The sequence below is a fragment of the Acidovorax sp. LjRoot74 genome, from assembly GCF_964254355.1.
GTDB lineage: Bacteria > Pseudomonadota > Gammaproteobacteria > Burkholderiales > Burkholderiaceae_C > Acidovorax.
Genome location: NZ_CAXUTI020000001.1, coordinates 4399635 through 4851864 on the forward strand (window position 1 = coordinate 4399635; position 452230 = coordinate 4851864).

General features: G+C 65.5%; 404 protein-coding genes, 2 tRNA genes and 8 pseudogenes (2 of these 414 only partly in view). 202 read left to right on the plus strand and 212 right to left on the minus strand.

The annotated features are described in order from the left end of the window. The 5 genes from ACSQ3O_RS20970 to ACSQ3O_RS20990 all read left to right on the plus strand — a co-directional run. On the plus strand, positions 1 to 320 hold the 3' portion of the coding sequence (locus ACSQ3O_RS20970) for a TRAP transporter substrate-binding protein (protein WP_436140350.1). 700 nt of this gene lie to the left of the window's left edge; 320 of the gene's 1020 nt are visible here — the last part of the coding sequence; its start codon lies off the left edge, out of view; its stop codon occupies positions 318 to 320. 70 nt (positions 321 to 390) lie between these two features. After that, positions 391 to 2172, plus strand: coding sequence for an IlvD/Edd family dehydratase (locus tag ACSQ3O_RS20975; RefSeq protein ID WP_436140351.1), 1782 nt, complete (start codon positions 391 to 393; stop codon positions 2170 to 2172). Between the two features lie 51 nt (positions 2173 to 2223). Beyond that, positions 2224 to 3453, plus strand: a complete 1230-nt coding sequence (locus tag ACSQ3O_RS20980; protein ID WP_298456421.1) for a fumarylacetoacetate hydrolase family protein — start codon at positions 2224 to 2226, stop codon at positions 3451 to 3453. Between the two features lie 26 nt (positions 3454 to 3479). Beyond that, on the plus strand, positions 3480 to 4049 hold the full coding sequence (locus tag ACSQ3O_RS20985; protein ID WP_436140352.1) for a TRAP transporter small permease: 570 nt from the start codon (positions 3480 to 3482) through the stop codon (positions 4047 to 4049). A gap of 33 nt (positions 4050 to 4082) precedes the next feature. Continuing rightward, positions 4083 to 5363 (plus strand): TRAP transporter large permease subunit, encoded by a 1281-nt coding sequence (locus ACSQ3O_RS20990; RefSeq protein WP_436140353.1) that lies wholly within the window; start codon positions 4083 to 4085, stop codon positions 5361 to 5363. A gap of 135 nt (positions 5364 to 5498) precedes the next feature. Here the strand turns inward: ACSQ3O_RS20990 and ACSQ3O_RS20995 are convergent, their stop codons facing one another. Continuing rightward, positions 5499 to 6140 carry an NAD(P)-dependent oxidoreductase gene (locus ACSQ3O_RS20995; RefSeq protein ID WP_436140354.1) on the minus strand — a complete coding sequence of 214 codons (642 nt, stop codon included), beginning with the start codon at positions 6138 to 6140 and terminating at the stop codon, positions 5499 to 5501. Between the two features lie 112 nt (positions 6141 to 6252). On the opposite strand from ACSQ3O_RS20995, the gene ACSQ3O_RS21000 reads away from it, so the two are divergent. The 7 genes from ACSQ3O_RS21000 to ACSQ3O_RS21030 all read left to right on the plus strand — a co-directional run bounded on the left by ACSQ3O_RS21000 (position 6253) and on the right by ACSQ3O_RS21030 (position 11619). Further along, the gene (locus ACSQ3O_RS21000; protein ID WP_298456429.1) at positions 6253 to 7155 is read left to right on the plus strand and encodes a LysR family transcriptional regulator; all 903 of its coding nucleotides are present in this window, start codon (positions 6253 to 6255) and stop codon (positions 7153 to 7155) included. A 146-nt stretch (positions 7156 to 7301) separates the two neighbouring features. Continuing rightward, positions 7302 to 7706: a hypothetical protein gene (locus ACSQ3O_RS21005; protein WP_298456431.1), complete on the plus strand. Its 405-nt coding sequence runs from the start codon at positions 7302 to 7304 to the stop codon at positions 7704 to 7706. A 28-nt stretch (positions 7707 to 7734) separates the two neighbouring features. Further along, positions 7735 to 8613, plus strand: a complete 879-nt coding sequence (locus tag ACSQ3O_RS21010; RefSeq protein ID WP_298456433.1) for a LysR family transcriptional regulator — start codon at positions 7735 to 7737, stop codon at positions 8611 to 8613. A 36-nt stretch (positions 8614 to 8649) separates the two neighbouring features. Next, the gene (locus ACSQ3O_RS21015; RefSeq protein ID WP_436140355.1) at positions 8650 to 8952 is read left to right on the plus strand and encodes an antibiotic biosynthesis monooxygenase family protein; all 303 of its coding nucleotides are present in this window, start codon (positions 8650 to 8652) and stop codon (positions 8950 to 8952) included. Between the two features lie 131 nt (positions 8953 to 9083). Continuing rightward, complete coding sequence (locus ACSQ3O_RS21020; protein WP_063462613.1) at positions 9084 to 10043, plus strand: chemotaxis protein; 960 nt, start codon at positions 9084 to 9086, stop codon at positions 10041 to 10043. Between the two features lie 331 nt (positions 10044 to 10374). After that, positions 10375 to 10917, plus strand: coding sequence for a hypothetical protein (locus ACSQ3O_RS21025; protein ID WP_137745310.1), 543 nt, complete (start codon positions 10375 to 10377; stop codon positions 10915 to 10917). 54 nt (positions 10918 to 10971) lie between these two features. Further along, the gene (locus tag ACSQ3O_RS21030) at positions 10972 to 11619 is read left to right on the plus strand and encodes a DUF4124 domain-containing protein (protein ID WP_436140356.1); all 648 of its coding nucleotides are present in this window, start codon (positions 10972 to 10974) and stop codon (positions 11617 to 11619) included. 125 nt (positions 11620 to 11744) lie between these two features. Here the strand turns inward: ACSQ3O_RS21030 and ACSQ3O_RS21035 are convergent, their stop codons facing one another. Next, positions 11745 to 12719, minus strand: coding sequence for an NAD-dependent epimerase/dehydratase family protein (locus tag ACSQ3O_RS21035; RefSeq protein ID WP_436140357.1), 975 nt, complete (start codon positions 12717 to 12719; stop codon positions 11745 to 11747). Between the two features lie 49 nt (positions 12720 to 12768). On the opposite strand from ACSQ3O_RS21035, the gene ACSQ3O_RS21040 reads away from it, so the two are divergent. From ACSQ3O_RS21040 to ACSQ3O_RS21055, 4 genes are all read left to right on the plus strand, one after another. After that, positions 12769 to 13833: a CDP-6-deoxy-delta-3,4-glucoseen reductase gene (locus ACSQ3O_RS21040; RefSeq protein WP_436140358.1), complete on the plus strand. Its 1065-nt coding sequence runs from the start codon at positions 12769 to 12771 to the stop codon at positions 13831 to 13833. Between the two features lie 2 nt (positions 13834 to 13835). Further along, positions 13836 to 16043: a sensor histidine kinase gene (locus ACSQ3O_RS21045; RefSeq protein ID WP_436140359.1), complete on the plus strand. Its 2208-nt coding sequence runs from the start codon at positions 13836 to 13838 to the stop codon at positions 16041 to 16043. 15 nt (positions 16044 to 16058) lie between these two features. Then, positions 16059 to 16745, plus strand: a complete 687-nt coding sequence (locus ACSQ3O_RS21050; protein ID WP_436140360.1) for a response regulator transcription factor — start codon at positions 16059 to 16061, stop codon at positions 16743 to 16745. An 85-nt stretch (positions 16746 to 16830) separates the two neighbouring features. Beyond that, a complete protein-coding gene (locus ACSQ3O_RS21055) occupies positions 16831 to 17811 on the plus strand; it encodes a Bug family tripartite tricarboxylate transporter substrate binding protein (RefSeq protein WP_436140361.1) in 981 nt (326 codons plus the stop codon). 191 nt (positions 17812 to 18002) lie between these two features. On the opposite strand, the gene folK is transcribed toward ACSQ3O_RS21055, so the two are convergent. Genes folK through hda form a run of 4 tightly spaced genes read right to left on the minus strand, consistent with a single transcriptional unit; the run spans position 18003 to position 21621 of the window. Next, complete coding sequence (gene folK / locus ACSQ3O_RS21060; RefSeq protein ID WP_436140362.1) at positions 18003 to 18515, minus strand: 2-amino-4-hydroxy-6-hydroxymethyldihydropteridine diphosphokinase; 513 nt, start codon at positions 18513 to 18515, stop codon at positions 18003 to 18005. Positions 18516 to 18526: 11 nt separating this feature from the next. Then, entirely contained in the window at positions 18527 to 20128 is a 1602-nt protein-coding gene (pcnB, locus tag ACSQ3O_RS21065) for a polynucleotide adenylyltransferase PcnB (protein WP_436140363.1), read from the minus strand. Positions 20129 to 20164: 36 nt separating this feature from the next. After that, positions 20165 to 20887, minus strand: coding sequence for an HAD family hydrolase (locus tag ACSQ3O_RS21070; protein ID WP_436140364.1), 723 nt, complete (start codon positions 20885 to 20887; stop codon positions 20165 to 20167). A 35-nt stretch (positions 20888 to 20922) separates the two neighbouring features. After that, positions 20923 to 21621: a DnaA regulatory inactivator Hda gene (gene hda, locus ACSQ3O_RS21075; protein WP_436141157.1), complete on the minus strand. Its 699-nt coding sequence runs from the start codon at positions 21619 to 21621 to the stop codon at positions 20923 to 20925. A gap of 270 nt (positions 21622 to 21891) precedes the next feature. Between hda and ACSQ3O_RS21080 the strand changes: the two are divergent. The 9 genes and pseudogenes from ACSQ3O_RS21080 (at position 21892) to ACSQ3O_RS21120 (ending at position 30626) form a co-directional block, all read left to right on the plus strand. Then, a pseudogene (locus ACSQ3O_RS21080) lies at positions 21892 to 23019 on the plus strand (MFS transporter). A gap of 89 nt (positions 23020 to 23108) precedes the next feature. Beyond that, positions 23109 to 24152 (plus strand): phosphoribosylformylglycinamidine cyclo-ligase, encoded by a 1044-nt coding sequence (gene purM, locus ACSQ3O_RS21085; RefSeq protein WP_436140365.1) that lies wholly within the window; start codon positions 23109 to 23111, stop codon positions 24150 to 24152. 239 nt (positions 24153 to 24391) lie between these two features. Further along, complete coding sequence (locus ACSQ3O_RS21090; RefSeq protein ID WP_436141158.1) at positions 24392 to 25405, plus strand: AI-2E family transporter; 1014 nt, start codon at positions 24392 to 24394, stop codon at positions 25403 to 25405. Between the two features lie 224 nt (positions 25406 to 25629). Further along, positions 25630 to 27231: a methyl-accepting chemotaxis protein gene (locus ACSQ3O_RS21095; RefSeq protein WP_436140366.1), complete on the plus strand. Its 1602-nt coding sequence runs from the start codon at positions 25630 to 25632 to the stop codon at positions 27229 to 27231. Positions 27232 to 27383: 152 nt separating this feature from the next. Then, entirely contained in the window at positions 27384 to 27944 is a 561-nt protein-coding gene (locus ACSQ3O_RS21100) for an isochorismatase family protein (RefSeq protein WP_436140367.1), read from the plus strand. Between the two features lie 59 nt (positions 27945 to 28003). Then, positions 28004 to 28618: a DJ-1/PfpI family protein gene (locus ACSQ3O_RS21105; protein ID WP_436141159.1), complete on the plus strand. Its 615-nt coding sequence runs from the start codon at positions 28004 to 28006 to the stop codon at positions 28616 to 28618. A 34-nt stretch (positions 28619 to 28652) separates the two neighbouring features. After that, a complete protein-coding gene (locus ACSQ3O_RS21110; RefSeq protein ID WP_137745323.1) occupies positions 28653 to 29654 on the plus strand; it encodes a GlxA family transcriptional regulator in 1002 nt (333 codons plus the stop codon). A gap of 74 nt (positions 29655 to 29728) precedes the next feature. Next, a pseudogene (locus ACSQ3O_RS21115) lies at positions 29729 to 30237 on the plus strand (GAF domain-containing protein). Continuing rightward, a complete protein-coding gene (locus ACSQ3O_RS21120) occupies positions 30234 to 30626 on the plus strand; it encodes a histidine kinase (protein WP_436140368.1) in 393 nt (130 codons plus the stop codon). Before ACSQ3O_RS21115 ends, ACSQ3O_RS21120 begins: the two are co-directional and overlap by 4 nt. Positions 30627 to 30723: 97 nt before the next feature. Here the strand turns inward: ACSQ3O_RS21120 and ppk2 are convergent, their stop codons facing one another. Next, on the minus strand, positions 30724 to 31638 hold the full coding sequence (gene ppk2 / locus ACSQ3O_RS21125) for a polyphosphate kinase 2 (protein WP_436140369.1): 915 nt from the start codon (positions 31636 to 31638) through the stop codon (positions 30724 to 30726). Positions 31639 to 31757: 119 nt separating this feature from the next. Here ppk2 and ACSQ3O_RS21130 point away from each other — a divergent pair, with 119 nt between their 5' ends. Both ACSQ3O_RS21130 and ACSQ3O_RS21135 read left to right on the plus strand, forming a co-directional pair. After that, a complete protein-coding gene (locus ACSQ3O_RS21130; protein WP_436140370.1) occupies positions 31758 to 32828 on the plus strand; it encodes a transporter in 1071 nt (356 codons plus the stop codon). 98 nt (positions 32829 to 32926) lie between these two features. Next, positions 32927 to 33793, plus strand: a complete 867-nt coding sequence (locus tag ACSQ3O_RS21135; protein WP_137745373.1) for a plasmid replication/partition related protein — start codon at positions 32927 to 32929, stop codon at positions 33791 to 33793. A 108-nt stretch (positions 33794 to 33901) separates the two neighbouring features. On the opposite strand, the gene ACSQ3O_RS21140 is transcribed toward ACSQ3O_RS21135, so the two are convergent. Together ACSQ3O_RS21140 and murJ are read right to left on the minus strand one after the other, a co-directional pair. Then, complete coding sequence (locus tag ACSQ3O_RS21140) at positions 33902 to 34756, minus strand: SirB1 family protein (RefSeq protein ID WP_436140371.1); 855 nt, start codon at positions 34754 to 34756, stop codon at positions 33902 to 33904. Positions 34757 to 34852: 96 nt separating this feature from the next. Next, on the minus strand, positions 34853 to 36412 hold the full coding sequence (gene murJ, locus ACSQ3O_RS21145) for a murein biosynthesis integral membrane protein MurJ (protein ID WP_436140372.1): 1560 nt from the start codon (positions 36410 to 36412) through the stop codon (positions 34853 to 34855). Between the two features lie 189 nt (positions 36413 to 36601). Between murJ and rpsT the strand changes: the two genes are divergently transcribed. After that, positions 36602 to 36904, plus strand: a complete 303-nt coding sequence (gene rpsT, locus ACSQ3O_RS21150; protein ID WP_015015385.1) for a 30S ribosomal protein S20 — start codon at positions 36602 to 36604, stop codon at positions 36902 to 36904. A 197-nt stretch (positions 36905 to 37101) separates the two neighbouring features. Then, positions 37102 to 38307 carry an AAA family ATPase gene (locus ACSQ3O_RS21155; RefSeq protein ID WP_436140373.1) on the plus strand — a complete coding sequence of 402 codons (1206 nt, stop codon included), beginning with the start codon at positions 37102 to 37104 and terminating at the stop codon, positions 38305 to 38307. A 5-nt stretch (positions 38308 to 38312) separates the two neighbouring features. Here the strand turns inward: ACSQ3O_RS21155 and ACSQ3O_RS21160 are convergent, their stop codons facing one another. Beyond that, positions 38313 to 38636, minus strand: a complete 324-nt coding sequence (locus ACSQ3O_RS21160; RefSeq protein ID WP_137745329.1) for a DUF3579 domain-containing protein — start codon at positions 38634 to 38636, stop codon at positions 38313 to 38315. Between the two features lie 240 nt (positions 38637 to 38876). Between ACSQ3O_RS21160 and ACSQ3O_RS21165 the strand changes: the two genes are divergently transcribed. From ACSQ3O_RS21165 to ACSQ3O_RS21175, 3 genes are read left to right on the plus strand one after another with little or no spacing between them, the layout of a single operon-like run. After that, positions 38877 to 40073, plus strand: coding sequence for an aspartate aminotransferase family protein (locus ACSQ3O_RS21165; RefSeq protein WP_137745330.1), 1197 nt, complete (start codon positions 38877 to 38879; stop codon positions 40071 to 40073). Between the two features lie 17 nt (positions 40074 to 40090). Beyond that, positions 40091 to 41020 carry an ornithine carbamoyltransferase gene (argF, locus tag ACSQ3O_RS21170; protein ID WP_436140374.1) on the plus strand — a complete coding sequence of 310 codons (930 nt, stop codon included), beginning with the start codon at positions 40091 to 40093 and terminating at the stop codon, positions 41018 to 41020. 8 nt (positions 41021 to 41028) lie between these two features. Beyond that, positions 41029 to 41709, plus strand: coding sequence for an HD domain-containing protein (locus tag ACSQ3O_RS21175; RefSeq protein ID WP_436140375.1), 681 nt, complete (start codon positions 41029 to 41031; stop codon positions 41707 to 41709). 341 nt (positions 41710 to 42050) lie between these two features. Here the strand turns inward: ACSQ3O_RS21175 and feoB are convergent, their stop codons facing one another. Together feoB and ACSQ3O_RS21185 are read right to left on the minus strand one after the other, a co-directional pair. After that, positions 42051 to 43982, minus strand: coding sequence for a ferrous iron transporter B (gene feoB, locus ACSQ3O_RS21180; RefSeq protein WP_436140376.1), 1932 nt, complete (start codon positions 43980 to 43982; stop codon positions 42051 to 42053). Continuing rightward, positions 43979 to 44308: a FeoA family protein gene (locus ACSQ3O_RS21185; RefSeq protein WP_436141160.1), complete on the minus strand. Its 330-nt coding sequence runs from the start codon at positions 44306 to 44308 to the stop codon at positions 43979 to 43981. The genes feoB and ACSQ3O_RS21185 overlap by 4 nt, the downstream gene beginning before the upstream one ends. Positions 44309 to 44536: 228 nt before the next feature. Between ACSQ3O_RS21185 and ACSQ3O_RS21190 the strand changes: the two genes are divergently transcribed. Together ACSQ3O_RS21190 and ACSQ3O_RS21195 are read left to right on the plus strand one after the other, a co-directional pair. Further along, the gene (locus ACSQ3O_RS21190) at positions 44537 to 44977 is read left to right on the plus strand and encodes a hypothetical protein (RefSeq protein ID WP_436140377.1); all 441 of its coding nucleotides are present in this window, start codon (positions 44537 to 44539) and stop codon (positions 44975 to 44977) included. Positions 44978 to 45263: 286 nt separating this feature from the next. Next, positions 45264 to 45725 (plus strand): hypothetical protein, encoded by a 462-nt coding sequence (locus tag ACSQ3O_RS21195; RefSeq protein ID WP_436140378.1) that lies wholly within the window; start codon positions 45264 to 45266, stop codon positions 45723 to 45725. A gap of 167 nt (positions 45726 to 45892) precedes the next feature. Here the strand turns inward: ACSQ3O_RS21195 and ACSQ3O_RS21200 are convergent, their stop codons facing one another. Next, positions 45893 to 47875, minus strand: coding sequence for an alpha/beta fold hydrolase (locus tag ACSQ3O_RS21200; RefSeq protein WP_436140379.1), 1983 nt, complete (start codon positions 47873 to 47875; stop codon positions 45893 to 45895). A 131-nt stretch (positions 47876 to 48006) separates the two neighbouring features. Between ACSQ3O_RS21200 and ACSQ3O_RS21205 the strand changes: the two genes are divergently transcribed. The 5 genes from ACSQ3O_RS21205 to kynA all read left to right on the plus strand — a co-directional run bounded on the left by ACSQ3O_RS21205 (position 48007) and on the right by kynA (position 53194). Continuing rightward, entirely contained in the window at positions 48007 to 48675 is a 669-nt protein-coding gene (locus ACSQ3O_RS21205) for a response regulator (protein WP_436140380.1), read from the plus strand. Beyond that, positions 48672 to 50096 carry a sensor histidine kinase gene (locus tag ACSQ3O_RS21210; protein ID WP_436140381.1) on the plus strand — a complete coding sequence of 475 codons (1425 nt, stop codon included), beginning with the start codon at positions 48672 to 48674 and terminating at the stop codon, positions 50094 to 50096. The genes ACSQ3O_RS21205 and ACSQ3O_RS21210 overlap by 4 nt, the downstream gene beginning before the upstream one ends. Before the next feature lie 133 nt (positions 50097 to 50229). Next, positions 50230 to 50883, plus strand: coding sequence for an arylformamidase (gene kynB, locus ACSQ3O_RS21215; RefSeq protein ID WP_436140382.1), 654 nt, complete (start codon positions 50230 to 50232; stop codon positions 50881 to 50883). An 89-nt stretch (positions 50884 to 50972) separates the two neighbouring features. Next, positions 50973 to 52283: a kynureninase gene (gene kynU / locus ACSQ3O_RS21220; protein WP_436140383.1), complete on the plus strand. Its 1311-nt coding sequence runs from the start codon at positions 50973 to 50975 to the stop codon at positions 52281 to 52283. A 2-nt stretch (positions 52284 to 52285) separates the two neighbouring features. Beyond that, entirely contained in the window at positions 52286 to 53194 is a 909-nt protein-coding gene (gene kynA / locus ACSQ3O_RS21225; RefSeq protein ID WP_137745342.1) for a tryptophan 2,3-dioxygenase, read from the plus strand. Positions 53195 to 53502: 308 nt separating this feature from the next. Here kynA and ACSQ3O_RS21230 read toward each other — a convergent pair whose 3' ends face one another. The 22 genes from ACSQ3O_RS21230 to apbC all read right to left on the minus strand — a co-directional run bounded on the left by ACSQ3O_RS21230 (position 53503) and on the right by apbC (position 78784). Beyond that, a complete protein-coding gene (locus ACSQ3O_RS21230; RefSeq protein WP_436141161.1) occupies positions 53503 to 53718 on the minus strand; it encodes a DUF7661 family protein in 216 nt (71 codons plus the stop codon). Between the two features lie 2 nt (positions 53719 to 53720). After that, the gene (locus ACSQ3O_RS21235; protein WP_137749135.1) at positions 53721 to 54194 is read right to left on the minus strand and encodes a RidA family protein; all 474 of its coding nucleotides are present in this window, start codon (positions 54192 to 54194) and stop codon (positions 53721 to 53723) included. A gap of 65 nt (positions 54195 to 54259) precedes the next feature. Further along, positions 54260 to 54829 carry a DUF2199 domain-containing protein gene (locus ACSQ3O_RS21240; RefSeq protein ID WP_436140384.1) on the minus strand — a complete coding sequence of 190 codons (570 nt, stop codon included), beginning with the start codon at positions 54827 to 54829 and terminating at the stop codon, positions 54260 to 54262. Positions 54830 to 55019: 190 nt separating this feature from the next. Continuing rightward, complete coding sequence (locus ACSQ3O_RS21245; protein WP_436140385.1) at positions 55020 to 55598, minus strand: hypothetical protein; 579 nt, start codon at positions 55596 to 55598, stop codon at positions 55020 to 55022. A gap of 131 nt (positions 55599 to 55729) precedes the next feature. After that, positions 55730 to 56173 (minus strand): group II truncated hemoglobin, encoded by a 444-nt coding sequence (locus ACSQ3O_RS21250; RefSeq protein ID WP_249368317.1) that lies wholly within the window; start codon positions 56171 to 56173, stop codon positions 55730 to 55732. A gap of 75 nt (positions 56174 to 56248) precedes the next feature. Beyond that, positions 56249 to 58768: an ABC transporter permease gene (locus tag ACSQ3O_RS21255; RefSeq protein WP_436140386.1), complete on the minus strand. Its 2520-nt coding sequence runs from the start codon at positions 58766 to 58768 to the stop codon at positions 56249 to 56251. A gap of 63 nt (positions 58769 to 58831) precedes the next feature. Then, positions 58832 to 60517 carry a C13 family peptidase gene (locus ACSQ3O_RS21260; RefSeq protein ID WP_436140387.1) on the minus strand — a complete coding sequence of 562 codons (1686 nt, stop codon included), beginning with the start codon at positions 60515 to 60517 and terminating at the stop codon, positions 58832 to 58834. A 263-nt stretch (positions 60518 to 60780) separates the two neighbouring features. Further along, positions 60781 to 61731, minus strand: coding sequence for a formate dehydrogenase accessory sulfurtransferase FdhD (locus tag ACSQ3O_RS21265; RefSeq protein WP_436140388.1), 951 nt, complete (start codon positions 61729 to 61731; stop codon positions 60781 to 60783). A 149-nt stretch (positions 61732 to 61880) separates the two neighbouring features. Then, positions 61881 to 62270: a hypothetical protein gene (locus ACSQ3O_RS21270; RefSeq protein WP_298449231.1), complete on the minus strand. Its 390-nt coding sequence runs from the start codon at positions 62268 to 62270 to the stop codon at positions 61881 to 61883. Between the two features lie 11 nt (positions 62271 to 62281). Further along, on the minus strand, positions 62282 to 63499 hold the full coding sequence (locus tag ACSQ3O_RS21275; protein ID WP_436140389.1) for a formate dehydrogenase subunit gamma: 1218 nt from the start codon (positions 63497 to 63499) through the stop codon (positions 62282 to 62284). A gap of 8 nt (positions 63500 to 63507) precedes the next feature. Next, positions 63508 to 63747, minus strand: coding sequence for a hypothetical protein (locus ACSQ3O_RS21280; protein WP_291469106.1), 240 nt, complete (start codon positions 63745 to 63747; stop codon positions 63508 to 63510). Next, positions 63744 to 64361 carry a formate dehydrogenase FDH3 subunit beta gene (fdh3B, locus tag ACSQ3O_RS21285; protein ID WP_063458791.1) on the minus strand — a complete coding sequence of 206 codons (618 nt, stop codon included), beginning with the start codon at positions 64359 to 64361 and terminating at the stop codon, positions 63744 to 63746. Before fdh3B ends, ACSQ3O_RS21280 begins: the two co-directional genes overlap by 4 nt. A gap of 23 nt (positions 64362 to 64384) precedes the next feature. Further along, on the minus strand, positions 64385 to 67354 hold the full coding sequence (locus tag ACSQ3O_RS21290; protein ID WP_436140390.1) for a formate dehydrogenase subunit alpha: 2970 nt from the start codon (positions 67352 to 67354) through the stop codon (positions 64385 to 64387). 12 nt (positions 67355 to 67366) lie between these two features. Beyond that, entirely contained in the window at positions 67367 to 67576 is a 210-nt protein-coding gene (locus ACSQ3O_RS21295) for a twin-arginine translocation signal domain-containing protein (protein ID WP_436140391.1), read from the minus strand. A gap of 159 nt (positions 67577 to 67735) precedes the next feature. After that, positions 67736 to 68371: a TorD/DmsD family molecular chaperone gene (locus tag ACSQ3O_RS21300; RefSeq protein WP_436140392.1), complete on the minus strand. Its 636-nt coding sequence runs from the start codon at positions 68369 to 68371 to the stop codon at positions 67736 to 67738. Then, positions 68368 to 70437, minus strand: coding sequence for a 4Fe-4S binding protein (locus ACSQ3O_RS21305; RefSeq protein ID WP_436141162.1), 2070 nt, complete (start codon positions 70435 to 70437; stop codon positions 68368 to 68370). The genes ACSQ3O_RS21300 and ACSQ3O_RS21305 overlap by 4 nt, the downstream gene beginning before the upstream one ends. Further along, positions 70397 to 71101 (minus strand): DUF3306 domain-containing protein, encoded by a 705-nt coding sequence (locus tag ACSQ3O_RS21310; protein WP_436140393.1) that lies wholly within the window; start codon positions 71099 to 71101, stop codon positions 70397 to 70399. Before ACSQ3O_RS21310 ends, ACSQ3O_RS21305 begins: the two co-directional genes overlap by 41 nt. Next, complete coding sequence (locus ACSQ3O_RS21315) at positions 71094 to 71657, minus strand: DUF3305 domain-containing protein (RefSeq protein WP_436140394.1); 564 nt, start codon at positions 71655 to 71657, stop codon at positions 71094 to 71096. Before ACSQ3O_RS21315 ends, ACSQ3O_RS21310 begins: the two co-directional genes overlap by 8 nt. A 65-nt stretch (positions 71658 to 71722) precedes the next feature. Further along, complete coding sequence (gene fdhF / locus ACSQ3O_RS21320) at positions 71723 to 74608, minus strand: formate dehydrogenase subunit alpha (protein ID WP_436140395.1); 2886 nt, start codon at positions 74606 to 74608, stop codon at positions 71723 to 71725. Beyond that, entirely contained in the window at positions 74605 to 76512 is a 1908-nt protein-coding gene (locus ACSQ3O_RS21325) for an NADH-ubiquinone oxidoreductase-F iron-sulfur binding region domain-containing protein (protein ID WP_436140396.1), read from the minus strand. Before ACSQ3O_RS21325 ends, fdhF begins: the two co-directional genes overlap by 4 nt. A gap of 189 nt (positions 76513 to 76701) precedes the next feature. Further along, on the minus strand, positions 76702 to 77658 hold the full coding sequence (locus ACSQ3O_RS21330; protein ID WP_436140397.1) for a LysR substrate-binding domain-containing protein: 957 nt from the start codon (positions 77656 to 77658) through the stop codon (positions 76702 to 76704). 34 nt (positions 77659 to 77692) lie between these two features. Continuing rightward, positions 77693 to 78784, minus strand: a complete 1092-nt coding sequence (apbC, locus tag ACSQ3O_RS21335) for an iron-sulfur cluster carrier protein ApbC (protein WP_436140398.1) — start codon at positions 78782 to 78784, stop codon at positions 77693 to 77695. 134 nt (positions 78785 to 78918) lie between these two features. Here apbC and ACSQ3O_RS21340 point away from each other — a divergent pair, with 134 nt between their 5' ends. Then, the gene (locus tag ACSQ3O_RS21340) at positions 78919 to 79500 is read left to right on the plus strand and encodes a restriction endonuclease (RefSeq protein WP_436140399.1); all 582 of its coding nucleotides are present in this window, start codon (positions 78919 to 78921) and stop codon (positions 79498 to 79500) included. Between the two features lie 367 nt (positions 79501 to 79867). Next, on the plus strand, positions 79868 to 81133 hold the full coding sequence (locus tag ACSQ3O_RS21345; RefSeq protein ID WP_436140400.1) for a patatin-like phospholipase family protein: 1266 nt from the start codon (positions 79868 to 79870) through the stop codon (positions 81131 to 81133). A gap of 3 nt (positions 81134 to 81136) precedes the next feature. Here ACSQ3O_RS21345 and ACSQ3O_RS21350 read toward each other — a convergent pair whose 3' ends face one another. Beyond that, complete coding sequence (locus ACSQ3O_RS21350) at positions 81137 to 82252, minus strand: SMP-30/gluconolactonase/LRE family protein (RefSeq protein WP_436140401.1); 1116 nt, start codon at positions 82250 to 82252, stop codon at positions 81137 to 81139. A gap of 174 nt (positions 82253 to 82426) precedes the next feature. Here ACSQ3O_RS21350 and metG point away from each other — a divergent pair, with 174 nt between their 5' ends. Next, complete coding sequence (gene metG / locus ACSQ3O_RS21355; RefSeq protein ID WP_436140402.1) at positions 82427 to 84520, plus strand: methionine--tRNA ligase; 2094 nt, start codon at positions 82427 to 82429, stop codon at positions 84518 to 84520. Positions 84521 to 84674: 154 nt separating this feature from the next. Here metG and ACSQ3O_RS21360 read toward each other — a convergent pair whose 3' ends face one another. The 3 genes from ACSQ3O_RS21360 to ACSQ3O_RS21370 are packed head-to-tail and all read right to left on the minus strand — an operon-like array spanning position 84675 to position 87482. Continuing rightward, positions 84675 to 85307, minus strand: a complete 633-nt coding sequence (locus ACSQ3O_RS21360; protein WP_436140403.1) for a DUF2306 domain-containing protein — start codon at positions 85305 to 85307, stop codon at positions 84675 to 84677. A gap of 49 nt (positions 85308 to 85356) precedes the next feature. Continuing rightward, positions 85357 to 86826, minus strand: a complete 1470-nt coding sequence (locus ACSQ3O_RS21365; RefSeq protein ID WP_436140404.1) for a sensor histidine kinase — start codon at positions 86824 to 86826, stop codon at positions 85357 to 85359. After that, positions 86823 to 87482 (minus strand): response regulator, encoded by a 660-nt coding sequence (locus tag ACSQ3O_RS21370; protein WP_436140405.1) that lies wholly within the window; start codon positions 87480 to 87482, stop codon positions 86823 to 86825. Before ACSQ3O_RS21370 ends, ACSQ3O_RS21365 begins: the two co-directional genes overlap by 4 nt. A 273-nt stretch (positions 87483 to 87755) precedes the next feature. Here ACSQ3O_RS21370 and ACSQ3O_RS21375 point away from each other — a divergent pair, with 273 nt between their 5' ends. Both ACSQ3O_RS21375 and ACSQ3O_RS21380 read left to right on the plus strand, forming a co-directional pair. Further along, positions 87756 to 88559, plus strand: a complete 804-nt coding sequence (locus ACSQ3O_RS21375) for a MipA/OmpV family protein (protein ID WP_436140406.1) — start codon at positions 87756 to 87758, stop codon at positions 88557 to 88559. Positions 88560 to 88823: 264 nt separating this feature from the next. After that, positions 88824 to 89108, plus strand: a complete 285-nt coding sequence (locus ACSQ3O_RS21380; RefSeq protein WP_436140407.1) for a DUF4148 domain-containing protein — start codon at positions 88824 to 88826, stop codon at positions 89106 to 89108. An 80-nt stretch (positions 89109 to 89188) separates the two neighbouring features. On the opposite strand, the gene ACSQ3O_RS21385 is transcribed toward ACSQ3O_RS21380, so the two are convergent. The 6 genes from ACSQ3O_RS21385 to ACSQ3O_RS21410 all read right to left on the minus strand — a co-directional run bounded on the left by ACSQ3O_RS21385 (position 89189) and on the right by ACSQ3O_RS21410 (position 96360). Further along, on the minus strand, positions 89189 to 89821 hold the full coding sequence (locus ACSQ3O_RS21385; RefSeq protein ID WP_436140408.1) for a Crp/Fnr family transcriptional regulator: 633 nt from the start codon (positions 89819 to 89821) through the stop codon (positions 89189 to 89191). A gap of 140 nt (positions 89822 to 89961) precedes the next feature. Beyond that, positions 89962 to 90513, minus strand: a complete 552-nt coding sequence (locus ACSQ3O_RS21390; protein ID WP_436141163.1) for a PaaI family thioesterase — start codon at positions 90511 to 90513, stop codon at positions 89962 to 89964. 94 nt (positions 90514 to 90607) lie between these two features. Beyond that, complete coding sequence (locus tag ACSQ3O_RS21395) at positions 90608 to 91414, minus strand: oxidoreductase (RefSeq protein WP_436140409.1); 807 nt, start codon at positions 91412 to 91414, stop codon at positions 90608 to 90610. Between the two features lie 40 nt (positions 91415 to 91454). Further along, positions 91455 to 94541, minus strand: coding sequence for an efflux RND transporter permease subunit (locus tag ACSQ3O_RS21400; protein ID WP_436140410.1), 3087 nt, complete (start codon positions 94539 to 94541; stop codon positions 91455 to 91457). Further along, a complete protein-coding gene (locus tag ACSQ3O_RS21405; RefSeq protein WP_436140411.1) occupies positions 94538 to 95659 on the minus strand; it encodes an efflux RND transporter periplasmic adaptor subunit in 1122 nt (373 codons plus the stop codon). Before ACSQ3O_RS21405 ends, ACSQ3O_RS21400 begins: the two co-directional genes overlap by 4 nt. Positions 95660 to 95742: 83 nt before the next feature. Beyond that, positions 95743 to 96360, minus strand: a complete 618-nt coding sequence (locus tag ACSQ3O_RS21410; RefSeq protein ID WP_436140412.1) for a TetR/AcrR family transcriptional regulator — start codon at positions 96358 to 96360, stop codon at positions 95743 to 95745. Between the two features lie 92 nt (positions 96361 to 96452). Here ACSQ3O_RS21410 and ACSQ3O_RS21415 point away from each other — a divergent pair, with 92 nt between their 5' ends. Further along, positions 96453 to 97901, plus strand: coding sequence for an efflux transporter outer membrane subunit (locus ACSQ3O_RS21415; protein WP_436140413.1), 1449 nt, complete (start codon positions 96453 to 96455; stop codon positions 97899 to 97901). A gap of 99 nt (positions 97902 to 98000) precedes the next feature. Here ACSQ3O_RS21415 and ACSQ3O_RS21420 read toward each other — a convergent pair whose 3' ends face one another. Further along, positions 98001 to 98648 (minus strand): YitT family protein, encoded by a 648-nt coding sequence (locus ACSQ3O_RS21420; RefSeq protein ID WP_436140414.1) that lies wholly within the window; start codon positions 98646 to 98648, stop codon positions 98001 to 98003. Positions 98649 to 98978: 330 nt separating this feature from the next. Here ACSQ3O_RS21420 and ACSQ3O_RS21425 point away from each other — a divergent pair, with 330 nt between their 5' ends. Then, positions 98979 to 100640, plus strand: coding sequence for a SulP family inorganic anion transporter (locus ACSQ3O_RS21425; RefSeq protein ID WP_436140415.1), 1662 nt, complete (start codon positions 98979 to 98981; stop codon positions 100638 to 100640). A gap of 130 nt (positions 100641 to 100770) precedes the next feature. Here ACSQ3O_RS21425 and ACSQ3O_RS21430 read toward each other — a convergent pair whose 3' ends face one another. Then, entirely contained in the window at positions 100771 to 101283 is a 513-nt protein-coding gene (locus tag ACSQ3O_RS21430) for an outer membrane protein assembly factor BamE (protein ID WP_436140416.1), read from the minus strand. 43 nt (positions 101284 to 101326) lie between these two features. Between ACSQ3O_RS21430 and ACSQ3O_RS21435 the strand changes: the two genes are divergently transcribed. From ACSQ3O_RS21435 to ACSQ3O_RS21480, 10 genes are all read left to right on the plus strand, one after another. After that, positions 101327 to 101533: a DUF3460 family protein gene (locus ACSQ3O_RS21435; protein ID WP_137748128.1), complete on the plus strand. Its 207-nt coding sequence runs from the start codon at positions 101327 to 101329 to the stop codon at positions 101531 to 101533. Between the two features lie 63 nt (positions 101534 to 101596). Continuing rightward, complete coding sequence (locus ACSQ3O_RS21440; protein WP_137748129.1) at positions 101597 to 102436, plus strand: segregation and condensation protein A; 840 nt, start codon at positions 101597 to 101599, stop codon at positions 102434 to 102436. A gap of 133 nt (positions 102437 to 102569) precedes the next feature. Beyond that, on the plus strand, positions 102570 to 104159 hold the full coding sequence (nadB, locus tag ACSQ3O_RS21445) for an L-aspartate oxidase (RefSeq protein WP_137748130.1): 1590 nt from the start codon (positions 102570 to 102572) through the stop codon (positions 104157 to 104159). Then, the gene (gene queE, locus ACSQ3O_RS21450) at positions 104156 to 104791 is read left to right on the plus strand and encodes a 7-carboxy-7-deazaguanine synthase (RefSeq protein ID WP_436140417.1); all 636 of its coding nucleotides are present in this window, start codon (positions 104156 to 104158) and stop codon (positions 104789 to 104791) included. The genes nadB and queE overlap by 4 nt, the downstream gene beginning before the upstream one ends. A gap of 25 nt (positions 104792 to 104816) precedes the next feature. Next, a complete protein-coding gene (locus ACSQ3O_RS21455; protein WP_056636973.1) occupies positions 104817 to 105191 on the plus strand; it encodes a 6-pyruvoyl trahydropterin synthase family protein in 375 nt (124 codons plus the stop codon). A 62-nt stretch (positions 105192 to 105253) separates the two neighbouring features. Continuing rightward, positions 105254 to 105634, plus strand: coding sequence for an aspartate 1-decarboxylase (gene panD / locus ACSQ3O_RS21460; RefSeq protein WP_121421048.1), 381 nt, complete (start codon positions 105254 to 105256; stop codon positions 105632 to 105634). A 118-nt stretch (positions 105635 to 105752) separates the two neighbouring features. Continuing rightward, complete coding sequence (bioA, locus tag ACSQ3O_RS21465) at positions 105753 to 107090, plus strand: adenosylmethionine--8-amino-7-oxononanoate transaminase (RefSeq protein WP_436140418.1); 1338 nt, start codon at positions 105753 to 105755, stop codon at positions 107088 to 107090. Beyond that, on the plus strand, positions 107090 to 107761 hold the full coding sequence (bioD, locus tag ACSQ3O_RS21470) for a dethiobiotin synthase (protein WP_436140419.1): 672 nt from the start codon (positions 107090 to 107092) through the stop codon (positions 107759 to 107761). Before bioA ends, bioD begins: the two co-directional genes overlap by 1 nt. Continuing rightward, positions 107758 to 109056 (plus strand): 8-amino-7-oxononanoate synthase, encoded by a 1299-nt coding sequence (gene bioF / locus ACSQ3O_RS21475; RefSeq protein WP_436140420.1) that lies wholly within the window; start codon positions 107758 to 107760, stop codon positions 109054 to 109056. The genes bioD and bioF overlap by 4 nt, the downstream gene beginning before the upstream one ends. Then, complete coding sequence (locus ACSQ3O_RS21480; RefSeq protein WP_063458819.1) at positions 109044 to 109403, plus strand: 5-carboxymethyl-2-hydroxymuconate Delta-isomerase; 360 nt, start codon at positions 109044 to 109046, stop codon at positions 109401 to 109403. Before bioF ends, ACSQ3O_RS21480 begins: the two co-directional genes overlap by 13 nt. Positions 109404 to 109467: 64 nt before the next feature. On the opposite strand, the gene ACSQ3O_RS21485 is transcribed toward ACSQ3O_RS21480, so the two are convergent. Genes ACSQ3O_RS21485 through nadC form a run of 3 tightly spaced genes read right to left on the minus strand, consistent with a single transcriptional unit; the run spans position 109468 to position 113326 of the window. Continuing rightward, positions 109468 to 111294 (minus strand): chorismate-binding protein, encoded by a 1827-nt coding sequence (locus ACSQ3O_RS21485; protein ID WP_436140421.1) that lies wholly within the window; start codon positions 111292 to 111294, stop codon positions 109468 to 109470. Between the two features lie 53 nt (positions 111295 to 111347). Continuing rightward, positions 111348 to 112478, minus strand: coding sequence for a quinolinate synthase NadA (gene nadA / locus ACSQ3O_RS21490; protein ID WP_436140422.1), 1131 nt, complete (start codon positions 112476 to 112478; stop codon positions 111348 to 111350). Next, entirely contained in the window at positions 112475 to 113326 is an 852-nt protein-coding gene (gene nadC, locus ACSQ3O_RS21495) for a carboxylating nicotinate-nucleotide diphosphorylase (protein WP_436140423.1), read from the minus strand. Before nadC ends, nadA begins: the two co-directional genes overlap by 4 nt. Positions 113327 to 113492: 166 nt before the next feature. On the opposite strand from nadC, the gene panB reads away from it, so the two are divergent. Next, complete coding sequence (gene panB, locus ACSQ3O_RS21500) at positions 113493 to 114374, plus strand: 3-methyl-2-oxobutanoate hydroxymethyltransferase (protein ID WP_436140424.1); 882 nt, start codon at positions 113493 to 113495, stop codon at positions 114372 to 114374. Between the two features lie 49 nt (positions 114375 to 114423). Continuing rightward, on the plus strand, positions 114424 to 115263 hold the full coding sequence (gene panC / locus ACSQ3O_RS21505) for a pantoate--beta-alanine ligase (RefSeq protein ID WP_436140425.1): 840 nt from the start codon (positions 114424 to 114426) through the stop codon (positions 115261 to 115263). Positions 115264 to 115336: 73 nt separating this feature from the next. Here panC and ACSQ3O_RS21510 read toward each other — a convergent pair whose 3' ends face one another. Then, the gene (locus tag ACSQ3O_RS21510; RefSeq protein ID WP_436140426.1) at positions 115337 to 116059 is read right to left on the minus strand and encodes an alpha/beta fold hydrolase; all 723 of its coding nucleotides are present in this window, start codon (positions 116057 to 116059) and stop codon (positions 115337 to 115339) included. A 154-nt stretch (positions 116060 to 116213) separates the two neighbouring features. On the opposite strand from ACSQ3O_RS21510, the pseudogene ACSQ3O_RS21515 reads away from it, so the two are divergent. Beyond that, positions 116214 to 118226: pseudogene (locus tag ACSQ3O_RS21515) on the plus strand (transglutaminase family protein); the annotation flags it as partial. A 7-nt stretch (positions 118227 to 118233) separates the two neighbouring features. Here ACSQ3O_RS21515 and ACSQ3O_RS21520 read toward each other — a convergent pair. After that, positions 118234 to 119045 (minus strand): IS5 family transposase gene (locus tag ACSQ3O_RS21520; RefSeq protein WP_436139520.1). Its coding sequence is split into 2 segments (ribosomal slippage): positions 118234 to 118715 and positions 118715 to 119045, totalling 813 coding nucleotides; the frame shifts between segments, so codons are not numbered across the junction. Positions 119046 to 119087: 42 nt separating this feature from the next. On the opposite strand from ACSQ3O_RS21520, the pseudogene ACSQ3O_RS21525 reads away from it, so the two are divergent. From ACSQ3O_RS21525 to ACSQ3O_RS21535, 3 genes and pseudogenes are all read left to right on the plus strand, one after another. Then, a pseudogene (locus tag ACSQ3O_RS21525) lies at positions 119088 to 120587 on the plus strand (transglutaminase family protein); the annotation flags it as partial. Positions 120588 to 120853: 266 nt separating this feature from the next. Further along, a complete protein-coding gene (locus ACSQ3O_RS21530; RefSeq protein ID WP_436140427.1) occupies positions 120854 to 123487 on the plus strand; it encodes a circularly permuted type 2 ATP-grasp protein in 2634 nt (877 codons plus the stop codon). Between the two features lie 2 nt (positions 123488 to 123489). Then, a complete protein-coding gene (locus tag ACSQ3O_RS21535; protein WP_436140428.1) occupies positions 123490 to 124422 on the plus strand; it encodes a transglutaminase family protein in 933 nt (310 codons plus the stop codon). On the opposite strand, the gene ACSQ3O_RS21540 is transcribed toward ACSQ3O_RS21535, so the two are convergent. The 6 genes from ACSQ3O_RS21540 to ACSQ3O_RS21565 form a co-directional block, all read right to left on the minus strand. Next, positions 124388 to 125356 (minus strand): alpha-E domain-containing protein, encoded by a 969-nt coding sequence (locus ACSQ3O_RS21540; protein ID WP_137748144.1) that lies wholly within the window; start codon positions 125354 to 125356, stop codon positions 124388 to 124390. The genes ACSQ3O_RS21535 and ACSQ3O_RS21540 overlap by 35 nt on opposite strands. A 102-nt stretch (positions 125357 to 125458) precedes the next feature. Further along, positions 125459 to 126628 carry a zinc-binding metallopeptidase family protein gene (locus ACSQ3O_RS21545; protein WP_436140429.1) on the minus strand — a complete coding sequence of 390 codons (1170 nt, stop codon included), beginning with the start codon at positions 126626 to 126628 and terminating at the stop codon, positions 125459 to 125461. 183 nt (positions 126629 to 126811) lie between these two features. Continuing rightward, on the minus strand, positions 126812 to 127129 hold the full coding sequence (locus tag ACSQ3O_RS21550; protein ID WP_137748146.1) for a BON domain-containing protein: 318 nt from the start codon (positions 127127 to 127129) through the stop codon (positions 126812 to 126814). Between the two features lie 136 nt (positions 127130 to 127265). Then, complete coding sequence (locus ACSQ3O_RS21555; RefSeq protein ID WP_436140430.1) at positions 127266 to 127667, minus strand: hypothetical protein; 402 nt, start codon at positions 127665 to 127667, stop codon at positions 127266 to 127268. Positions 127668 to 127741: 74 nt separating this feature from the next. Further along, positions 127742 to 127906, minus strand: a complete 165-nt coding sequence (locus tag ACSQ3O_RS21560; protein WP_082836264.1) for a DUF1328 domain-containing protein — start codon at positions 127904 to 127906, stop codon at positions 127742 to 127744. A 249-nt stretch (positions 127907 to 128155) separates the two neighbouring features. Continuing rightward, positions 128156 to 129559, minus strand: a complete 1404-nt coding sequence (locus tag ACSQ3O_RS21565; protein ID WP_436140431.1) for a sensor histidine kinase — start codon at positions 129557 to 129559, stop codon at positions 128156 to 128158. A 129-nt stretch (positions 129560 to 129688) separates the two neighbouring features. Here ACSQ3O_RS21565 and ACSQ3O_RS21570 point away from each other — a divergent pair, with 129 nt between their 5' ends. After that, positions 129689 to 130321 carry a response regulator gene (locus ACSQ3O_RS21570; RefSeq protein WP_137748149.1) on the plus strand — a complete coding sequence of 211 codons (633 nt, stop codon included), beginning with the start codon at positions 129689 to 129691 and terminating at the stop codon, positions 130319 to 130321. Positions 130322 to 130450: 129 nt separating this feature from the next. On the opposite strand, the gene ACSQ3O_RS21575 is transcribed toward ACSQ3O_RS21570, so the two are convergent. From ACSQ3O_RS21575 to gpmA, 4 genes are all read right to left on the minus strand, one after another. Further along, positions 130451 to 130873 carry a response regulator gene (locus ACSQ3O_RS21575; protein WP_298449341.1) on the minus strand — a complete coding sequence of 141 codons (423 nt, stop codon included), beginning with the start codon at positions 130871 to 130873 and terminating at the stop codon, positions 130451 to 130453. A gap of 113 nt (positions 130874 to 130986) precedes the next feature. After that, the gene (locus ACSQ3O_RS21580; RefSeq protein ID WP_436140432.1) at positions 130987 to 131736 is read right to left on the minus strand and encodes a HesA/MoeB/ThiF family protein; all 750 of its coding nucleotides are present in this window, start codon (positions 131734 to 131736) and stop codon (positions 130987 to 130989) included. Positions 131737 to 131825: 89 nt separating this feature from the next. Further along, positions 131826 to 133262 carry a S41 family peptidase gene (locus tag ACSQ3O_RS21585; RefSeq protein ID WP_436140433.1) on the minus strand — a complete coding sequence of 479 codons (1437 nt, stop codon included), beginning with the start codon at positions 133260 to 133262 and terminating at the stop codon, positions 131826 to 131828. A gap of 122 nt (positions 133263 to 133384) precedes the next feature. After that, on the minus strand, positions 133385 to 134128 hold the full coding sequence (gpmA, locus tag ACSQ3O_RS21590) for a 2,3-diphosphoglycerate-dependent phosphoglycerate mutase (RefSeq protein WP_137748153.1): 744 nt from the start codon (positions 134126 to 134128) through the stop codon (positions 133385 to 133387). An 88-nt stretch (positions 134129 to 134216) separates the two neighbouring features. Between gpmA and ACSQ3O_RS21595 the strand changes: the two genes are divergently transcribed. The 4 genes from ACSQ3O_RS21595 (at position 134217) to ACSQ3O_RS21610 (ending at position 136598) form a co-directional block, all read left to right on the plus strand. Further along, entirely contained in the window at positions 134217 to 134624 is a 408-nt protein-coding gene (locus tag ACSQ3O_RS21595; protein WP_436140434.1) for a rhodanese-like domain-containing protein, read from the plus strand. A gap of 77 nt (positions 134625 to 134701) precedes the next feature. Then, positions 134702 to 134962 (plus strand): glutaredoxin 3, encoded by a 261-nt coding sequence (gene grxC, locus ACSQ3O_RS21600; protein ID WP_137748155.1) that lies wholly within the window; start codon positions 134702 to 134704, stop codon positions 134960 to 134962. 108 nt (positions 134963 to 135070) lie between these two features. Beyond that, positions 135071 to 135529: a protein-export chaperone SecB gene (gene secB, locus ACSQ3O_RS21605; RefSeq protein WP_137748156.1), complete on the plus strand. Its 459-nt coding sequence runs from the start codon at positions 135071 to 135073 to the stop codon at positions 135527 to 135529. Between the two features lie 55 nt (positions 135530 to 135584). Then, positions 135585 to 136598: an NAD(P)H-dependent glycerol-3-phosphate dehydrogenase gene (locus ACSQ3O_RS21610; RefSeq protein ID WP_436140435.1), complete on the plus strand. Its 1014-nt coding sequence runs from the start codon at positions 135585 to 135587 to the stop codon at positions 136596 to 136598. A 28-nt stretch (positions 136599 to 136626) separates the two neighbouring features. Here ACSQ3O_RS21610 and ACSQ3O_RS21615 read toward each other — a convergent pair whose 3' ends face one another. Both ACSQ3O_RS21615 and lysA read right to left on the minus strand, forming a co-directional pair. Beyond that, a complete protein-coding gene (locus tag ACSQ3O_RS21615; protein WP_436140436.1) occupies positions 136627 to 137313 on the minus strand; it encodes an N-acyl amino acid synthase FeeM domain-containing protein in 687 nt (228 codons plus the stop codon). Positions 137314 to 137493: 180 nt separating this feature from the next. Then, positions 137494 to 138750, minus strand: coding sequence for a diaminopimelate decarboxylase (gene lysA, locus ACSQ3O_RS21620; RefSeq protein WP_436140437.1), 1257 nt, complete (start codon positions 138748 to 138750; stop codon positions 137494 to 137496). Between the two features lie 122 nt (positions 138751 to 138872). On the opposite strand from lysA, the gene ACSQ3O_RS21625 reads away from it, so the two are divergent. Continuing rightward, complete coding sequence (locus tag ACSQ3O_RS21625; RefSeq protein WP_436140438.1) at positions 138873 to 139823, plus strand: LysR family transcriptional regulator; 951 nt, start codon at positions 138873 to 138875, stop codon at positions 139821 to 139823. 87 nt (positions 139824 to 139910) lie between these two features. Here the strand turns inward: ACSQ3O_RS21625 and coaD are convergent, their stop codons facing one another. Next, the gene (gene coaD / locus ACSQ3O_RS21630) at positions 139911 to 140414 is read right to left on the minus strand and encodes a pantetheine-phosphate adenylyltransferase (RefSeq protein WP_137748161.1); all 504 of its coding nucleotides are present in this window, start codon (positions 140412 to 140414) and stop codon (positions 139911 to 139913) included. Between the two features lie 194 nt (positions 140415 to 140608). On the opposite strand from coaD, the gene ACSQ3O_RS21635 reads away from it, so the two are divergent. The 7 genes from ACSQ3O_RS21635 (at position 140609) to ACSQ3O_RS21665 (ending at position 147645) form a co-directional block, all read left to right on the plus strand. Next, positions 140609 to 141403, plus strand: a complete 795-nt coding sequence (locus tag ACSQ3O_RS21635) for a DUF3667 domain-containing protein (RefSeq protein WP_436140439.1) — start codon at positions 140609 to 140611, stop codon at positions 141401 to 141403. A gap of 216 nt (positions 141404 to 141619) precedes the next feature. Then, positions 141620 to 142756, plus strand: a complete 1137-nt coding sequence (locus ACSQ3O_RS21640) for a helix-turn-helix transcriptional regulator (RefSeq protein WP_436140440.1) — start codon at positions 141620 to 141622, stop codon at positions 142754 to 142756. A gap of 71 nt (positions 142757 to 142827) precedes the next feature. Further along, positions 142828 to 144567: a TPM domain-containing protein gene (locus tag ACSQ3O_RS21645; protein ID WP_436140441.1), complete on the plus strand. Its 1740-nt coding sequence runs from the start codon at positions 142828 to 142830 to the stop codon at positions 144565 to 144567. A gap of 16 nt (positions 144568 to 144583) precedes the next feature. Then, entirely contained in the window at positions 144584 to 144904 is a 321-nt protein-coding gene (locus ACSQ3O_RS21650) for a hypothetical protein (protein ID WP_298449368.1), read from the plus strand. 70 nt (positions 144905 to 144974) lie between these two features. Then, on the plus strand, positions 144975 to 145445 hold the full coding sequence (locus tag ACSQ3O_RS21655) for a lysozyme inhibitor LprI family protein (RefSeq protein ID WP_298449369.1): 471 nt from the start codon (positions 144975 to 144977) through the stop codon (positions 145443 to 145445). Then, positions 145445 to 145867 (plus strand): hypothetical protein, encoded by a 423-nt coding sequence (locus tag ACSQ3O_RS21660; protein WP_436140442.1) that lies wholly within the window; start codon positions 145445 to 145447, stop codon positions 145865 to 145867. The genes ACSQ3O_RS21655 and ACSQ3O_RS21660 overlap by 1 nt, the downstream gene beginning before the upstream one ends. A 56-nt stretch (positions 145868 to 145923) precedes the next feature. After that, a complete protein-coding gene (locus ACSQ3O_RS21665; RefSeq protein WP_436140443.1) occupies positions 145924 to 147645 on the plus strand; it encodes a DUF4832 domain-containing protein in 1722 nt (573 codons plus the stop codon). Between the two features lie 95 nt (positions 147646 to 147740). Here ACSQ3O_RS21665 and rsmD read toward each other — a convergent pair whose 3' ends face one another. From rsmD to ACSQ3O_RS21680, 3 genes are read right to left on the minus strand one after another with little or no spacing between them, the layout of a single operon-like run. Beyond that, the gene (gene rsmD / locus ACSQ3O_RS21670) at positions 147741 to 148424 is read right to left on the minus strand and encodes a 16S rRNA (guanine(966)-N(2))-methyltransferase RsmD (RefSeq protein ID WP_436140444.1); all 684 of its coding nucleotides are present in this window, start codon (positions 148422 to 148424) and stop codon (positions 147741 to 147743) included. Beyond that, on the minus strand, positions 148421 to 149770 hold the full coding sequence (locus tag ACSQ3O_RS21675; RefSeq protein WP_436140445.1) for a M16 family metallopeptidase: 1350 nt from the start codon (positions 149768 to 149770) through the stop codon (positions 148421 to 148423). Before ACSQ3O_RS21675 ends, rsmD begins: the two co-directional genes overlap by 4 nt. 21 nt (positions 149771 to 149791) lie before the next feature. Beyond that, positions 149792 to 151237 carry a M16 family metallopeptidase gene (locus ACSQ3O_RS21680; RefSeq protein WP_436140446.1) on the minus strand — a complete coding sequence of 482 codons (1446 nt, stop codon included), beginning with the start codon at positions 151235 to 151237 and terminating at the stop codon, positions 149792 to 149794. Between the two features lie 28 nt (positions 151238 to 151265). Between ACSQ3O_RS21680 and ftsY the strand changes: the two genes are divergently transcribed. The 3 genes from ftsY (at position 151266) to ACSQ3O_RS21695 (ending at position 156621) form a co-directional block, all read left to right on the plus strand. Then, a complete protein-coding gene (ftsY, locus tag ACSQ3O_RS21685) occupies positions 151266 to 152654 on the plus strand; it encodes a signal recognition particle-docking protein FtsY (RefSeq protein WP_436140447.1) in 1389 nt (462 codons plus the stop codon). Between the two features lie 143 nt (positions 152655 to 152797). Further along, on the plus strand, positions 152798 to 155449 hold the full coding sequence (locus ACSQ3O_RS21690; RefSeq protein WP_436140448.1) for an EAL domain-containing protein: 2652 nt from the start codon (positions 152798 to 152800) through the stop codon (positions 155447 to 155449). Positions 155450 to 155559: 110 nt separating this feature from the next. Further along, positions 155560 to 156621 (plus strand): hypothetical protein, encoded by a 1062-nt coding sequence (locus tag ACSQ3O_RS21695; protein WP_298449385.1) that lies wholly within the window; start codon positions 155560 to 155562, stop codon positions 156619 to 156621. A gap of 64 nt (positions 156622 to 156685) precedes the next feature. Here the strand turns inward: ACSQ3O_RS21695 and cutA are convergent, their stop codons facing one another. After that, a complete protein-coding gene (gene cutA, locus ACSQ3O_RS21700; protein ID WP_436140449.1) occupies positions 156686 to 157258 on the minus strand; it encodes a divalent-cation tolerance protein CutA in 573 nt (190 codons plus the stop codon). Positions 157259 to 157417: 159 nt separating this feature from the next. On the opposite strand from cutA, the gene rpoH reads away from it, so the two are divergent. Further along, the gene (gene rpoH / locus ACSQ3O_RS21705; RefSeq protein ID WP_436140450.1) at positions 157418 to 158359 is read left to right on the plus strand and encodes an RNA polymerase sigma factor RpoH; all 942 of its coding nucleotides are present in this window, start codon (positions 157418 to 157420) and stop codon (positions 158357 to 158359) included. A 116-nt stretch (positions 158360 to 158475) separates the two neighbouring features. Continuing rightward, complete coding sequence (locus ACSQ3O_RS21710; RefSeq protein WP_436140451.1) at positions 158476 to 159513, plus strand: Bug family tripartite tricarboxylate transporter substrate binding protein; 1038 nt, start codon at positions 158476 to 158478, stop codon at positions 159511 to 159513. Between the two features lie 140 nt (positions 159514 to 159653). On the opposite strand, the gene ACSQ3O_RS21715 is transcribed toward ACSQ3O_RS21710, so the two are convergent. The 5 genes from ACSQ3O_RS21715 to ACSQ3O_RS21735 are packed head-to-tail and all read right to left on the minus strand — an operon-like array spanning position 159654 to position 163845. Continuing rightward, positions 159654 to 160268 (minus strand): SCO family protein, encoded by a 615-nt coding sequence (locus ACSQ3O_RS21715; protein ID WP_298449394.1) that lies wholly within the window; start codon positions 160266 to 160268, stop codon positions 159654 to 159656. Positions 160269 to 160273: 5 nt separating this feature from the next. Further along, entirely contained in the window at positions 160274 to 161176 is a 903-nt protein-coding gene (cyoE, locus tag ACSQ3O_RS21720) for a heme o synthase (protein ID WP_436140452.1), read from the minus strand. Then, a complete protein-coding gene (locus ACSQ3O_RS21725; protein ID WP_436140453.1) occupies positions 161173 to 162357 on the minus strand; it encodes a COX15/CtaA family protein in 1185 nt (394 codons plus the stop codon). Before ACSQ3O_RS21725 ends, cyoE begins: the two co-directional genes overlap by 4 nt. Beyond that, complete coding sequence (locus ACSQ3O_RS21730; RefSeq protein WP_436140454.1) at positions 162354 to 163097, minus strand: hypothetical protein; 744 nt, start codon at positions 163095 to 163097, stop codon at positions 162354 to 162356. Before ACSQ3O_RS21730 ends, ACSQ3O_RS21725 begins: the two co-directional genes overlap by 4 nt. Beyond that, a complete protein-coding gene (locus ACSQ3O_RS21735; RefSeq protein WP_436140455.1) occupies positions 163039 to 163845 on the minus strand; it encodes an SURF1 family protein in 807 nt (268 codons plus the stop codon). Before ACSQ3O_RS21735 ends, ACSQ3O_RS21730 begins: the two co-directional genes overlap by 59 nt. A gap of 15 nt (positions 163846 to 163860) precedes the next feature. Between ACSQ3O_RS21735 and ACSQ3O_RS21740 the strand changes: the two genes are divergently transcribed. Then, on the plus strand, positions 163861 to 164082 hold the full coding sequence (locus tag ACSQ3O_RS21740) for a twin transmembrane helix small protein (RefSeq protein ID WP_137745932.1): 222 nt from the start codon (positions 163861 to 163863) through the stop codon (positions 164080 to 164082). 113 nt (positions 164083 to 164195) lie between these two features. Here the strand turns inward: ACSQ3O_RS21740 and ACSQ3O_RS21745 are convergent, their stop codons facing one another. From ACSQ3O_RS21745 to ACSQ3O_RS21780, 8 genes are all read right to left on the minus strand, one after another. After that, entirely contained in the window at positions 164196 to 165077 is an 882-nt protein-coding gene (locus tag ACSQ3O_RS21745) for a cytochrome c oxidase subunit 3 (protein WP_137745931.1), read from the minus strand. A gap of 64 nt (positions 165078 to 165141) precedes the next feature. After that, positions 165142 to 165366 (minus strand): DUF2970 domain-containing protein, encoded by a 225-nt coding sequence (locus tag ACSQ3O_RS21750; protein ID WP_137745930.1) that lies wholly within the window; start codon positions 165364 to 165366, stop codon positions 165142 to 165144. Next, complete coding sequence (locus tag ACSQ3O_RS21755; protein WP_436140456.1) at positions 165363 to 166004, minus strand: cytochrome c oxidase assembly protein; 642 nt, start codon at positions 166002 to 166004, stop codon at positions 165363 to 165365. Before ACSQ3O_RS21755 ends, ACSQ3O_RS21750 begins: the two co-directional genes overlap by 4 nt. 18 nt (positions 166005 to 166022) lie before the next feature. After that, entirely contained in the window at positions 166023 to 166133 is a 111-nt protein-coding gene (locus ACSQ3O_RS21760) for a cytochrome oxidase small assembly protein (RefSeq protein ID WP_212742253.1), read from the minus strand. A gap of 11 nt (positions 166134 to 166144) precedes the next feature. Then, positions 166145 to 167776 carry a cytochrome c oxidase subunit I gene (gene ctaD, locus ACSQ3O_RS21765; RefSeq protein WP_137745928.1) on the minus strand — a complete coding sequence of 544 codons (1632 nt, stop codon included), beginning with the start codon at positions 167774 to 167776 and terminating at the stop codon, positions 166145 to 166147. 30 nt (positions 167777 to 167806) lie between these two features. After that, a complete protein-coding gene (gene coxB, locus ACSQ3O_RS21770; protein WP_137745927.1) occupies positions 167807 to 168976 on the minus strand; it encodes a cytochrome c oxidase subunit II in 1170 nt (389 codons plus the stop codon). A 59-nt stretch (positions 168977 to 169035) separates the two neighbouring features. Further along, on the minus strand, positions 169036 to 169512 hold the full coding sequence (locus ACSQ3O_RS21775) for a DUF2244 domain-containing protein (RefSeq protein ID WP_137745926.1): 477 nt from the start codon (positions 169510 to 169512) through the stop codon (positions 169036 to 169038). Positions 169513 to 169663: 151 nt separating this feature from the next. Next, positions 169664 to 170566 carry a biotin synthase gene (locus ACSQ3O_RS21780; RefSeq protein WP_137745925.1) on the minus strand — a complete coding sequence of 301 codons (903 nt, stop codon included), beginning with the start codon at positions 170564 to 170566 and terminating at the stop codon, positions 169664 to 169666. 34 nt (positions 170567 to 170600) lie between these two features. On the opposite strand from ACSQ3O_RS21780, the gene ACSQ3O_RS21785 reads away from it, so the two are divergent. Together ACSQ3O_RS21785 and trmL are read left to right on the plus strand one after the other, a co-directional pair. After that, positions 170601 to 171332, plus strand: coding sequence for a ComF family protein (locus ACSQ3O_RS21785; protein WP_436140457.1), 732 nt, complete (start codon positions 170601 to 170603; stop codon positions 171330 to 171332). 131 nt (positions 171333 to 171463) lie between these two features. Then, complete coding sequence (gene trmL, locus ACSQ3O_RS21790) at positions 171464 to 171991, plus strand: tRNA (uridine(34)/cytosine(34)/5-carboxymethylaminomethyluridine(34)-2'-O)-methyltransferase TrmL (RefSeq protein WP_298449418.1); 528 nt, start codon at positions 171464 to 171466, stop codon at positions 171989 to 171991. A gap of 6 nt (positions 171992 to 171997) precedes the next feature. Here the strand turns inward: trmL and ACSQ3O_RS21795 are convergent, their stop codons facing one another. From ACSQ3O_RS21795 to ACSQ3O_RS21810, 4 genes are all read right to left on the minus strand, one after another. Beyond that, positions 171998 to 172930 carry a LysR family transcriptional regulator gene (locus ACSQ3O_RS21795; RefSeq protein ID WP_436140458.1) on the minus strand — a complete coding sequence of 311 codons (933 nt, stop codon included), beginning with the start codon at positions 172928 to 172930 and terminating at the stop codon, positions 171998 to 172000. Positions 172931 to 173139: 209 nt separating this feature from the next. Further along, positions 173140 to 173604 carry a MaoC family dehydratase gene (locus ACSQ3O_RS21800; protein ID WP_137745921.1) on the minus strand — a complete coding sequence of 155 codons (465 nt, stop codon included), beginning with the start codon at positions 173602 to 173604 and terminating at the stop codon, positions 173140 to 173142. 96 nt (positions 173605 to 173700) lie between these two features. Continuing rightward, entirely contained in the window at positions 173701 to 174318 is a 618-nt protein-coding gene (locus tag ACSQ3O_RS21805) for a ParA family protein (RefSeq protein WP_298449421.1), read from the minus strand. 131 nt (positions 174319 to 174449) lie between these two features. Next, positions 174450 to 175088, minus strand: coding sequence for a LysE family translocator (locus tag ACSQ3O_RS21810; protein ID WP_436140459.1), 639 nt, complete (start codon positions 175086 to 175088; stop codon positions 174450 to 174452). 267 nt (positions 175089 to 175355) lie between these two features. Here ACSQ3O_RS21810 and kefC point away from each other — a divergent pair, with 267 nt between their 5' ends. The 10 genes from kefC (at position 175356) to ACSQ3O_RS21860 (ending at position 187196) form a co-directional block, all read left to right on the plus strand. Beyond that, entirely contained in the window at positions 175356 to 177260 is a 1905-nt protein-coding gene (gene kefC, locus ACSQ3O_RS21815; protein ID WP_436140460.1) for a glutathione-regulated potassium-efflux system protein KefC, read from the plus strand. Positions 177261 to 178422: 1162 nt separating this feature from the next. Further along, on the plus strand, positions 178423 to 180591 hold the full coding sequence (locus tag ACSQ3O_RS21820) for a TonB-dependent siderophore receptor (RefSeq protein WP_436140461.1): 2169 nt from the start codon (positions 178423 to 178425) through the stop codon (positions 180589 to 180591). A 32-nt stretch (positions 180592 to 180623) separates the two neighbouring features. Then, the gene (locus ACSQ3O_RS21825; RefSeq protein ID WP_436140462.1) at positions 180624 to 181772 is read left to right on the plus strand and encodes a PepSY-associated TM helix domain-containing protein; all 1149 of its coding nucleotides are present in this window, start codon (positions 180624 to 180626) and stop codon (positions 181770 to 181772) included. 37 nt (positions 181773 to 181809) lie between these two features. Further along, the gene (locus tag ACSQ3O_RS21830; protein WP_137745914.1) at positions 181810 to 182655 is read left to right on the plus strand and encodes a hypothetical protein; all 846 of its coding nucleotides are present in this window, start codon (positions 181810 to 181812) and stop codon (positions 182653 to 182655) included. Further along, positions 182652 to 183002 carry a hypothetical protein gene (locus ACSQ3O_RS21835; protein ID WP_137745913.1) on the plus strand — a complete coding sequence of 117 codons (351 nt, stop codon included), beginning with the start codon at positions 182652 to 182654 and terminating at the stop codon, positions 183000 to 183002. The genes ACSQ3O_RS21830 and ACSQ3O_RS21835 overlap by 4 nt, the downstream gene beginning before the upstream one ends. A gap of 167 nt (positions 183003 to 183169) precedes the next feature. Beyond that, on the plus strand, positions 183170 to 183814 hold the full coding sequence (locus tag ACSQ3O_RS21840) for a trimeric intracellular cation channel family protein (RefSeq protein ID WP_137745912.1): 645 nt from the start codon (positions 183170 to 183172) through the stop codon (positions 183812 to 183814). Between the two features lie 104 nt (positions 183815 to 183918). Next, on the plus strand, positions 183919 to 184611 hold the full coding sequence (locus tag ACSQ3O_RS21845) for a transglutaminase-like domain-containing protein (protein WP_436140463.1): 693 nt from the start codon (positions 183919 to 183921) through the stop codon (positions 184609 to 184611). Next, on the plus strand, positions 184608 to 185051 hold the full coding sequence (locus tag ACSQ3O_RS21850; protein ID WP_436140464.1) for a PaaI family thioesterase: 444 nt from the start codon (positions 184608 to 184610) through the stop codon (positions 185049 to 185051). The genes ACSQ3O_RS21845 and ACSQ3O_RS21850 overlap by 4 nt, the downstream gene beginning before the upstream one ends. Before the next feature lie 220 nt (positions 185052 to 185271). Next, positions 185272 to 185901, plus strand: coding sequence for a helix-turn-helix transcriptional regulator (locus ACSQ3O_RS21855; RefSeq protein ID WP_436140465.1), 630 nt, complete (start codon positions 185272 to 185274; stop codon positions 185899 to 185901). Then, positions 185898 to 187196, plus strand: a complete 1299-nt coding sequence (locus ACSQ3O_RS21860) for a type II toxin-antitoxin system HipA family toxin (protein ID WP_436140466.1) — start codon at positions 185898 to 185900, stop codon at positions 187194 to 187196. Before ACSQ3O_RS21855 ends, ACSQ3O_RS21860 begins: the two co-directional genes overlap by 4 nt. Before the next feature lie 29 nt (positions 187197 to 187225). On the opposite strand, the gene ACSQ3O_RS21865 is transcribed toward ACSQ3O_RS21860, so the two are convergent. Next, positions 187226 to 188119, minus strand: coding sequence for a LysR family transcriptional regulator (locus tag ACSQ3O_RS21865; RefSeq protein ID WP_436140467.1), 894 nt, complete (start codon positions 188117 to 188119; stop codon positions 187226 to 187228). 123 nt (positions 188120 to 188242) lie between these two features. Here ACSQ3O_RS21865 and ACSQ3O_RS21870 point away from each other — a divergent pair, with 123 nt between their 5' ends. Then, entirely contained in the window at positions 188243 to 188848 is a 606-nt protein-coding gene (locus ACSQ3O_RS21870; RefSeq protein WP_436140468.1) for a short chain dehydrogenase, read from the plus strand. Positions 188849 to 188956: 108 nt separating this feature from the next. Here the strand turns inward: ACSQ3O_RS21870 and ACSQ3O_RS21875 are convergent, their stop codons facing one another. Then, complete coding sequence (locus ACSQ3O_RS21875) at positions 188957 to 190459, minus strand: PLP-dependent aminotransferase family protein (protein WP_436140469.1); 1503 nt, start codon at positions 190457 to 190459, stop codon at positions 188957 to 188959. 65 nt (positions 190460 to 190524) lie between these two features. Here ACSQ3O_RS21875 and ACSQ3O_RS21880 point away from each other — a divergent pair, with 65 nt between their 5' ends. Continuing rightward, positions 190525 to 191901: a benzoate/H(+) symporter BenE family transporter gene (locus ACSQ3O_RS21880; RefSeq protein WP_436140470.1), complete on the plus strand. Its 1377-nt coding sequence runs from the start codon at positions 190525 to 190527 to the stop codon at positions 191899 to 191901. Between the two features lie 13 nt (positions 191902 to 191914). On the opposite strand, the gene ACSQ3O_RS21885 is transcribed toward ACSQ3O_RS21880, so the two are convergent. The 5 genes from ACSQ3O_RS21885 to ACSQ3O_RS21905 form a co-directional block, all read right to left on the minus strand. Continuing rightward, complete coding sequence (locus tag ACSQ3O_RS21885; protein WP_436140471.1) at positions 191915 to 192928, minus strand: tripartite tricarboxylate transporter substrate binding protein; 1014 nt, start codon at positions 192926 to 192928, stop codon at positions 191915 to 191917. Between the two features lie 261 nt (positions 192929 to 193189). After that, positions 193190 to 193933, minus strand: coding sequence for an SDR family NAD(P)-dependent oxidoreductase (locus tag ACSQ3O_RS21890; protein WP_436140472.1), 744 nt, complete (start codon positions 193931 to 193933; stop codon positions 193190 to 193192). After that, entirely contained in the window at positions 193930 to 195138 is a 1209-nt protein-coding gene (gene pcaF / locus ACSQ3O_RS21895; RefSeq protein ID WP_436140473.1) for a 3-oxoadipyl-CoA thiolase, read from the minus strand. Before pcaF ends, ACSQ3O_RS21890 begins: the two co-directional genes overlap by 4 nt. Positions 195139 to 195181: 43 nt before the next feature. Next, a complete protein-coding gene (locus tag ACSQ3O_RS21900) occupies positions 195182 to 195844 on the minus strand; it encodes a 3-oxoacid CoA-transferase subunit B (protein ID WP_137745904.1) in 663 nt (220 codons plus the stop codon). 29 nt (positions 195845 to 195873) lie between these two features. Beyond that, positions 195874 to 196575 carry a 3-oxoacid CoA-transferase subunit A gene (locus ACSQ3O_RS21905; protein WP_137745903.1) on the minus strand — a complete coding sequence of 234 codons (702 nt, stop codon included), beginning with the start codon at positions 196573 to 196575 and terminating at the stop codon, positions 195874 to 195876. A 93-nt stretch (positions 196576 to 196668) separates the two neighbouring features. Here ACSQ3O_RS21905 and ACSQ3O_RS21910 point away from each other — a divergent pair, with 93 nt between their 5' ends. Next, a complete protein-coding gene (locus ACSQ3O_RS21910; protein WP_436140474.1) occupies positions 196669 to 197469 on the plus strand; it encodes an IclR family transcriptional regulator domain-containing protein in 801 nt (266 codons plus the stop codon). 159 nt (positions 197470 to 197628) lie between these two features. Here ACSQ3O_RS21910 and ACSQ3O_RS21915 read toward each other — a convergent pair whose 3' ends face one another. After that, positions 197629 to 197850, minus strand: coding sequence for a hypothetical protein (locus tag ACSQ3O_RS21915; protein WP_015015527.1), 222 nt, complete (start codon positions 197848 to 197850; stop codon positions 197629 to 197631). 218 nt (positions 197851 to 198068) lie between these two features. Between ACSQ3O_RS21915 and ACSQ3O_RS21920 the strand changes: the two genes are divergently transcribed. Then, positions 198069 to 198503, plus strand: coding sequence for a DUF1841 family protein (locus ACSQ3O_RS21920; protein WP_137745901.1), 435 nt, complete (start codon positions 198069 to 198071; stop codon positions 198501 to 198503). Positions 198504 to 198590: 87 nt separating this feature from the next. Here ACSQ3O_RS21920 and ACSQ3O_RS21925 read toward each other — a convergent pair whose 3' ends face one another. The 8 genes from ACSQ3O_RS21925 to ACSQ3O_RS21960 are packed head-to-tail and all read right to left on the minus strand — an operon-like array spanning position 198591 to position 205994. Then, positions 198591 to 199466, minus strand: coding sequence for an isocitrate lyase/PEP mutase family protein (locus ACSQ3O_RS21925; RefSeq protein ID WP_436140475.1), 876 nt, complete (start codon positions 199464 to 199466; stop codon positions 198591 to 198593). 10 nt (positions 199467 to 199476) lie between these two features. Next, positions 199477 to 200688, minus strand: coding sequence for an ABC transporter substrate-binding protein (locus ACSQ3O_RS21930; RefSeq protein WP_436140476.1), 1212 nt, complete (start codon positions 200686 to 200688; stop codon positions 199477 to 199479). A 56-nt stretch (positions 200689 to 200744) separates the two neighbouring features. After that, positions 200745 to 201485, minus strand: a complete 741-nt coding sequence (locus ACSQ3O_RS21935; protein ID WP_436140477.1) for an ABC transporter ATP-binding protein — start codon at positions 201483 to 201485, stop codon at positions 200745 to 200747. Continuing rightward, complete coding sequence (locus ACSQ3O_RS21940; protein WP_436140478.1) at positions 201469 to 202317, minus strand: ABC transporter ATP-binding protein; 849 nt, start codon at positions 202315 to 202317, stop codon at positions 201469 to 201471. Before ACSQ3O_RS21940 ends, ACSQ3O_RS21935 begins: the two co-directional genes overlap by 17 nt. Positions 202318 to 202322: 5 nt before the next feature. Further along, positions 202323 to 203294 carry a branched-chain amino acid ABC transporter permease gene (locus tag ACSQ3O_RS21945; protein ID WP_436140479.1) on the minus strand — a complete coding sequence of 324 codons (972 nt, stop codon included), beginning with the start codon at positions 203292 to 203294 and terminating at the stop codon, positions 202323 to 202325. A 9-nt stretch (positions 203295 to 203303) separates the two neighbouring features. Continuing rightward, the gene (locus ACSQ3O_RS21950) at positions 203304 to 204167 is read right to left on the minus strand and encodes a branched-chain amino acid ABC transporter permease (protein WP_043566893.1); all 864 of its coding nucleotides are present in this window, start codon (positions 204165 to 204167) and stop codon (positions 203304 to 203306) included. Between the two features lie 16 nt (positions 204168 to 204183). After that, positions 204184 to 204717, minus strand: a complete 534-nt coding sequence (locus ACSQ3O_RS21955) for a 3-isopropylmalate dehydratase (RefSeq protein WP_436140480.1) — start codon at positions 204715 to 204717, stop codon at positions 204184 to 204186. After that, positions 204714 to 205994, minus strand: a complete 1281-nt coding sequence (locus tag ACSQ3O_RS21960; RefSeq protein WP_436140481.1) for a 3-isopropylmalate dehydratase large subunit — start codon at positions 205992 to 205994, stop codon at positions 204714 to 204716. The genes ACSQ3O_RS21955 and ACSQ3O_RS21960 overlap by 4 nt, the downstream gene beginning before the upstream one ends. A gap of 135 nt (positions 205995 to 206129) precedes the next feature. Here ACSQ3O_RS21960 and ACSQ3O_RS21965 point away from each other — a divergent pair, with 135 nt between their 5' ends. Next, positions 206130 to 206963, plus strand: coding sequence for an IclR family transcriptional regulator (locus ACSQ3O_RS21965; RefSeq protein ID WP_436140482.1), 834 nt, complete (start codon positions 206130 to 206132; stop codon positions 206961 to 206963). A gap of 13 nt (positions 206964 to 206976) precedes the next feature. Here the strand turns inward: ACSQ3O_RS21965 and ACSQ3O_RS21970 are convergent, their stop codons facing one another. Further along, positions 206977 to 208239, minus strand: a complete 1263-nt coding sequence (locus ACSQ3O_RS21970) for a putative Na+/H+ antiporter (protein WP_436140483.1) — start codon at positions 208237 to 208239, stop codon at positions 206977 to 206979. 246 nt (positions 208240 to 208485) lie between these two features. Next, positions 208486 to 209148 (minus strand): c-type cytochrome, encoded by a 663-nt coding sequence (locus tag ACSQ3O_RS21975; protein ID WP_436140484.1) that lies wholly within the window; start codon positions 209146 to 209148, stop codon positions 208486 to 208488. A gap of 106 nt (positions 209149 to 209254) precedes the next feature. On the opposite strand from ACSQ3O_RS21975, the gene ACSQ3O_RS21980 reads away from it, so the two are divergent. The 7 genes from ACSQ3O_RS21980 to ACSQ3O_RS22010 all read left to right on the plus strand — a co-directional run bounded on the left by ACSQ3O_RS21980 (position 209255) and on the right by ACSQ3O_RS22010 (position 218766). Then, a complete protein-coding gene (locus tag ACSQ3O_RS21980) occupies positions 209255 to 210109 on the plus strand; it encodes an AAA family ATPase (RefSeq protein WP_063458900.1) in 855 nt (284 codons plus the stop codon). Positions 210110 to 210126: 17 nt separating this feature from the next. After that, positions 210127 to 210363 (plus strand): hypothetical protein, encoded by a 237-nt coding sequence (locus ACSQ3O_RS21985; RefSeq protein ID WP_436140485.1) that lies wholly within the window; start codon positions 210127 to 210129, stop codon positions 210361 to 210363. 22 nt (positions 210364 to 210385) lie between these two features. Further along, the gene (locus tag ACSQ3O_RS21990; RefSeq protein WP_436140486.1) at positions 210386 to 210985 is read left to right on the plus strand and encodes a GNAT family N-acetyltransferase; all 600 of its coding nucleotides are present in this window, start codon (positions 210386 to 210388) and stop codon (positions 210983 to 210985) included. 21 nt (positions 210986 to 211006) lie between these two features. Beyond that, the gene (locus ACSQ3O_RS21995; protein WP_298449485.1) at positions 211007 to 212194 is read left to right on the plus strand and encodes a vWA domain-containing protein; all 1188 of its coding nucleotides are present in this window, start codon (positions 211007 to 211009) and stop codon (positions 212192 to 212194) included. Positions 212195 to 212330: 136 nt separating this feature from the next. Continuing rightward, complete coding sequence (locus ACSQ3O_RS22000; protein WP_436140487.1) at positions 212331 to 214268, plus strand: autotransporter assembly complex protein TamA; 1938 nt, start codon at positions 212331 to 212333, stop codon at positions 214266 to 214268. Between the two features lie 14 nt (positions 214269 to 214282). Then, positions 214283 to 218638 carry a translocation/assembly module TamB domain-containing protein gene (locus ACSQ3O_RS22005; RefSeq protein ID WP_436140488.1) on the plus strand — a complete coding sequence of 1452 codons (4356 nt, stop codon included), beginning with the start codon at positions 214283 to 214285 and terminating at the stop codon, positions 218636 to 218638. A gap of 53 nt (positions 218639 to 218691) precedes the next feature. Continuing rightward, positions 218692 to 218766, plus strand: a tRNA-Arg gene (locus tag ACSQ3O_RS22010). A gap of 274 nt (positions 218767 to 219040) precedes the next feature. Here ACSQ3O_RS22010 and ACSQ3O_RS22015 read toward each other — a convergent pair. Further along, positions 219041 to 219943 carry an EamA family transporter gene (locus tag ACSQ3O_RS22015; protein ID WP_436140489.1) on the minus strand — a complete coding sequence of 301 codons (903 nt, stop codon included), beginning with the start codon at positions 219941 to 219943 and terminating at the stop codon, positions 219041 to 219043. A gap of 101 nt (positions 219944 to 220044) precedes the next feature. Between ACSQ3O_RS22015 and ACSQ3O_RS22020 the strand changes: the two genes are divergently transcribed. Beyond that, the gene (locus tag ACSQ3O_RS22020; RefSeq protein WP_137745892.1) at positions 220045 to 220530 is read left to right on the plus strand and encodes an Lrp/AsnC family transcriptional regulator; all 486 of its coding nucleotides are present in this window, start codon (positions 220045 to 220047) and stop codon (positions 220528 to 220530) included. Positions 220531 to 220588: 58 nt separating this feature from the next. Here ACSQ3O_RS22020 and ACSQ3O_RS22025 read toward each other — a convergent pair whose 3' ends face one another. From ACSQ3O_RS22025 to ACSQ3O_RS22035, 3 genes are all read right to left on the minus strand, one after another. Next, entirely contained in the window at positions 220589 to 221581 is a 993-nt protein-coding gene (locus ACSQ3O_RS22025) for a 2-dehydropantoate 2-reductase (protein ID WP_436140490.1), read from the minus strand. Positions 221582 to 221776: 195 nt separating this feature from the next. Beyond that, on the minus strand, positions 221777 to 223126 hold the full coding sequence (locus ACSQ3O_RS22030) for an ATP-binding protein (protein ID WP_436140491.1): 1350 nt from the start codon (positions 223124 to 223126) through the stop codon (positions 221777 to 221779). Beyond that, complete coding sequence (locus ACSQ3O_RS22035; RefSeq protein WP_436140492.1) at positions 223126 to 223785, minus strand: response regulator; 660 nt, start codon at positions 223783 to 223785, stop codon at positions 223126 to 223128. Before ACSQ3O_RS22035 ends, ACSQ3O_RS22030 begins: the two co-directional genes overlap by 1 nt. 215 nt (positions 223786 to 224000) lie before the next feature. Between ACSQ3O_RS22035 and ACSQ3O_RS22040 the strand changes: the two genes are divergently transcribed. Next, on the plus strand, positions 224001 to 225032 hold the full coding sequence (locus ACSQ3O_RS22040; RefSeq protein ID WP_436140493.1) for an ABC transporter substrate-binding protein: 1032 nt from the start codon (positions 224001 to 224003) through the stop codon (positions 225030 to 225032). Positions 225033 to 225083: 51 nt separating this feature from the next. Here the strand turns inward: ACSQ3O_RS22040 and ACSQ3O_RS22045 are convergent, their stop codons facing one another. From ACSQ3O_RS22045 to ACSQ3O_RS22090, 10 genes are all read right to left on the minus strand, one after another. Then, positions 225084 to 226616 (minus strand): DegQ family serine endoprotease, encoded by a 1533-nt coding sequence (locus tag ACSQ3O_RS22045; RefSeq protein ID WP_436140494.1) that lies wholly within the window; start codon positions 226614 to 226616, stop codon positions 225084 to 225086. 149 nt (positions 226617 to 226765) lie between these two features. Next, positions 226766 to 227749 (minus strand): catalase, encoded by a 984-nt coding sequence (locus ACSQ3O_RS22050; protein ID WP_436140495.1) that lies wholly within the window; start codon positions 227747 to 227749, stop codon positions 226766 to 226768. Positions 227750 to 227828: 79 nt separating this feature from the next. Continuing rightward, positions 227829 to 228941, minus strand: coding sequence for an aldose epimerase family protein (locus ACSQ3O_RS22055; RefSeq protein WP_436140496.1), 1113 nt, complete (start codon positions 228939 to 228941; stop codon positions 227829 to 227831). Positions 228942 to 228950: 9 nt separating this feature from the next. Continuing rightward, the gene (locus tag ACSQ3O_RS22060; RefSeq protein ID WP_436140497.1) at positions 228951 to 229880 is read right to left on the minus strand and encodes a DMT family transporter; all 930 of its coding nucleotides are present in this window, start codon (positions 229878 to 229880) and stop codon (positions 228951 to 228953) included. An 83-nt stretch (positions 229881 to 229963) separates the two neighbouring features. Further along, positions 229964 to 231541 carry a galactarate dehydratase gene (gene garD / locus ACSQ3O_RS22065; RefSeq protein WP_436140498.1) on the minus strand — a complete coding sequence of 526 codons (1578 nt, stop codon included), beginning with the start codon at positions 231539 to 231541 and terminating at the stop codon, positions 229964 to 229966. 41 nt (positions 231542 to 231582) lie between these two features. After that, a complete protein-coding gene (locus tag ACSQ3O_RS22070) occupies positions 231583 to 232614 on the minus strand; it encodes a lactonase family protein (protein WP_436140499.1) in 1032 nt (343 codons plus the stop codon). Positions 232615 to 232781: 167 nt separating this feature from the next. Further along, positions 232782 to 234065 carry a TRAP transporter large permease gene (locus ACSQ3O_RS22075; RefSeq protein ID WP_137745882.1) on the minus strand — a complete coding sequence of 428 codons (1284 nt, stop codon included), beginning with the start codon at positions 234063 to 234065 and terminating at the stop codon, positions 232782 to 232784. A gap of 2 nt (positions 234066 to 234067) precedes the next feature. Next, positions 234068 to 234586, minus strand: coding sequence for a TRAP transporter small permease (locus ACSQ3O_RS22080; protein ID WP_137745881.1), 519 nt, complete (start codon positions 234584 to 234586; stop codon positions 234068 to 234070). Between the two features lie 80 nt (positions 234587 to 234666). After that, complete coding sequence (locus tag ACSQ3O_RS22085; RefSeq protein WP_137745880.1) at positions 234667 to 235656, minus strand: TRAP transporter substrate-binding protein; 990 nt, start codon at positions 235654 to 235656, stop codon at positions 234667 to 234669. A gap of 64 nt (positions 235657 to 235720) precedes the next feature. After that, on the minus strand, positions 235721 to 236539 hold the full coding sequence (locus ACSQ3O_RS22090; protein ID WP_137745879.1) for an NAD-dependent epimerase/dehydratase family protein: 819 nt from the start codon (positions 236537 to 236539) through the stop codon (positions 235721 to 235723). A gap of 125 nt (positions 236540 to 236664) precedes the next feature. On the opposite strand from ACSQ3O_RS22090, the gene ACSQ3O_RS22095 reads away from it, so the two are divergent. The 6 genes from ACSQ3O_RS22095 (at position 236665) to ACSQ3O_RS22120 (ending at position 245471) form a co-directional block, all read left to right on the plus strand. Further along, positions 236665 to 237393, plus strand: a complete 729-nt coding sequence (locus ACSQ3O_RS22095) for a FadR/GntR family transcriptional regulator (RefSeq protein ID WP_137745878.1) — start codon at positions 236665 to 236667, stop codon at positions 237391 to 237393. A gap of 287 nt (positions 237394 to 237680) precedes the next feature. Next, entirely contained in the window at positions 237681 to 239120 is a 1440-nt protein-coding gene (locus ACSQ3O_RS22100) for an aldehyde dehydrogenase family protein (RefSeq protein WP_436140500.1), read from the plus strand. 212 nt (positions 239121 to 239332) lie between these two features. Further along, a complete protein-coding gene (locus ACSQ3O_RS22105) occupies positions 239333 to 239692 on the plus strand; it encodes a DUF2946 family protein (protein ID WP_137745876.1) in 360 nt (119 codons plus the stop codon). Between the two features lie 140 nt (positions 239693 to 239832). Continuing rightward, positions 239833 to 242046, plus strand: a complete 2214-nt coding sequence (locus tag ACSQ3O_RS22110; RefSeq protein ID WP_436140501.1) for a TonB-dependent receptor — start codon at positions 239833 to 239835, stop codon at positions 242044 to 242046. Between the two features lie 19 nt (positions 242047 to 242065). Continuing rightward, entirely contained in the window at positions 242066 to 243625 is a 1560-nt protein-coding gene (locus ACSQ3O_RS22115) for a PepSY domain-containing protein (RefSeq protein ID WP_436140502.1), read from the plus strand. A gap of 55 nt (positions 243626 to 243680) precedes the next feature. Next, complete coding sequence (locus tag ACSQ3O_RS22120; RefSeq protein WP_436140503.1) at positions 243681 to 245471, plus strand: sensor histidine kinase; 1791 nt, start codon at positions 243681 to 243683, stop codon at positions 245469 to 245471. A gap of 86 nt (positions 245472 to 245557) precedes the next feature. Here ACSQ3O_RS22120 and ACSQ3O_RS22125 read toward each other — a convergent pair whose 3' ends face one another. Then, the gene (locus ACSQ3O_RS22125) at positions 245558 to 247195 is read right to left on the minus strand and encodes an ABC transporter permease (protein ID WP_137745874.1); all 1638 of its coding nucleotides are present in this window, start codon (positions 247193 to 247195) and stop codon (positions 245558 to 245560) included. Positions 247196 to 247314: 119 nt separating this feature from the next. On the opposite strand from ACSQ3O_RS22125, the gene ACSQ3O_RS22130 reads away from it, so the two are divergent. Then, a complete protein-coding gene (locus ACSQ3O_RS22130; protein ID WP_137745873.1) occupies positions 247315 to 248397 on the plus strand; it encodes an ABC transporter ATP-binding protein in 1083 nt (360 codons plus the stop codon). Positions 248398 to 248437: 40 nt separating this feature from the next. Here the strand turns inward: ACSQ3O_RS22130 and ACSQ3O_RS22135 are convergent, their stop codons facing one another. From ACSQ3O_RS22135 to ACSQ3O_RS22175, 9 genes are all read right to left on the minus strand, one after another. Next, a complete protein-coding gene (locus tag ACSQ3O_RS22135) occupies positions 248438 to 248857 on the minus strand; it encodes a thiol-disulfide oxidoreductase DCC family protein (protein WP_137745872.1) in 420 nt (139 codons plus the stop codon). After that, positions 248854 to 249423, minus strand: a complete 570-nt coding sequence (locus ACSQ3O_RS22140) for a DUF4166 domain-containing protein (protein WP_137745871.1) — start codon at positions 249421 to 249423, stop codon at positions 248854 to 248856. The genes ACSQ3O_RS22135 and ACSQ3O_RS22140 overlap by 4 nt, the downstream gene beginning before the upstream one ends. A 292-nt stretch (positions 249424 to 249715) precedes the next feature. Then, on the minus strand, positions 249716 to 250948 hold the full coding sequence (locus tag ACSQ3O_RS22145) for a Yip1 family protein (protein WP_436140504.1): 1233 nt from the start codon (positions 250946 to 250948) through the stop codon (positions 249716 to 249718). Positions 250949 to 251138: 190 nt separating this feature from the next. Beyond that, on the minus strand, positions 251139 to 251876 hold the full coding sequence (locus ACSQ3O_RS22150) for a lysophospholipid acyltransferase family protein (RefSeq protein WP_436140505.1): 738 nt from the start codon (positions 251874 to 251876) through the stop codon (positions 251139 to 251141). Between the two features lie 33 nt (positions 251877 to 251909). Further along, on the minus strand, positions 251910 to 253205 hold the full coding sequence (locus tag ACSQ3O_RS22155; RefSeq protein ID WP_436140506.1) for a dihydroorotase: 1296 nt from the start codon (positions 253203 to 253205) through the stop codon (positions 251910 to 251912). 79 nt (positions 253206 to 253284) lie between these two features. Continuing rightward, positions 253285 to 254247: an aspartate carbamoyltransferase catalytic subunit gene (locus ACSQ3O_RS22160; RefSeq protein ID WP_056066217.1), complete on the minus strand. Its 963-nt coding sequence runs from the start codon at positions 254245 to 254247 to the stop codon at positions 253285 to 253287. A 12-nt stretch (positions 254248 to 254259) separates the two neighbouring features. Next, positions 254260 to 254784 carry a bifunctional pyr operon transcriptional regulator/uracil phosphoribosyltransferase PyrR gene (pyrR, locus tag ACSQ3O_RS22165; RefSeq protein ID WP_436140507.1) on the minus strand — a complete coding sequence of 175 codons (525 nt, stop codon included), beginning with the start codon at positions 254782 to 254784 and terminating at the stop codon, positions 254260 to 254262. Beyond that, positions 254781 to 255212 (minus strand): Holliday junction resolvase RuvX, encoded by a 432-nt coding sequence (gene ruvX / locus ACSQ3O_RS22170; protein ID WP_094291427.1) that lies wholly within the window; start codon positions 255210 to 255212, stop codon positions 254781 to 254783. Before ruvX ends, pyrR begins: the two co-directional genes overlap by 4 nt. Then, complete coding sequence (locus tag ACSQ3O_RS22175; RefSeq protein ID WP_094291428.1) at positions 255209 to 255808, minus strand: YqgE/AlgH family protein; 600 nt, start codon at positions 255806 to 255808, stop codon at positions 255209 to 255211. The genes ruvX and ACSQ3O_RS22175 overlap by 4 nt, the downstream gene beginning before the upstream one ends. A gap of 21 nt (positions 255809 to 255829) precedes the next feature. On the opposite strand from ACSQ3O_RS22175, the gene ACSQ3O_RS22180 reads away from it, so the two are divergent. Next, the gene (locus tag ACSQ3O_RS22180; RefSeq protein WP_436140508.1) at positions 255830 to 257314 is read left to right on the plus strand and encodes a cryptochrome/photolyase family protein; all 1485 of its coding nucleotides are present in this window, start codon (positions 255830 to 255832) and stop codon (positions 257312 to 257314) included. A gap of 68 nt (positions 257315 to 257382) precedes the next feature. Here ACSQ3O_RS22180 and ACSQ3O_RS22185 read toward each other — a convergent pair. From ACSQ3O_RS22185 to ACSQ3O_RS22215, 7 genes and pseudogenes are all read right to left on the minus strand, one after another. Then, positions 257383 to 258553, minus strand: a pseudogene (locus ACSQ3O_RS22185) (PilT/PilU family type 4a pilus ATPase). 158 nt (positions 258554 to 258711) lie between these two features. After that, on the minus strand, positions 258712 to 264942 hold the full coding sequence (locus ACSQ3O_RS22190) for an Hpt domain-containing protein (protein ID WP_436140509.1): 6231 nt from the start codon (positions 264940 to 264942) through the stop codon (positions 258712 to 258714). A gap of 48 nt (positions 264943 to 264990) precedes the next feature. Continuing rightward, on the minus strand, positions 264991 to 267267 hold the full coding sequence (locus tag ACSQ3O_RS22195; protein ID WP_436140510.1) for a methyl-accepting chemotaxis protein: 2277 nt from the start codon (positions 267265 to 267267) through the stop codon (positions 264991 to 264993). 21 nt (positions 267268 to 267288) lie between these two features. Continuing rightward, positions 267289 to 267816 carry a chemotaxis protein CheW gene (locus ACSQ3O_RS22200; RefSeq protein WP_137745864.1) on the minus strand — a complete coding sequence of 176 codons (528 nt, stop codon included), beginning with the start codon at positions 267814 to 267816 and terminating at the stop codon, positions 267289 to 267291. Between the two features lie 15 nt (positions 267817 to 267831). Next, on the minus strand, positions 267832 to 268197 hold the full coding sequence (locus ACSQ3O_RS22205; protein WP_010459520.1) for a response regulator: 366 nt from the start codon (positions 268195 to 268197) through the stop codon (positions 267832 to 267834). Further along, on the minus strand, positions 268197 to 268595 hold the full coding sequence (locus ACSQ3O_RS22210; protein WP_005796099.1) for a response regulator: 399 nt from the start codon (positions 268593 to 268595) through the stop codon (positions 268197 to 268199). The genes ACSQ3O_RS22205 and ACSQ3O_RS22210 overlap by 1 nt, the downstream gene beginning before the upstream one ends. Before the next feature lie 58 nt (positions 268596 to 268653). Further along, complete coding sequence (locus ACSQ3O_RS22215; protein WP_082836248.1) at positions 268654 to 268827, minus strand: rubredoxin; 174 nt, start codon at positions 268825 to 268827, stop codon at positions 268654 to 268656. Between the two features lie 94 nt (positions 268828 to 268921). Between ACSQ3O_RS22215 and thiD the strand changes: the two genes are divergently transcribed. Both thiD and hemL read left to right on the plus strand, forming a co-directional pair. Further along, a complete protein-coding gene (gene thiD / locus ACSQ3O_RS22220; RefSeq protein ID WP_298449564.1) occupies positions 268922 to 269884 on the plus strand; it encodes a bifunctional hydroxymethylpyrimidine kinase/phosphomethylpyrimidine kinase in 963 nt (320 codons plus the stop codon). Further along, the gene (gene hemL, locus ACSQ3O_RS22225) at positions 269868 to 271178 is read left to right on the plus strand and encodes a glutamate-1-semialdehyde 2,1-aminomutase (protein ID WP_436140511.1); all 1311 of its coding nucleotides are present in this window, start codon (positions 269868 to 269870) and stop codon (positions 271176 to 271178) included. The genes thiD and hemL overlap by 17 nt, the downstream gene beginning before the upstream one ends. Positions 271179 to 271245: 67 nt before the next feature. On the opposite strand, the gene ACSQ3O_RS22230 is transcribed toward hemL, so the two are convergent. After that, positions 271246 to 272025, minus strand: coding sequence for an IclR family transcriptional regulator domain-containing protein (locus ACSQ3O_RS22230; protein ID WP_436140512.1), 780 nt, complete (start codon positions 272023 to 272025; stop codon positions 271246 to 271248). A 302-nt stretch (positions 272026 to 272327) separates the two neighbouring features. On the opposite strand from ACSQ3O_RS22230, the gene pobA reads away from it, so the two are divergent. Then, entirely contained in the window at positions 272328 to 273512 is a 1185-nt protein-coding gene (gene pobA / locus ACSQ3O_RS22235) for a 4-hydroxybenzoate 3-monooxygenase (protein WP_137745860.1), read from the plus strand. Between the two features lie 82 nt (positions 273513 to 273594). Here pobA and purH read toward each other — a convergent pair whose 3' ends face one another. From purH to ACSQ3O_RS22255, 4 genes are all read right to left on the minus strand, one after another. After that, entirely contained in the window at positions 273595 to 275196 is a 1602-nt protein-coding gene (gene purH, locus ACSQ3O_RS22240; RefSeq protein WP_137745859.1) for a bifunctional phosphoribosylaminoimidazolecarboxamide formyltransferase/IMP cyclohydrolase, read from the minus strand. A 98-nt stretch (positions 275197 to 275294) separates the two neighbouring features. Then, positions 275295 to 275528, minus strand: a complete 234-nt coding sequence (locus tag ACSQ3O_RS22245; RefSeq protein WP_063458953.1) for a Fis family transcriptional regulator — start codon at positions 275526 to 275528, stop codon at positions 275295 to 275297. Beyond that, on the minus strand, positions 275525 to 276571 hold the full coding sequence (dusB, locus tag ACSQ3O_RS22250) for a tRNA dihydrouridine synthase DusB (protein ID WP_436140513.1): 1047 nt from the start codon (positions 276569 to 276571) through the stop codon (positions 275525 to 275527). Before dusB ends, ACSQ3O_RS22245 begins: the two co-directional genes overlap by 4 nt. Before the next feature lie 139 nt (positions 276572 to 276710). Further along, positions 276711 to 277316, minus strand: coding sequence for a D-Ala-D-Ala dipeptidase (locus ACSQ3O_RS22255; RefSeq protein WP_436140514.1), 606 nt, complete (start codon positions 277314 to 277316; stop codon positions 276711 to 276713). A gap of 158 nt (positions 277317 to 277474) precedes the next feature. Here ACSQ3O_RS22255 and ACSQ3O_RS22260 point away from each other — a divergent pair, with 158 nt between their 5' ends. Further along, the gene (locus ACSQ3O_RS22260; protein WP_171012129.1) at positions 277475 to 277945 is read left to right on the plus strand and encodes a YqaA family protein; all 471 of its coding nucleotides are present in this window, start codon (positions 277475 to 277477) and stop codon (positions 277943 to 277945) included. A gap of 28 nt (positions 277946 to 277973) precedes the next feature. On the opposite strand, the gene ACSQ3O_RS22265 is transcribed toward ACSQ3O_RS22260, so the two are convergent. The 4 genes from ACSQ3O_RS22265 to ACSQ3O_RS22280 all read right to left on the minus strand — a co-directional run bounded on the left by ACSQ3O_RS22265 (position 277974) and on the right by ACSQ3O_RS22280 (position 282440). Further along, positions 277974 to 279215: a GGDEF domain-containing protein gene (locus tag ACSQ3O_RS22265; protein ID WP_298449576.1), complete on the minus strand. Its 1242-nt coding sequence runs from the start codon at positions 279213 to 279215 to the stop codon at positions 277974 to 277976. 162 nt (positions 279216 to 279377) lie between these two features. After that, positions 279378 to 280256: an EamA family transporter RarD gene (rarD, locus tag ACSQ3O_RS22270; protein WP_137745854.1), complete on the minus strand. Its 879-nt coding sequence runs from the start codon at positions 280254 to 280256 to the stop codon at positions 279378 to 279380. Positions 280257 to 280389: 133 nt separating this feature from the next. Further along, a complete protein-coding gene (gene ychF, locus ACSQ3O_RS22275; RefSeq protein WP_137745853.1) occupies positions 280390 to 281484 on the minus strand; it encodes a redox-regulated ATPase YchF in 1095 nt (364 codons plus the stop codon). A gap of 83 nt (positions 281485 to 281567) precedes the next feature. Further along, positions 281568 to 282440, minus strand: coding sequence for an MOSC domain-containing protein (locus ACSQ3O_RS22280; protein ID WP_436140515.1), 873 nt, complete (start codon positions 282438 to 282440; stop codon positions 281568 to 281570). 69 nt (positions 282441 to 282509) lie between these two features. Between ACSQ3O_RS22280 and ACSQ3O_RS22285 the strand changes: the two genes are divergently transcribed. The 13 genes from ACSQ3O_RS22285 to ACSQ3O_RS22345 all read left to right on the plus strand — a co-directional run bounded on the left by ACSQ3O_RS22285 (position 282510) and on the right by ACSQ3O_RS22345 (position 297763). Beyond that, positions 282510 to 283643 carry an FAD-dependent monooxygenase gene (locus ACSQ3O_RS22285; RefSeq protein WP_436140516.1) on the plus strand — a complete coding sequence of 378 codons (1134 nt, stop codon included), beginning with the start codon at positions 282510 to 282512 and terminating at the stop codon, positions 283641 to 283643. Positions 283644 to 283695: 52 nt separating this feature from the next. Beyond that, complete coding sequence (locus ACSQ3O_RS22290) at positions 283696 to 284424, plus strand: DsbC family protein (RefSeq protein WP_137745850.1); 729 nt, start codon at positions 283696 to 283698, stop codon at positions 284422 to 284424. Between the two features lie 45 nt (positions 284425 to 284469). Continuing rightward, positions 284470 to 286305, plus strand: a complete 1836-nt coding sequence (locus ACSQ3O_RS22295) for a M61 family metallopeptidase (protein ID WP_436140517.1) — start codon at positions 284470 to 284472, stop codon at positions 286303 to 286305. 85 nt (positions 286306 to 286390) lie between these two features. Then, on the plus strand, positions 286391 to 287170 hold the full coding sequence (locus ACSQ3O_RS22300) for an enoyl-CoA hydratase (RefSeq protein ID WP_137745848.1): 780 nt from the start codon (positions 286391 to 286393) through the stop codon (positions 287168 to 287170). Between the two features lie 25 nt (positions 287171 to 287195). Beyond that, positions 287196 to 287272: transfer RNA gene (locus ACSQ3O_RS22305), tRNA-Met, on the plus strand. A 138-nt stretch (positions 287273 to 287410) separates the two neighbouring features. After that, on the plus strand, positions 287411 to 287854 hold the full coding sequence (locus ACSQ3O_RS22310; protein WP_436140518.1) for a hypothetical protein: 444 nt from the start codon (positions 287411 to 287413) through the stop codon (positions 287852 to 287854). A 101-nt stretch (positions 287855 to 287955) separates the two neighbouring features. After that, positions 287956 to 289302 carry a tRNA (N6-isopentenyl adenosine(37)-C2)-methylthiotransferase MiaB gene (miaB, locus tag ACSQ3O_RS22315; RefSeq protein ID WP_099740268.1) on the plus strand — a complete coding sequence of 449 codons (1347 nt, stop codon included), beginning with the start codon at positions 287956 to 287958 and terminating at the stop codon, positions 289300 to 289302. A 15-nt stretch (positions 289303 to 289317) separates the two neighbouring features. After that, a complete protein-coding gene (locus ACSQ3O_RS22320; RefSeq protein ID WP_436140519.1) occupies positions 289318 to 290775 on the plus strand; it encodes a sensor histidine kinase in 1458 nt (485 codons plus the stop codon). Continuing rightward, positions 290765 to 291478 carry a hypothetical protein gene (locus ACSQ3O_RS22325; RefSeq protein WP_436140520.1) on the plus strand — a complete coding sequence of 238 codons (714 nt, stop codon included), beginning with the start codon at positions 290765 to 290767 and terminating at the stop codon, positions 291476 to 291478. Before ACSQ3O_RS22320 ends, ACSQ3O_RS22325 begins: the two co-directional genes overlap by 11 nt. An 11-nt stretch (positions 291479 to 291489) precedes the next feature. Next, entirely contained in the window at positions 291490 to 292920 is a 1431-nt protein-coding gene (locus ACSQ3O_RS22330) for a sigma 54-interacting transcriptional regulator (RefSeq protein WP_436140521.1), read from the plus strand. Positions 292921 to 293101: 181 nt separating this feature from the next. Continuing rightward, positions 293102 to 294682, plus strand: coding sequence for a glucan biosynthesis protein G (locus ACSQ3O_RS22335; protein ID WP_436140522.1), 1581 nt, complete (start codon positions 293102 to 293104; stop codon positions 294680 to 294682). Beyond that, a complete protein-coding gene (gene mdoH / locus ACSQ3O_RS22340) occupies positions 294655 to 296664 on the plus strand; it encodes a glucans biosynthesis glucosyltransferase MdoH (protein ID WP_436140523.1) in 2010 nt (669 codons plus the stop codon). Before ACSQ3O_RS22335 ends, mdoH begins: the two co-directional genes overlap by 28 nt. A gap of 250 nt (positions 296665 to 296914) precedes the next feature. Continuing rightward, complete coding sequence (locus tag ACSQ3O_RS22345) at positions 296915 to 297763, plus strand: C13 family peptidase (RefSeq protein ID WP_436140524.1); 849 nt, start codon at positions 296915 to 296917, stop codon at positions 297761 to 297763. Between the two features lie 178 nt (positions 297764 to 297941). On the opposite strand, the gene ffh is transcribed toward ACSQ3O_RS22345, so the two are convergent. Continuing rightward, positions 297942 to 299321, minus strand: coding sequence for a signal recognition particle protein (ffh, locus tag ACSQ3O_RS22350; RefSeq protein ID WP_436140525.1), 1380 nt, complete (start codon positions 299319 to 299321; stop codon positions 297942 to 297944). A 101-nt stretch (positions 299322 to 299422) separates the two neighbouring features. On the opposite strand from ffh, the gene ACSQ3O_RS22355 reads away from it, so the two are divergent. Genes ACSQ3O_RS22355 through ampD form a run of 5 tightly spaced genes read left to right on the plus strand, consistent with a single transcriptional unit; the run spans position 299423 to position 304278 of the window. Further along, positions 299423 to 300220, plus strand: coding sequence for a cytochrome C assembly family protein (locus tag ACSQ3O_RS22355; protein ID WP_436140526.1), 798 nt, complete (start codon positions 299423 to 299425; stop codon positions 300218 to 300220). After that, positions 300217 to 300447, plus strand: a complete 231-nt coding sequence (locus ACSQ3O_RS22360; protein WP_436140527.1) for a PP0621 family protein — start codon at positions 300217 to 300219, stop codon at positions 300445 to 300447. The genes ACSQ3O_RS22355 and ACSQ3O_RS22360 overlap by 4 nt, the downstream gene beginning before the upstream one ends. A 3-nt stretch (positions 300448 to 300450) precedes the next feature. After that, positions 300451 to 302154, plus strand: coding sequence for an ATP-binding protein (locus ACSQ3O_RS22365; protein WP_436140528.1), 1704 nt, complete (start codon positions 300451 to 300453; stop codon positions 302152 to 302154). 11 nt (positions 302155 to 302165) lie between these two features. Then, complete coding sequence (locus ACSQ3O_RS22370; protein ID WP_436140529.1) at positions 302166 to 303674, plus strand: sigma-54-dependent transcriptional regulator; 1509 nt, start codon at positions 302166 to 302168, stop codon at positions 303672 to 303674. Continuing rightward, positions 303658 to 304278, plus strand: a complete 621-nt coding sequence (gene ampD, locus ACSQ3O_RS22375) for a 1,6-anhydro-N-acetylmuramyl-L-alanine amidase AmpD (RefSeq protein ID WP_436140530.1) — start codon at positions 303658 to 303660, stop codon at positions 304276 to 304278. Before ACSQ3O_RS22370 ends, ampD begins: the two co-directional genes overlap by 17 nt. A gap of 22 nt (positions 304279 to 304300) precedes the next feature. On the opposite strand, the gene ACSQ3O_RS22380 is transcribed toward ampD, so the two are convergent. Next, positions 304301 to 304513 carry a hypothetical protein gene (locus ACSQ3O_RS22380; protein WP_436140531.1) on the minus strand — a complete coding sequence of 71 codons (213 nt, stop codon included), beginning with the start codon at positions 304511 to 304513 and terminating at the stop codon, positions 304301 to 304303. A gap of 135 nt (positions 304514 to 304648) precedes the next feature. On the opposite strand from ACSQ3O_RS22380, the gene ACSQ3O_RS22385 reads away from it, so the two are divergent. The 3 genes from ACSQ3O_RS22385 to ACSQ3O_RS22395 all read left to right on the plus strand — a co-directional run bounded on the left by ACSQ3O_RS22385 (position 304649) and on the right by ACSQ3O_RS22395 (position 309701). Further along, positions 304649 to 307594, plus strand: coding sequence for a ribonucleoside-diphosphate reductase subunit alpha (locus ACSQ3O_RS22385; protein WP_436140532.1), 2946 nt, complete (start codon positions 304649 to 304651; stop codon positions 307592 to 307594). Positions 307595 to 307729: 135 nt separating this feature from the next. After that, on the plus strand, positions 307730 to 308929 hold the full coding sequence (locus ACSQ3O_RS22390) for a ribonucleotide-diphosphate reductase subunit beta (RefSeq protein ID WP_436140533.1): 1200 nt from the start codon (positions 307730 to 307732) through the stop codon (positions 308927 to 308929). A 184-nt stretch (positions 308930 to 309113) separates the two neighbouring features. Then, a complete protein-coding gene (locus ACSQ3O_RS22395) occupies positions 309114 to 309701 on the plus strand; it encodes a histone (RefSeq protein ID WP_137745834.1) in 588 nt (195 codons plus the stop codon). A 163-nt stretch (positions 309702 to 309864) separates the two neighbouring features. Here the strand turns inward: ACSQ3O_RS22395 and ACSQ3O_RS22400 are convergent, their stop codons facing one another. The 7 genes from ACSQ3O_RS22400 to ACSQ3O_RS22430 form a co-directional block, all read right to left on the minus strand. After that, entirely contained in the window at positions 309865 to 310761 is an 897-nt protein-coding gene (locus ACSQ3O_RS22400; RefSeq protein ID WP_298449601.1) for a carbohydrate kinase family protein, read from the minus strand. A 32-nt stretch (positions 310762 to 310793) separates the two neighbouring features. Continuing rightward, a complete protein-coding gene (locus ACSQ3O_RS22405) occupies positions 310794 to 312428 on the minus strand; it encodes a DUF3426 domain-containing protein (protein WP_436140534.1) in 1635 nt (544 codons plus the stop codon). Between the two features lie 220 nt (positions 312429 to 312648). After that, complete coding sequence (gene prmA, locus ACSQ3O_RS22410; protein ID WP_436140535.1) at positions 312649 to 313551, minus strand: 50S ribosomal protein L11 methyltransferase; 903 nt, start codon at positions 313549 to 313551, stop codon at positions 312649 to 312651. Positions 313552 to 313626: 75 nt separating this feature from the next. Then, positions 313627 to 314976, minus strand: coding sequence for an acetyl-CoA carboxylase biotin carboxylase subunit (gene accC / locus ACSQ3O_RS22415; RefSeq protein ID WP_137745830.1), 1350 nt, complete (start codon positions 314974 to 314976; stop codon positions 313627 to 313629). 7 nt (positions 314977 to 314983) lie between these two features. Further along, complete coding sequence (gene accB / locus ACSQ3O_RS22420) at positions 314984 to 315436, minus strand: acetyl-CoA carboxylase biotin carboxyl carrier protein (RefSeq protein ID WP_137745829.1); 453 nt, start codon at positions 315434 to 315436, stop codon at positions 314984 to 314986. 160 nt (positions 315437 to 315596) lie between these two features. Next, positions 315597 to 316193 carry a TlpA family protein disulfide reductase gene (locus ACSQ3O_RS22425; RefSeq protein WP_436140536.1) on the minus strand — a complete coding sequence of 199 codons (597 nt, stop codon included), beginning with the start codon at positions 316191 to 316193 and terminating at the stop codon, positions 315597 to 315599. Further along, a complete protein-coding gene (locus tag ACSQ3O_RS22430) occupies positions 316190 to 316789 on the minus strand; it encodes a hypothetical protein (RefSeq protein WP_436140537.1) in 600 nt (199 codons plus the stop codon). The genes ACSQ3O_RS22425 and ACSQ3O_RS22430 overlap by 4 nt, the downstream gene beginning before the upstream one ends. Before the next feature lie 205 nt (positions 316790 to 316994). Here ACSQ3O_RS22430 and mpl point away from each other — a divergent pair, with 205 nt between their 5' ends. Continuing rightward, complete coding sequence (mpl, locus tag ACSQ3O_RS22435; RefSeq protein ID WP_436140538.1) at positions 316995 to 318416, plus strand: UDP-N-acetylmuramate:L-alanyl-gamma-D-glutamyl-meso-diaminopimelate ligase; 1422 nt, start codon at positions 316995 to 316997, stop codon at positions 318414 to 318416. A gap of 63 nt (positions 318417 to 318479) precedes the next feature. Here mpl and ACSQ3O_RS22440 read toward each other — a convergent pair whose 3' ends face one another. The 7 genes from ACSQ3O_RS22440 to ACSQ3O_RS22470 form a co-directional block, all read right to left on the minus strand. After that, complete coding sequence (locus tag ACSQ3O_RS22440) at positions 318480 to 318791, minus strand: hypothetical protein (protein WP_137745825.1); 312 nt, start codon at positions 318789 to 318791, stop codon at positions 318480 to 318482. 119 nt (positions 318792 to 318910) lie between these two features. Next, entirely contained in the window at positions 318911 to 320032 is a 1122-nt protein-coding gene (locus ACSQ3O_RS22445) for a 3-deoxy-7-phosphoheptulonate synthase (protein WP_137745824.1), read from the minus strand. Positions 320033 to 320320: 288 nt separating this feature from the next. Then, positions 320321 to 320857, minus strand: coding sequence for a hypothetical protein (locus ACSQ3O_RS22450; RefSeq protein WP_298449608.1), 537 nt, complete (start codon positions 320855 to 320857; stop codon positions 320321 to 320323). A 105-nt stretch (positions 320858 to 320962) separates the two neighbouring features. Beyond that, on the minus strand, positions 320963 to 322447 hold the full coding sequence (tldD, locus tag ACSQ3O_RS22455; RefSeq protein ID WP_298449610.1) for a metalloprotease TldD: 1485 nt from the start codon (positions 322445 to 322447) through the stop codon (positions 320963 to 320965). 88 nt (positions 322448 to 322535) lie between these two features. After that, positions 322536 to 322877 carry a YegP family protein gene (locus ACSQ3O_RS22460; RefSeq protein WP_298449612.1) on the minus strand — a complete coding sequence of 114 codons (342 nt, stop codon included), beginning with the start codon at positions 322875 to 322877 and terminating at the stop codon, positions 322536 to 322538. A 143-nt stretch (positions 322878 to 323020) separates the two neighbouring features. Then, a complete protein-coding gene (gene rodA / locus ACSQ3O_RS22465; protein ID WP_436140539.1) occupies positions 323021 to 324193 on the minus strand; it encodes a rod shape-determining protein RodA in 1173 nt (390 codons plus the stop codon). A gap of 50 nt (positions 324194 to 324243) precedes the next feature. Then, entirely contained in the window at positions 324244 to 326682 is a 2439-nt protein-coding gene (locus ACSQ3O_RS22470) for a protein kinase domain-containing protein (RefSeq protein ID WP_436140540.1), read from the minus strand. 151 nt (positions 326683 to 326833) lie between these two features. On the opposite strand from ACSQ3O_RS22470, the gene ACSQ3O_RS22475 reads away from it, so the two are divergent. After that, positions 326834 to 327418 carry a YqiA/YcfP family alpha/beta fold hydrolase gene (locus ACSQ3O_RS22475; RefSeq protein WP_436140541.1) on the plus strand — a complete coding sequence of 195 codons (585 nt, stop codon included), beginning with the start codon at positions 326834 to 326836 and terminating at the stop codon, positions 327416 to 327418. 46 nt (positions 327419 to 327464) lie between these two features. Here ACSQ3O_RS22475 and ACSQ3O_RS22480 read toward each other — a convergent pair whose 3' ends face one another. Continuing rightward, positions 327465 to 329078 (minus strand): Wzy polymerase domain-containing protein, encoded by a 1614-nt coding sequence (locus ACSQ3O_RS22480; RefSeq protein WP_436140542.1) that lies wholly within the window; start codon positions 329076 to 329078, stop codon positions 327465 to 327467. 121 nt (positions 329079 to 329199) lie between these two features. Between ACSQ3O_RS22480 and ACSQ3O_RS22485 the strand changes: the two genes are divergently transcribed. From ACSQ3O_RS22485 to mtgA, 4 genes are read left to right on the plus strand one after another with little or no spacing between them, the layout of a single operon-like run. After that, positions 329200 to 331278 carry a ribonuclease catalytic domain-containing protein gene (locus ACSQ3O_RS22485; RefSeq protein WP_436140543.1) on the plus strand — a complete coding sequence of 693 codons (2079 nt, stop codon included), beginning with the start codon at positions 329200 to 329202 and terminating at the stop codon, positions 331276 to 331278. A gap of 25 nt (positions 331279 to 331303) precedes the next feature. Then, positions 331304 to 332164 (plus strand): energy transducer TonB, encoded by an 861-nt coding sequence (locus tag ACSQ3O_RS22490; protein ID WP_137745815.1) that lies wholly within the window; start codon positions 331304 to 331306, stop codon positions 332162 to 332164. Between the two features lie 44 nt (positions 332165 to 332208). Further along, positions 332209 to 333054: a shikimate dehydrogenase gene (aroE, locus tag ACSQ3O_RS22495; protein WP_436140544.1), complete on the plus strand. Its 846-nt coding sequence runs from the start codon at positions 332209 to 332211 to the stop codon at positions 333052 to 333054. A 17-nt stretch (positions 333055 to 333071) separates the two neighbouring features. Continuing rightward, the gene (mtgA, locus tag ACSQ3O_RS22500; protein WP_137745813.1) at positions 333072 to 333806 is read left to right on the plus strand and encodes a monofunctional biosynthetic peptidoglycan transglycosylase; all 735 of its coding nucleotides are present in this window, start codon (positions 333072 to 333074) and stop codon (positions 333804 to 333806) included. 27 nt (positions 333807 to 333833) lie between these two features. On the opposite strand, the gene ACSQ3O_RS22505 is transcribed toward mtgA, so the two are convergent. After that, complete coding sequence (locus tag ACSQ3O_RS22505; protein ID WP_436140545.1) at positions 333834 to 335288, minus strand: cytochrome P450; 1455 nt, start codon at positions 335286 to 335288, stop codon at positions 333834 to 333836. A 76-nt stretch (positions 335289 to 335364) separates the two neighbouring features. Between ACSQ3O_RS22505 and ACSQ3O_RS22510 the strand changes: the two genes are divergently transcribed. The 4 genes from ACSQ3O_RS22510 to ruvC are packed head-to-tail and all read left to right on the plus strand — an operon-like array spanning position 335365 to position 338683. Next, positions 335365 to 336276, plus strand: a complete 912-nt coding sequence (locus tag ACSQ3O_RS22510; RefSeq protein ID WP_436140546.1) for a helix-turn-helix domain-containing protein — start codon at positions 335365 to 335367, stop codon at positions 336274 to 336276. A 31-nt stretch (positions 336277 to 336307) separates the two neighbouring features. Beyond that, entirely contained in the window at positions 336308 to 337081 is a 774-nt protein-coding gene (locus ACSQ3O_RS22515; protein WP_298449631.1) for a lysophospholipid acyltransferase family protein, read from the plus strand. Positions 337082 to 337083: 2 nt separating this feature from the next. Continuing rightward, on the plus strand, positions 337084 to 338076 hold the full coding sequence (locus ACSQ3O_RS22520; RefSeq protein WP_436140547.1) for a phosphatidate cytidylyltransferase: 993 nt from the start codon (positions 337084 to 337086) through the stop codon (positions 338074 to 338076). A gap of 58 nt (positions 338077 to 338134) precedes the next feature. Then, positions 338135 to 338683, plus strand: a complete 549-nt coding sequence (gene ruvC, locus ACSQ3O_RS22525; RefSeq protein ID WP_137745809.1) for a crossover junction endodeoxyribonuclease RuvC — start codon at positions 338135 to 338137, stop codon at positions 338681 to 338683. A 153-nt stretch (positions 338684 to 338836) separates the two neighbouring features. Here the strand turns inward: ruvC and ACSQ3O_RS22530 are convergent, their stop codons facing one another. Both ACSQ3O_RS22530 and ACSQ3O_RS22535 read right to left on the minus strand, forming a co-directional pair. Further along, positions 338837 to 339589 (minus strand): M48 family metallopeptidase, encoded by a 753-nt coding sequence (locus ACSQ3O_RS22530; RefSeq protein WP_436140548.1) that lies wholly within the window; start codon positions 339587 to 339589, stop codon positions 338837 to 338839. Positions 339590 to 339909: 320 nt separating this feature from the next. Then, positions 339910 to 340395 carry a CZB domain-containing protein gene (locus tag ACSQ3O_RS22535; protein WP_063459170.1) on the minus strand — a complete coding sequence of 162 codons (486 nt, stop codon included), beginning with the start codon at positions 340393 to 340395 and terminating at the stop codon, positions 339910 to 339912. Between the two features lie 201 nt (positions 340396 to 340596). Between ACSQ3O_RS22535 and ACSQ3O_RS22540 the strand changes: the two genes are divergently transcribed. Continuing rightward, positions 340597 to 341631, plus strand: a complete 1035-nt coding sequence (locus ACSQ3O_RS22540; RefSeq protein WP_436140549.1) for an LLM class flavin-dependent oxidoreductase — start codon at positions 340597 to 340599, stop codon at positions 341629 to 341631. 7 nt (positions 341632 to 341638) lie between these two features. On the opposite strand, the gene ACSQ3O_RS22545 is transcribed toward ACSQ3O_RS22540, so the two are convergent. Next, positions 341639 to 342388 carry an SDR family NAD(P)-dependent oxidoreductase gene (locus ACSQ3O_RS22545; RefSeq protein ID WP_436140550.1) on the minus strand — a complete coding sequence of 250 codons (750 nt, stop codon included), beginning with the start codon at positions 342386 to 342388 and terminating at the stop codon, positions 341639 to 341641. Positions 342389 to 342635: 247 nt separating this feature from the next. On the opposite strand from ACSQ3O_RS22545, the gene gspF reads away from it, so the two are divergent. The 3 genes from gspF (at position 342636) to ACSQ3O_RS22560 (ending at position 345188) form a co-directional block, all read left to right on the plus strand. Continuing rightward, positions 342636 to 343868, plus strand: a complete 1233-nt coding sequence (gene gspF, locus ACSQ3O_RS22550) for a type II secretion system inner membrane protein GspF (protein WP_436140551.1) — start codon at positions 342636 to 342638, stop codon at positions 343866 to 343868. Positions 343869 to 343872: 4 nt separating this feature from the next. Next, a complete protein-coding gene (locus tag ACSQ3O_RS22555; RefSeq protein ID WP_436140552.1) occupies positions 343873 to 344808 on the plus strand; it encodes a 5'-nucleotidase in 936 nt (311 codons plus the stop codon). 101 nt (positions 344809 to 344909) lie between these two features. Further along, positions 344910 to 345188: an EF-hand domain-containing protein gene (locus ACSQ3O_RS22560; protein ID WP_436141164.1), complete on the plus strand. Its 279-nt coding sequence runs from the start codon at positions 344910 to 344912 to the stop codon at positions 345186 to 345188. A gap of 78 nt (positions 345189 to 345266) precedes the next feature. On the opposite strand, the gene ACSQ3O_RS22565 is transcribed toward ACSQ3O_RS22560, so the two are convergent. The 3 genes from ACSQ3O_RS22565 to ACSQ3O_RS22575 all read right to left on the minus strand — a co-directional run bounded on the left by ACSQ3O_RS22565 (position 345267) and on the right by ACSQ3O_RS22575 (position 348859). Then, positions 345267 to 345698, minus strand: coding sequence for a hypothetical protein (locus ACSQ3O_RS22565; RefSeq protein ID WP_137745802.1), 432 nt, complete (start codon positions 345696 to 345698; stop codon positions 345267 to 345269). Between the two features lie 339 nt (positions 345699 to 346037). Further along, entirely contained in the window at positions 346038 to 346532 is a 495-nt protein-coding gene (locus ACSQ3O_RS22570) for a DUF1854 domain-containing protein (RefSeq protein ID WP_137745801.1), read from the minus strand. Positions 346533 to 346552: 20 nt separating this feature from the next. After that, complete coding sequence (locus ACSQ3O_RS22575) at positions 346553 to 348859, minus strand: ABC transporter ATP-binding protein (protein WP_436140553.1); 2307 nt, start codon at positions 348857 to 348859, stop codon at positions 346553 to 346555. A 248-nt stretch (positions 348860 to 349107) separates the two neighbouring features. Here ACSQ3O_RS22575 and ACSQ3O_RS22580 point away from each other — a divergent pair, with 248 nt between their 5' ends. The 3 genes from ACSQ3O_RS22580 to ACSQ3O_RS22590 all read left to right on the plus strand — a co-directional run bounded on the left by ACSQ3O_RS22580 (position 349108) and on the right by ACSQ3O_RS22590 (position 354472). Continuing rightward, complete coding sequence (locus ACSQ3O_RS22580) at positions 349108 to 351306, plus strand: cyanophycin synthetase (RefSeq protein ID WP_436140554.1); 2199 nt, start codon at positions 349108 to 349110, stop codon at positions 351304 to 351306. A gap of 77 nt (positions 351307 to 351383) precedes the next feature. After that, the gene (gene cphA / locus ACSQ3O_RS22585) at positions 351384 to 353963 is read left to right on the plus strand and encodes a cyanophycin synthetase (protein WP_436140555.1); all 2580 of its coding nucleotides are present in this window, start codon (positions 351384 to 351386) and stop codon (positions 353961 to 353963) included. A gap of 29 nt (positions 353964 to 353992) precedes the next feature. Continuing rightward, positions 353993 to 354472 (plus strand): CreA family protein, encoded by a 480-nt coding sequence (locus tag ACSQ3O_RS22590; protein ID WP_137745941.1) that lies wholly within the window; start codon positions 353993 to 353995, stop codon positions 354470 to 354472. A 121-nt stretch (positions 354473 to 354593) separates the two neighbouring features. Here the strand turns inward: ACSQ3O_RS22590 and ACSQ3O_RS22595 are convergent, their stop codons facing one another. Next, on the minus strand, positions 354594 to 355241 hold the full coding sequence (locus ACSQ3O_RS22595; protein WP_436140556.1) for a DsbA family oxidoreductase: 648 nt from the start codon (positions 355239 to 355241) through the stop codon (positions 354594 to 354596). A 736-nt stretch (positions 355242 to 355977) separates the two neighbouring features. Further along, positions 355978 to 357492: an AMP-binding protein gene (locus ACSQ3O_RS22600; protein ID WP_436140557.1), complete on the minus strand. Its 1515-nt coding sequence runs from the start codon at positions 357490 to 357492 to the stop codon at positions 355978 to 355980. A 345-nt stretch (positions 357493 to 357837) separates the two neighbouring features. On the opposite strand from ACSQ3O_RS22600, the gene ACSQ3O_RS22605 reads away from it, so the two are divergent. Next, positions 357838 to 358857, plus strand: a complete 1020-nt coding sequence (locus ACSQ3O_RS22605; RefSeq protein ID WP_436140558.1) for a DUF533 domain-containing protein — start codon at positions 357838 to 357840, stop codon at positions 358855 to 358857. 258 nt (positions 358858 to 359115) lie between these two features. Beyond that, complete coding sequence (locus ACSQ3O_RS22610) at positions 359116 to 360507, plus strand: SPOR domain-containing protein (RefSeq protein WP_436140559.1); 1392 nt, start codon at positions 359116 to 359118, stop codon at positions 360505 to 360507. On the opposite strand, the gene ACSQ3O_RS22615 is transcribed toward ACSQ3O_RS22610, so the two are convergent. Both ACSQ3O_RS22615 and ACSQ3O_RS22620 read right to left on the minus strand, forming a co-directional pair. Beyond that, positions 360494 to 361282: an alpha/beta fold hydrolase gene (locus ACSQ3O_RS22615; RefSeq protein WP_436140560.1), complete on the minus strand. Its 789-nt coding sequence runs from the start codon at positions 361280 to 361282 to the stop codon at positions 360494 to 360496. The genes ACSQ3O_RS22610 and ACSQ3O_RS22615 overlap by 14 nt on opposite strands. Positions 361283 to 361440: 158 nt before the next feature. Further along, positions 361441 to 362445 (minus strand): M14 family zinc carboxypeptidase, encoded by a 1005-nt coding sequence (locus ACSQ3O_RS22620; protein WP_436140561.1) that lies wholly within the window; start codon positions 362443 to 362445, stop codon positions 361441 to 361443. 215 nt (positions 362446 to 362660) lie between these two features. Here ACSQ3O_RS22620 and ACSQ3O_RS22625 point away from each other — a divergent pair, with 215 nt between their 5' ends. Together ACSQ3O_RS22625 and ACSQ3O_RS22630 are read left to right on the plus strand one after the other, a co-directional pair. Beyond that, positions 362661 to 362792, plus strand: a complete 132-nt coding sequence (locus ACSQ3O_RS22625) for a hypothetical protein (RefSeq protein WP_283202031.1) — start codon at positions 362661 to 362663, stop codon at positions 362790 to 362792. Further along, on the plus strand, positions 362767 to 362928 hold the full coding sequence (locus ACSQ3O_RS22630; RefSeq protein WP_171012128.1) for a hypothetical protein: 162 nt from the start codon (positions 362767 to 362769) through the stop codon (positions 362926 to 362928). The genes ACSQ3O_RS22625 and ACSQ3O_RS22630 overlap by 26 nt, the downstream gene beginning before the upstream one ends. Before the next feature lie 17 nt (positions 362929 to 362945). Here ACSQ3O_RS22630 and ACSQ3O_RS22635 read toward each other — a convergent pair whose 3' ends face one another. Beyond that, positions 362946 to 364694 carry a diguanylate cyclase gene (locus ACSQ3O_RS22635; protein WP_436140562.1) on the minus strand — a complete coding sequence of 583 codons (1749 nt, stop codon included), beginning with the start codon at positions 364692 to 364694 and terminating at the stop codon, positions 362946 to 362948. Positions 364695 to 365082: 388 nt separating this feature from the next. Between ACSQ3O_RS22635 and ACSQ3O_RS22640 the strand changes: the two genes are divergently transcribed. Next, entirely contained in the window at positions 365083 to 365538 is a 456-nt protein-coding gene (locus tag ACSQ3O_RS22640; protein WP_137745790.1) for an HU family DNA-binding protein, read from the plus strand. Between the two features lie 88 nt (positions 365539 to 365626). On the opposite strand, the gene ACSQ3O_RS22645 is transcribed toward ACSQ3O_RS22640, so the two are convergent. Genes ACSQ3O_RS22645 through ACSQ3O_RS22655 form a run of 3 tightly spaced genes read right to left on the minus strand, consistent with a single transcriptional unit; the run spans position 365627 to position 369425 of the window. After that, complete coding sequence (locus tag ACSQ3O_RS22645) at positions 365627 to 367426, minus strand: feruloyl-CoA synthase (RefSeq protein ID WP_436140563.1); 1800 nt, start codon at positions 367424 to 367426, stop codon at positions 365627 to 365629. Positions 367427 to 367470: 44 nt separating this feature from the next. Next, positions 367471 to 368412 (minus strand): 3-hydroxyacyl-CoA dehydrogenase NAD-binding domain-containing protein, encoded by a 942-nt coding sequence (locus ACSQ3O_RS22650; RefSeq protein WP_436140564.1) that lies wholly within the window; start codon positions 368410 to 368412, stop codon positions 367471 to 367473. 20 nt (positions 368413 to 368432) lie between these two features. Next, a complete protein-coding gene (locus tag ACSQ3O_RS22655) occupies positions 368433 to 369425 on the minus strand; it encodes a Bug family tripartite tricarboxylate transporter substrate binding protein (RefSeq protein ID WP_436141165.1) in 993 nt (330 codons plus the stop codon). 282 nt (positions 369426 to 369707) lie between these two features. Between ACSQ3O_RS22655 and ACSQ3O_RS22660 the strand changes: the two genes are divergently transcribed. Next, positions 369708 to 370400, plus strand: coding sequence for a Crp/Fnr family transcriptional regulator (locus ACSQ3O_RS22660; protein WP_436140565.1), 693 nt, complete (start codon positions 369708 to 369710; stop codon positions 370398 to 370400). 37 nt (positions 370401 to 370437) lie between these two features. On the opposite strand, the gene ACSQ3O_RS22665 is transcribed toward ACSQ3O_RS22660, so the two are convergent. From ACSQ3O_RS22665 to ACSQ3O_RS22680, 4 genes are read right to left on the minus strand one after another with little or no spacing between them, the layout of a single operon-like run. Further along, on the minus strand, positions 370438 to 371244 hold the full coding sequence (locus tag ACSQ3O_RS22665) for an alpha/beta fold hydrolase (protein WP_436141166.1): 807 nt from the start codon (positions 371242 to 371244) through the stop codon (positions 370438 to 370440). A 14-nt stretch (positions 371245 to 371258) separates the two neighbouring features. Next, on the minus strand, positions 371259 to 372815 hold the full coding sequence (locus ACSQ3O_RS22670) for a benzoate-CoA ligase family protein (RefSeq protein ID WP_436140566.1): 1557 nt from the start codon (positions 372813 to 372815) through the stop codon (positions 371259 to 371261). A gap of 53 nt (positions 372816 to 372868) precedes the next feature. After that, positions 372869 to 374431 (minus strand): 3,4-dehydroadipyl-CoA semialdehyde dehydrogenase, encoded by a 1563-nt coding sequence (locus tag ACSQ3O_RS22675; protein WP_436140567.1) that lies wholly within the window; start codon positions 374429 to 374431, stop codon positions 372869 to 372871. Between the two features lie 51 nt (positions 374432 to 374482). Next, entirely contained in the window at positions 374483 to 374950 is a 468-nt protein-coding gene (locus tag ACSQ3O_RS22680; RefSeq protein WP_436140568.1) for a 4-hydroxylaminobenzoate lyase, read from the minus strand. 200 nt (positions 374951 to 375150) lie between these two features. On the opposite strand from ACSQ3O_RS22680, the gene ACSQ3O_RS22685 reads away from it, so the two are divergent. From ACSQ3O_RS22685 to ACSQ3O_RS22720, 8 genes are all read left to right on the plus strand, one after another. Next, entirely contained in the window at positions 375151 to 376086 is a 936-nt protein-coding gene (locus ACSQ3O_RS22685) for a helix-turn-helix transcriptional regulator (protein ID WP_436140569.1), read from the plus strand. A gap of 215 nt (positions 376087 to 376301) precedes the next feature. After that, positions 376302 to 377972, plus strand: coding sequence for a 2,3-epoxybenzoyl-CoA dihydrolase (boxC, locus tag ACSQ3O_RS22690; protein ID WP_436140570.1), 1671 nt, complete (start codon positions 376302 to 376304; stop codon positions 377970 to 377972). Between the two features lie 48 nt (positions 377973 to 378020). After that, a complete protein-coding gene (gene boxB / locus ACSQ3O_RS22695) occupies positions 378021 to 379448 on the plus strand; it encodes a benzoyl-CoA 2,3-epoxidase subunit BoxB (protein ID WP_137745780.1) in 1428 nt (475 codons plus the stop codon). Between the two features lie 54 nt (positions 379449 to 379502). Next, positions 379503 to 380774 (plus strand): benzoyl-CoA 2,3-epoxidase subunit BoxA, encoded by a 1272-nt coding sequence (gene boxA / locus ACSQ3O_RS22700; RefSeq protein WP_436140571.1) that lies wholly within the window; start codon positions 379503 to 379505, stop codon positions 380772 to 380774. A gap of 307 nt (positions 380775 to 381081) precedes the next feature. Continuing rightward, on the plus strand, positions 381082 to 381873 hold the full coding sequence (locus ACSQ3O_RS22705; protein ID WP_436140572.1) for a DUF3348 family protein: 792 nt from the start codon (positions 381082 to 381084) through the stop codon (positions 381871 to 381873). After that, positions 381870 to 384572: a DUF802 domain-containing protein gene (locus ACSQ3O_RS22710; RefSeq protein ID WP_436140573.1), complete on the plus strand. Its 2703-nt coding sequence runs from the start codon at positions 381870 to 381872 to the stop codon at positions 384570 to 384572. The genes ACSQ3O_RS22705 and ACSQ3O_RS22710 overlap by 4 nt, the downstream gene beginning before the upstream one ends. Beyond that, positions 384569 to 385228, plus strand: a complete 660-nt coding sequence (locus tag ACSQ3O_RS22715; protein WP_436140574.1) for an OmpA family protein — start codon at positions 384569 to 384571, stop codon at positions 385226 to 385228. The genes ACSQ3O_RS22710 and ACSQ3O_RS22715 overlap by 4 nt, the downstream gene beginning before the upstream one ends. Next, positions 385221 to 385847, plus strand: coding sequence for a DUF2894 domain-containing protein (locus ACSQ3O_RS22720; protein WP_436140575.1), 627 nt, complete (start codon positions 385221 to 385223; stop codon positions 385845 to 385847). Before ACSQ3O_RS22715 ends, ACSQ3O_RS22720 begins: the two co-directional genes overlap by 8 nt. 34 nt (positions 385848 to 385881) lie before the next feature. On the opposite strand, the gene ACSQ3O_RS22725 is transcribed toward ACSQ3O_RS22720, so the two are convergent. Next, on the minus strand, positions 385882 to 387915 hold the full coding sequence (locus ACSQ3O_RS22725; protein ID WP_436140576.1) for a UvrD-helicase domain-containing protein: 2034 nt from the start codon (positions 387913 to 387915) through the stop codon (positions 385882 to 385884). A gap of 220 nt (positions 387916 to 388135) precedes the next feature. Then, the gene (locus ACSQ3O_RS22730; protein ID WP_436140577.1) at positions 388136 to 389020 is read right to left on the minus strand and encodes a LysR family transcriptional regulator; all 885 of its coding nucleotides are present in this window, start codon (positions 389018 to 389020) and stop codon (positions 388136 to 388138) included. 86 nt (positions 389021 to 389106) lie between these two features. Here ACSQ3O_RS22730 and ACSQ3O_RS22735 point away from each other — a divergent pair, with 86 nt between their 5' ends. The 8 genes and pseudogenes from ACSQ3O_RS22735 (at position 389107) to ACSQ3O_RS22770 (ending at position 400042) form a co-directional block, all read left to right on the plus strand. After that, on the plus strand, positions 389107 to 389688 hold the full coding sequence (locus tag ACSQ3O_RS22735) for a universal stress protein (protein ID WP_436140578.1): 582 nt from the start codon (positions 389107 to 389109) through the stop codon (positions 389686 to 389688). A 149-nt stretch (positions 389689 to 389837) separates the two neighbouring features. Further along, positions 389838 to 390638, plus strand: a complete 801-nt coding sequence (locus ACSQ3O_RS22740; RefSeq protein ID WP_158603295.1) for a TnsA endonuclease N-terminal domain-containing protein — start codon at positions 389838 to 389840, stop codon at positions 390636 to 390638. Continuing rightward, a complete protein-coding gene (locus ACSQ3O_RS22745) occupies positions 390635 to 392839 on the plus strand; it encodes a hypothetical protein (protein ID WP_436140579.1) in 2205 nt (734 codons plus the stop codon). The genes ACSQ3O_RS22740 and ACSQ3O_RS22745 overlap by 4 nt, the downstream gene beginning before the upstream one ends. Further along, positions 392836 to 394230: an ATP-binding protein gene (locus ACSQ3O_RS22750; protein WP_056642864.1), complete on the plus strand. Its 1395-nt coding sequence runs from the start codon at positions 392836 to 392838 to the stop codon at positions 394228 to 394230. Before ACSQ3O_RS22745 ends, ACSQ3O_RS22750 begins: the two co-directional genes overlap by 4 nt. A gap of 32 nt (positions 394231 to 394262) precedes the next feature. Further along, entirely contained in the window at positions 394263 to 396128 is a 1866-nt protein-coding gene (locus tag ACSQ3O_RS22755) for a TnsD family Tn7-like transposition protein (protein WP_436140580.1), read from the plus strand. Positions 396129 to 396164: 36 nt separating this feature from the next. Beyond that, a pseudogene (locus ACSQ3O_RS22760) lies at positions 396165 to 396623 on the plus strand (TniQ family protein); the annotation flags it as partial. Between the two features lie 84 nt (positions 396624 to 396707). Then, complete coding sequence (locus ACSQ3O_RS22765) at positions 396708 to 398012, plus strand: hypothetical protein (protein WP_436141181.1); 1305 nt, start codon at positions 396708 to 396710, stop codon at positions 398010 to 398012. 829 nt (positions 398013 to 398841) lie between these two features. Next, a pseudogene (locus ACSQ3O_RS22770) lies at positions 398842 to 400042 on the plus strand (IS3 family transposase). Between the two features lie 480 nt (positions 400043 to 400522). On the opposite strand, the gene ACSQ3O_RS22775 reads toward ACSQ3O_RS22770, so the two are convergent. From ACSQ3O_RS22775 to istA (ACSQ3O_RS22785), 3 genes are read right to left on the minus strand one after another with little or no spacing between them, the layout of a single operon-like run. After that, positions 400523 to 401284, minus strand: a complete 762-nt coding sequence (locus ACSQ3O_RS22775; RefSeq protein WP_436140581.1) for a hypothetical protein — start codon at positions 401282 to 401284, stop codon at positions 400523 to 400525. 60 nt (positions 401285 to 401344) lie between these two features. After that, positions 401345 to 402148, minus strand: a complete 804-nt coding sequence (gene istB / locus ACSQ3O_RS22780; protein ID WP_436138810.1) for an IS21-like element ISThsp10 family helper ATPase IstB — start codon at positions 402146 to 402148, stop codon at positions 401345 to 401347. Beyond that, the gene (istA, locus tag ACSQ3O_RS22785) at positions 402138 to 403664 is read right to left on the minus strand and encodes an IS21 family transposase (RefSeq protein WP_436138811.1); all 1527 of its coding nucleotides are present in this window, start codon (positions 403662 to 403664) and stop codon (positions 402138 to 402140) included. The genes istB (ACSQ3O_RS22780) and istA (ACSQ3O_RS22785) overlap by 11 nt, the downstream gene beginning before the upstream one ends. A gap of 95 nt (positions 403665 to 403759) precedes the next feature. On the opposite strand from istA (ACSQ3O_RS22785), the gene ACSQ3O_RS22790 reads away from it, so the two are divergent. Continuing rightward, positions 403760 to 405352 carry a DUF7017 domain-containing protein gene (locus ACSQ3O_RS22790; RefSeq protein WP_436140582.1) on the plus strand — a complete coding sequence of 531 codons (1593 nt, stop codon included), beginning with the start codon at positions 403760 to 403762 and terminating at the stop codon, positions 405350 to 405352. Between the two features lie 262 nt (positions 405353 to 405614). Here ACSQ3O_RS22790 and ACSQ3O_RS22795 read toward each other — a convergent pair whose 3' ends face one another. The 6 genes from ACSQ3O_RS22795 to ACSQ3O_RS22820 form a co-directional block, all read right to left on the minus strand. Beyond that, complete coding sequence (locus ACSQ3O_RS22795) at positions 405615 to 405983, minus strand: HNH endonuclease (protein ID WP_082564900.1); 369 nt, start codon at positions 405981 to 405983, stop codon at positions 405615 to 405617. Between the two features lie 188 nt (positions 405984 to 406171). Beyond that, the gene (locus ACSQ3O_RS22800; RefSeq protein WP_199227788.1) at positions 406172 to 406417 is read right to left on the minus strand and encodes a hypothetical protein; all 246 of its coding nucleotides are present in this window, start codon (positions 406415 to 406417) and stop codon (positions 406172 to 406174) included. A gap of 22 nt (positions 406418 to 406439) precedes the next feature. Next, a complete protein-coding gene (locus ACSQ3O_RS22805) occupies positions 406440 to 407057 on the minus strand; it encodes a 5' nucleotidase, NT5C type (RefSeq protein ID WP_020228492.1) in 618 nt (205 codons plus the stop codon). An 82-nt stretch (positions 407058 to 407139) separates the two neighbouring features. Next, positions 407140 to 407640, minus strand: a complete 501-nt coding sequence (lspA, locus tag ACSQ3O_RS22810) for a signal peptidase II (RefSeq protein WP_137747719.1) — start codon at positions 407638 to 407640, stop codon at positions 407140 to 407142. Between the two features lie 113 nt (positions 407641 to 407753). Beyond that, positions 407754 to 408068 carry a DUF3703 domain-containing protein gene (locus tag ACSQ3O_RS22815; protein ID WP_020228494.1) on the minus strand — a complete coding sequence of 105 codons (315 nt, stop codon included), beginning with the start codon at positions 408066 to 408068 and terminating at the stop codon, positions 407754 to 407756. Further along, on the minus strand, positions 408065 to 409111 hold the full coding sequence (locus ACSQ3O_RS22820) for a cation transporter (RefSeq protein ID WP_056642836.1): 1047 nt from the start codon (positions 409109 to 409111) through the stop codon (positions 408065 to 408067). Before ACSQ3O_RS22820 ends, ACSQ3O_RS22815 begins: the two co-directional genes overlap by 4 nt. A gap of 76 nt (positions 409112 to 409187) precedes the next feature. Between ACSQ3O_RS22820 and cadR the strand changes: the two genes are divergently transcribed. The 4 genes from cadR (at position 409188) to ACSQ3O_RS22840 (ending at position 412951) form a co-directional block, all read left to right on the plus strand. Further along, entirely contained in the window at positions 409188 to 409625 is a 438-nt protein-coding gene (gene cadR / locus ACSQ3O_RS22825) for a Cd(II)/Pb(II)-responsive transcriptional regulator (protein ID WP_020228496.1), read from the plus strand. A 213-nt stretch (positions 409626 to 409838) separates the two neighbouring features. After that, complete coding sequence (gene istA, locus ACSQ3O_RS22830; RefSeq protein WP_374258795.1) at positions 409839 to 411485, plus strand: IS21 family transposase; 1647 nt, start codon at positions 409839 to 409841, stop codon at positions 411483 to 411485. Positions 411486 to 411490: 5 nt separating this feature from the next. Then, a complete protein-coding gene (gene istB / locus ACSQ3O_RS22835; protein ID WP_374258801.1) occupies positions 411491 to 412255 on the plus strand; it encodes an IS21-like element helper ATPase IstB in 765 nt (254 codons plus the stop codon). A 48-nt stretch (positions 412256 to 412303) separates the two neighbouring features. Next, positions 412304 to 412951 carry an SOS response-associated peptidase gene (locus ACSQ3O_RS22840; RefSeq protein WP_436141167.1) on the plus strand — a complete coding sequence of 216 codons (648 nt, stop codon included), beginning with the start codon at positions 412304 to 412306 and terminating at the stop codon, positions 412949 to 412951. Here the strand turns inward: ACSQ3O_RS22840 and ACSQ3O_RS22845 are convergent. From ACSQ3O_RS22845 to ACSQ3O_RS22855, 3 genes are all read right to left on the minus strand, one after another. Next, on the minus strand, positions 412948 to 413376 hold the full coding sequence (locus ACSQ3O_RS22845) for a hypothetical protein (protein WP_436140583.1): 429 nt from the start codon (positions 413374 to 413376) through the stop codon (positions 412948 to 412950). The genes ACSQ3O_RS22840 and ACSQ3O_RS22845 overlap by 4 nt on opposite strands. Then, a complete protein-coding gene (locus tag ACSQ3O_RS22850; RefSeq protein WP_108499779.1) occupies positions 413373 to 414029 on the minus strand; it encodes a tyrosine-type recombinase/integrase in 657 nt (218 codons plus the stop codon). The genes ACSQ3O_RS22845 and ACSQ3O_RS22850 overlap by 4 nt, the downstream gene beginning before the upstream one ends. A gap of 233 nt (positions 414030 to 414262) precedes the next feature. Beyond that, entirely contained in the window at positions 414263 to 414505 is a 243-nt protein-coding gene (locus ACSQ3O_RS22855) for a hypothetical protein (protein WP_056642833.1), read from the minus strand. A 119-nt stretch (positions 414506 to 414624) separates the two neighbouring features. Between ACSQ3O_RS22855 and ACSQ3O_RS22860 the strand changes: the two are divergent. Further along, positions 414625 to 415299: pseudogene (locus ACSQ3O_RS22860) on the plus strand (DDE-type integrase/transposase/recombinase); the annotation flags it as partial. Between the two features lie 371 nt (positions 415300 to 415670). Here ACSQ3O_RS22860 and ACSQ3O_RS22865 read toward each other — a convergent pair. From ACSQ3O_RS22865 to ACSQ3O_RS22875, 3 genes are all read right to left on the minus strand, one after another. Then, a complete protein-coding gene (locus ACSQ3O_RS22865; protein WP_056642830.1) occupies positions 415671 to 416723 on the minus strand; it encodes an MBL fold metallo-hydrolase in 1053 nt (350 codons plus the stop codon). A gap of 69 nt (positions 416724 to 416792) precedes the next feature. Then, entirely contained in the window at positions 416793 to 418016 is a 1224-nt protein-coding gene (locus ACSQ3O_RS22870) for a phenylacetate--CoA ligase family protein (protein WP_056642827.1), read from the minus strand. Positions 418017 to 418028: 12 nt separating this feature from the next. Next, positions 418029 to 418841: an enoyl-CoA hydratase/isomerase family protein gene (locus ACSQ3O_RS22875; RefSeq protein ID WP_231940633.1), complete on the minus strand. Its 813-nt coding sequence runs from the start codon at positions 418839 to 418841 to the stop codon at positions 418029 to 418031. 95 nt (positions 418842 to 418936) lie between these two features. Here ACSQ3O_RS22875 and ACSQ3O_RS22880 point away from each other — a divergent pair, with 95 nt between their 5' ends. From ACSQ3O_RS22880 to ACSQ3O_RS22930, 11 genes are all read left to right on the plus strand, one after another. Then, on the plus strand, positions 418937 to 419998 hold the full coding sequence (locus tag ACSQ3O_RS22880) for a CaiB/BaiF CoA transferase family protein (protein ID WP_231940634.1): 1062 nt from the start codon (positions 418937 to 418939) through the stop codon (positions 419996 to 419998). A gap of 129 nt (positions 419999 to 420127) precedes the next feature. Next, a complete protein-coding gene (locus ACSQ3O_RS22885) occupies positions 420128 to 421366 on the plus strand; it encodes a thiolase family protein (RefSeq protein ID WP_056642825.1) in 1239 nt (412 codons plus the stop codon). A 33-nt stretch (positions 421367 to 421399) separates the two neighbouring features. Continuing rightward, positions 421400 to 422161, plus strand: a complete 762-nt coding sequence (locus ACSQ3O_RS22890) for an SDR family NAD(P)-dependent oxidoreductase (protein WP_056642823.1) — start codon at positions 421400 to 421402, stop codon at positions 422159 to 422161. Between the two features lie 112 nt (positions 422162 to 422273). Beyond that, on the plus strand, positions 422274 to 423071 hold the full coding sequence (locus tag ACSQ3O_RS22895) for an ABC transporter ATP-binding protein (RefSeq protein ID WP_056642819.1): 798 nt from the start codon (positions 422274 to 422276) through the stop codon (positions 423069 to 423071). Further along, positions 423068 to 425035 (plus strand): AMP-dependent synthetase/ligase, encoded by a 1968-nt coding sequence (locus tag ACSQ3O_RS22900; protein WP_056743885.1) that lies wholly within the window; start codon positions 423068 to 423070, stop codon positions 425033 to 425035. Before ACSQ3O_RS22895 ends, ACSQ3O_RS22900 begins: the two co-directional genes overlap by 4 nt. Then, complete coding sequence (locus tag ACSQ3O_RS22905) at positions 425032 to 425916, plus strand: branched-chain amino acid ABC transporter permease (protein ID WP_056743883.1); 885 nt, start codon at positions 425032 to 425034, stop codon at positions 425914 to 425916. Before ACSQ3O_RS22900 ends, ACSQ3O_RS22905 begins: the two co-directional genes overlap by 4 nt. Next, a complete protein-coding gene (locus ACSQ3O_RS22910; protein ID WP_231940635.1) occupies positions 425913 to 426971 on the plus strand; it encodes a branched-chain amino acid ABC transporter permease in 1059 nt (352 codons plus the stop codon). Before ACSQ3O_RS22905 ends, ACSQ3O_RS22910 begins: the two co-directional genes overlap by 4 nt. Positions 426972 to 427056: 85 nt before the next feature. Next, the gene (locus ACSQ3O_RS22915; RefSeq protein WP_083235468.1) at positions 427057 to 428307 is read left to right on the plus strand and encodes an ABC transporter substrate-binding protein; all 1251 of its coding nucleotides are present in this window, start codon (positions 427057 to 427059) and stop codon (positions 428305 to 428307) included. Positions 428308 to 428367: 60 nt separating this feature from the next. Continuing rightward, positions 428368 to 429156 (plus strand): ABC transporter ATP-binding protein, encoded by a 789-nt coding sequence (locus ACSQ3O_RS22920; protein WP_056743881.1) that lies wholly within the window; start codon positions 428368 to 428370, stop codon positions 429154 to 429156. A 43-nt stretch (positions 429157 to 429199) separates the two neighbouring features. After that, positions 429200 to 430351 (plus strand): acyl-CoA dehydrogenase family protein, encoded by a 1152-nt coding sequence (locus ACSQ3O_RS22925; RefSeq protein WP_056743879.1) that lies wholly within the window; start codon positions 429200 to 429202, stop codon positions 430349 to 430351. Between the two features lie 96 nt (positions 430352 to 430447). Then, positions 430448 to 431128, plus strand: a complete 681-nt coding sequence (locus tag ACSQ3O_RS22930) for a TetR/AcrR family transcriptional regulator (protein ID WP_056743877.1) — start codon at positions 430448 to 430450, stop codon at positions 431126 to 431128. Positions 431129 to 431425: 297 nt separating this feature from the next. Here the strand turns inward: ACSQ3O_RS22930 and ACSQ3O_RS22935 are convergent, their stop codons facing one another. The 8 genes from ACSQ3O_RS22935 to glmS all read right to left on the minus strand — a co-directional run bounded on the left by ACSQ3O_RS22935 (position 431426) and on the right by glmS (position 440280). Beyond that, positions 431426 to 431653 carry an antitoxin Xre/MbcA/ParS toxin-binding domain-containing protein gene (locus ACSQ3O_RS22935; protein ID WP_082564895.1) on the minus strand — a complete coding sequence of 76 codons (228 nt, stop codon included), beginning with the start codon at positions 431651 to 431653 and terminating at the stop codon, positions 431426 to 431428. Between the two features lie 460 nt (positions 431654 to 432113). Then, complete coding sequence (gene istB, locus ACSQ3O_RS22940) at positions 432114 to 432899, minus strand: IS21-like element helper ATPase IstB (protein ID WP_436140584.1); 786 nt, start codon at positions 432897 to 432899, stop codon at positions 432114 to 432116. Continuing rightward, complete coding sequence (gene istA / locus ACSQ3O_RS22945; protein ID WP_436140585.1) at positions 432892 to 434418, minus strand: IS21 family transposase; 1527 nt, start codon at positions 434416 to 434418, stop codon at positions 432892 to 432894. The genes istB (ACSQ3O_RS22940) and istA (ACSQ3O_RS22945) overlap by 8 nt, the downstream gene beginning before the upstream one ends. A 94-nt stretch (positions 434419 to 434512) precedes the next feature. Continuing rightward, the gene (locus ACSQ3O_RS22950; RefSeq protein ID WP_436140586.1) at positions 434513 to 435241 is read right to left on the minus strand and encodes a DUF6791 domain-containing protein; all 729 of its coding nucleotides are present in this window, start codon (positions 435239 to 435241) and stop codon (positions 434513 to 434515) included. Beyond that, positions 435201 to 435506 (minus strand): multiubiquitin domain-containing protein, encoded by a 306-nt coding sequence (locus ACSQ3O_RS22955; protein WP_436140587.1) that lies wholly within the window; start codon positions 435504 to 435506, stop codon positions 435201 to 435203. Before ACSQ3O_RS22955 ends, ACSQ3O_RS22950 begins: the two co-directional genes overlap by 41 nt. A 255-nt stretch (positions 435507 to 435761) precedes the next feature. Continuing rightward, positions 435762 to 436970, minus strand: a complete 1209-nt coding sequence (locus tag ACSQ3O_RS22960) for a helix-turn-helix domain-containing protein (protein WP_436140588.1) — start codon at positions 436968 to 436970, stop codon at positions 435762 to 435764. Next, positions 436967 to 437278, minus strand: coding sequence for a type II toxin-antitoxin system HigB family toxin (locus ACSQ3O_RS22965; RefSeq protein ID WP_436140589.1), 312 nt, complete (start codon positions 437276 to 437278; stop codon positions 436967 to 436969). Before ACSQ3O_RS22965 ends, ACSQ3O_RS22960 begins: the two co-directional genes overlap by 4 nt. 1049 nt (positions 437279 to 438327) lie before the next feature. Further along, positions 438328 to 440280: a glutamine--fructose-6-phosphate transaminase (isomerizing) gene (gene glmS / locus ACSQ3O_RS22970; RefSeq protein ID WP_137747720.1), complete on the minus strand. Its 1953-nt coding sequence runs from the start codon at positions 440278 to 440280 to the stop codon at positions 438328 to 438330. A 135-nt stretch (positions 440281 to 440415) separates the two neighbouring features. On the opposite strand from glmS, the gene ACSQ3O_RS22975 reads away from it, so the two are divergent. After that, entirely contained in the window at positions 440416 to 440907 is a 492-nt protein-coding gene (locus ACSQ3O_RS22975; protein WP_436140590.1) for an Lrp/AsnC family transcriptional regulator, read from the plus strand. A gap of 183 nt (positions 440908 to 441090) precedes the next feature. After that, on the plus strand, positions 441091 to 442143 hold the full coding sequence (locus tag ACSQ3O_RS22980; protein ID WP_436140591.1) for a diguanylate cyclase: 1053 nt from the start codon (positions 441091 to 441093) through the stop codon (positions 442141 to 442143). 10 nt (positions 442144 to 442153) lie between these two features. On the opposite strand, the gene ACSQ3O_RS22985 is transcribed toward ACSQ3O_RS22980, so the two are convergent. From ACSQ3O_RS22985 to ACSQ3O_RS22995, 3 genes are all read right to left on the minus strand, one after another. Next, positions 442154 to 442972, minus strand: coding sequence for a sensor histidine kinase (locus ACSQ3O_RS22985; RefSeq protein ID WP_436140592.1), 819 nt, complete (start codon positions 442970 to 442972; stop codon positions 442154 to 442156). Beyond that, positions 442969 to 444399: a bifunctional UDP-N-acetylglucosamine diphosphorylase/glucosamine-1-phosphate N-acetyltransferase GlmU gene (gene glmU, locus ACSQ3O_RS22990; protein WP_436140593.1), complete on the minus strand. Its 1431-nt coding sequence runs from the start codon at positions 444397 to 444399 to the stop codon at positions 442969 to 442971. The genes ACSQ3O_RS22985 and glmU overlap by 4 nt, the downstream gene beginning before the upstream one ends. A gap of 166 nt (positions 444400 to 444565) precedes the next feature. After that, complete coding sequence (locus ACSQ3O_RS22995) at positions 444566 to 445321, minus strand: Crp/Fnr family transcriptional regulator (protein ID WP_436140594.1); 756 nt, start codon at positions 445319 to 445321, stop codon at positions 444566 to 444568. A gap of 138 nt (positions 445322 to 445459) precedes the next feature. Between ACSQ3O_RS22995 and ACSQ3O_RS23000 the strand changes: the two genes are divergently transcribed. Further along, positions 445460 to 445858 (plus strand): BLUF domain-containing protein, encoded by a 399-nt coding sequence (locus tag ACSQ3O_RS23000; protein ID WP_436140595.1) that lies wholly within the window; start codon positions 445460 to 445462, stop codon positions 445856 to 445858. Between the two features lie 26 nt (positions 445859 to 445884). Here ACSQ3O_RS23000 and fabF read toward each other — a convergent pair whose 3' ends face one another. After that, the gene (fabF, locus tag ACSQ3O_RS23005; protein WP_436140596.1) at positions 445885 to 447165 is read right to left on the minus strand and encodes a beta-ketoacyl-ACP synthase II; all 1281 of its coding nucleotides are present in this window, start codon (positions 447163 to 447165) and stop codon (positions 445885 to 445887) included. A 202-nt stretch (positions 447166 to 447367) separates the two neighbouring features. Here fabF and ACSQ3O_RS23010 point away from each other — a divergent pair, with 202 nt between their 5' ends. Continuing rightward, on the plus strand, positions 447368 to 448018 hold the full coding sequence (locus ACSQ3O_RS23010) for a TetR/AcrR family transcriptional regulator (protein ID WP_436140597.1): 651 nt from the start codon (positions 447368 to 447370) through the stop codon (positions 448016 to 448018). 150 nt (positions 448019 to 448168) lie between these two features. On the opposite strand, the gene ACSQ3O_RS23015 is transcribed toward ACSQ3O_RS23010, so the two are convergent. Further along, on the minus strand, positions 448169 to 448561 hold the full coding sequence (locus ACSQ3O_RS23015) for a DUF2917 domain-containing protein (protein WP_436140598.1): 393 nt from the start codon (positions 448559 to 448561) through the stop codon (positions 448169 to 448171). A gap of 105 nt (positions 448562 to 448666) precedes the next feature. After that, complete coding sequence (locus ACSQ3O_RS23020; protein WP_436140599.1) at positions 448667 to 449236, minus strand: DUF2917 domain-containing protein; 570 nt, start codon at positions 449234 to 449236, stop codon at positions 448667 to 448669. 137 nt (positions 449237 to 449373) lie between these two features. On the opposite strand from ACSQ3O_RS23020, the gene ACSQ3O_RS23025 reads away from it, so the two are divergent. Further along, positions 449374 to 450375, plus strand: a complete 1002-nt coding sequence (locus tag ACSQ3O_RS23025) for a LysR substrate-binding domain-containing protein (protein ID WP_137747734.1) — start codon at positions 449374 to 449376, stop codon at positions 450373 to 450375. A gap of 105 nt (positions 450376 to 450480) precedes the next feature. Here ACSQ3O_RS23025 and tyrS read toward each other — a convergent pair whose 3' ends face one another. Beyond that, complete coding sequence (gene tyrS, locus ACSQ3O_RS23030; protein ID WP_436140600.1) at positions 450481 to 451713, minus strand: tyrosine--tRNA ligase; 1233 nt, start codon at positions 451711 to 451713, stop codon at positions 450481 to 450483. A 204-nt stretch (positions 451714 to 451917) separates the two neighbouring features. Here tyrS and ACSQ3O_RS23035 point away from each other — a divergent pair, with 204 nt between their 5' ends. Further along, positions 451918 to 452230, plus strand: partial view of a peptidoglycan DD-metalloendopeptidase family protein gene (locus tag ACSQ3O_RS23035; RefSeq protein ID WP_436140601.1) — the beginning only. Its footprint extends 1049 nt past the window's final position; only the first 313 of its 1362 coding nucleotides appear in the window; the start codon lies at positions 451918 to 451920; its stop codon lies beyond the right edge, outside the window.

Genomic DNA, 452230 nt, shown 5'->3' on the forward strand with positions numbered 1-452230 from the left:
CGCGCCACATGTACAGCGCGTGGGTGCTGCTGATGTCCAAGAAGACCTGGGACGGCCTCTCGGCCGACGAGAAGAAGATCGTGCAGGAAGCCGCGCGCGAGGCCACGGTGTTCGAGCGCAAGACCATCCGCGCCTTCAGCGAAACCGCCCTGGGCGAGCTGAAGAAGGCCGGCATGCAGATCACCGAGCTGCCCGCCGCCGAACAGGCCAAGCTGCGCACCAAGCTGCAGCCCGTGCTGGCCAAGTACGGCAAGGAGTTTGGCGAAGAGACCACCAGCGAGCTGATGGGCGAGCTGGCCAAGGCGCGGGGCGGCAAGTAAGCCACTGGTTCGTTCCCCGGGGCGCAGCTCCTGGCTGCGCCCAGCCCTTCTTTTGCGACGCTCCGACCCCATGAAAAAAACACCCCGCCGCCCCTTCCGCTCCCGCGAATGGTTTGCCGCGCCCGAGCGCTCGGACATGACCGCGCTGTACCTGGAGCGGTTCATGAACTACGGGCTCACACCCGAAGAGCTGCGCTCGGGCCGGCCGATCATCGGCATTGCGCAGACGGGCAGCGACCTGTCGCCCTGCAACCGCATCCACCTGGACCTGGCGCGCCGCGTGCGCGACGGCATCCGCGATGCGGGCGGCATCCCGATGGAGTTCCCGGTCCACCCCATCTTTGAAAACTGCCGCCGCCCCACGGCCGCGCTGGACCGCAACCTGGCCTATTTGGGCCTGGTGGAAATCCTGTACGGCTACCCCATCGACGCGGTGGTGCTGACCACGGGCTGCGACAAGACCACGCCCGCGGGCGTCATGGCCGCGTCCACGGTGGACATCCCGGCCATCGTGCTCTCGGGCGGGCCCATGCTCGATGGCTGGCACGAGGGTCAGCTGGTGGGCTCGGGCACCGTGATCTGGCGCAGCCGTCGCCAGCTGGCTGCAGGCGAAATCGACGAGGAAGAATTTTTGCAGCGCGCCTGCAACAGCGCGCCCTCCGCCGGGCACTGCAACACGATGGGCACGGCATCGACCATGAACGCGGTGGCCGAGGCGCTGGGCCTGTCGTTGCCGGGCTGCGCGGCCATTCCCGCGCCCTACCGCGAGCGCGGGCAGATGGCGTACGAAACCGGGAGGCGCATTGTGGAGATGGCGTACGAAGACCTGCGCCCCTCGCGCATCCTGACGCGCGAGAGTTTCTTGAACGCGCTGTCGGTCGTCAGCGTGGCCGGCGGCAGCAGCAACGCGCAGGTGCACATCATGGCCATGGCACGCCACGCGGGTGTGCAGCTCGATGCGCAAGACTGGACCGACCACGCCTACGACCTGCCGCTGCTGCTGAACATGCAGCCCGCGGGCCAGTTCCTGGGCGAGCGCTTCTTCCGCGCCGGCGGCGTGCCCGCGCTGATGTGGGAGTTGCAGCAGGCGGGCAAACTGCATGCCGACTGCGCCAGCGTGACGGGCAAGACGGTGGGCGAAAACCTGCAGGGCCGCGAAACCCATGACCGCGAGGTGATCCGCCCCTTCAGCAACCCGCTGATGCACAAGGCGGGGTTCATGGTGCTCAGCGGCAACCTGTTCGACTTCGGGATCATGAAGACTTCGGTCATCTCCGAGTCCTTCCGCCAGCGCTACCTGAGCCGCCCTGGGCAGGAGGGCATCTTTGAAGCCCGCGCCGTGGTGTTTGAAGGCGCAGACGATTACCACGCGCGCATCAACGACCCGACACTGAACATCGACGAAGGCTGCATCCTGGTGATGCGCGGCGCAGGCCCCATCGGCTGGCCGGGCTCGGCCGAAGTGGTGAACATGCAGCCGCCGGACGCGCTGATTCGGCGCGGCATCAACACTTTGCCCACGCTGGGCGACGGGCGCCAGTCGGGCACGGCGGACAGCCCGTCCATCCTCAACGCATCCCCCGAAAGCGCCGTGGGCGGGGGGCTGAGTTGGTTGCAAAGCGGCGACACCATCCGCATCGACCTGAACACCGGGCGCTGCGATGCGCTGGTCGCCCCCGAAGAGATCGCGCGCCGCAAGCGTGACCTGCCCGCCCCGCCCGTGCCCGCGAGCCAATCGCCGTGGGAGGCGCTGTACCGCGAGAAAACGGGGCAACTGGCCGACGGCGCCACACTGGACTTTGCGCTGGGCTTCCAGCGCATTTCCGAAAAGACGCCACGCCACAACCACTGATAACAAACGGGTGGGCAACCGGCGCTCACCCGGCTTTTCGAAGGATTCTCCATGAACAACATGACGGCAGCGGCAGTTGCCGAACGGGCCCGTGCGCCCCAAGCCGCATTGCAAGTGCTCCCCGACGACGGCCTGCAAGGCACGCTGGTCGGCCGTGTTTGGGCGCCCAGTGGTGCCGTTCCAGGCCCGGCCGTGGTGGCACTGCGGCCTGAAGGTGTGTTCGACCTGAGCGCGCACTACCCCACCATGAGCACGCTGCTCGACACCCTGGCGCCTGCCGAGGCTGCGCGCAGCGCCACCGGCCAGTACCTGTGCAGCGTGGACGACCTGCTGGCCAACAGCCAACCCGGCTCACGCGACACCTCCCGTCCCTGGCTGCTGGCCCCGTGCGACCTGCAGGTGGTCAAGGCTGCGGGCGTGACCTTTGCGGCCAGCCTCATCGAGCGCGTAATTGAAGAACAGGCGCGCGGCGACGCCACCCGCGCACAGGGCCTGCGCAGCCAGGTGATCGGCCTCATCGGCCAGAACCTGGCGGACATCCGCCCCGGCTCGCCCGAGGCCATGCGCCTGAAGGCGCTGCTACAGGACAAGGGCCTGTGGTCGCAGTACCTGGAAGTGGGCATCGGCCCCGACGCCGAGGTGTTCACCAAGGCGCCGGTACTGGCCTCGGTGGGCTGCGGTGATGACATCGGCATCCGCTCCGACTCGGCCTGGAACAACCCCGAGCCCGAGGTGGTGCTGGCCGTGAACAGCCGGGGCCAGATCGTGGGCGCCACACTGGGCAACGACGTAAACCTGCGCGACATCGAGGGCCGCAGCGCGCTGCTGCTGGGCAAGGCCAAGGACAACAACGCATCGTGCGCACTGGGCCCGTTCATCCGTCTGTTCGATGCCAGTTTCGGGCTGGAACAGGTGCGCAAAGAGACGGTGCACCTGCGCGTGGCAGGCCAAGACGGCTTTGAGCTGCGCGGCATCAACACCATGGCCAGCATCAGCCGCGACCCCACCGACCTGGTGGCGCAGACGCTGGCCGCGCACCAGTACCCGGATGGGTTCATGCTGTTCATGGGCACGCTGTTCGCCCCCATCGAAGACCGCGACCAGCCGGGCGGCGGCTTCACCCACCACCTGGGCGACCTGGTGTCCATCCAGAGCGCCTGGCTGGGCGGCCTGCACAACCGCGTGGCACACAGCGAGGCCGCGCCGCCTTGGCGCTTTGGCCTGCGCGCCTTCATGGCCAACCTGGCGCAGCGCGGGCTGCTGCAGGGCACCGCCCTCTGAGTCGAGAAGAAAAACAGGAGACACCCATGCTGAACGCCTTCATCGACCGCTGCTGCCGCTGGATCAACCTGCTCATCGCCCTGGCGCTGGCCGTGATGGTGGTGATGGTGTTCGGCAATGTTGTGCTGCGCTATGCGTTCAACTCCGGCATCACCATCAGCGAGGAGGTCTCGCGCTGGCTGTTTGTGTGGATCACCTTCCTGGGCGCCATCGTGGCGGTGCGCGAGCGTGGGCACCTGGGCACCGACTTCCTGCTGGCGCGCCTTCCGCCGCTGGGCCAGCGCATTTGCCTGGCCCTGAGTTATGCGCTGATGATCTGGTGCACCTGGCTGCTGTTCAGCGGCGCACTGGCGCAGGCGCGCATCAACTGGGATGTGGATGCGCCGGTCACCGGTGCATCCATGGCCATCTTCTATGCGTCGGGCGTAGTGTTTGCCGTGGCTGCCGGCCTGCTGCTGGCGCTGGACCTGTGGCGCATTGTGTCGGGGCAGATGCCGGACAGTGAGCTGGTGCAGATCTCCGAGTCCGAAGAACTGGCCGCCGTGGGCAGCCAGCTGCCACACGCAGCCCCCGCGCCCACGGCCTCACGCCAGTGAGCCCCACACCGCAATGACCTGGAGCGTTCTTCCATGACCGTTTTCATCTTCCTCGGCTCCCTGCTGGCCGCCATGGCCATCGGTGTGCCGATTGCCTACGCGCTGCTGGTGTCCGGCGCGGCCCTCATGTGGCACCTGGACCTGTTCGACGCACAGATCCTGGCGCAGAACGTGATCAATGGCGCCGACAGCTTTCCGCTGCTGGCCGTGCCCTTCTTCATGCTGGCGGGCGAGATCATGAACGTGGGCGGGCTGTCGCAGCGCATCGTCAAGCTGGCGCTCACGCTGGTGGGGCACAAGCGCGGCGGGCTGGGCTTTGTCGCCATCCTCGCGGCCTGCATGCTGGCGGCGCTATCAGGCTCGGCCGTGGCCGACACGGCGGCGCTGGCAGCCCTGCTGCTGCCCATGATGGTCAAGGCCGGGCACGACAAGGCGCGTGCGGGCGGGCTGATTGCCTCGGCCGGCATCATCGCGCCGGTCATTCCGCCCTCCATCGGCTTTGTGGTGTTTGGCGTGGCAGCCAATGTGTCGATCAGCAAGCTGTTCCTGGCGGGCATCGTGCCGGGGCTGCTGATGGGGCTAGCGATTGCGGTCACTTGGTACTGGGTCTCGCAGCGCGAAAACGTCACGCCACCGCCCAAGGCCTCGACGGCCGAGAAGCTGCAGGCGCTCAAGGAATCGACCTGGGCGCTGTTCCTGCCCGTCATCGTGATCGTGGGCCTGAAGATGGGTGTGTTCACACCCACCGAGGCGGCTGCGGTGGCCGCGGTCTATGCGTTGCTGGTGGCCACGCTGGTCTACCGCGAGCTGCACTGGCGCCAGCTCACCGACGTGTTCATCAGCGCCGCCAAGACCACGGCCGTGATCATGTTCCTGGTGGCCGCCGCCATGGTCAGCGCCTGGCTCATCACCGTGGCCGACATCCCGCGCCAGCTCGTGGGCCTGCTCAAGCCGCTGATGGAACACCCCACGCTGCTGCTCATCGCCATCATGGTGCTGGTGATGGCCGTGGGCACCGCCATGGACATGACACCCACCATCCTCATCCTCACGCCCGTGCTGATGCCCGTAGTGAAGGCTGCGGGCATCGACCCGGTCTACTTTGGCGTGTTGTTCATCATGAACAACGCCATCGGACTGATCACGCCCCCGGTCGGCACGGTGCTGAACGTGGTCGCGGGCGTGGGCAAGATGCGCATGGACGACGTGACCCGGGGCGTGGTCCCGTTCATGGTGGCGCAGTTCGCCATGATGTTTCTGATGGTGCTGTTTCCGTCGATCGTGCTGGTGCCGATGCGGTGGTTTATCGGGTGATCCGCTGTTTGGCTGAAAAACTTAAAGCTTTTTGGCCGCTTCCGCGCATCCATCATGCCTATTTAGCTATCAAAAAAGGAGCTTTCGGCCTTTTGACTGCTCCTCCACCTGCGGTCGGCACACTGGCGCAATGCCTCAGTTCGCCACCGTGAACCGCTTTTGCACATGGCGCGGCGTTTCCAGTTCGTCCACCATCGCCACGGCCAGGTCGGCCGCGCTGATGCTGCCGGGCTGCTCGCCGTTCATCAGCGGGGCTTCGTCGCCCAGGCGGTACTGGCCGGTGCGCTCGCCGGGCTGCAGCAGGATGGGGGGCGAGAGGAAGGTCCAGTCCAGCGTGTTTTCGGTGCGGATCCAGTTCAGCGCCTCGCGGGCGGCCAGGGCGCCCTGCTTCCATTCGGCGGGGAACTGGGGCGTGTCCACCAGCTGCACGCCGGGCGCCACAAACAGGCTGCCTGCGCCGCCCACCATCAGGAACCGGCGCACGCCCGCCTGCTTGGTGCCGTCGATGATGGCGCGTGTGCCCTTGAGGAACTGGTCGTGGATGTCGGGCACCGTCCAGCCGGGGTTGTAGGCGCTCACCACGGCGTCGTGGCCTGCGGCGGCCTTGGCCACCTGGGCAGCGTCCTGCGCGTCGGCGGCGACCACCGTGAGGCCTTCGCGGGGGGTGAGCTTGCCAGGGTTGCGGGCCAGCACGGTCACGCGGTGGCCGCGTTGCAGCAGTTCATTCAGCACGGCCGAGCCGACAAAGCCGGTGGCACCAATCAGGGCGATGTTCATGGGAGGTCTCCTGGGGTCAAAGTTGCGATGGGGTGAGATTACGGGCTTGTCAAAGTGCGCGGTAGAGGGCTGAAAATGCCTTCTCCTTGAAGCTGTGCTTCACAATCACCCCATGGAAGACCTCAAACGCATGGCCGTGTTTGCCGCCGTGGTGCAGCACGGATCGATGAGTGGCGCCGCCCGCGCGCTGGGTATGAGCACGTCGGCCGTGAGCCAGCAGGTGCGCAAGCTCGAAAGCGACGGCGGCGTGACGCTGCTGCACCGCTCCACCCGCAAGCTGGCACTCACCGAGGCAGGCCAGCGTTACCACGCGCGCTGCGCCGCCATGTGGGCCGCCGCCGAGCAGGCGCGGGCCGAGCTGGCGGCATCGCGCGATGCGCCCAGCGGCGAGCTGCGCCTGTCGGCCACCGTGGGCTTTGCGCGCCACATTGCGCCCGCCTTGGGGGAGCTTTTGGCGGCGCACCCGGCGCTGCGCCTGCGGCTGCTGGTGGACGATTCGCCCATCGACCTCATCAATGCGCGCATCGACCTGGCGGTGCGGTTCGGGCGACTTTCGGACTCGACCTGGGCCGCGCGCAGGCTGTGTGGCATGCAGTGGTACCTGGCCGCATCACCGCAGTGGCTGGCAACCCATGGCGCGCCGCGTGACCCCGATGCACTCCTGACCCACAGCTGGCTGGGCTTTGCGCGCGAGGGGGGTGGGCTGCTGCTGGACCTGCACAGCCCGGCGGGCGAACCACGCGCGCTGCGGGTGGAGCCCCGCATTGCCAGCAACAACCAGCTGTCCATCCAGCAGATGTGCGAGGCCGGGCTGGGCCTGGCACTGGTGGGCAGCATGGACGCGCACGAGGCCCTGCAGGCCGGCCGACTGGTGCGGCTGCTGCCCGAATGGTCGTTTGGCACGCTGGACATCTGGGCCGTGACGCCGCAGCGTGACGCGCAGCCCGCCAAGGTGCGCCAGTCGATTGCGGCACTGCATGCCTACCTGCGGCAGGTGCCCGGTATCTCGGACTGAGCGCCCGCCCCGCTCGCCTTCCCATTGGTTTTTTATCGCCCCAAGCGACAAATTCCATCGTTGTGCGCACACCAGGCTCTGCCTACAGTCGCGGCTCCCTGGCCAGGGTTTTTTTGATTGATCCCACCACCCACCGGAGACCCGACATGACGACCAACCCACCGCTGACCTTTCCCATCGACCGTGTACTGACTGCCTTCGAGCAGCAGGACGTGCCCACGCTGCTGGCCACCATTGCCGATGATGTGGACTTTCGCATCGACCATTACCGCGACGATGCCGACACCCGCTGGCAGATCGCCCGCAACAAGGCCGAGGCTTTGGGCGTGGTGCAGCGCCTGGGTGCCGAGGTGTTCCCACGCGGCACGAAGATCCTGCACACGCACAGCCAGCCGCTGGGCAACGACTGGGTGCTCACGCACTTTCACCAGCGCTTCTTTTATGCGGTACAACAGCGCGAAGTGGAATCTGTGACCTGGATCACCAGCCATTCACGCAACGGGCAGGTGGACTACTTCCGCGAGACCGTCACCACCATCACGCCCGTCTGACCACCCGACCAAGGAAGGCCCTGCCACCATGCTGTTTGACCTGCGCGCCCTGGGCTACTTTGTGGCGGCCTATGAAGAGCGCTCGGTCACGGCCGCTTCGCGCCGCTGTTTTGTGGCGCAGCCTTCCATCAGCATGGCCATCAAGGGGCTTGAGGATGCGCTCGAAACCACCCTGTTCGAGCGCAGCCGGCAGGGCCTGGCCCCCACACCCGCCGCGCACCGGCTGTACCCGCGTGCCTGCAGCCTGCTGGCCCAGTCCAGCGCCATGGTGCGCGACTTCCGCGATGCGCCGCGCGAAACGCTGGGCGTCTTCCTGCAGGACGACCTGATGGTGCAGCCCGCCGCGCCCCTGTTCGCGCAGATTGCGCAAGAATGGCCCCACACCATGGTGCGGCTCGCCGCCAGCGCGCAAGAGGCCCGGTTGCGCATGGTGGCCGAACACTGCAAGCCGCCGGGCGACACCTTTGTGCCGCTGTGGCACGAGCCCTATGTGATGCTAGTGCCCGAGCAGCACCCGCTGCGCTTCAAAAAGCGCTTTGGCCTGGCAGACATTGAGAACCTGCCCCTCATCGAGTGGCCCTATTGCCCGCTGCACCAGTCCTTCATCCGCCTGCTGGCCGAACGGGGCATTGCGCTGCAGGTGCAGGCCAGCGCCGCGCGCGAGGAGCTGCTGCTGCACATGGTGGATGCCGGCATGGGGCTGGCTGTGGTGCCGCAGTCGCACGCGGCCCACGCACGCCGCGCGCTCGCCCGCCCGCTGGACGGGCCCCTGGCCTTTTCGCGCCACATCGGCCTGGCCTGCGACGCGTCGGACGCCCCCATGCTCGGGCTGCTCCACCGCCTGGCGGACGGCATGAAGGCAGTCGTAGCCCAGCCCGAGCCCACGCAGCGCAGCAATGTGGTCTGATCACCGGCTTGATCAACCCCTTCTGCCTCACCACCCATGATTCTGGAAATCGCCCACCTCACGGTCCGCCCCGGCCAGAACAGCGCGTTCGAACAGGCTTTTGCCCAGGCGCAGCGCATCATTGCCTCCATGCACGGCTACATCTCCCATGAGCTGGGCCATTGCCTGGAGCGCCCGCAAGACTATGTGCTGCTGGTGCGCTGGGCCACCCTGGCCGACCATGAGGTGGGGTTCAGGCAATCGACTCCCTACCAGGAGTGGAAGCGGCTGCTGCACCACTTCTACGACCCGTTCCCCACGGTGGTGCACTTTGAGCCGGTGGCGCTGGCCGGGGTGTGACGCCCCCGACACGCCCGCATGCTGCGGCGCACTATTCGGGTATTGCCTGAAGATTTAGCGCACTGCGCGCGCCGTTTGGGTCCTAGAATTTGTAAAAGCGCGTATCTTCATTTCTGCGCAAAGGATCCACCATGAAAGCCATCCAGCAGGACATCGACGAGCGGACCAACCTCACCAGCACCAACAAGTTTGAGCTGCTGCTGTTCCGCCTGGGCACCGACACTGCCTTGAACAAGTCCGAACTGTTCGGCATCAACGTCTTCAAGATCCGCGAGATCGTGGCCATGCCCAGCATCACGCCGATTGCGGGCACCACGCCGCATTCGCTGGGCGTGGTCAACCTGCGCGGCCAGGTGATTCCGGTGCTCGATCTGCCCTCCATCGTGGGCTGCAAGCCCCAGACGGGCCTGAACATCATGCTGGTGACCGAATACGCACGCACCACCCAGGCGTTTGCGGTCGAATCGGTGGAAGACATCGTGCGCCTGGACTGGAAGCAGGTGCTCTCGGCCGAAACCAGCGGCGCCAAGGGCAAGCTGGTCACCAGCATTGCCCGCCTGGACGGCAACACCGACGAATCCCGCCTGGCCCAGGTGCTGGATGTGGAAGCTATCCTGCAGATGGTGTCGCCGTCCGACGGCCACGAGGTGACCGAAGAGAAGGTGGGCGCCAAGCTCAAGCTCAAGCCCGGCACCATCGTCCTGGCGGCAGACGATTCGTTTGTGGCCCGCTCGCTGATTGAGCAGGAACTCAAGGTGCTCAACGCCCCCTACGAGATGGTCAAGTCGGGCAAAGAGGCCTGGGACCGCCTCAACGCCATCGCCAAGAGCGCTGAGGCCGAGGGCAAGACCGTGCTGGACCGCGTCGCCATGGTGCTGACCGACCTGGAGATGCCGGAAATGGACGGCTTCACCCTGACCCGCAACATCAAGCAGGACGCCCGCTTCCATGGCCTGCCGGTGGTCATCCACTCGTCCCTTTCGGGCTCGGCCAATGAAGACCATGTGCGCAGCGTAGGCGCCGACGGCTACGTGGCCAAGTTCGTGGCCGAAGACCTGGCCGACACCATCCGCCGCGTCCTGCCCAAGTAAGACACAGCAACCCTGCCCGCCTCTCCCAGGAGGAAGGGCAGGAGCAAGGACAGAAATTTTTGGCATTTTTGGCCTTCTCCGCGCATCCAGAATATCTTTCTAGCTATCAATTTTGATATGACTGCCAATCGGTACAGCGCGGGGCCGAGCACAGGCTGTGGCAGCGCCCGACAACTGCACAGCGGCAGTCAACCAAATGGCTGCGCCAAACGCTAAAGGGCTTGGCACAGCCAACGCCAGCCCCTGAAATTTGTAACATCCCACCGGGGTGTTTTTCATGGGCTTTACGGACCCGGGCGGAACGCGCACCCCGGGCCGGAGTCTGAACACCATGACCTACACACTCGCCCGCATCCTTTCTGCCTCGGCCCTGGGGATCCTCGTGACAGGGTGCGCCACCGTGCCGGGCGACCCGTACTACGAGCCCTCTCGCTACCAGGTGTACGAGCAGCCGGGCTATATCTACAGCGCCCCGCCGCCGGTGTACCAGGCGCCCCCCGTGTACCGTGCCCCGGGGGTGATCTATTCCGCCCCACCACCGCCCCCCGTCTACTACGGTGGGCGCGACCGGCACGACGACCGCTGGGACAAGGGCCGTGACCGCGACGACTGGCGCGAACGGGAGCGCGACCGTGACCGTGCCGAACGCGACCGTGCTGCCCGCGAGCGGGATCAGCGGGAACAACAGGCCCGCGAAGCCGACCGCCGTGCCCGCGAACGCGACCAGGCCCGCCGCGAACAGGCCGAGCGCGACCGCCGCGCCGCAGAAGACCGACGCAACCGCAACCCTGGCCAGATGGCACCCGGCAGCTACACCCCCCATCCGCAGGACTGGCGCTCGCGCCAGTTCTCCAACAGCCAGGAACAGCCCTGAACTACCTCGCCTGGTGACCACAGCCGAACCCCACCTTGGAGCGGTAACAAAATCATGATCCGAGCCCAGCACCTTCTCGCATGCCTGTGTGTGGCCTGGATCGGCACAGGTGCCCAGGCGCAGGTCGTGCGCTGCACCGACCCCGCCACCGGCAAGGTGACCTACACCGACGGCAGCTGCGCAGGCGGCGCCACTGCGCGCGAGGTGGAAGCCCGCAAGACGCCCGAAGACATCCAGCGCGAACGCGAGCAGGCCGCCCAGGCACTCGCGCACAAGCAACAGCGCCTGGAGGCCGAGAACAAGGCCGCAGAAACCGAGGCCCTGCGCAATGCCCAGCGCGACAGCGCCAGGCCCGCCACTCCGGACTACGCGCGGTCGCCCGAATGCGCGCGCTCACGCCGCAACCTGGATGTGGTGCTGAGCAGTGCCAGCGGGGGCAGCTACGACCAAAGCCAGCGTGTGGAGGCGGCCCAGCGACAGATGGACCTTGACTGCCTGGGCCCTGCGGGCTACGCAGAGGTGGAAAAAGCCCGTGCATCGCGCCCCACCACGGTCAACACCACCCCGGCACCGGTGGTGGTGGTGGTGCCGCCCCGCCACCCGGCCCGCCCCGTGCAACCGCCCGAGCCAGTCCCGAAGCAATTCACACAGTGCAACGTGTTCCGTTGCTACGACAAGCAGGGCAACGTCTACCCGCGCTGAAGAGCGCGCGTGTTCAGCGCAGCCAGCCCAACTCCCCGTGGGCGGAAGCACCCCTTGTCGCACCGCTTGTGCGGCCTGCGACAAGGCGCCTCGCCAGGGCCACACTGCCGAGCCTTGTGAGCCGCTCACGGCCCTGGTAACACCCCAGCGGCGCGCGCGCCCTGCAGCCCCTGCGCCACGCTGGGGTAGCGCAGCCGCACCCCCAGCTCCTGCAGCATGCGCCGGTTGTCCAGGCGGCGCGACTCCCCCATGAAACTCAGCAGCATCAGCGACAGCTGCTCCTGCGCCGTGCTGCGCGGCACCCGGGGGGGACGCGGCAGGCCGTACAGGTCGGCTGCCAGGTCGAAGTAGTCGCCCATTTTCATGTGGCTCGCATCGCTCAGGTTGTAGGCACGTTGCGGCCGGCCCTTCCACAACGCGGCAACGCAGGCGCGCGCCAGGTCATCGGCGTGGACGTGGTTGGTGAACACATCGTCCTCGGGCACCAGCACCGGCGTTCCGCGCCGCAGGCGGGCCTCGGGCGTGCCGCCCTCGCGGTCGGGGGCGTAGATGCCCGGGATGCGCAACAGGTTGGCGCGCACCCCGGCGCGGCCCAGGTGGCGCACAGCACGCTCGGCATTCACCCGGCGCTGCGCGCGGGGCGTGGCGGGAGCCAGGGGCCGCGTCTCGGGCACCAAAGCCCCCTGGCAGTCACCATAGACGCCACTGGTGGACGCATAGGCCAGCGACACCGGCAGGCTGCGCCGCCGCAGCACCCGGGCCAGCGCCACAGTGCGCGGGTCGGCCCACCAGGCAGCACCGCCTGCCTCTTCGCCCGGCGGCGGGGCCAGGTGCAACACCCGCGTGGCCACGCCCGACAGGCGGCGCAGCGTGGCGGCATCGTCCAGGTTGCCGAGCAGCGGCCGCGCGCCCAGACGGCGCAAGCCCGCCACGCGAGACGGGCTGGAGGTGAGCGCCAGCACCTGCAGCCGCCCCGCCCCCGGGCCGGTGTTCAAGTCACGCACAACACGTTGACCCACGTCACCACAGCCCACGATCAGCAGGCGTTCACGGCGAAAGCGCGCTGGCAGGGCGCCAAGGGGGCTTTGGTTTGAAGGCAAAATCGGACCCGTTTGCTTGGATAGAACACGTCCCGAGGATACCCACAACATGACCAGCGCCGAGGCTGCCACCACCGCAGCGTTCCAGATCACCGTGCAGCCCAGCGGCCGCGCTTTCAGTGCCACCCCGGGCCAGAGCATCCTGGCTGCGGCCATACAGAGTGGCGTGGGCCTGCCCTATGGCTGCAAGGACGGCGCCTGCGGCTCGTGCAAATGCAAGAAGATCAGCGGCACGGTGCGCCATGGCGAGCACCAGCCCAAGGCGCTGAGCGCCGACGAGGAGGCAGCAGGCCTGGTGCTGACCTGCTGCGCCCAGCCGCTGTCGGACGTGGTGCTCGAGTCACGCCAGGTCACTGACGAAAGCGCCTACCCGATCAAGAAGATGCCGGTGCGCGTGTCCACGCTCACGAAAAAGTCGCACGACGTGATGCAGGTGCGCCTGCAGTTGCCCGCCGCCGACACCTTCCGCTACCACGCGGGGCAGTACATCGAATTCATCCTGCGCGACGGTGCCCGCCGCGCCTATTCGATGGCCAACGCGCCGCACACCCAGGCCGAGGCGCCGGGCGTGGAACTGCACATCCGCCACATGCCAGGCGGCAAGTTCACCGACCATGTGTTCGGTGCGATGAAGGAGAAGGAAATCCTGCGCGTCGAGGGCCCGTTCGGCAGCTTCTTCCTGCGCGAAGACTCCGACAAACCCATCGTGCTGCTCGCCTCGGGCACCGGCTTTGCCCCCATCAAGGCGCTGATAGAGCACCTGCAGTTCAAGGGCATCACCCGCCCCACCGCGCTGTACTGGGGGGGGCGCCGTCCGGAAGACCTCTACATGCACGACTGGGTGCAGGCCCGCGCGGCCGAGCTGCCCTGGCTGCGCTACATCCCTGTGATCTCGAACGCCCTGCCCGAAGACGGCTGGACGGGCCGCACCGGCTTCGTGCACCAGGCCGTGCTGGATGACTTTGCCGACCTGTCGGGCCACCAGGTCTATGCCTGCGGCGCGCCCATCGTGGTCGATTCAGCCCGCGAAGCCTACAGCGCGCAGCGGGGCCTGCCAGCCGAAGAGTTTTTCGCCGACTCCTTCACCTCCGAAGCCGACAAACACGGCGGCTGACGGTGGACCTGCGCGCGGCGCCCGACGACTCAACCGAGGCCGGTGCCCCGCGCCCTTCCCACGGGTTGCCCCGCCTGCGCCGGGGCGCCGGGTTCATCGCAGCCTTGCTGTGCGTGGCCGTGCTGCTGGTGGTGGCCGCCGGTGAATGGGCGGCCCAGAGCGAGCGGGACGCCCAGTGGGACAACCTGCGCCGCTCGGGCGAGGTGCAGGCCCTGGCCCTGCGGGGGGTGGCCACGCGCTACAACTACCTGCCCTTCACCACCGCCCAGCACCCACTGGTGAGCCAGTTGCTACGCCACCCCGCCTCCCAGGAGGTGCGCGATGCCGCCAACGCCTATCTGCAGGCCGTGAACGAGCACGCGGGCTCCGACATGCTGTATGTGATGGACCTGGAGGGCCTCACGCTGGCATCGAGCAACTGGGACACGCCCAGCAGCTTTGTGCACCAGAACTACCGCAATCGCCCTTACTTCCACGATGCGCTGGGCGGTGACACCGGGCGTTTTTATGGCGTGGGCAAGACCACGGGCGAGCCGGGCCTGTTTGTGTCAGCCCCCGTGCGCGACAACGGCCGGGTGATCGGCGTGGTGGCAGTGAAGGTGCGCATGGAGCCCATTGCCAACCCCTGGGAGCAGCTGCGCGACCCGGTGTTCGTGACCGACGCGCGGGGCATCGTGTTCCTGGGCTCCGAGCCCAGCTGGCTCTACCGCACCAGCCGCCCCGTGCCCGCCGCCGACGTGCAGCAACTGCAGCACAACGAGCAATACGGCACCGGCTGGACGCCCCGCCCCGTGCCCTGGACCCTGCGCCAGCAGGACGACCAGCCGGGTGCCGAACTGCGCCTGGACGGCAATGGCAAGCGCTACCTGGCGTTCGAGGAAGCCCTGCCCGACCTGGGCTGGACGCTCACCGTCACCGCCGACAGCCGGGTGGTGGCCGTGGCCCGCCAGCAGGCCTGGGCGCTGGCCACGCTGGCCTCGGGCCTGCTGGTGCTGGGCGCGCTCTACTGGCAGCTGCGCGAGCGCCGCCTGGCCGAAAACCGCCAGGCCCGCATCGGGCTGGAGCAGCGCGTGCAGGAGCGCACCCACGCGCTGCAGCAGGCACAGGCGTTCCGCCAGTCGATGGAAGACTCGCTGCTGGTGGGCATGCGCGCCCGCGACCTCGAAGGCCGCATCGTCTACGTGAACGCCGCCATGTGCGACATGGTGGGCTACCGGGCCGACGAACTCATCGGCCAGCTGCCGCCCTACCCCTACTGGCACCCAGATGACCTCGACCGGCACTGGAACGACAGCGACACCGTGCTGGCCGGCAACGCGTTTCCCCAGGGACGGGAAAACCGGCTGCGGCACCGCGATGGGTCGGACGTGTACACCATGTTCTACACCACGCGCCTCATCGACGGCAGCGGCCAGCACATCGGCTGGATGAGCTCGGTGGTCAACATCACCGCGCAGAAGCGGGCCGAAGAGCAGCAGCAGCAGCACGAGACGCAGCTGCAGCGGGTGCAGCGTGTGATCACGGTGGGCGAGATGGCCTCGACCCTGGCGCACGAACTGAACCAGCCGCTTGCGGCCCTGGTCAACTACGCGGCGGCGGCACGTGCACTGGCCGCTCAGGGCAAGACCGGGCCCCTCAATGACAGCCTGGAAGCCCTGTCGGCCCAGGCGCTGCGGGCCGCCGACATCGTGGGCCGCATCCGCCGCTGGGTGCGCCAGCACCCTGAAAGCCGCGAGCCCTGCGACCTGTCGGCCATCGTGGAGCAGTCGCTGGAGCTGCTGCTGCGCGCCGAGGCCCGCCGCCAGGGGATTGCGGTGCGCGTCGAGCCGGCCGCAGCCCCTTTGCAGGTGCATGCCGACCGCGTGCTGCTCGAACAAGTGGTGATCAACCTGGGCCTGAACGCGCTGCAGGCCATGCAGACACACCAAGCTCCGCCCGAGGGGCACGAACTGCGGCTGCGTTTGGCCGCAGACCACGGCCACGCGCTGGTGCAGGTGCTCGACCGGGGCCCGGGCCTGCCGCCCGGCATCGCAGAGCGCCTGTTCGAGCCCTTTTTCACCACCCGTTCTGACGGGCTGGGCCTGGGCCTCAACATCTGCCGCTCCATCATTGAGAGCATGGGCGGCCAGTTGCAGGCCTGCAACCGCGAGGGCGGCGGCGCCGTTTTCGAGATCCGCCTGCCGCTCGCCAGCGCACCTGACAATCCCTGAAAACGCCGCCGCACCATGACCTACGACACCCTTCCCACAGCCGCCGGGTCGCACGGTGACACCGTGGTCTACATCGTGGACGACGATGAAGGCGTGCGCCAATCGCTGGCCGCCCTGCTGCTGGCACGCGGGTACACGGTGCGTGCCTTTGAAGCCGGAGAGGCTTTTCTGGCCCAGGCGGCGCTGGACCAGCCCGGCTGCGTGCTGCTGGACCTGCGCATGGAAGGCCTGAGCGGGCTGCAGGTGTTCCACGAACTCGGCCAGCGCCACAGCGCGCTCAAGACCGTGTTCCTGTCGGCCCATGGCGAGCTGTCCTCCGCCGTCGCAGCCGTCAAGCAGGGGGCGGTGGACTGGCTGGAAAAGCCGTGCAACGAAGCCACCTTGCTGGCCGCTGTCGAGAAAGCCTCCGCGCTGTCGCAAGCGCAGGCACGGCAGGCGCAACGGTTGCAGCAACTACGCGAGCGATGGGACGCCCTGAGCCCACGCCAGCAAGAGGTGGCCCAACTGGTGGCCACCGGCATCAGCAGCAAGGAGGTCGCCCGCGCGCTGGCCCAGCGTGACCCGGAGCGCCCCATCGACCCGCGCACTGTGGACACGCACCGCTCCGCCATCTTCCTGAAGCTGGACATCCGTTCGTCGCACGAGCTGGGCATGCTGGTGGAAGACCTGGGCGTGGCGCTTGGCGCACCCCGCCCGGCATGAGCGTCGCCGCCTGACCCTCACCGCCCAACCATCACCGCTACAGGGCTTCATAAGCCTTCTTACGAATTTTTTGCACAATGCACCCATGAACCGCAGAAACATCCTTCTCGCCAGCGCCGTTGCCGCCGCAACGGTTTTTTCTCCCTCCATCGCTTCGGCGCAGGACACGGGCCAGCCCATCCGCCTGATCGTGCCCTACGCCCCCGGCGGCCCCATCGACGTAACGGCCCGTGCGCTGGCCGAGCGCGTGCGCGATTCGCTGGGCACGGTGATCATCGACAACAAGGGCGGCGCGGGCGGCAACATCGGCGCCGACGCGATTGCCAAGGCCGCACCTGACGGACTGACCATCGGCATCGCCGCCACCGCCACCCACGCGGTCAACCCCTGGCTGTATGCGCGCATGCCGTATGACGCGGGCAAAGACTTTGTTGGCATCACGCAGATGGTGCGCGTGCCCAACGTGCTGGTCATGAATGCCGCCAAGGCCGAGCAGCTCAAGATCAACTCCGTGACCGACCTGATCGCCTACGCCAAGGCCAACCCCGCCAAGCTCAACTACGGCAGCGGCGGCAATGGCAGCGCGGGCCACCTGGCGGGCGAGATGTTCAAGCAACGCGCGGGCATCTTCGCGCTGCACATCCCCTACCGGGGCGCCAACCCGGCCCAGCTGGCGCTGCTGGCGGGCGAGGTGGACTTCAACATCGACAACCTGGCCGCCGCCGCGCCCAACATCCGCGCGGGCAAGCTCAAAGCGCTGGCCGTGACCTCGCTCGACGCCTCGGCCTCGCTGCCGGGCGTGCCGCCCCTGTCCGCCACGTTCAAGGGCTTCTCCATCGACACCTGGTGGGGCCTGGTGGCACCGGCGGCCACGCCAAAGCCCATCATCGACAAGCTGAACAAGGCCTTTGTGGCGGCGCTGAACGCGCCCGAGACCAAGACCCGCTTTGGCGCCCTGCTGGCCGAACCCGTGGCCACCACGCCGCAGCAGTTCGACAGCTTCATGGCCAGCGAACGCGCCAAGTACCAGCAGGTGGTGAAGGCGTCGGGCGCGAAGGTGGATTGACCCCCTGAGCCGCTGCGCGTCTTCCAACCAGGGAGACGCCACCCGTGGCCCGGCGGAGCCGGTTCCACGGTGGCGCTGGTGTGGGGCATCACCCGCATCACCCGGTATGGGTAAGCCCGGCGCAGGGCAAGCAGGTTTTTAAGCTTTTTTGGCCTCTTGCACCCGTCCATCAAGCGCAAGCAGCTCCTGATTCAGGAGCAAGCACCACCCACCACACCCTCGGCCCAGCGCCCGTCGGCCAGCGGGTAGATGCTCTGCGCGGTCACCGCCTGCAGGGCTTCTGCGGCCACGCGCTCAGGCACCAGGTCGGCCAGGGGGCGCAGCACAAAAGCGCGTTCGGCCATGCGGGGGTGGGGGACGGTGAGGGTGGGGGTGTCGATCACCTGGTCGCCAAACCACAGGATGTCCAGGTCCAGCGTGCGGGGTGCGTTGCGGTAGGGGCGCTCGCGCCCGGCGGATTGTTCGATGGCCTGCAGCGCCTGCAGCAGGGCCTCGGGGGTGAGGGTGGTGGCCACTTCGGCCACGGCGTTCAGGTAGTCCGGCCCACCGGCATCCACCGGGGCGCTGCCATAGAGCGGCGACACCCGCAGCACGCGGGTGCCCGGGCATTGGCCCAAGGCGGCCAGGGCCTTGCGCAGGGCGGCTTCGCGCTCGCCCAGATTAGCGCCCAGGCCTACGTAGACCAGGGAGGGCTCAGCGCCCATGTCCTGCCAACTCACTCGCCTGCGGTGGCAGGCGCTGCGCCTTCACCACCGCCGCCCGCACCACCACCTGGTTTGCGGCGACGGCGGCGGCGCTTTTTGGGGGCGCTGCCTTCGGTGGCGAACTCCGCGCCCTCTTCCAAAACATCCGCGTCCCCCGCAGGGCCCACAGCACGCGGGGCCGCCACGGGCGCACTACGTGGCACGCGCTTGACCACGGGCTGCTGCGCTTTCTGGCGGGCCTTCTGTTCTTCGCGCGCCTGGTCCATCAGGTCGTCGCGGCGCTCGTCGTCGGCCGTCTGGAAGTCCTGCCACCACTCGGCCAGCGCTTCTTCGACCTCGCCCACATCGGCGCGCAGGCGCATGAAGTCGAACCCGGCACGGAAACGCGGCTGCATGACCATGCCGAACGGCGTGTTGCCCACGCGCTTTTCAAAGCGCGGCTGCATGACCCAGATCTCGCGCATGTCGGCGGCCAGCTTGCCCCGGCCCGACACGTCGCCGATGCGCTTGTCGAACACTTCGTCGATGGCCTCTTGCAGCGCAGGCAGCGGGTGCTGTCGCTGGTTCAGGCGCTCCTGCCAGCCATTGCGGACGTCTTCCCACAGCACGCAGGCCAGCAAGAAGCTGGGCGCCACGGGTTTGCCTTCGTTCACGCGGCGGTCGGTGTCCACCAGGGCGGCTTTGACAAACGGGGTGTCGGCGCGCTCCACAGCCACGTCCAGCAGGGGGTATATGCCCTTGGCCATGCCCAGCTTCTTGAGCTGTTCGATGGTGGCGATGGCGTGGCCGGTTTGCAGCAGCTTGAGCATTTCGTCAAACATGCGGCTCTGGGGCACCTCGGCCAGCAGGGCCTGCGACTGCACCAGGGGCGCGGCCGACTTGGCGTCGATGGTGAAGCCCAGGGGGCTGAGCTTGGCGGCGAAACGCACGGCGCGGATGATGCGCACCGGGTCTTCGCGGTAGCGCGTGGCGGGGTCGCCGATCATGCGCAGCGTCTTCTTTTTGGCGTCCTGCAAGCCCTTGTGGTAATCCACCACGATCTGGCTCACCGGGTCGTAGTACATGGCGTTCACGGTGAAGTCGCGGCGGGTGGCGTCTTCGTCCTGCGGGCCCCAGACGTTGTCGCGCAGCACGCGGCCGCTGGCGTCCACGGCGTGCTGCATGCCCGCGAGCTGCGCCTTGGAGGTCTTTTCGTTGCCGCTGACCTGGCCTGCGGCGCTGTTGTCGAGGTAGGCGCGGAAGGTGGAGACCTCGATCACCTCGTGCTCGCGACCCCGGCCATGCACCACGTGCACGATGCGAAAGCGCTTGCCGATGATGAAGGCGCGGCGAAACAGGCCCTTGACCTGCTCGGGGGTGGCGTTGGTGGCCACGTCAAAGTCCTTGGGGCGCAGGCCCAGCAACAGGTCGCGCACGGCGCCGCCCACGATGTAGGCCTCGAAGCCTGCCTGCTTGAGCGTGGCCACCACCTCGGCGGCACGGCGGTCCACCAGCTCGGGGTTGATGCCATGCACGCTGGCGGGCACTTCTTCGCGCTTGCCGAAGTGGGGCCTGCCGCCCGAGGTGCCGGGCGTCGATTTGCCCAGCAGTTTGTCGATGAACTTCTTGATCATGGGTAGGGAGGTATCAGGGGGCTGCGAGCGCAGGGGTCAGGAGGCCGTCTGGCTGGCGGGCTCGCCGGATGGTGCCGAGAACAGGTCCAGTATGCGCCAGCCGCGCTGCTGGGCCAGGGCGCGCAGGCGCGGGTCGGGGTTGGTGGCGACGGGGCGGTTCACCTTTTCGAGCAGGGGCACGTCGTTCATGGAGTCGCTGTAGAACGTGCTGTCCACGTCCGCCCAGCTGAGCTGGCGCGCGGCCAGCCACTGCTCCATGCGCAGCACCTTGCCCTCGCGCATGGTGGGGATGCCGTCGATCTCGCCCGTGTACCAGCCGCTGGCGTCACGCACCAGCTGCACGGCCAGCAGCTGCGGCACGCCCAGCGCCTGGGCGATGGGTGTGGTCACAAACTCGTTGGTGGCGGTGACGATCAGCACTTCATCGCCCGCCGCCTGGTGCTGGCGGATCAGGTCGAGCGCCTGGGGCTGGATGGCGGGGGTGATGACCTCGCGCATGAACTGCTGGTGTGCGGCCGCTGCGGCCTCAGGCCCACGCAGGCGCACGGCCTCGGTCGCAAAGCGCACGTAGTCGTGCACGTTGAGCGTGCCCGCCTGGTAGTGGGCATAGAACTCGTCATTGCGGCGCGCGAACTCCACGGGGTCGTTCCAGCCGATGCGGATGGTGAACTCGCCCCACTCGTAGTCGGAGTCGAGCGGCAGCAGCGTGTGGTCCAGGTCAAACAGCGCAAGCCGCAGGCGGCGGGGTTCAGTAGTCATTCAGTGTCACAAAGGGAAAAAGGAGAGGCGCGGAATCACTCCGACTCCAGCATGGTTTTCAGCAAGGGAATCGTGATGGCGCGCTGGGTGCGCAGCGCAAACGCATCGAGCTGGTCCAGCAACTGCATGAGGCTGCCCAGGTCGCGCGAGAAGCGGTTGAGCATGTAGTCCATGACTTCATCGCCCAGGAACACGCCGCGCGCGTCGGCCTCCTGGCGCAGCACCGAGCGGCGCTCGGCCTCGCCCAGCAACTGCAGCTGGAACACATGGCCCCAGCCCAGGCGGCTGCGCAGATCGTCGCGCAGCGGCAGGTCGGCCGGGGGCAGGTCGCCCGCAGCCAGCACCCAGCGCTGGCTGCCGCTGGCGGGGCTGATGGCGTTGACGAACCAGTTGAAGGCCGTGGCCTGCTGGGCGGTGTCGTACAGGTGCACATCGTCCATGACGATGGCGGCCCAGTCTTCGCTGAAATCCGGCGGCTCGGCCACCGAAGGGTCGAGCCAGCCCACGCTGGCGCCCTGCTCGCGCAGGGCCTGGCGCACGGCTTTGAGCAAATGGGTCTTGCCACTGCCGGGCTCGCCCCACAGGTAAGTGGGCACGGGGGAGCGGGTGGCTTCGCTGCTGCCCTCACCTGCAGCCAGGCGCAGGTGCTGCAGGGCGGCCTCGTTGGGGCCAGCAAAAAAACGGGCCAGGGTGGGCCCCGTGGCCAGGCCGATGTCCAGCGCCAGTTGCTTCATCATCATGCGCGGCACCCCGGCGGCAGGGGCAGGCCCGTGGCGGTCGGTGCGTTAGCGGCAGGCGAGGTAAGGTTCAGCAGCAGCATCACAGGAGAATGGGAAGAAGGCGCCCGGCCGTGGGTGACTGCGGCAGGTGCGGCGGCAAAGTGGCTCACGGCGCGGGGCGCAACCGGCTCCCTGGGCAGGGGGCTGGGCGACAATGGCCCCGATTTTAGTCTGGCTCAGGCCCCCTGCCGCCACCGCCCCACCCCACCGCCGATATCCCCCGCCATGGCCCCCACTGCCTCCACGTCCAAGCGCCTGCCCGCTGGTATCTGGGCCCTGGGGGTGAGCATGCTCACCGTGGGCCTGATCGAAGGCGCGGCCGAGGGCACGGCCATAGTTCTCAAGGTGTTTTCGGTGGCGTTGAGCGACTGGTGGGGCAAGCGCAAGCCGCTGGCCCTGCTGGGCTATGGGCTGGGCGCGCTGTCCAAGCCGCTGTTCGCTCTGGCCTCCACGGCGGGCGGGGTCATCACGGCCCGGCTGCTGGACCGGGTGGGCAAGGGCCATCCGGGGGGCGCCGCGAGATGCGCTGGTGGCCGACCTGGCCCCGCCCGAACAGCGTGGCGCGGCCTTCGGGCTGCGGCAATCGCTCGATACCGTGGGCGCCTTCCTCGGCCCCTTGCTGGCCATGGGGCTGATGTTGTTGTGGGCCAACGATTTCCGTACGGTGTTCTGGGTGGCCGTGATCCCGGCCGCGCTGTGCATCGTGGTGCTGGTCTGCGGCGTGAAGGAGCCGGAACGCCCCGCCGGGCAGCCACGCACTGATCCGCCGCGAGAACCTGCGCCGCCTGAGCGCGGACTACTGGTGGGTGGTGGCCCTGGGCGCCATCTTCACGCTGGCGCGCTTCAGCGAGGCATTTCTGGTGCTGCGCCTGCAATAAGGTGGCCTGCCGCTGGCCTTGACGCCGCTGGCGCTGGTACTCATGAGCCTGGTGTTCTCGCTGGGCGCCTATCCGCTGGGCAGGCTCTCCGACCGGATGAGCCACACCACGCTGCTGGCCGGGGGCCTGGTGGTGCTGATCGCAGCCGATGGCCTGCTGGCCTGGCGCGGCAACGGGATCGTGGCCTGGCTGGGCATTGCGCTGTGGGGGCTGCACATGGCCATGACGCAAGGGCTGCTGGCCACCATGGTGGCCGCCACGGCGCCAGCCGACCTGCGTGGCACGGCCTTTGGCATGTTCAACCTGGCCAGCGGCGTGGCGCTGCTGATCGCCAGCGCCCTCGCGGGCCTGCTGTGGGACCAGTGGGGCGCCAGCGCCACCTTCATCGCCGGGGGGGCTGTTCAGCACCCTGGCGCTGGCGGGGGTGTTGTGGCGCGCGCGGACCGGCACAGCCCTGCCAAAGCCCCCGCTCTGACAGGGCTGAGCAGGCACGCCCGGCCAGCCCCCTTAAAATCCCCGGATTCCAGCCCGCCCGGCGGGCCTACCAGCACCAAAGCACCTCCCATGAGTTCCTCTGCCTCCTCCACCCCCATCTCCTACAAAGACGCCGGCGTTGACATCGACGCGGGCGACGCGCTGGTCGAGCGCATCAAGCCGCTGGCCAAGAAGACCATGCGCGAAGGCGTGCTGGCAGGCATCGGCGGCTTTGGCGCGCTGTTTGAAGTGCCCAAGCGGTACCAGGAGCCCGTGCTGGTGTCCGGCACCGACGGCGTGGGCACCAAGCTCAAGCTGGCGTTTGAATGGAACATGCACGACACCGTGGGCATCGACCTGGTGGCCATGAGCGTCAATGACGTGCTGGTGCAGGGCGCCGAGCCCCTGTTCTTCCTCGACTACTTTGCCTGCGGCAAGCTGGACGTGGACACGGCCGCGGCCGTGGTCGGCGGCATCGCCAAGGGCTGCGAACTCTCCGGTTGTGCGCTGATCGGCGGCGAAACCGCTGAAATGCCCGGCATGTACCCTGCTGGTGAATACGATCTGGCCGGTTTTGCCGTGGGCGCGGTCGAAAAGTCCAAGATCCTGACTGGCAAGGACGTGAAGCCCGGCGACGTGGTGCTGGGCCTGGCCTCGGCCGGCGTGCATTCCAACGGTTTCAGCCTGGTGCGCAAGTGCATCGACCGCGCAGGCGACAGCGCCCCCGCCACGCTGGATGGCAAGCCCTTCAAGCAGGCCATCATGGAACCCACCCGCCTGTATGTGAAAAACGTGCTGGCCGCGCTGGCCGCCCACCCCATCAAGGCCCTGGCCCACATCACCGGTGGCGGCCTGCTCGAAAACATTCCCCGCGTGCTGCCCGAAGGCACGGCCGCTCACCTGAAGAAGGGCAGCTGGCCCCAGACCGAGCTGTTTGCCTGGCTGCAGAAGACCGCTGGCATCGACGACATCGAGATGAACCGCACCTTCAACAACGGCATCGGCATGGTGGTGGTGGTGGATGCCGCCCACGCAGACGCCACGGCCGCCACGCTGCGCGCTGCGGGCGAGCAGGTCTACACCATTGGTGCGATTGCAGCACGCGGCGATGGCGCCGCCGTGGTGGTCGCCTGAAGGCCCTCACCCCCGTCCCGCCACAGCCAGCCGTGCGCTGGCTTGTGCGCGCCGCTTGTGCTTTGGATTGTGCTCGCCCCACCCGACCGTTCCTGAGGTGACTGCGCATGGCAACGCGTCCCACCCTTCCCGCCTTGCCGCCTGCGGCAACCCCCACCCCGCCCGTTCCTGTGGACGGGGGGAGCCCTTCTGCGGACTTTGACGCGGCCACGCCCGCACGCCCCGCCACCCGGGGCGTCATGGTTGCCAGTTACCTGCTGATGGCAGGCGTGCTGCTGCTGGTGATGTGGCGCGGCCTGCTGCCCGGCCTGCTGTGCGTGTGCCTGGGTTTTCTGCTCACCCGGGCGCTCACACGGTGGTTTGGCGCCCTGGCTGCGCGCGCGTTGCGCCAACCGTCGGCCACCCCCGGCAACCTGCACCTGGCCCAGATCGCCGCAGCCGCGCTGGTGATGCTGCTGCCCCTGGTGCTGCTGGGCGTGGGGCTGACGCACTCGCGCGGCTATCTGGTGGCCGCGCCACACCAGTACCAGGAACTGCTCAACTACATGGCCCGCACGGTGCTGGAGCTGCGGCTGAAACTGCCACCCGACATAGCCAGCCACCTGCCCGACGGAGCCGTCGAGTTGCAGCGCGTGATAGCCAACTACCTGGGCGCCAAGGCGGGCGCGCTGGCCATGGCCGGGCGCGCCTGGCTGGCCGGGGTGCTGTTTGCCTATGTGGGACTGCTGATCGGCGCCCTGGCCGCTGTGCGCCCCCTGGGCAGCACCCTGGGCCCGCTGGCCGATCAGCTGCGGCAGCGCATCACCCTGTTCGGCGAGGCTTTCCGCCAGATCGTGGCGGCGCAGTTCTGGATCGCGGCGTTCAACACCCTGCTCACCGCCCTGTTCCTGCTGTTCGTGCTGCCACTGTGGGGCATGGAGCTGCCCTACACGCCGGTGCTCATCACCTTCACCTTTGTCGCCGGGCTGGTGCCCATTGTGGGCAACCTGGTGTGCAACGTAGTGCTCACCATCGTGGGGCTGTCGGTGTCGCCGCTGGCGGCTGCGGCCTGCCTGGGCTTTCTGATCCTGATCCACAAGGCCGAATACGTGATCAACGCCAAGGTGGTGGGCCGCCGCACGCAGATGGGTGTGTGGGAGCTTTTAAGCGTGATGTTTGTGGCAGAAGCCGTGTTCGGCCCTGCCGGGCTGGTGGCAGCGCCGCTGTTCTATGCCTACCTCAAGAAGGAACTGGTGGCGGCGCGGCTGGTATAGCGCCCCTGCGCAGGGCTCGGCTCTTCAGCGCCCAACCGATTGGCACCGGCCCGCACCGGCCTGCCTTCTCCCCGCTTCCCCACCGCCGCCCTCTGCTACCCATGCGGGTTATTGCCCTGCCGCACACCAGGTGGCGGCAGTAACCTGCCACGCAGGGCTTTTCCCTGTTGCGGGGATGCTGCCCCGCACAGCAGACCCCCCCACCTCATTTCAGGAGGCTCCCCATGACCACCGCACGCAAGCTGGCCCTGTTGGTGCTGAGCGCTGTCCTTGGCATCGCCGTGTTGACCACCTGGTTTCTGGTGTCCGAACGCCAGCTGATTCTTGAAGAGCGCCAGACCGGCGTGCGCCAGGTGGTGGAGTCCGCGCACGGCATTGCCACCCATTTCCACGACCTCAGCACCAAGGGCGGCATGCCCGACGACGAAGCCCGCAAGCGTGCAGCGGCGGCCATCCAGGCCGTGCGCTACAGCGGCAACGAATATGTGTGGATCAACGACATGCACCCACGCATGGTGATGCACCCCGTCCGCCCCGAACTCAACGGGCAGGATCTCACCGCCAACAAGGACCCCAACGGCAAGCAGCTGTTTGTCGAGTTCGTGCGCACCGTGCAGGCCAGCGGTGCGGGCTTTGTGCCTTACCTGTGGCCCAAGGCGGGCAGTGATACGCCGGTGGAGAAGACCTCGTACGTGAAAGGCTTTGCGCCCTGGGGCTGGGTGATCGGCTCGGGTGTGTACATCGACACCGTGGACTCGGCCATCTGGCGGCGCGCCACCCGGTTCGGCCTGCTGGCGCTGCTGCTGGGCGCTGCGCTGCTGGTCATCGGCACGCTGATCTCGCGCAACCTGATCCGGCAACTGGGCGGCGAGCCCGGTTATGCGCGCAGCATTGCCCGCAGCATCTCCGAAGGCAACCTGTCGGTGCCCGTGGCCACGCGTGCGGGCGACCACTCCAGCCTGATGCTCGACATGCAGGCCATGCAGGGCAGCCTGCACCGCATCGTGCAGAAGGTGCGCAATGGCACCGAACACATCGCCAGCGCCTCGCAGCAGATTGCTGCGGGCAACCACGACCTGTCGGCACGCACCGAATCCCAGGCGAGCGCGCTGGAGCAGACCGCCGCCTCGATGGAGGAAATGACCTCCAACGTCAAGCAGAACGCCGACAACGCCCGCCAGGCCAGCGCCCTGGCGCAGTCGGCCTCCGAGGTGGCCCGCAAGGGCGGCGCGGTGGTCGAGCAGGTGGTGCAGACCATGGGCTCCATCGATGCGTCCTCGCGCAAGGTGTCCGACATCACCGGGGTGATCGAAGGCATTGCGTTCCAGACCAACATCCTCGCGCTGAACGCCGCCGTGGAGGCCGCGCGTGCAGGCGAGCAGGGCCGGGGTTTTGCTGTGGTGGCCAGCGAGGTGCGCAGCCTGGCCCAGCGCTCGTCTGAAGCCGCCAAGGAGATCAAGGCGCTGATCGGCAACTCGGCCGAGCAGGTGAAGGCCGGTGCCGACCTGGCCCACCAGGCGGGCAGCACCATGCAGGAGGTGGTGAACAGCGTGCAGCGCGTGTCGGCCGTGATCGAGGAGATCAGCCAGGCCAGCCGCGAGCAGACCGACGGCATCGAGCAGATCAACGAGGCCATCGCCCAGATGGACCAAGGCACCCAGCAGAACGCCGCCCTGGTGGAGCAGGCCACCGCCGCTGCGGCCGCGCTGCAGCAGCAGGCCCACGAGCTGAACCAGGTGGTGGCGGCCTTCCGGCTGCACGAGGGTGGGCAGGACGCCGCCCCGGCGGCCTTGCCCGCCGCAGCCGCGCCGCGCCAGCTGCGCTGACGGGCTGGTGGGCAGAGGACGGGCGCCGCATCAGAAAGCACACCGCACAAGATGGCCTAAATTGATCGAAACCTGTCCCGGAAGAATCGGATAAAAGGGCCCTTCGGCGCGAGGATAGAGGCTTCCAACCACCCCTCTCCACAGAGCCTCGCATGAAAACCTGTCTGATTGTGATTGATGTCCAGGAATCCTTCCGCCACCGCCCTTTCTTCACCGAGCGCGACCTGCCCGCCTACCTGCAGGCGCAGAACGCACTGATCGAAGGCTGCGTCGCCCAGAGCATCCCGGTGCTGCGCGTGTTCCACTGCGACGGCCCCGAAGTGGCCGAGAACCCGTTCTCGCAGGCCTCGGGCCAGGTGCGCGCCCTGGAGAGCCTGGTGCCCTTCGACGCCGCCGCCACCTTCACCAAGTCGCGCCACAGCGCGCTGGTGGGCACGGGGCTGGATGTGTGGCTCACCCGCCATGGCGTCCAGCGCCTCATCATCAGCGGCATCCGCACCGAACAATGCTGCGAAACCACCACGCGCCACGCGTCCGACCTGGGCTGGGCCGTGGACTACGTGACCGACGCCACCCTCACCTGGGACATGGTGCAGCCCGACGGCCAGGTGCTGGCAGCGGCCGACATCAAGACCCGCACCGCCACCGTGCTACAGGGCCGCTTTGCCACGCTGTGCACCGTGCAGCAGGCGCTGGACCGGGCGGCCGCATGAGCGCCGCGCCGGGCCGCCCCAAGCAAGCTCGCACCGCAGGCGAAGCCGAAGGTACAACAGTGAGCGCCGCACCGTTACAGGTCGCCATCCTGGTGTTTGACGATGTGGAAGCCCTGGACCTGGGCGGGCCCTACGAGGTCTTCACCACCGCCAGCCGCATGCACCAGCGGCAACACCCCGGTGCCCCCACACCGTTTGTGGTGCAGTGTGTGGCCCGCAGCATGGCACCGGTGCGCGCCCGCGCGGGCCTGCGGGTGTTGCCCGATGCGGACTTTGCCAGCGCCACCGCGCCCGATGTGCTCATCGTGCCCGGCGGCGTGGTCGATGCCGCAGCGGCCTGCCCGGACACCCGCGCCTGGGTGGCCCAGGCGGCCGGGGCCGCGCAGATCACCGCCTCGGTGTGCACGGGCGCCTTCATCCTGGCGGCTGCCGGTGTGCTGGCCGAAGGCGCTGCGACCACCCACTGGGAAGACATTGCCGACCTGCGCACGCAGTTTCCGGCACTCGACGTGCAAGAGAATCTGCGCTGGGTGGACCGGGGCGCGCTCGTCACATCCGCTGGCATCAGCGCGGGCATCGACATGAGCCTGCACCTGGTCACCCGGCTGGCGGGCGCGGCGCTGTCCGAGCGCACGGCCCGCCAGATGGACACGCCCTGGAACCCTCAGCCATGACACGCTTCCTGGCCCTGCTTCACTGACACCCCCTATGCAGAACCCGGCCCCTTCTCCCATCCACGTCTATTTCGCCCTGCTGCCAGGCAGCCTGGTGCTGGACTGGGCGGGCCCGGCCGAGGCGCTGCGCATCGCCAACCAGGCACTGGCCAGGCAAGGCCAGCCCGAGCGGTTTGTGCAGCACTTCGTGAGCCCCACTCCCCAGTCCGTGACCTCGGTGGGTGCGGTGCTGGCGGGGCTGGAGCCTTTGCCCGCCACCCTGCCCACCCCCGCCTGGGTGGTGCTGGTGGGCCTGGCCGGGCAACACATCGCGGTGGACGGCGACGAGGCGCGCGCGCTGCTGCACTGGCTACGCGGGCTGCGGCCCGTAGCAGGGCAGCTGGAGTTGATCACCGTGTGCGCGGGCTCGGTGCTGGCCGCCCACGCAGGCCTGCTGACCGGCCGCCGCGCCACCACCCACCACCAGCACCTGGACGAGCTGGCCGCCGTGGACCCGCGCTGCGACGTGGTCGCCAACCGTGTGTTTGTGGCCGATGGTGCGGTGTACAGCAGCGCGGGCGTGACCACGGGCATCGACCTGCTCTTGCACCGCATCTCTGACACCTGCGGCCCCGCACTGGCGGCCCAGGTGGCGCAGGCGATGGTGGTGGCGCTGCGCCGGGGGCCCAATGACCCGGAGTTTTCGCCCTTTCTGCACCACCGCAACCACCTGCACCCCGCCCTGCACCGCGTGCAGGACGCCGTGGGCCAGCAGCCCCAGGCCGACTGGAGCGTGCCGCAGATGGCCGAGGTGGCCCACACCTCGCCGCGCCACCTCACGCGCTTGTTTCTGGAACACGCGGGCATCGCGCCGCTGCAGTACCTGCGCCGCATCCGCCTGGCCACGGCCGAGGCCGCGCTGCGCTCGGGCCAGAACGTGACGCAGGCGGCGCTGATGGCGGGGTTCAGCTCTGACACACAACTGCGCCGCGCCTGGCACCAGTTCGGGCGGGGCGGCACGCCGTCGCAGGGGGCGGCCCAGGGCCACGCCCACTGAACAGGCCCCAGGGGGTGCGGGGACCGCCTTCGCGGCCCAAAATGGGCGCCCATTGCGACTGCCCCGACACCGCCATGAAAGAGCCCCCGCGCCCCGCCCACGAGGACGACCGCCTGCAGGCCCTGCGCCAGTTGCTGATCCTCGACACCCCTCCCGAAGAACGGTTTGACCGGCTTACGGCGTTTGCCGCGCAAGAGTTCGACATGCCCATCGTGCTGCTGTCGCTCATTGACGAAAAGCGGCAATGGTTCAAGTCGCGCCACGGGCTGGATGTGTGCGAGACGGCTCGTGGCATCTCGTTCTGCGGCCATGCCATCCTGCACGACGACACCATGGTGGTGCCCGATGCAGCGCTGGACGAGCGGTTTGCCGACAACCCGCTGGTGACCGGCGACCCGCACATCCAGTTCTATGCCGGGGCGCCGCTCAAGATGCCGGGGGGGGGCAGAACATCGGCACGCTGTGTCTCATCGACCGCACCCCGCGCCAGCTCGACGCCATCGACCTGGCCATCCTGGCCTCGCTGCGCGACCTGGCCGTGGAGGAACTGGTGCGCCGCGCCAGCGGGGAGCCCGCCGCATGAGCCCCAGCGCCGCCCAGCCGCCCATTCTTCTGGTGGAGCCCAGCTCGCTCACGGCCAGCATCATCGTGTCCACCGCGCGGCAACTGAACATGCCCGCAGTGCGCCAGGTCGGCAGTGTGCGCACCGCGCAGCAGCACCTGGCAGCCCAGGGGTTTCTGGGCGTGATGGTCTCGCTGGAGGAAGAGCAGGAGGCCGTGGCGCTGCTGGAGCAGGTGCGCGGTGCCCGCTTTGCCGTACACGCCCGGGTGCCCGTGGCTGTCACCACGGCCCAGGTCGATGCATCTACCGCCGTGAAGATGAAGGCGCTGCAAGTGCGGCGCGTGCTGCTCAAGCCCTTCAAGGTGCGGGATGTGATCGCGACGATCCAGATACTCCAGCACCCCGCATAGGCTTCCGGATTTCAAGCTTTTCAGGCCGTTTGCGCCTGATGGTATTGCCTTTTTAGCTATTAAATATATAGCAATGGCCACGACCAATGATCAGTGCTCAATACGCCTCGGGCACGTACATGGACGCTGGCACCGGCTGGCGCAGGTATTCGGGGTTGCGCACACGCTCGGGCAGCACCACGGCTGGGTGGGGCACCTCCTGGTAGGGCATTTGCGACAGCAGGTGGGCAATGCAGTTCAGGCGCGCCTTTTTTTTGTCCACCGCCTGCACCACCCACCAGGGCGCTTCGGGGATGTGGGTGCGCTCCAGCATGGTCTCCTTCGCCTTGGTGTAGGCCTCCCAGCGCACACGGCTTTCCAGGTCCATGGGGCTGAGCTTCCACTGCTTGAGCGGGTCGTGGATGCGGCCCAGAAAGCGCAGGTGCTGCTCTTCGTCGGTGATGGAGAACCAGTACTTGATGAGGCGGATGCCCGAGCGCACCAGCATCTTTTCAAACTCGGGCACGGTGCGGAAGAACTCCTCGTACTCATCGTCGCTGCAAAAACCCATCACCCGCTCGACACCCGCGCGGTTGTACCAGCTGCGGTCAAACAGCACCATCTCGCCCGCCGCAGGCAGGTGCGCCACATAGCGCTGGAAGTACCACTGCGTGCGCTCGCGGTCATTGGGGGCGGGCAGCGCCGCCACGCGGGCCACGCGCGGGTTCAGGCGCTGGGTGATGCGCTTGATCACCCCGCCCTTGCCGGCGGCATCGCGCCCCTCGAACAGAATCACCACCTTCTCGCGGCTGTGCTGCACCCAGTCCTGCAGCTTGACCAGTTCGCCCTGCAGGCGGAACAGTTCCTTGAAATACTGCTGGCGCGCCAGCTTGTCAGCGGCGGTGGGGGCGCCAATGTCGTCCACCTCTCGGTCTTCGATCTCCAGCTCCAGCTCTTCGTCGTAGCTGTCGATCAGGTCGTTGGCGATGCGCTGCATCAGCTCCTGCGAGTCAAGGGCGTTGTTGTAGAACATGGGGAGCCATCCGGCAGTGCAAAAAAGATGCGCCATGGTCGCCTGCTGCAGTGACAGTGCCATGACAGCGGCGTGATCTGTCACAGCGCTGTCATGCCAGCAGGCCACGATGCGGGCCCGTGCAGTCTGTCGATCACCTCCCCCCTTCCGCCACCGCCCAGCCCGCCAGTGCCAGCCTGAACTACGGGGGCGACGCTGCCGGGTTGATCTGCGGCTACCTGCTGGGCGCCGACGCTGCGCCGCTAGAAATTGACTCGGCCCAGGCCGCGCAATGGCTCGCGGGCCAGCAGGCCGGTGGCACCGCGCCGCAGGGCCAGTTCCTGTGGCTGCACTTCAATCTGAGCCACGCCCAGGCCGTGCGCTGGATGCAGCGGCACGCCGACCTGCCCGAGGCTTTTTTCGACGCCCTCAAGGATCGGTCCGTTTCCACCCGCATCGAGCGCGACGACGACACGCTGATCGCCGTGCTGAACGACGCGCACTTCGACTTCGCTTTCGAGCCCTCGGACATCGCCACCCTGTGGACCAGCGTGGCGCCGCACCTGATGGTGACGGGGCGCACACGCGCCCTGCGTTCGGTGGATGCATTGCGCACCACGGTGCGCAGCGGCAACGCACCCTGCTCCAGCGTGGCGCTGCTGGCCGAGCTGATGCGCACGCAGGCCTCGGGCCTGGTGGACATCGTGCGCGGTGTGACCCAGCGCATCGACGATGTGGAAGACGCGCTGCTGGCCGGGCGCCTGGACCACAAGCGCGCCCGGCTGGGCGTGCTGCGGCGCCTGCTGGTGCGGCTGCAGCGCCTGCTGGCACCCGAGCCTGCGGCGCTGTTCCGCCTGCTGCAGCACCCACCGGCCTGGATGGGCACGGACGATGCGCAGGAGCTGCGCGACTCCACCGAAGAATTCTCGGTGGTGCTGCGCGACATGCAGGGCCTGCAGGAACGCATCAAGCTGTTGCAGGAAGAAATCGCCGCCAGCGTGCAAGAGGCCAACAGCCGCAGCCTGTTCGTGCTGACGGTGGTCACCGTGCTGGCCCTGCCCATCAACATCCTGGCCGGGCTGTTCGGCATGAATGTGGGCGGCGTGCCGCTGGCCGACAACGGGCACGGCTTCTGGATCATCGTGGCCGTGGTGGCGGCTTTCACCGCAGTGGCGGGCTGGCTAACGCTGAGGGACGCGCGGGATCGGTAGGCGCGGCTGCCAGGCAAACCCTGCAGTCCCCGCAGGCCCGGAGACAGGCACCACTACAATCCCGCCCCTTGCCCAGATCCCCGGACCCGCCCGCCACCATGAACATCGTCGTCAACGAAGAACTCAAAGCCTACATCGAACCCCTGACCCCCGAGGAACACGAGGCCCTGGAGCGCAGCATCCTCACCGAAGGCTGCCGCGACGCGCTGGTGCTGTGGGGCGATGTGCTGGTGGACGGCCACAACCGCTATGGCATCTGCCAAAAGCATGGCCTGCCGTTCCAGACCGTGCAGAACCCGCGCTTTCAGTCGATGGAAGACGTGCACCTGTGGATGATCGACCAGCACCTGGGCCGCCGCAGCGTGTCGGACTTCCAGCGCGGCGTGCTGGCCCTGCGCAAGCGCGAGATCATTGCGGACCGCAAGGCACGCGCCGCCACTGCCGCCGAGCCTGCCGAATCGGCTGCTGCAGCCGTGGCCGAGATGCCAGCGGCGGCCCACGAGGCCGCAGCCGCCCTGCCCGCGCCCGACCCCTTGAGCAGCCGCGAGGCCATTGCCAAGGCCGCGCGCCTGAGCAGCAGCCAGGTGGTGATGATCGAAAAAATCCAGAAGCAGGCCGCGCCTGAGCTGGTGGCTGCCGTGAAGTCCGGCACCATCTCCATCAACGCCGCCGCCGCCGTGGCCACCCTGCCTGCCGAAGAGCAGGTGGCCGCCGTGGTGGCGGGCAAGGACGAACTCAAGCAGGCCGCCAAGCGCGTGCGCGAACAGAGCAAGCGCAAGCCGCGCGACGAAACGACTTCAGAAGAAAAAACCACGGCAGAAGCCGCAGTGGGCGCCGAGGGCGGTGCCGACGAGCTGCACACCCTGCGCAGCCGCGTGGCCGAACTCACGGCAGAGAACACCGAGCTGCGCAGGCAGGTGGCGCAATTGCAGGCGGCACTGCCTGAGGGCAGCGCGCCGTTCTGACAACAAATTGCACCCTCAACCGTTCACGCTGAGCTTTTCGAAGCGCCGCACCGGGCTTCGACGGGCTCAGCCTGAACGGGCAGGGAGCAATGGAGGAAGCCTGATCGCTCAGTCGCCGCCAGCACGGCGCAGCGCGCTCAACCGGTCGGCAATCAGGTCGATGTCGAGCCCGTCCTCGGCATGGGCCAGGTAGGCCTCCAGATCGGCCACTGCGTCGGGGGTGTTGCCCCGCTCGGCATGGGCCAGCCCCCGGTCGCGCCGCTCGCCCCAGGCCTCGGGCAGCAGCACGATCAGCCGGTCGAGCACGGCAATCAGGCGCTGCCAGTCCTGCTGGGTGCGGTGCACTTCCTTCAGGTTGCGCAGCATGCGCGCAATGATGTCGCGCGGCGTGGCGGCCTGCAGGTACAGGCCCAGCGGCACGTCGTAGTCGTCCACCAGACCGTTGCGGCGCTTGTAAGGCTCCAGCCGCTCGGCCAGCTCCTCGCGGCTCAATGACTGGCCCGAGATCGGGTCCAGCACCACCTGGCCCTTGGGCAGCAGCACCTTGACCATGAAATGCCCGGGGAACGCAATGCCCCGCGCATGCAACCCCAGGCCCTGGGCCAGCTCCATCCACAACACGGCCAGGCTGATGGGAATGCCCCGGCGCGTGCGCAGCACGGCATTCAGGTAGCTGTTTTCGGGGTCGTAGTAGTTGTTGATGTTGCCGCCAAAGCCCAGGTCGGCAAAAAAGAACTGGTTGAGCGTGCGCAGGCGCTGCAGGGCGGGGGCATCAGCCGGCAGGCGGCGCTGGATGCGCGCAAGCAGCTGGTCCATGTCGCCCAGCAGTTGCTGCACGTCGAATTCGGGGTATTCGTCCTGGGCCAGGCTGGCGGCGGCCTCCAGCAGCGGAAAGTGCTCATCGCTGCGCACCAGCGATGCAAAGTACTCCAGCGAGGTGGGCACGGAATAGCTCAGGGACATGGTGAATTTTTAAGCGTCACACCGGTGAGCGTCAATCGACAGAAAACCCGTCTTGACAGGGCATTTGTGGCCTTTGGGTCAATATGCCACGGGGCTTCAGCGCCGCAGCATCTGGCGCAGCTTGAGGCCCGCCGCCCAGAGCGCGCCAAAGTACAGCACGGCGGCGGCCACCATCAGCGCGGCCAGCAGGCCGATGCGCTGCCAGGATTTGCCCCGCATCTCCACCCAGTCGAAATGCTGCGCGCCCCACACCAGCAGCACGGCCAGCAAGGCGCTCGCGGCAATCACCTGCAAGGCAAACTTGCCCCAGCCCGGCAGGGGCTTGTAGCTGCCGCGCCGCAACAGGCCCACCAGCAGCCAGGTGGCGTTGATGATGGCGCCGATGCCGATGGTCAGCGTCAAGGCCGCATGCTGCAGGTAGGGCACCAGCACCAGGTTCATCAGCTGCGTGAGCACCAGCACCGCCACGGCAATCAGCATGGGGGTGCGCATGTCGTGTTTGGCGTAAAAGCCCGGCGCCAGCACCTTGATGGCCACGATGCCGACCAACCCCGCCCCGTAGCCCGTGAGCGCCAGCGTGGTCTTGCGCACGTCCTCGTCACCAAAGGCGCCGTAGTGGTAGAGCACCGCCACCAACGGCTGCGAAAACACCAGCAGGGCCACCATGCAGGGCACCGACAGCAGCACGACCAGGCGCAGCCCCCAGTCCAGCATGGCCGAGTAACGCTCGTCGTCCTGCTTGGCGCGGGCGCTGGCCAGTTGCGGCATCAGCACCACGCCCAGCGCCACGCCCAGCAGGGCGGTGGGCAGCTCCATCAGGCGGTCGGCATAGGTGATCCAGCTCACGCTGCCCGTGGCCAGATGCGAAGCGATCTGGGTGTTGATGAGCAGCGATATCTGCGCCACGCTCACGCCCAGCAGCGCGGGCAGCATCAGGCGCGCCACCTTGCGGGTGGTGGGGTCAGCCCAGGCCGCGCGGATGGCCGCCCAGCGCACGCCGATGCGCGGCAGCAGCCCCAGGCGCAGCAGCGCGGGCACCTGGATGGCCAGTTGCAGCAGGCCGCCCAGCATCACGCCCGCCGCCTGGGCATAGATGGGCTCAATGCCATGGCGCGCAAACAGTGGCGCGCCCAGCGTGATGGACACAATCAGCGCGATGTTGAGCAGCACCGGCGAGGCGGCAGGCACCGCAAACTTCTTCCAGGTGTTGAGGATGCCCCCGGCCAGCGCGACCAGCGACATGAAGCCGATGTAGGGGAACATCCAGCGCGTCATGGTGACGGCGGCGTCAAACCCCTGGGGCTGGAGCCCGCTGGCCATGGCCCAAACCATCCACGGCGCGCCCAGCACCCCGGCAATGCACAGCAGCACCAGGGTCCAGGCCAGCAGCGTGCCCACATGGTCGATGAGCGCCCGGGCGCCGTCATCGCCTTCTTGCGCGCGGGTGGCGGCCAGCACCGGCACAAAGGCCTGGCTGAAGGCCCCCTCGCCCAGCACGCGGCGGAACAGGTTGGGAATGCGGAACGCCACGTTGAAGGCGTCCGTCATGGCGCTGACCCCGAAGACGGAGGCCATGAGCAACTCGCGCACCAGCCCGGTGATGCGGGAGGCGAGGGTCAGCAGGGAGACGGTGGAGGCGGCTTTGAATAACGACACCGCAAGAAGTGTAGCCCTGGATGCTCGCCGCCCCCAGGGACACCCCTGGCGGCACGGCGCAAGCCGGCCCCACAGGCGCCCTGGCGATGGCACCGTGCCGGTTGCTGGCAGGGCAGTGGTAAAAATTCCTCTCTGGGCTATAATCGCGGGCTTTGCTGGCAACATCCACAGACCCAAGGAATATTCATCATGGCATCCGCTAAACCAAAAAAGAAGAACCCCCGCCTCGCTTCGGGCCGTAAGCGCGTCCGTCAGGACGTCAAGATCAACGCCGCAAACACCTCGCTGCGTTCCAAATACCGTACCGCTGTCAAGAACGTCGAAAAGGCTGTTCTGGCTGGCGACAAGACCAAGGCGACCGAACTGTTCGCCAAGATGCAAGCCGTAGTGGACACCGTGGCCGACAAGGGCATCTTCCACAAGAACAAGGCTGCTCGCGACAAGAGCCGTCTGTCTGCCAAGGTGAAAGCCCTGGCACCCGCAGCCGCTTAATTCATTCACCGCCTGCCCCGGCAGGCAAACAGCCCGAACGGCCCCGCCGTTCGCCGTTTGTAACGGGTGCGCTGCCAGCAAAAAAACGAACAAACCGCCTTCGGGCGGTTTTTTCGTTTCCGTGCCTGAAACGGCAGGCTTTACCTTAAATTATTCGAAAAGCATAATTATTGGAATTTCATAAAAACCAATAAACCATGACCTTCCGCCGCACCGCCCTCGCCGAGCAGATGGCCCAGCAGCTGCTCAGGCCCTCGTTCCTGGACACCTCGCTGCGCTCCGGCCTGTTCCTTTCGGGCCAGCGGCGCGTGGGCAAGACCACCTTCCTGGCCACCGACCTGATCCCTGCCCTGGAGGCGCTGGGCGCCATCGTGGTCTATGTGGACCTGTGGAGCCAACCGCAGGCCAACCCGGCCGATCTGGTGCACGAGGCCATCCGCAAGACGCTCAAAGAGCTGCAGCTGCCCGGCTCAAGCATCCTGAAGCGGCTCAAGGAAGTCACCAACCTCGAAGCGGGCGCAGCGGGCTTCAAGTTTGGCTTCAAGCTCGCCGATGTGGGCAAAGACGACGGCGTGAGCCTGGCCCAGGCGTTCCAGGAGCTGATCGACCAAGCCCGGACGGATGTGGTGCTCATCGTGGACGAGGTGCAGCACGCGCTGGGCAGTGCCGATGGCGACCACCTGCTGCACGCGCTGAAGGCGGCGCGCGACGCCATCAACACCCGCCCGGGCACGCCGGGGCATTTCCTCTTCATCGGCACCGGCTCACACCGTGCGCGCGTGCAGGAACTCACGCTCAAGGGCAACCAGGCCTTCAACGGCGCGGTGACCAACGAATTCCCCGTGCTGGGGCGGGACTTCATCGACTACGTGCTGGCGCAGGTCGGCCCCCAGCTGGGCGCCATGCTGCCTTCGGCGGAAGTCACCGAGGCGGCCTTTCGCAGCATGGGCAGCCGGCCCGAGGAGCTGATGAAGGCCCTCAACGTACTGCGCAGCCTGCCGCCGGACGCCCTGCCCGACGAACACCTGCCCACCATCGCACAGTCGTTGGGCGCTGCAGCGGCGGATGTGGAACTGCAGAAGGTGGAAGCCATGGGCCCGCTGGCCGAAGCCGTGTTCTCGCGCATCTGCAGCATTGGCGGCGATGTGAAGGGCGTGTTCACCGGCGAGGCGCTCAAGGCCTATGCGAAGCAGATCGGCCGCGAAGTCACGGCCCAGGAGGTGCAAGGCATCATCGGCACGATGACCTCGGCCAACCTGCTCATGCGCGTGAAACACGGACACTACGGCGTGACGGATCCGTTTGTGGAAAAAGCCTGGATGAACCGGCTGCAGGCCGACCAGTTGCTGCGTGCGAGCCCCACTGGCGATGCACCCCGGCTGGGTGCAGAAAAAGGAAACTGAGCGCCTCAGCCCTTGGCGGGGGGCGGATCGGGCAGCAGGCAGGCCTCGGCTACCTGCAGGTTGTTGTCACGCGCAAAGTTGATGACAAAGTCCCAGGCCATGGGCTCGTGCCCCTGCAGATCACGGTGCACCACCACACACTTGATGCCATTGAGCGTGGTGGGAATGCACCAAGGCGAATAGCTCAGGTGACTGCCGGGCCGGGCTCCACCAGGGCGAAAGCTGCTCATCACCCCGGCCAGCCGTTCGGCCCAGTCGCTGGGCCGAAAGGTTTTCCCGTCATGGGTGATGCCCTGAATGAAGACTTCTTTGGAGGAGGGGGAAACCATCGGGGATTGGAGTGGTAGTGAGCGCGCCAGATACAGGATCACTGCATGCTGCACCGCAGCGCGTATTCTAACTCTTATATAAGAGCTGCCCCTCTAATCCCTATGCCGGGCTCCAGCAAGCGGGCAAAAGTCGGGTAGTGCGCAGCATTGCAGTAATGCGCAATCGTCAACAGAAGATCACAGTGCGCGCCCTAGAATCGTGCTTCGTTTTTTGCCACCGTACCGTCTGGAGATTCCCGCATGACCGCTTTCATCGAAGCCGCTTCGCCCCACGTGATGAACACCTACGGCCGCGTGCCGATCGCACTGGAGCGTGGACAAGGCAGCCGCGTGTGGGATGTGAACGGCAAGGAATACCTGGACGGCCTGGGCGGCATCGCCGTGAACACGCTGGGCCACAACCACCCCAAGCTCGTGCCCGCACTGCAGGACCAGATCGCCAAGCTGATCCACACCTCCAACTACTATCACGTGCCCGGCCAGGAGCAGCTGGCCGCCAAGCTGGTGGAGCTGTCGGGCATGCAGAACGTGTTCTTCTGCAACTCGGGCCTGGAAGCCAATGAGGCGGCCCTGAAGATCGCCCGCAAGTTCGGCGTGGACAAGGGCATCGCCAAGCCCGAGATCGTGGTCTATGAGAAGGCCTTCCATGGCCGCTCCATTGCCACCATGTCTGCCACCGGCAACCCCAAGATCCACAGCGGCTTTGGCCCGCTGGTCGAGGGCTTTGTGCGCGTGCCGATGAACGACATCGAGGCCATCAAGCAAGCGACCGAGGGCAACCCCAACGTGGTCGCTGTGTTCTTCGAGACCATCCAGGGCGAAGGCGGCATCAACGCCATGCGCATCGAATACCTGCAACAGCTGCGCAAGCTGTGCGACGAGCGCGGCTGGCTCATGATGATTGACGAGGTGCAGTGCGGCATGGGCCGCACCGGCAAGTGGTTTGCCCACCAGTGGGCGGGCATCGTGCCCGACGTGATGCCCCTGGCCAAGGGCCTGGGTTCGGGCGTGCCGATTGGCGCGGTGGTGGCGGGCCCCAAGGCAGCCAGCGTGCTACAGCCCGGCAACCATGGCACCACCTTCGGCGGCAACCCGCTGGCCATGCGCGCCGGGGTCGAAACCATCCGCATCATGGAAGAAGACGGCCTGCTGCACAATGCGACCCAGGTGGGCAACCACCTGCGCGCGGCACTGGCGCGCGAGCTGGGCAGCCTGCCGGGCGTCAAGGAGATCCGGGGCCAGGGCCTGATGCTGGGCATCGAGCTGAACAAGCCCTGCGGCGCCCTGATCGGCCGCGCGGCCGAAGCGGGCCTGTTGCTGTCGGTCACGGCCGACAGCGTGATCCGCCTAGTGCCTCCGCTGATCCTGACCACGGCCGAGGCCGACGAGATCGTCGCCAAGCTGACCCCGCTGGTCAAAGCCATCCTGGCTGAATGAAGCAAAGCAAGATTGTCATGACGACGCTGAAACATTACCTGCAGTTCACCGACCTTACCGCCGACGAATACGCCTACCTGTTCGAGCGCGCCGCGCTCATCAAGAAGAAGTTCAAGGCCTACGAAAAGCACCACCCGCTGGTGGACCGCACGCTGGCCATGATCTTCGAGAAAGCCAGCACCCGCACGCGCGTGAGCTTCGAGGCCGGCATGTACCAGCTGGGCGGCAGCGTGGTGCACCTGACCACCGGCGACAGCCAGCTGGGCCGCGCCGAGCCGATTGAGGACAGCGCCAAGGTCATCAGCCGCATGACCGACCTGGTGATGATCCGCACCTACGAGCAAAGCAAGATCGAGCGTTTTGCCGCCAACTCGCGTGTGCCCGTGATCAACGGCCTGACCAACGAGTACCACCCCTGCCAAATCCTGGCGGACATCTTCACCTACATCGAGCACCGTGGCTCGATCCAGGGCAAGACGGTGGCCTGGGTGGGCGACGGCAACAACATGGCCAACACCTGGGTGCAGGCAGCATCGCTGCTGGGCTTCAAGGTGCATGTGAGCACGCCCCGTGGCTATGAAATTGATGAAAAATTGGCCGCTGGCGCGCACGGAATCAGCGCTGACAGCTATCAATTCTTTAGCAACCCCATGGAAGCCTGCCGGGGCGCTGACTTGGTCACCACCGACGTGTGGACCAGCATGGGCTACGAAGCCGAGAACGAAGCGCGCAAGAAAGCCTTTGCCGACTGGTGCGTGGACACCGAAATGATGGCCGCCGCCCAGCCCGACGCCCTCTTCATGCACTGCCTGCCCGCGCACCGGGGCGAAGAGGTCGAGGCCGATGTGATCGACGGGCCGCAGTCGGTGGTGTGGGACGAGGCAGAAAACAGGATGCACGTGCAGAAGGCCCTGATGGAGTACCTGCTGCTGGGCAAACTGGCCTAAAAGCCCCCATGCCCTGGCGCCGCCAGCCCGCCCACAGCGCCGAATTGCTGGCGCACTGGCAGGCCCTGGGCCAAGCGCTTGGGCGCGACACCCCCACCTGGCGCGCCGAGGGCCGGCGCCTGCTGCGCAGCTGGGCCCGCTGGCCCCGCGCCTACCACGACACCACCCACCTGCGTGCCTGCCTACGGCACCTGCAGGCGGTGCAGGACCACCAGCCCGGCGCGCTCCACAACCCCCATGCCGTGGCGCTGGCCCTGTGGTACCACGATGCCATCTACTGGCCGTGGAGTGGGCAGAACGAGGCACGCAGCGCCGACTGGGCCCGCGAGTTCCTCCTGAACCAAGGGCTGCCCACCACGCTGGCCGAAGCCGTGCACCAGCATGTGATGGACACCCGCCACACCCCGGGCCCGCTCACGGGCGATGCGCTGTGGGTGGTGGACATCGACCTGGCCATCCTCGGCCAAAGCGACGCGGTGTACCGCCAGTTCGAGCGCAACGTGCGGCGCGAATACTTCTTTGTGCGCTGGCCCCGTTATGTGGCGGGGCGCAGCGCGGTGCTGCAAGGGTTTCTTGAGCGCCCGCACATCTACGGCACGGGCTACTTTGCGCAGCGCTATGAGGCGCAGGCGCGCGCCAATCTCCAGCAGGCCTTGCGTGCGCTGGGAGAAGGCAGGCTCTACACGTAACCGGCTGCCAAGGCACAGTTTTATTGAAGAAAATGGCCTTCGCCGCGCATCCCAAAAGCGTAAGTAGCTATTAAATGAATAGCAAACTTACGCCATGGGCCTGCGCGGGGCAGGCATGGCAACCGGTTTTGCGGCGCCCGCCTCGGGTGGCGCCGCGCAACTGCCGCAGCTGCTGCACCCACCATCGCCCCCGCCGCAGCCCGGCGACTGTGCCAGCCCCGGGTGGACCTTACCCAACCCCTGACGCCAGCGGGCGGGCAGATAACGCCAGAGCACATAGAGCGCAGCGGCAAGGACGATCAGACCAACGATCAGTTTCTGGGCCATAAGCACCCTTCCCCTCAGCCCCCGCCCAGCGCCAGCGCCACGCGGTAGGTCACAAAGCTGGCGGCATAGGCCATGGCAAACAGGTACCCCACCATGAGCAGCGGGTAGCGCCAGCCATTGGTCTCACGCCGCACGGCGGCGATGGTGGAGATGCACTGCGGCGCAAACACATACCAGGCCATCAGCGACAGCGCAGTGGCCAGCGACCATGAGCCCGCAATCATCGACCCCAGCTGGCTAGCGGCATCCTCACCCGTGGCAGACAGCGCGTACACCGTGCCCAGCGCACTCACCGCGACCTCGCGCGCCGCCATGCCGGGCACCAGCGCAATGGCAATCTGCCAGTTGAAACCGATCGGCGCGACGATGACCTCCAACAAGCGACCCAGTTGGCCTGCCAGGCTGTAGGTGATGGCGGGCTGCGTAGCGCCTTCTGGCGCGCCGGGGTAGGTGGACAGGAACCACAACAACACGGTGACGGCCAGGATGATGCCGCCCACCCGCTTGATGAAAATCACCGCCCGCTCGTACAGCCCGTAGGCCAGGCCCCGCACGCTGGGCCAGCGGTACGCGGGCAGCTCCATCATCAGCGGCGTGGCGCGCGTATCGCTGCGGGCCAGCTTGGCCACCGCCGCCACGGCCATGGCGCTGGCAATGCCCGCCACATACAGCGCAAACAGAACGACGCCCTGCAGGTTGAACACCCCCGCCACCGTGCGCTCGGGGATGAAGGCCGCAATCAGCAACGCATACACCGGCAGGCGCGCCGAGCAGGTCATGAGCGGGGCGATCATGATGGTCACCAGCCGGTCGCGCCAGTGGGTGATGGAGCGCGTCGCCATCACGCCCGGCACGGTGCACGCAAAGCTCGACAGCAGCGGGATGAACGAGCGGCCCGACAGGCCCACCGTGCCCATCACGCGGTCCAGCAAGAACGCCGCACGCGGCAGGTAGCCCGAGTCCTCCAGCGCCAGGATGAACAGGAACAGAAACAGGATTTGCGGCAAAAAGACCAGCACCCCACCCGCACCCGCCAGCACCCCGTCGGTCAGCAGGCTGCGCAAGGGGCCATCGGCCATGTGGCTGTTGACGAGGGCTGCCAGCCAGCCCACGCCATCTTCGATCCACGACTTGGGCAATTCAGCCCAGCTGAACACCGCCTGGAACATCAAAAACAGCGTGGCGGCCAGGATCAGCAGGCCCCACACAGGGTGCAGCACCACCGCGTCGATCCGGTCATCGGCACGCAGGCTGACCTCAGGCACACGCACGGCCAGGTCCAGAATGCGCCGCACCTCCTGGTGCGTGCGGATGACATCGTTCTGCGCTTCGAGGTCGCTCGCGTCCAGCCGCGCCGCAGCATCGGGCGCCACCACCGGGCGCTGCAGCTGCTGCAGGCTCACACCGTCCAGCCACTGCACCAGCTCCTGGGCGCCGTTGCCGCGCACACCCACGGTGGCCAGCACCGGCATGCCCAACACGCGCGACAGCACCTCGCGGTCGATGGCAATGCCCTGGCGCTCGGCCACGTCCATCATGTTGAGCACCAGCACCATGGGCAGGCCCAGGGCGCGGGCCTCCAGCACCAGGCGCAGGTTCAGGCGCAGGTGGGTGGCGTCGGTCACGCACACCAGCAGGTCGGGCACAGGCTCACCCGCGCGACGCCCTCGCACGATGTCGCGGGTAATGGCCTCGTCCGCGCTGTGCGCGTGCAGGCTGTAGGCGCCCGGCAGGTCCAGCACACGCACCCGGCGGCCCGCAGCGGTCTGCAGCAGCCCCTCCTTGCGCTCCACCGTCACGCCCGCATAGTTGGCCACCTTCTGGCGCGCGCCGGTGAGCAGGTTGAACAGCGCGGTCTTGCCGCAGTTGGGGTTGCCCAGTAGCGCCACGCGCAGGGGGGCATCAGACGGGGGCAGAGACGCTGCCGTGGGTGCGTTCACGTTCATGCCGCATCCTCCAGCGCGAGCCCGGCGGCATCCAGCCGCTGCACCAACACCATGGACGCCTCTGGCCTGCGCAGCGCAAAAGTGACCTGCCCCACACGCACCGCGATGGGGTCGCCCCCCACCCCACCGCGCGCCACCACGCGCACGGTTTCACCGGGCAGAAAACCGATTTCCAGCAGGCGCAACAACACACTGTGCTCTTGCGCATCGCGGGCGGGCAGCAACCCGGTCACCAGCGCCTGGGCGCGCAGGGGCAGCGTGTCCAGGCCGGTGGATGCCGAGCGCCCGGCGCGCTCATGCAGCAGCGCAGCCGCGCCATGGTCCATGGCTTTCATGGGGAAATGCCTTGTTGTGAATGATATTGATTCTCAATTTTATCAATATCGCCATCCCACTGCCAGGGCAAGGCTGCAGAGTCTGATCCAGAGCAAACTCAGCCTACGGCGCTGTGCGCCGCCCGTCCGCTTCACATGAGACTGGCGCGGGCGCCGGTCTGGGTGTGAGTGCAGAATTCGGCCAGGGGCAGAAACTGACACACTCGTCTAGGAGAAGGCATGGAGCGTTGGGAGATCGTGGAGCGCAGAGTTCTCGTAGTGATAGGCATTGCCTTGATTGCGCTCGCTGTCTGGCTGGCAACAGATACGGAGCGCGTGCTCTTCGCAGTACTGTTGGCCCCCATCATCTTCTGGATTTTTTGGCAGGCATTTTTTGAGGGCAAGCGAGGCTCCACCGAGCCTGCCTCTGGCGCTGAGCGCCTGCTCTACGGGACGTACCTCTGGGTGAGGCGCCTAGTTCTTGGCGGCTGTGCACTGTTACTGCTGGTGCTTGCCATCGTGGCATTCAAGATGTCACAGGACCTCACGACGATTCTTCTCATCGCCGGGCTTTCCATGTTTGTCGGCTGGGTTGCCATCTTTGGCGCCGGGGAGGAGAAATCAATATCTGACGACCTCCGCATCCACCGTGAACGTCGAAAGCGCTATCGAAAGCCCTGATTTCGGCTTGAGGTCTTGAGCCGCCGGTGGGCATTGGTCCTCAAAGCAGCGAATGATTTAAAACGCGGCTTGATCGCCGTCTGAAACCTCTTGGAGTACCCGGCCTCTGGCCGCTTGCAAGCTATATTTTCCCCTGATAGTTCTTGCTTGGTTCCTGGATGTGAAACCCAATCTATTTTCAAACCTATGCAATCAGCCACTCGGGAAGAATCACCCTCCAGAATATCCCGCAAGGTCTAGTTTGCCTCACAGGTTTTAGCGGTCCTATCAACGTTGAATTGCAGAGATGTCTCGACCTCCTCCTCAAATATCACCGGCGCAGAAAAAGCATCTTGCGAACCTCTCACGAGCACAATTGAATGAACGAGCCGCAAGTCGCAAACTTGAGGCAATGTCTCAAGAGTTGGATCGGAGTTTCGCCGAGGCAAAGGAGGGACTCGACAAAAATGCGGATGCGCTTCGCAAACATTACGCTTGGTCCAACCGATGCGGGCTCTGGCTCGCTCGAGTAGCACTTCTTCCAATGCTTGCTTTAGCAGTTGGAATGTTTGTTGTCGTGATCCTTGGCCTTTGGGACGGCGAAATCAAGGAGCTTCAGAAAAACAGCAATCTCTATGTGAATCGGACTGGAAATCCGATTGCATATTGGGCGTCCGTCATCTATCACAGCGCCCTCGCTTCGTTCATTTCCTGGATCACTGTAGTTGTATTTCGGGCTGCACGAATAGGCCGAAACAATGCAAGTTAGCGGGTGGCCAACGTTGAGCGTCAGCTTTGAGCATGCCCACTGATTGTTCCTGGCCGAGCACAAAAGTCTAGCCTCGGAATTCAGATTGCCCCCCAGCGAAGCCCAGCGCTGCGACATGAGTTGCAACTCCATTTCAACAGCGCATCCCGAGCCATCCCGATTCCAATTCAGAACGCCCACGCCCCCAGCTGGTAGTAATCAAACCCGCTGGTGCGCCCGCCCAGGCACCGGGCGAGGAAGTCTTCGGTCTTGCGGTACATGGTGAGGTTGTTGGGCCAGCGCTGGTTGCCATGGCCGTCACCTTTGAAGGTGACGTAATCGACTTCTTTGCCCGCCTTGCGCAGGGCTGCCACCATCCATTCGGACTGCTCCAGCTTCACGCGCGGGTCGTTCACGCCGTGCATGATGAGGATGGGCTTTTGTGCATGTTCAGCCCGGTACAGGGGCGACTTCGCATCCATGCGCGCGCGGTCCTCGGGCACGGAGGGGTTGCCCACGTAGCGGTGCCACCAGGGCAGGCCCAGCTCCCAATACGGCGGGGCGGCCTCCAGCAGGCGCGCGATGTCGGTCACGCCCACAATGTCCACCGCACAGGCAAACACCTCGGGTGTGAAGGTGGCGCCCACCAGGGCCGAGTAACCGCCGTAGCTCGCGCCATAGATCGCTACGCGCTCAGGGTCGGCCACGCCGCGCCGCACTGCCCAGCGCACGCCGTCCACCAGGTCGTCGTGCATGCGGCCTGCGAACTCGCCCCGGGCCTTTTCCATGTGGTTGCGGCCATAGCCGCTGGAGCCCCGGTAGTTGACCTGCAGCACCGCATAGCCCCGGTTGGCCAGAAACTGTCGCATGGTGCCCTCGCCCCAGCGGTCGCGCGCCCAGGGCCCGCCGTGCACCAGCAGCACCAGGGGGAGCGACCGGGGCTGCTGCACGCCTGCAGGCAGCGTGAGGTAGCCATGGATGGGCAGGCCGTCCCGCGCGGTGTAGGTGATGGGCTCGGAGGGCACCAGCGCATGGGCGATCATGCTCAAGCGACTTTCTCCCAGGAACTGCGGCTCGTGCCCATCGCGCAGCAGATAGGTGCGCGCGCCCCGCTCGGTAGCCACGGCCACGGTGAGCACGCGGTCGGACTGGTCGGTGCTGATCACCCGCACATCCGCAGGCTGGTCCCCCGCCAGGGCCGCCAGCCGGGCGGCCAGCGCAGCATCGAACACTTGGCGCGCCGGATAGCCCGGCATGGAATAGGCCACCAGCGGCTCGCGGGTGCGGCGGCTCAGGGTCACGTTGTCCAGGTCCACATCGGGGGATGCGTAAAACAGCTCTTCGGCCCCCGTGGCCAGGTCCAGCCGCACCAGTGCCGCCTTGTCACGCCCCCGGTTGGACAACGCCCAGGCCTTGCTTCCGCCGCCATGCAGGCCAAAGATGATCAGCGTGTCCCAGCGGCTGCGTTCTGCCACCGTCACCCAGCTGCCCGGCTCGGTGCCCGGCCGCTCCAGCAGCACCCGCTCGCCCTGGAGTTGCGCCCGGGCGCGCAGCTGGCCCGTGGCATCCACGCCCCACCAGTTCACGTTGCCAGGGTTGGTGGCCAGCAGCACGGGCGCGCCACCCGCCGGGTTCACGCGGTACAGGTCAAACACCTTCTTGTCGCGCTGATTCGAGGTGATGATGAAGTCCGAGGAGCCCTCCACCACGTCCATCAGGCGCGCCACCGATTTGTGCGCCGGCACCAGCTCGCGCAATGTGGTGTCGGGCCCGCCCACCAGGCCCACCTGGATGCGCGTGTTCTCGTCACCAGTCGGGTCGTCGGTGATGGCCAGCCAGCGGCTGTCGGCACTGAACCGGATGGTGCGCGCACGGATGCGGAACGCCTTGGCATCGCTGCCGTCCATGGAGCGCACCCAGATCGCAGGCACCACGCCATCGACGCCAAACCAGGCAATGCGCTGCCCGTCGGGGGACACTTGGTAGCCCCCGGTGGCCTGCCGACTGGTCACAAAGTCGCGCACCGGGATCAACTCGGGCAACTGCCCGCCGACCAGCGATGGGTGCGTGGGCCCGGAGGCACAGCCCGCCAGGGCCAGCAGTGCGGCCAGCGCTGCACCGCCCCACCATAGCCGCACGGTATTCGTGTGGTTTGTCGTCAGATACGCCATACGCCCTCTCCCTGTGTTCCTGTGTTGAGCCGCCGGATATAGCCATTGTGCAAAGCCTTGCCTTAAGCCCAGCCAAAGGCACCTGCGGCAGCACCACGCAACAGCCACCGCACCCGCCACAATCCCACCCCATGCACATCCTGCTCATCGAAGACGACCTGGACCTGGGCCGCGCGCTGCAGTCCGCGCTGAAGGTGGAGGGACTAACCAGCGAGTGGCTGCGCCGCGCGGTGGATGCGCCCGCCACTGTGGATGCCACCACGGTGGACTGCGTGCTGCTGGACCTGACGCTGCCCGACGGCAGCGGGTTTGACCTGCTGGCGCGCTGGCGCAACCAGGCGGGCCAGGGCGGGCAGGTGCCCATCATCGTGATCACCGCGCGCTCTGCCGTGGAAGACCGGCTGGCCGGGCTGGATGGCGGGGCGGACGACTTCGTGATCAAACCCTTTGCCACAGCCGAGCTGATGTCGCGCATCCGCGCCGTGCTGCGCCGCAGCGCCCGGCAGGCCAGCGAGCGCTGGGTGTTGGGCGAGCTGCTGGTGATCGAGCCCCGCCGCCACCGGGTGCTGCGCGGCGGCGAGGCGCTGGACCTGTCCCCGCGTGAATTCCAGCTGCTGCTGGAGCTGGCGCGCGAGCCCGGCGCCGTGGTGCCCAAGGGTGTGCTGGCGCAGCGGCTGGACCCGCTGGGCGAGCCCCTGGACTTTGGTGCGCTGGAGGTCCATGTGTCCAACCTGCGCCGCAAGATCGGGCCGGAACTGATCCGCACCGTGCGCGGCGTGGGCTACCTGCTGCAGGCATGACCACGATGGTGAAACACACGTTGCGCAGCACATGGGTCTGGCTGGCCGAGCCCACGCTGATGCGCCGCAGCGTGGCCTCGGTGCTGGTGGCGTTTGTGGTGGTGTGGGCAGTGCTGCTGGGCTACAACTTCGTCAACTACAAACACACCATCACCCGGGACCCGGGCCTGATGAAATACGGCGATGCGGTGCTGGACTCGCTGGCCCAGGTTACCGATCCTGCACACGCCGCCACGGCCGTGGCGGCCACCGACCACTGGACCAACATCCGCCGCCGCCAGGTGGGCCTTCTGCCCGGGGTGCAGATGCACGAGCTGCTGGACGCGGCATCGGGCCAGCGCGTGTTTGCATCGCCGGGGCTGCAGAACGTGGCCTTGCCGCCCGCCGCGCCCCGCGCCGAGCCATATATCCAGGAAGCCGCCCTGCAGGGCCGGTCGTTCCGCATCTACACCGGCGGCCATGCGCGCTGGGTGCTGCGGGTGTTCGAGACCAAGCGCACCGACTCCAACTTCCTGCAGTACAACGGCCGCGCCTTGCTGCCCTACCTGCTGCTGGCGTCGCCCTTTGTGCTGCTGGCGGTGTGGCTGTCGGTACGCCATGGCCTGCGGCCGCTGCAGCAACTGGCCAGCCGCATTGCGCAGCGCGGGCAGGACGACCTGCAATCGGTGGGCTTCAACGCCCGCCACCGCGAACTCAAGCCGCTGGAGCAGTCGCTGGACCACCTCTTCGCCCAGTTGCGGCACAAGGTGGAACGCGAGCGTGCCTTTGTGCAGGACGCTGCGCACGAGATCCGCACGCCGCTGGCCGTGATCACCGCCCAGGCCCATGTGATGGCCCGCTCGCCCAGCCAAGAAGAACGCACGCAGGCCCAGGCCCACCTGGAGCAGGCCATCGCCCGCACCTCGCACCTGGCGCAGCAGCTGCTGGACCTGGCAGCGCTGGACGATGCGCAACGCCCCGCACCGCGCGACCTGGACGTGGCGCAATGGCTGCGCGGCGCGCTGGCGCAGGCTGCGCCGCAGGCCATCGCGCGGCAGATCGAGCTGTCGCTGGACGCGCCCGACACCTTGCCCGCCCGGCTCGACCAACCTGCGTTCGAATCCATCGCCCACAACCTCATCGACAACGCGCTGCGCTATACGCCCCACGGCGGCAACGTGGCGGTGGCGCTGCGGCGCGAGGGCGCGACGCTGCAGCTGTCGGTGCAGGACGACGGGCCGGGCATCCCGGCCAGCGAACACCAGCGGGTGTTCGAGCGCTTTTACCGGGGCGTGGGCCACGCTGCCAACGGCTCGGGCCTGGGCCTGGCCATCGTGCGGCAGGCGGTGCTCCGCATGGGCGGGCAGGTGCAGATGGGCGCGGGGCTGGGCGGCCGGGGCGTGGGCTTTTTCGTGGACATTCCGCTACCACACCGCGCCTGAAGGCACCGGGGCAGCAGCCCTCCAGCAGCCCAGCTACTGCCGCATCAAAATAGTTTAGGCCTCAACAAAAAATCGCCTAGGTGTTGGAAATAACCGACACCACGGGTTTTTCGGGACATGCAAACTTTGTCCCATGCCAACGCCCTCTTCCCCCACCGCCCGCCAGCTTTGGGACATCTCGCCGCCCGTGCATGCGGGCAGCCCCGTGTTCCCCGGCGACACGGCCTACAGCCAGCAGTGGTGCGCCACCATCGGCCCCGGCTGCCCGGTCAATGTGAGTGCGATCACGATGTCGCCCCATGTGGGCGCCCACGCTGATGCACCGCTGCACTACGACGCGCAGGGCGCCACCATTGGTGACGTGTCGCTCGACGCGTTTCTGGGCCCCTGCCGCGTGATCCACGCCATCGGCTGCGGCCCGCTCATCACCTGGGAGCACATTGCCCACGCGGTGAACGGCACCCTGCCGCAGCGCGTGCTGGTGCGCACCTACGAACACATGCCCGTGGACCGCTGGGACGGCCAGCTGGCCGCCTACGCGCCCGACACCATCGAGCGCCTGGCCGACCTGGGCGTGCTGCTGGTGGGCATCGACACCGCCAGCATCGATCCAGCCGACAGCAAGACGCTGGACAGCCACCAGGTCATCCGCGGCCGGGGCCTGCGCGTGCTCGAAAACCTGGTGCTCGACGCAGTGCCAGAGGGCGACTACGAACTCATCGCCCTGCCGCTCAAGCTGACCACGGCCGACGCGTCGCCCGTGCGCGCCGTGCTGCGGGCGCTGTAGCCCGAAAAAATCCAAGATTTTTCGGCCTCCACCGCGCGTCCATCATGCGCTAGCAGCTATCAAAACAGAAGCAAACCACTCTGAACACCATGACCACCACCTTGCAAGATTGCCGCGCGCTCGACGCGCAAGACCCCATCGCGCCGCTGCGCGCACACTTCGCCCTGCCCCCGGGCGTGATCTACCTCGACGGCAATTCGCTGGGCGTGGCACCCAAGGCCGCTGCTGCGCGTGTGGCCGATGTGGTCACGCTCGAATGGGGCACGGACCTCATCAAATCGTGGAACACCGCCAGCTGGTTCGACCTGCCCCAGCGCCTGGGCAACCAGCTCGCCCCGCTGATCGGCGCGGGCCAGGATGAAGTGGTGTGCACCGACAGCACCTCCATTAACCTCTACAAGGTGATGAGCGCGGCGCTCAACATCGCCCGCGAAGACAGCCCCACCCGCAAGCGCATCGTGAGCGAGCGCAGCAACTTCCCCACCGACCTCTACATTGCCGAAGGCCTGTGCAAGGAACGCGGGCTGGAGCTGGTGCTGGTGGAGCCTGAAGAGATAAACGCTGCGCTGACCAGCGACGTGGCCGTGCTGATGCTCACGCACGTGAACTACCGCACCGGTGCCATGCACGACATGGCCGCCATCACCGCTGCGGCGCACGCCCTGGGCATTCTGTGCGTGTGGGACCTGGCTCACAGCGCAGGCGCGGTGCCGGTGGACTTGAACGGCGCAGGCGCGGATTTCTCGATTGGCTGCGGCTACAAATATTTGAACGGCGGCCCCGGTGCACCAGCCTTTGTGTGGGCCAACCCGCGCCACGCCAACCGCTTCTGGCAGCCGCTCTCGGGTTGGTGGGGCCACGCTGCACCCTTTGCTTTCACGCCCGACTACGAGCCCGCGCCGGGCATCACGCGCTACCTGTGTGGCACGCAGCCCATCATCAGCCTGTCGGCCCTGCAATGCGGGCTGGATGTGTTCACCGCCGCACAAAGCCTGGGCGGCATGGGCGCGCTGCGCGCCAAGTCGCTGGCGCTCACCGACCTGTTCATCCAGCTGGTGGAAGAACGCTGCGCAGGCCACGGCCTGGGCCTGGCCACGCCGCGTGACCATGCCCAGCGCGGCTCGCAGGTGTGCCTGACGCGCGACGAAGGCGCGGGCGTGAACGGCCAGGGCAGCGGTGCCTACGCCATCGTGCAGGCACTGATTGCGCGCGGTGTGATCGGCGACTTCCGCAAGGGCGACGGCGGCACGGGCCGCCACAAGGACATCCTGCGCTTTGGCTTCACACCGCTGTACCTGGGCTTTGAAGACGTGTGGAATGCCGTGGAGCACCTGCGCCAGGTGCTGGAGAGTGGCGAGTGGCGCAAGCCTGAGTTCAACCAGACCCATGCAGTGACCTGATCATGTGCCCCTTCTCCCACTCCAACACACCGGCCGACGCCAACCCGGGCGACAAGGCAGCGTCTGCACTGCCCGAATCCATCGTGCACGAAGAGCGCGCCCAGCTCGACTTCAGCAAGTCCATGAGCTACGGCGACTACCTGCAGCTCGACGCCATCCTCACCGCACAAAAGCCGCTGTCGCCCGCACACGACGAGATGCTGTTCATCGTGCAGCACCAGACCAGCGAGCTGTGGATGAAGCTCATGCTGCACGAGCTGCGCGCGACCATCGACCGCATTGCCAACCCCGACACGGGCACCCGCGCCGAGGCCTTCAAGATGCTGGCCCGCGTGAGCCGCATCATGGAGCAGTTGGTGAGCGCATGGAGCGTGCTGGCCACCATGACACCGCCCGAGTACACGGCCATGCGCCCGTACCTGGCCAGCTCCAGCGGCTTTCAGAGCTACCAGTACCGCGCCATCGAGTTCTCGCTGGGCAACAAGAACGCCGCGATGCTCAAGCCGCATGAGCACCGCCCCGACCTGCTGGCCCAGGTGCGGTCGGCGTACGAGACGCCCTCGCTGTACGACGTGTCGCTGCAATTGCTGGCCAAGGAAGGCCTGCACATTCCGGCAAGCCACCTGGAGCGCGACTGGACGCAGCCGTACACGGAAAGCGAAGCGGTCAAAGAGGCCTGGTTGGCGGTGTACCGCGACCCGCAGAAGTACTGGGACCTGTACCAGCTCGGCGAAAAGCTCACCGACATCGAGGACGCTTTCCGCCTCTGGCGCTTCCGCCACGTGACCACGGTGGAGCGCGTGATCGGCTTCAAGCGCGGCACGGGCGGCACGGGCGGGGTGAGCTACCTGCGCAAGATGCTGGACGTGGTGCTGTTCCCTGAAATCTGGAAACTGCGCACCGATCTGTAAGCACAACGGCGCGCCGCAAAAAAACAGGCCTGTTCACCACCCCGGTGAACAGGCCTTTTAACTGCTGCCTGCGCATGACAAAGTGAACCGCTCCGATGCGAATCCCCATTGATGCCACAGGACGCCAAAAAAACAATCTCCCAGCAGTTGCAGGGCAGCGAGCAGGCGATGCATGACCGCTCAAGGGCAACCAGCTGCACATGTGTGCCATGGCAGAAAGGGACTTTGAAGCGCCCCCGATTTAGACTCCCACAGAAGTTGCAAGGTCTGGTGGAAGCTTGACAGCGGTGTGACGCTGCGCCGGAGCTTCAATCGAGGCGGTGCACATCGCCGTTGTGGGGTGAAGCGCTTTCGTGGAACAGGTCTTCGAGGAACTGCGCCAGCTCCTGCTCTTGCACAAAATCGGGGATCACAAAACCTGCGCGCGTGCGCTTGCCATCTGCACCCACACGGTAGGCTTGCCACAACGCGCCTTCGCGGCGCACTTCGACGATGCGGCCGAACACGTTGAAGCGGGGGTGCATGGTCACGGTGCCACCGATGCGATCAGATCCACTTCCACCGTCGCGTTCTTGGGCAGCTGCAGCACACCCACCGAGGTGCGCGTGTGCGCTCCGGCGGGGCCCAGCACGGTGAACAGCAAGTCGGACGCGCCATCGGCCACCTCGCTTTGCTGCGTGAAGCCGGGCGCCGACTGCACATACACCGTGATGCGCAGAATGGACTGCACGGCATCGAGCGAGCCCAGCGACCGCTGCAGCAGTGCCAGCGCGCGCATCGCGCACACCCTGGCGGCCTTTTGTGCATCGGCCAGCGAAGCCCCGGCACCGGCCGCGCCGGTGACAACCACAGTGTCGCCCACGCGCGGGATCTGCCCGCTCAGGTAGATGTGGTGACCATCGCGCACCAGCGGCACGTAGTTGCCGCCGATCTTGATTTCTCCATCGAAGCTGTAGCCCAGGGCCTGGGCCTGTTCCTTGAAACGTTGGTCGCGTGACATGGTGAATGTGGGGTCTCGAAAAATGAAAAGAAAAAGGGCGGTGCCACTTTGACCCCGCCCCGGCGTCATGCCCCGAAAGGCAGGATCAGCGCATGGTGGCGCTCGGCGTCCATGCCTTTGCGCTGTTCCAGCGCCAGCGCGTGGCGCGATGTGGGCAGCAGATAGGCCAGGGGCCGGCGGTCCGGGGCCATGTCCAGGCGCACGGCCAGGCCCTGCGTGGCGCGGTAGCCCTTGAGCTGGTTGGCGACGGTGCCCTGGATGACCGGCGGCGTACCGCCGCTTTCCTCGAAGAAGACGAGGTAGTCGTCGTGCTGCGCCTGCGTCACCTCGACCCAGACGCCCCAGCCGAAGTAGTCGTCGCGGTAGGTGAAGGGCACGGGCAGCACGCAGCGGATGAACCAGCGCTTGCCGTCGAGCGTGCAGAAGTCCTGGTTGTAGCGGGCGTGGCGGTAGCGGTCCAGGTAGCTGAGTTCGAACACGGCATCCGGCAGGCCGCAGCCGATGTCGGTGGCCAGCTCGTCATGCCACTCGCCGCAGCTGTTGCACCGAAAGCCGGGGCGCTTGGTGGCCTTGCGGGGTTTGGCGGGTGGAGCCGTTGTGCGTGCGGTGGTCTTGCGGGCAGTGGTCACGGGCATGGCAGAAGGGTTTGCGATTTTTGTGAACCGCAATTTAACAGGCGCACCAGGCATGCCATGCGAGGGGATCGACATCCGGCCATGGCGGTGCTTGCACTGCACATCGATCTCAAGCGGCAAGGGCTAGATAGCCAGTTACCGCTCAAACCAATTGATTTTTTTGCTATCAATAGCGCAGCAGGTGACACGATCAAGGTGCCACCGCACCCTCCAGGCCCAGCACCATCGGCTGCTTGAGATCGCCCTTGTTGCCCAGGCCCACGGGGGCCAGCCGCAGGCCGCGCGCCTTGATGTACAGGTAGCCGTTGGCCTGCGAGACGGTGACGGAGCCAGCCTTGTCGGCACTTTCCCAGCCCAGCAGCGTACCGCCCGAGCTGTCCATGAACGAGACCGCCGCCTTCTTCTGTGCAGCGTTGGCCTTGGCGCCGACCTCGTACACGCCGGGCGCGGGCTTGGCGGTTCCAAAATCCACAGTCGCCAGTTGCAACTGCGAGTTGGTGGCAAAGGTGAAGGCCTGCGGCGTCTCCAGGTAATTCAGCCCGGTTTTGAAGCCGTAGCGTTTGCCGGACTTGCCTGCCACCTCGCTGCGCACCTCGCCAAAGTTGTGCCAGCCATTGGGGCCCGCGTAGAGCTTGCTCTTGGGGTTGGTGAAGCGGTCGTCCGTGGCCGAAGGCACGTTGCTCCAGGTGTCGTCGCCCGCAGCTGCAGGCTGGGCCTGGGCGAGAGTGCAGGCCAGCAGGCCCGCGCAGAGGATCAAAGGTGTTTTCATGGTCCGCCCCCCGGAGCACCATCAGCGCAAAGTGGACAAGGCGCAGACGGTAGCACCCTGTGCGCCAAGGCGCCAGAGGGCCAGGGCCCGTGGAGCCTAGGCCCTCCGAATCCGTTGACGGTCTTCGAGGCTCAGGCGCCAGCCCGGTTGCGCATCCAGTCCGCCGTGCCCATGAAGCTTTCCTTCAGGCGCGTACGCAAATCGGTGGGCACACCCGTCTCGCCCATGGCCTGGTCCATGCAGGCCACCCACTGGTCGCGCTCCTTGATGCCAATGGAAAACGGCATGTGGCGCATGCGCAGTCGCGGGTGGCCGAAGCGGCTCTGGTAGTGGTCGGGGCCGCCCAGCCAGCCGCAGAGGAACCAGAACAGTTTTTGCCGAGCACTGGCCAGGTCACTGCCGTGGGCGGCGCGCAGCTCGGCGTAGGCGGGCTCCAGGTCCATGAGGTCGTAAAACCGCTCGACCAGTGCATGCACGCGGTCTTCGCCACCGATCCATTCGAAGGGCGTGGTGGGCGGGATGGAAGGGGTGGGATTGGAAGTGGCCTCTGGGGTGGTCGATGCTTCAGAATTCATAAAAAAACAGGCCTTTGCGCGCGTCCATCATACTTTTATAGCTATATTTTTAATAGCAAACAACCCAATCACCACCTACTCAGCCGCGCGGCGCAGCGTATCGACCACGGGGCGCAGCAGCACCTCGCGCAGGCCCCACCAGCCCGCTGCCAGTGCCAGCACGGCCCCGGCCACGGCACCGGCCAGCGGCACCCAGGGGGCGGCCGTCCAGGTGAAGTCAAACACAAAGCGCGCCAGTGCCCAGCCCACGCCCACCGCCACGGCGCTGGCCAAGAAGCCCGCCAGCAGGCCCACGCCCACCAGTTCAGCCCGCTGCACCTGGCGCAGCAGGCTGGCGCGGGCACCCACGGCGCGCATGATGGCGTACTCGCGGGCACGCTCCTCGCGCGTGGCGGTGACGGCGGCAAACAGCACCACCAGGCCAGCAGCGAGCGTGAAGGCGAACAGGAATTCCACAGCGCGGATCACCTGCTCCAGCACGCGCTGCACCTGGGCAATGGTGGCGCCCATGTCCACGTTGGTGATGTTGGGGAATTGGCGCACCAGGCCGTTGTCAAAACCATTGGTTTCGGGCGCACGGTAGGCCGCGAGGTAGGTTACAGGCACGTCCTTGACGGTGGCCACCGGGTACATCACGAAGAAGTTGGCCCGCATGGAGCCCCAGTCCACCTTGCGCAGGCTGGTGATGCGTGCCTCGTTCTGCACGCCGCCCATGTCAAACAGCAGGCGGTCGCCCATCTTCAGGCCCAGGGTTTCGGCGATGCCTTCTTCGACGCTGATGGCACCCTCTTCGCCCGGCGTCCACTGGCCCGCCACCACCTGGTTGTGGGGCGGCGCCTCCACGGCGTTCGAGAGGTTGAATTCGCGGTCCACCAGGCGCTTGGCGCGGTCGTCGGTGTAGTCGGCGGGGCCCACGGACTTGCCGTTCACGGCCAGCAGGCGGCCCCGGATCATGGGGTACCAGTCGTACTTGCCCACGCCGTTGTCCTTGAGCGTCTGCTGGAAGGCATCCGCCTGGTCGGGCATCACGTTGATGACGAAGCGGTTGGGCGCATCGGGCGGAGTGGCCTTGCGCCAGCTGCTGATGAGGTCGGTGCGCAGCAGCACCAGCAGCACCAGCGCCAGCAGGCCCACGGCCAGGCTGCTGACCTGCACCACGGCATAGGCCGGGCGGGCCGAGATCTGCCGCGTGGCCAGCACCAGCCATCGGGGGGCAGTGCTTTCATTCACGCTGCGCCGCAGCAGCTTGACCGCCACCCACGACAGCCCCGCAAACAGGGCCACAGCCCCGGCAAAACCGCCCACGGCGATCAGGCCCAGCTTGATGTCGCTGCTCACGGCCAGCAGCAGCGCCGCAAACCCGGCCACCCCAAGCCCCAGCACGGCCAGCGAGGCGGGCTTGAGCCCCCCCACGTCACGCCGGATCACCCGCAGCGGCGGCACCTGGGCCAGTTGCAACACGGGCGGCAGGCCAAACGCAAACAGCAGCGTGAGCCCCATGCCCAGGCCAAACGCCACGGGCCACAGGCTGGATGCGGGCAAGGCCGATTCGACCAGCCCCGCCAGCAGCAAGACAAACGCGTGGTGCACCCCATAGCCCAGCAGCACGCCTAAAGCACTGGCAAACAGGCCGACCAACGCAAATTCGGTGATGTAAGCGCCCGCAATCATGCGCTGGCTCTGGCCCAGCACGCGCAGCATGGCCGAGGCATCCAGGTGCTCGGCCGCAAAGCCGCGTGCGGCCAAAGCCACGGCCACGGCCGAGAGCAGCGCAGCCAGCAGGGCCACCAGGCTCAGAAACTTCTGGGCGCGGTCCAGCGTCTGGCGCATTTCGGGGCGGCCGCTTTCGAGCGACTCGACGCGCACGCCATGCACCTCGGGCTTTTTGGCCTCTTCCACCGCCCATTCGTTGAAGGCTTTGACGGCAGGCGCCGGGCCCACTACGGCAAAACGGTAGGTCAGGCGGCTTGCGGGCTGCACCAGGCCGGTGGCGGACAGGTCGGCCTCGTTCAGCATCACACGCGGCGCAAAACTCATGAAGCCCGCGCCCCGGTCGGGCTCGATGACGATGATGCGCGCGATGCGCAGTTGTGCGTCGCCCAGCAGCAGCTTGTCGCCCATGGCCAGGTTGAGCGATTCGAGCAGCGGGGCATCGACCCACACCTCGCCGGGCGCAGGGATGTCGCGCGTGGGCTGCTCCAGCGCGCCAGGGGCATCGGCCACCGTGAGGCGGCCGCGCAGCGGGTAGCCGGGCTGCACGCTCTTGAGCGCGACGAGCTTGCTGGCGCCGCCCTGCGCATCGCTCGCGCGGCCCATGGTGGGGAAACCCAGCGTGGTCACCGACTGCAATCCGAGCGCCTTGGCGCGCTCCACAAAGGCGGCGGGAGTGGGGTTGTCACTGGCCACCACGGCATCGCCGCCCAGCAGTTGCAAGGCGTCGCGCTGCAGCCCGCCTTGCAGGCGATCGGCAAAAAACCCCACGGAGGTGAGCGCGGCCACCGCCAGCGTGACGGCCACGATGAGCAAGCGCAGTTCGCCCGCGCGCAGGTCCCGGGCCAGGGTGCGCCAGCCAAGGCGCAGAAATGACAGGTTCATGGCATGGGACCTTAGCGCAAAGCGAACGGGCTGGCGGGCTGTGGGGTGTTTGGGTTGGGCTTGCTACTGGGCACGGGCTGCGGGGCCAGACGCCACATGGCTGCCGCTGGCCTCGGGCTCGACCGTGGCCGTCTGCAGCCGCTGCTCCAGCGCCTGCAGCACCGGGGTGATCTGCTTGCCCACGCGGATCTGCGGGTTCGAAAAGCCATCGGCCTTGCCCGCCTCGACCTCGCGCTGTTGGATCAGCGGCACGGCCTTGGCAAACGCCTCGGTGAATGAATGGGTCTGGCGCAGCTGCTCGTGGAACACGGCGCGGCCAAAGAAGGTCAGCTCCGACAGCCTGCCGCAGCCATACGAGGTGTGCGTGGCATCGGCCGCCGTCATGATGAGCGTGCTGTCGGTGGCCAGGGGCTCGATCCAGCCGCCCGAGTAGCAGGCCGACACCGCAATCACCCGGTTGCGGATGCCTGCGGCGTCCAGCGCGGCGCGCAGCATCTCGGGCGTGGCGGGGGCCACCTGCAGCGGCCAGTGCGAGGCCGCTAACGCGTGGTCGCGTGCGCCGTGTGAGGTGAGGTAGACCACCAGCAGGTCGTGCTCGCGGTCCATGCGGGCCGCCAGGGCGGCAATGGCCCGCTGCAGGTTCTCGGGCGTGGCCCAGGCATGGGTGTCTGCCGTCTCGGCGTGGTTGAGCAGGTGCAGCACCCGGCCCTGGGCGTCGAATCGCTCTTCCAGCAAGCTGCTGACCATGGTGCTCTCGCGGCGGAACACGTTTTCGTCGGCATAGGGGGCGAACACCAGCCCATAGACATCGACCACCCCGGGGCGCTCGGGCGCCAGTGCATCCACCTGTTGTTGCCACAGTGTTTGCTGCTCTTCAAACATCGCCTGGGTCAGCGCCAGCGGCACGGGCTCGGGCGCCTGCGCTTCATCGGCGGCTGCAGCCGTCTCTGCCGATGCATCGGCCAGGGCCTGGACATCCGGCTCCCAGGGCTGGTCCTGGAACTGCCACATGCCCACCCCGATCACCGCCGCCATGGCCACCGAAAACGCCGCCGTGCGCCAACGCGACTGGATGAAGCGTGCACTCACCACCACCAGCGTGGCCAGCATCCACAGCGTGAGCACCCCGTAGGCCACCCAGAAGACAATGGCCGCCACCGTGCCATCCCACAGGCCGGGCCGGTGCACGGCCGTGGCCATCAACACATACAGCGCCAACAAGGGCGCCAGCGGGGCCCAGGCTGTCAACACATACCAGGCGGCCAAGCCCCCCGTGGGCGCAGGCACACCTGCAGACGCCAACGCTGATGGGCTCGCAGCAGCACGCTGGGCCGGGGCCATGGCACACCAGGCCAGCCACAACAGCACCAGGCCACTCCACATCGGCGCAAGCCAGCCGCGCAGGTTGAACTGTGCAGGCCCCACCACATCCAGCCGCGATACGGCCACCAGCAGGCCAGCGCTGACCAGCGACAGCACCAGCAACTGCCAGGGCGTGGGCGCAGCGGCGGCCGTGCGGGGCGGCAGGAACAGCCCGGCACGCAGGCCCTCTCGCATCCAGCCCCACAGCGTAAGCCGCTCGGCAGCGGCACCAACTGCGGCCACCGGGTCCGGTGGCTGCGGCGCGGGGCTTTGCTGCAGTCGATTCAGTGGTACCTCCACCTCGGACTGGGTTTCGGCAAGTTCGGGGCCCCATTGGCTAGGCAAGGTGTCGGCCCAGGTGCTGCTGCTGGCGTTCAGGTCTTTCATGAGTGAATCATGCCATTGGGAGGTGACAGACGATGAGCTGCACGATATGAAAAGAGGCGTGTCTTTCGAGCGGAAACCAGAACCCAGAACCGCCCTTCCGAGCCAGGCACCCAGCACCTGTGGAAACACAACCTGAGTCACGCGGCCGCACCACCACCACGGCCATCAATCAACGGTTCATGGCAACGTTGTTCAGCGCAACGCGCCAGAATTTCTTGAAAGGCATTGGCACGCACGTTCATCAGGTGCGAAGCTGGCCCCTGTCAAGTTTCTCGCACTGCCTGGGCACCAGGTACCAACGCGACCTGAGCCAGCTCCGGCTGCAACACCAGCCGGTGCGTGCCGCTGTAGCACACAAACCGGCGGTTCGTCGCCCGCCCGATGGCGCACAGGCCCAGCTGCTGCGCCACCGCATGGCCCATCTGGGTCACGCCGCTGCGCGAAACCACGATGGGCACGCCCATCTGGGCGGACTTGATGACCATCTCGCTGGTGAGGCGGCCCGTGGTGTAGAAAACCTTGTCGGCACCGGACATGGGCGTGGTGGAAGTGTTGCCCTGCACCACTCCATCCGCTGCGGCGGTTTCCGGGTTCATCCACATCCAGCCCGCAATGGTGTCGATGGCGTTGTGGCGGCCCACGTCTTCCACAAAGGTCAGCAGCGCTTCTCCTTGGAACAAAGCGCAGCCATGCACCGAGCCTGCGGATTTGTAGGTGCTCTCCTTGAGGCGGATGGCGTTGACGATGCCGTAGAGCTGGGCCTGCGTCAGTTGTGCATCGGGCAGTGCAATGCGGTCCACTTCGTCCATGAGGCCGCCAAACACGCTGCCCTGGCCACAGCCGGTGGTGACCACCTTGCTGGCGGTGCGTTCCTCGATGCGGGCGATGCCGTGGCGCGTGCGCACAGCGGCAGCATGAACCTCCCAGTCCACAGTGATCGATTCGATGTCGAACACCGATTCGACCAGCCGCTGGTTGCGCAGATAGCCCAGCACCAGCAGTTCGGGCTGTGCGCCCAACGTCATCAGGGTGACCAGCTCGCGTTTGTCCACATAGATAGTGAGCGGCCGCTCGGCGGGGATCTGCACCTGCTCGCTTTCGCCCCGTTCGTTGACGACCTCCACATGGTGGGTGAGCGGTGCCTGGGCCTGCGTGAGGCGCGGCAGCACGGGTGGCACTGCGGGTGAATGCGAAGGCGGCGAAGGGCGGGTCATGGGCTGAATATACGCACTACAGCACCTCGTGGTCATCTGTGGTGCCGAGCCATTAAGTGACACGGGCAAGGTGCCGCCAAAAGAAAAAACCGCGCCCCCCCAAGGGGACGCGGTTTGTAGCCCAGCGGGCTGGTCGGGAGCTGGTGCGCTCAGGACTTGGACGCAGGCGTAGCCGCTGCTGCGGGCGTCTGGGTACTGGGAGGGCTGCTGGCCGTGCCGGGTGGCGAATGGGCGCCAGCGGCTTCGGCAGGTTTGGCGGCGGGGGGCGTGTAGGCAAAGGGGCCCGGATCGGCGCAGGCAGCGCCTGCGGCGGCAGGCTTGGCCGATGGCGTGGTCTTGCGGTAGTGCGCCGCCACCTTGTCTTGCGAGAGGCAGAGCTTGTAATTGTCCACCTTGCCTGCCCAGGCCGTTTTGGCCGCAGCTTCTGCGGCCTTGGCGGCAGCCTCGGGCGACGGAGCGGGCAGCTTGGCGGATGCCAGGGTGCACACGCCTGCCGCGCACAGCGCCAGCAAAGAGGTGCGGATGCTTGGTGTCGTCATGGTGCGGGTCCTCATACCTGCGCGGGCTGCTGGCCCGCAGATGCTGTGGCGGCGGCATCGGCCGCTGGCTGGCTGGCGCTGCGCTGGCGGGGGATCTTGCCCGCCTGCACATCGTCGTACCAAAGCTCGTGGTGTTCCTTGGCCCAGCCTTCGCTCACGTAGCCGGTGCGCATGGCCTTGTAGGCGCCTTTCATGCCCACCGTGCCCATGTAGATGTGGCCGCAGATCAGCGCCATCATCCAGATGGCCAGGGTGGCGTGGATCATGTGGGCGATCTGCATGTCGCCGCGCACGTCGCCAAAGCCAGGAATGAGCTTGTCGAGCACCAAGCCGGTGGCCACCACCAGGATGCCGGGGATGGTGATGCCCCACCAGAACAGGCCCTTCTCGCCCGCATTGAAGCGGTGCGAGGGCACTTCGTGGTCACCCTTGCCCAGCATGCCACCGCCCTTGGCCAGCCAGACAACGTCGGCGCGGTTGGCGATGTTGTCTTTGATGAAGGTGAGGATGATCACCAGCAGCGACACGGCAAACAGCGGGCCCACGAAGTTGTGCACGTTCTTGAGCGCGTAGGTCAGCCAGCCAAACAGCGCGGTCCCCAGGATGGGCAGCAGGAAGAACTTGCCGAACGCCATCACGATGCCGGAGACGGCCAGTGCGATGAAGGCAAAGGCATTGGCCCAGTGGGCGGCCCGCTCGAACGGGGTGAAGCGCTCGATGCGGCGGGGGCCGGTGCCGTCGGGGTGCTCATGCCCCAGCGGGCCCTTCACAAAGTAGAAGATGCCTAGGGCCAGCAACACGATGGCAAACAGCGCTGCGCCGTAGGGAATGATCCAGTGGTTGCGCACCTGGCGCCACGCCTCACCCGCGTTGGTGTAGCGCGAGCCGGGGTACTGCACAAACGGCTGGATCAGATTGCCCGCCTCGGGCGCCTGGGTTTTGGGCAGGCTGCTGTAGCCGGTCACACCCTGCCCCACCTGGCGCCACATGGGCGCGTTGTTGCCGGGCTGCACCTTGGCGCGTTCGCCATTGGTCTGCTCGGCGTACTTGGGGTCTGCGCTGGCGTCGGGTTTGACTTCGAAGATGTTCTGGCTCTGGATGCCACCGGGCGCAGGCACGGCGGCAGGGGCCGCAGCCGGAGACGCTGGCGCCTGCTGCGCAAACGCAGCGCCACCCGACAACCCGGCCAGCCCCGCCACCAGAGCCAAGGACCACACGATGTGTTTCATGGTGGGCCTCACTTGGTTTGGGTGCGGGTGTACTCGTTCTGGCCGTACTGCTGGCGGGCCTTCAGCTGGGCTTCCCAGCTGGCTTTGTCACCCGCCTTCCAGCCCGGCTCGGTGAAGTTGCTGCCGGTGCCCGCATAGGGCACGGCATCGCTGCGGATGCCTGCGCCGGTCTGCGGCTTTTCGCCGCAGGCAGCCAAGGTGCCCAGGGCCAGAGCGGCGATGGCGATGAGATGAAGGCGATGGGTCATGACTTGCCTCCTGCAGGCTGGCCTGCCTGTTGCGAACCGTAGGCCGTGCCCCAGCCCCAGACCTCGGCACCCTTGCCACGCTGCACCACGCGGTTGCGGAAGATGTCGGCGACCACATCACCATCACCGGCCAGCAGGGCCTTGGTGGAGCACATTTCTGCGCAGGCGGGCAGCTTGCCTTCGGCCAGGCGGTTGCGGCCGTACTTTTCAAACTCGGCCTGGCTGCCATGGGTCTCAGGACCACCAGCACAGAAGGTGCACTTATCCATCTTGCCGCGCACACCAAAGGTGCCCTGCGACGGGAACTGTGGTGCACCAAAGGGACAGGCATAGCTGCAGTAGCCGCAGCCAATGCAAACGTCCTTGTCGTGCAGCACCACACCTTCTTCGGTGCGGTAGAAGCAGTTGACGGGGCAGACCGCCATGCAAGGCGCGTCGCTGCAGTGCATGCAGGCCACCGAGATGGATTTTTCGCCCGGCACACCATCGTTGAGTGTGACCACGCGGCGGCGGTTCACACCCCAAGGTACTTCGTGTTCGTTCTTGCAGGCGGTCACGCAGCCGTTGCACTCGATGCAGCGCTCTGCGTCACAGATGAATTTCATTCGTGCCATGTGTGTCTCCTTGCGTGGCGCGATCAGGCGCGTTCCACGTTGCAGATCGTGGTCTTGGTTTCTTGCATCATGGTCACGCTGTCGTAGCCATACGTCGTCGCGGTGTTGACGGCCTCACCGCGCACCACAGGGGCCGCGCCCTTGGGGTAATACGCCAGCATGTCCGCCCCCTGCCAGCGGCCCGAGAAGTGGAACGGCATCCACACCGTGTCGGGCGCCACGCGTTCGGTGACCAGCGCCTGCACATTAAGCCGCGCGCCCGTGGGCGAACTCAGCCACACACGTTCGCCGTTGCGAATGCCCCGGTCGGCAGCGGTCTTGGGGTTGATCTCGACAAACGACTCCTGCTGCAGCTCGGCCAGCCAGGGGTTGGAGCGGGTTTCCTCGCCACCGCCTTCGTACTCGACCAGGCGACCCGAACTCATGATCAGCGGGAACTTCTCGTGCACCTTGTCGGCCACGTTCTTCTCCTGCACGCTCTTGTACAGCGTGGGCAGGCGCCAGAAGGCCTTCTTGTCGTCGTGTGTGGGGTACTTGGCCATGAGGTCTGGCCGGGTTCCATACAGTGGCTCGCGGTGCTGCGGAATCGCATCGGGGAAGTTCCACACCACGGCGCGCGCCTTGGCGTTGCCAAACGGGTGGCAACCATGCTTGAGCGCCACGCGGATGATCGCGCCCGTGGGGTCGGTCTTCCAGTTCTTGCCTTCGGCCTTGGCCTTCTCGGCATCGGAGAGGTCATCCCACCAGCCCAGCTTTTTGAGCAGTACATGGTCGAACTCAGGGTAGCCGGTGGTGATCTCGCAGCCCAGCGAGTGCGAACCATCCTCTGCCAGCAGGTTGACGCCGTCTTTCTCCACACCAAAGTTGGCGCGGAAGTTGCCGCCGCCATCCATCACGTGTTTGGAGGTGTCGTAGAGGTTGGGCGAACCGGGATGCTTCAGCTCGGGCGTGCCGTAGCAGGGCCAGGGCAGACCAAAGTAGTCGCCAGCAAAGTCGTAGCCGGTTTCCTTGTCCTTGCCACCCTTGGCCTTGAGGGTCTTCACATCGAACAAGTGCATGTTCTTCATGTGGGCCTTCAGGCGCTCGGGGCTCTGGCCGGTGTAGCCAATGGTCCAGACCGACTTGTTGATTTCACGCAGGATGTCCTCGGGCACGGGCTCGTCCATGCCCTTGACCTTCTGCATCTTGTAGTTCTTGGACAGCTCGGCGGCAAAGCCCAGCTTTTCGGCGAACTGGTGCATGATCATGTGGTCCGAGCGGCTCTCCCACAGCGGCTCGATCACCTTCTCGCGCCACTGGATGGAGCGGTTGGACGCCGTGCACGAACCACTGGTCTCGAACTGCGTGGCGGCGGGCAGCAGGTACACCGCACGGTTGGGGTTCAGGTCTTCGGCTTTGCCGGGCATGGCGGCCATGGCGGCGGTGGCCGATGGATAGGGGTCCACCACCACCAGCAGGTCCAGCTTGTCCATGGCGCGCTTCATTTCCAGGCCACGGGTTTGCGAGTTGGGCGCATGGCCCCAGAAGAACACGCCGCGCAGGTTGGAGTCCTGGTCGATCAGCTCGTTGTTCTCCAGCACGCCATCAATCCAGCGCGACACGGTGATGCCGCTCTTGGTCATCATCGCGGGCGATGCGTACTGCTTCTTGATCCATTCAAAGTCCACGCCCCACACGGCCGCGAAGTGCTTCCACGAACCTTCGGCAAGGCCGTAGTAGCCCGGCAGCGAGTCGGGGTTAGGGCCTACATCGGTCGCGCCCTGCACGTTGTCGTGGCCCCGGAAGATGTTAGTGCCGCCGCCGCTCTTGCCCACGTTGCCCAGCGCCAGCTGCAGGATGCACGATGCACGCACCATGGCGTTGCCGATGGTGTGCTGCGTCTGGCCCATGCACCAGACGATGGTGCCGGGGTTGTTGTCGTGCAGCATCTTGGCGACCTTGAACATCTGGTCTTCCTTGACGCCGCAGGCCTCTTCCACCTTGTCGGGCGACCACTTGGCCAGCACGTCCTCACGCACCTTGTCCATGCCGTAAACACGGTCGTTGATGTACTTCTTGTCTTCCCAGCCGTTCTTGAAGATGTGGTACAGCAAGCCGAACAGGAACGGGATATCAGTGCCCGAGCGGATGCGCACGTACTCGTCGGCCTTGGCTGCCGTGCGGGTGAAGCGCGGGTCCACCACGATCATCTTGCAGCCGGTTTCCTTGGCGTGCAGCATGTGCAGCATGGACACCGGATGGGCTTCGGCCGCGTTGGAGCCGATGTACAGAGCGACCTTGCTGTTTTGCATGTCGTTGTACGAATTGGTCATGGCGCCATAGCCCCATGTATTGGCCACACCCGCCACCGTAGTGGAGTGGCAAATGCGCGCTTGGTGGTCGCAGTTGTTGGAGCCCCAGAAGCTCACGAACTTGCGCAGCAGGTAGGCCTGTTCGTTGTTGTGCTTGGACGAACCCACAAAGTACACGCTGTCAGGGCCGCTGGCCTTGCGCAGCTCCTGCATCTTGGCGGTGATTTCGTTCAGGGCCGTGTCCCAGCTGATGCGCTCGTACTTGCCGTTGACCAGCTTCATCGGGTAGCGCAGGCGGTATTCGCCATGGCCATGCTCGCGCAGCGCAGCACCCTTGGCGCAGTGCGCGCCCAGGTTGATGGGCGAGTCGAACACGGGCTCTTGCCGCACCCACACACCGTTCTCGACCACGGCATCGACCGCGCAGCCCACCGAGCAGTGGGTGCAGATGGTGCGGCGCACCTCGATCTTGCTGTCGCCGATGGCGACCTTGGCGCCTTCGGCGGCGTTGGACTTCTTGACCAGCGCAAGCTGGGAGGCAGCAATGCCCACCCCCACCCCCAGGCCCGAGCGGCGCAGGAAGGAGCGCCGATCCATGGTGGGCAGGGCCTGCGACAGGCCCCGGCGCAGACTGTGAACAAAAGGCGATGCAGAGGCGTTGGTGCTCTGCGCGGCGTGGGAAGACTTTTTGGTCAGCAACATGGCAGGCCCCGATCAGAGTTGGGTGGTCTTGTAGTACTGCTTCACGTGCGCAGACAGGTGGTAGCCACCACCTTTTTCGGGCATGGGCCGGGGCGCATCAGAGACCACAGATTCGGACGGAGCCACATGGGGAAGGGCCACCACGGCCGCTGCTGCAGCCCCTGTGGTGGCGACGCCGGCAAAGAAGCTGCGGCGTGAGGAATTCGGCTGGCGGTTCTGCATGGTTGTCTCCAGAATGGCTGGCAGCAATGGGGAAGCTATGAAAAGCTATTCATACAGTCTATGTCAGTGTGTAAAAGCCTGCAATCCAGCTTTACACCCCCCACTAAACCACTCATCTTTTGTAGCGCCCGCTGCAGCCCCATTGCGGCTGCCAACGGATCAATCGAGCATGTCGAAGCCCTGGGCCTCCACCGACGCAAAGGCCCGTGTGAACTGGGCCAGCGCGGCATAGAAGCGCGCCTGCGGGTGGGCCGCCAGCGCGTCGCACATCGAAATCACCCAGGGCTGCAGGTGTGTGGCAAAAAAGTCGCGCTGCGCCGTCAGGTTGCAGACAGCCACATCGTCGCCCGCGATCAGGTAGCGCATCACTTCGCACAGGTAGGCAACGTGGTCCTCGGTCTCGGGCATGGCTTCGTCGCGCGCCAGGCCCAGGCGGTCCAGGTCGGTGCGCAGGCGGGCCAGGGGTTTTTCGTTCAAGAAGCCGCTCAGGTAGTGCGAGCCATACAGGTACACCTCGGGCTTGCCCACGCCGCCAAACAGGCGGTCGAACTCCTGCGCAACGGCCGCGTCGTCCTGCACGCGCGCCGCGCCCACCAGCTGCTGCCAGGGCTCCTGCAGAAAGCCCCCATCGGCAGGCGCCTCGGTCACCGCCACGCGCAGGGCCGACATCAGCTCGGGGCTGGGTGCCGCGTAGTACAGCTGCGACAGCAAACCGTAGAGTTCGGCGCGCGCGGTTTCCTCGTCCAGCGCGGAGCTGCTGCCCGGGGATGTCAAAGAAGCAGAGGATGCGCTCACAGGTCGGTCACTTTCGTCTCGTTTTGTGCGGAATACAGGTCGATCACGCGGCAGTCGCTGCACATCTTCAGGCGCTCCAGCGCCTCGCCCTGGAACATGGGGTGGCCCGAGAGTTTGCCCAGTATGGCCTCGATGGCCTTCACCGTGCCAAAGGGTTTGCTGCAGCGCACACAGGCCCAGGGTTTGGCCTCGTTGAGCACACGCAGCTGCGCGCGTTCGGGCGTGAGCAGCAGGCGCGGCTGCAGGCTGATGGCATCTTCGGGGCAGGTGGTGGCACACAGGCCACACTGCACGCAGTTCTTCTCGATGAAGCGCAATTGCGGCAGCTGCGGGTTGTCCTGCAGCGCACTGGCGGGGCAGGCGCTCACGCAGCTCAGGCACAGGGTGCAGCGGTCTTTGTTGACCTCGATGGTGCCCAACAGCGACCCTACGGCGGGCAGGGCAATGGCCTCGGGCCGCTCTGCCGGGGGCACCGGGGCCTGCTCGATCAGGTGGTCGAGCGCCATCTCCAGCGTGCTGCGTTTCTCTTGCGCCACCGCAAAGCGGGCCGCCACGGCCGGGGTCTTCTGGCGCGTCTGGCCCAGCGCCTGCAATGCAGCGTCCAGCGCGGTGGGGTGGTTGGCGTGCAGCAACTGCACATGCGTGCCGGTGTAGCCCAGGCCGCGCAGGATGGCCTGCGCCACGTCCATCTGGGCCTGCAGCCCATCGAGGTACTGCGGCGCCTCTTCATCGGTTGCCAGCACCACCACCTGCGAGGCGCCGTAGGCGATGGCACTGAGCCACAGGTCCACGCCGGTGCTGGCCGTGTGCCACAACGCCACCGGGATCACGTGGGCAGGCACGCCCTGCGCCAACTTGAGCTGCGCGGCACGGCCCAGTTCTTCGACCAGCGACTGGCCACGCTCCTGGCTGTGCAGCAACAGCACCGCATCCTTGCCACCGGCAGCGGCGTAGGTGGACAGCAGGGTCTTGAGCTTGGTGCCCTGCTCCGTCGCACTGGGGTAGGCATAGGTCAGTGCGCCCGTGGGGCACACGGTGGTGCACGCGCCGCAGCCCACACACAGGTTGGGGTTCACCTTGATTTGCTGGCGGCCCTTGTCGCTGGCGATGGCCTCGGCCGAGCAGATGTCCACGCAGGCGTTGCAGCCCACGGTCTCATTGCGGCTGTGGGCGCAGAGTTTTTGTTTATAGGCAAAGAATTTGGGCTTCTCGAACTCGCCCACCAGCTCGCGCAGCTTGAGCAGCGTGCCCAGGTCCCGCCCGTCCCAGCGCAGGTAACCCTGCGGCAGCGCGTGCTGCAGGAAGGTGGGCGTGGCGGTGGGCGAACGCAGGTCCAGCACCAGGTCAAACCGCTCGGTCTGCGCCGTGGCATCGCGGGTGAAGTCGATGGCGCCCGCCACCTGGCACACCTTCACGCAGGCGCGGTGCGATTGGCAGGCGGCCAAGTCAATCTGGTAGTCGAGGCCAATGGCGTTCTCGGGACAAGCCGCCACGCAGGCGTTGCAGCGCGTGCACAGGTCCAGGTCAATGGGGTTGTCGGCCGACCACTGCAGCTCGAACGCACCCAGCCAGCCCGTGAGCCCTGTGATGCGCCCACCCAGCACCGGGTAGCGCCGCGCCTGCGCGCCACCGGCGTTGCCGGGGCCCTGGGTGAACAGCGTCACATCCAGCACGTCCGACACCAGGGCGGCAGCCTGCTCGGCCTGGTCTAGCGGGCCGATGATGAGCAAGCGGCCCGTGCTCTTGTAGGTGACCGTGGGCACGGGGGGCGGGTCGGGCAAACGCGCTGCTGCCAGCAGCGCGGCGATCTTGGGGCTGGCCTGGGCGGCATCGCGGCTCCAGCCGCCGGTTTCGCGGATGTTCACAAACCGGATGGGCGACACCGCGCCTTCGGTCTGCTGGCCCAGGTCGCCAAACAGGCGCTGCTCCTGGGTGCAGGCCACCACCACGTCCTGCCCGGACTGGATGGCTTTCTGAAACGCCCCTGCGTCGCGCCGGCACAGGGTGGAGTGAAGGGTCAGGTCTTCATGCAGTGCCTCGCCCAACGCCTTGGCGTTGAGGGGCATCGTCTGGTTGCAGTCGCAAATGAGCGTCTTGGTCATCGTGGGTGTGGCTGGCTGTCGTGGCCACCCCGTCCTCTTCAGAACAGGCGACCCGCACAGGCTCGCTGGTGGGAACGCTAGGAACAGCGTTGCATACCTCGGACTGTGCCACGTCTGCGGCGCCGCTGGCCCCCGCATCATCCCGAGGCTGAGCGGACGCCGGGGCTATTGCACCTGCGGGGCCGGTGTCCTCGCCTCCCCCAGACTGCTTCTCATGGTCAAAGAAGCCCATCGCATGGGCGCTGGCCATCTGGCGCAGCATGCCTGAGGGCAGCGGGTCGGGCTGGGTGTAGTCGCCGATGTAGATGTCCAGGCCGTCCATCACATTGAAGTGCGGATCGGAAAACAGCTTTTTCATGGCCAGGTTGCGCACCTCGGGCGAGACGGCACGGGACACAAAAGGCTTGAAGTCGGACGCGGGGGTCAAAGCCTCGGCGTCCGCCAGCGTGGGCGCGGGTGGCTCGGCGACGGGCGCGGGGGGCGTAGGCGCAGCGGCGGCGGTGGCAGGAGCTGGTGCGGCGGCCTGGGGCGCCAGCGCAGGCGCGGGCGGCAGGGGCTCCACCACCGGCTTGCCCTCGCGCACATCCTGCTTGCGGCGCGACCAGCGGCCGAGGAATCCGTCAGCCATGGCCGCCCCCTCCTCCCATGCCTCCGCCCCGCGTCTTTTCCGTAGACACCGACGCGGGGTTGCCAAACCGGTCCTGCAGCGGGCGGAAGCTGTCGGGGCGCTTGCGGCGCTTGGGCTCGGGCTGGTAGTGCTCGTCCACAAAAGCGCGCAGCACCTCCAGCACTTCGGGGGCGGCAGGCACCTGCTCCACGGTTTCCTGCGCGTCCAGCCAGCGGCCGGCGTCGTGGTAGCTCAGGCTCACGGCCACAGGGCGCGCCAGGGGGATGGCCCCTGTGCCCGTGTCTTCATCGCGGCGCCACATCACGAACCAGCAGGGGGCTGGCGATGTGAGGTTGAGGTGATAACCCTCAGCATCGTCGCGGAACAGCTCCACCCGAAAGCCCGGGAACAGCCAGCGCTGCTCACGCTCGTCCTGGATCAGCGGCCGGGGTTCGGTGCCGAAGGTGGGTTCATGGACCACCACCTCGGCCAGCGACCAGCGCCAGGGCTGCCAGCGGTTGTCGATGTGCTCGCACCGCATGATCACGGCAACGTCGGTGTAGGGGCGCTCTGTCATGGGCGCTGACTGTACCCCGGTGCGCGGCCAGGGTCAGCGCGGCCTGCAAAACCCTTTGATCGCCCTCAGATTGCAGCGACTTCCAGCCGTTCCACGGCCACGGCGCAATACTTGAACTCCGGAATCTTGCCAAACGGGTCGAGTGCCGCATTGGTCAGCAGGTTGGCCGCTGCCTCCACGTACGCAAACGGCATGAACACCGTGCCGCGCGGCGTGCCGTCATCGCGGCGCACGCGCACCTGCACCATGCCGCGCCGGGAACGGATGCCCACCAGCGACCCGGGCTCCACCCCCAGCCGCACCAGCTCGTCACCGTGCAGTGATGCTGTGGCCATGGGCTCGATGGCATCCAGTACCGTGCTGCGCCGCGTCATGCTGCCGGTGTGCCAGTGTTCCAGCTGGCGGCCGGTGATCAGCACCAGGGGGTAGTCGGCGTCAGGCGTTTCGGCCGCCGGGATCACGCTGGCGGGCACCAGCTGCAGGCGGCCCGTGGGCGTGGGGAATTTTTCGGTGAAGACGATGGGCTGGCCGGGGTCGTCCTCCGTGAGGCACGGATAGGTCACGCTGGAATCGCGCTCCAGCCGGTCCCAGGTGATGCCCTCGATGCTCGCGTGCATGGCCTGGCGCATTTCGTCGTACACGGCGGCCACGCCCGACTCTTCACCGTCGTAGCTCCAGTCCAGCCCCATGCGCACGGCGAGTTGCTGAATGATCCACAGATCCGGCCGCGCATTGCCCGGCGGGTTGAGCGCACGGCGGCCCATCTGCACCATACGGTCGGTGTTGCTGGCGGTGCCGGTCTTCTCGGGCCAGGCGCTGGCGGGCAGTACCACATCGGCCAACCAGGCGGTCTCGGTCAAAAAGATGTCCTGCACCACCAGGTGCTGCAGGCTGGCCAGCGCGTGGCGCGCGTGGTTCAGGTCGGGGTCGCTCATGGCGGGGTTCTCGCCCATGATGTACATGCCGCGCACCTTGTGGGGGTCGCTGTCGGGCGCCAGGGCCTTGTGCATGATCTCGACCACGGTGTAGCCCGGCGCCTCGTCCAGCTTCGTCCCCCAGAATTCTTCAAACCACGCATGCGCCCCGGCGTTGTCCACGCGCTGGTAGTTGGGGAACATCATGGGGATCAGCCCCGCGTCGCTCGCGCCCTGCACGTTGTTTTGGCCACGCAGCGGGTGCAGGCCCGAGCCGGGCTTGCCGATCTGGCCGGTAACGGCGCACAGCGCAATCAGGCAGCGCGCGTTGTCGGTGCCGTGCACATGCTGGCTCACGCCCATGCCCCACAAAATCATCGATGCCTTCGCTGTAGCAAATGCCCGCGCCACCTCGCGCAGCGTCTCGGCCGGGATGCCGCACACGGGCGCCATGGCTTCGGGGCTGCAGCCCATCACGTTGGCCTTGAGGGCTTCGAAGTTGTTGGCGCGGTCCTTGATGAAGGCTTCATCCACCAGGCCTTCGTCGATCACCGTGTGGATCAGCGCGTTGAGCATGGCCACGTCGGTGTCAGCCTTGAACTGCAGGGTACGCCAGGCATGGCGGCCGATGTCGGTCACGCGCGGGTCGGCCAGCACGATCTTGGCGCCGCGCTTCGCGGCGTTCTTCATCCACGTCGCAGCCACCGGGTGGTTGGCCGTAGGGTTGGAGCCAATCACGAAGATCAGCTCGGCATGCTCCACATCATTCACCGGGTTGCTCACCGCGCCCGAGCCCACGCCTTCGAGCAGCGCGGCCACGCTGGACGCATGGCACAGGCGCGTGCAGTGGTCCACGTTGTTGCTGCCAAAGCCGGTGCGCACCAGCTTCTGGAACAGGTAGGCCTCTTCGTTGCTTCCCTTGGCCGAGCCAAAGCCCGCCAGCGCCTTGCGGCCGTGCGTGTCGCGCAGGCCCTTGAGCTGCCCTGCCGCCAGGTCCAGCGCTTCGTCCCACGTCGCTTCGCGGAAGGTATCGCGCCAGTCGGCACCGTACGGCCGCACCTCCTTGGGCACGCCGGGCTTGCGGATCAGCGGCACCGTCAGGCGGTCGGGGTGGTGGGCGTAGTCGAAACCAAAACGCCCCTTCACGCACAGGCGGCCATGGTTGGCGGGGCCGTCGCGGCCTTCGACGCTGATGATTTTTTCATCGCGCACGTTGTAGGTGATGAGACAGCCCACGCCGCAGAACGGACAGACGGAATCGACTTGGCGGTCCACCTTTTGGGAGCCGATGTGTGTCTTGGGGCTGAGCGCGCCCGTGGGGCAGGCCTGCACACATTCGCCGCAGGCCACGCAAGTGCTCTCGGCCATGGGGTCGTCGAGGTCGAAGACGATCTTGCTATTCGAGCCGCGCAGGGCGTAGCCGATCACGTCATTGACCTGCTCCTCGCGGCAGGCGCGCACGCAGCGGTTGCACTGGATGCAGGCGTCAAGGTTGACGGCCATGGCCGGGTGGCTCAGGTCTGGCGCGGGCTGTTCGCGGCGCAGGGCCTGGAGCGCCGGGCGAACGGTCACGCCCAAGCGATCGACCCAGGCGCTCAGCTCGCCATGCTGGCCGATGGTTGCGGTCTTTTTTGAATCAAATAGGGCCTCTCCGCCCGATGGATCTTCGTTTTCAGCTATCAATTCAGGAGTATTGATGCCTTCATCGTTCCACCGGTAGCCCTGGTCGGGCATGTCGGACAGCAGCATCTCCACCACCATCTGCTGGCTCTTGCGTGCGCGCGGGCTGGCAGCCAACACCTTCATGCCTTCGGTAGGCTCACGGCAGCAGCTGGGGGCCAACGTGCGCTCACCCCCAATCTCGACCACGCAGGCGCGGCAGTTGCCGTCGGGGCGCAGGCCGTCGGTGTAACAGAGGTGCGGGATCTCCACACCGTGGCGCTGCGCGGCTTTCAAGATGGTTTCGCCGGGGTGGGCGGTGACGGGCTGGCCGTCCAGCTCAAAGGCCACGCCTGGAGTGTGGGGCACCGCGCTCATGGCTGGGCTCCCTTGGGCAGTTGCTCCGTGAGCGGGCTGTTGCGCGGCTTGGGCAGGTCACCGGGCCAGGGCCCCTCGCCCACCTCATGCGGAAAATATTTGTGGATGCAGCGAATGGGGTTGGGCGCGGCCTGCCCCAGGCCGCAGATGGAGGCATCGCCCATCACCTGCGCCAGGTCGTCGAGCAGGTCGGCGTCCCACTGCGGAGCTTCCATCAGCGCGGCCGCCTTGGCCGTGCCCACGCGACAGGGCGTGCACTGGCCGCAGCTTTCGTGTTCAAAAAACCGCATGACGTTCAACGCCGCGTCGCGCGCGCGGTCGTGCTGGCTGAGCACGATGACGGCGGCCGAGCCGATGAAGCAGCCGTAGGGCTGCAACGTGTCGAAGTCCAGCGGAATGTTGTTGAGACTGGCGGGCAGGATGCCGCCCGACGCGCCGCCGGGCAGGTAGGCGTAGAGCTGGTGGCCGTCCAGCAAACCGCCGCAGTATTCGTCGATGAGTTCCTGCACCGCGATGCCCGCAGGTGCGAGCTTGACGCCCGGGTGCTTCACACGCCCGCTCACGCTGAAGCTGCGCAGCCCCTTGCGGCCGTGGCGGCCAAAGCTGGCGAACCACTGCGGGCCGCGCTCCACGATGTCGCGCACCCAGTACAGCGTCTCGAAGTTGTGCTCCAGCGTAGGGCGGCCGAACAGGCCCACCTGCGCGATGTAGGGCGGGCGCATGCGGGGCTCGCCCCGTTTGCCTTCGATGCTCTCGATCATCGCGGACTCTTCGCCGCAGATGTAGGCACCCGCGCCACGCCGCAGTTCGATGTGCGGCAGCGGGCACGGTGGCTCGGCGCGCAGGTCATCCAACGCCCGCTGCAGCAGCGCGCGGCAGCCGTGGTATTCGTCGCGCAGGTAGATATAGATGGCCTCAGTGCCCACGACCTGGGCGGCGATGAGCACGCCTTCCAGGAAGCGGTGCGGGTCGCGCTCCAGGTAGGTTCGGTCCTTGAAGGTGCCGGGCTCGCCTTCATCAATGTTGACGGCCATGAGGCGTGGCGCGGGCTGGTCGCGCACGATGCGCCACTTGCGCCCGGCCGGAAACCCCGCGCCGCCCAGGCCACGCAGGCCCGAGTCCTCCATGGCCGAGAGCACGGCCTCGGCGTCCATCTCGCCATTCACCAGGGCCGCCGCCACCTGGTAGCCACCATGGACGCGGTAGGTGGCCAGGTCGGTGTGGGCCGGGCTGACCTCACCGGGTGGCAGGGGGATGCTTTTTTCCGCCAGCGCCGCAACATCAAAATTGATAGCAGACAGAGCTTGTGGGTGGCGCGCAAACGCCCTTTCTGGCTTGGATTCCACCACCTGCAGCACGGTATTTACCGTGGCGTGCGGCACCGGGCACTGGTGCACCACGGCCACGGGCGCCTGTTCGCAGCGGCCCACGCAGGGCACAGCCAACACCTGCACGTCGGCGTGACCGGCCGCACGCAGGCGGTCGGGCAACGCGGCCAGCAGCTCGCGCGCGCCCGCCATGCTGCAGCTCAGGCTGTCACACACCCGCAGCACCAGGCGCGGCGCGTGCGCCTCTTCACCGCGCACGATGTCGAAGTGGTGATAAAAGCTCGCCACCTCGTACACCTCGGCCATCGGCAGGTTCATCTGCTTGGCGAGCGCGACCAGGTGCCGGTCGTGCAGCACGCCAAAGTGGTCGTTCAGGCGGTGCAAATACTCAATGAGCAGATCGCGCCGAAAGCCGGTGGCCGGGCGCGGGCCCAGCAACTGCGCCACTTCGGCCATCGCAGCGTCTTCGGGCTGGCGGCCCTTGAGGCGGCTTTTGCGGCGGATGCGCTCGCGCATGTCGCTGACCGACACGGTGGCGACAACGGTTGCGGGAGGGGCTTCAGGGGCAAGGTGCATGGACCGGGGGCGTGGGAGCGTTGTTTTGTATGAAGGCGCCTGCATAGGCCAGGCGCGCCGCCGCAGTGTCGGCCAGGGGTGCACGCGGCGTCAAATTGCCGATGCACATGGGTCGATCACAAAAACAAATGAAACGGCCGGGTTAACAACGGCTCATGAATCAACCACCGCAATCCTTGCGGTCAGCGCTCAATCGGCGATCAACAGCCCACTGTGCGCTGCGGCGTGCTGCAGCCAGTCAGGGTCCTGCGCCAGTGCCAGCGCCGCGTCCAGCGCCCGGGTGGGCTGCACCTGCCGGTGCGACATGAAGCCGATGGGCGTGGTCAGCACCGGGCCCGTCAGCGGCAGCGCCTCCAGCCCATCGTGGCCGCGCACGGCATCGACCAGCGCACCGGGCAGCACGCTGCACACCTGGCCTGCTACTACGCTCAGCGCCAGGGTCAGCACCGAATCGGTTTCCATGGCAGGCATGACCGTGGCGCCTGCAGCGCGGAAGGCGCCATCCACCAGGCTGCGGTTGTGCATCTCGGGGGTGAGCAGGCACAGCGGCAGCGACGCCGCTTCAGCCCAGGCCATGGGCGGGCCGATCTGCAGACCGCGCGCCGGTCCCTCCGTCAGGCGTGGCGCGCGGCGCAGCAGAAAGTAGTGCTCCACATACTGCGGCCAAGCCCGCAGCGGACCGCCGCGTGTGGGCATGCGTTCGGTGTAGCCCAGCGCGAGGTCGAGCGCAATGTTTTCCAGCCCCGCCTCCAGCGCCTGCGAACTCATCGACAGCGCCACCGGCACGATGCCCGGGTGCCGCGCCTGCAGCTGCGCCGCAAACCGCGCGAGGATGGGCATGGCCGTGGGCACGGCGCCCAGCCGCAGCGTGCCGCGCGGGTGGGCAGCGTCGCTGCTCAGGTCCTGCTGCAGCACCTGGTGCTCGTGCAACATGCGCTGGGCCGAGGCCAGCACGCGCTCACCTTCGGGCGTAAAGCCCTCAAAACTACGCCCCCGGCGCACCACCACCACGCCAAACTCTTTTTCCAGCGCGCGCAGCGCGTTGGACAGCGCTGGCTGCGTGATGTGGCAGGCCTGCGCCGCCCGGCCAAAGTGCCGGTGCTCGTGTAGCGCCACCAGGTAGCGCAGGGACGCGAGCAGGTTCATGGCGCGTGGGGGCGGCTCAGGCGGCTCGGGAAGATCAGGTGTTCTTGCTGATCGAGATGGTGGGGAACTTGCTGGAGAAGTCCTTAGCCTGCTGCGCGATCTTGACCGCCACGTCGCGCGCCACCTTCTTATAGATGGCCGCGACTTCGCCGTCGGGGTCGGCCACCACGGTGGGCTTGCCGCTGTCGGCCTGCAGGCGGATGCTCATGTTCAGCGGCAGTGCACCCAGGTAGTCCATGCCGTACTCGGCCGCCATCTTCTTGCCGCCATCGGCGCCAAAGATGTGCTCCACATGGCCGCAGTTGCTGCAAACGTGGGCAGCCATGTTCTCGACGATGCCCAGGATGGGTACGCCCACCTTCTCGAACATCTTGATGCCCTTCTTGGCGTCCAGCAGGGCGATGTCCTGTGGGGTGGTGACGATCACGGCGCCGGTCATGGGCACGCGCTGGCTCAATGTGAGCTGGATGTCGCCGGTGCCGGGCGGCATGTCGATGATGAGGTAGTCCAGGTCTTTCCAGTTGGTCTGGCGCAGCAGTTGCTCCAGCGCCTGGGTGGCCATGGGGCCGCGCCAGATCATGGCTTCGTCCTGGTCCACCAAAAAGCCGATGGACATGACCTGCACGCCATAGTTCTCCAGCGGCTCCATGGTCTTGCCATCGTCGCTTTCGGGGCGGCGGTTGATGCCCAGCATCATGGGCTGGCTGGGGCCGTAGATGTCGGCGTCCAGCACGCCCACGCTGGCGCCCTCGGCGGCCAGGGCCAGGGCCAGGTTGGCAGCCGTGGTGCTTTTGCCCACGCCGCCCTTGCCCGAGGCCACGGCGATGATGTTCTTTACCTGGGGCAACAGCTGCACACCGCGCTGCACGGCGTGCGCAAGCACCTTGGTGGTGATGTTGACCGAGACGTTTTCCACCCCGGCCACGCCCTTGGCGGCGGCCACCAGGCTGCGGCGCAGCTCTGGCACCAGGCTCTTGGCGGGGTAGCCCAGCTCCACGTCAAAAGCCACGTCGCCACCGGTGATCTGCAGGTTGCGCAGGGCGCGGGTGCTGACGAAATCCTTGGCCGTGTGGGGGTCCAGCACGCTGGAGAGAGCGGCCAAAAGGCCCTGTTCGGTGACTGACATGCAATTAACTCCTGTGGGGCGGGTAGTCTATCCAAGCGCTGTGCCCCCGGCGCGTGAAGGACAATGCGCAGGCTTTGCCCCTGACGCGGCTGTTGCCAGCAACCCATGCACCCGAAAGAAAGAAAAGGACCTCCGTGAAATTCAAGATGGCCGAGAAATCCCTGTTTGCCATGCTGCTGCGCTCGCCCTGGTGGATCAGCTTTGTGGTGGTCGGCGTCATCGTGCTGGCCGCAGGTGCGCTGTTGCCCAAGGAATACTTCGTGGTGGGTGCGCTGGCCGGTTTCCCGATTTTTGTGGTGGGCTGCATCGCCGCCTGGAAACAACTGCGTGCGCCCAACCCCGCCAAGGTCGCAGAAATGCTCGGCGCCGTGGCCAGCATGCCCTGGCGCAGCTTTGCCGACACCCTGGCCACGGCCTGGGAGCGCGCGGGCTACACCGTGGAGCGCCTGAACGCAGGCGGCAACAACGCCGCCGACATGCGCCTGACCCTGAGCGGCAAGACCACGCTGGTCAGCGCCAAGCGCTGGAAGGCCGCGACCCACGGCGTAGAGCCCCTGCGCGAGCTGCAGGCTGCCATGGCAGCGGCCGATGCCTCGGCAGGTGTGTATGTGGCGGCACTGGGTCAGGTCAGCGACAACGCCCGCATCTACGCCCGCGACCATGGCATCGTGGTGCTGCAGGGTGATGCCGTGGCGCAGTTGCTGCTCAAGGGCTAAGAACGTGTTTACGATCTTTTCGGGGCCGCGTTGGGGCGCAATCGGGATGAGTGGATGCTTCGGATGCGCCGCATGGGCTAGTGCCCATGCAAGCAGCCGGGGCGTCCAATCGCCCGATTTCGCCCCAACCCTTCGGGCAAGTGCCTTGCCGGGCGGTCTGCGGCGTTGCAGCGCTTGTGGATAGCCGGGCTATCCACTGCGCACCGCGCCTTGCATCCCATCCCGGCAAGGTACTTGCTCGGCCCTGAAAAGATCGTAAACACGTTCTGAAAAGGTGTTGCTCCATGCGGGTTTTCCCACATGAAACACCCGGGGTGCCCCTCCACACTCGGGGCATCCGTTTGCCCCCTCCTTCACTCCCGCTTTCATGCCTTCTTCGGATACGCCCGGCGCAGCGCCCTCCATCCCTGCCACCGGCCTGCTGCTGACGGGCGGCGGCGCCCGCGCTGCCTACCAGGTGGGGGTGCTCGAAGCGATTGCCGACCTGCGGCTGGCCTGCGGCGAGGCGGACGGCCCCAACCCGTTTCCCATCATCACCGGCACCTCGGCCGGGGCCATCAACGCTGCAGCGCTGGCCTGCGGGGCGGACCACTTTGACCGCGCCGTACGCCGCATCGCGCGCGTGTGGCGGCAGTTCCACGCGAGCCAGGTGTATGGCGCCGACTCGCTGAGCGTGATGCGCAGCGGCGCGCGCTGGCTCACGCTGGTGTCGATGGGCTGGGCGCTGGCGCGCTGGCGGCGCATGCGGCCGCGCTCGCTGCTGGACAACACGCCGCTCGAAAAGCTGCTCGTCAAGATGGTGCCGCTGGTGCGGCTGCCCCGGCTGATCCGCAAGGGCCACCTCACGGCGCTGGCGGTGACGGCGTCGAGCTACAGCTCGGGCGAGCATGTCACCTTTTTTGAAGCCGCCACGCCCGTCAAGCCCTGGGTACGCTCACAGCGCAAGGCCGCCAGCGACCGCATCACGCACGAGCACCTGCTCGCGTCCTCGGCCATTCCCTTCATCTTCCCGGCCAAGGGCATCGAGCTGGACGACCACATCGAGTATTTTGGTGACGGCTCCATGCGCCAGTCGGCGCCCATCGCCCCGGCCATCCACCTGGGAGCTGAGCGCATCCTGGTGATCGGCGCGGGCCGCATGCATGAGCCCAAGGGCGATGCCGCCGCCAACCCCACGGCCACCTACCCCACGCTGGCGCAGATTGCGGGGCATGCGCTGTCCAACATCTTTCTGGATGCGCTGGCGGTGGACGTGGAGCGCGTGCAGCGCATCAACCAGACCCTGTCGCTCATCCCCGAAGAAAAGCGCCTGCACAGCGCGCTGCGCCCCATCGAGCTTCTGGTGATCGCCCCCTCACAGCGCCTGGACGCCGTGGCCGCGCGCCATGTGGGCGACCTGCCCACCCCCGTGCGCACCATGCTGGGGGCCCTGGGCGTCACGTCCAACATGGCCGATGTGCGCGGCGCGGCGCTGGCCAGCTACCTGCTGTTCGAATCTGGCTACACGCAGGAGTTGATGGCTCTGGGCCGGGCCGACACCCTGGCCATGCGGGCCGAGGTGTGCCAGTTTTTTGGCTGGACGGACACCGGCGCCGAGGTCAAGACCCGGCACCATGGGGAGCCCCAGGCCTGAACCCTAGGGCTTGGGCAACCAGCCCAGCCCATGCGCGTGCAGGCTTTGCACATACAGCCGGTCGGCCGTTTCGGTGATGGCCGTGGTCTCGGGGTAGGCGCCGCTCGGGTCCTGCAGGTCGGCCACCACCTTGCCATCGTCGGTGAATGCGATCACATGGCCGTAGGGCTGGGGAATGGGCCACAGCGCACGCGGCAGGCGCAGGGTCAGGCTGCGCAGCCAGGGCTTGCCCGCCATGTTGTCGATGGCCGCGCCGCGCGGCTTGGCAAAACCCAGCCACACCTTGCCGCCCTGCCCGCGCATCAGGTTGTCGGGGTAGCCGGGCAGGTTGTCGAGCAGCACGCGGGCCTGGGGGCCGGGCTGGGCGATGTCCAGATCATTCGCGTCCACCGCAATCTTCCACACCCGGTACTTGCCGGTTTCGTTGACGAACAGGTGCTTTTCGTCCTGGCTCAGCGCCACGCCGTTGGCAAAGCTGATGCCGCGTGCCACCACGCGCGTACTGCGGCTGGCAGGGTCGTATTCGATCACGCGGCCCGTGCTGGCCTGTTCCAGGATGTCGAGCACGCTGGCCTCAAACGTACCGCCCCAATCCTTGGGCGCAAAGCGGGTGGAGGCATCGCTCAGGTACATTTTGCCGTTCTGGGCCACCACCACCGCATCGGCATAGCGGATGGGATCGCTGCCCACCTTGTCGGCCAGCACGGTGAGTTTGCCGTCCGGCGCGATGGACAGCAGGCCCTTGACCGCATCGGCCGCAATCAGATTGCCTGCTGCGTCAAAGTCAACCCCCAGCACCCGCCCGCCGGTGTTGGCAAACACCTCCTGGCCCGAGCCGTCGGGGTTCATGCGCAGGATGTTGCCGCTGAGCACGGTGGTGTAGAGCTTGCCGTCCTTGCCCAAGGCGATGTGCTCCGGGCCCACCTCGCCTTTCAGGTCGATGATGTTCAGCTGGGCCAGACGCTGGTTGGGGGCGTGCACGCCCTGGTAGCCGGGCGCCGCAGGCGCCGTCCATGCCACCGGCTGTATGGGCACGGGCCATGCAGCCAGATAGGCAGCCACCGCCACCACGGCGCCCCCCACGCCCCACCCTGCCCGCTTTACCCATGTTCCGGCCATGTGTTGTCTCCTGTTGGTTGTTGGAATGCGGGGCATTGTGGCGTCATCGGCGGCCGGCACGCACGCCCTGATTGGCACCTGCGCGACCTGGAGAGGCCCGCACAGCGCACGCCACGGCCAGGGATACTGCCGACCGCCTAAAATCGCGGGTTCCGCCTGAGAAAGCCGCTTTTCATGACGTCATCCGCTCGCAAACTCTTCGTTACCACCGCCCTGCCGTACGCCAACGGCAACTTCCACATCGGCCACATCATGGAGTACATCCAGGCCGACATCTGGGTGCGGTTCCAGCGCATGCAGGGCAACGCGGTCAACTTTGTGGGCGCCGACGACACCCACGGCGCGCCCATCATGATTGCCGCCGAAAAGGCAGGCAAGACACCCCAGCAGTTCGTGGCCGACATTGCAGCGGGCCGCAAGCAGTATCTGGACGGCTTTCACATCAGCTTTGACAACTGGCACAGCACCGACGCGCCTGAAAACCACGACCTGGCCCGCCAGATCTACCGTGACCTGCGCGACCGCGCCGACGGCAGCCTGATCGAGGTGCGCACCATCGAGCAGTTCTTCGACCCCGAGAAGAACATGTTCCTGCCCGACCGCTACATCAAGGGCGAATGCCCCAAGTGCCACGCCAAGGACCAGTACGGCGACAACTGCGAGGTCTGCGGCACGGTGTATGCCCCCACCGACCTGATCAACCCCTTCTCGGCCCTGTCGGGTGCCAAGCCCGAGCTGAAGAATTCGGAGCACTTCTTCTTCAAGCTGTCGGACCCGCGCTGCGTGGAGTTTCTGGAAAACTGGACGCAGGACGGCAAACTGCAGCCCGAGGTGGCCAACAAGATCAAGGAATGGTTCACCGTCCGCACCAACCCCGACGGCACCACCAGCGAAGGCCTGGGCGACTGGGACATTAGCCGCGATGCGCCCTACTTCGGCATCGAGATCCCGGACGCGCCGGGCAAATACTTCTACGTGTGGCTGGACGCGCCCGTGGGCTACCTCGCATCGCTGAAAAACCTGCTGGAAAAGCGCGGCGAGAGCTACGACGCCTACATGGCCGACCCGGCCATGGAGCAGTACCACTTCATCGGCAAGGACATCGTCACCTTCCACACCCTGTTCTGGCCCGCCATGCTGCACTTCAGCGGCCGCAAGACGCCCAACAACGTCTTCGTGCACGGCTTCCTCACGGTGAACAACGGCGAGAAGATGAGCAAGAGCCGGGGCACCGGCCTGGACCCACTCAAGTACCTGAGCCTGAACATGAACGCCGAGTGGCTGCGCTACTACCTGGCGGCCAAGCTCAGCGCGCGCAATGAAGACATCGACTTCAATGCCGAAGACTTCATGCTGCGGGTGAACAGCGATCTGATCGGCAAGTACGTGAACATCGCTTCGCGTGCCGCCAACTTCATTTCGAAGCATTTTGATGGTCAATTGAAGTTCAGCGGTGATACGTCGTCCCTAACTCAAGGCGCCGAAGGCTCGGCATTCTTGGTCAAAGAGGCGTATGAGAGCCGTGAGTACAGCAAAGCTCTCAGGGAGATCATGACCGTCGCGGACGGCTTGAATGCGTCATTCGATGCAGCAAAGCCTTGGATCCTGGCTAAGGACGAGACAAAGCGCGAAGAGCTTCAAGACATCTGCTCTCGCGTTCTGCATGGATTCAAGCTTCTGTCGGTGCTTCTTGCCCCTGTACTGCCCGCACTCTCGGACCGTGTCGCCAGAGAACTTTTCAAGCTGAACCGCTCGTTTGAGTGGAGCGATGCATCACCATTGCCCACGGAAATAGCTCCCTACCAGCACCTGATGCAGCGCGTGACACCCGAGCAATTAGAGGCACTTTTTGAGCCCCCTGCGCCCGCTGCACAAGCCCAAGCAGCTACAGAAACAGTAGCAGCACCCGGCGGCGAGGAACTCGCCCCCACCATCACCATCGACGACTTCACCAAGATCGACCTGCGCATTGCGCTGATCGTGAACTGCGAGCCGGTGGAGGGTTCCACCAAGCTGCTGCGCCTGACGCTGGACGTGGGCGAAGGCCGCACGCGCAACGTGTTCAGCGGCATCGCCAGCGCCTACAAGCCCGAAGATCTGGTGGGCAAGCACACCGTGATGGTGGCCAATCTGGCGCCGCGCAAGATGAAGTTCGGCATCAGCGAAGGCATGGTGCTGGCCGCCAGCCATGGCGACGAAAAGGCCAACCCCGGCATCTATGTGCTGAACCCCTGGCCAGGCGCCACGCCGGGCATGCGGGTGCGCTAAGAGCGGCTAACAAAACTCTTCTGGCGTCGTTGCAGCGTCTTGTCGTACTACGCGTACTGCCTGCGACGCCGCGCCTAGCCAGCACCGCTTCGCTGAGTTTTGTGAGCCGTTCTAAACCCACGGGGGCCGCGCGCCCCAGCGCACCCGGGTTTCTTCAAGCCGCGCCCAGCGGCGACAGCCGAGTCTGCGGCCCGGACCGCCACAGGTACCACTCGGCCACCAGCAGGTTGGGCACCCAGCACAGCCAGGCAATGAAGGGGTAGGACACCTCGATGTCCAGCCCGGCTGCTGCGCCCATGCCCAGGTAGATGCGCAGCGTGATACCTGCGGCGGTGAGCGCGTAGCTGCGGAGCATCCACCGCCGGTGCTCGGCAAGCCGCCGCTGCACAGCACAGGCCACGCCCCAGCCCGTGGCCACCACCCACACCAGGCCCAGCGCAAAAAACCCGGCGGCCGCCACCACACCCGTCATGGCGTGCAGGGCCAGGGGCAGCGATGACACCCAGGCCACCGCAATGGCCAGCACACAGGCCCGGCCTGTCAACCGGTGGGCTGCGGGGTGGCGGGTACGCAGGGCCGCCAGAAGTTGCAGCGACCCCAGCATCAATGCAAACGATGCGCTGACCGCGTGCACCACAAAGGCCTGGCGGGACTGCTGCAGGCTGGGCAGATCAAAAGAAATCGGCATACCCGGCAGCACGTAGCGCAGCGAGAACAAGCCCACGGCCAGGGCCGACAGCAACAGCAGACCCCAGGCCAGGGTTGCAAGGGAATGGCGTGTTTTCATATAAGAGCTTTCATGAGGATCGACATGCATCCACTCTAGAAAGCGCGACTCAGCCCGGGATTAGCACCGCCTTAGCGGCGAATGAGGACAGATGTACCCGCGCCACCAGGCCGCTGGCCCCGTCGCTGCGCGCCAGCAGCTCCACCCGCAGGCCCTGGCGCAGCGCCGCAGCCCGGGTGATGGCCAGGCCCAGCCCGCTGCCATCGGCCGGTGTGCCCGGCACGCGGAAGAAGCGGTCAAACACCCGCTCCAGCAGGTCCGGGGGGATGCCCGGCCCCGTGTCCACCACGTCCACCACCACGCCCTCATCGCCAGCGCTCCCGGCATCTCCGGCATCCAGCCGGTGCAGGCGCACCTCCACCGAGCCCCCCTCGGGCGTGTAACGCAGGGCGTTGTCCAGCAGGTTGTCGAACACGCTGCGCAGGTCCACGGCCGAGGCCAGCAGCACCACCTGCTCGGCGCCGTCAAAACCCACCTCGATGCGCCGCTGGTCGGCCAGGGGCATCAACTGGCCCACGCTGTCGCGCAGCACGGCCGTGATGTCCACCGGGGCGGGCGGCTGCGCCGAGGCCGGTGCCTCCTGCCGCGACAGGCGCAGCAGCTGGCCCACCAGGTGCTGCGCGCGCCGCATGCCTGCATCCAGCTGCGCAAACTGCTGCTGCGCCTCGCCCGGCGGCACCCAGGGCCGCAGGTTTTCCATCTGCAGGGCCATGGCGGCCATGGGGGTGCGCAGCTCGTGGGCAGCGTCCTGCACAAAGCGGCGCTGGGCAGCAAAGGCCTCGCCCAGCCGCGCCAGCAGCGCGTTGAACGAGGCGACCAGCGGCACGATCTCGTCGGGCACCCGGCCCGCCGGGCCCAGGGGGATGGCCCCCAGGCTGCGGTCGTCGCGCCGGGCCACCTCTTGCGCCACCACCCTCAGCGAGCGCGACGCACGCCCCACCACCCACCACAGCGTGAACAGCAGCGCGGGCACGAGCAGGGCCAGCGGCAGCAGCACATACAGGGTGCGTCCCCATACCTCTTCCTGCAGGAACTGCTCGCTTTGCAGCACCTGCACCCGCTGCTGGCCGGGCGCGGCCGGTGGCGCCGTGTACACCCTCCAGCCCTGCTCCCACCCAGCCCCCTGCTGCACCAGCCGATGGCCCGGCGCGGGCTGCAAAGGCACTGCGGCGCGCGGGCTGGCGCTGGAACTGGCCAGCAACCGCCCATCGGCCGACCACACCTGCACCACAAACGCGCCCCACTGGAAGACGTTTTCGTCGCTCAGCACCGGCAGGGGCGGCGCCTCCTCCCCCTGGCTGGCGGGCACGTGGTAGCGCGCCAGCGCCTCCATCTGGGTCTGCATGAAGGTGTGGAGCACCAGGCCATAGCTCGCATAAAACCCCCACCCGGCGACCACGGCCCCCACCACCACCCAGGGCGCCAGCCACGCCAGCAGCTGCCCACGCAGCGACCGGAGGTGGTACCAGCGGCTGGGCGCACCGGCGCTGCTGCTGCCGGTCTCGGCGGCGGCCCTCATGCCGCCGCCACCCGCCAGCCCAGCCCGCGCACATTGCGGATGGCATCGGGCCCCAGCTTGCGGCGCATGCCGTGGATGAGCACATCCACCGCGTTGCTGCTGACCTCCTCGCCCCAGCCGTAGATGCGGTTCTCGAGCTGCTCGCGCGAGAGGATCGCGCCGGGCCGCTCCAGCAGCGCCTGCAGCAGCGCAAATTCGCGCGCGGTGAGGGCTTCGCGCGCGCCGCCGCGCAGCACCTCGCGCGTGGCCAGGTCCAGCTGCACCACGCCATTGCCCACAACGGACTGCGCCACGCCGCTGCGCCTGCGCACCACGGCGCGCATGCGGGCCAGCAGCTCGCCCACTTCAAAGGGCTTGAGCAGGTAGTCGTCGGCGCCCAGGTCCAGACCCTGGATGCGGTCGTCCAGCCCGTCGCGGGCGGTGAGCACCAGCACGGGCGTGAGGTCACCACGCGCGCGGGCGCGGCGCAGCACCTCGGTGCCGTCCAGCCCGGGCAGGCCCAGGTCCAGCAGCACGCAGCGGTAGTCGCCATCGGCCAGCGCACTGTGGGCCAGGGCGCCATCGCGCACCCAGTCCACCGACCAGCCCGCGCCCTTGAGCGCATGCACAAGGCTGCGCCCGATCATGTCGTCGTCTTCCACCAGCAGTGCGCGCAACAGGTTCTCCTTCAGACAAAGCGTGTGCGGATTCAGGCCTGGGGGCAGCCTAGCGCGCCATTCTTAGCCCCAGATGAGCGCCGCATGAAGACCACCAGCCCCGTGCGCAGAGGGGCTAACTCTGGGCTAAGTGAGGCTTCCTACAGTCGCCCCGCCAGCCAGCCGACCTGCTGGCCGACCTTCCAGCGCAGGGCCGCCGCACGCTACCACCCCAGCGGCGGGGTGTCCACGCTGGCAAGCCCTGTACCCACCTGCTTCATACCCTTCTGAACCATGACGCATCTCCCCAACACCCTGTCTTGCTCTCCCCGCCGTCTGGCGGCCATGGCCGCCCTGCTGACCCTTGCAGCGGCACCCGCGAGCCTCTGGGCGCAGCAGCCCCAGCAGCCGCAACCACAGGCCCAGGAGCCCGCCTGGGGCCTGGGCCTGGCCGTGAGCACCGACCGCAAGCCCTACCGCAGCTTTGACCACAAGGTGCAGCCCGTGCCCCTGGTCACCTACGAAAACCGCTGGATCAGCATCATGGGCCCCGGCGTGGACTTCAAGCTGCCCGCGGCAGGCCCCCTGGACCTGCGGCTGCGCTCCCGCTTCGGCTTTGAAGGCTACGAGGCCAAGGACTCGCCCCACCTGGCGGGCATGGCCGAGCGCAAGGGCAGCCTGTGGCTGGGCGCCGTAGCCACCTGGCACACCGGAGTGGTAGACCTGTCGGCCGAGTTGCTGGCCGATGCCTCGGGCCACAGCAAGGGCCACCAGCTCACGTTGCAGGCAGAGCGCCGCTTCCAGGCCGGTGCCTTCGACATCACCCCGCGCCTGGCCCTGCAGCGGCAAGACCGCAAAACCGTGGATTACTACTACGGCGTGGAAAACCACGAGACTCGACCGGGTCGCGCCGCCTACACAGGCAGCGCAGCGATGAACCTGCAGGCAGGCGTGCGCGTGGGCTACACCCTCGCGCCACGGCAGTGGATGTTTGTGGACCTGAGCACCACGCGCCTGGGCAACGCCATCAAGAACAGCCCGCTGGTGGACCGGTCCAGCCAGCCTGCGGTGACGGCGGGGTTCCTGTACCGGTTCTGAGCGACAGCAGGGCAAGATCCGCTCCCTCGCAAAGCCCCAGAGAGGCGCGTGACGGCCCCGGCAACAGCCGCCGTGGCGCCACAAGGAGCGCCTTTCACCAGAGCACCGAAAAGAGATTTCGGGTGAGAAATCACACAGACCCGTTCGTGCCCAGAAAAGAAAATTTTCTCTGCGCAAGAAGGTCTGGTTGCATCAAGGATGTCCGATCCGGCTTCCGTGCAGCTTGAACGGACTTCGAAGCGCATTCTTGAAAAGGACTTCATCATGAACACAATCTCCCGCTTTCTGTCGGTGTCCGCTGTGGCGGCACTGGCCTCCTTTGGAGCGCATGCCGATGAGGCCGATGCTTCGCAATACGCACTGAAGTTCGAGACCCAGCGAACCCGCGCCGAAGTGGCTGCCGAGGCCGCCACAGTGGTCAAGACGCGCAGCATTCACCCCGCTGGCTCGCTCGCCCTGGCGTACCAATCCACGGCAGACCGCACAACCGTGCGAGCAGCCATCGCCGAAGCAATGCGCAAGGGCGAAATTTCTTCAGGGGAGTTTTGAGGGACACACGGGACAAGGACAAGCATCCTTCTCCCGTCGCCCCATGGATCGGGCCATCGGATCTGCCGCCCCGGCACCACTCACAGAGCCTGCAGTTTTCGCTCCAGGGCCGAGACGTCATGCAGGACAAGCGCCTGGCGCGTTGAGGTGAGAAGGCCCAAGTGCCGAAGCCGCGCCAGTTCCCGGCTGACCTCCTCCCTGGACGCCGCAATGCGTGTGGCCAGGTCCACATGGCGCGGTGCGGGCTCAATCACGGCCTGGTTGTCCTGCACACCCGCCGCGCGTGCCAGCTCCAGCAAATGGCTGTAAAGCCGCCCGGCAATTCGCAGGATGCCCAGTTCAATCACCCGGCTGATGAGTTGTTCTGTAGCGACTTGAAGTGACTCCAGCATGCGGCCGCCCACCACAGCGTCCTCTCGCACCAAGTTCATGAAATCAGCGCGGCTCAGGCAGGCGAGCAGCGACGGCACCAGGGCCTGAGCCTGCAGAGAGGCAGCACTTGCACCCAGTACGCCAATGGCACCGAAATGCCCACCCCGCTCGAAGTCCGATATCAGCAACTCACGCCCATTGGGAGACAAGGCCGACACGCGCATCTTGCCGTCGCACACCATGAAAAACGTGTCGCGAGAGGTGCCTGCAGCGATGTGCCCGGGCTGCAGGCTTTGCCAAGAGCAGCGACTCGCGATCCCGGCCAGCCGAGAATCGTCCATCTCGTCAAAAAGCCGACAGGTCCGCAATCTTCGAATCGAGGCTTCCGATGGGAGGTCCAGTATCTTTCGCATCGCTTGTGTCTCGATTGCTGGCGCGCTAACGACCACCCTGCCCAGCGCGAGAGCCCAACAGCGTCTCTCTATTCCCTGCCTTTTTGAGGAAGGTCAAAAACCAGGCAGGTGGTTGTCGCATGGGCATACAGCTTGCCGTGTTCATCCTCAACGCGGGCCTCGGCAGTCGCGAGCCGATCACCGCCATGAACCAGCCTGCCGGTGGCCCGCAGCGGGCCGGTTCTGTGGGACGCAGACCGCACGATCTTGATACTGATTTCAGCCGTGGTGTAAGACCGCCCCGCAGGCAGCGCGGACTGAATTGCGCAACCCAGCGCAGAGTCCAGGAGCGACGCAAACCAGCCCCCATGCACGCTGCCCAGCGGGTTGTAGTGCGCCAGCAGCGGGATGCCCTGGAACACGGCGCGGCCATCGCCAACCTCCAGCAACGCGAGGTTCATGGTGTCGTTCATGGGCGGATAGGGCAGCTCGCCAGACACCATGGCCTCGAGGATCTGGCGGCCGCTCTTTCCCCCGATCTGCTCTGCGCGGGCCAGGCCCGGCAGGCCACCGCCTTCGCGCACGCGGTGTACGGCGTCAGACTGCTGCGCAGCCCAGTCCATGGGTTTGTTTTCTTCCATCACGATGCTCTCCAGTTGAGTCACAAGGCAGTGCTCCTGCAGCAGGCCACGGTGGGCTTGCCGCCAGCGGCTGCGCGAGGGGGCGTGCCAGCCGTTACGCCAGTCCGAACGATTTGCGAAGCCCCTTTCCAACCGGGCCTGCAGGCATGAAACGGCGCAGCTTGGCCAGCAGCGATGCCTCGCCCTTGGGCGTGTGGCGCATCTTCCAGGCCCCGAGTGCGGCACGGACGATGGTGTCGGCCACGCCCTGGGGCGGGGGGGCCTTCTGCACATTGCTCTGGATCGCTTTCGAGACGATCTCCAGCTCCTGGCTGTAGTCAGCAATGCGGGCCACCGTTTGGGGCGCATTCAGATCCAGGTTGGTCTTGGTGAAGGAGGGCTCGACCAGAGAAACGCGAATGCCGAACTGGCGCACCTCGTGGTCCAGCGTTTCGGCCAGCCCTTCGACCGCATGCTTGGACGCCGAATAAAGCGCCATGTAAGGCGCGGGCAGAAAGCCGAGTACCGAACTCACATTGACGATGCGGCCAGAACGCTGCTCGCGCATGTAGGGCAAGACCGCCTTGATCACACGCAATAAGCCAAAGAGGTTGGTGTCGAACAGCGTCTTGGCTTCCTCGATCGAGGTTTCTTCTGCTGCGCCCAGCAGGGTGACGCCAGCACTGTTGACCAGTACGTCGATGTGCTGGGCTTGCGCAATGATGGCCTGTATACCCCGTTCAACCGACGCGTCGTCGCGGATGTCCATCTCAACGAGTGTCACGTTGGGAATGGCGTGCGATTTGGCTGTGTTGCGCACGGTGCCGAAGACTTGGCAGCCCTGCTGGGCAAACTGTATGGCCGCAGCACGACCAATGCCCGAGGACACGCCGGTGACAACGACAACTTTGGATTTCGACATGGCAGTTCCTTTTTTGTAGGAGGGATGTGCGGTGGGGGAGTCAGACAGATGCTGGGGATGCGGAGGAAGAACGAGCGGGCCGGATGCCGAACCAGATCGAATACATCGCAGGCAGGAACACGAGTGTGAGCACCGTGCCGGCCAGCGTGCCGCCGATCAAGGTGTAGGCCAGCGTTCCCCAGAACACGGAGTGCGTGAGCGGGATGAATGCCAGGATCGCGGCCAGGGCGGTGAGGATCACTGGGCGGGCGCGTTGCACCGTGGCTTCGACCACGGCGCGGAAGGGGTCCAGTCCGGCCTCTTCGTTCTCGCGGATCTGCCCGATCAGGATCAGCGTGTTGCGCATCAAGATGCCCGACAGCGCAATCAAACCCACCAGCGCATTGATGCCGAAAGGCTGCTGGAACAGGAGCAACGTGGGCACCACGCCGATCAGGCCCAACGGGCTGGTCAGAAAGACCATGACCATGCCCGAAATGGAGCGGACCTGCAGGATGATGATGAGCAGGGTCGCCGCCAGCATGATGGGGAAGATCGGCAGCATGGCGACGGTGGCCTTGCCAGCCTCTTCAATGGAGCCTGCTTCGACGATGCGGTAGCCGCCCGGCAACTTGTCCATGATGGGCTGTAGCTGCTGGGTGATGGCGGTAGACACGTCCGGCGGCTGCAGGCCCTCGGCAATGTCGCCACGCACCGTGATGGTCGGCGTGCGGTCGCGCCGGCGCAGGATGGGGTCTTCCATGCGCACATCGACCTTGCCCACCTGCGACAGCGGGATGCGCTGCCCGCCCGACCCCACCAGCGACAGGCCCGAAATTTTCGCGGGGTCCAGGCGGACATCGCCTGCAGCCCGGCCCATGACCTGCACCGAGCGGATGTCCTCGCGCACCTCCGTGAGCGGCGCGCCGCTCAGCAAGAACTGCAGCTGCTGGGCCACGGCGCTGGAGCTGAGCCCCACGGCCGTCAAGCGGTCCTGGTCGAGTGTGAAGTGCAGGGTCGGGACACGCGGGCCCCAGTCTGTGTTGACCGTGCGCATCATCGGGCTGGCCTGCAGCACGGCCTCGACCTCGGCGGCAATTGCGCGCAGCTTGTCGGGGTTGGGGCCCATGACGCGGTAAGCCACCGGGAAGGGCGAAGGCGGCCCGAACACGATTTGCGTGACCCGCACCTGTGCCTCCGGCGCCAGGCCATCAGCCACGGCATGGCGCAGCCTGAACTTGAGTGCTTCCCGCTCCTTGTCGTTGCCCGTGAGCACCACGACCTTGGCGAACGATGGGTCCGGCAGCTCGGGCGACATGGCCAGGAAGAAGCGCGGGGCGCCCTGGCCGATGTAGGCGGTCACCACCTTGGCCTCGTCCTGCTTCGCCAGCCAGGCTTCGACCTTGGCCGTGGCGGCGCTGGTTTGTTCGATGGACGTGCCATAGGGCATCTGCACCTCGACCAGCACTTCCGGCCGGTCAGACGTGGGGAAGAACTGCTTCTTGACCACGGCCATGCCCAGCACCGAAACCACAAAGAGCGTGACGACGGAGGCCGCCACGATCCACTTGCGCGCAATGACGCGGCCGAGCAACTGGCGAAACCGGTTGTAGCGCGGCGTGTCATAGATGGCGTCGTGCCCGCCCTCCACCTTTTTGAGGTCGGGCAGCAGCTTGACGCCCAGGTACGGCGTGAACACCACGGCCACCACCCACGACGCAATCAATGCAATGCCGACGATCCAGAACATGTTGCTGGTGTATTCGCCCGCTGTGGAGCGCGCAAAGCCATTGGGCATGAAGCCAATGGCCGTGACCAGCGTGCCCGACAACATGGGCGCTGCCGTATGGCTCCAGGCGTAGGCCGAGGCGGCCACACGGTCGTAGCCTTCCTCCATCTTCACCACCATCATCTCGATGGCGATGATGGCGTCGTCCACCAGCAAGCCCAGGGCCAGGATGAGTGAGCCCAGCGTGATGCGGTCAAAGTTCTTGCCAGAGGCGGCCATGACCACGAAAACCGCTGCCAGCGTCAGCGGCACAGCGGCTGCCACCACGATGCCCACACGCCAGCCCATGCTGACAAAGCACACCACCATCACCACCAGCAGGGCGACGAAAAACTTGACCATGAACTCGTCCACCGCCGAGGCGATGTTGACGGCCTGGTCGGTCACCTTGGTCAGCGTCATGCCCATGGGCAGTTGAGAGTTGATGTGGGTGACTTCGGCCTCCAGCGCTTTGCCCAAATCGAGCCCGTTCCAGTCGTCGCGCATCACCACGCCCAACAGCAGGGCTGGCTCGCCACCGTTGCGCACCAGGAAAGTGGCAGGGTCTTCGTAGCCGCGCTCGACGGTCGCCACGTCCGACAGCTTGAGCGTGCGCCCCTGCGCGACGATGGGGGTCTGCCGGATCTTCTCCAGCATGTTGAGCGCACCGTCCACGCGCACAAAGACCTGCGGCCCCTGGGTTTCGATGGAGCCTGCGGGGGTCAGCACGTTCTGGCTGTTGAGGGCAGCAAAAATGTCTTGCGGTGACACGCCCAGCGTGGCCAGCCGGTCGTGGGAGAACGAGACAAAAATCCGCTCGGACTGCTCCCCGATGATGTTGACCTTCTTGACGCCTGCCACGTGCAGCAGTTGCTGGCGCAGCGCCTCGGCATCGCGCACCAGTTGCCTCTGAGGCTCCCCCTTGGCCTTGAGGGCGAACAGCGCAAAGGTCACATCGGCATATTCGTCATTGACCATGGGGCCGATGACGCCTGCGGGCAGCCTTCGGGCCTCGTCACTGATCTTCTTGCGGGCCTGGTAGAACTCTTCCTGCACCTGCGAGGGCGGTGCGCTGTCGAGCAGCGACACCATGGTGAAAGCCAGACCGGGGCGGGTGAAGGTTTCCGAGCGGTCGTACCAGCGCAGTTCTTGCATGCGCTTTTCCAGGGGTTCGGCCACTTGGTCCTGCATCTCCTGGGCCGTGGCGCCGGGCCAGGCCGTGACGATCGTCATCTGCTTGATCGTGAAAGGCGGGTCTTCTGCGCGCCCGAGCTTGGCGAAGGCCAGAATGCCTGCCGCAGAGATCAGGAAAATCAGGAACAGGGTGATGGCGCGCTCGCGCACGGCCAGCGCCGACAGGTTGAAACGGCCTTGGCTCACGGACGTGCTCCTTCGGTGACGGCGGCGGAAGTCGCCATATCGGCCAGCCGGACCGAATCGCCTTCACGGAGCAGGTGCGCACCCAGTGCAACGACGCGCTCCCCAGGCTTGATCTGGCCCGTGACGTAAGCCCCCGCGTCGTCCAGGCGCAGGACGGCCACGGGCTGCCAAGCCACCTTGGTCGGTTCACCGCGAATCACCCACACGCCCGGGCCCTTCCCCGCATCGAACAAGGCGCCGATAGGCACTTGCAGGCCGCCCGCCGCCACAGAGGTTTTGTCGTCCGCGATGCGCACCACCACCGTGGTGCCCAGGGGCGCGTTGGCCAAATCGCCCTCCAGCACGTAACGGGCCTCGAAGGTGCGTGTTACCCGGTCTGCCGCGCTGGACAGCTGCCGCAGCCTGGCCGGGACGGCGAGGCCCTCTTTGCCAAACAAGGTGGCTTGCGCCTGCGAACCGATGGCGGGGCGCAAGGTCTCGGGCAACTGGATGAGCGCCTCGCGGCGGCCTGCATGGGCCAGGCGTACCACGGGTTGCCCGGCGTTCACCACCTGGCCCGGCTCGGCCAGTGTTTCCACCACAACGCCGTCGCCGTCGGCCACCAGCTCGGCGTAGCGGCTGGCATTGCGGGAGACATCGGCCTGGGCTTCGGCGGCGCTGAGCTGCGCCTGGGCGGCGTCTGCCGCTGCCTTCGCCTGGTCGTAGGCCGTGGCAGAGATGGCGCCGGTGCCGCGCAGGTCGCGGTAGCGCGCTTCATCGTCTGCCGTCTGGCGTGCACGGGCACGCGCAGCGGCTACGGCCTCTTGCTGCGCATGGGCGGCCAGCTTCAAGTCCACCGCATCGATGCGCATGAGCGGCTGGCCGCGTTGGACTGTCTGACCCGCATCCACCAGCCGCTCCAGCACCTTGCCCGGGACGCGAAAGCCCAGGTCGCTCTGCACCCGCGCCGCTACGGTGCCCGTGAACGCCCGGGTGGAAGCCGCGGCCTCTTGGACAACGGCAGCGCGCACCAGCGGCGCCTGGGTGCGGGGGTCGGAAGACGCCTTTTCGCCGCAAGCGACCAGCGCCAACGGCAAGGCAGAAACGAAAAATAGGGTGGCAAGGCGGGGCCGGAGCATGAAAGTCCCTTGTGCGAATGGATCGGGACTTTCATTTTGATTCTTGTGACCAATTTAGTCAATAGTCACAAATTCATTGTGAATCAAGGCGACAGGCTGCGCAGAACCAGGCTGGACAACTGGGCAGGCGCCTCGTTGGCGTAGTCCAGGCTGTGCTGGAGGATCAGGGGGTTGAGGTAGGGGCGCATCACCAGATGGATAGCGGCGGTGGTTTCATCCAGCGGCGTCTTGCGCTCGAAGTCGCCGGTTTGCCGGCCTTCCTGCAACACATCCCGCAGCAGCGCCTGCAGGCGCTCCTCGTAAACGATGGTGGACTGCCAGCGTTCGGTCGCCGCCGAGGTGGCGATCTCGTAGAGCTTTCTGTCCTGAAAAAAGAGCCGCAGGCTCGACTCCACAATGGCTTTGAACATGCGCCGCAGCTTCTCGGGCGGCCGATCGGCCTGGGCCACGGCGGCCCGAACTTCGCTCTCGATATCGCTCAGGCAGTTGGCGCAAATCATCTCGCCAATGGCCTGCTTGGACTCGAAGAACTTGTAGATATAGGCCTTGGAAAAACCGATTTCTTTGGCCAGGTCGGACACGGTGGTTTTTTCGTAGCCGTAACGGCTGAAGTGCTCGGTGGCGGCGGTCACGATCTGGTTTCGCACCTCGTGGTCCGCAGGGCCCCGGCCTGCGGCGGTGGAATGGCTGGTTTTGGTCATGGGTGCAGCTTACGACAGTCTCGCGCACTAGACAACCAGTGACCGTTTGGTATTATGGTCACAACTCAATGCCCTGACGATCGGAAAACACCATGCTGCCCAAACGCACCCTCGCCGCCCTTCTTGTGGCCAGCCTGTCCGCTGGCTGTGCTGTGGGGCCGGACTATGTTCGTCCCCCTGTCGCCCTGCCTGGGCAGTTCCAGGAGCGCACGCTCCGAGAGCAACCGCTGGAGAAGGCACCCCCTGATCTGGCCCACTGGTGGTCCAGCTTTGGCGACCCGCAGTTGACGCAGTTCGTGTCGCTGGCGCTGCAACAGAACCTGGACCTAGCCCAAGCCGCTGCCCGTGTGGCCCAGGCGCGTGCGGGGCTGGGCGCTGCCGACGCGGCACTGCTGCCGTCTGCCGCCGTATCGGGCCAGGCAGCACGGGCCTACCAGTCCACGCAAACGCCTTTGGGGCAGGTTTTGAGTTCGACGCCCGGCTTTGACCGGTATGGCAGCGCCTACGAGGCCAATCTGGGCGCCAGTTGGGAGCTGGATGTGTTTGGCGGCCTGCGCCGGGGGCGGGAGGCGGCCACGGCCGAATACCAGTCCTCGGAAGCAGGCGCGGCGGCCACCCGGCTGGCCGTGGCGGCGCAGACGGCAGACATCTACATCACCGTGCGTGGCCTGCAGGCCCGCCGGGAGGTGGCTCGCCAGCAGGTACAGACCCAGCAGGATCTGCTGGCCAACATCCGGCTGCTGCACGGCAAAGGCCTCGCGGCAGAACTGCAGGTGCGGCAGGCGGAAGGCGCGCTCTCGCAGGCGCAAGCGGCCATCCCCATGCTGGATGCGTCCCTGGACACGGCGATGAATGCGATGGATGTAATCCTGGGAACACTCCCGGGCACCCACCGCGCAGAACTCATTGCGCCGGGCCACATCCCCAGCACGCCCCAAGGCATTGCGACGGGCTCGCCCAGTGACCTGCTCAGGCGTAGGCCAGACCTCATCGTTGCCGAGCGCCGCCTGGCGGCATCCAATGCGCGCATTGGCGCTGCCATCTCGGAGTACTACCCCAAGCTGTCTCTCAGCGGCCTGGTGGGGAGCGCAACCGCTGTCTCCAGCGGCAACCTGCTCTCGGGCGGCGCCAGCCAGGCCACGGGCGTGCTCGGGCTGCGCTGGCGTCTTTTCGACTTCGCACGCATCAATGCGCAGATTGAACAGGCCAAGGGGCAAGAGGCAGAGATGCTGGCCGCCTACCGGCTGGCAGCCCTCAAGGCCACGGAGGACGTGGAAAACGCGCTCTCGGCCCTCGCCCGGCGGCAGGAGCAGGTGGCGGTGTTGACGGGCGGCGTTGACGCGCTGGGCCGCGCACGCGCCGCGTCGTTCTCGGCGTACCAAAAGGGCGTTGTCAGCCTGATCGAAGTCCTGCACGCCGACGAGACCTTGCTGCGGGCCACCGAGGCGCGCGTGCAGGCACAGACGGAATCCGCCCGCTCGGCCGTGGCCATCTTCAAGGCGCTGGGGGGCGGGTGGGAGGCGAGCCAGCCCCCAGCATAGGCCGCGCTCCAAGGCCGAGGCGGTGGACAGTTCCCACCCTGCGCGCGCCGTCAGGACGGCTGCGGCGCCACCGCCAGCGACCTCCCGGCCGCCTGCCCCTCAATGCCCCACGTACCGCCCCGGCCGGTGGCTGATCCACAAGAACCCGCTCATCACCAGCACGGCCAGCACCGAATACGCCACGCGCTCCACCGGCACCACAAACAGCGCCAGCAGCACCACGGTGCCGTCGATCAACATCTGCACCTTGCCCGCGCGCATGCCGTAGCGGCCTTGCAGATACAGCGACACCACGGTGGCGCCGCCCAGGCTGGAGCGGTGGCGCGCCAGGAACAGGCAGCCCGTGCCCAGCAGCAGCCCACCCAGCAAGGATGCGAACAGCGGGTTGAGGTAGTCCACGTGCATCACATGCGGGAACAGCTCGGTCAGCAGCGACAGCAGCGCCACACACACAAAGGTCTTGAGGGTGAACTCGCGCCCCATGCGCGTCCAGGCGAACCAGTAGAACGGCAGGTTGACCACAAAGAACAGCTTGCCGAACGAGATGCCCGTGACGTAGTGCAACAAGAATGCCGCGCCCGCCGTGCCGCCCACCAGCAGCCCCGCCTGGTTGAACAGCATGAGGGCCATGGCAACGAACAAGGTGCCTGCAAACAGGGCCTGGGCGTCTTCAAAAGCGCCGTGGCGCAGGGTGGCCGCCTGCGCGGCGGCGTCCACGGCGGAGCCTGGGGTGGGTGTGTCGGGCATGGGCAATTCAACCATCGTTGGCTGGCACAGCGGGTCTGTGCGCTGAAAAAAGTGCATGGCGGCGGGTAGACCGGGGTCAGCAAGCAACATGCCAGGCTCCACCATGTCTGCACCGGCGTGGGGGCACGTGGCTCAGTCAAAGCTCAAGAAATTTCAAGATTTTTTAGGCTCTTGCGCCTGATGGTATTGCCTTTATAGCTATTAAATAAATAGCATTACTTCGATTCAAAGGGACAGCAAGGTGGCGGCGCGGCATGCAACCTGCTTGGCCCCGGTGCACAGGCTCCCTACACTGAAACCCGTCACCCCGCCCCGAAAGCGCCCGCCACCATGTCGCTGAGCTTCACCTTCCACCCCCGGCTCATCGACGCGCTGCGCGGCTACGACAAAAGCCGTTGGCTGGCCGATGTGGGTGCGGGGGTCACGGTGGGCATCGTGGCGCTGCCGCTGGCCATGGCGTTTGCGATTGCCAGCGGACTCAAGCCCGAGGCGGGGCTGTGGACGGCGATCATCGCGGGCTTCCTGATCTCGGCGCTGGGCGGCACCAACGTGCAGATTGGCGGACCGGCGGGCGCGTTCATCGTGATCGTCTACGGCATCGTGGAGCGTTACGGCGTGGCCAACCTGCTGATCTCCACCGCCTGCGCGGGCGTGCTGCTGGTGATGCTGGGCCTGCTGCGGCTGGGCACGCTGGTGCGGTTTGTGCCTGTGAGCATCGTGATTGGCTTTACCAACGGCATTGCGGTGCTGATTGCGCTGTCGCAGGTGAAGGACTGGCTGGGCCTGTCGATCGAGCGCATGCCGGGCAATTCTTTCTCGCAGGTGGGCCTGCTTGCGCAGCACCTGGGTAGCTTCAACCCGTATGCCTTCGGGTTGGGGGCGGCCTGCCTCGTGGGCCTCTTCCTCTGGCCCAAGCTCACGATGAAGGAATCCCCCGTGATGCGGGTGCTGGAGCAGCACACCGTGCGCACCTTTGCGCGCGTGCCCGCGCCCGTGGTGGCCCTGGTCACGCTGAGCCTGCTGGCCTGGGCGCTGGAGATGCCGGTGGAGACCATCGGCTCGCGCTTTGGCGGCATTCCGCAGGCGCTACCGGTGTTTGCGCTTCCCGATTTCTCCTGGGAGACGGTGCGCCTGCTGGTCACGCCCACGCTCACCATTGCGCTGCTGGGCGCCATCGAGTCGCTGCTGTGCGCGCGTGTGGCCGACCAATTGGCCACCGACCCGCACCACAAGAAGCACGACCCCAACCAGGAGCTGGTGGCCCAGGGCCTGGCCAACATCGTGGTGCCGTTTTTTGGCGGCATGCCCGCCACGGGCACCATCGCGCGCACGGTGACCAACATCCGCTCGGGCGCCACCTCGCCGATTGCGGGCATGGTGCATGCGCTCGCGCTGGCTGTGATCGTGCTGGTGGCCGCGCCGCTGGCGCTGCACATTCCGCTGGCGGTGCTGGCGGGCATCCTGCTGTTTGTGGCCTGGAACATGGGCGAGTGGCACGAGTTTGTGCGGCTCAAGCATTTCAGCAACCACTACCGGCTGCTGATGCTGGGCACGTTTTTCCTCACCGTGGTGTTTGACCTCACGGTGGCGGTGGAGGTGGGCCTGTTCATGGCCTGCGCGCTGTTTGTGCGGCGCATGAGTGCGCTGTTCCGGGTGGAGCGGCAACCTGACCCGGAAGCCGCCGCAGCCCCCCGGCACCCTGCCACCACCTGGCGCCTGCATGGCGCGCTGTTCTTTGGTGCTGCCGCCAAGCTGGACACCATCATCCAGGCGGTGGAGGTGGGCCCGCCAGGCGTGGACGTGGTGCTGGACGCGAGCGAACTGGTGGCGCTGGACACCACAGGGCTGGACGCGCTGGCCCAGGTGCTCAAGGCCGTGTCGGCGCGCGGCGGGCGTTTGCGCATTGAGCACCTGCATGAGCAGCCGCGTTCGTTGATCGAGCGCTCGGGCTTTGCTGCGCGGCTGGCGGCGCAGGGCGATCTGCCCGTCTGAAGCGAATTCGCACTCAATCCATAAAAACCAACCGTTCGGGCTCAGCTTGTCGAAGCCCCACGCGGCGCTTCGACAAACTCAGCGTGAACGGATAGATGTCCTTGGATGCATATCGGTCTGGTGTCTGCGGCTACTTGCCGCCCTTGAACTCCGGCGCGTCCGTGTCGGCCCCCGTCTGCGTGCGCAGCACCACATGGTCAGGCCCATGGACCACGGTGAACACCTTGGCCTGGTTGGGCGCTTCCAGGTAGCGCCAGTCCACCCAGGTCTCCTTCTTCAGCTCGTAGGGCGTGGTCTTGGCGGGTTTGCCCAGCAGGCGGCGCACTTCGTCCATGCGCATGCCGGGCGAAACACGTGCAAAGGTGTCGGGCGTGAGCACCTGGCGCAGCGCGGTCATGCGGCCATCGGCGCCGATGGTGATCATGTAGTTGACCTGGCCTGCGGGCTGGCGGTTGTACTCGAAGGTGCGGGCGCCACCGGGCTCGTCCCACACGTTTTCGGGGGCGCCAAAGCGGTCGCGCACATCGGCTTCGGTCGATACGCCTTCCTTGAGTTCGCTGATGCGTTGCGGGTCGCAGGCGGTGAGCGCCAGCAGGGAAAAGGCGGCCGCCGCCAAGGTGGCGGCGCGATATATCAAGGGCATGGGGGCTCCCGGTAAAATCCACGGAAAACGAGGTTAACAGTCCATGTCCATTTTCCGCCGCCCCGATTACCAATCCGACGCCACCCAGTTCATCAACCAGCTCAAGTCCAGCCGCCCCGAGCTGGACCAGCAGCAGCAAGCGGGCCGTGCCCTGCTGTGGGACAAGCAGGTGGACCGCAAGATCTGGGGCGAGTACCGCGAAGGCCAGGTCGCCCAGAAGCCCTACGTCTACCAGACGAACGCAGAATAAGCATTAAATTGGCCTTCTGCGCGCGACCATCAAGCGCAGATAGCTCATATTTCAATAGCATCCATGACCACCGCGAACGCAGCCGACACGGCCGATTCGCCGGGCATGCCCGACGTGGTGGACCAGGTGGCGCTGGCGCGCCTGTACGGCGAGCCGCTGTTTGCGTTGCCCACCGACCTGTACATCCCGCCCGACGCGCTCGAAGTCTTCCTCGAAGCCTTTGAAGGCCCGCTGGACTTGCTGCTGTATCTGATCCGCAAGCAGAACTTCAACATTCTCGACATCCCCATGGTGGGGGTGACCAAGCAGTACCTGGCGTATGTGGACGAGATCCGCAGCCGCAACCTGGAGCTGGCGGCCGAGTACTTGCTGATGGCGGCGATGCTGATCGAGATCAAGTCGCGCATGCTGCTGCCACCCAAGAAGCAGGCCGAGGGCGAGGAGCCTGAAGACCCGCGCGCCGAGCTGGTGCGCCGCCTGCTTGAGTACGAGCAGATGAAGATGGCCGCCGCGCGCCTGGGGCAGCTGCCGCAGTACGGCCGCGACTTTTTGAAGGCCCAGGTCTATATCGAACAAAGCCTGCAGCCGCGCTTTCCGGACGTGCATGTGGTGGAGCTGCAGGAGGCCTGGCGCGACATTTTGAAGCGCGCCAAGCTCGTACAGCACCACAAGATCACGCGCGAAGAACTGAGCGTGCGCGAGTACATGAGCATGGTGCTCAAGACCCTGCAGGGCCGCCGCTTTGTGGAGTTTGAAGAACTCTTCGAGCCCGAAAAAGGCAGCACCGTGCTGGTGGTGACCTTCATCGCGCTGCTGGAACTGGCCAAAGAGACGCTGATCGAGATCACGCAGGCCGAAGCCTTCGCCCCCATTTACGTGCGCCTGGCCTATACACCTGCATGACACCCCCTGAGTCGCCTTCGGCGCCTTCCCCCTCTCCTTCGGGAGGGGGACGCCACCGGTGGCCTGGCAAAGCCAGCTCCACGGTGGCACTGGCCGGGAGCCGCGCCCACTTCAACGTCAACTGACACCTTCCATGGCATCCCACGACTTCGACGTTCTCATCGTAGGCAGCGGCCTCGCAGGCCTCTCGGCCGCCCTGCACCTGGCGCCCACGCACCGCGTGGCCGTGATCACCAAGCGCACGCTGCAAGATGGTTCCAGCGGCTGGGCCCAGGGCGGCATTGCTGCCGTGCTGGCCGATGACGACAGCTTTGCCGCGCACATCGAAGACACGCTGGTGGCCGGTGCAGGCCTGTGCGACCTGGCCACCACCCGCTTTGTGGTGGAGAACGCGCCCGAGTCCATCGCCTGGCTGCGCGGCCTGGGCGTGCCCTTCACGCTTGAAGGCGATCAGCTGCACCTGACGCGCGAAGGCGGCCACAGCGCGCGCCGCATTGCCCATGTGACGGATGCCACGGGCGCGGCGGTGCAACGCACGCTGATCGACGTGGTGCGCAGCACACCCGGCATCACCCTGTTTGAGCAGCACACGCTGGTGGACCTGATCACCACGCGCAAACTCGGCCTGCCTGGCAACCGCTGCCTGGGGCTGTATGCGCTGGACAGCGACACCGACGAGGTGGTGACCTTCCGCGCGCCCCAGACCATCCTGGCCACGGGCGGCGCAGGCAAGGTGTACCTGTACACCACCAACCCCGACACCGCCACCGGCGACGGTATTGCCGCCGCCTGGCGTGCGGGCTGCCGCGTGGCGAACATGGAATTCATCCAGTTCCACCCCACGGGGCTGTACCACCCGCACGAAAAGTCCTTCCTCATCAGCGAGGCAGTGCGCGGCGAAGGTGGGCAACTCAAGCTGCCTCCTTCAGCCGGTGGCACACGCTTCATGCTCGACCACGACTCGCGCGCCGAACTGGCCCCCCGCGATGTGGTGGCCCGCGCCATCGACTTCGAGATGAAGAAACACGGCCTGGACTGCGTGCACCTCGACATCTCGCACCAGAGCCCCGCTTTTCTGCAGGAGCACTTCCCCAACATCCTCGCGCACTGCGCGTCGCTGGGCATCGACATCACGAAGGAACCCATCCCCGTGGTGCCCACCGCCCACTTCACCTGCGGCGGCGTGCTGACCGACCTGGCGGGCCGCACCGACCTGCCCGGCCTGTTTGCCGTGGGCGAGGTGGCCTGCACCGGCCTGCACGGCGCCAACCGGCTGGCCAGCAACTCGCTGCTCGAATGCATGGTGTTCGCCCGCGCCGCCGCCCAGGCGATTGCAGCCGCCCCGACCACCGAACTGCCCGCCGTGCCCGCCTGGGACGACAGCCGCGTGCAGGATGCGGACGAGTCCGTCGTCATCTCGCACAACTGGGACGAGCTGCGCCGCTTCATGTGGGACTACGTGGGCATCGTGCGCACCAACAAGCGCCTGGAGCGCGCCGCGCACCGCATTGCGATGCTGCAGGGCGAGATCCAGGAGTTCTACGCCCACTTCCACGTCACGCGCGATTTGCTGGAGCTGCGCAACCTGGTGCAGGTGGCCGACCTGATCGTGAAAAGCGCCCAGCTGCGCCGCGAAAGCCGGGGCCTGCATTTCAGCCGCGACTACCCCGAAGTCGCCGCCCCAGCGGCCCCCACCATCCTCGTCCCCCCGGTGCCGCGATGACCTACAGCGTCAAAGAAATTTTCTACACCCTGCAGGGCGAAGGCGGCCAGGCGGGCACACCCGCCGTGTTCTGCCGCTTTGCAGGCTGCAACCTCTGGACCGGCCGCGAGCAGGACCGCGCGCAGGCCATCTGCCAGTTTTGCGACACCGACTTTGTGGGCACCGACGGCACGCTGGGCGGCAAGTTCGAGACCGCCACGGCACTGGCCGAATTGATCGCCGCCCAATCGCCTGCAGGCGCGGGCCACCGGCTGGTGGTGCTGACGGGCGGCGAGCCCCTGCTGCAGGTGGATGCGGCGCTGATCGACGCGCTGCACGCCCAGCAGTTCCGCATTGCCGTCGAGAGCAACGGCACCGTGGCCGCACCCGAGGGCATCGACTGGCTGTGCATCAGCCCCAAGGCGGGCGCGCCGTGGGTGCAGCGCAGCGGGCAGGAGCTGAAGCTGGTCTGGCCGCAACCCGGCTTTGACCTTCAGGCGCTGGAGCAGGACACGCAGTTCACCCACCGCTTTCTGCAGCCCATGGACGGCCTGCTGCAGCGGCAGAACACCGCCGCCTGCATTGACGCCTGCCTGGCCCACCCTGCATGGCGATTGAGCCTGCAGACCCACAAGCTCACCGGCATCAGGTGACGCGGTTTTCTTTTCTGGTTCCCGTATGTTGTTCACCATCTCCCAGCGCTTCTTCTTCGACGCCGCCCACACCCTGCGCCGCGAAATCGAGGCCGAAGGTAGCCGCCGTGTGCACGGCCACACCTACCATGCCGAAGTGTTCCTGACTGGCCCGCGCGACCCGGCCACCGGCATGGTGCTGGACCTGGGCCTGCTGCGCCAGGGCCTGGCCGTGGTGCGCGAGCAGCTGGACCACCACATGCTGGACGAAGTGCCCGGCCTGGGCACGCCCACGCTGGAGAACCTATGCCTGTTCATCGCCCAGGCACTGCCCGCCGACCTGCGCGCCAGCGTGAGCCGCGTGCGGGTGTGGCGCGAGGCACTGGGCGACAGCTGCGCGCTGGACTTCTCCCAGCCCTGACCAGCCACGGCCCTGCCACCGGCAGGCCCTCCCCCATCCACAGACTTCATCCAAGGAAGCCGATGTTCCGCACCCTGCTCAAATCCAAGATCCACCGCGTGGCCGTGACCCAGTGCGAGCTGCACTACGAAGGCTCCTGCGCCATCGACGAAGACCTGCTGGACGCCGCCAACATCGCCGAGAACGAGCAGATCCACATCTGGAACATCAACAACGGCGAGCGTTTTGTCACCTACGCCATCAAGGGCCAGCGCGGCAGCGGCATGATCTCGGTGAACGGATCGGCCGCACGCCGCGCCTCAGCGGGCGACCTCATCATCATTGCGGCGTTCGCCCAGGTGCACGAAGACCAGGTGGCCACGCACCAGCCGCAGCTGGTGTTTGTGGACGAGCACAACCGCCAGACGGAACTGCGCCACGCCGTGCCCACGCAGGCGCTGTAACCCGCTTGCTTTGCTGCCAAGCATACAACCCACCGTTCACGCTGAGCCTGTCGAAGCGCCGCGCAGGGCTTCGACAGGCTCAGCCCGAACGGTAGTCAATGATGGAACGCCACACCGTATGAGCACATCCCTGCATCCTCCGAACGACTCCCTGGTGGCCCGCAGCCTGGCCAGCGTCTGGCACCCCTGCACGCAGATGAAGCGGCACGAGGCCCAGCCGCCCGTGGCCATCACCCGCGCCCAGGGCCCGTGGCTCTATGGCACGGACGGCCAGCGCTATCTGGACGGCATCAGCTCCTGGTGGGTCAACCTGTTTGGCCACAGCCACCCACACATCCAGGCCGCGCTGGTGGACCAGCTGGGCCGGCTGGACCATGTGATGCTGGCGGGCTTCACCCATGCGCCGGTGGTGGAACTGTCCGAGCGCCTGGCCGCGCTCACCGGCCTGGGCCACGCGTTCTACGGCAGCGATGGTGCCGCCGCCACCGAGATTGCGCTCAAGATGAGCGCGCACTACTGGCGCAACACCGGCCGCCCCGCCAAGAGCCGCTTTGTGGGCCTGGCGGGCGGCTACCACGGCGAAACCGTGGGCGCGCTGGCCGTGACCGATATCGCGATCTTCCGCGAGGCCTATGCCCCCCTGGTGCGCCTGGCCGACACCGTGCCCAGCCCCGACGCACGCGGCGCAGCCCCGGGTGAGACGGCGCAGGACGTGGCCCGGCGCGCCGCTGCCGCGCTGGAGGCGTGGTTGCAAGAGCACCACACCACCACCGCAGCCTTCATCGTCGAGCCCCTGGTGCAGTGCGCCGCCGGTATGGCCCTGCACGACCCCGAGTACCTGCGCCTAGCGCGCGCACTGTGCGACCGGTACGAGGTCCACTTGGTGGTCGACGAAATCGCCGTTGGTTTTGGCCGCACGGGCACGATGTTCGCGCACCAGCAGGCGGGCATCCGGCCGGATTTCATCTGCCTGTCCAAGGGCCTTACGGGCGGCACGCTGCCCCTGTCGGCCGTGCTGACGACGGACGCGGTGTATGCCGCGTTCTACGACGACGATGTGGCGCGCGGTTTTCTGCATTCGCACTCGTACACCGGCAACCCGCTGGCCTGCCGCGCGGCGCTGGCCACGCTGGAGCTGTTTGAGCAGCTGGATGCGCTGAACGCCAACCAAGCGCTGGCGCAGCGCATCGATGTGGCCTGTGCACCCCTCACGCAGCACCCGCGTGTACGGCATGCACGCCATCTTGGAATGATCTGGGCCTGGAATGTAGACACACCCTTGCCCGACTTTGCACGCCGCTACCACCAGCACGCCATGGCACGCGGACTGGTGCTGCGGCCCATTGGGAAAACGCTGTACGCCATGCCGCCTTATGTGCTCGACGACGAGGCCGTGCAATGCCTGGCCCATGGCGCACTGGATGCGCTGAACGCCACCCTGCAGGAGGAAATGTGATGATGGGATGTTTTGTGACCGGCACCGATACCGGTGTCGGCAAGACGCTGGTGTCCGCTGGCCTGCTGCATGCGCTGGCACGCCACCACCGCCGCGTGGTGGGCATGAAACCCGTGGCAGCGGGCCTGGTGCCCTGGGGTGAGGACTGGGCCAGCGAGGACGCCATCGCCCTGCGCTCGGCCTCCACCCTGGCCGTGCCGCCCGCACTGGACAACCCCGTGCTGCTGCCCGACCCGCTCTCGCCCCACATCGCGGCGGCGCGGGCGGGTGTGGAGATCGACATCGCCGCCATCGTCGCCAGCTACCAGGCGCTCGCCGCCCAGGCAGATGCCGTTGTGGTGGAAGGCGCGGGCGGATTCCTGGTGCCCCTCACCGACACGCTCACGGGCGCCGACCTGGCCCAGGCCCTGGCGCTGCCCGTGGTGCTGGTGGTGGGCCTGCGCCTGGGTTGCCTGAACCACGCCTTGCTCACGGCCGAGGCCATCCGCGCACGCGGCCTCACGCTGGCGGGCTGGGTGGCCAACCGCATCGACCCCGAGATGGGTGCCGCCGACGAGAACATCGCCTACCTGCGCGCACGCCTCCATGCACCGCTGCTGGCCGAGGTGCCCTACCAGGACCTGCCCGAGCCCGGCAGCCTGGTTTTTGAATTGCCCAAGGACTGGCGATGACAAGCGCTACGGCACCCCAGCCCTCCTGGCTGGACGAAATCCCCGCGCGCCTGGCCGACATCGAACGCGCCCACCTGCTGCGCCGCCGCCGCGTGGTGGAGCCCGCGGGCGGCGCTCGCCTGCGGGTGGACGGCCAGCCCATGCTGGCCTTCTGCAGCAATGACTACCTGGGCCTGGCCAGCCACCCCGCGCTGGCCCACGCTGCGTGCGAGGCCACTGCGCGCTTTGGCGTGGGCTCGGGTGGCTCGCCCCTGGTCAGCGGCCACAGCGCCGCCAACGATGCGCTGGAGCACGACCTGGCCGCCTACGTGCAACTGCCCCGTGCGCTGTACTTCTATGCGGGCTACGCCACCAACACCGGCATCATCCCCGCGCTGGTGGGGGATGGCGATGCGCTGTTCTCCGATGCGCTCAACCACGCTTGCCTGATCGACGGCGCCCGCCTGTCGCGCGCCACCATCCACCGCTACCCACACGCCGACCTGGCTGCACTGGAAGCGCAGCTTGCCGCCAGCCCCGCACGGCGCAAGCTGGTCATCAGCGATGCCGTGTTCAGCATGGACGGCGACCTGATCGACATCCCTGCACTGCTGGCACTGTGCGAGCGTTATGACGCCCTGCTGTTGCTGGACGATGCCCACGGCTTTGGCGTGCTGGGGCCGCAGGGGCGCGGCAGCCTGGCACACGCCGGGCTGACGGGGCCCAACGCCTCACGCCGCGTGCTCTACATGGCCACGCTGGGCAAGGCAGCGGGTGTGGCCGGTGCGTTTGTGGCCGGGGATGCCGCGCTTATCGAATGGCTGCTGCAAAAAACCCGCACCTACATTTTTGCCACCGCCGCGCCGCCGCTGCTGGCGAGCGCGCTGCGCGCCAGCCTGCAGATCATGGAGGCAGCCGACGACCGGCGCGCGCACCTGGACGGGCTCATCGCGCAGCTGCGCCAAGGCCTGGCCACATTGCCTGCGCCGCTGGGCTGGCACCTGCTGCCCTCGCTCACGCCCGTGCAGGCCCTGGTGATCGGCAGCAATGAGGCTGCGCTTGGGGTGATGGAAGGCCTGCGTACCCGGGGCCTGTGGGTGCCAGCCATCCGCCCACCCACGGTGCCTGCGGGCACCGCGCGCCTGAGGATTGCGCTGTCGGCTGCGCACACCACGGGTGATGTGGCGCAGTTGTTGGCCGCGCTGCACGAACTGGCAACGCAGTGGATGAGCCGCAGTACCATGCACGGCTACATCGACCTGCCAACGTCGGCACTACCCCATCCCTCCAGCGAGACGACTCCATGCCCCACCTGACCATCGAATACTCCGCCAACCTGCCCCACTACCCCGAGGCCGAAACGCTGACGGCCCTCAACGCCACACTCTGCGCCCACCCCCAGGTGCAGGACGAAGCGGACCTGAAGACGCGCTTCATCGTGGCCGACAGCTTCGAGATTGGCACCGCCCCCGCAAACCGCGCCTTTGTGCACGCGCAGCTGCGCCTGCTCGCGGGCCGCACGCCCGAAGCCAAGACGGAGCTGGCGGGCCGCATTGCCGCCGTGCTGCGCGAGCGCACGCCCCGGCCGCAGGGCGTGATGGTGCAGCTGAGCGTGGAGATCGTGGACATGGACCGGCCGAGCTATGTGAAAGAGCGGCTCTGAAAATTGGATAGCTGCCAGCGCTTGGCCCACGGGCGCTGGGGGCCAATTCCCTTCAAATCTACTGTTAACCAAGCGTAGCAGCCAGCCAACCGCGCAGGCTGTTGATGAAGGCCCAGCACTGCACCCGGGGCACATCGGCCACGCGCAACACCGCTTCCACCACCCGGCCCTCGCGCAGCGCCACGGCGCGGCCCACACCGGGCAGCAGGCCGCAGGACAGGGGCGGCGTCACCCAGCGCCCGTCGATGAGCGCAGCGATGTTGCCAAAGGTGCTCTCGGTGATCTCGCCCGCCGCGTTCCACAACACCGTGTCGAACACACCGGGCGTGGTGGGTGCGAACGCCGCGTAGTGCGCGCGGCGCGTGGTCTTGTAGCGCACAAACTCGCTGTGGGCCTCGGCCAGCGGGCGCGGGGCCAGTTGCAGGCGCACGGGCTCGGCGGTGGGCTGCAGGGCAAAGGCCTCGGCCCGGGGTGTGCCGGTGGCGTCCAAAAGCAGGCGCACGCGCCAGGCCCCGTCAGCATGCTCCGCCGCCAGGGCCTGCAGGCATTGCGTTACCGCCGCCGCATCCCAAGGCACACCGAAGTGTGCCGCCGCCGACTGCAGGCGCGCCAGGTGGTCCGCCCGGTGCCGAAAACTACCCGCCTCCAGCGCCAGGGTTTCGAGCAGGTCAAAGGGCTGGCTAGCGCGCTCCACAAACGCGCGCTTGTGCTGCCACTCTTGCCACTCGGCATCGGCCAGCGCGCCCGACGTGATGCCGCTGCCAATGCCGCAGACAGCGCGGGTGGTGCGGGTCTGGTCGCCATCCGCGTGCAACACCACGGTGCGGATGGGCACGTTGAAGGTCGCGGCCACCGCATGCCGGCCCTGCGCACCGGGCGGCCCGGCCGGGCGCACCACGCCCACGGCGCCGCAGTAGACGCCACGCGGCGCCCCCTCCAGCGCATGGATCATCTGCATGGCGCGCACCTTGGGTGCACCGGTGACCGAGCCGCAGGGGAACAGCGCGGCAAAGACATCGGTCAGCGTGGTGCCAGGCCGCGTGCGTGCGGTCACATCCGAGGTCATCTGCCACACGGTGGGCAGGGCCTGCGTGGCAAACAGCGCGGGCACCCGCACGCTGTGGGGCAGCGCAATGCGCGACACATCGTTGCGCAGCAGGTCCACGATCATCACGTTTTCGGCGCGCTCCTTGGGCGCCGTGCGCAGGTGCGCGGCCTGCTGCGCATCGTCTTCGGGGGTGGCGCCGCGCGGGGCCGTGCCCTTCATGGGCCGGGTCAGGAGCTGGCCGCCCTCCGGCGCGTCTTGCCAGTCAAAAAACAGCTCGGGCGAAACAGAAAGCACCTGCTCACCCCCGGTATCGATGTGCGCCGCATACCCGCCGGGCTGGGCGCGCTGCAGCGCGGCAAACAGGGCCTGCGGTGAGCCCTGCAGCGTGCCGTGCAGCGGCGCCGTGTGGTTGACCTGGTACAGCTCGCCCGCGGCAATCGCCCGCTGGATCTGCGCCAGCGCGGCATCGAACGTGGCGCGGTCGGGGCTGTCGGTCCACGTCACCTGTGCGGGAGGTTCGGCATCCGGCGCGGACCAGGGCAGCGGCGCGTCGTACACCGCAAACCAGACCAGCGGGCCGTCGGCCGCGTGGGTCCGCAGCGCGGCATCGAAGGCTGCAGCCGCCTCGTAGCGCACAAAGCCCACGCACCAGCGGCCCTGCTCTGCAGCGGCATGCACCGCGTCGAGCACGCCACGCACCTCGTGCAGCGCATGGGCGGCCAGCACCTCGCGGGGGGTGCCAAAGGCGTGGCGCAGGCGCGGAGCGCCGGGGGCCAGCGGCTGGGTGAAGTCAATGCGAGAAATCACAAACAAAAAGGCCACTGGCGCCTGACCAGTGGGCATAGTTAGCTATCAATAGCAGAGCAAATGACTGTACAGATGCTTCTGCGACGACCTCAGGCGGCCCCCAGGTGCGGCACCAGGGTGGCCGTGGGCTGTCCATTCTTGAGCGCCGCCGTAAAGGCCAGCATGCGGTCAATCGGCTGGCGCGCACGCGGGATCAACGCCGGGTCCACATGCACGGCATTGGCCCCCGTCTCCAGCACGCGGGCCACATCGGCCAGGCCGTTCATGGCCATCCAGGGGCAGTGCGCGCAGCTTTTGCAGGTGGCGCTGTTGCCAGCGGTGGGGGCTTCGTAAAACGTCTTGCCGGGGTTGAGCGTGCGCAGCTTGTGCATCATGCCGTTGTCGGTGGCCACGATGAACTCGGTGGCATCCATCTCGCGCGCGGCCTTGAGGATGGCGCTGGTGGAGCCCACGGCGTCAGCCAGAGCCACGACGTCGGCGGGGCTTTCCGGGTGGACCAGCACTTTGGCCTGTGGGTACTGCTTCTTCAGAAGCTCCAGCTCCAGCGCCTTGAATTCGTCGTGCACGATGCAGGCGCCGTTCCAGAACACCATGTCGGCGCCGGTCTCGCGCTGGATGTAGGCGCCTAGGTGGCGGTCGGGGGCCCACAGGATCTTCTGGCCTGCGGCCTTGAGCGCGCTCACGATCTCCAGCGCACAGCTCGACGTGACCAGCCAGTCCGCCCGCGCCTTCACGGCTGCGCTGGTGTTGGCGTAGACGACCACGGTGCGGTCGGGGTGCTGGTTGCAAAACGCGCTGAATTCGTCGATGGGGCAGCCCAGGTCCAGCGAGCAGGTGGCATCCAGGTCGGGCATGAGCACGGTCTTTTCCGGGCTCAGAATTTTTGCCGTCTCGCCCATGAAGCGCACGCCGCTCACCACCAGGGTCTGCGCGGCATGGTCACGGCCAAAGCGGGCCATCTCCAGCGAATCGCTCACCAGGCCGCCGGTTTCCTCGGCCAGATCTTGCAGGTCGGGGTGCACGTAGTAGTGCGAGACCATGACGGCGTTCTTTTCCTTGAGCAGGCGGCGGATCTTGTCTTTCAGCGCGGCACGTTCTGCCTGCGAGGGCTCGGGCGGCACGCGCGCCCAGGCGTGTTTGGTGGAGCAGACGGCGCCCGATGTCGCCTCGTCGGGCTGCTCGTATTCGACGTCGATGCGGTTCAGGGTTGCAGTGCTCATGCCAGCTCCTGCAGGCGCATCGAAAAGTCGGTGGCCTTCACGTCCTTGGTCAGCGTGCCGATGGAGATGCGGTCCACGCCGGTCTCGGCCAGTTCGCGCAAACCTTCGAGCGTGACGCCGCCCGAGATTTCCAGAATCGCGCGGCCTGCATTGATGCGCACGGCCTCGCGCAACATGGGCAGCGGCATGTTGTCCAGCAGCACCATTTTGGCGCCCGCATTCAGCGCCTCGGTCAACTGCTCCAGGGTTTCCACTTCGATCTCGATGAAGGTCGCCTGCGCGGCCACGGCCTGTGCAGCGCGCAGCACGGCCGTCACGCCACCGGCGGCTGCAATGTGGTTCTCTTTGATGAGCACCGCATCGTGCAGGCCAATGCGGTGGTTGGTGCCGCCGCCCACGCGCACAGCGTACTTTTGCGCCAGGCGCAGACCGGGAATGGTCTTGCGCGTGTCCACGATCTGCGCACGCGTACCGGCCACAACGTCCACATAGGCGCGGGTCTTGGTGGCCACAGCCGACAGCAGCTGCAGAAAGTTGAGCGCGGTGCGCTCGGCGCTCAGCAGTGCGCGGGCCTGGCCTTCCAGCTCCAGCACCACCTGGTCGGCAGCGCAGCGCTGGCCCTCGGCCACATGCCAGGTGATCTGCACCGTGGGGTCGAGTGCGCGCAGGGCCGCTTCGGCCCAGGGGGCGCCGCAGATCACGGCGGCTTCGCGCGCCAGGATGCGCGCGCGGGCTCGGCGGGCGGGGTCGATCAGGCCGGCGGTAAGGTCGCCGGTGCCCACGTCTTCGGCCAGGGCGCGGGCCACATCGGCCTGGGCCAGGGCCTTCACATCGTCGTTGTCTCTCATGGTGCTTTTCGCGGGGGGTGTCGCTGCTGTCATGGGCCGCGAGCATACCGGGAACGCAAAGGCCACTGTGCCAGTGCAGGCCCGCCCCGCCCGCGCAGGAAACCAATAAGTACACCCAGTATTGGTCGCATAGACTCGCGGCAATTTTTTGGCCCTACCGCGCTCCATGACCGCCACCAGCCCTGTTTCTGCCACGCCCTACGGCACGCTGCCGCCTGCATCGCCCCTGCCCCAGCGCCGCCCTGTGAGCCTGCCGCGCCTGGCGCAGATGCGCGCAGCGGGCGAAAAAATCACCATGCTCACAGCCTACGACGCCACCTTTGCCGCCGTGGCCGATGCGGCGGGGGTGGAATGCATTCTGGTGGGCGACTCGCTGGGCATGGTGTGCCAGGGCCTGCCCAGCACCGTGGGTGTTCAACTCGACACCATGGCCTACCACACCGCCAGCGTGGCGCGCGGCCTGCACCGCGTGCAGGGCACTGCATGGCTGGTGGCCGACCTGCCCTATGGCACCTATGCCGAAAGCCGCGAGCAGGCGCTGCGCAGCGCCTGTGTGCTGATGCAGGCGGGGGCACACATGGTCAAGCTCGAAGGCGGCGGCTGGACGGCGCCCACAGTGGAATTCTTGGTGCAGCGCGGCGTGCCGGTGTGTGCCCACCTGGGCCTCACACCACAAACAGTGCACGCGCTGGGCGGCTACCGCGTGCAGGGCAAAACCGACGATGCCGCCCGCACGCTGCGCAAAGAGGCGCACGAACTGCAGGACGCAGGCGCCGCCATGCTGGTGCTGGAGATGGTGCCCGCCGTGCTGGCCGCCGACCTCACGGCCGAGCTGCCGCACTGCCACACCATCGGCATCGGCGCAGGCAACGGCACCGCCGGGCAGGTGCTGGTGTTGCACGACATGCTTGGGATGAACCTCGGGAAGATGCCAAAGTTCGTGCACAACTTCATGCAGGACGCGGGCAGCGTGCGCGGCGCCATGGAGGCGTATGTTCAGGCCGTGAAGCGGGGCAGTTTTCCCGACAACGCCCAGCACGCCTGGTAAGAGCCCCTCCGGCCTTCACCGATTTTCTATCTTTGACCCTTCCCACCCCATGCTGATTGCCCGCTCCGTTGCCGACCTGCGCCAGGCCCTGGCCCCTTACCGCCGCCCCGCCTTTGTGCCTACCATGGGCAACCTGCACGAGGGGCACATTGCTCTCGTGCGCCAAGCCAAGCCACTGGGCGATGTAACCGTGGCCAGCATCTTTGTGAACCGCCTGCAGTTTTTGCCGCACGAGGACTTTGACAGCTACCCGCGCACCTGGGAGGCAGACTGCGCACAGTTGCAGGCCGCCGGTTGCGATGTGCTGTTTGCCCCGCGCGAGACGGACCTCTACCCCGAGCCCCAGACCTTCAAGGTGCACCCCAACCCGCAGCTCGCCGACATGCTGGAGGGCCACTCCCGCCCCGGCTTTTTTGTGGGCGTGAGCACGGTGGTGATGAAGCTGTTTGCCTGCGTGCTGGGCGCCACCGGTGGCGTGGCCGTGTTTGGCAAGAAGGACTACCAGCAGCTCATGGTGATCCGCCACATGGTGCGGCAGTTTGCGCTGCCCATCGACATCTTGGCGGGCGAGACCTGCCGCGCGGCCGATGGCCTGGCGCTGAGTTCACGCAATGGCTATCTGGGCCTGGAAGAACGCCAAGAGGCCGTGGCCCTGTCGCAGGCCCTGAAGCGGCTGGCCCAGCAGTGGCTGGACACCGGCGACCGCAGCGCGCTGGAGGCCCAGGCGCAAGACGCGCTGCGCGCGCGGGGCTGGGCGCCCGACTACCTCACGGTGCGCCGCCGGGCCGACCTGCTGCCCGCCACGGCCGAGGATGCGGCGGGCACGCTGGTGGCGCTGGGTGCGGCACGGCTGGGCAGCACGCGGTTGATTGACAACCTGGAGTTTTGATTAGCTATTAATTCAATAGCTATCAGCGCTTACCTATCAACCGGTAGCGGCCAAAAAGGCCTCGAACCTCAGATCAAATCCATCCATTGCGGGCCAGCCACTGCACCAGCAAGCTGGTCACCACCTCGGGCTGCTCCATGGTCAGCATGTGGCCGCTGCCCGGCAGCAGGTGGTGCTCGGCGCCGGGCACCAGCGCCACAATCTCTGCCGAGCATTCGGGCGGCGTGAGCTGGTCGGCCGCGCCACACACCACCAGCACGGGACAAGCCACCTGCGGCAGGTGCAACCGCGCATCGGGGCGGTGGATCACGGCGCGGTTCTGGCGCACCAGGTGGTCGGGGCCCGCGTCCAGCACAAAGTCCAGGTAGGCCTGCACCAGCTCCGCCTTCACAGCGTTCACGGGGTGGAAGGCCAGGGCCACGTTGGGTTCGATGACCTCGCGCACCCGGCCCTGCTCAAACAGCGCGATGGCGCCTTCGCGCAGGGCGCGCATGTCGGGCGTCTCGGGCCGTGCGGTCGTGCCCAGCAGCGCCAGCCCTGCCACCCGCTGCGGCGCCTGGCGCGCTGCCTCCATGGCGATCATGCCGCCCATCGATGCGCCCGCCAGCACCAGCGGCCCCGCGTGCTGCGCCAAGAGGCGGGCGGCAAAGTCCTCGATGCGATGCAGGCTCACGTCCTGGTGGGCGGTGGCGACCTCGGGGCGCAGCGCGGCGGGCAGCAGCGGCAGCACGCCGTGCCACATGCGTTCATCGGCGGCCAGGCCGGGCAGGAGCAGAAGTTGGGGTGGAAGGGTCATGGGCAGAAAAGGGGTTATCACCAAGATGGTGCGCGCTCTGGCAATGAAGGCCCAGCCGCACGGCAGCGCACATTGTGAACAGCCCATGACCGCGTGTCACCGGCCCGGGAATAGTTGCCCGCGATGGCTCGGGACTTGCTAGCATGGCCTGCATATGCCCATCCACGCCGCGCTCCACCACGTCACGCATTACCAATACGACCGGCTGGTCGGCCTCGGGCCGCAGACGATCCGATTGCGGCCTGCGCCCCATTGCCGCAGCAATGTGATTTCGTACTCGCTCAAGGTCGAGCCCGCACAGCACTTCGTCAACTGGCAGCAAGACCCGTTTGCCAACTACCAGGCGCGGCTGGTCTTCCCCGAGAAGACGCGCGAGTTCAAGGTCACGGTGGACCTGGTAGTGGAGATGGCGGTGTACAACCCCTTCGACTTCTTCCTGGAGCCCGAGGCCGAGAACATTCCGTTCAACTACAGCAGCGATGTGCAGCAGGAGCTGGCGCCCTACCTGGCCACCGAGCCGATGACGCCGCTGGTGCAAAAGTACCTGGACAAGGTGGACCGCAGCAAGCAGCGCACCATCGACTTTCTGGTCAAACTCAACCAGCAGGTGTCGCAGGACATTCGCTACCTGATCCGCCTGGAGCCCGGCGTGCAGACGGCCGAGGAGACGCTGCAAAAAGCCAGCGGCTCGTGCCGCGACTCGGGCTGGCTGCTGGTGCAGCTACTGCGCCACCTGGGGCTGGCAGCGCGGTTTGTGTCGGGCTACCTGATCCAGCTGACCCCCGACGTGAAGGCGCTGGACGGCCCCAGCGGCACCGACCACGACTTCACCGACCTGCACGCCTGGTGCGAGGTCTACCTGCCCGGCGCGGGCTGGATTGGCCTGGACGCCACCAGCGGCCTGATGGCGGGCGAAGGCCACATCCCGCTCGCTTGCACACCACAGCCCTCGGGCGCCGCGCCGATTGAAGGCGGCGTGGACAAGGCCGAGGTGGACTTCAGCCACGAGATGCGAGTGACGCGCATTTACGAATCGCCCCGCGTGACCAAGCCCTACACCGAGGACCAGTGGCAGGCCGTGCTGGCCCTGGGCGAGCAGGTGGATGCCGACCTGGTGGCGGGCGACGTGCGCCTGACCATGGGCGGCGAGCCCACCTTTGTGGCCGTGGGCGACCGCGACGCGCCCGAGTGGAACACCGACGCGCTGGGTCCCACCAAACGCGGCTTTGCCACCGAACTCACGCACAAGCTGCGCGCCGAATACGGCCAGGGCGGCTTTCTGCACTTTGGCCAGGGCAAGTGGTACCCGGGCGAGCAGTTGCCGCGCTGGGCGCTGTCCATCTGCTGGCGCACTGATGGCCAGCCCGCGTGGCAGAACCCCGCGCTGTTTGCCGACGAACGTGATCCATCCCACTACACCAGTGCTGATGCCGAACGTTTTGTGCGCCACCTCACGCGCAAGCTGGGCGTGACGGACCGCCACATCCAGCCCGGCTACGAAGACACCTTCTACTACCTTTGGCGCGAGCGGCGCCTGCCCGTCAACGTGGACCCGTTTGACGCGCGCCTGGACGATGAGCTGGAGCGCGCGCGCCTGCGCCGCGTGTTCGAGCAAAAGCTCGACAGCGTGGTGGGCTATGTGCTGCCGCTGCAGGCAGGCGTGGGCGCGGGCACGCTGGCGGGCAGCGTGTGGAGCACCGGGCCGTGGTTCTTCCGCGACGACCGCATGCTGCTCATCCCCGGCGATTCGCCCATGGGCTACCGCCTGCCGCTCGATGCCCTGCCCTGGGTGAAGGCCTCGGACACCGAGCACCTGATCCCGCAAGACCCGACCGCGCCCCAGGGCCCGCTGCCCGCTGCGACCACGCTGCGGGCGCGGTATTCCGTGCCCGCAGGCCCCGTCACCGGCGACCACGACCTGCCCTACCTGGCGGGCGCCACCGCACCGGGCGAGGCACGTCGCGTGGCGCAAGGCACCGCAGGCGGCGACCACGCACGCCAGGCCGGGCAGCCCGACCCCCATGCGGGCATGCAGCCCCCGGGCAAGTTCCAGTCGGCCGCAGGCCTGTCGCGCACCGCGCTGTGCGTGGAGGTGCGCGACCCGCGCCGCGCGAGCGGCCCCAAGGCCGAGAAGGTGGGCGAGAAGTACGGCGTGCTCTACGTATTTAGAGCGGCTAACAAAACGGAAGAAGATTGCGAATGCAGATGATGCAGCAAGCTAGGGAAAGCAGGGCCACATGAACGTCGATGCGGCGCTCGAAGCGGGTGCGCAGCTTGCCAAAGGCAGCGAGCCAGGCATGGGTGCGCTCGACAACCCACCGATGGCGCCCGAGCCGGTCATTGCGCTCGATGCCTTTGCGGGCGATGCGATCCTGGATGCCTCGGCGCTTGAGGTGGGCACGGCACCGAGGGTAGTCATAGCCTTTGTCCGCATGCAGCTTCTCGGGCCAGCGGCGGCGCCTGCCGCGCTTGCCGCCCACCGCTGGCAATGCGTCAACCAGCTCATCGAACACCACCGAGTCATGGCGGTTGGCTCCGGTGACGCAAAAGATCAGCGGGATGCCCTGGCGGTCCGTGATGATGTGGCGCTTGCTGCCGAGTTTGCCCCGGTCCGTGGGGTTGGGGCCCGTGTACGGGCCCCCCGGGGGCTGGGCACGCTGGCCCCATCCACGCTGGCGCGGCTGAAGTCAAGTTTGTCTGCACTGCGCAGTTCGTCCAGTAACGCCAGATGCAGACGGTGCCACACACCGGCGGCCTGCCAGTCACGCAGTCGTCTCCAGCAGGTCATGCCACTGCCAAAGCCCAGTTCCTGGGGCAGGTGCTCCCAAGGCGTGCCCGTGCGCAGCACGAACAGGATGCCATTCAAGGCCAGCTCATCACTCAGTCGCGGCCTGCCGCCCTTGGGCGAGGGTTTCGCGGTCGGCAGCAACGGCTCAAGCCTTTTGTACAGCGCCGCGCTGATTTCTTTGTTCCTGTTTTTTCCCATGCCGTATCAAACGCACATCGGGCATTGGGCGATGACAGGCTTTTGTTAGCCGCTCTTATGCCCCCGCTGGCGCGACTGGACGACTACCTGGACCTGCTGGCCGCTATCGAAGCCACGGCCGAAGAACTGGGCATGAAGATCGTGCTCGAAGGCTACCCGCCGCCGCGCGACGCACGCCTGAAGGTGCTGGCCGTGACGCCCGACCCGGGCGTGATCGAGGTGAACATCCACCCCGCCAGCCACTGGAAGGAGCTGGTGCAGCACACCGAGTTTCTGTACCAGGCCGCGTGGGAGACGCGCCTGTCGGCCGAGAAGTTCATGACCGATGGCCGGCACACCGGCACCGGCGGCGGCAACCACTTTGTGATGGGCGGTGCCACACCGGCGGACTCGCCCTTCTTGCGCAAGCCCGAGCTGCTGGCCAGCCTGCTGCTGTACTGGCACAACCACCCGAGCCTGAGCTATTTGTTCAGCGGCCTGTTCATCGGCCCCACCAGCCAGTCGCCCCGCGTGGACGAGGCGCGCAACGACCAGCTCTACGAGCTGGAGATCGCCCTGCGCGAGATCGAGGCCAACCGCGCGATCTATGGCCAGGACATGCCCCCCTGGCTGGTGGACCGCACGCTGCGCAACATCCTGGTGGACGTGACGGGCAACACGCACCGCAGCGAGTTCAGCATCGACAAGATGTTCTCGCCCGACAGCAGCACCGGCCGCCTGGGCCTGCTGGAGCTACGCGCCTTTGAGATGCCGCCCCATGCCCACATGAGCGTGGTGCAACAGTTGCTGCTGCGCGCCTTGATCGCGCGCTTCTGGAAGGCGCCCTACCGCGCGCCCGCCGCCCGCTGGGGTACAGAGTTGCACGACCGCTGGATGCTGCCCACCTTCATCCAGCAGGACATGCACGACGTGGTGGCCGAGATGAACGCCGCAGGCTATGCGTTTGACCCCGCCTGGTTTGCGCCGCAGTTCGAGTTCCGCTTCCCGATGGTCGGCACAGTGAAGTCGATGGGCGTGGAGTTGACACTGCGCAACGCGCTGGAGCCCTGGCATGTGATGGGCGAGGAAGGCTCTGCGGGCGGCACGGTGCGCTATGTGGACTCGTCGCTGGAGCGCATCGAGGTGCGCGTGACGGGCATGAACGAAAGCCGCCATGTGGTCACCGTCAACGGCCAGCCGCTGCCGCTGCAAAGCACGGGCACGACCGGCGATTTTGTGGCGGGCGTGCGCTACAAGGCCTGGAACCCGCCCTCGGCCCTGCACCCCACCATTGGCGCGCACGCACCGCTCACGTTTGACATCGTGGACACGTGGATGAACCGCTCGCTGGGCGGCTGCCAGTACCACGTGGCGCACCCGGGTGGGCGCAACTACGACACCTTCCCGGTCAACGCGTACGAGGCCGAAAGCCGCCGCCTGGCGCGCTTCTCGCGCATGGGCCACACGCCGGGGCGGCTGGCGGTGCCGCCTGCGACGATTGAATTGCCGGGCAGCCGGGAGTTTCCGTTCACGCTGGATCTGCGGCGCAAGATGCGGCCGTAGGAAAGCCACCCCCTGAGTCGCCTGCGGCGCCTCGGTGCCCCCGCCAGAGGCGGCGGCTCTTCGGGCACGTCCAAGCCTGCGCAGGCAGGCTTGGAGCCGCGGCCCTCAGCCCCCAAAAGGGGGACGACGCCCTCGCTGCGGGGCGGCCCTTGCTCGGCGTCCCTGGCATCGGCCGCGCCGGTTTCGACGGGTGCGGGTAACCCGCAGAGTGCCGGAGACCAAATGCCCGAAAATCGAGTGCAGTGACAAACCCCAACGACCGCCTCTTGCCCACCGACCTCCCTGAAAGCGCGGCCCAGCTGGCTGCCGCGCTGGTGCCCGCCGCTGCGGCGGGGCATTTTGATGAGCTGCGGGGCGCCGGTGTCAGCGCGCCCACGCCCCCCACCAGCCACCTGGCAGGTGCCGCGAATACTCCTTCTTCAATAGCAAACAACCCAGACCTGTCGCGCGCATGGGCCGATTTTTTTGAGCATTTGGGTCCCGAAGGCTTTCAGGACCTGGACCGGCGCATGCAGAGCCTGCAGCGGCAGGTGCGCGACAACGGCATCACCTACAACGTGTACGCCGACAGCAATGGCCCGCAGCGGCCCTGGTCGGTGGACCTGTTCCCGCTGATCCTCTCGCAGGGCGACTGGGCGCACATCGAGCGCGGCGTGTTGCAGCGCGCGCGCCTGCTCGACCAGGTGATGGCCGACGTGTATGGCCCGCAGGAGCTGCTGCGCACGGGCCTGCTGCCCAGTGCGCTGGTGCAGGGCCACCCCGGCTATCTGCGCGCCATGCACGGCGTGCAGCCCGTGGGCGGCACGCACCTGCCGATTGCAGCGTTCGACATGGCGCGCGATGCGCAGGGCGCCTGGTGGGTGGTCACGCAGCGCACGCAGGCGCCCTCAGGCCTGGGGTATTTGCTGGAAAACCGGCTGCTGATCTCGCGCCTGTTCCCCGAGGCGTTCAGCCAGATGCATGTGCAGCGCCTGGCCGCCACCTACCGCGCGCTGCTCGATGGCCTGCGGCAGATGAGCCCGGCGGGGGCGGATGCGCGCATCGTGCTGCTCACACCCGGCCCGTACAACGAGACCTACTTCGAGCATGCTTACCTGGCGCGCTACCTGGGTCTGACGCTGGTGGAGGGCAACGACCTCACCGTGCGCGACGCGCGCCTGTACCTCAAGACACTGCACGGCCTGCAGCCGGTGCACGGCATCTTGAAGCGCCTGGATGACGAGTTTCTGGACCCGCTGGAGCTGCGCAGCGACTCGCGCCTGGGCGTGCCCGGCTTGCTGCAGGCCATTCGCGCGGGCAACGTGCTGGTGGCCAATGCGCCGGGCTCGGCGTTCCTCGAATCCTCGGCCATGCTGGGCTTCATGCCTGCGCTGTCGCGCCACCTGCTGGGCGAAGAACTGGCCCTGCCCTCGCTGCCCACCTGGTGGTGTGGCGAGCAGGCGGCCCAGCAGGCCGTGTTGCCCCAGCTGCCCCACAGCGTGATAAGGCCCACCTGGCCCAGCCTGCAGCGGCCCCCCGTGCTGGGCGGCACCTTGTCGCCCCAAGACCTGGCCCGGTGGACGGAACACATCCAGGGCCAGGGCGATGAATACACCGTGCAGGCCTACCTGCCGCTGTCGCAGGTGCCCACCTGGCGCACCGAAGGCAGCGACGGTAGCAGCCATGGCGGCAGCCACATCGCCCCGCGCTCGGTGATGCTGCGCGTGTTTGCCGTGTGCGACGGCCCGGGCTCGTGGCGCGTGCTGCCCGGCGGGCTGGCGCGCATCGCCACCGACGAGCGCGAGATTGCCTCGATGCAACGCGGCGGCAGCAGCGCCGATGTGTGGGTGCAGACCGATGACCCGGTGGACACCACCACACTGCTGGCCCACAACCAGAGCGCCCCGGCCGTGGTGCACCGCAGCCGCCAGGTGACCAGCCGCGCGGCCGAAAACCTGTTCTGGCTGGGCCGCTACACCGAGCGCACCGAGAACGTCACGCGCCTGGCGCGCATTGCGCTGCAGTGCCTGAACGGCGAAGACCAATCCTCACAACCGCTGCTGGCCTGGCTCAGCACCCTGGCCGTGGGCCAGGGCCTGGTGCTGCCATCGGTGCCACCCGCCACCCAGGCTCGGCGCGTGTTCGAGCGTTCACTCGTTGCAGGGCTGACCCAGCCCGCCCAGGTCACCAGCGTGGGCTACAACCTGCGTGGCATCCTGGGCGCCGCCTCGGCCGTGCGCGACCGCCTGTCGCAGGAGCACTGGAATCTGATCGTGAGCACCGAAGCCGAGTTTTTTGCGCAGCGCCCCCCCGGTGCCGACGACGGCGACCACTCACCGCTGGAGGCATTGCGTCAGCTCGAAACCCTGAGCGGCCGCACCGCCGCCATGACGGGCCAGCAGACCGACCGCATGACACGCGACGACGGCTGGCGCCTGCTGTCCATCGGGCGGCACCTGGAGCGACTGGGCTTTCTGGCGGCTGCGCTGGACAGCGGCCTGCAGACTGGGGCGGTGTTTGATGAGGGCGGCTTCGAAGCCATGGTGGCGCTGTTTGACAGCACCATCACCTTCCATGCGCAGTACCAGCAACGGCGCGACATGCCCGCACTGCTGGACCTGCTGGTGATCGACCGGGACAACCCCCGGTCCCTCGCCTGGGTGGCCCAGACGCTGCGCGGGCGCATCGCCAAGATCGAGGCGGCCGCAGGCACGCCCGGGGAGTCCGCCGCCACGGGCATTCCCGATGCCTCGGAACTGTCGCTGGCGGCACTGTGCACGCAGGATACCGAGGGTCGCTACGCCGCGCTGGAGCAGTACCTGGCAGCTTGTGTGCAGGGCGTGATGGGCTTGTCGGATCTGCTGGCCACGCGCTATTTCACCCACTCTGCCGACGCGCTGCGGCACAGCGTAGGGGCCTGACCATGAAACTGCGCGTCATCCACGAAACGGTGTACCAGTACACGCCCGCCGTGCAGAACGCCCAGCACATGGCCCACCTGCGCCCGCGCACCGGCCCGGTGCAGCGGGTGCTGACCCATGCGCTGCAGATCGACCCTGCCCCCGCACAGTGCGAGGCCATGCAGGACGTGTTTGGCAACACCCGCGCGTTCTTCAGCCTGCCTTTCACCCACGAGCAGTTGCGCGTGCGCGCCGAAAGCCTGCTGGAGACAAGCCCGCCGCCGCCCGCCCCCCCTGGCGAGCCCTGGGAGGCAGTGCGCGAGCGCCTGGCCTACCGGCGCGGCCAGCCCCACCACGCGGCCACCGAGTTCAGTTTTGCCTCGCCCTACATCCCCCGGCACGCGAACTTTGTGGCCTATGCCGCCGAGAGCTTTGCGCCGGGGCGCCCGCTGATGGATGCAGCACGTGACCTGATGGCACGCATCCATGCCGACTTTGCCTACACCTCCAACGCCACCGACGCGGGCACGCCCGCGCTCGAATCGCTGCGGCTGCGCCGGGGTGTGTGCCAGGACTTTGCCCACGTGATGATCGGCTGCCTGCGCAGCCTGGGCCTGGCAGCCCGGTATGTGAGCGGCTACCTGCTGACCGAGCCCCCGCCCGGGCAGCCCCGGCTGGTGGGGGCCGATGCCTCGCACGCCTGGGTGTCGGTGTGGTCGCCCTGCGCCGCCCCACGGGGCGACGGGCTGGAAGGGGATGCCTGGTTTGACCTGGACCCCACCAACGACCGTGCGGCAGGCGAGGACTATGTGACCCTGGCCATCGGGCGCGACTACTCGGATGTCTCGCCGCTGCGCGGCGTGATCCACGGTGGCGACCACCACCTGCTGCAGGTGGCGGTGACGGTGGAACCCATCGGCTTCAGGCCGCCGACGGCGCCAGAAAATCCCGGCTGATCCGCGCGCCCAGGTCGTTCACCCGCTCCAGGAACTGCATGAGGTAGGCATGCAGGCCGTTGGTGAAGATTTCGTCGATGCACGCAAACTTCAGGCGGGCGAGCAAGCGCCCGGCCTGCCGCTGGGTCTCGCCCGACGGGCCGCTGCCCAGCATGTCAAGGTGGCCCGTCACCGCCTGCACGCAGGCGTGCAGCGAACGGGGCATGTCGGCCCGCAGGATCAGCAGCTCGGCCACACGCTCGGGCGTGATCACGTCGCTGTAGGCCTTGCGGTAGGTCTCGAAGCCCGAGACGCTCAGCAGCACCGCGCTCCAGTGGTAGTAGTCCTGGTCACGGCTCTGGTCCTGTGCGAGGGCCGCCGCGCCCAAAAAATCGCTTTGCACGGCATGGAATTTCACATCCAGCAGGCGCGCGGTGTTGTCGGCACGCTCCAGAAACGTGCCCAGGCGCATGAAGTGCAGCGCCTCGTCCTGCAGCATCGTGCCCACCGTGGCGCCCCGCGACAGGTGCGAGCGGAACTTCACCCATTCAAAGAAATGCGCCGGGTCGCGCTCCAGTGCGCCGCTGGCCAGCAGCCGGTTCACCTCCAGCCAGGTCTGGTTCTGGATCTCCCAGGCCTCGGTGTTGAGCGCACCACGCACCGCGCGTGCGTTCTCGCGCGCCGCCTGCAGGCAAGCCACGATGGAGGAGGGGTTGGCCGGGTCCTTGACCATGAAGTCCAGCACCTTGGCGGGCGTGACCTCGCCATGCAGCGCGGTGTAGGTGGGCAACAGCTCGCTGATGGACAGCAGGCCCTGCCAGCCCCGCGTGGCCACATCGGCGGGCTGGGGAAGCAGAGCGGCCTGGTGGTTCACATCGAGCATGCGGGCGATGCTCTCGGCCCGCTCGGTGTAGCGGGCCATCCAGAACAGGTGATCGGCGGTGCGGCTCAGCATGGTCATGTCCTCCCGGGGTTGGCGTGGCGCTGCCCATACCAAGCAAGTTCCAGGCCCCGGCTGCCAATACCAAGCAAAACAGGTGCTACCGCCTGCCCCCGTTCATTTTTTAGCTATATTTTTAATAGCATTCACAACAGCAGGCGCGGGCGGTAGCGGTGCTGGCGCTGCCACGGCTGCGGCCGGGCGCTGGCCCGCAGCACGCACCACGTCGTGCACAAAGCGGAGCTTGGCAAGCGCCTGCTCGGCCAGCGCAAAGGGGTAGGCGTCCAGCTGGCCCAGGCTGCGCGTGAGGCTGTTGAGCAGCAGCGTCAGGGGCACGAGGTGCTGCAGCATGGCGTCGAAGCCCGGAGCCGGGGTGCCAAAGGGATCGACGGCACGGCTGTGCTGCGCACCGTAGATGCCTGGGACTGTGACCTCGGTGGCGTAGCTGGCCGAGGTCTCCAGCAGGTCGATCATGTGCAGGTAGTGGGCCCAGGTCTCGGCCCAGTCCTCCCACGGGTGGGCCGAGGCGTAGGCACTCACATGGTGGTCGGCCCAGTCGCCCAGGTCATTGCCCTTGGCGTAGTGGGCCTTGAGTGCTGCAACGTAGTCCTGGCGCTCGTCGCCGAACACGCGGCGGAAATCGTCGATGCGGCCACCGTCGCGCACCAGCTGGTCCCAGTAGAAGTGGCCGGACTCGTGGCGCAGGTGGCCAATCAGCGTGCGGTAGGGCTCGCCCAGGGCAATGCGACGACGGGCGCGCTCGTCGTCGTCCGCCTCGGCCACATTGAGTGTGATGGTGCCGTTGTGGTGGCCCGTCAGCACCGGCGGCCCCCCGGGCACTTCGGCCATCAGTTCGAACACCGGCCCGCTGCGGCCGGGCGCAGGCTCCAGGCCCAAGCGTGCCAGACCATAGAAAAGACGCCGTTTGGCTGCCTCGATCTGCATCCAGCGGCCCAGGTTGGCGGGCTCTGTCACATCGGGCATCACCCGGGTCTGGCGGCACGATACACACAGCGGGTCGGCGTCATCGACGGGCACCGCAAAGTTGCAGGCTTGGTGATCGGTGTGGTTGCGACACATGCGGTACAGCGCGGCACCTGTGTCGCCATGGCCTGTGCCCACCCGGCGCCACAGCCCGCTGCCCAGTGGCGGTGCAGGCGGTGCAGGCGCCATGGCAGCCATGGCCAGGGCGTCGGGCAGAAAAGCCAGTGCATTGCCGCAGTGCAGGCACTGAACACTGTCAAAAAACACCAGGTGACCACAGTGGTCGCAATTGAAAACACGCATGGTGTGGAGCTTATCGGGGGCGCCGCAATGCGCAAGGCACGGGGCACACCCCGTGCCTTGCGCATTGCACAGAAAATGGAAATAAAAAAGCAGGCACCAGGACATGCCTGGTGCCCGCTTTGTGGCAATCGCCCTTGCGCGGCAGGCCCACAGCCTGCCAGCGCATCAGCTTAAACCACGGGATCAGGGGCGCACAACGATGCTGTTGCGCACTTCACGCACATGCTTGGTGGTGCGGGCAATGTTCTCGGCCTGGTTCTTCTCGGCCTGCGACTTGGCAAAGCCCGAGAGCTGCACCGTGCCGTTGAGCGTCTCCACACTGATGGAGGTGGCAGACACGCTCTTGTCTTCGGCCATCTTGGCCTTGATGGCGGTGGTGATGCCCGCGTCGTCCACGTAGGAACCCACGGTCTGTTGCTCGCGGGCCACCGAGCAGCCGGTAGCGGTGACGATGGTGATGCCGGCGACAGCGGCGAAAGCAAGGGCACGTGCGTATTTCATGGTGTTTTCCTTTGTTTATGAAAAGTGATGGGAAACGCGGGGGAAAAACATATTCAGTCTACCGGCCAGTGACACCCTCTGTCACTGGTGAACTGCACTGCGAGCGGGGTAGTTTGTCTCCTGCCCTGCCCGGCGGTCAGTATGTGCTGCGGGCCGTGCGGCGGCGGGACAACCACAGCGCCAGCGTGGCCACAGCAGCGCCCGACGCGGCGGCAATCACCAGCGATTTGCCGGGTTGCTCTGCCACATACCGCCCCGTGGCGTCGGCGGCCTGCTGAATCTGGCGGCGTGCACGGGCGCTGGTGTCTGCGCAGTAGTCGATGCTGCGTGAAGCCAATGCCTGGGCGCGGGCCGCCAGGTCGTCGATAGCGGGGTCGGTCCGCTGGCGCAGCGCGCGCACTTTGTCTTCGGCCTGGTCCAGCGTGTGGTCGGCCACCGCGCGGGTGGTCTGCACGGCTTCCTGCGCGCTTTGCAGCACGTTGTCGGCCAGGTTTCGGGCGCTGTCGGTCGCGGTGTGGGTGGCGGTTTGAAGGCTCATTGAAAAGCTCCTTGAAGTCATGTGTTTCGGGTGCAGGTCGCTGCCGCGACCGGTGGGCATGGGCGCGGGGTGGACTACCCCTTCTTGAGCAGGCCCAGGACAAAGGTGACCACGGCCATGATCACAAACACGAAGAACAGAATCTTGGCGATGCCCACGGCACCAGCGGCAATGCCGCCAAAACCAAAGAGCGCGGCGACCAGGGCGATCACCAGAAAGACGACTGCGTAGTGCAACATTTTTTCCATCTCCTTGTGGGTGGCCGGAACACCGGCGATTGGGTGGCGCGAGAACCTCAGCGCCTGGACTCCACTGTAGGCAAGGGGATGCGCCACGGATGCCGGTGCTCGGCGCGCGCTGCTGTCGGCGCCGCTGCGGGGGCGGTGTAGGACGGAGCGCCACACCCGGAGCCCCGCAGCACGCAGAAAGCCGCAGGGTGCCGCGGGCTGCACGGCCCCTGTGGGTGGTGATGGATGGGGTGGATGCCTTCAGCCGCCCAGGGCGGCAACGGCTGGCACCGCCACAGGCGCACGCTGCAGCGGGAGCACGGCCGACAGCAGGGTGCCATGGCCGGGGCGCGAGGTGAGTGCCAGCCGCCCCCCTGCCGCCTCGACCCGGTGGCGCATGCCCGCCAGCCCGTGCGAGGTGGGCCGCACGGTGGCGGGGTCAAACCCTACCCCGTCGTCGCGCACCTGCACTGCCACGTGGGTGGGGTGAGCGTGCACCGACACGAGCACCTTCTTGGCCTGGGCATATTTGCCGATGTTGGTCAGGGCCTCTTGCACCATGCGGTACACGGTGAGCTGGGTGGCGTCGGGCAGCTGCACGGCCTCCAGGCTGGTCTCCACCTCGATGCCTGCACGCTCGGCGTACTCACGCGTGAGGATCTCCAGCGCAGCAGTGAGCCCCAGGTTGGACAGGGACGAAGGGCGCAGGTCTTCGATGATGCGGCGCTTGAGCGCGATGCCGCTGTTGAGGGTGTCCGTCAGGTGCTTGAGGCGTTCGGCCACATCCGGCGCCGTGGCGTTGATCTTGGACTTGAGGCGCGCCACATCGAGCTTGGCGGCTGTCAGCAGGGCGCCCAGTTCGTCGTGCAGCTCGCGCGCCAGGTGCCCCCGTTCTTCCTCGCGCACCTGCTGCAGGTGGTTGGCCAGCTCTGACAGCGTGGCTGTGCGCTCGCGCACCAGGCCCTCCAGGCGGTCCCGCTCGCGCTCCAGCAGCGCCTGTTCCCGCAGGTTCACGGTCTGCACCGCCTGCGCCTGGCGCAGGTACATGTAGAAGGCCAGCAGGCCAATCACGGTGACGGTCGCAATGCCGATGCGCGACAGCGTCAGCGACTGCTCGATCTGTTGCTGGCCCTGCGACAGGCGCGCATCGCTGCGCTTGATCAGCTCCTGGGCATGGGCGCGGATCGCCTCCATGTGCTCCTTGCCCACATCGGTGTTCAGGATGAATTTCCAGGCGTCCTCGTTGCCCTTGCGGCGCAGCCGCAGGCTCAGCTCCATCTCGGCCAGCTTGCGCGATATCTGCCGAGACAGCAGCGCGAACTCCTGCATGTCGTCCGGGGACTCCATGAACTGGCCGCGCAACCGGTCCAGGTTGGTCTGCACGGTGGCCACGGCCTTGTCATAAGGCTCCAGGTAGGTGTCATTCCCGGTGAGCAGGTAGCCGCGCTGGCCGGTCTCGGCATCCAGCATACTCTGCAGCAGCTTGTTCACATCCCCCCGGGTGGCCATGCTCTGGTCCATTTGCTCCAGCGCATCCTGCGACCGCATGTGCCCTGTTTCATTGATGCCTACCAGCACCATCGCTGCCAACAAGGCCATGGGCAGGCTCAGCGCCATCTTGCGCACCTTGGGCAGCCAAAGCCGGGAGTTTTCTTGGAGATTCATAGGCTTGTTCTTTATTCTGGATAATGGACCATCACTTGCCAGGGGCCTGGGCAACGCACCGTGATGCCGCCCTCCCTGGATGCCCACACGCACTGGCAGCGCTGCCGCTGCCCCACGAAAGAAACATCAATGATCAAGATCGGCATTGTGGATGACCATGCAATTGTTCGCTCCGGGCTGCGGCAGTTTCTGTCGGAACATGTGGACCTGCGGGTAGAAGGCGAAGCTGCCAACGGCCGCGAAGCCATCGACTTGGTGCGCAACAAGGAAATCGATGTGCTGCTGATGGACCTGTCGATGCCCGGCCAGAGCGGGCTGGATGCCCTGGCCATGCTGCGTGCCAAGGCCCCCGACATGGGCATCCTGATCCTGAGCGGCTACCCCGAAGAGCACTATGCAATCAACCTGATCCGCCAGGGCGCCAGCGGCTATCTGAATAAGGAATGCGAGCCTGCAGAAATCGTCGAAGCCATCCGCACCATCGCGCTGGGCCGCCGCTACCTGACCCCCACGGTGGCCGAGCTGCTGGCGCAGCAGCTCAACCGCAAGGACGATGCACCGCCCCATGAACAGCTGTCGGAACGCGAGTTCCAGGTGTTCCTCAAGCTGGCCAAGGGCGAGACGGCGGGCGACATCGCCAAGGCCCTGTCGCTGAGCGTGAAGACCGTGAGCACCTACCGCACGCGGTTGATGGAAAAAATGGGCCTGTCGTCCAACAGCGACCTGACCTATTACGCGCTCAAGAACCGCCTGATTGACTGACATGGGGAAGCCCTGGCCCGCGTCCGCAGTGGTGGGGCCAGGCAATGCCTTCTGTGGCATGTGCCGGGACTGGATGCGGGATGAAATAGGAGGTGCTCGACAGGTGCCCATGGACCCGGCGAGCGCGCATCAGGCGCCCGAAGACGGGCCCAGCGAACCGCTGGCATCCGTGCTGGCGGGATGGCTGCTGTGCAGCATGCAGTAATCCACCAGCGCATCAATTTCATTGGATTTGTCGAACACTGCGTCCACCCCGAGCTGCGCACAGCGCATGCGCACATCCGGCGTGGCGTAGTTGCTCAAAACCACCATCTTCTGGCCCGGGCGGCGCGTGCGGCAGGCAGCCAGCACCCCAAGCCCACTGCCCTGGCGCAGGAACAGATCGACGATGGCCAGGTCCCACTGCTCGCTGTGGGTAGAGAGCCACTGCGTGCCCTCGTCCTCGGTCTCTGCCACGCCCACGGCTTCCACAGACGCCAGCTCTTCCAGAGTCCCGATCAGGTTCTCACGGATGGTTGCGTTGTCTTCAACAATGTAGGTGCGCAGCTTCACAGACGGGTCCACTTTGGCGATCAGCGCAGGGGCACGCTGCTCTTACCTCCAATGTATGTGTTGGAGCTTCTGGATTCTGCCAGCGGCCACAGGCTGGGGATGTAGGAGCAGTCCTACCGCTCCCCACACACCGGGCAATGCGGCGCGCGCTGCACACGCATGGTGTTCCACTCCATCGAACGGCCGTCCAGCATGAGTAACCGCCCCGCCAGCGAGGGCCCGATACCCGCCAGCAGCTTGAGCGCCTCGGCGGCCTGCATGGCCCCCACCACCCCCACCAGGGGTGCAAACACCCCCATGGTCGAGCAACGCGCCTCTTCAAAATCTGCGTCGGGCGCAAAGATGCAGGCATAACAGGGCGACTGTTCTTCGCGGGGATCCACCACCGTGATCTGGCCATCGAACTGGATCACCGCACCCGCCACCAAGGGCCTGCCGTGGCGCACGCAGGCGGCGTTGACCGCATGGCGCGTGGTGTAGTTGTCGCAGCAGTCGAGCACCACCGTGGCCTCTTGCACCAAGCCCTCCAGGGCCGCCGCATCCACCCGGGTCTGCAGCCGGGTCACATGCACCTCGGGGTTGATGGCCGCGATGGCCTCGGCAGCCGAATCCACCTTGGGGCGCCCCACCCGCGCTGTGGTGTGCGCAATCTGGCGCTGCAGGTTGGTGAGGTCCACCACGTCGTCGTCTACCAGCGTGATGCGCCCCACACCGGCCGATGCCAGGTAGAGCGCAGCCGGAGAGCCCAGCCCGCCCGCACCGATGATGAGGGCATGTGCCGCCAGCACCCGCTCCTGCCCCTCGATGCCCATTTCATCAAGCAGGATGTGGCGGGAATAGCGCAGAAGCTGGTCGTCGGTCATGGGAATCGGGCAAGAAAAATCAGCGAAGCAGGCACAAAAAAGGCTGGATTCCTCGCGAAATCCAGCCTGGGGAACAGAGCGCGAAGGGCTCAATTCTCTTTCTTTTCTTCCTTGCGTTCCGTCAGGGTCTTGCTGACCAGCACCGGGCGGCCCTTGAGCTGGTTGAGCGCCTGCACCAACTGGAAGTCCTTGTCGGTGCCGAACTCAGGAATCTTGCGGTCGGCAGCAGGCTTCTTGGCCTCTTCTTCCATGCGCTTGCGAGCTTCCTCGCGTGCTTTCTCGCGGGCTTCGTCCTTCTTCTCTTCACCCTGGCCACTGCCCAGGTGCTTGTCCAGGTCGGCTTCGCGCATGCGCAGGGCGGCAAACAGGTTGCCTTCTTCCGACTCGTCGATCATCACGTCGGGCACGATGCCCTTGGCCTGGATCGACTTGCCGCTCGGGGTGTAATAGCGCGCCGTGGTCAGCTTGATGCCGGTGTCCGGCCCCAGGGGGCGCACCGTCTGCACCGAGCCCTTGCCAAAGGTCTGGCTGCCCATGACGGTGGCGCGCTTGTGGTCTTGTAGCGCACCGGCCACGATCTCGCTGGCCGAGGCCGAGCCTTCGTTCACCAGCACCACCAGCGGCACGGACTTGAGCGCGGCGGGCAGGCGCTTGAGCGGGTCACCGCCGCCCCGGCGTTGGTAGTAGTCGGGCGAGGCCTTGTAGGTGGCCTTGCTGTCTGCCAGTTGGCCGTTGGTGGAGACCACCGTCACGTTTTCGGGCAAGAACGCCGCCGAGATCGCCACGGCCGCATCCAGCAGGCCGCCCGGGTCGTTGCGCAGGTCCAGCACCAGGCCCTTGAGGTTGGGCTCCTGCTTGTAGACCTCTTCGACCTTGCGCACGAAGTCGTCCACCGTGCGCTCCTGGAACTGCGACAGACGAATCCAGGCATAGCCGGGCTCCATCACCTTGCCCTTGACGGACTGGGTCTTGATTTCTTCGCGTGTGATGGTGACGGGGAAGGTGCGGCCTTCATCCTTGCGGAAGATGGTGAGCGTGACCTTGGTATTGGGCTCGCCGCGCATGCGTTTGACGGCGTCATTGAGCGCCAGGCCCTTGACGGCGGTTTCGTCGATCTTGGTGATCAGGTCGTTGGTCTTGAGGCCCGCACGGAAGGCGGGCGAGCCTTCAATGGGTGAAACCACCTTGATCAGGCCGTCTTCCTGCGTGATCTCGATGCCCACGCCCACAAAACGGCCCGAAGTGCCCTCGCGGAATTCCTTGAAGGACTTCTTGTCGAAGTACTGCGAGTGTGGATCCAGGCTGGAAACCATGCCCGAGATGGCATCGGTAATGAGCTTCTTATCGTCCACCGGCTCCACGTAGTCGGTCTTGACGAGGCCAAACACGGCGGACAGCTGCTGGATTTCCTCCAGCGGCAGCGGCGTCATGGCGCCACGCGCCACGGTCTGCAGCGATACCGTGGTGAGCGCACCGGCCACCACGCCTACCGATACCCATCCTGCAATCTTGAGTTTCTGGCCCATACAACACCTTTTACCGCTTCAAAACCAATATACACCTTGGAAGGGCCAAACCCGCCGCAGTTCCGCATGGATGCTCACTTTGGCGGCGATCAGCGGGGTTTTTCCCCGCCTTTACCAACGGTTTACGCCTTGCCCTGGGATGCGACGGCTGCGGCAGCCTTCGCAGCCGCCTCGGCATCACCCAGATAGTAGTGACGGATGGGCTTGAGGTCGGCGTCGAGTTCGTATACCAGTGGAATCCCGTTGGGAATGTTCAGGCCCACGATGTCGGACTCGGAAATGTTGTCCAGGTACTTCACCAGCGCGCGGATGGAATTGCCGTGTGCAGCCACCACCACGCGTTTGCCCGAACGGATGGCGGGCGCCATGGCCTCATTCCAGAACGGCAGCACGCGGGCCACGGTGTCTTTGAGGCATTCGGTCAGGGGCACGTTCTCGGCGGCCACACCGGCGTAGCGGCGGTCGCCGCGCTCGCTGCGGGGGTCGGTGGCTTCCAGCGCGGGCGGGGGCGTGTCGTAGCTGCGGCGCCAGACCAGCACCTGCTCGTCGCCGTACTGCTTGGCCATGTCGGCCTTGTTCAGGCCCTGCAGGGCGCCGTAGTGGCGCTCGTTCAGGCGCCAGTCCTTGACCACGGGCAGCCAGGTGCTGTCCATCTCGTCGAGCGTGTACCACAGGGTGTGGATGGCGCGCTTGAGCACGCTGGTGAAGGCCAGATCGAACTCGTAGCCCTCGGCCTTGAGCAGCTTGCCGGCCGACATGGCCTGGGACACGCCGGTGGGCGTCAGATCCACATCGGTCCAGCCGGTAAAGCGGTTTTCAAGGTTCCAGGTGGATTCGCCGTGGCGGATCAAAACGAGCTTGTACATGGTTTCCCCAGGAAAGACGGGTCTAAAAGAAAGCGGGCCAAAACCCAGCATTCTAGAATTACGCCGTTCGCCAACCCAAGGAAACTTCGTGAAATTCATTATCGACAACTGGTATCTGATCTTTGTTGCACTGGCTTCGGGCGGCATGCTGCTGTGGCCGGTCCTCAAGAACGCCAGTGGCGGCTCGCTGACGCCCGCACGCGCAGTGCAGCTCATCAACCGTGAAAAAGCCGTGGTCATCGACGTCTGCGAGACCGAAGAATTCGCCGCAGGCCACGTGGGCGGCGCCAAGAACGTCCCCCTGGGCCAGCTCGAAGAGCGCCTGCCCATCGTGGTCAAGAACAAGGCCCTGCCCCTGGTGCTGGTCTGCGCCAGCGGCGCCCGCGCCAACCGCGCTGTGGCGATTGCCAAGAAGCTGGGCTACGACAACGCCCAGGCCATGGCCGGGGGCCTCAAGGCCTGGCGCGAAGCCAGCCTGCCTGTGGAAAAAGCCTGATCCGCCCCCAGTTATTCGGTCAGCGCTACGCTTGCCGCTGGTTTTCAGCCCCACAGGAAGAAAGAGGAAGGTTCGCCATGCAACCCGTCAAGATGTACACCACCGCCGTCTGCCCCTATTGCATCCGGGCCAAGCAGATCCTCAAGTCCAAGGGCGTGGAGCAGATCGAAGAGATCCGCATCGACACCGACCCCGCCGCGCGCAGCCACATGATGGAGATCACCGGCCGCCGCACGGTGCCGCAGATCTACATCGGCGACACCCACGTAGGCGGGCATGACGACCTGGTGGCTCTGGACAGCCGTGGCGGGCTGATGCCCCTGCTGGGCGCCGCCTGACCCCACCCCTGGGCGCTGCATAATGCAGCCCCATGTGCCCGCTGCGGGAGCTGCTCCCCGGCGGGTTTTGTTTTGCTAGCAATTTCGTAAGAGCAAAGAGACTTCACCATGGCCGACCAAGAAAACCCCGTGTTCCAGATCCAGCGCGTCTACCTCAAGGACATGTCGCTGGAGCAACCCAACTCCCCCGCCATCCTGATCGAGCAAGAGCAGCCCAGCGTGGACATCCAGCTCGGCGTGGAAGCCACCCCCGTGGCCGAAGGCATCTTTGAAGTGGCCGTCACGGCCACCGTGCAGACCAAGATCAAGGACAAGACCGTGTTCCTGGTCGAAGCCAAGCAAGCCGGCATCTTCGAAATCCGCAACGTGCCGGAAGACCAGATGGGCCCCATCATGGGCATCGCATGCCCTCAGATCGTGTATCCCTACCTGCGTGGCAACGTGGCCGACGTGATCAACCGCGCGGGCTTCCCACCTGTGCACCTGGCCGAAATCAACTTCCAGGCCATGTACGAGCAGCAGCAAGCGCAGGCCGCTGGCCAAGCCTCGCCCATCATCACGCAGTAACCAGCGCTGAGAGGCTTTTTGGCCTCTATCGCCTGATAGATAAGCGCAAGCAGCTATGAAAATCATAGTCCTCGGCGCTGGCGCCTGGGGGACGGCCGTCGCCATGAGTGCGGCCCAGCACCCCGCCGGGCACGCGGTCACCCTCTGGGCCCGCGATGCAGCCCAGGCGCAGAGCATGCGCACAGAGGCGCAGAACGCCCGCTACCTGCCGGGCATCGCCTTTCCCCCTCCTCTTTCAGTGGCCGATGGCGGCCTGGGCCCGCTGCTGCCCGGTGCCGACCTGGTCATCGTGGCCACGCCCATGGCGGCGCTGCGCGGCATGCTGCAAGCGCTCTCGGGCTGCACCGCGCCCGTGGCTTGGCTGTGCAAGGGTTTCGAAGCCGCGCCTGCAGGGTCGGATTCAGCCTCTTTGGGGCTGCTGGCGCACGAGGTGCAAGCGCAAGTAGCTCCTGATCTGATAGCTGGCGTTTTCAGCGGCCCCAGTTTTGCGCAAGAGGTGGCACTGGGCCAGCCCACGGCCCTGGTGGCCGCCAGCCCCCACGCTGCCGTGCGCGATGCGCTGGTCGCCGCCTTCCACAGCCCCAGCGTGCGGGTGTATGCCAACGAGGACATCGTGGGCGTGGAAGTGGGCGGAGCGGTGAAGAACGTGCTGGCCATTGCCACCGGCCTGTGCGACGGGCTGGCGCTGGGGCTGAACGCCCGCGCCGCGCTCATCACGCGCGGCCTGGCCGAGATGACCCGCCTGGGCCTGGCCCTGGGCGCACGGCCCGACACCTTCATGGGCCTGTCGGGCCTGGGCGATTTGGTGCTGACCGCCACTGGCGACCTCTCACGCAACCGGCGCGTGGGCATGCTGCTGGCCCAGGGCCAGACGCTGGCGCAGGCGGTGGAATCCTTGGGCCATGTGGCCGAAGGCGTCTACAGCGCCCGCACCGTGGTGCAGCGCGCGCAGACCCTGGGCGTGGACATGCCCATCGCCGAAGCCGCCGTGGCCCTGCTCGACGGTCGCCTGCAACCCGCCGAGGCCGTGGCCCAGCTCATGGGGCGCGGCCCCCGGGGCGAACTCTGACCCCAGGCCCCGGGCCGGGCCTCGGTGCTCACCCCACCGACAGGCGCCGCAGCAGCCCCTCTTCATCGTCGGGGTGAAAGAAGTACGGGTAAAAGCTGCGCTCCTCGCTCGACAGCTGCGGCTGCCCGCCAAACTGGTGGATCAGGCTGCGCCCCTTTTCCGCGCCGATGTGCAGCAGCACGGCCGGTGCGCCCACCCGCTCGCACATGCGCTCTGGCCCCAGCAGATCAAAACGCAGCATGCGCCGGTAGAACGGGGCATGGCGCGGATTCACTTCGATGACCAGATCGGTGGCACGCCGGGCGCGGAATGCCGTGATCCACGCAATGTGAAAAATGGCGCCCAGCACATGCTTGGAGCGCACGCCCGGGTCCATGGCGAGCTTGCCCATTTCGCAGATACGCGCACCCCGCAGGCGCAGCGCGGCAATGTATTCGGGGTAATGCTCTTCGGCGGCGAGGTAGCCGTCGTCCATGCGGACCGAGATCGTGCCCTGGGCCTGCCCGTCGATCTGCACCACCAGGCTGCTCATGTCGCAGTCGTGCGACAAAGTGGCCTGCATGTTGTAGCCTCGGCTGGCATACATGCGCGCCAGCAGGCCCTGGCCCTTGCGCGAGAGGCGGATCTTGCAGGTCTTGGTTTCCGCCTGGCCCAGGCGGCTCAGGTATTCGCCGGGGTAGGCCAGCTCGACGATGGTCTGCTCTTCTGCGGGCATGACAGGCTCGGATGACGGGAACTGGCGCCCCAGCAAACGACGGGCCTGGAGCGCGGCAAGCAGCCAGCGTAGCCGCATCCCGCAACACCGGCATCAGTGGCGGGGGCGGCTCCCGACCAACGGTGGCACCACATTCGCCAATGGCAAGGCAGAGCCGCCCCGGCGGCCCCCAGCCGCGCCTTACAGCCCCAGCCCCAGCCCCAGCTCCAGCGCCAGCAGCTCGTCCACCGTCTGGCGGCGGCGGATCAGGCGGGCCTGGCCGCCGTCCACCAGCACCTCGGCAATCAAGGGCCGCGTGTTGTAGTTGGAGGACATGCTGGCACCGTACGCGCCCGTGTCGTGGATCACCAGCAGGTCACCCACCTGCGCGGCGGGCAGGTCGCGCGGCAGCACCACGCCGCCGTCGCCCTGGGTGAACACGTCGCCCGATTCGCACAGCGGGCCCGCCACCACCGTGGGTTGCGCGGCCGCCGTGGAGCCGTCGCGGCGCAGCACGCTCATCGCGTGGTAACTGCCGTACATGGACGGGCGCATGAGTTCGTTGAAGCCGGTATCGACCAGCACAAAGTGGTTGCTGCCCGCGTTCTTGCTGGCGCGCACCTGGCCCAGCAGCACGCCGGATTCGGCCACCAGGAAGCGGCCGGGCTCGATCTCCAGGCCGAGCTTGTGGCCCACGATGGCCTCGGCCTGCTGGCGCGCGGCATCCCACAGGCCGTGGTAGTGCTGCGTATCGACCACCGGGTCGCCGCTGCGGTAGGGGATGGACAGGCCACCACCGGCCGAGATGGCGTGCAGGTCATGCCCCGCTGCATGCGCCGTGCGCACCAGGTTGACCATGGCGCCGCACACTTCCTGCAGGTGGCTGTAGTCCACGCCCGAGCCAATGTGCATGTGCAGGCCCACCAGCTTCAGGCCGTGCTGCTTGATCGCGGCCAGCGCCGCAGGCAGGTCGGTGTGCCAGATGCCGTGCTTGCTGTGCTCGCCGCCTGTGTTGGTCTTGTTGCTGTGGCCGTGGCCAAAGCCGGGGTTGATGCGCAGCCACACCGCGTGGCCCGGCGAGCGCGCGCCCAGCTGGTGCAGCATGTCGATGGAACCCGCGTTGACGGGCACGCCATGCTCCACCACGCAATCGAGCGTGGCGGCGTCGAACAGGTCGGCGGTGAAGACGATCTCCGAGGGTTCGCCACCCGCCACATAACCTGCCGCCAGAGCACGCAGGATCTCGCCGCGCGAGACCGCATCCACCTTCACGCCCTGCTCGCGCATGAGCTTCAGGATGTGGATGTTGGAACAGGCCTTTTGGGCAAAACGGATGGTCTCGAAATTGGACACCTGCGCGATGCGCTGGCGGATGGTCGCCGCGTCATACACCCACAGCGGGGTGCCGAACTGGTCGGCCAGGGCCCAGAGCTGGGCGGGGGAAAAGGGGTTGGACATGGGGATGCTCCAAAGGCAGAGGGCGTGAACGATGCGCGGATGATGCCGCCATCCACGTATTCAGTCGAATGCTTTGATTTACGCCATCCATTCAATATGGATATGCTCCGCACATGACTGGCATGACCGAGCCCCCACTGAATCACCGTACCACCCACCGCATCACCCACCGCCATATCGAGGTCTTCCGCGCTGTGATGACCGCAGGCAGCGCCACCGGCGCGGCCGACCTGCTGCACAGCTCGCAGCCCACCGTGAGCCGCGAGCTGGCGCGGCTGGAGACGCTGCTGGGCTACGCCTTGTTCGAGCGCGTGCAGGGCCGCCTGCGCCCCAACGCGCGGGCGCTGGCGCTGTGGGACGAGGTGCAGCGGTCCTGGCAGGGGCTGGAGCGTGTGGTGGACCGGGCCGTAGCGCTGGGCCGGCCCGACGCCGTGCAGCTCTCGGTGCTGTGCCTGCCTGCACTGGCGCACGCGCTGCTGCCCGGCGCGGCGGCGCGGCTGATGCAGCACCACCCGCAGGCGCGCCTGTCGGTCACGCCGCAAGAATCGCCGCTGCTCGAAGAATGGATGAGCGCCCAGCGCTTTGACCTGGGCCTGTGCGAGCAAACCAGCGCCCCGCCCGGCACACGCGCCGAGGTGCTGCTCACGCTCGACGAGGTGGCCGTGCTGCCCGCCAGCCACCCGCTGGCCCGGCAACCCGTGCTGCAGCTGGCGGACTTTGCCGGTGAGTATTTTGTGAGCCTCTCGGCCGACGACCCCTACCGCCGCCTCATCGACGCGCGTTTTGCCGAGGCCGGGGTGGCCCGCACCCTGCGCATGGAAACCCACAGCGCCGCCGCCGTCTGCGCCATGGTGCAGCAGGGCCTGGGCGTGGCCATCGTCAACCCGGTGACGGCCCTGGCCGCCGCCAGCGAGCGGCTGGTGCTTCGGCCCCTGGCGTTTTCAATCCCATTCAGCGTGACGGCGCTGCTGCCGCTGTACCGCCCGCCCCTGCCCGAGGTGGCACCCATGCTGGAGGCCCTGCGGGCCGAAGCCGCTGCCATTGCACAGCGCTTGGTGCATCAGGATGGTTAGCTATTATTTATATAGCTAAAGGCCCTTTCCCATCGCGCGGAAGCGGCCATTTCTTGCATGAAAGCGGGCCACCACCCGCTGAGCGGGTCAACCCGGCGCTGCCAGGCTGCGCACCTTGACTGCGAGCCGCTCCTCCACCGAGGGCGACACGAACTTGGTCACCTCGCCGCCCAGCACCGCAATCTCGCGCACAAAGGTGCTGCTGATGAACTGGTACTTGTCGCTGGGGGTGAGGAACACGGTTTCCACCTGGGGCATCAGGCTGCGGTTCATGCCCGCGAGCTGGAACTCGTAGTCAAAGTCGGTCACGGCACGCAGGCCACGCACCATGGCCTTGCCGCCACGCTCCACCACAAAGTCGCGCAGCAGGCCCGAGAAGGGCTCGACCTGCACCTGCGGATACATCTTCACGGCCTCGCGGACCATGTCGATCCGCTCCTCCAGCGAGAACATGGCCTTCTTGTGGTGGCCTGCCGCCACGGCCACGATCACGCGTTCGAACAACTGGGTGGCCCTGCGCACCACGTCTTCATGCCCCAAGGTGATGGGGTCAAAGGTTCCGGGGTACACGGCGAGCACGTTCTGGGCCATGGCTGGTTGTCTCCTGTATGGCGGAATGTTCGTCGGCCCCATCTGCCGGGCCGCGTGCGCGCATTATGCAGTGCAGTGCAACATAAACCCGGATGCAGCCCCGCCCGGCCGCTGCATCCTCCACCTGAACGATGCCAGCCCTGCCGGGCAGGCCTACCATCCGCAGCCCTTTTGCTGCTTGGTATGGCCCACCCGTGACCTCTGCACCCGCTACCCCCGCCCCCATCAGCGACGCCGTGTTCGACACGGCCGCCTGCCTCAACTGCGGGGCGCCTCTGGGCGGCCACTACTGCGCGCACTGCGGGCAGAAGAAGGCGGCGCGCATGGGCACCCGCATGGTGCGCAAGGAGGCCTGGGAGCGGTTCCGGTGGTTTGAGTGGAGCACCATCCGCAATGCGCTGCGGGTGTTGCCGCAGCCGGGCACCATGGCGCGCGAGTATGTGCTGGGGCAGCGCAAGGACCACCCGCACCCGCTCACGCTGCTGTTCCTGTCCATCGGCTTTTTGCTCATCGTGCTGGGCCACACCGACTACCTGCGGCCCGAGCTGCCCAGCGAGGCCGCGCAGCGCATGTATGCGCTGGTGACCGGGTATTCGAAGTGGTCGTTTTCGCTGGGGGCGGTGGCGGCTTTTGCCAGCATGTGGCTGGTGTTCCGCCGGCGTGGCTACAACCTGGCCGAGCTGCTGGCGCTCGCGCTGTACTGCCAGGCGGTGTTCATTGCGCTGCAGATGGTGAACCAGCTGCCGCTGGTGCTGGCGCACTCGCCGGAGCTGCTCAAGTGGCACAAGCAGTGGTCGCCCTGGTACATGACGGCGCTGCAGACGCTGATGTTCATGCTGGCGCTGCGCCAGTTCTTTCTGCTGGACCTGCGCTGCGACGCGGGCTGGCTGCTGCTGGCGGGGGCGCTGTTTGCCGGGCTCAAATGGCAGGCCACGCAGCTTTATGCCCGGGGCGTGGTGGAGCTGGTGCTCTGGCAGATGGGCGGCTGAGCCAACCGGCGCCCGCTGAAAACTGTGAACCAGTTCACGATTGTGTGTCGGAGTGCCACCACATCCTTCACCTGAATGATGTTGCCCTGGCGGCAACACACCTACGATCCGCCGCAGTTCAACCCATTCAGCGAAAAGGAGGCCGCCTTGGCCGGTCAGGAGCGGAATATGCAGCATCTGGGGCAGCACCTTGGAATCCCGGGCTTTGAGGCCTTGATGGCAGAAAGCCTGGAGGCCCTGGGCGAGCCCGGTATGGTGGAGCGCCTGCTGCGCCGCCTGGGCGAGGCGCTGGGCAGCCACAAGGTGGTGCTGTTCTGCCCCCTGCCCGGCTCGGACGACCCACTGGCCGCCTACCAATGGGGCATGCCCGACGACTTTCTGGCGCGCTACGCCAACCTCATCCAGGGCTGCGACGCCTGGAGCGAGGCGCTGGAACGCCAGCAGGGCGCGGCGCTGGCGCGCGGCGGCTCGCTGAGCCAGCAGCTGGTCAGCACCCCGGCACTGCGCCGGGGCGCGTTTTATGCCGACTACCTGCGGCCCCTGGGCATCGATGCCATGGTCAACAGCATTGTCGAGACCTCGCCCGAGGTGGGCATGCATGTGCTGGCGATGTACAACGACCTGGGCCAGAGCGAGTTCACACCCGAACAATTCGCCCGCCTGCGCGCCGCCACGCCCTGGGTGCGCAGCCTCATGCGCGCCCAGCGCCGGCTGCAGCAGGCCCAGCGCCACACCAGCGCGCTGGAGCGCACGCTGGACCAGCTGCCCCTGGGCGTGATGCATGTGAACCGCCGGGGCGAGCTGCGCTACCTGAACGAGCACGCGCGCGCTTGGTTGGGCATTGAAGACGCCTGCCGCATCCTGCTGCGCAGCGCCACGGGCTGGCAGGCGCGCCAGCCGCAGCAACTGGCACAGATCCACCCCGCGCTGGTGCCGCTGCTGGGCGCCAGCCTGAGCACGCAGACGCCTGTCTCCGCCCGCCTGCAGCCCCAGCACCCTGGTGCCCCCGCCACCCTGGTGGCCCTGGCGGCACCGCTGCGAAGCAGCTCGGGGACGGGACCGGCCCATGCCACCGGCGAGGCACTGGCCCAGTTCATCCTGGTGCCAGAAACCCCGCCCCACGCAGGCGCCACCGTGTCGGTGTGCAGCGCGCTCTACGGCCTCACCCCCGCCGAAGCGGCCCTGCTGCCCCTGTTGCTGCAGGGCATGACACCGCGCGAAATGGCCGACACCCGCCAAGTGAAGATGCCCACCGTGCGCTCGCAGCTGGCCAGCCTGTATGCCAAGACCGGCACCCGGGGCCAGGCCGAACTGGCCCAGCGTGTGCTGCGCGTGGCAGCGCTAGTGGCCTGACTTTCGTTTCCCGTTTTTGTCTCTTTTCACTCTTTGCGCGGCACTGAACGCCGCATGAAAGGCACTTGCCCATGACCTTGTCTCATCACTCTCTGCGTCCATTACGCCAACTGCGCCAACTGCGACCCGTCGCCCTGGCCTGCTGCGCCCTCGTCGGCTTGGCCGTAGGCGGCCTGGCCATGGCCCAGAAGACGGCTGCCGTGGCCAAGCCCAGCAAGGCCCAATTGGCGGCCGACCTGGCCGCCACGCTGCAGGCCTGCTCGTACGACGGCAGCCCGCTGGCGTTTTCGCCGCCCGACCTGTCCAAGGGCGGCGGCACCGGCAAGCAGGTGGTGGCCGAGATCATGAAATACACCGGCCTGCCCGCCAACTTTGTGGTGGTGGAGGGCAAGGTGCCCAACGCAGCCGCCGTGATCATGCAAGGGCCCGACCAGGTGCCGCGCCGCGTGATTGCCTACAACCCGGCCTTCATGGGCCAGGTGATCGAGGCCACCAAGTCCAACAACTGGGCGCCCGTGAGCATCATGGCGCACGAGATCGGGCACCACCTCTCGGGCCATACCATCGTGCCTGGCGGCAGCCAGCCGCCCATCGAGCTGGAGTCCGACAAGTTCAGCGGCTTTGTGCTCTACAAGATGGGCGCGCCCCTGGCCGACGCCCAGCGCGCCATCGCCACGCTGATCCCTGAAAAGGACGGCGAAACCCACCCCGGCCGCAGAAAGCGCCTGGCCGCCATCGAGGCGGGCTGGAAGGAAGCGTGCGAACTGCAGGGCGGAGGGCCCCAGTGCTCCGGCGGGCTGCCGGTGCGCACTGCGGCGGCGGCGCCCGCTGCGCCATCGCCAGCGCAGACACCCGCTACCCCGGTGGCCAAGGCCCCGGCACCCACGGCTGCGCCCACCCCCACGCCAGCCACCCCTGCGGCCAAGACGCCAGCCCCGGCCCTGGCTGCTGCCGCCGCCGAAACCCTGCCCAAGGCCGACATGGCCGCCATCCCGTCCAAGGGCACGCAGTTCATCTACGACGAGTTCGGCATCCTGGACCCGGCCATCCGCGCCCAATTTGAAAAGCAGATGTACGAGCATGCGCAGAAGACGGGCGTGGAGATCGTCACCCTGCTGGTGAAGGACCTGGGCGGCAAGAGCGCCGAGGACTATGCGCACGCCATGATGCGCCAGCTGCGCGTGGGCAAGCTCGACGTGGGCAACGGCGCCGTGCTGGTGGTGGCACCCGAGCAGAACCAGGCCGCCGCCGTGCTGGGCGCGGGCGTGGCGCTGGAGATGATCGGCCACGACAAGGCCAAGCAACTCGCAGACTGGACCAAGCTGGCCTGGCCACTGTGCAAGAAGAAGAACGCCTGCGGCAACTGGACGGAAAACCTGATGCTGGCGGCCGACCACATCCGCCGCGACACCCGCCATGCCGACTGGACCATTGCCTACAACTCGCTGGGCGACTTGCAAAAGGCCGATGCGGCGGAAAGCGGCAAGTCCGTCAAACCGCAGGACAGCAAGACCTGGCAGAAGATCACCCGCCTGTCGGGCACCGTGGAAAACCTGAACCCTCCCACGGGCGTCAAGAGCGCGTACGTGACCGAGTCCAAGTTGAAGGATGGCAAGAAGGCCGTGCTGATGCGCAGCGCCGAGGGCCTGACCACCATGCTCTACGTCGATCCGCGCACCGAGGCCATGATGCCCGGCGGCAAGCTGGTGCAGGGCAAGACCTACACCGTCATCGCACGCTCGGACTTCCTGTCGTGGAACCCCAAGGACACGCAGTCGCTGGACGTGCTGAGCTACGCCGTCACGGAGTAAGGCGCAGGCCCGCCGCATGTCAGCCTCGACCTTCACCATGCTCCTGGCGGGCGCTGCCAACCTGCTGCCCGCGCTGTTTTTCATGTTCACCGCACTGCTGGGCAGCAACGGCATGAACTCCGCGCAGGGCGGACAGCTGCTGGGCACCCTGGCCGTGTTGCTGGTGCTGGGCTGGCTCGCCGCGCTGTGGCTGGCCCGCCACCTCGCGCACTGGGGTCAGGCGCGCGGCTGGTCCACCGTGGCCAGCGTGGCGGCCGCCAGCGGCGGTGCGGTGGCGGCCTTCACCGTGCTGGCGCTGCTGTCCACCCTGGTGGCGCTGCTGTGGGTGGGGCCATGAGCGGGCTGCTCCGCATCTGAAAGACTGAAGAAATCACGCCAGCAAGAAAGACACAGAGGGACACACCACCATGCACCACCGCCTCCACCCATCCCGGCACCGCACCGCCCTCGCGCTGCTGACCACATTCATGCTGCTGGCCTCCGGCACGCAGGGCGCCCACGCCGCCGAACATTTCTGCGGCCAGCGCACGGCGCACCCCATCGATAAGGCCCTGGGCGCCGCCTCCGAGCGCAGCGGCGGCGTGACGGTGGACCTGATCGACGCCCAGAACGCCGCCTACGCCGCGTGGGACAAGGAGCTGAACCGCATCTACGCCCTGGTGCTGAAAGCCGCTGGCCCCGGCCGCCGCGACACCCTGCGGGCCGCCCAGCGCGCCTGGCTCGCGTTCGACACCGCCCAGGGCCAGTGGGACAGCGCCGTGTTTGCCGAACAGGGCAGCTCGGCCGCGCTGAACATTGGCGGTGCGGCGCTGGAGCGCCGACGCGCCCGCGTGTGCGCGCTCACCAACGACCTGGACAGCCTGAAGGATTCGCCATGATGCGCCGCCGTATCGTGCAAGCGCTGCCGTGGCTGGCCGCAGCGCTGGCGCCCTCGCTGAGCCCGGCCCGGTCGGACAAGGTATGGCTGCGCATCCGCAACAACAGTCAGGAAGCCTTCACCCATGTCTGGCAGGGCCTGCCGCAGCAGGGCACCGATGTGGACCTGGGCCCGCTGCTGCCCGGCGACACCAGCCGCTGGCACGCGCTGCCCGCCACGCTGGCGCACTACCGCAAGACCCGCATCCAGATCGGCCAGCGCCAGCTCACCCATGTCACCGACCAGTCTTTCCCGGGGGGCCAGGCCACGCTGGCGCCGGGCCACTACGCCTTCACCTACACGCTCGAAGGAGGCGCGCTGCGCCTGACCGTGACGGCGGAGCCCCACGCCTCCGGCCCTGGCGGGTCACATCAAAAACAATAGCAATCAGCGCTTACCAGACGCGCGCAGAGGCCGAATTTCATTCAAGAAAGCCGCCCATGACACCCCTCAGCACCCTGCACCCGGCCCGCATGGCGCGGCTCTCGGCCCTGGCGGCCGCCTTGCTGGCGTCAGCCTGTGGCGGCAGCGACACCAACATGGCCGAGGCGCCTGCACCCGCGCCCCTGCCAAGCAACGCCAACACACCCGCCCCGCCCCCTTCGCCCTCGCCGCAGCCGGGCAACCCGCCGGTGGCGCCTTTGCCGACATCGCCTTCGGCACCTGCGCCCTTTCCAACGCCTGCGCCTGCGCCGTCACCGTCACCAACGCCCGCCCCCAGCCCTGCGCCTGCGCCCGCCAGCCCGGGCTGGACGGTGGTGTCGGTCAATTCCACACTCGCGCCCCTGCCCATCGCCAGCGACCTCACGCCCAACCCCGGCCGGGGCTACCACCGCTGGCGTGCCAACCCGGCCGCCGTGCCGCTGGGCGATTCGGCGCCGCCACTGGCCGCCTTCCAGCGCTACCGCTGGAACGAGCTGGAAGGCGCCACGCCGGGCCAGTACACCCTGAGCAGCCTGGTGGCGGCACGCGATGCGGCGCGGGCGGCGGGGCAGCAGTTTGCGTTCCGCCTCCAGGCCATGCGCGGCTATGGCACCGAGACGCTGGACGTGCCCACATACCTCTATGGCGCAGGCACGGCGCGCCCCGAATGTTCCAGCCCCAACCCGGCCTGCGTGTGGGCGGCCCCCATGCCCGCCACCGTGCCACCCACCCCGCCCACGCTGGTCCCCAACTGGAACCACCCCTACGTGCTGGCCCGCATGCAGGCCCTGCTGCAGGCGGTGGCGGCAGCGCTGGGCGACACGTCTGACCTCGCCTGGATCGATGTGGGCCTGTATGGCCAGTACGGCGAATGGGCGCAGAGCAGCACCAACGTGGTCTACACCCCGGCCGTGCAGGCGCAGGGCATCGAGGCGGCCACCAACGCCACCAAGCGCAGCATCGCGCAGATGCACTTCGACGTGTTCCCGCACGCGCAGCACGCAATGTTCATCCCCTACTCCAACCTGGACGCGCTGCAGTACGGGCTCTTCCAGCAGACCACCACCACGCTGCCCGTGGGCCTGCGCTGGGACTGCCTGGCCCAGTCGGGCTACATGAACCAGTGGACCAACCGCCCGGCCGACTGGGCACTGATTGCGGACCGCTGGAAAACCGCGCCCTGGGTGGCCGAGTTCTGCCCCTTTGGCCCCGGCGAGGCGCAGACCAACGCCGCCACGGCGCTGCAGCAGGTGCGCGACCTCCATGTGTCCACCGTGGGCAACGGCAACCTGAACGCGCCCTGGGCCAGCTTCTCGGCCAGCGAGCAGGCCCACCTGGCCGCCGTGGGGCGCGAGGCGGGTTACCGCTTTGCGCTGGGGCCCATCAGCGTCACCCCTGTGTCGGCCACCACGGTGCAGCTGCAGCTGCGCGTGGACAACACCGGCAATGCCCCGCTGTATGCGCCCTGGCAGCTGCAGGCCCAGCTGCACAACGCCACAGACCAGGTGGTGGACCAGCAGGTGCTGCTGAGCACCACGCAGGCGCGCGCCGTTCTGCCGGGCCAGCCCGCGCAGATCAGCACCACCTGGACCCCGCCCAGCCTGCCCGCAGGCGACTACACGGTGCACCTGGCCTGGGTGCGCCAACCCGCGCTGGCAGGGCTGGCGCAAACGCTGCGCTGGAACATGCAGGGCGTTGAAGCCGACGGCAGCGCGCGGCTGGCAACACTGAGGAAGTAGAGGGAGAAGGCGGCTGCAGGACCGCCCTGTATCAGCCGCCCATCAGCCGCCTGTCGGTCCGGCTGTTTTGGCCGGACTGAATTCGCCCGGCGGAATCAGCCGCGCTGCAGCAGGTGCGCGTGCACCGCACCGGCCTTGAGGTGCCGGTACAGCACCAGGCCATGTTTTGCCAGTTCCTCGTCCGCCCAGGCGCGGGGCGCTTCGAGGTAGATGAAGCCCCCGGCCGCCACGGCCTGGGCGGCGGCCTGCAGTGCGGGTTCAAAAAACGGGCCATCGAATGGCGGGTCCAGCAGCACCAAGTCCAGGCTGGCGGGGGCAGCCTGTTTCAGTGCAGACACGCCGTCGCCACGCTGCACGCGCACGGCGCTGGCCTGCAGCTTGGCCTGCAGCACCTGCAGCTGGGCGACCAGGGCTGCATCGTTTTCCACCAGCAGCACCGATGCGGCGCCGCGCGAGGCGGCTTCGAGCCCCAGCGCGCCCGTGCCCGCAAACGCGTCCAGGCAGCGCCAGCCCGCCAGGTCCTGGCCCAGCCAGTTGAACAGGGTTTCGCGCACACGGTCGGGCGTGGGGCGCAGGCCGGGGCGCTGGGCCACGGACAGGCGGGTGCGCTTCCATTGCCCGCCGATGATACGGATTTCGCCCGCGCCCTTGGGGGCGGCGGCAGCGGCGGGTTTGTCTTTGGCGCCTTTTTTGGGGGCCACGGGGGCCGCAGCGGCGGCGGCCTGGGCCTTGCGGATTTCGGCGGTGATGGCGCTGCCGCGCAGGGTCGATCGGCTCATGGCTGTTTTCCTCCCACCACCACGGTCACCATGCGGTCGGGCTGCAGCTTTTTCGCCATCGCGGTGCGCACGTCGGCCACCGTGATGGCCTCCACCTTCTTCGTCCACTGGTCCAGGTAGTCGAGCGGCAGATCGTTCCAGGCGATGTTGGCCACGTTGCCCAGCAGCTTCTTGTTGCTGTCGATGCGCAGCGCAAAGCCGCCGATGAGGTTGTCCTTGGCGGCGCGCAGTTCGGCCTCGGTGGGGCCTTCGGCCACAAAGCGGGCGATCACGTCGCGCGACACCTGCACGGCCTGAGCGGCCTGGTCGGGACGCGTCTGCAGGCCCACGGTGAAGGCGCCCGCGTGCAGGCCCGAGGCGAAGTAGCTGTAGACGCTGTACGAGAGCCCGCGTTTTTCACGTACCTCGTTCGTCAGGCGCGAGACAAAACCACCGCCGCCCAGGATGTGGTTGCCCACCAGCAGCGCCACAAAGTCCGGGTCGCGGCGCTGAAAGCCCGGCTGGCCGATGAGCACATGGGCCTGGGCCGAGGTGAAGGGGATGTTCTGCTCGGCCGGGGCGGTGAGCGCAGCGATCTCGCCCACGGGCGGCAGCGGCGCGCAGCCGGTGCTGGCAGGCAGGCGCGACAGCAGCGTGGCCACCAGCGTCTGTGCCTGCGCACGCGTCACGGCACCCACGATGCTGACCTTGGCGCGGCAGGCCGCGATGTGCTGGGTGTGGAAGGCCTGCATGTCGGCCACATTGATGCGCGCCAGGGTCTCCTCGGTGGTACGCACGCCATAGGGGTGGCTGCCGTACACGGCGGCGCCAAAAGCGTGGGCAGCCACGGTGGCGGGGCGGGTGAGCGACTCCTTGATGCTCGCGCTCCAGCGTGCACGGTCGCGCGGCCACAGGTCGGCGGGCCAGCTGGGCTCGCCAATCTGGCGCGCGGCCAGGCGGGCGGCCTGGTCGAGCAGCGGCGGGTCGGTGAGCGAGCGCAAGGTGTAGTGCAGCGCGTCGTTGTCCGCAGCGGCCTCGAAGTTGGCGCCCAGGTCGGCCCAGGCTTCGCCCAGGCCGTTTTCGTCCAGCGCGGGGGCGTTGCCCAGCGCCTTCACGCCCTTGCTGGCCATCATGGCCACGGCGCTGGCCAGGCCCGACTGGCCGGCCGGGTCACGGCGGGTGCCGGCGTCAAAGTCGATCTGCACGTCCACCATGGGGATGACGGGGCTTTCGACCAGGTACACCTTGGCGCCGCTCCCCTCCGTCCAGTGCTGGATGGGCAGCAGTGCCCAGGCAGAATGTGAATAAAAAAAGGCTCCTGCGCCCGCTAGTAAAGCGCGAACAGCTATCTTTTTAATAGTAATCATAGGTAGGTGCGCAAATCGATTTCAGTGGCGGGCCGCACCGGGCGCAGGCTGCGCGCGGGGGCGGGGGGCATCCAGCGGCTGGGGCAGCAGCGTGGCCACGGTGAGCTGGTCGTCACCAAAATATTTGGCGGCCACGGCCTGCACCTGGGCGGACGTCACGGTGCGCAGCAGCGCCAGCAGGCGCTCTTGCGCATCCAGCGGAAAACCCTGCACCCAGTTGCCACCCAGCTCCTGCGCCTGGCTCATCACCGAGTCGCGCTCGTACACGGTGGAGGCGATCCATTGCGTTTTCACGCGGGTCAGCTCGGCCTCGCTCACGCCATCACGGGCCACGCGGGCGACCTCGGCGCGCAGCGCATCTTCGACCTGCTGGGCGGTCTTGCCTGCGGCGGGAACACCGCTGAGCATGAACAGGCTGGAGCCGCGCCCCGTCACCATCGCTCCGCTGCTGGCACTGTCGGCCACGCGGTCTGCGCCCTGCGTGAGTGCGCGGTCCAGCCGCGCGCCGTCATAGCCGTTGAACACGGCCGACAGCACCATGAGCGCCAGCGCATCGCGGTCGTCATCGGTGAGGCTCTCCACCCGGCGCAGGCTGGGCGCGCGAAAGGCCAGCGCCACATAAGCCTGCTCGGCCGGGGCCTTGACGGCGATGCGGCGCAGGCCCTTCTGCGCGGGCTCCAGGCGCGGCTTGCGCGCGGGCAGCGCATGGGTGGGCAGGCTGCCGTAGTACTTCTCGGCCAGCGCGCGCACCTGGGCCACGTCCACATCGCCCGCCACCACCACAGCGGCGTTGGTGGGCGTGTACCACTGGCGGTAGAAGGCGCGCACGTCCTCGGGCGTCATCGCGTCCAAGTCGCTCATCCAGCCCACGATGGGGCGGCGGTAGGGCGCGGCGATGAAGGTGGTGGCAAACAGCTGCTCGGCCAGCATGGCGCGGGGCTGGTCTTCGGTGCGCAGGCGGCGCTCTTCCTTGACGACCTCGATCTCTTTCTTGAACTCCTCATCGGGCCACTGGTTGTTGGCAAAGCGGTCCGATTCGAGCTTCATCACGTCTTCAAGCCGGTTGGACGGAATCTGCTGGTAATAGCCGGTGTAGTCGCGGCTGGTGAAGGCGTTCTCGCGCCCGCCCAGGGCCGCCACACGGCGCGAGAACTCGCCCGGCTGCAGCGTCTTGGTGCCCTTGAACAGCATGTGCTCCAGCACATGGGCCACACCGGTCACGCCGTCCACCTCGTCCATGGAGCCCACGCGCACCCAGACCATGTGCACCGCCGTAGGCGCGCGCCGATCAGGCTGCACGATGAGCTGCATGCCGTTTTTCAGCGTGAACTGCTGCGCGCCAGACGCCGTGGACGGCGCCGTAGCAGCGGCTGCGGCAGGGGTGGAAGACACCGGTGGCGTTGCCGCAAAGGCAGCCCCGCACGAAAGGCAGGCCATGAGGCCCAGGAGGTTGAAAGCGCGTTTCATAGAATGGAGTGATTCTAAGAACCCTCCAATGTTCAGTTTCTTCAAGAAAAAACCCGCCCCGCCCCCGGCCGATGCCCCCGCCCTCGCCGACGTGCCCGCCCCGGCCTCGCCGGTAGACGCCCCGGCGCCCGCTGCTCCCACGCCCACGCCTGCAGCGCCCCCGCTGCCCGCCACACCCCCTGCCGCCGCCCCGGCCCCCGTGGCCGCACCTGCTCCAGCGGGCTTTGGCTGGCTGCGCAACCCCTTCGCGGCCAAGACCGCTGAGCCCGAGGCCACGCCGCAGCAGGCGCCTGTTGCAGTGCCTGTGGCGGCACCTGTTGCAGCGCCCGCCCCGGTCCCTGCAGCGGCTCCCGTTGCGGTGCCTGTGGTTCCGCCCGTTGCTGCAGCACCTGTCGCCCCCACAACACCTGTAACGCCCCCTGCTGCCGCGCCCGTGGCGGCACCAGCCCCCGTGGCTGCGCCCGCCCCCGTTGCGCCCCCAGCACCAGTGGCGCCCGCCCCTGCCCCCGTGGCGGCCGAGCGCAAGGGCTGGCTGGACCGCCTCAAGGCGGGCCTGCGCAAGACCGGCAGCAGCATTGCCACTGTGTTCACCGGCACGCAGATCGACGATGCGCTGTATGAAGAGCTGGAAGAGGCCCTGCTGATGGCCGACACCGGCGTCAAGGCCACGGCCCACCTGCTGGCCGACCTCAAGCGCCGCGTGAAGGAGGCCAAGGCCACCGACCCCGCCGCCGTCAAGGGCCTGCTGGCCGACGCGCTGGCCGACCTGCTGCGCCCACTCGAAAAAAGCCTGGTGATTGGCGAGCACACGCCCACTGTGATCATGGTGGCGGGCGTCAATGGCGCGGGCAAGACCACGTCGATTGGCAAGCTCACCAAGCACCTGGCGGGCGAAGGCGCCGCCGTGCTGCTGGCCGCCGCGGACACCTTCCGCGCCGCTGCGCGCGAGCAGCTGGGGGTGTGGGCCGACCGCAACACGGTCGAGATCGTGAGCCAGGAAGGCGGCGACCCCGCCGCCGTGAGCTTTGATGCCGTGACCGCTGGCAAGGCGCGCGGCAAGGACGTGGTGCTGGTGGACACCGCCGGGCGCCTGCCCACGCAGCTGCACCTGATGGAAGAGCTGAAAAAGATCCGCCGCGTGGTGACCAAGGCCGACGCCACCGCCCCGCACGAGGTGCTGCTGGTGATCGACGGCAACACCGGCCAGAACGCACTGGCCCAGGTGCGCGCGTTCGACGATGCGCTGCAGCTCACCGGCCTGATCGTGACCAAGCTCGACGGCACGGCCAAGGGCGGCGTGCTGGCCGCCATTGCGCAGGAGCGCCCCATCCCCGTGTACTTCATCGGCGTGGGCGAAAAGCTCGAAGACCTGGAAACCTTCAGCGCCAGGGAGTTTGCACAGGCCTTGTTGGCCTGAAGCCGCCTTCAACCGCCCCCCCGGCAGGTGGCCTTTCTGGGCCTGGTTTGACATCAAATGGCCCCATCTGGGGCCATTTTCACGTTTACGGATCGCAACAATTCCCCCATGATGGGACTTCCCAAGTAAAAGCACGGAGGCCCATGTTCATTGAGCTGGTCAAAGGCGTTGCCTTGCTGTTGGCGCTGTGTTTTCTGCATGGCTTCAACATCCGCCTGTGGCGCCACCGACCGCTGGTGGGGCAGGCTTTTTCGGGGCTGATCTTTGGCGGCATCTGCGTGGTGGGCATGCTCACCCCGGTGGTGCTCATGCCCGGCGTGATCTTTGATGCGCGCTCGGTCGTGCTCAGCATGGCGGGGCTGTTTGGCGGGCCGCTGGTGGCCTGCATCGCGGCGGCCATGGCGGCCACGGGGCGCCTGTGGCTGGGCGGCGCGGGCGCCGAGGTGGGCCTGATGGTGATTGCCCTGTGCACCGTGATGGGCCTGGTCTACCGCGAGGGGCGTGCACGGGGGCGACTGGGTGTGGAGCCCGTTACCCTGGCACTGTTCGGGCTGCTGCTGCACACGGCGGTGATTGCGCTGTTTCAGTTGCTGCCTGCCGAGGCCGTGCAGCGCATCAACCAGACGCTGGCCTTGCCCTATCTGCTGACCTTCACCCCCGCCACCGTGGTGCTGGGCCTGCTGCTGCGCGATGTGGAAGAGCGCATGGCCACCGAACACGCGCTGGCGGGCACCGCAGCGCGCCTGAACGCCATCGCCCAGGCCATCCCCGACGTGCTGCTGGTGCTGGACGCGCAGGGGCGCTATGTGGAAGTGCTCTCGCCCGACGACACGGCGCTGGCCGCCAGCGCGCCCGCGCTCATCGGCAAACGCCTGCACGAGGTGCTGCCCGCCGAGCAGGCCGACCGCTTCATGGCCCTGGTCCGCGACACCCTGCAATCGGGCCAGACCCACACCATCGAGTACGAGATGCAAACGCAGGCGGGGCTGCGCCAGTTCGAGGGGCGCACCCAGCCCCTGGGCGTGAAGGTGGGTGGCCAGGCCGCCGTGGTGTTCCTGGCCCGCGACATCACCAAACGCAAACAGGCCGAAAGCGCGCTGCGCGAGTCTGAGCTGCGCTTTCGCTCGCTGCTGCGCAACATCCCATCCATCTCGGTGCAGGGCTACCTGGAAGACGGCACCACCAGTTACTGGAACAAAGCCTCCGAACACCTCTACGGCTACACCGCCGACGAGGCGCTGGGCGCCAATCTGCTGGACCTCATCATCCCGCCGCCCATGCGCGAGGCCGTGCGCGGCCATGTGGCACACATGTTCAAGACGGGCGAGGTCATCCCGGCGGGCGAGCTGCAGCTGCAGCGCAAGGACGGCTCGCCCGTTGATGTGTTCTCCAGCCACGCCTACATCCAGGTGCCCGGCCACCCGCCCGAGATGTTCTGCATCGACATCGACATCTCCGGCCGCAAGGCCGCCGAAGACGAGGCCCGCTACCTGGCGTTCTACGACGCGCTCACCCAGCTGCCCAACCGGCGCCTGCTGGTGGACCGGCTGCAGCAGGTGCTGGTCAGCGGCGCGCGCTCGGGCCTGACCACGGCCGTGCTGTTTGTGGACCTGGACAACTTCAAGACCCTGAACGACACCCGGGGCCACGAGGTGGGCGACCTGCTGCTCAAGGAAGTGGCCCAGCGCCTGCGCGACTGCGTGCGCGAGCAGGACACCGTGGCCCGCCTGGGTGGCGACGAGTTTGTGGTGGTGCTGCAGAACCTGAGCAGCGACGCCACCGAGGCCGCCGCCCAGACCCGCACCCTGGGCGAGCTGGTCCTGGCCCAGCTGCGCCAGCCGTACGACCTGGCAGGGCATGAGCACCATTTCTCAGCCAGCATCGGCGCCACGCTGCTGCGCCACCACCGGGACTCGGTGGACGAAGTGCTCAAGCAGGCCGACATGGCCATGTACCGCGCCAAGGACGCGGGGCGCAACACGCTGCGCTTTTTTGACCCCGACATGCAGCAGGCCGTGAACCGCCGCGCGCTGCTGGAGACCGAGCTGCACAACGGCCTGCGCCAGGCCCAGTTTCTGCTGCTCTACCAGCCACAGGTGGACAGTCAGGGCCACATCACCGGCGCCGAGGCCCTGGTGCGCTGGCGCCATCCCGCGCAGGGCATGGTCTCGCCCGCCGAATTCATCCCGCTGGCCGAAGAATCGGGCCTGATCCTGCCGCTGGGCCACTGGGTCATGGAAACCGCCCTGCGCCAGCAGGCCCGCTGGCGGCAGCACCCGCTGTTCGCCCACCTCAGCCTCGCCATCAACGTGAGCGCACGCCAGTTCCTGCAGGAAGACTTTGTGGCCCAGGTGCTGGCATTGCTGCAGAGCACAGGGGCCGACCCGGCGCAGATCAAGCTGGAGCTGACCGAGAGCCTGCTGCTGGACAACGTGGACAACGTCATCGCCACCATGCAGGCCCTCAAGGCCCACGGGCTGGGCTTCTCGCTCGACGACTTCGGCACCGGCTATTCGTCGCTCAGCTACCTCAAGCGCCTGCCGCTCGACCAGATCAAGATCGACCAGGGTTTTGTGCGCGACGTGCTGCTGGACCCCAGCGACGCCGCCATTGCGCGCTCCATCATCGGCCTAGCAGGCGCCCTGGGCCTGGACGTGATCGCCGAAGGCGTGGAAACCACCGAACACCACCAGTTTCTGCTGTCGCACGGCTGCCAGGCCTTCCAGGGCTACCTGTTTGGCCGCCCGCTGGCGCTGGAAGACTTCGAGCGGCAGGTGCAGCAACAGGCCACCTAACCCCACATATAGGTGGGCAGCCCCGCCCCACGGCCCTGCCCGCAGCAGGGGCAATCAAGTTCTGCCGCCCGCTGGCCGATATCTCCTTGTGGCAACCGCGGAGGTGTCCCATGAAGATCGAATCGTCCGCCCTGCAGATGCAGGCCCAGCACGTCGCGACGCGCGTGCACACCCAAAGCAGCCGCTTTGAAGCCTGGGTGGGCGACCGCCGCCCCGCCAACGCCCCCAGCCCCGCCCGAGCGGCCCCAGCCGTCCAGATCTCCAGCGCCGCGCGCCTGGCCCAGGCTGCACAGTCCACCGAGGCCACCACTGCCCCCCGTGAAACCGACGCCGATGAAGGCCTGACACCCCAGCTCGCCCTGATGCGCGACCTCATCGCGCTCATGACCGGCGTGCGGGTGCGCGTCTACACCGGCACCGAGGCCCCGACCGAAGCCCCCACCCTACCCCGGCGCCCAGCGCAAGCCCAGGCCGACTCGGCCCCCGGGCGCCAGCGCGCCGGTTTTGGCCTGATCTATGAACAGCGCGAAGTCATCGAAGAAACCGAAAGCACCCAGTTCAGCGCCCAGGGCGTGGTGCGCACCGCCGACGGCCGCGAGATCCGCTTCACCCTGCAGCTGGACATGCAGCGCAGTTACCGCCAGGAATCCTCATTCAGCCTGCGACTGGGCGACGCCACCGCCATCGATCCCCTGGTGATCAATTTCGACGGCACCGCTGCCCAGCTGCAAGACCAGCGTTTTGCCTTCGACCTGAACGGTGACGGCGAAACCGACAACGTGCCCCTGCTGGCAGGCAACCGGGGCTACCTGGCGCTGGACACCAACCAGAACGCAGCCATCGACAACGGCCTCGAACTCTTCGGTCCCGGCACTGGCAACGGCTTTGCCGAACTGGCCCAGCACGACAGCGACGGCAATGGCTGGATCGACGAAGCCGACCCCGTCTACCAGCAACTGCGCGTGTGGACCCCCAGCGCCGACGGCACTGGCCGCCTGCAAACCCTGGCCGAACTCGGCGTAGGCGCCGTGCAGACCGCCGCATCGGCCGCCACCCCGTTCGCCCTGCGCACCGCCGACAACACCCACCTGGGCGCCGTGCGCTCCACAAGCGTGTACCTGCGCGAGGATGGAGGGGTGGGGACGGTGCAGCAGATTGATTTGAGTGTGTAAAAAACCAGGGGGCTGGCAGGCTTACTCCGATAGCCGGAAGAACTGGGTGATGTCCAACCCGTCTTCAGCCCGACACTGACGCATGGGCCACCTGCGCGTCCATCCAGTCAGCATACTCCGCCGAGGCCTGCAGCGTCTGCACCACCAGCTGCGGTAGCGCATAAGGATGGTGCGCCCGCACAAGGGCCAGCAGCGGATGAAGGGCCCGCGGTGCGGTTTTGTACACCAGCCGGAATTCGCGGTCCTCCTGCAGTGCACCCTGCCAGCGGAAATGGGCTGTGATCGGCTCCACCTGCACACAGGCCGCCAGCCGCGCCTGCAAAACCAGCTGCGCCAGCGCCCGCGCTTGCACGTCGGTGGCCACGGTGGTGGTGACAACCGCGATATCGCGAAGGGCCGCCGGCTCGGTCATGCGCGTCTCCGAAAGGTGTTGGGCGATGCAGTCTGCCATGTCGGAAGGTGCAATGCCAGCTCCGCCACCGACCACCATCCAAAGCGCGAAAAGACAGTTCCGGTTGTCGCAACAATCGAAAAGATCTGGAGCAACGGTGCGCGGAACCCTAGTTTTTTGCTTGCTCAGATACCAAGCAAACGTCTGAAGCTTGATGAAATCACAGAAAAAACCATTTTTAATCAATAACTTACAAAACAATTCTGTGTTTGCACGCCTGTCACCCGAGATGGATGCTCCGGCGATGGCGGACGGGCCGCTTTGTCTACCCGCAGGGGAACTATGGATTTAGCACTCAATCACATGGAGTGCTAATATCTTGGCTTAGAGGAAAGGATTCCTGGAATGAACATTCAGTCTGGAACCGCGACGATGACCCTGGCTCCCGCCAACCCCTGGGCGTTGGTGCCTGCGCTGGGCAACCTCGACGCCTACATTTCGGCCGTCAATCGCCTGCCCCTGCTCACACACGAAGAAGAGCAGACCTATGCGCGGCAGCTCAAGGACAACAACGATGTGGATGCCGCTGGCCGGCTGGTGATGTCGCACCTGCGCCTGGTGGTCTCGATTTCGCGCCAGTACCTGGGCTACGGCCTGCCCCACGGCGACCTGATCCAGGAAGGCAATGTGGGCCTGATGAAGGCCGTCAAGCGCTTTGACCCGGACCAGGGTGTGCGCCTGGTGAGCTACGCCATGCACTGGATCAAGGCCGAGATCCATGAATACATCCTGAAGAACTGGCGCATGGTGAAGGTGGCCACCACCAAGGCCCAGCGCAAGCTGTTCTTCAACCTGCGCTCGATGAAGCAGGGCTTCAAGGCCGATGCGGCCGCTGCCGATGCAGCTACGCACCGCGACACCCTGTCCGACCGCGAGATCGACTCGGTGGCTGCGCAGCTGAATGTGAAGCGCGAGGAAGTCATCGAGATGGAAACCCGCATGTCGGGTGGTGATGTGTTGCTGGACCCGGCCCCCTCGGACGACGGTGAGCAGGCGTTTGGCCCGATTGCCTATCTGGCCGATGGTTCGCACGAGCCCACGGCCATGATCGAGTCGCGCCAGCGTGATGCGCTGGCCACCGATGGCATTGCCACGGCCCTGGCCAGCCTGGACGATCGCAGTCGCCGCATCGTGGAAGAGCGCTGGCTCAAGGTCAACGACGACGGCACGGGCGGCATGACGCTGCACGAGCTGGCGGCGGTGTACGGCGTGAGCGCCGAGCGCATCCGCCAGATCGAAGTGGCCGCGATGAAGAAGATGAAAAAGGCGCTGGCCGAGTACGCCTGAGCCTGTGGGCAGCGGGGTTAATATCCCCGGCTGCAGAAGTTGCCTCACGGGGCCCCAGTTCTGGGGCCCCGTGTCGTTTTGGCCCCTGAATATTCTTGTTGAGGAGACCCGTTCCCATGTTGTCGTCACGCCCCGTTGTTTCCCGCCGTGCGTCCACGCTGCTGATTGCGCTGGCAGCCGCCTCCCCTTGGGCTCTGGCCCAGAACGCCGCCAAGCCTGGCACCGCCGCTGCAGCCGCGCCCCTGGCGTGGCCCACCAAGCCGCTCAAGATCATCGTGGGCTTTCCGGCCGGGTCTTCGCCCGACCTAACGGCGCGCACGTTCTCCGAGCCGCTGTCCAAGGTCCTGGGCCAGCCGGTGGTTGTGGAAAACAAGGTGGGCGCAGGCGGCAACATTGCGGCCGATGCCGTGGCCAAGGCGCGCGATGACCACACCATCGGCCTGATGATCAACGGCAACATGACGATTGCCAAGCTGCTGAACCCGGCCGTGCCGTACGACCCCATCAAGGATCTGGCCCCGCTGAGCCTCATTGGCACGTCGCCCTTGATCCTGACGGCGCCCGTGAGCCAGCCCGGCGTGCCTGCCAACAGCAGCGCCCGCGACTTCTTTGTGGCGGCCCGCAACGGGGGCGACAAGTGGAGCTATGGAACGCCTGGCGTGGGCACGGTGGGCCACATCGGCACCGAGTTGCTCAAGTCACGCAGCAACATCAACCCGGTGCATGTGCCTTACCCCGGCTACCCGCAGGTGGCCACCGCCATGCTGGGCGGTCAGCTGCAGATGGCGCTGCTGCCTCCGGCCCTGGCGCAAGCCCAGGTGCGCGCGGGCAAGCTGCGCGCGATTGGAGTGACGTCTTCCGGGCGCAGCCCGCTGGCGCCTGATGTGCCGAGCCTGGCCGAGGCGGGCATCAGCAACTTCAATCTGGAGATCTGGAACGCCTTTGCGGCGCCTTCGACCCTGCCCAAACCGATCCAGGCCAAGCTGGCAGCGCTGATCAGCGAGATCGCCCGCAGTGAAGATGTGCGCGGCAAGCTGTTCCAGCAGGGCTGGCAGACGGTGGGCTCCTCACCCGAGGGGCTGGCCAACCGCGTGAAGGCCGACACCAATCTGCTGGGCGGCGTGATCGCGATGCGCGGCATCAAGGCCGAGTAAACCAGTGCGGCGCAACTGCCGCGCACCTTTGCTGCAAGACAGCATCAACCCGGGTCTGGCCAGCGTGCCTGCCCGGGTTTTTTTGTTGCTGGTGTTGTCAATGCATCATGCAGGCGGGCAGGCGGGCGCCCGCATAGATCTCAGCCCGCTTCGGCAAGCAGGGTCTTGACGTCCGCCGCCAGGGCCTGGGCGCCACTGCCGTAGCGGTTGTACACCCGCAGGCGCCCGGCGGGGTCATACACATAGCTGCCCGCCGAGTGGTCCATGGTGTAGCTGGTGGGCGTCTTGCCATCGACCTTCTTGTAATAGATCTTGAAGTCCTTGGCGACGGCAGCCAACTGCTCGGGCGTGCCGCGCAGGGCCAGGAAGCTGGGGTCGAAATTGGCCATGTAGGCCTTGAGCACATCAGGGGTGTCGCGCTCCGGGTCCACCGTGACGAAGATACCTTGCAGGCGGTCACCATCCTTGCCCAGGATCTGCTTGACCTCGGCCAGCTCTTGCATGGAGGTGGGGCACACGTCCGGGCACTGTGTGAAGCCGAAGAACACCACCACCACCTTGCCCGCAAAGTCCTGGATGTGGCGGGCCTGGCCGTTGTGGTCGGTCAGCGGGAGGTCGCGGGCGTAGTCGGCCCCGGTAATGTCCACGCCGCGAAATTCGGCCTTTTTCTTCTCGGAACAAGCACTAAAAAGGCCTGCTGCGCCTATTGATAAAGCGCTGACAGCTATCGTTTTGAGAGCATTTCGTTTGAGCATGGAATTCACAGCACGTAGTGGTCCACCAGCAGGGCGGCAAACAGCACGCTCAGGTGGATCAAGGAAAAGCGGAAGGTCTTGCGCGCAAGCGCGTCCGAGTAGTTGCGCCACAGCGCAAAGCCATAGCCACAAAAGCCCGCTGACAGCAGCACAGCGGCCACCAGGTAGATCCATGAACTCATGCCATACACAAACGGCATGAGGCAGCCCGCGAACAGGATCAAGGTGTAGAGGAACACCTGCAGCCGGGTGAACTCGTTGCCATGGGTGACCGGCAGCATGGGCAGGCCAGACTTGCGGTAGTCCTCCACGCGGTACAGGGCCAGGGCCCAGAAGTGGGGTGGTGTCCAGAGGAAGATGATGAGGAACAGGATCAGCGCCTCAGGGCCCACATCCCCCGTCATGGCGGCCCAGCCCAGCACCGGGGGCATGGCGCCGGATGCGCCACCGATGACGATGTTCTGCGGCGTCAGGGGCTTGAGGATCACGGTGTAGACCACCGCGTAGCCCACGAAGGTGGCAAAGGTGAGCCACATGGTCAGCGGGTTGATCCAGAAGTACAGCAGGGCCGAGCCCGCTGCGCACAGCACGGCCGAGAACAGCAGCGTCTGCGCATTGGACAGCTCGCCCTTGGCGGTGGGGCGCCAGGCCGTGCGCTTCATCTTGGCGTCGATGCCCTGCTCCACGATGCAGTTGAAGGCAGCCGCAGCGCCTGCCACCAGCCACACCCCTGCGCTGGCCAGCGCCATCTGGCCCAGTTGCGCGGCAGTGGGCAGGCCGGGCACGGCCAGCACCATGCCGATCAGGGCACAAAAAACGATGAGCTGCACCACACGGGGCTTGGTCAGCGCATAAAACTGCTGCATGCGCGACGGCAGGGCAACAACGTGGGGGGGGGCGACACTCATGCGGACACTCTCGATGCGCCAGGTGGCGCGGAAAACTCTCGGGGCACAGCCACGGCTGCGCGGCTGGACACCAGGGCCCAGGTGAGCACAACAACCAGGGCGGCCGCGCCGCCGGTGTGCAGCACGGCGGCCACCAGCGGCCAGTCCAGGATCACGTTGGACAGGCCGGTGGCCAGTTGCAGCAATGACAGGCCCGCCAGCCACCGTGTGGGTGCGGGCAGAGCGCCACTGCGATGCAGGCGCCAGGCCAGCCATGCGAGCGCCGCCAGCACTAGGTAGGCCATCAGCCGGTGCACGTAATGGATGGCTGTAAGGCCCGCAAAGCTGATATGGCTGCCGTCCTGCAGCAGGCCCAACTTGCGCCAGATCTGGAATCCCTGGGCAAAGTCCATGGCAGGCCACCAGCTGCCCTGGCAGGTAGGGAAGGTGGTACAGGCGAGCACCGCGTAGTTGGTGCTGACCCAGCCGCCCAGCACCACCTGCAGCGCCAGCAGCAGCCCCGTCCAGACCAGCCCCTTGCGCAACACGGGCGAAATCTGGGTGGGCAAGCGACCTTGCGCCGCATGCGTGTGGCGCACGGCCTGCACACAGAGCAGCGCCAGCAGCACCAGCCCACCAATGAGGTGCAGCGTGACGATGGCGGGAAAGAGCTTCATCGTCACAGTGAGTGCGCCAAAGGCCCCTTGCAGGCACACCCACAGCAGCGTGACCGTGGGCCACCAGGGACTGAGCGGTGGTGCCTCGGCCCTGCCCTGCCGGGCGCGGCGCTGCTGCACCCAGGAGGACACCGTGAGCACGATGATCAGCACGCCCACACCGGTGGCCAGATAGCGGTGGATCATCTCGACCCAGGCCTTGCCATGGGTGACCGGGCCGGTGGGCATGGCCTCTTGTGCGGCCGAAATTTCTGCACGCGCGCCCATGGGGCTGACACTGCCGTAGCAGCCGGGCCAATCAGGGCAGCCCAGGCCCGAATCGGTGAGGCGCGTGAAGGCACCAAACAGCACCAGGTCAAAGGTCAGGAACAAGGTCAGCACCGTGAGCGCCTGCAGGCGCCGCAGAGGCGTGCTGCGGCGGTTGCGCACCCAGACCCAGGCCAGGGGCCCCAAGGCAATCACCAGGCCCAGGAGCATCAGCTCCAGCATGGGGGCCAGGTCGTACAGCGGTTGGGTATCGCTCATGGCTTGCCCGGCCGGCCAGCGTCGTCCCACGACGAGGATGCGCGCAGCAAGCGTTCCAGGTCACGCTTGGCCTTGGCGGCCCCGCTGGCATCCATGTCAGCAGGAAAGCGCATCATCCAGTTGCCCATGGGGTCCACCACATACAGGTGCTCGGCCTGCTGGTGGCCCGAAGCAGGCGCGAGCCAGGCGCTGAGCGCGGCACCGTCCACCCGCAGCACCGTGGCCTTTTGCAGGGCGGGCGCCAGCGTGTCGGGCACGGCGGCACTGTCATTGACCAGCCAGACCCAGTCCAGGCGGTCCTTTTCCTTGCCCAGGCTTTCGCGCAGCTGCCGCTGCAGGTACAGGTGTTTCTGGCACTGCGCGTCGCAAGCGCCCCCCGCCACACTCACCAACAGCCACTGCCCTTTGAGCGAGTCGAGGGGAAGCGACGCGCCATCTGGTGTGGTGGCTGTGAGCGCGGGCAGGGTGCGCTGGGGGTCGATCAGCTCTCCATAGTTGCGCCTGCCTTCAGGGCGGACGACGTAGTACGTGAAATACGAGGCGATCACGGGTGCGGCGCAAATCGCCAGCACACCCAGCATCTTCCAGCGGCCATGGCGCGTGCGTTGCGCGCTGGCCATGGCGTCCCCGGCCTCGGGCAGGGTGTGCACAGTCAGCCCAAGAGGGTGCTCGGCACGGACCTCAGGGGGCAGGCTGGCTGCGCGGGCGAATGAACCGTCGGACGATTTGGAACCAGACATAAAGAAGTGCCATCAGGCCGCAGAGCCCGAACCATTGAAATGCGTAACCGTAGTGTTTATCGACGCCTGCGCCCACCACGGGCCAGTCGCGCTGCAAGCCGTCGCCCGCGCCACCTACAGCGCCCGTCTGCACCACAGTGAGCGGGGCGAGCGCCAGGCCGGTTTCGGTGCGAAACGCGGCCAAGTCGAGATTTTGCCGGATGCGGGAAGACCCCTGAGCGCCATGGCCGCCAGTGCTGATGTCGCCGCTGCCAAACTCATACAGGCGCGAAGGTGCTGCGGCCACGCGCCCTGCCACCCGCACTACCTGATCCGACGGCGTCGGCACCTGGGGCAATTGCGTGCGATCCTGGAAATTGCGTGGCACCCAGCCACGCTGCACCAGCACCACACCCGCTGGTCCGCCGGTCAGTTGCAATGGTGTGAGCACAAAAAAACCGGGACGGCCATTCATCTGGCGGTTGTCGAGGTACACGGTGTGTTCGGGCAACCAGCGGCCTTCCAGCACCACGGCACGGTGCACCAGGGACTCGGCCTCAGAGGTTCCGCCGGGCGGCAGTGACAGCAGCGCACGGCCATCCATGACGGGCATGCGGCCACGCGCATCCAGCATGGCTTGCAAGGCTTCTTTCTGCGCTGCACGCGACAGCTGCCAGCGCCCCAGCGACGCCGTGACCAACATGCCCACCACGGCGGCCAGCGTGATGAGCCAGAAGCGCAGGCCCAGGGGACGGCGGAAAGTGGTCACGGGATAATGTGCTCCATGAAATACCTCGTAGTGCTGGCGTTCATCGCCATTTTGGCCAGCCTGGCCTCGGCCTTGTTCTTCATGATGCGCAATGGCCAGGGTGACAAGCGCAAGGGCAAGCACATGGCCAAGGCGCTGGCAGTGCGGGTGGGGCTGTCCATTGTGCTGTTCGTGTGCATCCTCGTGGCCTGGCAGCTGGGTTATATCCAGCCTACGGGCCTGCCCGCGACGCGCTGACCGGAGCGGCCTTCCACCGGACTGCTATTGCTGCCGCAAAAGGCTTGATCTGAGCTTGGTGCCCCCAACAAAAAAGCGCCTCGCGGCGCTTTTTTTGTAGTTGCCGTGGGTGTTTACATCCAGTACACCAGCACGTACAAACCCAGCCACACCACGTCCACAAAGTGCCAGTACCAGGCGGCACCTTCGAAGCCGAAATGCTTGTCGGCGGTGAAGTGGCCCTTTTGGAGGCGCAGCGTGATCACAAGCAGCATCAGCATGCCCAAGAACACGTGGAAGCCGTGGAAGCCAGTCAGCATGAAGAAAGTGGAGCCGAACACGCCCGAGTTGAGCTTGAGGTTCAGGTCGGTGTACAGGTGGTAGTACTCGTAGCCTTGCACCAGCAGGAAGACGAAACCCAGCAGCACGGTGGCCCACATGAAGCCAATGGTCTTGCCACGCTGGTTTTCGCGCAGCGCATGGTGGGCAATCGTCAGAGTGACACCCGAGGTGAGCAGCAGCGCAGTGTTGATGGTGGGCAGCCAGAAGGGGCCCACGGTCTGGAAGGGCTCAACGATGCCCGCCGGTGACGCCGTGGCGCCTGCAGCAATGCTGGGCCACACGGCCTTGAAGTCGGGCCAGAGCAGCGCGTTGTCCAGGCTGCCCAGCGCGGGCACAGAGTGGGAGCGTGCCCACCACAGGGCCGTGAAGAATGCACCGAAGAACATCACTTCAGAGAAGATGAACCAGCTCATGCTCCAGCGGTAAGAGAGGTCGATCTTGTGGCCATACAGGCCACCTTCGCTTTCGCGGACCGCATCGCCGAACCACTGGTACAGCGTGAACAGCCACCACACCAGGCCCAAGGCCAGGGAATACTTGCCCCAGTCATGGCCGTTGATCCACTGGCCTGCGCCAAGGATCACAAAGAACAGGCCAGCAGCCGCCATCACCGGGTGGCGCGACTCGGCAGGCACATAGTAGTACGGGGTTCCGCCGTGGGTTGATGCACTCATTTCAGCTCCTGAATCTCAAATCTTTGTTTTCAGTCTTGTTGTTGATACGGGTCCAACAACCCGTTCACACTACCCAATTCACCAAGGCAATCAGCCCCATCACCAGCAAAAAAACCGCCACCAGCCCCACCACGATGATGTGCAGGGGGTTGAGTTTCTCGACATCCTGCTGGTACTCGCTGCCTTTGCGCAAACCAATCAGCGACCAAGCCACTGCGCGCACTGTGCGCAGCAGGGAGCCTTTGCGTTCGTGCGGCTTCACCACGGAGGGGTCGAGGGGCGCATTCATGAGCCAACTCCTGTCGCCGACACACTGGGGGATGACGGCACAGTGCCACCCACCGCAGCGGTGGATTCTGGCGCGGCAGGCGTCTTGCCACCCACCTCGAAGAACGTATAGGACAGCGTGATGGTGGTCACGTCCTTGGACAGACGCGGATCAATCACGAAGGCCACGGGCCATTCCTTCTTTTCGCCGGGCTCCAGCACATACTGGTTGAAGCAGAAACACTCCAACTTGTTGAAGTGGGCTGCCGCCTGCCGCGGGGCATAACTCGGAATGGCCTGCGCAGCCATGCGGCGGTTCTGTACGTTCTGGAACTCGTACATCACTGTGGTCAGCTCGCCAGGGTGCACCTGCACCGAGCGCTGAGCGGGCTTGAAATCCCATGGGCCACGCGCGTTGGCGTCGAACTCGACAGTGATGGTGCGGCTCTTGTCCACCTGCGTGTTGGCCGGCAGCTTCACATCCTTGCCCGCGACGCCGTTGCCCGGCACCTGGCGCTCGGAGAGCGACAGGATGTTGATGCCCGTCATCTCGCAGATGTGCTTGTAGATCGGGATCAGCACGTAGCCAAAGGCAAACATGCCGGCCGCAATCACGACCAGCTTGCCGACCATCTTGGCGTTTTCGCGGCGCAGGCTCATGGCAGGGGTGTGCTCAGCTCAACGGGAGAGGAAAAACACCTTGGCCATGAACCCGACAAAAAACACCACTGCAATCGACGCCAGGATCAGCGCCATTCGCAGGTTGCTTTTCTTCTGCTCGGGTGTCATGGGCATGGTCCTCAGCCGATCACACGGGTGGCCGTGGCGTCCAGCTTGGGCGGGTTTTCAAAGGTGTGGAAAGGCGCAGGGGATGGGACTTCCCATTCCAGGCCCTCGGCACCGTCCCAGGGCTTGGCAGCAGCTTTTTCACCCTTGCCACGCATGGCGGGCACGATGACAGCCAGGAAGAAGTACACCTGCATCAGGCCGAAACCAAAGGCACCCACCGAGGCAATCGCGTTGAAATCAGCGAACTGCATGGGGTAATCGGCGTAGCGACGGGGCATGCCAGCCAGGCCCAGGAAGTGCATGGGGAAGAAGGTGATGTTGAAGGTGATCAGCGAGCCCCAGAAGTGAATCTGGCCACGCGTTTCGGAATACATCACACCCGTCCACTTGGGCAGCCAGTAGTACACGCCAGCAAACATGGAGAACAGCGAACCGGCCACCAGCACGTAGTGGAAGTGGGCAACCACGTAGTAGGTGTCCTGCAGCTGGATGTCGATGGGCGCCATGGCCAGGATGAGGCCGGTGAAGCCACCCATCGTGAACACAAAGATGAAGCCCACGGCGAACAGCATGGGGGTCTCGAACGTCATGGAGCCGCGCCACATCGTGGCGATCCAGTTGAAGATCTTCACGGCCGTGGGCACGGAGATCAGCATGGTGGCGTACATGAAGAACAGCTGGCCCGTCACAGGCATGCCGGTCGTGAACATATGGTGCGCCCACACGATGAACGACAGGATGGCAATGGACGACGTGGCATACACCATGGAGGCATAACCGAACAGCTTCTTGCGGGCGAAGGCAGGCACGATCTGGCTGATGATGCCGAAGGCCGGCAAGATCATGATGTACACCTCGGGGTGACCGAAGAACCAGAAAATGTGTTGGTACATCACCGGGTCACCACCACCGGCGGGGTTGAAGAAGCTGGTACCGAAGTGGCGGTCCGTCAGCGTCATGGTGATGGCACCAGCCAGCACGGGCATCACGGCGATCAGCAGGTAGGCGGTGATGAGCCAAGTCCAGGCGAACATGGGCATCTTCATCAGCGTCATGCCAGGGGCGCGCATGTTCAGGATGGTCACGATGATGTTGATCGAGCCCATGATGGACGAAGCGCCCAGGATGTGCATCGCGAAGATGCCGGCATCCATGGAGGGACCCATCTGCAGCGTCAGCGGTGCGTACAGCGTCCAGCCTGCGGCGGGGGCACCGCCAGGCATGAAGAACGAGGTCACCAACATGAGCGCCGCAGGAATCATCAGCCAGAAGCTGAAGTTGTTCATGCGGGCAAAGGCCATGTCGGATGCGCCGATCTGCAGCGGGATCATCCAGTTCGCAAAGCCCACAAAGGCCGGCATGATGGCGCCGAACACCATGATCAGGCCGTGCATGGTGGTGAGCTGGTTGAACAGCTCAGGGTTCACCAGCTGCAGGCCGGGCTGAAACAGCTCGGCGCGGATCAGCAGCGCCAAGATGCCGCCCACCATCAGCATGGTGAACGAGAACAGCAGGTACAGCGTACCGATGTCCTTGTGGTTGGTGGCGTACACCCAGCGGCGCCAGCCGGTGGGGCCATGGTGGCCGTGGTCGTCGTGTGCGTGGTCGCCCGCGTGACCGTGGTTGTCCAGAACTGCGCTCATGTTGGATTCCTCAATACGTTGGGGCGGTGATTACTTGCCACGCTGGGCCACAATTTCGGCAGGCTGCACCAGCTGGCCGGTCTTGTTGGACCAGGAGTTCTTGGTGTAGGTGACCACGGCGGCAATGTCGGTGTCGCTCAGCTGCGCCCATGAGGGCATGGCGCCATTGGCTGCGCCCTTGAGCAGGATCTGGATCTGCTTGGCATGGTCGGCGTCCAGCACCACGGCCGAGGCGTCCAGGGGCTTGATGGGGCCAGCGCCCTTGCCATTGGCTTGGTGGCAGGCAGCGCAATTGGCGGCGTAGACCTTCTCGCCACGCTTCAGGATGTCGTCCAGCGCCCAAACCTTGGTCGGGTCGTCCAGCTTGGCGGCAGCCTTCTTCTTCTGGTCGGCGACCCAGGCGGTGTAGTCCTCTGCAGACACGACCTTCACGTGGATGGGCATGTAGGCGTGTTCCTTGCCGCACAGCTCGGCGCACTGGCCGTAGTAGTCACCGATCTTCTCGGCGCGGAACCAGGTGTCGCGCACAAAGCCGGGGATCGCATCCTGCTTGATACCGAAGGCAGGCACCATAAAGGCGTGGATCACGTCATTGGCGGTGGTGATGATGCGGATCTTCTTGCCCACAGGCACGACCATCGGGTTGTCCACCTTGAGCAAGTAGTCGGCGGGTGCGTCGGCGACCTTGCCACTGTCAGACATCACGCGGTGGCTGCTGTCCAGCGTAGAGATAAACGCCAGGCCTTCACCCTCGCCGGTGATGTAGTCGTAGCCCCACTTCCACTGGTAGCCCGTGGTCTTGATCGTGAGGTCGGCATTGGTGGTGTCCTTCTGCGCCACCAGCACCTTGGTGGCAGGCAGGGCCATCAGGATCACGATGATGAAGGGGATGATGGTCCAGACCACTTCGACGGTGACGGACTCATGGAAATTGGCCGACTTGGCGCCCTTGGAGCGGCGGTGTTTCCAAATCGAATAGAACATCACGGAGAACACTGCAACAAAGATCACCGTGCAGATGATCAGCATCATCCAGTGCAGAAAATGCTGCTCTTCAGCAATTTTGGTCACCGGGGGATGCAGGTTCAGCTGGTTGACTGCGGGACCGCCAGGCAGGTCCTGGACGGCATGGGCTGCGGAGCCCACCCATGCACCGGCAATCAGCAGCAGAGAAGCCAGCTTGTTGGAAATGCTCTTCATAGTTCTCACTTACTTCTAAGCCTCAATTTAACCAATCCCTTGCGCGTGCCTGCGTGGGGTCAGGCGGCGCGCAAAGCCATGCGGATCTCCGATGCCAGGGCCGGTCGAAGTTCGGGGCGCACGAAGCGCCCCACTTCAACGGACCGACCCTGCGCAGACAGCATGATGAGCGAACGATCTCCGGTCTTGGGTTCTACACGAACCCGGCTCCGGTCAAACTCTGCGCGCTCCAGCCGGCCTGCCGTCTCCCGTTCCACCACAAGGCGTGAGCCTTGCAGTGAAATCCTCTCGCCATCCGCCGCATGGCGACCGTACATGGCGAATGCAATTCCTACAGCCAAGATTTCGAGCCACGCAAAGGGCATCACCAGGTAAGCGCCGAGCATCCAGAAGCACGTTGCAATCCCCAGCGACACCAGGCACAAGGACAGATACATCCATCCCAACTGTGCCGGCGTGACCGAACAATTTCGGGCCAAACGCCAGTCAATGCGCTGGCCCGAGACCGTGGCAAAACGAAAAACCAAGCCCGTCACAGGTCGTGCCCACAAGACTGCTGGCGCACCCGGTGTGGCGCCTCAGGCACCACAGGCGCAGCCCGCAAATTTGCGCGGGAAGATGCCCGAAATCTCAATAACCCTGAATTGTAGCGTGCCTTGTTCCAAGTCATTGACACGGAGTTACAGGTTAGTTTTCTTTGCCGCCCTTGCGCAACATCAAACGCATATCCTGCAGCGAAACCGTGCTGCTGGAGTCCATGCGCACCCGTGGCGCGGGCTTGAAAGCGTGGCCATAAATGATTTCAAAAGTCAGTGCCAGCTGGCCTCCCTGCTGCGGATCGGCCAGTCGCTCAGCCAGCGCCGCATAGAGCTTCTCGCGCCAGCGCTTTCCGCGCAATGAGGGAAAGCGATCAGGGTGCAGGTTGCACCCCAGCTCGCGCAGCTCCCGAACCAACCGTTCGGGGGTGGCGAAGGTGAGCGTGATGCGCTCCATGTCCATCACCGGCTCGGCAAAACCGGCGTGCACCAGCATGTCGCCCCAATCGTGCATGTCGGTGAAAGCGTGGCCCGCCGGGGGCCAGCCCAGGGCTGCATAGACCCCGTGCAGCTCCCGCAGCGTGTCGGGCCCCAGGCACGAGAACATCAAGTAACCGTCTACCGCCAGGGCGCGGTGCCATTGCGCAATCAGGGCCTCGGGGTCTGCGGCGGTGTGCAGCGCCATGTTGGCCCAGAGCATCTGCACGCTGGCGTCGGTGGGCAGGCCCCACTGGGGGCTGGTGGCGCCCCAGCGGGCGAGGCTCCACCAGGGCTTGGCCAGCGCCTGGCGCGCCACAGGTTCGCAGTGCGCAGCCGATTCGTACACCTGGCAACGCGCCTCGGGATAGCGGGCACTCACCAGCGCATGGGCCTGCAGCCCGCCACGCAAGGCATCCCAATGGCACCAGGACGCCGGAGCCTGGCGAATCCACTGCAAACGGTCCTCCATGCGGCGGGCAACTTCTTCATGGAGCCACGGGGACAGGGCGGGTGCAGCAGCCTGCCAGCGGGCAGCGGCAACGGGATCAATGGTGGGGGGGCGCTCGGAGGACATGGCAGTTCACAGGGACGCGCGAGTATATTGATTCATGCTTTTTGAAGGATTGCCAGGGTTTTCACGCCACCTGCGGGGACTGGCGGGCCTGCTGGGCCGTGTGCCCAGCCAGTGCGCAGCGTGCCATGCCTGGCCATCGCAGCGCATCTGCAATGCCTGCGTGGCCCGGTTTGCCCAACCCGCTAACCGCTGCCAGCGCTGCGCACTGCGGGTGCCTGCGGGCGTGGCCGTGTGCGGAGCCTGCCTGCAGCACCCACCCGCGTTTGATGCTTGCCTGGCCGCCGTGGACTATGCCTATCCCTGGGCCACCGCACTGGCAGACTTCAAGTTCCGCGCAGACCCGGGCTGGGCGGGCGCGCTGGCCACCCTGCTGCGCAGCACGCCCTGGGTGGAGCCCACCCTGGAGGCCGCCGACCGGGTGCTGCCCGTGCCGCTGTCGGACGAACGCCTGCGCGAGCGCGGCTTCAACCAGTCGGCCTTGCTGGCCCGCCACCTGGCAGGCGCCAAGGCCGACTCACGCAGCCTGCTGCGCCTGCATGCCAGCGAAGCCCAGAGCAGCCTGCCCCGCGCCCAGCGGCTGCGCAACCTGCGGGGAGCGTTTGCGGTGGAGCCCGCCCGCGCCGCAACGTTGCGCGGGCAGCGGGTGGTGGTGCTGGACGATGTGATGACCACGGGCGCCACCGCGCAGGCCGCCACACTGGCCCTGCGCGAAGCCGGTGTGGCGCAGGTGACCGTGGTGGTGCTGGCCCGCACTGCACTGGAGTGACAGGCTGCCGCCGCGGTGCCAACGTCCGTCCCAACGCCCGCCCCAACGTTCACCCCAGCGCCCGCCAGGCGGGATACTTTTGATTACGAGCGGTTGCTCAACTCACATCCGGGGCGAAGACAATAGCGGGCATGTTCCACATCGTCCTCGTCGAACCCGAAATCCCGCCCAACACAGGCAACATCATCCGCCTGGCGGCCAACACGGGTTGCACGCTGCACCTGATCGAGCCACTGGGGTTCTCGATGGAGGACCGGTTGATGCGCCGCGCGGGGCTGGACTACCACGAGTACACGCGGGTGCTGCGCCACAGCGGCTGGACCGCTTTTTTGAGGGACGCGCAGCCCGACGCCACGCGCATGTTTGCCATGACCACACACGGCTCGCAGCCGGTGTTTTCCACCTGCTTCCTGCCGGGGGACTGGCTGGTGTTTGGCGCCGAGACCCGGGGGCTGCCCGCCGAGTTGCGTGAGAGTTTCCCGCCCGCCCAGCGCCTGCGCCTGCCCATGGTGGCGGGCCAGCGCAGCCTCAACCTGTCGAACGCTGTGGCGGTGACGGTGTTCGAGGCATGGCGCCAAAACAGCTTTGCGATGCCCGACGGCCAGATCACTGTGGAGCCCGAGGGCACCATCATCAGCGGCTTTGCGCAGCTCAGCTGAAAGGGGCTATCCCCGCTTCTCCGCCATCGCCAGCGGCACCTGCTCGGTCAGGAAATCCAGAAACACCCGTGTGCGCGCTGGCAGCATGCGGCCTGAGGGCAGCGCCGCATAGATCGTGTAGCGCGAAAAAATCCAGTCTGGCAGGATGTGCACCAGTTCGCCCCGCGCCAGGTGGTCCTCGGCCAGCAGGCGCGAGGTGACGGTCACCCCCGCGCCATCCACGGCGGCGCGCATGAGCAGCTCGGTGCTCATGGACTGCAGCACCGCAGGTGTTTCCACCTCCTCATCGGGCACATCGGGCCGCAGCGACTGCAGGCGCAGCTTGCGGCCCGGTCCCATCTGCGCGCGCACCGGCGCACTGGAGTCGCGCAGGAAGTCGTGCTGCGCCAGGTCCTGCGGCTCGCGCGGAACACCCCGGCGCTTCAGGTAGTCGGGCGACGCCACCACGATGGCCTCGCCCTGTACCAGCGAGCGCGCCACGATGTTGGCGTCGAAGTCTTCGCCCACCACCATGATGGTCACGTCGAACTCGTCCACCCGGCTGGAGGCAAAGGCGTCCATGCTGATGTCCAGCATGAGCTTTGGGTAGTGCGCATGCCACAGCGCCACCATGGGCGCGAGGAAGTTGGTGGCCAGCACGGGCGCGGCCACGATGCGGATGGTGCCGCGCAAGTCGCGCGTGCTGGCGGCAGCGGCAGCCTCGGCGTCGTCGATCTCGTGCAGGATGGCGCGCACCCGCTGCAGATAGGCCTCGCCCGCGTCGGTGAGTGAGAGCTTGCGCGTCGTGCGCTGCAGCAGGCGCGTGCCCAGGTGCTGCTCCAGCTCGGCCACCATGCGGGTGACCACGGGGGGCGACATGTCCATGGCGCGGGCGGCAGCGGCAAAGCCGCCCTCCTCCACCACGCGCTCGAAAATTTTCATGGCTTGCAGGCGGTCCATGGTTCAAGCCTCCTGCCTAAAAACACGAGCGCCTAACGAGAGCGCAGTCCGTGGAACACGCGCGAGCCAGGCCAGCGATCGCCGCGCAAGGGCCGCCCACGCTGCGTAGCGGCGCTTCACTTGCGTGCACTGGCGGTGTCCCCCTTCCCGAATGGCGCAGCCATTCGAGAGAAGGGGGAAGCGGCGCAGCCGCTCAGGGGGTTGTCCCTCTACGCCGGGGCGCCGAAATTGCGTGCCAGCGATTCGGCCACGCACACCGGCTTGTCGCCGCCCTCGCGCTCCACCGTCACCAGCCAGGTCATCTGCATGCCATCGGGTGCGATCGGCTCGGCGGCCTGCAGCGTCAGGCGCGCACGCAAGCGGCTGCCCACTGGTACGGGGGACGTAAAGCGCACCTTGTTCAGACCATAGTTCACGCCCATGCGCGCGCCCTCGATGGTCAGGCCCGACTCGAAAAACTGCGGGATCAGCGACAGCGTGAGAAAGCCGTGCGCAATCGGCGCGCCAAAGGGCCCGGCCTTGGCACGCTCGGGGTCCACATGGATCCACTGGTGGTCGCCCGTGGCCTGGGCGAACAGGTTGACCTGTTCCTGCGTGATGGTGATCCAGTCGGTCACGGCGACCTCTTGGCCCACGCAGGCGCTGACTTCGGAATAAGAGCGGAAGATTTTCATCGTTGCAATGTAGCCCTGCACCCAGGCGCGCCTTGTCTGCCGGGTGACAGGTGTTTTCCCGGAGGGCTTGTTGTACGTTGTACTTCACGCTGTCCTTCAAGAATTGAGCCAGGTGCAAATGCCCTGCCACTGCTCCAGGTCGCGCGCCACGCGGCCCGGCGCCACGTCAAACAGCGTGAGGCCATGCGCTGCCAGGTGCACATAGTTCTGCGTGTCGCGCAGATAGCCCAGCACGGGAAAGCCCAGGCTGTCCACAAAGTGGTGCAGCTGCTCGGCCGCCTTGGTGCGCGCATCCACCCGCATGCCGACGATGCCGATCTGCACCCCCTCGGCGCGGCGGTGTTCGGCCAACTGGTCCAGAAAGCTGCGCGTGGCAAAGATGTCGAACACGCTGGGCTGCAGCGGCACGATGATCTTGTCGGCCAGCTTGAGCACGTCATTCAGGCGCCAGCCGTGCAGCCCGGCGGGCGTGTCGAGCACCGCGTGCGTCGTGCCCTTGGGCGGGCGGCTGATCACGTCCGAGCTGGTGTCCCAGCCGCCAATCGCGCGTGCGGCCGGAGGGCGCAGGCCCAGCCAGAGCCGGGCGGATTCCTGCCGGTCGGTGTCGCCCAGGATCACGGGGTGCCCCTGGCTGGCAAAGTAGCCCGCGATATTGGTGGACAGCGTGGACTTGCCCACTCCGCCCTTCGGGTTGGCGACAACAACTACTGGCATGACAAGCTCCTTGGAATCTGCAGGTCCATGAAAAAATACAAGCCAAATCAGCCCTCTGCGCCTGATAGGCAAGCGCTTCAAGCTATCAAATCAAGAGCATAAAGACATCGCTGCACGCTAGCAACACGCGCTCAGGCGTGCTGGCCACCGCGCTTGACGAAGAACAGCCCCGCCCCCACCGCCATCAGCAAACCGCCAAACACGCGGTTCTGCGCGCGCACCGCCCGGGCGCTGCGCATCAGGCGGCGCAGTGCGCTGGCACCAAAAGCGTAGCCGTGCATCACCACCACGTCCACCGTCACGGTGGTGGCGGCCATCACCAGCAGCTGCGTCCACAGCGGGCGTGTGTCGGTCATGAACTGGGGCAACACGGCCACCATGAAGATGATGCCCTTGGGGTTGGTGGCGTTGGTCAGAAAACCGGTGAGGCAGCGCTTTTGCCAGGTGCCCGCAGCCTCGTGCTCATCGCCCTGCGCAATGGGCGCATCGCCCGCGCGCCACTGGTTGAAGCCCACATAGATCAGGTAGCACGCGCCCAGCACCTTGACGACGCTGAACGCCAACTCGGACGCCAGCAGCAGCGAGCCCACGCCCGCCCCGGCGATCAGCAGAATCAGCAGCAGGCCCAGCTGCAGGCCCAAAATCGTGGCGCCCGTCTTGCGCACGCCGAACGACAGGCCATGGCTCATCGACAGCACCGCCCCCGAGCCCGGCGACACCGCAATCAGGCACGATGCCGCAAAAAAAGCCAGCCAAGTCTGCAAGTCCATGAGTCACCAAGCCCGAGTGCGAAGAAGGGCACGCATCTTAACAACGCCTCCACGGGGCGGCCATGGTTTTCTATATAAAAAAGGCTTCTACCGCGCAACCCCATTGCCGCACAAGCTATCAAATTTGAAGCACCCATGCGGCATGGCGCAGGCAACCTTCCACAGCGCTGCAGCAATGCCAAAATCCTGACATCCCACGCCCGCCCGCACCCTGCGGCGCCCGCCCCTCCGCCACAGCCCTCAGGGCACTCCGCCCTTCCGCCCTCCATGGAACACGCACCCACCTGGCTCACCTACGGTTTTCTGTACCTCACCGCTGCCGTGCTGGCCGTGCCCATCGCCAAGGCGCTGGGCCTGGGCGCCATCATTGGCTACCTGGCGGCAGGCATCGCCATCGGGCCCTGGGGCCTGGGGCTGGTCAGCAACGTGCAGGACATCCTGCACTTTGCCGAGTTCGGCGTGGTGCTCATGCTCTTCCTCGTGGGGCTAGAGTTGCAACCCAGCCGCCTGTGGGCGCTGCGCCGCCCCATCTTCGGCACGGGCACGGCCCAGGTGCTGGGCTGCGCGGCGGCGCTGTTTGCGATGGGCGCGCTGGCGGGCCTGCCCTGGCGCGTGAGCCTGGTGGGCGCTTTGGGCCTGGCGCTGTCGTCCACGGCGATTGCGCTGCAGGTGCTGGCCGAGCGCAACCTCATGCGCACCCAGAGCGGCCAGGCGGGCTTCTCCATCCTGCTGTTCCAGGACGTGGCAGCCATCCCCATCCTGGCCATGCTGCCGCTGCTGGGCGCTGCCGGGGCGGCCGACGCCAGCCACACCCCTGGCGACCTGGTGCTGGAGGCCCTCAAGATCGTCGGCGTGATCGCTGCCATCATCCTCGGCGGGCGCCTGCTGCTGCGCCCCGTGCTGCGCTGGATCGCCAAGAGCAACACCCCCGAAATCTTCACCGCTGCCGCACTGTTGCTGGTGGTGGGCATCGCCTACCTGATGGTGCTGGTGGGCCTGTCGATGGCGCTGGGCGCCTTCCTTGCTGGCGTGCTGCTGGCCGACAGCGAATACCGGCGCGAGCTGGAGGCCGACATCGAGCCCTTCAAGGGCCTGCTGCTCGGGCTGTTCTTCATCGCCGTGGGCATGAGCATCGACTTCGGCGTGATCCTGCGCTCGCCCGGGCTCATGGCCGCCATCCTGGTCGGCTTCCTCGCGGCCAAGGCTGTCGTCATCTACACCCTGGCCAAGGTGGTCGAGATCCCCTACCAGGAGCGCCCCGTCTTCACCCTGCTGCTGGCCCAGGGCGGCGAATTTGCGTTTGTCGTCTTCCAGGCCGCCGCCGGTGCCAGCGTGTTCCCGGCAGAGACCGCATCGCTGCTGATCGGTGCCGTGGCGCTGTCGATGCTGATCAGCCCGCTGCTGCTGGTGGTGATGGACCGCGTGCTGCTGCGCCGCTACGCCAAGCTCAAAACCGCCACGCCCCAGGCCGAAGAAATCTCCGAGCCGCAAGAGGCGCCCATCATCATCGCGGGCTTCGGCCGCTACGGGCAGATCGTCTCGCGCGTGCTGCTGGCCCAGGGCATTCCCACCACCGTGCTCGACCACAGCGTGGACATGCTGGAAGTGGCCCGCACCTTTGGCTACCGCGTGTTCTACGGCGACGCCACACGCCTCGACCTGCTGCGCATCGCGGGGGCCGAACACGCCCGCATCCTCGTCATTGCCGTGGACGATGCCGAACAATCCCTCCAGATCGCCAAGCTCGCGCGCGAACACTTCCCCCAGCTGCAGGTGGTGGCCCGCGCCCGCGACATCACCCACTGGAACAAGCTGCGCGACCTGGGCGTGACCCTGGTGCAGCGCGAGCTGTTCGAGGCCAGCCTGCAAAGCGCGCACACCGTACTGGAGCTGATGGGCCTGCCCGCCGCGCAAGCCACTGCCATCACCCAGCGCTTTCGCACCCACAACATCGCCCTGGCCGACCGCATGTACCCCCACCACAAGGACCGCGCCAAATTCATCGCCGTGGCCCGCGAGGGACGCAACCAGTTGGCCGAACAGATGGCGAAGGAGCGGCAGGAAAGTGCGGCGCTGCACGCAGCGGAAGGGGCGTACCCGGGGTATGGCGGGGCGGAGGGTGCCGAGGATGGGGAAGCGGCTACTTCCATCCAGAAATTAGATAAAAAATAGGCTTCCTCGCTCGACCATCATGCCTTTTTAGCTATTTATTTGATAGCAAATTGACTTCACCCGGTGTGGAGGACTTCAGACAGCGCATCTGCAGGGGTTGACCAGCCGAACAAAGTGGCGCGCAAACCGCTTTCGCGCCAGTTACAAATGGCTTTCGCGCCACTTATGTGGCGCGATTTCTTCTCGCGACATACAAACTGACGAATCGGTACTGGCCTGCTGAAATCGAGTGCACCACGCCCAATCGTTAGGTCAATGACCTAGACGCTAAGCACCGCAAGACTCGCTTCTGGGGCATGCCGCAACTTCCGCCATGAGCCCAAAGACGTCGGTCGTTATCTGCGATTATTCTGCGACTCGTGAGGGCGGACAATAAGCCTCGCGTTCGCCTTTGAGAAGATGTCACTCGATGAGTTTTCCATACATCCAAGACGCGATCTAACTATATGAATCGCCTGCCCGCTATGGTTTCTGTAGCTATCGGTTGGCCGCTAATTTGTGGCGTAACTCTAGCAATCCTCCTTTTGACCGGCATGGGGACGGAGGAGTCGAGGTACTTTTCAGCTCATGTCGCCGGGGCCTTCTTTGTAGTCCAAGCAGCAATTGCAGGTGCATTGCTTTGGAAGAGAAAGAACCTTGCCGCAGTCCTGGTCGTTTGGGGGCCAGTCGGAATAGTAGTAGCTGCAGCCGACCTCGTGTCATTTCTCTCTGGAGTGTTTAGGTAGGCGTCAACAAGGCAGTGCACGAATGTGCGATAGCTGAGTCACTTTTTGTACGCCTCAAACACAACACTGATGACCACCTTCTCACATCGCTGAGTACCTGCTCCTGGCCGAAGGCAGAAGTCTAGCCTCCGAGTTCAGTTTGGGCTCCCAGCGGGGCCGAGCGCCGCTACGTGGGTTGCAACCTCGTTTCAACGATACGCTTCGCGTTATCCAGGGATAGCCAACAAAGTCTCCGTTTTTGCGTCGCACGGGATTGCGGTTATCCCAACTCCCTTCATCAAGGCACTGTGGCTCCTCGCGCTCCAGCCCCTTTAATGCAAAATTTCAAACGATAACCATTCGCATTACAATCCACCACCTCCCGCCAGCCAACGTCCCCTGTCACGTGAGCCAGCGCCCCCAGCGTTTGTCGTCCGCTCACCTTCATCGGGACCCCCATGCCTTCTCAGCCCCTGCGCTCCGCGCGCTCCGCGCACGCCCCGCGCTTGCCATCCGTCCGCGCGGCCCGCTTCTTCACCCTGACCCCACTGGCCCTGTGCCTCGCCCAAGCTGCCCTCGCGCAGCAGGCCAGCGCACCCACTGCAGACCCGGCAACGGCCGCCCCCCAGTTGCAGGAAGTCCGCATCAACGCCAGCACCGAAAAAGACATGGGCTTTGCGCCCGTCGAGGCGCAAACCGCCAGCAAGGCGCCCATGCGGCGGCTGGAGACGCCACAGTCGGTCAGCGTGGTCACGCGCGAGCAGATGGAGTCGCGGCAGATCACCAACGTGCAGCAGGCGCTGCAGACCGTGGCGGGCGTGAGCCCCGTCAACTTTGGCCGCCGGGGGTTTGACGACCTCAACATCCGGGGCTTTCGCTCCACCGAATCCATCCTGGTCGATGGCCTGGTGCAAAGCCCGGGCATGTGGGCCAAGCTGCAGCCCTATGGCTACGAGCGCTTTGAAGTGCTCAAGGGCACGGCGTCGGTGCTCTATGGCCAGGTGCAGCCGGGTGGCATCGTCAATGCGGTGAGCAAGCGGCCCAAGAAAGAGGCGCTCAGCGAAGTGGGCGTGGAGGTGGGCAGCTTTGGCCAGCGCACGCTGCAGGCCGACATCAATCGGCCGCTGTCCGAATCGGGCAAGACGGCGCTGCGCATCAATGCGCATGTCTCTGACGTGGACGACCCCACACAGTTCGTCTACCGCAAGGACCGGTGGTTTGCGCCGTCGCTCTCCATCGACCTTGGCGCGCAGACCGACCTGGTGCTGTTTGCCACCTACAGCCAGAGCGAGTGGATGCGCCAGCAGGGCATCACGCCCTACGGCACGCTGCTGCCCAATCGCAACGGCACGCTGTCCCGCACCATGTTCACGGGCGACCCGAGTTTTGGCGTGTATGACGTGGAGAGCACCACGGTGGGCTATGCGCTGGAGCACAAGATGTCCGACGCCATGACCTTCCGCCAGAACGTGCGCTACGAGACCGAAAAGGGCACGGGCAACTTCGTCTCCAACCAGGCGCTGCAGGCCAACCAGCGGCTGCAGAACCGCCAGGCCTCGCGCCAGTACATGGACTACGACCTGCTGGCCACCGACACCTCGCTGCTGTCGCGCTTTGAAGCGCTGGGCGTGAAGCACCAGTTGGTCACGGGCCTGGATGTGCGCAGCGGCACCAGCCTGCTGGCCAGCCGCACCTGCCGCATTGGCGCGCTGGACCTGTTCGCGCCCGTGTACGGCATGCAGGCCACCTGCCCCGAGGCGCTGACCAGCGACGCGCCTTCCAAGCTCACCGTGGCCGGGCTGTATGCGCAGGACCAGATCAAGTTCGGCCAGGGCTGGACGGCGCTCGTGGGCCTGCGCCGCGACTGGTCCACCAACGACACCAACAACCGCGTGGCCAAAACCCAGACGCGCCAGAAGGACAGCGCCACCACGCTGTCTGCCGGGCTGGTGTACGAGTTCAAGCCCGGCTGGGCCGCGTATGGCAGCTATGGCGAATCGTTCCTGCCCCAATCGGGCCTGACCTTTGCGGGATCGAACTTCGTGCCCGAAACCGGCAAGCAGTGGGAGGCGGGCGTGAAGTACGAGTCCCCCAACGGCCAGATCACCGGCGCGCTCGCGGTCTTCGACCTGGTGCGCGAGAACGTGACCACGGCCGACCCGGTGAACACGGGCTTCAGCGTGCAGACCGGCGAGCAGCGCGCACGCGGGCTGGAGCTGGAGCTGGGTGCGGACCTGAAGAACGGCTGGAAGCTGACCAGCGCCTACACCTACACGCAGACCAAGGTCACGCGCGACAACAACGCCGCCATCGTGGGCCTGCCGCTCAACCTCACGCCGCGCCACACGCTCACGGCATGGGCCATCTACAAGCTGCCGCAGTATCCGCGCGTGACGCTGGGCGTGGGCGGGCGCTATGTGAGCGAGCAGATCGGCTCATACCCCTTCACGCTGCCGTCGTACTTTGTGGCCGATGCGTCCATCAGCTACGTGGGTGAGAACTACCGCATCACCGCAGGCGTGAAGAACGTTTTCGACAAGGCGTACTACGACGGCGCGATCAACGCCAACGTGGTGTCGCCCTCGCTGCCGCGCAACTTCAGCCTGGGCGTGACGTACTTCTTCTGAAGCACAGCCCCACCCCCTGATGCCCGCACACCATGACCAGCCAGCGCACGCTCAACCGCCTGTTCACCCTGCACTCCTGGGCGGGCATCGTCACGGGGCTGCTGATGTTCATCGTGTGCTTCTCGGGCGCAGTGGTGGTGTTCAAGAACGAGATCGACCTGTGGGCCAACCCGTCGCTGGCCCAGCTGCCACGCGCTGAGAAGCCCGCCCCGCTCGACACGGTGCTGGCCCAACTGCATGCCAGCTACCCCGGCGCGACAGTGGAAACCATTGCGCTGCCCGATGCCGTCAACCCGAGCTACTTCGCCTTCGTGCGCGAGCGCGGCGCCCCGGCCAACACGCGCACCAAGGTGGCCTTGCGCTCCGACACGGGCGCGGTGGTCGGCCCGGTGGACAGCCAGCTCGGCCAGTACCTGCGCATGCTGCATGTGTTCCTGTTCTTCGGGCCGCGGTGGATCGTGGGGTTCCTGGGCGCGGCCATGCTCGTGCTCATCGCCACCGGCATCGTCATTCACCGCAAGATCCTGGCCGAGCTGTTCACCCAGCGCTGGGGCCGCAGCTTTCGCGTGGTGATGTCGGACCTTCACAAGTCTGCGGGCATCTGGGGGCTGGGATTTCACATCCTGATTGCAGCCACGGGCGCCTGGATGGGGCTAGCGCCGCTGTTTGAACAGGGCTTTAAGTACGTGACCACCACCAGCACCGAAGCGGCAGCCCCCAAACCCGCGCGCAAGGCCGAGGGCAGCGAGCCCGCCCCGATGCAGTCGCTGGACGCGCTCTACGCCACCGCGCAGCAGGCCGTGCCGGGGCTGGAGGCGCGTTATGTGTCGCTGCGCCGCTGGGGCACCCGCACGGCCGAGGCGGGCTTCACCGGCAACCTGCAGGGCCACCTGGCCAGCACCGCGCGGGTGGACATCCTCGCTGCCACCGGCGTGCCGAAAAAAGTGCACGACCCGCGCGCGGCAGGCTTCTGGTCGCTGGTCAACGGGCTCATGGAGCCGCTGCACTTTGGCGACTTTGGCGGGCTGGCGCTCAAGTGGCTGTATTTCTTTCTGGGCATGACGCCCGCGTTTTTGTCGATCTCGGGCACGCTGATCTGGCTGGATGCGCGCCAGCAGCGCAGGCGCGAGGCCGAAGCGGCGCAACAGGCTTCGGCAGATGGCATGGCGGCTGCGGGCTGACCGCCAGGCCCCACGATTTTTCACGGCTGCGCCCATCATGCAACGCTTCTTTCTGGCCCTGCACGCCACCACACCCGCAGCACTCATCGTGGCCGTTTTCGTGCATTTTTGGGGGCCTTCGGGCCTGCCCACGCTGTCGCAGCGGCCCGTGTGGGCGGTGTGGGCGCTGATCGGCGTGTGGCTGCTGATGTCGGCCCTGGCCGCGTGGGCGCTGCGCACCCTCGCGCTGTGGCGCGTCGCACTGGGTGGCGCGGGTGCGCTGCTGGCCGTGGCGGGCATCACCGGGCTGGTGCTGGGCAGCGCGCAGGCACCGGCCATGTGCGCCAGCCTGGTTGCCGTGGGCCTGGCCTGCGCAGGCATTGCGGCTTTCATCGGCCCCCAGCGGGTACAGGCACCCCGGCGCAAGGTGGTGCGTCACCCGACGGCTGCAGCGGCCCCAGCGGGCGCCGCCACGCATGCCGCCACAGCCACAGCGCGCCAGCGTCAGCACCCGCGTGGCTGGAGCCGCTGGGTGGCGCCCGTGCATTGGCCGTTCTGGCTGTGTGGCGTGCTGGCGGTGGAGTCGTTCCGCCTGGCGCACATCGTGGCGACCGAGCCCGCACGCTCGTCGGGCATGCTGGGCCTGCTGCTCGCCTTGCTGGTGGCCCTGCCTGCCGCCACTCTGCGCCACTGGACACCCCGCGCCTCGGCCACGCTGTGGCTGCTGACCGCGCTGGCCTTTGGCGGCCTGGCGGCCAAGGCGGGCCTGTGGCAGTGGGCCACCGCAGCGGTGCTGTGCATGGCCGCTGCAGGCGCACCGCTGCTGCGGCGGCAGCACCTGTTGCGTGCCCTGCGGCGGCAACCGGCGCAGCCCCGCAGCCACCACCCTTCGGAGGCCGCATGACCGAGGAACTCATCGGCGCCAGTGCCGCGCTGGCATCGCTGATCGGCCTAAGCCACTGGGCGCGGGCCGTGCCCACCCGCGCCTGGGGCGACGGCACCCCGGGCCGCACCCGGGCCTGGGCCATCGCACTGGGCACGCTGGTGCTGCAGGGCATGGCAGCGGTCGCTGCCGCCGGGCCCACTGCGGGGGTAGCCCTGATCTTCGCCGCCTGGATGGCACTGGGCTGGCTGCTGGTGCTGGCCATGAACCTGTGGCCCGAGGCGGCGCTGCGCTGGGCACAGCGCCTGGGGGTGCTGGGTGGCACGGGTTGTGTGGTGGCGCTGGGCTGGCTGCTGCTGCAGGGGTAAGGCGGCGGGCGGCGTGAGGTGCACCCTCGGCGCCCGCAGACCTGGTATTGGAGTCAAAAACGGCCTTTGCGCCTGACCACCATACCCTTATAGCTATATTTTTTATAGCATTCACATTCATAACGCTGCGCACGGCGGCGCCGCCGTCCCACGGCACAATCGCGCCCATGGACCAGTTGCTCGACGCCCCCTGGGTGCACACCCTGCGCTTTCTTCTGGAGGTGGCTGCCACCGTGGCGTTTGCGCTGTCGGGCGTGATCGCCGCCGCGCGCAAGCGGCTGGACGTTGTGGGCGTGTGTGTGGTGGCGTTTGTGGCAGCGTTCGGCGGCGGCACGCTGCGCGACCTGCTGCTGGACCAGCGGCCCTTCTTCTGGGTGCGCCACACGGGTTTTGTCTGGGGCATCCTGGCGCTGTGTGTGGGAGCCATGCTGTTCATGCGCCAGCGCCACTTCAAGCCCACCGAGCGCGCCATGCTGCTGCCCGATGCGATCGGCCTGGGCCTGTTTGCCGCTGTGGGCGTGGACATCGCCACTGCCATCGGCATGCCCCCCATCATCAGCGTGATGATGGGCGTGACCACCGGCGTGTTCGGCGGCGTGCTGCGCGATGTGCTGTGCAACGAAGTGCCCCAGGCCTTCAGCGACCACCGCCCCTACGCCCTGTGCGCGTTTGCCGGTGGCTGGGCCGACGTGGCCCTGCGCCATCTGCAAGCGCCCGACTGGGCGCCGCTGGTGGTCTGCGTGCTGCTCACGGCCGGGCTGCGCGGGCTGGCGCTGTGGCGCAACTGGGAGCTGCCCGCCTGGCGGGTGTGACAGGGTCATGCGCATTCCACGGCAGAAGCTGGCGCACCCGTGACAGCATCCCGCGCACAGAAGCCACACACTGATTCCCGACAGACTGCAGGAGACACCCGCCCATGACCAGCCCCCCTACGCCCTCCCACCTGCGCGCCACGGCCCTCATCGACAGCGACACCCCCGCCGTCCAGGCCTTTGCAGCCCAACACGCACGCGGCACCACCGACCGCGAACGCGCCGTCGCCCTGTACCTCGCCGTGCGCGACGGCTTTCGCTACGACCCCTACCGCATCGACCTGTCGCCCCAGGGCATGACCGCCAGCACCATGCTGGCCAACGGCTACGGCTGGTGCGTGCCCAAGGCCGCGCTGCTGACGGCCGTGTGCCGCGCAGCGGGCATCCCCGCGCGCATGGGCTTTGCCGACGTGCGCAACCACCTCAGCACCGAACGCATGCGCGAGACGATGAAGACCGACCTCTTCATCTGGCACGGCTACACCGACATCTGGCTTGATGGCGCCTGGCGCAAGGCCACACCGGCCTTCAACATCGAGCTGTGCGAACGCTTCGGGCTGCTGCCGCTGGAGTTCGACGGCGAGAACGATTCCATCTACCACCCGTTCGACAAATCGGGCGCACGCCACATGGAATATGTGCACCAGCGCGGCGCGTTTGACGACATGCCGCTCGCGCAGATCGTGGCGGACTTCCGCTCGGTGTACCGCGGCTGGCTGCCCGAGGACGGCGCCACCCACAGCAGCCTGCAGGGCGCAGATTTTTCGCAGGACGTAGAGAAGGAGGCCCGCGCATGAGCGGCCCCGCCGAAATCCCCGCAGGTTTTGCGCCGCTGCAGTCCGGCGGCCCCTTCATCCAGCACAACGGCCCGCTTTACCTGCGGCATGAAGGCAGCACGGTGCAGTTCGGCTTTCGTGTGGAGCGGCGCCATGTGAACCCCATGAACAACCTGCACGGCGGCATGATGGCCAGCTTTTGCGACATGCTGCTGCCGCTGTCGGTGCACCGCAAAAGCAGCGAAGTGGCAAACCGCTTCCTGCCCACCATCAGCCTGCAAATCGACTATCTGGCCCCCGCCCCGCTGGGCGCCTGGGTGCAGGGCGAGGCCGAGCCGCTGCGCGTCACGCGCTCGCTGGTGTTTGCGCAGGGCCTGGTCACCGCCGATGGCGTGCCCTGTGCGCGGGTGAGCGGGGTGTTCAAGATCGGGCCTGCAGTGCCCAGCAACGCGGTGGAGTGAGCCCCGCAGGCTCTGCATTGCAGCGCGCGTCAATGTGCCCTTGTGCTGATGCCCCCTGGTTGCATCGTCACACCGGCTGCCCTTGAAAATTCATAGATACGCGTTTTTGAAAACTTATCGCATATCTATGAATAATGAATACCATTCGGCTCTCCTTCTTCTGAAAACCACAATTAATGCATAGATGTTCAAAAACCATCGATTGAACTAACATCTATGAATGCCATCCCAAAATACCAAGCCCACTGACTACCCCCAGGCGGTTCTTCAGCAAATTGCGTTGCTCGCGCAGAACATCGTGATTGCACGCAAGCGCCGCAAGGAAACGCAGGCCCAGTGGGCACAGCGGCTGGGCGTGTCGCAGCCCACCATGGCGCGCATCGAGCGCGGCGACCCGTCGGTGTCCATGGCGTCGTATGTGATGTGCATGTGGCTCATCAACCAGGCCCAGGGGCTGGCCGATCTGATTGCGCCGCAGAACGACCTGGCATCGCTGGAAAAGGAAGTAGCAAGAGTCCGCCCGCAGTCCGCAGCCCCCTATCCAGCGAAGAAAGAGTCAAGGACGGGGATTGGGAAGGCAGTGGGCAAGACCAGGCCCGCCGCCTTGCCTGCATTGGCGAAGGCCGAACACGTCGTGAGGGAGCGGGAAGGCTCCTTCCGCAAACCCCATGCAGCGAACACAGCCAACATGGCCGCGCAGGGCTCGAAGCTAGTCCATGAGGAAAAGATCGCACCAGCGCGGCAACGCGCTGGCGCTGGTACGGGCACGGGCATGCGCGAACGCCTGCACAACAGCACCGCCGCAGGTTTGGCCGCACTGATCTCAGGCCAGAAGAAAGTGCAGCCATGAAGCTGCGCGACGAGGTGTGGAAAGTCACCCCACGCTCGTATGTACCCACGGACAAGCTGTACGTCTGGGCGCTGGTCAACCCGGATCAGCCCGTCCTGGCCGGAACCGTGGGCCTGTCACAACTGGTACCCAACTGCGCCACCTTCAGCTACGCCGCAGACTGGTGGCAATTTGCACTGAGCGAAGACCTGCCCCTGCTGGCAGGCCAGATGTTCACCGCAGGCCATAAGGACAGCGCACCGGGCGCCATCGACGATGCGCGGCCAGACCGTTGGGGCGAACGCATCATCCGCCATATCGACCGCCCTGCGCGCCTGTCAATTCTGGAGATGCTGCTGTTCGCTGGCGACGACCGCTTTGGCGCCTTGGGCATCTCCACCTCAGCCGAGCACTACATCCCCCGGCGCATCGGGCCGTATCCGCAATTGCGCGATCTGGAGGCTATGGTGCGGGCCGTGCGGGCGGTGGAAGAGGTGCAGTCTCAAGCCCAGATCACACCTGAAATCCAGCGGCTTGTGCAGCCCGGCGTGACGCTGGGGGGCGCGCGGCCCAAGGCGCTGCTGCAAACCGAAAACGGCCCCTGCGTGATCAAGTTCAGCGAGCTGGACGACAGCGTGGATACGCCCCTCATCGAGCACGCCACCATGACGCTAGCGGCCCAAGCAGGCATCCATGTTGCCACTACGGGCGTGCTGCCCATTCCATCGCGCTTGGGCAGGGGGCCGCAGCGCCATGCACTCACGATCCAGCGGTTTGACCGTGTGCAGCTGAACAAGCTGAACCTGCGCGTGCACTGCATCTCTGCCAAGACAGCCCTGGTAGCGGCGGGACTTGCCCAAAGCTACGGAGCACTTTCCACGGTGCTGCTGCGCCAGGCGCACCCCGACCGGCAGAAAGCATTGCGCGAAGAGCTGTTTCGGCGCATGGTGTTCAACATCCTCATGGACAACACCGATGACCACGAGCGCAACCACTGCCTGCGCCTGGGCTTTGACGGCTACTACGACCTGGCCCCCGCGTTCGACGTGGTACCCACGCTCCAGAACATGGGCTACCAGGCCATGGTGGTGGGCCAGCACGGTGCGCAGTCCACGCTGGACAACGCGCTGACCGAGCTGAGCGAATTTGGCATCACCCGGGCACGTGCCATCGCGCTGATTCGGGAGGTTGCCCAAGCGGTCGAGCAATGGCCGCTGCATTTTGCGCAGCACGGCGTCTGCGCGGCTGACATGGAACAATTGGCGGCCAGCATCGACCGCGATGCGCTCCGGCAGCAGCGCCGGGCGTTCTGCTGAGCTTGCTTCTGCGCAGGCCTCAACGCCTCTCAACGCTCTTGCTCACCTAGCCGCTCCACCACAAACTCCACAAACCGCGCCAGCTTGGGCAGTTGCCGCCGGTCGGGCGCATACACCAGGTGCATGGGGCGCGGCGCGGGCAGGCAGGACTGCATCACCGGCACCAGCGCACCGCTGGCCAGGTCGTCGGCCAATAGCACCTCGGGCTGCATGATGAGGCCCAGGCCGCGCAGCGCCGCCTGGCGCAGGCCGTCGCCCTGGTTGCACACAAAGCGCGCGTTCTCGGGCCAGAAGAACTCCTCCTTGCCGTCGCGCAGCGTCCACTCCACCCGGCGCTGCCACACCGAGTGGCTCAGGCACTGGTGCCGTGCCAGGTCGGCCGCGCGCCTGGGCGAGCCGTGGCGCTGCAGGTAGGCGGGTGCTGCGGCAATCACCATGCGGTAGGGGCGCAGCGGGCGCGCCACCAGGCCCTCGTTCACCACCTGGCCAATGCGCACGGCCACGTCAAAGCCCTCGCCTGCCAGGTCCACCACGCTGTCGGTGAGCTGCAGGTCCACACGCACTTGGTCATGCCGCTGCAGAAAGTCGGCCACCAGCGGTGCAATCACGTGGTTGCCCAGCGTGAACGGCGCACTCACCCGCAGCAGGCCCTGGGGCACGGCCCGGCTGCGCTCCACGGCGGACTCGGCCCAGCGCACCTGCTCCAGCACGCGTTTGCTGTCTTCATAGAACGCGGCGCCCACCTCGGTCAGGCTGTTCTGGCGCGTGCTGCGCTGGAACAGGCGGGCGCCCAGGTGGGCTTCGAGCTGCTGGATGTGTTTGCCCACCATCACGGCGGAGATCTGCAGCTGGCGCGCGGCGCCGGCAAAGCTGCCCGCCTCCACCACCGCCACCATGACTTCCATGTTGCGCAGCTTGTCCATGGATATTCCTAATCAATAGTTAGCACAAGCATAACTTGCAGGCACTTTATGCATTGATTGATTAGCAAAAGAATCGGGGTGTCAGTTCTTCATCAACCCTTTTTGACACCCAAGGAAAACACCATGTCCAAGATTCTTCTCATCGGCGCCAGCGGCACCATCGGCCAGGCCGTGCTGGCCAACCTGGGCGCACGCCACGACGTGATCACCGTGGGCCGCAGCAGCGGCACACACCGTGCAGACTTCTCGCAGCCAGGCGCGGTCGCCCAATTGTTCGAGGCGGTGGGCAAGGTGGATGCCATCGTGAGCACGGCGGGCAATCTGCACTTTGGCCCGCTGGCAGAGATGACGGCCGAGCAGTTCAACATCGGCCTGCAGGACAAGCTGCTGGGCCAGGTGCAGCTGGCACTGGTCGGCCAGAATTACCTGAACGATGGTGGCTCCATCACGCTCACGGCGGGCATCCTGTCGGTCGAGCCCATTCGCAACGGCGCCAGCGCCACAGCGGTGAACGCGGCCATCGAAGGTTTTGTGGCTGCCGCCGCCATCGAGCTGCCGCGCAGCCTGCGCATCAACGCCATCAGCCCCACGGTGCTGGCCGAGTCGATGGACAGCTACGGACCGTTCTTCCCAGGGTTCGAGCCCGTGCCCGCCGCGCGCGTGGCGCTGGCCTACCAGCGCAGCGTGGAAGGTGCGCAGACGGGGCGTGTGTACCGTGTGAACGCCTGATTGCAGACAGCCAATCAGTCTGCTTTTGATAGCAATGATCCTTTACCCATCAAGCGTTACCTGCAATTTCTATTAAACCTCTGACTGCACAAAGGGCCAGCGCCTTCTCTACCCCGAGAGGAGGCTCCCGGCCAGTTGCCCTAGCTGGCGCACTGCCTGCTCCAGCTCGCGCGTCCAGGGGCGGGCAATGTTCAGGCGCAGGTAGCTGGTGTATTTGGCACTGGTCGAGAAAAGCGCACCGGGCGTGAAGGCAATTCCCTGGAACACGGCCAGTCGCAGCAGCGCGAGCGAATCCACGGGCTCCGGCAGCTCCAGCCACAGCCACCATCCACCCGCAGGGCTGTGTACGCGCGTGCCTACGGGAAAGTGCTTGCGTACCGCCTCGGCGGCGCGCGGCGCAGTCTGGGCCAGCCGCTCGCGCAGGCGGCGCAGATGCGGCTGCAGACCACCAGAGTGCAGGAACTCGGCCATGACCGCCTGCTCCAGCCAGGGGGCCGCCAATGAAGTGCTGAGCTTGAGCGACTCCATGCGCGCATGCCAGCGCCCGCCCGACGTCCAGCCCAGGCGAAAGGCTGGCGCAATGCTCTTGCTGCTGCTTCCGCAGTAGATCACGCGGCCGTGGCGGTCCCAGGCCTTCACGGGTTGGGGCCGGTGCGGCGTGTGCGAGAGGTCTCCAAACACATCGTCTTCGATCAACGCCAGGTCGTACTGCTCCACCAGGCGCAGCAAGCGGCGCTTGTTGCGGTCGGGCATCACATGGCCCAACGGGTTCTGAAAATTGGGCATGGCCACCACGGCACGCACGCCGCTTTGGTGTTCCAGCGCGTATTCCAGCGCTTCCAGGCTCATACCTTCGCCCGGCGTGCAGGGCAACTCGATGGCACGCAGGCCCAGATTGCCCAGCATCTGCAGCAGGCCAAAGTACACAGGCGACTCCACTACCACCGCATCGCCCGGCCGGGCCACAGCGCGCAGCGCCACATTCAGCGCCTCGGTGCTGCCATTGGTCACCAGCAGCTCGTCGGGTTGCAGGTCCAGCCCGTAGGTGGCCATCCATTCCACCAGTTCGGTGCGCAGCGCGGGCAGACCGCTGCCGGTGGGGTACGTGCCCAGCATCTCGGGCTGGCTGCGCAATAGGCGCTGGGCGATGCGGGCCAGCGCGTCGGTGGGGTACCACGCGGGCGCCGCATTGGCCAGGTGCAGCCCCCACTGCAGGGGCTGCTGCGTGGTCAGTGCATAGAGCAAGGTCATGCGGTGATCCAGCGACACCAGGCGGTCGAACTCGACCGGCGGAGGTGCGGGCTGCGGGCCGACATGCGGATGTCGCGAGCCCAGTTCAGCGGCCGTGTCCAGCTGGGCGGAAGCAGTGCGACCCGAACCTGGCTGCGCAACATAAATGCCCGATTTGTTGCGTGCCTGTACCGCGCCCAGCACTTCCAGGTGGCGGTAGCAGCGCACCACGGTGGCCACACTCACGCCCTGTGCAGCTGCCAGCGCGCGCACCGAGGGCAGGCGCTCGCCCGGTGCATAGCGCCGCAGGGCAATATCGCGGCGCAAATGCTGTGCGAGTTGCAGGTAACTGTGCTGCAGTACAGATGGATTTTTTGACATCTGTACAGCATAAACCTGGCGCAGGCTGTGCGCGCAAAGTGCACGCTTGTGGGCACCATGGCCCCATGACACAGCCCCCCCCTCGCCACTCCACCAAGTCCTCACCGGCCGCCGCGTCCATGGTCGCGCCAGCCTCCCTGCACACCCCTGCTTTGAGTGCCGCCCCGCTGGTGGGCGTGGCGCCCGGCACCGCGCTGCAGCCCAGCGCGGCCAGCCGCACTCCGGGCAGCGCGTGGGCAGCCACCACCCACGACCTGTTTCCCGCCATGGTGGCGGGGCTGGTGGCCGTGCTCATCTCGTATGCGGGCCCCTTGTTGCTGGTGCTGCAAGCCGCGCAGGCAGGGCATCTGTCGGCGGCGCAAGTCACCTCATGGGTCTGGGCCATTTCCGTGGGTGCAGGGGTGTGCGGCGTGTGGATGAGCTGGCGCCACCGCGTGCCGGTGGTCTGTGCCTGGAACACCCCCGGCGCGGCGCTACTGGCCAGTGCGCTGGTGACCCTGCCTTACAGCCAAGTGGTGGGCGGCTATCTGCTGGCCGCGGTGGCCATGCTGTTGATCGGATGGACTGGCGTATTCGACCGCGTGATGGCGCGCATTCCGCGCAGCCTGTGCGCTGCCATGCTGGCGGGCATTTTGCTGCGCTTTGGCGTGGACGCGTTTGGTGCCGCCCGCAGCACGGTAGAAGGCGCACCCTGGCTGGTGGGCGCCATGTTTGCGGGCTACCTGCTGTTCAAGCAGCGGTCGGCCCGCTACGCGATTGCACTCACTTTGCTGCTCGGGGTGGCCCTGTGGAAGTCGCTGGGCTGGGGGGCACAGCCCGCCATCAGCACACTGGGCACACCGCCCGCTGCCTGGGGCCTCGCGTTGCCGGTGTGGACCACGCCAGAGTTTTCATGGGCCGCCATCTTGAGCACCGCCCTGCCACTGGCAGTGCTGTGCCTTACTGGGCAGCAGGTGCCCGGCGTGGCGGTGCTGCGGGCGTCGGGCTACGCTGCCAACAACAACCAGCTCATCGCAGGCACCGGCCTGGCCAGTCTGCTGCTGGCACCGTTTGGGGCCCACGGCATCAACCTTGCGGCCATCACCGCCGCCATCTGCACCGGCGAAGAAGCCCACCCCCTGCCCGAAAGGCGCTGGGTGGCGGGCGTGGCCTGCGGGGCGTTCTATCTGCTGCTAGGCAGCTTTGCCGGGGCCATCACTTTTGCCTTTGCACAATTGCCCGCCGCGCTGGTGAGCACTGTGGCGGGCCTGGCGCTGCTGGGCGCCATCCAGAACGGACTGATCGGCGCGATGGCAGAGCCCAGCGAACGCGAGGCAGCACTGGTCACCTTTGTGGTCACCGCCTCCAACGTGAGCCTGCTGGGCCTGGGCTCAGCCTGCTGGGGGCTGGCGCTGGGGCTGCTGACCTGGTGGGCGCTCAAGCCCCGCGCCCTGGCAAACTGAGCCTGCGCGGGCCTCAGTCCAAACTTGCACCCGACTCCTTCACCACCTTGCCCCACTTCACGCTTTCAGCCTGGATGAAGGCGGCAAACTGCGCAGGGGTTTCGCTCGTAGCTTCGGCCCCCTGGTCGTTGATCTTCTTCTTCACATCCGCCTGACCCAGCACCTTGACCAACGCAGTGTTCAGCTTGGCCAGCACTGGCGCAGGCGTGCCTGCGGGGGCAAACATGCCGAACCACGACGTGGCTTCGTAGCCCGCCACACCCGCTTCGGCGATGGTGGGCACATTGGGCAGCTCGGGAGAGCGCTTGGCGGTGGTCACGGCAATCGGCACCAGCTTGCCGCTGCGCACATGCTGGATGGCCGAGGGCATGTTGTCGAACATGATGCCGATCTGGTTGCCCAGCAGGTCGGTGACGGCTGGGGCGCTGCCCTTGTAGGGCACGTGCACCATGTCCACCTTGGCCAGGCTCTTGAACAGCTCGCCCGACAGGTGGATGGAGCTGCCGTTGCCCGACGAGCCGAAGTTGACCTTGCCGGGGTTGGCCTTGGCATAGGCGATCAGCTCCTTCACGCTCTTGTAGGGCTGGGCCGGGTTGGCCACCAGCAGGTTGGGGACATTGGCCACGCGCGTGAGCGGAGCAAAGTCCTTGATGGGGTCAAACGGCATCTTCTTGTACAGGCTGGCGTTGATGGCATGGGTGCCCACCGTGCCCATGAAGAGGGTGTAGCCATCTGCCGGAGCCTTGGCCGCCATGGCGCCGCCGATGTTGCCGCCCGCGCCCGCGCGGTTGTCCACGATGACCGACTGGCCCAGCTCGGTGGTCAGCGCCTGGCCGATGATGCGGGCCAGGATGTCGGTGGTGCCGCCTGCGGCAAAGGGCACGACGATGGTGACGGGCTTGCTGGGATAGGCCTGGGCCATTGCGGCGCTGCTGCCCAGCAGGCCCGCACCTGCGATAGCGGCAATGCCCGCGCAGGCAGCGGCCGACAGCGCGGAACGGCGGGTGGTGTGGATGGAACGGGTCATGGTTTGTCTCCTTCAACAAGGTGGATGAAATGGGTCTCACGGACGCGACATCCGGCCGCGCCGTGGCCTCAACCGGGCGCCGAGGCCTCCGGGCGAGAACAGGGGTGCGCCCCTTGCAGGGCGGCAGGGAAGATCAGTTCAGGCTGCTAAGAGCGGCTCACAAAACTCAGCGAAGCGGTTCTGGCTAGGCGCTGTGTCGCAGGCAGTACGAGCAGTACGACAAGACACAGCAACGACGCCAGAAGAGTTTTGTTAGCCGCTCTAAACAGGCGCCACTCCCAGCGTGGTGCCTCCGCACACGTACAACACCTGCCCGGTCACGAAACCGTTGTCGGGCGAGAGGAAAAACAGCGCTGCGCGCGCCACGTCGTCGGGCGTGCCCATGCGGCCCACGGCGATGCTGTTCAGGATGCGCTGCGTCTGCGGCGCACCATCGGGGTTGCTCTGGCGGAAGAGTTCGGTAGCGATGGGCCCGGGGCCGATGGCGTTGACCGTGATGCCGTCACGCCCCAGCTCCATGGCCAGCGTGCGTGTCATGCCGATCATCCCGGCCTTGGTGGCCGAATACACGATGCGCTCGCCCTTGCCCAAAGCGGCGCGCGACGACATGTTGACGATGCGGCCCTGGCCGCTGGCACGCAGCGTGGGCAAGAACGCCTGCACCAGCAACATGGGCGCCCGCAGGTGCAGGCCCACCACGTCATCCAGCTGCGCGGTGGTGGCGGTGTCGATGGTGCCGGGGCGCGTGGCACCCGCGTTGTTCACCAGGGCCGTGACGTTGTGCTTGGCCGCAATCTCGGCCGCACGTTCGCGGGTCGATGCCTCGTCGGTCAAGTCGCCCTGGTACGAGGTGAGTTGCGGGTGGCTCCAGCTGGGCAGCACATAGTCCAGGTTGACCACGGCATGGCCCTGGCCCAGCACGGCCTCGGCAATCGCGCGGCCGATGCCGTTACTGGCACCGGTGATGACTGTGACCGGTGTGGGGTTGCGCTCAATCACGGTCACACGCGCTCCAGGATCACGGCAATGCCCTGGCCCACGCCGATGCACATGGTGCACAGGGCGTACTGGCCAGCATGTTCGTGCAGGCGGTTGACGGCGGTGGTGACCAGGCGCGCGCCGCTGGCGCCCAGTGGGTGGCCCAGCGCAATGGCGCCGCCCCAGGCGTTCACGCGCGCGTCGTCGTCCTTGATACCCAGGGCGCGCAACACGGCCAGGCCTTGCGCGGCAAAGGCTTCGTTGAGTTCGATCACATCCATGTGGTCGATGGTCAGGCCTGTCTGCGCCAGAACCTTGAGCGTGGCAGGCGTGGGGCCAAAGCCCATGATGCGCGGCGCCACACCGGCCACGGCCATGCCCACCACGCGGGCGCGGGGCTTGAGGCCGTATTTGGCGGCGTTGGCTTCATCAGCCAGCAGCAGTGCGCAGGCGCCGTCGTTCACGCCCGACGCGTTGCCCGCCGTCACCGTGCCGTCAGGCCGCACCACGCCCTTGAGCTTGGCCAGCGCTTCCAGGCTGGTCTCGCGCGGGTGTTCGTCCTGGCTCACGATGATGGCGTCGCCCTTCTTTTGCGGGATGTGCACCGGCACGATCTCGCGCGCCAGGTGGCCAGCCTTGATGGCAGCCACCGCGTTGAGCTGGCTGCGCAGGGCCATCTGGTCCTGGGCTTCGCGCTCGATCTTGAAGTCGGTCGCCACGTTCTCGGCGGTTTCGGGCATGGAGTCCACGCCGTACTTTTCTTTCATCAGCTTGTTGATGAAGCGCCAGCCGATGGTGGTGTCGTACACCGCGTTGTTGCGGCTGAAGGCGCTGTCGGCCTTGGGCATGACGAAGGGCGCGCGGCTCATGCTTTCCACCCCGCCCGCGATCATCAGGCCCGCCTCGCCCGCCTTGATGGCGCGCGCTGCGGTGCCCACGGCGTCGAGTCCCGAGCCGCACAGGCGATTGATCGTGGCGCCGGGCACGTCGATGGGCAGGCCTGCGAGCAGACTGGCCATGTGGGCCACGTTGCGGTTGTCTTCACCGGCCTGGTTGGCGCAGCCGTAGAGCACGTCGGTCACGGCCGCCCAGTCCACACCGGGGTTGCGGTCCATCAGCGCCTTGATGGGGATGGCGCCCAGGTCGTCGGTGCGCACGCTGGACAAGGCGCCGCCGTAGCGGCCGAAGGGGGTGCGGATCGCGTCGCAGATGAAGGCTTGGCGGGTCGTCATGGTTTTTGTCTCCTCGGTTCTCGGGTGGGTTGGATAGGTGCGGTCAGGCCGCCGTGGTCTGCGGGGCCCGGATGGGCAGGCCCACCAGTTGCTCCAGCTCCGCCAGCGACAGGCCGGGCACGGTGTCGATGAGCTGCAGCCCGGTGGGCGTGCAGGCCAGTGTGCACAGATCGGTGTAGATACGCTTCACGCACGCGACACCGGTGAGCGGGTAGCTGCATTGCGTGACGATCTTGCTCGCGCCCTGCTTGGTCAGCAGGTCCATCATCACCCAGGTTTGCTTGGCGCCAATGGCCAGGTCCATCGCCCCGCCCACGGCGGGGATGGCGCCGGGCTCACCCGTGCTCCAGTTGGCCAGGTCGCCCGTGGCCGACACCTGGAACGCGCCCAGCACGCAAATGTCCAGGTGGCCGCCGCGCATCATCGCGAAGCTGTCGGCGTGGTGGAAGTACGCGCCGCCGGGCAGCAACGTCACGGGCTGCTTGCCCGCGTTGATGAGGTCGTAATCCTCCAGTCCCGCAGCGGGCGCCGGGCCCATGCCCAGAATGCCGTTTTCGCTTTGCAGGATGACCTCGCGACCCTCGGGGATGTGGTTGGCGACCAAGGTCGGCTGGCCGATGCCCAGGTTGACGTAGGCGCCGTCGTGGATGTCTTGCGCCACACGCTGGGCCAACTCGTCTTTACTACGCTTTTGATAGCTACTCACGCTTACTCCTCAGGCGGTAGGTGCCAATTTCATGCTGATTTCTTGAACCCACCCGCCTGGGTAGCGGTGCGCGCGATCCTTACCACATGGCTCACGTAGATGCCGGGGGTGACGATGGCCTCGGGGTCCAGCGTGCCCAGCTCCACCACTTCGTGCACGGTGGCAATCGTGGTCTTGGCAGCAGTGGCCATCACCGGGCCAAAGTTGCGCGCCGACATGCGGTAGGTGAGGTTGCCCCAGCGGTCGCCCTTCTCGGCCTTGATCAGGGCCACGTCACCGTGGATGGGGTATTCAAGCACGTAGTGTTTGCCATTGATCTCACGCGTCTCCTTACCGGCGGCCAGCTCCGTGCCATGCGCCGTAGGGCAGAAGAAGGCGCCGATGCCCGCGCCCGCAGCGCGCAGGCGCTCGGCCAGATTGCCCTGGGGCACGAGTTCGAGTTCGAGCTTGCCACTGCGGTACAGCTCATCGAACACATAACTATCGACCTGGCGCGGAAAGCTGCAGATGATCTTGCGCACCTGCCCGGCCTTGAGCAGCGCGGCCAGGCCCTGGTCGGCATTGCCAGCGTTGTTGTTGACCACGGTGAGGTCCCGCGCACCCTGGGCGATGAGGCCGTCGATCAGCTCGCCCGGAATCCCGGCCGTGCCGAAGCCTCCTATCAACACCGTGGCACCATCCTTCACCCCCGCAAGGGCCTGGGCCACCGAGTCCGCCAGTTTGTTGATCATTGCAACGCTTTCTAGGTTTGCTTGTGTTGTCTCTCTGAAATTTGTTCACATAAAGAACAAATGTTCGCTTAAAGAATTATAGTTGGCATACGTATGAATTCCCAAACCCCTGAAGCCAAAGACCCCAAACCGAGCGACAGCTATGTGCAGTCGTTCGCGCGCGGGCTGGAGGTGATCCGCTCGTTCAGCGCAGCCACACCGCAGCAAACCTTGAGCGAAGTGGCGGCGCAAACCGGCCTGACCCGCGCAGGCGCGCGCCGCATCCTGCTCACGCTGCAGACGCTGGGCTATGTGGAGACGGACGGCAAGCTGTTTCGCCTGAGCCCGCGCATCCTGGATTTGGGGTTTGCGTACCTGTCCTCGCTGCCCATCTGGAACCTGGCCGAGCCGGTGATGGAAGACCTGGTGGAAGAGGTGCGCGAGTCGTCATCGGCCGCCGTGCTCGATGGCCTGGACATCGTTTACGTGCTGCGCGTGCCCACGCACAAGATCATGCGCACCACGCTGGGCGTGGGCTCGCGCCTTCCCGCGTGCTGGACGTCCATGGGCCGCATGCTGCTGGCAGGGTTGCCAGACGACGAACTGCGGGCCCGGCTGCAGGGCCACCCCCTGCAACGCTTTACCGCGCACACCACCACGGATATGGAGGCGCTGCTGGCCCACATCCGCCAGGCGCGACAGCAAGGCTGGTGCCTGGTGAACCAGGAACTGGAAGAGGGATTGATTTCGATTGCTGCGCCCCTGACCAACCGCACAGGGCAGACGGTGGCGGCGCTCAACATCAGCGGTCAGGCCAACCGCACGAGTGCGGCCATGATGCAGGAGAGCCTGCTGCCCGCGCTGCTGAGCGCGGCGCGGACCATTTCGCGCATGATGGGAGCGCCAAGGGGGTAGGCGCCTTGGGACGAACGGAACATCCTCAACGGGAGTTGGGGGTCACCCATCGCGACGAGCGCCTGAAACTGAAGCTCCAACACTCGTCTTACGTGGATAGGGCAAGGGCCGGAGCCGCAACCCCAGCCGCTCGCCACGACGGGTGAACGATAGGTGACCTCAGTTCTTGCGAAAGCCCAGCACCAGCACCACGCCGCCCAGCACCATCGCGCCCAGGCTCATCCACTGCGGAATGTTGACGGACTCTTTTTCCTTCACGGTGAGTTCCAGCGGCCCCAGCTTGGCCTGGGTGGTGTCCTTGGTAAAGCTGAAGCCACCGGTCAAAAACCCGGCTAGGCCCAGCACCAACAGCAGCACACCCACAATTCGCATTGCCTTCATGACAGTTCTCCCAACATGCCGGGTTTTGAGGACTGCAACAAAGGGGACCCGGCTCCCTGCCTTTGCGCCAGCCCAATGTAGGTGCGCGAGCCCGCCGCCCGCGTAGGACGCCGCCCCGGCGCCCTGTAGCGCGCGGGCGCGACCCGCACCGCCCTGCCCTCGCCCTCACCGCCCCTGCGCGTGCCAGGCCCTTGCCCTGCGTGCTACCCTCATGCCCCATGTTCAGCCCCTCCCAAGCCGATGTGCGCCGCTTTCTGTGCGGTGTGCACGCCAAGACCCAGAGCGGCGCCCCCATGGAAGCCATCGAAACTTTGGCCAGCCTGTGGATCGCCGAGCACCCCGAATACCACGCCGACCTGTCGGATGCCGACGCCGCCGTGGCGCGCAACTACGACGAAACACCGGACCAGACCAATCCGTTTTTGCACCTGTCGATGCATCTTTCGATCAGCGAACAGTGCAGCATCGACCAGCCCCGTGGCATCCGCCAGGCGGTGGAGCTGCTGACGGCACGCCTCGACTCGCTGCACGACGCACACCACGCCGCCATGGACTGCCTGGGCGAGATGCTGTGGGAGAGCCAGCGTTCCGGCCGACCGCCGGATGGCAACGCCTACATCGCCGCCGTGCAACGCCGCGCCACGCGCGATTGATCCGGCAAGCCTCTGAGAAAGCGACAAAGGCCAGTGCCCCATGGGCACTGGCCTTTGTTTTTGGTGGTGAAAGCCCTTCAGGGACGATCAAGCCGTTTCGTAATGCGCCTGGCACTCTTCCATCGCCTTCCAGCCGATCACTTCCTTGAAGTCGGCCATGCTGGTCTGCCCGCAGGGCAAGCCGTCCACATCGCCCGTGCGGCGCGCCGACAGCGTGGCCAGGTTCTTCTGCAAGGCATGCACCGTGCTCATCAGCGTCACCACCGGGTAGGTGGCAAAGGCCGCCACTTCTTCGATCTGCGAGCGCGTCAGGCGCGACATCCACAGCCCCTGCATGAGCTGCAGCGACAGCCGGCGGCCCGAGGCATCGCGCAAGCGCACCAGGTCCTCATAGCCCTTGAAGGTGCGCGAGATGGGCTGGATCAGGTCCGCCCCGGCTTCGGCAAAACGCACGGCGCGCTCGATGGCCTCCTCGGGGTCTGCCACATCGGTGCGTGCGACGATGAGGAAGTCCGGGTCCTGACGGGCATCCACCGCTGCCTTGATGCGCGCCACGGCGTCCGGGATGGACACCACAGGCGTAACGGCCGCCGCCGCCGGGCAGCGCTTGGGGCTGATCTGGTCCTCGATAGAGATGGCCGCCACGCCCGCCTTCTCAAATTCACGCACCGTACGGGCGACGTTGATCACGTTACCGTAGCCGGTGTCGGCATCTGCAAACACTGGCTTCTTCACCACATTGACGATGTGGTGCACCACGCCGACATTTTCCGTCAACGTGTAGACCTCCATGTCTGGCTGGCCCAGCAACGATGCCGAGATGCCAAAGCCGGTGGTGAAGATGCCATCAAAGTCCGACTGGTCGACCAGCAGGGCCGAGAGGGCATCCTGAGCGCCCGCCATCCAGAAAGTGGGGCCCGACTGGATACGCGCACGCATATGTTGTCGCAAGCTCTTGGTCATGGTCAGGTCCTCAGCGCTTCACAGGGTCGATATAGCTGCCCATGGACACGAACTTCTGGTCCTTGAGCTCCATCAGCGCCACGCCTGTCTGGCCGCGCCGCGCATAGCCACCAGCACTGATAGGCTGGAAGGTGATCTTGGGGCCAATCTTCTGGTCAAAGTCCTTCATGCCATCCAGCTCGGCCACCACCTTGGCACGGCTGGGCTCGGCACCGGCACGCTTCAAAGCCTCAACCGTCACAGCGGCTGACGAATAGCCCATCAGCGCCATCGACGTGGGCGCCGACTTGGGGTACAGCTTGGCGTAGCGCTGGAAGAACGACTGGATGGCCGGGTTGTTGCCGTCCACGGCGTCGTAGTACGAAGCCACGTACAGCTTGGACTGCGTCTTGCCCAGCAGCTCGATGAACTTGGGGTCGTTGAGACCGCCCGCGCCAAACACCGTGGGCTTCCAGCCCAGCTTTTCGGCACCGCGGAAGAACTGCACGGCCTCCTGACCCAGCGCGTAAACGATGACCACATCCGGCTCAGCCTGCTTGAGCTTAAAGACCTGGGAGGTGAGGTCGGTCGCAAAGCGCTCGAAGGTCTGTGCCTCGACCAGCTTCATGCCGTGCTTTTCCATGCGCTGCACGGCAATGTCGTAGGCCGGCTTGCCCCAGCCGTCGTTCTGGTAAAGCATCGCGATCTTCTTGGCCTTGAGCACCTCGACCGCGTGGTCGATGTAGGCCGCCGTCTCGGTGGACTGCGGTGATGGCAGTACGTACAACAAGTCGCGCGGCGGGTTGGAGGTCAGGTCCGAGATGCTCAGCGCGCCAATGGTGGGCACCTTCTTGGTGGAGCTGTATTCGTAGGCGCTGATGTTGGTGGCGTGGCCGATGTTGCCCACCATGGCAAACACCTTGTCGCGCTCGACCAGCAGCTTCGCATTGGCCACCGACTTGGCGGGCTTGAGCTCGTCGTCATAGGTAATGAGCTTGATCTTGCGGCCGTTGACGCCGCCTTGCTCGTTGACCATGTCGAAGTACGTGCGCATGCCTTCGTCCACGGCCTTGCCCATGTAGGCCAGCGTGCCCGACAGCGGTTGCGAGGAGCCCAGAACGATCTCCTGGGTCAGCACACCTTCGTCCTTGTTCTCGAAAGCCTGCACGTCCAGCGTGGTCGCCATCAGGCAGCTTGCTGCGGCGGCAGCCAGCAGCGTACGGCGTGGAATGAAGTGACTCATGGTTTGTCTCCTGTGTTTATCGGTGGGAAAGGAACTTGGGGGGTCTGGGTTGGCGATCAGCCGCCCAGATAGGCGCGGCGGATGTCCTCATTGCCCGCCAGCTCGGCGGCCGGGCCTTGCATCACCACGCGGCCGGTCTCGATGACGTAGCCTTCGTCGGAGATGTCGAGCGCAATGTCTGCGTCCTGCTCCACGATGAGCAGCGTGAGGTTTTCGCGGTCGCGGATGTCGCGCAGCGTTTCGAAGATGGCGTCCTTCAGGATGGGGGCCACGCCCATGGAGGGCTCGTCCAGCATCAGCAGGCGCGGCTTGGCCAGCAGGCCCCGGGCAATGGCCAGCATCTGCTGCTCGCCGCCCGACAAGGTGCCGGCGCGCGAGGTGATGCGCTCCTTGAGCCGGGGGAAATAGCCCAGCACACGGTCGATGTCGTCGCGCACCTCGGCGGCGGGGCGGGTGTAGCCGCCCAGCACCAGGTTGTCGCGCACGGTGAGCTGCGCAAACACCATGCGGCCTTGCGGCACATGGGCAATGCCGCGCCGCACCAGCGCTTCGGCAGGCACGTTGACAATGGACTGGCCATCAAAAATGGCCTGACCCTCGCTGACCGGCAGCAGGCCCGAGAGCGCACGCATCAGCGTGGTCTTGCCAGCCCCATTGGCGCCCAGCACACACACGATGCGGGCCTGCGGTACCCGCAGGCTTACGCCGTGCAGCGCGCGGATCTTGCCGTAGCCCGCGCTCAGGTTGTCCACGCTCAGCAGTGCCGGTGCACTGGATGTCTCAACGCCGTTTACCACTCTTGCCTCCTCCGAGATACGCCTCGACCACGGCGGGATGGTTCTCGATCTCCCTGGGTGTGCCCTGCGCCAGGAAGGCGCCGTTGTGCATCACGGTGATCGTGTCCGAGATGGACATCACCAGCGGCATGCTGTGCTCGATGAGCAGCAGCGTCGCTTGCGTGTTGGCCTGCAGCCGCTTGAGCGTTTCGCCCAGAGCGTCGATCTCGCGGTTGTTCATGCCCGCAGCGGGCTCGTCCAGCAACATCAGGCGTGGCTCCAGCGCCATGGCACGGGCCAGCTCCACCAGCTTTTGCGTGCCGTAGGGCAGGTCGCGCACCACCGCATGCGCATGGGCGTGCAGGCTGAGCTTTTCAAGCACCGCCTCCACACGCTCACGCTCTTCGCGCTCCTCTCGGCGCTGGCGCGGCAGACACAGCAGGGCCTCCACCAGCGTGGCGCGCATCGCCATCGACCGCGCAATCAGCACGTTGTCAAACACGGTCAGTTCGGCAAACAGCTCCAGGTTCTGGAACGTGCGTGCAATGCCCAGCCGCGCCACCTGGTGGGCCTTGCAGCCCAGCAGCTCCACGTCACCGGAGGTTGTGCGATAGCGCATGGCGCCTTGCTGGGGCGTGTAGAAGCGGCTGATGCAATTGAGCATCGTCGTCTTGCCAGCGCCGTTGGGTCCGATGAGTGCGTGCACCGTGCCGGGCATCACGTCGAAGCTCACGTCCTGCACGGCTACGATGCCGCCAAACGCCATGCGCACACCCTGGATGCTGAGCAAAGGCGCAGCCCGGCCGGGAACTGCCACCACAGGCGCCTGCGACGGCAAGGTCTTGTCGTCCATCACTCTCATCGCACCCCCCCGCTCTGCGCTGCATCTGCACCGGGCAAACGCTTGCGCTTGAAGAGGCTGGCCAACCCGTCGGGCAGGAACATCAGCGCCAGGATCATCGCGACGCCATACAGCGCGCGCTGGAACTGATCGAACCCCAGGTACGTGAGCAACTGCGGCGCACCGATGACGAACACTGCGCCCAGCACCGAGCCCAGGATGGAGCCCAGCCCGCCTACGATGACCATCGAGACGAAGCTGATCGACACCATGATGCTGAAGAGCGATGGGTCGATAAAGCGCACCAGTGGCGCGTACAGCGCGCCCGACAGGCCCGTGTAGAACGCACACACGCCAAACGCCACCAGCTTGAGCGCCGTGGTGTTCAGCCCCAGGGCGCGGGCCGCCGTCTCACTGCCCTTGATGGCCAGAAAGCCCCGCCCGAAGCGGCTGCGTGCCAGGTTGCGCGCAACCCACAGCGCCCCCGCCAGCACGACGGCGGTGAACACGTGGTACGCGCGCTCGTCCAACGCCCAGCCAAACAGGGTGGGTCCAGGTGCGCCCATGCCGTTCTCGCCGCCCGACATGTCACCGCTGGACTTGGCAATCTCTACCGAGATCATCACAAACCCCAGCGTGGCAATCGCCAGGAACACCTCCTCCAGACGCAGCACGGGCAGAGCCAGCAGCAGCCCCACCACGGTGGCGATGCTGGCGGCAATGAACATAGACAGCACCAGCGGCACGCCAAAGTGCGTGGTCAAGATGGCCGAGCCATAGGCACCGATGCCGAAGAACACGGCACCCGCCATGGAGATCAGGTTGGTGTAGCCCGTGAGGATGTTGGTGCCGAACGAAGCCAGCGTGTAGATGATGACGAGCGTGAAGATGTACAGCACGTAGCCACCGGGCACTAGTGGCGCCAGCACGAAGGCCAGCACAAACAGCACCGGGCCGAGCCAGGGGTAGGTGTCAAAGACTTTGGTCATGGCGGCTCCTTAGACCTTCTTGATCTGGGCGCGGGCCAGCAAACCGTGGGGACGCAGGATCAGGATGACCAGCATCACGATGAAGGGCACGGCGTCCTTCCAGGCCGAGGACACATAGGCGCCAGTGAGGTTTGACGACACACCAATGATCACGCCGCCCAAAAGCGCGCCTGGCATGCTGCCAATGCCACCCAGCACCGCAGCAGCGAACGCGAAGTGAAGTGCGTGCTGCATCATCGAAAAGTGCACGAAAGTCAGCGGCGCAATCAGCAAGCCCGCCGTGGCTGCGATCACGTGCGACAGCGCCCAGGCCAACGCATAGATGCGCTTGATCGGAATGCCCATGAGGCGCGCAGCCGTGGGGTTTTCCATCGTCGCCTGCATGGCAATACCCAGCCGCGTGAAGCGGAAAAACGCAAACAGCAGGGCGGCCAACGTAGCGCACACGGCCACGATGCCCAGGTCAATGCCCGAAACAATCACGCCCCCGATGTCGATGGGCGCGGCCGGGAAGATGCTGGGCAGCTCCTGCGTGTCTTTGCCCCACACCCAGATGGCCAGATCGCCAAACACCAGGAACAGGCCCAGCGTGCAGATCGCAGACGACAGCAGCGCCTTGCCAATGAAGCGGCGAATGATGAACCGCTCGATCGCCATGCCCAGAGCCGCGCCAAAGAGCAGCGTGAGCGGCACCACAGCCCACAGCGGCAGGCCCAGCTTGAACAGCGTGTAGGCCACGAAGGCCGAGAGCATGGCTGCTTCGCCATGCGCGAAATTGAGGATGCCCGTCGCCTTGAACACCATCACGATGCCCAGGGCGATGAGCCCGTAGATGGCGCCCAGGGCGACGCCGCTGACAATCATCTGCAACATGGTATGCCCCTGCCCGTCACGCCGCCGCAGCGGCAGCACGCTCGCGTGCCAGCCGGGCCTTGAGATAGGGCGTGAACCCACCCGCCTCGATCGTGGCGCGCTCGGTGGACGACCAGGGCTCGAACGGCAGTGTCTGCCCCGTGCGCTGGTTGACCACCACGCCGCGCTCCCAATCCACCTGCAGGGTGTCCCACCGCTGCGTCGCCGCGCGGATGCCCGGGCAGGTGATCAGCGGGAACCCCATGCTGATCTCGCCCCGGAAGAAACCGGGAGAGAACGACTCGGCAATCACGCCTGCCACGCCCAGGTGGCGCATGGCGCGCATGGCCGGGTAATGCGGGTGGCCATAGCCAAAGTTCTGCCCGCCCACCAGCAAGTCACCTTTGGCAACGGACTGGGCAAAGTCAGGGTCGTAGCTGGTCATGGTGACCGCTGCCAGCTCGTTGATGTCGGTGATCTTGATGTTCTTGATGCCGACGATCAGGTCGATGTCGTAGTCGTCTTCCGTAAAGACCCAGGCCGCGCGGCCGTGCAAGGTGGGCAGAGTCATGCTGCACTCCCTTCGGTGTTGGAGAGGTAAGGCCGGGGGTCGGTGATGCAGCCCTCCAGGGCCGATGCAGCCACCACAGCGGCGTTGCAGATGAAGATTTCAGAATCGGCACTGCCCATGCGACCGGGCGTGTTGAGCGTGCCGGTGGAGACAGCGCGCTGACCATCCGTCATGGTGGCAATGCGGCCATAGCAGTAGTCGCAGCTGGAGGAGCTGATGAAAGCGCCCGCATCCACCAGGGTCGAAATCAGGCCTTCGCTGGCTGCTTGGGACATGATGGCCTGCGAGGTGGGCACCACATGCAGCTGGAAGCCCGGCTTGATCTTGCGGCCCTTGAGCACCTGCGCTGCAATGCGTAGGTCTTCCAATCGGCCGCTGGCGCAGCTGCCCAGATAGCCCATGTGCACTTCCAGGCCAGCGTACTCGGTCAGGTCCCGCGTGTTGGCGGGGCTGGGTGGTGCCACCACGATGGGGGCCAGGTTGCTCACATCCACCGTCACCACGCGGTCGTAGTGCGCGTCGGCATCAGGGTAAACCGGGTCCAGCGCGATCTTGGCGCGGCCCTTGGCGTATTCAAGCGTCTTGGCATCGGGGGCGATCAGCATCGTCGTCGCGCCCAGGAACATGGCCTGGCCGCAGATCGTCTGGCGGCCTTCGATGCTCATGGCGTCAATCACGGGGCCGCACAGCTCCACCACCTTGAATCGGCAGGACGAAGGCCCCATCACCCGCACCAGGTGGTGAAAGATATCCCGCGCCATCACGCCGGGCTGCACCGTACCGGTGACTTCGATCTTGACCGTGCCGGGCACCACGAGCGCCATGCGCTCGGAGACAAAGGTCTCCAGCACGCTCTTGCGGGCGCCCATCGCCAGGGTGCCGAACGCGCCCAGCTGGCTCACATGCCCGTCAAAGTGCACAGCAAACGCCCCTGGCGTGGCATAGCCGAGTTCGGCAGATACCTGGTGGCCAATGCCTTCGCGCTCATGCACAGGCACACCCTGCTCCTTGCCCCAGGCACGGGTGATCTTATGGAGTTCTTCCTCCTTGGGGGCAGCCGCCGGGACCATGTGGTCGATGAACAGCACAAAGCGCTCAGGGCTTGGCACCTTGTCCACACCGAACTCCTCCTTGGCCTCCTTGAAGAACACATCGGTGTAGCCCGGAAAGTCGTAGGCAATCACGAAATCCGGCCGCGCCAGGATCTCGTCGCCCGCCCTGACGGCAGGCACCCCTGCAACCCGGGCGAGGATCTTTTCAGTCATCGTGTAAGACATGCGGCTTTACCCAGTTATCCACTATGTGGAAGTTGAACAAATCGTTTGATCACTTATTAAAAAATCAAACGCCAGCTCAACTGCCTGGGTAAACCCTATATTGCCCACCATGTGGATACAAACTACAAACACAATATGAATAAAAACACCACAACAGTCCCCTTTGAGACAAAAAAACCGCCACATAGTGGAAATCTAAAAACTGGCACCCAGAGCATTGAGCGCGTGGTGCAGATGCTCCGTATCGTGGCGTCTCGTGGAAAAGGCGGCATGCGCATCGGCGAAATCGCCACCACCAGCGGTCTGCCGCAATCGACCTGCTTTCGCATGCTTCATCGCTTGGAGGCAGAAGGTTTGTTGAACCGAGACACGCACACGCGCAAGTACTACCTGGGGCCGCTGCTGTATGAGCTGGGCTTGCTCGCACGGCCCCGCTACCGACTGTCGGAACTGTGTGACGGCGCGCTGCAGAAGCTGGCCGAAGTCACACAGGACACCATCTACCTGAGCGAACGCAGCGGGCTGGAGGCTGTGTGCACCCACCGCGCACTGGGCGACTACCCCATCAAGTCATTGGCGCTGGATGTGGGCATTCGCCGGCCGCTGGGCGTCGGTGCGGGCGGGCTGGCCATCTTGTGCGCCCTGCCGCCGGACGAGGCAGAGTCCATCATCGAAGCCAATGCACCTAAGTACGAGAAGTACGGATTCGTCACAGCCCCCTACCTGCGCGAAGCGATCAAGGTAGGGCGCGAGAAGGGTTACGCGTTTCTGGACAGCGTGGTCACGCCGGGTACAGCCGCCATTGGCATTGCCTTCCCGCCAGACAACCCCATCGCAGCCATCAGCGTGGCCGCCATCTCGGGGCGGCTCGAATCGCACCGGCGTGATGAGGTGGCCCGGCTGATGCGCCCTCAGATCCGATCCATCTGCGAAGCCATGACCAACCAGGCGGTGCTGGCTGATCGCTGACCGTCTCACAACACTACAGCACCCGGAACGCTATCACCGCCAGCAGCGTAGGCGGCAAGGCCCCCAGCAGCAGACCCAACGGGTTGACAACGCCGTCCGAGAATTTCTCCTTCAGGATGGATGCCCCGGCCGGGTTGGGCGCATTGGCAATCACCGTCAGGCCACCCCCCGTGACGGCGCCCGCCACCAAGGCCACCTTGAACTCGTCGCTCAGGCCTTCGACCAGCGAGCCCAGGTAGGTCAGCGCAGCGTTGTCGGTGAACGCGGTGAGCGCCGCAGCGCCAAAGAACACGGCGTTGGCATCCATCTTCATGAGCACGGGCTGCAGCCACCATTGCTGCAAGCCACCCAGCACCACCAGCCCGGCAAGGAAGAACGCCACCAGCAGCGCCTCGCGCAGAATCAGCGGGTTTTGGTGGCGCTGGTAGGCCGTGGTGAACCCCATGAAGAACAGGAACAGGCCCAGGAACACTGCGGGATGGTGCGCAAACACCACCACCAGCACCAGGAACGCGAGGTGAACACCCGCCACGGTCCACGGCACGGGGGACTCGGCGGCAGGGATCTTGCGCCCCATGTGACCCAGCTGGTTACGGAAGATCAGCATCGCAATGCCCGCGTTGACGAGCACGGCCACCGCCGCCTTCCAGCCGAAGTTCGACATCATGAACCAGATGTCCCAGTTCCACTTGGCGGCCACCATCAGCACGGGCGGCGCCGCAAAGGAAGTGAGCGTTCCACCGATGGAGATGTTCACGAACAGCACGCCGATGGTCGAATACTTGAGCCGGCTGGAGATGGGGTGGGAGAACAGCGTGTCCCGCAGCATCAGGGCGGCCAGCGTCATCGCTGCCGGTTCGGTGATGAACGACCCGAGCAGGGGTACGAACGCCAGCACCACAAAGTACATGGCCATGCCGCGCTGCACGGGCAGCAGGGCTGCAAGCGCCCGCACCACGGCCCCGGACAGCTCCAGAATGGGGCGGGTGGCAGCAATCACCATGATCGCGAACACGAACAAAGGCTCTGTGAAATTGCGCGAGTCCAGATAGGCCGTGGCCTCCTGTTTTCCGCTGATGGAAAACATGAACAGCATGAGCACCATGGCCCAGAAGCCGAAAACGACCTCCACCTCGCCCAGCAGATGCCAGATGCCCGCATGCCGTGGCTGCGTGTGCGCCAGGTGCTCGAAGAACTTGGTGGAAAAAGTGTGGAGGATGGCCAGTCCGAACAGGACGGCGCCGATCACTTGGATCAGGGTCGGAGAAGAGTTCATGGGTCGCAGCGAAGCCGCGCGGCGGCCCGACCAGCGCATGAACCTGCCGAATCACCATGACTGCGACACCCTCGTCCATTCTACTAAGGTCCACCAAAACCCCTTGTAGGCGCAGGCCGCGTTCGGGTTCGTCCAGGGACTTTGGCAGGGGCCCGCACACCGGTGGGGCTCCTGCGCCCGCAACCGCAGCCCCATGAAAAAAGCCCGCCAAGGCGGGCTTTCGGGAGCGCGGGCCAGGTGGCCGTATCAGCGGAAACGCGACTGGGGCACCACGTGCAGGTCGCCATCAACGCTGCTGATGTAGTTGGCCAGGGCCTTCAGCTCGGCATTGGTGAACTGCTTGGCCACGCCACCCATGATGGCGTTGTTGCGGCCCACATTGGCATTCTTCTCCACCTTGTAAGACTTGAGCGCCACAAAGAGGTAGTCAGCGTGCTGGCCCGCGATCTTGGGGTAGGAAGGATCGATGGGCTTGGCGAAGTTGTCACCGTGGCAGGACACGCACGCGCCCTTCTTGAGCAGCTCGGCTACTTGCACGCTGGGTTCGCGCGATGACTTGGCGGGCAGCTCGGCGCCGGTCTTGCCGTGTTGTTCGTAATAGGCCGACACATCGGCGATGTCTTTTTCAGACAGCGACTCGGCGATGCCGCGCATGGTGGGGTGCTTGCGCTCACCCTTTTGGTAAGCGACCAGCGCTGCCGCAATGTACTTGGCGCTTTGGCCCGAGATCATGGGCACCTTGTGCACTTCGGGGAAGCTGGCCTGGTAGCCCGGGATGCCATGGCAGCCGATGCACATGGCGATCTTTTGCTTGCCTGCTTCCACGTCGCCTTTGGCTTCCTGGGCATGGGAGATAGCGGTCACGGAAGCGACAGCCAGGGCAAATAGCGTGGTCAGCGTTTTGTTCATTTTGCGCGCACAATCTCGTGGAAGTTCAGCTCTGGGCTCTGATCAGCCGTTGATTATAGCCAGCGCCCTGTCAAGCCCATTCATCAACGATCCGGTGTTTTCCCCCATGAAATTCCAAGGCTCCCAGAACTACGTCGCCACCCAAGACCTGATGCTGGCCGTGAACGCTGCCATCACGCTGCAACGGCCGCTGCTGATCAAGGGCGAGCCCGGCACGGGCAAGACGATGCTGGCCGAGGAAGTTGCGCAGGCGCTAGACATGCCCCTGTTGCAATGGCACATCAAGTCCACCACCAAGGCCCAGCAGGGCCTGTATGAATACGACGCGGTGAGCCGCCTGCGCGACAGCCAGCTCAATGATGGCGACAGCGCCGAGCGCGTGAAGAACATCCGCAACTACATCGTGCAGGGCGTGCTGTGGCAGGCCTTCACGGCCGACCGCCCTGTGGCGCTGTTGATCGACGAAATCGACAAGGCCGACATCGAGTTCCCGAACGACCTGCTGCGCGAAATCGACCGCATGGAGTTCTACTGCTACGAAACGCGCGAACTCATCAAGGCCAAGCACCGCCCGCTGGTGTTCATCACCTCGAACAACGAGAAGGAGCTGCCCGACGCCTTCCTGCGCCGCTGCTTCTTCCACTTCATCAAGTTCCCTGAAGCCGACACGATGCGGCAGATCATCAACGTGCACTTCCCTACGCTCAAGAGCGAGCTGCTCAGCGTGGCGATGAAGACGTTCTATGACGTGCGCAACCTGCCGGGCCTGAAAAAGAAGCCCTCGACCAGCGAACTGATCGACTGGCTCAAGCTGCTGGTGGCCGAAGACATCCCGCTCACCGCCCTGCAAAGCGCCGACAACAAGGTGGCCGTGCCTCCGCTGGTGGGCGCGCTGCTGAAGAACGAGCAAGACGTGAGCCTGTTCGAGAAGCTGGTGTTCATGAACCAGCGCAACCGCTGATCCCGGACGGCCCGCCCATGACCGCCCCCAATCCCCCCTCCCTCGCGGACGGCATCTCCGACGCGGTCGGATTTGTCGGAGGCGCGCTGGCCGGCTTCTGGCTGGGCCAATGGCTGGGCATGGACATCTTTGCACCTGGCTATGGCACCCCGGCCCTGATTGGCATTGCCCTGGTCGGCTTGGGCGGTGGCCTGGGCCTGCATGCGGCCAAACGCTGGCAGGCCAGCCGCCGCAGCAAGTCCTCCAAAAGCTGACAAAGCGCCCGGAGCAAGACCCATGGCTTTTGTAGAACCCATCACGTTGCGCGACTGCGGCGTGCGCCTGGAACCCCTGGCCCTGTCGCACGAAGAAGGCCTGCGCCTGGCTGCCGCCGATGGCGAGCTGTGGAAGCTGCGCGTGACCTCGGTGCCCGAGCCGCAGGACACCCGCGCCTACATCGAAACCGCCTTGAAGGGCCGCGAAGAAGGCCACCGCTTTGCGTTTGCCGTGGTCGATGACGTCACCGACAAGGTGCTGGGCTGCACCAGCTTCCACGACATCCTGCCTGCCGTGAAACGGGTCGAGATTGGCTACACCTGGTACTGCCAGAGCGTGCAGCGCAGCCATGTCAACACCACCTGCAAACTGTTGTTGTTGCAGCATGCCTTCGACACCCTGGGCTGCCACGTGGTGGGCTGGCGCACCGACAACTACAACTTCGCCTCGCAAAGGGCCATCGAACGCCTGGGCGCCAAAAAAGATGGCGTGATCCGTGGCCACGCGCTGCGCCGCGACGGCACCATCCGCGACACAGTGATGTACAGCATGCGCGCGGGCGAGTGGCCCGAGGCGCGCGCGCAGTTGCTATACCTTTTGGAGCGCAACAAGCTCGCCTGACGCGCGCAAGGAGCCAAGAACATGCTGATCGACTTCTTCTACACCCTGCGCTCGGCCAAGTTGCCCGTGTCGGTTAAGGAATACCTCACCCTGCTCGAAGCCCTGCAGGCCGGTGTGGTGGGCCCCAAGTCAGACGACGCCTGGAGCCTGGACGACTTCTACAACCTCTCGCGCCTCACGCTGGTCAAAGACGAGAAGCACTTCGACAAATTCGACCGGGCCTTCGGCGCCTACTTCAAGGGCGTCGAGATGGTGGCTGACTTCACCAAGGAGATCCCGGCCGACTGGCTGCGCAAGATCCTGGAGAACGAACTCACGCCCGAGCAAAAAGCCGCCATCGAGAAGATGGGCTGGGACGAGCTGATGGAGACGCTGAAGAAGCGCCTCGAAGAACAGAAAGAGCGCCACGAAGGCGGCAACAAGTGGATCGGCACGGGCGGCACGAGCCCCTTTGGCCATGGCGGCTACAACCCGCAGGGTGTGCGCATTGGCGGCGCGGGCAAGAACAAGAGCGCCGTGAAGGTGTGGGAACAGCGCGCCTACAAGGACTACGACGACCAGCAGGAGCTGGGCACACGCAACATCAAGGTGGCGCTGCGCCGCCTGCGCAAGTTTGCGCGCGAAGGGCATGAGCTGGAACTGGACCTGCCCGACACCATCCGCAGCACGGCAGCCAATGCAGGCTACCTGGATATCAAGATGGTGCCCGAGCGGCACAACAACGTGAAGGTGCTGCTGCTGATGGACGTAGGCGGCACCATGGACGAACACATCCAGCGCGTGGAAGAGCTGTTCAGCGCCGTGAAGAGCGAGTTCAAGCACCTGGAGTTCTACTACTTCCACAACTGCGTGTACGACTTCATGTGGAAGAACAACCGCCGCCGCTTTGCCGAGAAGTTCCCGACCTGGGACATCATCCGCAAGTACAACCGCGACTACAAACTGATCTTTGTGGGCGATGCGACCATGAGCCCGTACGAGATCCTGCAGCCCGGCGGCAGCGTGGAATACAACAACGAGGAGGCGGGTGCCGAGTGGATCCAGCGCCTCACACACGCCTTCCCCAAACACGCGTGGATCAACCCCGAGCCCCAGGGCGTGTGGCAGTACCGCCAAAGCATCAGCATCATCCAGCAGCTGATCGGCAACCGCATGTACCCGCTGTCGCTCAAGGGGCTGGAAGAGACCATGCGGCTGCTGTCGAAGTAAGCCGAGCGGCTGGTACGGCACTGAGAAACCATTGCGCGCCGCTGTCTGACACGGACGGGCCGTTTTTCAGTGCATAGTGGCGGCGGGCGGGCTTTTGTCAGCCCGCCATCGTCGTCCACCCCCTTACTTTGCTGCCGTGCCTTTTCGCGTCCTGCGCCCCTCTGCCAATTCTCCAACGCCGGCCCCGTGGCCGGCGTTGCTGCTTATCGGCGCGCTGTGCCTGCCTGGGTGCAGCCTGCTGCCGCGCGCTGAGAAAGGATATGACAGCCAGGAAGCCTCCACCGCAGCCATTGCCGAATCCGCCACACCCGCATTCGACCTGCGGGTGCGCGCACCGACCACGGTGGAGGACACCCTGGAGCGCCACCTGGAGCTGCAGCGCTTTCGCCACCTGCCCGATCTGCACGCCAACGAACTGCAGCGCCTGCTGGGCGCCACCGACGCCAACGCCCGCGAGCTGCTGGGCACGATGGGCTACTTTGCGCCCACCATCACCGTGGAGTTGACCGAAACCCCGGACAGCCCCACCGCACCCCGCGCCGTGGTCGTCACCGTGGAGCCCGGGCCACGGACCCATGTGGCCAGCGCAGACATCGTTTTCAGCCCCGACAGCACGGCTGCCACCGAAACCGACAACCGCGCCCCGGACGCCAGCCCCCGCCAACAGCAGCGCGTGCAGCGCAACTGGTCGCTGACGCCGGGCCAGCCCTTCACCCAGTCTGCCTGGAACACGGCCAAGAACGATGGCCTGCGCCAGCTGCAGGCCCGCCGCCACCCCACGGCGCGCATCGCCAACAGCCGCGCAGAGATCGATGCGGACAAGCACGAAGCCAAGCTCAGTGTGAGCTACGACCCCGGCCCCGCCTACCGCTTCGGGCCTCTGCGTGTGGAGGGCAGCCAACGCTATGACCCCGATGGCGCGCGGCGCCTGGCCCGCCTGCCCACTGGCGCGGTGTACGACGAGGCTGAAATGCTGGATGCCCAGCTGCGGCTGGCCAGCAGTGGCTACTACGACGCGGTGTTTCTCACGCTCGACACCGAGGGCACCGACCCGCAGGCCGCCCCCGTGGTGGCCCAGGTGCGCGAGGCCAAGGTGCAAAAGCTGGTGTTCGGGCCCGGCTTCTCGACCGACAGCGGCGCGCGCCTGTCGCTGGAACATATCCACAACCAGATGCCCGGCCTGGGCTGGCGTGCCGTGAGCAAACTGGCCCTGGACCGAGAGACCCAGCAAGCCAGCAGCGAATGGACCGACCTGCCCGACAACAACGGCTGGCGCTGGTTAGCTGGTGGCGAGCTGCAGCGTGAAGCAACCGGCGACTACGACGTGAACAGCAGCCGCCTGCGCATGGGCCGCAGCAAAAGCACCCGGAACATCGACCGCAACTACTTTGTGCAATACGACTACGCCAACAGCCAGGGGCTTGCCGCCAACGCGCAGTCGCCCTCCGACACCAGCACAGCCCTGAGCCTGAACTACGGCTGGACAGGTCGGTACTTCAACAGCCTCACCGCCCCCACACGGGGCCATGGCGTGGCGGTGGAGCTGGGCATGGGCACCACGCTGCGGCCCGAGCGCTACCCGTTTGTGCGCAGCAGGGTGCGCTGGCAGTCCTTTGTGCCTGCCGGGCGGGTGACGGACTCCTCCGGCACAGGCCGCAACGCCCGGATCGCCCTGCGGGCCGAAGCGGGTGCCGTGCTCGCCCGCGAGAGCGCACAGATCCCTGTGACACAGCTGTTCATCACCGGGGGAGACACCACGGTGCGTGGCTATGGCTATCGCAGCATCGGTGCGCGCACCGACAACGGCCAGCTCTACGGCGGCCGGTACATGGCGGCGGGCAGCGTGGAATGGCAGCGCCCCATCGTCTACAACGGCGCCATGACCGACTGGGAGAGCACGCTGTTCGTCGATGCCGGGGCCGTTGCCGACAAGGTGGGCGACCTCAGCCCCCGTGTGGGCGTGGGCGCCGGGGTGCGCTGGCGCAGCCCCGTGGGGCCGCTGCAGGCCGACCTGGCCTACGGCATCAAGACCCAGGAACTGCGGCTGCACCTGCGGCTGGGGTTCAGCTTCTGAGGCCCGCAACCTCCATGCCACCCAGCCCCACCCCGCCGCGCGCACGCGCCTCCGATTTCAGCGCGGGGGCCTCCTCGCCCACCCAGGCCTCGGCACCACGCCAGGCACACCGGGTGCTGCGCACGCTCGGAGGGTGGCTGGTGGCCATGGCCGCGCTGTTGATCGTCGCCATGGCGGCACTGTGGTGGTGGGCGGGCAGCAGCACTTCGTTGGCATGGGCCATCACGCGTGCGGCGCAGTACCTGCCCGCAGACCAGCAACTGGAAAGCCGCGAGGTCACCGGGACACTGCGCAGCGGCGGGCGCATTGGCTGGCTGCGCTGGAACAGCCCCAGCCTGTCGGTCGAAGTGACCGACCTGCGCCTGGGCTGGCAGCTGGTGCCCTTGCTCCAACGCCGCCTGGCGCTGGGCGAAATGCATGCCGCGCGTGTGCAGATCACGCCGCTGGGGGGGCCACCCCGCACGGAGCCACCTGCGCCACCAACCCAGCTGGTGCTGCCCCTCCAGATCAGTCTGCCGTTTGGCGTGGACCAACTGCAATGGGCGGGCGCCCCGGCCGTTGAAGCGCGGGGCCTGGCCGGTGACTACCACTTTGACGGGCGTGAGCACCGCCTGAACATCGGCGGTGTAGAGCTGGCCCAGGGCCGCTACAGCGCCCGGCTGGCGCTGCAGGCCCAGCCTCCCATGGCGCTGAATGCCACGGTGGACGGCACGGTGCACACCGCTGTGCCCGGCAGCGCCACCGCACTGGAGGTGGGCGCACACGCCACACTGCAGGGCACGCTGGCCACAGCGGCGGCACAGCTGCAACTGCAGGCGCAGATCCGCCCCACAGCCACACAAGTGCAACCAGCCACCCCGGCCGCACCGCCACCCGCACGCGCCACAGAACCCATGCAGGCCGAGGTACAGGCCACGCTAGCGCCCTGGTCCGCGCAGCCCCTGCAGTCGGCCCAGGCCACGCTGCGCGCCGTCAACCTCGCGGCCCTGTGGCCCCAGGCACCGGCCACCCAGCTGGATGGCACCGTGCAGGCCGGGCCCAGCATGAGCACCGCCACCGGCGACACCGGCTGGGCCATGCAGGCGCAGCTGCGCAACGCACTGGCGGGCCCGTGGGACCAGGCCCGACTGCCCGTCACCGCCATGCTGGCCGATGCGAAGTACGACGGCACCCGCTGGACGGTGCCCGGCGCCACGGTGACCGCAGGCACAGGCACCGTCACCCTGCAGGGCCACTACACGCCCGCCACAGGCGCACTGGAAGGCCAGGCCGTGCTGCGCAACCTGCGCCCCGACGCCCTGCACACCGCCTGGGCCGCCGCCCCGCTGGCAGGCCGGGTGGATGCACAGATGCAGGGCGAGGCCGTGCGTTTCTCGGCAGACATCCGCACCACCGGCCCCGCTGCTGCCACCCCCGGCACAACGCCGCCCAAGCGCGCCCCGCTGCTGCGCATCAACACGCTCACAGCCCAAGGCAGCTGGCAACCCGCATCGGCCGCACAGCCTGGCGGCCGCTTGCAACTGGAGCGCCTGCTGCTGGACGCTTTGCAAGCCCGCATTGAAGCCACCCAGTTGCGTGTGGCCCCTGGCGATCTGTCGGGCCAAGGTCTGCTCACGCTGGCGGTGCCGGGCGCCACTGCGCGCACGCAGGGCAGCATCGCGCCACAGACCGGCGCAGGCGACCTGCAGGTGCAATGGAGCGATGTGGGCCAGACCCAGCGCTGGCTGGCCAGCCTGCCGCTGGTGGGCGCCCCCCTGCAACAGGCCCTGCAAGGCGCGACGGCCCAGGGCGCCGCGCAGCTGAGCGCCCGCTGGAAAGGGGGCTGGAACACGCTGGCCCGGCAACTGGACTCCGCCGCCAGCGCCCCTACAAACCCCAACCCAAACACCGACACCCGCCGCGCAGGCAGCACACCGCCGCCGGGCCAAGCCCCCTTCGAGCTGCAAGCCACCCTCTCCACCCCCCAGCTGGACCTGTCCCTGCCCCCCGGCCAAGGCGTGGCAGGTGGCGCCACCGCCGTGCAGCTGCGCGCCCTCAAGGCCGACCTCTCTGGCACCCTGGCGCAGGCCGCGCTGGCACTGGAGGGCGAAGCCCGCCTGAATGCATCCCAGCCCCGGCAAATGCAGCGGCTGGCTGTGCACACCCGGGCCACCGGCGGGCTGATCCCGCCCACGCAAGGCACGCCAGGCGCACCCGGCGCACAGGTGCAGATCAGCGAGCTGCGGCTGGTAGCGCAAGACGCCACACGCCCCGGTCCCTGGGCGCTGCAGCTGGCCGAACCGCTGTCGCTGACCGCCCGCACCACCCGCAGCACGGGCTCGGCTGCTGCGGGCTACACCGTGCAATCCTCGGCGGGCCAGGCCCGCATCACCGGCCCCTTGCCCGGCACTGCGGTACTGCGCTGGCAACCCGTGCGTGCAGCCACCGGTGCAGCCCCGCTGCAGCTGCAGACCCAGGGCACGTTGCAGGGCCTGCCCATGGCCTGGGTCGATGCCCTGGGCCTCGGCGACACCCCGGCCGCTGCAGGCCGCCCTGCCCAGCCGCTGCTTGCCCGCATGGGGCTGGCCACCAGCATCCTGCTCGACGGGCAATGGGATGTGGACACCACCCAGGGCCCGCTGCGCGCGCGCGCCAGCCTGCGCCGCGCCAGTGGCGACCTGCGCATCCTGGCAGGCGACGCCACCGCCATCACCGCCGTGCAAAGCAGCGGCCAGGGCACAGGTGCGGGCGCCACCACGGCGATTGCCACCGAGGCATCCGGCGCAGCACCGGGCCCAGGGCCAGGCACTGCCGCAGGCGTGCGCCAGGCAGAGGCCTCTATCGACATCGAAGGCGAAGCCCTGCGCGCCCAGCTCGCCTGGGCCAGCGACCGGGCGGGCGAAGTGCAGGCCAGCGTCAGCACCCGCCTTGCACCTGCCGCCCCGCCGGGATCGGCCCCCACCTGGGCCGCCGACGCACCGCTGGCCGGCACCCTGCGCGCGCGTCTGCCCGACGTGGGCGTGTGGTCGGCCCTGGCACCGCCCGGCTGGCGCGTGCGCGGCACGCTGGACGCCAGCGCCACCCTGTCGGGCACGCGCAATGCGCCGCGCTGGGCGGGCACGCTGGGCGCCGACGACATGGCCGTGCGCTCGGTGGTCGATGGGGTGGACCTGCAAGGCGGACGCCTGCGCGCTACGCTGCAGGGCAACCAGCTCACTATCACCGAGTTCCGCCTGCAAGGCGGGCGTGGCAGCGGCGCACGCATCGCAGGCTTCAGCGGCAACCGCACCGCCGCACCGCAGGACGGCGGCACGCTCATCGCCACAGGGCGCGTGGCCTGGGGGGACAGCGCCACCGCCACATCCAACGGCATGTCCGGCATCACCATGGCCCTGCAGGCCGAGGCCAAGGCCCTGCAGGTGCTGGTGCGCGCCGACCGGCAGGTCAGCGTGTCGGGCCAACTGCAGGCGCAACTGCAGCAGGGCCAGATCAGCCTGCGCGGCCAGCTCACCACCGACCGCGCCACCATCATCCTGCCCGACGAAACCGCGCCCAGCCTGGGTTCGGATGTGGTCGTGCGCTCGGCAGCGAAGGACCGCGAAGACCAGGCCAGGGCCCTGGCCGCAGCCCGCGCCAGCCAGGTCGCCGCGCAGGCCGAAACCGCCAAGCCACCCGACATCGCCATCACCCTCAACCTGGGGCGCGACTTTGCGCTCAGCGGCCACGGCATCACCACGCGGCTCACGGGCGAAGTGGACATCCGCAGCAGTGCCGTGCCCGGCGCCCCACCGCGTGTGACGGGCGAGGTGCGCACTGAAGAAGGCCGCTACCGCGCCTGGGGCCAGATGCTGGACGTGGAAACCGGCCTCATCCGCTTCAACGGCCCCTACAACAACCCCTCGCTCGACATCCTCGCGCTGCGCCCCAACATCAGCGTGCGGGCGGGCGTCCAGGTCACGGGCAGCGCGCAGGCGCCTCGCGTCAAGCTCTACTCCGACCCCGACCTGCCCGACGCCGAAAAACTCTCGTGGGTGGTGCTGGGCCGCAACGCCACCGCTGGCGGCGCCGAAGCCGCCGTGCTGCAGCAAGCCGCCCTGGCGCTGCTGGGCCGCAAGGGAGGCAACAACACCGGCGCTGGCAACATCGCCAGCCGCGTGGGGCTGGACGAAATCGGCTTTCGCAGCGCCACCCCGGGCGACGACGCCAGCACCGCCGCCCTCACTTTCGGCAAGCGCCTGTCCAAGGATTTGTACGTGACCTACGAGCGCAGCCTGTCTGGCACGCTGGGCACGCTCTACATCTTCTACGACCTCTCGCGCCGCCTCACGCTGCGCGGACAGACCGGCGAGAAAAGCGCAGTGGACATCATCTACACGGTGAAGTACGACTAGCGCTTGGCGGGGAAAGAGGCCCGCTCACGCCACTACAATGCGCGGCGGCCGCTCTCCTCGTAGTTCAATGGATAGAACGAGTGCCTCCTAAGCGCTAGATACAGGTTCGATTCCTGTCGAGGGGACCAAAGTCTTGATAAAAATGGGCTCTACCGCGCGACCAGCAATTACTTTTTGCTATTAATTTCGCAGCAAAAAGATTTATCGCTCCCGGCGATGTCTCGCAGCCGAGACCGATCCACATCGGCAAGCACACGCAGAACGCCCCTTCCTGCTGCTGGCGCGCGCCGCAGAAATGCGGTTGGGCTTCTCCGCCAAGATGCGCCACAAGGTGGAACAACCGAAGGGACGCTCATCCCCCTGAGCAACGATCCAGACCGCCACACAACCAGCGACCGGCTCTCAGGCCGGCTGCGGTGCCGCCCCCTGCGCTGGGGCCCCACGCGCCGTGAGCGCGCTGCCCATCGAGGCGGCCATGATGCAGCCAATGGCCAGCCATTGCACCGCGCTCAGGTGCTCGCTCAGCAGCACCATGGCCACCAGTGCGGCCACGGCGGGCTCCATGCTGATCATGATGCCGAAGGCCTCCTTGGGCAGTCGCTTCAGGGCCATCATCTCCAGCGAGATCGGCACTGCGCTGGACACTGCCGCCACCGCCACACCGATCAGCAACAGGCTGGGTGACAGCAGCGCTGCCCCCGCGTGCGCCACGCCCACCGGCACCACCACCAACGCGGCGACCAACAGGCCCAGCGACACCGAGTGCCCCGCATGCAAATGCCCAGCGCGCTTGCCGAACACGATGTACAGCGCCCAGAACACGGCCGCGCCCAGCGCGTAGGCCACGCCCACCGGGTCCAGCATGCTGCCGTTCAGCCCGAGTGGCAGCAGCAGCCCCAGCCCGGCAATGGCCAGCAGCACCCACACAAAATCCACCGGGCGGCGCGACGACCAGATGGCCACGGCCAGCGGGCCTGCGAATTCGATGGCCACGGCCAGGCCAAACGGCAAGGTGCGCAGCGACAGGTAGAACATCAGGTTCATGCCGCCCAGGGCCGCGCCGTACAGCACCACCGACTTGGCATCGGCGCGCGACAGATGCCAGCGCCAGGGCCGCCACAGCAACAGCACCAGCAGCGCCGAGAACCCCACGCGCAGCGCCGTGGTGCCTTGCGCGCCCACGGCCGGGAACAGCCAGTGTTTGGCCCACGAGGTGCCGATGCCCAGCGCCGTGACGGAGCCCAGCACAGCCAGAAAAGGAAGAAAACGCTGAACCCAGGGAGAGGTATAAGAAAAATCACGCATGCGCAAAAATATAGTGCGCCTGCGCCGTAGTTTTGGCTCTGATTTCACAGGCCAAACGCAACTTTCACTCGCACCTCCCGCATCCGACCACGAGGTTCTTCATGGCCGCTCCCACGACACTCGACCGCTTCGACCTCGCCATCCTGGACATCCTGCAGACCGACAACACCACGCCCCAGCGGGTGATTGCCCAGGCCGTGAACCTCTCGGCCCCGGCCGTGCAGCGGCGCATCCAGCGGCTGCAGAGCACCGGCGTGATCCGTGCCAACGTGGCCGTGCTGGACCCGGAGAAGGTGGGCAAGCCCCTGACCATCATCGTGGAGGTGCACCTGGAAAACGAGCGCCCCGACCGCACCGCCCCGCTGCGCGCGCGCATCGCCGCCGAAGAGGCCGTGCAGCAGTGCTACAGCGTGACGGGCGAGGCGGACTATCTGCTGGTGGTGACGGTGGCGTCGATGGCCGACTACGAGGCGCTGACGCGGCGCCTGTTTGAAGGCGACGACAACGTGCGGCGGTTTCGGACCTCGGTGGCGCTGGGGTGTTTGAAGGCGGGGCTGCGGGTGCCGCTGGACACGCTGCAGCCCTGACAGGCCGGGGCAGCGCTGCGCCGCCCCACCCGGCACCGCACCCCGCTGGTGCCTGCCGCTACACCCCCAACACCTGGCGCATCTCTGTGCCGGTCAACCTCTGCCTCGGCCCGCCCAGCAACTCGCACATGCGCGCACTCAGCGGCGCTGCCATGCCCTGCTGCGCCGCCAGCCGCACCACGGCCCCGCACAGCGCGTCGATCTCCGTCACCCGCCCGGCCTCCAGGTCATCCCACATGGACGAGCGGGCGGTCGCGTCGATCTGCAGCATGCGTTTGGCCAGACGCGTGAACAACCAGTTGGGCAGCCGCAGCACATGGGGCAGGAAGGTGGGTGATACGGCCGTGACCTGGGCGGGCTGGATGCCCGCGCGGGCCATCACGCCCAGCGCCTCGGTCTGCAGCGCGGCAAAGACGCGGCGGCAGTCGCGGTCCAGCAGCTCTTGCCGCAGGGGCAGATCGGACAGTGCGTTGACCGGGTTGTTGAGGTTGAGCAGCAGCTTGCCCCACTGCACGGCACGGATGTCCGGCGGCAGCACGGTGGCCAGGCCTGCGGCGGCGAACACCAGTGCGATGCGCTCGGTGGCTGCATCGCGCTGCAGCTGTAGGTGGCCTGCGGTGGCGCGGTGCACATGCGCGCCACGCAGCACCACGTTGTACGGCACCATGCCTGCCAGCACCTGCAGGCCCGGTGCCAGCGCCTGCACACGGGCCACGTTGTCCACGCCGTTTTGCAGCGAGACCGCAGGTGTGCCGGGCGCACAGGCCGCCGCCAGCTCGCGGGCGGCGGATTCGGTGGCGCCGCTTTTGACGCACAGCAGGACGATGCTGTCCGCGCCCGGAGCGGCTTCGGCCAAGGTGGCGGCCAGCCGCAGCGCCGTGGCGGGCACGGTGCGGTCAAAGCCGTCCAGGTCGCTCACGCGCAAGCCTTGCGCGGCAATGGGCTGCAGTGCGTAGGCGCGGCCCACTAACGTGACGGCCTGGCCATGCGCCGCCAGGCGGCCGCCCACATAACAACCGATGGCGCCTGCGCCGAGAACGATGAAGTGCATGGCAACGAAATCCTTGGAGAGTGGGCCCGGTGCCCACTGGCATTGTGCAGACCGGGCGGCCTGCGGTCTGGCGCGCAGGCGACGCTGGGCCCATCCATGCCTTTTCACACTGAAACTTATGGCTTTTTTGGCCTTCTCCGCGCGACCATCAAGCCCTAATAGCTATCAAATATATAGCAATTCAACACCATTCCATCAGCCAAACCGCAGTGTCACCCGCAGCCCGCCCAGGCGCATGGAGCGGTCCAGCGCCACGGCCGCCCCGTGCCGCTGCGCAATGGCCAACACGATGGCCAGGCCCAGGCCGCTGCCGGGAGCGCCGTCAGCGGTGTCACGCACAAAACGCTGCATCACGCGCTCGCGGTGCTCGGGGGCGATGCCCGGGCCGTTGTCTTCCACTGTGAGCACAGCGTGGCCGCTATTGGTGCCCACCTGCACATCCACCTGCCCGCCGGGCGGGGTGAACTTGATGGCGTTGTCGAGCAGGTTGCGCACCAGCATGCGCAACGCCTCGGCGCTACCACGCACGATCACAGGCGCGGTGGTGGCGTCGGAGTCGAGCAGGCCGATGTCCATGCCGCGCGCCTGTGCGGCGGGCGCCACGTCGGCCAGGGCCAGCTGGGCCATGGCGCGCAGGTCCACAGGCTCTGATGCTGTGGAGCTGGCTTCCTGCCGTGCCAGCGTCAGCAGCTGCTCGACCAGGCGCGTGGCGCGGTCGATGCCGGCCGACAGGCGTTCGATGGCCGCGGCGCGCGTGGCCTCGTCCCCCGCACGTTGCAGGCCCTGCAACTGCAGGCGCAGCGCGGCCAGGGGCGAGCGCAGCTCGTGCGCGGCGTCGGCCACAAAATGCTCCTGCGCCTCGAAAGCCTGCTGCACGCGCTCGAACAGCAGGTTGAGTTCGCTCACCAGGGGCTGCACCTCGTCGGGCAGCTGCGCATCGCTCACGGGCGAAAGGTCGTCGGCCTGCCGCTGGGCGAGCTGGCGGCGCACACGCTCCACCGGGGCCAGCGACCGGCTCACGCCCCACCACACGGCCAGCACCAGGAGCGGCGCCATCAAAGCCAGCGGCGCCAAGGTGCGCAGCGCCAGGCTGCGGGCCATGCCCTGCCGCACGGCCATGTTCTGCGCCACCTGGATGACCTGCGAACGTGTCTGCATCGAGAACACGCGGTAGGTGCCGCCGCGCGCCTGCACGTTGGTAAAGCCCAGCACCGCAATCTGCGGCAGGGCCGCGCCGACGGCCGATTCAAAAATGCGCAGCCCTTCGTTGGTCCAGACCTGCACGATGAATTCGTGGTTTTCGTCCTCCTGGTCCAGACCGGGGCCCAGGCCCTGCGCGTCCACCGGCAGGCCCGAGCGCAAGGCCAGCGCGGTCTGCTGCATGTGGTAGTCGAACAGGGCATCGGCCTCGTCCAGCGCGCTGCGGTAGGCCAGAGCGCCCTGCACCGCCCCGGCCAGCACGATGGCGGCGAGCAGAAACACCAGCAGCCGCATGCGCAAGGAGCGCGGGAGAAGGGCCTGAAAGGTGCGTGAGATTTTTTCCATCACATCTTCGGTACCAGATACCCGACACCGCGCACGTTCAGCACCAGCTCAGGCCCCAGCTTCTTGCGCAGGCCGTGGACATAGACCTCCACCGCGTTGCTGCTAACCTCGTCCCCCCAGCCGTAGAGCTTGTCCTCCAGTTGCTGGCGCGACAGCACCATGCCGGGGCGGGCAATGAGCGGCTCCAGCACGGCCCACTCCCGGCCCGACAACACCACCGGCGTGCCGCGCACCGTCACCTCGCGCGTGGCGGGGTTGATGCTCACGCCCTGGTGTTCGTACACCGGCTCGGCCCGGCCCGCTGCGCGGCGCAGCAGGGCGCGGATGCGGGCCAGCAGCTCGTCCAGGTCGTAGGGCTTGAGGACGTAGTCGTCGGCCCCGGCATCGAGCCCCTCGATGCGCTGCGCCACGGCATCGCGCGCGGTGGCCACCAGCACGGGGGTGCGGTTCTTGCGGGCCCGCAGCGCACGCAGCACGGCCAGGCCGTCGCGTTTGGGCAGGCCCAGGTCCAGCATGACCAGGTCATAGGCCTGCGTGCAAAGGGCGGCGTCGGCGGCATCGCCATCGCGCACCCAGTCCACCGCGTACTGCTCGGCGCGCAGCAGGTCCAGCACGGCTTCGCCGATCATGAAATCGTCTTCAACAAGCAGCAGGCGCATGGCAAAGGGGCAGAAAGGTCGGTCGGTCAGGAGTGCAGGAAAAGTGCTGGCTGCCAAGGATAGCGGCGGCATGGGCGCTGGCGCAGCACCGGGTTGCCAGAACGATTTGAATTTGACACATCACTGTCACAATGAAAGCGCCACGCGCACACCGCCCGCCCCAGGGGCAGGGCCATTACGACAACACACAAGGAGCAAGACCGATGGCAAATCCGATGGCATTCCCCTCTCTCCACCACGTTGCTGTGGCCGTTGCGCTGGCCGCCCTGTCTGCCACGGGCGCCCAGGCGCAGGGCGTGGTCAACGCGCTGTGCAGCACCGACGCACCCTGGTGCGAAGCGGCCGCCAAGGAGTTCACCCGCAAGACCGGCATCAAGGTGAACCAGGCCCACAAGGGCACGGGCGAGATTGCCGCGCAGCTGCGCGCCGAGGCCAACAACCCCAAGACCGACATCTGGTGGGGCGGCACGGGCGACCCCTTCTTGCAGGCCGCCGAGCAGGGTCTGCTCGCAGAATACCGCCCGGCGTATCTGCATGACCTGCACAGCTGGAGCGTGCGGCAGTACGCCATGTCGGGCCACCAGGTGGGGGGCTTTTACAGCTCGGCCATCGGCTTTGGCTACAACACCGAAACGCTCAAGAAGAAAAAGCTGCCCGAGCCCCAGTGCTGGTCTGACGTGGTCAAGCCCGCCTACAAGGGCGAGGTCGAAATCTCGCACCCCGCCTCCAGCGGCACGGCCTACACCGTGATCGCGGGGCTGGTGCAGCTGATGGGCGAAGACAAGGCGTTCGACTACCTCAAGGCCCTGCACAAGAACACCACCACCTACACCCGCAGTGGCCAGGCACAGGCGCCCAACGTGGCCAAGGGCGAGGTGGGTGTGGGCATCACCTTCATGTTCAACTTTGAAAAATGGAAGGCCGACAAGTACCCGGTGAAAACCCAGGCGCCTTGTGAAGGCACCAGCTACGAGGTGGGCGGCATTGCGCTGGTCAAGGGCGCGCGCAACATGGACAACGCCAAAAAATACTACGACTGGCTGATGAGCCCCGAAGGCCAGGCCGTGGGCGCGCAGGTGGGCAGCTACCAGGTGCCCGCCAACAAGACCTTCAAGATGGACCCGCGCATCCCGACGCTGGACAACGTGAAGCTCATCAAATACGACTTCGAGAAATACGGCAAGGCCGCCGAACGCCGCCGCCTGATCGACCGCTGGACGAAGGAAGTGGAGCCCCTGCCGCGCTGATGCGCAGCGCCCGCCGCAGGGCCCCAACCGACGGCGGGCGCAGGCCATGGATCAGCCCAGGCGCACGGGCACAAAGATCTTGTCGCCGTCGCGCTCAATCAGCAGCGCCACCGACTTGCCCGCCTTGGCCATGGCGGCACGCACCTGCGTGATGTCCTTGATGGGCGCACCGTTGATGGCCAGCAGCACATCGCCCGGCTGCACACCGGCCGCAGCGGCGGGGCCGCGTGCCTGCTCGATGACCAGGCCTTCGTTCACGCCTGCCTTGGCGCCCATTTCGCGCCGCTCCTGCGGGTCCAGCGGGCGCAATGACAAGCCCAGTTGGCCCTTGCCCACGGCGTCGTCGCTGCGCGCTTGCTTGATCGCCTTGTCGCTGGCGTCACCCAGGGTGGCGGTCAGCTCCAGCGGCTTGCCCTGGCGCCACACCGACAGCTTGGCCTGTTGGCCTGGCTGTGCCTGCCCCACCCAGGCGGGCAGGTCGCCCGAGGCCACGATGGGCTGGCCGTCAATCTGGCGAATCACGTCACCAGGCAACAGGCCCGCCTTCTCGGCCGGGCTGCCCTTGCTGACGCTGGCCACCAGCGCGCCTTCGGGCTTGTCGAGGTTGAACGACTCGGCAAACGCCTGGTTCACTTCCTGCACCGCCACGCCTAGCTGTGCGTGGCGCACCTTGCCGGTGGCCACGATCTGGTCCTTGATCTTTGCGGCCAGCTCGATGGGAATGGAGAACGACACGCCCTGGTAGCCGCCCGAGCGGCTGTAGATCTGCGAGTTGATGCCTACCACCTCGCCGCGCGCATTGAACAGCGGCCCGCCCGAGTTGCCGGGGTTCACTGCCACGTCGGTCTGGATGAAGGGCACCAGGCTGTCGTCGGGCAGCGACCGGCCCTTGGCACTGACCACACCGGCCGTCACGCTGTTTTCAAAGCCAAAGGGCGAGCCAATGGCCAGCACCCATTCGCCCACCTGCAGGTCGCGGGTGCTGCCCAGGCGCACGGCGGGCAGGTTCTTGGCGTCGATCTTGAGCACGGCCACGTCGGTCTTGGGGTCGGAGCCCAGCACCTTGGCGCGGAACTCGCGGCGGTCGGTGAGCTTGACGATGACTTCGCTGGCGCCCTTGACCACATGGGCGTTGGTCAGCACCAGGCCATCAGGGCTGACGATGAAACCCGATCCCAAACCGTGGGTCGGGACATTGGGCCGGGCCTGCGGCCCGGCGCCTGGAAAGCCGAACTGGCGGAAGAACTCGTAAAACGGATCGTTCGGGTCCATCTGCGGGCTGCGGCCCTGGCGCGCGGCGGGCTGGCCTTCGTCTTCACCGTCGTCATCGGCCATCGCGGTCTTGGTGCTGCCCGTCACGCTGATGTTGACCACCGCAGGGCCGTTTTGCGCGGTGATCTGCGCAAAGCTGGGCAAGGCCCCGCCAGGGGCGACCGGCGCCTGGGCCACGATGGCGGGAGGCGGAGTCAGGGCGCGGGCCTGGTGCCCGGTGATGAGGCCTGCGCCCGTGGCACCCACCGCACCGGCGGCCACCAGGGCCAGGATGAGGCGGCGGGGGGTGGAGGTCAGCGTTGTCGTATTCATGGTGTGGTGCCTTTCCTATCGGGGTTGCGATGAAAGGCAGTGTGGGCACCAACACTTAGACGAAACTTAGAACCTGTTCAAAGTCCTTTTTGCTTTTCTGAGTACCGTGGTGCTTCCTCACGAAACACCCGGTCGCAGCACCCCGCAGGTCACGCGGCGCCACGGCCTTTCTGGCTCTCGAAATACACCACCTTGCGGGCCCGCATCACATCCCCCAGGGGCCGGTGTGCAGCCAGCGCCTGCCAGGGGTCGAACACAGCGGCCTCCACCTCGGCGGCCAGGGCTGCATCGGTTGCAGGATCCTGCCGTGGCAGGGTGAGCCGGGCCACGGTGGTGTACGGCGTGGGCCAATCCACACTCGCGTCCTCGATGGGGGTGGTGGCTTCGTCCACAAACGGCTGCAGCTGCAGATCCCACTGCAGGTCTTGCTGGCGCAGGCGGCCGGAGAATTCGGCACCCCAGTCCTGCTGCACCTGTCTGACGGGCGCCCCGTTGGACGCATGGGGCACCAGCCGCACACGCACGGCATAGGGCCCGCAGGCCATGGGCGCAGCGCTGAACATGGCATGCGATGCAAAGCCACCAAAGGGCCGCCCGAAGGTCTTGACCGTCTTGGCGATCTGCCGAGCCGCCCCCAGCACGCCGTGGCGCTGCACCAGGAACTTGATGAGCGCGCCGCCGCCATGGGACGCAGCGACCACAAAATCCACAAACTCGGCGCTTTGGGGGAAGGCGAACTTTTCCTGGTTGATGAGCAGAAAGTCCTGGCTTTTGGCGGGCCCGTTGCCCAACGCGGAGTCACCCTGCACACCCCGCACACTGATCGCAAAGCCCCGGATGTCGGGCTTGTGGTCCGCCGCCTTGTCCATGCCGCCGTTGCTCAGCCGCACCCGCACGTCGTACTGTGCCGGTCGCGCGAACAAGCCCTGGGCCGCAAACGCGGGCAGATCGCCCAGCACCTCAAGGCGGCCATACGCGGCCGTGAGCTGCTTGCGATGCAGGCCCCTTCCGTTGCCATATTTCTGCGACTTGCGTGCCTGCAGCTCGGCAAACTGGCGCGCGTAGCCCGCAAAGCGCTGGGCCTCATCGGGTGCCACCACTTCTTTCCACTGGGTGCTGGGGGCGTTGGACATGTGCATGAGCCACCTTGGTTAAAAGCCAGGCGGCATGGTAGCGCGGCACGGGCATCCCATGCCACCCCACTCCTGGCTTTCAACCGCTGACGAAGCGGTACACGATGGCGCCCCGCACCACCTCGCCCGGCTGCCACCAGCGCACCGGAAAGCCCGCGTGGTTGGGCGCGTCCGGGTACTCCATGGGCTCCAGGCAGATACCGTCGCCCGGCTGCCACAGCCAGCCGCCCTGCCCCAGTCCGCGCCCCAAGTCCCGGGCGGGGTCGGCCTTGAGGCCGTGGCCTGCATACACCTGCACGCCGGGGGCGGTGCTCCAGACCTCCATCGCGCGGCGGCTCACAGGCTCGCTCAACAGCGCGGCCAGGCGCAGGCCGGGTGGGGTGATGGCAGCCAACGGAGGTGCGAGGCGTGCACCCGGTTCGTCCAGCACCAAATAGTGATCGAGCCCGCCCGCCATGCTCAGCTGTTCGTGGGGTGTCGCGATGGCATCCCCCACACGGCGGGCCTGGCGGAAGTCGAACGGCGTGCCCTGCACTCCCGCCAGCGCGCCCGTGGGGCACACATCGGCGGCCAATGGCACATAGCTGCTGGCGGGCACCTGCAGGGTGTGGCCGTGGGTGCTGCCCTGGCCTGCCAGGTTAAAGAATGCATGCCCCGTGAGGTTGAGCAGCGTGGGCGCATCCTGCACCTCGGCCGTCCAGGCCATGTGCAGCGCGTTGTCGGCCGTCACCTGCAGGTGGAGCTGTACGCGCACCGTGCCCGGTACCCCGTCGTCTTCGGTGCGGAAGGTGTGGCTCAGGGTCAGGGCATCGGCCTGTACCTGCTCCACCGCAAACACCTGAAAGCGGCTGCCGCGCGGGCCCCCATGGTGGTGGTGTGGCCCGCTGTTGGTGGGCAGTTGCCGGTGCGATCCATCCGGCAGGGTCAGCGTGCCGGCACGCAGCCGCCCCGCCCAGCGGCCAATGAGTGCGCCCATGGACAGCTGGCCGTCCAGATAGCCTTGCAGGCTGTCGTAGCCCAGCGCCACATCAGCCAGACCGCACTGCCCGTCGGGCACCGCCACCTGCACCAGGCGGGCGCCATAGTTGCTCACCGCCACCTGCAGGCCGCCGGGGCTGCGCAGGGTGAACAGGTCGGTGCGCTGGCCGTGCAGGTCGCGCTGAAATGCGTCGCGGGAGAGTGTGTAAGCCATGGGCCGAGTCTATTTGGTGGCGCTGGCCATATCGCGCGTGACGAGCCAGATGCCCACACACACCAGCACCAGGGCCAGCAGGTTTTTCCACTCCCACAGCGCCTCGCCCAAAAACAGCGCCGACAGTGCCGCGCCGAAGATCGGCACGGTGAAGTTGAACACCGTGACCTGGCTCACGCGGTTGTGCTTGAGCAGGATGCTCCACAGCGAAAACGCGGCCGACGACAGCAGTGCCAGGTACACCAGCAGCACGGTCGAGCCCAGCGTGAAGCCTGTGAGCGAGCCCCCCAGCGCCCAGCCGATGGCCAGCAGCGCCACGCCGCCCAGTCCCAGCTGCCAGCCCGTCATCACCACCGAGTCCATGCGCTGTGACACCTGCTTGCCGTAGATGCTGGCGGCGGCCAGCACCAACGCAGCGATGACAACGAAGCCCTCGCCCAGCAGCGTGAAGTCCAGGTCCAGCGCGCCGCGCCCCAGGTTCACCACCATCACGCCCGCAAAACCCACCACGCAGCCCCAGAGCTTGGCGTGGCTCAGGCGGTCGTTGTGATAGACCCAGTGCGCCAGCAGCACGCTGAAAAACGTACCCGTGGCGTTCATGATCGAGCCCTTGACGCCCGTGGTGTGCGCAAGGCCCACGTAGAAGAACACGTACTGCAGCGTGGTCTGTGCCAAGCCCAGCACCACCAGCTGGCGCCCCGCCCCGGGCCCCAGGCCCCAGAGGGCCTTGCGCATGGCCACGGCCCAGGCCAGCAGGATCAGCCCGGCCCCCAGAAACCGCCAGCCTGCGAATACGAGCTGCGTGGGGATGTCATTGCGTGAGATGCCGAACCAGGCGTACCCGGTCTTGATGGCGGGGTACGAGCTGCCCCAGAGCAGGCAGCACAGCAGCGCCAGCGCTACCACGAGCTTGCGGTCAGAAAAACGAGAAGATCCCATGCGAAGCGGTCTTTCAAGGACAACAGCCCTTGCAGGCAAGGGCTGTTGGAGGGGAAACACAAGGGGCTATGGCCCCGCAAATTTCAGGTCACCGGCGCCGGGTTGAACAGCACCAGCGCGTTGTGCAGTTGCCACTGCTCCGCCCAGGTCTTCTTGCGGCCGCTGGCCACGTCGAGCAGCAGGTGGAACATCTCCCAGCCCAGGTCCTCGATGGTGGCTTCGCCATCAGCGATCTTGCCGGCGTTGATGTCCATCAGGTCGTGCCAGCGGCGCGCCAAGTCGCTGCGCGTGGCCACCTTGACCACAGGGCATTCGGCCAGGCCGTAGGGTGTGCCCCGGCCGGTGGTGAACACGTGCAGGTTCATGCCTGCGGCCAGTTGCAGCGTGCCGCAGATGAAGTCGCTGGCGGGCGTGGCGGCATACACCAGGCCACGCTGGTCGCGGCGCAGCTTCTCGCCCGGGGCCAGCACATGGGAGATGGGCGCAGTGCCGCTCTTGATGATGGAGCCCATGGCCTTTTCGGCAATGTTCGACAGCCCGCCCGCCTTGTTGCCCGGCGTGGTGTTGGCGGCGCGGTCCACGCGGCCGCGGTCCAGGTAGCGGTCGTACCAGCCCAGCTCGCGCACGATAGCGTCAGCCACTTCGGGCGTGGCGGCCCGGCTGGTGAGCTGCTCCACGGCGTCGCGCACCTCGGTGTTCTCACTGAACATCACGGTGGCGCCCGCGCGCACCAGCAGGTCGGCGCAAAAGCCCACGGCCGGGTTGGCGGTGACGCCCGAGAACGCGTCGCTGCCTCCGCACTGCACGCCCAGCACCAGCTCGCTGGCAGGGATGGTTTCGCGGCGGCGGGCGTTGAGGCGTTCCAGGTGGGGCCTCGCGCTTTGCAATATGTCGTCCAGCATCGACATGAAGCCCACGTGGTGGTCGGCCTGCAGGCACACGGTCTCGGGGCCCAGCGCGGCATCGCGCTCGTCGGTGATGGGGAAGCTGCCCGGGGGCAGCAGGCGGTCGGGCTGCAGCTTTTCGCAGCCCAGGCTCACCACCATGACCTCGCCGCCGAAGTTAGGGTTCAGGCTGATGTGTTTGAGCGTGCGGATGGGAATGACCGCGTCGGGCGCGTCGATGGCCACGCCGCAGCCGTAGGTGTGTTCCAGGCCGATCACATCATCGACATTCGGGTACTGCGGCAGCAGCTCGGTCTTGATGCGCTGCACGGCCTGCGCCACCACGCCGGCCACGCACTGCACCGTGGTGGTGATCGCCAGGATGTTGCGCGTGCCCACCGAGCCGTCGGCGTTGCGGTAGCCCTCGAAGGTGTAGCCCGTCAATGGTTCCAGCGCGGGGGGCTTGACCGTGGCCATGGGCAAGCCCTCCAGCGCGCGCGCGGAGGGCATCTGCAGCAGGCGCTCGTGCACCCAGCTGCCGGCAGCGATGTCCTTGAGCGCGTAGCCGATGGGCACGTTGTAGCGGCGCACCACGGCACCCTCGGGGATGTCCGCCAGCGCCACCTTGTGGCCCTGGGGCACCTTGTCGCGCAGCACGATGCCCGCGCCGGGCACGCCGGGCGGCAGCACGGTGCCGGCGGGCAGGCCACCGTCGTTGGCGACGATGGCGACGTTGTCGTCCGGGTGCATGCTGATGGTGAGGGCGGGTCGTTTCATCGGTGGCGCGGTCTCGTCAATTTATGCAATCTCATTAGGTATCAGGCATCAGGCTGCATGGGCAGCACGGTAATCCAGTTCGGGTTGAGCCCCACATCGTGCTCGGCCATCTGGGTCAGGGCACCGCTGCCAGGCGCGATCAAGTGCACACCCACACGGTGGCTGATCTGGCCTGCGGCAATCAGGTGGCGCCCGTCCGGAGTGATGGCAAAGCCCCGGGGCTGCAGTTGCGTGGACCAATGGCCCATGGGGGCCAGCAGGCCCGTGGCCGCATCGACGGCAAACCCGGCCAGGGTGTGGCTGTTGCGTTCGCTGGTGTAAAGCCAGCGGCCATCCGGGCTCAGATGTAGGTCTGCGCCCCATGCGGGGCCTGCAAAGCCCGGTGGCAATGTCGGCAGGCTTTGCAGCAGCTGCAGGCCGCCGCTGGCTTCGTCCCAGGCCAGCACATGCACGCAGGCATCCAGCTCACCCAGCAGGTAGATGCGGTCGCCCTGCGCATTGAACCGCAGGTGCCGGGGGCCTGTGCCCGTCGGCAAGGCGAACACGGCAGGGTCGGTGGGCTGCAGCGCGCCCTTGGCAGCGTCAAAACGGTAGCGATGCAACTGCCCGCCCCCCAGCGAGGCCGCCAGCACAAAGCCATTGCAGGGGCTGGCCAAGGCGCTGTGGGCATGGCGACCCATGGCGTAGGTGCGAGCATCACCCGCTGCCACGACCGCACCATCATCCGCAATAGCCTGCACTGCGACCAGGTTGGCTCCGTAGGACGCACTCAACAACCAGCGCCCCGTGCCATCGGTCGCCACATGGGCCATGCTGGCGGGCAAAGGGGCCTCGCCCACCACCTCAGCGCGGCCCGCGCGTGCATCCACCGACAGGGTGACCACGGCCAGCGGGTCGCTGCGGCGCGCCACATACAGGCGGGTGCCGTCCGGACTTAGCGCCATGGGCATAAGCTGCCCGCCCAGCGCCAGGATCTGCTCGGTGCGCAACTGCCCCGTGCCAGAGTCCAGGTGAAGTACATGCAGTTCGCCACTGTCAGCGCAGGAGACAAATACCAGGGTATCGGCGGCCATCGAGCGTGTAACCATTTCAGTGCACCACGGAGCTGCCCACTACCCACGGCCGATGGGACGAGCAGGGACCAGGCCAGGGACGCAGAGCAAGGGTCGCCCTGCAGTCGGGGCGTCGTCCCCCTTGTGGAGGAAGGCGGTGAAGGCGACTCAGGGGGTACTTCATTTCTTCACAACCCCATCGCACGGGGCAGCCACAGCGAAATCGCGGGCACGTAGGTCACCATCAGCAACACCACAAACAGCGCCACAAAGAACGGCATCATGGCCTTGGTCACGATGCCCAGCGGCAGCTTGGCCACCGCCGCCCCGGTGAAGAGTACCGTACCCACGGGCGGCGTGATGAGGCCGATGCCCAGATTCACCATCATGATCATGCCGAAGTGCACCGGGTCCACACCCAGCATCTTGACCACGGGCAGCAGGATGGGGGTGAGAATCAGGATCAGTGGCGACATGTCCATCAGGCAGCCCAGCAACAGCAGCATGATGTTGATCATGGCGAGGATGACGTATTTGTTGTCAGACAGGCTGGTGAGGAAGGCCGTGACCTTCATCGGGATCATCATCATGGTCATGAGATAGCCAAAGGCTGCCGCAAACCCGATGAGGATCATCACCACCGTGACGGTCTTGACGGTGCGGTGCACCAGCTTGGGCAGGTCGCGCCACTTGTAGTCGCGGTAGACAAACATGGTCACGAAAAACGCCCACACCACCGCGATCGACGCCGACTCGTTGGCCGTGAAGACGCCCGACAGGATGCCACCCAGGATGATGACCATGGTCATCAGGCCCCACAGCGCCTCCACACAGATATTGAGCGCCTGCTTGAGCGGGATCACCTCGCCCTTGGGGTAGCCCTCACGGTGCGCGGTGAACAGGCACAGTCCCGCCAGCGTGAGCCCCATGAGCAGCCCCGGCAGCACACCGGCCATGAAAAGCGCAGCAATCGACACCGTACCCCCTGCGGCCAGCGAATACAGCACGGCGTTGTGGCTGGGCGGGATAAGAATGGCCTGCACCGAACCGCTCACGGTCACGGCTGTAGCGAAGGGGCGGGGGTAGCCTTTCTTTTCCATCTCGGGGATCAGCACCGAACCGATGGACGCGGTATCCGCCACCGACGAACCAGAGATGGCGCCAAAGAAGGTGGACGCCAGGATGTTGACCAGCGACAGCCCACCCCGGATGAAGCCTACCAGCACACCCGCAAAGGCCACCAGACGCCGCGCCATGCCGCCCTCTGCCATGATGGCGCCCGCCAGCACAAAAAATGGAATGGCCAGCAGCGAAAACTTGTTGACGCCCGAGGCCACCTGGATCATCACCGCGTCCAGCGGCAGATCGATCCACAACGCGCCCGCCAGGGCCGACAGACCCAGCGAATAGGCGATCGGCACACCGATCATCATGAGCACAAAGAAAGTGCCCAGCAGTACCAAGGTATCCATGATCAGGCGCCTTCCGTCAGTTCTTCAAAACGCACGATGCGCCGGTGGTTCTGCGGCCCGAAGACCATCTTCTCCAGCACGAACAGCAGCGTGACGGCCGCACCGATGGGCAGCGACGCATAGGTGGCGCCCACGGGCAACCAGGGCAGCTCGGCAATGCCCTGGCCCCAGGTTTCAATGCATAGGTTGGTGCCATACCAGGCCACAAAGCCGCAGATGACCAGCATGAGCAGATCCACCACCACCGCCAGCAGCCGCTGCAGGAGGGCGGGCAATTTTTCGGTGAGCATGTTGACGGCGATGTGCCCGCCCGCACGGTAGGCCGCCGCAGCGCCGATGAAGGTGAACACCATCATGAGCAGGATGGCAATGGGCTCGGGCCACTGCGAGCCCGTGCCCATCACATAGCGGCTGAACACGCCCCAGGGGATGATCAGCGACATGAAGAAGATGGCCGTGCCGGCCGCCCAGATGGTGGCCAGGTACAACCGGTCCATCCAGCGCAAAAAGGGGTGGTCCATACAAGCAGGTCTGAAAGACAAAGAAAAAAGGCGCAGGCAACCCACCAGGAGTTCGCCCACGCAAGACGCAAACCCAGTGCTTACTTCACCGCCTCGATGCGCTTCATCAGGTCCGCATAGTTGGCGCCGTACTTGGCGCGCACCGGGGCGGTGGCGTCATAGAAGGCCTTGGTGTCCACGTTGATGAACTCCACACCGGCTGCCCTGAGCTTGGCGGTGTAGTCCTCCACGCTCTTGTCCCACAGCGCGCGCTGCTCCAGCTGCGCCTCGCGGCCAAACCTCTTGAGCAGGGCCTGGTCGTCCTTGGAGAGCTTGTCCCACGTGACCTTGGAGACCACCAGCAGTTCAGGAATGATCAGGTGGTTGGTCTGCGTGTAGAACTTGGCACCCGTGCTGTAGTGGTTGCTGGTGAAGAAGCTGGGCGCATTGTTTTCAGCGCCATCCACCACGCCTGTCTGCAGGGCGGTGAACACCTCGCCGTACCCCATCGAGATGCCGTTGCCGCCCATGGCATTCATGGTGTCCACGAACAGCGGGTTGCCCATCATGCGCACCTTCTGACCCTTGAGGTCGGCGGGGCTGCGCACGGGCTTCTTGGTGTACAGGCTGCGCGAGCCACCATCCATCCAGCCGATGGCTACCAGCTTGGCGGGCGATGCGCTGATCTTGGCCAGCAGCTCGTCGCCAATGGCACCGTCGATCACCGCGCGCATGTGGTCCTGGCTGCGGAACACGAAGGGCATGTTGAACACGTTCACCTCAGGCACCACCGTGCCCACCGGGCCGAGCGAGGTGCGCAGGATGTTGATGGCACCGAACTGCGTCTGCTCGATCATTTCCTTCTCGCCACCCAGCACGCCACCGGGGAAGGTCTGGATCTTCAGGCGCCCCTGCGTGGCAGCTTCGAGCTTCTTGCCCATGTTTTCCACCGCCACCACGTTGGGGTAGCCGGCGGGGTGCACGTCGGCCGCCTTCAGCACCATGGACTGGGCCTGGGCGGCAACGGGAAGAAAGGCCATCGCGGCCACGGCGGTAGCGCAAGCGGTCAGCAGGGATCGGCGAAAGGTCATGGTGTGTCTCCGGTGGAATGGTTTTTGAGTGAAGCAGGAATGGATGGAAAGCCCGACGCTGGTGTCATTCGAAAGGGCCGGTCCGCACGAACGGCCCGCCCTGGTAGATCACGGCGGGATCGGCCAGGTCGGGGTGCGGGTCAGCCGCTTCCACCTTGGCGCGGAAGGGCTCGGAGCTGTCCTGCGGACGGTAGCCGACGTGGCGCGCCAGGGTGTTGTCCCACCAGGTGGTGGTGTTGTCGCCCATGCCATAAATGATGCTGTGCCCCACCACCGGGGCGGTCAGGCTGGCAACCACCAGGCGCTCCAGATCGTCATAGCTCATCCAGGTAGCGAGCATGCGGCGGTTGCGCGGCTCGGGGAAGGACGAGCCGATGCGCAGGCACACGGTCTCGATGCCGTAGCGGTCGAAATAAAAACGCGAGAGGTCTTCACCAAACGCCTTGGAGACTCCATACAGCCCGTCGGGGCGCGCCGGGTCGCGCAGGCCCACGACTTCGTCCTGGCGATAAAAACCCGTGACGTGGTTGGAGCTGGCAAACACCACCCGCTTGACGCCCTGCTTGCGCGCCGCTTCGTACAGGTTGTAGACGCCGACGATGTTCGCCTGCAGGATCGGCTCCCAGGGCTGTTCGGTGGACACGCCCCCGAGGTGCACCACGGCATCTACCCCCTCCAGCAGGCTGAGCACGGCGCCAGCATCTTCCAGGCGCGCAGGACGCAACTCCTCTCCCGCGCCCTCATCGCCCAGGTTCGCGATGTCCGACAGGCGCAAGGTCGTGCAGTAGGCCTTCAGCCGCGTGCGCAGCTCCTGGCCCAGGCCTCCGGAAGCTCCGGTCAGCAGCAGGCGTTGAAAGCGGAGGGGCGTCGGGTGGCAAGGCATGGCGGTTACAAAGGCAGAGGTTCTTGGTACAGTGGCAGCACATTCGTTGAACGTCATCAGTTGTCGTACAACGGAATGCAATGTACTGCTTCTGCCCCCGGCGCCCCATAGGGATAACACCAAGAATGACCACCGACACCACCCTTCGCCGCAAACCCCGCACCCTGGCCCTGGAACTGGTGGAGTCCCTCGGAGACCGTATCCGGGACGGCCGCCTGGCCCTGGGCGACAAGCTGCCCACCGAGGCGGCGATCATGGCCGAGTTCAGCGTCAGCCGCACCGTAGTGCGCGAGGCGATTTCCAAGCTGCAGGCCTCGGGCCTGGTGGAAACACGGCACGGCATCGGCACCTTTGTGCTGGGCCTGGGCCAGGCGCCCGGCTTCAAAATCACGCCCGACCAGTTCAGCACCCTGCGCGACGTGATTGCAGTGCTGGAACTGCGCATCGGCGTCGAAACTGAGGCGGCGGCCCTGGCCGCCCAGCGCCGCACTGATGCCAACCTGAAAACCATGCGCGAGGCGCTCGACGCCGTGGCCGCCGCTGTGGACGCAGGGCGTGATGCCGTGGCCTCCGACTTCCAGTTCCACCTGGAGATTGCCCGCGCCACGCAAAACAGCCACTTCGCCGAGCTGATGGGCACGCTGGGCAGCATGATCATCCCCCGTGCACGCCTGGCTGCGATGGATTCGGCCAACGATGAGCGGCGGCAGTACCTGCGGCGGGTCAACGGCGAGCACGAAAGCATCTACGACGCCATCGTGGGCCAGGACCCGGACGCCGCCCGCGCCGCCATGCGCACCCACCTGGCCAACAGCCGCGAGCGCAGGCGGCGCGCGCAGGCCGAAGCCAGTTGAGCATGAACGGTCCGCAGCTTTAACGCCCCAGATGCCCACTACGCCCCACCCCGCACTGCTGGACGGGCGCGCAGACAGTGGTCCCATGAGTAATTACCCGCAGGCGCTCTCGATCAATATGTTGTACGATGACATACAACAAATCATTCCTGCCCAGCATACGCCGCGCCTCACGGCGCTGGCTGGGGTTTCGGGCGCCGTGGCCCCCCTCCCTGAGCGCCGGGTGCGCCTTGGCGCGCTACGGGCTTTGTTCTGATTTCTTCAACCCACCACACACCACCACAGCCATGCATGCAAACCTGATTGGCGGCGCCTGGACCGACGGCGTTCGCACCTACCAGAACACCAACCCCTCTGACACGCGCGACGTGATTGGCGACTACGCCGTGGCCAGCCGCGAGCAGGCGCTCGACGCCGTGGCCGCCGCGCACGCGGCCTTCCCGGCCTGGAGCCTCTCCACGCCCCAGCAGCGCTTCGACATCCTGGACGCCGTGGGCAACGAGATCATCGCCCGCAAGGCCGAGCTGGGCGACCTGCTGGCCCGCGAAGAAGGCAAGACCCTGCCCGAAGCGATTGGCGAAGTGGGCCGCGCGGCCGCCATCTTCAAGTTCTTCGCTGGCGAGGCGCTGCGCCCCGGTGGCGAGATGATCCCGTCCGTGCGCCCCGGCGTGGGCATCGAGATCACGCGCGAGCCGCTGGGCACCATCGGCATCATCACGCCGTGGAACTTCCCCATCGCCATCCCGGCCTGGAAGATTGCCCCCGCCCTGGCCTACGGCAACTGCGTGGTGTTCAAGCCCGCCGAAGTGGTGCCCGGCTCCGCCTGGGCGCTGGCCGACATCCTGCACCGCGCTGGCTTGCCCGCCGGCGTGTTCAACCTGGTGATGGGCCGGGGATCGGACGTGGGCGCCGTGCTACTCGAAGACGAACGCATCGCGGGCGTGAGCTTCACGGGCTCCGTGGGCACCGGCCAGCGCGTGGCGGCGGCCTGCGTACCGCGCGGCGCCAAGGTGCAGCTGGAGATGGGCGGCAAGAACCCCTTCGTGGTGCTGGACGACGCGGACCTCAACGTGGCGGTGGGCGCGGCCATCAACAGCGGCTTCTTCTCCACCGGCCAGCGCTGCACCGCCAGCAGCCGCGTGATCGTGACCGAAGGCATCCACGACCGCTTCGTGGCCGCCATGGTCGAGAAGATGAAGACCCTGAAGGTGGATGACGCCCGCAAGGCCGGCACCGACATCGGCCCCGTGGTGGACGACCGCCAACTGGCGCAAGACCTCGAATACATCGGCATCGGCCAGCAGGAGGGCGCCAAGCTCGCCTTCGGCGGCGAAGCCCTGGAGAAGAACGCCGACGGCGCGCCTGGCTACTACCTGCGCCCTGCCCTGTTCACCGAGACCACGCCCGGCATGCGCATCAACCGCGAAGAGATCTTTGGCCCCGTGGTGAGCGTGTTGCGCGCCAAGAACTACGAAGAGGCACTGACCCTGGCCAACGACACCCCCTTCGGCCTGGCCAGCGGCATTGCCACCACCAGCCTCAAGCACGCCACGCACTTCAAGCGCCACGCCCAGGCCGGGATGGTGATGGTGAACCTGCCCACTGCGGGCGTGGACTACCACGTGCCGTTCGGCGGCCGCAAGAGCAGCAGCTACGGCCCGCGCGAGCAGGGGCGTTACGCGGCGGAGTTCTACACCACGGTGAAGACGGCGTACACGCAGGCGTGAAGCTGCCAGCCCGCAACCCACCGGACAGGCGGCGCAGCGGGTTGCTGAAAATATAAGGAAAAACAGGCCCTGCCGCGCTACCACATTGCGCCATAAGCTATCTATTTAATAGCAAATGGAGCGCACGGGGCCTATCTCCTGATGGGAGGCTCGCCCCTCCCCCATGCCCGCCTCAGCGCGGGACTGGATCCCCTCCGCTATCATCGCGCCCCATGACCGCCCCCCGACGAACCTTTGCTGCGCTGCGCCTGTGGGTGCTCGCATGGTTCGTGGCGTCAATGGGGGTGGCCATTGCATCGCCACTGGTGCACCCCCAGGCCTTTGAGGTGATCTGCTCGGGCGCGGGCACCATCAAGCTGCTGGTGCAGACCGACGATGGCACTGTCGAAATGGGCGCGATGGGCATGGACTGCCCGCTGTGCTTCACCCCCAGCGCCCCGCCCCCCACACCGGTAGCCGCCGTGCTGCCGCCCCACCCCCTGGCCCATGCGCTGCAGCCCGTCGAGGCGGCCCGCATTGCGGCCGCCACTGCAGCCCCTCTGCCCGCTCGCGGGCCCCCATCGCGCTCTTGATCTGAAGCTTGTTGGCAGTGCCCGGTACCTGGTGGTCGGGTGCTGCCTTGTTCCCGCTGGTTTCCAGACAGTGCTGCCTTGTGCGATGCGTTGACGCGCGCGGGGCAGCGGCACTGTCGCTTCAAGACAAGAGCGTTTTCATGTCCCGTATTTCTTTTGCTTCGCGCAGCGCTACGGCCTTTCCGCGCCTGCCCCTTTCCCCTTTGTGCCTGGGCGTGCTTGCCACCTGCGCGCTGGCCTCGGTCGCAGCCCATGCACAGACCAACACCCCACCCACACTGCAGACTGTGGATGTGGTCGATGCCGCTGCATCCCCCAACGGCAAGCTCAGCCTGGACACCCCGGTGGACACCGGCAGCCGCCTGGGCCTGACGGTGCGCGAGAACCCCGCCTCCGTCACGGTGGTGGACCGCGCCACCATCGATGCACGCGGCGCGCAAGACACGCAGGAGATCCTGCGCGCCGTGCCCGGTGTGGTGGCGCACAACGCACCGGGCTCGATGTCTGCACACTACCGGGGCTTCACCAGCAACTCGGTGGCGCAGCTCTACAACGGCATCAATCCGCAGTACGGCAGCGCCACGCGTGCGGTCGATAGCTGGATCTACGACCGAGTCGAGGCCATCGGCGGCGCATCGAGTTTTCTGTACGGCTCGGGCGGTGTAGGTGGCTCCATCAACTACATCACCAAGACGGCCGAGCGCAGCGACTTTGCCGAAGGCCAGCTGCGTCTGGGCTCCTACGACATGAAGGAAGTGTCGGTGGGCCTGAACCGCCGCATCGCGGGCGGCAATGGCGGCGCAGGCCCGGCCCACTACGCACGCATCGACCTCAACCACCGCAACGCAGGCAGCTGGACCGAAGGCACCAAGACGCAGTCCACCCAGTTGGCCACTTCGCTACTGTCGGACCTGGGCGGCGGCTTCAGCCACACGCTGGCCTACGAATACCAGAAGGACCATGTGGACCGCCCCTACTGGGGCACGCCGGTGCTGAACCCCGCCGTGGGAGCGCTGACCATCGACCCCGCCACGCGCTTCAAGAACTACAACAGCGCCGACGGCGTGTATGAGCACCGCGTGCAGTGGCTGCGCTCGGTGGCGCAATGGCGCGTGTCGGATGCGCTGCAGCTCAAGAACACGTTCTACGTGTACGACGCCCTGCGCGACTACCGCAACGTGGAGACCTACACCTTTAATGCGAACAACACCGCTGTCACCCGCACAGCGCCCTATCTGCAGCGCCACGACCAGACGCTGGTGGGCGACCGGCTGGAGGGCACCTACCAGGGCCAGCTCGCAGGCCGTAAGAGCGACTGGGCCTTTGGCCTCGATGTGAGCGTGAACAAGCAGACGCGCTTCCCGTTCGGCCCCTCTGTCACCGTGAGCACGGTCAATCCCTACAACTTTTCCACCGAGAACTTCTTCGACATTCCCGGCATGTCGCCCGTCCTGAACCCCGACAAGGACAACAAGATCACCAACACAGCGCTGTACCTTGAAAACCGCACCCTGGTGGCATCCGGCGTGAACCTCATCACCGCCCTGCGCCACGAGCGCATCGAGCTGGACCTGGTGAACCGCCGTGCCGTGACGGCCACGTCGCCCGCCACCTTCAGCCGCAGCTACAGCCCCACCACAGGCCGCCTGGGTGTGGTGTGGGACTTTGCGCCCGGCGCCAACCTCTACGCGCAGGCCTCCAACGCGGCAGACCCACCATCGGGCTCGCTGGCCTCAGCCTCGTTTGCCGATGTGCGCAACAACAGTGAGCTGACCACGGGCCGCCAGGTCGAGGTGGGCAGCAAGTTTGACTTCTGGGACGGCAAGGGCAGCGCCACGGTGGCGGTGTTTGACATCCGCCGCAAGAACATCGCCTCGCAAGACCCGTCCAACCCCAACCTCACGGTGCTGGTGGGCGAGCAGTCGTCCAAGGGCATCGAGCTGTCGGCAGGCATCCGCCCCACGCCGCAGTGGCAGCTGCAGGGCAATCTGTCGCTGATCCGCGCGCGGTACGAGAACTTTGTGCAGGGCAGCGTTTCGCGCGCGGGCAATGTGCCGCAACTGGTGCCGCAGCAGGTGGCCAACCTGTGGGCCTCGTACGCGATCACCCCCACCGTCACCGCCAGCGCGGGCGTGCGCCATGTGGGCAAGGTGTATGGCAATGCGGCCAATACCAAGTTCTGGCCGTCGTACACGCTGCTCGACCTGGGCCTGGCGTGGAAGGTCAACAAGACCACCACGCTCACCACCCGCGTGCGCAACGCCACCGACCGCATCTACGCGGCCGAGACGCGCGACCAGGTCTACCTGGGCGCACCGCGCACGCTGGACGTGACGCTGCACACCGCGTTCTGACGCAGGCGGAGCACCCGACATGCCACACGCCAAACGCTGGCTGTACCTCGTCCACCGCTGGCTGGGCGTGCTGCTGTGCGCCTTCTTCGCCATGTGGTTCGTCTCGGGCGTGGTGATGATGTACGTGGGCTACCCCAAGCTCACGCAGGCCGAGCGCCTGGCCCATCTGCCCCCGCTGCGCAGTGCAGGGATGGGCACGGAACGCCTGCTGGAGCCTGCTGATGCGCTGCAGCGCGCGGGCGTGGCGGGGCCGCTGCAAGACCTGCGGCTGGCCGTGGCCAGCGGCGGGCGCCCGGTGTACCTGGTGATTCCCGCCGCCCCCACCGGCGACGCCGCACCACGCCCGCGCAGAGCACCTGCTGCGGTTGTGATCGACGTCATCACCGGCGAAAAACTGCAGCAGGTGGACGCAGAACGGGCCATCGCATCGGCCCGCGCCTTCGCGCAGCATCCCGATGCCACCATCGACTACCAGGGCACGCTGGACGAAGACGCCTTCACCCACTCGCGCGCGCTGGATGTGCACCGCCCGTTGCACCGCCTGCACTTGGGCGACAGCGCTGGCACCGTGGTCTATGTGTCGGGCACCACCGGCGAGGTGGTGCGCGATGCGCCGCTGCAGGAACGGGCCTGGAACTATGTCGGCGCCTGGATCCACTGGCTCTACCCCTTCCGGGGCAATGTCTTCAACGACTACTGGACAGACATCGTCAACTGGCTGTCCATCGCGGGCATCGTGCTCACGGTGACGGGCACGGTGGTAGGTGTGCTGCGCTGGCGCTTCCGGGGCCGGTACAAGACGGGCGCACGCACGCCGTACCGGGGCTTCATGATGCGCTGGCACCATGTGTTCGGCTTGGTGTTCGCCGCCATCACGTTCACCTGGATCTTCAGCGGCCTCATGTCCATGAACCCCTGGAAGATTTTTGACAGCGGCGCAGCTCCACTGCGACAGCAGGCCATGAACGGCGGGCCTTTGGAAGTGCCCGCGCAGGCAGCAACGGTGCAAGCCTTGCTCTCTGCCGCGTCGCCCAACATCCGTGAGCTGCGGTGGGTGCGCAACGCGGGCCATACGCTGGTGCTGGCCTACAGCCCCACCAGCGCCCCGACGGTGCTGGATGCCACCACCGCCGCAGCACATGTGTGGGCCCCCGGTGCTATGGCCGAAGCCGCCGCGCGCCTGCTACCCCACGCCGTGGTGCGCACCGAAACGCTGACGGCCTACGACCTGCACTACTACGACCGCGCCGCCCACACCATGACCGGCGGCGGCGACAAACCCCTGCCCGCCCTGCGCGTGGTGTTTGACGACCCGAATGCGAGCTGGGTGCACATCGACCCGCACACCGGCACCGTGCTGGGCCGCACCGACAGCCACCGCCGCACCAGCCGCTGGCTGTTCGCCATGCTGCACAGCTGGGACTGGCTGCCGCTGCTGGAGCACCGCCCGCTGTGGGACATCCTGCTCATCGTGCTGAGCCTGGGCGGGGCGGTGATGAGCGTGACGGGGATAGTGATAGGTTGGCGCAGACTGGGTACAAAACTGCAAGGACCGCAGTTGCGCAGCAGCCGCCAGTGACCTGATCGCGGAGCGCACCTATGATGGCTGGAGTTGCGTTTGGAAACATTTGCCCATGACGGCCCCTAAACAGCCCTCCGCCATCACCCCCGAGCGTTCTGCCGCGAGCAGTGCGGCGCCGCCCCTCAAGCGTCCAGCCAGCCTGCCTTTGCGTTCCATGGTGGCATGGGGCACAGGCTTGGTCTTGCTCATGGCCTGGGGTACCGTGGCTCTGCTCATGGACGTGTCACGGCGCGATGCCATGAATGCGCAGATTCGCCAGAACAGCAATCTCGCGCTCAGCCTGGGCGAACAGACCGTGCGGGTGATGGCGGCCGTCGACCAGGCCACCCTGCGCATGCGGGACGCTGTTCAGGCCGACGACTTTGAAAAGGCAGACTTCACGCGGTTTGCCAACGAGACCGGGCTCGCTCCTCAGATCCTGACGCAGCTCTCCCTGGTCGGCCCCGACGGCCGGTTCATTGGAAGCAACATCGACCCCACTGGCGAAAAAACAGGGCACGTAGACCTGTCTGAACGCGAGCATGTGCAGGTGCACCTCCATCCCAACGCGTCAGAGGCGGCCCGCCTGCAACAGACGCCTAGCGGACTGTTTGTGGGCAAGCCCGTGGTTGGAAAGGTGTCTGGTAAGGCCACCATCCAGTTGTCGCGGAAAATTCCAGCCGCTGGTGGCGGCGTAGCGGGCGTGATCGTTGCCTCGGTGAACCCCGGCTATTTCGAGGATGTATACCGGGGAGTTCAACTGGGGCAAACGGGTGTCGTGACTCTTATCGGAAACGACCGCACGATCCGTGCAAGAGTGATGGGCGGACAGAGTGTCGGCATGGGAAGTGTGGTGCCGCGCAGTCCGGACAACAATGCAGAAGAACGCGGCCCCAGCGGCCACTACGTGCGCTCCAGCGGCATCGACGGTATCGAACGCATTTATGCCTACAGCCGTGTGGGCACCTACCCTCTGATGGTGGTGGTGGCCACAAGCACCAATGAGGCTTTGCAGGAGTGGCGCGCCAGCCGCAACATCGCACTGTTCACCATGGCACTGTTCAGCGCTGCACTGGCAGGCGCAGCCCTGATTTTTGTGCGCAGCGTGCGCCAGCTGGAGAGCACCAACGCCGCCCTGCGCATCAGCGAGGCCGAGGCGCGCTCGGCCAGCCAGGCCAAGAGCGAGTTCCTGGCGGCCGTGTCGCACGAACTGCGCACGCCCCTCACCAGCATCCGGGGGTTTGCCGAGCTGATGGAATTGCGGCTGGACCAACCCCGCTACAAGGAGCAGGCCGGGCTGATCCGCAAGGCTGCCGACCACCTGAACGCGTTGCTCACCGAAATCCTCGACCTCGCCAAGGTGGAGGCAGGCGCCATGCCACACCTGCCCACGGAACAGAACGTGGCGGACATCGTGCAGTCCACGGCCGACTTCTTTGCCGTCACGGCCGCCAACAAAAACCTGGACATGCAGGTGCAGATCGCGCCCGATGCGCCCGCCACGCTGGTGTGTGATGGCCTGCGCCTGAAGCAGGTGCTCAACAACCTGCTCTCCAACGCCATGAAATTCACCGAGACAGGCGCCGTCACCATCGAAGTGGATGCCACGGCAGACGCTGTGCGTTTTCATGTGGTGGATACCGGCCCCGGTATCCCGGCCCACCTGCACGAGACGATCTTCGAAAAATTTCGCCAGGGCAACGACCAGGTGAGCTACCAGCACGGCGGCACGGGCCTCGGGCTGGCGTTGTCGCGGGCATTGGCCGTGCTGATGGGGGGCACGCTCACGCTGTCTTCTTCAGAAGGCCAAGGCTCGCGCTTCACACTCACCTTGCCCCGCAGCCCAGGCGCTGAGCCTCAGTAAACAATATCGCTCTGAGGTAACGCGTACACCGCAGGGCCCATGCGGCCTGGCGCGCTATGGCGTTGTGGCGTTGTGGCGTTGTGGGATCAGTTCCGGCTGCGCAGCGTCCGGCTGAGCAAAATCACCGGCACCAGCCCCACAGCCACCAGCGCCAGCGACGGCAGGGCCGCCTCGCCCAGGCGCTCGTCGCGTGCCAGCTGGTAGGCCACCACGGCCAGCGTGTCGCTGTTGAAGGGGCGCAGCACCATGGTGGCGGGCAGCTCCTTCATCACGTCCACAAACACCAGCAGCGCGGCGGCGGCGGTGGAGCGCTTGAGCAGTGGCCAGTGCACCCGCGCCAGCAGGCCTGAGCTGCCCACGCCCAGCATGCGGGCAGAGTCGTCCAGGCTGAGCGGGATGCGCGCATAGCCGCTTTGCATGGACTGCAGGGCCACGGCGCAAAAGCGCACCAGGTAGGCCCACACAATGCCCAGCGCCGTGGCCGTGACCAACGCGCCCACGCCCCACTGGGGCACCGCCGCCTGCAGCCAGCCCACGGGCAGCAGCAGACCCACCACGATCACAGCGCCCGGCACTGCGTAGCCCACGCTGGCCAGTTGCACCACGCCGCGCGTCACGGCGTCGGGCTGGCGGCGCACGGCAAAGGCCAGCGCCAGCGCCACGGTCACGGCCAGCACGGCGGTGATGCATCCTAAGCGCACGCTGTGCCAGGCCCATTCCAGGAACCGCTCCCACGGCAGCACCGACCAGTCGGCCGCGAGCGGGCGCAGCATGAACAGCACCGGCGCCACAAAGCCCATGAGCACGGGCACCGCGCACACCGCCCAGGCAGCCCAGCGGCGCGCGCCGCGCAAGGCCAGGGGCTGCGCCTCGGCCGAGCCCGCACGACCGCCGCCGGTGGCAAAGCGCATGCGTTTTTGTGCGCGGTGCTCCAGGTGCAGCAGTGCCATCACCACCACCAGTAGCATGGTGGCCAGCTGCGCGGCGGCCAGGCGGTTGTCCATGGACAGCCAGGCCTTGTAGATGCCCGTGGTGAAGGTCTGGATGCCAAAGTAGCTGGCCACGCCGAAGTCGGCCAGGGTTTCCATCAGCACCAGCGCCACCCCGGCGGCGACGGCCGGGCGCGCCAGCGGCAAGGCCACGGCACGGATGCGGCGTGGCAGCGGCGCGCCCAGCAGGCGCGCAGCCTCCATCAGGTGCGCGGCGCGTTCGCCCAGCGCCGTGCGCGCCAGCAGGTACACATAGGGGTAGAGCGAGAAGATGAACACCCACACCGCGCCGCCCAGGCTGCGCACCTCGGGCAGCAGGCGGCCTTCCAGGCCAAAGGTGTTGCGCAGGCCCACCTGCAGCGGGCCGCTGAACTGCAGGAAGTCGGTGTACGCATAGGCGGTGACGTAGGCGGGCATGGCCAGCGGCAACAGCAGCAGCCATTCAAAGGTGCGGCGGCCCGGAAAATCAAACAGCGTCACGGCCGCCGCCGCCAGGGTGCCCACCATGGCCGCGCCCAGCGCCACCAGCACGCTGAGCCATAGCGTGGTCCACACATAGCCGGGCAACACGGTGGCTGCCATCTCGCGCAGGATGGCACCCGCCTGGGCATCGCCCTGCCCGGGGGCGGACAGCGGCAGCCACGACGCCAGCACCGCCAGCACCGGCAAAGCCAGAAAGCCTGCAAACAGGATCAGCGGGACGCTGCGAAGGACAGAAGACGGGGTACGGCGCAAGGCGGTGGGCTCGGCAGAAGGAAAAAAGCGCACACCTGCCGAAAGGCATGGGCGCCGCAGCGCCCAGGAATGCAAATGCGAATTTTAAGCATTCGCCCCTGCCCACCTAGAATGCAGGCATGTTTCTTGAGGTCTCCCAACTCGAAGTGCGCTACGCAGGCCGCGCACAGGCCGCCGTGCAAGGCGTCACGCTCAGCCTGAAAGCCGGTGACATCGGGGTGCTGATCGGCCCCTCTGGCTGCGGCAAGACCACCCTGCTGCGCGCCGTGGCCGGGCTGGAGCCTGTGACGGGCGGCGAGATCCGCCTGACCAAAAATGTGGTCAGCAGCGCCCAGCGGAGCGTGCCGCCCGAGCAGCGGCGCATTGGCATGGTGTTCCAGGACTACGCGTTGTTCCCGCACCTCTCCGTGGGCCGCAATGTGGCGTTCGGCATCCACCAGCTGCCCCGGGCCGAGCAGGCCGCGCGCGTGGACGAAGTGCTGAAGCTGGTAGGGCTGGAAGGCAGCGAGCACCGCTATCCGCACGAACTCTCTGGCGGCCAGCAGCAGCGCGTGGCACTGGCCCGGGCGCTGGCCCCGCGCCCACAGCTCATGCTGCTGGACGAACCGTTCTCCAACCTCGACGTGGACCTGCGCGAGCGCCTGGCACATGAGGTGCGCGGCATCCTCAAGGCGGCGGGCGCCACTGCCCTGTTTGTGACGCACGACCAGTTCGAGGCGTTTGCGATTGGCGACGTGATCGGCGTGATGCACGAAGGCCACCTGCACCAGTGGGACGATGCCTACACCCTGTACCACCGCCCCGCCACGCGGTTTGTGGCCGACTTCATCGGGCACGGTGTGTTCGCCCCTGCCACGCTGGAGCAGCGCGGCGACAACGTGGTGGCACAAACCCCCTTGGGCGAGCTGACCGACCTGGACGAATGCCCCCTGCCCGGCAGTTACCCTGGCGGCGCCTGCGATGTGCTGCTGCGCGCCGACGACATCGTGCACGACGACCACGCGCCGGTGCAGGCGCAGATCGTGCGCAAGTCGTTCCGGGGTTCGGAGTTTTTGTACACCCTGCGCCTGGCCAGCGGCCACACCCTGCTGGCCCATGTGCCCAGCCACCACGACCACGCGCTGGGCGAGTGGATCGGCATCCGCGCCCAGGTGGACCATGTGGTCACCTTCCCGCGCGAACTGGCGTCAGAATCCAAGTAAAAAACGGCTCTCCCGCGCATCCATCATGCGCTGATAGCTATCATTTTTGAAATATTCCAGGAGCAGGATCCTGGTCCAGAAACCGCGCCGCATGCTCGGGCGCAGGCAGCATGCAGGTGGCAGACCGGCCCCAGATCCGGTAGCGGTTGCGCGCCACCCAGCGGTACAGCACATCGCGCAGCGGGGCCGGCACCAGCCAGCCCACCCAGGCCAGCCGCCAGGGCCAGCCCAGGGCATGCAATACGCGCAGGATGGCGGCGGTGTGCTGCCAACTGCGCTCGCCGTCGATGACCAGCAGGGTCTGCAGGCCTTCCACCTGGAGCCCCGCCCGCGCCAACAGTTGCTGGCCCGCTGCGCTCTGGATAGACACAAACCGGATGCGCTGTGCGCGATCGTGCCGCAGCAGAAACTGCACCCAGCCGTTGCAAAGCAGGCACTGCCCGTCAAACACCACAATCATGCGGACGCCCCCACTCCGACCCCAGCCGCGCCCGACGGTACCTGCAGGTGCCCCCGGTAGCTGACCACGCGCCCCACGCCAGGCACCGTGGCCTGCACGCGAAAGTGCAGCGCATCGCCCACCCCGGTTTCTTCGGCCACCACCTGCGGGCACAACCACGCGGGGCACGGAATGCCGCAGAAATGCAGCTGCTGCAGCTCCATCACCAGCCGCCCTTCGGATTCGCGCAACACAAAGCTCAGCCGCGCAGCCCCCAGGTGTTCCACCACCCGGCCTGCAACCTCGCGCAGGGTGGACTGCATGGTCTGGGCAGGAAAGCGGCGCGTCCACACCTCGGCGTCGGGGCGCGCCTGCAGCTCGAAGGTGATCGCCCCCTGCACCGCGCGCTGGGGCGCGCCCAGGGCCCAGGCCAGCACACGCCCCAGCCAGGTGGCGGGCGCCTCGACCTGCACCTGGCCCACCAGCCGGTGCGGGCCCGAGAGGCCATGAAACCGCGCCAGCGCGGGCGCCAGTCGCTGGTAGGCAGGGCCGCCCAGGGCGCGTTGGTACAGGGACAGGGGTGGCATGGGGTCAATAAGGAGTGATGAATGGCCGAGGCCAGTCTATCGCCAGCCACCCCAGCCGCCGTTCGCAGGCAGCAAAGAAAAAGGCCGACAGATGTCGGCCCTCGTGCACGAATACGCGACCCGTGCGAATTTAGAAGGTGTGAATGAATCCGGCGGGCCCGAGCAGGCCGCCAAAACGCGCTCGATCTAGGCGCAAAGCGCAGCCATAGCTCGGGCTATGGCGAGCATTTGCAACGACGAGCGGGTGTGTTTTGGCGGGATGAGCGGGCATGGCGGGTTCGTTCGCACCTTCTCAGGACTTGCCCTTGCGCTGCAGGCTCTCCAGCCCGTTCAGGTCCAGCTGCGACATCAGGCCCTGCAACTCTTTCACACCGACCTTGTCGCCCTCGATGCTGACCAACAGACCATTCTTCAGGATGGTCTTGAACTCGGCATGGCTGCCGTCTTTTTCGTAGCGGGTGTGCAGCGTGCGGCCGCCCTCCTGCCAGGTCTTCTCGGCGCGGGTTGGGTCTTCTTTTTCACCCTGGGCCATGCCCATGGCCATTGCGGCCATCTGGCCCAGGCCGCCAATGTCCACGATCTCCAGGCGCAGTTGCTTGTCGTCGCTGCCATATTGCGCGCTGGCCTGGCTGGTGGGCAGGCCCAGGGCCGCGCCGTCCTGCACGTCAAAGCCAGTGCGGGGCAGGCCCGCCAGCTTTTCGGGCAACGCGGCCTTGAGCGCCTGCGCCGCAATGGCCTGGCCTCCGCCCAGCAGGCCTGCGGCAGCCTTGGCGGCGTCGCCGGTGGCAGCGGCAATCGCGGCGGGGTCCTGGCTTTTCTGGGCCTCTTCCATCTTGCGGGCAGCCTCTTCCATCTTCTTGCCTGCGGCCTCCAGGCCTGCGGTGTCGATGGACACCTTGCCACCGGGCGTGTTCATGGTGATGGCAGGGCCTGCGGCGCCCCCCATCAGCCCGCCGCCCCGGGGCAAGACCAGCGCACTGACCGCACCGATCACCACCCCCACCACGATGGCCGCAATGATGACCACCACGGTGTAGCCCACCGACTTCTCGGGCGCGCTGCGCATGAGCACCGGCAGGCCGGTGTAGAGCAGGTAGATGGAGTACAGCGCCGCCAGCAGCCCCAGCATGGCCAGCGCGGGCAACAGGCTGAAGATGCCGCCCAACAAGGCGGCCGTGCTGGCATACACCGCCACCTTCAGCGCCTGGATGGAATTCTTCTGGCCGCCGAAGGTGGGCGCCAGCGCATCGATGATCAGGCCCAGCACAAAGATGCCGACCAGGCTGAGCACGTACGACACCACCATGTTCACCAGCCCCGACACAAAGGGCACGCGGATGGTGACGCCAAAGCCCCCAAAGCCGATCAGCGACATTCCGATGAAGCCGCAGACCGCCGGAATGGCGGCGAGGACCATCGCGTACCGGGTGAACAGGGTGGCGGCATCGGTGCTTTCGGCGTCGATGGCGGCCCAGGCCTCTTTGGGTTGCAGAAGAATGCGCTTGGCGCGCTCGATCAGGTTCATGGTGCCCTCCCGGCAGTGTGCAAAGGCCTGCGATGACCCGCAGGCAAACGGAAAGCGCGGACGATACGGGGCATTGCGCCGTGCAGACCACCCGAGCCATCGCCTGCAAGGCCCAAAGCGTGGAATATGCACGCTTTTGCCGCACAAAGACGGCTTTTGGGTAGCCAGGGCCCGGAACCTGCGACCGTTCTCAGGCTTTGCGCAGCTGATCGACGGTGTCGTGCAGGTGCTGCGTCCAGGTGCGGCGGTCGCGTTCGCCCGCCAGCTCCGGCGGGCCGTAGTGCACCACGGCTTCGATGGGCGGGGCGCTGAGCGTGCGCCAGATCGAGCCCACCAGGGTTTCGTCGCCGATGTAGCTGGGCGCAAAGCTGGTGGCGCCGGTGGCCTTGTCGGCAAAGCGCAGACCCACGGGCTGCACCGGGGCCTGCGCGGCCACGGCGGCCTGCAGCAGGTTGGCGTGGAAAGGCAGCATCTCGCGCCCGTCGCCCGTGGTGCCTTCGGGGAACACCGCCAGCACCTCGCCACGTTCCAGCGCTTCCTGTATCGAGCGCACCATGCGCAGCGCGTCGCGGCGCGAGCTGCGTTCGATGTAGAGCGTGCCCGCCGCCGTGGCCAGGGTGCCGATCAGCGGCCAGGCCTGCACGTCGGATTTGGAGACAAAGCGGCAGTGCCGCGCGGCGTGCATTACGGGGATGTCGAGCCACGAGATGTGGTTGGCCACCAGCATCACCGGCCCGGTGAGCGGTGGCTGCCCCAGGATGCGCAGGCTGATGCCCGCATGGGCCAGCAGCTCCAGCGACCAGGCCTGCACGCGGGCATGTTGCTGGTCCGGCGACAGCGACGGAAACCGCAGCGCCACGATCCACAGGCCCTTGGCAATGTGGCCCAGCAGCCGCAAGAGGCGCCAGCTGGCGCGCAGGAACTTCACGGCCGGGCCTTGCTGTCGCTGCGTCGCGCCGCCTTAGCCGCGGTCAAAAGCGACCTGCCCACCAACCAAGGTCATCCGCACACGACCGGGCAGTTCGTAGCCCGAGAACGGCGTGTGTTTGCCCTGGCTGGCAAGCGCGTCGTCCTGCACAGTCCACGCGGCCTGCGGGTCGAACACGCACAGGTCACCCACGCCGCCTTCCACGATCTGGCCCACGCTGGCCTGCAAGGTGCCCAGCGCGTTGCCCAGCACGCGTGCGGGTTCGGACGTGACGGTGGCCAGCGCGCGCGCGAGCGGCACGCCGCTGTCCTGCGACCATTTGAGCGCGAGCGACAGCAGCAGCTCCAGGCCCGTGGCACCGGGCTCGGCTTCGGCAAACGGCAGGGTCTTGGCGTCTTCATCGACCGGGTTGTGGTCGGACACCAGCGCATCGATGGTGCCATCGAGCAGCGCGGCGCTCAGGGCGTCGCGGTCGCGCTGCTGGCGCAGCGGCGGCGTGAGGCGCGCGCGGCTGTCGAAGAAACCGATGTCGTTTTCGGTGAGGTGCAGCGTGTTGATGCTGATGTCGCAGGTGACCTTGAGGCCCTCGGCCTTGGCACGGCGCACCAGCTCGACACCCGCAGCGCTGCTGAGGCGGCACAGGTGCACGCGCGCGCCGGTGGTCTTGAGCAGCTCGAAGATGGTGTGCAGCGCAATGGTTTCGGCCGCCACGGGCACGCCCGACAGGCCCAGCCGCGTGGCCAGCGCACCGCTGGCGGCCACGCCCTTGCCCAGGTGCATCTCTTGCGGGCGCAGCCACACGGTATAGCCAAAGGTGGCGGCGTACTGCAGCGCGCGCTGCAGTACCTGGGTGCTGGCCAGCGGCACCTCGGCCTGGCCAAAGCCCACACAGCCGGATTCGGTCAGCTCGGCCATCTCGGTCAGCACCTCGCCAGCCAGGTTGCGCGTGAGCGCGCCCAGCGGGAACAGGCGCGACTGGTGCAGCTTCTCGGCGCGGAACTTGAGCATCTCCACCAGGCCGGGCTCGTCGAGCACCGGGTCGGTATCGGGCGGGCAGACCAGGCTGGTCACGCCACCGGCCACAGCGGCGGCCATTTCGGATTCGAGCATGCCTTCGTGCTCGTGGCCCGGCTCGCGCAGCCGCGCAGCCAGGTCCACCAGGCCGGGCAGCACGATGCAGCCGGTGGCGTCCACCACGCGCTTGGGTGCGAAGTCGGGCGGTACCCGGTTCACGCCCACGATGCGGCCTGCGGCAATGGCGATGTCACAGGTCTGGTCAAGGCCCGAAGCGGGGTCGATCACCCGGCCGTTCTGGATCAGTATCTTCATGATTTCAAGCCAAATTGGCTGCCTCCGCGCATCAGGCGTGCGCTAGCAGCTATGAAAACAGGAGCAATCATTGCGCGCTTCACGCCTCATTCCCGGCGACGATGGACATGACGGCCATGCGCACCGCAATGCCGAAGGTGACCTGCGGCAGGATCACGCTCTGCTTGCCATCGACCACGGCGGAGTCGATCTCCACGCCCCGGTTGATGGGGCCGGGGTGCATCACGATGGCGTCGGGCTTGGCCAGTTGCAGCTTTTCCTGCGTGAGGCCAAAGCTCTTGAAATACTCCTGGCTGGACGGCAGCAGCGCGCCGCTCATGCGCTCGTTCTGCAGGCGCAGCATGATGACCACGTCGGCATCCTTGATGCCCTCTTCGAGCGTGTGGCACACGCGCACGCCCATCTGCGCCATGTCCGACGGCACCAGGGTGCGCGGGCCTACCACGCGCACTTCGGCGCAGCCCAGCGTGGTGAGGCCGTGGATGTCGGAGCGCGCCACACGCGAGTGCAGCACGTCGCCGACGATGGCCACGGTGAGGTTGCTGAAGTCCTTCTTGTAGTGGCGGATGGTGTACATGTCCAGCAGCCCCTGCGTGGGGTGGGCATGGCGGCCATCGCCGGCGTTGATCACGTGTACATGCGGGGCGACGTGCTGCGCAATCAGGTACGGTGCGCCCGACTCGCTGTGCCGCACCACGAACAGGTCGGCTGCCATCGCGCTAAGGTTGGCGATGGTGTCGAGCAGCGACTCGCCTTTGCTGGCCGAGCTGCGCGCGATGTCGAGGTTGATCACGTCGGCCGACAGGCGCTTGGCCGCGATCTCGAAGGTGGTGCGGGTGCGCGTGCTGTTCTCGAAGAACAGGTTGAACACGCTCTTGCCGCGCAGCAGGGGTACCTTTTTCACTTCGCGGTCGTTCACGCTCACGAAGTTGGCAGCCGTGTCGAGGATGTGCGTGACGATGTCACGCGGCAGGCCCTCGATGGACAGCAGGTGGATGAGTTCGCCGTTGCCGTTGAGTTGGGGATTGCGCTTGTGCAGCACGGTCAGGCCTCTTTAGTCTTTGTCTTGGACTTGGAATTGGAAGGTGCCGCTGTCGCCCCGCGCCAGGGCCAGCGAGTGGGAAACCGGCAGCGCCACGCGCGCCGCGGCAAAGTCGGCCTGCACGGGCAACTCGCGCCCGCCCCGGTCCACCAGCACGGCCAGGCGCACGCTGGCGGGGCGGCCGTAGTCGAACAGCTCGTTGAGCACGGCGCGGATGGTGCGGCCGGTGTAGAGCACATCGTCGAGCACCAGCACGTCGGCGCCGTTCACATCAAACGGCAGCGCGGTCTGTGCGCTGGCCGACAGGCCGCGCTGGGCAAAGTCATCGCGGTGCATCACCGACGAGAGCACGCCGGCGGGCCCTTCCAGGCCCAGGTCTTTTTGCAGGCGCTCGGCCAGCCAGGCACCGCCCGAGGCAATGCCCGCCAGGCGCGTGGTGGGGGTGAGCATGCTGCGCACGCCGCGCAGCAGCTCGCGGTACAGCGCCTCGGCGTCGAGCACCAGGCTGCCGGACATTCCGGGGGATGGGGTGGTCATGGGAGATTCCTCAAAAACTGTTCCAGGATGATGCAGGCCGACGCTGCGTCGGCATCCTTGGCACCACCCGCAATGGCCTCGGTGGTGCTGTAGCGCTCGTCCACCTCGAACACCTGCAAGCCGAATCGGCCACGCAACTGGCGCCCGAACTTGAGCGCGCGTGCGGTGTTTTCGTGGCTCGCGCCATCAGGGTGGTAAGGCACGCCGATCACCAGCGCGTCGGGCTGCCATTCCTTGATGCGCTCGGCCACCTGGGCGAAGCGGGCGTCGCCCTCGGCCTGGATGGTGCGCTGCGGCGTGGCACTGCGCAGCATGCGGTTGCCCGAGGCCACGCCCGTGCGCTTGAGGCCAAAGTCAAAAGCAAGAAAGGTCTGAAAATGCGCAGGAACGGCTGGCGGCTGGATCGACTGAACGGGCGAACCGGTCATGCGTGCCCCGCCTCGGGCGACAGCATCCAGGCCTTCAGGCCCAGCAGCGACAAGGCCCGGTCGTAGCGCTCGGGCACGGGGGTGTCGAAGATCACCGACAAATCCGCCGCCACAGTGAGCCAGGCGTTCTCGGCCAGCTCCGATTCAAGCTGCCCCTCGCCCCAGGACGAGTAGCCCAGCGTGATGAGCACGCGGCGCGGCCCGGCGCCCGTGGACAGGGCTTCGAGCACGTCCTTGGAAGTGGTCATCTCCAGGCCGCCGGGGATGGTCATGGTGGAAGCGTAGGCCGATTCGTCGGTCTCGGCCTTGTCCATGAGCATGGGCTCGTGCAGCACAAAACCGCGCTCGGTCTGCACCGGGCCGCCCTGGAACACAGGCTCCCGGGTGAGGTCTTCGCGCCGCAGCGACAGATCTACTTTGTCGAACAGGCTTTTGAGGGTGATGTCCGAGGGCTTGTTGATGATGAGTCCGAGTGCGCCGCGTTCGCTGTGCTCGCACAGGTAGACCACACTGCGCGCAAAAGACTCATCTTCCAGGCCGGGCATCGCAATCAGGAAGTGATGCGTCAGGTTGATGGGCGCAGAATCGAAAGACATCCCTCAATTTTAACGGTGAACATGGCGACCCCTTCCGAGCCTTCCTACCCCAGCGGTCTTGTCTGGTTCCGGCGCGACCTGCGTGCGCAGGACCATGCCGCCCTGTACCGGGCGCTGACGCAGTGCGAGCAGGTGCACTGCGCCTTTGTGCTGGATCGTGAGATTCTGGATGGCCTGCCCCGGGTGGACCGGCGGGTGGAGTTCATCCTGGCATCGCTGGTGGAGCTGGACGCCTCGCTGCGCGCCCTCTCTGGCCAGCCAGGGGGCGGACTCATCGTGCTGCATGCCATGGCCAGTGAGGCGATTCCGGCACTGGCGCAGCGCCTGGGCGTACAGGCCGTGTTTGCCAACCACGATGACGAGCCCCAGGCGCTGGCGCGCGACAGCCTGGTGCGCACCCGGCTGGCGGCGGCGGGCCAGGCATTTCACACCTTCAAGGACCACACCATTTTTGAACGCAGTGAGGTGCTGACGCAGACCGGCAACCCCTACAGCGTGTTCACGCCCTACAAAAACGCCTGGCTCAAGAAGATCGACGCCTTCCAGCTCAAAAGCTACCTCGTGGAACGCCACGCGCACCACCTGGCGCCGCGCCCACCGGAGCACTGCCCACCGGTGCCCGCGCTGGAGTCGCTGGGGTTTGAGGCCAGTGCATCGCAGTCACCCCGGTTGCCTGCCGGTGCCAGCGGTGCGCAACAGCTGTTCGACGACTTTCTGGGCCGCATCGAGCGCTACGACCATGCGCGCGATTTTCCTGCCATCAAGGGCCCGAGCTACCTCAGCGTGCACCTGCGCTTTGGCACCATCTCGCCGCGTGTGCTGGCGCGCACGGCGCACCGGCTGATGCTGGAGGGCAACCCGGGTGCCACCACCTGGCTGAGCGAGCTGATCTGGCGCGATTTTTATTTTCAGATCCTGCACCACCACCCCCATGTGGTGGGCCACAGCTTCAAGCCAGCCTACGACGCCATCCAGTGGGAAACCGGCCCCGAAGCCGACGCTCTGTTTGCCGCCTGGTGCGAAGGCCGCACCGGCTACCCGCTGGTGGATGCCGCCATGGCCCAAATCAACCAGACGGGCTACATGCACAACCGCCTGCGCATGGTGGTGGCCAGCTTTCTGGTGAAGGATCTGGGCATTGATTGGCGTTGGGGCGAGGCCTACTTCGCCACCCACCTCAATGACTTTGACCTGGCCGCCAACAATGGCGGCTGGCAGTGGGCCAGCTCCAGCGGGTGTGATGCACAGCCCTACTTCCGCATCTTCAACCCCGTGAGTCAGAGCCAAAAATTTGACCCCGAGGGCAAGTTCATCCGGCGCTACCTGCCGCAACTGTCCCGTCTGCCCACTGCTGCCCTGCACGCCCCCTGGCTCGCCCGGCCACTGGAGCTGCAGGAAGCGGGTGTGCGGCTTGGCGCGGACTACCCCCTGCCCGTGGTGGAACACGATGCCGCACGGCAACGCACGCTGGAGCGGTATGCCGTGGTCAAAACGGCCGGTGGCTGAGCCGACGCACAGCAGCGGGGCCGACAAGGTCCTGCCTCAGGGCCCGATTGTTCAAGCGCCTGCCGGGCCTAACGTGGGGGTGCAGCAGACTCGCCGGGGGGTGGCTGGTCTGCCGCCATCTTCATGCCACCACTCTCCAAGGGAGCCCCAGCGGCTAACCGCAGGCGCAAACGCACATCGGTGCGGTTGTCTGCATGGGCAATGGCTTCTGCGGCCGAGATGGCACCCAGCTCGACCATGGACAACAAGGACTGGTCAAAACTCCACATGCCCTGCTCCCCGCTGCGGGTGATGGCCGTCTTGAGTTCGTCGATCTGGCCTTTCTGGATAAGCTCGGCCACGTAGGGGGTCAACAGCATGATCTCTGTGGCGGGCACCAGGCTGCCCGCAAGGCCCTGCACCAGCCGCAGTGCCACCACGGCGCGCAGATTGAGCGACAGGTCCATGAGCAGTTGGCGGTGAGCGTCCTCCGGGAAAAAATTCAGGATGCGCTGCACCGCCTGGTTGGCGTTGTTGGCATGCAGGGTAGACACACACAGGTGGCCAGACTCGGCATAGTGCAGCGCGTGCTGCATGGTGGCCCGGTCGCGGATCTCGCCAATCATGATCACGTTGGGCGCCTCCCGCATGGCCCGGCGCAAGGCTTCGTCGTAGGACAGCGTATCCAGCCCCACTTCGCGCTGGGTCACCAGCGACTTCTTGTGGCTGTGAAGGTATTCAATCGGGTCTTCCACGGTCAGGATATGCCCGCCCGCATGGGTGTTGCGGTGGTCCAGCAGGGCAGCCAGCGTGGTGGTCTTGCCCGAGCCTGCTGCCCCCACGGTCAACACCAGCCCCCCCTTTGAGAAAGGCCAGCTGCTGAAGCACCGGCGGCAGGCCCAGCTCCTGCAAGCCCGGAATTCGCGCAATCACATGGCGAATTACCATGCCCACCTGCCCGCGTTGCCTGTGAACGTTGATGCGAAAACGCTCACCATCAGGGGTCTGAAACGAGAGGTCGCACTCCAGGGTGGTCTCGAACTCGTGCCGCTGTGCATCGCGCAGGATGGAGTAGGCCATCTGCCGCACGTCATCCGCCGACAGCACCTGTTGGGCAATGGGCGCAAAAGCGCCCTGCCGCTTGATGGTGGGCGGTGCTCCCGCCAGGAGGAAGAGATCGGAGGCACGCTCCCGAACCACAAAGGCCAGGCACGCCAGCAAGCGGGGATCGGCCGGAGGGGGTGCAGCGGCTGGGTCCATCAACACTCCCAGCTCAGGTCAGGGGCAGGCTGCAGGCGGTCCGCCGACATGCCAATACCCACACCCGCTATGCCCCGGTCCAACACAGAAACAGGGCACCCCGAAAAACCACAGCCCCGCCGGTGAGGGACGGGGCTGCGGGTGCCGCGCATGGTCCTTCAGACCTCGGCAGCTGCGGCTATGCGTGCGTAATGCTGGATCAGGCTCAGCAGTTCTTCATCCGAGTACGGCTTGCCCAGGTAGTGGTTCACACCCAGCTCCATTGCATGCTCACGGTGCTTTTCGGCAATGCGCGAGGTGATCATGATGATCGGCAGATCACGCAAGGCGCCGTCCGCGCGGATATTGCGCGCAAGGTCGAAGCCGTCCATGCGGGGCATTTCGATGTCGGACAGCACCACCGTCGGGCGCTCTTCCTGCAGGCGTTCCAGGGCCTGCAGACCATCGGCAGCCAGGGCCACCCGGTAGCCTTCGCGCTGCAGCAGGCGCTGCGTGACGCGGCGCACGGTGATCGAATCATCCACCACCAGCACCAGCGGCACTTGGCTGGGCCCCGCCAGCTGGGGCGACACCACCAGCTTGCCGGCGCCAGCGCCACCTTCTGCTTCCGGTGCGGGCGGCATGCCTGCATTGGCAGCACGCACCTGATCGCCATACACCGTGGCCAGAGCCACTGGGTTGTAGATCAGCACCACGGCACCCGAGGCAAGCACCGACATCCCGGCCAGGCCTGGCAGGCGGGACAGCTGAGGCCCCAGGTTCTTCACCACGACTTCCTGGTTGCCCAGCACTTCATCCACATGCATGGCCACACGCTGTGCCGCGCTGCGGAAGATCACCACCGGGCGGGTCTTGCCTGCAGGTTCATGGCTGCGCGCAGACGCCTGCAGCAACGCTCCGGACCAGAAGAACGGCATCTTTTCCATGCCATCGTCAAACACGCCGGTGCGGTAGGCTTCTTCCAGGTCGGCCGCCGAAGTACGGCGCACGATTTCCACCACGTTGGCGGGCACGCCAATAGCCAAGTCACCGCTGCGCAGCATCACCACCTGCGTCACCGCCGTTGTCAGCGGCAGCACCATGCGGAACGCAGCGCCCTTGCCTGCTTCGGTCGAGGTCTCGATGCGACCACCCAGCGCGTTGATTTCGGCACGCACCACGTCCATGCCAATGCCACGCCCGGCCAAGCCAGTCACCTCGGACGCCGTGGAGAAACCGGGCATGAAGATCAGATTGGCCGCATCGGCATCACTGAGTTCTACACCGGGCTCCACGATGCCTTGGGCAAGCGCCTTTTCGCGGATGCGTGGAAGGTTCAGGCCTGCACCGTCGTCCCGGAACTCCACCGACACGTCGTTGCCTTCGTGGTGCAGATCCACCGTGATAGTGCCCGACGCAGGCTTACCCGCCGCCACCCGCAGCTCGGGGTCTTCGATGCCATGGGCCACACAGTTACGCAGCAAATGCTCGAACGCTGGGGTCATGCGGTCCAGCACGCCACGGTCCATTTCGATGGAGCCGCCGGTAATGTCCAGCTTGATCTGCTTGCCGGTTTCCTTGGACGCCTGGCGCACCACAGCGTAGAGGCGCTCGGCAATGCCTTCGAACTCCACCATGCGGGTACGCAGCAGGTCGCGCTGCAGTTCGCGGGCCTGGCGGCCCTGGGCGATCAGGTCGTCTTCGGCGCCTTCCATGGCGCGTTGCAGGTTGCGCTGCACGGTGGCCACGTCGTTCACAGACTCGGCCATCATGCGCGTGAGTTCCTGCACGCGGGTGAAACGGTCGAACTCCAGCGGATCAAAGCCAGCGGCCGAATCCTTGGACAGCGCCAGGCGCGACTGCATCTGCGATTCAGCCTGTACTTCGATGTCACGCAATTGCTGACGCAGCCTGTCGAGGTTGCCCGACAGATCGGACAGCGAACTGCGGAACTGCCCCAGGCGAACGTCCAGACGCGAGCGACTGATCATCACTTCGCCCGCCTGATTGACCAGGCGGTCGAGCAACTGCGCACGCACGCGCACCGACTGGCTCGCAGCCACGCGCAAGGGCGCCAGTTGCGAGGGGCCAGGCAAACGGACCGCAGGAGCGGCAGGTGCCGCCGCAGCGGTATCCACCAACGCAGCGGCGGGTGCCATGGGCGCATCAGCAGCGTCCAGACGGGCCCGCGCGCCCTCGACGGGCAGGGCCACCACCGTATCGGCAGGGGCCTGGCCAATGGCTCGCAGGGCATCGAAATTCGCCTGCAGGCCATCAAAACCGCCTTGCAGGGGGTCGATCTGGTCGGCTGTGACGGTCTCGGGATCGAGTTGCTCAATGGCAGATTCCAACCGGTGGGCCATTTCGCCCAGGCGCATGGCACCGGCCAGGCGCGAACTGCCCTTGAGCGTGTGCAGGGCACGCAGCACTTCGCTGCGGGCACCCAGGTTATCGGGCCGCGCGGCCCATTGGCGCAGGGCACCGCCCAGTTGAGGCAGCAACTCGGCGGCCTCTTCCTCGAAGATCGGGAACAGGTCGGGGTCGATGACGTCGATGGCGTCGATGTCGTCATCGACGTCCGAAGACAGCGCCACGGCGTGGGCGATCGCATCGTCGATCAACTGGTCCTGATCGTGGGCCACCACCGACAGCGCAGGCGCCACATGGCCTTGCGGGATGATGACGGGTGCGGGCTCCAGGGTTGCCTCGGCATAGGCCTCGGGCTCGTCGATCGCTTCTGGCGCGGGCTCGGAAGCCACGGGCTCCACCATCTCGATGGGGAAAGCTTCGGTAGCGTCTTCCTCTGGCGGAGACAAGGTGACAACCACCTCGGCTTCCAAAATCTGGCGCAGCTGTTCCAGCACCTCTTCGTTGGGCTCCTTGAGGAAGCCCGCAGCGAATTGGTGCAGCAGGCGGCGGATGTCTTCCGCAGCGCCCATGAAGGCCCGGGCCTGCTCCTCGGTGCCGCCAGATTGCAGCTGCACATGCTGCATCGCGTGCTCCAAGGCCCGCGCCAATTCCGACAAGGCAGTGAAACCGACCGTGGCAGAACTGCCCGCCAGCGAATGCGCCAGTGCCACCGCCATGTCGGGCAGGGGCTCGTGCAGTTCCAGCGACCATTCCTGCAGACAAGTCACCAGACGGCGCGACCATTCGTCGGCCTCATTCAGGTACACGTTGTACAGCGGGATGCTGATACGCAGGGTGTCAATCACCTTGACCGCATCGTCGCTGGCACTGTCCTCCTGCGGCAAGGCCTCCAGAAGCCCAGCCATTTCAGAGGGCAACTCGGCATCGGCAGACTCAACTGCCTCATGCGCCTCCACCGGGGCCTCAGCAGCGGCGGATTCGGCTTCAAGCAACCGCTCCGGGGCTTCGACATCCAGCGACGCGAGAGCATCGGATGCCTCTGGCACCTCGGCTTCGATCCCTGCGGGCACCACGGCCTCTGGCGCTGTGCTGGCTTCTGCATCAGACAAAGTCAGTGCTTCCAGAGGAATCTCCTCCAGCGGCTCTGCGACAGCAGCCACGGCAGAGACCTCGGCAACAGGCGCCACATCGGGCAAATCCAGATCAGGCAGCTCCAGGTCGAGCACAAAGTCGGCGCTGGACGGATCTACCAACGGAGCGGGGGCCGAATCGGCATTCAGGGCGGCGGTAAAGACCGAGAAGTCAATATCCTCCGCAACCTCAGCCACACCGGATGTTGCAGCCACTTCAGGCGCAACGGGTGCTTCAACAGCTGCAGGCTGTTCGTGCACATGCTCCGAAATTTCGGTCGCCTGGAAGTCCATCAGGCCCAGATCGTCCTCAGGATGAGCATCGAGGCCATCCGAAGACACGGTACCGGCGGCCAGTTCGACCGCTTCTGGTTCCAGCGCCGCCAGGGGTTCGATCTCTGGAACAGTCCCAGGGGCTTCGTCCCCCTCGGAAGGCACGACCAAAGGCAGCAACGTACCGTCAAGGCGCATCGCATCTGCAGATTTGCGGAAGGATTCAGGATCCCAGCCGGTTGCGCGGCCTGCCGCAATGTCATCGGCCCAGCGGCCAAATGCCCGCAAGGCGTCCGAGGACAGTGTCAACAAGCCCGGCTGCATGGGCTTCTGCTCAGCCAGCCAGGCGTTGAGGATTTGCTCCATCGACCAGGCGGCTTCGCCGAAGTCGTTGAGGCCCACCATGCGCGAACTGCCCTTGAGCGTGTGGAACGCACGGCGCAATGTGGTCTGTTCGCTCAGATTGCCAGGCTCCCCCTGAAGCAGATCAATGGCGGCCAGTCCGTTGACCACCACTTCGCGTGCTTCTTCCAGGAAAACGTCCAGCAACTCATCTTCGACATCCGGTACAGCGGCCTTGGCAATGGGTGCTGGTGCTGGTGCATCTGCGGCGGCGACAACCGACGCGGGGGCAGCAGGCGCAGCCACATCGAAGGAAATGTCCGGAGCCAGGCTTTCTGGCTCTGACTGGGGGGAAGGCTCGCTGACTGGAGCAGGGCCCAGGTCCAGAATCGGAGCAAAGTCCGTGGGTTCGCTGACAGGCTCCGGCGCAGGGAAGCGCGGCAGCACGTCAGGCACCAGGGTCGCGGTGCGCTCCTCCAGTTTGGCTGGGGCTTCCTCCATCGCGTCAGACGCACGCGCACGGGTTTTGCCCATGAGGATGCGCAGCTCGCCCAGGTCCTCGTCATAGACAAAAAGCTTGCGCGCCATGGTGCGCTGATAGCTCAGCATGTCGATCAAAAAACCGAGTGCGCCCAGGCTGTTGCCAAGCTTTTCGAACACGGCTTGGCGCCCTTCTTCGGGCACCTCGTTGATGAGCAGACGCTCCACCGTGTCGCGCATGCGCACCACAGCCAGTGACGCCTGGTCCAGCCCCAGCACCGACAAAACACCGCGCATCTGGGCCAGATGTCCGGGTACTGTGGCCAGAACCGCCGTGTCCTGGGGGTTGCGGAAAAACTGGTCCAGCGCCTTCTCAGCCTCGCCCAAGGTCACGCGCAACTCGTCCACCACGCTGCCCATGGTCTGGTTGTCGCTGACCCTGCGGTACAGCTCCTCCATCCAGGGCTCCAGTGGCTCGGGTTCGGCACCTGCCGTCACCGCGTCCAGGCGCTCGGCCAACCGGGTGGCACGCACCTCCATCTGGTCGTCGGCAGCATCCAGTTCCTCAAACGCCGCCTGCAGGTACAACACCGAAGTCGCCACTTCCATTGCCAAGGCGGCCGATGGCGGCTCGCCCGAGCGGGTGGTGGAATCCATTGCCCGCGTCAATGCCAGGGCCAGGTTCTCACTGCCAGGATGCAGTTTGCGCAGCGAGTCGCACACCAGGCTGAACTGGTCAGCTGCCGGTTTGAGTTTGTTGCGATCACCACCGGCCAGCGCCGACCAGGTCTCGGTGGCCGATGCGATGCGCTTGCGCGCCTGCGCCAACACTGCCGGGTCGAAGCGGCCAAACCGCGCGGTTTCGTAATCAACGGGCTTGAAGCGGTCCAGGGAAAACGCCTGGCGCACGGCCCGCAGCGAGGGTGCAGCGTCCTCGGGCAACTCGAAGGCCTTGGCCTGCGAACAGAAGAACAACAGGTCCTGAACCAGCCGGTCTGCAATGGTGGGGTCGCCCTTGGCCAGGGTCGCGTACTGCATCAGCACCCGCGAGGCCACCCGTTTGACGTACACATCGGGGGACAACAGGCCGGAGCCAAACGCTTCGAAGAAGCCAGCGCAAATCTTCCAGAACGCACGTGCCTGGCGGTCTGACTGGGCTGCTACGAGCCCCAGGCAGGTATCTCGCAAGTTCAGCGCAGCCTTGAGGTCACCGGACTTGACGATGCGCAGCACGGCCGCATCCAGCCGCGCCCGCGCCTCGGGGCCATATGGCAAGGGCGGGAGGGTCACCGCCCCTTCGGGTTCGCGGAAACGCCGCTCCACAGGCCAGAGGTCTGCCGGATGCACACGGTCGGCACCTGCCAGCGCCTGGGCGTCGCGGTACTGAGGGAACAGCGCGACGGGTGATACCGCCTTGCCCGCCAGCACGGTTTCCAGGTATTCGATCAGCGCAAAACTTGCGCGCTCGATCACTGCAGCCGCTTCGTCGCTGCAGGTTTCCGGGCGCTGGACAAACTTCTGGACCGCAGACTCCATGGAGCGCAGCACGAGGGCTGGTGGGCCCATGCCCACCATTTCGAGTGCGCCACATGCTTGGTGCAGCTGCTGACGCGCTATGCGCAGCGCGCCAGCGTCCAGCGCTGCAAGATCGGATTCACGCGCAACTTCCGCATCGCGCACAAAACGGCGCATGGCCTTGACCGCACCGTCGAGTGACTTCCGCAGTTCGTCAAGCACCCAAGCCAAAGGACCCAGGTCCTGATCCCCCTGGGTCCCTTCTGCGGCCGGTGCATTGTTGGCATCAATAGATGACATGTATTTGTCCCCGGCTGCAATGAGCCAGCTGGTTGATGACTACTGCTGTCAGGCGATCTTGAAACGTGCCACCGATTGGCGCAGTTCTTCGGCCATGTGCGAGAGCTCACGCACCTGTTGTGCCGTGGTGCGGGTACCTTCACCCGTTTGCTCGGTCACCGCAAAAATGTGCTGGATGTTGTCGGCCACTTCGTTCGCCAGAACAGCTTCACGCGAAGTGGAGGACGAAATCTGCTCAATCAGTTCAGCAAGGCGGCGCGACACGCGGTCGATTTCAGTCAGCGCGGTACCGGCGCTGTCAGACAGACGCGCCCCTTCCACCACACCCTGCGTGGAGCGCTCCATAGCGGCCACAGCATCCTGGGTGTCGGTCTGAATGGCTTTCACCAGCGCCGAGATCTGGCGCGTAGCGTCTGCAGAACGTTCAGCCAGGCGCTGCACTTCTTCCGCCACCACCGAGAAGCCACGACCGGCTTCACCGGCAGACGCGGCCTGGATGGCGGCGTTCAGGGCCAGCACGTTCGTCTGCTCGGTAATGTCAGAAATCAGCTCGGTGATTTCACCGATCTCCTGCGACGATTCGCCCAGGCGCTTGATCCGCTTGGAAGTGTCCTGGATCTGGTCGCGGATGGAGTTCATACCGCCGATGGCGTTCTGCACGGCTTGCAGACCCGAGTCAGCGGCTTGCAGCGACTGACGGGCCACCGTGGCGGACTCTTGCGCCTGTGTGGACACTTCGTTGATTCGGGTCGCCATGTCCAGAACGGAGCGGCCGGTTTCACGAATTTCGCGCAACTGTTCGGTCGAAGCAGCCAGCAGTTCGGTCGAGGTGTTGTCCACCTGCGCGGTCGTCTGTGCCACGCGGGTCGCCGTGTTCTGCACGCTGCCCACCAGTTGGCGCAGTTCTTCCACCGTGTAGTTCACCGAGTCGGCGATGGCGCCCGTAATGTCTTCGGTCACGGTGGCTTCTTGCGTCAAGTCACCTTCAGCGACCGACTGCAGTTCGTTCATCAAACGCAAAATGGCGGCCTGGTTGGCGTCGTTGACGCGCTTGGCTTCCTGCTCCTGGCGCTTGGCGTCTTTTTGCTGCGTTTCGGCAGCAGCCTGGCGGCCTCGGCTGTCCAGCAGCTGGACACGCGAAATACCGATACCGCACAACAGCACGAACAGGCCTGCAAGTGCCAGGGCGGCAAACTGGCCAGCGCCCAGACCGGTCTGGGCGGACAGCTTGGCCTGCAGGCCTTCGAGTTGGCGACGCAGCGGTTCGCTGTCGGCAATGATGGCGGATTGCGCTTCACGCGCAGACACCAAGCCTTGCAGGTTGCCCAGGATGGCGCTGGCCTGGGTGCGGGTCTGCTCATAGAGCTTGACCAGGGCTTCGAGTTGCTCGCGGGTCTGGGCGTCCTTGGTGGCAGCCAGGCGGAGTTCGGGGCTGCCATCCAGCAGGCCCTGGGCGATTTCCTTGAAAGAGTTCAAGTCCTTGCCCAGCAGGAACACGGCCTCGGGGCTCACGCCTTCCATGGTCTGGAATTCGTTGGCCGATTTGCCGATACGCTGGGTCAACATCACCAGCTGGCCAGCGGCAGAAATTTCAGCGGCCGGGGCATTCTGCTGGAGCTTCAGCGAGGACACGGTTTCAGCGATTTCCAGCAAGTCGGAAGACTGGCGGTTGATGGTGCGCAAAGCGTCGCCCACCTGGGTCAGGATCTTCTGCTGGCCCATCACCACGCTGGCGTTGCGCTCGGCGCGCTCCATCAGGGGATTGACGGCATCCAGGTCAGGCTTGAACGGCTCGCCCAGCGACTGCACGCCCAGCTCACTGTCACCCGCATTCAGGGCACGCACGTTGCGCGCCAGCACGCCCGAGCTTTCCACCACGTCCGGGAAGGCCTGGGGGCTCCCCACCAGCGCCTGCGACACCGACTTGGCCAGACGTTGCGACTGCATCAGCGATTGGCCGGTAGCCGCCAGCTGCTGCGCGGATCGGTCCGCCTGCTGCAGCACCCAGAACGCAATCGCACCCAGCACCAACACGCCCACCAGCAGCAGGGCCAGCAGACGGCGTTGGTGGCCTGCGGCCGTCGAGCGCCCCAGCAGGGGCAGAGAGATCAGCTCTTCGTCCGTTTCGGAAACTGCCAGTTCGGAGGGGTAACCATCGGGATCCCCCTGAACACTGTTCATGGCCTCCGCTTGGTAGGAGTCGCGCAACTGCGCGCCATCCAGAGCGCCCGTGGCCAGGACATCCTGCCCATCGTCAGCCGTGCCGGCGTCCGGCGTAGAGGGTTTCCGGTTGAACAGTTTTCCAAATTGATTGACGACGGACATGGTGCAGCCTTACAGAAAAACTCAAGCACTGATGCTCAGGAAAGCGGGATGTTGGGACAGGATCTGCAGGTTCAGCTCCTGCCAGCGTGTGCCGCTGGAATCGATATAGGTTGTGCCAAAGAAGCTGGGAGCGTCCTCGGCAGGGGGCTCGGACGACACAAAGGCGTCTGTGCCGCGCAGGCCCGCCAGGCGGTCCACCAGCAACGCCGCATTGACATCGAGTGCGGCGTTGAAGGCCAGCAGGCTGGACTCGGCCAGCGCCTGCTCGGATCGCGGCGCCGCCGAGCCCAGCAGGCCCGCCAGGTCCACAACCCCGACCAGCCCACCACGCAGGTTGGCAACACCCAGGAACCAGCTCTGGGTATAGGGCACGGCCTGCACGGAGGCCCAGGGGAAAATTTCCCCCGACTGCCCCAGTGGCAACAAGTAGAAACTCCCGGCGGACTCGACAGCCAGCCAGGATGACACAGAGGTCCCTTCGGTTCTTGCGGCCTGCAGGCGGCTGGCAAGTCGGGTCTGCAGTTCTCGCAGGGCTTCGCGGTTGGCCATGAGCGCGCCGCCGCCTTAGTTCAGAGCGTCGATTTTGGCCTGCAATTCGGCGGGGTCCACCGGCTTGGTGATATAGCCGCGCGCACCCTGACGCATGCCCCAGACACGATCCGTTTCCTGGTTCTTGCTGGTGCACATGATGATCGGCACATCGGCATACAGCGGATCACGGGTAATGGCGCGCGTGAGCTGAAAACCGTTTTGGCCGGGCATCACCACGTCCATCAAAATCAGGTCGGGTTTTTCTTCAGCGAGGCGGCGGAATGCTTCGTCGGCATTTTCTGCAGTACGGACTTGCATGCCTTTTTTCTGAAGCAGGTCCGTCAAAAACATCAACTCGGTCTTCGAGTCGTCGACGACCAATACTTTCTGAATGGGCATTACATGGCTCCTTGTTGGGAATTGCCAAACTGTTGAACTGCTTGCAACAGCTGGTCTTTGGTAAATGGCTTGGTGAGATATTCCTGGCAGCCGACCATACGCCCACGCGCCTTGTCGAACACGCCGTCCTTGGAGGACAGCATCACCACCGGAGTATCTGCAAAACGGGCGTTGCGCTTGATGATCGCGCAGGTCTGGTACCCGTCGAGCTTGGGCATGAGGATGTCGCAGAAAATCAGCTGAGGCTGGTAATCATTGACTTTGGCCAAAGCATCAAAGCCGTCGTCGGCCAACAAGACTTCGTGCCCTCCCTGCTTGAGAAAAATCTCGGCGCTTCGACGGATGGTGTTGCTGTCATCCACCACGAGCACTTTGAAAGATGCGCCTGTTGTAGTCAATTGTCACTGCTCCCGATGGAGAAAATAAACAACGCCGCAGCAAGTGGTGCTGGGCGCCTCAGATCTGAACCATCTCGAAATCTTCCTTGCGGGCGCCACATTCAGGGCAGGTCCAATTCATGGGGACCTGATCCCAGGGCGTATTGGGTGCAATGCCGTGCTCAGGGGACCCCTCTGCCTCGTCATAAATCCAGCCGCAAATCAAACACATCCAAGTTTTAGAGTCGGTCACAGCTTAAAGGGCCTTCACATAGAATGCAACGATTGTATCTAGTCATCTCCAGGGGCTGCGGCTTCGGTGCCACCCCTCAAGCAGGATCTGGTCCATGACCATCAAAGCGTCCCCTCCCCCCTCAGAAATCACAGAGATCGAAGATGACGGTTCGGAGGAAGCAAGCCCTGCATGTGTGCTTGTCTTCAATGCCAGCGACCCCAGCGGCGCAGGCGGCCTGACCGCCGACATCACCACCATTGCATCCGTCGGCGGACACCCGATTGCCGTGGTCACAGGTGCCTACGCCCGCGACACCGCTGAGATTTTTGACCACTTCGGCTTTGACGACGAGGCTGTGGCCGAGCAGGCCCGGGCCGTGCTGGAGGACCTTCCGGTCCAGGCCATCAAGGTCGGCTTCGTGGGCAGTCCAGAGAACATCAGCACCATCGCCGAAATAACCACAGACTATGACGAAGTCCCGGTGATAGCGTACATGCCCAACCTTTCCTGGTGGCGTGACGAGTTGATCGACGAGTACCTGGACGCCTTCCGCGAATTGTTGCTGCCGCAGACCTCAGTGTTGGTTGGAAACCACAGCACCCTGTGGCGCTGGCTGCTGCCGGACTGGAGCGGCGAGCGCAACCCTACCGCCCGCGACATTGCCCGCGCAGCCTCCGAGATGGGCGTGCCCTACACCCTGGTCACCGGCATCCCCCTGCCCGAGCAGTTCGTCGAGAACGTGCTCGCCTCCCCACAGACGGTGCTGGGCAGCGGCAAGTTCGAGCTGTTTGACGCCACCTTCGCAGGCGCAGGCGACACGCTCTCGGCCGCGCTCACCGCCCTGGTGGCAGCGGGCAACGACCTGGGCGAGGCCACCAGCGAAGCACTGAGCTACCTGGACCGCTGCCTGGACGCGGGCTTTCGCCCCGGCATGGGCCACATCGTGCCCGACCGCATGTTCTGGGCCCAGCCGGATGACGAAGAAACCGGCACGGACGACGACGAAGAGACACCGATTGACGAAGCACAGGCCCTCGAAGGCTTTGTGATGCCCCCCCATGACACCAAACACTGATCGCAATATCCCCCTGTTCGAACGCGCCAAGGCGCTGATCCCCGGCGGCGTGAACTCGCCCGTGCGGGCCTTCAAGGCCGTGGGCGGCACACCCCGTTTTGTGAAGCGCGCGCAAGGCGCCTACTTCTGGGACGCCAACGACCAGCGCTTCATTGATTACATCGGCTCCTGGGGCCCGATGATCCTGGGCCACGGCCACCCCGCCGTGCTCGAAGCCGTGCAGAGCGCCGCGCTGGAAGGCTTCAGCTTCGGCGCCCCCACCGAGCGTGAAGTGGAGCTGGCCGAAGAAATCCTGAGCCTGGTCCCCTCCATGGAGATGATCCGCCTCGTCAGCTCGGGCACCGAGGCGGGCATGAGCGCCATCCGCTTGGCCCGTGGCGCCACCGGCCGCAGCAAGTTCATCAAGTTTGAGGGCTGCTACCACGGCCATGCCGACTCGCTGCTGGTCAAGGCCGGCTCGGGCCTAGCCACGTTTGGCAACGCCACCAGTGCCGGGGTGCCGCCCGAAGTGGTGCAGCACACCATCGTGCTCGAATACAACAACGTCGCCCAGCTCGAAGAAGCCTTTGCCCTGCACGGCAAGGAGCTGGCCTGCGTGATGATCGAACCCATCGCAGGCAACATGAACCTGGTGCGCGCCAGCGTGCCGTTCATGAAGCGCTGCCGCGAGCTGTGCACCGAATATGGCGCGTTGCTGGTGCTGGATGAAGTGATGACCGGCTTCCGCGTGGCACTGGGCAGTGCGCAAAGCGTGTACGCCAAGAGCATCCCGGGCTTCAAGCCGGATCTCACGGTGCTCGGGAAGGTGATTGGCGGCGGGATGCCGTTGGCGGCCTTCGGCGGCCCGCGGGCCATCATGGAACACTTGGCGCCCCTGGGTGGCGTCTACCAGGCGGGTACGCTCTCGGGCAACCCGGTTGCCACCGCCTGTGGCCTGGCCACGCTGCGCGAGATCAAGAAGCCCGGCTTCTTTGATGCACTCTCGGCCCGCACCCGCTTGCTGGTCGATGGCCTTGCGGCCGCCGCAGCCGCTGAAGGCGTACCCTTCAGCAGTGATTGCGAAGGCGGCATGTTCGGCTTCTTCTTGCTGCCCGAGCTGCCGCAAAACTATGCCCAGGTGCTCAAGACCGACAGCGCGCGCTTCAACCAGCTGTTCCACGGCCTGCTGGACCGGGGCGTCTACATTGCGCCCGCCTTGTACGAGGCCGGTTTTGTGAGCGCCGCCCACACCGCCGCCGACATCGACGCCACCGTGGCGGCCGCACGCGAAGTCTTCAAGACACTACCAAAATAGTAGCTATTCGCGCTTACCCATAGCGCGGTAGCGGCATTTTTTCTTCATATTTCTGGCCACAGGGCTGTCACAACAGCCCGCGCAACTCGCGCGCCGCCTCCTGCAGCAGCGGCAGCATGTCGCGCTGCAGGCTGCCCTCATCGATCTGCTTGGGCGACGCCACCACATTGAGCGCTGCCACCGTGTCGCCCTGCAGGTTGCGCAGCGGCACGGCCAGCGCGTGCACGCCCAGCTCGTGCTCTTCCACCGCCAGGCAATAGTCATCGCGCCGCGCCTTGGCAATCACCTGCCGCAGCGGCCCGACCTGGGTGATGGTGTGGGGCGTGAGGCGGTGCAGCGTGTGGCCCTTGAGCCACTGCGTGAGTTCCACCGGTGGCAGCGCCGCCAGCAGCACCCGCCCCGTGGACGTGGGGTGCGCAGGCAGCCGCGCCCCCAGGTGCAGGCCATACGCCAGCACACGCGACGGCGCGCCATACACCCCGCTGCGCGCCACGATCACCACTTCGCTGCCATCCAGCACGACGGCCGAAAACGACTGCTGCGTCTGCGCCGCCAACCGGTTTAGTGTGGGCTGCAGCACGCGCGGCAGGCGGGCTGACGCCAGATAGCTGCCCGAGAAGCGCAGCACCTTGGGCGCCAGCCAGAAGTAGCTGCCGTCCGTCTCCAGATACCCCAGGTGCGCGAGCGTGAGCAAATGCCGCCGCGCCGCCGCCCGCGTGAGGCCCGTGCGCTGCGCGGCCAGCGTGGCATTCAGGCGCTGGCGCTCGGTGTCAAAACTCTCCAGCACGGCCATGCCCTTGGCCATGCCTTCAATCAAATCGGCCTTGGCGATGGAGATGCTGGTCATGGTGTGGTGAAAAACGGTGCAACAAAAGAACCGGTGGCCAGATGCAAGCCCAAACAAAGGCACAGACAAAAGCCCAGCCATGGCAGCCACCGTGCCGGGGCGCACGCAGCCTTCTTGACCCGGATCATGCATGCCTGCGCGATGATCGCACAAAGCATCTACCTATCGCGCGCAAACGCAACCCAGGCATCCTCTTTTGATGCAGATCAACCTACGCTTGGTCCCATCCCCAGCGCAGCATCTGCCCTAAGGCTTGGCGCTGGGCCCATCCCCCAACGCCACCACCTTTGCGAGATTGCCCCATGCGTACCCAGGTTGCCATCATTGGCGCAGGCCCTGCCGGCCTGCTGCTCGGCCAGTTGCTCTACAAATCCGGTATCGACGCCGTCATCATCGAACAGCGCAGCCCCGACTACGTGCTGGGCCGCATCCGCGCAGGCGTGCTGGAGCAGGTCAGCATGGACCTGCTGGACCAGGCCGGCGTGGGTGCCCGCGCCCATGCCGAGGGCCTGCCCCATGACGGCATCGAGCTGCTGTTCAAAGGCCAGCGCCACCGCATCAACCTGCACGACCTGACCGGCGGCAGCCGCGTGACGGTGTATGGCCAGACCGAAGTGACCCGCGACCTGATGGATGCGCGTGCAGCCGAAGGGCTGACCACGGTGTACGAGGCCCACAACGTCAGCGTGCACGACTTCAACGGCCAGCACCCGCGCGTGACCTACGAAAAAGACGGCCAGACCCACACCGTGGACTGCGACTTCATCGCAGGCTGCGACGGCTACCACGGCGTGTGCCGCGCCAGCGCCCCAGCGGATTTGCTCAAGACCTACGAACGCGTGTACCCGTTTGGCTGGCTGGGCGTGCTGGCCGATGTGCCGCCCGTGTCGCACGAACTGATCTACGCCAACACCGAGCGCGGCTTTGCGCTGTGCAGCATGCGCAGCGCCACGCGCAGCCGCTACTACGTGCAGGTGCCCGACACCGACAAGATCGAGAACTGGACCATCGACCAGTTCTGGGCCGAGCTGGGCAACCGCCTGGACCCCGAGGCACGCGCCAACCTGGTCACCGGCCCCGCGCTGGAGATGAGCATTGCCCCGCTGCGCAGCTTTGTGGCCGAGCCCATGCGGTTTGGCCGCATGTTCCTGGCGGGCGACGCGGCGCACATCGTGCCGCCCACCGGCGCCAAGGGCCTCAACCTGGCAGCCAGCGACGTGGGTTATCTGTGGACTGCGCTCACCGAGTTCTACAAAGAGAAGTCCTCGGTCGGCATCGACACCTACTCCGACCGCTGCCTGCGCCGCGTGTGGCGTGCCGAGCGCTTCTCGTGGTGGTTCACCTCGTTGATGCACCGCTTTCCAGAGACGGGCGAGTTCGGCCAGAAGATCCAGGAGGCCGAGCTGGACTACCTGGTGCACTCGCGCGCAGCCTCGGTGTCGCTGGCAGAGAACTACGTGGGGCTGCCGATGAACTTCGGCGCCTGAACCTCGCCTCCGTCTGGCAACAGACATAAAAAAGCGGCTTCCAAGGAAGCCGCTTTTTGTTGGGTGACCGCCTCCGGTGGGATCAATGACGGAAGTGGCGCACGCCGCTGAAGACCATCGCCACGCCACGCTCGTTGGCGGCGTCGATGACTTCGTTGTCGCGCATCGAGCCACCGGGCTGGATCACGCAGGTGGCGCCCGCGTCCACCACCACATCCAGACCATCGCGGAAGGGGAAGAACGCATCGCTCGCCACCACCGTGCCTTGCAGGGTCAGGCCTGCGTGGCCCGCCTTGATGCTGGCGATGCGGGCCGAGTCCAGGCGGCTCATCTGGCCGGCGCCCACACCCATGGTCATGCCGCCCTTGCAGAAGACGATGGCGTTGCTCTTGACGTACTTGGCGACCTTCCAGGCGAACAGCAGGTCTTCCATTTCTTCCAGCGTGGGCTGCTTCTTCGTCACGACCTTGAGGTCGATGAGCGACAGCTCGTGGTTATCGGCCGTCTGCAGCAACAGGCCCGAGCCGATGCGCTTGGCGTCCATGGCGTTGCGGCCACGTTCCCAGTCCGTCTTGCCACCGTGGGCGGGCAGCGCGATCTTGAGCAGGCGCACGTTGGCCTTGGCCTTGAAGATCTCCAGCGCCTCGGCGGTGAAGTCGGGGGCCATCAGCACTTCGACAAACTGCTTGCTGACCTGTGCAGCAGCCTGGCCGTCCACCACGCGGTTGAAGGCGATGATGCCGCCGAAGGCGCTGGTGGGGTCGGTCTGGAAGGCCTTGCTGTAGGCGCTCAGCGCGTCCAGGCCCACGGCCACGCCGCAGGGGTTGGCGTGCTTGACGATCACGCAGGCGGCAGCGTCAAAGCTCTTCACGCATTCCCAGGCCGCGTCGGCGTCGGCGATGTTGTTGTAGCTCAGCTCCTTGCCCTGCAGCTGCACGCCAGTGACCAGCGAGCCGGGTGCGGGGTGCAGGTCGCGGTACAGCGCGGCTTGCTGGTGGCTGTTTTCGCCGTAGCGCAGGTCCTGCACCTTGGTGAAGATGCCGTTGCTCTGGCCAGGGAACTGAGTGCGCGTGGGCACATAGGTTTCCGACAGCTTTTCTTCTTCGAACGTGACGGATGAGAGGTAGTCGCTGATCGCACCGTCGTACTGCGCGATGCGGTTGAACGCAGCCACCGACAGCGCAAAGCGCAGCTTGTCCGACAGCTTTCCGCCCGCCTTCAGCTCGGCCAGCACGGCGTCGTACTGGTCGGCCGAGGTAATCACGCCCACGTCCTTCCAGTTCTTGGCAGCGCTACGCACCATGGCGGGGCCGCCGATGTCGATGTTCTCGATCGCGTCGGCCAGCGTGCAACCGGCCTTGGCCACGGTGGCTTCAAAGGGGTAGAGGTTGACGACCAGCAGGTCGATGGTGTCGATGCCGTGTTCCTTGAGGGCGGCCATGTGTTCGGGCAGCTCGCGGCGGGCCAGCAGGCCGCCGTGCACCTTGGGGTGCAGCGTCTTCACGCGGCCGTCGAGCATTTCGGGGAATTGCGTGACCTCGGCCACTTCGGTCACGGGCAGGCCCTTGTCGGCCAGCAGCTTGGCGGTGCCGCCGGTGGACAAGAGCTTGATGCCCAGTGCGTGCAGCGCTTGCGCGAATTCGACGATGCCGGTCTTGTCAGAGACGGAGAGGAGTGCGTTCATGGCAGTGGTGGTGGGGAGGTTTTGAATAAAAAGGGGCCCTTGCGCCTGTCCATCAAGGGCTGATAGCTATAAATTAGATAGCAAACAGTACAAGCGCGTCAAAGCAGCTTGTGCTCGACCAGCTTCTTGCGCAGGGTGTTGCGGTTCAGGCCCAGCCACTCGGCCGCGCGCGACTGGTTGTTGTCCGCGTGCGTCATCACCACTTCCAGCAGCGGCTTCTCGACCACACGCACCAGCATGTCGTACATGCCATCGGGCGTCTCGCCGCCCAGGTCGCGAAAGTAGCCTTGCAGGCTCTCGCGCACGCATTCTTCTATGTGTTTCTTGCTCATGCAGCCAATCCCTCTTGTTCTTCTGTATCAGCGCCCATATCGGTGGCGGCGGGCAGCCGGTCCATCTGTTGCGCGAGGGCATCCAGGTAGTCGGCCACGGCCTGCCACTGCGTGGCGCTGTCTTCGATCGTGTTGATATGTGCCCGCAGGGCCTCGCCGCCCGGCAGCGCGCGCAGGTACCAGGCAATGTGCTTGCGCGCACTGCGCACCCCGGTCAGCTCGCCGTACAGGCTGTAGTGGTCTTGCAGGTGGTCCAGCAGCAGGCGCCGCACCTCGACCACCAGCGGCGGCGCCAGGTGTTCACCCGTGGCCAGGAAGTGGCCGACTTCACGGAAGATCCACGGCCGGCCCTGCGCGGCGCGGCCGATCATGATCGCGTCGGCGCCAGTGGCGGCCAACACATCGCGCGCCTTCTCGGGCGAGGTGATGTCGCCGTTGGCCACCACGGGCACCTTCACCGCAGCCTTCACGGCGGCAATGGTGTCGTACTCCGCATGGCCCTTGTAGCCCTGCTCGCGCGTGCGGCCGTGCACGGTGAGCATCTGGATGCCCACGGCCTCGAACTGGCGCGCAAGCTGCACGGCGTTCTTGTGCTCCTGGCACCAGCCGGTGCGCATCTTCAGCGTGACGGGTACGTTGAAGGGAGCGCAGGCCTCGACCACGGCAGCGGCAATCTCCACCGCCAGGGTTTCGTTCTGCATCAGCGCAGAGCCGGCCCATTTGTTGCAGACCTTCTTGGCCGGGCAGCCCATGTTGATGTCGATGATCTGTGCGCCGCGTTCCACGTTATAGACCGCAGCCTCGGCCATCATCGGCGCATCGGTGCCGGCGATCTGCACGGCGATGGGCCCCGGCTCGCCCTCATGGTTGGCCCGGCGCGAGGTCTTGAGGCTGTTCCACAGGTCCTTGCGCGAGGTCACCATCTCGCTCACCGCATAGCCCGCGCCCAGCGCCTTGCACAGCTGGCGGAAAGGCCGGTCGGTGACGCCCGCCATCGGGGCGACGAACAACCGGTTCGCCAAAGGAATGTGGCCTATCTGCATGGGAGGGGTGCGGGAGGGGGCGACAGCGAATGCTGAAAAAGGAGGCGGGATTGTACCTGCTCAAAATTTCAGCAAATGAAATGCTCCAGCAACACTGACTATCCCCGCGTGATGCCCCATTGGCAACGCACAAAACGCCTCAGCGGGCCGCGAGATCAGCGCTGCTGTTTGGCCCCGGAACAGATTCGCTATGGCGCTGCGCAAAATGCCACCACGCATCCGGCATGTTGTCGAACTGGTGGCGCGCCATGAGGGCGTGCAGCCACTGGCGGTTGTGCACCACATCGGGCGAATAGCCTGGCGCATTGGCCGATGCTCCGGTCTGGACGCTGCCTGACGGCGTCCCCATGTCCACCGCCTGGCCATCGGCCAGCGGCCCGCGCACCACCTGGCGGGCCTTCATGCCATCCACCACCAGCACCTGCACCACCCAGCCGCCGCCAGGGGCCTGGCAGGCAGCTTTCAGCGCCAGGCCCTGGGGCTGCAGTTCGTGGGCGATGCGCTCCAGCCCGGTGCGTGTGGTGGAGTCGTCCCGGCACAGCGCCCGCTGCGGCCCGGCGCTGGCCGCCAGAGCAGGCCCGCCCGCCCCCATGGCCCCGGCGGCAGGCACCGCCGCCTGCGGCTGGTGCACACACGCCGCGAGCCACAAGGCCGCAATACCCCCTGCGCAGCCGGCCGCGTGGGGCCACGGCGCACGCTGGTTCGGGTGCCGCAGGGTCGGGTGAGATGCAGAAGTGGCGGGCATGGGGCCTCCTGTCGCGGGGTTCAGGGGTGATAACGGTGCACTTTACAAAACCCCTGCAGCACCAGCCATGCCCAGATGGCGCGGACCGCTGTAGGACGGCGCCCCAGCGCCCCCATGGGCCAGGAGCCGCGCCCTACACTCCCCCCATGGAAATCTGGATGCACCAACTGCTCGCATGGCTGGCCCTGCCGCAGTTCGGCCTCAGCACGGTCTTTCTCGTGTCGTTTGTCTCGGCCACGCTGCTGCCCCTGGGCTCGGAGCCCGCCGTGTTTGGCCTTGTCACGCTCAACCCCGAACTGTTCTGGCCCGCGATCGGGGTAGCCACGGTGGGCAACACACTAGGCGGCGGCGTGAGCTGGTGGATGGGTCTGGGCGCACACCGGGCCGTAGACCGGGCGCGTGGCAACACCACCGAGCTGCGGGCGCTGAACTGGCTCCAGCGTTTTGGCCCCCGCGCCTGCCTGCTCTCCTGGCTGCCGGTAGTGGGCGACCCGCTGTGCGCCGTGGCAGGCTGGCTCAAGCTGCCCTTCTGGCCCTGCCTGGCCTACATGGCGGTGGGCAAGTTCCTGCGCTACCTGGTCATGACCACTGCGCTGCTGTACCTGATGCCGGGGCACATGGGGGCGTAGCAATGCTGGGGTGCCGTCCCCGGCCAGGCTACAAAAACGCGTGACCGCTGTGTTCTGAGAGCAGGGAGTCCCCCTTGGCGATGGGCTCTTCCACCACCACCTGGTTGCGGCCGCCCTCCTTGGCCATGTACATCGCCGTGTCTGCGCGCGAAAAGAACTCCAGCACTGACTCGCCCAGCACGTACTGCGTCACGCCAATCGATACCGTCACGCGGCCCTTGAGCAGGCCGCTCCAGGCATGGGTTTCCACCTGGGCGCGAATCCGCTCGCAGGTGTTGAGCGCAGGCAGCAGCGAGGTCGCCGGAAAGATCAGCAAGAACTCTTCGCCGCCATAGCGCCCGAACAGATCGCCGCCCCGCACCCCCTGCTGCGCAATGCGTGCAAAGGTGCGCAGCACCTCGTCGCCCCCCAGGTGGCCCAGTTCGTCGTTGATGCGCTTGAAGTGGTCGATGTCGAGCACAGCGAGGCACAGCGGGATGCCGCTTTCGTCGGCCAGCTGCTTTTGCTCCTCCAGGGCCGCCAGGATGTAGCGGCGGTTGAAGCAGCCCAGCAGCGTATCGCGCTGCGCGTCCTCCTGGATGTTCTTGATCTTGCGGCTCGCCCGGTACAGGCTGCGGTACAGGTGCTGCACACGCCCCATGAGCACGATGAACGCTGGCACCGACACCGCCAGCGCCAGCAGGTGCAGCAGCTCCAGGCGCAGCAGCGCAGCATTGTGCTGTTCGGCGTGGTGCAGCCCGATCACCGCCGCATAGGCCACCAGCACCACGGCCGTCAGCGCCAGCAGCGTGCGGCGGGGCACCGTGAAAATGCCATATGCCACCGCCACAAACATGAAGGGCGCGAACAGAATCTGCGTAACAGGCGCCAGATAAAAAACCACCAGCATGCCGCCAGTTGCGGCGGACACAATGGCCAGCTGGAGGTGCCGCAGCCGGATCTTCTGGTGCACGTCCGCGCGGAGCACAGCCCAGAAGGCCACAAAACCCACCACCACCATCACCGCCAACACCGCCAGGGCATCGCCAGCCACCATGTCCAGGGCGTAGAAGCCCACCAGGGCCAGGGCGTAGAGACTGATCAAGCCACCAACGGCCCACCACTTCTTGCGCTCATGCCAGTCCCCCCGAGGCCCCAGGCCGTCCAGGGCCCGGCGCCCGGGCCGCACGGCAGTGGAGGCCGCAGACGACGAGTCGTCGAACTCCAGCACGGCGTCCGTCAGGGGGAAAGCGTCCGTCGCCGAGAACAGGTTTTTGCGTGCAAAGAACATGCGGGGGCAGGCACAGGCCTGGGTTTGTTCGAAAGACAGCGGGCCCGATGGCGACGGGCTCAGGCGCAGAGGCACTGCACTGAGCAGTCCCTGGGCCGCGCGCGATCTTACGTGGAACTGACACAAACAAACTGCGCGTTTTCCAGTAGCACCGCACCACTCTCAAGCGGCCAGCACCCGCCGACGCGTCCACCACCCTTCCAGGCTGTAGACCAGCAGCGCCCCCCAGATCAGCACAAAACCCACCAGGCGCGCGGGCTCGAAAGCCTCGTGAAAAATCCACACACCCAGGGCAAACTGCAGGCTGGGCGAGATGTACTGCAGGATGCCCAGCGTGGACATCGGGATCAGCCTTGCGCCTGCAGCAAACAAGAGCAAAGGCACGGCCGTCATGGGCCCGGCCAGCAACAGCCAGCCAATGGTGGCCCCGTCGCCCTGGACCAGTGCCCCCTGGCCTTGCCAGGCCCACCATCCCAGCACCATGGCAGCCACGGGCGCAAGCATCAGGGTTTCAAGCGTCAGCCCTTCGAGCGCCCCCTGCACCGCCACCTTGCGCAGCAGGCCGTAGAAACCAAAGCTGAGCGCCAACACCAGCGCGATCCAGGGCAGGCGCCCTGCCTGCACCGTGAGCCAGAGAACCCCAGCCGCCGCCACCGCCACGGCCAGCCACTGGCCCGGGCGCGGGCGCTCGTGCAGAAACACAAAGCCCAGCGCCACATTCACCAGCGGCAGGATGAAATAGCCCAGGCTCGCATCCACCACATGCTGGTTCTGCACGGCCCAGACATAGGTCAACCAGTTGCCGGACAACAGCACTGCCGACAGCGCAAAGGCCCCCAGCACGCGGGGCTGGCGCACCACTTCAGCCATCCAGGCCCAGTGCCTGCGCACGGCAAGGAGCCCCAGCACCACCACCAGTGACCAGAGCGTGCGATGCATCACCACCTCCAGCGAGGGCACATCCGCAACCTGCCGGAAGTAAAGGGGAAACAGGCCCCAAGCAACATAGGCGAGCGCGGCGTAGAGGATTCCGGTGTTCATGGGCAAACCAGCAGAAAAGCGAAAAGAGGGGGAGAGGAAAAAGAAGGCCGAAAAAAATCCCTGCCAGCCAAGCAGCCGGACAGGGACGGGGCCGTGGACCCCTTCGCAGGTCCACAGGCAGGTCAGGTGTGGGTCAGACGTTGAACAGGAAGTTCAGTACATCACCGTCCTTGACCACATACTCCTTGCCTTCGGCACGCATCTTGCCCGCATCCTTGGCACCTTGCTCGCCTTTGTAGTGGATGTAGTCATCGAAAGCGATAGTCTGGGCACGGATGAAGCCGCGCTCGAAGTCGCCGTGGATCACGCCGGCCGCCTGGGGTGCCGTGTCGCCCACGTGGATGGTCCAGGCACGCACTTCCTTCACACCCGCCGTGAAGTAGGTCTGCAGACCCAGCAGCTTGAAGCCGGCGCGGATCAGGCGGTTCAGGCCCGGCTCTTCCAGGCCCAGCTCCTGAAGGAACATGTCACGGTCTTCGTCTTCCATCTCGGCCATTTCGGCTTCGATCTTGGCGCAGATGGCCACCACGGGCGCGCCCTGGGCTTCGGCATAGGCCTTGAGCTTGTCCAGCAGCGGGTTGTTCTCGAAGCCGTCTTCGGCCACGTTGCCCACGAACATGGCGGGCTTGGCCGTGATCAGGCAGAACTGCTTGAGCAACGGAGCGTCTTCCTTGCTCACGGCAATGCTGCGCGCGGGCTTGCCTTGGTCGAGCGCCGCCTGGATGGGCGTGAGCAGCGAAACAATCTTGGCGGCTTCCTTGTCGTTGCCGGACTTGGCCGCCTTGCTGTAGCGGTTGAGCGCCTTCTCGACCGTGGCCAGGTCGGCCAGGCACAGCTCGGTCTGGATGACTTCGATGTCGGCAATCGGGTCCACGCGGCCCGCCACGTGGATCACGTTCGGGTCTTCAAAGCAGCGCACCACGTTCACGATGGCATCGGTTTCGCGGATGTGCGCCAGGAACTGGTTGCCCAGGCCTTCCCCCTTGGAGGCACCGGCCACGAGGCCAGCAATGTCCACAAACTCGACGATGGCGGGCACCACGCGCTCGGGCGAGACGACCTCAGCCAGCTTTTGCAGGCGCGGGTCGGGCACCTCGACCACACCGGTGTTGGGCTCAATGGTGCAGAAGGGGTAGTTCTCGGCGGCAATGCCGGCCTTGGTCAGCGCGTTGAAGAGGGTGGACTTGCCCACATTGGGCAGGCCCACGATGCCGCATTGGAGGCTCATGGCAGGGCTTTCTGGAATTCGGAGACAAACCGCCGATTTTACGGGGCCGCCGGCCAGCCCCCTCCACTGCCCGGGTTACCGCGTCATTCGAACCGCAAATCTGCCGCCACACGCTGCCCCACACGCAGCATCTGGCCCGCCCCCTGGCGCACGATGGCGTTCATGCCAAAGGTGATGGCGCCATCCACGCGCCGGTCCTGGCGGTAAGTGCGCAGGGTGTCACCGACCTCTGGGCTGGATGCCGCCGTGGCCGGGTCAATGTCGGGGATGGGGCAGCGTTCACAGGGCTTGACTGGCTGCAGGTGGATCTCGCCGTCCGCACCGCCATCCACGTGCACCAGGTCCACCCGGTCCTCGTCGTGGGCATCGACACCCGCCAGCACCACATTGGGCCGAAAGCGCTCGATGCCCACCGGGGCATGGCCTGCAGCGGCCAGCCGCCCATTGAGTTCTTCCATCGAGGCCTCGCTGGCCACCAGGATGGGAAAACCATCGGCAAACTGGTTGGGTACCTCCACGCCGCCCGTCCAGTTCAGGCTGGACAAACGCCGGTGTTCGGGGTCAAACCGCACCAATCGGCAGGGCTGCCCCAGGAAGTCCGTGAACCACTGGGCGGCGACGGCCCCCATGTCCCAGGCGGGCACGGTATCGCGCCACACGGTCACGGTGGCAGGGGTCTCCACCGCATCAATCGCCACATGCAAGGCCAGCATGCCGGGTGCCCGCAGCACCATCTCGTCGCTCTTGAGCTGGGGCCGGATCAGCGCCATGCGGGGCAGAGCACGCTGGGTCAGGAACATGCCGTCGGCATCCACCACCATCCAGGCACGGTCCAGGTCCAGCCCAGTCTCCGTGAGCAGGGCTTCCTGCACCTCGATACCGGCACAGGATTTGATGGGGTACACAAACAGCCGCGCGATGGTGCCGGACAGATCGGAATCGGGGTTGAAACTCACGCCAGGGTACTCCTCAGGAATTAGGCGACAGGGCTGGGGCCCCAATTTTGCCCTCCTACAATGGCTGGCATGGCCCAAACCTTTGATATCTGTATTCGCGGTGCCGGGATTGTGGGCAAGACCCTGGCTTTGCTTATGGCGCGAGAGCGGCTGAAAGTGGCCCTGGTGCCTGCACCCGCCCCCTCCAGCACCGCAGCGACCGATGTGCGGGCCTACGCCTTGAACACCGCTTCGCGCCAGTTGCTCGAATCCCTGCGAAGCTGGCCGGATGCCGAACACGCGACGGCGGTGCGACAAATGCAGGTGCAAGGAGACCAGGGCGGAGCCGTGGTGTTTGACGCGGAGCCGCAGGGCGTGGCCGCACTGGCCTGGATCGTGGATGTGCCCGCCCTTGAGGCCCGCCTTGCCGAGGCCGTGCGCTTCCAACCCCAAGTCGAGGTGATGGACGCCCCGGTGGCCGCGCCACTGACCGTGGTTTGTGAGGGCCGTGCCAGCAGCACGCGGGCAGAGTTCGGTGCCCGTTTTGATATCACGCCCTACGCCCAGCATGCCATTGCCACCCGCGTGCGCTGCGAACACCCCCACGGCCAAGTGGCGCGCCAATGGTTCTTGCCCGATGGCATCCTGGCTTTTTTGCCTTTGGGCGGACCCGCAGGGAACTCTGTGGCCGTTGTGTGGTCCGTTCAGCAGGAGCAGGTCACTTCCTTGATGGCCCTGCCGCCCGAGGCGTTCACCCAGGCGCTGCAAACCGCCAGCCAGCAGGCGCTGGGCACACTGACCCTGTGCGCAGACCGTGCCACCTGGCCTTTGCAGCTGGCCAAAGCCGACCGCTGGTGTGGCAGCACACCCGCAGCAGGCGCCAGCCCCCGCAGCTGGGTGCTGGCAGGCGATGCCGCCCACAACGTGCATCCCCTGGCCGGACAAGGGCTCAACCTGGGACTGGCCGACGTGCAGGCCCTGGCTGAAGTACTGCGCACGCGCGACTACTGGCGCAGCGTGGCTGATCAGCGCCTGCTGCGGCGCTACGAACGCGAGCGCAAGGCGGCCCTGCTGCCGATGGGTTTGGCCACGGACGGGCTGCAGCAATTGTTTGCCCGCCAGGAAGCCCCCTGGCAGGCGCTGCGTAACTGGGGCATGAAGGGCTTTGAAAGCAGCGGCCCGCTGAAGGATTTCGTGGCCCGCAGGGCCATGGGAATGCGCTGAGAACGCGCCCCGGCGCCCTGTGCACCAAATGTATTGATTGAACGAGAACACCATGAAACTGACCACCAGCCTGCTGGCCATCGCCGCCATGACCTTGAGCCTGAGCGCGACCGCGCAGGAGGCCGCCATCCGCAAGGCATTGGCCGAACGCATCCCCCAGATGGACAAAATTGACGAGGTCCGGCCCACGCCCATGGCGGGACTGTTCGAAGTGCGCATCGGCACCGACCTGTTCTACACCGACGCCAAGGGCAACTACGTGATCCAGGGTGAGTTGATCGATGCCAAGGCCCGCCGCAATCTGACGGAAGACCGTATCGCCAAGCTCACTGCGGTCGATTTCTCGGCGCTGCCGCTCAAGGATGCGTTCACCATCGTGCGTGGCGACGGCAAGCGCAAGGTGGCGGTCTTCGAAGACCCCAACTGCGGCTACTGCAAGCGCTTCGAACGCGACATGCAGAAGGTGGACAACGTCACGGTGTACCTGTTCCTCTATCCCATCCTGAGCCCCGACTCTGCCGAAAAATCTCGCAACATCTGGTGCTCGAAAGACCAGGCAGGTGCCTGGCAGGACATGATGGTGCGTGACAAGCCCGTCGCCTCGGCCAGTTGTGACACCAGCGCCCTGCAGCGCAACCTTATGTTCGGCAAGAAACACAAGATCACTGGTACGCCGACGCTGATCTTTGCCAATGGCTCCCGCGTGCCCGGCGCCATCGGCACGCAAGAAGTGGAAAAACGCCTGGCAGAAGCCAGCAGCGAGACCGCTGGCACGAACTGACCCGCACGCGCACCACCTCAGCCCCAGCCCCTCCCGCCAGTGCCCATGCCCTCCCCACGTGCCGCCCAGCCCGCAGACGTTCACTACCGCGTCGAGCCGTCCAACCTGCATGCGCACCTGTTCACGGTGTCGCTGACGATTGCCCGCCCGGCGGAGGTGCAGGAGGTGTCCCTGCCAGTCTGGATACCTGGCAGCTATCTGGTGCGCGAGTTCTCGAAAAACCTGCAAGAACTGGCCGCACGGCAGGGCAAACGAGCGCTTCCGCTGACCCAGCTCGACAAACACTGCTGGCAAATTGCATGCACGCCGGGCAAGCCCCTGGAACTGACCTACACCGTCTGCGCCTACGACAGCTCGGTGCGCACGGCATGGCTGGATGCCACGCGCGGCTTTTTCAACGGCACCAGCCTGTGCCTGCTGGTGCATGGCCAGGAGAAACTGCGCCACACCCTGGACATGGTCAGCACCTCCGCCACCGCGCAATGGTCCGTTGCGACGGGGCTCCAGGCCCTGGCTACCGACAAGCAGGGCTTCGGCCTGTACGGCGCGGCCGACTACGACGAACTTGTGGACTGCCCTGTGGAACTGGGCCCATTCTGGGTGGGCCGCTTCAAGGCCTGTGGTGTGCCCCACCAGTTTGTGGTGGCCGGTGCAGCCCCTTCCTTTGACGGCAAACGGTTGCTGGCCGACACCCAGAAGATCTGCGAGACCGCCATCCGCTTCTGGCATGGCGCCGAGGGCAAGGCTCCGTTTAAGCGTTACCTGTTCATGCTCAATGCCGTGGCCGATGGCTACGGCGGGCTGGAGCACCGCAACTCCACGGCCCTGATCTGTGGCCGCCGCGACCTCCCCCGACAGGGCGAGCCCCGGGCCAGTGAGGGCTACACCACACTGCTGGGACTCATCAGCCACGAGTATTTCCACACCTGGAACGTCAAGCGCCTGCGCCCCGCCGAATTCGCCACCTACGACTACACCCGGGAGAACTACACCGAGCTGCTGTGGTTCTTCGAAGGTTTCACCAGCTACTACGATGACCTGCTGCTGCGCCGCGCCGGGCTGATCGATGACGCGACCTACCTCAAACTCATCACCAAGACCATCAACCAGGTGCTGCAGACCCCCGGACGGACTGTGCAAACCGTGGCGCAAGCCAGCTTTGACGCCTGGGTCAAGTACTACCGCCAGGACGAAAACACCCCCAATGCCACGGTGAGCTACTACACCAAAGGCTCGCTGGTGGCCCTGTGCCTGGACCTTGCCCTGCGCCGCGAAGGTAAAACCACCCTTGACGCCGTGATGCGTGCCCTGTGGGCCCGCACAGCAGGTGGCCCGATGACCGAGACCGACCTGCGCACGGTGCTGGCACAACTGGCGGACCGCTCCTTCGACTCGGAGCTGGCGCAATGGGTGCACAGCACTTCCGAGTTGCCGCTGGCCGATCTGCTGGCCACACACGGCGTGACGCTCAAAGCCGAGGCGCCCCAACTGGCGCAGCGCCTGGGCCTGCGCGTGGCAGAGAACCACAGCGTGCAGATCAAGGCGGTATTGCGCGGCGGCGCCGCCGAAAAGGCAGGCATGGCGGCAGGCGACGAGTGGCTGGGCCTGGAGGTGCAAGGACAAGGCTGGCGCATCAGCAAACTCGATGACGTCACGTTCTACGCGGGCACCGAGACGGCCTTGACCGCCATCGTGGCCCGGGACGGGCGCCTGCTGCGGCTGACCCTGGCATTGCCCTTGACCGCTGGCGGCAAGGCGGGTGCGACCGCCACGGCCAAGGCGCGCAGCAAAACTGCCCCCGCGCAGCTGGCACGGCCTGCGGCAGACACCATCAGCCTGACTCCCACCGACCCAGCAGCGCTGGGCCGCTGGCTGGCCTGACGGCCTGCGCGCCCGCACGCGGGCCCGGCCCGGGTTGGGTATATTCCCTGCGCTGACATAACAAACCACACACTCAGGAGATTTCATGGCCTACGAAACCATCGAAGTCCGCATTGAAGCGGACAAGGTCGGCGTCATCACGCTGAACCGCCCCAAGCAGCTCAACGCGCTGAACGACCAGTTGATGAACGAGCTGGGCGCGGCCCTCAAGGCCTTTGACGCGGACGACAACATCGGCTGCATGATCGTTACGGGCAGCGAAAAAGCCTTTGCAGCCGGCGCCGACATCGGCGCGATGGCCAAGTACAGCTTTGCCGACACCTACAAGGGTGACTACATCACGCGCAACTGGGAGACGATCCGCTCGATCCGCAAGCCCGTGATCGCCGCCGTGAGCGGCTTTGCGCTGGGCGGTGGCTGCGAGCTGGCCATGATGTGCGACTTCATCATTGCGGCTGACAACGCCCGGTTCGGCCAGCCTGAAATCAAGCTGGGCGTGATTCCCGGCGCTGGCGGTACGCAGCGTCTGCCCCGCGCTGTGGGCAAGTCCAAGGCCATGGACATGGCGCTGACGGGCCGCATGATGGATGCGGCCGAAGCCGAGCGCGCAGGCCTGGTCAGCCGCGTGGTTCCTTACGACAAGCTTATGGACGAGGCCCTGGGCGCCGCCATCATCGTGGCGGGCTTCTCCCAGCTGGCCGTGATGGCCGCCAAGGAATCCGTGAACCGGGCGTTCGAAGGTACGCTGTCGGACGGCGTGATGTTCGAGCGCCGCCTCTTCCACGCGCTGTTTGCCACCCAGGACCAGAAGGAAGGCATGGATGCGTTCATGAACAAACGCGCAGCCAACTTCACACACCAATAATTTTTGTTCTATAATCTTGGTCTACGGTCGTATAGCTCAGTTGGTTAGAGCGCAGCATTCATAATGCTGATGTCGGTGGTTCAAGTCCACCTACGACCACCATATAGAAACCCACAGTGCGGCAACTCACTGTGGGTTTTTTCTTTGAGGCGCCTGTCTTAAAGGCCCAACAGACCGTCTGTGGGTTCCCGTGCCAACAGCCCCCCCTAAAATCGTGACTTCAGCCCCTGGATGTAAACCATGAACCGCTGCAATTCCCCCGTCTCTCCTCCGATCTACCGCCATCGGCATGCATGGCTCGCAGCCTTGGCCTGCTGCGGCTTACTGTCAGCAGCCAAGCCTGCGGTCGCCCAGGTGGAACCCGGGCTAGGCATGAACCGCCCCTTCCCGGAAGCTGCACTGCGCGGCACCTTGACCCTCTCGACCACCGCCGAGGCCGTGCTCAATGGCAAATCCATCCGCATGGCGCCCGGGATGCGGCTGTTCAGCCCCCAGAACACCCTGGTCATGGCACACACGGTGCTGGGCCAGACCTTCAAGGTCAACTACGTGCTGGAAGCCAGCACCGGCATGCTGCACGCGGCCTGGATCCTGACCGAGCCCGAGGCGGCGCAGCCCCGCAAGGGCAGCGACACCGCCACAACCAGCAATATCACGACGGGCTCTGGCGCCGTTCTGAAGTAATTCCTGCGGGTGCGGCCTTGGCGGCCACGCCCTTGCGACCTCCACAGCCCCTCTCCGCGCCCTGCTGGCGGCGGTGACCATTTGCTATTTGCGACATTGCCATGGCTAAAAAAGTCTTTATCAAAACCTTCGGCTGCCAGATGAACGAGTACGACTCGGACAAGATGGCCGACGTGCTCAACGCCGCCCAAGGCTACGAGCCCACGCAGAACGTGGACGAGGCCGACCTCATCCTCTTCAACACCTGTTCGGTGCGCGAGAAAGCGCAAGAGAAGGTCTTCAGCGACCTGGGCCGCATCAAGCACCTGAAGGCACGCGGCGTGAAGATTGGCGTGGGCGGCTGCGTGGCCAGCCAGGAAGGCGCCGAGATCATCAAGCGCGCCCCCTATGTGGACGTGGTGTTTGGCCCGCAAACCCTGCACCGCCTGCCCGAGATGCTGAACCAGCGTGAGCGCCTGGACAAGCCGCAGGTGGACATCAGCTTCCCCGAGATTGAAAAGTTCGACCACCTGCCGCCCGCGCGCGTCGAAGGTGCCTCGGCCTTTGTGTCAATCATGGAAGGCTGCAGCAAATACTGCAGCTACTGCGTGGTGCCCTACACCCGCGGAGAGGAAGTCAGCCGCCCGTTTGACGATGTGCTGGTCGAAGTGGCGGGCCTGGCCGACCAGGGTGTGAAGGAAATCACCCTGCTGGGCCAGAACGTGAACGCCTACCTGGGCAAGATGGGTGGCACGGCCGAGATTGCCGACTTTGCGCTGCTGCTCGAATACGTGTCGGACATCCCCGGCATCGAGCGCATTCGCTACACCACCAGCCACCCCAACGAGTTCACGCCCCGATTGATCGAGGCCTATGCCAAGCTGCCCAAGCTGGCCAGCCACCTGCATCTGCCCGTGCAGCACGGCAGCGACCGCATTTTGATGGCCATGAAGCGCGGCTACACCGCCATGGAATACAAGAGCACGGTGCGCAAGCTGCGCGCCATCCGCCCCGACCTGGCGATGAGCAGCGACTTCATCGTGGGCTTCCCCGGCGAGACGGAAGACGACTTCAACAAGATGATGAAGCTGATCGACGACATCCACTTCGACAACAGCTTCAGCTTCATCTTCAGCCCCCGCCCTGGCACGCCTGCTGCGGGACTGCACGACGACACACCGCACGACGTGAAGCTGCGCCGCCTGCAGCACCTGCAGGGCGTCATCAACGCCAACATCAAGTCCATCAGCGAAAGCCGCGTGGGCACGGTGCAGCGCATCCTGGTGGAAGGCGCCTCCAAGCGCGACGCCACCGAGCTGATGGGCCGCACCGAGTGCAACCGCGTGGTCAACTTTGTGGGCCAGCCCCGCCTGGTGGGCCAGATGGTGGATGTGACCATCACCGAAGCCAAGGCCTACACCCTGCGCGGCGAAGTGCTGGTGCGCGAGGGCGCCGCCCTCACCGCCTGACCTCCTACCCGGCGCATGGCCCCACACCCCACGAGCCCCCCACAGGCTCGCCCGCACGGCCCATCGTTTCAGCAACTGCTGCTGCTCGCCTTCTTGCTGATTGCCGGGGTGCTGGGCGCCAGCGCCCTGCGGGCGGTCTTCACGCTGGAAGCGCTGATGGGCCAAAGCCAGGCCAGCGCCGCCCAGGCGGCCGCGCTGAACGTGGCGGCCCAGGCGCTGAACCAGCGTGGCCAGGCCATGGAGCGCTCGGCCCGGCAATCGCTGGTGCTGAACGACCCCCTGCTGCGCCAAAGCTTTGATGACCTGGCCACCGATGCCCAGGGCATCGTGCGCCAACTGAGCGAGGCGGGCCTGCCGCCCGCGCAGGCCCAGCAGTGGCAAGCGCGCATGCAAGCCGTGCGCGATTTGCTGCGCGCACCGCCCTGGCAGTCGCTAGAGAACGAACGCAGCGTGGCAGAAGAGTTTGTGGCGCTCGACACGCTGCACGCGGCCATCACGCAGTCGGTGCAAGAGCTCAATGCCCGCCAGGCGAGCGAACTGCAAGCGCGGGTAGACGCCAGCCGCAGCACGGTGATGCACCAACTGGTGGGCGCGATTGTGCTGGCGCTGGTGCTGGCGCTGTGGCTGGGCATCTGGCTGGCCCGCCCCTTCAAGCGGCTCGAACGCGCCATTCGCCGCCTGGGCGAGAACCAGCTGGAACAACCCGTGGCCATCACCGGCCCCGCCGACGTGCGCCGCGTGGGCCAGCAACTGGAGTGGCTGCGCCTGCGGCTTCTGGAGCTGGACGCCGACAAGGCGCGCTTTTTGCGCCATGTCTCGCACGAGCTCAAAACCCCGCTGGCCGCACTGCGCGAAGGCGTGGCCCTGCTGCAAGACGGCGTGACCGGCGCGCTGAGCGAGGGCCAAAAAGAAGTGACGCAAATCCTGCACCAGAACACTCTGGTGCTGCAAAGCGAGATCGAGGCGCTGCTGCGCTTTAACGCCGCCGCCTTCGAGGCCCGCCAGTTGCAGCGGCGCGAGACCGATCTGGTCGCCCTGCTGGAGGACCTGGTCGAAGCCCAGCGCCTGCAATGGCAGGCCCGCAGCCTGCGGGTGGAGGTGAGCGGCGAGCGCACCGTGCTGCTGCTGGATGCAGAGAAAATCACCTCGGCGGTGAGCAACCTGTTGTCCAACGCCATCCGCTTTTCGCCCGAACAAGGCACCGTCCGCCTGGCTGTGTCGCGCGTGCACGGCCAGGTGCGGGTGGATGTGACCGACGAAGGCCCCGGCGTGGCCCCCGATGATCGGGCCCACGTGTTTGAACCTTTTTATCGGGGCGAGCGCCAGCCCGAAAACGCGGTGCGCGGCACCGGCATTGGGCTGTCCATCGTGCAGGAATACATCCACGCCCACGGCGGACGGGTGCAGGTGCTGCAGATGCCAGGCGATACCCCCCGCTCATTTTTCCGAATCGAATTGCCTGATGTTTACTGAACCCCAAGCCCTGCCGACTTACGGCCCTGCGCAGGCGACTTCCTGGCGCCTGTGCGCAGCCTTGTGCGTGTGCACGGCTTTGCTGGCAGGCTGCGCCACGGCGCCCGCGCAGCCAGATGCGGCCCCAGTGACCACTCCCCACGCGGCAGAAGCATCAGCAGTGCCCACCATGGCCCAGCTCACACCACTGGCCGCTGAAAGCGACGAGCCCACTACGCCGCCCAAAGACCTGCTGCGCGACACCCTGGCCTATGCCGACCGCACCCTGGGCGCCAGCACTGCCGACCTGGCGCGTGAGACGGCCCGCCTGTCGGAGCTGGACGAGAGTAAGCCATCGCGCGCCCTGCGCCTGGCGCTGGTGCTGGCCCAAACCCGCCAGCCCGTGGACACCGCCCGCGCCCTAGGCCTGGTGCAGCGCACCCTGGCCAACCCTGCCGCCCAAGACCTGCACCCACTGGCCCGGCTGCTGGAGGCGCGCCTGACCCAGCAGCGCCGCCTGGAGGAGCAACTGGAACGCCAAGCGCAGCAACTGCGCGATGCCCAGCGCCGCAACGACCAACTGAGTGAGCGCCTGGAGGCCGTGCGCGCCATTGAGCGCAGCCTGACCACGCGCCCCACTCCGGCAACCCCGGCCACGCCCTCGCCGGGCGCAGCCGCCAGCGGCGCGAGCAGCAGCAACGGCAACGGCACCGCCAAACCCTGAGGCACCACGCCATGACCGCATCCACGCGCCCCACAACGGCTCACTCCACTGCCCATGGCCACGCCCACCGCATCCTGGTGGTGGATGACGATGCCGACATGCTGCGCCTGCTGTCGCTGCGCCTGAAGGCCGCCGGGCACGAGGTGGTGGCCGTGGGCTCGGCCGAGGCCGCGCTGGCGCAGCTGGACGTGGCCCGGCCCCAACTGGTGCTGAGCGACGTGCGCCTGCCCGGCAAGGATGGCCTGGCGCTGTTTGACGAGGTACACGCGCGCCACCCCTCTCTGCCAGTGATTCTGCTCACGGCGCACGGCACCATCCCCGACGCGGTCGAGGCCACATCGCGGGGCGTCTTCACCTACCTGACCAAGCCCTACGACGGCAAAGAGCTGCTGGAAAAAGTGGCCCAGGCGCTGGCCCTGAGCGCCCCCGCTGCGCACCAGGCCCATGCCAACGAGGCCTGGCGCGCCGACATCGTGAGCCGCTCGGCCCGCATGACCGACTTGCTGGCCGAGGCCTACCTGGTGGCCCAGTCCGACGCCAGCGTGCTGCTGCTGGGCGACAGCGGCGCGGGCAAAGAGCTGCTGGCCCAGGCCATCCACCGCGCCAGCCCCCGTGCGGGCAAGCCCTTTGTGGCGGTGAACTGCGGCGCCATCCCCGAGGCGCTGCTCGAATCCGAACTGTTCGGCCACGTCAAAGGCGCCTTCACCGACGCCGTGAGCAACCACAAGGGCCTGCTCCAGGCGGCCGAGGGCGGCACGCTGCTGCTGGACGAGATTGGCGACATGCCGCCCGCCCTGCAGGTCAAGCTGCTGCGCGTGCTGCAAGAGCGCGCCGTGCGGCCCGTGGGCGCGAGCCAGTCCATCCAGGTCAATGTGCGCATCGTCTCGGCCACGCACCGCGACCTGGAGGCGGCCATGGCGGCGGGCCAGTTCCGTGAAGACCTGTACTACCGCCTGAACGTGGTGACGCTGCAGTTGCCCACGCTGGGCGAGCGGCGCGAGGACATTGCGCTGCTCGCCAACCACTTTCTGGACAAGCTGGCCCGCAAGTACGACAAGCGCCTGTCGGGCTTTGCACCCGAGGCGCTCAAGGCCCTCACCACCGCCGCCTGGCCCGGCAACGTGCGCCAGCTCTACAACGTGGTGGAACAGGTGTGCGCCTTGTCCACCACCCCGCTGGTGCCGCTGACGCTGGTGCAGCGGGCGCTGCGCATTCCATCGGCCCAGGTGCTGAGCTTTGCCGAGGCCCGCCAGCGCTTTGAGCGCGAGTATCTGGTGGACCTGCTGAAGATGACCGATGGCAACGTGGCCGATGCCGCGCGCCTGGCGCAGCGCAACCGCACCGAGTTCTACCGGCTGCTGCAAAAACACGCGCTCACGCCCGGAAACTTCAAGAGCGATGCAGCCGACCCCGACGGCGTCGCTGATGAGCGACAAGAGTAAGCGCTTGATTTTCAAGCGCTTTTTTACAGCCACCAGCGATGCTGTCGCCAGGTGGCGACAAAAAGTCCGAGTTTTGCGGGCCACCGCCACCCGGCACAAATGCTTACATGCTAATAACCGCCTAAGCATCTGATTTAGAACAGTTTTTTCGAGCTGGCACAGGGTTTGCCCTAGTGTCGGCATGCAAGCTGTTTTTTCTTACCGATTACCCGCCTTTCGCTGCGCCCTGTGGGCCGCTGCCGCGTTGGCCGCCACCTTGCTGGCCGGGGCTGTCCAGGCACAGACACCGGGTCCGGCCTTCGATTTCGACAGCCTTACCCGCCTGGCCCGGGAGCGGGCCGAGAAGCCCTACCGCGCAGCCAGCGACAAGCTGCCCGCAGACCTTGCACGGCTCGACTACGACCAGGTGCGCGACATCCGCTGGCGCCCCGACCGCGCCCTGTGGCGCGCAGAGCAGCTGCCGTTCGAAGCCATGTTCTTCCATCTGGGCCTGTACCAGCAAGAACCTGTGCTGATCAACGAGGTCACGCCCCAGGGCGTGCGCCACCTCAGCTACCGCCGCGCAGACTTCGACTACGGCAAGAACCAGGTACGCCCCGAGGCCTGGGGCGACCTGGGCTTTGCGGGTTTTCGCCTGCACAACCACCTCAACTCCAACGCCTACAAGGATGAGCTGGTCGTCTTCCAGGGCGCCAGCTACTTCCGCGCCTTGGGCAAGGGCCAGCAATACGGCCTCTCGGCGCGGGGGCTGGCCATCGACACCGTGGGGGGCAGCGGCGAGGAGTTCCCCCGATTCACCGAGTTCTGGCTGGTGCGGCCCGACCCCTCGGCCACGCAAGTCACGGTGTATGCGCTGATGGACTCGGCGCGTGCCACCGGTGCGTTCCGCTTCGACATCCAGCCGGGCACGAGCACCACCACCACCGTGCGCAGCCGTATTTTTGTGCGCCCCGGCAGTGGCAAACCCATCGCCACATTGGGCGTTGCCCCGCTGACCAGCATGTTCTTTTTTGGCGAGAACCAGCCCCGCAAGGGCGACTTCCGCCCCGAGGTGCATGACTCCGACGGCCTGATGGTGGCCACCGGAGAGGGTGAATGGCTCTGGCGCCCCTTGCAGAACCCCCAGCAGACGCTGGTCACCTCGTTCGCCACCAAGAACCCCAAGGGCTTCGGCCTCATGCAGCGCGATCGCCAGTGGTCGAACTATGAGGATGTCGAGGCACGCTACGAACGCCGCCCCAGCGCCTGGGTGCGCCCCCTGCACGACTGGGGCGCGGGCCGGGTGGAACTGGTGCAGCTGAGCACCCCCGACGAAACACACGACAACATCGTCGCGTACTGGGTGCCCGCCCAGATGCCGCCCCCCGGCCAGCCGCTGGAGTTTGCCTATGAGCTGAGCTGGCAGGGCGATGAGCAGCAACGCCCACCCGGCGCCTGGGCCACGCAGTCGCGGCGCGGCATGGGCTACTCCAAGCAGCCCGCCGAGGCACTGCGCCAGCAGGTGCAGTACGTGGTCGATTTCGACGGCCCGGCACTCCGCGCCCTGCCTGCAAACGCCACGGTGAAGGCCGTGGTGACCAGCGATGCCAACGGCCAGTTGCTGGAAAACATCGTCTACCGCAACCCCGCCACTGACCAGTGGCGCATGACGGTTCGCATTCAACGCCAGCAGGCCGACCGGCCCATCGAGCTGCGCGCTTTTCTCCAACACGACAACCACGCTGTGAGTGAAACATGGACGCACATCATTCTTCCCGAGTAAGCCCGCCGGTGCCCGCCCATCCGCCCCGCAGCCCCCTGCGCGAAGAACGGCATCCGCATGCCGTCACCACCCCTCCGCTGCACCGAGGCTCCATGGTGCCGCTGCCCTGGCGCGGCTTCTGGAACAGCCTGGGCACGGCGCTGCTGCTGCGGCTGACCGGCCAGGGCCGCAGCACCCCTCGCGCAGCGCAGGCCGACCGCCCCACACAGGCGTGGGAACAGGCGGCACAACGCCGCCGCTGGACTTTTGCACTGCTCACCGCGCTGGCCACGGCCTTGGCCAGTGTGCTGTTTGCGGGTGTGCAGCCCGACTATGACAACCCCTGGCTGGGCTACGGGCAGGTGGCGTTGTTTGCGCTGCTGTCGGCCTGGGTGGTCACCGGTTTTCTGACCGGGCTGATGGGCTTCTGGGTGATGCTGCGCGGGGACAAACATGCGCTGTCCGTGCGCAGTGTGGCGGGGCATGCGCTGGACCCCGAGGCACGCACGGCCATCATCATGCCCATCTGCAACGAGGATGTGGCCACGGTGTTTGCCGGGCTGCGCGCCACCTGCGAGTCGGTGGCCTCCACCGGCCACGGCGCCAGCTTCGACGTGTTCGTGCTGTCCGACAGCAGCGACCCCGCCATTGCCACCGCCGAGCGCGCAGCATGGGAGGCATTGCGCACCGCCCTGGCCCAGCACGGCCAGCAGCCCCAGGTGCAGGTGTACTACCGCCTGCGCACGCGCCGCACCCATCGCAAGGCGGGCAACGTGGCCGATTTTTGCCGCCGCTGGGGCAAGGACTACCGCTACATGGTAGTGCTGGATGCCGACAGCGTGATGAGCGGCGACTGCATTGTCTCGATGGCCAAGCTGATGGAGGCCAACCCCACGGCGGGCATCATCCAGACCGCCACGCAGGCCATCGGCCACGTCACCCTTCACGCCCGCGCGCAGCAGTTTGCGTCGCGCGTCACCGGCCGCCTGTTCACGCTGGGCATGCAGTACTGGCAGCTGGGCGAATCGCACTACTGGGGCCACAACGCCATCATCCGCGTGGCGCCGTTCATGCAGCACTGCGCGCTGGCGCCCATCAAGGGCCAGGGCGGCCTGGCGGGCGGCATCATGTCGCACGATTTTGTCGAAGCCGCGCTGATGCGCCGCGCGGGCTACCACGTGTGGCTGGTGGCCGACCTGGTTGGCAGCTATGAGCAGCAGCCGCCCGACCTGCTGGCCGAGCTGCAGCGCGACCGCCGCTGGTGCCAGGGCAACCTGCAGAACGCGCGCCTGATGGCCGAGCCCGGCATCCACCCCGTGCACCGCTCCATGTTCATCACCGGCGCCATGGCCTACCTTTCGGCGCCGCTGTGGCTGGCCTTCCTCACGCTGGGCACGGCCCTGTGGCTGTCGGGCGCCAAGCTGGTCGCCGACTGGCACATCCTGCCCGCCGAGCTGCTGGCGCTGTGGGCCTGGACGCTGTGCCTGCTGTTCCTGCCCCGCATTCTGGGCGTGGCCGCCGTCTTCATGCGGCGCGAGCACAAGGAGTACGGCGGGGCCCTGAGTCTGCTCAAGAGCGCCGTGCTGGAGAGCGTGCTGGCCATCCTGCAGGCCCCCATCCGCATGCTGGCGCATTCGCTGTTTGTGCTGATCGCGCTGACCGGGCTGAAGCTGGAATGGAAGTCGCCCCCGCGCGAAGCCCATGCCGTGCCCTGGCGCCACGCCGTGCGCCAGCTGGCCCCTATGAGCGGGCTGATCGGCCTGCTGGCACTGGGCGTGGCCCTGATCGACAGCAGCGCCCTGCTCTGGCTGATGCCCGTGGGCCTGCCGCTGGCGCTGGCGATTCCTCTGGCGGTCTGGACCAGCCAGATCGCCCTGGGCCGTGCACTGCGCGCGCAACGCCTGCTGCTGATCCCCGAGGAGTCCTGGTCGCCCCCGGTGCTGCGCCGCGCCTGGCTGCACGCCAGCCGCCTGGCCCGGCCCGCGCCGCTGGCAGCTTTGTGACAATGTGAAAAATCAGGCACAAACCACAAGCCGGCACCCATACCGGCTTTTTCTCATTTACTACATATTTGATAGCGATAAAGTGTTTACCATCGCGCGCAGAGGCCTTAAAAACCTTCAAACCTAGGGCCTCCCGGCGTTGTAACCCACGCCTGGCAAGTCGTTACGATGCGTGTCCTTTTCACCAGGCCCCTGCGCCCAGACCGTTCTGCCTGACGGTGGTCTGCGGCGCCGTGCGGCCCCGCTATCGATGCCACCTCTTCTGTTGTTCCCTGCCGCCCGCTGGCGGCTGATCCAGGCCAGCGCGCTGGCCCTGACCCTGGCCCTGGTGGGCTGCGCCCAGCCCACCCCGGCGCCGCCCCACAAGCCCGTCCCGATCGCCACCCCGGCGCCCCCACCTCCGCCCCCTGAACCACCCGGGCGCATCATCTTCGCGGGCTTTGCCATGCACTCGCAGTCCAAGGCGTTCCGCAACGACGTTCTGCTGGCCGAAAAATGGGTCAAGGACATCGACCCCAATGCGCTGATGCTCAAGCTGGCCAACCCCGCACGCGACCAACCCACCGACTGGCCCCAGGCCACGGCAGAAAATTTTGCGCTGGTGATGTCCAAGACGGCCGAGGTGGCCCGCCCCCGCGACCGCGTGCTGCTGTTCATCTCCACCCACAGCAACCCCGGTCTGCTCAACATCAGCGCGGGCGGAAAAAACCTGCAGCCCCTCACTCCCAAGGCACTGAGCGATGCGCTGGCACCGCTCCACAAGGTGCCCACACTGGTAGTGCTGTCCACCTGCTACAGCGGCGCCTTCATCGAGCCCCTGAAAGCCCCTAACCGCGTGGTGATCACAGCCACGGACGCACGCCGCACCAGCTTTCAGTGCAAGTACAACGGCAACCACACGCCCTTTGCCGAAGCCCTGTTTGGACAGGCAGACGCGGACAGCCGTTCGATGACCGATTGGCTGGCCGAAGCACAGAAGTCCATCGCCACACAGGAAAAACGCCGCAAGCTCCCTGCCTCCCAGCCCAGCCTTTTTGTGGGTGACGATGCCAAGGCATGGGCGCATCAGCCGCTCAAGCACTGGCTGCAGGCGCCCTGAGGGCCGCCAACGCCCTAAGAGCCCCCAACAAAATCCAGCGAAGCGGTTCTGGCTAGAGCAGGCAGTACGACAAGACGCGACAACGACGCCAGAAGAGTTTTTTAGCCGCTCTAAAAAGCAAAAACCCTGAAGAAGCAGCAACGCCTCTTCAGGGTTTGGGGTGCCAGGGCCGGGGCGCTCAGAAAGGCATCTTGGGCATGCCGCCCCCGCCCATGCCCTTCATGCCGCCCATGCGCTTCATCATTTTCATGAGGCCGCCGCCCTTCATCTTCTTCATCATGCCCTGCATCTGCTCAAACTCCTTGAGCAGGCGGTTGACCTCCTGCACATGCACGCCCGCCCCATTGGCAATGCGCTTCTTGCGCGTGGCCTTGATGAGGTCGGGCTTGCGGCGCTCCAACGGCGTCATGCTCTGGATGATGCCTTCCTTGCGCTTGATGTCTTTTTCGGCCTTGTCCATGTCCAACGCACCGGCCTTGGCCGTGAGCTGAGAGGGCAGCTTGTCCATCAGGCTGGACACCCCCCCCATCTGCTTCATCTGCTGGATCTGGGACAGGAAGTCGTTCAGATCAAAGCCGTCACCGCTCTTGACCTTGGCGGCCAGCTTCTGGGCGGCCTCCATGTCCACGCCCGCCGTGACCTGCTCGACCAGGGCCACGATGTCGCCCATGCCCAGGATGCGGCCTGCGTGGCGCTCGGCATCGAACACCTCCAGCCCGTCGATCTTCTCCGAGACACCGGCAAACTTGATGGGCGCCCCGGTGACCTGCCGCACCGACAGCGCCGCACCGCCGCGCGAATCACCGTCGAGCTTGGTGAGCACAATGCCGGTGAGAGGCAGCGCCTCCTTGAAGGCCTTGGCGGTGTTGATCGCGTCCTGCCCCTGCATGGCATCAACCACGAACAGGGTCTCCACCGGGTTCAGCGTGGCGTGCAGGTCCTTGATTTCCTTCATCAAGGCTTCGTCGATGGCCAGGCGGCCCGCTGTATCGACCAGCAGCACGTCGAAGTAGTGCTTCTTGGCGTAATCGAGCGCGGCCCGCGCGATGTCGAGCGGTTTCTGGTCGGGCGTGCTGGGGAACCATTCGGCGCCCGCCTGCTTGGTGACGGTCTTGAGCTGCTCGATGGCCGCCGGGCGGTACACGTCGCCCGAGACTGTCAGCACCTTCTTCTTGCGCTTCTCGATCAGGTGCTTGGCCAGCTTGGCCGTGGTCGTGGTTTTGCCCGCACCCTGCAGGCCCGCCATCAGGATGATGGCCGGGGGCTGGGCGGCGAGGTTGATGTCGGAAATGCCCTCGCCCATGGTGGCGGCCAGCTCGCGGTTGACGATGGACACCAGCGTCTGCCCCGGCTTGAGCGAGCCCAGTACCTCCTGGCCCAGCGCCTTGTCCTTCACGCGGGCGATGAAGTCGCGCACCACGGGCAGGGCCACGTCGGCTTCGAGCAGGGCCATGCGCACCTCGCGCAGCATGTCCTGCACGTTGGATTCGGTGATGCGGGCCTGGCCGCGCATCTCCTTGACGAGGCGCGAGAGTTTGTCGGTAAGTGCGGAGGCCATAGGGGAAGTTCCGGTGTTGCCTGCGCGCGATCAACGCGGTGGTTGTCTCGGGCAGGCTGCCAGGGCGCTGGCAGTGGGGGCAAAAGGCTAAACTGTGACCCATGATTTTAGCGAGTAGCTCCCCCATCAGCTGGCTGCTGGCCCTGGCCGCCGCGGTGGCATACGCCGTCCCGGCAGCCGCAGCCCCGCGCCTGGGCGCCGCAGCGGCCCGCAACGCCCTGCTGGTGGCCTGGGTGCTGCATGGCGCGGTGCTGGTGTGGGGCCTGTGGGGCGACACGCCGCGTTTTGGTTTTGCCCCTGCCTTGTCGATGACGGCCTGGCTGGTTCTCACGGTGTATGCGGTGGAGCGGCAGCTTTTCCCGCAGATGCAATCCCGCTGGGTGCTGGCGGGCCTGGGTGCCGCCGCCATCGTGCTGGCCATGGTCTTCCCGGGCCAACCCCTGCATGTTGCAGCATCCGCCTGGTTGCCGCTGCACCTGGCCCTGGGCATCGCCTGTTATGGCCTGTTTGCAGCGGCCGTGGTGCACGCCTGGCTCATGACCCGCGCCGAGCGCCACATCCGCCAGGCGGAAGATCCGCACAGCGGCATCCCCTTGCTCACCCTGGAGCGGCTGACCTTCCGCTTCGTGACCGCCGGTTTTGTGCTGCTCACCGCCACGCTGCTGGCCGGATGGCTGTTTGGCGAGACGCTGTATGGCCGCGCCTGGCGCTGGGACCACAAGGCCATCTTCTCCCTGCTGTCGTGGCTGACGTTTGCCACCCTGCTGCTGGGCCGTGCGCGTTTTGGCTGGCGCGGGCGCAATGCGGTTCGGGTGCTGTATGCCGGGGCGGCCCTGCTGCTCCTGGCTTATGTCGGCTCGCGTTTTGTGCTGGAAGTGGTTCTGGGCCGCAGCGCATGAAATACCTGGTCCTTTTCGTGGTCCTGGCGGTGGCCATCGGTATATGGCGCAGCCGCCGCGCTCCGGACGATGCAGCGCCCAAGCCATCCACCCCATCGCCACGCGCGCTGCCGCAGGACATGCTGGCCTGCGCGCATTGCGGCGTGCACATCCCCCAGGCAGAGGCCGTGATGCTCGGCAACCAGGCCTACTGCAGCACCGAACACCGGCAGCTGGGTCCGGCCTGAGCCATGCAAACCCTGCCTGCTGGCAACTACCTGGCCACGGTGGATGCGCCTTTTGTGCGCATGTGGCGTGGGTTCCTGACTGGCCGCCTCATGGTGGCGCTCGCCCTGCTGGTCCTGCAAGGCGCGGGGCAGGTCATCAACCAGGTCGCCGACCCCACGCTGCTCACACTGTGCGTGGCCTATCTGGTCGCCACCGTGGCCCTGCGCGTGCTGGCCCGACAGGGCCCACCTTCGCCTGGCGCGGGGCCGCAGTGGCTCCCGTCCATCGGCATCGACCTTGCTGCGATCACGGCCCTGCAGCTGCTGCATGCAGGCACCATGAACTACACGCCCCTGTTCGGCCTGCCCATCCTGATGGCAGCGGTGCTGGGCACACTCACGCTGGCACTGGGCACCACGGCAGGCGTCACGCTGCTGCTGCTGGGCTGGGCCTGGTGGACGGGCGTGCGCACCGGCGAAGACGAGGCGCAGCGCTACCTGCAAAGCGCACTCACCGGCACGGGCTACTTCATCGTGAGCTATCTGGTGCACCAGCTGGCGACCCGGCTGACGCGCGAGCAGGAAGTGGCGCAACAAAGCCAGATTGCGGCCCGCGTGCAGACCCAGGTGAGCGCATTGGTCATCCAGAACCTGACCGATGGCGTGCTGGTGGTGGACGAAAACGATGTGGTGCGTGTCGCCAACCCGGCCGGGCTGCAGCTGCTGGCGAGCGGCGCCTTGCCCGACCTGCCGCTGACGCTGCAGGCCGAATCCCCCTGGAAGCCATTGCTCATACTGGCCCGGCGCACTTTTCGCCACGAACAACCCCAGACGGCAGATGTGGACCTGCTGCACCCCGGCCAAAGCCCGACTGGCCTGCATGTGCGCACCTGGCTCACGTCCACCCGGGAGGCTGCTCGCGAAGCCCACACCGAACGGCTGTGTGTGATGTTCCTGCACGATCTGCGCGAAATGGAAGCCCGCCTGCGCACCGAAAAACTCGCAGCCATGGGCCGCATGTCTGCCGCCGTGGCCCACGAAATCCGCAACCCCCTGGCGGCCATCGTGCAGGCCAATGCGCTGCTGGAAGAAGACCTGCACGACCCCGCGCAAAAACGCCTGGCCCACATGGTCCAGCAAAACGCAGACCGGCTGGCACGCATTGCCGAAGAAGTGCTCGACATCGCCCGGGTGCAGCACCAGATCAGCCACGCGCCCGCGTCTACCCTGCAACTGGACGAGGCCATTGCCCAGATCTGGCACGACTGGCAAGCCCAGGACCCGGTGCAGCGCCGTGCGGTGGTCATGCTGGACACCCAGTCCACGCAGGTGGAGTTTGATGGCGAGCACCTGCGCCGCGTGCTGGTGAACCTGCTGGACAATGCCCTGCGCTACATGGGGCCGGAGCCCGACTCCCTGTGTGTTACCACACGCGCTACGCCAGCAGGCCAGATCAGCCTACAGGTGTGGAGCGACGGAGCCCCCATGGACAAGTCCGTGGAACGCCACCTGTTCGAGCCTTTCTTCTCTTCCGAGAGCCGCTCCAGCGGCCTGGGGCTTTATATTTGCCGCGAGCTGTGCCAGCGCCATGGCGCGTCCATCAGCTACCAGCGGCTGAACCGCACCACGCTGCGGGGCGAGACCGGAGGCAACGCGTTCACCGTGGGCTTCCGCCGTACCACCCGCCCTGCCGACGCCGCGACGCTGTTTGACACCATCGTGGTCTGAACCGGATTGCCATGAACGCCCCTGCTGCCTCCATCCTCGTCGTTGATGACGAACCCGATCTGCGCACCTTGTACGAGCTGACCCTGCTGCGCGAAGGCTACCGCGTGGAGACGGCGTCCAGCGTGCAGGAGGCGCGCGACCAGCTCAAGGCCCATCGCTTTGATGCCGTGATCACCGACATGCGGCTGCCCGATGGCTTTGGTATGGAGCTGCTGCAGGACCTGCGTGACCAGCAGCGCCGGGAGCGTTGCGTGGTCATGACCGCCTACGGCTCGGCAGAGAACGCGGTCGAGGCGCTGCGCTCAGGCGCCTTCGACTACCTGACCAAACCGGTGGACCTGAAGCAGTTCCGCTCGGTGGTGGCCTCGGCAGTGCAAGGCACCGGTGGGGTACCTGCCCCCCGTGCCACCCGCAGCCCCGGGCAGCAACGGCAAGCGGCGACGGCGGCCGAGCATGCGTCGGGCAACGCGGCGCTGGACAAGCTGGTCGGTGCGTCGGAAGCCATCCGCAACGTCAAGCAGCGGGTGGCCAAGGTCTCGCGCGGCATGGCGCCGGTTCTCATCCATGGCGAGTCAGGCACCGGCAAGGAGCTGGTGGCGCAGGCGCTGCATGCCAGCAGCCAGCGCGCCGACGGCCCCCTGGTGGCCGTGAACTGCGGCGCCATCCCGGAGAACCTGCTCGAAGCCGAATTTTTTGGCGCCCGCAAGGGCTCGTACACCGGTGCCACCCAGGACCGGGACGGGTACTTTCAGGCCGCACGCGGGGGCACCCTTTTCCTGGACGAAATCGGCGATCTGCCCCTGGCCATGCAGTCCAAGCTGCTGCGCTCCATCCAGGAGCGCAGCGTGCGCCCGCTGGGCTCCACCCAGGAAGAAACCGTGGATGTGCGCATCGTGAGCGCCACCCACCGGGATCTGGCTGCCGATGTACAGTCCGGCCGCTTCCGGCAGGACCTGTACTACCGGCTCAATGTGATCGAGATCGTTATCCCGCCACTGCGGGAGCGGCGCGAGGACCTGCCCGCGCTCTGCACGGCGCTGCTGTCCCGCATCGCCCAGGAGTCCGGCATGCCCGTGCCAGCCCTAACCGACCGTGCACTCGCTGCCATCGCCGCCCACCCGCTCACGGGCAATGTGCGGGAGCTGGAGAACCTGCTGCACCGCGCGGTGGCACTCAGCGATGGCGAAGAACTGCACGTCGATGGGCCGACTGGCACCACCGACGCGCAAGCGGTACGACTGGCAACATCACCCGCCGCCCCGCAACTGGCGCAGCCCACCGAGACAAGCGCACCGGATCACGCCAGCACCGCCTGCGCCCCGCCCCTGCCCAACGACCTGCAGGCATGGCTGGACCAGCAGGAGCGCGAGATACTGATCCGCGCCCTGAAAGAGGCCGGGTTCAACCGCACCGCCACCGCTGCACGGCTGGGCATCAGCCTGCGCCAGATCCGCTATCGCATCGCCCGCCTGAACATCGCCGTCCCGAACGACCAGGACCCGCATGACGACATTGGATGACGCCTGGCCAGCCGATCCCTGGGAGGGCGGCTGGCACCGCGCTGCGCACCGGCTGGAGTCCCCCAACCATGGAATGCGTCCGGAGGGGGGCCGGGGGGTCGATCTGATCGTGGTGCACTCCATCAGCCTGCCGCCTGGCGAATTCGGGACGGGGGCTGTGCAACAGCTGTTCACCAACACCCTGGACTGGAACGCGCATCCCTATTACCAAGGCATCCGGGGCCTGCAGGTTTCCGCCCATTTTTTTATCGACCGCATGGGTGTGCCTTGGCAGTTTGTGAACTGCGACCTGCGTGCCTGGCACGCGGGGCAGTCTTTTTATCGGGGGCGCGCCCAGTGCAACGACGACTCCATCGGCATTGAGCTGGAGGGACTGGAAGGCCTGGGCTTTGAGGCCGCCCAGTACCAGACACTGGCCCGGCTGTGCCAGGACATCGCGCAGCGTTATCCCATCGCCCATGTGGCGGGGCACGAACACATTGCCCCCGGGCGCAAGCAGGACCCTGGTCCCGGCTTCGACTGGGCCGTCCTGCAAAAGGCACTGGACTGGCCGCGCCACCAGTTCCCCCCAGCCGCTCCGTCCGGCACACCGCCGCCCCATTGACTGGCACTGTCGCCGCGAAGCGTCAGCGCGGTTTTTTTCTTTGTGCATTTGCACATTTTTTTCCATCCAAGCATTGCGCGGCCTCGGAGGTCAAATCCGCTGCCAGCGCCCACCATTTCAGGGTTTTCAGCACCGATCGCAACGCCCGCAAGGGCTTCGCGCCGGGTGCTCTGCTGGCTCTCCACAGGCCTAACACAGCTTGTTTCCCTTTTTCGACCCGCTTCAAGCGGTACACTACCGGTAGTGTCTTGAACACACACGACACACCATATATAGTGTGCGACAGACTAAAGTCCGGCGCTCCACTCTCCCATTGCGGCGGCACTCACGCCGCACTCCCACTCCAGACAGCCCACAGAAGAGGACACCCATGCAAGCTGCTTTGAACACGCCTTCCACCGCCCAGCCCGGCACATCAGATTCCCCCGAATCCCAAGCCACCCCTGCGGCAACGGCCAGCAATGCGTTCGCGCACCACCAGATCATTCGCCGCAATGGCGCTGTGGTGCCGTTCGAACCGCAAAAAATTGCAGTCGCCATGATGAAGGCATTCCTCGCAGTCCACGGAACACAGGGTGCTGCATCCGCCAGCGTCCGCGAAGTAGTTGACACGCTGACCCACAACGTTACCCGGGCACTGGTGCGCTCGCGCCCTGGTGGCGGCACCTTCCATATTGAAGACGTACAGGACCATGTGGAGCTGGGCCTGATGCGCGGTGGCCACCACGAAGTGGCCCGCGCCTATGTGCTGTACCGCGAGCGCCGCACCCAGGAACGTGCCCGCCAGAGCGACCAGCAGGCTCCTGTGGCATCTGCCCCTGTGCTGCATGTGATGGACGGTGACGCACGCATTGCCCTGGATCTGGGTCGGCTGCAGGCACTCATCGAATCGGCCTGTGTGAACCTGGGCGCGGACGTCAAGGCCGACCCCATCGTGGCAGAGACCATGCGCAACCTGTATGACGGCGTCCCCATGGACGAGGTCTACAAGGCGTCCATCCTGGCCGCACGCACACTCATCGAAAAAGACCCTGACTACACCTACGCCACAGCCCGCCTGCTGCTGCACACCATCGTGCGCGAGGTGCTGGGCAAGGAAGTGACCCAGGCCGAGATGGGCCAGGCTTACCTCGAATACTTCCCCCAATTCATCAAGAAGGGTGTGGACAACGAGCTGCTGGACGAGCGTCTGCTGCAGTACAACCTGCAACGCCTGGGCGCAGCCCTCAAGGCCGACCGCGACCTGAAGTTCGACTACCTCGGCCTGCAGACCCTGTACGACCGCTACTTCCTGCACGTCAAGAAGACCCGCATCGAATTGCCCCAGGCCTTCTTCATGCGCGTGGCCATGGGCCTGGCACTGAACGAGACCGACCGCGAAGCCCGCGCCATTGAGTTTTACGAAGTGCTGTCGTCCTTCGATTTCATGTCGAGCACGCCCACGCTGTTCAACAGCGGCACGCTGCGCTCGCAGCTATCCAGCTGCTACCTGACCACCGTGCCCGACGACCTGGACGGCATCTACGAATCCATCAAAGAAAACGCCTTGCTGTCCAAATTTGCCGGCGGCCTGGGCAATGACTGGACCCGCGTGCGCGCCCTGGGCTCGCACATCAAGGGCACGAACGGCGAATCGCAAGGCGTGGTTCCGTTCCTCAAGGTGGTGAACGACACGGCCGTGGCCGTGAACCAGGGCGGCAAGCGCAAGGGCGCCGTCTGCACCTACCTGGAAACCTGGCACCTGGATATCGAAGAGTTCCTGGAACTGCGCAAGAACACCGGCGATGACCGCCGCCGCACGCACGACATGAACACGGCCAACTGGATCCCCGACCTGTTCATGCGCCGCGTGATGGAAAAGGGCACCTGGACGCTGTTCTCGCCATCTAACGTACCCGATCTGCACGACCTGTTCGGCGCAGACTTCGAAAAGGCCTACGTGGCTTACGAAGCAAAGGCTGCACGCGGCGAGATCAAGCCCGCCAAGACGGTGCAGGCGACCGACCTGTGGCGCAAGATGCTGACCATGCTGTTCGAGACCGGTCATCCCTGGATCACGTACAAGGATGCCTGCAACGTGCGCTCGCCCCAGCAGCACGCGGGCGTGGTGCACTCGTCCAACCTGTGCACCGAGATCACGCTCAATACCAGCGACACCGAAACCGCCGTGTGCAACCTGGGTTCGGTCAACCTGCTGCAGCATCTGAAGAACGGGCAGATCGACCACGACAAGCTCAAGAAGACCATCACCGTGGCCATGCGCATGCTGGACAACGTGATCGACATCAACTACTACGCCGTCACCAAGGCCCGCGACTCCAACCTGCGCCACCGACCCGTGGGCCTGGGCGTGATGGCCTTCCAGGACAGCCTGTACGAACTGCGCATACCCTATGCGTCGCAAGAGGCCGTGGAGTTTGCCGACAAGTCGATGGAAGCCATCTGCTACTACGCCTACTGGGCCTCTACCGAGCTGGCCAAGGAACGCGGCAAGTACTCGAGCTACAAGGGCTCGCTGTGGGATCGCGGCATCTTGCCCTTCGACACGCTGGACATGCTTTCGCAGGCCCGCGGCGGCTATGTGGAAGTGAACCGCTCGTCCACGCTGGACTGGGATGCCCTGCGCAAAAAGATTGCGCAGGACGGCATGCGCAACTCCAACTGCGTGGCCATCGCCCCCACAGCCACCATCTCCAACATCATTGGCGTGGACGCATCGATCGAGCCTTCGTTCGGCAACCTGTCGGTGAAGTCCAACCTGTCGGGTGAGTTCACGGTCATCAATGGCGGCCTGGTGCGCGACCTCAAACGCCTGGGCCTGTGGGACGACGTGATGGTCATGGACCTCAAGCACTTCAAGGGTTCGCTGCACCCCATCGACCGTGTGCCGGCCGACATCAAGGCGCTGTACTCCACAGCCTTCGAAGTGGAGCCACAGTGGCTGGTCGAGGCCGCATCGCGCCGCCAGAAGTGGATCGACCAGGCGCAGAGCCTGAACATCTACATGGCTGGTGCATCGGGCAAGAAGCTGGACGACACCTACAAGCTGGCCTGGATCCGTGGCCTCAAGACCACCTACTACCTGCGCACACAAAGCGCCACGCACGTTGAGATGAGCACCGTGAACACACGCCAGCTCAACGCTGTGTCTTCCGGCAATGAAGGCGGTGCGCCTGCAGCATCTGCGCCCACACAGGCACAAACAAGCGCACTCGAAGCAGCGGCTGCCGCAGCTGCTGCGCAGTCCGTCGCAGTGCCCGCTACGGACGTGAAGTTCTGCGCCATCGACGATCCTGGTTGCGAAGCCTGCCAATAAGGACTTTGCGCACAACACCTCGGACTGCTTTGAGGTGTTGTGCCTGTGCTGTGAAGCAACAAAACGTTGCTGCACAACGCTGCAGTGCTTTCCTTTTTGCAGCACTGCTTTCATAATCCGAACACTGGAAAATCTATGTTGTCCTGGGACGAAGAAGTCAAGCCCTCATCGCAAAATCAACTGGACGGTGGACTGAACAAGAGCCACCCGGCGGAACAGCCGCCCCTGTCTTTCCAGACCCCCACCTTGCAGGCCGTGCACGCATCCATGACTGCCTCTGCAACCACCCCGGCTACTGCAGCGGTGGCCCCCGCACATCGGCGCGTCAATGCGGCCGACAAGCGCATCATCAACGGCCAGACCGACGTCAATCAACTGGTGCCGTTCAAGTACAAGTGGGCGTGGGAAAAGTACCTTGCCACCTGCGCCAACCACTGGATGCCGCAGGAAGTGAACATGACGCGCGACATCGCGTTGTGGAAGGACCCCAACGGCCTGACCGAAGACGAGCGCCGCATCATCAAGCGCAACCTCGGCTTCTTCGTGACCGCCGACTCGCTGGCCGCCAACAACATCGTGCTGGGTACCTACCGCCACATCACGGCGCCCGAGTGCCGCCAATTCCTGCTGCGCCAAGCGTTCGAGGAAGCGATCCACACGCACGCCTACCAGTACATCGTGGAGTCGCTGGGTCTGGATGAAAGCGAGATCTTCAACGCCTATAACGAAGTCCAGTCGATCCGTGACAAGGACGAGTTCCTGATCCCCTTTATCGAGGCGATCATGGACCCCAACTTCCACACCGGCACGCCCGACACGGATCAAACGCTGCTCAAATCGCTGATTGTGTTTGCCTGCCTGATGGAAGGCCTGTTCTTCTACGTCGGCTTTACGCAGATCTTGGCGCTGGGCCGCCAGAACAAGATGACCGGTGCCGCCGAACAGTACCAGTACATCCTTCGCGACGAATCGATGCACTGCAACTTTGGCATCGACCTGATCAACCAGCTCAAACTCGAAAATCCTCACCTGTGGACCGCAGAGTTCAAGGCCGAGATCAAGGCGCTGTTCCTCAAGGCCGTGGAGCTGGAGTACCGTTATGCCGAGGACACCATGCCACGTGGCGTGCTGGGCATGAACGCCTCCATGTTCAAGGGCTACCTGCGCTACATCGCCAACCGCCGCGCGACGCAGATCGGACTGGAGACGCTGTTCCCCAACGAAGAAAACCCGTTCCCGTGGATGAGCGAGATGATCGACCTGAAGAAGGAGCGCAACTTCTTCGAAACCCGGGTTATTGAATACCAGTCCGGTGGTGCGCTGTCCTGGGACTAGCACCCGTTCGCATCACACCACCATGGATTTTTACACCACGCTCCTCACAGAAAGCGCCCCAGAGCGCCGCCGTGGAGGGCGTTCCCGTGTTCATGGAGATGGAGTTTTCATCCATCTCCATGGATCGCTTTCTGTCCACAGCAGACAGAGAGTGCTCTTTGCAAATTGACCCAAGGAGAACATGATGGCAACTGCGAAAAAACCGGCCGCTAAGAAGGCAGCCCCCGCGAAAAAAGCTGCAGCGGCAGCAAAACCTGTAGCAGCGAAGAAAGCTGCACCTGCCAAAAAGGCAGCAGCACCGGCAAAGAAAGCCGCTCCCGCCAAGAAGGCCGTAGCAGCGAAAAAGGCCGCGCCTGCCAAGAAGGCAGCAGCACCGGCAAAGAAAGCCGCTCCCGCCAAGAAGGCCGTAGCAGCGAAGAAGGCCGCACCTGCCAAGAAGGCAGCAGCACCGGCAAAGAAAGCCGCTCCCGCCAAGAAGGCCGTAGCAGCGAAGAAGGCCGCACCTACCAAGAAGGCAGCAGCACCGGCAAAGAAAGCCGCTCCCGCCAAAAAGGCTGTAGCAGCAAAGAAGCCAGCAGCGCCCGCCAAGAAGGCCGCTCCTGCCAAAAAGGCAGCCGCGCCCGCCAAGAAGGCCACCGCCAAGGCCCCCGCCAAGAAAGCTGCACCGGCCAAGAAGGCCCCCAAGGCGCCTGCCCCTGCGGCCGCTCCAGCCGCACAAACCACCCTGAATCCTCAGGCGGCTTGGCCGTTCCCTACGGGCAACAAGCCCTGATCCTGGCGTATCACACGCTCAACCCGGTGCCTGTGCACCGGGTTTTTTTATGCCTGCACTGGACTATGGATGGACAAGAGGCCAACGACCAGGAACGAACAGTGGCAGCAGACCCCAAAAGACATACCGAGCCTGAGCAGTCAGCGGCCCATACCAGCATCCATCACTCCACCACAAAGTCCAGCGTGTAGTTCTGGGGTCCACGCTGTGCGATTTTCAGGGCCCCGACACGGTTACCCAACTCAGCACAGCGCGCCAGCGTCCACCCCTTCTCCAGGCCAAAGAGCAGCGCGCCACGCCAGGCATCGCCACACCCCGTAGGGTCCACCACCTGTGCAGGCACCACGGGGGGAACATGGGTCTTTTCTCCCTCGACCCACACCTCGCAACCTTCGGCCCCCAACGTCACCACCAGACCTTTCACCTTGCGCGAGATATCGGCCAGGGTCCAACCCGTGCGATCGCACAGCATCTTGCCTTCATAGTCGTTGACTGTCACCCAGGACGCCTGCTCAATAAACTGCGCCAACTCTTCCCCACTGAACATGGGCAGCCCCTGTCCGGGATCGAACACAAAAGGAATGCCCGCCGCCACGAACTGAGCAGCATGCTGAAGCATGGCATCGCGCCCATCCGGCGCAACAATCCCCACGCTCGCCCGGGTGTCTGCATCAATGCGATTCTCATGCGCCTGCATCATGGCGCCCGGATGGAAGGCCGTGATCTGGTTGTTGTCGCGGTCCGTCATGATCATGGCCTGCGCGGTATAGGTGTCCTGCACCTGGCCCACATAGCGGCAACTGATGCCCAACGATTCCAGGCGTTGCAGATAGTCGGCCCCATCGCTGCCCAGCATGGCCATGGGCAAAGGTTCACCACCCAGCAGTTTGAGGCTGTAGGCAATGTTGCCCGCACACCCACCGAAATCCCGGCGCAGCGAAGGCACCAGGAAAGACACATTGAGAATGTGCAACTGGTCGGGCAGGATCTGCTCAGCAAACCGCCCCTCGAAGGTCATGATGGTGTCGAACGCCAGGGAACCACAAATAAGGGCAGCCATAAAAATAAATCAGTCAGTCGGTTGGTAGAAATTCAGGGGTAAAACGCCAGCAGCCGGTACCCCGCGACACGCGCGCCGCCAGTGGTCACGATCACAGATACCGATGTGCTCCACTCGCCGCGTGCGGGCAGTTCAGCCGGAGCGGCCATGTCCGCCGGCAGCAGCACCCGGCGCAATACAGGCTGGTCCTGCGCATCGGTCAAGGTCAACTCCACGGCCGGCATGGCCAACGGGATATCAGCTTTGCTTTTCATCGCCAGTGCCAACTGGTAGCTGTCTCCCCGGGCCTTGTTAAAGGAAGAACTGTCGATCACCACATCGGCGATCTGGCGCTGTGGGGCGATCTCACACCGCAAGGGCTCGCACAACTGGAGCAGCCAAGGTCTCGCACGCGCGTCCATGGCAGCAATGCGGTCACGCTCCTGAATAGCCACCTGCAGCACCAAGCCCACCATCAAGACCAGCGACACAAGCACCAGCGCCGCTCGCACTGCAGGCTTGCGCCAGAAAGCCTTGCGCCGGGCGGCGACCACAAAGCTGACCTCAGGCTCTGCATCATGCCCCTCACCCTCTTCTTTTTCTTCCGCCTGGCTGGGCAGGGGCTTGCGCACGCGGGCCTGCAACACAGCGGCAGGGGAATCATCTGCCACCAGCTCCAATGTGGTCGCCGCCTCCTCCGCCACAGGCAGCTGCACAAAGTCCACCGAGGGCAGAGGTTGCGGCAGCAATCCAGGGAGCACAGGCGCTGCCGACGAGGCATCGGGCACAGCACCACGCAAGTCTGCAGGAGGTTCGGCAGATGCCGGTTCAGGTTCCGGCGATAGAGAATCCTCACCCTCACTGGCCGGGGTCTTGACGATTTCCGCCAGGGCCTTGTCTTCCCCGCGCTCATCAGGAATCACCTGCCCCACAGGCCAGACGGAATCATGCAGGTCAGCGGCCGGAAGCTCATATCCCCCGTGGGAAACCTCGGCAACCTTGGGCGCATCAACAACGCCGGGCACCAGCAAAGACGGCGCACCATCTTCGGCAGCGGCCTCTACAGCGGCATTCAACATCGGTTTGGCAGCAGCATCCTCTGTAACCGGAACCTGCAACGTTGGCTGTTCCCAAGGCGCAGCGGTGGGAGTGAGCACCTTTTCCGGCAAGGGCACCGAGGTAGACCGCCACGCAAATGGCGCGGTGGGCGCTAGGCCCAAGGCGTTTTCCTCGGGCACCTCTGCCCCTACAGCCAAGAATGCGGGCACGGTGGGCGCCGGAATGTCCAGCACAGGCATCGTCGGCGCCAGAGGTGCAGCAGCCACAGACGGCGTGGCAACGGCATGACGCCTGCCGTCGTCGGCACGCGCAATGAAGCGCGCCTCGTCATCGACCGCTGGAGCCTCCCGGACACCCCCACCTAACGCGGGAGGAACCGGCGGGGCCGAACCGCCCCCCCAGGCGCGTCCTGCATCGGCTTTGCGAACCGCAGAGGCTGGAGCTGGCCGCACGTCCGTGAGCGACACGTCCGGCAAAAGTGCGGGCGGCGCCACAGGCAACAAATGCGCCGAGGCGTCAAACACCTCCTTGCATTGCCCACACCGCACCCACCCCTCCGAGATGCGCAATTGGTCCGCCACGACCTTGAAAGAGGTGGCGCAGGACGGGCAGCGAGTGATCTGGCTCATCAGCGGTGGATTGTAGGGGCCGCGTTGTCACTACGGCCCAGGCATAACACGCGCAGGCTCAGCAGGCGCGAATGAGTCCGGCGAGCCCGAGCAGGCCGCCAAACCGTGCCCGATCCAGGGGCAAAGCACAGCCATAGCGCGGGCTATGGCGAGCATTGGCAACAGCGGACGGGTGTGTTTTGGCGGGATGAGCGGGCATGGCGGGTTCCTCCACACCGTCTCAGCGCTGGGCGGTCATCAGGATCCAGCCATCTTCGGTATCTGCCACTTCCAGCCGAACCCATGGCGCATAGGCTTCCTTGAGTTCGTCTGCCTGGCGCTCCAGAATGCCTGCGAGCACCAGGTGCCCACCCGGCGCCACATGGGCACACAACAAGGGCGCCAACACCCTCAAGGGGGTAGCAAGAATGTTGGCCAACACCGTCTGGTATTCGCCCCGCGCCTTGTCGGGCAGGCCTGTGTTCAGCTGCACGCCGTTGGCCTGCGCGTTCTGGGCGGCGGACTCCACGGCAGCGGGGTCAATGTCCACAGCATCAATGTCCGTAGCGCCGAACTTGGCCGCACCAATGGCCAGAATGCCGGAGCCGCAGCCATAGTCCAGCACCCGGCCAAGCGGGTTGCCCGCCCCCGGCTGCACTGCCCCATTGCGCGCAATCCAGCGCAGGCACATGCGTGTGGTGGGGTGGGTGCCGGTACCAAAGGCCAGACCCGGGTCCAGGCGGATGCTGCGCACGGCCTGCGCGGGCAGCTCGTGCCAGGTGGGAACGATCCAGAAATCCGGCGTGATGTCCACCGGGGCAAACTGCGACTGTGTGAGCCGCACCCAGTCCTGCTCGGCGACCTGCGCCACACCCAGCACCTGACAACCCACAAAGAAGTCCTGGACCACCAGCAGCTGCTGCGCTTCGCGCGCCGCCACCTCGGACGGGAACAGCGCCACCACACGGCTGCGCTGCCAGCCGTCCTTGGGTGGAGGCATGCCCGGCTCGCCAAACAGCGCCTGCTCGGCATCTGTCTGGGCGTCGGCATCTTCTACCGACACGCTCAGCGCATCGAGCGCATCCAGCGCGTCGCTGACCGGCTCGATACAGTCCTCGGGGCACATCAGACTCAGCTCAAACATGGAACGCCTCTCAGAAAAATGAAATGCTGACCCCTGTTGCCAAGGGCCAGCATGTGAAACTGCCAGGTGCCGTCTTCAGCGCTTGTGCTGCGACAGCCACTCTTCCAGGTAGTGGATGTTGGTGCCACCCGCCATGAACTTGGCGTCCACCATCAGTTCGCGGTGCAGCGGCACGTTGGTGTTGATGCCTTCGATCACGGTCTCGGACAGCGCCGTGCGCATGCGGGCCAGGGCCTGCTCGCGCGTGTCGCCGTGCACGATGATCTTGCCAATCATCGAGTCGTAGTTGGGCGGCACGAAGTAGTTCGAGTACGCATGCGAATCAACACGCACACCAGGGCCGCCTGGTGGGTGCCAGGTCGTGATGCGCCCGGGCGATGGGATGAACTTGTACGGGTCTTCCGCGTTCACGCGGCATTCGATCGCATGACCGCGAATCTCGATCTGGCGCTGGGTGAAGGGCAGCTTCTCGCCGGCCGCCACCATGATCTGCGTCTTCACAATGTCCACGCCGGTGATCCATTCGGTCACCGGGTGCTCCACCTGCACGCGGGTGTTCATCTCGATGAAGTAGAACTCGCCGTTTTCGTACAGGAACTCGAACGTGCCCGCGCCACGGTAGCCGATCTTCTTGCAGGCGGCTACGCAACGCTCGCCGATCTTCTCGATCAGCTTGCGGGGGATGCCGGGGGCTGGCGCCTCTTCGATCACCTTCTGGTGGCGGCGCTGCATGGAGCAGTCGCGCTCGCCCAGATACACCGCGTTGCGGTGCTTGTCGGCCAGGATCTGGATCTCGATGTGGCGGGGGTTCTGGAGGAACTTCTCCATGTACACCGCAGGATTGCCAAACGCAGCACCCGCTTCGGCCTTGGTCATCTGCACGGCATTGACCAAGGCAGCCTCGGTGTGCACCACGCGCATGCCACGGCCACCGCCGCCGCCTGCGGCCTTGATGATGACCGGGTAGCCAATGGCCTTGGCGATGCGGCGGATCTGCACCGGGTCATCGGGCAACTCGCCCTCGGAGCCCGGCACACAGGGAACGCCCGCGCGAATCATCGCCTGCTTGGCTGAAACCTTGTCACCCATCGTACGGATGTTGTCAGGCGTGGGGCCGATGAACTGGAAACCGCTCTTTTCCACGCGCTCGGCGAAGTCGGCGTTCTCGGACAGGAAACCGTAGCCGGGGTGGATGGCTTCGGCATCGGTCACTTCCGCCGCCGAAATGATGGCCGGCATGTTGAGGTAGGACAGCGGCGAGGGCGCGGGGCCGATGCACACCGCCTCTTCGGCCAGCTTGACGTACTTGGCGTCGCGGTCGGCTTCGGAATAGACCATCACGGCCTTGATCCCAAGTTCGCTGCAGGCGCGCTGAATGCGAAGGGCAATCTCCCCTCTGTTTGCGACCAGGATTTTCTTGAACATGCGCGCCTTATTCGATGACGAACAAAGGTTGTCCGTATTCCACGGCCTGGCCGTTTTCACCCAGGATGCGAGTGACCGTGCCCGACTTGTCGGCCTCGATCTCGTTGAGGATCTTCATAGCCTCGATGATGCAGATGGTCTCGCCTTCCTTGACCTGACTGCCCACTTCCACAAAAGGCTTGGCGCCCGGGCTGGACGAGCGGTAGAAGGTGCCGACCATGGGCGATTTGACGATGTGGCCTGCGGGGGCTGCCGGCGGGGCTGGCAGCTCCGCCACCGGGGCAGCGGCTGCAGGTGCAGGGGCCACAGGCGCCTGCATGGGGGCGGGGACATACTGCTGAACCACGGCGCCACCGCTCTTGACGATGCGGACTTTGCCCTCGGCCTCCGTGATTTCGAGTTCGGACACATTCGACTCGGACACGAGATCGATGAGGGTTTTGAGTTTTCGCAGATCCATGGAAGCTCCAACGGCTATAAAACTGAATAGGGCGCGAATTTACTCCAATTTCACCCTATCGCAGTCTTCCACATCCATTTTCCATGAACTTCATCATGGAAATAGTCAGCCTGGCCTCCAGTAACAAGCGCCTACAGAGGAGGCGCAGAGGCCAATCGCCTCAACGCAAGGACGCCCACAGCTGCAAATCCTCGGGGGTCACCTGCCCCATTTTACGATGCAGCACCCGCCCGGCCCCACCCAGCACCACAGTGAAAGGCAAGCCACCAGTCAGGTTACCCAGCGAGCGCCCCAGGTCCGTCCCGCCCAATCCCGCCAGCCCCACAGGGAACTCCAGAGGAATGCGGGCCAGGAATTTGCGCACAGCCGAAGGCTGGTCAATGGCCAAACCCAGAACTTGCCAACCTTTGGCGGCATGTTCACGATAGAAGGCGTTGAGCATCGGCAACTCCTCCACACAGGGAGGGCACCAGGTGGCCCAGAAGTTGAGCAGCAGTGGCTTGCCGGAAAAAGTCTTGAGGGCGACCACACCCCCCTCCGGCTTTTCAAACTCCATACCCCACAGCGCCTGCTCCGCACCAGCCTCCATCGCGTGCGGCTGGAATTTCCACCACGCCAGCCCTGCGCCGCCCAGGGCTGCCGCCCCAGCCACACCGGCATACAGCAGGCGACGTCGAGTGGGCGAGGAAGCCTGAGGCAGCACGGCAGGTTGCCCAGACGCGGATTCAGGCAAATCGGAGGGAGTCGTCTTCGTCATGGGACAGGGGTTTCCTGGAGCAGGCGGCGCACAGCCGTCATGTCGCCGCGCGGGATGCGGCCTTTGGTGTCGGGCTTCAAGGCCCCCCGCAAATCATCGAGGTCATAGATCAGCAGATGTACCCCGATCATCTCATTGAGTTCCGGCGACTTGCTGCCCAGACTCAGGGCCTCGACCGATTCACCATGAAAACCCGTCACCGTGCGGGGTTCATAGTCCACATGGTGGTCGATCAGCGCTATCTCAGCAGATTTGGGGTCATCACAGAACAACTGCAAATAAATATCCGACAAGCGCGTGGCAGTGCCGTGCCAGACAGCCCCCGCCAGATGCGGACGAAACGCCGCCATCCGCTCCATCCAGACCAGTGCCAGCTGGCGCAGCGCCCTCAACTCCCGCGGCTGCGTGTCGGCGCAGAAGAGCTCGATGTACTCCCGCACCGCCGTTTCCACCAGATCGTTGTCGGGCAACGGGGTACGGGCAGGCAGCCCCATCTGGCGCAGGGCCCGGCGCTTGGCAGGCCCCCATTCAAGACCTTCCTCGACCACCAGGCGCGCCGTGGTGTGGGCGATTTCTTCACTCAAAGGTGTGTGCATGAAAGTGGAAGACAGCGGAGGAGCCCGCATTGTGCGCGCGATCCATGACGGGCCGCTCCGCCCCCTGCACAAGGCCCACGAACACCCCGGAAGCGAAATACCCAATTGCTATATTTTTTATAGCTTTTAGGGCATGCCTAGCGCGCGCAGAAAGGCATTTTTACCAATATTTCTCAGTATCGCGGCGGCTTTAGAATCAGCGCCCATGCACATACACATACTAGGCATCTGCGGCACGTTCATGGGAGGCCTTGCTGCGCTGGCCCGCGAGGCAGGCCACAAGGTGACCGGTTGCGACGCGGGCGTCTACCCGCCCATGAGCGACCAGTTGCGGGCGCTGGGCATCGACCTGATCGAGGGGTTCGGCGCCGACCAGATGGCGTTGCAACCCGATATTTTCGTGATCGGCAACGTGGTCAGCCGCGCAAGGCTGCCCGACGGCACGCCCAAGTTCCCCCTCATGGAAGCCATTCTGGACGCAGGTCTGCCCTACACCAGCGGCCCCCAGTGGCTGGCCGAACATGTGCTGCAGGGACGCCACGTCATGGCCGTGGCTGGCACCCATGGCAAGACCACCACCACGTCGATGCTGGCATGGATTCTGGAGAGCGCGGGCCAGCAGCCCGGTTTCCTGATTGGCGGCGTACCGCTTAATTTCGGCCTGTCGGCCCGATTGGGTGCCGCCCGACGCCCCACGCCCGCCGCCACAGCTCTGGGCTCGACCCCCTTGTTCGTGATCGAGGCAGACGAATACGACACCGCTTTCTTCGACAAGCGCAGCAAGTTCGTGCACTACCGGCCCCGCACCGCCGTGCTCAACAACCTCGAGTTCGATCACGCAGACATCTTTGACGACCTGGCCGCCATCGAACGCCAGTTTCACCACCTCGTGCGCACCGTGCCGCCATCAGGCCGTGTGGTTGCCAACGGGCTGGAGGAGAGCCTCGCCCGGGTGCTGCACGCCGGGTGCTGGAGCGAAGTCACCAGCTTCGGCGCAGCGGTGAACGATTTCTATGGCATGGGCGACCCCCAGGCGTTTGATGTGATGCACCAGGGCCGCCGGGTGGCCCGCGTGGAATGGACACTCACCGGCGTGCACAACCAGCTCAACGCCCTAGCCGCCATCGCGGCTGCCCACCATGTCGGCGTGCCCCCCGAGCAGGCAGCCAATGCCCTCGCCACCTTCCAGAACGTCAAACGGCGCATGGAACTGCGTGGCACCGTGGGCGGCGTGGCCGTGTACGACGACTTTGCGCACCATCCCACCGCATTGCGCACCACCCTGGACGGGCTGCGCCGCAGTCTGGGCGCCAAGGCGCGGATCCTGGCCGTGTTCGAGCCCCGCAGCAACACCATGAAGCTGGGCGCCATGAAAAGCCAGCTGCCCTGGGCCCTAGAGCCCGCCGACCTGGCGTTCTGCCACACAGCAGGGCTTGACTGGGATGCCGCACAGGCCTTGGCCCCCCTGGGCGTGGGCCCGGGCCAGCGTGCCCAAACCGCCGCAGACATCGACACCCTGGTGGCCCAGGTGGTGCAATCAGCCCGGCCGGGGGATCATGTGGTGTGCATGAGCAACGGCGGGTTTGGAGGCATCCACGCCAAATTGCTGCAGGCGCTCCCAAAGTAGCCGCAGCTAGCGCCCATCCACTCCGTCAGAGCACCACGGCCCAGGCGGCCGCCAAAGACAAAATCAGAATGTCACGGCCATGCCCGGCACATCCACACGCACGATAGGTCTGGCGAGCGCAGCGCTGGCGGCGCGTGCAAAGTTGCGCGACCAGTCAGGGTCTTGCATCAGCGGCGCCCCGGCGGCACGTGCCACGGTGAGCACCTTGTCGGCCAACAGCACCTTGCCGCTCGCACGCAGAGGCTCGCAGTCCAGCGAGATGAACTGCTCATCCAGCCAGCGCCGCCCGGCCTCATGCCCCATGGGCTCAGCGCCCGCGAGGTCAAAACGGAATTCTTGATTCCCGGTCAGCTTGACCGACACTTCGCTGTGCATGGTGGTTTGCCTTTCTTCTGAAATCCACAGGCCCATTCAGAAGGCCTGCTGAAGCCGGGACTGCACGGGAATGTGCAGCCTCACAGGCCTCAGTTTAGGGCCAGTTGCTGTGCTGGAACTCAGCGAGCGCGGCGGGCTTTCACGGCATCGGACAGCTCGGCCAGGGCCTGCAGCGAATCGTCCCAGCCCAGGCAGGCGTCAGTGATGCTCTTGCCATACTCCAGCGCACCGGGCTGATCCTTGCCTGGAGTGAACTTCTGCGCGCCCGCCGTGAGATGGCTTTCGATCATCAGGCCGAACACGCTGCGCGAGCCACCGGCCAATTGCGCCGCCACGTCACGCGCCACCTCAAGCTGTTTTTCGTGCTGTTTGCTGCTGTTGGCGTGGCTGCAGTCCACCATCAACGTGGCGGGCAGCTTGGCGGCTTCGAGGTCCTTGCAGGCTGCGGCCACACTGGCGGCGTCGTAGTTGGGCGTCTTGCCGCCGCGCAGGATCACGTGGCAGTCTTTGTTGCCCTTGGTGTTCACGATGGCGACCTGGCCATTCTTGTGCACCGACAGGAAGTGGTGGCCCCGGCTGGCCGACTGGATGGCGTCGGTGGCGATGCGGATGTTGCCGTCCGTGCCGTTCTTGAAACCGATCGGCGCCGAGATGCCGGAGGCCAGCTCGCGGTGCACCTGGCTTTCGGTGGTGCGGGCACCAATCGCGCCCCAGCTGATGAGGTCACCGATGTACTGGGGCGAGATCACATCGAGGAACTCGCTGCCGGCAGGCATGCCCAGGCGGTTGATCTCGATGAGCAGCTGGCGCGCAATGCGCAGGCCTTCGTCAATGCGGTAGCTCTCGTCCAGATAGGGGTCGTTGATCAGGCCCTTCCAGCCCACGGTGGTGCGTGGCTTCTCGAAGTACACACGCATCACGATTTCCAGGGTGTCGGCGTACTGCGTGCGCACGGCCATCAGGCGGCGGGCGTAGTCCACGGCGGCAGCGGGATCGTGAATGGAACAGGGACCGATGATGACCAGCAGGCGGTCATCCTTGCCAGCCATGATGTTGTGGATGTTCTTGCGGGTCTGGGTGATCAGCGTCTCCACCGGCGTACCGCCGATGGGGAAAAAGCGGATCAGATGCTCGGGAGGAGGCAACACGGTGATGTCCTTGATACGTTCGTCGTCGGTCTGGCTGGTTTTTTCGACGCTGCGGTACCAGGCATCGCTGGCGGGGGTGTTGGAGACCGTCATGGTTGCTTCCTCGTGGAGTGAAAGTTGTGGTGAATGAAGAAAAACGGGAGGGCAGAAAAACAAAAACCGCCGGGCTTTGCAGCGTCGGCGGTTGGTATGGGGAGGTTGTGTGTGCTTGCGCGTTTTCCTCTCATCCGCCGGGGACCGAGATAAAAAACCAAAAATAAAACGCGCTGCGAACTTGCATGGCAGCCAATGTAGCACAGGTGTGCGGCAGTGCAGCAACCCTAGACTGTTGCGATTGCACGACAAACAGCGCCAATTCGGGCCCGAGGCTCAAGACCTGGTTCAGCGCCAAAGGCCGTTCAGCCAGACGCGCGCACGCTGCAGCGCTGACAACTTGCGCGGCGGTGCATCCTGCAGGTCGCTTTGGGGATCGCTCTGGTGTTCGTACATATCGACCAGCAGGAGCGCTTCTCCCAGCGTGCGCCAGGCCAGGAGTTCAAAGTGATCAAAACTCGCGCTCTCGCGGGTGCTGCGGCGTTCCAGCATCTGTTGCCAGTCGGCAATGGCGTTGCGCAAGTCCCGCAATGCGCGCTGGTAAGCGCCAAATTCATACAGCGCATGCCAGGCAGACCCCAGACCGGTCAGAAACAGCTGGTGCTCGCGCGCACAGTGCGACAGGGTGACAACACGCCGCGTGATCTCCGCCGTGTCGGTGCTGGTGCGGCGCGCGCGGACCGCCTCGTCGATCTGCATGGACAACGCCCCCAGGCTGTCACGCAGCTGGCGTGAGTCCTCGTCGGCCACGCCCTCCCGCAGAAAACGGCTGATGTCCCCAAACGACTGGAGTGTCAGCAGTTGGCTGGGACGCGTGGCAGGCATGGTGATTGCATTTTGCGCTGCCTGCGGGCCGGCGCAGCGCTGGGCATGCACAGCAGGGCAAGGATGGTGGGAGCGCGCAACACATGGGCGCCCTCAGGGCCAGAATCAGGCCGTGCCACCCACCGTCAACCCCTCGATGCGCAGGGTGGGCTGGCCCACGCCCACGGGCACGCTCTGGCCTTCCTTGCCGCAGGTGCCCACGCCGCTGTCCAGGCGCATGTCGTTGCCGATCATGGTGACCTTCTTGAGCGACTCGGGGCCACTGCCGACGATGGTGGCGCCCTTGACGGGGTACTGGATCTTACCGTTTTCGACCCAGTAGGCCTCGCTGGCCGAGAACACGAACTTGCCCGAGGTGATGTCCACCTGGCCGCCACCGAAATTGCTGGCGTACAGGCCCTTCTTGATGCTGGCGATAATTTCCTGCGGGTCCTTGTCGCCGCCCAGCATGTAGGTGTTGGTCATGCGTGGCATGGGGATGTGGGCGTAGCTCTCGCGACGGCCGTTGCCGGTGGGCGCCACGCCCATCAGGCGCGCGTTGAGGCTGTCCTGGATGTAGCCTTTCAGGATGCCGTCCTCGATCAGCACGTTGCGCTGGGTCGCATGGCCCTCGTCGTCCACGTTGAGCGAGCCCCGGCGGTCGGCGATGGTGCCGTCATCCAGCACGGTCACGCCCTTGGCTGCAACCCGCTGGCCAATGCGGCCGCTGAAGGCGCTGGAGCCTTTGCGGTTGAAATCGCCTTCCAGGCCATGGCCCACTGCTTCGTGCAACAGGATGCCGGGCCAGCCCGAACCCAGCACCACCGTCATCTCACCCGCCGGTGCAGGGCGCGATTCGAGATTGACCAGGGCCGCGTTCACGGCCTCGTCCACGTACTTGCCCATTTGCTCGTCGTCGAAATACGCGAGGCCAAAACGCCCGCCGCCACCGGCCGAGCCCATTTCGCGGCGGCCGTTCTGCTCGGCGATCACCGTGACCGACAGGCGCACCAGCGGGCGCACATCGGCGGCCAAGGTGCCATCGGCACGCGCCACCAGCACCACGTCATATTCGCTGGCCAGCCCCGCCATGACCTGGGCCACGCGCGGGTCCTTGGCGCGGGCGCGCTGCTCCAGCCGCTCCAGCAACGCGACCTTGGCGGTGCTGTCGAGCGAGCCGATCGGGTCCACCCCCGGGTACAGGCTGCGGCTCAATGCTACTTTTTTAGAAGCAATCTTTGCTTTACCAGCGCGCGCAGAGGCCGAAATAGACCGCACAGTGCGTGCAGCATCCAGCAGCGACGCCTCAGAAATGTCGTCGGAATACGCAAAGGCCGTCTTCTCGCCGCTGACGGCGCGAACGCCCACGCCCTGGTCGATGCTGAAGGAGCCCGTCTTGACGATGCCCTCCTCCAGGCTCCAGCCTTCACTGCGCGTGTACTGGAAGTACAGGTCTGCGTCGTCCACTTGGTGGGCGCGGATCTCGGCCAGGGCACGGGCCAGGTGGCTTTCGTCGAGGCCGAAGGGGGTCAGCAACAGTTCACGGGCAACATCGATGCGCTGGCTGGTTGCCGCGCGCTGGGGGGCGGCAGTGGGGGTGCGGAAAGTCATCGGGGCATTTTAGGCGTCTGGCCATGCCCGCACGGGCGCAGGGGCACGGGCGGCGCTCCGTGCCCGGCGCGCGCATGGCGCCAGCCCCTCAACCGGCCGCTGTGAGGTCGCTGGTGGGCGCGCCAGGTGCGTTCTGCTGGACGGACTCGATGCCCGCGTCGCGCGCCTTTTCTCCTGAGTACATCTGGCTTTGGCCGATCACCTGGCCATTGGCCGCCTTGAGCGTGAAGTAGGGGGAGCCGTCCTTGGCGCAGAGCCGTCCATAGCGGCCGTCGTTGGGCGCGTTTTTCTTGACGGACTCGATGCCGTTGAGCGCGCTGGCCTTGGAGTCGTACATCTCGCTGGTCAGGATGACCTGCCCGTTGCTCGCCAGAAGGTTGAACACAAACTTGTCGTTCTTGGACTTCTTCAGCTCGAACTTCGACGCCATGGGAGTACCTCCAGAGGTTGCCAAAACACGGTTGGCAGCCGCTTTGTAACCGGAAGGCATGGCGCACGCAACGCCGCACAAACCCCTGCGCAAGACCCGGCCATGAGCGCGCCTGCGGACCTGCTGGGGATGGAAATCAGCCCCTAAAGCGCCGCCCGGGGATCTTTGGTGTCCTGCTTCTGCGCTCGCGCCACCGACATCAGAATGCCCAGCGCCAGCCCCAGCGTGACCATGGCCGTGCCGCCATAGCTGATGAAGGGCAGCGGCACGCCCACCACGGGCAGGATGCCGCTGACCATGCCCATGTTCACGAAGGCATAGGTGAAGAAGATCATCGACACGGCCCCCGCCATCAGGCGCCCGAACAGGCTGGTAGCGCCCACAGCAATCGCCAGGCCGCGCCAGACCAGCAGCAGGAAGCAGACGATCAGGAACAGGTTGCCAGCGAGGCCGAACTCTTCGGAAAAAGCGGCGAAGATGAAGTCGGTAGTGCGCTCGGGGATGAATTCCAGGTGGGTCTGCGTGCCGGCCATGAAGCCCTTGCCCCACACGCCGCCGGAGCCGATGGCGATCATGCCCTGGATGATGTGGAAGCCCTTGCCCAGTGGGTCGCGGGTGGGGTCCAGCAGGGTGCAGACACGTTGCTGCTGGTAGTCGTGCAACAGCATCCAGCGCACCCCCTCGGCACAAAGCTGGTCGCCCAGCAGCACCAGGGTGAAGATGCCCACGCCGCCAATCACGACCGGCGGCAGCACCAGCTTCCAGGACAGGCCGGCAAAGAAAATCACCGACAGACCCGCCGCCAGCACCAGCAGCGAGGTCCCCAGATCAGGCTGCTTCATGATCAGGCCCACCGGCACGGCCAGCAGTGCGCCCGCAGCCACAAAATCCAGCGGGCGCAGTGCGCCTTCGCGTTTCTGGAACCACCAGGCCAGCATCAGGGGCATGGCAATCTTGAGGATTTCGCTGGGCTGGATGACGATGCCCAGATTGATCCAGCGTGTGGCACCCTTCTTGGTGATGCCGAACAGCGCCACGGCCACCAGCAGCACCACACCCGCCACGTACAGCGGCACGGCGCAGGCCATGATCTTTTGCGGTGGCACCTGAGACACTACAAAAAGAATAGCACCCGCGATCAGCATGTTGCGCCCATGGTCGACAAAACGGGTGCCATGGTCGAAACCGGACGAGTACATGGCCGTCAGGCCCGCGCAGGTCAGCAGGGCCACCACCACAATGAGGGGAAGGTCGAACCCACGGAACAGGGGAACAAGGCGCTGGGAGAGCGTGGGCTTTTCAAATACGACGGCCATCCCCCGATTATCGGATGGCCGGAGCCAGGTGGAACAAGCCCCCTGCGCCGTCACCCCGCCTGCCGGAAGGCCATCACCGCCTGGTTGCGGAGCGTGCGCAACAGGCCCAGGGCCTTGTCGTCCACCACGATGCCCCCTGCCACCGACTGGTCGGCGTAGATGAGGGCAAACGTCTGGCCCTTGATCTGCAGCGGCAGCAGCAGGAACGAGGGGGCGTTGAGCCCCGTGCGGTACCACTGCGGCAGGCGGGCCTGCATGCGGGGTTCGGTGGCGTCGTTGATCAGCGTATCGGCGCCGCGCAGGCAGACGGCGGCAAACAGGTCGCCCTGCACCTTGAGCGGCACCTTCATGGCGCGCACGGCGGCCTCACTGCCCTCGCCCAGGCCAAAACGGCCGGTCAGCACCTCCGTCTTGGGATCGCGCAGGCAAAACACCATGCGCCGAAAACCCAGCGCCCGGAACATGGTCTCCAGGATCATGCGCAGCACGTCGTTGAGCTGAAAACTCTCGACCATGGCGTTGGTGATGTCCTGGATGCCCGCCGCCAGCACTTCGTTGACCTGCGCCACCGACACCGCACCGCCCGCCTGCGATTCGAGCACGGCCGGCAAGGGCGGGGTTTCGCTGGGGCGCAGCTCGTGGGAGCCCAGGGCGTCCTCGGTCACTGTTTGAGCGCCAGCAGGCTGCGGCAGCCGCAGCAGCCGGGCAGCAGGGGTGTCGGGCGCCACCCGCAGGTCCAGCGCCTCGGCCAGCGCCACCAGCTTGTGGCGCGCACGCAAGGTGGCCTCGGCAATGGATTCGGCCGACAAGGCCAGGGTGCGGGCGTACCGGGTGCCGACCTGGCCCAGCTGGGCTTCCATCTGGGCGGGGTCGCCAAACAACAACGTGCTGGCCACCTCGTTGGCGGCCATGGCCGCCCAGCGCATGCGCTCCACACCCTGCTCGGGCGCGCGCTGCGTGGGCGACCCCATCGGTTTGCGCATGCAGCGCTGCAGGCTCTCGGGCAGGCCCCAGACGCGGGCCACACCCACGCCCAGGTCCTCAAACCCCAGCCCCAGCACTTGCAGAGCGGCCGACTCCTCGCCGCCCTCCATGCGCCCCGAGGCCACCAAGCTGCGCACCTGGCGCGCCTCTTCAGGAAAGTAGAACTCGCACAGCATGCGCCCCAGGTTCTGGAACATGGCACCGATGAAGGCCTCTTCGGCCGCCTGGCTGGCACCACACAGCTCGGCGGCGACCGAGCCCGCCATCATGGCGCGCAGGAACTCTTCGCGCATCTGGCTGGCGTGCTGTTTGTCCTGCATGTGGTCCAGCAGCACCAGGCTGAGCGCCATGTTGCGCACCGCATTGAAGCCCACCAGGCTCACCGCGCGCGATACGGTGCTGATGGTGCCCCGGCTGGCGTGGGCGTAGTGCACGCTGTTGACCAGGCGCAGCAGCTTGTTGGTCAGCGCCACGTCCTTGAGGATCTCGTGCGTGAGGTCGCTGATGCTGTCGTCTTCGGAGTTGGCCACGCGCTGGATGCGGGCCACCGAATCCGACAGCGCCGGGAAGTCGCTCTTGTGCCGCATGCGCCGCAGCAAAAAATCCAGCGTGGCATTGCTCGCCGCTGTGGGGGCGCTGGCCGGAGCCGCCCAGGCGCGCAGCGCGTCGCGGAACTCCGCCGCCGACATGTAGCGCTGGCCCGGGTCGCGCGCCATGCCGCGCTGCAGGATGGCACGCAGACCGTCGTCCACGCCCGGCCCCAGGTCATCGGGCAGGGCCAGGTCCTCATTGGCCAGGCGGTACAGCGCCTGCCAGGTGTCTTTCTGGTGGATCAGCGGCTTGCCCGAGAGCAGTTCAATCAGCACCAGGGCGGCGGAGTACACATCCATGGCCGGGGCGGGCGCTGCGCCTGCGGCGGCCTCCGGGGCCATATAGGCCGGGGTGCCGCTGGCCAGTTGTGCATCGGGCGCAGCCTGCACCGGGGCGGCCATGCCAAAGTCCATCACCCGCGCGTGGCGCTGGGCATCGACCATGACGTTGGAGGGCTTGAGGTCGCGGTGCACGATGCCCGCCTGGTGCGCGGCCTGCAGGCCATCGAGCACATCCACCATCAGGGCCACCGCATCGTGCGGCGTGCACCGCCCCTGCTGGGCCAGGTGTTCGGCCAGCGTGCGGCCGGGCACATACTCAAACACGATGTAGGGCTGCAGGCCCTGCACGTCGGCTTCGAACACGGGCACGATGTAAGGGTGGGCCAGGCGCCCCACATGGCGCGCCTCGCGCAGCCACTGCTCCAGCACCGACGGGTCCTGGTCCTGCAGGGGGCGCATGAGCTTGATGGCCACCTCGCGCTGCAGGCGCGGGTCCACCGCCAGCCACACCGTGGCCTGCGCACCCCGGCCCAGCTGCTTTTTCAGCTCAAACCGGCCCAGCGACGAGGGGGGCTTGTCGCCTGATCCCAGCGCCCAACGTCGGGTAGTGGAGAGCGGGGCAAAATCGGGCATGTGCAGGGAGCGAATCAAGGCGCCGCGCTGCATGGCGCCCCGTGGTTACGATTTGATACCTCCCATCTTATGCCTGCACCGCCCTGTCTGAAGCAGTGATTCCCCTGCCCCGCGTTTTTTCCTGCCTGCTTGCTTGCCTGTCTGTCTGCCAATGACCACCACCCACCTTCTGTACCTGCACGGCTTCCGCTCCTCGCCCCTGTCGGCCAAAGCCCGCCAGATGGCGGCGCATGTGGCAGCGCACCACCCGGCTGTCACCTTCTGGTGCCCGCAGTTGCCGCCTTCTCCAAAGGCCGCCATGGCGCTGATTGCACAGGGCATTGCCAGCTGGCCCCGCGCGGCCATGGCGGTGGTGGGGTCGTCTCTGGGTGGGTTTTATGCCAGCTGGGTGGCCCAGCAGGCGGGCTGCCCCAGCGTGATGCTGAACCCCGCCGTGGACCCCGCCCGTGACCTGGCGCGCTACATCGGCGAACAGACCACCTGGCAGAACCCCGCAGAGCGCTTTTACTTTCTGCCGGAGTACATCACCGAGCTAGAGGCCCTGGACATGCGCGGCCGCCCTCCCGCAGGCCCGGAGCTGGCCATCATTGCAAAAGGCGACGAAGTGCTCGACTGGCGCGAAATGGCAGGGCGCTACCCCAAGGCCCGGCAGATCGTGCAAGAGGGCGGAGACCACGCGCTGGGCAACTTCACCGATTACCTGCCGCAGGTGGTGGAGTTTCTGGACCTGGCCTGAGCCCCACCCCGCCCCGCCCCGCCCCGCCCCGAGGCGAAAGGCTACGCTACCGAGCCCCCGACGCCCTGGCAGCCCCCGGCCCCTTCCAGCGCTCGTATTCCGCCGGGTAGGCAATGCGGTAGCGCTTCATATGGAACGCAGCCTCGTCATCTTTGCCCAGCAGCACGGCACTTTCAATCAGCGCCTGGATGACACGGGGTTCGGGCGAGAAGTGCAACAACTCCCGCGCCAGCAGGTTGATCTGTGGGGCTGTCTCGCGGGTGAGCGCAATGGTGGACAACAGAGCAAAGTCCACCTGGTCTGAGAAGAACAGCGTGTCGGACACCTTGGACATGGTGTCCTCCTGGTACGCCGCTGGCCGTTGCGGCAGCGGCCGATACAACATGCCGATCCGGTAGTGCTCCCACAGCACCAGGGTACCCACAGCGGCGGCGCCCGCCAGCACCAGCATGGCCGCAGCCTTGGTCGTACGCGCCGCAGCCCAGCTTGGGGTTGCCTGCGGCCACCACAGCAGCGCCACGGCCATCACAGAGACCACCTGGAAAGGACCATACCAAAGTGGAAACTCCAGCAGGCTGTGCACGCCCACAATGGCCAGCACGCCCCACGCCAGCTGGCGCAGCGGGTCAGTTTCGGCCCATGGCCGTGCGTGCACCACCCAGGCCGCCACAGCGGCACACACCAGCACGGCCACTGGCACACCCAGCTCCACGGCCAGCTGCAAGGGCAGGTTGTGGGCGTTGTCTAGCAGCACGCAGAACCGCTCACCCGGGAACAAGGTGATGTAGTGCGCGTAGTCCAGCTCGCCCCAGCCCCAACCCAGCCAGGGCTTTTGCGCAATCAGGTGCAACACATTGGCCCACAGGACGCGGCGGCTGTTGCAGCCCTGTTCGTCCCCCAGAATGCGCGTAAAAAGGCCATCGGTGCTGAACCCGGTCCACTCCAGCAACAGGCGCGGCAACAGCCAGGCGGCCCCCACGTACATCAGCACACCCACCAGCGACAGCCCCACGGCCACACGGCCACCACGGCGCTGCCACCACACCAGCAAACCCACCACCACCAGCCACTGCAGGGCGCCAGTCCGCGAAGCGGTCGCCGCACTGGCAATAGCCAGCAATGCCAGCCCCCAGGCCAGCAGCAGCCCCACCAGCCAGGACGGCCAGGGCCGCCCGCCGCCCAGCAAGGCGTTTTGCGCCGGGCTGGCCTGGCTTCCGCCCTCCAGCCGCGCCTGAAGCTGGACCACCAGCCACAGCAGCGACCACACCCCCAGGCTCAGCAACGACGCCTGTTGATTGCGTTGGCGCAGGTTGCCAATCGCCTGGCCTGGCGCAGAGGGCTGCACCCAGGGCGCAAGGCCCAGATCCCCGCCAAAGAACTGCGCCAACCCGATGCCACCACCCAGTGCGCCCGCCAGCACCAGCCCCAATGCCAGGTGCGATGCCATGAAAGTCCGCGCATCCGCACGGGACGCCCCCCCCCGGGCAGCGCCGCGCACGTGCCAGGAGCGCGCCAGCATCAGCAATAAAAGCACCAGGCCGCAGGACCACGAGGCCACAACTGGCCAGAAATTGAAAATGGGAGCCTCGGTGTAGCCAAACACAAAGGGCAGCGTCAGGGCCAGAAGAAACAGGGGCGCGGCAACAGCATCAAAAAGCATGGGGCTCACTCAGAGAGGATTCAGCGCTGGGGCGGTGCCGGCGAGGTGGTGCGCATCATAGGGGCTGGCCGCCACCCCGTGTCCGGGCGAGCCGGTGCAGGCCCATGGGACAATCGCCGCCATGCACGCATTGTTTGAAGAAGCCGGCAAATTCCTCGCCGGCCGTATCCTGTCCGAAGCCGACACATCCGCCCAGATCGAGCTGGACTCGGGCAAACGGGTCAAGGTCAAGGCCGCCCACATCCTGCTGAAGTTCGAAAAACCCGCCCCGGCGGAACTCATCGCCCAGGCCCAGGCCGTGGCCGAGAGCATCGAGCTGGACTTGGCGTGGGAGTTTGCTCCCGAAGACGAATTCGGCTTTGCCGACCTGGCGCGGGACTACTTCTCCGAAAACGCCACCCTGGTCCAGCAGGCCGGCGCCCTGTTCCGCCTGTACGACGCGCCGCATTACTTCCGCCGCGCGGGCAAGGGCCGGTTCAAGAAGGCATCGGCCGAGATCCTGCAGCAGGCGCTGGCCGCCATCGAGAAGAAGAAGGCCCTGCTTGCACAGATCGACGAGTGGGCCGCAGCGCTCGGACGCGGCGAATGCCCGCAGCCCATCCGCGACCAGCTTTACAAGATCCTGTTCAAGCCCGACAAGAACGCGCCCGAGTACAAGGCCGTGGTCGATGCCAGCCGCGCCACGCACACCGCGCCGCTCGACCTGCTGCAAAAGGCCGGCGCCATCGACTCGGCCTACCAGTTCCACTGGAAGCGCTTTTTGTTCGAGAACTTCCCCAAGGGCACGGGCTTTCCGGCGGTCACGGCACCCGTCATTGCCGATGAGCTGCCGCTGTCCACCGCGCAGGCGTACTCCATCGACGATTCGCAGACCACTGAAATCGACGACGCGCTGTCGGTGCAGGGCCTGGGGTCTGGCACCGTGGTGCTGGGCATCCACATCGCGGCGCCCGGCCTGGCGATCCAGCCGGGCAGCGCCATCGACCAGCTCGGCCGCGCGCGCCTGTCCACGGTGTACATGCCGGGCTACAAGATCACCATGCTGCCCGACGACGTGGTGCAGACCTACACCCTGGACGAAGGCCGCGCCAACCCGGCCGTGTCGCTCTACGTCACCATCGACGAGGCCACGCTGGAATTCAAGGGCTCCGAGACCAAGCTGGAGCACGTGCACATCGCCGCCAACCTGCGCCACGACCAGCTCGACAGTGTGGTGACGGAAGAATGGCTCAGCAACCCAGCGTTTGAGCACCAAAACGACCCCCACCGCCTGTCCGAATTGCGTGGGCAGCTATCATTTTTGCACCGCCTCGCCAAAGACCTCAAAGCCCGCCGCGAAGTCGTGCGCGGCAAGCCCGAGAACTTCAACCGGCCGGACTACAACTTCCGCCTGGTCGGCAACAACGGTGCTGAGCCCACGGGCGACGAGCAGGTGCAGATCAGCGTGCGCCAGCGCGGCGCGCCCCTCGACCTGATCGTGGCCGAGGCCATGATCGTCGCCAACAGCACCTGGGGCAGCTGGATGGCCGAGCTGGGCGTGCCCGGCATCTATCGCAGCCAGGCCAGCATGGCGCCCGGCGTGAAAGTGCGCATGGGCACCAAGGCGCTGCCGCATGCTGGTATTGGCGTGAAGGCTTATTCGTGGGCCACGTCGCCCCTGCGCCGCTACACCGATCTGGTCAACCAGTGGCAGATCATTGCCTGCGCCCGCCACGGCAAGACGGCTGCGCTGGCCGCGCCCTTCAAGCCCAAGGACGCCGACCTGTTCTCCATCATCAGCAGCTTCGATGCCGCCTACGGCGCCTACAACGGCTACCAGGCGGGCATGGAACGCTTCTGGACGCTCAAGTATGTGGAGCAGAACGGCATCACCGAGCTGAACGCCACCGTCTTCAAGGAAGGCCCGGGCGGCAGCTTTTTGGTGCGGGCGGATGACATTCCACTGGTCTTCCCCGTGCTGGGCGCGCAGAACCTGCCGCGCGGCGCGCGCCTGAAGGTCAAGCTGGGCGAGGTGGACGAGATCACCCTCGACATCCACGGCACCGTGATCGAGCGCCTGGACGACCCGGCAGACACCAGCGACGACGGCCCGGTGGAAGACGCCGAGGAAGACGACGACACCGTGGCCGGGCCGATTGCGATTGCAGTGGACGTGAACGAGGCACCCGCCGACGCCGCTGCGGCAGCCCCTGCCCCCTGACCCCGCCCCCTGATAATTGCTGGCGATGAAACTCCCCGCCTTCCTCCGCACCATCACCACGTTGCAGCTGGCGCTGGGCGTGTCCATTGCCGTGCACGCCGCGCTGATCTCCGTGCGCTTCATCGACCCCGAGGGTTTCAACCGCGTGTTCCAGGACACGCCGCTCGAAGTCATCCTGGTCAATGCCAAGTCCAACGAGCGCCCCGACAAGGCCCAGGCCATCGCCCAGGCCAACCTGGCGGGCGGCGGCGACGCCGAGAAGGGCCGGGCCACCAGCCCCCTGCCCTACACGGCACTCACGGCCGTGGGGGACGACTACGAAGAAGCGCAGCGCAAGATGGATGCGATGCAAGAGCAGCAGGCGCAACTGCTGGCCCAGCTGCGCAAGCAGCTCGCCACCATGCCCGAGCCCGACCCGCGCAAGCCCAGCCAGAGCGCCGACCAAGCCAACGAGCAGGAAAAGCGCCGCCAGCTGGTCAAGCTGCTGGCCGAGATCGAAAAACGCATCAACGAAGAAAACTCGCGCCCCAAGAAGCGCTACATCAGCCCCGCCACACGCGAAGAGGCCTACGCCGTCTACTACGACGCGCTGCGCCGCAAGGTCGAGGACAAGGGCACCGAGAACTTCCCCGAACAAGCCGGCCGCAAGCTGTATGGCGAGCTGACCATGATCGTCACCGTCAACCACGACGGCCGCGTGCTGGGCACCGAGATCGTGCAAGGCTCGGGCAACAGCACCCTGGACCGCCGCGCCGAGGCCATCGCCCGCGCCGCAGGGCCCTTTGGTGCCTTCGGCGCCGACATGCGCAAGAAGGCCGACCAGATCGCCATGGTGGCGCGCTTCAAGTTCACCCGCGACCAGACCCTCGAAACCACCGTCCGGTAGTTCCCGGCGCGGCCCCGCAAGGGCCACCCGCACAAGCTTTTGTCATGAGCCAAACCCCCGATCTGTACTGCGTGATGGGCAACCCCGTGGCGCACAGCCGCTCGCCCGCCATCCACGCCCGTTTTGCCGAACTGACCGGTGAAGCCATCGCCTACGAACGCCGCCTGGTGCCCATGGACGGTTTTGCCCAGGGCGTGCGCGCGTTTGCCGCCGAGGGCGGGCGCGGCTGCAACGTCACCGTGCCATTCAAGACCGAAGCGCCGGCCCTGGCGACCGAATGCAGCGAGCGCGTGCAACTGGCGGGTGCGGCCAACACCCTCACCTTTCGCGCCGACGGCAGCCTGTATGCCGACAACACCGACGGCCTGGGCCTGGTGGCCGACATCACGCGCAACGCGGGCGTGTCGCTGGCCGGGCGCAATGTGCTGCTGGTGGGCGCAGGGGGCGCCGCCGCAGGCGTGCTGGGCCCGCTGCTGCTGGCGGGGGCCCGCCACATCACCGTGGCCAACCGCACCCTGGCCAAGGCAGAGGCGCTGGTGCAGTCGCACAGCGCCCTCGCATTGCTACAAAAAGCAGAGCTAGAAGCACTAGAACCACGCGCGGTAACGGCCAATTTTGATGTGATCATCAACGCCACGGCCAGCAGCTTGGCCGGAGCCGGGGTGCCCGTGCCCGCCACCGTGCTGCGCCCGGGCGCACTGGCCTACGACATGATGTATGGCCCTGCGGCGCAAGGCTTCCTCGACTGGGCGCGCCAGCACGGCGCTGTGCCCCGTGACGGCCTGGGCATGCTGGTGGAGCAAGCCGCCGAAGCCTTCTTGCTGTGGCGCGGCGTGCGCCCGCCGTCGGCCCAGGTGCTGCGTGAAATGCAGCAATCTGCTGCCGCCTGAACCCCGGGGAAGCCACCATGAAAGCCGTGTTGCGCTGGCTGGGACTGCTGGTGATCGCCTTCGTGGCGCTGCAGCTGTTTTTTGTGCTGCGCATTGCCGCCATGGTGGTCATCAACCCCGAATCCACCACCTTCCAGCGCTCCGAAGCCTGGGCGCTGCTGGCCACCAAAGGCCATGTGCCCTGGCGCCAGCAATGGGTGCCGTATGCGGACATCTCTGACCACCTCAAGCGCGCGGTGATCGCGTCGGAAGACGATGGTTTTGTGAACCACGACGGCGTGGACTGGACAGCCATCGAAAAAGCCTGGGAGCGCAACGCCAAGGCCGAAGCCCAGGCCAGCAAGGCGCAGGCCCGCGCCCCCGAGCGCCCGGTGCGTGCGCCCAAGATCCGGGGCGGCTCCACCATCACCCAGCAACTGGCCAAGAACCTGCTGCTCTCGGGCGAACGCACGCTGCTGCGCAAGGGGCAGGAGTTTGTGCTCACGCTGGCGCTGGAGCAATTGCTCTCCAAGCAGCGCATCCTGGAGATCTACCTCAACAACGTGGAATGGGGCGAAGGCGTGTTCGGCGCCGAGGCCGCTGCGCAGCACTACTTTCGCAAGAGCGCCAGCCGCCTGGGCACCACCGAAGCCGCCCGCCTGGCGGTGATGCTGCCTGCGCCCAAGCGGTTTGAGAAAACGCCCGGGTCAGCGTATCTGGCGGGGCGCACGCGCACGATCCTGGGGCGCATGGGCGGCGCGGAGTTGCCCTGAACTTCACCCACCGCTAAGCAGCGCGCCTTATTGCCCCTGCGGCGCATCGCGCCGCTGCAGCCACAGCGCAGACGTCCCCTCTGGCCGCAGTGTCACTTGAAACCGGGGCGCTCCCACGGCGCCCCCCACCGGCAGCCGCACCGTGTAGCGCTGCAGCAGCATCGCCGCCAGCAGCGTCATCTCCAGCATCGCAAAGTGCTGGCCAATGCACACACGCGGGCCCAGGCCGAACGGAATCCACGCGCCCCGGGGGATGGGTGGCGCGCCGTCCAGAAACCGCTCGGGCGCAAAACGGTCCGGCTCGGCAAACCAGCGTGCATCCCGGTGCAGCACCCTGGGGGTGATGCGCAGCATGGCGCCCTGGGGCACTGGCACGCCGCCCAGCGTGATGGGCGCGGTGGTGCGGCGGCTCATCAGCGCGGCGATCGGGGGGTAGAGGCGCAGCGCTTCTTTCAGCGTGGCGCCCAGCCAGGGCAGCTGGGCCAGATGCTCGGGGCCGGGGGTGCCGCCCTGCAGCACAGCATCGACCTCGGCCTGGGCGCGCTGCGCGGCCTCCGGGTGCTGGGCCATGAGCAGGGTCCACCACAGCAGCGTGGTGGCACTGGTTTCGTGCCCGGCCTGGAAGCTGACGATGCACTGGTCGAACACCTCTTGCGCCGACAAGGCCTCGCCGGTTTGCTCGTCGCGCAGGGCCAGCAGCATGTGCAGCAGGTCTGAGCGCTTCTGTGCACCGGGTGCGGCCACCTCGGCCTGGCGGGCATGGATGTGGCGCCAGACCAGCCCCTTCAGCGACCGGATCGCACGCCGCTTGGCCGCCTTGCCCGGCAGGGGCAACCAGTCGGGCAGGGTGAAGGGCATGAACATTTCGCGGAAGGCGGTTTCCGACAGCATCTGCGTGGCCCAGGCGGCTTCGCGCGCATCGGCCTGCGCCGAGGTGCTGAACAGCGTACGCAGGATCACGTCCATGGTCACGTCCGTCCACAGCGCATCCACCGCCACTTGTGCACCGGGCTGGCCCAGCGGTACGGCAGCGTCGAGCGCACTGCGGGCGGCATCGGTCATCAGCTGCGCGTAGCCTGCCACCCGCTTGGGGGTGAAGGCAGGCATCAGCATGCGGCGCTGGCGCTGCCAGGTGGCACCCTCGGTCACCAGCACGCTCTGGCCAAACACTTCCTCGAACACCTCCATGCCACGCTCCCAGCGGATGAGCTGGTCGGCATGGGTGACCAGTGCCTCGCGCACCAGGTCAGGGTGCATCAGGTCCCACGCATCTTCATAGCCCAGGCGCATGCGGGTGAGGTCGCCATGCTCGCGCTGCAGTTGGGTGACAAAGCCCAGGTAGTCGGCCCGCATGGCACGCAGCAGTGGCAGGCCCCACCAGCGGCTGCGCGGGCCGCCGGGCTGAATGGGCGTGGGTGGAACAGTGGGGGCGGAAGCAGAGGCCGTGGCGGCAGGCGCGACAGGGGCGGTGGTCGAGTTCATGCCACGCATGCTGCAGCGCAGCAGCCGGGCCGTATTGAACGATTGCGACAGCCCCCGTCGCCTACACTCGCGCCCCATGGCAAGCTTGGCCCCCCTCTCCCCCCGGCATCCCGCCGGGCTGATCCCCTCGGGCGAGCTGTGGCTGCCGCGCGCCAGCCTCACGGCCTGCCTGCGTGCTGCCATGGCGCGCAGCACGGTGGGCCATACGCTCAGCGATGCACAGCGCATCAACCGCTTTCCGGCCTCGCCGCTGTGCAGCCTGAGCTGGTGGTTTGAAGGCCGCAGCGAGGCCCTGGTGGCCGAGCGCCCCGACACCATGCCCACGCAGCACAGCCCGCGCGAGGCCTACCCCGGCCGCTGGGTGCTGGCCGGCCCGCAGACCCGCCCCACCTCCAGCTACTGCGCAGGCCCCACGCACGCCATGATGGTGATGTTCATGCCCGACGCGCTGCACCAGCTCACCGGCGTGGACCCGGGTGCCCTGACCGACCGCATGGTGGACGCGCAGTCGCTGTTGCCGCCCGACTGGCTGGCGCTGTGCGAGGCAGTGCAGAACCTGCCGGACAACGCGGCCCGCCTGCAGTACCTGGAAGACTTTCTGGAGCCCCGCTGGCAGACCTGCCGCCCCGCCCAGGCGCTGCCCACCCAGCGCTACGGCGACTGGGCCGCACACCTGGCACAGCGCGCCGCCCTGTCCTCCCCCGGCCGCAGCCTGCGCCAGCTGGAGCGGCGCATCAAGCGCTGGGCCGGGCTGCCCCTGCGCGAGCTGCGCGGCTTTGGCAAGGCCGAGCAGGCGTTCTTCGACACCATCGCGGCCGAGGCTGCGCAGGGCTCGGTCAAATGGGCCGATGTGGCAGCGGGCGCGGGGTTCTCGGACCAGTCGCACCTGTGCCGCGTCACGCGCCGCATCACGGGCTACGCGCCACAGGCGCTGTACGACGGCATCTATGGCGACGAGGCGTTCTGGGCGTATCGCATCTGGGTGTGAGCGACACGCATGGCCCCGTATGATCCGCGCCATGCTTGCCAAGTTGATGAGTTTCCTTCTGCTGGGGATCGTGCGGTTTCTGACCGGCTCCCAGGCCCGCTGGTATGGCTGCCCGCCCAAGGCCGAGCAGCGCATCTATTTCGCCAACCACCAGAGCCATGCCGACATGGTGCTGATCTGGGCCGCGCTGCCCGAGGAGCTGCGCAGCATCACACGCCCCATCGCGGCCAAGGACTACTGGACCAAGACCCCGTTTCGCCAGTGGATCACCACGGCCGTGTTCAACGCCGTGTATGTGGACCGCCAGGCCACACCCGCCCGCCCACCCGCCCCGGTGACGGCAGAACCCGTGGGGGTGATCGACGGCATGGCTGCCGCGTCGTCCGAAGCCGACACCGCAATGGCAGGCGGTCCGGACCCGTCCCCCGAAGCCCCACCGCGCGCGCCCACCCCCGAAGAACTGCGCGCTGCCCTGCCCGAATCCGACCCGCTGGCGCCCCTGGTGCGGGCCCTGGCCAGTGGCGACTCCATCGTGATCTTCCCCGAAGGCACACGCGGCCATGGCGATGAGCCGCAGTCCTTCAAATCCGGCCTGTTCAAGCTGGCGCAGATGTTCCCGCAGGTGGTGTTGGTGCCCGCCTGGATCAACAACGTGCAGCGCGTGATGCCCAAGGGCGAAGTGGTGCCCGTGCCCATCCTGTGCTCCGTGACGTTTGGTGCGCCGATCCAGCTGGAAGTGGGTGAAGAGCGCCGCCCCTTCCTCGACCGCGCACGCAGCGCCGTGATCGCCCTGCGGGAAGTCTGAACATGAACAACTTCCTTCGCGGATTGACCGCCACCCAGCAGATCGGCGCCCTCTTCCTTGCCGTGTTCGGCATCCTGTCCATCGTCACTGTCTGGGCCTTTGTGCGCAATCTGCGCGAGCACGCAAGTGACGACCCCGAATCCGAAGCCCGCGTGCTGGAGGCCAAACGCTTCTGGGGCCTGCTCAAGACCTCATGGATGATGGCCACCGTGTTCTGGGTGGGCTGGGTGCTGGGCGACACCGTGGCCACGGTGCTGTTTGCCATCGTGGGCTTTTTTGCGCTGCGCGAGTTCATCACGCTGTCGCCCACGCGGCGCGGCGACCACCGCAGTCTGGTGCTGGCGTTCTTCGTGGTGCTGCCGCTGCAGTTCTGGATCGTGGGCAGCAAGATGTTCGACCTGTTCACGGTGTTCATCCCGGTCTACGTGTTCCTGGCGCTGCCGGTGGTGAGCGCGCTGGCCAACGACCCGCAGCGTTTTCTGGAACGCAACGCCAAGCTGCAGTGGGGCATCATGGTCTGCGTATATGGCATGAGCCATGTGCCCGCGCTGCTGTTGCTCGACTTCCCGGGCTACCGCGACAAGGGCGCGTTCCTGGTGTTCTTCCTGGTGTTTGTGGTGCAGACCTGCATGGTGGTGCAGCACCTGCTGGGGCGGCGCTTTCCGCACAAGCCCGTGGCGCCGCAGGTGAGTCAGAGCTTCCAGTGGACCAGCTGGCTCGCTGGCGTGGCCGTGGGCGGGCTGGTGGGTGGGCTGCTCACTTTCATCACCCCCTTCAAGCCCGGCCAGGCGCTGGGCATGGCCCTGCTGGCCTGCGTGGCGGGCAGCCTGGGGCACTTGGTGATGAAGGCGCTCAAGCGCGACCGGGGCATCACCAGCTGGGGCATGCAGGGCATGTCGGTCACCGGTGCGGGCGGCCTGCTCGACCGGGTGGACGCACTGTGTTTTGCCGCCCCCGTGTTCTTCCATTCGGTGCGCTGGTACTTCGGACTTTGATCAAAAAAGGCCGTTTGCGCGCAACCACATTGCCCAAATAGCTATTGAATTTATAGCAATGCGTATTCTTGGCATCGACCCCGGCCTGCAGACCACCGGTTTTGGCGTGGTGGACGTGGACGGACACCGGCTCAGCTACGTGGCCAGCGGCACCATCCGCACCACCACCCTCGCACTGGGCGACCTGCCCGGGCGCCTGAAGATTCTGTTTGACGGCATCACCGAGGTGGCGGCACGCTACGAGCCCGATGTGGCCTCGGTCGAAATCGTGTTCGTCAACGTCAACCCCCAGTCCACCCTGCTGCTGGGCCAGGCACGCGGCGCCGCCATCACCGCCCTGGTGGCCAGCAATTTGCCCGTGGCCGAATACACCGCTCTCCAGATGAAAAAAGCTGTGGTCGGCCACGGCCGTGCGGCCAAGAGCCAGGTGCAGGAAATGGTGCGTCGGCTGCTGCAACTGCCCGGGCTGCCCGGCACCGATGCGGCCGACGGTCTGGGCATGGCCATCACCCACGCCCACGCAGGTGCTGCCATGGGGCGACTGGGCGAAGCGGCCACGCTGAACCGGCGGCAGCATGCGATGTACAAGGGGGGGCGGAGCTACTGACACCGGAGACCAGAGGGCAGAAGGCGGAAGGCGGAAGGCGGGCCATGCGCCTGCGCTGCCAATGTCACCGGCCAGCCTACATCCGCCAGGCAAAAAAATACCGCGCCCGAAGACGCGGTACAGCCCACCAGGGTTGTCAGCCGTTGCGCAAGCTTACGCCATCTGCGTCTTCATCCGTTCCGCCCGCTCCTTGGGCGACGGGTGGGTGGACAGGAAATTGCTCGAATCCCCGCCTGACATCGCGGCCAGCTTCTCCAGCGCCGTCACGCAGGCCTTGCCGTCGTAGCGCTTGGCTTTCATGAAGCCCATGGCGTAGTCGTCGGCCTCGCGCTCGTTGCTTTGGGAGTGCTGGGCGCGCACCACTTTTTCAAACAGGTCGCCGAGTTGCGAGCTGGCCACCGCACCGGCCTTGCTGTTGCTGGAGGCCACGGCGTTGCGCAACGCGCTGGTGCGCAAGGCGGCCTGGATGCGGGCCTTGCTGTGGCCCATTTTGACGTGGCCGATTTCGTGGCCGATGACGTAGCGCACTTCGTCGTCGGTGAACTTGTCCATGAGGCCCGAGTACACGCGAATGGTGCCGTTGGCCATGGCAAATGCGTTGGTGTCGGGGGTGAGGTAGACCTTGAAGTTCATCTTCAGGCCGTCGTAGGTGCCCAGACCGGCCGTGAGCTTGTTCAGGCGCGAGGCATAGGGGTTGCCTGCGGGGGCGATGCGGTTCTGGCGGTCGCTCTCGGCGGCCATCTGGTCAAAGGCGGCTTTGACTTCTTCGTCGGTCAGCGACTCGGATTTTGCCAGGTCCTTGCCTGCATCGAGCACCTTGCCCAGGTCGAACTGTGCCCACACAGGGGATACGGCGCTCACGCCAGATGCCAGGGTGGCGAGCGTCAACAATTTACGGCGGTCCATCGGGATTCCCTCTTTTTATCGTGCTGGTTTGTGTCTGCACCAACGCCAGCGCCCAGGCCGATACCTGGGGGGCGGTGCGCGCCGCAGGATAGCCATGCCATCGCGGTTTCTGGCACCGGGGCATGTCTGCAGATGTAAGAGCTGTGTGCCGATGCTGGTGGACTGCGGCCAGACAGGTGGGCGCAGGGGCTATGCACTCAGCACGGTGCGTGCAAAAGCCCGGTTAAAACCAGTGCCTGCGCTTTTCATCAAGCGTTAATAGCTATCAAAGACAGAGCGAACAGCGGCACAAGCGCCGGGCCATGCGCGGTGTGCGAGGCTCAGCGCCCCAGACCGCGCTTGAGTTCCTTGAGCAGCAGAAGCACCTGGTTGGAGGCGTGGCGGCAGCTGCTGTTGAGCAATTGCACCGCCTTTTGCTGCTCGCCGGACTGGAACAGCGTGACCACGTCGGCGGCCTGCTGGTGGAAGTATTTGTGGCGGGCCACCAGCATCTCGAACGCCGGATAGTGCCCAAGCCGCACGCGCCCCGTGCCATACAGCCAGCGGCCCAGGTCGCAGCGGTCATCGTGGCAGATGCGCTCGGGCCGCATGACCTCGTCGGAGCGGCCGTTGACCATGTCCTGCAGCTGCAGGCGCCAGCGCTCGTGGCTGGCAATGGCGGCATCGATGTCGATTTCGGTCATGAGGGTGGCCGCGTATTCCGCGTCCAGCACCAGTTCGCTGCCGTTGTCCTCCATCGCCCAGGTGGTGTCAGGGCTGGTCGGATCCTGCTCCTTGATCTTGAACAAACGGCTGAAAAAACCCATCGTCATCCCTTTTGCGGCCACTGTCCGCGCACACCGGAACATGCCCGCGCGGAAAAGTCTTGAAACATTCTGTGGCGCCATCGCCGTTTTGGCTACCAAAAAATGTCCCGGCCGTAAAAAACGCGCCGGGCAACCCTTCAGGCCTTGCCAGCTCTGCCCGGGCGCCAGCACAAAGGCGCCAGTGGCCAGACAATGCGGCCCATGACTTCTACCTCCCGCCGCCCCGCCCTGTCGATGCTGGACCTGGTGGCCGTCCGCGAAGGCGGCACCGTGGCCGATGCCCTGCAGATTGCATTGCGTACTGCACAGCACGCCGAGAAACTGGGTTTTGCCCGCTACTGGCTGGCCGAACACCACAACATGGCAGGCATTGCCAGCTCGGCCACGGCCGTGCTGGTGGGGCACATTGCGGGTGGCACCTCGCGCATCCGCGTGGGTTCGGGTGGTGTGATGCTGCCCAACCACGCGCCGCTGGTGGTGGCCGAGGCCTTTGGCACCCTGGCCGAGTTGTATCCCGGCCGCATCGACCTGGGTCTGGGCCGCGCGCCCGGCACCGACCCGGCCACCATGCGCGCGCTGCGCCGCAGCCGGGTGGAGACGGCCGATGATTTTCCGCAGGACGTGGCCGAACTACAGCGCCTGCTGGCCCCCGCCGAGCCCGGCCAGCGTCTGATTGCCATGCCGGGTGCGGGTACCAATGTACCGATCTGGCTGCTGGGCTCCAGCCTGTTTTCGGCACAACTCGCTGCCGAGCGCGGCCTGCCCTATGCCTTTGCCTCGCACTTCGCGCCACGCCTGCTGCACCAGGCGATTGACCTGTACCGCCAGCTCTATCGCCCCTCTGCCGCCTGGCCCCAGCCCTATGTGGCGATTGGTGTGCCGCTGATCGCGGCGCCCACCGATGAGGAAGCGGAGTTTCTGGCCAGCAGCACCTACCAGCGGGTGCTGGGCATCCTGACGGGCGACCGGCGCCGCCTGCTGCCCCCGGTCGAGAACTACGCCGCGCGCCTGCAACCGCAGGAACGTGCAGCCATCGGCGACTTTCTGGCCGCTGCCGTGATCGGCGGGCCGGACACGGTGCGCGCAGGCCTGGCGCAACTCAGCGACGCCACAGGCGCCGACGAGCTGATGCTGGTGAGCGATGTGTACGACCCGGCGCTGCGCTTGAGGTCGCTGGACATTGCCGCGCAGGCCCACAGCGCCCTCGGCGCCCCAGGCCAGGTGGTGTCTGCGTGAAGAGCGCTCAACGCGCCAGGTAGCCCCCGTCCACCGGGTAATACGCCCCGGTCACGAACGACGCCTTGACCGATGCGAGCCAGGCCACCAGCTCGGCGACCTCTTCCGGCTGCCCAAGGCGCCCGACAGGGTGAGCGCCCATCAGCATGGCGTGGATGCCCGCATCCTGCTCCAGCCCGCTGATCATGGGCGTGTGGATGAAGGCCGGACCGACGGCATTGATGCGCACGCCCTGCGCGCTGTATTCCAGGGCCGCCGCCTTGGTCAACCCCACCACGCCATGCTTGGCGGCGGTGTAGGCCGGGGCCGTGGCAAAGCCGACGGCGCCCAGGATGGACGCCATGTTGATGATGCTGCCACCACCGTTCCTGAGCATGGCCGCGATCTGGTACTTCATGCCGTAGAACACGCCCGACAGGTTGATGTTGATGACCTGGGCCCAGCCGTCCAGCGGGTAGTCGGCCGTGGGTGCCTGGGGCCCACCAATGCCCGCGTTGTTGCATGCGATGTCCAGGCGGCCATGGTGGGCCACGGCGCGGCTGACCAGGGCCTCGCAGTCCTCGGGCCTGCCCACATCGGCCGCCACAAACAGGGCGTCGCCCCCAGCGGCCCGCACCATGGCAGCAGTCTCTTCGCCCGCCCGCACGTTCACGTCCGACACCACCACCCGGGCACCCTCGCGCGCCCACACCAGAGCAATTGCACGCCCGATGCCCGACGAAGCACCTGTGACCAACGCGACCTTGTTCCTCAGCATGAAAGACTCCTTGTCCGTCCAGAACGCCTGCAGCCCGGTGCCGCAGACCACGTCTTATTCTGCGTACCCGGCGCTTCAAGGTCTTGACTTGGGTCATCTCGCAGGCGGGGGCGTGGCCTGGTGCGGAGCGCCCCGGGTAACGGCTACCATCAGGGGCTGCAGCGATCCCGCCCGCGATTTCTTGTTGTTATTCGCCTGTGGTGGGACCACCTGATTTCCCTGACACCGCCCAACCGCCCACGCCCGCATGCCCGCTTTTTCCTTTGAAGCCCTGGACGCCCAGGGCCAGACCCGCAAGGGCCTCATGGAGGCCGACACCGCCAAGGCGGCGCGCAGCCTGCTGCGGGCCCAGGCCCTGGTGCCGCTGGCGGTGGAGCTGGTGCAGACCGGCCAGTCGCAGGACGGCCGCGCCGCCAGCCTGGGCCAGCGCCTGTTCACACGGCCCGTGTTCAGCGCCAATGCCTTGTCCATCTGGACGCGGCAGATCGCGGGCCTGGTCTCTTCGGGGCTGCCGCTGGAGCGGGCGCTCACAGCGCTGTCCGAAGAGGCCGACGACGAACGCCAGCGCCACCTGGTGGCCGCGCTGCGGGCCGAGGTCAATGCCGGATCGACCTTTGCACGGGCCTTGTCGCAGCACCCGCGCGAGTTCTCGGACATCTACTGCGCCGTGATTGGCGCGGGCGAGCACAGCGGCAACCTGGGCCTGGTGCTGGAGCGGCTGGCCGACGACCTGGAAGAACGCCAGGCGCTCAAGGCCAAGCTGGTGGGTGCAGCGCTCTACCCGGCCATCGTCACGCTGGTGGCCATTGCCATCGTGCTCTTCCTGGTGGGGTATGTGGTGCCGCAGGTGGCCAGCGTGTTTGCAGGCACCAAACGGGCGCTGCCGTTCCTGACGGTGGCCATGCTGGGCCTGAGCGCATTTGTGCGCAACTATGGCTGGGTAATGCTGGGAGCCATCTTGCTGGCCGCCGTGGGAGCCCGGTGGGCGCTTGTGATTGACCCTGTGCGCGAAAAATTTGACGCCGCCTGGCTGAAGCTGCCTCTGGTGGGCAAGCTCGCCCGGGGCTACAACGCGGCCCGGTTTGCAGGCACGCTGGCCATGCTCTCGGGTGCGGGCGTGCCCATCCTCAAATCCCTGCAGGCCGCAGCCGAAACCCTGAGCAACCGCGCCCTGCGCGCCGACGCACTGGATGCCCTGGTGCTGGTGCGCGAAGGTGCGCCCCTGGCCTCGGCGCTGGCGCAGAAAAAACGCTTTCCCGGCCTGCTGTCGATGTTTGCGCGCCTGGGCGAGCAAACCGGCCAGCTGCCTGTGATGCTGCAGCGCGCCGCACGCCAGCTCTCGACCGAAGTGCAACGCCGCGCGATGGCGCTCGCCACCATCCTGGAGCCGCTGCTCATCGTGGGCATGGGCGGCATCGTGATGCTGATCGTGCTGGCCGTGCTGCTGCCCATCATCCAGCTCAACCAGTTTGTGAAGTGACCTTATGGCTGTAACACTGGACGACAAGCTGGTGGTGGCGATCTCCTCGCGCGCGCTGTTCAACTTTGAAGAAGAAAACCGCGTCTTCGAGAAAGACAACGACCGCGCCTATGTAGACCTTCAGCGTCAGCGGCTGGATGTGCCCGCCGCGCCGGGCGTGGCGTTTTCGCTGGTGCGCAAGCTGCTCGCCTTCAACACATCGGAGCACCAGCGCGTCGAGGTAGTTCTGCTCTCGCGCAATGACCCGGTGAGTGGCATGCGCGTGTTCCGTTCGTGCCATGCCCATGGGTTACCCACCATCCAGCGCGGCGTGTTCACACAGGGGCGCGACCCGTTCCGCTACCTGCGGCCGCTGGGCGCCCACCTGTTCCTGTCGGCCAACGAAGCCGATGTACGCGAAGCCCTGCACCTGGGCTACCCAGCGGCGCGGGTGGTGACCGAATCCATGCAGGCAGGCGACGCCAACCCGACCGAAGTGCGCATTGCCTTTGACGGCGACGCCGTGCTGTTCTCGGACGAAGCCGAGCGCGTGTACCAGGCCGAGGGCCTGGCGGCCTTTCAGCAGCACGAGACCGACAAGGCCTCCCTGCCGCTGCCCGACGGCCCCTTCAAACCCCTGCTGGCAGCCTTGCACCGGCTGCAGTCCGCCGGGGAGGCGGGCGGCACCACGGGCATGCGTATACGCACCGCCCTGGTCACGGCCCGCAGCGCGCCGGCCCACGAGCGCGCCATCCGCACGCTGATGGACTGGGACATCAACGTGGACGAAGCCATGTTCCTGGGCGGGCTGCCCAAGGGCGAGTTCCTGCGCGAGTTCGAGCCCGACTTTTTCTTCGACGACCAGACAGGCCATGTGACCTCGGCCGCGCGCCATGTGCCGGCCGGGCATGTGAGCAGCGGCATCTCCAACACCGTGCCGCAACGGGCCGCCGGGAACTGACTGGCCGGTTCGTGGTCTGTCTGGGTGCGGGCCAGGGTCCGCATCCAAGGAGCCCCCTTTTGCACACCAACACCCTCCGGGCCTGCGTGGCCGCCCTCTGGATCGGCGCCTGCAGCGTCGCATGGGCCCAGACACCCGACGCTGATACGCCCCACCCCGCCCCCAGCAAAGGCGAAGCCAAGGCGCAGCGCGACTTCAAGATGCTGGACTTCAACGGCGACGGCAAGCTCAGCCGCACCGAGGTGCAGCTGTTCCCCCGGCTCGCGGCCGCGTTCGATGACGCAGACACCGACAAGGACGGTTTTGTGTCGTATGAGGAAGTGCGGGTCTTCGCCGCCAAGTACCGGGAGCAGCGGGCCGCCTCGTCACCCCGGCCGTGATGCCGAGGGAAGTATGAACAAAATGAGCTGCTACCGCGCGACCATCAAGCGCAAATAGCTATTAAAACAATAGCAATCTCACAACCCGCCGGTACGCTTGACCTTGGGGTCTGAGTAAGTGAGCGGCTCATTCTTGACCTGCTGCGCCATACGCTCCTGCAAGGTCATCTTGTTGATGTCCTGCGCCACCTCCACGGCCGTGCCGCTGGCCCGCCACATCGACTGGATGAGTTCCAGCAGCTGCTTGTAGATGGGCTCCTTGGGTGGCTCGGGCGGCTCTTCCACCGTTTCTTTTTTCTTGACCTCGGTCCAGTCCCGGTTCGTCACATCCGGCGCGGAGGGCTTGTCGGGCTCGCGCACGATGGCACCCTCACCCATCCGGTCCATGGACTCGACAGGATTGGGCGCATTGATAGGCCGCACTGGCGGCGCGCCGGAGGCGCCAGTGGAATACAAATCAGCGCCCTGAGGACGCCAACTCGGCGATCGATCGACAGGTGGCATTTGCATGGCAGTGGCCCCGAAGGTGGATGAATGTGTTTCGACGCGCAGAGGGTTTTCCGCCGTCTTCGTAATTCATAACGGCAAAAAGAAGGGGAAATTTAGGTCTTTTTCACCGATTGACCCAAATTCAGGGTTTTCACTTAGTTTTCAGCAGATCTTCGGGCCATGCAGCAGCCTGATCCAGCGCAAAACTGCTGATTGAGCGCGCGAACGAGCACAACCACGGCCTGTGCCTGTGGTTTTGACGCTTTGTGGCAACGCCCCGCGGAACGCCCGGAGGCTGTCAGCGCAGGGGAAATGCGAGGAAAAGGGGCCGCTGCCGAGGATCTGCAGGGCCCGGGCCGGTCAGAGGAAACGTTCCAGCAGCTTGCGCGAGTGCCGGTCCAGCGCGGTGGTGTCCTTGACGCGGAACTGCATGCCGTCTCCCCCAGCGATCAGCAGCCGGGTGCGCCCGCCCAGGCGGCGGATGTCCTCTTCGGCCTTGAGCACCAGGCTGGCGGGGCCCCGGTCGGTCTCCACCTGCCAGGTGCTGGGTGTCGAAAAGCTAGACACCGCAATGATTTTTTCGATAGTGGGCACAAACTCGCGCACCGCCAGCTCCTCGTCGATGAGCTGCCGGGTCGGGCCTGTCACCTGCTCCAGCCGGGGAATCCACAGCAGCTCATGGCCGTCCGCACCCACCAGCGAGAGGCCCTCGCCGGGCGCGGCGATGGGAAAGGCGCGCACGGGCGTCACGCCTTCATGCGCCGTGCCGTCGGCCAGGGTCAGGACCAGGCGGCCATGCGGGTTGCGGGCCAGCTGGAAGGAGGGAGCAGGCGATGGGGTCAGGGATGCATTCATGGCAGGGCGCTCGCGGTGTCTCAGGGGTTGCCCGCAGGGTGGGCCGGGTGCAGCAGGCTGCTGTCGATGATCACGCCCGCGGCCTGCGCGTCTTCCTCGGCACGGCGGGCCTGGGCTTCGTACAGCCGCCAGTAGGCGCCCTGTTTTTCCATGAGTTCGTCGTGCGGGCCCACTTCCACCACCTCACCCCGGTCCATCACCACCAGGCGGTCGGCCTTGCGCAGGGTGGACAGGCGGTGGGCAATGGCAATCGTCGTGCGGCCTTGCACCAGGTTGTCGAGCGCCTTCTGGATTTCCTTTTCGGTCTCGGTGTCCACGGCCGAGGTGGCCTCGTCCAGGATCAGGATGCGCGGGTCGATCAGCAGCGCGCGGGCAATGCTGATGCGCTGGCGCTCGCCGCCGGACAGGCCCTGGCCGCGCTCGCCCACCAGCGAGTCGTAGCCATGCGGCAGGCGCAGGATGAACTCGTGCGCGTGGGCAGCGCGGGCGGCGGCCACGATTTCCTCGCGCGTCGCCTCGGGCTTGCCGTAGGCGATGTTTTCGGCAATCGTGCCGAAGAACAGGAAGGGTTCCTGCAGTACCAGGCCGATGTGGCGGCGGTAGTCGGCCACCGCAAAGCGGCGGATGTCGATGCCATCGACCTGGATGGAGCCGTCGCTCACGTCATAAAAGCGGCTGATCAGGTTGACCAGCGTGCTCTTGCCCGAGCCACTGTGGCCCACCAGGCCAATCATCTCGCCGGGGCGGATGTCCAGATCCAGCCCCTTGATGACGGCGCGGCTGCCGTAGCGGAAGCCCACGCCCTGCATGCTGATGGCGCCCTGCACCTTGTCCACCTTGACGGGCTGGGCAGGGTCGGGGACGTTGCTCACGTGGTCCAGGATGTCAAAAATGCGCTTGGCGCCAGCGGCGGCCTTTTGCGTGACCGAGACGATGCGGCTCATCGAATCCAGCCGGCCATAGAAACGCCCGATGTAGGCGATGAAGGCCGTGAGCACGCCCACCGTGATCTGATTGCGTGACACCAGCCAGATGCCAAAGGCCCAGACCACCAGCAGGCCGATTTCGGTCAGCAGCGAGACCGTGGGCGTGAACAGGCTCCAGGTCTTGTTGAGCTTGTCGTTCACTTCCAGGTTGTGCTGGTTGGCGTCGCGGAAACGCTGGGCTTCGCGCTTTTCCTGGGCGAATGCCTTCACCACGCGGATGCCGGGGATGGTGTCTGCCAGCACGTTGGTGACCTCAGACCACACCCGGTCGATCTTTTCGAACCCGGTGCGCAAGCGGTCGCGCACGGTGTGGATCATCCAGCCGATGAAGGGCAGCGGCACCAGCGTGACCAGCGCCAGCCACGGGTTGATGGAGAACAGAATCGCCGCCGTCATCACGATCATCAGCACATCGGTGATGAAGTCGAGCGCGTGCAGCGACAGGAACACGTTGATGCGGTCGGTTTCCGACCCGATGCGCGCCATCAGGTCGCCCGTGCGTTTGCCGCCAAAGTAATCCAGCGACAGGCGCAGCAAATGCTCATACGTGGTGGTGCGCAGGTCGGCGCCAATGCGCTCGGACACCAGCGCCAATATGTAAGTGCGCGCCCAGGAGAGGCCCCATGCCAGCAGGGCCGACATCAGCAACCCGCCCAGGTACAGCATCACCAGGCCTGGATCAATCTTCTGCCCGTTCTGGAACGGAATCAGGATGTCGTCCATCAGCGGGATGGTGAGGTAGGGCGGCACCAGCGTGGCGGCGGTGGACGCCAGCGTCAGCCCAAACCCGGCCGCCAGCTGCTTGCGGTAGGGGTGGGCAAAACGCCACAGGCGCAGCAGCACCCAGGTGGAAGTCTGCGGCGGCTGGGCGCGGGCGCAGGCCGGGCATTCATCGGTGTCGGGCGGCAGCGGGGTGTGGCAGGTGGGGCAGGCGGGCTCGTCGGCTTCGTCCTCGGCACCGCTGTCGCCCCGGGCACTTTGCTGCTCGAAACGCTGCACCAGGCGCAGCGCCTGCGCATGGTGCGCCAGGGTAAATCGCCACAAGGCCAGGCGCTCGCCGGGGTTGTGCAGCTCCAGGGAACCCACACCGCCGTGGTCGTGCAGCTTGAGCGCCAGGCCCTCACCCAGGGGCCAGCTGCGCCAAGCCGTGGTGCCCGGGTCGCAGGCCAGCAGCCGTTCGGAAGTCACCACCACCCACCCTGTGGCAAACCGCAGTGCCGTGCTCAGGTCAACCTGCAGTGCAGCCAGCACGTTCTCTTTGGAAGCGAGCATGGCCCGCAGATCGGCCCCCACAGGGCCAGAAAAGACACCCGAGGCGTCCACAGAATGGTGATGTTGCATTTTTGGTTGGGTTTTCCGTCACCGGCGGCCTGTGTTGGCCCACCTCGCGAAAGCGAGAATTCTCACCGATACTGCACGCCACGGTGCGACGGCATCCAGCTGTAACGTCTGCGGCGGCCATTTGGCTGACACTGCGTACAGCCCCCGGACTGGCGCACAATCATCGTCCAGCAAAGTTCCCTTCCCCCTTTTCGTCCCTTTTTCCACGCAAAGCCCTTACCAGGCCGGAAACACACCCGCTGCACTCCATGGCGAAACTCAACGACATCCAACTGCTTCGCATCAACTACCTGCGGGGCCCCAATATCTGGACCTACCGGCCGGTCCTGGAAGTCTGGCTGGACCTGGGCGAGCTGGAGGACTACCCCTCCAACACCATCCCCGGCTTCAATGACCGCCTCACTGCCTGGCTGCCTGCCTTGATCGAGCACCACTGCGGCGTGGGCGAGCGCGGCGGCTTCCTGCAGCGCCTGCAGGAAGGCACCTGGTGCGGCCATGTGCTGGAGCACATCGTCATTGAATTGCTGAACCTGGCGGGCATGCCCACCGGCTTTGGCCAGACACGCAGCACCAGCCAGCGCGGCGTGTACCGCATGGTGTTCCGCGCCCGCGACGAGAGCGTGGCACGCGTGGCACTGGCCCAGGGCCATGCGCTCATCATGGCGGCCATCAACAACGAGCCTTTCGACGTGGCCGCCGCCGTGGCCCGCGTGCGCACCGAGGTGGACGACCAGTACCTCGGCCCCAGCACCGCCTGCATCGTCACTGCTGCCACCGACCGGGGCATCCCCCACATCCGCCTGAACGACGGCAACCTGGTGCAGCTGGGCTACGGCGCCAGCCAGCGCCGCATCTGGACGGCCGAAACCGAATTCACCAGCGCCATCGCCGAAGGCATCGCCAGCGACAAGGACCTGACCAAGGGCCTGCTCCAATCCTGCGGCGTGCCCATCCCTGAAGGCCAGGTGGTCAACAGCCCTGAAGAAGCCTGGGAGGCAGCGCAAGACATCGGACTGCCCGTGGTGGTCAAGCCCTCGGACGGCAACCACGGCCGGGGCGTGACGCTGGACCTGCACAAGAAGGAAGACATCGAAGCCGCCTACCACGTGGCCTACCCCGAGGGCAGCGACGTGATGGTCGAGCGCTTCATCCCCGGCGATGAGCACCGCATCCTGGTGGTCGGCGGCAAGGTGGTTGCCGCCGCACGCGGCGAGGTGGTCAGCATCACCGGCAATGGCCGAAACACGGTCAAGGAACTCATCGACAGCCAGCTCAACTCCGACCCGCGCCGGGGCTACGAAGAAGAGTACCCGCTGGAGATCATCGACCTGGCCACAGACACCAAGGTGCAGCTGGAACTCAAGCGCCAGGACCTGGGCGCCGACTCGGTGCCCGCTGCAGGCCGCCAGGTGGTGGTGCAGCGCAACGGCAACGTGGCCGTGGACTGCACGGACGACGTGCACCCCGAGGTGGCCTACATCGCCCAGCTGGCCGCCAAGGTGGTGGGCCTGGACATCGCGGGCATCGACATGGTGGCGCGCGACATCTCCAAGCCCCTGCACACTCAGGGCGGCGCGATTGTTGAAGTGAACGCAGGCCCCGGCCTGCTGATGCACCTCAAGCCCGCCGTGGGCGCCCCCCGCCCCGTGGGCCAGGCGATTGCCGAGCACCTGTTCCCCTCCGAAGGCGACGATGAAGGCCGATCTGCAGGCATAGGCCGCATCCCCCTGGTGGGCGTCGCAGGCACCCGCAACACTGCCACCATCTCGCGCGTGGTGGCCTGGCTGCTGCACCTGAGCGGCCACCACACCGGCCTGGCCTGCCGCGACGGCCTGTTCCTGGACCGCCGCCGTGTGGAAGCCACCGACTGCGCCCACTGGGAAGCCGCCCACCGCCTGCTGATGAACAAGATGGTGCAGGCCGCCGTGATCGAAAGCGACGCCCGCACCATCCTGCGCGACGGCCTGGCCTACGACCGCTGCCAGGTGGGCGTGGTGACCGACATGGACGGTGTGGAAACCCTGGTCGAATTCGACGTGCACGAGCAGGACCAAATGACCAAGGTGATGCGCACCCAGGTGGACGTGGTGCTGGCCGAAGGCGCTGCCGTGCTCAACGCCGCCATCGCCCAGGTGGCCGACCTGGCCCCGCTGTCCGACGGCGATGTGGTGCTGTATGCGCAGGACGGGACGCTGCCCGCCATCGCCGAGCACCGCGCCAAGGACAACGGCCGCGCCGTGTTCGTGAAAAACGGCCACGTGGTGCTGGCCACGGGCAGTGCCGAGCATGTGCTGGGCTCGCTGGCGGACCTCACCTTCGGCCGCAACGCGGTGGTGCCCGACACCGAGGCCCTGCTGGCCGCCGTGGGCACCGCCTGGGCGCTGGACATTGCGCCGGATCTGATCGGCGCAGGCATCAAGACCTTCGAGCCCGAGCTGCCCGCCTGACGCCTCCCCCGCACAGCCACACACGCCTTCGACTGGAACGCGGCCCACGAGCCCCGACGACTACTGAAAGAAATCCCATGGATGTATCCCGCACCCGGGCCCTGCGTGGCCCCAACCTCTGGAGCCGCCACATGGCCATCGAGGCCGTGGTGGCCTGTTCGGAAACCGAGCGTGCCGTGGGCCAGATGGCCGGGTTTGAAGCCCGGCTGCGCGCCCTGTTCCCCGCCATCGGCGCACTGCACCCCGAAACCGGCGGCGGCGATGTGTCGCTGGCCCATGTGCTGCAGACAGCCGCCCTCGCCCTGCAGGCGCAGGCAGGCTGCCCTGTGACCTTTGCGCGCACCACCGCCACCAGCGATGCGGGCGTGTACCAGGTGGTCGTCGAATACAGCGAAGAAGCCGTGGGCCGCAAGGCGTTTGAATACGCGCAGCAGCTCATCGAAGCCGCACTGGGCAACGGCAGCTTCGACGCCAATGCCGTGATCGCCGAGCTGCGCGAGCTGGACGAAGACGAGCGCCTGGGCCCCAGCACCGGCTCCATCGTCGAGGCCGCCGTTGCCCGGGGCATCCCCTACCGCCGCCTCACACGCGGCAGCATGGTGCAGTTTGGCTGGGGTTCCAAGCAGCGCCGCATCCAGGCGGCCGAAGTCGATTCGACCAGCGCCGTGGCCGAATCCATCGGCCAGGACAAGGACCTGACCAAGCGCCTGCTGCACGCCGCTGGCGTGCCCGTGCCGCTGGGCAAGCCGGTCGAGAGCGTGGACGAGGCCTGGGAAGTGGCCCTCAAGGTCGGCCTGCCCGTGGTGGTCAAGCCGCAGGACGGCAACCAAGGCAAGGGCGTGACGGTCAACATCACCGACCGCGCGCAACTCGAAGAGGCCTACAAGAACGCCGCCGACTACGGCACCGTGATGGTCGAGCGCTTCCTGCCCGGCCACGACTTCCGCCTGCTCGTGGTGGGCGACCAGCTGGTGGCCGCCGCACGCCGCGAACCGCCCCAGGTGCTGGGCGATGGCGAGCACACCGTGCGCCAGCTGGTGGAGGTGGTCAACCAGGACCCGCGCCGTGGCGAGGGCCACGCCACCTCGCTGACCAAGATCCGCCTCGATGACATCGCCGTGGCCCGCCTGGCCATGCAGAACCTGACGCCCGACTCCGTGCCGCCCAAGGGCCAGCGCGTGATCCTGCGCAACAACGCCAACCTGTCCACCGGCGGCACCGCCACCGACGTGACCGACGATGTGCACCCCGAAGTGGCCGCCCGCGCCGTGGCCGCCGCGCAGATGGTAGGCCTGCACATCTGCGGCGTGGACATGGTCGCCGAGACCGTGCTGCGCCCGCTCGAAGAACAAGGCGGCGGCTTTGTCGAAGTGAACGCCGCCCCCGGTCTGCGCATGCACCTGGCGCCCAGCTACGGCAAGCCCCGTAACGTGGGCCAGGCCATGGTGGACAAGCTGTACGCCCATGGCGACGACGGCCGCATCCCCACCGTGGCCGTGACCGGCACCAACGGCAAGACCACCACCGCCCGCCTGATGGCCCACCTGTTCACCGCCCAGGGCCTGCGCGTGGGCATGACCAACACCGACGGCGTGTATGTGAACGGCCGCCAGATCGACAGCGGCGACTGCAGCGGCCCCAAGAGCGCCCGCAACGTGCTCCTGCACCCCGAGGTGGACGCTGCCGTGTTCGAAACCGCGCGGGGCGGCATCCTGCGCGAAGGCCTGGGCTTTGACCGCTGCCAGGTGGCCGTGGTCACCAACATCGGCGCGGGCGACCACCTGGGCCTGAACTACATCACCACGGTGGAAGACCTGGCCGTGCTCAAGCGCGTGATCGTGCAGAACGTGGCCCCCACGGGCTACGCCGTGCTCAACGCCGCCGACCCCATCGTGGCAGCCATGGCCTCGGCCTGCCCCGGCAAGGTGATCTATTTCGCCAGCGACCGCCACCACCCCGTGATGGTCACGCACCGCGCCCAGGGCCACCGCACCGTGTACGTGGATGGTGACTCCATCGTGGCCTCCGAAGGCTCGTGGCGCGAAACCATCCACCTGCGCGACGTGCCCATCACCCGCAACGGCAAGATCGGCTTCCAGGTCGAGAACGTCATGGCTGCCGTGGGCGCCGCCTGGGGCGTGGGCATGCCCTGGCAGACCATCCGCCGGGGCCTGTCGGGCTTTGTGAACGACAGCGACAACGCCCCCGGCCGCTTCAACATCATGGACTACCGGGGTGCCACGGTGATTGCCGACTACGGCCACAACCCCGACGCCATGCGCGCCCTGGTGCAGGCCGTGGACGCGCTGCCTGGCAACCGCCGCAGTGTGGTCATCAGCGGCGCGGGCGACCGGCGCGATGAAGACATCCGCGAGCAGACCGTGATTTTGGGCGCCGCATTTGACGACGTGATCCTGTACCAGGACGCCGCCCAGCGTGGCCGCGCCGATGGTGAAGTGATGGCCCTGCTGCGCGAAGGCCTGGCAGGTGCGCCCCGCACCACGCATGTGGAAGAGATCCGTGGCGAATTCATCGCCATCGACACCGCACTGGCCCGCCTGCAACCCGGCGACCTGTGCCTGGTGCTGGTGGACCAGGTCGAAGAAGCCCTGGCCCACCTGGCCCAGCGCTGCACCGAAGCCGGGGCCGCTGCGTGAAGGCCCTCAAGCAAGCAGCCACCTCGGCGCTGCTGGCCCTTGCCGCCACCAGCGCCTGGGTGGGCGTAGCAGGCACGGCGCAGGCAGCGACGGGCGAAAAAATCGGCACGGTGGACACCGCCTTCCAGTGGATCGGCCGCGACCACGACATCATCGTCGAGGCCTACGACGACCCCGCCGTGCAAGGCGTGACCTGCTATGTCTCGCGCGCCCGTGTGGGTGGCATCAAGGGCACGCTGGGTTTGGCTGAAGACCGCGCCGAGGCATCGATTGCCTGCCGCCAGGTCGGCCCCATCCACATCCCTGCACCACTCAAGCAGCAGGAAGAAGTGTTCAGCGAACGCATGTCCATTTTGTTCAAGCGCCTGCGCATCGTGCGCATGGTGGACGCGCCACGCAACACCCTGGTCTACCTCACCTACTCCGAAAAGCTCATCGACGGCTCACCGCAAAACAGCGTGACCGCCGTGCCAGTGGACCGCGCCACCGCCATCCCGCTGCGCAAGTGAGGCGAGGCGAGGCGGGGGCTGGACTCACCATCAAAAAAAGGGGCCATTGGCCCCTTTTTACGACTAAAAATTGCCTTCACCGCGCGTCCATCATGCCTTATAAGCTATTAAATATATAGCATCAACCCTGCATAGCAATTTGACGCAGCGCCTGCTCAAACACCTCCACCGGCTGCCCGCCCTGGATCAGGTGGCGCTCATTGATGATGATGGCGGGCACCGAATGGATACCGTTTTGCAGATAGAACTGCTCGCGCTCGCGCACCTCGTCTGTGTAACGGTCTGAAGCCAGCAGCGCACGCGCCTCGGCCCCATCCAGCCCCACCTCGCCCGCCACACGCACCAGCACTTCGTGGTTGCTCGGGTCCTGCCCGTCGGTGAAATACGCCTTGAACAGCGCCTTCTTCAGCGCAGGCTGCACGCCCTTTTCTTCGGCCCAGTGCAGCAGCCGGTGCGCGTCGAACGTGTTGTAGATGCGGCTGCGCTTGTCCATGCTGAAGGTAAACCCCAGCGCCGCCCCGCGCGCCGCGATGGCCTCGCGGTTCTTCTGGCTCTGCTCGGGCGTGGCGCCGTACTTTTCTTGCAGGTGCTCGCCAATGTCCTGGCCCTCGGGCGCCATCTGCGGGTTCAGCTCGAAGGGCTGGAAATGCAGGTCCAGCGCGAGTTCGCCCTTCAACCGATCCGCTGCCTGCTCCAGCGCGTTGAGGCCGATGATGCACCAGGGGCAGGAGACATCGGAGACGAAATCGATTTTGAGGGTGGTGGGCATGGGAGGGGTTCCTGCGGGCAAAGAGGGGGATGGTAGGCGGGGTGGGTTAACCGTGGGGGGTGGCGGGTCTACTGTCGCAGCGAATGGGAGATTTGGGCCCTGAGCAGACGACGCTCAAGACACACGATGCACGGTAAAAGCGGCAATCCAAAGCGCTGCGCTACATAGGGAAACAATCAGCCCAATCTTGCAAAGTCGTTTTCCTTCTAGCTCGTAGCGGTCTGTATCTAAGCACCACAAAAGCGTCCATCCCGTGACCCTATCGATTTCATCGGCCTTCCGCAGATGTCGGACTGCGGACAACCCAAGAAACGAGTAGTAGATGCCCAGCACGGTTGCTAGAGCACCAAATGCGATGGAAACAGTCTGCATAGCCATGATCTTCAGTGTCCGCCTGTGGCCGACTCCAGTCTTATGTTCAACAGGCGGCTTCAAGCGCCGCAATATAGGGCCCCACGCGCGGATGTTCCTGAACCCATTGGTTGCCCAAGTATGAGGATACGGAGCCTGAGCCAATGACGGTCGCAAGCGAACCGGATCTGCTGGCCTGCAGCAGGTCGTGGGCCGAATGCATGACTGCCTCGCTCGCAGCCGACTCCGGCTGCCCAGCTTCGGAATGCCACTCCTTTTGAATTGCACTTATGAGCTTGCCCGCCGCAGCCTCAAGCTCGGTTCGCGAATTTGTCATTTGGGCGAAGGTCCGGTTGTGGCCGAAATAGGCCATCCAGTTTAGACGTCACACCCCCATCCCCCGCAACTCCGTCTTCAGCACCTTCCCATAACTATTTTTCGGCAACCCCTCCACCCACCGGTACTCCTTGGGCCGCTTGAACCGCGCGATGTGTTCCAGGCACAGCGCATCCAGCGCCGCATCCTCCACCGCGCCGCCCTCTCCTGCGACCAGGTAGGCCACCACCACCTCACCCCATTCCGCATCGCGCTGGCCCACCACAGCCGCCTCACGCACCTGGGGGTGGAGCAGCAGCACCTCTTCCACCTCGCGCGGGTAGATGTTGCTGCCGCCGGAGATGATCACGTCCTTGGACCGGTCCTTGAGCGTGAGAAAACCATCGGCATCCAGCGCGCCCATGTCGCCGGTGCAGAGCCAGCCGCCCTGCAGGGTCTGCGCCGTGGCGGTGGGGTTGTTCCAGTAGCCGGGCATCACAGTATCGCCACGCACCACCACCTCGCCGGTTTCGCCCGGGGGCACGGGCTGGCCTGCGGCATCGACCACGCGCACGTCCACCAGCGACTGCGCCACGCCGACGGACACCATGCGCTCGGCCCAGCGGGGGTGGTTGCGGTCGGCCAGTTGGGCGCGCTGCAGGGCGGTGATGGTCATGGGGCTTTCGCCCTGGCCGTAGATTTGTACAAAGCGGTTGCCCATCACGGCCAGGGCGTTGCGCAGGTCGTCGGCGTACATGGGGCCGCCGCCGTAGACGACGGTCTTGAAGCCAGACACATCGGCGCCCGTGGCGCGCACATGGTCCACCAGGCGGTGGACCATGGTGGGTGCGGCAAACAGCGTGAGCTGGCCCACGCTGGCCGCGAGCTGTACCAGCTCGGCGGGCTCGAACCCGCCCGACAGCGGCACCACATGCCGCCCGCCGCGCAGCACCTGGGCGTAGTTGTACAGGCCCGCGCCATGCGACATGGGTGCGGCGTAGACCATGGCGTCGCCGGGCAGGATGTCGTCCACATCGGTGAAGTAGCAGGCCGTCATGGCCAGCAGGTTGCGGTGGGTCTGCATCACGCCCTTGGGGCGGCCGGTGGTGCCCGAGGTGTAGAACAGCGAGGCCAGGTCGCCCGGCGCGCGATCGCACACGGGCAGGGGGGCGTGCGACACGGCGGCCTGGTAGGCCTCGGAGCCCAGCACCAGCGTGTGGGCGGGGTCGGCGCCCGCCTCTTGCGCAGTAGCAAACAAGGCCTCTGACACCAGCACCATGCGCGCGCCGGAGTCGGCCAGCACATAGGCCAGTTCCTTGGCATGCAGCTTGTAGTTGACGGGCACGGACACGGCGCCCGCCCACAGGATGGCGTGCAGGGCCTCCAGGTACTCGGGCGCATTGGCGGCGTAGATGGCCACGCGGTCGCCGGGCAACACGCCATGGCGCTCGCGCAGGCAGGCGGCCAGCGCGGCGGTGCGGGCGCCCAGCGCCTGGTAGGTGAACAGCAGCTGATCGCCCTGCAGCACGGCGGGCTGGGCGGGGTAGAGCTGTGCGCTGCGGCGCAGCAGGTGAGCGATGTTCATGGTGTGCTCCTCGCCGGGGCACGGTGGCCCGCCCCTTTTCCTATCGCTGCCTGCCGCATGCCGTGTCTCCTTCTTGGAACAAGGCAACCACTGTATGCAAACCTGGCGGCTGCGCACAGTCGATCAACTACGCAAGGAGAAACCCGCATCGGCTGCGCCCCCCGGCGCGGGCGCGATACAGCGGGTTACCAGATTCCGGCAATTCCCCACACGCTGTGGCGTTGAAAGCCTGCGGCCTAGACTGCATCTGACCGGAACATCCACCCCGCAGCACACAACGGCCGTTACGCCGCCTGCGGAACCGCTTCTTCCCACTCTTCCCACCGCCCCCCGGGCCCGCACCGCATGAATACCGAACAGCAAAAATCCATCCTCACCATTGCCTTGCTGGCCGCCTTTGCAGACGGCACCAAGGACGATGCCGAGCGCGAGGAAATCCGCCGCATTGCCCAGTCGCTCGCGGGCGACAGCGGCATGGCCGACCTGCCGCGCATCTACCAGGATGTGCTGCTGAAGCGCACCAGCGTGCAGGCCGCCGCCACTGCGCTGGACGACCCGGCCCACCGCCAGCTGGCCTATGAGATGGCCGTGTGCGTGTGCGATGTGGATGGGCGACAGACGGCGGCGGAGGCGCAGTTTCTGGCCGCGCTGAAGGCCGCGCTGCAGCTGGGCGCGCAGCAGACGGCGGCGTTCGAACAGGACGCCGATGCGCTGGTGGATGTGGTGGAGAAGTCCGCCCCCTCGGCCACGCCTTGGGGGGCGGCGGGCATGGCAGGCGCTGGGGCCTATGCCGCCGCTGCAGCACCAGCCCCTGCAGCGGCCCCGACCGCCGCCACGCCTCCCGGCCCGGCCGATGCCGAGCTGGACAAGTCCATCCTCAACTACGCGCTGCTCAACGGCGCGCTGGAGCTGCTGCCGCAGTCCTGGGCGTCCATGGCCATCATCCCGCTGCAGGTGAAGATGGTGTACGGCATTGGCAAGGCGCATGGGGTGGAGCTGGACCAGGGCCACATCAAGGAGTTCATCGCCGCAGCGGGCGTGGGCATGACATCGCAGTACCTGGAGCAGTTTGGCCGCAAGCTGCTGGGCGGCCTGCTGGGCAAGGTGGCGGGCCGGACGGTCGGAGGACTGGGCGGCGCGGCCACGGGCATGGCGTTTTCGTTTGCCACCACCTACGCGCTGGGCCAGGTGGCCAAGCGCTACTACGCCGGGGGCCGCGTGATGAGCACGGCCATGCTGCGCGATACCTTCCAGAACCTGCTGGGGCCCGCCAAGCAGATGCAGTCGCAGTACCTGCCGCAGATCCAGCAGAAGGCCGCCACGCTGGACGCGGCCAAGGTCATGGCCATGGTGCGGGGCGGCTGAGCGGGGCCGTGTGCGTGGCTTAAATACTATATTTTCAATAGCAAACAATCGTTACTGGATGAGCGGAAACGGCCTATTTTTTCAACATTCCAGCGCTGAAACGGGATAGAAACCCCGGCCACACGCCCACCGCACCTGCCGGGCGGCGGGCACGGTCGGCCTGTGGCGGCTGGCGCCCTGTGCAGCGGGGCCGCAACAGCGGAGCGACTTGCACCCAACACCGGTGGCGTGCGCGGCGGTGCGTGACAGAATCGGCCCATGCTCGACCACACGGACCCTGTCGCCTCCATCATTCCGGCCATGTCGCTCGACTCCCCGTCCGACAACGCCATGACCGCGCTGTCCCGCCTGGCGCTGGGGCCCGTCAACACCGACTACTACCTGGCCGTCTTCGAGCGCTTTGACAGCACCGGCCGCACGACCACCACCTGGAACTGGGCCGCCTGCCTGGCCACGCTGAACTGGATGGTTTTCCGCCAGCTCTGGGGCGCCGCCCTGGTGTATGTGGCGGCGGCCGAGGGGCTGGCGCTGATCGTGTTTGGCATTGGCCGGTCTTTTCTGAACTGGCCGCCGGGCGTGGAGCTGGGCGTGCTGGGCGCGTTTGCGGTGCTGGCTTTTGCGGTGCCGGGGCTGTATGGCAATGCCATTCTGTATGCCGACATCCGCAAACGCATCGCCCGCGCGCTGGCCGCATCGCGCACCGTGCCCGAAGCCTGTGCGCTGCTGGAGAAGCAGGCCAGCTCGCGCAAGCGCCTGCAGATGGTGGTGCTGGCCAATGGGGCGCTGGGCGTGGCCGCGTTGATCGCCTACCTGGTCTGGTCGCCGTCCGACACCAAGCCCCTGGCGCTGGAGCCCGCCGTGACCGTGGCCCAGGCCACCGCGGCGGCCACGGCAGCGTCGTCGGCAGCCACCCCGGCAGCGCCCCCGCAGGCCAACCCACAAGCCACGGGCCAGGTGGAACCTGCGGCGACCGAAGAGCCTTCGCCCACCCCCGCCCCCGAACCCACCCCTGTGGCAGCTTCCACACCCGCAGCGCCACTGGTGGCCGCATCGCGGCCCAGCCCGGCTCCCGCCTCTGCAGCGGCGCAGGCGGCTGCAGCACCGGCCCAGGCGCCCACTGCCTCCAAGGCCTCGGCACCCGCGCCGTCCAAGGCGGCGCCGCCACCGGCCGAGCCCACCGCTACGGCACGGCCCGCGTCTACCGCCGCCAGCAAGGCGGCCGCACCCAGCCCCACACCAGGCAAGGCAGCCGCATCCACACCATCCAGCCGCGCATCCGCCACCGCCGGCCCCACGACCCCTGCCGCCAGCACGCCCGCCCCAAGGCGCGAGGCGGCCAGCCGCGCCAGCGCCCCCGCCAAACCCAAGGCAGCGGCCACGGCGGCCAGCGACGCGCCAGCGCCCACCGTGGGAACGGCGGCGGGCTACTACATCAACGTGGGCCTGTTTGCTGAAGAGGCCAATGCGCGCAAGACCCAGGCGCGGCTGCTCAACGAGGGCCTGCCCGCCTTCCGCCAGGAGCTGAACAACGCCAAGGGGCGGCGCATCCGCGTGCGCGTGGGCCCTTACGACAGCCGCACCCAGGCCGATGCGGCGGCCGAGAGCATCCGCGCCATGGCCCTGGACGCCGTGGTGTTCAAGCAGCCGTAACCGACGCGCCGGGCGACGGCAACGGTGGGCGTGTTGCCCATTGCTGCACCTGCGCCACCACCCAGGCCGGGTCGTCCAGCGGCAGGTCGTGGCCTGCAAAGGGGTGCAGCACCAGGGGCAGGTTCCACGCAGCGGCCAGCGCTTGCGAGCAGGCGCTGGACACCAATGGGTCGTCGCGGCTGGCCAGCAGCAGCAGGGGTGGCCGGGGCGCCATGGCCGGTGCCCGGTAGCGCGCGGCGGCCAACAGCTGGCGCAGCGCATTCAGGGCTGACACCGGCCGCTGCTGGCGCACAGCCGCCCAGTGCGCCAGCACCGGGGCGCGCTCTGCAGCCAGGTTGCTGGTCATGGCCAGCACCTGCTGCTCCATCACTTCGGGCGCGCGGGGCCACAGCACCAGGCGCAGCAGGGCGCCGTAGTTGTGCGGGCGCAGCCGGTGATAGAACGGGCTGAACGGGCGCAGGCTGGTGTTGACCAGCACGCCGCTGGCAATCTCATCGGGGGCCGCGCGCGCCCACTCCACCGCCACCATGGCGCCGAGGGACATGGCCAGCAGGTGGTAGGGCGGGGCCAGTCCGCGCGCCGCCAGATCGGTGCGGCAGGCCTGCACCATGCCCTGCACCGTGGCGGGCGATGGCCGGTGGTGCCAATGGCCGTTGCCGGGCAGGTCCACCGCCAGCACGGCATCGTCGGGCAGCGCCCGCTGCAGGTCGGCCACCAGCCCGCCCCAGTGGGCGGTTTCGCGGGTCAGGCCGCGCAGCAGGATCCATTGGCGCATGGTGCTAGGGGCCTTTCTCTTTCTTCTCCGTTATCCATAGCGCTGCGCACCACCCGCAGCGGATGAAACTGGCGCGGTCAAGGCCAGCGCCCCCTCCCAGATTGCGAAGCAATATGAGAGAGGGTGAAGGCGCGAAGCAACTCAGGGGGTGTTCCATTTCAGTACCAGGCCGCCAGCGCGTCGGCCCGGCGCTGCGCGCGCTGATCGGGCGCGGGCGCCCAGCGCGCATGGCTGCAGGCCGCGCGCGCCAGAAAGTCGAGCAGCGACAGGTGCCGCCGCAGCACGCGCTGCTGGCGGTGGTTGATGAGCGGGTTGAAGATGCCGTTGCGCGAGAACAGCTGCCGGGGGTTCTTCTTGATCCACAGCCACGAGCCCATCTCCAGCGTGAGTGGCAGGAAGGTATGCGTGGACTGGGTCTGGCAGGCTTGCAGGTACAGGTGGTCCCACAGGTCGCCATGCGCGAGGTACTGCGCGCTTTGCGGTTCGATGATGTACTGGTGGTGGCTGTGGGCCTGCCAGAAGATCTCCTGCAGCGCATGCAGCTCGGCCAGGTGCGCAATCGGCTTACGCGTGTGTGCAAACGGAAACCACAGCCGGTCCTTCACCCCAAACCCTGAATGGCAGTCCAGTGCCATGCTGAAGGGCCGCGCCAGCAACTGGGCCGTGGCCACCTCGCACAGCGCCTGGCTCTCGGCCTCCATGGGGTCGCCCAGGCGCCCCCGATACCAGGGCAGGCCCGCGCTCACCCGCTGCCCGCCGACCCACAGGGGCACCCGGTCCACGGCGTCCACCGGGGCGTTGCGCATCAGGTCCACCCCGCGTGGGTTGGCCCGCGTGGCCGACCACATGCCGCCGGGGTTGACGATGGGCATGAAGACCAGGCGCACCTGCTCCAGTTGCCGGTGCAGGGTGGTGTCCCACTGCAGGCGCATCACCACGTTCTGCAGGTAGGCAATGACCACCTCGGCCCCGATACGCTCCAGCCCGTGCACACCGCCAAAGAAGCCCACGGCAGGCACATCCAGCGCCGGGTTGCCCACGCCAATGGCATAGACGGGAAACTGCTCGCCCGAGGCCACCTGCACCTGCCGCACCACCTGCACATCAAGGTGGGGCGCGCCCTGCTCCAGGATTTTTTCCAGCGCCAGAAGCTCGGGCAGCATGTTGCAGGGCGTGTGAGTGAGGGGGTTGTAAGGAAATGCCGGGGTCTCGACGCACGAGGATAGCGCCCGCCAGCGTCCCCAGGTGGGCCCACGAAGCACGCGGTGGTGCACATGTTGGGTTCATGCGAACCGACGCAAAACCGTCACACAAAGGCGGTACCTTGCCCGGCAGATCGCCACGATCTCCCTTCACCCCACCACGAGAGAGGCGCACCATGCTCTGGAAATTGCTCGGATTGCAACGGCTGCTGGATGAGCTGTTTGACGAAGGGGGCTGGCTGAGCTTTGACCTGCCCCGCACCCACGAATGGGCCTGCGACGATGCCCCGGCCGCCGCGCAGGACTGAGGCCTACCGCTGGGCCGTGGGCCGGGGCATGCTGGTGTGCGCTCTGGCCTGGGGTCTGGTGGAGCTGCTGGCACTGCAGCGTTCGCGCTTTCAGCAGTGGCGCCAGCGGCAGCAGACCGCCATCCACCACCACTGAACTGGCCGGGCCAAGGCTCAATCTGCCGACGCTGACGCCACCACCGCGCGGTTGCGCCCCGCGTTCTTGGCCTGGTACATCGCCGCATCGGCGGCGGAGATCAGGGCATCCAGCCCCCAGCCCCAATGGGCCGAGTCCGCAATCCCCAGACTCACCGTCACACGCACGCCCGGGTCGGCCGTGCCCAGCACCTGCGCCCCAGCAACCTTCTCACGCAGGCGCTCGGCAAACTGCAGGCCCTGCTCGCGGGTGCAGTGGCTGAGCAGCAGCACAAACTCCTCCCCGCCAAAACGCGCTGCCAGGTCCCCCTCGCGCAGCTCGCTGCGCACCACATCGGCCACCGCCAGCAGCGCCTTGTCGCCCGCTGCATGGCCCAGGCTGTCATTGAGCTGCTTGAACCAGTCCACATCCAGCACCAGCAGGGCCATGTCGATGCCGTAGCGCGTGGCCTGCGCGAGAGCGGTGCGCGCCTGCGTGATGAAGGCCCGGCGGTTGGGCAGGCCGGTGAGGTAGTCGGTTTCGGACTGCTCCCTGAGCTGTTCGATCAGCAGGTCGCGCTCACGCTCCAGGTCCTGGCGCCGCCGGGTCTGGCTTTGCAACGCGCGCACCGCACCGATCACGGCCGCCATTTCATCGTCCGCCAGGGGCACTGGCAAAGGCGCCTGCAGATCATTGCTGGCCAGCGCCTTCAGTGCCCGCGTGGTCTGGGCCAATGGCTGCAGCACGCGGTGCTGGATCACATACAACGCGCTGCTCAGCACCAGCAGCAGCGCCCCTGAGCCCGCCAGCGCCCAGACCAGCACACGCAGCGCGCGCTGGTGCTCCTTCTGCGCGCGTTCGCGGGCCTGGGCCAGCAGCGCGTCGCGCAGCCCCAGAATCGGGTTCATCTCAGGCACATACAAGGCCGCGAATTCGGCCGCCGACAGGCCATAGTGGCCGCCACCATCGCCCTCTTCCAGCACCTTGCCCAGTAGCGCCTGCGCCACGCCAAAGTACCGCGCCTCGACAGTGCTCCACGCCTGCGCCACTTCGTGGGCTTCGTCAGGCAGCTGCAGCCGAAGCTCCACCAGCGTGCGCAGCTGCGCAATGCGCCCCCGCGTCTCGTCGATAGCGCGGCGCTCTGCCGGGGAAAACGGCTGGCCCTTGACCACGGCGGCCGTGAAGTGCGAGCCCAACAGGCCCGCGTACTCCCGCAGCGCCGCCGCCAGCCGTGCGCCCTGCACATCGTCGCCCAGCGCGGGGTAGGCCTGCTGGGCAGCACTGGCCAGGGCATTGGTCACGGGTGACAGCAGAGGCACCACGGCCACCATGCCATAGACGGCGTCGCGGATGGCCTCTGCGGAGCGTTGTGGCTGCGGCAGCGCCAGCACCCGGTCCACGCCCGCACGGGCCTGCGCCAGCGCACTGCGCGCGGTCTGCAGGCTCTGCACCAGATGGATGCCGTCTGCGGTGGAACGGGGTGCGCCCGCCACGGACTGCAGCAAAGCCTCGAACGCCTGGTCGGTGCGCTCGCGCGCCTCTTGCAGCGCCTGGGCACGCGGCTGGGCCATGGGCAGGGCATCGCCCAATGCGCCGTTGGTGGGCCCGCGTTCGCGCGACACCATCTCCACCACCACCAGCCCCCGCTGCAACTGCTCCAGCAAGCGCTGGCTGGCCGATGCCTTGTGCACGGATTGCCATTCGGTGGTGGCCATGCGCCCCACCAGCACCATCGTTGCCACAAGAACAAGGGCCCCCAGCAGGTGGAGCATTCGACTGAGTTGCATGAACAAACAAACGCTTTGCAGAAACCAGGCCCAAGAAAGAAGGCCACACCAAGCGGCACAGTAAAGGGCCACCCCTGCGCGCTGCGGCCTGCGGGGATTGTATGAAGGCGTGTCTGGCGACCGGTTGCCTGGCCTTTGCGGGCAGGCTGCTCATGCCAGCGCAGCCCTCGGGACAGTGGCCTGCGCGCATCCCGAAGGCAGCTTGGCACCGGCAACTCCACACCCACAGCAACCCGCCCGTTGGCCCCTCTGCACGGGCCACACAGAAGCCTCAGGCGTTGGCAGGGCATGCCCTCTATCGGCCGAAGCGTTCTCGCACCTAAAATCACGCAGGCGCTCGACAAATTGAAGAGGGCCGATCGCAATCCAAACCAACGAAGAAACAATCATGGCAACTGCAAAAAAAGCTCCAGCACCCGCAAAGAAAGCCGCCGTCAAGGCCGCAGCACCCGCCGCCAAAAAGGCAGCCCCAGCCAAGAAGGCCGCAGCCCCCGCTGCCAAGCCCGCAGCTGCGGCACCCGCAGTGCTCAAGCCCATCAAGACGGCCTTCAACAAGACGACGCTGGTGGCCCACCTGTCCGAGCAGTCGGGCGTGGAACCCAAGGCTGCCAAGGCCGTGCTGGCAGCACTCGAAGCCGCCATCCTGGGCTCGGTGCACAAGAAGGGCTCTGGCGAATTCACGCTGCCCGGCGTGCTGAAGATTGGCCTGCAGCAAGTGGCAGCCAAGAAGAAGCGCTTCGGCAAGGACCCCTTCACCGGTGAAGAGCGCTGGTTCCCCGCCAAGCCCGCATCGGTCAAGATCAAGACCCGTGCGCTGAAGAAGCTCAAGGACGCAACGGCCTGATAAGGCTTTGGGTTCTCGCAGGCCCTACCGGCCTGCGTGCATGGGGCCATCAGCCCCATGCACACACCCCGCCCCTCGCCCCGGGCGATCAGCCGGTGATCACCCCTGCGGCAGCGGGTTCGGCGTAGAGCGCAGCCACCGCTGCTGCGCGGCGTGACAACACAGCCCCCTGATTGATATAGCCCTTGTCGGTGATCTCACCCGCATCGGCATCGGGTGGCTCCCGCATCACCAGCGCCCGCGTGGGGCATTGTGAAGACCCCGTCCCTGCATTGCGCCGCGCACGCATGAGCGCGCGCAAGGCCTCCTCCAGCCTGGGCCCCTCGGCCACACCCGCTGCCGACGGAAACACCAGCATCCCGACCTCGTCCCGGTTGTGGCCCGTGAGCACGATGTCCTGCACCAGCGGCGCAAGCTGCGAAACCAGCTCCACCCGCAGCGTGCCCACCGACACCCAGCTGCCGCTGGACAGCTTGAAATCCTCGGCCACACGCCCGTTGAACACCACACCCCGCTCGGGCCGCTCGGCGTCGGCCAGATAGCCAGCATCGCCAATGCGGTAGAAGCCCTCGCTGTCGAAGGCAGCGGCTGTCTCGCTGGGCGCATGGCGGTAGCCCGCAAACACCGAAACGCCTTTGACCCGCATCTCCAGCTTGCCGCCATTGGGCACCAGCTTGAGTTCCACCCCTGGCAGGGGCGCCCCGATGCAGCCCGCGCCTTCCAGGCGCCAGTGGGCGGTGGTCACGGCGGGGGCAGTCTCGGTTGCGCCCCACGAGGTGGTCAGCCACAGCGGCCGTGCGGGGCGCACCCGGTGGGCCAGCGTCTCCAGGCGCTGCCAGGTGGAGGGGGCCAGCGCGGCTGCCGCATAAAAGGCCAGGCGCACCCGCGCCAGCACCTGCGCGGCCAGGGCGTCATCGGCCTCCAGGAACGGCAGCAGCATGTCGAAACCCCGGGGCACATTGAAAAGCATGGTGGGCTGCACGTCGCGCAGGTTGCGCACGGTTTTTTCGATCAGTCCCGGCACCGGCCGGCCTTCGTCGATGTACAGCGTGCCGCCATGGCACAGCACCATGTGCAGGTTGTGGTTGCCGCCAAACGTGTGGCTCCAGGGCAGCCAATCGACCAGCACCGGCTTTTCATGGGCCAGAAAGCGCCAGGTCTGGGCCATCATCTGCTGGTTGGCGCACAGCATGCGGTGGGTGTTGATGACCACCTTGGGTCGCCCCGTGGAGCCAGAGGTCAGCAGGTACTTGGCATGGCCATCGGCCTCCAGCTCTTCGAACGCCTCGCGCACGGCAGGCGTCTCCTGCCCGCGCTGCAATTGCTCAAACGCCAGCGCGCCTGCACAGCTGTCGGCATGGCGGCTGAAGACTTTCACCACCTCGCCGCGATAGCCCGCCAGGGCGGGCGCGTAGACGCGTGCATCGGAGGCATAGACCAGGCTGGGCTCCAGCACCGCCAGCATGCTGTGCAGGCGGCTGGGGTCCTGAGAGCGTGCATAGGCACTGGACATGGAACAAGGCGTGATGCCCACGTGCATGGCCGCCAGCATGAGCACCGCGTGGTCCACCGCGTTGTCGGACAGGATGGCAATGGGACGCCCGGCAGGCAGCTTCAGGTCCAGCAGCGACTGGGCGACCGCACCCACGTCACGGCGCAGTTGCGCGTAGCTCAGGCCCCGCCATTGCTCTCCGCCCGCATCGCGCTCGGCCAGGGCCAACGTGTCGGGGGTCTCGCGCGCCCAGCGCTCCAGCCACTCGCCCACGCAGCGGGCATAGGGGCGCAAGGCCTCGGGCGAGCGCAGCGTGAACGAGCCATCATCAAAAGACATGCGCAGCGTGCGCGGTGGCGCAATCTGGTCTTCATCGTCAAGAAATACGGGGTGCATGGTGTTTGTTGTCTCGCAGTTTTTTTGTGGGGCGGCAGAGCTGATCACTCCAGCGCGCCCGACGATTGTTTGGCGCGCAGCAGGTCGATCAGCAGTGCATCGCGCGCACGGGCCAGCTCCCCCGCCTGCCGCGTGCCCAGCGCCTGCGCCACGCCCTCGGTCACCCGGTGCCGCAGGGCCGCATCCATGGACGGTGCGCCCAGATCGCGCCACCAGTCCTCGATGGGCCCGCCCAGGTGGGCCAACAGATGTTCAATACCGCCGTCACCGCCTGACAGGTGCAGGTTCATGAACGGCCCCATCAGCGCCCACCGCAGGCCAGGGCCCTGAGCAATGGCGGTGTCAATGTCGCTGACGCTGGCTACGCCCTCGTTCACCAGGTGAAAGGCTTCGCGCCAGAGCGCGGCCTGCAGGCGGTTGGCGATGTGCCCCTTGATCTCGCGCCGCACATGGATGGGGCGCTTGCCAATGTGGGTGTAGAACGCCATCGCCTGCGCCACGGCCTCGGGCGCGGTGCGCTGGCCGCCGCCCACTTCCACCAGCGGGATCAGGTGCGGCGGGTTGAATGGGTGGCCCAGCACCACCCGCTCAGGCCGCGTGCAGGCCTGCTGTATGTCGGTGATGGCCAGGCCCGATGTGCTGGACGCCAGGATGGCATGCGCCGGAGCGGCTGCATCCATGCGGCGAAACAGGTCCACCTTGAAGTCCAGTCGCTCGGGGCCGCTCTCCTGCACGAAGTCGGCCTGCGCCAGCGCGTCCTCCAGCCGGTCATGCCAGCGCAGGCGATCCCGGTGGGCACCGTCCGCCAACCCCTGGCGCGACAAAACCTCCCAGTGCGCTGCCACGACAGTGCGCAGGCGCTCCTGCGCGCCCGGTGACGGGTCCCAGGCATCCACGTCCAGTCCCCGCGCCAGAAAATAGGCGGCCCAGCTCGCGCCAATGACACCGGTGGCCACCACGGCCACGCGCTTCACGATCTGATCCATGCGACGGATTCCTTGAAAAGTCAGGACTCAGCCGTGAAACCGACCTTCTTGACGAGCGGGCCCCAGCGCTCAAACTCGGTCTGCTGGGATGCCTGCATCTCGCCAGGCGTTGAGCCCTTGGCGATGAGTCCCACGACAGCCAGGCTGTCGATGACGGCCTTTTCCTTGATGGCAACGTTGATGGCCGCATTGGCGGCCGCCACCACGGCAGCGGGCGTGCGGGCCGGGGCGTAGAAGCCAAACCATTCCTCGGTCGTGAGTTCCGGAAAACCCTGCTCGGCAAACGTGGGTACCTCGGGCGAGAACGGGGACCGCGCCTGGCCCGACGTTGCAATCAGCCGCAGTTTGCCGGCCTTGTGGTTGGGGATGAAGTCACCGCTGGGCGTGACCATGGAGGCAATCTGGCCACCCACCACATCCGTCACGCCGGGGATGGAGCCCCGGTAAGGCACATGCTTGAGATCCACCCCGTTGTTGAGTCCCAGCAGGGCGCCAATGAAGTGCGGCGTGGAGCCTGCTGCGGGAGAGCCATAGTTGGCCTGTCCTGGGTTGGCCTTGGCCCAGGCCAGGAAATCCTTCACCGTCTTGACCGACGCAGGCACCAGCGGCCCCACGGCCAGCCCGTGGTGCATCACCGCAGCAATCGACACCGGCACAAAGTCCTTCACGGGGTCGTAGCTCAGCTTGCTGTAGATGTGGGGGTAGATCGATGTGCAAGAGAACGGCGAGAGCGTGAGCACCGTGCCGTCCGCAGGGGCGCCCTTGAGCGACTCCAGCGCAATGCGCCCGCCCGCTCCGGGCTTGTTCTCGACCACCGCAGCGTTGCGGGTATAGGCCGACCCTGCCAGCTTCTCGCCCACACGGCGTGCCACGCTGTCCCCTGCACTGCCCGCAGGAAAACCATAGAAGACCTTGACCTGCTCCAGCGCCTGGGCCTGTGCGGCCAGGGGCGACAAGGCAGTCAGCGCTGCAGCGCTGCCCAGTTGGTTCATGAAGTGGCGGCGTGTGTACATCATCCTGTGTCTCCTGCTGGTTTGTTGGTCGTGGTGACTAAAAGAGGTGCGCGGCTCAGGTGTGAACCAACGCGGTGGCGGTGGCTGATAGACCACACCCCCAAGCGGGGAACGTGTTGTCTCTGACTTTGCGTTGGGTCATCACGGTGCCTGGCGGAAAATGCTAGTGCTGCAGATTATTTTTTCCCGGCCCGGTCCACTCAGTCATCCCGACGACATTTGGACTCAGGGTATACGTGGGTCGGTTTTTGAACGGCGCAGCACACAGGAGAACGCCTCACCATGTTGGTCAAACTGGCTCCCCCTACCATGGCCGATCTGCTGGCAGCATCGGCCTGGTTTCCGCTGCTGGACAGCGGCGCGCAGGCGCGTGTGCGCGACGAGCTGCGCGAGGTGGATGTCCCCCAGGGGGGCGCACTGTGCCGAACGGGCGACACGCCCGTGCACTGGTACGGTGCCATCGAGGGCCTGCTCAAGTGGACCGTGACCTCGGGCGATGGCCGCTCGGTCACGCTGGGCGGGCTGTCGGCAGGCAGCTGGTTTGGCGAAGGCACGCTGCTGCGCGGCAGCCCGCGCACGGCAGACATCATTGCGCTGCGCCCCAGCCGGGTTGCGCTGATGCCGGTGGAGACCTTTGAATGGCTGCACGCGACCGAGCGCAGCTTCGACCACTTTCTGCTGCGCCAGATCAACGAGCGCATGCACTGGTTCCTGGGCAACTTCACAGCCCACCACCTGCTCGACACCGACAGCCAGGTGGCGCGGGCGCTGGCGGGCCTGTTCCACCCCTGGCTGCACCCGGGCAGCGACACGCACCTGCAAGTCTCGCAAGAGGAAATCGCCAACCTCTCGGGGGTGTCGCGCCAGCGCTGCAACGCCGCATTGAAACGCCTGCAGGCAGCCGGCCTGCTGGAGATCGAATACGGCGGCATCACGGTCACCAACCTGGAGGGGCTGCGCCTTCGGGTGGAGTAGCCGTGCCGCTACAACGGCCTGCCGTGGCAGATGCGTTTCATGGGTCGCAGGCTGCAATAAAGGCCACGGTGGCTGCGATCACGGCCTCTGGCTGATCGCGGTGCGGCGAATGCGCGCAGGCGGGCAGCTCCAGCAGCTGGGTGCCCGGCACCTGCTGTGCAATGCCGCGAATCTGCGCCAGCGTGCCGTATTCGTCGTCCAGCCCCTGGATGGCCAGCACCGGCGCGCGGATGGCGGCGATCTCGGACTCGATGTTCCAGGTGCGGAAGGCGGGGTCCAGCCAGATGCGGTTCCAGCCCCAGAAGGCCGAGCCGGGGTCACCGTGGTAGCGGCCCAGCTTGTGCGCCAGGTCGGTGTGCAGGTAGGCATCCTTCGCGCGCTCGATGTTCTCCACCGTCACGTCTTCCACAAAAATATGCGGGGCCAGCACCACCAAGCCCCGTGCACGTTCCGGGAACCGCGCAGCAAACAGCAGCGCAATGGACGCGCCGTCGCTGTGGCCGAACAGCCAGGGTGCACCCTTCACACCCAGGGCGTCCAGGAAGGCTGGCACCACTTCGTGCGCCTGCTGGTGCATGAAGTCCACACCCCACACCTCGTCCGCCCCGCGCGGGGTGGACTGGCCATACCCAGGGCGCGAGAAGACCAGCCCCCGGAATCCCCCCGTTTCGCACAGCCTCTGCGGAAAATCCTTCCACATGGCGACCGACCCCAGGCCTTCATGCAGGAACACCACCAGCGGCGCCGCCGTGCGCTCGGGCGCGATCCATGCGTACTCCACCTCCACGGTGCGCTGCCGCCATGCGACGGAGACCTTGCGCGGGGCACCGGCCACGGCTGTCATGGCAGTCATGGCAGTCATGGCTGTGGCCCCTGTTCACGCTCGCGCAGCCGAAAGCGCTGGATCTTGCCCGTTGCGGTCTTGGGCAGCTCGGGCACAAACGCGATGAGGCGTGGGTATTTGTAGGGGGCCAGGCGCTCTTTCACAAAGGCTTTGAGGTCTTCTGGCGTGGCGGCCTGTCCGTCCTTGACCACCACAAAAGCCTTGGTCTTGGTCAGGCCATCGGCGTCCTGCGTGCCGATCACGGCGGCCTCCAGCACGGCCGGGTGCTGCATCAGCGTGGCCTCCACCTCGAACGGCGAGACGTAGATGCCACTGACCTTGAGCATGTCGTCACTGCGCCCGGCGTAGGTGTAGTAACCCTCTGCATCGCGCACATACTTGTCGCCGCTCTTGGTCCATGCGCCCTGGAAGGTTTCGCGCGTCTTCTCGCGGTTGTTCCAGTACAGCAGCGCGGCGCTGGGGCCCTGGATGTACAGGTCGCCAATCTCGCCATCTGGCACCTCTCGCCCGTCTTCACCGCGCAGCGAGACCTCGTACCCTGGCACAGGCTTGCCCGTGGTGCCGTAGCGCACATCCCCCGGACGGTTGGACAGGAAGATGTGCAGCATCTCGGTGGAGCCAATGCCGTCAATGATGTCGCAGCCAAAGTGGGCCTTGAAGCGCTGCGCGATCTCTGCGGGCAGGGCCTCACCCGCCGACGAGCACATGCGCAGTGACACCGCACTGCGCGGCGGCAGGCGGGGAGAGGCCAGCATGCCCGCAAAACCGGTGGGCGCCCCGAAGAACACCGTGGGCTGGTGCCGCGTCCAGCGCTCGAAAGTGGCGTCGGGCGTGGGGCGTTCGGCCATCAGCACCACCGTGGCCCCCACCGACAACGGGAAGGTGAGGCTGTTGCCCAGACCGTAAGCAAAGTAGAGCTTGGCGGCCGAGAAGCACCTGTCCTGCTCCGTGAGGCCCAGCACCGGCTTGCCATACAGCTCGGCCGTCCACCACAGGTTGCCGTGGGTGTGGACCGTACCTTTGGGTTTGCCTGTAGAGCCCGACGAGTACAGCCAGAAGCCAGGCACATCAGGCCCTGTGACAGCGGGCGCCGCAAGGGGGTCCACTGCGGCGATGGCAGCCCGCAGGTCCAGCGTTCCATTAGGCAGCGGCCCCTGCGGCTGCGACACCAGCTGCAGGGCCACCTCGTTCGGCTGCCGGTTCATCGCCTCGTTGAGCACCGGCAGGAGAGCCCCCGACACCAGCACGGCCTGCGCGCGGCAGTGCGAGAGCATGTAGGCATAGTCTTCCGGCTTGAGCAAGGTGTTGACGGCCACGGGCAACACCCCGGCGTACAGGCAGCCCAGAAAGGCCACGGGCCAGTCGCAGGTGTCGAGCATCAGCAGCAGCACGCGCTCCTCGCGCCGCACACCAGCCCCCAGCAGCACCGCAGCCAGGCGGCGCGCGCGGTCTTCCAGCGCGCTGTAGCTCAGGGTTTCGTGGTCGTCGATGTAGGCAATGCGGTCGCCGCGCGCGCGGTTCAGCGCAAACAGGTGCTCCGCAAAGTTGAAATGCTCCGGCAGGCTGGTCATGGGGATGTCTCCGTGGTTCTTGTAGGGAAAGGGCCTGCGTCAAAAGTGCGGGGCTACGCCGGATCGGGCAAACCCAGCGCCGCCAGCACCGCAGGGCTGGCCTGCACGGCGCTGCGCTGGTGGTAGAGGTCCAGGGCACGCAACCCGCCCAGCTCGGCACCACCGCCCGCGCGGCCCGGGCCGCCATGCTGCGACATGGGCATCACATTGCCGTGGCCGCTGTGGGCCTGCGCCACGTCGGGCGTCACCACATGCACGCGGCCGTGGCTGGCGGCCACCGCCAGCGCGGTATGCGCCAGTGCAGTCTCGTCACTGCCATACAGCGAGGTCACCAGCGAGCCCTGGCCGCGCTGTGCCAGCGAGATGGCATGCGCGCTGTCGTGGTAGGGCAGCAGCGTGGCCACGGGACCGAAAACCTCCACATCGTGCACCGGCTGCGCAGCATCGGCGTCGCGCGCGCCCAGCAGCACCGGGCCGATGCAGGCGGCCACGGCGGGGTCGGCATCCATCAGCGGACGGTCGCGCCCGTCGTGCAGCACCGTGGCGTGAGCCTGCAGCGTGGCCAGGCCTTCGCGCACCGAAGCCAGCTGGGCCCGGCTGACCAGCGATCCCATGCGCACGCTGTCGTTGCGCGGGTTGCCCACCGTGATGCCTGCGAGCTTGGCGCCAATGGCTTCTGCTGCTGCGTCGTACACCTCGGCGGGCACCAGAATGCGTCGGATCGCCGTGCACTTCTGGCCGGACTTCACGGTCATCTCGCGCACCACTTCGCGCACCAGCAGGTTGAAAGCCTCGCTGCCCGGGGCCTCGCCCGGCAGCAGCAGGGCGGAGTTGAGGCTGTCGGCCTCGATGCCGCAGCGCACCGACCGGTGGGTGATGGCGGGGTGCGCGCGGATGATGCCCGCCGTCTCGGCCGAGCCGGTGAACGACACCACATCGAACGGCTGAAGCGAATCCAGAAGACCCGCAGAACTTCCGGCGATGACCGACAGTGCGCCCACGGGCAACACGCCCGCCTCCACCACGTCGCGCACCATGCGCTGGGTGAGCCATGCCGTGGCCGTGGCTGGCTTGACGATGACGGGCATGCCCGAGAGCAGGGCCGGTGCGGCCTTCTCCCACAGCCCCCAGGCCGGGAAGTTGAACGCATTGATGAACAGCGCCACGCCCTGCCGGGGCACCTGCAGGTGCTGCGACTGGAACACAGGCTCCTTGCCCAGCTTCACCGCGTCTCCGTCGCGCAGGGCACGCACGTCGCCCAGGGCATCACCCCATTTGGCGTATTGGCCCAGCGTGAAGATGGCACCGTCAATGTCCACGGCCGAGTCGTTCTTGACCGTGCCAGCATTGGCCGTGGCGATCTCGTAGTAGCTGTCGCGGTGGGTCTGCAGCACCTTCACCACGGCCGCCAGCATGGCGGCACGCTCGCGGTAAGTGGCCGCACGCAAGGCCGCGCCACCGGTGTCGCGCGCAAACGCAAATGCCTCGGCCAAATCCAGCCCCGCCGCATCCACCCGCACCAGCGCCGTGCCCAGTACCGGGTCCCACAACTCGGTGCCCGGCCCGGCTCCATGTTGCCAACGCCCTGCGGCGAAATTGGGGAGCAGTTCAGTCATGCGGGGCTTTCTTCAATAAGGGGAAAAGGAGTGGCCAGGCCGCTGTGGCGCCTACCGGGTGAAGTGGATCTGCCCCTCGGGCAGGAGGTAGAGCACGAGGGCCCGGCCCTGCGCCACCGTGGGATGGTGGGCACTGCCGGGCGGGTAGACGCACCAGCCGGCAGGGTGGCCATCAAAAGTCGCGCCCTGCGTGAGTGGCATGATCAGATCGATCTCGCCACCCGGGTGGCTGTGGTGCGGGCCCGCCAGGTCCTGCATGTCCACCACATCCACCGAGAAACGGTGCAAGGCGTCCTCGGGCTTGAACACCCGGCCGTAGCGAATGCCACCGCCCTCGCGCTCGCACAACCAGCCTTCGCGCACCCCCATCACGCAGGCCTCCATGAGGCGCTGGTACACATCGCTCTCGGGGCCATGGGCTTGGTTGAGCCAATCCGCCAGCGCCGCGTCCAGCGGTCGTCCGGCAATCTGCTCCGTCAACGTGGCAAGGGTCTGGTGAAATACGGCTTTGGTGGACATGGGCGTCTCAGGTGAAGGCGTCAGGGGCAAAAGCGCAAAGGCAATGGGTTGATCCATGTCCTTGCGCCACCCCAAAACATGCAGTATGTTGCGTCACACGAACAATAATTGCTGATCACACCAACGTCAAGCACTATAGTGCATATTCAGTATATTCCCTGAGCAGACGCCAGGGCGGCAATGGGCGCACGAGGATGGGTATGAACGAACAAGAAGAGGCAGGGATGGGTTTGCCGGCGACTGCCACGACCACAACCGTGGCCGAGGAGCCCAAGAACCCCGTGCTGGTGGCGCTGGGGGAGCGGGTGCGCAACCTGCGCGCGCAGCGGGGGTTGACCCGCAAAGCCGTGGCTGTGGCGGCCGACGTGTCGGAGCGGCACCTGGCCAACCTGGAGTACGGCACGGGCAATGCATCCATCCTGGTGCTGCAGCAGGTGGCGGGCGCCTTGCACTGCTCGCTGGCGGAACTGACCGGCGATTTCACGACAGGTTCACCCGAATGGCTGCTGATCCGCGAACTGCTGGAGCACCGCAGCGAGCCCGAGCTGCGCCGCGTGCGCCTGGCCTTGCATGAACTGCTGAGCGGCGGCGGCAATGACACGGCCCGGCATGGGCGCATTGCCCTGGTCGGCCTGCGGGGTGCTGGCAAGTCCACCCTGGGGCCCCTGCTGGCGCGTGCGCTCGATGTGCCTTTTATCGAACTGAGCCGCGAGATCGAAAGCCTGGCAGGCTGCAGCGTGCGCGAGATCCACGACCTGTATGGCACCACGGCATATCGGCGCTATGAGCGCAGGGCGCTGGAAGAAACCATCCAGATCCACAGCGAGGTCGTGATCGCCACACCGGGCGGCATCGTGTCAGACCCGGCCACCTTCAACGAGTTGCTGGCGCACTGCACCACCGTCTGGCTGCGTGCCGCTCCCGAAGAACACATGGGCCGCGTGGTGGCCCAGGGCGACATGCGCCCCATGGCGGCCAGCAAGGAAGCCATGGACGACCTCAAGCGCATCCTGGACGGGCGCGCCGCCTTCTATTCCAAGGCCGACATCACCATCGACACCTCCGGGCAGACACCCGAACAAAGCCTGGCGGCCCTGCAGGCAGGTGTGCGCAAGGCCATGGCCCGGACGGCCTGAGCCCCCCCCCCAGCACCCTTCACCCCCCACTCCACGGTAACCGCTGCCCCCAGCGAGGGGCGCGGCTCTGGCGTGCCAGCGCCACCCCCCTCTGCACGCCCTCCTGACGGGTCACAGCACAAACATGCATTGACTTGCCTATTGATATGCATCATGATGCACATCAATAGGCAATACATGCATTATTTTGCACAAACCCATTCCAAGGAGACGCCATGACCCAGACCGTGCAACCCCCGTCCCGCGTGGACTACCGGACCGACCCCACGCAGTACCGCCACTGGAAGCTGGCAGTGGACGGCGCGGTCGCCCGCCTGTCGCTCGACATTGCCGAAGACGGTGGCATTCGCCCTGGCTACAAGCTCAAGCTCAACAGCTATGACCTGGGCGTGGACATTGAGCTGCACGACGCACTCAACCGCATCCGCTTCGAGCACCCACAGGTGCGCTCGGTCATCGTCACCAGCGCCAAGGACCGCATCTTCTGCTCGGGTGCCAACATCTTCATGCTGGGTGTCTCCAGCCACGCGTGGAAGGTGAACTTCTGCAAGTTCACCAACGAGACGCGCAACGGCATCGAGGATTCGTCCAAACACTCGGGCCTGAAGTTCGTGGCCGCCGTGAATGGCGCGTGCGCAGGCGGCGGCTACGAGCTGGCCCTGGCCTGCGACGAGATCGTGCTGGTGGACGACCGCTCGTCGGCCGTGTCGCTGCCAGAAGTCCCCTTGCTCGGCGTACTGCCCGGCACCGGCGGCCTGACGCGTGTGACCGACAAGCGCCATGTGCGCCACGACCTGGCCGACATCTTCTGCACCAGCGTGGAAGGTGTGCGCGGCCAGCGCGCGGTGGACTGGCGCCTGGTGGACCGCATTGCCAAGCCAGCACAGTTCGCGGCCGCCGTGAGCGAGACCGCTGCACGCCTGGCCGAAGGCAGCCACCGCCCCGCCAACGCGCAGGGTGTGGCCCTGCCCCGGGTGGAGCGCGAGGAAACGGCCGACGGCCTGCGCTACGCGCATGTAAGCGTGGACATCGACCGTACCCGCCGCACGGCCACCATCACGGTGAAAGCGCCCACCGGCGCCCAACCCACGGACATCGCCGGTATCGAGGCCGCAGGGGCCGCCTGGTGGCCCGTGGCCCTGGCGCGCCAACTGGACGATGCCATCCTGAACCTGCGCACCAATGAACTCGACATCGGCACCTGGCTGCTCAAGACCGAAGGCGACGCACAGGCGGTGCTGGCCAGTGATGCCACGCTGATAGCGCACCAAGGCCACTGGCTGGTGCGCGAGACCATCGGCGCGCTGCGCCGCACCTTCGCGCGGCTCGATGTGTCGTCACGCAGCCTGTTCGCGCTGGTGGAGACCGGCTCTGCCTTCGCAGGTTCTCTGGCCGAACTGGCTTTCGCGGCCGACCGCACCTACATGCTGGCCCTGCCCGACGATGCCGAACGCGCCCCCCGGATCACGCTCAATGAGTTCAACTTCGGCCTGCTGCCGCTGGTGAACGACCAGAGCCGCCTGCAGCGCCGCTTCTATGAAGAAACCGCCCCAATGAAAGCGGCCCGCTCCGCCGCTGGCAAGCCGCTGGATGCCGATGCCGCGCTGGCCCTGGGCCTGGTCACCGCCGCACCTGACGACATCGACTGGGACGACGAAATCCGCATCGCCATCGAGGAACGCGCCGCCATGTCGCCCGACTCGCTCACCGGGCTGGAAGCCAACCTGCGCTTTGCCAGCAAGGAAAACATGAACACGCGCATCTTCGGCCGCCTGACCGCCTGGCAGAACTGGATCTTCAACCGCCCCAACGCCGTGGGCGACAAGGGCGCGCTCAAGGTCTACGGTACGGGCCAGAAAGCGGGCTTTGACCTGAACAGAGTCTGAACCACACCATCGTCCGAAACGCCAGAACACGACAAGGAGCACGCGACCATGAGCACCATCAACTACAGCGAGAAGATCCCCAACAACGTCAACCTGAGCGAAGACCGCACGCTGCAGCGTGCGCTCGAAGGCTGGCAACCCAACTTCATCAACTGGTGGGACGACGTGGGCCCCGAAGGCTCGACCAACCATGAGGTCTACCTGCGCACTGCGGTGAGCGTGGACCCGAACGGCTGGGCCCAGTTCGGCCACGTAAAGATGCGCGACTACCGCTGGGGCATCTTTTTGAACCCCGGTGACGCCAACCGCGAGATCCACTTCGGCGACCACAAGGGCGAGAAGGCCTGGCAGGACGTGCCCGGCGAACACCGCGCCAACCTGCGCCGCATCATCGTGACCCAGGGCGACACCGAGCCCGCCTCGGTCGAGCAGCAGCGCCACCTGGGGCTGACCGCGCCCAGCATGTACGACCTGCGCAACCTCTTCCAGATCAACGTGGAAGAAGGCCGCCACCTCTGGGCCATGGTCTACCTGCTGCACAAGCACTTCGGCCGCGACGGCCGCGAGGAGGCCGAGGCCCTGCTGCAGCGCACCTCCGGCGACCAGGACAACCCCCGCATCCTGGGCGCCTTCAATGAGAAGACGCCCGATTGGCTGGCGTTCTTCATGTTCACCTACTTCACCGACCGCGACGGCAAGTTCCAGCTCTCGGCCCTGGCCGAAAGCGCGTTCGACCCGCTGGCGCGCACCACCAAGTTCATGCTGACCGAGGAGGCGCACCACATGTTTGTGGGCGAGAGCGGTGTCTCGCGTGTGCTCTCGCGCACCGCGCAGGTGATGAACGACCTCAAGACCGACGACCCGGCCAAGGTGCGCGCGGCAGGCGCCATCGACCTTGGGACCATCCAGCGCTACCTGAACTTCCACTACAGCGTGACCATCGACCTGTTCGGCGCCGACCAGTCGAGCAACGCAGCCACCTTCTACAGCTCGGGCCTCAAAGGCCGCTACGAAGAGGGCAAGAGGGTTGACGACCACATCCTCAAGGGCCAGACCTACAAGGTGCTGGAAGTGGTGAACGGCCAGTTGCAGGAGAAAGATGTGCCCATGCTCAATGCCTTGAACGAGGTGCTGCGCGACGACTTCATCAAGGACTCCATGGCCGGTGTGGGACGCTGGAACAAGGTGCTGGAAAAAGCGGGCATCCCCACGCGCCTGTCGGTGCCCCACAAGGCCTTCAACCGCCAGATCGGCGCCCTCGCGGGCATCAAGATGTCGCCCGATGGCCGCGTGGTGAGCGAGGCGGAATGGACGGCCCGCAAGGCCGAATGGCTGCCCACACCAGAAGACTTCGCCTTTGTGGCGTCGCTGATGGGGCGCGTGGTCGAGCCCGGCAAATTTGCGGGCTGGATCGCGCCGCCGGTCATGGGCATCAACCGCCAACCCGTGGACTTTGAATACGTACGTTTCGGTTGATCACAAGCAACCGCCCCCTGCGCCCGCAGGCCAGGGGGACATCTGGAGAACCCCATGGACCAGGCCGTCGCACACTCGGTGATCAAGCAGCACCTGATCGACCCCGAAATCTGCATCCGCTGCAATACCTGTGAAGCCACCTGCCCGGTGGGCGCCATCACCCACGACGACAACAACTATGTGGTCCGGGCGGATGTGTGCAACGCCTGCATGGCCTGTATCTCGCCCTGCCCCACAGGATCCATCGACAACTGGCGCACCATGCCCCTGGCACGCGCGTACACGATCGAAGAGCAGCTCACCTGGGAAGAGCTGCCGCCCGAACTATCGCAAGAGGATCTTGCTACCGAGGGCGCAGTCCCTTCGGCCGAAGGGACCGAGGCGCCATCGCCCTCCGTCGCCCCCGGGGAGCCCGGCACGCAGGTGTTCCGATCTGCGCAGTACGGTGCCACCCTGCCGCCCTGGTCGGCCGCGCATCCCTATACCAACCTGTTCCCGCCAAAAAGCCCCACCACGGCCACGGTGGTTGGCAACTTCAACTGCACCGAGGCGGGCTTCGAGAGCGAGACCCACCACGTGGTGCTGGACTTCGGTAGCATGCCGTTCCCGGTGCTGGAGGGGCAGTCCATCGGCATCATCCCGCCAGGCACTGACGCGCTGGGAAAGGCGCACCACGCGCGCCAGTACTCGATTGCCAGCCCGCGCAACGGCGAGCGGCCCGGGTACAACAACCTGGCCCTGACGGTAAAACGCGTGACGCAGGACTATGACGGCCTTCCCGTGCAGGGAATCGCCTCCAACTACATCTGCGACCTGAAAGTGGGCGACAAGGTGCAGGTGGTCGGGCCGTTTGGCAGCTCCTTCCTCATGCCCAACCACCCGCGTTCGCACATCGTGATGATCTGCACCGGCACCGGCAGCGCCCCCATGCGCGCGATGACCGAATGGCGCCGGCGCTTGCGCAGTAGCGGGAAGTTCGAGGGCGGCAAGCTCATGCTGTTCTTTGGCGCACGCACGCAGCAAGAGCTGCCCTACTTCGGCCCCTTGCAAAACCTGCCCAAGGATTTCATCGACATCAACCTCGCGTTCTCGCGCACGGCCGGGCAGCCCCGGCGCTATGTGCAGGACCTGATGCGCGAACGCGCCGCCGACCTGGCAGCGCTGCTGCGTGACGACAACAGCCATTTCTACGTGTGCGGCCTGAAAAGCATGGAAGAAGGCGTGGTGATGGCCCTGCGTGACATTGCCAGCGAGGCCGGGCTGGACTGGGACACCGTGGGCGCCACCCTCCAGCGCGAGGGCCGTCTGCACCTGGAAACCTACTGAATCCCGGCATATCGACAGGGCTGGCCGCCACACCGGCGCCCCGCTCCATCCCGTAACGCAACCCACTCCGCAATCGGTGCGGGGCGCTTGCCGCGGCCCGTCGCACCAACCAGGTTGCTCGGCATTTTTCCTCCTGCCGAAGGGGTTCGGGACATGTAACACCTGCAACGCACTCCCGGCCCGGACGGGCCCGTTCGGCGTTCCTGCGAAAATAGCGGGCTTTGCCCACTGGGGACCCGTTCCCTGATGCACCTGTGCCCGGAGCGATCCGGGGACGCAGTGCCAGCACAGTGAATGGCCCCACGGGATGTATCTGCACCACCGACTCAACAGCTCGCGCCTTGTTGTCCTGCTCCAGCAATGGGCGCGGGAGGACGGTCCGCGGGCTGCGCCTGCGCCGCAGCAGGACGTGGCACAGACGCTGAGCCAATGGCTGGGCACGGTGGATGCCGTGCAGCTCAGCCGGGCGCTACATGCCATCGAGTCCTTGCCAGAAACTACAGGGCGCGCGGGTGCGGCGCCGGGGCCCGCCATGGACCTGGCTGCGCTGGACCGTTTTGTCCAGAAGGCCCAGGTTGACCTGTCCACACTGCTCACAGCCCCGGCTGCCACCCCCAAGCCCCTGCGCGCGCGGGCAGACAACACGCCCGTGGAGATGCCCGATCCCGAGGCCGATGCAGACTTTGCAGCCCATGGCCCCCGCTACCTGGACCGGCAAAAGCAGATGGACACGCGGCTGATGGCCCTGCGGGCCCAAGTGCGCCACGCCGTCGCCAAGGGCAACCCCGCCCTGCGGCAGCTGGCTGCACTGGATGCCGTCATGGAACAGATGCTGGGCGCACGCGAGCAGCGGCTGTGGGCATCGCTGCCCGGCCACCTGGAGCGGCGCCTGGCCTACCGCCACCAGATGCACCAGCAGGCGCTGCAAGCCCGGGGCCAGGCCGACGAACCGCCCCGCTGGCGCCAGCCTGGCGGCTGGCTGTGGGCGTTTGAACAGGACATGCATGCGCTGCTGCTTGCCGAGATGCAAGTGCGGATGCTACCGATCACGGGGCTGCTGGAAGCAGCCCACAACGAGAAAACAGGACAACAGGAATGAACAAGAGTGTGATGCCCTCCATCTTTGCCGTGGGCCTTGCGGCCGTGGGTTGGGTGGGCTGGGGCTTCGTCGGAAGCAGCCCCCTGGCGCTGGCCATGACGGCGGTGATTGGCGCGGTCTACGTGCTGGGGGCTTATGAATTGCGGCAATTCCGCGCTGCCACCCAGTCATTGACCAGTGCACTGGCCACCGGCTCTGCACAGTCCGCGCCGCTGCCAGACCTGAACGACTGGCTGGGCCGCCTGGCGCCGGCACTGCGCCACCCCGTGCGCCAGCGCATCGAAGGCGAACGCGTGGCACTGCCGGGCCCGGCCCTCACGCCCTACCTGGTGGGCCTGCTGGTCATGCTGGGCATGCTGGGCACCTTTCTCGGCATGGTGATCACCTTCAGCGGCACCATGTCTGCGCTGGAGACCTCGTCGAGCCTGGAGTCGATCCGGGCCGCGTTGTCGGCCCCCATCAAGGGGCTGGGCCTGTCGTTCGGCACCTCGGTGGCCGGCGTGGCCGCATCGGCCATGCTGGGCCTGTTGTCGGCGTTGAGTCGCCGCGAGCGGCTCTCGGCCGTGCGCCTGCTGGACGCGCAGATCCCCACCCTGTTCCGCCCCTTCTCGCCCGCCCACCGGCGCGACGAAATGCTGCACGCCCTGCAGACACAGGCCCAGGCCATGCCCCTGATCGCAGAGCGCCTGCAAGCCCTGATGGAGGGGCTGGAACGGCGCAGCGAGCAGCTGGGCAATCAGCTGCTGGCGCAGCAACAAGGGTTTCACCAAGAAGCGGCCACCGCTTACACCCAGCTGGCCAGCACCGTGGGCACCTCGCTGCAAGACAGTCTGAGCGCCAGCGCGCGCCAGGCCGGAGAAGCCATCCGCCCCGTGGTCGAGCAGGCCATGGCGACCCTGGCCCAGGAAGCACAGCGCTCGCACGAACGCCTGCGCGCCACCACCGATGCGCAGATGCAGGCGCTGTCGGGCCAGTGGGAGGGCACGGCACGCCAGGTGGCCGACACCTGGACCACCGCCCTGCAAAGCCAGGGCCAGGCCCAGTCCACCCTGGTCACCCAGCTCGACCAGGCACTGCAGACCGTGACCCAGGCGTTTGACCAGCGCTCCACCACCCTGCTGGCATCGCTGCAGGCGTCGGCCGCGCAATCGCAGCAGGCCCAGGCCGCCGCCGATGCACAGCGCCTGGAAGGCTGGCGCGACAGCCTGAACGGCATGGCCCAATCTCTCGCCGCCGAATGGCAGCAGGCAAGCGCCCAGACAGTGGCGCAGCAGCAGGGCGTGGGCCGTGCGCTGGAGAGCGCGGCGGCACAGATCGACCACACCCTGCAAAGCGCCACCCAGGCGTTTGACCAGCGCTCTGGCGCCTTGCTGGCCGCCCTGCAGGACACCGTGGCGCAATCGCACACGGCCCAGCTGGCCGCCGACCAGCAGCGCGTGGAAAACTGGAGCAGCACGATGGAAGGCCTGGCCAGCACCCTCAGCGCCGAATGGCAGCGTGTGGGGGCGCAGACTGTGGCGCAGCAGCAGGCGGCCTGCCAGGCACTGGAAGGCACAGCCACGCAGATCGGGCACACCCTGCACAGCGCCAGCGAGGCACTGGACCAGCGCTCCAGCGCCTGGCTGAATGCCCTGAACGAGACGGTGGCCCAATCGCACACCACCCAGCTCGCCACCGACCAGCAGCGCCTGGCGGCCTGGAGCCGCTCCATGGACGGCATGGCCAGCGCCCTCACGGCCGAATGGCAGCGCGTGGGCGAGCAGGCCGTGACACAGCAGCAGGGCGTATGCCAGGCGCTGGAGGCCACCGCCACGCAGGTCACCGAACGCATGACCGAGCAGGTGGAGCGCACCCTGGGCAGCACGGCAGCGCTGATGGAGCAGTCAGACGCACTGCTGCGCACCCGCCTTGCCACCGAGGCCCAGTGGGTGCAAACCCAGGGCCAGCGCATGGACGAACTCACCATCGTGTGGCGCACCGAGCTGCAGGCCCTGCGCGATGCCGAGGCCCAGCGCGGCCAGGCCGCCGTGGAGCGCCTGGACACGCTGCAGGCGGCCGTGGCCCAGCACCTGGCCACGCTCGGGTCGGCACTGGAGGCACCGCTCACGCGCCTGCTGCAGACCGCGTCTGACGTGCCGCAGGCAGCGGCCGAAGTCATCACCCAGCTGCGCCAGGAGATGACGCGCCTGAGCGAACGCGACAACACCGCGCTGGCCGAGCGCACCGCCATGCTGGAACAGCTGGGCACCCTGCTGCATGCCGTCAACGATGCCGCCGTGCAGCAACGCGCCGCCATCGATGCCCTGGTCGGTTCGGCCGCCCAGGTGCTGGAACAGGCGGGCGAGCAGTTTGCCCAGGCGCTGGGCGCACAGGCTGGCAAGGTGGACGAGGTGGCCGCCCATGTGGCCGCCAGTGCGGTGGAGTTGTCCAGCCTCGGCGAGGCCTTCGGCCACGGTGTGGGCCTGTTCAGCGCCAGCAATGAAAAGCTGATGGAGGGCCTGCAAACCATCGAGGGCGCGATAAGCCAGTCGATGAACCGCAGCGACGAGCAACTGGCCTACTACGTGGCCCAGGCCCGCGAGGTGATCGACCTGAGCATCAGCGCGCAACAAGGCATTGTGGAAGACCTGCGCAGGTTGCACGGCAACGCAGGCCGATCTGCCAGCCTGGCTGCAACCTCTGAGGGAGCTGCCGCGTGACCGGCCTGGACGACACCCAGGATGACCACGCCGAACCCACCGCCCCCGTGTGGGCGGTGTTTGGCGACCTCATGGCGGGTTTGCTGGGCGCGTTTGTGCTGATCCTGGCCGGGGTGCTGGTGGTGCAGATCGACCTGGTGGCCAGCCTCAAGCAGGAAGTGGAAAAGCGCCAGCAGGAGGAGCAACGCCGCATGGCGCTGGAGAAAGCCCTGGCCATCCCGCTGGCCAGTGGCCGTGTCACGGTGAACAACGGCCGCATCGGCATCAGTGGCAGCGTGCTGTTTGCCACGGGCTCCGACGAGCTGCGCCCCGAAGGCCGCCAGCTGCTCAAGAGCCTGGTGCAGCCCCTGCAGGTGTACCTGCGCGAGCGCGACGAGATGCTGATGGTGAGCGGCTTCACCGACAACACCACACTGCTGCGCGGCCCGCACCAGCGCTTTGCGGACAACCTGGAACTGTCGGCCCAGCGGGCCCTTACCGTGGCCCGCGCCCTCATCGACGAAGGCATGCCTTCGTCGCAGGTGTTTGCCGCCGCTTTTGGCGCCGAACAGCCCGTGGCCGACAACGCCGATGAAAAAGGCCGCGCACAGAACCGGCGCGTGGAAATGGCCCCGGTGCCCAAGGCATCGAACACCTCACCCCGGCGCCATGAGTGAGCTGCCTGGAGAGCCCACGCTCGACGCGTTGCGGGCCCAGGGCGCGCACCACCACGACCCGGCCCGCTTTCACTACCTGGAGGTGCTGGCCCAGCGCCTGCCAGGCCAGCCCGAGGCCGTGCAGCGGGTGCTGGCGCAGCGCCTGCAACAGGCCGTGGCCGCCTACGCCCTGCGGGTGCAGCCCATGCCACCTGCCGGGGTTAAACCCGGCGCCAAGGCTTGCCTGCAGGCCACTGCGGAATCCCCGCTGACCCGGCTCAACCGCGAGCTGCGGGCCCGGGCATCGGCCGACACCGCTGCCGCCGAGGCGGATCTGCTGCCCCACAGCGGCACCCACTTGCCAGACATGAAAAGCGTGCAGCAGTTTGGTGAGGTCTGGTCCAAGATCTCGGCCGAGCAGCAGGTGGTGCAGGCCCTGCACCGTGGGCCCGAAAACGCAGGGCCGCTTAACGCACACAAGCTCATGCTGCGTACGCTGAGCCTGATGCGCTCGCTGTCGCCCGACTACCTGCGGCGCTTCATGTCACAGGTAGACAGCTTGCTGTGGCTCGACCAGGCGGGCACCCGATCAGCGCCACCGGCCGCCCGACCCGCGCGCAAGGGGCGCTCCAAGGCCTGAGCCTGCATCTGGCCACCGCCGCTGTCGCAGACGGCTACACGGGCCCCGGGCTCACGGGCCGCGCAGCGCTCTCCAGCAGCCACAGCGCCGTGCGCGCACGGGTCATTGCCACATACAGCATGTTGCGCTCCCGGTAGGCCTCTGCTTGCGCGGCAGGCCCCGGAAACCGCCCGCGCTCCACAAACGGCAGGGCGACAAACATGAACTCGCGCCCCTTGCACGCCTCAACGCTCAGCAGGCGCAGGGTGACCGGCTCCTTGCGCTGGTACATCGCAATGCTGGCGGTCGCCATGAGCGTCAGGCGCCCCAAAAACTCGCTCGCGGGCATGCCCTGTGCCAGCCCAGCCAGTTGCTCCAGACTGGCCAGGCAGGCTTGGCGCTCTACGCCATGGATGGCGGCATCTTCAAAAATGCGGCGCACTCCGGCATAGCGAAAAAAAGCCCCCGCATCGGCCCGCAGGCCGGGCGGCAGCGCCATGGCCTGGGCGCAGGCATCTGCCAGCGGCGGGGCCTGGCGGTCCAGGGTGCCGTGCACGATGTAGCGCTGCATCTGCAGCGCATTGCCATGCAGGGTTGCCGCCAGCTGCTGGCTTTCGCTGGCCCCCGGCCCCAGCGTCCAGCCCGCATCGTCAAACTCGCCCTGGGCCAGCACATCGGGGTCCACGGCATCGGGCCGGGCATTGCGGCGGCCGTAGTGCAACAGCCCCTGGATACCGGCCGCCACGATCCCGGGGGTCAGGGTCCGCCCAGCGGCACTGTCGCCCTGCAGCGCCCACAGCAGGCACAGCACCAGGGCCACCTCGCGGCGCAGGTAGAAGGCACCCATCCCCTGGCAACCGTAGTGCACCCCTTCGTGCCCAAACACCCATTCCAGCAGGATGCTGTCCTGCGGGTTGCGCAGCACCACGTTGAGCGCACTGTGCGTGCTCCTGTCGGTCTTGGCGGTCTGGACTGCGCGCAAGCCACCCCAGCTCTGGACGATCTGGGCGTGCAACTCCACCAGCTGCTGCGCACACTGCGCATCCGTGTCGTAGCGTTGGTGCACGAACGAGTCTGAACTCTGCGGCGCACACGCAAACTCCACCCCGAACAAGGGGTTGAGGGCTGCGCATATCTCCGCGCCGAACCGGCGCGTGGTGTTGATGCGCAGGACCTCCATGCCCGTGGGCAGGCTGTCCCGCAGGTGCTGCAACGCCCCGCCAAACACCGAGAACGCGCCTTCGTGGATGTGCTGGTTGAAGTCGCCCGCGCCCACAAACACGCCGTTGTCGCTCTGCACCAGCTTGCGCAGAATCGTGAGAGCACCTTCGTCCAGGTCGTGCAGCTCGTCAAACAGCACAGCGCCATAGCGCCCTTGCAGCGGCTCGCAAGGCTGGTCCCAGCCCAGCAGGTCCAGCTGGCGGCTCAGCTCGAAGCTGCAGTCGCCCTCCGCATAGAAGCGGGGTTCATGGTTCAGGCCCACGCGCATGCGCTCGTACTGGCGCAGCAGGCGGTACAGGTTGTAGTCCAGGTCCTGCGCTGCACAAAAGTCCCGCAGGCTCCCCTCTTCGCCGTCGCGTTGGTGGTCCAGCCGCCGCTTCTTGGCCAGGGCCTCGAACGCGAGAAACGCATCGATGTCCACATCGTGCGCCATCACGGCATCGGCATCCGGGTCCGGGCTGCGCGCCAGCTCCTGGCGCAGCGCCTGCTGGGCCTGCAGGATCAAAAAGCGCCGCTGGACCGGGTCGTCGAGCTTGACCACCGGATCGCCCTGGGCCCGCAGCACCTGCTCGCTGAGCTGCTCGATGGTCAGGATCTCCAAGCTGGCAGGCACCGCGCCGTGCAGCTTGAGCAACCGGTCGCGCAGCGCCGTCACCCCCGCACGGGAATAGGCCAGCACCAGAATGCGCCCCTCGGGGCCCAGGCCCGCCAGCAGCTGGCAGGCCTTCATGCACAGGGTGGTGGTTTTGCCCGTGCCTGCCAGCGCGCTGATGATGATGGCCGGTGCGTTGGATTGAAGTACCTGCTGTTGTTCGCCGGTGGGCACGAACCACTGGCTGTTCCAGCTCCTGGCGGGGGGATGTGTCATGTATTCGGGGCCATGTCGCAGACGGGGCGCTATTGTCACCGGCCGGGGCCAGCGGCGCCGTGAACCCGCCGTGCGAGCCTCAGTGCCGCCCGCAGCGCCAAGAATTCAAAGAAAAACAGCCTTTCCGCGCGACCCATATCAATTATTTGCTACACATTTAATAGCAAGCATCAGCAATGGGCATCCATGGGCCCTGCACCGGGCAAACCAGCGCCAGCCGCTACCGCCTGGCCAACAGCCACCGCTCCACCAACGGATGCAGCACCTTCTTGTGCGCACCTATCGCAAAGAAATGCTCCTCCACCCCGTCGCAGGCCCCTACCCGCTTCACGCCATACCGGGCCGTCAGATCGTCGTGCACCAGGTCCGCCATCGGAAACACCCCCATGCCCGCAGCGGCAAAGGTCTTGAGCAAGGCGCTGTCCTCAAACTCACCCATCACCTGCGGCTTGATGGCCATGCGCTCGAACCACTGGTCGATGCGGGCGCGCACTGCGGCATGGTGGGTGGGCAGCAACACGGGCACCTGTCGCAGGGACTGCGGAAACCCCCGGCGGGCAGCCGCATACAACGATGCAGGCGCATACCAGGCCAAGGGCGAGGTGTCCAGCAAGTGGCTGTAGACCTTCAGGTTGGGGTTGGGCGGCGCGGCCCGGTCGGCCAGCACCACGTCGAGGCGATGCAGTGCCAGGTCGCCCAGCAGGTCCTCGAACTCGTCCACCAGGCACAGCAGCCGCAGGTTGGGTTCCTGCATCACAGGTTGCATCAGGCTGCGCACGGCCAGCTTGGGCAACTCGTCGGAAATCCCGACCACCAGGCGCACGGTGGGAGACCCCACGGCATCCCGCACGGCGGCCGGTAGTTGCTCACCCAGCTGGAAAATCTGCTCGGCCTGCCGCATGGCTGCAAACCCAGCGTCCGTGAGTGCCACACCGCGACCTGCGGGCTTGAGCAGGGCATAACCCAGCGAGCGTTCCAGCTCCCGCACCTGCGTGCTCACGGTCTGCACGGCCATGCCCAGGCGTTCTGCGGCGCGCGCAATCCCCCCTTCTTTGGCCACCACCCAGAAGTAGTAGAGATGCCGATAGCTGAAGTCGGGACCCATGGCTCGCTGTTCTCCGGCGTCTTTCCGGTTTTTTAGAACTGTTGCTTCTCCATTATCTGCTTCTACAAACCGGCAGCAGAACTATCGTGAAGCCTCGCCCAGCCCTGCTGCTTGCGGCCACGCGCAGCACCACCGAACCGCCGATGAAGAAGGAGGCCACCATGTTGAGAGTCCTTGTCCCCACCGATGGCTCACCCAAATCCCAGCATGGCATTCGCCATGTGATCAGTGAGTTTGAGAAAAACCGGCACCTGGAAATCCATGTGCTCAACGTGCAGCCGCCGTTCTCCAGGCATGTGAGCGACTTCACCAACAAAAGCGACCGGGCCGATTTCCACCGGGAGCAGGCCGATCTGGCGCTGGCGCCCGTGCGGCTGGCGCTGGATGCTGCCGGTGCTCCCTACACCGTCCACTACGAAGTCGGCGACAAGGCCGACTGCATCGTGGCCGTGGCGCGTCGGCTGGGGTGCGACTGCATCGTCATGAGCACCGCGCGCAAGAGTTCGCTGGTGCGCCTGGTGGAGCATTCGGTCACCAACCAGGTGATCGAGCGCACGACCGTGCCGGTGGAGGTGATTGCGGGCGAGCCCGCCTCGACGCTGGAACGCTTTGGCATCCCCGCAGGGGTGGGGGCAGGCATCCTGGTGCTGTGGATGGCCGCCAGCTGAAAGCCTGCGGGGGCGTCAACACAGCCACTCCGCGCCTTTCCGCCGCCACGCTGAGCGGCGAGGCACAGCATAGCCCTTATTCGACTAATGTTTTGGACTTTTTAAACAATTTTTATGGACTTTTTTGGTGATTCCCTCAGAATGGACGCGTGCATTGGAAACCAGACCCCCTCCTCTACCCCAGCCATTTAAGAGCACGCGTCAAGAGGGGACGAGGCCTGCTCCAGGGCGCCGAGTACCTGCCTTGGCTTTACATACGCGACGTTCCTTCACGCGGCACTTCGTTGGGTGGGCATGGCATCGTTACGGGTCGCCCGCATCAAGGTCTTTCCGATCTGGAGGCCACCTATCTGTACCTTATGGAACGTCGTGAGAGTGTGGTGGACATTCGAGAGCAATGGCCTATCTTGGATTTGGATAGGACTCTAGAGCTCTGTACGGAACTTGAGGTTCGACACATATATAAGAGAGGGTTGCCGGAGCCCTTCACGATCGACTTTCTGATCACGGAACTGACGGCGGACGGAAAGAGCTACCGTGCAGCGAGCGTTAAGACTTCTGAAGATGCGGCCGATCCGTCAAAGAGATTGCGTTTAGAGGTGGAGCACAGATGGTGTCAAGAACGAGGCATACCTTGGACGTTGGTAGATACGTCGCGCTTCAATAAGACACTACTTGAAATCCTGCGCTTCATGCGTGGGTGGTTTCGCCATCGTTTCAATCCGGAAACACAACTTGATCCACGCTTCTTACTTGCTTTCGAGAGCTTCTACAAAAGCAACGAGTTGCTCAGTGAGTTAGTGGCAAGGCTCACCAAGACTCTTCGACTCCCCAATTCGCAGGTGCTGGACATGTTTCGGTACTGTGCTTGGTCAGGTCAAATAGATATCTCGCTTGGTCATCCGTTGGCGCTCAATCGACCACTGTTTTTGAATCAGAAGAAGCGATGACTGATTTTCGTGCGCTACCCAATCAGCCAACCCTTCATGTAGGCTTGGCACTGCATGACTCCGAACGACCAGGTCGGTATCTTCGCCTAACTCATATTTTTGAGGATGGGGTATATGCGATGTGGGTGGGCACACCCGAAGAAGCCAGGTATGCCAAACGACCGATTTTCTATTCTTGGAATCAACTTAGCGCGCTCACCTCACCTACATCGAAATGGGGTCGCATAGTACTTCCACAACAGCTCTCCGTGCCAGCCGAAAGCGGTAGTTCTCAGGCAGGAAAAATTCAATCAGCATGGGTCCAGATCGCGCCTGTAATACAAGCATTTGAAAATAGGACGAACCTATCGAGACATCACTTTACCGCCTTAATTCGAGAGAGAGCTTTAAGCATAGACGTTGCGGAAAAGACGCTGCACCGTCTCATCCTTCGTTACTACTACTTCGGCAGCACAAAAATAGCACTGGTTGCACTGCCTCGCGGCCCCAAGCGCACCACGAGGGGTCGTGAAGAGTCAGGTGAAAAAGACCATGCAAATGGCGAAATTCCGGATAAGGCCAATAATCGCCGCGGCCGGAAAACTATTCTGAGCGATGAACTAGGTCCTAATAATTTTGTTGTCACTCCGGATGATGTCGACGACATGCTCAGATGCTATAAGCAATTGCTCAGAAAGGGGCCAACAAATAAGACCACTGCGCACGAAACCTACTTAAGCACTTTTTTCCAGAAGAGCCACCCTGATACTTATCGCCAGTACATAAAAAAACAGATATCAGAGCCAGTAACCTATCGCCAGTTTTGCTACTACATAAATGGTGAGTTGCAGCTTACGGAAGACTTAGCACGAAATGAGCGCAGGCTTCGTCGTGACCCTGCCAACACCAACTCGCTAGTTTCGGCAGGTCCAGGTGAAATATATGAGATCGATTCTACCGGAGGGCGACTCTACCTAGTCTCCAGCGAAAAAAATCCTGTAGTGGTAGGCAAACCAACCATTTACTTCCTAATTGACCGGTGGAGTAGATTTGTCGTCTCAGCGTACATCTCTTTGCGCGCGCCTTCGTACGAGGAAGTTCGCAATACGCTCTTAATTGCATTTACCTCTCGCGAAAAACGCTTCTCGAGATTGGGCATAGAAGTTTCTGACAATCAATGGCCTATAGGCTGCATTCCAGCCGTTATCTGTCCTGATCGTGGATCCGACTTCATGAGTGGATCTATGTTGCAAAGCGTGGTCGATGATCTGCGCATCGACCTGACGCCACTCCCCCCTCTATGCCCAGACGGCAAAGCAATAGTAGAGAGGCTAATCCGCACTATCAAGCAGCGCATGGCGGCATCGGGGATGAAAGGTGTTTACGCAGACCGTCCCTTAGATCCTCAATCAAGAAGGGCCGCACGTAAGGCTGAAGCTGCTGCAGTGCACACACTTGCGGATGCGTACCGAGCGTTAATCGAAATTGTGAAGGACTACAACAACCGTCCCCATCAAGCCCTCAAGCGTCGAAAAATCCTTACACAACACGGCATCGAACCTACGCCGAAAAATGCGTATGTTTGGGGACTCGAAAACATAACGGGACTTCGGTCTGCACCGTACACGGAAGAAGACTATTACCGACTGTTACTCAATTCAGATAAAGCGAGTATTTCAGGAGGTGTTCTTCGCTACAAGACTCGTGCATATCATCCCTCTAACGAGGCCGCAATCGACTACATCAGGCGATCGCCCAGAAACAGGCCTTCTCTGGACATCCGACTCGACAAGACGCAGCCAGCGGTAATCATGATAGCGAGCAGACACGGCGAATGGCCGTGTTTCGTGATGGGCGCTGGTGACGCAAGGGACAGCGAAGGAATTTCAATTGACGAGGAGGAGGCCTTCGCGGCTGTCAATGCACGCCTTTGGGCCCGCTCCGACCATGAAAGTCGACGCGTACGGGTTGCCGCAAAGGCGGCCAAGCCTGTCAACAACCGGCATAAGAGCGCCCACGCCGAACGTTTACCTAATGTTGATATGCAACGAGCTAGGTATCAAGAAACCGCAAAACTCAAAAACAAGTTGCATGCCCAAACACACACAGAGTTCGAAGAGCACACGGCCAGTGCGTCCGTTGGGAAAAGCTGGAGTGAAGTGGAGCGAGAGGAGAAGGCTCGATTGGTAGAACTAGTGAAGCTAAACAGGAGCAAGCGATGAAGGATGTTGAGATATTCCCTGCGGTGTATCACGATACAGGAGTTTCTCGATTTGCAGGCAATCCGTTCATTGAGGCAATGCCGCCTCTGGAGCAAAGCAAAAGTGACTTTCTGACTAACCTCGCGCACTACCCAGCGAAGCCGTCGGCAACGCTTCGCAGGAGTAGCGAGGTCGTTCGACTGATGGAGCTGTCCACCATCAACGACATCGTCTACCCTTTCCCTGAATATCAAAAGGCTGGCTTCACCCTGGCCAAGATGGCCCGCGACACTTATGTAGCGCGCCACCCTTTGACTACGATGGACCGGCAGAGGAGGCACGCCATTGCCACCACCGGAACCAATGGTCTACCAATGCCCGCTGACTGGAAACCTTCGGCTAAAGGCTACTTCATGATGTCTGTTAGCGGGCAAGGCAAGACTACTTTCGCAGCTGCAGCTTTGCTGAGATACAAGCAGGTTATTTGCCACTCGAATTATCACGGAGCTGATCTGAAATGCCATCAGGTCGTATACGTTCTTCTCAGAGTGCCTCACGACGCAACACTCAAGTCGTTGTGCCTGCAATTCTTCAACGAGATCGACCGACTGCTAGGAACCGACTATTCGCGGAAGGCGGCAGCGCTACGCAATATTGCGCCCATGGTCGACTTGATGAACAAAGTCGCAACAGCTGTCTCCTTGGGCTTTATTGTCGTTGATGAAGTTCAGAATTTGCGCAGCGCGCGCGCCCAAAATGCGGAGCTTGTACTAAACCTATTCAGTGAAATCATTGAGCGGCTCGGCATTAGCTTGTTGGCGCTTGCAACACCAGCGGTCCAAGCTGTCGTAGAAGGAGCGGTACGAAACACCCGCAAACTCGCTTCCTTCGGGAGCTTGGTAATTGAGCCGATGGCAAGGAATAGCCCTCAGTGGGAAGAATTCTGCGATACGTATTGGGACTATACGTTTGTCAAGACAAAGACAAAGCTGACGAAAGAAATCCTTGATGCTTGGTACACGGCCTCAGCGGGAAATACGGCCTTCGCGGCGCTCGCGTTCACACTATCTCAGCACAATGAGATTGGCGGGCGCGAAATTATCGACGCTACTGCGTTTCAGCGAACCGCGGCGACTGACATGGCATTTCTTGGACCGGCAATTGCAGCCTTGCTCAGCAAGAACCCTGCAAAGCTTCGAATGTTTGACGATCTGCTGTTCAGTCCTAGGTACAAAGCTATGCGCGCCCTGCTTGGGGCAGAGGAGCCTGCTCGACCCAAAGGGGTAAAAAACGATGAGTTTGACGATGTACACGAAGAGAGCGTGCCCCCCAGTCCCGCTGCGACAAAGAACAAAAAAAGGGCCTCGCCTCGGCCGGTTGACCTCCCCTTAGAGGATCCGCTGGCCCGCTGAGACTACTTGCTGATTGACTGGAGTTAGCAAACGTGCACCGCGCTCGCCTCGCTTCAACAACTATCTGCTACACGCCTGAGCTGCTCCATGACGAACTGCTGTATTCATGGCTGTGCAGGTTAGCAATCTTGAATGCGTGGGGAACGGGCCGAGACGCAGTGAGGAAAATTTTTGGTGGCAGGACGGTTACACCCAGCCTTACCCTTCCCACTCACTTCGATGCCATGAACGAGCGATACGCGGGGGCGCTGCCACACGACTCTTTCGCCGCTCTTATGGAAGCCAGTACGCTGCTACCGTATCACAGGCCGTTCTTGGATCACGAGCGCTATGCACAACTAATGGAGGACTCGCGCTCAAGTAACTCCCTTGACTTGAAACTGCGGCTTGGTCTCGTTGCAAACCGGTTCGGAATCAACACGCCACACCGCTTTTGCCCCGCATGTGTAGCCGAAGATATTGAGATGAACGGCTGCCACTACTGGCATCGGCAGCACCATCTACCCGGAGTGAACTGCTGCGTCCGCCATTCTCTGCAGTTGCAACAACAAAGTGTCCCAAAGGAAGGCCTATTTGGCCAACCCCTAATGTATCCAGGCCTTCCTAGCGGCGAGGAATGCATAACCCCTGAATGTGGTTTTCAATTCCGATTTGCGCAACTATCAGCGGATCTCCTGCTGGCAGCACTACCGCCGATAAACAAAGCCGATCGCACCAACGTATATCGAAACCGCCTGTCGGCAAAAGGCTTTCAGTCGAGCCGTCGAAGCCTCGACTACCAATTAGTTGCAACTGAGGTGAGGCACTACTTTGCCGACTTCGCTAACTTTCAGCATCAATCACGACTGCTGCAGACCGCCAGAAGTCCTTTGCGCTGGATTGAAGATCTGGTTGAGCGTCCTGACCGCTCATTGCATCCGATATGCCACCTGCTGATGATTGATTTTTTATTTGGCTCCATAGCAGAGTTCAGCTTGGCAGTTGACGCAGAGCGGTCTTCACGCGAAGCGACACGAGGAAGTGCGCACGCGATTCCTCGTGGTGAGACAAAGAAATCCCTACAAGTACCAGGCCTTGAAATAGAACATCTCCTACGCAACCCGTCATTGTCCTGCCGTCAGATAGCTCAACAAACGGGCAAGAGTGTCGGCACCATCGTCAAGTATCGTAGACAGCGAAAAATCGAAGTGAAAGAGCGTCGTAAATTCGTCGGCGCCCAAACTCGAACTTCGATAGGGCACGACTTGTTGTCAGGTTTGGAATTGCAGTCTATTGCCCTTCGTAATGGGGTTTCCGTGCAAACTATATATCGGGAATTAGCGTACGAGAAGGGCACCAAACTGCACCGCCAACGTTCACTTTTCATGGCACAACGAACGTCTCGGCGTGACCGGTGGATGGGAGTGTTAAAAACGCCTGGCGTTGAGGGAATCTCCAAAGCAAGGTCTCTGGGCTTTTCTGACTATGCTTGGCTCTATCGACATGATCGCAGTTGGCTACTTACTTCCAATGCGCAATATCGCAAATCGGTGAGCACGCGTGGTACGGTGAATTGGCCGGCCCGAGATCAGGAGCTCTGCTCGAAAGTTCTCACTAGGATGATCTTGCTATTAAGGGCTGAACCACCCATGCGAATCTCAGTAGCTCGGCTTTGCTCAGGGCTGGGGCAATCCTCTCAATGGCGCCGCGACAAACTACCCCACTTTAAGGCGCTCTTATCACGTTTTTCGGAGACACCTGAGTCGTTCAGAATTCGGAGGGTTAACTTCGCAATCGATTTTTTAGTGCAACGAGAGTCCGACATTAAATTATGGAAAATTCAGCGTGCTGCAGGCCTTCGTATATGGCCTGCGGACCTTATCGCGTACGCTCAACGACGAATCAACGAGCACACCTAAAGGTCTTGGGCACCAACTAACTCTCTAAGCCCCTTCATGGTATTCCTGCCATACGTTCCCACCCCTTACCCAGACGAAGTTCTGTGCTCGGTTCTCACAAGATTTGTAGTTCACAATGGTGAGAGTGTTTTTCGAAAAATATCAAATTCTGTAGCCCACCTCAGTCCCAATCTTTCAATTTATCAGGCAAGCCCGCCTCATCCTGCAGTCGTAGCATTCATCACCGATCAAATGGGGCTACCAGGAAATGAAGTCACCGATAGGTTAACTACAAGTCAATTCTTTCGAGTATTCAACACGGCTCACAAGAGACCGCTGGACCTAGAGACAGCGGGGTATGGAACACGAAGTGGGAGACTTCGGTCCCTTGGATTCATTCCTTGCAATCACCAACCCGCTGTGCGTTTCTGTCCATCCTGTCTTGATGAGGACTTCAAAAAATACGGTGAGCCCTATCTTCATCGAATTCATCAGATGCAGCCCGCATTGACATGCACAGTTCATGAAGAATGGTTAAGAATTTCATGCCCCAAGTGCAAAATGCTTGTTGTGCCAATTAACAGAATGGTACTTCGACCTATGCCCATCGTCTGCGAATGCGGCGCGGATCTACGGTCATTGCCGGTCAGAAAATCGCCAGTAAGCAGTGCCTTCAAGCGATTGAGTAAATTTTGTGCGGATTCAATTTTTTCTAAAAATTCACTGTGGTCGCACGCTCAAGTCAAGTCCGCCGCCAGCGAAGCTCTTGGACTATCGCCGCATGACTTCTCCACAGGATATATCAAATCTCTTATCAAAGTTTACGGTAAGCCAATCAGCATTTCTCCTCACAAATTCGTTATCGCGCCGCCGAGCAGCGACTGCCATCTCAGACTCAATCTGGATTTGGGGAGGTTTAAAGCTGAGGACTTTGCATCCCTCTTCACTGCCGCTGGACTAACCTTCGACGAATCCGCACTATTAATTTCAAAAAATAGAACTGTCGGCATTCACATCAAGCAAAGGAGTCCGAAGTACGTCTACGGTTTGAAGCACGCCGAAGAAGTCCTCCTGAACTTTTCAAAAGCATACCCAGGCGAGGTGGCTACGAAATTCCAGAGATCTCACCCTCGACTCTACTGGCTCCTGAGGATCCATCATCCAGATTCGATTAAAAGATGGTGTCCAAAGTTGAAAACACTGCCGCCGATTGAGAGCGATAGAAAGAAGTTAGGTCGACTATTAAAGAAGAATGGAGATTTTAAAAAAATATTCGCCAGTGCATCGCGCCCCCTCTTTAGAGCAATTGTAAGGGACCAGAACTGGCTGATAAGCACCGCAAAATTAAGCCCATCAGATTTTACAGCCCCCCCACTCAAACCGATCACCAAACTTACATCAGCAAAAATCCCTGCCTCCAAAAATTTGAGCACTCCCACCAACAGAAAAAAAGAACATAAAAATCCAAAAATAGATGACATTGAAAGAGACCTCGTATTCGCATTAATGAAGGCGATTCGCATAGAACGGCGCCCTCATAAGATCACCAGATCAAGACTTTCTCAACTATCATCAAGAGGAGTTTCTTCAATTACCAGAGCAACCCCACCCGGCAGTAGGCTGCACACGATGATAAGCAAAATCAACGCCGACAAAGATCGTAGATTGGCACTGTGGGCAGCACAAGCGTTAGCTCTTGCAGAGACAAATATGACGCCTACAACAGTTCTGCTAGCGGCAGGGCTCAACACGACTTCCCGTAACAGGGAACACGCGCGCTCTGCAATCGATTTGCTTTCAAGCGGATTAAGTCGTCAAGCAATTCGTGAATCTTTTAACACAGACCCAGAGCAGATAGCCCGATTACACCGCCTCAACCGAGTCGACTTAAAACCTCTGAATTAATACAAGCGACATCTTCTAGTCAAATATCGCGAATAATCATCTGACTAAAATCCTTCAACTGCTCTGCGGAGGCGGCTTGCCGCCGATGCTGATATTCCGCCCCCGACGAACCCGACCTCCTCAGCGCCTAGAACTTCGAGGGGGCCACGACGGCATTTACAGCACCATCAAACACATAAATTATGACGACAGGGCGTAATTCACTCGTCGGCTGAACCTAAAAAGTGAGACATCAATTAAGTGATGCAGCAAAAGTGACTAAATTGACGATTACCCACAGGACCAACCGTTTTAAAAGCAATTGTCTTAGTGGCCATACAGGAGGCATGTGACGGCAGAGGTATATTGCTGCGGAAGCTAGATGCACTTGACCACAAAGTACACTGCAAGGTGACCATGCGTTCCGTGTCTACTTGACCAGACCAGGGTATGGTGCCGGTTAAAGTTGCTGGGTATAAAAATGGTTCCTGTGCTCCGGCCAACATCAGATCTACCACGAGATGTGGCGTAAGCCTACTGGCGTTCGCTACGAGCATGCGGGAGATACTGGCGGACAATACGCCACGCAACTCGTGCCCACCCAATCACATGATTTCTAAGCCCCCAGAGTCCATGGAGCCTAAAACTAAGCTCAAGGCGCTCCTCCATAGGATTCATACCCAGGTTGACACAACGTTCTCTGGACTGGGGGTCATTGTGTGGGATGGCGTGTCTACGATACCAATCCTCCCTATGCGAAGTGAACAGCCAAGGGGCATCCATGACTGACCTTGCCCCTGAAAAGTGGAGTTCTTAGTCCTTGTTGAAAATACCGACAAGGAGTCAAGGAATGACAGCAGCAAAGCAGGTGCGTGCGCAGTACACGCAGGAGTTCAAGTTGGAGGCGGTCCGCCAGGTGAGCGCCGGTCAGGCCATTGCTGTGGTGGCCAAGGTGTTGGGGATCCCCAAGGCCAGTCTGGGCAATTGGGTTCGCCAGGCAGCCAAAGGCGCGTTGAGCGGCGCTGGGGGCGATAACAAGGCCGTGGGGGTCTCGCCCGAGCAGATGGAGATAGCGCGTTTGCGAGCGGAAGTTGCGCGCCTGAGGATGGAGCGCGACATCGCAAAAAAAGCCGCGGCGTACTTCGCGCAGGACACGCTGCGAGGTACGCCTGGATTCACCAAATGAGGCAGCAGTACCCGGTGAGCGTCTCCTGCGGCGTGCTGGAGGTCAGCGCCAGCGGCTACTTCAACTGGCTGCGCCGCCCACAGGACATCGCTGGCAGGCCCGGCGGGCGCCACAGCGACGAAGCACTGCTGGCACACATCCGCGCCATCCACGCCGAGGTCAAGGGGGAATACGGCTGGCCTCGGATGCACAAGGAACTGCTGGCCAGGGGCATCCGGGTGGGCAAGGACAGGGTGCGCAAGTTGATGCAGCAGCACGGTATCCGTGCCAGAACCAAGCGCAAGTTTGTGGTCACCACCGACAGCCGCCACAGTCTGCCGGTGGCACCAGACTTGGTGCAGCGGCGCTTTACCCCCGAGGCACCCAACCAGCTGTGGAGTGGAGACATCACCTACATCGCCACCGACGAGGGCTGGCTGTACCTGGCTGCGGTCATCGACCTGTTCAGCCGTCAGGTGGTGGGCTGGAGCCTGCAGCCGCACATGCAGGCGGGCCTGGTCAAGGACGCGCTGGCCATGGCGTGGTGGCGGCGGCGCCCGCCGACTGGTCTGATATTCCACAGCGACAGGGGCAGCCAGTATTGCAGCGGCGAATTCCAGGATGCTTTGAAAGACTGGAAGATGCGTTCCTCGATGAGCAGGAAGGGCAACTGCTGGGACAACGCGCCGACCGAGAGCTTCTGGGGCCGCCTGAAAACGGCCAGCGTGCATGGACACAAGTTCGCCACGCGAGAGCAGGCCAAACAGGCTGTGATGGACTGGATGGCTTTCTACAATCACCGCCGGCTTCATTCCTCGCTGGGCTACCTCAGCCCATGCAGTTCGAGCAACGCTGGTACGAGGCACAGCGTAAAAAGGCCGCGTGAACCGTGGGTTAAGAGCTACACGAAACAGGGGCAAGGTCATCTTGCGCCTGCCGGTTTTTCCAACCTTCTTGTAGTTCTTGGTGCCACCTTCAAAGAGCCAGCGATCATGGGGATCGTCTCCAGCCTCTTCCCAGGCCTGCGACTCGATTTGCTCCCAGTAGACATGCCGAGGGTGTCGCCACCAGACGATGATGCGTCGTCCATTGAGGATGAAGCCCACATCGTCCCACCACGACAGGCTTGTCTCCGTCATATTCCAATAGGCATGGGGGATGAAAAGGCCGCCTTCCGACAGGCGCCAGGGGTGCATGCGGTGGTACTCCCGCATCCGCCTTCCCAGTGATTCATAGTGTGGACTTTTCATGTGCGGGCATTTGTTCCTGGCGGTCGTGAACGCTCTGAACGTCGGTCCTCAGTAGCTGCGTTCACGGGAAAACCTACTTTCGGACAGATACCAATATCTGACGCAGCTTGCGCGTTTCAATTCTTTTTCACAATGATGGGATGCGCTGCTTCACAGCCCATGATCGCAGCGCTCACCATCGCAGGCGAGACGCCAAGATCCGACAAAAAGGCTTCGTACGTTGACCTCGCACAGACGAGCTTTTCATAAGACCCCGGGGTCCACGCAAACCGCCCCAATTCATGGGCACGGGAAAGAAATTGGAGCATATCTTCAGCGTCGCCATCTCTATAGAAGAGTGACTCCAGCGCATCCAAGTAGATCGCTTCTGGCTCTACGTGATGGACAAATATTTCATATCGATTCGCCCATGCAAATGCGTGCAGAGCGAGCGTTGCACTTGATAAATCAAGACTCCATGCCTCCAATCTATCCGCGCGAAGAAATTCTGTGTCGGCCGCAAGTCCAAAAAGTATCCGATGCACCTGGCTCGCAGAAAGGTCTCTCAGATCCGACAGGGTCTCTGCATCAGGCCTCGGCGGCTTATCCATCCACGCGTCAAACGCTGGTGGGGAGAAACTATCCAAAACGCGCCTCATCTCGACGCGCTCGCTATCACTTGAGATATCCCAACTTAGCTTCAGATCCGAGGAGAAAGTTGAATAGATCCGGCCCGCACGTGGACTCCAGAGCAAGTGAAGAAGCTCCATGAGCCGCTCGGCGGCAATGGCCTTCAAAGTTTCCCAGTCCACAGAGCCGTTGCCGACAGCTAGCGCGGCCACATCGACGGCGTCAAAGTGCAAGTGCAAGTTGGTGATCGGGATGTTGTTGATTTCCACGCAAAGCTGACCCACCATTTCCATCGAATCTTGACCCACCCTGGTTCGTGAGCTTTGCGCTCACGTTGTGGATAAGTTCTTGGTCGCCTTCTCCTTCTTGGTGGTCTGTGGTGGTTGCTGTGCGGAGCTATTCTTGAACCGGTAGCTGTCATTGCCGGTCTCAAGAATATGGCAGTGATGCGTGAGCCGGTCCAGCAATGCCGTGGTCATCTTGGCATCCCCGAACACACTGGCCCATTCGCTGAAGCTCAGGTTGGTGGTGATCACGACGCTGGTGCGCTCGTAGAGTTTGGACAGCAGGTGGAACAGCAAGGCGCCTCCTGATGCACTGAACGGCAGGTAGCCCAACTCGTCCAGAATCACCAGATCCACATATGCAAGCCGGTGGGCCATCTGCCCTGTCTTGCCTTGGGCCTTCTCTTCTTCCAGCGCATTGACCAACTCTACCGTGGAGAAGAACCGCACCCTTCGGTGATGGTGTTCAATGGCTTGCACTCCGAGGGCTGTGGCAATGTGGGTCTTGCCTGTGCCCGGCCCGCCCACCAGCACCACGTTGTTGGCATCCTCCAGGAACTCACACCGGTGCAACTGGTGCACCAGTGCCTCGTTCACCTCACTGTGGCCGAAGTCGAAGCCTGCCAGGTCCCGGTACGCGGGGAACCTGGCCACCTTCAATTGGTAAGCAACCGAGCGCACCTCCCGCTCGGCGGTCTCAGCCTTGAGCAGTTGGGACAGGATGGGCTGTGCTGCCTCGAAGGCCGGCGCACCTTGCTCAGCCAGTTCCGCAACCGCCTGGGCCATGCCGTGCATCTTGAGCTCGCGCAGCATGATCACGATGGAAGCGATGGCAGGGTCATGACGCATAGCGCACCTCCCTCAATTGGTCATAGCGCAGCACGTTGGCCTGGGGTTCCACAGACAGCTTGAGGGCCTGGGGCGAGGTGACCGGTGCTGGGGCGGGCTTACCGTCCAGCAGGCGGTGGAGCACGTTCAGGATGTGGGTCTTGCTGGCAGCCCCTGACTCCAGTGCCAACTCCACTGCAGCGAGCACAGCTTGTTCATCGTGGTGCAGCACCAGAGCCAGAACCTCCACCATCTCCCGGTCGCCGCCGGGTTGCTTGAGCAAGGTGGCGTGCAGTCGCTTGAAGGCCGCTGGCAGTTCTAGGAACGGAGCGCCGTTGCGCAAAGCTCCTGGTTTGCGCTGCAGCACCGCCAAGTAGTGGCGCCAGTCGTACACGGTCTGTCCCGCACCATGGTGGTTACGCTCGATCAGACGCTGGTGCTCGCACACGATCTGGCCTTCGGCGGCGACCACCAGGCGATCCGCGTAGACCCGCAGGCTCACCGGCCGATTGGCATACGGTGCCGGCACGCTGTAGCGATTGCGCTCGAAGTGGACCAGGCAGGTGGGCGAGACGCGCTTGGTGTGCTCCACAAAGCCATCGAAGAGCCTTGGCACAGGCATCAAGGCTGCCCGCTCCTCGGCCCAGACATCCGCGACGGTGCCCGGCAGCTTGCCGTGCTCGATCTCGTGCCACAGCGCCACGCAGCGCTCCTCAAGCCAGGCATTGAGATCGGGCAGGCTCGGGAATGGCGGCACCACCTGCCACAGGCGATGGCGGGCGTCGCGCACGTTCTTCTCTACCTGGCCCTTCTCCCAGCCCGAAGCCGGGTTGCAGAACTCTGCCTCGAACAGGAAGTGACTGACCATGGCAGCAAAGCGTGCGTTGACATCTCTCTCCTTGCCCCGGCGCACGCGGTCTACGGCGGTGCGCATGTTGTCGTAGATGCCTCGGCGGGGCACACCGCCCAGCACGACGAACGCATGGTTGTGGGCATCGAACAGCATCTCGTGCGTCTGCAGAAGATAGGCACGCAGGTAGAACGCCCGGCTGTGACTGAGTTTGAAGTGAGCCACCTGCAGCTTGGTGCGCACGCCGGCGAGAACAGCCCAGTCCTCGCTCCAGTCGAACTGGAAAGCCTCACCCGGACCGAAGGCCAGGGGAACGAAGGTGCCGCGGCCGGTGGTCTGCTGGGCCACAAGGCGCTGCTCGTGCCAGAGGCGGGCAAAGGCCGCTACGCGGTTGTAGGAGCCGGTATAGCCCAGGCCCCGCAGATCGGCGTACATCTGCTTGACGGTGCGCCGCTGCTTGCGGGACCGGCCCGCTTCCGTCTTGAGCCAGCCGGCGAGCTTCAAGGCGAAGGGATCGAGCTTGGATGGACTGACCCGCTTGGCATAGTGCGGCTCGGCCTCGCCGGCGCGCAGGTACTTGCGGATGGTGTTGCGCGAGAGGCCCGTGCGGCGGGCGATCTCCCTGATGGACAGCTGCTCTCGCAGGGCCCAGCGCCTGATGACACTCAGTGTTGCCACGTCTATCACTCCTGGTCTCCTGCTGCTCAACAAAGCAGCAGGTTAGGGTTAGTACGTGGGTCAGGTTTGGATGGAAATCCCGGGGGTTAGTGGGTCACTTCTGCGTGGAAATCAACACCGATGACTTCAAACTGCGGACGCAGATTGACTGGGCGTTCTATGGTTTGGTCAAGAACCATGTGTCTTCCATAGTTTCCAAGCTCAAAGGAGGGCAGCCAGCCCCCAACGCGGTTGTCAATCAAATTCATCAGGCGTTACGCCGTTACGCGCGGCAACCGAAGCGCCGGCCTGACAACGCGCTATCCAATATCTTGCGCGAGTTGTCGAAGATCGCTCCGCACTTTCCATTCTTCCCCGGGTTTATACGGTGGGTGGGCTTCGACGGCCTCGGTGCGGAAGATTGGCAGTACAACCAGCTCGATGAAAATCGTTTTCCGCCCATCGCCCTTGGAATTGCCCGTGGCTTGGCGAAGTGGATGAAGGCATTCCCTGATGCGGCCCAAGAGGATATTGATCTGGCGCTTGAATGGATCGACCGCGTGCGGCCCGTGGCCGAGGGTGACGATGCCCTATGGATGGATTGGGACAGAGTTTATCTGCTGCGGCGCGTCCATCGCCATGCTGAGGCGGCCGGAGTTCTTGGTCCAGTCATCAAGGCGAAGAGAAATGAGTTTTGGGTATGGGCCGAGGCGACGAGACTGTATTCAGAGGAGCAGCCAGACCTCGCATTAGCGTGCGCGTGCCGGGCCTTGGAATGTGGTTCAGACCCCAAGTTCACTGTGAAGGTTCACCGTGAGCTTGCCCAGATGTTGGCAGATCGCGGTGAGTTTGCTCAGGCAAGCAGCGAACTGGCGTCGGTGATATCGCTCCGGCAAGAACAAGGTTGGGGAGTCGATGCGGAACTTCAGGACCTGATCAACAGCAGTTGGTATGACCCGTCAGCACAAGGTGCTGAAAGGGCAAGTGACTTCTATGCCCACCACTCCCAGGACGCACTGGTACTGTGTTTCGATTCTGTGGATGTGAAACCTGCGACCTATTTGGGAACGATCGTGCCGCAGCAGCCCAAGGATGCTGAGCCGGGAAGGAAGGTCCGACCTCTTCCTCGTTTCGCTATACGTGAATCCAATGGTGCGTCGGTCAGTATTGTTGGCCCGGGCGTTCGTTGCAGGAATATCAAGATCGGAGATCCCGTAACGCTAGTTCTCGGCAGGCAGCGGGACAGTGATCGCGACGCAATTGTTCAAGTTTCGGTTCGGTCGGACGGGGCCAGCTGGGACTGCACCGATTCGGGGAAGGGTCTGGTAACCCGCGAGGCAGCAGATGATAGGCGGGCAAAAGTCTTTGTTGATCGGGACCTTGAGGTTGGAATCGACGGCGAGGCTTGGATCGGGTCACACTCCCCCAAAGTCGGCGAAGGCGTTCGTTTTCGGGTGACTGAAAACCGCAAGACGGGCCGAAGGGACCTTTTCGCCGTTGAACCAGGTCCTCGTCCAGATGCTGATGTCAAGATGACAACGGGTCACTTGAAGAGGAACCCCAAGGGGTTCGCTTTTGTCGATGATGCCTTTGTCCCTCCTTTTATGGTTGAGACGGTCCCGCCGGAAGTCGATACCGTGGTTGCCGTACTGGTGTACGCGAAGCACCCGAAAGAGGATAGATACGGATGGCGAGCCGTCGCAATCAGCGCAGCGTGAAAAACGTTTCCGCAGCAACCCGCGCCAATGCTCATAAGCTCGGGAGGCCAATCGGCACGTGGTCAACCACCCCCAGCAGAATGCCCCACACCACGCTCTGTTGGAGTTCTGTCATGTGCGCCAGCCAGATCTCGCGAACAAGCGTCCAGGGAAGTAGTTGGATTCACCTGGTGACTGGTGCAGCCAGCTAGCAGTTGCTGATGGCCTTGATTTGGATCGCCGCAATCAGCCTGAAACTGAATAAGCAATTCTGGGTTAATTTTCACCGGCTATGGTTTGCGTGTAAATCAACAACTAGCCTGCCTGCTGGGTGCCAGCACCCCTTTTTCATCAAGCTTTGCACGCGCTGCCGATATCTCAATGAATCTGGCGCTTTCTCCTCACGTCCCCTGTGCCGACGGGAATTGCACCACCAGCAGGCGGCGACGATGTTGGGCGCTACATCGCGGCCTTGCTGTTGGCGCGCAGTGAGATGCTCTGCAGTGCACCGAAGGAACTTACGCCACCGTGTGGGCGCGCTTGATTGCGAAAGTTCAGGAAGCGTGGGCTCAATCATTTTTAGCCCGCAGTAAAAGCAGCAGCCCTGTTGGGCGATCGCGGACTGGATACGGAGTTTGGCCAGCTTGTTCATTTGGCAGCAGGGGTAGTGTTGAAGCTACTCCCGTTGCCGATATCCGGACAGGTCGGGCGCCGGGGCATCGCACCACTCGGCTATGCGCCAGGTAACCCGGACGCGGCCGGGTTCGCGTTAGCCCGGACAACCAATAATTTATATCGCTGCGTCCAGTCGGCGCAAGTACCGGCTGTTGCACGCATGCGTCATGCTGACTCAACAGGTAACTCGACTTGCTGCGCCGGATCCTTCGCCCTGTGCACAAACAGCTCCACCGGTGGCACCTTGATCAGCGACTCTGCCCGTTCGATGGTGCCGTGCAGCCAAGTGTCCCAGTCCCCCTTTTCCAGCGGAACCACCGTACGTTTGTCCTGCATGTCCGGCGCGCGCTTGGGGTCAGGCCTGTGCATCAGGTTGAGCACCGGCACTTCATCGCAGTTCTGCGAGATCATGGTTTCTCAACAGCAGTAACTGTTACCGGCACTTATCACCAGCGCGCTGCGACCACCAATTCGCAAACGCAAGAAGGTCGGCGTGATGCGAATCCGTGTGTACCAACAGGTCGCCCGCGTTGGGCGACCCGGTAATCCCACGCAAAATCAATGCGCGATGGATCGCGGCATCGACGCCCACGAAGTACGGCAAGTAGTCGTCGACGAAGGCGATCGGCTTTAGGGAGTTGAGCGTGTCGGCCTTAGGGCTCGCGGCCGTTGCCACGTTGTCGGTGGCATGGACCAGGTGAATCGGGAATCCGTGCAGTCTCAGGTTGTGCTCGCGAGCTGCCCTGAATTCCGCAGGCAAGGCCGTGACGCATACCAGTTCGTAGCCCGCCGCGGCGAGCTTGTGGCACGCCTCAATCGCTCCTGGAACCGGCGGGATCGATGACCAGAACTCGTTGTCGAAGGCCCGCCGAAGCAGATCAAGCCTATCCCCTTCAACTCGCTCCACTTCCCATCTGTCGATGGGCCAGTAGGCGAGCGGATCGCGCTCGCCAGGGTACGTGCCGAACGCCTTCTGCCAAGCGCTGGCATAGGCCAAGCCGTAGTCCAGGAGGACTCCGTCAGCGTCAAGCGCGATGATTCCTTTGGTCATCAGGAAGTTTCGCACAGCAGAGCACGCCTGCACGCGCGGGTTGGGGGGCTCCCTTGTTGTCGGGACTGCTAAGCGGCAACAGTTACGTGTGCCTTCGAGAGGATGTGTTTGCCTCGCGGTGCCCCAGAACTGACGATGCAATGAGACCAACGGCGCCACCAACGATGGCCATGTTGGCGATGTTGAATGCCGGCCAGTGCCAGCCGTGCAGGTGGAAGTCCAGATAGTCAATCACGGACCCGCGCACAGCCCGGTCGAAGGCATTGCCCAGGGCGCCGCCCAGGATGAGGCTATAAGCCAAGCCCTCGAGGCTGCGCACCGGCTTGGCGAGCAGCCAAGCGAGCCAGGCCGACGCGCCCAGGGCGATGGCCAGGAAGAACCAGCGTTGCCATCCGCCGGTGCCGGCCAGGAAGCTGAAGGCCGCGCCGGGGTTCAGTACGTGGACCAGGCTGAAGAACGGTGCGACCTCGCGCGACCAGCCGAGCAGGGTGGTCAGATGAATCCAGGTCTTGGCAGTCTGGTCTGCGGCAAAGACTACAAGCGCAAGGCAATACCAGCGAGCTGGTCGGTTGACATACTTCATCGTTCTTGTTGGTTAGACCAGATCGCAGGGCCGTGGTTGGATTCAGCGCGTTGCCGCACCGTGCTCGGCCGTGAGTGCTATTGACGCGGACAGAATTTCAGCGAGTTCCGGTCTCACAGCATTGGCGCGAAGGCACTGACCGTGGCCCGGCCAGGGTTGCCAAGCGGCAGCCTGCCCGAGAGGTGGCCAAGCGGCACCAGCAGGATCCTAAACAGCTGGCCCGCGGCTTCCCGCACGTCACGCTCACGCGCGGCCAGGGCCAGCATGTACCAATGACTCCGCAGATGAAGCCAGAAGCGCTCTTGGCCAAGCACGTGCGCGGCCTCCAGGACCTTCCACCGGTCAGGTCCTCGGGATCTCGCCCGCTCCACGAGGTGAGCAAATGCTGCCCCGCGCTGCCGATCGTCTATGGCTGTCAGGTTCGTCATTTGAGACTCAGGATGCGCCGGGCACCGTTCAAGACGATCAGACCCACCACGGTGCCGATGACCAGATCAGGGTAGTTGGATCCGGTCATGGCCACCAGGAAGCCAGCCAGGATCACGCCCGCATTGGCGATCACGTCGTTGGCCGAGAAGATGTAGCTTGCCTTCATGTGCGCACCGGCATCCCGCTTCTTGGATATCAAGACCAGGCAGATGACGTTGGCGATCAGGGCCACCAGGCCCATCCCCATCATCAGGCCCGAGACAGGTTCGCTCCCGGCGATGAAGCGTCGAACGACCTCGCTGAGTGCCATGAGCGCAAGCGCCAGTTGCAACCAGCCCGCCGTGTGAGCCGCACGCGTCTTAAGGGCAGCTGCTCGGCCGACGGCAAACAGGGACAGCCCATACACCGCAGCGTCGGCGAACATGTCGAGCGAGTCGGCGATGAGCCCGGTCGATTGAGCGATGAAGCCCATCACGATCTCGATCACGAACATGGCCGCATTGATCGAGAGCAGTATCCATAGCAGCCTGGCCTCTGCCGCATTGTCAGGCGGGTCGATTTCATCGTCGTCACCCATGACCGCGTCCGATTCCAGCAGCTTGGCGCCCAGACCCAACGGCTCCAGGCGTTGCAGGACCTGCGCCACCGGAGCGCCATGCACTGCGGTCAGCTTGCGGTTGGCCAAGTCGAAGGACAGGGATTTCACCCCGGGAACGTCTTGCAGGGCCAACTTGATCATGTTCTCTTCCGATGGGCAATCCATCTTCGGGACATGGAAGGTGCTCTTGAAGCTGCCGGCGGCGCTATCGTCTACCGCGGCCGAATGCACCAGCTTCGCGCCCAAGCCCAGCGGTTCGAGACGCTGCAACACCTCGGCGACCGGCGCGCGATGCACGGCCACCAGCTTTCGGCCCGGCAGGTCGAAGGTGAGCGACTGGACGCCTTCGACGCTTTGCAAGGCCATCTTGATCATGTTCTCCTCGGACGGGCAATCCATCTTCGGAACGGCAAAGGTACTTTCGAATTTTGTGGTGGCGCTCATGGGTATTCCTCGGACTGCATAATTGGAAACCCTCTAGCAACTACAAAGTCAAGCCCGCTGCAAGGGCGGCTCATCCATGAAGATCGGCGACCTGGCCAAGGCCACCAATACGCTTCCCGAAACGGTCCGCTTCTACGAGCGCGAGGGACTGCTGCCGTCCCCCGCCCGGACCGAGGGGAACTACCGCAGCTACACGGCTGAGCACGCCCAGCGGCTCGCCTTCATTCGGCACTGCCGCAGCCTGGACATGACGCTGGCTGAGATCCGCACGCTGCTGCACTTCAAAGACGCTCCTTCCGAGAATTGCGGCGTCGTGGATGAGCTGATTGCAAGTCACATCGAGCAGGTCGTGGTCCGCATCCGGGAGCTGAAGGCGTTGGAAGCCGAATTGCGCTCACTGCACCGCAGCTGCTCGGTTGGCCGTGCCGCGGTCAACTGCGGCATCCTGGGTGGACTTGAGCGCGCGGCCAAGCAGAATTCAAAGAATGTGCGCTCGTTACCACTCGGTTCTTGACGCAGCGCGGCTGCGCGAATTCTTTCGAGCCATCCGCGACAGCGGCTTGGATGTTCTCCCCGGCGGCCACCCAAACTGCCCCACTTATGGCCACCCAAACTGCTCCACCTGGCCGGGGTGAGTTGACCCATTGATTTCGGTGAGTCAGGCGCCTCAGCTCTGACGTGCAGGACGTAACTTCCACCCCCTTGATCACAAGGGGGGATTCACGAGGTGAACGTCTTGAAGCCACATCTACAAACCACGATCTGGACGCTCCTGCGCGCGGGTAACACCCAGCGCGAGATTGAGCGCCGCACCGGCATCTCCCGCCACACCATCCGCGCCTGGGCTAAGCGCTTTGAGGCCCAGGGCGATCCGCCGCCCCCGTCGCCTGACGATTCAAACTGCCCCGGGGTGGCCACCGACCTGGTTGTGCCCCTGGCCAGCCAAACTGCTCCACCCCGGCCACCGGCTTTACTGCTGGCGCCTGCGCCGGCGGCCACCTCGCTGTGTGAGCCCCACCGCGCCTTCATCGAAGCTCAGTTGCGCTTGGGCCGCAATGCCACGGCCATCTACCAGGACCTGGTCGATGCCCACGGCTTTGCTGCACGCTACAACTCCGTCAAACGCTTCGTGGCGCGCATCCGGGTGCGTGAGCCTGAGCAGTTCGACCGCCTGAGCTTCCTGCCCGGCGAGGAGATGCAGGTGGACTTCGGCGAAGGCGCGCCCACCCGCGTGCCCGGCACCGACCGCTGGCGCAAGCCACGCCTGTTCGTGGCCACGCTTCGGTATTCGCGCCGCAGTTTCCGCCGCGTGGTCTGGAATTCTGGCCAACAGGTCTGGGCCGAACTGCACGAACAAGCCTGGCGCTACTTTGGCGGCTCGTGCCGATACGTGGTCCTGGACAACCTCAAGGAAGGCGTGCTCAAGCCCGACCTGTACGAGCCCGAGCTCAACCCCGTGTACGCCGCCACCCTGGCACACTACGAGGTCGTGGCCGACCCGGCGCGGGTACGTGACCCCAACCGCAAGGGCAGTGTCGAGAATGCCATTGGTCACACTCAGGCCACGGCACTCAAGGGCAAGCGCTTCGAGACCATTGAAGAACAGAACACCTACCTGGAGCACTGGGAGACCAAGTGGGCGGCCTCTCGCATCCACGGCTCAGAGCGCCGCCAGGTACAGGCCATGTTCGAAGAAGAGCGGCCCCACCTGCAGCCCTTGCCCACGCTGCCCATGGCGTACTTCCGTGACGAGCAGCGCACCGTGTGCGACGACGGCTGCGTGCGCGTGGCCCATTGCAGCTACGCCGCGCGGCCGGCGCACATTGGCACCAAGGTGCTGGTGCGCATCTTCGAGCGCCGCCTGGAGATTCGCGACCTACAGACCCAGGCCCTGCTGCGCACGCACACCTTGGCCGAGCGGCCAGGCACCGTGGTGCTGCCCATGGACGAGCGCGTCTTCAACCCCTCCCGCGAGACCCTCCACATCCTCAAGCAGGCCGATGCCATCGGCGTGGACGCCGCCCGGCTGTGCCAGATGCTGTTTGCCATCGAAGGCCGTGTGGGCCAGCGCAAGCTGTGGGGCATCGTGCACCTGGCCGACCGCTATCCACGCCAGATGGTCAACACCGCCTGTGCCCAGGCCATCGACGACGGTGTGCACAGCTACCGCCACGTCAAGGCCATCACCGAACGCCTGGTGGCGCAGGCTCTGGCCCAACTCGATGCCGCCCCGACAGCGACGCAGGCCGCACCCGCGAGCACCACGCAAACGCACGACCTCATCCGCAACCCACAGGAGTACGGCGAACTCTTCGCCATGGCCACAGCGGCCACGACACCCGCCATCACACCTCAAGGAGATTTCTTCGCATGACCGCCATGACCCCCCACGACATCGAGGCCACCCTGCGCAAGCTGCGCCTGTCAGGCATGGCTGAGACCCTGCAGACGCGCCTGATGCAGGCCCAGGCCGCTCAGGAGCCCTTTCTGGATACGCTCTCAGCCTTGCTGCAAGACGAACTCGACCGACGCCACAGCAGGCTGATGGCACGTCGCTTCAAGCTCTCCGGCCTGGATGAGAAGCCCTCCCTGGCCGACTTCGACTGGCGCTTCAACCCAAAGCTGCCGCGCGCAGCCTGCTTCGAGTTGCACACCTTGAAGTTCCTCAGCGAAGGCGCCAACGCCCTGATCGTAGGCAAGCCCGGCACCGGCAAGAGCCACATCGCCAAGGCCGTGGCCTACCAAGCCACCTTGCTCGGTCATGACGTGTCCTACATCGAAGCTGACAGCGAGTTCGCTCGCTATGCGCTGGCCGACGCCGACGAGCGCGCCAGTCTGCTCAAGGGCTGGGTGGCGGCCGACTTGCTGGTGCTCGATGACCTGTTCCTGGCAAGGCGCATCAGCGAGCATGCCGCCGAGTTGCTGCAGGCCCTGGTCCACCAGCGTTACAAGCTGCGCCGCTCCATCGTCATCACCTCCAACCGCGTCGTGCAGGACTGGGGTCGCTACCTGGGCGACGCGACCATGGCCACCACCATCCTCGATCGCCTCATGCACCGCTGCGCCATGCTGGAGTTCGAGGGCAAGAGCTACAGGCTCAAAGAGGCTGCTGCACGCCTGATCATCACCTCAGACCCCGCATAATCACCCCGTCCTGCCTGGAGCAGTTTGACTGGCCAACAGTGGAGCAGTTTGGGGTGGCCATCGGGGGATGTTCTCGATCGAGATGTCTTTCCAGGACGCTTTGCGCCCATCGTGAGGCGCCCGCCCGAGCTCGAATCGGGCGACGAGGCGGTTCCTGAGCGCGAGGCCGTTGTCGCGCGGTTCGGCCTGATCCCTTTCTGGGCCACCGATATGCGCAAGGTGAAGCTGACGTACAACGCCCGCTCCGAAACAGTTGCCACCGCGAGGCCGTTCCAGGCCGCTTGGAAGAAGGCCCAGCACTGCATTGTCCCGGCTGAGGCCATCTACGAGCCAGACTGGCGCTCGAACGTGCACGTGCCCACACGTATCAGCGCGGCCGACGGCAGCCCCTTGGCGATCGCCGGGCTATGGAACACTTGGCATTCGCCTGCAGGAGAGCGCGTTCATACCTTCACGCTCATGACGGTCAACGCCGACTCCCATCCCGTCATGTGCAACTATCACCGCCCAGGCGAAGAGAAGCGTATGGTCGTCCTGCTGGACGAATCCCAGTACGACGCCTGGCTGGACGCGCCCGCCGAAGGCTCGATGGACTTCATGCAGGCTTGTCCGCCTGAGCGCCTGGCAGCCACCGGCGAGCCGGTCGAGCGAGCGCCGGCTAAGGCCGTTCCTCAAACAGCTTCCCTATTCGACTAGCGTGTCGGTGCCCCGGGCACGAAGCTCACGACCTTCGCGTGGCCGGTCGCATGCAGAATCCTGACCTCCTGCCGCAGCGCTTCGGTCACCGAGGCCATGGCCTGAAGCTGCTTGCGCAGGTCCAAGTTCTCGGCGCGCAAATCACGGGCAGTCTCCTGTTCGCGTTTGAGCGCCGCCTTGAGGCTGTCCTCGCTTGCGCCGGGCTCTCGGCCGCTCAGGCGGCGAACCTCCTTCGCGACATCCGGGTAGCGGTTGTGAATCAACGCTGGAGTGACGCCGACCTCGACCGCTAGGGCTGTGATCGTCGGAACGGCCTCGGCACGCTGCAGGCGTGCCAGAGCCTCCCACAGATCGGCGGTCGTTGTGTCTCGATTGCGCCCGCGAACCTCTTCGGGCGCCTGGCGTCGGTCCCATCTGGCTTTCATAGCGGTTCGATCCCCGGCCCCAGCTGCTTCAAGACGTCTTCGACCCGGTGGAGGTCTCGTTGCACGCGCTGGACCGCTGCCGGTCCCAACTCGCGGGCCTCCACTTGGAGCTCCAGTTGGTGGGCGTGTATTGCCTGCCACGCGATCCGCTGGGAACTGTCGATCACAGAGTCATTGCAGGCGCCGCACCGCCACGGCTCATACAGACCGGCCCCGCCACAGCCATCATCCTGGGCCAAGCAGTACGAATGGCCGGTGCTGCGGATATTGATCCAATCGGCCGTCTCCTCGATGAGAGTTTCGCGGCTAGGGAAGTCGTGGGCCCGCATGCTCACGATTCGCTGGCCGGCGCGCCCCGCCAGGGGCGTATCCGCGTGGAGCCAGCCTTCGATCAGCTCGACTTTTCGGGCACTGATCTCCGTGAACAGGTCTTCAAACAGCGCGTCATCTTGCATAGGGTTCGCCGCATACAGCTGCGTCATCTCGATGCTCGAGTGTTTGAACTGCTCCTTGAGGAAGAGGACATTTCCCAGGCGATGCCGCACGAAGGTCCAGGCGTACGCCCGGCGCAGTTGGTGAGGCGAGAGGCGCCAATCAACGCCGGCGTAGGCGGCAAAGCCTTTCATCCGGCCGGCCCAATGCAGGCCGGACACGGTCCGGATCTGCGGTGTCGGGCCTGAATTGCTCAGGAACGTTTGCCCAGTCGATGCGCTTGCTGCTGGGGGTCAGGTTCGACTGCTCGAAGTAGGGCCACAGCTCCCACACGTCGTCGCGGTAACGGCTCAGGACTTGGGTGGCGCCGGCCGGGCCCGGCGCAGAGCTGACGACCAGGTCAGCTGGCGCGCCGTCAGGGGCGGTTGCCGGGGCCATCGATGGTTGTGCGTGGCTAGGCAAGTGCGCCTCCCGAGATGCGGTACCGACTCCAGAATTTCAGAGGCTTGCTGCGGGCGGCCTCTCTGGACTGGGTCACCAGTTCCTCATCGAATTTGTCCATGGTGAACAGGTCAATTTGAGTGCGTATGAGCGTGAAGTATTCAGCCCATTCGCGGGACCTCGTGTTCCTGCTCTCGGCTTCCAGGAACCAGTAGAAGCTGAAGAGGCGGTGCAGGTCTTCACTGGTGCCGACCACGGTGTAGCTGCGACAGCTGAAGCAGCTCAAGAAATACGAGCAGCGCTGGTACGAGGCACAGCGTAAAAAGGCCGCGTGAATCGTGGGTTAAGAACTACACGAAACAGGGGCAAGGTCACTCGGGCCTGGACCGGTGCCTGCGCCGCCATGGGGCGGGCAACCTCAACGCCCTCAAGCCCCAGGAGCCACAGCCTGTGCACAAGGCGTTCAAGAGCTACGAGCCTGGCTATGTGCACATGGACGTGAAGTACCTGCCCCAGATGCAGGACGAATCGCAACGGCGCTACCTGTTTGTGGCCATCGACCGGGCCACGCGATGGGTGTTCGTACAACTCAAGGCCAACAAGACAGCCGCCAGTGCACGGGCCTTTCTGAGGGCATTGCACAAGGCCTGTCCGATCAGGATCACCAAGCTGCTGACCGACAACGGCAAGGAGTTCACGGACCGCCTGTTTGCCAGCAGGGAGCGCGAGCCCAGCGGCAACCATGAGTTCGACCAGTTGTGCCAAGAACTGAGTATCGAACACCGGTTGACCAAGCCCAGAACACCGAGAACCAATGGCATGGTCGAACGATTCAATGGCCGCATTGCCGATGTGCTCAAGACCCACCGGTTCAACAGCCGCGAGGACATGGAGCAGACCTTGCTGCGCTATGTGGTTTTGTACAACCACCAGCTGCCGCAGTCAGCACTCAAGAGCAAGACGCCGATGCAAGCCATGAAGGATTGGTATCAGGAGCACCCGCACCTGTTCCACAAGCGACCCTATGATCGTCCGGGATGCGACACATAGCAGTTTATGTTGGTTGCATCACAGCCCATTCATCCGATTCAAGATGGGTTGGCCGGACGCATACAGTTGATGGAGATGCGGTCTCCGAACTGAATGGTAAATCGGGTCAGGGCAGCTTTCCAATCCCGGATGGGCATGGTGAACCGCCCCGGGGCGGTTCACACCCACCGGGCTACTCATAACGGCGCACTGTGCATAACGACTCAAAACGGTCGCTCAAACGAATAAAAATTCAGGGGACTTCTCGGTCAGATTTCCGCAGATTGCCGCCGAAACACCGTTGCACCTGCCAATGGGCTTCGGTTCGAGGCTCGACGGCGTCTAGATCAACCGGGTCGATTCACCATAGAGCGTAGGGCGGCACTTCAATGTCAATATCTTGTTGAGTGCCACGCGACCCCGTTTTCGTCCATCGTGACTTCTATGGTGGCCTGTGCGATGAGAAAGTTTATGCAAGCAACTGCCTCACCTGTTGCCAGGCTCAGTTGCTGCGCATCCTGTTCTCCGATGGAGCGATGAAAGAGTGCAGCGAACGTATCGATGATCCGTTGAGGCCCGGTAGTCAATGTCTGACGTAACCGATTCAGTGCACTATTTTGGCCTGACCTGAGCGAGTCAAGGCGTTCATGCAGTCCATAAAAGGGCTCGTTGTGAGAGGGGAGTACCAACACATCGTTGGGAACATCCCTCATTAGTTTGTCGAGCCCTTCGTACCACTCCTTCAGCGGATTGGCCTGTGGCTCGCTGGCGAACACCGAAACATTCGACGAAATCTTCGGTAGCACCTGGTCGCCGGAGATCAGCAGTTTCAAGTCGGGGCAGTACAGAGAGGCATGTTCTGGTGAGTGGCCGCCGGTGGTGATGATCCGCCAGCCATATTTACCCAACTGGACGTGGTCGCCGTCCTGCAACCGTCGGTAGCTGTCAGGCAGAGCGTGGATATGTTTACCAAAGCTGCCGAAGCGACTGCGGTAGCTTTCAATGGCTGCCTCCGACCAGCCGGCGCATCTATTGAAGAGCACGCCGTCGGGCGGGGCTTCGCGGTTCGTGTCGGCATGCATCACGCGGCAGGTCAGGTACTCCAGCCGGCTCATGTGCAGCGGCACACCAAAGCGACGCGTGAACCAACCAGCCAAGCCGATGTGGTCTGGGTGCATGTGTGTGGCGAAAACGCCTTGGAGTGGCCGTGCCAGCGGCCCGTGCGCCATGAGGGCCAGCCAGTCGGCCACGGTGTCGGGGTTATTCAGGCCGGTATCTACCAGCACCCAGCCATCATGGGTATCTATGGCCCATACATTGATGTGGTCGAGTCGGAATGGCATCGACAGTCGGATCCAGCGTACGCCCGGGGCGATCTCGACCCAGTGTCGTGACGATGGTGGCTTGAATGGATAAATAAGTGGATTGGCTGCGAGTTCAATCATTGCTATCGTTTCATGAGGTAAGCGACGGTATAGCCACTAGGTGCATCAGACCAATGGCTTTTTAGAATTTCACTGCTTGTTGTCAACCAGCAAGGGTGCGTCAATGGGCATATCTTCTTGGATTACCCACTCGACTGAGTCGAGCCTCAGGCGGGTCAATTGCCTGAACACTTCGATCAAATCGCTTTGCGTGGCGTAGTGAGAAGCCCCTGGCGTTAGCACCGCGCGCAAGGTTGCAGTTTCCCGATGCTGCTTTTTTTCAACGATGATCTGGGCACGTTCTATAGCCGGGATCCGGATGATCAGCTCTTCCACGTTGCGTGGATAGATGAAAATTTCGCGTACTTTGACACCTTGGCCCACTCGGCCTTGCAACAAACTGATTCGTTCGACGAGACCATCCGGGGAATGGGCCAGCGCTTGCGCCACATCGCCTGTGCCAAAGCGGACCAGAGGCCAACCGCTGTCCAGCGTGGTGACCACTATCTGGCCGGGTTCGCCCGGCGGAAGGGGTGCGCCGGTGTGCGGGTCGCAGATCTGGACGAGCCGGTCAGGCTGGACCGTGTAGCCCAGTTGTCCTAGTTCCTCGTAAGCAATCAGCCCGAAGTCGCCGGTGGCATAAGCCGAGAACGTGCGGATTGCGTATTTCTGCTCCAATGCGCGGCGCTTGCCCATCCAGTCACCCAGTTCGCCGCCCAGCATTGCGGAGCGGACCTTCCATTGAGAAGGCAGGTCGTAGCCCATGCGCTCAAGCGTTTCGACCAAGGTCACGAAGAAGGAGGTGGAGGAGCAAATGCAGGTGATGCCCAGTTCCATGATGAGCTGCGCTTGTTGCTCGGCGCCGCCGGGCCCGCAGGGAATGAGCGTCGCCCCGGTGGCAGCAATGCCCGCATCTAGCAATAGGCCGGCTGGAACAAGATGGTAGGACCAGGTGTTGAGTACACGGTCACCGGGGCCGATTCCCGCCTGCCTGAACACATGCGAGAAGCCCTTGCCAGTGTCTTCGTCGAAAGAATGGGGTTCATAGACGGGGCCTGGGGAGACATAAATGCGGCGGATAGATGTGTCGTCGGCAGCGAGAAACCCACCGAATGGCGGTGACTGGCGCTGCTTATCAAGCAGTGAATCCTTACTTGTGACGGCGAGCCGTGCAAGGTCGGCAGGGCCTTGGAGATCCTGCGGCGTCATCATTGCAAGCTGATAGACCGCGCGGATGGCCGGGGCGCGGTCGTAGGCGAATTGCTGCGAAGCACGCAGTAGTCTGAATCGATCGGTGGTGGGTAACGTATGCATGGCGTTGCCGTCCTAGTGGCCCGTGAAGCGCGGGGTGCGTTTTTCGTTGAATGCGGCCAGGCCTTCGTGGAGATCGGCGCTGTGGGAATGCACTTCAGAGGCCAGAAGCTCCAATCGCAGGGCGGTGTCTAGAGGCTGTTGCAAACCATCGTCGACCAGCGTTTTCATGCGGCGCAGGCCAAGGGGGCTCTTCGTGGCAATTTTGTCGGCCACGGCTTGTGCAACGCTTTCGAGCTGGTCGTCGTCCACCACTTGGTTGACGAGGCCCGCTTCCACAAGATCTGCCGCGTCCACGAAGTCACCCGTGAAGAGAAGGTACTTGGCGCGTGTGGGGCCAATGACCCGCGGCAGGCGCACCGACCCCCCCCCTCCGGGGATCAGGCCGTAGTTGGCATGTGCGTCGCCAATTTTGGCGCTCCTTGCCGCCAGCACTAGATCACAGCACAGCACCAGTTCGAGCCCGCCCGCCAGAGTTATGCCGTTCAGGGCGGCGATCACGGGTTTTGGAAAGCGGTCAATCCGGTTCATGGTGGACAGTACGCTGTCCAGAAAGCCACTGGTGCCACTTTCGCCCGCTTGCGTCTTGACGTACTTGAGGTCGGCGCCCGCGCAGAAGGCCCGTCCAGTGCCCGTCAATACGACGGATATCACGTCTCCGCGGCTCTGTGCTTCGTTGAGTGCGTGGTCTATTCCCCGAAGCACCGCCGGGGTCAGCGAGTTCATTGCATCAGGTCGGTTCAGGCGAATCCACATGGTGCCTTTTCGTACGTCTGTAATCACAACCGGTGTCGACATCAGGGGTTCCTTGCTGGCTTGCGTGTTCATGGATCGATTCTGCTTTTGCCTCTGTTTTGAGGGACATGGGGTTTTCCATTACCCATAGGTTAAAAATTCTACCCTAAAGTAAAACAATTAAACAAATGGAGTTCTTCATGCGAAGTAAGAGCAGCCCGCTCATGTTCCCGCTATCGGGTATCAAGATCGTCGAGTTCGAGGGGATCGGCCCAGGGCCCTTAGCTGGGTTCATGTTGATGCAGATGGGCGCTGACGTTACTGTGGTCGGGCGGCCAGGTGCGAGCGCATTGCCTGATGAGCTCACTCCGAAGGACGGGGCGCTCTTGTCGCGCGGCAAACGACGCGTCACATTGAATCTCAAGAACGACGAGGACAAGGCGCGGGCGCTGGACATGGTCGCGCAAAGCGACGGGTTGATTGAGGGCAACCGCCCGGGTGTGATGGAGCGCCTGGGTTTGGGTCCCGATGTATGTGGTGAATACAACCCGCGGCTTGTGTATGGGCGCATGACGGGCTGGGGGCAGGATGGGCCGCTGGCTCAGGCCGCCGGGCACGACATGAACTATGTCGCTCTCACTGGGCTCATGTCGATCACCGAGCAACCGGGACACCCTCCCATGCTTCCACCCACAGTGGTTGGGGATGCTGCCGGCGCCCTCGGGTTTGCATTTGGCATGGTGTCGGCGTTGCTAGGCGCGCGGGATAAGGGCCAGGGCTGCGTGGTTGACGGCGCCATCATTGATGTGTTGGCAATGCTGTCGCCGCTCGTGCAACTGATTCGTCAAGGTGGCGGATTGGAAGGCAGCGAACCCAGTGTCTTCCATGACTCACCCTTCTACGACCGCTATCTGTGCAGCGATGGGCGATACATCACGGTCGGTGCAATCGAGCCACAGTTCTATGCATTGCTGTTGACGCAATTGCAGCTGACGGATGTCGACCCCGCACGGCAAATGGACAAGACTTTGTGGCCGTCTCTCAAGGCGCGGATTGCGCAGCGCTTTGCTTCCCAACCTAGTACGTACTGGAATGCACTGATGGAAGGCACTGACAGTTGCTTTGCGCCGGTGCTCACCATGGCCGAAGCCGCCGCTCATCCCCACAACGTGGCTCGTGGTTTGTACAGCGTGACTGAGCAGGGCGATATTGAGACTGCGCGGGGCATGCGATTCCTGCCGCTTTGCTGAGCCGCGAATGTGATACCAAGGGTAATCCCTGGCAAGCAGTTGAGAATTTTACTGTACAGTAAAAACATCTTACACAAAGTAATTTATTTGACTTTCATGGATCAAGAAGATCCGCCACGGAGAAATGCGATGGAAGATATCTATGTGGTTGGTGTGGGGATGACGCCATTCGGACGGCATCTGGACAAAGACATCAAGGCGCTCACACGCGAGGCCACGGCGGCTGCTTTGGCGGACGCGGGATTGGAAAAAGAAGACTTGGAAGCGGCCTTTTTTGGGAACACTTCCCAGGGGCATATGGATGGCCAGCACATGATTCGTGGGCAAATTGCGCTGCGGGCCATGGGGATTGGGCGCATTCCGGTGGTGAACGTCGAAAACGCTTGTGCAAGCGGCTCGTCGGCGTTCGTTCTAGCCTGCAATCACCTCAAGTCGGGTGCTGGCGATGTCGCTTTGGCTGTTGGTGCAGAGAAGATGTTCTCATCCGACAAGCTCAAGATGTTCTCGGTGTTTGACAGTGCCTGGGATCTCTCGCGTGCAGAAGAGATTCGTGGGGAGTTGATGAAGATGGGGCGCGACGTGGCGGTGCCCGAGGGGAGTACCTCACCCAGGCCGTACAGCGTTTTCATGGACGTGTATGCGGCGTTTGCACGATCGCACATGCGCACTTTCGGGACGACGCAGCGCCAGTTAGCCGCCGTTTCATCCAAGAACCACGCGCACTCCATGCACAACCCGCTGTCGCAGTACCGGATGGCTTACAGCATCGAAGAGGTGCTCGCCGCGCCGCCGATCACCTACCCATTGACTCTGCCCATGTGCTCCCCGGTGTCTGATGGCGCAGCAGCAGCCATCATTTGCACACGCTCGGCGCTTATGCGCTTGAACATCGATGAAAAGCGTGCCATCAAGGTGTTGGCGGCAGTAGTGCAAAGCGGTTCCGACCGGAGCGAAGACGACTACACCAACCACTGCACAGCACTGGCTTCGCGCAGGGCATATGAACTGGCAGGTGTTGGCCCAGCAGATATCTCGGTGGCCGAGGTGCACGATGCCACGGCCATGGGTGAAATCATTCAGACAGAAAACCTCGGTTTCTGTGAGTTCGGCATGGGCGGTGTGATTGCCGAGCGGGGTGATACCCGGATTGGTGGCCGCATTCCCGTTAATCCGTCCGGCGGCCTGGAGTCTAAGGGGCACCCTGTTGGGGCCACCGGTATTGCCCAAGTCCATGAGTTGGTAACTCAGCTTCGCGGGGAAGCCGGACTGCGGCAGGTGACTGACGCAAGGATTGCGCTGGCAGAAAACGGTGGCGGTCTTGAGGGCATTGAAGAAGCTGTTGCCTGTATCACCATCTTGGCGCGCTGAGCGCTGCACTCAATAAGAGACAAGAGAAACAGTATGGATGTCAAAAATACCATTGCCTTCGTCACAGGAGCTGCTTCAGGCCTGGGGCTCGCCACTTGCAAGGCATTGCTTGCGGCCGGAGCGAGCGTCATGGCGGTTGATCTGGACGAAGAGCGCCTTGCGAGCGAGGTGCTGCCGATGGGCGAGCGCGTGCGAATCCAGAAGGTTGATGTTTCGGACGAGGCCAGTGTGAAGGCTGGCGTAGACGCGGCAGTGGCGGAATTTGGTGCGCTGCATGTGGCGGTAAATTGCGCGGGAATTCTGGGTCCCTGCAAGACGCTTTCAAAGGGCGAGTTATTCCCGATGGATCTTTGGAACCGGGTGATCGCCATCAACCTGACCGGGACATTCAACGTGGTGCGCTATGCGTCGTTGGCCATGTCGCAGAACGAGCCCAATGTCGACGGTGAACGGGGGGTCATCGTGAACACGTCATCTGGTGCTGCGTGGCAGGGTCAAGTGGGCCAGGCCGCATATAGCGCCAGCAAAGCGGCGGTCATTGGAATGACGCTTCCGGTGGCGCGGGATCTTGCGCAACACGGAATCCGAGTGGTGGCCGTGGCGCCTGGTCTGTTTGAGACCGCCATGTCTGCAGGCATGCCAACGAAGGTGTCGCAAAACATTATTGACAACGTCATCCTCTTTCCTCATCGCATGGGGCAGGCACAAGAGTTCGGTGGACTGGTTCGGCACGTTGTGGAAAACGCCTATTTGAATGCCACCACGATCAGCCTGGATGCGGGTGTCCGTTGTTAGTCGTGGTCCATTGATCGCTGCGAGCATTCCCGCAAATGGATGCGTAGACCCTGCAAAGGTCTTATGAAGGAAATTCGATGGACAAAGCCAAGAATTCAGAGTGGAGGTACCAATGAATGCAGCCATTCAAAGCCAGCGGGAAGGCGTGGTGCTGACAGCCCAGAATCTGCTGCTGCAGTTCGGTGGAGTTGTGGCGCTGAATGATGTTTCGATTGATGTGCGCAAGGACGAGCTGCTGGCAATCATCGGGCCGAACGGAGCGGGAAAGTCTTCTCTGATGAACTGCCTGAGCGGGTTCTACCGCCCCAAGAAAGGCGAGATATCCCTGGCCGGGCACAACGTGCGCGACATGGCGGTTCACGACGTGGCGGCACAGGGCCTAGCGCGCACCTTTCAAGGTACGCACATTTTTTCGGGCATGACCGTTATCGAGAACCTGATGGTGGGGCGCCACATGCACATGCGGGCCAATCTCGTGCAGTCATTTTTCCATTTCGGCCCGGCAAAACGGGAAGAAGTTTTGCATCGGGAGGTGGTGGAAGAAATCATTGAATTTCTTGAAATTGAATCCATCCGGCATGCGCCGGTGGGCAGCCTCGGTTATGGGCTTCGCAAGCGCGTGGACTTGGGGCGCGCACTGGCCCAAGACCCGAAGATTCTGTTGATGGATGAGCCTATGGCCGGTATGAATACTGAAGAGAAAGAAGACTTGGCACGTTTCATTCTGGATGTGCGCGAGGCAAAGCGCATTCCTATTGTTTTGGTGGAGCACGACATGGGTGTGGTGATGGACCTGGCTGACCGCATCGCTGTGCTGGACTTTGGACGCAAGATCGCCGATGGAACGCCCAAGGAGATCCAGGCTAATCCCGCAGTGCTTAAAGCCTATCTTGGGGAGGGCGTCCAATGAAACTCGAAATCGCGACCCTTCCCCAGTTGCTGCGCAAGCATGCGCATGCTAACCCCAACCGTCTTTCCCAGCGCCATAAGCAGCGCGGCATTTGGCGGGAGTACAGCTTTGCGGATGTGCAGCGCAACGTTCGAGAGATTGCGCTGGGCATGCACCAAGCAGGCGTCAAAGCGGGTGAGACCATTGCCATCATTGGTGAGAATGAGCCGCAGCATTACTGGGCCGAGTATGCCGCGCATGCACTGGGATGCAAAGTTGTATCCATGTACCCGGACCTCACTTCGGAGGAGGTGGCCTATCTTTTGGACGACAGCGAAGCAGTCATCTTGTTCGCGCAGGACCAAGAGCAGGTTGACAAGGGCCTGGATGTCCGGAACAAGACGTTGAAGATGCGCCACATTGTGTATTGGGATGAAACGGGTATGTGGTCGTATAACGACCCCATCCTGCAAACCTTCGATGGCATGCAGCGGCAAGGGCGTGAAATCCATCAACGTAACGGAAAGATGTACGACGCGCTAGTGGATGCGGGAGCCCCCGATGACATAGCGGTTCTTTCTTACACTTCCGGCACGACGGGGCAGCCCAAGGGCGTGATCCTCACGCATCGCTTTTTGATCGACAACGCCCAGCGCTTGATCGATTCCATGGATGTGAAGCCGGGTATGGAATACCTGAGTTACATCGCGCCATCCTGGGCCACTGAACAAATATATGGCATCACCATGGGATTGGGATTGCCCATGGTAGTGAACTTCCCCGAGGGCCCGGAGCAGGTGTTGTCCAACATTCGGGAATTGGCGGTGGAAGGTATGACATTTGCTCCGCGCCAGTGGGAAAGCATGGCGTCCTCTGTGCAGGCGCACATGCTCGACGCAGGACCCATTCGACGAGGTGTCTACGAGTGGGGCATGAAGATCGGTCACACCGTTAATGTGGGGCGCTTGGATGGAAAACCCGTTGGCCTGCTGGACCGGTTGCTGTTTCCTATCGCCAATGCACTGGTTCTGCGCCCGTTGCGAGATCTGCTCGGCCTGACCCGGCTGCGCTGTGCCAGCTGCGGTGGTGCCACCATGGCACCGGATGTGTTTCGCATGTTCCATGCCATGGGTATACCTCTGCGCAACATCTATGGCTCCACCGAAACCGGGTTGCTGACATGCCACCAGGGTGACCGATTTGATCTGGAGACCGTAGGGCACTGGATGAAGGCGCATCCAGAGGCGGGCCCACCATTGGAATGGCGCTTGAGTGCGGACGGAGAGCTGCAGATTCGTGGCGGAAGCCCGTTTCTGGGCTACTACCGCAGAGAGGGTTCCGTAGAGTCGAAGGTGAAAGATGGCTGGTTCTACACGGGCGATGCCGTAACGAAAACTGAGCTAGGCGAGCTCGTGTTCCTGGAGCGGTTGTCGGACCTCAAGCGTTTGCGCAGCGGAGAAACCTTCCCGCCGCAGTTCGTCGAGACCCGCCTTCGGTTCAGTCCCTTCATCAAGGACATCATGACGGTGGGAGACGAGACGAGGGACTTCGTGGCCGCTCTCATCAATATCGACATGGCTGTTCTGTCGCGGTGGGCAGAAGACAAGCGGATCGGATTTTCAACCTTTACCGATTTGTCACAGCGGCCAGAGGTCGCAGAGTTGATCAGTCAGGAAATTACCCGTGTGAATCAGTTTTTGCCGGCGCATGCGCGGGTCAAGCGATTCGCCAATTTTCCAAAAGAGCTTGATCCGGACGAGGGCGAACTAACACGTTCGAGAAAGCTGCGGCGCGAATTCCTGGAGGTGCGATACGCCACGCTGATCAACGGTTTATATGACGGCTTGCACGCCGTGCGTATCGATATTCCTGTGACCTACCAGGACGGTCGGCGCGGCAATTTCGAGGCTCTGGTGTCCATCCATGACACGGACGCCGCAGGGTCAGACCACCTGGGCGCAGCCCGAAGCAGAGGACGGAAATGATCGATTTTATTAACTACCTGATAAACGGTGCGCTGTCAGGGCTTCTGTATGCGTTGATCGCCATGGGTTTCGTCGTGATCTATCGCGCGTCAAAGGTGTTCAACTTTGCACAAGGTGAGTTGGTGGTCTTTGGCGGCTACATGGTGTGGTGGACGATTATTCAGATGGGTCTACCGCTGTGGGTCGGATTGCCCGTGGCATTCGTTAGTGCTGCAATTTTTGGTTTCATGATTGAGCGGATATTTTTTGCCCGTCTGGTTGGGGAATCCGTCTTCTCGATGGTCATGGTGACGATCGGTCTCTTGATTCTGATCCGAGGCGTTGTGTTGGTGCTTTTTGGTCCACAGGTGCGTGCTTTTCCGATCATCTTTCCTCTGGATCCGATCATCGTTGGCGATCTCATCGTCTCCCGTTCGATGCTCTACGGTGGAATTATGACCATCTTCATCGGCGTTGGCCTCTCCTGGTTTTTCAACCGGACAAGGGCTGGCTTGACCATGACGGCCGTGGCGGAAGACCACCAGGTGGCCATGTCCATGGGCATCTCGGTGCAGCGTTCCATTGCCTTTGCGTGGGTGCTGGGATCCGTGCTTTCCACACTGGGGGCGATAGTGCATTTGAGTGGCCGCTCCATCAACATGATGAGCTCCGACATCGGCCTGGCTGCCTTGCCGGTGGCCTTGCTGGCTGGGTTGGAGTCCCTCGCAGGTTTGCTGATCGCCGGTGTTTTGGTGGGTGTGATTCAGGGTTTGGCTTCGGCCTATCTCGATCCCCTGGTGGGGGGAGCGCTGGGCTCCGTCTTTCCTTTCATCATCATGCTGGTGGTGTTGTTAATTCGTCCCACCGGCATGTTCGGGTGGAAAACCATTGAGAGGGTATGAGCATGGATCCCGCAGGTGTATTCGCGACTTCTTTCGCCAAAGACCAAGCACTAATTCGCACGCGCAGCCAGGCGGTGGCATTGGGCCTGTTTGTTATAGCGTTGTTTGCGCTGCCCCTGATCAGCGAGGTCCGCTGGGTGGCGATCATGACCTCTATGCTGATTACTGCAGTGGTGGTCATGGGGCTGCAGATCAATACTGGTCTAGCGGGTCAGATCAATTTGGGTCAAGCTGCGTTCATGGGGGTTGGTGCGTATGCAACAGCGCTCCTAGCGACGAAAGGCCACCTGCCTTTCTGGCTGGCTTTGCCCATCGGCGGGCTGTGCGCGGCGCTTTTTGGGCTGGTGTTTGGATTAACCGCAATGCGCATAAAGGGTTTTTACCTTGCCTTGACCACGATTGCTGCGCAGATTTTGTTCCACTTCTTTGTGCTCAACCTGCCTGCCAAGTGGCTGGGGGGATCTAACGGCATCACTCTGGAACCAGCACAGCTCCTTGGTTTCGTTTTCAACACCGATACCCGCATTTACTACCTGTGTCTGGTAGTGGCCTTCATCATGATTGCGGGCGCCTACGGCGTCGCACGCAGCCGCCATGGTCGAATTTTTGCGGCAGTGCGCGATGACGACGTGGCCTCAGGAATGATGGGCATCAATGTCGTGCGCACCAAGGTACTTGCCTTCTTGCTGGGTGCGTTTTACGCGGGCATCGGTGGAGGGCTCTGGGCTTACTACGTCAGGTTCGTGGCGATTGACCAGTTCACCCTGATCCACTCGATATGGTTCATCGCGATGATCATTGTGGGTGGCATGGGGTCGGTGACGGGCGCGCTGATCGGCGTGTTTGTTATCCGTACTGCCCAGGAGACGATCACCATCGTGGGCCCTTCACTGGTCGAGAACTTTTCCTTCCTGAGCGGAGATGTTGTTTTCGCAGTGATGAATATTTTCCTGGGTGGAGTCATCGCGGCCTTTCTGATCTTTGAGCCACGCGGTCTGATGCACCGGTGGAACATCGTCAAGCGGTCTTATCGCATGTGGCCTTACCCATATTGACCGCAATCCTGTTTTCTGCAGCCACCTTAGGCGCTGGGAAGGGCTGCTCCAATGCAAAGCGCTACTACAAAAGGAGACTTTTTTTATGAAAACGAATCGAGCAAAGTTGTCGGCAATGGTCAAACTGGGGCAACGCGGCGCTTTACTGGCGTCAGCCTTGTGCCTTGGCGGCATGGCACAAGCTCAGACTACTTACAACGTGGCTGGCCTGGCTGACTTCACCGGACCTTTCGCAGACATCATGAAAGATATGACGGGATGCCGCCGTGCGGTGCTCGACTGGTGGAGCGAAGAGGTCGGTAAAGCGCAGGGCGTCGCATTGCGAATCAAGGATTTCGACACCCGCTATGACGTCGCCCAAGTGGCCAGCCTCTGGCCAGGCATCAAGTCCGAGCTCAACCCGGTGGCTGTTCTGGGTGTGGGCGGTGCAGATACCAATGCGCTGCAGCAGCGCTTGCCTAGTGACAAGGTGCCTCTTGTCCAGTCGACAGCAGGATATGGATTTGCTTGGAAGGGTGATAACTGGGTGTTCAATGCCCGTGCCACTTACCCGCACGAAGCGGCTGCGTTTTATGTGTGGATGCAGAAGAAGTCGGGTTCGTCTGCTCCTCTCAAGGTGGGGGTGATTTCATCGGAAGTATCGCCGGCCTACGTGGACATCCACAAAGGTGTCGAGAAGTTCGCTAAGGACAATCCGAAGATCATTGAAGTCGTTGAAACGATTTATACCGAAGCACAGCCGACCGACCTTACCCAGCAGGTCAGCCGCCTGGTCCGCAAGGGGGCCACGGTACTGCAGGTGTTCAACAATACAGCATCGGTAGTGGCGACACGGCGCGCCCTGCAAAGCCTTGGAAAAACCAATATTCCGATAGTGGTTAGCGCTCATAACGGGTTGCTTTCGTCGGGGAAAGCGCTGGGTGACCTGAGCCAAATGGATGGAAACTATGAGGTCTATGGCATGGCCATGGCCGCCGAAGGCGCAACACCGGCACGGGACTTCTTCGAGAAACTGCGCAGCCAATACAAGTTGCAAGCCGCCTATAACTCTGCCTGCATTATGGGCATGAGCCAAGCGATGTTGACGGTTCGTGCCGTTGAAAATGTTGTCAAGGTCAAAGGTGCTGGCGGTGTGACGGGCGAAGAGGTTCGCGCTGCACTGCTGTCCACCCCCATGCCTACCGAGCGCAGTTTTGGCTTGTTGCCCAATATCAAGTTCAACAATGATGCGCCGTTCCCGACCTCGGGCACAGCCGTCAACATCGGCACCGTCGAAAAGGGAAAGTACAAACTTCTCGAGCAGAACGTTCCGGTTCCTGTGTTGAACAAGTGGTAATTGCAAATCGGCCTGGGTCTCGGGCCACCGAGACCCAGGCCACATCATCTGGAGCTACCCGTGCTTGAACTGAACAACGTTGAAGTCCTCTACAGCGACGTCATTCTTGCTGTCAAAGGCATTACCGCCAAAGTCCCCGCTGGACAGTGCGTGACCTTGCTGGGCGCCAATGGCGCTGGCAAGAGCACCACGCTCAAGGCCATCTCCAACCTGGTCAGGACAGAGGATGGTCGTGTGACGGCGGGGAGTATTCAATTTGATGGTGCGGACATCACCGGTGCCAACCCCGTCGATGTCGTTCGCAAGGGGTTGGTACATGTCATGGAAGGGCGCAAGGTTCTCCGCCACATGACAGTGGAGCAGAACCTGGTGGTGGGCGGTCATATGGGCAGCGCTGGCGATGCCAAGGAAATGCTTGATGAGGTGTATAGCCGCATCAAGCGTCTGAAAGCCTTGCGTACTCGCACAGCAGGTTACCTGTCGGGCGGCGAGCAGCAATTGCTGGTAATTGGACGGGCCCTGATGGCCAAGCCTAAGTTGGTGATGATCGACGAGCCTTCGCTCGGCTTGGCTCCGCTGATGGTCGATGAGGTCTATGGTTTGCTGAGTGACCTCAAGACCAGCGGTCTGACTCTGCTGATCGTGGAGCAAAACACCCGCGTCGCTCTGGATTTAGCCGACTACGGCTATGTGATGGAGAGCGGACGGATCGTGTTAGAGGGCCCCTCCAACAGCTTAAAGACCAACGAGGACGTTCGAGAGTTCTACCTCGGCCTGACGGTCGATGGGGAGCGCAAGAGTTTCCGCGACATGAAACATTACCGCCGCCGCAAGCGCTGGCTGGGTTGACCGCATTGGGTCAGTCGTTTTCCAAGTTTTCAAGGATGGGTTTATGAGCATCGTTTCCAATGCATTGCTGAGCGAACAAGAAGTCATTATTCGGGAGTCTGCCCGGCGTGTCGCGACTGAAGTGGTGGGTAGCACGGCCGCCGAACGTGATCGCACGGGGGCTTGGCCACACGACGAAATCAAGGCAGTTGCCGACGTAGGCTTCATGGGCATGCTCGCCCCGCCAGCATACGGCGGTTCCGGGCTTTCATTCGTGGAGTATTGCCTGGCTATTGAAGAATTCGCAGCGGCCGATGGTGGCTTCGCCACCATGATGCACGTCCACAACTCAGCTGCGCACGTGTTACGTAGTTTTGGAACCGAACAACAGATGGCCCGCCATCTGCCGGATCTGGCCAGTGGCAAGCGCATTGGTGCCTTTTTATTGTCAGAGCCCCATGCAGGCTCGGATACCGCAGCCATCCGGACCACGGCTAAGCGGGACGGCGACGTTTATGTGATCAATGGCAGCAAACAATGGATTTCCAATGGCAGTGAAGCGGGCTTTGCGCTCGTCGTGGCAGCAACTGCGGAACCAGGTGCCCGTCACCGCTTCAGCCTGTTCATCGCGGACCCCGAAGATCCAGGCTACCAATGCTTGCGTATCGAAAGGAAGCTGGGCCAGCACACGGCCCACACGGCTCAGATTCAGCTGGACAACATGCGTGTTCCAGTTCAGAACATGATCGGTGAGGAAGGGCGCGGGTATGGCAAAGCACTATCGCTGTTGTCCGATGGGCGCATCGCAATCGCCGCCCTGGCCATCGGCATTGCCCGTGCAGCGCTGGAGGCAGCCATCCGCTACGCCAAAGAGCGCGAGGCCTATGGCAAGCCACTCACCGAACTGCAGGCCATTAGCTTTGATTTGGCGGAAATGGCCATGCAGGTTGAGGTGGCGCACCAGTACATGCTGTATGCAGCTCGTCTTACGGATGCGGGCCTGCCAACCAGTAAGGAGGCCTCCGTTGCTAAACTCTATGCCAGCGAAATGGCTGAAAAGGTTTGCTCTGCGGCGCTGCAAGTGCATGGTGGCTACGGGTATGTCAACGACTTCCCGGTCGAGCGCTATTATCGCGATGTGCGCGTTACAAAGATCTACGAAGGCACTAGTCACATTCAAAAGTTGATCATTGCGCGCAGTATCTTGGCTGGCTGATGAGCACGGCCTTTCTCCGCAGGCCTATCGGCGAAAGCAGTTCGATACACTTTGCCTCAGTTAGCGATACGAATGCCCTCAAGGAAAACAACACCAATGAGTACGCCAATTGAGGCAAAGCCCAAGTCACTGACACGCAATGCTGCCAAAAGATCGGGCAAGGGCGCAAAATGGAACAATGCGGTCAGCGGCGCGGATGAGCAGTACCAGCTCAAAAAGCAAGCTGTCATTGCGGAAGCTTCGCGCGCATTTGGCCGCCATGGGTACAAGAATGTGTCCTTGGACGAGATTGCAAAAACGCTCAACGTCACCAAGCCTGCCCTCTACTACTACTTCAAGAACAAGCAGGAACTTGTCTACGAATGCCACGAGCTCGCCATGCATTTGGGAGATCGCGTCTTGCAAGACGCGATCGCTTCGGAAAATACTGGTTTCGGTCGGATCTCGGTCTTCATTAAGAACTACATCTCGTTGCTAACGGATGAAATGGGCGCACCGGCGATCCTCCAGGATTTCTCCGGTATGACTGTGGCGGATCAGAAAAAAATCACTTTGCGTCGGCGAAAGTTTGATCAAGAGCTGCGCAAAGTGCTCGAGGGGGGTGTTCAGGATGGTTCCATTGCCCCGTGCAACGTGAAATTGGCGGTGTTCTGGTTCATGGGCGCTGTTAGCTCGATTACCCAATGGATGCATATCGATGGCAGCCTTGGAAGCGACGAAGTGGCCGATATTTTTATCGGTTTTCTTGCGCATGGTATTCGTCCCAGTCAAGCGTGAATCTGGCGCAACAGGCTTGGGCTTCCGGTTGTGTTCTTCGCAGTGAGGCAATTCTGGCGGACATCGTCGTGCATGGCGGAAACCGGTGCTGGAATCAGGTCTTCAGGCTTGATCAGGATGGCAAGGTGGTCGAGTTCTTCGAGGCAGCCAATGCGAGTCTTTCTGCTTCGACGATGGGATGCTGAGAAGCTGGTCGGCCCACACGGGAATCCAAGGCGGCTTTCAAGGCGTGTGCGATGGCCCAATGAATTAGTGGGCAGTGACGCATTCAATGAATGGAGAGCACCACAATTGCGCTCAGGAATAGGCCCCGGATTGCGCGCGCAGGAGGTGGCTACGCACCAAATCCAGCCCGCCGGGTCCGCTGAGAACATCCAGTGGACGACGATGACCAAATGTCGGTGCCAATTCCAACAGCCATTGGTCAAGCCAAGCCCGCGCGTCAAAACCTACTGGTGTTCCTGATTCATCAACCATACGCTGAACAAGTGCGGAGAGGGTAGCGATATCGTCTTCGAGGGCCATGGCCCATTCTGATCTGCACGCCAGATGAATGCAATGCACACGTCCGGGCAAGGTATCTTGAATTGAAGGGAGTTCCCCGCCCTACCACCGCCTGCATGACGAACATGGAGGCGATGAACTGCAGTGGGCGATTCAGCGAATTGCTCGCTTGCTTTGGGCGGACATATGAAAACTGCCTTGGTCTTCGGCTGGGGTGCAAGAGTGTGGGGGGTATTTTGGACGTGCGAGCACCGCGCGTGCTGCTGCAACTATCGCGGCTGAGTGTTGGCGCCGATTCAAAATTGAGCCACCGTGCCGATTGAATTTTGAGCCAGGGCTAATGGCCAACCTGTGAAGGTCGGCTGTGGATAAGTGTAGTGCCTTGGGTCGGTTTTGGTCTCCTTGGTGATCGAGCTCGGTGGTCGTCCGTTGAGGGTAAGCCGCGCAGGGCGAAGCCCGTAGCGGCTTGCCCTTGAGCCGCTCAGAACGGCTCAGCCTTCTTGGCCTGTTCGCGTGCCTTGATGCGTTTCTTGGCCACGGCTGTGCTGTGCATGAACCTGTGGGACTCGTTGCCCGTCTCGACGATGTGGCAGTGGTGCGTGAGTCGATCCAGCAGTGCCGTGGTCATCTTGGCGTCGCCGAACACGCTGGACCATTCCTTGAAGTCCAGGTTGGTGGTGATCATCACGCTGGTCTGCTCGTAGAGCTTGCTCAGCAGGTGGAACAGCAAGGCGCCGCCTGCCTGGCTGAAGGGCAGGTAGCCCAGCTCATCAAGGATGACCAGGTCCATGCGCTGCAAGCTCGCTGCGATGCGGCCTGCCTTGCCTTGGGCCTTCTCCTGCTCCAGTGCGTTGACCAGATCCACCGTGGAGTAAAACCGCACGCGTGAGCCATGGCGCGCGATGCCCGCCACGCCGATGGCCGTGGCCAGATGCGTCTTGCCCGTGCCGGGGCCACCCACCAGCACCACGTTGTGCGCCTGCTCGGTGAACGCCATGCTGGCCAACTGCTCGATGAGCTTTCTGTCCACGGGCGAGCATTCGAAGTCGAAGCCCGCCAGGTCGCGGTGCACGGGGAACTTCGCCGTGTGCATCTGGTAGCTCACTGAGCGCATGGCCCTGTCCGTGACTTCCGCTTGCAGCAGGTGCTCCAGCAGCCAGCGCGAGCTCTCCAGCGTGGTGTGGCCGCCTTGCTTGACCAAGTCCTCCCAGGCCCCGGCCATGCCGTACAGGCGCATCTCTTTGAACTCCTTGCCCAGCTCACGCATGATCGGCCTCCTGCATGTCGCTGCCAGCGCGCAGGCTGTCATAGCGCGCCGTGTCGGCCAGGGGTGTCTGGCTCACTTGCAGGTTGGTCGCAACCGTCTCGGGCAGGGGCTGCGCTTGCAGGCGGCCGAGCACGTTGATGACGTGCTCGGTGCTCACCCGCCCCGATGGCGGCGCACTCTCCAGGGCCAACTCCACCGCCACCAGCACGGCGTCCAGCCCTTGCTTGGGCACCTCGGCCAGTACCTGCGCCATCACCCTGTCGCCGCCCTCCTGGTGCAGCAAGCCTTTGCGCATGCGCTGCAATGGCTCGGGCAGGTCTGCAAAGGGCGCGCCGTTGCGCAGCGCGCCCGGCTTGCGCTCGATCAGCGGCACGTAATGCTGCCAGTCGTAGCGGGTCTGGTTGCGATCGCTCAGGCGCTCGTGCGTGGCCACCATAGCATCGCCGGCCACCACCACGATCTGCGCCGGGTACAGGTGTGTGCTGACGATTTGCCCCGCCCATTCGCAGGGCACCGAGTAGCGGTTGCGCGCCACCGTCACCAGGCAGGTGCTGCTCACCTTGGCCGGGTTCTCAACATAGCCATCAAAGGCCACCGGCATCGGCATCAGGTGGCTTTGCTCCAGCTCCAGCATCTCGGCGATGCTGAACGCTTTGTGCTGCGGGTGGCGCAGCTCTCGCCACAGAGCCCGGCAGCGCTCGCCCAGCCACGCATTGAGCTCGGTAAAGCTGCCAAAGCGCCATTGCCCCGCCTCCACCCAGATGCGACGGCGGCTGTCTTGCACATCCTTCTCCACGCGCCCCTTCTCCCAGCCGCTGGCACGGTTGCAAAAATCAGGGTCGAACAGATAGTGCGCGCACATGGCTGCAAAGCGCGCATTGACCACGCGGCCTTTGCCCTTCTTGACTTTGTCGACCGCCGTCTTCATGTTGTCGTAGATGCCACGGCGTGCCACGCCACCCAGCGCTGCAAAGCTGCGGGTGTGCGCATCGAACAGCATCTCGTGGCCTTGGCTGGGGTAGGCCACCAGCCAGAAGGCCCCACTAGCACACAGCTTCATGTGCGAGACCTGCATGCGGTAGTACACCCCGCCCACCAGCAAGCCGTCTTCGCTCCAGTCGAACTGGAAGGCCTCGCCAAGCTCGAAGGTCAATGGCACGAAGGCCTTGCAGGCCGCCTGTTGGCCTTCACCTTGGCGCCACTTGCGGATGAAGTCCGTCACCCGCGTGTAGCCACCTTCGTAGCCCGCTGCCTTGATCTGCGTGAACAAGGCCTTGGCCGTGCGCCGCTCCTTCTTGGGCCGCTTGGCATCGGCCTTCAAGGCTTGCTTGAGCTCCGCCTCGTGCGCCGACAGCTTGGTCGCCTTCGCCGCCTCCCGGCGGTACTTGGGCTCGACCGGCTGCGCCTCGTCCAGCCACTTGGCCACCGTGTTGCGCGACAGGCCCGTGGCCCTCGATATCTCCCGCTTCGTCTTCTTGTCCCGGCGGTGCATCCGCCGTATCTTGCCAATCATGTCCATGGTGATCACCCTCTTCATTCCCTTGCTGCACAAAACAGCAGGGTAGGTAAAACACCTGGCTCAGTTTTAGGTCGGCATCACACCAAAAAGTGGCTCAGTTTTCGGTCGGCGTCAACAGACCCGGGGAGCGATAGGCATTGTGGACATGAAAGTCGTCGCCATCGAATCCACGTATTTCACGCACCGGCGTCTTGACCATGTAGTCCAAGGTGTAAGCACCGGTCCCTCCCAAGCCGATGATGGCAATGATGTCATCCTGCAGCTTGTTAGAAAGATCGGAGATTTCCGCCTTGGAGGTCAGGCTGTCTTGATAGTAAAACACGGAGGGCTCTGGCGCGTCCTCCACGGACCTGAACGTCAAAGGCTTTGCCCTTTCGGAATAGACCTCCATCGCCGGTCCGGCAATGATCCCCACGTAGCTTTCGATCTTGTCAAAGAAATTGGCAAAACCCTGAGGAATACCTCCCACAATCGGTTTGTTGGAAAAGCGGCGCTGTACTACGACATCAGCGCATGCGCTGGAGAGCTGTAGTTCATGCTTTCCAGCGTCGATCGCTGGAATCGTCAGACCATCCAACCCACAGGGGTGGGCCCCTGCGAATAGAACGGTGTGGTCTTCCTGGGTCACCAGGCCGGCGCCGTCAACGGGCACCAGCTTGGTGGCAATTGCGCCCCAGTGCAGCTCGCGATGCTGGTCGAGATACGGGATGTCCCGCAGGATCATCCAGCCACTATCGAAAGTGACTGCATAACCCTTCTCGACCAGCTTGGCGATGTCCTGGTTACGACTGACCAGTTTCCGAAACTGTGAATCGGATGCCATCTTTCACCTTCACTGAAGCGCCAGGGACCAGAATGCCTTCGGGTTTGTCGCCGTTGCCCCTGGTCCATTTCACCGAGTAGGTGATGTTCGACTGGGGGGTGTAGCCCGGAACTTCCAGCTGCACCACTTGCGCAAACGAGATTGGCTCGTTTTTCGGCCAGCGGTGAGGCTTCGTTTCAATGTAGATGGTGACGAGTTTGTCGTCTTTGTCCTTGCCGCCTTTGTCGTCGTCGCGGCCGCGTTCGTTCAAGTTTTCGTTACTCATGGTGAATTCCACAGTTGAGTATTGGGATGCGCTTTGGCGCCGAATAGGCATGCCGCAGCTCTACCGGCTGACCTGGCCGGTACCAATAGCGCTTGACTGGGAGTAACGGGCTATGGACAATCGCAGACGCCAATCCGGCGAGTCACAAGCTCGTCACCCCGCGACCGAGTGCTTAGGTATTCGGTCGCTTTTTATTTCTGGTTGGTCATTCGGCCCTCCTGTCGTTGATTGAAATCGGTTGACGCATTCATCGCGTTACTCCGAAAAACACGCCTTCACTGAACCTGCCTCGCTGATCAAACTGCTGAGCAGGCGCCAGTTGCCTGTTTCATGACGCACGCGTCCCGCCACGATGGCCGGGTGCACTCCTGCTTGTCGGGCCAGAGCTCGCGCATCCTCCGCGTCGTGGGTGTCACGCACCACCGCTGCGGCCCAGAGCTCTGGTGGGATCAGTGCGTCGCGCGCGCCAGCATCGGCCTCGTCCTCCTGTGCCTGTCCAATGCGTCCCTTGTCATCTAGGTTGTCAGCGATGAAGCGGCAATCGACGGTCAAGTGCCTTTGCACGTGGACCATTTCGTGTAACAACGCGAACCAGAAATTGTCGATTCGGTCGTGGCGAAGGGTCAGCCCCACAATCGGGCGGTCTCCGTCGAGCATCGCGCAGCCATCAAGGTAGGTCTTCTTGAAGGGAGCTTCGATCACCAAGCAGATGCCGTGCTGGCTCAGGTACTCCTGAGCCAACTGAGGCCCTCGATCAAAGCATGAGAGCTTCGCCAAGTCGCGCAGCCAAGTCGTTGTGATTGAGCCCTTTCTGTAGATTCCCAATGGAGGGTTGCGATGCGCCTTGTCGACGACCACAGCACGCCAGATCAGGAGCGCGTACGTGTCCATGATGCGTGCGCCACTTTGGTGGAGTGGTGCACGCAACAATGCGGGTTCAACATCCAACTGAGCGATGCGCTGGAGAAAAGCGCGCACTTGGTCACGTGCTTTGTCGCTCTCATCGCTATCCAATAGACCTCGCTGACGCATCTCTTTCAGCGGAAACTTCTCATAAGCGTACGTTTCCTCATCCGTCACATCGACTTCAGCTTCGTCAGCTGAGACGAGCAGCGCTTTGGCCGGGATGCCGAGTCCTTTATGAAGCTGACGGATCATCTGCAAACTCAGAGGGCGTTTGCCTGCGAGCACTTCAGAAACCTTGGATTGGGATCCAATGAATTGTTCGAGATCCTTGCGGCTTAGTCCCTGCTGTTCCATCCGGAACTCGATGGCTTGCAAAGGGGTCACGGTTGGGCTGCTAAACCGCTTGGATTCATAGCTGTCGATAACCAGTTTCAGCAAATCAAATTCAGCCTCTTCCTCTGAGCCTGGCTGAAACTCCTGGTCCATTAACTCACCCAAACGGCTGAGCGCATTCTCAAGATCTTGCTCGCTCTTCAGTACACGAACGGTTTGAATCATGCTTTGCTCCTGATGGCGACACTACGGCTGGCACGTCCCGCCGGTTTGGGTGTGGCGATCGCCCACACCTTGTCAATCAACAGCACCCCTTGGTTAAATCTGGCTTTCACGTGAATCTTGTACAGACTCTTGATATCGAAAATGACGCGGTCTGGCTGGACGACGGCGTTGGCATACCTTGCCTGAACCTCTTCGGGACAACTCCACTGAGCCTCCTCAGCTTCCAGCTGCCACACACCCAAGGGAACACGCGAGTCTTCGTGCTCTTGCGCAAAACTTTCAAGTCTGGATTTGCCGAAGATCTGCATCATTAATCCCTGGTTGGGATGAATTTTACACATCCCAAATTGGGATGCAAGCAATTTTTCTGCACAACACATATCCAAGCCGACGCAGTAGACCGGCTGTTCGAGCTATAGAGAAGTCTGGATGCTGTGATTTCCCCCAGTCATGCGCAACCGCTACACGGAAATCGACCAACTTCTCCATCGCCTTTTTTGGTGCACTCGCTGCCCAGCTGTTCCGTGGGGGCAGAGAAAAGCTGCGGCCTGGGCCTGCATCTTCGGCATGCAGCCGAGCACGTCGGGTTTTACTCCGCTCGAAAGGGCGACCAATGAAGCGCTTCATTTTGTAGGTGACCTACAAGAACGCTTGGATGCTCTGTGTGCAGTGCCATGCGATCGCAAACCAACGCCAAGGCTACCCATTCGCGCGAATGAAGCGAGCGTCCGCAATCAGCCTCTTGCAGTCTCTCGACATCTAACGCCTGCTTAGAACGCAAGACTCCTCGCAAAATCCCCAAAAAAAAGAGCGCTCATCTTGAGCGCTCTTTTTTGTATAGCAACAAGTCCAGTTCAGCTCTAGTCCAAGTTCACATTTATAGGTCTTCTTTACCCGTTGAATTCGAGTTTACGACTTTACAGTTACAAATAACCGCCCCGCAAACCCGCATGAATGCTAGAAGTCTGTTTACGACTTTATTTGCGAGTTTACGACTTTAATTACCCGGATTAACTTCTTTGCTTCGGGGGTGAAGACCTCGGCCGACTTCATGGCGGTGCGCGAACGCTTGCCAAATTCAGGAACGTGTGGTTTGACGTCCAGCCTGTTGAGCCCGAGGTAGTGCGTGGATTCACGACTCCTTGTCGTTCATGCGTCCGTCCGAACCGCTTCCGGTGACAGGTACCCTTGGGGCTTTATCTACAGGCTGCAGAGCTATCTTTACGACCCACAGTGCATGAGTCAAATTTGTAGAAAATTCCCACAATCGAAAAATAATTGTTGAAATCTAATTTTTATACATGAAAAAGTCCATAACTTTAGTCAATTAAGGATAGCCTCCCGCCCCCCCCCAGCCTCACTCCACAGTCACTGACTTCGCCAGGTTCCGGGGCTTATCTACATCCGTCCCCCGAGCACACGCCGTGTGGTACGCCAGCAGCTGCAGCGGCACCACGTGCAGCAGCGGGCTGAGTGCGCCGTAGTGCTCGGGCATGCGGATCACGTGGATGCCTTCGCTGCTTTCGATGTGGGTGTCGCCGTCGGCCAGCACGTACAGCACGCCTGCGCGGGCGCGGACTTCCTGCATGTTGCTCTTGAGCTTTTCCAATAGCGCGTCGTTGGGCGCGACGGTGACCACCGGCATGGCGCTGGTCACCAGGGCCAGGGGGCCGTGCTTGAGTTCGCCCGCCGGGTAGGCCTCGGCGTGGATGTAGCTGATTTCCTTGAGCTTCAAGGCGCCTTCCAGCGCGATGGGGTAGTGCAGGCCTCGGCCCAGGAAGAGTGCGTTTTCCATGCGCGCAAAGTCTTCGGCCCAGCTGATGAGCTGGGGTTCGAGCGCAAGCACGGCCTGCAGGGCCACGGGCAGGTGGCGCATGGCCTTGAGGTGGGCGGCTTCCTGCGCTTCAGAGAGGCGGCCTTTGCTTTGCGCCAGGGCCAACGTCAGCAAGAAGAGGCCAGCGAGCTGCGTGGTGAAGGCCTTGGTACTGGCCACGCCGATCTCGACACCTGCGCGGGTGATGTAGGCCAGCTTGCATTCGCGCACCATGGCGCTGGTGGCCACGTTGCAGATGGTCAGCGTGTGCTGCATGCCCAAACTCTGTGCGTGGCGCAGCGCGGCCAGCGTGTCGGCGGTTTCGCCGCTCTGGGTGATGGTGACGACCAGGGTGCGCGGGTTGGGCACGCTGGTGCGGTAGCGGTACTCGCTGGCCACCTCGACCTGGGTGGGAATGCCCGCGATTTCTTCGAGCCAGTATTTGGCGGTGCAGCCGCTGTAGTAGCTGGTGCCGCAGGCCAGGATGAGGACGTTGTCGATCTCCTTGAACACGCGCCAGGCGGCCGCGCCGGGCTGGCCGTGTTGGCCCGCGCCGTCGAACAGCTCGGGCACGATGCCTTCCACACCTTCGAGCGTGTCGGCAATCGCGCGCGGCTGCTCGAAGATTTCCTTTTGCATGTAGTGGCGGTAGGGGCCCAGCTCGGCCGCGCCGCTGTGGGCCAGCACGGTGCGCACGGGGCGCTGCGCAGTGGTCAGCGCGGCGCCATCCTGGCCCACGATCCAGTAACGGCCCAGTTGCAGGTCTACCAGGTCGCCCTCTTCCAGGTAGACGATCTGGTCCGTCACGCCCGCCAGGGCCATGGCGTCGCTGGCCAGAAAGTGCTCGCGCGACGACGACGCCGCCGCGCTGCCCGCAGCGTCCTTGCCCACACCCAGAATCAGTGGCGACCCTGCACGCGCGCCCACCACGCGGTGGGGTTCGTCCTTGTGGATCACGGCGATGGCGTAGGCACCGTGCAGCTCAGCCACCGTGGCCTGCACGGCCTCGAACAGGTCGCCGCTGTAGTGGCTGTCCACCAGGTGGGCGATGACCTCGGTGTCGGTCTGGCTGGCAAACACGTAGCCGCGTGCCTGCAAAGCGCGGCGCAGCTCTTCGTGGTTTTCAATGATGCCGTTGTGCACCAGGGCCACGCGGCCCGCCTGCCGGGCGGCGGCGTCTGCGCCCAGGCCATGACTGAAGTGCGGGTGGGCGTTGTGAACGGCTGGGGCGCCATGGGTGGCCCAGCGGGTGTGGGCGATGCCGGTGGCGCCATCGACATGCTCGGCCTGCACCTGCTCCAGCAGTTCGGCCACGCGGGCGGTGCTGCGGGCGCGCTGCAGCCCCCCGCGCTCGGTGCCGTGGCGCGATGCGTCGATGCTGGCGCCGTGCACGGCCACGCCGCAGGAGTCATACCCCCGGTACTCCAGCCGCTGCAGGCCCTGCACGAGGATGGGAACGATGTTGCGCGTGGAGACTGCGCCGACGATGCCGCACATGGTGGTTGCCTTGGTGTGAAAACGATGGGGTGATCGTATGCAGCCCAAAAAGAAATGTTTGATTTATATTTGCGTAAATTTGAATTTAAATTTCACCATTCACATCGAATGAAATTTAAGTTCATAAAATCAGAAATGTCGGAACAAATCACACTCGACGCCATCGACCTCCAGCTGCTCAACCTGCTGCAGACCGATGCCGCACAAAGCAACCAGGCGCTGGCCGAGCAGGTGCATGTGTCGCCCCCCACCTGCCTGCGCCGCGTCAAGCGCCTGCAGGATGCGGGGCTGATCGAGCGGCAGGTGGCCATCCTGCAGCCGGACCGGCTAGCCGCTATCCAGGGCCATGGCCTGGCCTGCATCGTCGAAGTGTCGCTGGACCGCCAGGGCGCCGAGCAGCTGGACGCCTTCGAGGCGCGCGCGGCGGCCGACGACGCCGTGCAGCAATGCTGGCGCGTGTCGCCGGGCCCGGACTTTGTGCTGGTGGTGCACACGCGCGACATGCCGGGATACCTCGCGCTGTCGCAGCGGCTGTTCACCGGCGATGCCAACGTGCGCAACGTGAAGGCTTTCTTTGCCACACGGCGCGCAAAATTCGACACAAAAGTGCCTCTTGCGCGCGATTGACAAGCGCTGATTGCTATCAAATTTGATAGATTGGAGCCCCACCGGAGGGCGCTGCCCCGGATGGTCATTTCTTGCTGGCATCGCCCGGATGTGCGTTGTAAGCTCCCCCGCATCTTTGACCTTTGCCCGCGAAAGCGCCCCCAGGCATCCCCTGGCGGCACGCCCGGGCCCACCCGCAGACCGATGCCAACCTCCCGACGCCAGATGCCCCGCCGCATCTACCCGCTGCGCATACTGGGCATGGGGCTGGGCGGCATGGTGGTGGGCGTGGTGCTGTGGGAGCGCCAGGCCTCGGCCCTGGCCTGGCTGTGCATGGCGCTGCCCGCGTTTGTCTGGCCCCATGTGGCCTACCTGCTCACCCAGCGCAGTGCCGACCCCTACCACGCCGAAACCCGCAACCTGCTCATCGACTCGGCCATGGCCGCCGCGTTTGTGCCGCTCATGCATTTCAACCTGCTGCCCAGCGTGCTGCTGGTTACCCTGACGCTGGTGGACAAGATCACCACCGGCATCCGGGGGCTGTGGGCTCGCGCCCTGGTGGTGATGCTGGTGGCCGGTGCTGCCAGCACCCTGCTCACGGGCATGCACTGGGCGCCCCAGACATCCATGCTGGTGATGGTGGCCTGCCTGCCCGTGATGGTGCTGCACACGCTGTCCGTCAGCGTCGTGAGCTACCACCTCATCCGCAAGGCCACACACAACAACCAGATGCTCGACGAACTGCGGCGCGTGGATGCGCTCACCGGCCTGTTCGGCCGGGGCCACTGGCAGGAACAGGCCGAAGCCGCGCTGCGCCGCCACCACACCACCGACGAACCCGCCTGCATGCTGATGCTGGACATCGACCATTTCAAGAGCATCAACGACCTGCATGGCCACACCGTGGGCGATGAGGTCATCCGCGCCCTGGCCCATGTGGTGCGCGGCCATGTGCGCGCGGGCGACTGCGCGGGGCGCTTTGGCGGCGATGAATTCGCCATCGTGCTGCCCGGCATGCATGCCCGCGATGCGCTGGCTATTGCCCAGCGCATCCGCGAACAGACCGAATGCGTGCGGCTGCGCCACCTGCCCGAGCTGCGCATCACCAGCAGCATTGGCGTGGCCCCGGCTGACCACCGCCACAGCAACCTGCGCGCCTGGATCGACGCAGCCGACGCGGCGCTGTATGCCGCCAAGCATGGGGGGCGCAACCGCGTGTCGGGCTACATCGAGCCCGCACTGGCGCCAGCGGTGTAGGCAGGCTTTTCTACAGCGCCCCCGGCGCTGGGGCAGCCCCGTCAGCCACAGGCCACACCACCCGCACCGTGCAGCCCGCTCCCGGCGCCGCCGTGGCCGCCACCGTGGCGCCATGGCGCTGGGCAATCGCACGGCACAGCGCCAGCCCCGTGCCCACGCCCTCGAACTCTGCCTCGCGGTGCAGGCGCTGGAACACGCCGAACAAGCCGCCCGCGCGCGCCGGGTCAAAGCCCACGCCGTTGTCCTGCACCGTGAAGGCGACCTGGCCCGTTGAGGCTGCATCCGCCGCCACCGTGATGCACGGCTGGGCCACGGGGCGGGTGAACTTGAGGGCGTTGCCCAGCAACTGCACCAGCAACTCCTGCAGCAGCACCGGGTCAGCCTGCAGCGTGGGCAGGTCAGCAGCCACGCGCCACTCCACAGCGCGCCCCACTTCGGCCGGGGCCAGCGTGGTGCGCGCTTCGGCAATGGCATCGGCCAGCGGCACAGGCTGCAGGCGCAACGGGGCACGGCTGGCGCGCACCAGGGCTTGCAGCCCGTCGATCATGAGCCCCATGCGCCGAGCCGACTGGTCCATGGTGGCGAGGAAGCCCAGGGCCTCTTGCACCTCAGCACCCTGCACCACCTCGGGCGGCAAGTCGCCCAGCACCTCGCGCACCAGCGTGCCGTATGACGTCACATGCCGCAGCGGCGCGCGCAGGTCGTGCGAGACGGCGCGCAAGAACTCCTCTTGCGCAGCCGCCATGTCGGCCACCTGCTGCTGGCTGCGGGCCAAGTCGGCGCGCAGTTGCTGCAGTTCGTTATTGATGCCGGTGCCCGACTCGTTCATGGCTTGGGTTGTTTGGCGGGGCGACTCCAGTTGGCAATGCTCACCTGCTTGCCCCGCGCCACGCTCAGCGCGCCGGGCGCCGTGCTCTTGGTGATGGTGCTGCCACCACCCACCGTGCCGCCTGCGCCGATGGTCACGGGGGCCACCAGCACGCAGTTGCTGCCGATGTGCACGTCGGCCTCGATCACCGTGCGGTGCTTGTTGGCGCCGTCGTAGTTGGCGGTGATGCTGCCTGCGCCGTAGTTCACACGCTCGCCCACCGTGGCGTCGCCCAGGTAGGCCAGGTGGTTAGCCTTGGCGCCATCGGCCAGTGTGCTGTTCTTCACTTCCACAAAGTTGCCGATGTGCACTTCGCGGCCCAGTTGCGCGCCGGGGCGCAGGCGGGCAAAGGGGCCAATCAACGCGCCCTCGCCCACCGTGGCGCCGGCCTTTTCGCCGTCGATGTGGGTGTAGGGGTGGATCACCGCACCCGCTGCGATGCGCGCGTTGGCAATGCAGCAGTTCGCACCTATCGATACCCCCTCGCCCAGCTCCACCCGGCCGGTAAAGACGCAGTTCACGTCAATCTCCACGTCCTGCCCGCAGACCAATTCACCACGCACCCCGGTGCGGGTGTCGTCGCGCAGGTCAAAGCGCGCCGGGTCGGCCAGGCGCACGCCCTGCTCCATCAGCGCACGGGCCTGGCGCAGCTGGTGCGCGCGCTCCAGCTCGGCCAGTTGCAGGGGGCTGTTGACGCCCGCCACCTGCAGCGCGTCGGTGATGCGGTGGGCCGCCACGGGCACGCCGTCGGCCACGGCCATGGCGACGATGTCGGTCAGGTAGTACTCGCCCTGGGCGTTGTTATTGGTCAGCCGCGCCAGCCAGGGCATGATAAGCCGCGCGGGCACCGCCATGATGCCGCTGTAAACCTCGGTGATGGCGCGCTGGGCGTCGGTGGCGTCCTTGTGCTCGACGATGCCTTGCACGGCGCCGTCGGCATTGCGCACGATGCGGCCGTAGCCCGTGGGATCGGGCAGGGTCACCGCCAGCAGTGCCAGCCGTTCACCTCCGCTCGCGGCCACCAGGGCGCGCAGGGTGTCGGCGTGCGTCAGCGGCACATCGCCCGACAGCACCACGGCCGTGCCGTCGTCACGCAGGTGGGGCACGGTTTGCTGCACGGCATGGCCGGTGCCCAGCTGGGGTTCCTGGCGCACAAATTTCAGGTCAAAACTGCCGTCTGCGCTCGCTGCGCCTGCGCAAGCAGCTTCTACTTCTGTAGCACCATGGCCCGTGATGACGATGGCGCTGCGGGCCTGCAGATGCGCAGCCTGGTCCAGCACGTGGTGCAGCAGGGGCCGCCCGGCCAGGCGCTGCAGCACTTTGGGGAGGCGGCTTTTCATGCGCGTGCCTTTGCCGGCCGCCATGATGAGGATGTCGATTGGGGTCATGGAAAAAGAGGTGGTTTGCGCGGCAGAAAAACCCGGCGCGCGGGCATGGCGTGGATTATCGGCTGCCGCCCACAGGGCGCAAAATGCTATTCAATTCATAGCTATTCACGCATACGGGACAGGCGCAAAGGACCTACTAGACCAAACCCCTTGCGCATCCACCGCGCTACAGCAGCGGCATCAGCCGGGGCGGCGTGTCGTAGTACTCGGCAATGCGTGCCAGCGCGCGGGTGTTGAGCAGGCGCAGCCGCCCGTTCTTCAGTTCGTGCAGGCCCAGCAGGGCCAGGCGCCGCAGCGTCTTGTTGGTGTGCACCAGCGACAACCCCAGCGCGTCGGCAATGTGCTGCTGGTTGAGCGGGAACGCCACCGAGCCCTCCTCCACCAGCCCGATGCGGTCGAGCCGCCGGTACAGGTGCATGAGCAGCATGGCCACGCGCTCGGTGGCGTTGCGGCGGCCGGCAGTGAGCAGGTTGTCGTCCACATGGCCCTCTTCGTGCGCCGACAGCCAGGTGATGTCGTAGCCCAGGCGTGGGTGCTCGCGGAACAGCGCCCACAGGCTGTCGTTCTGGAACACGCACAGCGCGCAGTCGGTCAGCGCCTCGATGCCGTGGGCCGACACCTCGCCAAACTCCTGCTGCAGCCCGACCAGATCGCCGGGCAGCAAGAAGTTGAGGATCTGGCGGCGCCCGTCGCTCAGCGTTTTGTAGCGAAACGCCCAGCCCGAATACAGCGTGAACAGCTTGGCGTTGGTCTGGTTCTCGCGCACCAGCGCGCCGCCCGCCTCCACCGCCAGGCTCTCGCTGCGAAAGCCCTGGATGAAGTCCAGCACCTCCGGCTTCACGGCGGTGAAGGCACCGGTCTTGCGCAACCGGCAATTGCTGCAGGCCGGGGGGCAGACGTTGGCGGGCAAGGTGACGTTCATGAGGCAGCGATTCTAGGGATGGATGGCACCGACACACACCGTGTTGCAACTGCGCAGCAGACTGGGCGGCGCCACTGGCGCTGCTATGTCTTTTGACATTGCGGAGGCACCTGGGGCCCCCTACATTGGGCTGCATCTATGAATCTATCCCCTGCCCTCTACGAGGTCCTCTACGTGAGCACCATCGCCCCCGAGCAACCCCTGAGCGTGGTCGCCGAGATTGCCGGGCGCGCGCGCCAGGTCAACGTGGAGCTGGACGTGACGGGCCTGCTGATCTTTGACGGGCAGCGCTTTTGCCAGCAGCTGGAGGGCCCGCAAAAAGCCGTGCTCAAGCTCATCGAGCGCATCCGCAACGACCCCCGCCACATCAACATCGAGGTGCTGCACCACGGCCCGCTGGCGGGGCGGCGGTTTCAGCACTTCAGCCTGGCATTCAGCACCGTGGAAGACGTGGAGGCGCTGGCCCGCATGGAGCTGCTGGACGGCGAGGCAGCACTCGCCGCATTCGAGGCGGTGCGGGGCGAGCTGGTGCTCTGACCCGCGGCCTGAGCGCCCCAAAACGATCAGGCGGCCTCGGCCCAGCGCCGCAGCACCAGCGTGGCGTTCACCCCGCCAAAACCAAAGCCGTTGACCATGGCGTGTGTGAGCGCCATGCGGCGCGGCGCCAGCGCCACCAGGTCCAGCCCCTGCGCCAGTTCGTCGGGTTCGTGCAGGTTCAGCGTGCCCGGCACCACCTGGTCGCGCAGCGCCAGCACCGTGAAGATGGTGGCCACCGCACCCGCTGCGCCCAGCAGGTGGCCCGTGGCCGACTTGGTGGAGACGATGGCAGGCCCCGCACCCGTGCCGAACACGCGGCGGATGGCGGCCAGTTCACCCCGGTCGCCCACCGGGGTGGACGTGGCATGCGCATTGAGGTGCTGCACCTCGCCGGGCTTCAGGCCCGCCTGCGCCAGCGCGGCGGCCATGCTGCGCGCAGCGCCGTCGCCATCCTCGGGGCCCGAGGTGATGTGGTGCGCGTCGGCCGAGGTGCCATAGCCCACCAGCTCAGCCAGCGGCTGCGCGCCCCGCGCCAGCGCATGCTCCAGCGCCTCGATCACGAGCATGCCCGCGCCTTCGCCCATCACAAAACCATCGCGCTGCGCATCAAACGGGCGCGAGGCCTGTGCGGGCGCTGCGTTGAAGCCAGTGGACAAGGTCTTGGCCGCCGCAAAACCGCCCAGGCTCACACGGTCGATGGCGGCCTCGCTGCCGCCGCACACGGCGATGTCGGCCTCGCCCGCACGGATCAGCCGGGCGGCATCACCCAGCGCCTGCACGCTGGCGGCACAGGCCGTGACCGGCGCGCCCAGCGGCCCCTTGAGCCCATGGCGGATGGACACCTGCCCAGCAGCCAAGTTGACCAGAAACGACGGAACGGTGAACGGCGACAGCCGCTGCGGCCCGCGCGTTTCGGTGGTGCGCACGGCGTCGGCAATCGCGCCAAAACCGCCAATGCCCGACGCAATCACGGTGGCCGTGCGCGCCAGTGCCGCCTCGCTGCCGCCCGCTGCGGGCCAGCCGGCCTGGGCCAGCGCCTGGTCGGCAGCGCCCAGCGCAAAGGGGATGAAACGGTCCATCTTGCGCTGGTCCTTGGCCGAAACAACGGCATCCACATCCCAGCCACCCTCGGGATCTTCCTCCAACGACAGCACCCGGCCGGCCACCTTGGCGGGCACCCCTTCGGTCACGGCCGCTGGCAGCAGCGTGAGGCCCGAGCGCCCCGCCAGCAAACGCTGCCAGGCCAGCTCCACCTGGCAGCCCAGGGGCGAGACCAGACCCATGCCGGTGATGACAACGCGGCGCATCAGCAGGCCATCCCAGGCGACACGGGCGCTTTGCGCGTGTGGAAGGACGAAGGGGTTGATGTCATGGAATCACCTCACGGGTTGCCGCCCTGCACCCCTTGGGCACAGGGCACCAGAGGGACGGGCATTTATGATTGGGGTCGTCATCATAAACACAAAACATTGTTTTGCGTATGACCGCAATCATTAGAAGGCAGCACCCATGAAAGTCTCCAAAGCGCAGGCCGCCGAAAACCGCCAGGGCATCCTGGACGCCGCAGCAAGGCTGTACCGCGAGCGGGGCCTCACGGGCGTGGGCGTGGCCGACATCACGCGCGACGCAGGGCTGACGCATGGCGGGCTGTACCGGCATTTCGAGTCCAAGGACGCCCTGGTGCGCGAGGCCTGTGCCCGCGCGTTCGACTGGTCGATTGCGCCGCTGGACGGGCACACCCCCAACGCGAATGTGGCAGACCGCATCCAAAGCTACCTCTCACCCCAGCACCGCGACGCCCCCGGCAACGGCTGCCCCGCCGCCGCCCTGGCAGTGGACGCGGCACGCGCCGGGCCCGAGCTGTCGCAGGTGTTTGCCGAAGGCATCGAGCGCAACATCCAGCGCTTTGCAAAATTGCTGGCCGACAGCGCACCTGCCGCGCCCGCTGCCCCTGGCTCTGCACCTGCGCCTCAGGATGCCGACGAAGCAACGGCCGCCGCAGCCACCCACCGCGCCCGCGCCATGCAGGTGCTGGCCACCATGGTCGGCGGCCTGGTGCTGGCCCGCGCCACAGCCGCCGCACAGCCAGGGTTGTCAGAGGAGCTGCTGACGACGCTGCAGAATCAGTTGATCCATTGGCTGGAAGCGCCGCCCCGCTGAACACGGCGCTTTCAGGCAATATTTGCTATCAAAAAAAGAGCTTCTTGCGCCCGCTAGACAGGCGCAAGAAGCTCTTCAGGCCATGAAACCGAGAGGACATGCAGCGGGCGACTCCGCGCGCTGCAGCCCTCGGCAAACAGGGCAGATGGATCAGGCGCAGCAGGCGTCGCTGGCCACCGCCACCGACGGGCTGCCGAACGCTGCGCGGCGCCACCAGGGGGTGGCGGTGCTGGCAGCTTCCACCGGGGTGCGGGTCCAGCGGTACTGCAGGCGCTGACCGCCCACGGGTTCGACCACGGCGTGTTGGCCTGCGGCCACCCACAAGGTCTGGCCTGCGTGCAGGAACACGTCACCGGCTTCAGCGCCCGTGCCGTAGGGGCCTGCATCCAGCGTGACCCAGGCCTGGCCTTCGGCGATGCGCAGGGCCATGGGTGCGCGGGGCGTCAGGCTGAGGGCCTTGCCTGGCAGCAAGGTGCTGGCACCGTGTGCGGCAGCAGCCGTGGCAGCGGTGGAAAAGAACTTGAAAGTCTGCGAGGTGGTCATGTGAATCTCCGGGTTTACCCTTGATGGACTCTATGGTGCGCCGTGCTAAGCAAGGCGTCCAATGAAAAGGAATGCAGCGATTGATGCTCTTCTTGCATGTCGTGCTCAAGCGGGCTTGCTTTCATGCGTAGCCGCTATCCGAAAGAGAGCAAAACGGGCGATTCCGAGCGCCAGGCGCCCCCCGGCGCTGAGCGCCTGGGCACCCGCCTGGCCCATGGCGCGCCCACCCAGGGCCAGCGCCTGCACTAGGTCCCGCAGAGGCTGGACCACGCCACATTCCCATTCAGCCCCCGGCCGCAGGGCGCGCGGGCCCTGCACAGGCACCGGGGCGCCATGCCACTGGAAGGCCACTTCTTCGCCGGGTTGGCCTGCGGGGTTCCAGGCCTCCATCACCACATGCTGGCCCGCCGCGATGTTGAGGCGGTCGCCAGCCTGCAGCATGTGGTCGGCCACGCCGGGGAGCAGATCCGCAGACAGGCCGGCGGGCAGCGGGGTGGGCATGGTCCCGCTCAGCGTGAGCCAGACCCGGCCCTGGGTGATCTCCAGCACGCTGCGCCCTTGCGGGTGCAGCGACAGGGCACGGCCAGGGGTCAGTTTCCAGCAACCGGCCGCAGAACGGCCAGCCACGGCGGCTTGCACGGATTGTTGCGATTCCAGAACGTTGCGGGCGGACATGACAGACTCCTTCAGGTAGGGAAAACAGGTGTTTCGGAGCATGAATAGTGATGCTTGCGCCACACACAGTCCAATGAAAACGCGGTACGCTATTCATTCCGTCAACGCATGAATCAAAACCCTCCCGGAGCCCCGCCATGGCCTCTGCCGAATACTCCCCCGCCGTGCTGCGCACCCGGCCCGTGGCCACAGGCCACTGGCGCGCCTTTCTGGCCGTAGCGCGGCACCTCAACTTCCGCGCGGCGGCCGATGAGCTGGCCCTCACCCAGTCGGCCGTGAGCCGCCAGATCCAGGCGCTGGAGGAAGAAGTGGGCGTGGCCCTGTTCCTGCGCCACACGCGCGCGGTGGAGCTGACCAGTGCGGGCGCGCAACTGCAGCGCGCGGTGGGCCCGGCGCTGGAGCGCATGGACGCCGCCGTGCGCCTGGTGCGCCAGACGGCCGGGCGCCGCAGCGTGGCCATCACCACCTGGGCGAGTTTTGCGTCCATGTGGCTCATCCCGCGCATGGAGGAGTTCCAGCGCGACAACCCGGGCATCGACATCCGCATTGATGCGAGCGACGTGCAGGTGGACCTGGAGACGTCGGACGTGGACCTGGCCCTGCGCTACGCCATGCCCGCCGGGGCCACACAGGGCGGCATCCGCCTGTTTGGCGAGCAACTGGCCGTGGTGGCGAGCCCCTGGCTGCTCAAGAGCGGCAAGCCGCTGCGCACCCCCGCCGATGTGGCGCAGTTCACCCTGATCGAAGCGGGCGACGCCCACCGCACGCACTACCTGGAGTACCTGAGCTGGCGCCGCTGGTTCGACACCCGCGACCTGACCAAGCTGCAGCCCCAGCGCTGGCTGTATTTCAACTACGCCCACCAGATCGTGCAGGCTGCACTGGCGGGCCAGGGCCTGGCGCTGGCCCGCATGCCGCTGATTGCCGATGCCCTGGCTTCGGGCGACCTGGTGGAGGTGCTGCCCGGCCACCGCATCGACTCGCCATTGTCCTATTGGCTCATGGTCGGGCCCCGCAGCGCTCAGCGGCCGGAGATCAAGGCCTTCTGCGCCTGGCTGCAGGTGCAGGCCGAGGCCACCCGCCAAGCGATTGGCGATGTGCCCGACCCGGATCTGAACGACAACCTGGATGGGGCCTGAAAAGAAAAAAGCGCCGGCCTGGGCAGGCACGGCGCTTTCGCTTCTGTTTTTATAGCGCCTATCGCTTAGCCAGTGCGCGGTTAAGGCCTTTTTTGCTCAAAATAATCAGGCCAATGTGACCCGTGCGAACTTGCGCTTGCCCACCTGCACCACGTAGGTGCCAGCGGCCAGCTTCAGGCCCTTGTCGCTGACCACGCTGCCATCCACGCGCACGCCGCCGCCGTCGATCAGGCGGTTGGCCTCGCTGCCCGAGGGGGCGAGGTTGGCCTGCTTGAGCAGCCCGCCAATGCCCAGCGGTGCGCCCGACAGGCTCACCTCGGGGATCTCATCGGGCACACCGCCCTTGCTGCGGTTGATGAAGTCCTGCTCGGCCGCATCGGCCGCCGCCGCGCTGTGGAAGCGGGTGGTGATCTCCTTGGCGAGCATCACCTTGGCGTCCTTGGGGTTGCGCCCGCCCGCCACCTCGGCCTTGAGCGCTGCAATCTCGGCCAGGCTCTTGAACGACAGCAGGGTGAACCAGTCCCACATCAGCGTGTCGCTGATCGACAGCACCTTGGCAAACATGCTGTTCGCCTCTTCGGTGATGCCGATGTAGTTGTTCTTGGACTTGGACATCTTGTCCACGCCGTCGAGCCCCACCAGCAGCGGCATTGTGAGCACACACTGCGGCTCCTGGCCGTACTCCTGCTGCAGATGGCGGCCCATGAGCAGGTTGAACTTCTGGTCCGTGCCGCCCAGCTCCAGGTCGCTCTTCAAAGCCACCGAGTCGTAGCCCTGCATCAGCGGGTACAAAAATTCGTGCACCGAAATGGACTGGCCGGTGGTGAAGCGCTTGTGGAAGTCGTCGCGCTCCATCATGCGTGCCACGGTGTACTTGGCGGCCAGCTGGATCATGCCGCTGGCACCCAGGGGTTCGCTCCATTCGCTGTTGTAGCGGATCTCGGTGCGGGCCGGGTCCAGCACCAGGCTGGCCTGCTTGTAATAGGTCTCGGCGTTGACCAGGATCTGCTCCTTGGTGAGCGGCGGGCGCGTGCTGTTGCGGCCCGAGGGGTCGCCGATCAGGCTGGTGAAGTCACCGATCAGGAAGATGACCTGGTGGCCCAGATCTTGCAATTGCCGCATCTTGTTCAGCACCACGGTGTGGCCGATGTGGATGTCCGGGGCCGTGGGGTCCAGGCCCAGCTTGATGCGCAGCGGCTGGCCGGTGGCCTCCGAGCGCGCCAGCTTCTTGACCCATTCGTCCTGTGGCAGCAGCTCTTGCACGCCGCGCAGCGAGATTTCGAGGGCTTGTCTTACACCATCGGAGACCGGGGTTGTTGTAACAGCAGATTGATTCATAAGGGTTTTTTGGGATGTCTAGACAGCATGCGCCGCTATACTTCAGCCCACATTGCAGAGGCGGATTCTAGTGGGCCCGCCGTTTCGACCTGTTTTTCATCAACCTGTCGAATGGCTGCAGCCTGACAGTCTGTGCTCCTGGCCCCGCCCCGCATTCACACCGGGGGTGTGCCACGGATCCACAATCACCCTGGGGATAGACCTTTGATTCACGGCTTGACCACCGCTAGCTCGGCTTTGCTTGACCGGCTGTCCCGCACGATCCAACAACACCCCAAACGCATCACCGCTGCCGTGGCCGCCGTCCTGTTGACCGGCGGTGGCGGCGCTTTCGCCGTGGCGTCCTTCGCGCCCGACCCGGCCGAGCTGCCGGTGCGCATGGTGAGCTACCCCGTCGAATCGCTGGCCGAGAACCTCGTGCTGGGCGAGCTGGAAGCCCCGGGCTTCTCGCTGTTCCGTTCCGAACAAGTGCGCAGCAGCGACACCCCCGAATCCCTGCTGCAGCGCCTGGGCGTGG

Coding starts and splice junctions, on each gene's coding strand:
- ACSQ3O_RS20975 (WP_436140351.1), top strand. CDS start 391: ATGAAAAAAACACCCCGCCGCCCCTTCCGCTCCCGCGAATGGTTTGCC.
- ACSQ3O_RS20980 (WP_298456421.1), top strand. CDS start 2,224: ATGAACAACATGACGGCAGCGGCAGTTGCCGAACGGGCCCGTGCGCCC.
- ACSQ3O_RS20985 (WP_436140352.1), top strand. CDS start 3,480: ATGCTGAACGCCTTCATCGACCGCTGCTGCCGCTGGATCAACCTGCTC.
- ACSQ3O_RS20990 (WP_436140353.1), top strand. CDS start 4,083: ATGACCGTTTTCATCTTCCTCGGCTCCCTGCTGGCCGCCATGGCCATC.
- ACSQ3O_RS20995 (WP_436140354.1), bottom strand. CDS start 6,140: ATGAACATCGCCCTGATTGGTGCCACCGGCTTTGTCGGCTCGGCCGTG.
- ACSQ3O_RS21000 (WP_298456429.1), top strand. CDS start 6,253: ATGGAAGACCTCAAACGCATGGCCGTGTTTGCCGCCGTGGTGCAGCAC.
- ACSQ3O_RS21005 (WP_298456431.1), top strand. CDS start 7,302: ATGACGACCAACCCACCGCTGACCTTTCCCATCGACCGTGTACTGACT.
- ACSQ3O_RS21010 (WP_298456433.1), top strand. CDS start 7,735: ATGCTGTTTGACCTGCGCGCCCTGGGCTACTTTGTGGCGGCCTATGAA.
- ACSQ3O_RS21015 (WP_436140355.1), top strand. CDS start 8,650: ATGATTCTGGAAATCGCCCACCTCACGGTCCGCCCCGGCCAGAACAGC.
- ACSQ3O_RS21020 (WP_063462613.1), top strand. CDS start 9,084: ATGAAAGCCATCCAGCAGGACATCGACGAGCGGACCAACCTCACCAGC.
- ACSQ3O_RS21025 (WP_137745310.1), top strand. CDS start 10,375: ATGACCTACACACTCGCCCGCATCCTTTCTGCCTCGGCCCTGGGGATC.
- ACSQ3O_RS21030 (WP_436140356.1), top strand. CDS start 10,972: ATGATCCGAGCCCAGCACCTTCTCGCATGCCTGTGTGTGGCCTGGATC.
- ACSQ3O_RS21040 (WP_436140358.1), top strand. CDS start 12,769: ATGACCAGCGCCGAGGCTGCCACCACCGCAGCGTTCCAGATCACCGTG.
- ACSQ3O_RS21050 (WP_436140360.1), top strand. CDS start 16,059: ATGACCTACGACACCCTTCCCACAGCCGCCGGGTCGCACGGTGACACC.
- ACSQ3O_RS21055 (WP_436140361.1), top strand. CDS start 16,831: ATGAACCGCAGAAACATCCTTCTCGCCAGCGCCGTTGCCGCCGCAACG.
- folK (WP_436140362.1), bottom strand. CDS start 18,515: ATGGGCGCTGAGCCCTCCCTGGTCTACGTAGGCCTGGGCGCTAATCTG.
- pcnB (WP_436140363.1), bottom strand. CDS start 20,128: ATGATCAAGAAGTTCATCGACAAACTGCTGGGCAAATCGACGCCCGGC.
- ACSQ3O_RS21070 (WP_436140364.1), bottom strand. CDS start 20,887: ATGACTACTGAACCCCGCCGCCTGCGGCTTGCGCTGTTTGACCTGGAC.
- hda (WP_436141157.1), bottom strand. CDS start 21,621: ATGAAGCAACTGGCGCTGGACATCGGCCTGGCCACGGGGCCCACCCTG.
- purM (WP_436140365.1), top strand. CDS start 23,109: ATGAGTTCCTCTGCCTCCTCCACCCCCATCTCCTACAAAGACGCCGGC.
- ACSQ3O_RS21090 (WP_436141158.1), top strand. CDS start 24,392: ATGGTTGCCAGTTACCTGCTGATGGCAGGCGTGCTGCTGCTGGTGATG.
- ACSQ3O_RS21095 (WP_436140366.1), top strand. CDS start 25,630: ATGACCACCGCACGCAAGCTGGCCCTGTTGGTGCTGAGCGCTGTCCTT.
- ACSQ3O_RS21100 (WP_436140367.1), top strand. CDS start 27,384: ATGAAAACCTGTCTGATTGTGATTGATGTCCAGGAATCCTTCCGCCAC.
- ACSQ3O_RS21110 (WP_137745323.1), top strand. CDS start 28,653: ATGCAGAACCCGGCCCCTTCTCCCATCCACGTCTATTTCGCCCTGCTG.
- ACSQ3O_RS21120 (WP_436140368.1), top strand. CDS start 30,234: ATGAGCCCCAGCGCCGCCCAGCCGCCCATTCTTCTGGTGGAGCCCAGC.
- ppk2 (WP_436140369.1), bottom strand. CDS start 31,638: ATGTTCTACAACAACGCCCTTGACTCGCAGGAGCTGATGCAGCGCATC.
- ACSQ3O_RS21135 (WP_137745373.1), top strand. CDS start 32,927: ATGAACATCGTCGTCAACGAAGAACTCAAAGCCTACATCGAACCCCTG.
- ACSQ3O_RS21140 (WP_436140371.1), bottom strand. CDS start 34,756: ATGTCCCTGAGCTATTCCGTGCCCACCTCGCTGGAGTACTTTGCATCG.
- rpsT (WP_015015385.1), top strand. CDS start 36,602: ATGGCATCCGCTAAACCAAAAAAGAAGAACCCCCGCCTCGCTTCGGGC.
- ACSQ3O_RS21155 (WP_436140373.1), top strand. CDS start 37,102: ATGACCTTCCGCCGCACCGCCCTCGCCGAGCAGATGGCCCAGCAGCTG.
- ACSQ3O_RS21160 (WP_137745329.1), bottom strand. CDS start 38,636: ATGGTTTCCCCCTCCTCCAAAGAAGTCTTCATTCAGGGCATCACCCAT.
- ACSQ3O_RS21165 (WP_137745330.1), top strand. CDS start 38,877: ATGACCGCTTTCATCGAAGCCGCTTCGCCCCACGTGATGAACACCTAC.
- argF (WP_436140374.1), top strand. CDS start 40,091: ATGACGACGCTGAAACATTACCTGCAGTTCACCGACCTTACCGCCGAC.
- ACSQ3O_RS21175 (WP_436140375.1), top strand. CDS start 41,029: ATGCCCTGGCGCCGCCAGCCCGCCCACAGCGCCGAATTGCTGGCGCAC.
- feoB (WP_436140376.1), bottom strand. CDS start 43,982: ATGAACGTGAACGCACCCACGGCAGCGTCTCTGCCCCCGTCTGATGCC.
- ACSQ3O_RS21185 (WP_436141160.1), bottom strand. CDS start 44,308: ATGGACCATGGCGCGGCTGCGCTGCTGCATGAGCGCGCCGGGCGCTCG.
- ACSQ3O_RS21190 (WP_436140377.1), top strand. CDS start 44,537: ATGGAGCGTTGGGAGATCGTGGAGCGCAGAGTTCTCGTAGTGATAGGC.
- ACSQ3O_RS21195 (WP_436140378.1), top strand. CDS start 45,264: ATGTCTCGACCTCCTCCTCAAATATCACCGGCGCAGAAAAAGCATCTT.
- ACSQ3O_RS21200 (WP_436140379.1), bottom strand. CDS start 47,875: ATGGCGTATCTGACGACAAACCACACGAATACCGTGCGGCTATGGTGG.
- ACSQ3O_RS21205 (WP_436140380.1), top strand. CDS start 48,007: ATGCACATCCTGCTCATCGAAGACGACCTGGACCTGGGCCGCGCGCTG.
- ACSQ3O_RS21210 (WP_436140381.1), top strand. CDS start 48,672: ATGACCACGATGGTGAAACACACGTTGCGCAGCACATGGGTCTGGCTG.
- kynB (WP_436140382.1), top strand. CDS start 50,230: ATGCCAACGCCCTCTTCCCCCACCGCCCGCCAGCTTTGGGACATCTCG.
- kynU (WP_436140383.1), top strand. CDS start 50,973: ATGACCACCACCTTGCAAGATTGCCGCGCGCTCGACGCGCAAGACCCC.
- kynA (WP_137745342.1), top strand. CDS start 52,286: ATGTGCCCCTTCTCCCACTCCAACACACCGGCCGACGCCAACCCGGGC.
- ACSQ3O_RS21230 (WP_436141161.1), bottom strand. CDS start 53,718: ATGCACCCCCGCTTCAACGTGTTCGGCCGCATCGTCGAAGTGCGCCGC.
- ACSQ3O_RS21235 (WP_137749135.1), bottom strand. CDS start 54,194: ATGTCACGCGACCAACGTTTCAAGGAACAGGCCCAGGCCCTGGGCTAC.
- ACSQ3O_RS21240 (WP_436140384.1), bottom strand. CDS start 54,829: ATGCCCGTGACCACTGCCCGCAAGACCACCGCACGCACAACGGCTCCA.
- ACSQ3O_RS21245 (WP_436140385.1), bottom strand. CDS start 55,598: ATGAAAACACCTTTGATCCTCTGCGCGGGCCTGCTGGCCTGCACTCTC.
- ACSQ3O_RS21250 (WP_249368317.1), bottom strand. CDS start 56,173: ATGAATTCTGAAGCATCGACCACCCCAGAGGCCACTTCCAATCCCACC.
- ACSQ3O_RS21255 (WP_436140386.1), bottom strand. CDS start 58,768: ATGAACCTGTCATTTCTGCGCCTTGGCTGGCGCACCCTGGCCCGGGAC.
- ACSQ3O_RS21260 (WP_436140387.1), bottom strand. CDS start 60,517: ATGAAAGACCTGAACGCCAGCAGCAGCACCTGGGCCGACACCTTGCCT.
- ACSQ3O_RS21265 (WP_436140388.1), bottom strand. CDS start 61,731: ATGACCCGCCCTTCGCCGCCTTCGCATTCACCCGCAGTGCCACCCGTG.
- ACSQ3O_RS21270 (WP_298449231.1), bottom strand. CDS start 62,270: ATGACGACACCAAGCATCCGCACCTCTTTGCTGGCGCTGTGCGCGGCA.
- ACSQ3O_RS21275 (WP_436140389.1), bottom strand. CDS start 63,499: ATGAAACACATCGTGTGGTCCTTGGCTCTGGTGGCGGGGCTGGCCGGG.
- ACSQ3O_RS21280 (WP_291469106.1), bottom strand. CDS start 63,747: ATGACCCATCGCCTTCATCTCATCGCCATCGCCGCTCTGGCCCTGGGC.
- fdh3B (WP_063458791.1), bottom strand. CDS start 64,361: ATGGCACGAATGAAATTCATCTGTGACGCAGAGCGCTGCATCGAGTGC.
- ACSQ3O_RS21290 (WP_436140390.1), bottom strand. CDS start 67,354: ATGTTGCTGACCAAAAAGTCTTCCCACGCCGCGCAGAGCACCAACGCC.
- ACSQ3O_RS21295 (WP_436140391.1), bottom strand. CDS start 67,576: ATGCAGAACCGCCAGCCGAATTCCTCACGCCGCAGCTTCTTTGCCGGC.
- ACSQ3O_RS21305 (WP_436141162.1), bottom strand. CDS start 70,437: ATGCCCCTCAACGCCAAGGCGTTGGGCGAGGCACTGCATGAAGACCTG.
- ACSQ3O_RS21310 (WP_436140393.1), bottom strand. CDS start 71,101: ATGGCTGACGGATTCCTCGGCCGCTGGTCGCGCCGCAAGCAGGATGTG.
- ACSQ3O_RS21315 (WP_436140394.1), bottom strand. CDS start 71,657: ATGACAGAGCGCCCCTACACCGACGTTGCCGTGATCATGCGGTGCGAG.
- fdhF (WP_436140395.1), bottom strand. CDS start 74,608: ATGAGCGCGGTGCCCCACACTCCAGGCGTGGCCTTTGAGCTGGACGGC.
- ACSQ3O_RS21325 (WP_436140396.1), bottom strand. CDS start 76,512: ATGCACCTTGCCCCTGAAGCCCCTCCCGCAACCGTTGTCGCCACCGTG.
- ACSQ3O_RS21330 (WP_436140397.1), bottom strand. CDS start 77,658: ATGAACCTGCTCGCGTCCCTGCGCTACCTGGTGGCGCTACACGAGCAC.
- apbC (WP_436140398.1), bottom strand. CDS start 78,784: ATGTCAGTCACCGAACAGGGCCTTTTGGCCGCTCTCTCCAGCGTGCTG.
- ACSQ3O_RS21345 (WP_436140400.1), top strand. CDS start 79,868: ATGCCTTCTTCGGATACGCCCGGCGCAGCGCCCTCCATCCCTGCCACC.
- ACSQ3O_RS21350 (WP_436140401.1), bottom strand. CDS start 82,252: ATGGCCGGAACATGGGTAAAGCGGGCAGGGTGGGGCGTGGGGGGCGCC.
- metG (WP_436140402.1), top strand. CDS start 82,427: ATGACGTCATCCGCTCGCAAACTCTTCGTTACCACCGCCCTGCCGTAC.
- ACSQ3O_RS21360 (WP_436140403.1), bottom strand. CDS start 85,307: ATGAAAACACGCCATTCCCTTGCAACCCTGGCCTGGGGTCTGCTGTTG.
- ACSQ3O_RS21365 (WP_436140404.1), bottom strand. CDS start 86,826: ATGAGGGCCGCCGCCGAGACCGGCAGCAGCAGCGCCGGTGCGCCCAGC.
- ACSQ3O_RS21375 (WP_436140406.1), top strand. CDS start 87,756: ATGACGCATCTCCCCAACACCCTGTCTTGCTCTCCCCGCCGTCTGGCG.
- ACSQ3O_RS21380 (WP_436140407.1), top strand. CDS start 88,824: ATGAACACAATCTCCCGCTTTCTGTCGGTGTCCGCTGTGGCGGCACTG.
- ACSQ3O_RS21385 (WP_436140408.1), bottom strand. CDS start 89,821: ATGGACGATTCTCGGCTGGCCGGGATCGCGAGTCGCTGCTCTTGGCAA.
- ACSQ3O_RS21390 (WP_436141163.1), bottom strand. CDS start 90,513: ATGGAAGAAAACAAACCCATGGACTGGGCTGCGCAGCAGTCTGACGCC.
- ACSQ3O_RS21395 (WP_436140409.1), bottom strand. CDS start 91,414: ATGTCGAAATCCAAAGTTGTCGTTGTCACCGGCGTGTCCTCGGGCATT.
- ACSQ3O_RS21405 (WP_436140411.1), bottom strand. CDS start 95,659: ATGCTCCGGCCCCGCCTTGCCACCCTATTTTTCGTTTCTGCCTTGCCG.
- ACSQ3O_RS21410 (WP_436140412.1), bottom strand. CDS start 96,360: ATGACCAAAACCAGCCATTCCACCGCCGCAGGCCGGGGCCCTGCGGAC.
- ACSQ3O_RS21415 (WP_436140413.1), top strand. CDS start 96,453: ATGCTGCCCAAACGCACCCTCGCCGCCCTTCTTGTGGCCAGCCTGTCC.
- ACSQ3O_RS21420 (WP_436140414.1), bottom strand. CDS start 98,648: ATGCCCGACACACCCACCCCAGGCTCCGCCGTGGACGCCGCCGCGCAG.
- ACSQ3O_RS21425 (WP_436140415.1), top strand. CDS start 98,979: ATGTCGCTGAGCTTCACCTTCCACCCCCGGCTCATCGACGCGCTGCGC.
- ACSQ3O_RS21430 (WP_436140416.1), bottom strand. CDS start 101,283: ATGCCCTTGATATATCGCGCCGCCACCTTGGCGGCGGCCGCCTTTTCC.
- ACSQ3O_RS21435 (WP_137748128.1), top strand. CDS start 101,327: ATGTCCATTTTCCGCCGCCCCGATTACCAATCCGACGCCACCCAGTTC.
- ACSQ3O_RS21440 (WP_137748129.1), top strand. CDS start 101,597: ATGACCACCGCGAACGCAGCCGACACGGCCGATTCGCCGGGCATGCCC.
- nadB (WP_137748130.1), top strand. CDS start 102,570: ATGGCATCCCACGACTTCGACGTTCTCATCGTAGGCAGCGGCCTCGCA.
- queE (WP_436140417.1), top strand. CDS start 104,156: ATGACCTACAGCGTCAAAGAAATTTTCTACACCCTGCAGGGCGAAGGC.
- ACSQ3O_RS21455 (WP_056636973.1), top strand. CDS start 104,817: ATGTTGTTCACCATCTCCCAGCGCTTCTTCTTCGACGCCGCCCACACC.
- panD (WP_121421048.1), top strand. CDS start 105,254: ATGTTCCGCACCCTGCTCAAATCCAAGATCCACCGCGTGGCCGTGACC.
- bioA (WP_436140418.1), top strand. CDS start 105,753: ATGAGCACATCCCTGCATCCTCCGAACGACTCCCTGGTGGCCCGCAGC.
- bioD (WP_436140419.1), top strand. CDS start 107,090: ATGATGGGATGTTTTGTGACCGGCACCGATACCGGTGTCGGCAAGACG.
- bioF (WP_436140420.1), top strand. CDS start 107,758: ATGACAAGCGCTACGGCACCCCAGCCCTCCTGGCTGGACGAAATCCCC.
- ACSQ3O_RS21480 (WP_063458819.1), top strand. CDS start 109,044: ATGCCCCACCTGACCATCGAATACTCCGCCAACCTGCCCCACTACCCC.
- ACSQ3O_RS21485 (WP_436140421.1), bottom strand. CDS start 111,294: ATGCCCACTGGTCAGGCGCCAGTGGCCTTTTTGTTTGTGATTTCTCGC.
- nadA (WP_436140422.1), bottom strand. CDS start 112,478: ATGAGCACTGCAACCCTGAACCGCATCGACGTCGAATACGAGCAGCCC.
- nadC (WP_436140423.1), bottom strand. CDS start 113,326: ATGAGAGACAACGACGATGTGAAGGCCCTGGCCCAGGCCGATGTGGCC.
- panB (WP_436140424.1), top strand. CDS start 113,493: ATGACCGCCACCAGCCCTGTTTCTGCCACGCCCTACGGCACGCTGCCG.
- panC (WP_436140425.1), top strand. CDS start 114,424: ATGCTGATTGCCCGCTCCGTTGCCGACCTGCGCCAGGCCCTGGCCCCT.
- ACSQ3O_RS21510 (WP_436140426.1), bottom strand. CDS start 116,059: ATGACCCTTCCACCCCAACTTCTGCTCCTGCCCGGCCTGGCCGCCGAT.
- ACSQ3O_RS21535 (WP_436140428.1), top strand. CDS start 123,490: ATGAAACTGCGCGTCATCCACGAAACGGTGTACCAGTACACGCCCGCC.
- ACSQ3O_RS21540 (WP_137748144.1), bottom strand. CDS start 125,356: ATGCTGAGCCGCACCGCCGATCACCTGTTCTGGATGGCCCGCTACACC.
- ACSQ3O_RS21545 (WP_436140429.1), bottom strand. CDS start 126,628: ATGCGTGTTTTCAATTGCGACCACTGTGGTCACCTGGTGTTTTTTGAC.
- ACSQ3O_RS21550 (WP_137748146.1), bottom strand. CDS start 127,129: ATGAAATACGCACGTGCCCTTGCTTTCGCCGCTGTCGCCGGCATCACC.
- ACSQ3O_RS21555 (WP_436140430.1), bottom strand. CDS start 127,667: ATGAGCCTTCAAACCGCCACCCACACCGCGACCGACAGCGCCCGAAAC.
- ACSQ3O_RS21560 (WP_082836264.1), bottom strand. CDS start 127,906: ATGTTGCACTACGCAGTCGTCTTTCTGGTGATCGCCCTGGTCGCCGCG.
- ACSQ3O_RS21565 (WP_436140431.1), bottom strand. CDS start 129,559: ATGAATCTCCAAGAAAACTCCCGGCTTTGGCTGCCCAAGGTGCGCAAG.
- ACSQ3O_RS21570 (WP_137748149.1), top strand. CDS start 129,689: ATGATCAAGATCGGCATTGTGGATGACCATGCAATTGTTCGCTCCGGG.
- ACSQ3O_RS21580 (WP_436140432.1), bottom strand. CDS start 131,736: ATGACCGACGACCAGCTTCTGCGCTATTCCCGCCACATCCTGCTTGAT.
- ACSQ3O_RS21585 (WP_436140433.1), bottom strand. CDS start 133,262: ATGGGCCAGAAACTCAAGATTGCAGGATGGGTATCGGTAGGCGTGGTG.
- gpmA (WP_137748153.1), bottom strand. CDS start 134,128: ATGTACAAGCTCGTTTTGATCCGCCACGGCGAATCCACCTGGAACCTT.
- grxC (WP_137748155.1), top strand. CDS start 134,702: ATGCAACCCGTCAAGATGTACACCACCGCCGTCTGCCCCTATTGCATC.
- secB (WP_137748156.1), top strand. CDS start 135,071: ATGGCCGACCAAGAAAACCCCGTGTTCCAGATCCAGCGCGTCTACCTC.
- ACSQ3O_RS21610 (WP_436140435.1), top strand. CDS start 135,585: ATGAAAATCATAGTCCTCGGCGCTGGCGCCTGGGGGACGGCCGTCGCC.
- ACSQ3O_RS21615 (WP_436140436.1), bottom strand. CDS start 137,313: ATGCCCGCAGAAGAGCAGACCATCGTCGAGCTGGCCTACCCCGGCGAA.
- lysA (WP_436140437.1), bottom strand. CDS start 138,750: ATGTCCAACCCCTTTTCCCCCGCCCAGCTCTGGGCCCTGGCCGACCAG.
- ACSQ3O_RS21625 (WP_436140438.1), top strand. CDS start 138,873: ATGACCGAGCCCCCACTGAATCACCGTACCACCCACCGCATCACCCAC.
- coaD (WP_137748161.1), bottom strand. CDS start 140,414: ATGGCCCAGAACGTGCTCGCCGTGTACCCCGGAACCTTTGACCCCATC.
- ACSQ3O_RS21640 (WP_436140440.1), top strand. CDS start 141,620: ATGGCAGAAAGCCTGGAGGCCCTGGGCGAGCCCGGTATGGTGGAGCGC.
- ACSQ3O_RS21645 (WP_436140441.1), top strand. CDS start 142,828: ATGACCTTGTCTCATCACTCTCTGCGTCCATTACGCCAACTGCGCCAA.
- ACSQ3O_RS21650 (WP_298449368.1), top strand. CDS start 144,584: ATGTCAGCCTCGACCTTCACCATGCTCCTGGCGGGCGCTGCCAACCTG.
- ACSQ3O_RS21655 (WP_298449369.1), top strand. CDS start 144,975: ATGCACCACCGCCTCCACCCATCCCGGCACCGCACCGCCCTCGCGCTG.
- ACSQ3O_RS21660 (WP_436140442.1), top strand. CDS start 145,445: ATGCGCCGCCGTATCGTGCAAGCGCTGCCGTGGCTGGCCGCAGCGCTG.
- ACSQ3O_RS21665 (WP_436140443.1), top strand. CDS start 145,924: ATGACACCCCTCAGCACCCTGCACCCGGCCCGCATGGCGCGGCTCTCG.
- rsmD (WP_436140444.1), bottom strand. CDS start 148,424: ATGAGCCGATCGACCCTGCGCGGCAGCGCCATCACCGCCGAAATCCGC.
- ACSQ3O_RS21675 (WP_436140445.1), bottom strand. CDS start 149,770: ATGATTACTATTAAAAAGATAGCTGTTCGCGCTTTACTAGCGGGCGCA.
- ACSQ3O_RS21680 (WP_436140446.1), bottom strand. CDS start 151,237: ATGAAACGCGCTTTCAACCTCCTGGGCCTCATGGCCTGCCTTTCGTGC.
- ftsY (WP_436140447.1), top strand. CDS start 151,266: ATGTTCAGTTTCTTCAAGAAAAAACCCGCCCCGCCCCCGGCCGATGCC.
- ACSQ3O_RS21690 (WP_436140448.1), top strand. CDS start 152,798: ATGTTCATTGAGCTGGTCAAAGGCGTTGCCTTGCTGTTGGCGCTGTGT.
- ACSQ3O_RS21695 (WP_298449385.1), top strand. CDS start 155,560: ATGAAGATCGAATCGTCCGCCCTGCAGATGCAGGCCCAGCACGTCGCG.
- rpoH (WP_436140450.1), top strand. CDS start 157,418: ATGAACATTCAGTCTGGAACCGCGACGATGACCCTGGCTCCCGCCAAC.
- ACSQ3O_RS21710 (WP_436140451.1), top strand. CDS start 158,476: ATGTTGTCGTCACGCCCCGTTGTTTCCCGCCGTGCGTCCACGCTGCTG.
- ACSQ3O_RS21715 (WP_298449394.1), bottom strand. CDS start 160,268: ATGCTCAAACGAAATGCTCTCAAAACGATAGCTGTCAGCGCTTTATCA.
- cyoE (WP_436140452.1), bottom strand. CDS start 161,176: ATGAGTGTCGCCCCCCCCCACGTTGTTGCCCTGCCGTCGCGCATGCAG.
- ACSQ3O_RS21725 (WP_436140453.1), bottom strand. CDS start 162,357: ATGAGCGATACCCAACCGCTGTACGACCTGGCCCCCATGCTGGAGCTG.
- ACSQ3O_RS21730 (WP_436140454.1), bottom strand. CDS start 163,097: ATGTCTGGTTCCAAATCGTCCGACGGTTCATTCGCCCGCGCAGCCAGC.
- ACSQ3O_RS21740 (WP_137745932.1), top strand. CDS start 163,861: ATGAAATACCTCGTAGTGCTGGCGTTCATCGCCATTTTGGCCAGCCTG.
- ACSQ3O_RS21745 (WP_137745931.1), bottom strand. CDS start 165,077: ATGAGTGCATCAACCCACGGCGGAACCCCGTACTACTATGTGCCTGCC.
- ACSQ3O_RS21750 (WP_137745930.1), bottom strand. CDS start 165,366: ATGAATGCGCCCCTCGACCCCTCCGTGGTGAAGCCGCACGAACGCAAA.
- ACSQ3O_RS21755 (WP_436140456.1), bottom strand. CDS start 166,004: ATGAGCCTGCGCCGCGAAAACGCCAAGATGGTCGGCAAGCTGGTCGTG.
- ACSQ3O_RS21760 (WP_212742253.1), bottom strand. CDS start 166,133: ATGACACCCGAGCAGAAGAAAAGCAACCTGCGAATGGCGCTGATCCTG.
- ctaD (WP_137745928.1), bottom strand. CDS start 167,776: ATGAGCGCAGTTCTGGACAACCACGGTCACGCGGGCGACCACGCACAC.
- coxB (WP_137745927.1), bottom strand. CDS start 168,976: ATGAAGAGCATTTCCAACAAGCTGGCTTCTCTGCTGCTGATTGCCGGT.
- ACSQ3O_RS21780 (WP_137745925.1), bottom strand. CDS start 170,566: ATGTCCTCCGAGCGCCCCCCCACCATTGATCCCGTTGCCGCTGCCCGC.
- ACSQ3O_RS21785 (WP_436140457.1), top strand. CDS start 170,601: ATGCTTTTTGAAGGATTGCCAGGGTTTTCACGCCACCTGCGGGGACTG.
- trmL (WP_298449418.1), top strand. CDS start 171,464: ATGTTCCACATCGTCCTCGTCGAACCCGAAATCCCGCCCAACACAGGC.
- ACSQ3O_RS21795 (WP_436140458.1), bottom strand. CDS start 172,930: ATGGACCGCCTGCAAGCCATGAAAATTTTCGAGCGCGTGGTGGAGGAG.
- ACSQ3O_RS21800 (WP_137745921.1), bottom strand. CDS start 173,604: ATGAAAATCTTCCGCTCTTATTCCGAAGTCAGCGCCTGCGTGGGCCAA.
- ACSQ3O_RS21805 (WP_298449421.1), bottom strand. CDS start 174,318: ATGCCAGTAGTTGTTGTCGCCAACCCGAAGGGCGGAGTGGGCAAGTCC.
- ACSQ3O_RS21810 (WP_436140459.1), bottom strand. CDS start 175,088: ATGGACTTGCAGACTTGGCTGGCTTTTTTTGCGGCATCGTGCCTGATT.
- kefC (WP_436140460.1), top strand. CDS start 175,356: ATGGAACACGCACCCACCTGGCTCACCTACGGTTTTCTGTACCTCACC.
- ACSQ3O_RS21820 (WP_436140461.1), top strand. CDS start 178,423: ATGCCTTCTCAGCCCCTGCGCTCCGCGCGCTCCGCGCACGCCCCGCGC.
- ACSQ3O_RS21825 (WP_436140462.1), top strand. CDS start 180,624: ATGACCAGCCAGCGCACGCTCAACCGCCTGTTCACCCTGCACTCCTGG.
- ACSQ3O_RS21830 (WP_137745914.1), top strand. CDS start 181,810: ATGCAACGCTTCTTTCTGGCCCTGCACGCCACCACACCCGCAGCACTC.
- ACSQ3O_RS21835 (WP_137745913.1), top strand. CDS start 182,652: ATGACCGAGGAACTCATCGGCGCCAGTGCCGCGCTGGCATCGCTGATC.
- ACSQ3O_RS21840 (WP_137745912.1), top strand. CDS start 183,170: ATGGACCAGTTGCTCGACGCCCCCTGGGTGCACACCCTGCGCTTTCTT.
- ACSQ3O_RS21845 (WP_436140463.1), top strand. CDS start 183,919: ATGACCAGCCCCCCTACGCCCTCCCACCTGCGCGCCACGGCCCTCATC.
- ACSQ3O_RS21850 (WP_436140464.1), top strand. CDS start 184,608: ATGAGCGGCCCCGCCGAAATCCCCGCAGGTTTTGCGCCGCTGCAGTCC.
- ACSQ3O_RS21855 (WP_436140465.1), top strand. CDS start 185,272: ATGCCATCCCAAAATACCAAGCCCACTGACTACCCCCAGGCGGTTCTT.
- ACSQ3O_RS21860 (WP_436140466.1), top strand. CDS start 185,898: ATGAAGCTGCGCGACGAGGTGTGGAAAGTCACCCCACGCTCGTATGTA.
- ACSQ3O_RS21865 (WP_436140467.1), bottom strand. CDS start 188,119: ATGGACAAGCTGCGCAACATGGAAGTCATGGTGGCGGTGGTGGAGGCG.
- ACSQ3O_RS21870 (WP_436140468.1), top strand. CDS start 188,243: ATGTCCAAGATTCTTCTCATCGGCGCCAGCGGCACCATCGGCCAGGCC.
- ACSQ3O_RS21875 (WP_436140469.1), bottom strand. CDS start 190,459: ATGTCAAAAAATCCATCTGTACTGCAGCACAGTTACCTGCAACTCGCA.
- ACSQ3O_RS21880 (WP_436140470.1), top strand. CDS start 190,525: ATGACACAGCCCCCCCCTCGCCACTCCACCAAGTCCTCACCGGCCGCC.
- ACSQ3O_RS21885 (WP_436140471.1), bottom strand. CDS start 192,928: ATGACCCGTTCCATCCACACCACCCGCCGTTCCGCGCTGTCGGCCGCT.
- pcaF (WP_436140473.1), bottom strand. CDS start 195,138: ATGACGACCCGCCAAGCCTTCATCTGCGACGCGATCCGCACCCCCTTC.
- ACSQ3O_RS21905 (WP_137745903.1), bottom strand. CDS start 196,575: ATGATCAACAAACTGGCGGACTCGGTGGCCCAGGCCCTTGCGGGGGTG.
- ACSQ3O_RS21910 (WP_436140474.1), top strand. CDS start 196,669: ATGAATTCCCAAACCCCTGAAGCCAAAGACCCCAAACCGAGCGACAGC.
- ACSQ3O_RS21915 (WP_015015527.1), bottom strand. CDS start 197,850: ATGAAGGCAATGCGAATTGTGGGTGTGCTGCTGTTGGTGCTGGGCCTA.
- ACSQ3O_RS21920 (WP_137745901.1), top strand. CDS start 198,069: ATGTTCAGCCCCTCCCAAGCCGATGTGCGCCGCTTTCTGTGCGGTGTG.
- ACSQ3O_RS21925 (WP_436140475.1), bottom strand. CDS start 199,466: ATGACCAAGAGCTTGCGACAACATATGCGTGCGCGTATCCAGTCGGGC.
- ACSQ3O_RS21930 (WP_436140476.1), bottom strand. CDS start 200,688: ATGAGTCACTTCATTCCACGCCGTACGCTGCTGGCTGCCGCCGCAGCA.
- ACSQ3O_RS21940 (WP_436140478.1), bottom strand. CDS start 202,317: ATGGACGACAAGACCTTGCCGTCGCAGGCGCCTGTGGTGGCAGTTCCC.
- ACSQ3O_RS21945 (WP_436140479.1), bottom strand. CDS start 203,294: ATGACCAAAGTCTTTGACACCTACCCCTGGCTCGGCCCGGTGCTGTTT.
- ACSQ3O_RS21950 (WP_043566893.1), bottom strand. CDS start 204,167: ATGTTGCAGATGATTGTCAGCGGCGTCGCCCTGGGCGCCATCTACGGG.
- ACSQ3O_RS21955 (WP_436140480.1), bottom strand. CDS start 204,717: ATGACTCTGCCCACCTTGCACGGCCGCGCGGCCTGGGTCTTTACGGAA.
- ACSQ3O_RS21960 (WP_436140481.1), bottom strand. CDS start 205,994: ATGTCTTACACGATGACTGAAAAGATCCTCGCCCGGGTTGCAGGGGTG.
- ACSQ3O_RS21965 (WP_436140482.1), top strand. CDS start 206,130: ATGAATAAAAACACCACAACAGTCCCCTTTGAGACAAAAAAACCGCCA.
- ACSQ3O_RS21970 (WP_436140483.1), bottom strand. CDS start 208,239: ATGAACTCTTCTCCGACCCTGATCCAAGTGATCGGCGCCGTCCTGTTC.
- ACSQ3O_RS21975 (WP_436140484.1), bottom strand. CDS start 209,148: ATGAACAAAACGCTGACCACGCTATTTGCCCTGGCTGTCGCTTCCGTG.
- ACSQ3O_RS21980 (WP_063458900.1), top strand. CDS start 209,255: ATGAAATTCCAAGGCTCCCAGAACTACGTCGCCACCCAAGACCTGATG.
- ACSQ3O_RS21985 (WP_436140485.1), top strand. CDS start 210,127: ATGACCGCCCCCAATCCCCCCTCCCTCGCGGACGGCATCTCCGACGCG.
- ACSQ3O_RS21990 (WP_436140486.1), top strand. CDS start 210,386: ATGGCTTTTGTAGAACCCATCACGTTGCGCGACTGCGGCGTGCGCCTG.
- ACSQ3O_RS21995 (WP_298449485.1), top strand. CDS start 211,007: ATGCTGATCGACTTCTTCTACACCCTGCGCTCGGCCAAGTTGCCCGTG.
- ACSQ3O_RS22005 (WP_436140488.1), top strand. CDS start 214,283: ATGCCACCCAGCCCCACCCCGCCGCGCGCACGCGCCTCCGATTTCAGC.
- ACSQ3O_RS22015 (WP_436140489.1), bottom strand. CDS start 219,943: ATGCGTGATTTTTCTTATACCTCTCCCTGGGTTCAGCGTTTTCTTCCT.
- ACSQ3O_RS22020 (WP_137745892.1), top strand. CDS start 220,045: ATGGCCGCTCCCACGACACTCGACCGCTTCGACCTCGCCATCCTGGAC.
- ACSQ3O_RS22025 (WP_436140490.1), bottom strand. CDS start 221,581: ATGCACTTCATCGTTCTCGGCGCAGGCGCCATCGGTTGTTATGTGGGC.
- ACSQ3O_RS22030 (WP_436140491.1), bottom strand. CDS start 223,126: ATGGAAAAAATCTCACGCACCTTTCAGGCCCTTCTCCCGCGCTCCTTG.
- ACSQ3O_RS22035 (WP_436140492.1), bottom strand. CDS start 223,785: ATGCGCCTGCTGCTTGTTGAAGACGATTTCATGATCGGCGAAGCCGTG.
- ACSQ3O_RS22040 (WP_436140493.1), top strand. CDS start 224,001: ATGGCATTCCCCTCTCTCCACCACGTTGCTGTGGCCGTTGCGCTGGCC.
- ACSQ3O_RS22045 (WP_436140494.1), bottom strand. CDS start 226,616: ATGAATACGACAACGCTGACCTCCACCCCCCGCCGCCTCATCCTGGCC.
- ACSQ3O_RS22050 (WP_436140495.1), bottom strand. CDS start 227,749: ATGTCCAACGCCCCCAGCACCCAGTGGAAAGAAGTGGTGGCACCCGAT.
- ACSQ3O_RS22055 (WP_436140496.1), bottom strand. CDS start 228,941: ATGGCTTACACACTCTCCCGCGACGCATTTCAGCGCGACCTGCACGGC.
- ACSQ3O_RS22060 (WP_436140497.1), bottom strand. CDS start 229,880: ATGGGATCTTCTCGTTTTTCTGACCGCAAGCTCGTGGTAGCGCTGGCG.
- garD (WP_436140498.1), bottom strand. CDS start 231,541: ATGAAACGACCCGCCCTCACCATCAGCATGCACCCGGACGACAACGTC.
- ACSQ3O_RS22070 (WP_436140499.1), bottom strand. CDS start 232,614: ATGGCCGCCGATACCCTGGTATTTGTCTCCTGCGCTGACAGTGGCGAA.
- ACSQ3O_RS22075 (WP_137745882.1), bottom strand. CDS start 234,065: ATGGATACCTTGGTACTGCTGGGCACTTTCTTTGTGCTCATGATGATC.
- ACSQ3O_RS22080 (WP_137745881.1), bottom strand. CDS start 234,586: ATGGACCACCCCTTTTTGCGCTGGATGGACCGGTTGTACCTGGCCACC.
- ACSQ3O_RS22085 (WP_137745880.1), bottom strand. CDS start 235,656: ATGACCTTTCGCCGATCCCTGCTGACCGCTTGCGCTACCGCCGTGGCC.
- ACSQ3O_RS22090 (WP_137745879.1), bottom strand. CDS start 236,539: ATGCCTTGCCACCCGACGCCCCTCCGCTTTCAACGCCTGCTGCTGACC.
- ACSQ3O_RS22095 (WP_137745878.1), top strand. CDS start 236,665: ATGACCACCGACACCACCCTTCGCCGCAAACCCCGCACCCTGGCCCTG.
- ACSQ3O_RS22100 (WP_436140500.1), top strand. CDS start 237,681: ATGCATGCAAACCTGATTGGCGGCGCCTGGACCGACGGCGTTCGCACC.
- ACSQ3O_RS22105 (WP_137745876.1), top strand. CDS start 239,333: ATGACCGCCCCCCGACGAACCTTTGCTGCGCTGCGCCTGTGGGTGCTC.
- ACSQ3O_RS22110 (WP_436140501.1), top strand. CDS start 239,833: ATGTCCCGTATTTCTTTTGCTTCGCGCAGCGCTACGGCCTTTCCGCGC.
- ACSQ3O_RS22115 (WP_436140502.1), top strand. CDS start 242,066: ATGCCACACGCCAAACGCTGGCTGTACCTCGTCCACCGCTGGCTGGGC.
- ACSQ3O_RS22120 (WP_436140503.1), top strand. CDS start 243,681: ATGACGGCCCCTAAACAGCCCTCCGCCATCACCCCCGAGCGTTCTGCC.
- ACSQ3O_RS22130 (WP_137745873.1), top strand. CDS start 247,315: ATGTTTCTTGAGGTCTCCCAACTCGAAGTGCGCTACGCAGGCCGCGCA.
- ACSQ3O_RS22135 (WP_137745872.1), bottom strand. CDS start 248,857: ATGATTGTGGTGTTTGACGGGCAGTGCCTGCTTTGCAACGGCTGGGTG.
- ACSQ3O_RS22140 (WP_137745871.1), bottom strand. CDS start 249,423: ATGCCACCCCTGTCCCTGTACCAACGCGCCCTGGGCGGCCCTGCCTAC.
- ACSQ3O_RS22145 (WP_436140504.1), bottom strand. CDS start 250,948: ATGAACCTGATCGAGCGCGCCAAGCGCATTCTTCTGCAACCCAAAGAG.
- ACSQ3O_RS22155 (WP_436140506.1), bottom strand. CDS start 253,205: ATGAAGATACTGATCCAGAACGGCCGGGTGATCGACCCCGCTTCGGGC.
- pyrR (WP_436140507.1), bottom strand. CDS start 254,784: ATGACCACCCCATCCCCCGGAATGTCCGGCAGCCTGGTGCTCGACGCC.
- ruvX (WP_094291427.1), bottom strand. CDS start 255,212: ATGACCGGTTCGCCCGTTCAGTCGATCCAGCCGCCAGCCGTTCCTGCG.
- ACSQ3O_RS22175 (WP_094291428.1), bottom strand. CDS start 255,808: ATGTCTTTCGATTCTGCGCCCATCAACCTGACGCATCACTTCCTGATT.
- ACSQ3O_RS22180 (WP_436140508.1), top strand. CDS start 255,830: ATGGCGACCCCTTCCGAGCCTTCCTACCCCAGCGGTCTTGTCTGGTTC.
- ACSQ3O_RS22190 (WP_436140509.1), bottom strand. CDS start 264,942: ATGTCATCTATTGATGCCAACAATGCACCGGCCGCAGAAGGGACCCAG.
- ACSQ3O_RS22195 (WP_436140510.1), bottom strand. CDS start 267,267: ATGTCCGTCGTCAATCAATTTGGAAAACTGTTCAACCGGAAACCCTCT.
- ACSQ3O_RS22200 (WP_137745864.1), bottom strand. CDS start 267,816: ATGGCCAACCGCGAAGCCCTGCGAGAACTGCAGACCCGACTTGCCAGC.
- ACSQ3O_RS22205 (WP_010459520.1), bottom strand. CDS start 268,197: ATGCCCATTCAGAAAGTATTGGTCGTCGACGACTCGAAGACCGAGTTG.
- thiD (WP_298449564.1), top strand. CDS start 268,922: ATGACCATCAAAGCGTCCCCTCCCCCCTCAGAAATCACAGAGATCGAA.
- hemL (WP_436140511.1), top strand. CDS start 269,868: ATGACACCAAACACTGATCGCAATATCCCCCTGTTCGAACGCGCCAAG.
- ACSQ3O_RS22230 (WP_436140512.1), bottom strand. CDS start 272,025: ATGACCAGCATCTCCATCGCCAAGGCCGATTTGATTGAAGGCATGGCC.
- pobA (WP_137745860.1), top strand. CDS start 272,328: ATGCGTACCCAGGTTGCCATCATTGGCGCAGGCCCTGCCGGCCTGCTG.
- purH (WP_137745859.1), bottom strand. CDS start 275,196: ATGAACGCACTCCTCTCCGTCTCTGACAAGACCGGCATCGTCGAATTC.
- ACSQ3O_RS22245 (WP_063458953.1), bottom strand. CDS start 275,528: ATGAGCAAGAAACACATAGAAGAATGCGTGCGCGAGAGCCTGCAAGGC.
- dusB (WP_436140513.1), bottom strand. CDS start 276,571: ATGCAGATAGGCCACATTCCTTTGGCGAACCGGTTGTTCGTCGCCCCG.
- ACSQ3O_RS22255 (WP_436140514.1), bottom strand. CDS start 277,316: ATGCCCGCCACTTCTGCATCTCACCCGACCCTGCGGCACCCGAACCAG.
- ACSQ3O_RS22260 (WP_171012129.1), top strand. CDS start 277,475: ATGCACCAACTGCTCGCATGGCTGGCCCTGCCGCAGTTCGGCCTCAGC.
- ACSQ3O_RS22265 (WP_298449576.1), bottom strand. CDS start 279,215: ATGTTCTTTGCACGCAAAAACCTGTTCTCGGCGACGGACGCTTTCCCC.
- rarD (WP_137745854.1), bottom strand. CDS start 280,256: ATGAACACCGGAATCCTCTACGCCGCGCTCGCCTATGTTGCTTGGGGC.
- ychF (WP_137745853.1), bottom strand. CDS start 281,484: ATGAGCCTCCAATGCGGCATCGTGGGCCTGCCCAATGTGGGCAAGTCC.
- ACSQ3O_RS22285 (WP_436140516.1), top strand. CDS start 282,510: ATGGCCCAAACCTTTGATATCTGTATTCGCGGTGCCGGGATTGTGGGC.
- ACSQ3O_RS22290 (WP_137745850.1), top strand. CDS start 283,696: ATGAAACTGACCACCAGCCTGCTGGCCATCGCCGCCATGACCTTGAGC.
- ACSQ3O_RS22295 (WP_436140517.1), top strand. CDS start 284,470: ATGCCCTCCCCACGTGCCGCCCAGCCCGCAGACGTTCACTACCGCGTC.
- ACSQ3O_RS22300 (WP_137745848.1), top strand. CDS start 286,391: ATGGCCTACGAAACCATCGAAGTCCGCATTGAAGCGGACAAGGTCGGC.
- ACSQ3O_RS22310 (WP_436140518.1), top strand. CDS start 287,411: ATGAACCGCTGCAATTCCCCCGTCTCTCCTCCGATCTACCGCCATCGG.
- miaB (WP_099740268.1), top strand. CDS start 287,956: ATGGCTAAAAAAGTCTTTATCAAAACCTTCGGCTGCCAGATGAACGAG.
- ACSQ3O_RS22320 (WP_436140519.1), top strand. CDS start 289,318: ATGGCCCCACACCCCACGAGCCCCCCACAGGCTCGCCCGCACGGCCCA.
- ACSQ3O_RS22325 (WP_436140520.1), top strand. CDS start 290,765: ATGTTTACTGAACCCCAAGCCCTGCCGACTTACGGCCCTGCGCAGGCG.
- ACSQ3O_RS22330 (WP_436140521.1), top strand. CDS start 291,490: ATGACCGCATCCACGCGCCCCACAACGGCTCACTCCACTGCCCATGGC.
- ACSQ3O_RS22335 (WP_436140522.1), top strand. CDS start 293,102: ATGCAAGCTGTTTTTTCTTACCGATTACCCGCCTTTCGCTGCGCCCTG.
- mdoH (WP_436140523.1), top strand. CDS start 294,655: ATGGACGCACATCATTCTTCCCGAGTAAGCCCGCCGGTGCCCGCCCAT.
- ACSQ3O_RS22345 (WP_436140524.1), top strand. CDS start 296,915: ATGCCACCTCTTCTGTTGTTCCCTGCCGCCCGCTGGCGGCTGATCCAG.
- ffh (WP_436140525.1), bottom strand. CDS start 299,321: ATGGCCTCCGCACTTACCGACAAACTCTCGCGCCTCGTCAAGGAGATG.
- ACSQ3O_RS22355 (WP_436140526.1), top strand. CDS start 299,423: ATGATTTTAGCGAGTAGCTCCCCCATCAGCTGGCTGCTGGCCCTGGCC.
- ACSQ3O_RS22360 (WP_436140527.1), top strand. CDS start 300,217: ATGAAATACCTGGTCCTTTTCGTGGTCCTGGCGGTGGCCATCGGTATA.
- ACSQ3O_RS22365 (WP_436140528.1), top strand. CDS start 300,451: ATGCAAACCCTGCCTGCTGGCAACTACCTGGCCACGGTGGATGCGCCT.
- ACSQ3O_RS22370 (WP_436140529.1), top strand. CDS start 302,166: ATGAACGCCCCTGCTGCCTCCATCCTCGTCGTTGATGACGAACCCGAT.
- ampD (WP_436140530.1), top strand. CDS start 303,658: ATGACGACATTGGATGACGCCTGGCCAGCCGATCCCTGGGAGGGCGGC.
- ACSQ3O_RS22385 (WP_436140532.1), top strand. CDS start 304,649: ATGCAAGCTGCTTTGAACACGCCTTCCACCGCCCAGCCCGGCACATCA.
- ACSQ3O_RS22390 (WP_436140533.1), top strand. CDS start 307,730: ATGTTGTCCTGGGACGAAGAAGTCAAGCCCTCATCGCAAAATCAACTG.
- ACSQ3O_RS22395 (WP_137745834.1), top strand. CDS start 309,114: ATGGCAACTGCGAAAAAACCGGCCGCTAAGAAGGCAGCCCCCGCGAAA.
- ACSQ3O_RS22400 (WP_298449601.1), bottom strand. CDS start 310,761: ATGGCTGCCCTTATTTGTGGTTCCCTGGCGTTCGACACCATCATGACC.
- ACSQ3O_RS22405 (WP_436140534.1), bottom strand. CDS start 312,428: ATGAGCCAGATCACTCGCTGCCCGTCCTGCGCCACCTCTTTCAAGGTC.
- prmA (WP_436140535.1), bottom strand. CDS start 313,551: ATGTTTGAGCTGAGTCTGATGTGCCCCGAGGACTGTATCGAGCCGGTC.
- accC (WP_137745830.1), bottom strand. CDS start 314,976: ATGTTCAAGAAAATCCTGGTCGCAAACAGAGGGGAGATTGCCCTTCGC.
- accB (WP_137745829.1), bottom strand. CDS start 315,436: ATGGATCTGCGAAAACTCAAAACCCTCATCGATCTCGTGTCCGAGTCG.
- ACSQ3O_RS22425 (WP_436140536.1), bottom strand. CDS start 316,193: ATGACGAAGACGACTCCCTCCGATTTGCCTGAATCCGCGTCTGGGCAA.
- ACSQ3O_RS22430 (WP_436140537.1), bottom strand. CDS start 316,789: ATGCACACACCTTTGAGTGAAGAAATCGCCCACACCACGGCGCGCCTG.
- mpl (WP_436140538.1), top strand. CDS start 316,995: ATGCACATACACATACTAGGCATCTGCGGCACGTTCATGGGAGGCCTT.
- ACSQ3O_RS22440 (WP_137745825.1), bottom strand. CDS start 318,791: ATGCACAGCGAAGTGTCGGTCAAGCTGACCGGGAATCAAGAATTCCGT.
- ACSQ3O_RS22445 (WP_137745824.1), bottom strand. CDS start 320,032: ATGACGGTCTCCAACACCCCCGCCAGCGATGCCTGGTACCGCAGCGTC.
- ACSQ3O_RS22450 (WP_298449608.1), bottom strand. CDS start 320,857: ATGCCTGCCACGCGTCCCAGCCAACTGCTGACACTCCAGTCGTTTGGG.
- tldD (WP_298449610.1), bottom strand. CDS start 322,447: ATGACTTTCCGCACCCCCACTGCCGCCCCCCAGCGCGCGGCAACCAGC.
- ACSQ3O_RS22460 (WP_298449612.1), bottom strand. CDS start 322,877: ATGGCGTCGAAGTTCGAGCTGAAGAAGTCCAAGAACGACAAGTTTGTG.
- rodA (WP_436140539.1), bottom strand. CDS start 324,193: ATGGCCGTCGTATTTGAAAAGCCCACGCTCTCCCAGCGCCTTGTTCCC.
- ACSQ3O_RS22470 (WP_436140540.1), bottom strand. CDS start 326,682: ATGCCCGATTTTGCCCCGCTCTCCACTACCCGACGTTGGGCGCTGGGA.
- ACSQ3O_RS22475 (WP_436140541.1), top strand. CDS start 326,834: ATGACCACCACCCACCTTCTGTACCTGCACGGCTTCCGCTCCTCGCCC.
- ACSQ3O_RS22480 (WP_436140542.1), bottom strand. CDS start 329,078: ATGCTTTTTGATGCTGTTGCCGCGCCCCTGTTTCTTCTGGCCCTGACG.
- ACSQ3O_RS22485 (WP_436140543.1), top strand. CDS start 329,200: ATGCACGCATTGTTTGAAGAAGCCGGCAAATTCCTCGCCGGCCGTATC.
- ACSQ3O_RS22490 (WP_137745815.1), top strand. CDS start 331,304: ATGAAACTCCCCGCCTTCCTCCGCACCATCACCACGTTGCAGCTGGCG.
- aroE (WP_436140544.1), top strand. CDS start 332,209: ATGAGCCAAACCCCCGATCTGTACTGCGTGATGGGCAACCCCGTGGCG.
- mtgA (WP_137745813.1), top strand. CDS start 333,072: ATGAAAGCCGTGTTGCGCTGGCTGGGACTGCTGGTGATCGCCTTCGTG.
- ACSQ3O_RS22505 (WP_436140545.1), bottom strand. CDS start 335,288: ATGAACTCGACCACCGCCCCTGTCGCGCCTGCCGCCACGGCCTCTGCT.
- ACSQ3O_RS22510 (WP_436140546.1), top strand. CDS start 335,365: ATGGCAAGCTTGGCCCCCCTCTCCCCCCGGCATCCCGCCGGGCTGATC.
- ACSQ3O_RS22515 (WP_298449631.1), top strand. CDS start 336,308: ATGCTTGCCAAGTTGATGAGTTTCCTTCTGCTGGGGATCGTGCGGTTT.
- ACSQ3O_RS22520 (WP_436140547.1), top strand. CDS start 337,084: ATGAACAACTTCCTTCGCGGATTGACCGCCACCCAGCAGATCGGCGCC.
- ruvC (WP_137745809.1), top strand. CDS start 338,135: ATGCGTATTCTTGGCATCGACCCCGGCCTGCAGACCACCGGTTTTGGC.
- ACSQ3O_RS22530 (WP_436140548.1), bottom strand. CDS start 339,589: ATGGACCGCCGTAAATTGTTGACGCTCGCCACCCTGGCATCTGGCGTG.
- ACSQ3O_RS22535 (WP_063459170.1), bottom strand. CDS start 340,395: ATGGGTTTTTTCAGCCGTTTGTTCAAGATCAAGGAGCAGGATCCGACC.
- ACSQ3O_RS22540 (WP_436140549.1), top strand. CDS start 340,597: ATGACTTCTACCTCCCGCCGCCCCGCCCTGTCGATGCTGGACCTGGTG.
- ACSQ3O_RS22545 (WP_436140550.1), bottom strand. CDS start 342,388: ATGCTGAGGAACAAGGTCGCGTTGGTCACAGGTGCTTCGTCGGGCATC.
- gspF (WP_436140551.1), top strand. CDS start 342,636: ATGCCCGCTTTTTCCTTTGAAGCCCTGGACGCCCAGGGCCAGACCCGC.
- ACSQ3O_RS22555 (WP_436140552.1), top strand. CDS start 343,873: ATGGCTGTAACACTGGACGACAAGCTGGTGGTGGCGATCTCCTCGCGC.
- ACSQ3O_RS22565 (WP_137745802.1), bottom strand. CDS start 345,698: ATGCAAATGCCACCTGTCGATCGATCGCCGAGTTGGCGTCCTCAGGGC.
- ACSQ3O_RS22570 (WP_137745801.1), bottom strand. CDS start 346,532: ATGAATGCATCCCTGACCCCATCGCCTGCTCCCTCCTTCCAGCTGGCC.
- ACSQ3O_RS22575 (WP_436140553.1), bottom strand. CDS start 348,859: ATGCAACATCACCATTCTGTGGACGCCTCGGGTGTCTTTTCTGGCCCT.
- ACSQ3O_RS22580 (WP_436140554.1), top strand. CDS start 349,108: ATGGCGAAACTCAACGACATCCAACTGCTTCGCATCAACTACCTGCGG.
- cphA (WP_436140555.1), top strand. CDS start 351,384: ATGGATGTATCCCGCACCCGGGCCCTGCGTGGCCCCAACCTCTGGAGC.
- ACSQ3O_RS22595 (WP_436140556.1), bottom strand. CDS start 355,241: ATGCCCACCACCCTCAAAATCGATTTCGTCTCCGATGTCTCCTGCCCC.
- ACSQ3O_RS22600 (WP_436140557.1), bottom strand. CDS start 357,492: ATGAACATCGCTCACCTGCTGCGCCGCAGCGCACAGCTCTACCCCGCC.
- ACSQ3O_RS22605 (WP_436140558.1), top strand. CDS start 357,838: ATGAATACCGAACAGCAAAAATCCATCCTCACCATTGCCTTGCTGGCC.
- ACSQ3O_RS22610 (WP_436140559.1), top strand. CDS start 359,116: ATGCTCGACCACACGGACCCTGTCGCCTCCATCATTCCGGCCATGTCG.
- ACSQ3O_RS22615 (WP_436140560.1), bottom strand. CDS start 361,282: ATGCGCCAATGGATCCTGCTGCGCGGCCTGACCCGCGAAACCGCCCAC.
- ACSQ3O_RS22620 (WP_436140561.1), bottom strand. CDS start 362,445: ATGCTGCCCGAGCTTCTGGCGCTGGAAAAAATCCTGGAGCAGGGCGCG.
- ACSQ3O_RS22625 (WP_283202031.1), top strand. CDS start 362,661: ATGCTCTGGAAATTGCTCGGATTGCAACGGCTGCTGGATGAGCTGTTT.
- ACSQ3O_RS22630 (WP_171012128.1), top strand. CDS start 362,767: ATGCCCCGGCCGCCGCGCAGGACTGAGGCCTACCGCTGGGCCGTGGGC.
- ACSQ3O_RS22635 (WP_436140562.1), bottom strand. CDS start 364,694: ATGCAACTCAGTCGAATGCTCCACCTGCTGGGGGCCCTTGTTCTTGTG.
- ACSQ3O_RS22640 (WP_137745790.1), top strand. CDS start 365,083: ATGGCAACTGCAAAAAAAGCTCCAGCACCCGCAAAGAAAGCCGCCGTC.
- ACSQ3O_RS22645 (WP_436140563.1), bottom strand. CDS start 367,426: ATGCACCCCGTATTTCTTGACGATGAAGACCAGATTGCGCCACCGCGC.
- ACSQ3O_RS22650 (WP_436140564.1), bottom strand. CDS start 368,412: ATGGATCAGATCGTGAAGCGCGTGGCCGTGGTGGCCACCGGTGTCATT.
- ACSQ3O_RS22655 (WP_436141165.1), bottom strand. CDS start 369,425: ATGTACACACGCCGCCACTTCATGAACCAACTGGGCAGCGCTGCAGCG.
- ACSQ3O_RS22660 (WP_436140565.1), top strand. CDS start 369,708: ATGTTGGTCAAACTGGCTCCCCCTACCATGGCCGATCTGCTGGCAGCA.
- ACSQ3O_RS22665 (WP_436141166.1), bottom strand. CDS start 371,244: ATGACAGCCGTGGCCGGTGCCCCGCGCAAGGTCTCCGTCGCATGGCGG.
- ACSQ3O_RS22670 (WP_436140566.1), bottom strand. CDS start 372,815: ATGACCAGCCTGCCGGAGCATTTCAACTTTGCGGAGCACCTGTTTGCG.
- ACSQ3O_RS22675 (WP_436140567.1), bottom strand. CDS start 374,431: ATGACTGAACTGCTCCCCAATTTCGCCGCAGGGCGTTGGCAACATGGA.
- ACSQ3O_RS22680 (WP_436140568.1), bottom strand. CDS start 374,950: ATGTCCACCAAAGCCGTATTTCACCAGACCCTTGCCACGTTGACGGAG.
- ACSQ3O_RS22685 (WP_436140569.1), top strand. CDS start 375,151: ATGAACGAACAAGAAGAGGCAGGGATGGGTTTGCCGGCGACTGCCACG.
- boxC (WP_436140570.1), top strand. CDS start 376,302: ATGACCCAGACCGTGCAACCCCCGTCCCGCGTGGACTACCGGACCGAC.
- boxB (WP_137745780.1), top strand. CDS start 378,021: ATGAGCACCATCAACTACAGCGAGAAGATCCCCAACAACGTCAACCTG.
- boxA (WP_436140571.1), top strand. CDS start 379,503: ATGGACCAGGCCGTCGCACACTCGGTGATCAAGCAGCACCTGATCGAC.
- ACSQ3O_RS22705 (WP_436140572.1), top strand. CDS start 381,082: ATGTATCTGCACCACCGACTCAACAGCTCGCGCCTTGTTGTCCTGCTC.
- ACSQ3O_RS22710 (WP_436140573.1), top strand. CDS start 381,870: ATGAACAAGAGTGTGATGCCCTCCATCTTTGCCGTGGGCCTTGCGGCC.
- ACSQ3O_RS22720 (WP_436140575.1), top strand. CDS start 385,221: ATGAGTGAGCTGCCTGGAGAGCCCACGCTCGACGCGTTGCGGGCCCAG.
- ACSQ3O_RS22725 (WP_436140576.1), bottom strand. CDS start 387,915: ATGACACATCCCCCCGCCAGGAGCTGGAACAGCCAGTGGTTCGTGCCC.
- ACSQ3O_RS22730 (WP_436140577.1), bottom strand. CDS start 389,020: ATGGGTCCCGACTTCAGCTATCGGCATCTCTACTACTTCTGGGTGGTG.
- ACSQ3O_RS22745 (WP_436140579.1), top strand. CDS start 390,635: ATGACTGATTTTCGTGCGCTACCCAATCAGCCAACCCTTCATGTAGGC.
- ACSQ3O_RS22750 (WP_056642864.1), top strand. CDS start 392,836: ATGAAGGATGTTGAGATATTCCCTGCGGTGTATCACGATACAGGAGTT.
- ACSQ3O_RS22765 (WP_436141181.1), top strand. CDS start 396,708: ATGCCCATCGTCTGCGAATGCGGCGCGGATCTACGGTCATTGCCGGTC.
- istB (WP_436138810.1), bottom strand. CDS start 402,148: ATGCGTCATGACCCTGCCATCGCTTCCATCGTGATCATGCTGCGCGAG.
- ACSQ3O_RS22795 (WP_082564900.1), bottom strand. CDS start 405,983: ATGAACAAGCTGGCCAAACTCCGTATCCAGTCCGCGATCGCCCAACAG.
- ACSQ3O_RS22800 (WP_199227788.1), bottom strand. CDS start 406,417: ATGATCTCGCAGAACTGCGATGAAGTGCCGGTGCTCAACCTGATGCAC.
- ACSQ3O_RS22805 (WP_020228492.1), bottom strand. CDS start 407,057: ATGACCAAAGGAATCATCGCGCTTGACGCTGACGGAGTCCTCCTGGAC.
- lspA (WP_137747719.1), bottom strand. CDS start 407,640: ATGAAGTATGTCAACCGACCAGCTCGCTGGTATTGCCTTGCGCTTGTA.
- ACSQ3O_RS22815 (WP_020228494.1), bottom strand. CDS start 408,068: ATGACGAACCTGACAGCCATAGACGATCGGCAGCGCGGGGCAGCATTT.
- ACSQ3O_RS22820 (WP_056642836.1), bottom strand. CDS start 409,111: ATGAGCGCCACCACAAAATTCGAAAGTACCTTTGCCGTTCCGAAGATG.
- cadR (WP_020228496.1), top strand. CDS start 409,188: ATGAAGATCGGCGACCTGGCCAAGGCCACCAATACGCTTCCCGAAACG.
- istB (WP_374258801.1), top strand. CDS start 411,491: ATGACCCCCCACGACATCGAGGCCACCCTGCGCAAGCTGCGCCTGTCA.
- ACSQ3O_RS22845 (WP_436140583.1), bottom strand. CDS start 413,376: ATGAAAGCCAGATGGGACCGACGCCAGGCGCCCGAAGAGGTTCGCGGG.
- ACSQ3O_RS22865 (WP_056642830.1), bottom strand. CDS start 416,723: ATGATTGAACTCGCAGCCAATCCACTTATTTATCCATTCAAGCCACCA.
- ACSQ3O_RS22870 (WP_056642827.1), bottom strand. CDS start 418,016: ATGCATACGTTACCCACCACCGATCGATTCAGACTACTGCGTGCTTCG.
- ACSQ3O_RS22875 (WP_231940633.1), bottom strand. CDS start 418,841: ATGAACACGCAAGCCAGCAAGGAACCCCTGATGTCGACACCGGTTGTG.
- ACSQ3O_RS22880 (WP_231940634.1), top strand. CDS start 418,937: ATGGAGTTCTTCATGCGAAGTAAGAGCAGCCCGCTCATGTTCCCGCTA.
- ACSQ3O_RS22885 (WP_056642825.1), top strand. CDS start 420,128: ATGGAAGATATCTATGTGGTTGGTGTGGGGATGACGCCATTCGGACGG.
- ACSQ3O_RS22890 (WP_056642823.1), top strand. CDS start 421,400: ATGGATGTCAAAAATACCATTGCCTTCGTCACAGGAGCTGCTTCAGGC.
- ACSQ3O_RS22895 (WP_056642819.1), top strand. CDS start 422,274: ATGAATGCAGCCATTCAAAGCCAGCGGGAAGGCGTGGTGCTGACAGCC.
- ACSQ3O_RS22900 (WP_056743885.1), top strand. CDS start 423,068: ATGAAACTCGAAATCGCGACCCTTCCCCAGTTGCTGCGCAAGCATGCG.
- ACSQ3O_RS22905 (WP_056743883.1), top strand. CDS start 425,032: ATGATCGATTTTATTAACTACCTGATAAACGGTGCGCTGTCAGGGCTT.
- ACSQ3O_RS22910 (WP_231940635.1), top strand. CDS start 425,913: ATGAGCATGGATCCCGCAGGTGTATTCGCGACTTCTTTCGCCAAAGAC.
- ACSQ3O_RS22915 (WP_083235468.1), top strand. CDS start 427,057: ATGAAAACGAATCGAGCAAAGTTGTCGGCAATGGTCAAACTGGGGCAA.
- ACSQ3O_RS22925 (WP_056743879.1), top strand. CDS start 429,200: ATGAGCATCGTTTCCAATGCATTGCTGAGCGAACAAGAAGTCATTATT.
- ACSQ3O_RS22930 (WP_056743877.1), top strand. CDS start 430,448: ATGAGTACGCCAATTGAGGCAAAGCCCAAGTCACTGACACGCAATGCT.
- ACSQ3O_RS22935 (WP_082564895.1), bottom strand. CDS start 431,653: ATGGCCCTCGAAGACGATATCGCTACCCTCTCCGCACTTGTTCAGCGT.
- istB (WP_436140584.1), bottom strand. CDS start 432,899: ATGCGTGAGCTGGGCAAGGAGTTCAAAGAGATGCGCCTGTACGGCATG.
- istA (WP_436140585.1), bottom strand. CDS start 434,418: ATGGACATGATTGGCAAGATACGGCGGATGCACCGCCGGGACAAGAAG.
- ACSQ3O_RS22950 (WP_436140586.1), bottom strand. CDS start 435,241: ATGGCATCCGATTCACAGTTTCGGAAACTGGTCAGTCGTAACCAGGAC.
- ACSQ3O_RS22955 (WP_436140587.1), bottom strand. CDS start 435,506: ATGAGTAACGAAAACTTGAACGAACGCGGCCGCGACGACGACAAAGGC.
- ACSQ3O_RS22960 (WP_436140588.1), bottom strand. CDS start 436,970: ATGATTCAAACCGTTCGTGTACTGAAGAGCGAGCAAGATCTTGAGAAT.
- ACSQ3O_RS22965 (WP_436140589.1), bottom strand. CDS start 437,278: ATGCAGATCTTCGGCAAATCCAGACTTGAAAGTTTTGCGCAAGAGCAC.
- glmS (WP_137747720.1), bottom strand. CDS start 440,280: ATGTGCGGCATCGTCGGCGCAGTCTCCACGCGCAACATCGTTCCCATC.
- ACSQ3O_RS22975 (WP_436140590.1), top strand. CDS start 440,416: ATGTCGGAACAAATCACACTCGACGCCATCGACCTCCAGCTGCTCAAC.
- ACSQ3O_RS22980 (WP_436140591.1), top strand. CDS start 441,091: ATGCCAACCTCCCGACGCCAGATGCCCCGCCGCATCTACCCGCTGCGC.
- ACSQ3O_RS22985 (WP_436140592.1), bottom strand. CDS start 442,972: ATGAACGAGTCGGGCACCGGCATCAATAACGAACTGCAGCAACTGCGC.
- glmU (WP_436140593.1), bottom strand. CDS start 444,399: ATGACCCCAATCGACATCCTCATCATGGCGGCCGGCAAAGGCACGCGC.
- ACSQ3O_RS22995 (WP_436140594.1), bottom strand. CDS start 445,321: ATGAACGTCACCTTGCCCGCCAACGTCTGCCCCCCGGCCTGCAGCAAT.
- ACSQ3O_RS23000 (WP_436140595.1), top strand. CDS start 445,460: ATGAATCTATCCCCTGCCCTCTACGAGGTCCTCTACGTGAGCACCATC.
- fabF (WP_436140596.1), bottom strand. CDS start 447,165: ATGCGCCGCGTTGTCATCACCGGCATGGGTCTGGTCTCGCCCCTGGGC.
- ACSQ3O_RS23010 (WP_436140597.1), top strand. CDS start 447,368: ATGAAAGTCTCCAAAGCGCAGGCCGCCGAAAACCGCCAGGGCATCCTG.
- ACSQ3O_RS23015 (WP_436140598.1), bottom strand. CDS start 448,561: ATGACCACCTCGCAGACTTTCAAGTTCTTTTCCACCGCTGCCACGGCT.
- ACSQ3O_RS23020 (WP_436140599.1), bottom strand. CDS start 449,236: ATGTCCGCCCGCAACGTTCTGGAATCGCAACAATCCGTGCAAGCCGCC.
- ACSQ3O_RS23025 (WP_137747734.1), top strand. CDS start 449,374: ATGGCCTCTGCCGAATACTCCCCCGCCGTGCTGCGCACCCGGCCCGTG.
- tyrS (WP_436140600.1), bottom strand. CDS start 451,713: ATGAATCAATCTGCTGTTACAACAACCCCGGTCTCCGATGGTGTAAGA.